This is a genomic window from Pseudomonas syringae, assembly GCF_023278085.1.
Taxonomy (GTDB): Bacteria; Pseudomonadota; Gammaproteobacteria; order Pseudomonadales; family Pseudomonadaceae; genus Aquipseudomonas; species Aquipseudomonas syringae_Q.
Genome location: NZ_CP066265.1, coordinates 770,172 through 1,231,544, shown reverse-complemented (window position 1 = coordinate 1,231,544; position 461,373 = coordinate 770,172). Strand labels below are relative to the sequence as shown.

The window sequence follows — 461,373 nt, the reverse complement described above, 5'->3', positions numbered from 1 at the left end:
CCGTCGACCTGACCGTGCTGCCTGAGATCACCTTCGGCTGATACCGAAAACGGGCGCCCAGACACCTGCGCCCGCCCCCCGCTTCTGGCCTGAACGCAAATTCATGATGCACCCCGGAACTCTTTTCCCGCGCCTTCCACTCAGGGAACAAGCAGGACTTTATATCCGGGATCACGAATTGTTCATTCCCACAGGCGGGGAAATCAGCCATGAATACGATCAACAGAAACTATTACCCCGTCTCCGGACTGTCGACCCAAGGTGTCAATCCAGAGTCCGATAGCCTCCAGCAACCCGGCGTGACGTCGGGCCATGACAGCAAACTGATCGATTTCAGCCCGCCACAACAGGCAACGGGCCTGCAATCATCGCTGAACGGTCTTGGCTCACGGGCGCAGACACCCACTACCAGCGCGTCTTCAGGCACTTCTGAAAATCCCGTTGCGCTGCTGCTGAACAAACTGGTGGAGGCGATCCGCAACATCCTCAAGGAGCTGTTTTCCGGCTCGTCGAGAAACCAGCAGAACGCTTCGACACCTCCCCCCGCGCAAACGCAACGCGAACAGGCACCGCCCGCCCCCCAATCGTCATCCACGACCCCGGCAGCGTCACCCTCATCGCCGTCAGTGGTCCAAGGCAAACCAGAAAAGCCGTTTGTGGTGCAGAACGATTACCCGATGGACAAGCCTGTCACGCTGCAGAAAAATACCGCAGCGACACCGCCTGAAACTTCGCTCTCTGTAGGTAAAACGCCAGATAAAACGCCTGACAAGCCCACCGCAACAGCGACGCCAGCCACCCATGATCCGCTGCCGCCAAAAGTTTCAACACCTGCCATAGACCCATCTGACGCTGCAGAAAAAGTAGCTAAACCCGCAACCCGCTCTGCCAACGGTGCTGGCGCGGACATGTCCGGCATGGTCGGTTTCGCCAAGCAGGCGAATACTACTGGCGGTAACAACGGCGAAGTTGTCACGGCCAACAGTGTTGCGGACCTCAAGAAGTACATGGAAGACGACACAGCCCGTACCGTCAAGCTGGGCGCTGATCTGTCTGCAGACAGTAAAGTGACCATTAACTTCGGCGCCAATAAAACCCTGTTGGGCACCGACAAGGGCAACAGCCTGCACAACATTTATCTGGCCAGTGGCAAAACCGCCAGCAACGACATTTTCCAGAACCTGAATTTCACCCACGACAGCCGTTACCGTGAAAACGGTGACATGCAGATGTTCATCAGCAGCGGCCAGAAATACTGGATCGACCACAATACCTATACCGGCACCAAGGATCAGAACCCCAAGGGGCTGGACAAACTGCTCTATGTGGGCGGGACGGCAGATAACGTCAGCCTGACCAATTCGAAATTCCAGAACAACGAATACGGCGTTATTCTCGGCCAGCCCGATGACTCCCCTGCCGCCAAGGCCGCCTATGCGGGCTACCCGCGGATGACCATCGCCAACAACGTTTTCAGCAACCTTGATGTACGGGCACCTGGCCTGATGCGTCATGGGGATTTCGACGTCTATAACAACACGATCGACAAGTTCCATCTCGGCTTCACCGCGACGGGGGATGCGAACATTCTGTCGCAGGCCAACTATTTCGGAAACGGTGTCGACACCTCTAACAAGGCCAGCAACACAGGCGTGCTGGACGACTACGGCGATGCCCATTTCAAGGACATCGGCAGCAATGTCACCTTCACGCAGAAATCACCTGTAACCGTCTGGACGCCGAGCTACCAGCGGGACATCAAGACGGCGGAACAAGCGAAGGCCTATGACCTGGCCAATGCTGGCGCCAAAACCGTGAAATGACGGCGCCTGGCAACCCACACAGCACCTGAGGCGCAGACGAAAAAAAGGGCGACCGAAGTCGCCCCAAGTGCCTTGCGTGCTCATTGTCAGCGCGTGCGGAGTTGCCCCTCGACGCTCTTTTTGATGAGCCGAGAATAAGCAAAGGCGTGCAGAGGCGAGTTGATCCAGATCAGCTATTGGTCCACCACAAAGCATGTGGAGCGCTGATCGGATCGAGGGTGCAGAGCTGGATCAGCCTTTCTTGGGCTTTTTTTTGGGCTTTTTCTTGCCCAGCGGCATCGCCTGCTCGAAGGCGTTGCGCACTTCATTGAGACGCTTGTCGTTCAGATCATGAACGCGCTTGGCGCGTTCGGCGCTCAGATCGATCAGTTTTTCGTCGTCGCTCATGGCTTGCGGTTCTCGGACACGGGAAATCAGCGCTAATAATGCTTAATCGCAGCGCCTGTGACCAGTGCAGAACCGGACGACCGGGCCATCAGATCTGAATGTCGACCCAAAGACCCTGACGCGGCTCGTCATCGATCAGAGGAACGACAGGTACGGTATTGTCGGCATTCAGCGAATCACCCGGAACCACCAGCCCCTGGTAATCCTCGGCCTCGTCATGGGCACGACCGTGATGCTGTTGCTGACGCTGCTGTTCTTCACGCAACAGCAACGCACTGCGTTCAGTATCCTCATTGTGCAAGTCGATGGAGGTCTCGCTGGAACTCTCTTGCACCGGCGCGACAGGCGGGATGTCCGGCACGCGTTTGGCCGGGTCCATCTGTGATGTCACGGGCACCACACTTAACGGAAGCATAGGTTGCAGCATGGTTGTTCTCCTCTTATCGGGGTTTCGGCTGTGCGCAGGGCAACTTGAACCGATATGGAAGGCGTTGCGGTAATTTATAAGAACTTTTTGACTGCTTTTAGTGAAATAAGTGTCATGGAACTGAATATTCACTGCGCAACACGTGCTTTGGCAGGGTTTTTTCACGCCGCCTTTGGTCTTCGGTGCGCGTTCCGTTAACATAGTCAGCTTTTTCAAGCGGGAGACAGGCAGCATGGCGCAGCAGTATCAACCGGGGCAACGCTGGATTAGCGACAGCGAAGCCGAGCTGGGTTTAGGCACCGTTCTGGCACAGGACGGCCGCTTGTTGACCGTGCTCTATCCGGCCACTGGCGAAACGCGTCAGTACGCGCTGCGGAATGCTCCGCTGACCCGCGTACGCTTCTCTCCTGGCGACGTGATCACGCACTTTGAAAACTGGAAAATGACCGTTCGCGAAGTCGATGACGTCGACGGCCTGCTGGTCTACCACGGCCTGAACGCGCAGAACGAAGTGGTCACGCTGCCGGAAACCCAGCTGTCGAACTTCATTCAGTTCCGCCTGGCGACCGACCGTCTGTTCGCCGGCCAGATCGACCAGTTGTCGTGGTTCTCGCTGCGCTACAACACGCTTGAGCACACCAGTCGCCAATTGCAGTCCTCGCTCTGGGGCCTGGGCGGCGTGCGCGCTCAACCTATCGCTCACCAGTTGCACATCGCGCGCGAGGTCGCCGACCGCATCGCACCACGCGTATTGCTGGCCGACGAAGTGGGCCTGGGCAAGACCATCGAAGCCGGTCTGGTGATTCATCGCCAGTTGCTCTCGGGTCGCGCCAACCGTGTGCTGATTCTGGTCCCGGAAAACCTCCAGCACCAATGGCTGGTAGAGATGCGTCGCCGCTTCAACCTGCAGGTTGCGCTGTTCGATGCCGAACGCTTCATGGAAAGCGACGCCGGCAACCCGTTCGAAGACACCCAGCTGGCGCTGATTGCGCTGGAGTGGCTGGTCGAAGACGAAAAAGCCCAGGACGCGCTGTTTGCAGCGGGCTGGGACCTGATGGTGGTCGACGAAGCGCACCACCTGGTCTGGCACGAAGACAAGGCCAGCCGCGAATATTCGCTGGTTGAGCAGCTCGCCGAAGTGATCCCGGGTGTATTGCTGCTGACCGCGACCCCGGAACAACTGGGTCAGGACAGCCACTTCGCGCGTCTGCGCCTGCTGGACCCGAACCGTTTCCACGACCTCAAGGCCTTCCGCGCCGAGAGCGAGAACTATCGCCCGGTGGCCCAAGCCGTTCAGGAACTGCTCGACAAGGGCAAGCTGTCCGCTGCAGCGCAAGAAACCATTCACGGCTTCCTGGGTGCCGAAGGCGATTCGCTGCTGGCCTCGGTGAATACCGGCGACGAAGAAGCCAAATCGCGTCTGATTCGCGAACTGCTGGACCGTCACGGCACCGGCCGCGTGCTGTTCCGCAACACCCGCGCCGCCGTGCAGGGTTTCCCGGAGCGCAAGCTGCATGAATACCCGCTGCCCTGCCCGGTTGAATACCTTGAATTGCCGGTCGGCGAGCATGCTGATCTTTACCCTGAGGTAAGCTTCCAGGCGAACTCGGACGTCAGCGAAGAAGAACGCTGGTGGCGCTTTGATCCACGCGTCGACTGGCTGATCGACACGCTCAAGATGCTCAAGCGCGTCAAGGTACTGGTCATCTGCGCCCACGCTGAAACCGCCATGGACCTGGAAGACGCTCTGCGCGTTCGCTCCGGCATTCCGGCCACGGTCTTCCACGAAGGCATGAACATTCTCGAACGCGACCGTGCTGCGGCTTATTTTGCCGACGAAGAGTTCGGCGCTCAGGTGCTGATCTGTTCGGAAATCGGCAGTGAAGGCCGTAACTTCCAGTTTTCTCACCATCTGGTGCTGTTCGACCTGCCGTCGCACCCGGACCTGCTGGAACAGCGTATCGGTCGTCTCGACCGGATCGGTCAGAAGCACACCATCGAACTGCACGTGCCGTTTCTCGAAACCAGCCCCCAGGCCCGCCTGTTCCAGTGGTATCACGAAGCGCTCAATGCCTTCCTCAATACCTGCCCGACCGGCAACGCCTTGCAGCATCAGTTCGGCCCGCGCCTGCTGCCGCTGCTGGAAAGCGGTGACGATGACGAATGGCAAAGCCTGATCAATGAGGCCCGTGCCGAGCGTGAGCGCCTGGAAAGCGAACTGCATACCGGCCGCGACCGCCTGCTGGAACTCAACTCCGGCGGTGCCGGTGAGGGTGAAGCGCTGGTCGAAGCGATCCTCGACCAGGACGATCAGTTCAGCCTGCCGATCTACATGGAAACCCTGTTCGATGCGTTTGGCATCGACAGCGAAGACCACTCGGAAAACGCGCTGATCCTCAAGCCAAGTGAAAAAATGCTCGACGCCAGCTTCCCGCTGGGCGACGACGAGGGCGTGACCATCACCTACGACCGCAATCAGGCGCTGTCTCGCGAAGACATGCAGTTCATCACCTGGGAGCACCCGATGGTTCAGGGCGGCATGGATCTGGTGCTGTCCGGTTCGATGGGTAACACGGCCGTGGCGCTGATCAAGAACAAGGCGCTGAAGCCGGGTACTGTGCTGCTGGAACTGATCTATGTCAGCGAAGTGGTCGCGCCGCGCTCGTTGCAGTTGGGGCGTTACCTGCCGCCTGCTGCCCTGCGCTGCCTGCTTGATCAAAACGGTAATGATCTGTCGAGCCGTGTGTCGTTCAACACCCTGAACGATCAGCTCGAAAGCGTACCGCGGGCGAGCGCCAACAAGTTTATCCAGGCGCAACGTGACTTGCTGACCCCGAGGATCAATGCCGGCGAAGAGAAGATCACGCCGAAGCACGCCGAGCGTGTGGCTGAAGCACAGCGCCGTCTGGCGGCCGATACCGAAGAGGAACTGGCCCGCCTGACCGCGCTGCAAGCCGTCAACCCGACCGTGCGCGACAGCGAACTGGTTGCGTTGCGCAGCCAGCGCGAACAAGGCCTGGCGATGCTTGAAAAAGCAGCGCTGCGCCTGGAAGCGATCCGGGTACTGGTCGCGGGATAAAGGTCCTGAGCGCCTGAACCCCTTCACCCCCTGCATGCCAATGCGCCGCGTTGGCATGCAGGGGGTGAAGCTCCGCGTCACAAAGCTGCAGCCTGAACGCAGTGTCTATCGTTCCCACGCTCCGCGTGGTAATGCATTTCGTGACGCTCCGCGTCACACGGTTCTGCGATATCAGAAAAATTCAGGCCCGACTCGAGCCCCATTTTCGCCCCTCGGCGACCTACTTTAATGGCGCCAAAAGCACCGGCCATCACTTTGATGCCAAATTAGCACCTTCCGCATTGGCAGGATGAAAACAGCTTCTATACTCACCTTAGATCGCCGGGTTTCAAGCCCCGGCGCCCTGTAGTGAACACATAGGGCACGCTATGGAGTGGCTGGGTTTAAACATGTTTGCTGGCTTTCCAGCGGACGGGCAACTGCTGATCGACTGTAGTCACAACATATTTCTCGTGGCGCTGGCATACGGAGTGGCCTGCGCTGCGTGCTTTGCCACACTGGACATTGCCGACCGGGTCATTCACGTCGAAGCCGTCAAAAGCCGTCGCCTGTGGAAAGCCCTGGGTGCGCTGTGTCTGGCCGGCGGCGTATGGGCCATGCACTTTATCAGTATGCTGGCATTTCAGGCCCCGCTGGCGCTGTCTTATGACCTGACCGTCACGCTGGTTTCATTGCTGATCGTGCTGCTGACTGCACTGATTGCAATGAGAGCATTGACCTTGCCGACCCTGAGCATCAAAAACTGCCTGCTCAGTTCGGTGGTGATGGGGATCGGTATCAGCGTCATGCACTACCTCGGCATGTCTGCGATGCGCTCGGCCGCCACGCAATACTACGAACCACGGATGTTCTCGCTGTCGATACTGGTTGCCCTCCTTTCCAGCATCGCACTGCTGACACTGGCGCGGCATCTGCGTCAACACAGCGGCATGTTCCACCAGATGTTTCGTTACGGCGTCAGCCTGTTGCTGGGTGCCGGCTTGCTGACCATGCACCTGATGGGTATGAAAGCGTTACGACTGGTCATGCCCGCAGGCTCGGAACTGTCGACTCCCAGCACCGGGAACAGCCAGCAACTGGGGCTGACCATCGCCGTCATCACGCTGCTGATCATCGCCGGGAGCATCAGCGCAGCCATGGCCGACAAGAAGCTGCAAAGCAAGGAGCATGACCTGCAACGGGTCAACGCCCTCCTCAGCCAGCTGGATCAGGCGCGCGTCTCGCTGCAGCAAGTGGCGCATTATGACCCGCTGACCAATCTGATCAACCGCCGCGGCTTCAATCAGATATTTGCCGAGAAACTGTTGGAGCACACCCTCGGCAACGGCATGCTTGCCGTGATGTTTCTCGACATCGACCACTTCAAGCGCATCAACGACAGCCTAGGTCACGATGCCGGTGACGAGCTGCTCAAGGTCATCGCCGAACGCATTCGCAGTGCGACGCGCGTGCAGGACGTGGTGGCGCGCTTTGGTGGCGATGAATTCTGCATCTTGCTGAGCATTCCCGACTACGAAGAGGCGCGGCATCTGGCGCATCGGGTCATGCAGAAAATGAAGGAAACCATCGCCCTTGCAGGAAGACGCATGGTCATGACCACCAGCATCGGCATCGCCGTGTTCCCTCGTGATGGCGTCACCTGCGACGAACTGCTCAAACATGCCGACCTGGCGCTGTATCAGTCCAAAGGTGCCGGGCGCAACAGGGTCAATTTCTTCAGCCCGGACCTGAAAACCAAGGCCAGCATGGAGCTGCACCTGGAAGAAGAACTGCGCAGCGCCTTGCGCGAAGAGACCGGCCTTCAAGTGTATTACCAGCCTATCGTCGACCTGCGCACCGGCCACATTGCCAAGCTGGAAGCACTGGTACGCTGGAATCATCCGCAGCACGGTCTGCTGGTGCCGGATCGGTTCATCGGCATCGCCGAGGCCAACGGCCTGATTGCCGAGCTGGATAACTGGGTGCTGCGCCGTGCCTGCCATGATCTGGGCACCTTACGCCAGGAAGGCCTCGACGAACTGATCATCGCCGTGAACTGTTCAGCGCTCAATCTGGGCCGCGACGAACTGGTAGAAGAAGTCGAACACGCGCTGGCCGACGCCAACGTCGCCCCCGGCCGACTGGAACTGGAAGTGACCGAAAACGCCCTGATGGGCAATATCAGCAACACCATCCTGATGCTCAAGCAGATTCGCAGCCTCGGGGTTTCGCTGTCGATCGACGATTTCGGCACCGGCTACTCATCGCTGGCCTACCTCAAACGTCTGCCTCTGGACACGCTGAAAATCGACCGTTCATTCATCGTCGATATCCCCAAGTCTCCGCAGGACATGGAGATCGTCCAGGCGATTATCGTCATGGCGCATACGCTGCGCCTGAAAGTGGTCACCGAAGGCGTGGAAACCCCTGCACAACTGGAATTTCTGAGCAAGTTTGGCAGTGATTACGTGCAGGGCTATCTGTTCAGCACTCCGCAGCCACTTGAACGTATGCTGTCGCTGGTCAGGCAAATGAACCAGCCTGTCCCGGAAAGACTCCAGCCTTCAGCGCCGGCGCGGGCTACACCAGAAGCAGAGATCGACAACCAGCAAGCGATGGATTTTTTCGCTGAATCGCCACAGAGTGATGCCCTGCCCGCCTTCAGGACACCACGTGCGCAGCGAACACGCGCCAAAGACTGAGTAATCATCCGACAAGGCGTGGTGCGCGCCTGTGCGTAATGTGTGGTCATGCGCTACCCGAACACCTCGACGGTTACCTTCCCACCCAATCCGGCAAACCTTCAGGCACCTTAAAAGTGCAGCCTTCAGTCGGACGCCCTGTTTTGAATCAAAACCCAAGGTGCCACCACCACCGCCCATAGCAGCGGATCAGTCTCCACCAGCTCAAGCGCCTTGGTTTCTGACACCTTGCCAACGCGCCCGTCGGCCAGCCACGCAGACACCCTGGCTGCATCATTTTCGGCCACTGCCTCGGCGACTTCGATCAGATCCAGCGGCGCCTCGACCCACAACAGGGCACCCTTGGCAAAGAATGGTTGCAATTCAGTCCAGGCAATAGAAGCGGTTTCGCCGAGCAGTTTGGCATAGAGGGTGCTAGGTTCTTGCGTCATGGGTTTCACCAGAAAGGAAATCGGCCCAATGATAGCGCCGACCCTTTCAGGGAAAAACCCGGAAGCAGCTGATTAGTCGCAGGGAAGTGCAGATAACCTTAATGGATCTGAAGTGATTTCGGACACTCAAGCGGTTGGATTCTGTAACTTTCTTTCGATTAAGCGACACGCATCGGTTTGTCCCTGAACGCCCGGCTTTCCAAGCCAACGAGCAGCGCTCTAAACTGTTCCGGTACAGTTGGCGGCGTGCAGGAAAACCGGTGACCGAATCCGGTCCTGAAGCCTTGGCCATCAGGATTATAAAAACTACAACGCAAGAGTGGAGCATCATGACTAAGGGTACTAATAAGCTGTCCAGGCTGTTTGCCGCACTGGTTATCGCAGGGGTTGCCAGCCATTCGTTCGCAGCTGACACCATCAAGATCGGCATCGCCGGCCCTAAAACCGGTCCGGTTGCCGAATACGGCACCATGCAGTTCAACGGCGCCAGAATGGCGATCGAGCAGATCAACGCCAAAGGCGGCGTGGATGGCAAGCAGCTCGAAGCCGTCGAATATGATGACGCCTGCGATCCGAAACAGGCCGTTGCAGTCGCCAACAAAGTGGTCAACGACGGCGTGAAATACGTAGTCGGTCACCTCTGCTCCAGCTCCGCTCAACCTGCGTCCGACGTCTATGAAGACGAAGGCATTATCATGGTGACCCCAGCCGCCACCAGCCCGGAAATCACCGCGCGCGGTTACAAACTGGTGTTCCGTACCATCGGTCTCGACAGCGCCCAGGGCCCGGCCGCAGGCAACTACATTGCCGACGTCGCCAAGCCGAAAATCGTTGCTGTCATCCATGACAAGCAGCAATACGGCGAAGGTATCGCGACGGCAGTCAAGCAAACCCTCGAAGCCAAAGGCGTCAAGGTCGCGCTGTTCGAAGGCATCAACGCTGGCGACAAGGACTTCTCGTCGCTGATCGCCAAGCTCAAACAGGCCAACGTCGACTTCGTCTACTACGGCGGCTACCACCCTGAGCTGGGCCAGATCCTGCGCCAGTCCAAGGAAAAAGGCCTGAACGCCAAGTTCATGGGTCCTGAAGGCGTCGGCAACGAGTCCATCTCGCAAATCGCCGGCGAAGCTTCCGAAGGCCTGCTGGTCACCCTGCCGAAATCCTTTGATCAGGACCCGGCCAACCAGGCACTGACCGAAGCCTTCAAAGCCAAGAAACAGGACCCGAGCGGCCCGTTCGTTTACCCGTCCTACTCTGCCGTGCAGGTTATTGCTGACGGCATCACTGCCGCCAAGTCAGAAGACACCACCAAGGTGGCAGCCGCCATCCATGCCGGTAGCTTCAAGACGCCAATGGGCGACCTGAGCTATGACGCCAAGGGCGACCTGAAGAACTTCCAGTTCGTGGTCTACGAGTGGCACTTCGGCAAGCCCAAGACCGAAGCTGCCAAATAAGCTGCTGCTTTAACCCTCGAAGCCCACTGCCTGTGCAGTGGGCTTTGTTTTACAAATCCCGGCCCGTTCGCACCCTCTGAAAACAGAACTGCGCAACGAAGCCCCCTGAAAATCTTAAAACCGTTACCAGCGGTTCTCTGACAGCGTCACGAGCAACGCATCGACAGAATGCGATCCGGCTCGATGCAGAGAAATGCAGATCAGGTTTTTAGGAGCGCGGTAAATGCCCGAGTTATTCCACTACATGCAGCAACTGGTCAATGGCCTGACCATTGGCAGTACATATGCATTGATCGCCATCGGATACACGATGGTCTACGGCATCATCGGAATGATCAACTTCGCCCACGGCGAGGTGTACATGATCGGTTCCTATGTTGCTTTCATGGCACTCGCCGGTCTGGCGATGCTGGGGATTCACAGCCTGCCGTTGCTGATGATTGCCGGTTTTGCCGCAGCCATCATCGTGACCAGCGCATACGGATACAGCATCGAGCGCGTAGCCTACCGCCCGTTGCGCAACAGCAACCGTCTGATTCCACTGATTTCTGCGATCGGCATGTCGATCTTCCTGCAGAACTCGGTTCAGCTTTCCCAGGGTTCCGGCAACTTTGCCATTCCCAACCTGCTGCCCGGCAGCCTGTCGTTCGGGCCCGGTGGTTCGCAGGAAGTGCTGATTTCCTACATGCAGATCGTGGTGTTTGTCGTCACCCTGCTGGCCATGACCGGCCTGACCCTGTTCATTTCCCGCTCGCGCATGGGCCGCGCCTGCCGCGCCTGCGCCGAAGACATGAAGATGGCCAACCTGCTGGGGATCAACACCAACAACATCATCGCCCTGACTTTCGTGGTCGGGGCGGCGCTGGCTGCCGTCGCCGCCATGCTGCTGAGCATGCAGTACGGCGTAATCAACCCCAACGCCGGTTTCCTCGTCGGCCTGAAAGCCTTCACGGCTGCGGTACTGGGCGGTATCGGTTCGATTCCGGGCGCCGTGCTCGGTGGCCTGGTGCTGGGCGTCGCCGAAGCCTTCGGCGCCGACATTTTTGGTGACCAGTACAAGGACGTCGTGGCTTTCGGCCTGCTGGTCCTGGTGCTGCTGTTCCGACCGACCGGTATTCTGGGTCGTCCGGAGGTTGAGAAAGTATGAGCAAGTCTTTCAAACAGGCGCTGTTCAGCGCCGCATTGGTCTGGGCTGTGGCCTACCCGGTGTTCGGCCTGAAGCTGGCGTTCTCCGGCGTTACGCTGCAAGTGCAGAATGCCAGCCCGCTGACCCTGACCATCATTGCCGTGTGTTCGGTTCTGCTGTTTCTGCGCGTGCTGTTTGCCGAGCAGATCAGCGGCATGCGTCGCGGCTCCGAAAAACCGCTGATCCCGCAAAAGACCAGCGATTTCCTGACCCAGCCGAAAACCCAACGCTGGGGCCTGGCAGCGCTGATCGTGCTGGCATTCATCTGGCCATTCTTCGGGTCCCGCGGCGCGGTGGACATTGCGACGCTGATCCTGATCTACGTGATGCTCGGCCTCGGCCTGAACATCGTGGTCGGGCTGGCGGGCCTGCTCGATCTTGGCTACGTGGGCTTTTATGCGGTCGGTGCCTACAGCTACGCGCTGCTGTCGCACTACTACGGGCTCGGTTTCTGGATCTGCCTGCCGATTGCGGGGTTGATGGCAGCACTGTTCGGGTTCCTGCTGGGCTTTCCGGTGTTGCGCCTGCGCGGTGACTACCTGGCCATCGTGACCCTCGGGTTCGGCGAGATCATCCGGATCTTCCTGCGTAACCTGACCGAGATCACCGGCGGCCCGAACGGCATCAGCAACATCGAAAAGCCGACCTTCTTCGGCCTGACCTTCGAGCGCAAGGCTGCCGAAGGCATGCAGACCTTCCATGAGTACTTCGGCCTGCCGTACAACTCGATCAATAAGGTCATCTTCCTCTACCTGATCGCCCTGCTCCTGGCGCTGGCCGCACTGTTCGTCATCAATCGCCTGCTGCGCATGCCGATCGGCCGGGCCTGGGAAGCATTGCGTGAAGACGAAATCGCCTGCCGCGCACTGGGCCTGAACCCTACCGTGATCAAACTCTCGGCGTTCACCCTCGGCGCAGCCTTCGCAGGTTTCGCAGGCAGCTTCTTTGCCGCGCGCCAGGGTCTGATCACCCCGGAATCGTTCACCTTCATCGAGTCGGCAATCATTCTGGCCATCGTCGTGCTGGGCGGTATGGGCTCGCAACTGGGCGTGATTCTGGCGGCCATCGTGATGATCCTGTTGCCTGAGCTGATGCGTGAATTCAGCGACTACCGCATGCTGATGTTCGGCGCGCTGATGGTGCTGATGATGATCTGGCGTCCACAGGGCTTCCTGCCGATGCAACGCCCTGAAATGAAATTGAAAGCGGAGCTGCCAAAATGAGCCGCCCATTACTGCAAGCCACGGGCTTGAGCATGCGTTTCGGCGGTCTGCTGGCGGTCAACGGCGTTGCCCTGACCGTCAACAAAGGGCAGGTCGTGTCGATGATCGGCCCTAACGGCGCGGGCAAGACCACGGTCTTCAACTGCCTGACCGGTTTCTACCGGCCCAGCGCCGGCACCATTCTGCTGGACGGCGAGCCGATTCAGGGCCTCGCCGGTCACCAGATCGCTCGCAAGGGCGTGGTACGCACCTTTCAGAACGTGCGCCTGTTCAAGGAAATGACTGCCGTGGAAAACCTGCTGGTTGCCCAGCATCGGCATTTGAACACCAACTTCCTGTCCGGCCTGTTCAAGACCCCGGCGTTCCGCCGCAGCGAACGCGAAGCCATGGAGTACGCCGAGTACTGGCTGGAAGCCGTCAACCTGCGGGAGTTCGCCAACCGTCCTGCCGGAACACTGGCCTACGGTCAGCAGCGCCGGCTGGAAATTGCCCGCTGCATGATGACCCGCCCGCGCATCCTGATGCTCGACGAACCGGCTGCCGGCCTGAACCCCAGAGAGACCGACGATCTGAAAGCGCTGATCGGCGTGCTGCGCAATGATCACGACGCCACCGTGCTGTTGATCGAGCACGACATGAAACTGGTGATGAGCATTTCCGACCACATCGTCGTGATCAATCAGGGCACACCACTGGCGGACGGCACACCGGAACAGATTCGCGACAATCCTGACGTGATCAAAGCCTACCTGGGGGAAGCGTAAATGCTGCAATTCGAAAACGTTTCCACCTTCTACGGCAAGATCCAGGCGCTGCACAGCGTCAACGTGGAAGTGCGTCAGGGCGAGATCGTGACCCTGATCGGTGCCAACGGTGCTGGCAAGTCCACCCTGCTGATGACCCTGTGCGGTTCACCTCGCGCCCACAGTGGCAGCATCCGTTACATGGGCGAAGAACTGGTCGGTCAGGAATCATCGATCATCATGCGCAAGAGCATTGCCGTGGTGCCGGAAGGCCGTCGGGTATTTGCGCGTCTGACGGTCGAAGAAAACCTGGCGATGGGCGGGTTTTTCACGGAAAAGGCTGACTATCAGGAGCAGATGGACAAGGTTCTGCACCTGTTCCCGCGCCTCAAGGAACGCTTCAATCAACGCGGCGGCACCATGTCCGGTGGCGAACAGCAGATGCTCGCCATCGGCCGTGCGTTGATGAGCAAGCCCAAACTGCTGTTGCTCGACGAGCCCTCACTGGGCCTGGCACCGATCATCATTCAGCAGATTTTCGAGATCGTCGAACAACTGCGCCGTGATGGGGTAACGGTGTTTCTGGTCGAGCAAAACGCCAACCAGGCCCTGAAGGTCGCCGACCGCGCCTACGTGCTGGAGAACGGCCGTGTGGTGATGCAAGGCACAGGTGAAGAGCTGTTGGTCGACCCGAAAGTGCGGGATGCGTATCTGGGCGGTTAAGCGCAGACCAGGTCCCGAGAGGCCGAAACGGTTTTGTAGATACTCGCGATTATCGTTACCACGCTCCGCGTGGTAACGCCTTTCGTGACGCTCCGCGTCACACTGCGGCCCGGCGATAGTCAACTCAAGGCTTGTATACAGCGACCCGTGCGGCAGCTCCGGCCCTTCCCCCTTGTGATGCATCTCCAGTCTGAGTAACGTGGCGGCACTTGTCTGGAGACCACCTCATGTTTGCTGCCCGTTCCGTCCTCGTATTTGCTCTTCTACCGCTGTTTGCCGGGTGTCAGTTACTAGGTAAACAGGCCGAGGAACCGAAGGTTTCCACGGCGGGCATGCTCCGTATGCAGGGCGACCTGACGGGCGAAAACGGTCAGTTGCTGTTCAAGCCGTGTAACGAGCAGCGTCGCTATGTAGTCAAGGATCGCGGCAATACCGGTGTTCTTCAGGAAGCGGCTTCTCTCGCTGACAGCAAGGGCAAGGTGTTTGCCGATCTGCGCGGTAACTTTACTGCGAGCAAGGCAGGCAACAGCGACGGGCTGCTGGACCTGCACCAGCTGTATCGCGTCGAGCGTCCCGGCCAGTCGTGTGAAGACCTCAACTTCAAGCGCCTGACCCTGCACGTCAATGGCAATAAACCGGCCTGGAACGTCAATGTCAGTGGCAAGGGCATGGTCCTGGAGCGCGAAGGTGCAGAGCCACTGGCGGTGCCGTATGTCGAAGAAAAGCTGCCCGACGGCAGTTTCAGCATCAGCAGCGAGGCCAATAATCAGCGTATCGAGCTCTGGGTAGCACCGCAGCGCTGTGTCGACAGCGTAAACGGCTCGATGCAACACCTGACTGCCGAGCTGCGTATCAACGGCCAGGCCCAGCGTGGCTGCGGTTATTACGGCGGCTCGCGCGACGATTGATCGGGCAGGCTCGCCGCCAAAGGGGTTCAGCGCTTATAATCGCCGGTTCTTGTAGTGCTGTCGGGCTGAACCTGCGGCCCGAAAACTGGACCCTTTAATGTTACGAATCACCGAACTCAAGCTGCCGATCGATCACCCGGAAGAAGACCTGCGCGTTGCACTGTTGCAGCGTCTGGGCATCGACAGCAGCGAACTGCTGGACTTCACCCTGTTCAAGCGCAGCTACGATGCACGTAAAAAATCCTCTGAACTGTGCTTCATCTACACCATCGACTTTCAGGTCAGGGATGAAGAAGCCTTGTTGCGCAAACTGGCCAACGATCGCCACGTCGGCCCTGCGCCCGACGTCAGCTACAAAGTGGTCGGCCATGCGCCCGAAGGCCTGACCGAACGCCCGATTGTGGTCGGATTCGGCCCGTGCGGGATCTTCGCCGGGCTGCTGCTGGCGCAGATGGGTTTCAAGCCGATCATCCTTGAGCGTGGCACCGAAGTGCGCCAGCGCACCAAGGACACGTGGGCGCTGTGGCGCAAGAACGTGCTCAACCCCGAGTCCAATGTGCAGTTTGGCGAAGGCGGTGCCGGGACGTTCTCCGACGGCAAGCTGTACAGCCAGATCAAGGACCCGAAATTCATCGGCCGCAAGGTGCTGCACGAGTTCGTGAAAGCCGGTGCGCCGGAAGAAATCCTCTACGTCAGCAAACCGCACATCGGCACGTTCCGCCTGACCGGTGTGGTGGAAAACATGCGTCACCAGATCGAAGCCATGGGCGGCGAAGTGCGCTTTCAGCAGCGCGTCACCGACCTGATGATCGAGGACGGCCAGGTGCTGGGCGTCCAGCTGGACAGCGGCGAGCAGATCGAGTCCCGGCACATCATTCTGGCGCTGGGCCACAGTGCCCGTGACACCTTCCGCATGCTGCACGGGCGTGGCGTGTATATGGAAGCCAAGCCGTTCTCGGTGGGCTTCCGCATCGAGCATCCGCAATCGCTGATCGACCGCGCTCGCCTGGGCAAGTACGCCGGTCACCCGAAACTGGGCGCAGCCGATTACAAGCTGGTGCATCACGCCAGCAACGGTCGCTCGGTCTACAGTTTCTGCATGTGCCCTGGCGGGACAGTCGTGGCTGCGACCTCCGAGCCTGGCCGGGTGGTCACCAACGGTATGAGTCAGTACTCGCGCAACGAGCGCAATGCCAACTCGGGCATCGTGGTCGGTATCTCTCCGGAGCAGGACTACCCTGGCAGCCCGCTGGCCGGTATCGAACTGCAGGAACGCCTGGAAGCTCACGCCTACCTGCTGGGCGGCAGCAGCTACGAGGCACCGGCGCAACTGGTGGGCGACTTCATTGCGGGCCGAGCGTCCACGGCGCTGGGCAGTGTCGAACCTTCCTACAAGCCGGGTGTGAAGCTGGTGGACCTGGCTGATGCCCTGCCCGCCTTTGCCATCGAAGCCATTCGTGAAGCGTTGCCTGCGTTCGACAAGCAGATCAAAGGCTTTTCGCTGCACGATGCAGTGCTGACCGGTATCGAAACCCGCACCTCCGCCCCGCTGCGCATCACGCGCGGCCCGACCCTGCAGAGCCTGAACACCAAAGGCCTGTACCCGGCCGGTGAAGGCGCTGGCTATGCGGGTGGCATTCTGTCTGCAGGCGTGGACGGCATCCGGATTGCGGAAGCATTGGTGCGGGATATGTTGGGGATCGAGGGCTGACCCCACGATGATTAAAAGCTGCGGCTAACAGTCAGGATCGGACGCGAAGCGTCCAGAACTGCATGCCACCGCAGAGAATTGGCGCAATATTCACGCCTGGCAATAAAAAACCCCGAGCATTCCGGCTCGGGGCTTTTGTATGCGGTGCTGCGAATCAGTGAGTAACGCGGCTGGTGCCGTTGACGCTCATGATGCGCACGCGTTCGCCGACCCGGAAAATCTCGTTTTCCTGAACCTGCTGCACGTAGGCACGCATGCTGCCGTCGTCTTCACGCACGGTGATTTCAACACCTTGCGTGCGCGTCAGGCCTTCTTCGGTCGCTGAACCCAGCAGACCACCTGCCACCGCACCAATCACTGCAGCCACGACGCTACCGCGACCGCCACCGATGGCGCTGCCGCCTACACCGCCAACCACTGCACCCGCAACGCCGCCGATTGGCGTTTTGGTGCCTTCGATCTTGACCGGACGCAGCGATTCGATGGTGCCCATGCGGACGGTCTGTACGGTCCTGGCTTCATCACGGGAATAGGAATCGCCGGTCAGATTCGAAGCACACCCGCCCAAGGTCAACGCCAGGGCAGTGAACGAAGCAACCAGAAGAGCAGACTTGCGCATAACGGTATCTCCAGAGGAACCAGTGGCCATTAGACTACCCGACAAGGGTGCTGTCACGGCCCCGGCACCGCAAATTAAGTTCATTCAGGCGTCATACAGCGACCGCCTGTATAACGCTCAGACGATCCGGCAGACAAAAAATTCAATCAGGGTGCGAGACGCTCGCGTGTCCACTCGGCGTCTACCCAACGATAGTTCAAACGATCGTGAAGACGGCTGGATCTACCCTGCCAGAACTCGATTCGCTCGGGCAAGAGACGGTAGCCTCCCCAGTGTTCAGGGCAGTGTGGCTGAGTGTCAGCGAAGCGTTGTTGCGTTTGCGTGATCAGACCTTCCAGTTCGTCGCGATCGGCAATCACCCGGCTTTGCGGCGATGCCCAGGCGCCCAGGCGGCTGCCCAGAGGACGAACCTGGTAATACGCATCGGATTCCTGGGCACTGACTTTTTCGACCCGACCTTCAATACGCACCTGGCGCTCCAGCGTCGGCCAGAAAAACGTCATGGCGGCGAATGGACGTGCAGCCAGTTGCTGGCCCTTGGCGCTATCGTAGTTGGTAAAGAACGTGAAACCTCGGGTATCAAGGCCTTTGAGCAGCAGAACGCGGCAATGCGGACGGCCCTGCTCATCGACCGTCGCCAGGGTCATGGCATTGGCCTCGACCGGCGGTTGCTCGGTCTTTACCGCTTCGCCGAACCACGTGTGGAAGAGCGCAAACGGCTCGTCCGGTGACTGCGCTTCCGTTAATCCGTCACGCGTGTAGTCACGGCGCATGTCGGCCAGAGTCTGGGTCATGGTTTCATTCCTGCGCAGATGTCATGAACAACTGCATGCCAACGCGGAGCGCTGGCACGTGAATCGGTCAGTTGTGTCTGGTCGCCCCGCGCCAGACCTCAGTTGCTGGCCTGGCTGTCATCCTTCTTGGCTGGCGTTGTGGTCTTGGCCGGGGCCTTGGCGGTGGTTTTGGTCGCTGCCGGTTTCTTCGCGGCGGCGGTGGTCTTGGCTGGCGCTGCTTTCTTGGCAGTGCTGGCTTTGGCCGGTGCAGCTTTTTTGGCCGTGTCTTTCTTCGCCGGGGCGGCTTTCTTGGCAGGCGCGGCTGGCGCAGGCACGACAGGCTTGACGTCTTGGGTAGCAACCATGACGGGTGCAACCGGCGGCAGCGCGTAACGGGCCATCAGGACGCGCATGGTGTCTTGCGGCGTCATGAGGATTTCGACGCGGCGGTTGAGCGCACGCCCCTGCAAGCTGTCGTTGGCGGCACGCGGCATGACCGCGCCCATGCCACGCTGGCTCAGGCGATTACGTTCCAGACCACTGAGACGGAAGATCGCGGCAACCGACTGCGCACGTTCCTGGCTGATCTTCTGGTTGGCTTCGGTAGGACCTGAAGTGTCGGCATGACCGAGAATCAGCACGGCAGTTTTCTGATCACCTTCAACCACTTTCGCCAGACGGGTGATCGGACCCAGTGTGTTCGGCAGCAGCATGGCCGGACGATCCGGGTTGAACGAGGTGTCTACCGGCGCGGTGATCGCCAGCAGGTCTTCGCGACGCTCCAGCTGGAACGGGCTGTCCTTGATGGCAGCGCGCAAACGTGGCTCGTACTCGTCAAGCCAGGCCTGGGTCACTTTCGGATCAGGCATCGGCAGCCCTTTAGGCTCGTCCTTGCTGCCTTCGTTTGCGCCAAACGGCCACCACCACTTGGTGTCGGTCTCGGACTTGGCGACCATCGCAGGCGCAGCAGGCTTGTCTGCCGCTTTGCTGGCTACCGCATCAGGTTTCACCTGAGCGTTGTCGTTCGAGCCGAACGGCCAGTACCACGGGGCGCTGCTTTCAGCGCCAGCCGCAGGGGCCGGTGTCGCAGCGGCCTTGGCCACCGGAGCCGGAGCCGGGCTCGGTGCCGGAGCCTTGGCAGCAGCGCCTGCATCGGCAGACTCGTTGCTGGAACCGAACTGCCACCAATGGCCTCCAGTTGCAGCAGAGTCGGATTGAGGAGTTTGAGCACAGCCGGTAACGGCAATGCACAGTGCAAGAACGAGGCTTTTATTAGACGACATGGATAACCCGCAACGGTTTTGATCAGACAGGGGAACGTGACTATGTCCGTATAACACGCATAAAGACGCAGTTGGAAAAAGAAACCGTCGTACGGTTCCGGTTACAGCCTATTAACTGACAGTCGGTATTAAACAAGCACTTATGGACGATACTTACTGCAAACACTCACGCAATTTGCCGACCAGTTTCTGAGCCCTCGGGTCCATCAGAATGTAAGGGCCCAGCGTGTTGGTCACGAAGCCGAAAGCCACTTCATGATCCGGATCGGCAAAGCCCACCGAGCCACCTGCGCCGGGATGCCCAAACGCCTTGGGACCCAGGCCATACGTGGCATTGGGCACGCTCGGCTGATCAAGCATGCAGCCCAACCCCAGGCGAGTCGACGTCAGCAGGGTTTTGTCCTGACCGATGCTGTGCTCGCGGGTCAGCTCATTGAGCATGTCGGCTTCCAGCAGGCTGCCATCCAGCAGGCCGTTATAGAAGCCTGCCAGACTGCGCGCATTGCCATGACCATTGGCCGCCGGCTGCTGCATGCGCCGCCATTCAGGCTTGTTGGTGCTGGTCATGATCGAAGGCGGATTGGTAAAGGCCCTGGCGGTGATGGAAGCGGGTTCGCGCATTGTCGCTTGCAGCACACGCTGAGCGGCGTCATCACCATTATTGCCTTTGCCACGCGCGATATGCGCCACGCGATAAAACTGGTCATCGGCCAGCCCGACATGGAAATCCAGCCCTAGCGGACGCGAGATGCGTGCGGCAATCGACTCGCCCGGTCCGCGACCGTCGGCCCGGCGCAACATCTCCCCCACCAGCCAGCCGTAGGTGATCGCTGCATAGCCGTGCCCCTGCCCCGGCGTCCACCAAGGCTCTTCGGCCGCCAGCGCCGCGGTCATGGTGTCCCACTGATAAAGCGCTTCTGCGGGCAATTGCTCGCGTAGCGCGGGTAGACCGGCCTGGTGGCAGAGCAGCTGACGCAAGGTGATCGACGCCTTGCCCGCCGCAGCGAATTCCGGCCAGAGCCTGGCAACGGGCTCGTCCAGCTTCAGCTTGCCTTCTTCGACCAGTTGCAGCACAGCAACGCTGGCGAACGTCTTGGTGCAGGAAAACAGATTGGCGATGGTGTCGGTGTGCCAGGCCTCGGCACCGTCCTTGTCGGCCGTACCGGCCCACAGATCGACAACCGTCTGGCCGCCGACCTGAATGCACAAGGCTGCGCCACGCTCCTGGGGATCGTCAAAAAGCGCGGCGAACGCTTCACGCACTGCTTCAAATTGAAGTTCGTAGTGACCCTGGATCTGCAACGGCTGACTCCTGACTGGCAGCATGAGCCTGACGACAGGCTGAAGAGGTGCACATTGTTCCAGCGATCGAAGGATTTGGGAACCTATGTGAAACGCTCTTCATCTCCGTCTCAGGATATCTCGCGACGAAACGGTGGCAGCGCGTTGAGAATCGCCTTGCCGTAACGCTGGGTGACGACCCGGCGGTCCAGCAGCGTGATGGTGCCGCGGTCCTCTTCAGTACGCAGCAAGCGGCCACAGGCCTGCACCAGACGCAGCGACGCGTCGGGCACGGCGATTTCCATGAACGGGTTGCCGCCGCGTGCCTCGATCCATTCGGCCAGCGCCGCCTCGACCGGATCGTCCGGCACCGCGAATGGAATCTTGGCGATCACCACATGCTCGCAATAGGCACCGGGCAAATCCACGCCTTCGGCAAAGCTGGCGAGCCCGAACAACACGCTGGACTCGCCGCTGTCGACCCGCGCCTTGTGCTTGTTGAGGGTCTCCTGCTTGGACAGATTGCCCTGAATGAACACCTGCTTGCGCCAGTCGCGGTCCAGGCCATCGAAAACGTCCTGCATCTGCTTGCGCGAGGAATACAACACCAGCGTGCCCCGCGAGCCTTCCACCAGGCCGGGCAGATCACGAATGATCGCCGCCGTGTGCGCCACCGAATCGCGCGGATCGGCTTTGAGGTCCGGGACCCGCAGCACGCCGGCATCGGCATGATGGAACGGGCTGGGCACGACGGCAGTCACGGCACATTTCGGCAGGCCGGCACGCATGCGATAGCGGTCGAACTTGCCCAGCGCAGTCAGGGTAGCCGAGGTCACCAGCGCACCATAAGCAATGTTCCACAGGTTACGGCGCAGCATTTCGGCAGCCAGAATCGGGCTGGCGTTGACCTCGATATCGAACAGCGCACCGCTGTCGGCCAGGGTCAGCCAACGCGCCATCGGCGGGTTGTCTTCGGGGTCTTCGGCGGTGAAGGCCGTCCACAACTCCCAGTTGCCATGGGCACGGGCCAGCAGACTGCCGAACAGCGGATACCATTCTTCGGCCTGATGGCTGGCAATGCCGATGTTGACCTCGCCGTCCATGCCTTCTTTAAGCAATTCAGTCAGGCGCGTAAACAGATCGTCGAGTCGCGCAAAACCCTTTTTCAGTTCGATACCCATCTCGCGGATATGCTCGGGAATAACGCCGCCGACAAAACGGTGACGCGGGCGCTCGCGCCCCTGCATGTCTTCACCGGCACGAAAATCGGCCAGTTGCTCACAGGCGCCGAACATGAACTGCTGATGGCCCTTGATCTCGCGGGCCAGCTCCGGCACCTGCTCGATCAGCTTGCCCAGATCGCCGGGCAATGGATGCTGAGCCAGCAGCTTGGCGAGGTTCTTGGCGGTCTGTTCCAGCCAGTCGGCGGTCGATTTCAAGCGGGTGTAATGGGCAAAGTGGCCGATGGCCTTGTCCGGCAGGTGATGGCCTTCGTCGAACACGTACAGCGTGTCACGCGGGTCTGGCAGCACAGCCCCGCCGCCGAGCGCCAGGTCAGCCAGCACCATGTCATGGTTGGTGACGATTACATCGACCTTGCCCATGCCTTCTCGCGCCTTGTAGAAGGCGCACTGCTGGAAATTCGGACAATGGCGATTGGTGCACTGGCTGTGATCGGTGGTGACGCGTGCCCAGTCCTGATCGGCCAATTCCTGAGGCCAGCTGTCGCGGTCACCGTCCCATTTGTTGCCGGCCAGCTTCTGCAACATCGTGGTGAACAGTTTCTGACTGGCTTCATCGACTTCGATCTTGAAGCCTTCTTCTTCGAACAGCTGCGCGGTCGCGTTGGTCGCGTCACTTTCCTGCAACAGCATGTCGAGTTTGGACAGGCACATGTAACGGCCGCGCCCCTTGGCCAGGGCGAAAGTGAAGTTCAGACCGCTGTTGCGCATCAGGTCCGGCAGGTCCTTGTAGACGATCTGCTCCTGTAGCGCGACGGTGGCCGTGGCAATGACCAGCCGCTTGCCCGCCGCCTTGGCCGTCGGAATCGAAGCGATGGCGTACGCCACGGTTTTGCCGGTGCCGGTGCCCGCCTCGACCGCTACAACGGCCGGGTCGCCCGAACGACGGCCCTCTTCATCGGTATCAATGTCCCCCAGCACCCTGGCGACTTCAGCGATCATCAATCGCTGGCCGTAGCGCGGCTTGAGGCTCTTGGCTTCGAGGAAACGCGAGTAAGCGCCCTGGATCTGGGTTTTGAGTTCGGTACTGATCATTGGCTTCGGTTCGGGGGCACGACTAAAAAGGCTGGATAAATTTTCAGTGGTTCTGAGTGGGCGCTATCATAGCGCGCTAAATCCATCCGCGCAGAACGGAGTGTCCGATGACCGCTTTTTCCACTGTCTATACGCTGCATGTGCTGGCTGCCCTGATCTGGGTTGGCGGCATGTTTTTCGCCTGGATGGTGTTGCGTCCAGCTGTCATTGCAGCACTTGAAGGCCCGGCCCGCTTGAAAGTGTGGGTCCAGGTGTTTCCGCGCTTCTTTAGATGGGTCTGGGCAGCCATCGTGATCTTGCCGATCACCGGCATTGGCATGATCCAGCTGAACTTCACCGGCTTTGAAACCGCGCCGCGCTACGTGCAAATCATGATGGGCCTGTATGTGGTGATGGTCGCGCTGTTTCTTCGTATCCATTCGTTGCAATTGCCGGAACTGCGCCGCGCCGTGGAAGCGGAACAATGGGCGCAAGGTGCAGCAGCACTCAGCCATATCCGCAGACTGGTCGCTATCAACCTGATCATCGGTCTGGCTGTGGTCGCTCTGGCAGCTGCCCGCCCGGGGTTTTGAGACGAAACGGAACATCACAGGGCACGAGAGGTGACATCGCGCACAGCTGGTGCGCAGTTTCCTGCCTGTTTGGTCATCTTCCTCACCTTATATTCATGGCTTTCAACAGGTTGAAACGCTTTGGCATGAGCTGTGCAAACGTTTGCGATCAGCAGTACGCGACCACAAAAAGGAATTTCAATGCCCAAGCAGCTATCCATCCAGCCCGCAGCATCCTGCAAAACCCTGATCCCCCTGCTGCTCGCCGCAGCTGCCGCTTTACCGTGTATGACGGCGCAGGCTCAGCCCGCTGCGGCCGAAGACTCGGCGCAAGGTGAAGCGCTCAGCCCGCCCGCCTCGCCCAAGGAAGTAAAAGGCGCGTATTTCTCAGACTGGTTCAATCAGGACCTGACCCTGATCGGCAGCAAGGACATCAGCTTCGGCCCCAAGCCGAACGACGACATCTACCTGGAGTACGAGTACTTCGGCCGTAAAGGGCCGTTTGAACTGTACGGCTACGTCGACGTGCCGAAGATCCTCGGCATCGGCAATGATAATGACAAGGGCGTCTGGGACCATGGCTCGCCAGTGTTCATGGAACACGAGCCGCGTATCTCCATCGATTATCTCGCCGGCCGCAGCCTGGCCGTGGGGCCTTTCAAGGAGTGGTACGTCGCCTTCGACTGGATCTACGACCACGGCAGCAACTCGGCCAACCGCGCCAACACCCTGTACAGCGGCCTGGGCACTGACATCGACACCCATTCGCGGGTCAACCTGTCGGCTAATTTCTACGGTCGCTATCAGTGGGAAAACTACGGTGCCAGCAACGAATACTCGTGGGATGGCTACCGGGCGCAGCTCAAGTACATCGTGCCGATCAGCACCTTCAACAATGGCGCTTCGCTGACCTACATCGGCTTCACCAACTTCGATTTCGGTTCGGACCTCAAGAACGATCCGGCACGCACCGGCAATTCCACGGTTGCCACCAACGTTTTGCTGTACGCCTTCACGCACCTGCGTTTCACGCTGGTAGGCCGTTATTTCCACAACGGCGGCAACTGGGAGGACGGCAGCGAGCTGAATTTCGGTGACGGCAATTTCCGCGCACGTTCGGACGGCTGGGGCTACTACGCAGGCGTGGGTTATCAGTTCTGATCATGATATTGACTACAGGAGTTTTCATGAAACACATCACTCGCAATGCACTCTGCGCCACACTGGCACTGGTCAGCCCCGGTATCTGGGCTGCCGCCGCACCGGTCACGCCGAAGGTCATGCTGGTCGCCATGTTTGCGCCCGAAGCGCAGAACTGGATTGATCGCCTGCACCTGACCAAGGAAATTCAGGTGCCAGGCCTGGCAGCCGAATACCCGGCCGTTCGCTGCAACGAGCAGGACGTGTGCCTGATGGTGACCGGCATGGGCCAGACCAATGCCGCCGCCTCGACTCTCGCACTGGCGTTGTCGCCGCAGTTCGATCTGCGCAAGACCTACTTCATAGTCGCCGGTATCGCCGGGATCAACCCGCATCACGGCAGCCTCGGCACCACCGCCTGGGCGCATTATCTGGTGGAGTTCGGCACCCAGTGGGAAATCGATTCCCGCGACGTACCCAAGGACTGGCCGACCGGTTATCTGGGCATCAACACCAAAGGTCCGAACGAGAAGCCACCGCTGGACTACAAGACCGAAGTCTTCGAGCTGAACCCAAAGCTTCAGGCCAAAGCGTTCGCCCTGTCACAAAAAGTGGCGCTCAGCGAGAGCAAGGAATCGGCTGCCTGGCGGGTCAAATACCCTTACGCCCCGGCCAATCAGCCGCCGCAGGTCACCCAATGTGACACCGTGGCTGGCAATACGTGGTTCTCCGGGACGCGCTTGAGCGAACGGGCGGAGGTCTGGACCAAACTACTGACCGACGGCAAAGGCGTCTATTGCACCACCCAGCAGGAAGACAACTCCACCTACGAAGCCCTGCTGCGGGCCAGCAAGGCGGGCAAGGTCGATGTCAGCCGTCTGGCCGTGGTGCGCGCCGGTTCCGACTTCGATCGTCCGTATCCTGGCTACAGCGAGGTCGATAACCTGCTCAAGTACGCCGATCAGGGTGCTTTCGTACCGGCACTGGAGAACCTGTACCGCACCGGCAACCCGTTGGTGCAGGCGATCGTCAGCGACTGGAAGAACTGGGAAAAAGGCGTACCGCAGTAAAAACGTGAGGTTGTGACCACTGTCCGGAACAGGGCCTTGCGCCTGCTCCGGACAGTGCCTTGAAGCTTACAGGCGTTGCAGAATCAACGCGCCCGCAGGACCGGCAACACCCGGCTGGCCAGGCTCGCCCTCTTTACCTGCTTTGCCGCCATCAGCGCGGTACACGAAACAGCCTTTGGACGCTCCGCCTTTACCGGCCTTGCCGCCCTCGCCGCCTTTGCCCGCCGCACCGCCCGCAACGTTCACCTTGATGCGATCAGTCGGGAAACTCTGCGGCAACTCCAGTCGCACCTGAGCGCCCGCCGCGCCGTCCCGGCCGGTGCTGCCATTTTGACCATCATAGCCATGTCCAGCCTGACCCCAGGTACAGCCCGGTTGTGCGCCGTTGCCGCCATCCAGGCCGACATAACCCGGGCTGCCTGCGCCGCCGCGTGCGTCGATCGATAACTCTTCCGCGTTGAGGTTTTGCAGGCGCACGGTCAGGTTGCGACCCGGCAGCGCGGGCCTCTCGAACGTGCCCGGTGCGCCGCGCGCCGTGATCTGGCTGCCGCTGCCGAATTCAGCACGCGTCACGACCAGATTGAAGGCCTGGACACCGGGAACGATGGCAATGCGCGCTTCGTGCCCCAACACCAGCTCGCCGATTTTCACGTCGTCGATATTGGCCGGGATCAACAAGGTGCCGTAATCGGACACTTCAAGGCGATCGAGTTGCAGAACGCTGCTGTTGCCGGGCAGGCGCATCAGCGAGTGCGGCGCGACAATAATTGCCTGTGCCATGGCCAAAGGGCTGAACAGTGCCGCCAGCAGAACGAGATTACGCATGAGAGTGCCCCGAAGCCGAGCGGCTGATGGATTGCAGATGGAAAATGCCGAAGAGGATGATTTTGCCCCGGTCGCGCCACGGATGGCGACGCCCGCGCAGGCTGCCGTTGAACAGGATCAGTTCCAGCAGATGAGTCAGCAGCAGGACCGCGCCCGCCATGTCGATCATCACGCCGAACGGGCTGGGCGCTTCAATCAGCGCATTGGCCAGTACTACCAGCCAGAAGCCCAGCATCAAGATCTTTCCCAGCCCCCAAAACACCTTCATCGCCTGCCCCCTTGTCATGATCCGTTCCGAAAGCGAAGTCTGCGCATGCTTTTCGTCGCCGCACAGTAGACGTGCTGTTCAGCGAATATGCCAGCAGTGAATTGAAAAAGATCAAGCATAGATCGTTATCGTCGATTAGAGGGTGTCAACGCGCAAGCTGACGGCTGTTCAGAGCCGGCCCGGCAGGCTAGTCTTGCCAGTCAACCAGAGGACTTTCGATGACCGTCGGCTATTCCACCCGCACACCTCAGCAAGCGCTGGCTGCCCTGCTGGATCTTTATGCGCCCGAACGCCTGCTGGTCATCGGGGCGCATGCCTTTCCTGCGCTGCAAGCCTTTCAGGACGCACATCCGCACACCACAGTCGCGCTGGCGGAACCCGGTACGCTGCCTGCGCATCTGGCCGCGCAACGCTTCGATCTGGCGCTGGTGGTCGACTGCCTGGAACACATTCCCAAGCGCACCGGGCTGGAGCTGCTGGGCGGTATCCGCAACCTGAACGCCAGCCGCATTGCGGTCCTGGCCGATTTGCAGGCTTGCGGCTGGCAGGAGACTGACTTTTTCTCGCTGGCCCTGCAATCCAGCGAACGCTTTGCCCGCGACGAACAGGTGTTGAATCTGTTCACCTACGATTTGCGCGAATACAAACAGGTGCCCGACTGGCTGAACGCGAAGTACTGGGCCAACCCGGAGAATTTTGGAAGATACTGGTGGTGAATCATGAGTAGTGCTATTTGCCCGTGCGGCAGCGGCGATCTGTTGCTGGCCTGCTGCGGCCACTATCACGCTGGCCTGCCTGCGCCGTGCGCGGAAAAGCTGATGCGCTCGCGTTACAGCGCTTATGTGCTGGGGCTGACCGATTACCTGGTGGAAACCACGCTGCCGGTGCAGCAAAGCGCACTGGACCGTGAAGCCATCGCTCAGTGGAGCGCGCAAAGCACCTGGCTGGGGCTGGAGGTGGAAAGCGCGGAGGTGTTCGGCGGCAAGCCTGAGCATGCGTTTGTGACCTTCACTGCTCGCTGGCACGATGGCAATGGCGAACACAGCCACAAGGAGCGCTCGTCGTTCGTGCAGAATCAGGGCCGCTGGTATTTCATCGACTCCACCGTCCCCCTTAAAGCCAGCCGCAACGACGCGTGCCCGTGTGGCAGTGAGCAGAAATTCAAGAAATGCTGCTCCGGGTATGTGGTTTGAACACACTCAAGATCGGACGCAGAGCGTCCAGAACTGCATACGACGCGGAGCGACGTACGATAGTCGGGACTCTCGTTCCTCACGCTCCAGCGTGGGAATGCATTGCGTGACGCTCCGCGTCACAAATCTGCGCCGCACCACACACTCAAGATCGGACGCAGAGCGTCCAGAACTGCATACGACGCGGAGCGACGTACGATAGTCGGGACTCTCGTTCCTCACGCTCCAGCGTGGGAATGCATTGCGTGACGCTCCGCGTCACAAATCTGCGCCGCACCACACACTCAAGATCGGACGCAGAGCGTCCAGAACTGCATACGACGCGGAGCGACGTACGATAGTCGAGACTCTCGTTCCTCACGCTCCAGCGTGGGAAAGCATTGCGTGACGCTCCGCGTCACAAATCTGCGCCGCACCACACACTCAAGATCGGACGCAGAACGTCCAGAACTGCATACGACGCGGAGCGTCGTACGATAGTTATCGTTCCTCGCGCGCCAGCGGTCAGGTCGGCGTGATGCCGCGATCAGAACTCCAGCTGTGCCGAGAAGGCGACGGTACGCGGGTCGCCGAGGTAGCTGCTGTTGAGCCAGTATTCCTTGTTGCCCAGGTTGCTGACATTGACTCGCAAGGTCAGATCGTTTTCTGAAACGCGCATGCGGTAGCGGGCACCGGCGTCGAAAGTGGTGAACGACGGCAGGTCGTTTTCGTTGCTTTGGTCGGTGTATTGCTTGCCGGTGTAGAACGCGCCGCCGGTCATGGCCAGGCCTGGCACCTGGTTGATGTCGTATTCGGCATAGACCTTGGCCAGTTGTTTGGCGACGTTGGTCGGCACATTGCCTTCATCTGCCGCCACGCCGGTTTTCTTGATTTTCGGGTCCAGCAAGGTGAAGCCGCCGACCAGAGTCAGTTCCGGGATGACCTTGCCGGTCACGCTGAACTCCAGCCCGTTGTTTTCCTGACGCCCGTCAACCACGTAGACGTTGCCGCCCGTGGTGTAGCCGTTCGGCTTCTCGATGTTGAACAGCGCGAGGGTAAACAGCGTTTCGCCCACGGTCGCCTTGGCACCGATTTCGTATTGCTCGCTGACTTCAGGCGCGAAGGCCTGACCGGCATTGGCCGTACCGCTTGGCGCGATGCCTCCCGATTGCAGTCCTTCTATATAGGTCGCATAAGTGGTCAGCCACGGCAGCGGCTTGTAGACCAGCGAGATGTTCGGCGAGGTTTTGCTCTCGTTGTACGTGGTCTCGGTTTCCGCCGAGCCGAACGCTCTGGCGTAGACGAACTCGTTGGCGTAGGTCTTGATCTGCGTATGGGTGACCCCAAGGATCGTCGACCACTGCTCATTGAAGGTAATCACGTCGCCGATCAGGAAGTTGTTGCTCTCGGTGCTGTTGGCCAGACGCTGGTCGCCGTGGCCAATCGAGTACGACGGTTTGCCGACCTGAGGCGTCTGATCCAGCGGGATCGTGCCCACGGGCGAGGTGTATTGCGGGCCTCGCTGTTCGGGCGTGTAAGGGATGTGGTCCTCGTACTGCTTCTGGCGCGAGGTGTTGCCCTGATAGCCCATCGTGACTTTATGGCCGAGGAAGCCGGTATCGAACGCGGCGTCCAGAAACAGCGAGCCGGTCTTTTCCTCGGTTTCGATCGGGGCGAACGCGTACAGCGGCTGCGAGTAGAGACCTGCACTGGAAACCGTGGGGCCGGTGTAGGTGTTTTCCGAGGTGTACTGCTGGGCGGCAAAGGCCGCGCGCAAGGTGAAGGTGTCGTTCAAGCGCCACTTGGCACGTACGCCCGCCTTGTCAGACTCGTAATCGGAGAATGACCATTTCTGGCTGTAGAGTTTGTCGTTGTCCAGCGATGCGGCACTGGGGCGCAACGACTGGTCATTGAAATACCAGTAGCTGGTCAGGCCGCGTATTTCGGTCTTCTTGTGCGACGCATCGAACTGCACCAGCAGGTCATCGGACACGTTCCAGTCCAGTGCGAGGGAAATCATCTCGCGACGACGCTTGTTCAGATCGACAGCGGTTTCGCCATCCTGAGTCAGCACATTGAGGCGATAGGCGAATGTGCCTTCACTGTCTATCGGCCCGCCGAAGTCGCCATGCAGGTAGTAATTCTCGCCACCGGCATTGCCCAGGGTCACGCTGTTGTAACGCTCGTAGGTAGGTCGCTTGATCACATAGTTGACCAGCCCGCCCGGCGACGCCGGGCCGTACAGAAAGCCGGTCAGGCCGGTAATGATTTCCAGCTGTTCCATTTCTTCCAGGTAATTGCTGCCGTCAGCGCCGTTGGTGAAACGCAGGCCATCGTTGGCAATGTTCAGGCTGCCCGCGCTGCTGAACCCGCGGATATTGACGGCACTCGCATAACCGGCACTGGTCGGCGAATACATCTGGGTAAACGGATTGTGCTTGATCACGTCGTCCAGCGAGGTGGCCTGAATGTTTTTCAGTAAGGCCTGAGGCGTCACGCTGATGGAATACGGCGCGTCCTGCAGCTTCATGCCACCCAGCGCACCGACGCTGCTGATGTTCTCGCTGCGATAACCTGCCGCTTCAGAACCTTCGGCGGGGGCGCTGCTGGCGTTGATGTTGACGTCGGACAAGTTCAAGGCGCCCTGTTCCATGACCATCAGGGTGTAGGTCCCGGCGCTGCTTTGCGTCAGTTGCAACCCACTGCCACGCAGCGCCTCGCGCAATGCAGTCGCTGCGTCGAAATTCCCTTTCACTGGCGCGCTTGTCTTGCCTGCGGCCAGCGCAGGATCGAGGCTCAGCGCAAGGCCACCCTGGCTGGCGATCTGATTCAGAGTGGTTGCCAGCGGTGCGGCAGGCAGATCATAGGCAGCAACGCCAGCCTGTTGCGCAGCCATCAGCAACGGGCTGACCAGAGGCGAACAAAAGGCAATGGTCATGGCCAACAGACTGGGGCGCAGCAAGGTGTCTAACGAGCGGGACATCGGGCAACTCCTGATGGAATATTTCTCAATGCCTGTTAGCCGAGTGAACCGTCAAAAGTAACAGGGCTGATTGAAAATAATTCCGTTTCAGGTTTTGGAGGTCGCGGGCGTTTATTCGGGGATAACGCGCAAACGGGAGGTATCAGGCGTTGCCTGCGCCGCAGGCTTTTCGGCCTGGCCCATATCGCTGCCCACCGGTGCCAGGCTTAGTCGGGAGAGGTCCAGTGCTGGCGCAACCGGCTGTGGCTTTGCCGGCAACAGGTCAGCACCCGCCTCGGCGACCGAATAATCCGGCGCATCGACGTCCACGAAGGCCGCCATGTAGACGTCGCGTGGTTTGATTTGCAGACGGGCCTTGCTCTGCGGGGACTTGCGCACCCAGGTCGGTGCGTCAGGCGGCGGCGCCAGCTCGACCTCTTCCATGTGGGGCGACACGTCCGGTTCGGTGAGCATTGCCACAACCTGAACACGCGCACCTGCCCGTTCCAGCGTGGCGCGGTACTTCTCGGCAGTCGCCGCGTCGAGATTGTTTTTGAGGACCAGCCGACGTCCGGAGAACAACAATTCAAGGCGCTCGGCATCCGCCTGGAACAGCTTGCCGAGGTTGGCCCTGACCTTCTCGGGCTGGGCTCCAGCGACCAGTTCGGCGCTGAAGACGATTTCGTAAAGATTCATGGAGACACCGTTGGTACGTCAATAAAAGTATGGCGTAGCGTCAGACCGCGCAACAAGCGCGTTACCCGTGGCCGTCGAGTTGTTAGACTCGGACTTCAAACGGAGCACATCCATGTCTTTTCAGGCGCACATTACAAGATTCATAAGCCTTGCGTTGGTCATGTTGGGGCTGAGCGGATGCTCGTTACTGAACTTTGACAGCGTTCAGGACCCGGAAGTGCATCTGCTGAAAGTCGAGGTGATCAAGGCCCGGCTGACGCATCAGGATTTCAAACTGTATTTCGAAGTCGATAATCCCAACGACTCACGACTGCTGGTGCGCGGCCTGAATTACAAAATCATGCTGAATGAGGAAATGCTGGCCGAGGGCAAGTCCAGCGACTGGTTTTTTGTCGACGGCGACAGCCGGAAAACCCTGCTGATATCCGTCCGGACCAACCTGTGGCAGCACGCCAGATACATTGCCAGACTGCTGAAGAAGCCTGACCAGACCATCCATTACCAGCTTGAAGGCAAACTCAAGACCGGCATTCTGTTTCACCATAATGTGCGCATCCTGCGCTCAGGCGACGTGATTCCAGGCGACCTGATCAAAGATCGCCGATAAGCGGATCACGCTCAGCCCAGCCTGCCTTTGATCAGCTCCATCAGAAACTTCCAGACGTCTGCCGCCCACAACGCCCGATTGACGGCACTGATCAGCGCGCCACCAAACGAGCCTAACAAAAAGCCGACGCCCGTGATGTTGCGAGGCTCGGCAACGCCCAGGTAATTGCTGGCAATGCCGGTGAGGAACACTGCGCAGGCCACGCCTGTGACGAGAAAAACCATCCAGGCGCGCCAGTCGGGCAACGCCGCCTTGTGCCACCAGCCAGAGATGATCGCGCCAACCAGGCCGGCCACCAACCATTCGCCTCTGTCTGCCAAACCGTTCAAGAGATCCATCAGCCTGACTCCGCTCAAGAGATAACAGCCGTTCGAACACAGAAAAACTCAGGTACTTAGCGTCTGCCGGAAACTCGTCAGGGAGAGAGGCGTGGAAGTCATCCGGTCTGACACATGGGCCGCCCTGCCCTTGTCGCATCCTTGCGCTGACGCCATTAAATGACGGGTGAAATATTAAACAGGGAAAGCCTTACTTAAGCATGCTTAAAAATATAATCAAGTGACTGTATTGTCCGGTCGTCGGTCATCCGCAAAGGTGCAATGGTCAGTTGTCGATGTAGCGTTGCCAGCCGATCCGGACGGCCCCGTCATGCTGGCGGTCGACCTGAATCCCTTCGGTTTCTCCGATGTCCCGGAGCACCCTGTCCCAGCTGTCCAGCGGTTCGTCATCCTTGCGCGTGACGATCACCCACTGAATCTTCTGCACGTCCGGGGCCGAGACCAGCCGTTGAATCCGTCTGCCGATCAACTCGTAGGAAGAGGTCGTAACCGACGCAGAATTAAAGTGGTTAGCCATGATGATCTCCCATGCTTTACTGTATATAAATACAGTATTCCAGCCACAGGATTTCGGCAAGCAGCTCGTAGGACGTTTCGCCTTGCCGACAATTGACAGAAGCTCTACCAACGCTTGTAGATCAAGGCTTACAGCTTGCCCGTCATCCTTACCGCGACACCGATAATGCGACAGTCGGCACCGCATTCGATCATTTTGTACGCCGGGTTGAGCGGCTTCAGATAACGAGTGCCGCCATCCTCCACCAGCTTCTTGAACGTCGCCTCGTTGCTGGCGGGCAGCTTGGCAATGACCAGTTTGCCAGGCTGAACATCCGCTTCGGTGTCCACCAGAATCAACATCCCCTCAGGCACGCTGACGCCGGTGGGCGCGGTCATCGAGTCGCCCTTGACCTCAAGCCAGAACGCCGGACCTTTGGAGTCGTAGTCGGAGATTTCATAGCGGTCCGAGAACCCGTCGGGATAAGGCTGCACAGCCTCCTCCCAGGACCCGGCGGATACCCAACTGATTACCGGATAGCGAAAGGACATTTCTGGCTGATCGATCAAGGCAACGTTGGCGTCGAACTCCGGCGCCTTCTCGGGGCCGTCACCGATGGCCAGCCACTCGGCGCGAAAGCCGGTGGCTCTGGCCAGCGCGTAGAGATTCTCAGGCCGCAGGCTCTTGCTTTCGCCGCTTATCCACTGGGTCACCGCCGAGTTGGCGACACCGCACCGGGCGGCGATTTCGCCCTTCTTCATGCCGCTGGCGGCGATGGCTTTGGCAATGCGTTCGTGTCTGGTCATAGGGCTGGCTCAGCGTTGCAGGAAATACAGGGACGCTGAAAACGCCCGACAAAAACTAAGCATACTTAAAAAAACCGCTGAGCGCGAAAAATAACTCACTGTTACTGCTTAATGGTGATTTGCGGGATAATGCGCGCCAGATCGATTACAGATTTCACTGTGGAGTACACCCGATGAACCAGCAAGCCCATGTTCATGGCCCAGATTGCAACCACGATCACGACCATGATCATCATGACCACCAGCACGGCCATGTCCACGGTCCTAACTGCGGTCACGCTCACCAGGAACCGGTGCGCAATACCCTGAAGGACGTGGGTCGCAACGATCCTTGCCCATGCGGCAGCGACAAGAAATTCAAGAAATGCCACGGCGCGTGATGCGCTGAGCGTTCTGCCAACGGCCTGCCTTGCAGGCCGTTTTCATTTGTACGGGCTGCTCAAGGAAGCGTAAAACAGTGGCTTGCGATCACCCACATGGAGCGCTCAATGATCGACCTTCACTACTGGACCACGCCCAACGGCCACAAAATCACTCTGTTTCTGGAAGAAAGCGGCCTGCCGTACACGATCTTTCCGGTCAACATTGGCAACAATGATCAGTTCAAACCCGAATTCCTGAAGATATCCCCCAACAACCGCATCCCGGCCATTGTCGATCACCAGCCGGCCGATGGCGGCGCGCCGCTGAGCCTGTTCGAGTCAGGCGCTATCCTGCTGTATCTGGCAGAAAAGACCGGCCAGTTCATCCCGCAGGATCTGCGCGGGCGTCAGGAAGTGTCGCAATGGCTGTTCTGGCAGATGGGCGGTCTGGGGCCGATGGCGGGTCAGAACCATCACTTCAACCGGTTCGCCAAAGAAAAGATTCCTTACGCAATCGAGCGCTACGTCAACGAAACCGCGCGTTTATATGGCGTACTGAACAAGCGCCTGGCGGATCGTGAATTCGTGGCGGGCAATGAATACAGCATCGCCGACATGGCGATCTACCCGTGGATCGTGCCACACACCTATCAGCAGCAGGACCTGAACGACTTCCCCCACCTCAAGCGTTGGTTCGACAGCATCGCCAGCCGCGACGCGACGAAGCGTGCGTATGCGCTGGCTGACAAGATCAATCCGCCGAAGGCTTGAGCCGCTGCGCGGTAATGCCGCCTCTCTTGCCAATGTTCCGCGTTGGCATGCAGAGGGGCCTGGCCTACTTGTGCAAAATCCTGAAATAAACTGCTCCTTGCCGCTTGCGTGCTGCCTGACGGCTCTCTAACGTAGCGGCTTTTGTACGTTACCCCTTCAGGAGCTTGCCCATGGCCTCGCCAGCCCTTCTTCATTTTCTACCCCGATTCGGCGCTGCCGCCGCTGCGGCGAGTTTCCTGAGCCTTGCCGGCTGCCAGTTGGGCAGCAGCGATCCCGATACCGTGCTGCCTGTTTCCGGGACTTTTCCGGTCAAAGGGCTGGCACAGAATGTCTCGGTACGGCGCAACACCATGGGCATGCCGCTGATTGAAAGCAGCAGCTACCATGACGCGCTGTTTACCCTGGGTTATGTGCACGCAGGTGATCGCCTCAGCCAGATGCTCGGCATGCGCCTGCTGGCGCAGGGCCGCTTGTCGGAAATGGCCGGAACGGACGCGCTGGAAGTCGACCGCCTGATGCGCTCGGTCAACCTCAAGCAGAACGCCAGCGATCTGTACAACGCCGCTTCGCCTCGCCTCAAACGCTTCTTCGATGTCTACGCACGTGGCGTCAATGCCTACCTGTTTCGCTACCGCGACAAGCTACCGGCCGACATCGCCAACTCCGGCTACAAGCCTGAATACTGGAAGCCGGAGGACTCGGCGCTGGTTTTCAGCCTGCTCAACTTCAGCCTGTCAGTGAATCTGCAAGAAGAACTGTCATCGCTGGTGCTGGCGCAGAAAGTCGGTGCTGACAAGCTCGCCTGGCTGCTGCCGACCTACCCTGACGAAGAGCTGCCGTTCGCCGAAGCCGACAAGCTCAAAGGCCTGAACCTGAACAATCAGGTGACCGGCCTGAACGACCTGAACAGGGTCGCCTTGCAGCTCTCGGACCTGAACATGCTCGGTGTTGCCGCCTCCAGCAACTGGGCCATCGCACCGCAACGCAGCCGCAACGGCAAGAGCCTGTTGGCCAGCGACATGCAGTTGCCGGCCGGTCTCAATTCGGCCTGGAGCTTTGTGCAGATCCGCGCACCGAAATATCAGGTGTCGGGTGTATCCATCGCCGGTCTGCCGATGGTCCTGAGTGGTTTCAACGGCAAGCTGGCGTGGAGCATGAGCAACGTCAAAGGCGACAACCAGGACCTGTTTCTGGAGAAGATCAAGCGCGAAGGCAACCGTGTGTCTTATATGGCCGATGGCAAATGGCTGCCTGCGACCGCGCATCAGGAAACCTTTCTGGTCAAAGGCGGCAGTCCGCTTCGCGAAACCGTGTACGAAACGCGTCATGGGGCGCTGCTCAATGCCAGCGCAACGCCGCCCGGCAACGGGTTGAGCCTGGCGCTGCAAGTGCCGAGTTTCAAAGAGGACAAGAGCCTGGATGCGTTTTTCGACCTGTCGCGCGCGCCCAACGTCGAAAAGGCGTTCGATACCAGCCGCGAGATTCGTGCGATCACCCTGAACATGGTGTTCGCCGATGCGTCGAACATTGGCTGGCAGGTGACGGGGCGCTTCCCCAACCGCCGTGAAGGCCAAGGCCTGCTGCCTTCGCCGGGCTGGGAAGGCAAATATGACTGGGACGGTTTTGCCGACTCGATGCTCCATCCCTACGATCAGGACCCGCGTCAGGGCTGGCTCGCAGCGGCTAACCAGCGCACCATTCCGAAAGGCTACGGCATGCAGCTTTCCAACTCATGGGGCTACCCGGAGCGCGCCGAGCGAATTGCCGAGCTGGCCAACGGCGGCAAGCAGGACCTGCGCAGCACCATCGCCATGCAGTACGACCAGACCACGACGTTTGCGGCCAAACTCAAGACCATGTTCCAGGCGCCGGGCATGAGCAAGCCGCTCAAGCAGGCCATCGATGCACTGCCGGAAGCCGATCGCAACAAGGCCCGCGAGGCATTCACGCGTCTGATGGCTTTTGATGGCAAGCTCAGTGCCGGTTCGGCTGACGCAGCGGTCTATGAGCTGTTCTTGCAGGAAAGCGCCAAACAGATTTTCCTTGATGAGCTGGGCCCGGAAACCAGCCTTGCCTGGCAGGCACTGGTGGCCAACGCCAGCTCGTCGTATTCGCCGCAGGCCGACCACTTGTTGGGCCGTGATGACAGCCCTTACTGGGATGACATCAAAACGCCGCAGAAGGAAGACAAACCGGCCATTCTGGCGCGCAGCCTGGCGGCCGCGATCACCCGCGGCGACAGCCTGCTGGGCAGCGATCACAAGGCCTGGCAGTGGGGCAAACTGCATCGCGACAACTGGGCTTCGACCAACCCGTTGGCCAGGCAACTGGGTGGCGGCGACTTCAACCGCAGCGCTACACCCGCCGGTGGCGATCACACCACGCTGAACGTATCGGGCTTCGAGTGGGGCAAAGGCTTCGACGCACGCATGGCGCCCGGCCTGCGCATGATCGTCGACTTCAGCCTGGTTGAACCCATGACCGGCATGATCAGCACCGGCCAGTCCGGCAACCCGGCCAGCCCGTATTACGCCAACAGCATCGAGGCATGGCAGAAAGCGCAATACATGTCGATCCCGGTGCAACAGCAGAACTACGAAAAAGGCTACGGCAAACAACGGCTGACGCTGACGCCCGGCAAGTAAAACTGTTCTGCGATGTCAGTGATGTTTGCCTCAGGCTCAGGTCACCTTTGCGCCCTTACGGCGCCCTACTTTGAGGGACCAAAGTAGGCAAAGTCCCGGCTCCGTTTCCGGCCCGACTTCGTCGGGTTCCTTCGCCCTGACACTGATCCGGGGGTCGCCGCAACGGGCCATCCATGGCCCGGTGCGGCTAGCCTGGCGTCCTGCCAGGCTACCCCCGGATCAGCGCCAGGGCTCAGCCGTCACTTACGTCGCACTCTGCGTCGTCAGTGCCATCGCGATAAAAAAGCGCTTTTATGCACGATCGCGTTCTCCAAGACACTTATCGCGACTCATCCTCAGTAACGCTCACGCAAACTCCCCGAACTTCCCGCCCCGCCCCGGCTCATAGCTAACAAGCCCATCCATACGGTTGCCCCATGGATCTTGTCGTTGCTCGTCCTGAAGGTTTGTATTGCCCGCCCGGGGATTTTTATATTGATCCGTGGCGCTCGGTGGAGCGGGCGGTCATCACTCATGCGCATGGCGATCACGCCCGCACCGGCAATCAGCATTACCTGTCAGCCGCCAGTGGCGAAGGGATTCTGCGCTCGCGTCTGGGCCAGGACATCAATCTGCAAACCCTGGAATATGGCGAAACCATCACCCATCACGGCGTGAAGCTGAGTCTGCACCCGGCCGGGCATGTGCTGGGCTCAGCGCAAGTGCGGCTGGAATACCAGGGCGAAGTCTGGGTGGCTTCCGGTGATTACAAAGTCGAGCCGGACGGCACCTGTGCGCCATTCGAACCGGTGCGCTGCCACACGTTTATCACCGAATCGACCTTCGGCCTGCCGATCTATCGCTGGGCACCGCAATCGCAGATTTTCGAAGGCATCAACCAGTGGTGGCGCGGCAATGCTGCGCAGGGCAAGGCCAGCGTGCTGTTCGCTTATTCTTTCGGCAAGGCGCAACGCATTCTGCACGGGATCGACGCGCAGATCGGCCCGATTCTGGTCCACGGCGCCGTCGAGCCCTTGAACCGTGTCTATCGTGAAGGCGGTATCCGCATCCCGGAAACCCAATACGCAGGCGACTTCAAGAAGACCGACCCCGCCCTGCGTCAGGCGCTGATCCTCGCCCCGCCCTCTGCCGGCGGCAGCAGCTGGATGAAGCGCTTTGGCGAATACAGCGATGCGTTTGCCAGCGGCTGGATGATGTTGCGCGGCACCCGGCGGCGGCGCGGCGTGGACCGCGGTTTCGTGCTCTCTGATCACGCCGACTGGCCAGGCCTGTTGTGGGCCATCGAGCAGACTGGCGCCGAGCGCGTCATGGTCACCCATGGCTCGGTTGGCATACTGGTGCGCTATTTGCGCGAACTGGGGCTGGACGCGCAGGGCTTCAGTACCGAATACGGCGATGAAGAAGACAGCAACCCGGCCACCGCTGAACCTGAAGCAGCGAGTGCTGGCGAGGCGCAGCCATGAAAGCCTTCGCCGAGCTGTACGCGCAACTGGACGCCACCACCTCCAGTAACGCCAAACTGGCCGCCATGCGCGACTATTTCGAAAAGGCCGCGCCGGAAGATGCAGCCTGGGCAGTGTACTTTCTGTCGGGTGGCCGTCCGCGCCAACTGGTCCCCACCCGCGTCCTGCGCGAGCAGGCCATGACCCTGGCCAGCCTGCCGGAGTGGCTGTTCGAAGAAAGCTATCAGGCGGTCGGCGACCTCGCGGAAACGCTCTCGCTGTTACTGCCTCAGGCAGATCACAGCAACGACGAAGGTCTGGCGACCTGGATGGAAGACAAGCTTTTGCCGTTGCGCGGCCTGCCACCTGAAGAGCTGGCCGAGCGGCTGCCCCTGTTCTGGTCGCAACTGGACCGCAGCAGTCTGATGGTCTGTATCAAGTTGATCACCGGCAGCTTCCGCGTTGGCGTGTCAAAGCTGCTGGTCACCCGTGCCCTGGCAGCGCTGGCCGACATCGACAGCAAGCGTGTCGCCCAGCGGCTGGTCGGCTATACCGACCTGTCGCATCGGCCCAGCGCCGAGCGTTATCTGAAGCTGATCGCGCCTGAATCGGAAGACGAACACGCGCAACGTGGCGGCCAGCCCTACCCGTTCTTTCTTGCGCATTCCTTGCAACAGCCGGTCGACCAGTTCGAAACGCTGCTGGGCGCTGCCGAAAACTGGCAGGTGGAATGGAAGTGGGATGGCATTCGTGCGCAGTTGGTCAAACGTGACGGCAGGTTGTGGATCTGGTCGCGGGGTGAGGAACTGGTGACTGATCGCTTTCCGGAACTGCACAGCCTGGTGCAATGCCTGCCGGACGGCACCGTCATCGATGGCGAAATCGTGGTCTGGAAAGCGCCCGAAGCAAACCCTGAAAGCAGCGCAGAATTCGCATTGAACAGCGATGTGCCACAAGCTGCGCCGTCGGTGCAACCCTTTGCCTTGCTGCAACAACGCATCGGCCGCAAAACACTGGGCAAGAAAATCCTGACTGACGTACCCGTGGTGGTGCTGGCGTATGACCTGCTGGAATGGCAGGGCGATGACTGGCGCAGCCGACCGCAACACGAGCGTCGCACCCAACTGGAAAGCCTGATCGAAAGCTGCCAGAGCGAGGTGCTGATGCCCTCCCCGGTGCTCGATGGCAAGGACTGGCTGGACCTGGCCACCCAGCGCGAAGCCTCCCGCAGCCTGGGCGTCGAGGGCATGATGCTCAAGGCCCGCGACTCTTTATATGGCGTCGGGCGCACCAAGGACATGGGCGTGTGGTGGAAATGGAAGATCGACCCGTTCAGTGTCGATGCCGTGCTGATCTACGCGCAGCGCGGCCATGGGCGACGTGCCAGCCTTTATAGTGATTACACGTTTGCCGTATGGGACGGCCCGCCGGAAGCAAGCGAGCGCACACTGGTGCCATTCGCCAAGGCCTACTCGGGGCTGACCGACGAAGAGATGCGCAAAGTCGACGCTATCGTTCGCAAGACCACCGTCGAAAAATTCGGACCGGTGAGCAGTGTGACGCCGACCCTGGTGTTTGAACTGGGCTTTGAAGGCATCGCGCTGTCCAAACGCCACAAAAGCGGTATTGCCGTGCGCTTCCCGCGCATGCTGCGCTGGCGTCAGGACAAGCCGGTTGCGGAAGCAGACAGTCTGGTAACGCTACAAGACCTGCTCAACTGAAGCACCAAAAAAGCGCACACCAAATCCTGCGCACCTTTTTAAAACACTGTGAGATGAATCGACCTGCCTGCTCGTAGGAAACTTCACACGTTCGTTACTATTCTGCCGTTCGGCCTCACCAGAGCGGGCGTCTGCTTTAAGGCCAGGCAATCAACACCGGCCCGTTAAACGCGCAGGGCAGGCAGATTGCCAGCGGTTTATACGAAATAGCGACAACCCCTTACATTTCAAACGCACGTTCATCTGTATGGTTCGGAAATTGCTAACCTTAGCCAGTCTGGCACTCGCCGGTAGCAAGCCTCGCGTGTTCCCAACGCCCCATTTAAGGTTTTAAGGACTGAACAATGAAAAAAGCATGGCTGACTCTTTCTGCACTGGCTCTGTGCATCGCCGCCGGTAACACCATGGCCAAGGAATACAAAGAACTGCGCTTTGGCGTCGATCCATCCTATGCGCCGTTCGAATCCAAAGCCGCTGATGGCAGCCTGGTCGGCTTCGATATCGATCTGGGCAATGCGATCTGCAAAGAGCTGAAAGTCACCTGCAAATGGGTCGAAAGCGACTTCGACGGCATGATTCCCGGCCTCAAGGCGCGTAAATTCGACGGCGTGATCTCCTCGATGACCGTGACCCCGGCCCGCGAGAAAGTCATCGATTTCTCCAGCGAACTGTTCTCCGGCCCGACCTCGCTGGTGTTCAAGAAAGGTGCCGCCTTCACTGCCGACCCGGCCAGCCTGAAGGGCAAGACCGTGGGCTATGAGCAGGGCACCATTCAGGAAGCCTACGCCAAAGCCGTGCTGGACAAGGCAGGCGTGACCACCAAGGCCTACGCCAACCAGGATCAGGTATACGCCGACCTGACTTCCGGCCGTCTGGACGCCTCGATCCAGGACATGCTGCAAGCCGAACTGGGCTTTCTGAAGTCGCCAGCCGGTGCTGATTATGAAGTCAGCAAGCCGATCGACAGCGAGTTGCTGCCTGCCAAGACAGCCATCGGTATCGCCAAGGGCAACAAAGAGCTGAAAGCGCTGCTGGATAAAGGCATCAAGGCGATGCACGATGACGGCACCTACGCCGCAATCCAGAAAAAGCACTTCGGTGACCTGAACCTGTACAGCGGCAAATAACACCCCGACGCCCATCGATTTCGGCGATGATTCGCCGCCCGGTTGATGGGCGTTTCTGTTTGTAGACGCAAGGCCTATCCATGTTCGATGCACTCCTGCAAAACCTGGGACTCTCGGCGTTCAGCCTGAAGGGCTTTGGCCCGCTGTTGCTGGAAGGCACCTGGATGACCGTCAAACTGGCTGTACTGTCGCTCGCGCTGAGCATTCTGCTCGGGCTGATCGGGGCCACTGCCAAACTGTCGAGTTCAGCGCTGCTGCGCGTACCGGCCCAAATTTATACAACACTGATCCGCGGCATACCGGATCTGGTGTTGATGCTGCTGATTTTCTACAGCCTGCAAACCTGGCTGACCATGCTCACCGACGCCATGGAATGGGAATACATCGAAATCAATCCGTTCGGCGCAGGCGTCATCACCCTGGGCTTCATTTATGGGGCCTATTTCACCGAGACGTTCCGTGGCGCGATTCTGTCCGTGCCTCGCGGTCAGGTCGAAGCAGCCACTGCCTACGGCCTGAAACGCGGCCAGCGTTTTCGTTATGTGGTGTTCCCGCAAATGATGCGTTACGCCCTGCCGGGCATCGGCAACAACTGGCAAGTCCTGCTCAAGGCCACTGCGCTGGTGTCGATCATCGGCCTGGCCGATCTGGTCAAGGCCTCGCAGGACGCCGGTAAAAGTACTTACCAGCTGTTTTACTTTCTGGTGCTGGCGGCGCTGATCTACCTGCTGATCACCAGCGCCTCGAACTTCGCCCTGCGTTGGGCTGAACGGCATTACGCCGCAGGCAGTCGGGAGGCCCAGCGATGATCGAGTTGTTACAGGAATACTGGAAACCCTTCCTTTATACAGACGGCGTGAATATCACCGGTCTGGCCATGACCCTGTGGCTGCTCAGCGCCTCGATTGCCATCGGTTTCTGCGTGTCCATTCCGCTGTCCATCGCCCGCGTGTCGAACAACCGCTGGGTGCGCTGGCCGGTACAGTTCTACACCTACCTGTTTCGCGGCACGCCGCTCTATATACAGTTGCTGATTTGCTACACCGGTATTTACAGCCTCGCTGCGGTGCGCGAGCAGCCGGTACTGGATGCGTTCTTTCGTGATGCGATGAACTGCACGATCCTGGCCTTCGCCCTGAACACCTGCGCGTACACCACGGAAATCTTCGCCGGTGCGATTCGCAGCATGGCCCATGGTGAAGTCGAAGCCGCCAAGGCTTACGGCCTGACCGGCTGGAAGCTTTACGCCTACGTGATCATGCCGTCGGCGCTGCGTCGCTCGCTGCCGTATTACAGCAACGAAGTGATCCTGATGCTGCATTCGACCACCGTCGCGTTCACCGCAACAGTGCCGGACATTCTCAAAGTGGCACGGGACGCCAACTCCGCGACCTTCATGACCTTCCAGTCGTTCGGCATCGCTGCCGTCATGTACTTGACCGTCACCTTTATCCTGGTCGGACTGTTTCGTCTGGCAGAACGGCGCTGGCTGGCCTTTCTCGGCCCGGCCCGCTGATCATGCGCCATCACACCCACGACTTGCTGTCTCCCGTGCCGGGCACTGCCCGGCACCTTCACAGCTTTCATTACGGGCCGCAGGACGGCGCGGGCAAAGTCTACATTCAGGCGTCCCTGCACGCTGACGAGCTGCCGGGGATGCTGGTCGCCTGGTACTTGAAGCAGCGCTTGGCCGAACTGGAAAGTGCCGGCCGGCTGCTGGGCGAAATCGTGGTGGTGCCGGTCGCCAACCCGATTGGCCTGGAACAGGTGCTGATGGACACGCCGCTGGGGCGCTACGAACTGGAAAGCGGGCAGAACTTCAATCGCCGGTTCAGCGACCTCGGCGCGCAGGTCGGCGATGCGATCGAAGCACGACTGACCGCCGACGCCGAGCAAAACCGCACGCTGGTGCGTGAAAGCCTGCGGGCGGCACTGAATGCTCAGACGGCAACCACTCAGCTGGAGTCGCTACGCCTGACGCTGCAACGCCTGGCTTGCGACGCCGACATGGTGCTGGACCTGCACTGTGATTTCGAGTCGGTCGAACACCTGTACACCACGCCGGAAGCCTGGCCAAAAGTCGAGACGCTGTCGCGTTATCTGGGCGCGCAGGCGAGCCTGCTGGCCACCGACTCGGGCGGTCAATCATTCGATGAATGCTTCACGCTGGTCTGGTGGCAATTGCAGCAACGCTTCGGCGAGCGCTTCCCGATGCCGATGGGCAGCTTTTCGGTAACCCTGGAGCTGCGTGGCCAGGGCGATGTCAATCATGCCCTCGCCAGCCGCGACTGCCAGGCGATCATTCACTACCTGATCGACGCCGGCCTGATAGAGGGCGAGCTGTCGCCGCCTCCTGAATTGCTCTACCCCGCTACGCCGCTGGCAGCGGTCGAACCGGTCGCGACGCCGGTCGGCGGCCTGCTGGTGTTTTGCGCGATGCCCGGCGAATACGTCGAGGCTGGCCAACTGATTGCCGAGGTCATCGACCCGATCAGCGACAGCGTGACCTGTATCCATGCCGTTAATGGCGGCCTGCTGTACGCACGCTCGCTGCGCCGCATGGCGACGGCGGGCATGGTCATCGCTCATATCGCGGGCACTCAGGCTTATCGCAGCGGCTATCTACTTTCTCCTTGAGGACCTGTCATGTACAAACTGACCATCGATGGCCTGCACAAGCGCTACGGCGACAACGAAGTGCTCAAAGGCGTATCGCTCAAGGCCAGCAGCGGTGATGTGATCTGCCTGATCGGCGCCAGCGGCTCGGGCAAGAGCACGTTCCTGCGCTGCATCAACTTTCTCGAACAGCCCAACGACGGGGCAATGAGCCTGGACGGCAAGCAAGTGCGCATGGTCAGCGACAAGGACGGCATGCGCGTGGCCGACCCGGACGAGCTGCAACGCATCCGCACCCGCCTGGCGATGGTGTTTCAGCATTTCAACCTGTGGGCGCACATGACCGTACTGGAAAACATCAGCATGGCGCCTCGCCGCGTGCTGGGCGTGCCCAAGGCTGAAGCCGAGGCCCGCGCGCGCAAATACCTGGAAAAAGTCGGCCTGCCGGAGCGAGTAGCCGGTCAGTACCCGGCGTTCCTGTCTGGCGGCCAGCAGCAGCGCGTGGCAATCGCCCGGGCGCTGGCGATGGAACCGGAAATCATGCTGTTCGACGAACCGACCTCGGCGCTCGACCCGGAGCTGGTGGGTGAGGTACTGAAAGTCATTCAGGGCCTGGCAGAAGAAGGCCGGACCATGATTCTGGTCACTCACGAAATGGGCTTCGCCCGCAAGGTTGCCAGCCAGGTGGTGTTTTTGCACCAAGGGCAGATCGAAGAATCCGGCCACCCGGACGACGTACTCAATAACCCGAAGAGCGAGCGTTTGCAGCAGTTTTTGAGTGGCAATCTGAAGTAGCACGTTTTTTTGTGCCAAGGCCGGAAATGCCTGGAAACCGGGACTGAAATATCCACGACTATCGTCCCCACGCTCCAGCGTGGGAATGCACTTCGTGACGCTCTGCGTCACAACCAGGACGCAGAGCGTCCAGAACTGCATGCCGACGCGGAGCATCGGCACGATAGTCCGTCAGATTTATGTCTTACGATGAGCGCTGCGCATCGGCCCAAGAGTCGAATCTCGTTTCCCCGGAATCTACGAGCGATCAACCCCATAACCATTTAAAACTATTACCCTTTCTCCGCTGTCTCTGACTTAACACCCCTCAGAGCATACTCAAACGGATGAGCAGACCCACCGATTTCGCTCAGCAATGGTTTCTTGCCAAGGGCTGGAAGCCATTCGCGTTTCAGAAGGAAGTCTGGGCAGCGGTGAAAAAGGGTGAGTCCGGGCTGCTGCATGCCAGTACCGGCTCGGGCAAGACCTACGCCGTGTGGTTCGCCGCCCTCAATCGATTCGCCAAAGCCAATACGCTGACCGCCGACGACAAACCCCGCAAACGCAAACCACCCGCCGCGCCGTTGAGTGTCGTATGGATCACACCCATGCGCGCCCTGGCCGCCGATACCGCCCGCGCGCTTGAAGCACCGCTAGGCGAGCTGGGTATTGCGTGGTCGGTGGGGTTGCGCACCGGCGATACCAGCAGCAGCGAGCGTGCACGTCAGGGTCGTCGTCTGCCGTCTGCGCTGATCACCACACCCGAGAGTCTGACCCTGCTGCTGACCCGCGCCGATGCGCAGGTCGCCTTGTCGACGCTGAAGATGGTCGTCGTAGACGAGTGGCACGAGCTGATCGGCAACAAACGCGGTGTGCAGTTGCAACTGGCGCTGGCCCGTCTGCGCCAGTGGAATCCGCAACTGATTGTGTGGGGCATTTCTGCAACACTCGGCAATCAGCAGCACGCCCAACAGGTGCTGATTGGCGATGGCGGCGTGACCGTGCAGGGCAAGATCGTCAAGGATTTGCAGGTCGATACGCTCCTGCCGCCGTCCATCGAGCGCTTCCCGTGGGCCGGGCATATGGGCCTGCGCATGTTGCCGCAGGTGGTGGCAGAGGTAGAAAGCAGCGCTAGTTGCCTGGTGTTCACCAACACCCGGGCACAATCGGAAATCTGGTATCAGGCGCTGCTCGAAGCTCGCCCGGACTGGGCTGGTCTGATTGCGCTGCACCACGGGTCGCTGGCCCGCGAGGTACGCGACTGGGTTGAGCGTGCCCTGAAAGAGGGTTCGCTCAAAGCCGTGGTGTGTACCTCCAGCCTCGACCTGGGCGTTGATTTTCTGCCGGTCGAGCGCGTGCTGCAAATTGGCTCGCCCAAAGGCGTCGCCCGCCTCATGCAGCGCGCCGGACGTTCGGGGCATGCGCCGGGCCGCCCTTCTCGCGTGACGCTGGTGCCGACCCATAGCCTTGAGCTGGTGGAAGCCGCCGCTGCGCACGACGCCGTGGCCGCCCGCATGATCGAACCACGCGAATCGCCGTACCAGCCGCTGGACGTGCTGGTCCAGCACCTGGTCAGCATGGCACTGGGCGGCGGTTTTCTGCCTGACGAACTGCTGACCGAAGTGCGCACCGCCTGGGCCTACCGGGACCTCAGCGACGAACAATGGCAATGGGCGCTGGCGTTTGTACGCAACGGTGGCCACTCGCTGACCGCTTATCCCGACTACCGCCGCGCAGAGCCCGACGAACACGGCGTCTGGCGAGTGCCGGATGCACGCCTGGCACGTCGCCATCGGATGGGCGTCGGCACAATCGTCAGTGAGGCCACCGTCAACCTGAAATACTGGAAAAAAGGCGGCGGAGGCGGCTCGCTGGGCAGCGTTGAAGAAGGCTTTATCGCCCGGCTCAAGCCCGGCGACGGCTTTCTGTTCGGCGGGCGCCTGCTGGAGCTGGTTCGCGTCGAAAACATGACCGCCTACGTCAAACGCGCGACCGGCAAGAAAGCCGCCGTACCACGCTGGAATGGCGGGCGAATGCCCCTGTCCAGCGAACTGGCGGGCGCGGTGGTAGAGAAATTCGATGCTGCCGCACGGGGAGAATTCAACAGCCCGGAAATGCAGGCCATCAGGCCCTTGCTGGAAGTGCAGCAACAGTGGTCTGCCCTGCCGCAGCGCGATACATTGCTGGTTGAAACGCTCAAGTCCCGTGAAGGCTGGCACCTGTTTCTCTACCCGTTTGCCGGGCGGCATGTGCATCTGGGGCTGGGCAGCCTGCTAGCGTGGCGGCTCAGCCGTGATCGGCCACTGACCTTCTCGATTGCGGTCAACGACTATGGCCTGGAGCTGCTCAGCGCCAGCGAAATCAACTGGGCCGAAGCCTTGAATGCCGAACTGTTCAGTGAAACCGATCTGCTCGCCGACATCATGGCCAGCCTCAACGCAGGTGAACTGGCGCTGCGACGCTTCCGGGAAATTGCCCGCATCTCCGGGCTGGTATTTTCCGGCTACCCCGGCGCGGCCAAAAGTAACCGCCAGCTTCAGGCCTCGAGCGGGCTGTTTTTCGAAGTGTTCAAACAGTACGACGCCAATAACATGCTGCTGACCCAGGCTCAGGAAGAGGTGCTGCGTCAGGAGCTGGACCTGCAGCGTCTTGAACTGACCCTGAGGCAGATCAACCGCCGCAGGCTGGACCTGCACGCGATAAAACGTGCGACGCCGCTGGCATTCCCACTGTTGGTAGAGCGCTTTCGCGAAAGCCTCAGTTCGGAAAAACTGGCCGACCGCATTGCCCGCATGGTCCGCGACCTCGAGAAGGCAGCAGGCCCGGAGCATGAACAATGAAGCCTTACCTGAGCATAACGCTGGCGGGCGAAGAGCTCTGGTTGCTGGCCGACAAGGCGATCTACTACCCCGCCAGACGCGCCCTGCTGATCGCCGACGCGCATTTCGGCAAGGCAGCGGCCTACCGCAAACTTGGGCAACCGGTGCCACATGGCACTACTCAGGAAAATCTGCGCCGACTCGACAGCCTGCTGAACGAGTACCCCTGTGAGCACCTGATCTTTCTGGGGGATTTTCTGCATGCGCCCGAATCACATGCCGCGGGCACGTTGGCAGCGCTGGAACACTGGCGAGCAGAACGCCCGACGCTGCCTATCACGCTGATCCGGGGCAATCATGACAAGCGCGCAGGCGATCCGCCCGCTTACCTGAATATCGACGTGGTGCCAGAGCCGCTGATTGTGGGCCCGTTCGCTCTGCAGCACGAACCTGACCCGCATCCCGAGCTTCATGTGCTGGCCGGTCACGTCCACCCGGTCTATCACCTGTATGGACGCGGTCGGCAGAGCCTGCGGCTGACGTGTTTCTACATCGGCACACGGGTCACCCTGCTACCAGCGTTTGGCGAGTTCACAGGAGGGTTCCGTATCCGGCCGGTGGAAGGCAGCTCAGTCTATGTAACGGGCGGGGATGCCGTCTGGCGAGTGATCTGACCGATGCTGCAGGCCGATGACAAGCGCCCGCTCGCCGGGCAAGCGGGCAGGCGTTGCCGAATCAGGCAACCGGTGCTGGCGGTGGTTCGTCCGGCACGGTAGGCCCGCCCGGCTCTGTAGGCTCCGGGTACGGTGTATCAGGGCCCGGATCACCCGGAATTCCCCCGCCGACCATGTTGAGCTCAGGAAGAAGGTCCGAATGAGCCATCAATGACCAGGCCAGCAAACCGATCTCGTTAAGTGGAGATTGAACCTGGTCAGAGATTTTAAAATGAGTCTTCATAGGGCACTCCAGATCAAAGGCCATCGCACGTCATGATTATGCGAAAGCGTGTGAACAGATAGAGTACAAAATAGAGTATTAATTCAATTCCACTAGTCGCCTGACTCGCAAATCAAGTGCGCGGCAGGGTCACGCCACGCTGGCCCTGGTACTTGCCGCCACGGTCCTTATAGGAAACTTCGCATTCCTCATCGGATTCGAGAAACAGCATCTGCGCCACACCCTCGTTGGCGTAGATCTTGGCCGGCAAGGTCGTGGTATTGGAGAACTCCAGCGTCACGTGACCTTCCCACTCCGGTTCAAGCGGCGTGACGTTAACGATGATGCCGCAACGCGCATAGGTGCTTTTGCCCAGACAGATCGTCAGGACATTACGTGGAATGCGGAAATATTCGACGGTGCGGGCCAGCGCGAACGAGTTCGGCGGGATGATGCACACGTCACTTTTGATATCGACAAAACTTTTTTCATCGAAATTTTTCGGGTCGACCGTCGCCGAATTGATGTTGGTGAACACCTTGAATTCGTCCGCGCAACGCACGTCGTAGCCGTAGCTGGACACACCGAAAGAGATCACCCGGTTGGCGCCTTCGCCACGTACCTGACGCTCGACGAAAGGCTCGATCATCCCGTGTTCCTGCGCCATGCGGCGAATCCACTTGTCTGATTTGATGCTCATGGCGGTGTCCTGAATAGCGAGGTAAAAAAGATATCCGGCATCTTACCGGGGTGGGGCCGACGGTTCAAAGACAACAGATAGAGAGTTTGGCTAGCGCGCCACGTCGATTCGCTGCGAATGGAAATAATCATCAACAGACCATTGGCACGTTCGAAAAAAAGGGTTAAGGTGGCGTCACTGTGTTGCTTGTGTCACTGAGAATCTCTACACGATGTTGAATTTCGATCCAACCATCTCCATGAATTTTCCAGCTCTTTGCACTCAGTCTCGGCCAGGGCTCTTCCTACGCCGCAGTTAACTTTGTCCAAGGAGATATACTATGTCTAATCGCCAAACTGGTACCGTTAAGTGGTTCAACGATGAAAAAGGCTTCGGCTTCATCACTCCACAATCCGGTGACGACCTGTTCGTGCACTTCAAAGCTATCCAATCCGACGGCTTCAAAAGCCTGAAAGAAGGCCAACAGGTTTCTTTCATCGCTACCCGCGGTCAGAAAGGCATGCAAGCTGAAGAAGTTCAAGTTATCTAACTTGTACTGATTCGCTTAAAAACCCCGCCCTTAAAAGCGGGGTTTTTTATTGCCTGCTGTTTAAGCATTCGCCCGCCCATCAGGCCTGATCAGGGAAGGCCGAACCGCCACCTCCCCCACCAGAGCATCGCTACAGAATCAGTCGTCGCTGACCGAAATGGTCGGCATGGCCGGGCTGGCAGCTTCCTGCAACACGATACGTGCGCCGACGTGCCGCGCCAGCTCCTGATAAACCATCGCAATCTGACTTTCCGGCTCGGCAATCGCCGTCGGCTTGCCGCCATCTGCCTGCTCGCGAATCAGCATCGACAACGGCAGTGATGCAAGCAACTCGACATCGTACTGCGACGCCAGCTTCTCGCCTCCGCCTTCGCCGAACAAGTGCTCGGCATGTCCGCAATTCGAGCAGATATGCACCGCCATGTTCTCCACGACACCCAACACCGGAATATTGACCTTGCGGAACATCTCGACACCTTTTTTTGCATCCAGCAACGCCAGGTCCTGAGGCGTGGTGACGATCACCGCACCGGCGACCGGAACCTTCTGCGCCAGCGTCAACTGAATGTCTCCGGTGCCGGGCGGCATGTCGATAACCAGATAATCGAGGTCATTCCAGGCAGTCTGGGTCACCAGTTGCAGCAATGCGCCTGACACCATCGGCCCGCGCCAGACCATCGGCGTGTTGTCATCGGTCAGAAAGGCCATCGACATCACGTCGATGCCGTGCGCCTCGATCGGCACGAACCATTTCTGATCCTTGATCTTCGGCCGCGTCCCCTCTGGGATGCCGAACATCACGCCCTGACTCGGCCCATAGATATCCGCATCAAGAATCCCGACCCGTGCGCCTTCGCGAGACAAAGCCAGTGCCAGATTGGCGGCCGTGGTGGATTTGCCCACGCCACCCTTGCCAGACGCCACGGCGACAATATTCTTCACATTGGCCAGGCCGGGGATCTGGCTCTGCGCCTTGTGCGCAACGATCACACTGTTTATGTCCACTCTAGCTGACGTCACGCCGTCCAGATTTTCGATGGCGGTTTTCAGGACCTGCGCCCAGCCGTTCCTGAACAGATCAGCGGCGTAACCCAGCTCAAGCTGCACACTGACGTGCGTACCCTGAATGTCGATGGACCTGACGCAACCGGCGCTGACCGGGTCCTGATTCAGATAAGGGTCGGTGTACTGGCGAAGAATCGTCTCCACCGCTGCGCGATTGACTGCGCTCATGGGCTTACTCCGAAAAGACTGACTAAAACAGGCAGCTATCGTACCTGTTCTGCCAGGTGCCCACATGATTTCGGCACATCTTCAGGCGCATTGCCACAGCCGCGCGGGGTGAAAAAAATTGCTCAGACCTTTATAGTGGCCGACCTCCGTTTCACTTCAAGTAGCCGAGCCCCATGTCCGAGCCACGCAAGATTCTCGTTACCAGCGCCCTGCCCTATGCCAATGGTTCCATTCACCTTGGCCACATGCTCGAGTACGTCCAGACCGACATGTGGGTGCGTTTCCAGAAGCACCGCGGCAACCAATGCATTTATGTCTGCGCGGACGACGCTCACGGTTCGGCAATCATGCTGCGCGCCGAGAAGGAAGGCATCACCCCGGAACAACTGATCGACAACGTCAAAGCTGAACACAGCGCCGACTTTGCCGACTTCCTGGTGGAATTCGACAACTTCCACTCGACGCACTCGGATGAAAACCGCGAGCTGTCGAGCATGATCTACAAGCGCCTGCGTGATGCGGGCCATATCGCCACACGTTCGGTAACCCAGTATTTCGACCCGGAAAAGAAAATGTTCCTGGCCGACCGCTTCATCAAGGGCACCTGCCCGAAATGCGCGGCTGAAGACCAGTATGGCGATAACTGCGAAAAATGCGGTGCCACCTACGCCCCGACCGATCTGAAAGACCCCAAGTCGGCTATTTCCGGTGCAACGCCCGTCCTCAAGGATTCGAAGCACTTCTTCTTCGACCTGCCAGCCTTCGACGCCATGCTGAAAAGCTGGACGCGCAGCGGTACATTGCAGGACGCGGTGGCCAACAAGATCGCCGAATGGCTCGACAGCGGCCTGCAACAGTGGGACATCTCCCGCGATGCGCCGTATTTCGGTTTCGAAATTCCAGACGAACCAGGCAAATATTTCTACGTCTGGCTCGATGCGCCGATCGGCTACATGGCCAGCTTCAAGAACCTGTGTGCACGTCGTCCGGATCTGGACTTCGACGCGTATTGGGGTAAGGACGCGACCACCGAGCTGTACCATTTCATTGGCAAGGACATCGTCAACTTCCACGCCCTGTTCTGGCCTGCGATGCTGGAAGGCGCAGACCTGCGCAAACCGACCGGCATCAATGTCCATGGCTACCTGACCGTCAACGGCCAGAAAATGTCGAAATCGCGCGGCACCTTCATCAAGGCACGCACTTATCTCGATCATTTGCCGCCGGAATACCTGCGCTACTACTACGCGTCGAAACTGGGCCGCGGCGTAGACGATCTGGACCTGAATCTCGAAGACTTTGTGCAGAAGGTCAATTCCGACCTGATCGGCAAGGTCGTGAACATTGCCAGCCGGTGCGCCGGGTTCATTCACAAGGGCAATGCCGGTGTGATGGTCGAGACCAATGCAGCGCCTGAACTGACCGACGCGTTCCTGGCTGCCGCGCCGAGCATTGCCGACGCCTACGAAGCCCGCGACTTCGCCCGCGCCATGCGCGAGACCATGGCGCTGGCCGACCGCGCCAACGCCTATATCGCAGAAAAGGCACCCTGGGCGCTGGCCAAACAGGAAGGTAAACAGGACGAAGTCCAGGCAGTCTGTGCTCTGGGCATCAACCTGTTCCGCCAACTGGTCATTTTCCTCAAGCCGGTGCTGCCGAATCTGGCCGCTGACGCCGAAAAATTCCTCAACGTCGCGCCGCTGACCTGGGATGATCACAAGACCTTGCTGGTCAATCATCAGCTCAACCCGTTTTCGGCACTGATGACGCGGATCGACCCGGTCAAGGTAGAGGCCATGGACACGGCGTCGAAGGAAGACCTGACTGCCACGGATACCCAGACTGACGCCGCGCCAGCCGGCAATGGCGAACTGACCAAGGACCCGTTGTCTGCGGAAATCGATTTCGATACGTTCGCCGCCGTCGATTTGCGCGTTGCCCTGATTCTCAAGGCCGAACACGTCGAAGGTGCCGACAAGCTGTTGCGCCTGACGCTGGATATCGGTGACGAGCAGCGCAACGTCTTCTCCGGAATCAAGAGTGCCTACCCGAACCCGGCCGAGCTGGAAGGTCGTTTGACGATGATGATCGCCAACCTCAAGCCACGCAAAATGCGTTTCGGTATCTCGGAAGGCATGGTGATGGCGGCAGGTCCTGGCGGCGAGGAAATCTACCTGCTCAGCCCCGACAGCGGCGCCAGGCCAGGTCAGCGAATCAAGTAACATCCACGAGGCCCGGTATCCGCTCAATGGCAGCGGATACCGGGCCTTCGTGTGTTCGCAAGACTCACCGGCGGCCGTTAACATGGGTCGCCAAAGATCCCGAACAGGCCGTTCGCCACCCAAAAGATCATGACTGACTTGATTCGTTTACTCCCGAGCGTGGAGCTGGTCCAGCGCATCGACGCACTTCTGCCGCAGACCCAGTGCGGCAAGTGCGGTCATTCCGGCTGCCAGCCCTACGCCGACGGTATTGCGGGCGGCGAAGCCATCAATAAATGTCCGCCAGGCGGTGAGGAAACCATTGCTCAACTGGCCGATCTGCTGTCTGTACCGACCCTGCCGCTGGATACCGAACGCGGTTCGGCACCCGCCCAGGTCGCCTTTATCCGTGAAGCGGAATGCATCGGCTGTACCAAATGCATCCAGGCCTGCCCGGTAGACGCGATTGTCGGCGCAGCCAGGCTGATGCATACCGTGATCATCGATGAATGCACGGGCTGCGATCTCTGCGTTGCGCCCTGCCCGGTCGATTGCATTGAAATGCGTCCTCTGCCGTTAGCGATGGTCACGCCGATAGTGGGTGGTCTGGCGCCAACCACGGAGCTGCAACAGGCACGCCTGAAAAAACGCACCCATGCCCGCCTGCGTTTCGAGTCGCGTAACGCACGCTTGCATCGCGAACAGCAGGCGCGCCTGGCAGAGCGCCTCGCCCGCAGCAAAAAAACCGAAGCCAGCCGTGACACTGCCCTTGGCTCTGCCGTAAAACATGTTCAGCCCGACAAGGCTGCGACACCCGATGACGCCCTGAAAAAAGCCAGGATCGCACTGGCCATGAGCCGTGCGCAGCTGAACAAGTCGCTCAAGGCGTTCGGCCATCCTCCTGTTGCGGAACAGGCTGCCAGGCTTGTGGAGTTACAACGCGAGTACGAAGCGGCCGAGCAGGCGCTCAATACACTGCTGACCGCTTCTTCCACGACCGATACTCAGGAAACGTTCTGTCCATGAATGCTGCAAAACGTCAGGAAATCTTTCGCAGGCTGCACGAGGACAATCCGGACCCCAAGACCGAACTGGCCTACACAACGCCCTTCGAGCTGCTGATTGCGGTGATCCTTTCTGCTCAGGCAACCGACGTCAGCGTCAACAAGGCAACGGCCAGACTCTACCCGGTCGCCAACACGCCGCAGGCGATCTATGACCTTGGCGTCGAAGGTTTGTCGGAATACATAAAGACGATTGGCCTGTACAACAGCAAGGCCAAAAACGTGATCGAAACCTGCCGCATGCTGGTGGAGCTGCACAACGGCGAAGTACCGCAAACCCGGGAAGCGCTCGAAGCGCTGCCGGGCGTTGGACGCAAGACTGCCAATGTGGTGCTCAATACGGCTTTCCGGCAGATTGCCATGGCCGTTGATACGCACATCTTTCGCGTCAGTAACCGCACCGGCATTGCGCCCGGGAAAAACGTGGTGGAGGTCGAGAAGCAGTTGATGAAGTTTGTGCCTAAAAACTACCTTCTCGATGCCCACCACTGGCTGATCCTGCATGGGCGCTACGTCTGCCAGGCCCGCAAGCCGCGTTGCGGCAGCTGCCGTATCGAGGACTTGTGCGATTACAAGGAGAAAACCTCCGACGATTGAGCAGATCGGGAATTGTCTGTAGATCGATTGAAAAAATCTTTTTTACCCGTCCGTGGATTGTCGATATAAGGTGCGCCAGAGAGAAACCAAGCCTTGGAGTCAACTGCATGAGTACTGGCAAAGAGCAACTGGATGTTGATGATGAACTGATCGCCGCCGATGCAGACGAAAGCGAACAGGTGAGCGTCGAGCCAGCGAAGACCAATCTGAGCAAACGGCGCACCATCGACAATCTTCTGGAAGAACGGCGACTGCAGAAACAGCTGGCTGACTACGACTTTGATCTCTAGACAGTTCGAAGCCTCCAGGAAGAGGCCTCGATACCGTGAAAATAGAGGCTACGACCGCAGGGCCCAGGCGGAGCTCACTGGGTAGCCGGCTTCAGACCAGCCCGTTGCGTTGGGCCAGTTCAATCAGATCGACCAGAGAATGAGCATTCAGCTTGAGCAGCAGGCGCGTCTTGTAAGTACTCACGGTTTTATTGCTCAGAAACATCCCGTCAGCAATTTCCTTGTTGGTCTTCCCTCTGGCCAGTTGTTGCAGAACCATCATCTCCCGACCGGACAGACGATCGACCATGTCTGATTCGCTCGCATTTCCCATGCTCGACCGTACGGTATGCAAAGCCTGATTGGGGAAATAGCTGTAACCCGACAGTACCGCTTTGATGGCGCTGAGCAATTCGGTCAGGTCCTGCTGCTTGCAGACATAACCGGCAGCCCCCGCCTGCATGCAGCGCATCGAGAAATGGCCTGGAGCCTGGGACGTCAGGATAAGAACCTTGAATGGCAATGTCATGGCCGACAACCGGGCAATGACCTCGAGTCCGTCGAGTTTGGGAATACCGATGTCGAGAATGACGATATCGGGCAGGTGCTCGCGTGCGAGCTGCAGCGCATCCACACCGTTGTCAGTCTCCGCAATGACCTCATAGCCATGACGCTCCATCAGCATGCGCACAGCAAGGCGAATGACGGGATGATCATCCACGATCAGCACTTTATTCATGGGCAGTCCATTTTTCGCTATTCGAATTTTCAGAGCCAGCACAATAACTTAGTCGTTTACTGCTTTGCATGGCGCTCACCCCTGAGGACTGACAGCCAAAGACCATTCCTACAATTACAGCAGAAACTTCCTACAAAACTCGGCACGAACGCATACTTTTTATTAATTTTCACAGAGCCTTCCTTTTCGGAATCCGATGAATTGTTGCTGCTGGGGTCGATGACATAAAGCATCGTGACACCAGTAGATAATTGGGCGTGACACGATCAGGCCATCACGTCATGTTCTGCCTGATCACGCTACCGCTGTTAAAGTCTCTTTAAACGCTTGCTGCTGGTGACCGACCGCACAATTTAAGTGGCCTATAGCCAGCGATCTTGAACTGCTTCGGCCTGTCGCCATGCCCCCAGTGCTGCTCGCCTGAAGGCCTCTACATGAATATAGAACGTTGACGAGCCGTTATCTGCAAATGAAGCTTTTATATATCAAAAATCAGAGTCCTACCTGAGCATTCAGCATCGACCCGCCTCTGCCTTATAATTCATCGCTGATCAGGTACCCCCCTTAATACGTAAAGGGTGATAAAAAATTACACATTTGCCGTTGAATTCCGTACAAATATTTATATAAGGACGCTTCTTACAGGTGGAACAGAAAATTCCTACAACGAAGTCGCATAACTGTAATCGCCTCATACCGCAACAGCCCAGCCAGCACGATACCCCTCCGCCCCGGCTACAGCCCTGAAGTGCGTACATTCATGAATCCTTACAGAGAGGATGGCATCACCCTACACTACTTAAGACCACTGATGGCTGATTTGACAAGCAGCTAATACCATATTTTATTTCAGTTCTATACCCATCGCATCAAACAGGAAAAGGACTACACAGGTACCAGACGCCAAACTAAAACTTGTAAGACTCTATAAAGAGGCTCTGTTCAATTTATCTACCCCTCCACTTTTCACTTGCAAATCTTATTACCAGTCGTTACTTTTTTAATATCAAGTCACTGATAACGGCCGTTAAATAGACTTTGCCATATGAATAACTCAAACAAACAGTGCTATTGCGGCGTTCATGCACACCACACGCGTCGGACGGATTTCGACGATACGCACATGGCCTATCACACACGCTTTTGAAGCGCACCTGGACGCGTGACAACTTCTTTGAATGGTCATGTGTATAACCATGTTCAAAAAGGGATATATCATGAACAACAAACACTCTCGTTCCCCCGCAAGTGAGCCCACCCCTCTTGACCTAACCAAGGCGGTGAGCACGTTTGTTGCCAAAGGCGGTGTTATCGCCGTCATCGCGGATGGCGAAACAGCAGGCTCAGCAGCCACCTCATCAACCGATCCGTCTGTGGCCGCCGATATCAGCCTCGAACAAGCGGCCAAAGTGGAACTGCTGAGGTGCCTGGCAGCCAAGGGTGCCGGCTTTACCGCCTTGCAGTATTCATTACGGATGAACAGGAAAGATATTCGGCAGCTGGCCTCCGAGAACGGCGTGAAAATCAGCTTTAGTCAGCCTGTTCGCGCATTGAGAAGGGAGGTCCGGCATGATTCTGGTGACGTCGACGATGTAGTTGCGGGCCACGCCTTGCACTACTCGAGCCTGGGCTACACCGCATCGGAGATTGCACAGGTGCTGGACCTTACCCTCAGGCAGGTGTGGGACATCGGCAAGGCATACCGTATCGAATTCCGGCAACGCCGCGACAGCGATACACCATGACGCTCCGTACAAACTGATTCATCAGACGTTTCGACAAGGAGGATGTAGACACTCATGAACCGATCGGGCGTTATGTGCAAACAGCCTTTGAAAGGCTCGACAGGGGACTACCTGTAAAATCGGGAATGCGACATTACCTGCAGGAAAGTACAAATCGCTTTATAGAACACGTGCAGCGTGCTTTGAGCAATCCTTAGAGGCTTTACAGTATTCAACGTGGCGTTGTTGCACTGCAACACTCATTATTACCCGCCCGGCTATCGATAAGACGATGTCTGGACGGCACGTTCAAACAGGAAGAATAGTATTCAGATGCAGCCCTGCAAGGGGCTGCACCTGACAGACAAGTACACGCAATCAGAACAGTTTGCGGCCCTTGTTCGCAGCGATCCGCATACGCAACGCGTTGAGCTTGATAAAGCCTGCTGCGTCGGCCTGATCGTAGGCACCTGCGTCATCTTCGAATGTTGCAATGTTGGCATCGAACAACGAATCGTCGGACTTGCGGCCTGTGACGATGACATTGCCCTTATAGAGTTTGAGACGCACCACACCATTCACATGAGCCTGGGACGCATCGATCATCTGTTGCAGCATCAGGCGCTCAGGGCTCCACCAGTAACCGGTGTAGATCAGGCTGGCGTATTTCACCATCAACTCATCCTTGAGGTGAGCGACTTCGCGGTCCAGCGTGATCGATTCGATAGCACGGTGAGCGCGCAGCATGATGGTGCCACCCGGCGTCTCATAGCAGCCACGGGATTTCATGCCCACGTAGCGGTTTTCCACGATATCCAGACGACCAATGCCGTTTTCGCCGCCAATGCGGTTCAGGGTTGCCAGCACGGTGGCCGGAGTCATCTCGACGCCGTCCAGCGCAACGATATCGCCATTGCGGTAGGTCAGTTCAAGGTAAGTCGCAACGTTCGGCGCGTCCTCAGGGGACTTGGTCCAGCGCCACATCTCTTCTTCGTGCTCGGTCCAGGTGTCTTCCAGCACGCCGCCTTCATAGGAGATATGCAACAGGTTGGCATCCATGGAGTACGGCGATTTTTTCTTGCCGTGACGCTCGATCGGAATGTTGTGCTTCTCGGCGTAGTCCATCAGCTTTTCACGCGACAGCAGATCCCATTCGCGCCACGGAGCGATCACTTTGACGCCCGGCTTCAGCGCGTAGGCGCCCAGTTCGAAACGGACCTGATCGTTGCCTTTACCGGTTGCGCCGTGGGAAATGGCGTCAGCGCCGGTTTCGTTGGCAATCTCGATCAGACGCTTGGCGATCAGCGGACGAGCGATGGATGTACCCAGCAGGTACTCGCCTTCATAGACGGTGTTGGCACGAAACATCGGGAATACGAAATCACGCACGAACTCTTCGCGCAGGTCGTCGATGTAGATTTCCTTGACGCCCATGGCCTGAGCCTTGGCGCGTGCCGGTTCGACTTCTTCACCCTGACCCAGGTCAGCGGTAAAGGTCACCACTTCGCAGTTGTACGTATCTTGCAGCCACTTGAGGATTACCGAAGTATCCAGGCCACCGGAATACGCGAGAACTACCTTGTTTACGTCCGCCATGCCATCACTCCACCAGGTTGTACGGAAAACCGCTGATTCTACCGTTCAAACCAGCAAATTTACAGGGGCGCGACAGCTTGTGACGACTAAGCGACGTTCAGCGGCAACTACAGACAGGATTTACGAGGTATGCGCAGCGCTTGCCGAGGAGGCGACCGGCACCGGGCGTTCTTCCGGAGCCACCCGTTCCAGGTGCACGTTCACGCGGCGGTTGCGCGCGCGATTGGCGTTGTTGGTGTTAGGCGCCAGCGGGTAACGTTCGCCGTGGAAACGCAGGGTGATCTGCTGTTCGGGAATGCCCTGCGCCTTGAAATAATCCATGACCGCCAGCGCACGACGACGTGACAGGTCACGATTGGTCAGGCGGTTGCCGCTGTTGTCCGAATGGCCATCCAGCTCGATACGGTTGACAGTCGGGTCAGCCTTCAAATAGGCCACCATGTTGTCCAGACGCGCCTTGGCTGCGGCATCCAGCTCGATACCGCCACCCGGGAAGCCGACTTCGGCCTGTTTGATCTGATCGAAATTCATCGGCAACAGCTTCGCGGTGCAAGCCTGATAATCGCTGAACGCCTTGCTGAACTTGACGGGCAGCAAGCGAATTTCCATCTGCCCGCCGTCGCGGTTGTAATGCCGAATGAGCGGACTGCGCCCGTCCATCAGGCCATTGATCAACCGCCCGGCCTGCGCCTGAGAGGTATTGAACGGAATGTCGCCATTGCTGACGCGCACCGATCCGAGGTTGATGTCACCGCGCCCCGGTTGCCACGGAGCAGCAGCGGCCAGCAACGTCGCAGAGCCATTGCCCAGCATGTTGTAAGCAGCCTTGAGGCGAAACGTCGCCTGCTCGCCCGCACGACGCACAAACTCGCCCGCACCGAAATCGGTGATCGGCTGAGTCAGGCGGCACTCGAATTGATCGCCTTCGACTTTCCACTCGATGCTCTCCAGACGCGTCTGGAAATTGATAGCCATCACCGGAAGGCTGGCAAACATGCTGAGCAGGGCTAAATATCGCTGGCGCACGGGAGGCTCCACTGGAAATGAACGCGAAACAGAAAATACTTCCTTACAGGGGAGCTATCGGTAACTTCATGCAAAACTTGATAGCGGATGCCTGACAGAGTCTTTTCCGGTAGCATTCCCAGCGAGTTTGACCCGCCTGGAATCCCCAATGTCTGACCGCCTGACCCTTCTGCGCCCCGACGACTGGCATATTCACCTCCGTGATGGAGCTGTTTTGCCGCATACCGTTGCCGACGTAGCGCGAACCTTTGGTCGCGCAATCATCATGCCCAACCTCGTGCCGCCTGTTCGCAATGCGCTGCAAGCCGATGCCTATCGCCAGCGCATTCTGGCCGCACGCCCGGCCGGCAGCCGCTTCGAGCCGCTGATGGTGCTTTATCTCACCGACCAGACCACGGCTGAAGATGTTCGCACCGCCAAGGCAACCGGCTTCGTCCACGCCGCCAAGCTGTATCCGGCTGGCGCAACGACCAACTCCGATTCCGGTGTCACCAGCATCGACAAAATCTTCCCTGCGCTCGAAGCCATGGCCGAAGTCGGCATGCTGTTGCTGGTACACGGCGAAGTGACGCGCGGTGAAGTCGACGTATTCGATCGCGAAAAGGTGTTTATCGAAGAACACCTGCGCCGCGTCGTCGAACGCTTTCCGGCGCTCAAGGTGGTGTTCGAACACATCACCACCGGCGAAGCGGTGCAATTCGTCAATGAGGCCTCGGCCAACGTTGCGGCGACCATCACTGCGCATCACCTGCTGTATAACCGCAACCACATGCTGGTCGGCGGGATTCGTCCGCACTTCTATTGCCTGCCGATTCTCAAGCGCAATACGCATCAGGCTTCTCTGCTCGACGCGGCCACCAGCGGCAGCGGCAAGTTCTTCCTCGGCACAGACTCGGCACCACATGCCCAGCACGCCAAGGAAAACGCCTGCGGTTGCGCCGGTTGCTACACCGCCTACGCCGCCATCGAGCTGTATGCAGAAGCTTTCGAGCAACGTAACGCTCTGGACAAGCTGGAAGGCTTCGCCAGCCTCCACGGTCCGGCGTTCTACGGCCTGCCCGCCAATCAGGACACCATCACGCTGGTACGTGACGAGTGGACCGCCCCTGCCAGCCTGCCGTTTGGCGAGTTGACCGTTATTCCGCTGCGCGCGGGTGAAAAACTGCGCTGGCGTCTGGAGGAACACGCGTGAGTGAAGATCATTTCGATGACGAACAGGAAGGCCACGGCGGTGGCGGTTCACGTCACCCGATGGCAGCGCGTTTTCGCGGCTACCTGCCGGTAGTCGTTGACGTAGAAACCGGTGGCTTCAACTCGGCCACCGACGCGCTGCTGGAAATCGCTGCGGTGACCATCGGCATGGACGAAAAAGGCTTCGTGTTCCCCGAGCACACCTATTTTTTCCGGGTCGAGCCATTCGAAGGCGCCAACATCGAAGCCGCGGCGCTGGAATTCACCGGCATCAAGCTCGATCACCCGCTACGCATGGCGGTGAGCGAAGAGACTGCGCTGAACGACATCTTCCGTGGCATACGCAAAGCCCTCAAGGCCAATGGCTGCAAACGCGCCGTGCTGGTCGGCCACAACGCCAGCTTCGACTTGGGCTTCGTCAACGCCGCCGTGGCCCGCATGGACATGAAACGCAACCCGTTTCATCCGTTCTCCAGCTTCGACACTGCCACCCTCGCCGGCCTGGCCTACGGTCAGACCGTACTGGCCAAAGCCTGCCAGGCGGCCGGAATCGACTTTGACGGCCGCGAAGCCCACTCGGCCCGCTACGACACCGAAAAAACCGCCGAGCTGTTCTGCGGCATCGTCAACCGCTGGAAAGAGATGGGCGGCTGGGAAGACTTCGACGATTGATGTCGTTGCGTCATGAGCAAACCGGCCCTGTGCCGGTTTTTTCATGTCTGCCGAAAAGCATTTGTCGTGGACGACCACTCATCGCCGCTTCCTGAATCGAACCCAAAACAGTTTTGACAAGCATTCTCATTAACATTAAGCTCCTCGGCACCAAGCAATAAACCAGCGACGGTCCATAGCTTATGTATGTTTGCCTCTGCCAAGGTGTCACAGACGGTCAAATCCGGGATGCAATTCTGGAAGGCTGCTGCAGTTACCGTGAAGTCCGCGAAACGCTTGGCGTCGCGAGTAAATGTGGAAAATGCGCCTGCCTGGCCAAGGAAGTGGTGCGCGACACGCTGACCGAACTGCAAAGCAGTCATGCGGCACTGGCCTATTCCACAGAATTTTCAGCGGCCTGAATACCCCTTTTTAAAGAACCGGACGCCATGTCCGGTTTTTTTATGCCTGTAATTCAAGCGCTTAGCATCAAGATGCGGAACTCAAACATTCTTATTTCTATTTAAATTCACTTATTATTCAACTAGTTAGGTTTGACAGACGTTTAGGCGCAGCTCACACTCGCAGCTTATCGACACCATCTATCGGCAGGACCTCGAACATGAAAGGCGACATTACAGTCATCCAGCATCTCAACAAGATCCTCGGAAACGAGCTGGTCGCTATCAATCAGTACTTTCTGCATGCACGCATGTACGAAGACTGGGGTCTGAAAAAGCTCGGTGGGCATGAGTATCACGAGTCCATCCATGCGATGAAGCACGCTGACAAGCTCATCAAGCGGACGTTGTTCCTCGAAGGCCTGCCGAATCTGCAAGAGCTGGGCAAGATCCTGATTGGCGAGCACACCAAGGAAATGCTTGAGTGTGACCTGAAGATCGAGCAGAAAGGCCTGGCTGATCTGAAAGCGGCCATTGCTCACTTCGAGACCGTGGGTGATTTTGGCAGCCGTGAGCTGCTGGAAGACATCCTTGAGCCCAAGGAAGAGCACATCGACTGGCTGGAAACCCAGCTGGGTCTGATCATCAAGGTGGGTATCGAGAACTACCTGCAATCGCAGATGGGCGACTGATCGCCGCCTGCGCCGCAACGAAAAAGCCCGCCTCAATCGAGAGCGGGCTTTTTCTTGTCTGTAAAACCATGGCGCAGGACACTCAGCACCCTCACCTATCGTGAAAGGCATCCCCACGCTGGAGCGTAGGGAACGATAATCTCGACTATCTGCCCGTGCTCCGCGTCGGAATGCCGTTCGAGCGCAGGGCTTTACTCGGCTTTGGCAGCCGATGCTTCTTTGACCAGGGTCTGCAGCGAACCGTCGGCCATCATCTCGGTGATGATGTCGCTACCACCCACCAGCTCACCGGCAACCCACAGTTGCGGGAACGTCGGCCAGTTGGCGTACTTGGGCAGGTTGGCGCGGATTTCAGGGTTTTGCAGGATGTCGACGTAGGCGAACTTTTCGCCGCAGGCCATCAACGCCTGAGAGGCCTTGGCCGAAAAACCGCATTGCGGAGCGTTTGGAGCGCCTTTCATGTAAAGCAGAATAGTGTTGCTGGAAATCTGCTCTTTGATTGTTTCGATGATATCCATGGAGCACCTCGGCTGAAATATCCGACTCAGTTGTCGGCACGGTGGCGCATTGTAACGAAATCCCGAGCCAGACGCTTGAACCTCAACATGAAGCCACCTGCACCGGCACCCCGTTCAGCGCCGCATTGCCCGACAACGCGTCGAGTTGCCGTTCGTCGGTCAGGTCGTTGGCGCTCACGCCAGGCTGGCTCCGGGCTATTTCCATCTTGACGCCCGCTCGCGAATGGCCCCAGCCATGCGGCAGGCTGACCACCCCTGGCATCATGTCCAGACTGCCCAGCACTTGCACCTCGATCATTCCGACCCGCGAGCTGACGCTGACCTGCTGCCCATCGCTCAGCCCGCGACAGGCCAGATCATCAGGGTGCATGAGCAACTGATGACGAGGCTTGCCTTTCACCAGCCGGTGATAGTTATGCATCCAGGAATTATTGCTGCGTACGTGCCTGCGACCAATCAGCAGCAACTCGCCCGCCTTGGGCGCGGGAGCCGCAGCGAAGCGCGCCAGATCCGCCATGATCACCTGTGGCGCGGCCTGAATGCGGCCATTGGCGGTTTTCAGTCGCGCTGTCAGATTGGCCTTCAGGGCACCCAGATCCAGCCCATGCGGGTGACTGGCCAGTGTTTCCAGCGACAGCTTGTGCGGCGACGCATCACCGTAGAGCCCCGCCCGCAGGCCGCGATCAATCATCTGCGCGGGAGGCAGGGTCGGCTTGAGTTCGCGCCCGGCTTTGGCGGCAAACGCCTTGGCCAGGCCGACAAAGATCTCCCAGTCGTGGAGAGCGCCCTCGGGCTTGTCAAAAATAGCGCGGTTGAAGCGCGTGACGTTACGCACCGCGAGCGTGTTGAATGTGGTGTCGTAATGATCGTTTTCCAGGGCCGAGGTCGACGGCAGAATCAAATCGGCATGGCGAGTCGTCTCGTTGATGTACAGGTCAATGCTGACCATGAATTCGAGCCCGTTCAACGCCTGATCCAGCTGACGCCCGTTGGGTGTCGACAGCACCGGGTTGCCGGCGACTGTCACCAGCGCACGAACCTGCCCTTCACCCTCCACCAGCATTTCCTCGGCCAGTGCCGATACCGGCAGCTCGCCGCCATACTCCGGCAGGCCGGAGACGCGGCTTTGCCACAGATTGAAATGCCCACCGGAGGTCGAACTGACCAGATCCACCGCAGGTTCAGTACACAGCGTGCCCCCGACACGGTCCAGATTACCGGTGACCAGATTGATCAGTTGCGCCAGCCAGTGGCAAAGCGTACCGAAGGCCTGCGTCGACACCCCCATGCGCCCGTAACACACGGCTTTGTCAGCCGCCGCAAAATCCCGCGCCAATTGTCGAATCTGCTCGGCGGGCACACCGCAGCGCGGGCCCATGGCCTCGGCGTGAAAGTCGGCAATGGCGTGCCTGACGTGATCCAGGCCATCGACTGGCAAGTGGCTTTCGCGGGTCAGCCCCTCTTCGAACAGGGTATTGAGCAACCCGAACAGCAAGGCGGCATCACCGCCAGGGCGGACGAATACATGTTGATCGGCGATGGCTGCGGTCTCGCTGCGCCGTGGATCGATCACCACCAGTTTGCCGCCGCGCTGCTGAATGGCTTTCAGACGCTTCTCGACGTCCGGAACGGTCATGATGCTGCCATTGGACGCCAGCGGGTTGCCACCCAGGATCAGCATGAAGTCGGTGTGATCGATGTCCGGGATCGGTAGCAACATGCCGTGGCCGTACATCAGGAAGCTGGTGAGGTGATGCGGCAACTGATCAACCGACGTCGCCGAAAAGCGGTTGCGGGTCTTGAGCAGGCCGAGGAAGTAATTGCTGTGCGTCATCAACCCATAGTTGTGAACACTGGGATTGCCCTGATAGATCGCCACCGCATTTTGCCCATGGCGTTGCTGAATGGCGTAAAGCCGCTCCGCCACCAGATCGAATGCTTGCTGCCAGTCAATCGGTTGCCATTGGTCACCGTTACGCAGCATGGGTTGGCGCAGGCGATCGGGGTCGTTCTGAATATCCTGCAGCGCGACCGCCTTGGGGCAGATATGGCCGCGACTGAAGGTATCCAGCGGATCACCCTTGATGGACGCAATACCCTGGCTGGAACCCGGCGTGGTGATGGTTTCAATGACAAGGCCGCAAATGGCCTCGCACAGGTGACAGGCGCGGTAGTGTTCGGTCCGGGTCATCGCAGCCTCATGGTCTTGTCATGGCAATTCGAGCGATTGCTGAACAAGCACTATGGTGCCTCGCCATGACCCGCGCCACTGACGTTCGTCGTGTGAATCGAGAAGCATCATACAGGCCGATGGTCAGGCCACATCAACCGCCGATAGGTGTGACGACCTTGCGCTGCAACTGGATTTCAGTGACGGTTTCGATCTGCTCCTGAGCGAGATGCACGCCCGTCAGGTCGCCGATCAGCCGCCAGTGCTCGTCGAGGCCTGCGCTGATGGTTGCCATGCGGTCGATCATGCGTCGCCCTGCGGTCCGAGTGACTTCATCCTCGCTGCGCAGCAGTTCGAAAGACATTGAAGTCATTGAAGCCGTCAGATGGGTAAGCGTGCGAGCAGTGAGACCCAATAACTCCGTCAATTGATGCTCTTTTGAGTCCATTCCCCCACCCCTCGATCAGTAATGTATCGGCACTGTTTTATAACCTACGCACGACATTAAAGGAACGGTCCCTGTTTCAAGTCCGTGACATCTTTCGCATAAGCGCGCCCGCGTAACGGCGGACTGTTGCAGGATTGGTACTAATTGCCAAGCGCTATTTGAGCAGTGTACAAATGCTGCCTTCGGAAAAACGGGAGGTGGCTGTTAGCCTCCTCAGCGTAGTCAACTTTTAGCGTGTCAATGAACCCTTACGGCGCGCCTCGACGAGTAATGCCACTGAGGCCTGCTTCTCCGAAACACGTATGCTATTGGTAAGACGCGACATTTTTTTATACTATCGCGCCTTTCCTATTCGTCGCCCCGTGCGGCTTCCGCCGCAGGTCTGGCCGTTTTCCCGATAAAAACCGGCTTTGATAACCTGCGGTCTGTTGCAAAAAAGGTAGTTAATCATGAACCCCAGGCACTTTCTCTCGATGATGGATTACACCCCGGACGAACTGCTGGGCTTGATCCGTCGTGGCGTAGAGCTCAAAGACCTGCGAAATCGCGGCGTACTCTTTGAGCCGCTGAAAAACCGGGTGCTGGGGATGATCTTTGAAAAATCCTCGACACGTACCCGTCTTTCGTTTGAAGCAGGGATGATTCATCTGGGTGGCCAGGCAATCTTTTTGTCGCATCGCGACACTCAATTGGGCCGTGGCGAGCCCGTTGCCGACAGTGCAAAAGTCATGTCGCGCATGCTGGATGCGGTGATGATCCGCACCTATGCACACAGCAATCTGACCGAATTCGCTGCCAATTCCCGTGTGCCGGTGATCAATGGCCTGTCCGATGATCTGCATCCTTGCCAGTTGCTGGCCGACATGCAGACCTTTCTCGAGCACCGTGGCGCGATCAAGGGCAAGACCGTGGCCTGGATCGGCGACGGCAACAACATGTGCAACAGCTATATAGAAGCGGCGATCCAGTTCGACTTCCAGTTGCGTGTGGCCTGCCCTGCCGGCTACGAACCCAATCCTGAGTTTCTGGCGCTGGCCAGTGACCGGGTCACCGTGGTTCGCGATCCGCAGACCGCGGTGACCGGGGCTCATCTGGTCAGCACCGACGTGTGGACCTCCATGGGCCAGGAAGAGGAAACCGCGCGGCGCAAGAAATTGTTCGCGCCGTTTCAGGTCACGCGCGCCCTGCTCGACCTGGCCGACAAGGACGTGCTGTTCATGCACTGCCTGCCCGCCCATCGCGGCGAAGAGATCAGTGTCGACGTGCTGGATGACCCGCGCTCGGTCGCCTGGGATCAGGCCGAAAACCGCCTGCACGCACAAAAAGCCTTGCTGGAGTTTCTCGTCGCACCGGCCTGCCAGCCCGCATGAACCAGCCGTTGCTGCTGAGCCTGCGCAACCTGGCCTGCGGCTATCAGAACCAGCGCGTGGTGCAGGACCTGAATCTGCACCTCAATGCCGGCGATATCGGCTGCCTGCTGGGCTCATCGGGCTGCGGCAAGACCACGACCCTGCGCGCAATCGCCGGTTTCGAACCGATCCACGCCGGGGAAATCAGCCTGGCGGGCGAAGTGATTTCCCGCCCTGGCTGGACGCTGGCTCCAGAGAAGCGCCGCATCGGCATGGTGTTTCAGGATTACGCCCTGTTCCCGCACCTGAGCGTTGCCGAAAACGTGGCATTCGGCATTCGCAAACACCCGCAGCTGGGCAAGGTGATCGGCGAGTTGCTGGAGCTGGTCAATCTCGGCGCGTTGGGTAAGCGCTATCCTCACGAACTATCTGGCGGCCAGCAACAGCGTGTCGCGCTGGCCAGAGCGCTGGCACCGGAACCCCAGCTATTGCTGCTCGACGAGCCGTTCTCCAACCTGGACGGCGAGCTGCGTCGGCGGCTGAGCCATGAAGTGCGAGACATCCTCAAGGCGCGCGGCACCAGCGCCATTCTGGTGACTCACGATCAGGAAGAAGCCTTCGCGGTCAGCGATCACGTGGGCGTCTTCAAGGAAGGTCGTCTGGAACAGTGGGATACGCCTTACAACCTGTACCACGAACCGCAGACACCCTTTGTTGCCAGCTTCATCGGCCAGGGGTATTTCATTCGCGGGCAGATGATCGATCCACAATCGGTGAATACCGAGCTCGGCGTTCTGCGCGGTAACCGGGCATATCCGGGTGTCAGCGGCAGTGCCGTAGATGTCTTGCTGCGCCCTGACGATATCGTTTACGCACCCGACAGCGACTTGAAAGCGCGGGTCACGGGTCGGACTTTTCAAGGCGCTTCGACCTTGTATCGTCTGCAACTGCCCACTGGCAGCCAGCTTGAGGCCATCTTTCCCAGCCATGCCGATCACCGCCAGGGTGACGACGTCGGCATTCGTGTGGCGGCTGATCATCTGGTGCTGTTTGCAGCGCCGGGGAGCGTCGCGGCGCACCTCCCGGGCAACTGACGCCGGCCTATCCACGACCGACCGGGGCAAACCTGGCTTGCGTGTGTTCGGCGAGCACCGCCGCCGTCAGTTCCACTTCCAGCCCCCGCCGCCCGGCACTGACATAAATGCTTTCAAAGTTCTGCGCAGTGTCGTCGATGAACGTGCGCAGCCGCTTTTTCTGACCGAGCGGGCTGATGCCGCCCAACAGGTATCCGGTGGAACGTTGCGCAGCCGCAGGGTCGGCCATTTCGGTTTTCTTGGCCCCGGCAGCCTGCGCCAGAGCCTTCAGATCGAGTGTTCCGACGACCGGCACGACAGCGACCAGCAATTCACCTTTTTCAGTGCTGGCCAACAAGGTCTTGAACACTCGCCCAGGCTCCAGCCCCAGTTTTTCCGCCGCCTCCAGCCCATACGACGCCGCTTTCGGATCATGTTCATAGCTATGAATACGGTGCTCGGCATGAAGTTTTTTCAGTAAGTCCAATGCGGGTGTCATGTAACGCTCCAACGGGTTCGAGACGACCACCACTTTAAGCCAGGTAAAGTGAACATGCCTTGATTCACGCCACCTGTAACACTGATGGCCTTTTGCAAATAGCCGTAACGTCCCGTGCTACAGCCCACACAAAGCGTCTTCATGGGATGAGGAAGATTTCCTGACCGTTCGGTTCCGACCTTTGACAGGGGGGTTTCTTGTCTATATTTTTTCGTTTACGAATATTATCGAAAGCGATTTTTCGGTATAACTCGCACCGGCGATCAGAAATGGGGTTTTTCTGATACGCACGAATAACGAGCACCCACGACTGTCTCAGGGTGCCGAGACAAAAACAAAAATGAGGTATCCATGACCATTGCACTAAAACAACCGACATTGACCGGGCAATGCCTGGCAGAATTTCTGGGCACTGCCCTGATGATTTTTTTCGGCACCGGGTGCGTTGCAGCGCTCAAGGTCGCGGGTGCAACTTTCGGCTTATGGGAAATCTCCATCATCTGGGGCATCGCCGTCAGCATGGGGATCTACCTCAGCGCGGGTGTTTCCGGTGCGCACCTCAACCCGGCCGTCAGCATCGCACTGAGTCTGTTCGCCGGTTTCGAAAAACGTAAATTGCCGTTTTACATCTCGTCACAGATCGCTGGCGCGTTTTTCGGCGCGGGTCTTGTGTACCTGTTGTACATCAGCCTCTTTTTCGACTTCGAACATGCTCACCACATTATCCGCGGCAGCGAGCAAAGCCTCGAATTGGCGTCGGTATTCTCGACCTATCCAAATCCGGCCATTTCCGTGGGTCAGGCATTTCTGGTCGAAGTGGTCATCACCACCATTCTGATGGGCGTGATCATGGCCTTGGGCGATGACGGCAATGGCTTGCCGCGCGGCCCGCTGGCGCCCCTGCTGATCGGCCTGCTGGTGGCGGTGATCGGCAGCTCGATGGGACCGCTGACCGGCTTCGCCATGAACCCGGCTCGCGACTTCGGTCCGAAGCTGATGACGTTCTTCGCTGGCTGGGGTGAAATGGCGTTCACCGGCGGTCGTGACATACCTTATTTCCTGGTTCCGATTTTTGCGCCCATTCTGGGTGCCTGCCTGGGTGCGGCCGGCTATCGCATGCTGATTGCGCGTCACCTGCCAAGCGCCGTTCCCGTTGAAAACGAAAAAAAAGCTCCAGTGGTTCGCGGCAAAGTTCAGGCTTCATCTTGAATCCCACTTAATAACGCAAGGCAATCGACATGACTGACACACAGAACAAGAATTACATCATTGCTCTTGACCAGGGCACCACCAGCTCGCGAGCCATCATTTTCGACCGCGATGCCAACGTGGTGAGCACTGCCCAAAGCGAATTCGTCCAGCATTATCCGCAGGCTGGCTGGGTTGAACATGACCCGATGGAAATCTTCGCCACCCAGACGGCGTGCATGACCAAGGCACTGGCGCAGGCCGACCTGCATCACAATCAGATTGCCGCCATCGGTATCACCAACCAGCGTGAAACCACGGTGATCTGGGAACGCGACACCGGCCGCCCGATCTACAACGCGATCGTCTGGCAGTGCCGCCGCAGCACCGAGATCTGCCAGCAGCTCAAGCGCGATGGCCTTGAGGAATACATCAAGGACACCACGGGCCTGGTGATTGACCCGTACTTCTCCGGCTCCAAGGTCAAATGGATTCTGGACAACGTAGAAGGCAGCCGCGAACGCGCCCGCAAAGGCGAATTGATGTTCGGCACTATCGATACCTGGCTGATCTGGAAATTTACCGGCGGCAAGGTGCATGTCACCGACTACACCAACGCCTCGCGCACCATGCTGTTCAACATCCACACGCTGGAGTGGGATCAGCGCATGCTTGACGTGCTGGATATCCCGCGCGAAATCCTGCCCGAGGTCAAAGGCTCGTCCGAAGTCTATGGTCACAGCAAGAGCGGCATTCCGATTGCCGGTATCGCGGGCGACCAGCAAGCGGCGCTGTTCGGCCAGATGTGCGTCGAGCCGGGCCAGGCCAAGAACACCTACGGCACCGGCTGCTTCCTGCTGATGAACACCGGCAAGAAAGCCGTGAAATCGGCACATGGCATGCTCACCACCATCGGCTGCGGTCCGCGTGGTGAAGTGGCCTATGCGCTGGAAGGTGCCGTGTTCAACGGCGGTTCTACCGTGCAGTGGCTGCGCGACGAACTGAAGCTGATCAATGACGCGCTGGACACCGAATACTTCGCCAGCAAGGTCAAGGACAGCAATGGCGTGTATCTGGTCCCGGCCTTCACCGGCCTGGGTGCTCCGTACTGGGACCCGTATGCCCGTGGCGCCTTGTTCGGCCTGACCCGTGGCGTGAAAGTCGATCACATCATTCGCGCCGCGCTGGAATCCATCGCTTATCAGACTCGCGACGTACTCGACGCCATGCAGCAGGACTCCGGCGAACGCCTCAAGTCGCTGCGTGTGGACGGCGGCGCGGTGGCCAACAACTTCCTGATGCAGTTTCAGGCTGACATTCTCGGCACTCACGTCGAACGTCCGCAAATGCGTGAAACGACAGCACTGGGCGCAGCGTTCCTGGCCGGCCTGGCGATTGGTTTCTGGAGCAGCCTGGACGAACTGCGCAACAAGGCGGTGATCGAGCGGGTATTCGAGCCATCGTGCGAAGAGGCGCATCGCGAGAAGCTGTACGCAGGCTGGCAGAAAGCCGTGGCGCGCACCCGTGACTGGGAACCGCACGAAAACGAAGAGTGATCGCTGCTGTTGAGTGGGGAGAACAGGATTCCGGCTGACAGGTCACACTTGCCTGCGGCATGATGGGCGCCATTTGTAGAGGGCGCTCAAGGAAAAACAATGAACCTGCCTCCCCGCCAACAACAGATCCTCGAACTGGTCCGTGACCGTGGTTACGTCAGCATCGAGGAAATGGCGACGCTGTTCGTCGTGACCCCACAAACCATCCGCCGCGATATCAATCAGCTGGCGGAAATGAACCTGCTGCGTCGCTACCACGGCGGCGCGGCTTATGACTCCAGCATCGAAAACACCGCTTACGCCATGCGTGCGGATCAGATGCGCGACGAGAAACAACGGATCGCCGAGGCCATCGCCGCGCAGATCCCGGACAACGCGTCGTTGTTCATCAATATCGGCACCACCACCGAATCCATCGCCCGCGCTCTGCTCAATCACAACAACCTGAAAATCATCACCAACAACCTGCATGTGGCGTCGATTCTCAGCACCAAGGACGATTTCGAGGTCTTGATCGCAGGCGGTAATGTCCGCCGTGACGGCGGTGTCGTGGGTCAGGGCAGTATCGATTTCATCAGCCAGTTCAAGGTGGACTTCGCGCTGGTCGGCATCAGCGGCATCGACGAAGACGGCAGTCTGCTGGATTTCGATTATCAGGAAGTTCGGGTTTCCCAGGCGATCATCGCCAATGCGCGTAAAGTGCTGCTGGCGGCTGACTCCAGCAAATTCGGGCGCAATGCCATGGTCCGGCTCGGGCCGATCACCCTCATCGACTGCCTGGTCACCGACCAGCCCCCGGTGCCTGCGCTGCAACAACTCCTGAACCAGCACAAGATTCGTCTGGAAGTGGTTTGACCGTGCGTATTGGGACCTGATTCCGACTATCACGCCAACGCTCTGCGTCCTTTCGTGATCCTGCGGTGCTGCATGGATCTGTGAGGCAGAGCGTCACGCCAGGCATTCCCACGCTGGAGCGTGCGGAACGAGAATCTCGACTATCGTACGACGCTCCGCGTCGTATGCCGTTCTGGACGCTCTGCGTCCGATCTTGATTGCGCGGTGCTGCATGGATGTGTGACGCGGAGCGTCACGCCAGGCATTCCCACGCTGGAGCGTGCGGAACGATAGGCGCCCACAAGACCATCGTACGACGCTCCGCGTCGTATGCCGTTCTGGACGCTCTGCGTCCGATCTTGATTGCGCGGTGCTGCATGGATGTGTGACGCGGAGCGTCACGCAAGGCATTCCTACGCTGGAGCGTGCGGAACGACAGGCGCCCGCAAGCCCATCGTGCGACGCTCCGCGTCGTATGCCGCTCTGGACGCTCTGCGTCCGATCTTGATTGCGCGGTGCTGCATGGATGTGTGACGCGGAGCGTCACGCAAGGCATTCCTACGCTGGAGCGTGCGGAACGACAGGCGCCCGCAAGCCCATCGTACGACGCTCCGCGTCGTATGCCGTTCTGGACGCTCTGCGTCCTCCATCAGGCAGGCAGCGCATCATCAAAGAAGCTGCATCCAGGCTGAGGAACAATCATCTGCGCATGAAATCCCGCCCTACAATGTTCATTTTTGTTCTTTTCACCCTCCCATCATCAGTATTTTCAATCGATACCGACTGGCAAGAGCACTTTTATTGAGCTATTATTTTCGGAAATGAACATTAATGTTCATATTCGCCATTCGAGCCATGCTCAAGAATTGTCCAGGAGGCTACCGATGCCCCACGCTACCGTGCCAACCCCACCTCTCTCCGAGGTTTACGACATCGCCGTTATCGGTGGTGGCATCAATGGCGTCGGGATTGCGGCAGATGCCTCCGGTCGCGGTTTGTCGGTATTTCTCTGCGAGAAGGACGATCTGGCCAGCCACACGTCCTCGGCCAGCAGCAAGCTGATCCACGGTGGCTTGCGCTACCTTGAGCATTACGAATTCCGTCTGGTGCGCGAAGCGCTTGCGGAACGCGAAGTGCTGCTCGCCAAAGCGCCGCATATCGTCAAACCGATGCGCTTTGTATTGCCACACCGCCCGCATCTGCGTCCGGCGTGGATGATTCGTGCCGGGATGTTCCTTTACGACAACCTCGGCAAGCGGGAAAAGCTGCCGGCTTCACGGACCATTCGTTTCGGCGCAGACAGCCCGCTCAATCCGAGCATCACCCGCGGTTTCGAATATTCCGATTGCTGGGTCGACGATGCTCGTCTGGTTGTGCTCAATGCCATGGCCGCGCGTGAAAACGGCGCACACATCCATACCCAGACCCGCTGTGTCAGTGCGCGCCGTATCAAAGGCATGTGGCACCTGCACCTGGAGCGCAGCGATGGCAGCCTGTTTTCGATCCACGCCAAGGCGCTGGTCAACGCTGCCGGCCCTTGGGTCGCCAAGTTCATCCGTGAAGACCTCAAGCTCGATTCGGCTTACGGTATCCGTCTGATTCAGGGCAGCCACCTGATCGTGCCGAAACTGTACGAGGGTGAACACGCGTTCATTCTGCAAAACGAAGACAAGCGCATCGTGTTCACGATTCCGTACCTGGAGCACTTCACCATCGTCGGCACCACCGACCGTGAATATCAGGGCGACCCGAACAAGGTGGACATCACTGAAGGCGAGATGGATTACGTGTTGAAAGTGGCCAACGATCACTTCAAGAAGCAGTTGAGTCGCGCAGATGTGCTCCATACGTTCTCTGGCGTGCGTCCGCTGTGCAACGACGAGTCCGATAATCCGTCTGCCATCACCCGTGATTACACGCTGTCGCTGTCAGGCGGTGCGGATGAAGCGCCCATCCTGTCGGTATTCGGCGGCAAGCTGACCACCTATCGCAAGCTGGCCGAGTCGGCAATGACCCAACTGGCGCCGTTCTTCAAACAGATGAAACCGAGCTGGACCGCCAAGGCTGCCCTGCCCGGCGGCGAAGACATGACTACGCCAGAAGTGCTGGCCGCAGAAATGACCCGTCGCTACAACTGGCTGCCTGCGCCTATCGCCAAACGCTGGTCGATCACTTATGGCAGCCGCAGCTGGCAGTTGCTGGAAGGCGCGCAAAGCCTCGACGATCTCGGCCAGCACCTCGGCGCAGGCCTGTACACACGCGAGGTCGATTACCTGTGTGATCAGGAATGGGCCACCAGCATCGAAGATGTCCTGTGGCGTCGTACCAAGCTGGGCCTGTTCACCACGCCTGAGGAACAGGCCAACGTGCGCAGTTACCTGGAAACAGTTGTCCGCAACAAGGCGACTATCGAAGCCGCCTGATGCCAGGCTCATCGAAATACACCTGTTCACCCTTCCTCGGGTGAACAGGCACGTCCTGACCCGCTTCTTCCCCTCCTGATCTGCCCATTCGGTTTCCCGAACGCTTTACGCCTGCCGATTCGGCTTCCCGGACGCCGAGTCGTCTTCGCACGCCTAGAATATTTTAAAACCCTATATGTTTCATAAGCTTACACATTATCGAGAGCCTGGCACGACTCCTGCTCTACACTCTGCATCGACAGTTTCAACAAAGGCGTGTGTCTCGTTCAGGACGCCGTTGAAGCATTCGTCAAACAGCGGGCCGCCCTGCCAGTGGCCCTATCAATAAGAAAATAAAATCGAGGATTCATCGATGCGCATTGTTCCCCATCTTCTGGGTGCCGCTATTGCAGCGGCTCTGATCAGCACTCCGGTTTTTGCTGCCGAACTCACTGGCACACTGAAAAAGATCAAAGAGTCCGGCACCATTACCCTCGGTCACCGTGACGCCTCCATTCCGTTTTCCTACATCGCTGATGCCTCTGGCGTGCCAATGGGCTACTCCCATGACATCCAGCTGAAAATCGTCGAAGCCATCAAGAAAGACCTCGACATGCCTGACCTCAAGGTCAAGTACAACCTGGTGACTTCGCAGACCCGTATTCCGCTGGTGCAGAACGGCACCGTTGACGTGGAATGCGGTTCCACCACCAATAACGTCGAGCGTCAGCAACAGGTGGACTTCTCCATCGGCATCTTTGAAGTGGGCACCCGCCTGCTGTCCAAAAAAGATTCCAGCTACAAGGATTTCGATGACCTGAAAGGCAAGAACGTCGTCACCACTGCTGGCACCACGTCCGAGCGCATCCTTAAATCGATGAACGCTGACAAGCAGATGGGCATGAACGTGATCTCTGCAAAAGATCATGGTGAATCCTTCCAGATGCTCGAATCAGGCCGTGCGGTCGCCTTCATGATGGACGACGCCCTGCTCGCCGGCGAAATGGCCAAAGCCAAGAAGCCAGACGACTGGGCTGTGACCGGCACTGCGCAATCCTATGAAATCTACGGCTGCATGGTTCGCAAGGGCGACGCCCCGTTCAAGAAAGCCGTGGATGACGCCATCATTGCGACCTACAAGTCGGGCGACATCAACGCCATCTACACCAAGTGGTTCATGTCCCCAGTCCCTCCGAAAGGTCTGAATCTGAACTTCCCGATGAGCGACAAGCTCAAGGAACTGATTCAGAACCCGACCGACAAAGCCGCAGAAGACAAGAAAGCCTGAGCAAACGGTTCAGCCCGCCTGAACTGATTGCATCCCGAACAGGCAAGACCTGTTCGGGACCGGCCCTCACTTTCGACGTCCGACAGTGCGTGCATCTCGATATAAATAGAAAAATAGGGGGAGACCCTGATGAATTACAACTGGGACTGGGGCGTGTTCTTCAAGTCCACCGGCGTCGGCAGCGAGACCTATCTGGACTGGTTCATATCCGGTCTGGGCTGGACCATCGCCATTGCTGTCATCGCCTGGATCATCGCTCTGATACTGGGCTCGGTACTGGGCGTCATGCGCACCGTACCGAACCGTCTGGTGTCGGGTATCGCCACGGTATACGTGGAAATCTTCCGTAATGTGCCCCTGCTGGTGCAGCTGTTCATCTGGTACTTTCTGGTGCCCGACCTGCTGCCGGAAAACATTCAGGAGTGGTACAAGCAGGACCTCAACCCGACCACCTCGGCCTTTTTGAGCGTCGTTGTGTGCCTGGGTCTGTTCACCGCTGCACGGGTTTGCGAACAGGTGCGTACCGGCATCGAGGCACTGCCCAAAGGTCAGGAATCAGCCGCACGCGCCATGGGCTTCAAACTGCCGCAGATTTACTGGAACGTGCTGTTGCCGCAGGCTTACCGGATCATCATTCCACCGCTTACCTCCGAATTCCTGAACGTGTTCAAGAACTCGTCGGTGGCGTCGCTGATCGGCCTGATGGAGCTGCTCGCGCAGACCAAACAGACGGCCGAGTTTTCCGCCAACCTGTTTGAAGCCTTCACCCTGGCAACCCTCATTTACTTCACGCTGAACATGAGCCTGATGCTGCTGATGCGCATGATCGAGAAGAAAGTCGCCGTGCCCGGCCTGATCTCTCTGGGGGGCAAATAATGGATTTTACCGGAATCATTCCAGCCCTTCCCGGACTGTGGAACGGCATGGTCATGACCCTCAAGCTGATGGCGATGGGTGTTGTCGGCGGTCTGGTGCTTGGCACCCTGCTGGCGCTGATGCGCCTGTCATCGAACAAGCTGCTGGCCAATGTGGCCGGTGCCTACGTGAACTACTTCCGCTCGATCCCGCTGCTGCTGGTGATCACCTGGTTCTATCTGGCCGTGCCGTTCGTGCTGCGCTGGATCACCGGTGAAGACACGCCGATCGGTGCGTTCGCCTCGTGCGTCGTGGCCTTCATGATGTTCGAAGCCGCGTACTTCTGCGAAATCGTCCGCGCCGGTGTGCAGTCGATTTCCAAGGGCCAGATGGGCGCAGCCCAGGCGCTGGGCATGAACTACTCGCAGATGATGCGTCTGATCATCCTGCCGCAGGCGTTTCGCAAGATGACCCCGCTGTTGCTGCAACAGAGCATCATTCTGTTTCAGGACACCTCCCTGGTGTACACCGTCGGCCTCGTGGACTTCCTCAACGCATCGCGTTCCAGCGGCGACATCATCGGTCGCGCCAACGAGTTCCTGATCATTGCCGGTCTGGTGTATTTCACGATCAGCTTCGCCGCCTCGCTGCTGGTGAAGCGTTTGCAAAAAAGGTTTGCCGTATGATTTCCATCAAGAACGTCAACAAGTGGTACGGGGATTTTCAGGTTCTGACCGATTGCAGCACTGAGGTCAGCAAGGGCGAGGTGGTCGTGGTATGCGGGCCGTCCGGCTCGGGCAAGTCGACCCTGATCAAGTGCGTCAATGCGCTGGAACCGTTCCAGAAAGGCGACATCATCGTCGACGGTACGTCGATCTCCGATCCCAAGACCAACCTGCCGAAACTGCGCTCGCGGGTCGGCATGGTGTTTCAGCATTTCGAGCTGTTTCCGCACCTGAGCATCGTCGAAAACCTGACCATCGCGCAGATCAAGGTGCTGGGCCGCAGCAAGGCCGAAGCCACCGAAAAGGGCTTGAAACTGCTGGACCGCGTGGGCCTGTCCGAGCATGCGCACAAGCATCCCGGCCAGCTTTCCGGTGGTCAGCAACAACGTGTCGCCATTGCCCGCGCGCTGGCCATGGACCCGGTGGTCATGCTGTTCGACGAACCGACCTCTGCACTCGACCCGGAGATGGTCAACGAAGTGCTCGACGTCATGGTGCAACTGGCCCATGAAGGCATGACCATGATGTGCGTGACCCACGAAATGGGTTTTGCTCGCAAGGTCGCCAACCGGGTGATTTTCATGGACAAGGGACAGATCGTCGAAGACTGCGAGAAAGAAGAGTTTTTCGGTGATGTCAGCGCACGTTCCGAACGCGCTCAGCAATTCCTCGCCAAGATCCTTCAGCACTAGGCATTAGCTGCAGCTGCCCGCCCCTCGCGGGCAGCTGTTCGGTCCAGGACGACTGTGATGAAATGCGACTCCACCCTTTATCGCGCCGCGCCGCCCGCACTTGCCGTGAAACCCCGCCTGATCCGCCAACTGTTTCTGCCCCCGCTGATCCTCATGCTGATGATCGGGCTGGGCTACGTCGCCTATCTGGTCAACGAACACAACGGCATCAAGAGTCTGCGCGAAAGCGGAGAACGGCAACTGGAACTGCACGCCAGCACCGTCGAAAGCGAAATCAGCAAATACACCTACCTGCCCAGCGTTCTGGAGCTGGAATCCAGCGTCTCGCAACTGCTCAACAAGCCCGGTCCCGAGCTTCAGCAGCAGGTCAACCGCTACCTTGAGGGTTTGAATCGACGCAGCCGCAGCCGTGCCATCTATGTGATGGACACCACCGGCCGCGTGCTCGCGACCAGCAACTGGCGTGACGCTGACAGTTATCAGGGCGAAGACCTCTCTTTCCGCGCCTACTTTCAGGACGCGGTGCGCGGCCTGCCCGGACGTTTTTACGGGATCGGCACGACCAGCGGCGAGTCCGGCTACTACCTGGCGCACGGTCTGGAAGACAAAGGCCGGATCATCGGCGTTGCGGTGATCAAGGTACGCCTCGAAGCCCTTGAAGAGCGCTGGCAACGGGCTCGGCTGGAAGCGTTTGTCACGGATGAAAACGGCATCATCATTCTGTCCAGCGACCCGACCAGACGTTTGAAATCGGTGCGCCCGCTGACCCCGGCCATCAAGGAACGCATGGCCCGCAGCCTGCAATATTACTGGTGGCCGCTTAATGAACTGGTGCCACTGGAACGGGAAACCCTGTCCGAAGGCGTCGAAAAACTCACGTTCCCGGCCAACGTCAGTGTCGACCGGGAACACACACAGGTGAGTTATCTGGCCCAGACTCGACCGCTGAGCGATACCGCGTGGCACTTCACCCTGCTGACGCCGCTGGAAGACTTGCGCAGTGAAGCGGCGAGTCGAGGCATGCTGGTCGCTGTGGCCTGTGCGCTGGTGACTTTTCTGTTGATCGCCTGGAACGAGCGACGCAAAGTGATCTCGACCCGGCTCGCCGCCCGAGAGGCGTTGCAGGCGGCCAACGATGAGCTGGAACGCAAGATTGCTGAACGTACCGAGCACCTGCGCGCCAGCAACGAGCGCCTCAAGGCGCAGATTCGCGAGCGAAGACAGGCCGAAGACACCTTGCGCCAGGCTCAGGATGAGTTGGTTCAGGCCGGCAAACTGGCGGCCATCGGGCAGATGTCGACCAGCATCGCGCATGAACTCAATCAGCCACTGGCCGCCTTGCGTACCTTGTCCGGCAACACGGTTCGCTTTCTGGAACGTGGCGCGCTGGACACCGCCAGCGCCAACCTGCGCACCATCAATGATCTGGTAGACCGCATGGGGCGCATTACCGCCAGCCTGCGCGCCTTTGCCCGACGTGGCGACGATCAGGGTCAGGCGCAGCTGAGCAAGGCGGTAAACGCTGCGCTGCAATTACTGGCCGTGCGCCTGGAGCAGTCGGGACTCAGGCTGCACCGGGCCTTCGTCGACGCGACCCTGACCATCGACCAGACCCGCCTGGAGCAGATTCTCGTCAACCTGATCGGCAATGCGCTGGACGCCATGTTCGCCCAGCCGCAGCCCGAATTGTGGCTCGAAGGTTCGATCGTCGATGGCCGCTATCGCCTGCTGGTGCGTGACAATGGCCACGGTATCGACGATGAGGCGCGCAAGCACCTGTTCGAACCCTTCTTCACAACCAAACCGGGCGAGCAAGGCCTCGGTCTTGGCCTGACGCTGTCAGCGAGCCTTGCCGCCGCAGCGGGAGGCAGCCTCGGTGCAGAACCTGTGGGCGACACGGGCACGACGTTTGTCCTGTGCCTGCCATTCATCCCGGACGCGCCGACCGATTCTCGCCAGGGCGAGCCCACATAAAGGAATATCCATGAGTATCAACAGCGACCTGACGGTACTGATCGTCGAAGACGACCCGCACGTATTGCTGGGCTGCCAGCAGGCGCTGGCGCTGGAAGACATTGCCAGCGAAGGCGTGTCGAGCGCTGAGGAGGCGCTGCAGCGCATTGGCGACAACTTTGCGGGCATCGTCATCAGCGACATCCGCTTGCCGGGCATTGACGGCCTGGAACTGTTGAGTCGCCTCAAGGGGCGCGACAGTAGCCTGCCGGTGGTGCTGATCACCGGTCACGGCGATATCACCATGGCCGTGAATGCGATGCGCGACGGCGCATATGACTTCATGGAGAAACCGTTTTCGCCCGAGCGCCTGGTCGATGTCACGCGCCGGGCTCTGGAGCAGCGCGGCCTGGCCCGCGAAGTCTGGTCCTTGCGCAAGCAACTCGCCGAACGCGACTCGCTGGAGGGCCGGATCATCGGCCGCTCGCCGGTCATGCAGAACCTGCGTGCGTTGATCGCCAACGTCGCCGACACCTCGGCCAACGTGCTGATCGAAGGCGAAACCGGCACCGGCAAGGAACTGGTCGCTCGCTGCCTGCACGACTTCAGTCGCCGTAAGAACAATCAGTTCGTGGCCCTCAACTGCGGCGGGCTGGCAGAAAGTCTGTTCGAATCGGAAATATTCGGCCACGAAGCCAACGCCTTCACCGGCGCCGGCAAGCGGCGCATCGGCAAGATCGAGCATGCTCACGAGGGCACGCTGTTTCTCGATGAAGTGGAGAGCATGCCGATCAATCTGCAGATCAAACTGTTGCGCGTCTTGCAGGAGCGGACGCTGGAGCGGCTGGGTTCGAATCAGAGCGTGGCGGTGGATTGCCGGGTGATTGCAGCGACCAAGTCCGACCTGAATGCGCTGGGCAAGACCAATCAGTTCCGTAGCGACCTGTATTACCGCCTCAACGTTGTCACCCTGGAACTGCCGCCGTTGCGCGAACGCCGCGAAGACATTCTTCCGCTGTTCGAACACTTTCTGCAGTTGTCGTCATTGCGCTTCGACCGCGAGCCGCCGCCGCTGGACCGGCAGACCGGCTCAAGCCTGATGAGCCATGACTGGCCGGGCAACGTGCGGGAACTGCGCAACGTCGCAGAACGATTTGCCCTGGGCCTGCCTGCGTTCAAACAGAGCGGCACGATCAGCGAAAACCAGAGCCTGGGGTTTGCCGAGGCGGTTGAAGCCTTCGAGCGCTCGTTGCTCAGCGAAGCCCTGCAACGCAGCGGCGGCAACCTCAGCCAGGCCAGTCAGGAACTGGGCATGGCCAAGACCACGCTGTTTGACAAGGTTAAAAAGTACGGGCTTTGAGACCCGCGCCCTGAATGCGCGGCGCGGCAGAGATTTGTGACGCAGAGCGTCACCCAATGCGTTCCCACGCTGGAGCGTGCGGAACGATAATCTCAACTATCGTGCGACGCTCCGCGTCCGCCCTCGAGCAAGCAGCGAGCTTTACTTCGATTCGCTGACAATCTGCCGGATTGCGCTGACGAACACATCGACCGGTTGCCCGCCCGATACGGCGTACTGGTCGTTGAAGACCATGGTCGGCACGGAAGTGATGCCACGCGAGGTCCAGAGTTGTTCGGCTTCGCGAACTTCAGCGGTGTACTCATCGCTGTCCAGAATCGCCTGGGCACGCAGCCGATCCAGGCCCACCTTCTGCGCCACGTCCGCAAGGGCCTGATGATTCGAAGGGTCTTTCAGCTCACTGAAATACGCCACGAACAGCGCCTGCTTCAACGCATGCTGCTTGCCTTCCTGCTCGGCCCAGTGCAGCAAACGATGCGCATCGAAAGTGTTGTAGATACGTCGCTCGCCCTTGGCAAACGCAAAACCGAGCTCGGCACCGCGCTCACGGATGGTCTCGTGAATGGCTTCGATCTGCTCGGGAGTCGAGCCGTATTTCTCGGCGATATGCTCTTTGATGTCCTGACCTTCGCCAGGCATGTTCGGGTTCAGCTCAAAAGGCTGAAAGTGAATCTGCGCCTGCACCTCGTCGCCAAGCGCTTCCAGCGCCTGATCCAGTGCGCGCAGGCCGATGACGCACCAGGGGCAGGAAACATCGGAGATGAAATCGATCTTCAGTGCAGTTGTCATGATGGCCCTCGTTCAATAAGCAAAGGCCACACGATACACCTCTGCCGCTGCCTTACAACTGAGCCAGGCTCCGGCCGTCTTCATGCTGAGCTTTCAGGTACGGCAACACCGCCCCCAGCAGCGGCGCCTTGAACGCCTCTTGAAAACGGTGCGCCAACCCCGGAATCAAGCGCAGCTGGCTGCCCTGAATGTGCGCGGCCACATGCACGCCGTGCATGACCGGCAGCAACGGGTCTGCCGTGCCGTGCACCACCAGCACCGGCAGGCGCAGGCGATTCAGCAATTCGACGCGACTGGGTTCGGCAAGAATCGCCATGATCTGACGCTTGACGCCTTCAGGGTTGAAAGCCCGGTCGTAGGAGATTGCAGCCTGATGCAGCAACTGCTCGCGATCATCCTTGACCTGCGGGCTGCCCAGCGCCGCAAGCAGATCAGCCTGCTGCTCTATCGCCACTTCCCGGTTAGGCGCGCCGCGACGTGCCAACAACTGCATCAGTGCCGCACTGGGCATCGGCAGCCCCTGAGCGCCGGAACTGGTCATGATCAACGTCATGCTTTCGACCCGCGACGGAGCCAGGTCGGCCAGATGCTGAGCAATCATGCCGCCCATGCTTGCGCCCAGCACGTGAAACTGACGGATCTGTAACGCATCCATCAGGCCCAGTGCATCGTCCGCCATGTCAGTCAGCGAATAAGGCGCCGACACCGGCAAGCCAAGCTTGTAGCGCAGTACTTCGAAGGTCAGATTGGCGTCGGCCGGCTGCTGCACCCACGTCGACAGACCGACATCGCGGTTGTCGTAGCGAATGACCCGATAACCCTGCTGACAAAGCGCAACCACCACTTCGTCCGGCCAGTGGATCAGTTGCCCACCCAGGCCCATGACCAGCAGCAAGGCAGGGTCGGATTCACTGCCAATACTCTGGTAGGCAATCCGCACTTCCTTGAGGTCTGCAAACTGTACAGGTGCATTGACATCACAACGATCGGCCGCAAAAGACGGCAAGCCGCACAGAAGCGCGGCCAGAAATATTAAAACCCGCATGAAAAACACCAAAAAACAGATCCCCAGTAAGCCGCGAGTCTGATGATGTTTTTCCAAGCGCGCTGCCACAGTTGCGTGACAGTTTGATGAATGGCGCTGAGCGGTCGTTAAACCGTTTTGCGCTATGCAGCAACCTGATCGGCCAAAATCAGGTTTTCACCGAAGCGGGCACGCGCTTCAAGCAGTGATTCATGACGCCAGTCTTCAGGCTGGGCACACTCGCCCAGCGACAGCACCTTGTAGGTGGGCAGGCGATCAAACACCGAGGCCAGCTGCTCCGGCACACTGACGCTGTCCAGATGCAGGCCTGCGACCGGCAACAACGCCGCAACGCCGAGATTGCAGCGCAGGTCGCCGTGATAAGTAGCCACCAGCTTCTTCAATGGCGAATACTGAAGGATGTGGTAAGCGCGCTCGAAAGCGTTTGTCCATGCCAGCGGCAAGTCCAGCGTCAGAATGGGTTCGTCGATCTGCACCCATTCGACGCCCCGCGCAGCCAGCCGCCCGAAGATTTCGCCATACACGGGCAACAACTGCTCAAGCCATTCGAGCCGGTCAACCTCATCATCCTGAACTTCGCTCAGCCAGAGAAGAGTTAGCGGGCCGATCAATGCGGGCTTGCGGCCCTGCTCACAGGCCTCCTTGGCACTGGCCAGCAAAGGCTGCCAGTCCGGTTGAAAGCGCTGCTTGCCCTCTAGCTGCGGCACCCACTGCGGATACTGCGCGCGCAGCCAGGTGCGCAATGCTGCGCCAGACACATCAGCCCCCGCCGAAATCCCCTGACCCTCTTTCCAGAAAGCCTGCAGCGCTTGCTGCAATTCACGATCTGCGCCGATGAGCAGACATTCAGAATGTTGGGCCAGGGCCATGGTGCGTCCTCCATAAAAGATGACGCTATTGTCGACAGCCGATACATCATGAGACAAACTCATTTTTTTCGTGTTGATCACAAATACTATTCATGGAGCCGGGACGGTGCTTGAAATACGCCACCTCAAAACCTTGCACGCCTTGCGCGAGGCCGACAGCCTTGTGGAAGCCGCCGAACGCCTGCATCTGACGCAATCGGCGCTGTCCCACCAGTTCAAAGAACTGGAAGAGCGCCTCGGCATGCCGCTGTTCGTGCGCAAGACCAAGCCGGTACGCTTCACCAGTGCCGGCCTGCGTCTGCTGCAACTGGCCGATTCAATACTGCCGCAACTGCGCGGCGCCGAGCGCGACATTGCCCGCCTGGCGGGCGGTACGGCAGGCCGCTTGCACATGGCCATCGAGTGCCACAGCTGTTTTCAATGGCTGATGCCGACCATTGACCAGTTCCGCGATGCCTGGCCAGAAGTCGAACTGGACCTGTCGTCCGGATTCTCGTTTGCGCCGTTGCCTGCATTGGCGAGGGGCGATCTGGATCTGGTGGTGACATCGGACCCGCTGGAGTTGCCCGGCATCACCTACGTGCCGCTGTTCACCTACGAAGCGATGCTGGCAGTGGCCAATCAGCATGCGCTGGCGAGCAAGCCGTATATCGTCCCGGAAGACCTGCTCACTGAAACGCTGATTACCTACCCGGTCGAACGCGACCGGCTGGACATTTTCACCCGTTTTCTGGAGCCCGCCGACATCGAGCCCGCGCAAGTCCGAACCTCGGAACTGACGGTGATGATGATGCAACTGGTCGCCAGTGGCCGTGGCGTGTGCGGCATGCCGCATTGGGCGCTGCATGAATACAGCTCACGCGGTTACGTGAAGGGCAAGCGACTTGGGGAAAAAGGGCTGTTCGCGACGCTCTATGCCGGTATTCGTGCCGACATGCTCGACGCGCCCTACATGCGTGACTTTCTGCTGACGGCCAAGGACACGTCCTTCTCGACGCTGGACGGGGTGAGCGTGGTTCGCTGAAAAGTCGCTCGCTGAAGGGATCGCTCGCTGAAAGCAGCGCCCCGCGCCATGGCGCAGGACGACACTTTTTTCAGTGCGCGTCGGCCTGCCGCTGGCGGTACAACGGCAGGATCAGATCGCGGGTCAACGGAGCCAGATTCAGATCGGGATGACTGTCAGCGCCTACCCAGATCACTTCTTCGATCTCGGCGGCGGGCAGCACCTGCGCATCAGTCCTGACCTCGTAAAGCTGGCAGCGCACCTCAAAACCCGGCTCGTTGGCCGCTGGTGCCGCGAACTCACCCAGGAACGTCGCCTGCTGCGGGTCGATGATCAGCCCGAGCTCTTCTTCAAGCTCCCTGGCCAGCGCCAACGGGGCCGGTTCGCCGGTCTCGATCTTGCCGCCCGGCTGCATGAACGCCTGAGTGCCGCGCTTGCGTACCAGCAAGGTCTGCCCATCGGGGCCGATCAACAGCGCAGCCGCTATGCTGATGACCTTCATACGAAGATGTCCCTCTTCAGCAGCCGCGCCTCATCCGCCCCCTCCAAAGCCAGCACGATCAGGCGATGGATCAGTTCGGCATAAGTCAGCCCGCTGGCCTGCCAGAGCTTGGGGTACATGCTGATCGAGGTGAAACCGGGCAACGTATTAACCTCGTTGATGATGATCTGCCGTGCTTCGGTGACGAAGAAATCCACCCGTGACAGGCCTGCGCAACCCAGCACTTTGTAGGCCTGCAACGCGACTTCACGCACCTGATCACTCAGATCGGCAGGCATCTCGGCAGGGATGGCGATGCGCGCCTGATCACCGTTCAGGTACTTGGTGTCGTAGGCATAGAATTCGTCGTTGGCAATGACCTCGCCGCAGACGCTGACCTGCGGCTCATGGTTGCCCAGCACAGCGCACTCCACCTCCCGGCCGACGATGCCCTGCTCGATCAGCAGCTTGTGATCAAACTCGAAACCCAGCGCCAGTGCAGCGGCGAAACCCGCCTCGTCAGACACTTTGCTGACGCCGACCGACGAACCTTGATTGGCCGGTTTGACGAACATCGGCAGGCCCAGTTGCCCGGCCGCATCAGCGAAAGAAATGCTTTCACCACGCGTCAATACAACGAATGGTGCAACAGCAATGCCGGCGTCACGTAACAGGCGCTTGGTCACGTCCTTGTCCATGCACGACGCAGACGCGAGAACATCAGCGCCCACGAACGGAATGGCCAGCATCCGCAACACGCCTTGCAACGCACCGTCTTCACCAAAGGCGCCATGGATCAGCGGGAACACCACGTCGATGCTCGCCAGCGGCGTACACGTCTCGACCTCGACAAACTGCCCGCCATCATTACCGGGCAGCAACGAAAGTTGCTTGCCGGAGGTGCTCAGCTGGATCCGCGCAGGATCGTTGGCATTGACCAGGTAATCGGCCTCATCAAAGCGCAGCCAACGGCCCAGCTTGTCGACGCCGATCAGGGTCAGCGCATAGCGTTCACGATCAATCGCATTGATCACGTTGCGTGCCGATTGCAACGAAACCTCATGCTCGCTGGATTGCCCACCAAAAACGATGGCGACTGACTTTTTCAAAGCGGTTACTCCTGTTTTTCAGGCCGCGAAGATAAAAGCAATTCCGGCCGTTAGTCCAGTAGATGATGGGCCGTCCACTCGAAATTCAGGCAAAAAAATCCCGGTCGCGGGCAATTCATGTGCAATGCACGCGACCGGGAAGTCAGACGGCTCATTGAGCCGCTTCGGTTTCTTTCTTGCCGCTTGAGCCGAAGGTGGCGAAACGCTTGTTGAAGCCCGCGATGCGGCCTTCGTTAGTGGTCTTGCGCTGCTGACCGGTGTACATCGGGTGCGAGGCGCTGGAAACGTCGAGCGCGACATACGGATAGGTCGTGCCGTCGGTGTGCTGTTGCGTCCGGTCGGTGTCTACCGTTGAGCCGATCAAAAAGTGGACGTCGGCGGCAGTGTCGTGGAACAACACGGTGCGGTAGGCAGGATGGATATCGGGTTTCATGGCGTTCTCTCCAGTGAGTTGACTGCAATCGTTATACAGTAACATTGCGATGGATGAGAATGATTGTTGTTGATTACTGCCATTATCTGGCTTGATGGGACAGTCGCACGACACTGCTGACAGCCGCAAACCTTCTGAAGCCGGTGCGCCGGAGACATTCTGTAATAGCCGGGCTTTGCAATTTGTAACGCAGAACGGCACCCTGCCGCGCCGCCGAACGTCACTGGTCGGCGGCCTGGAACCTGAGCCCTCTGCGGACGATCTTCAATCATTAGCACTTTCAAGAGTCCACCGTTATGACTAACGGACGCGATCATCGAATCGACTTCTTTCGCGGCCTGGCGCTGATCTTCATATTCTGGGATCACGTGCCGGATAACCCTCTGGCACAGCTGACCTTGCGCAACTTCGGCTTCAGCGATGCAGCAGAAGTCTTCGTTTTCCTCGCTGGCTACGCGGCGATCATGGCCTACGGGCGCATCGCCCGACGCGACGGCATGCTGGTGGCCGGCGTGCGCATCCTGCGGCGCACCTGGGTGCTGTATGTGGTGCACATCTTTCTGCTGACCTTGCTGATGGGCATCGTCTTCGTTGCCAACAACCATGTCGAAACCCGCGACATGGTCCAGCAGATGGGGCTCGAATACTTCGTCGGCAACCCGCAACAGGCACTGGCCGACGAACTGCTGCTGCGCTTCAAACCCAACCTGACCGACCCGCTGCCGCTTTACATCGTACTGCTGCTGACCTTGCCACTGACATTGCCGTTGATGCTGCGCAAACTCGAAGTCGCGGTCGGCCTGTCGATTGCCCTGTACCTGATGGTGCCGCTGTTCGGCTGGAACCTGCGCGCCTACGAAGGCGGCGGCGTGTGGTACTTCAACCCGGTGGCCTGGCAATTGCTGTTCATTCTCGGCGGCGCCTGTGCCTTGCACAGCGAGACATCGACAACAGCGCAGCGCCCTCCTCTTCAGCAACAGCCGCTGTTCATGATCGCTGCCGTCTACGTGCTGATCGCCGGAATCCTGACCTTCAGCGAAAAATTACCCGCGCTGCACAGCGCACTGGTCTCGACCCTGCACCTCGACAGCCTTTATCCCATCAGCAAGACCGACCTTGCGCCGGTCCGATTGCTGCACTTCCTCGCGCTGGTCTACGTCGTCGCACGACTGCTGCCAACCTCAGGCCATTGGCTGGAAAACTGGCCCGCCCGCCAGACCTGCCGCATGGGGCGTTATTCACTGGAAGTTTTCTGCCTGGGCGTGCTGCTCGCGCCACTGGCAGACATGGCGAATGCGCTGGCAGGTGATACATGGCCGATGCAGGTGACCACGGCGATCGTCGGGTTGGGGCTGATGATGCTGATGGCGAACGGGCTGGAGTTGAATAAGCGGTTGGGAAAATCGCCAACGCTTTTGGCCACTTGAGAACAGCGTCACAGTTGGGTGCCCTCTCGGAAATTTCCTACTGGTTTATCAGGCCAAGTTTTTGGTAAGCGGGCCGCTATCCGGTAGGAGACCAAATGGAGGGCAACGTCTTGAACATTAATGGAATACCGAACCAGGCAGGCACCCTGCAACAGATCAAACTGATGCATAGCGTCAGCAATGCCGAACCGACAGAAGATATCAGTCCGAAAGACATCGTTGCATCTGAGGCAAAACTGACGAAAGAAAAAAAGTTTTACGAATATCAGAAAGAGCCGTGGTTGATTGAGCCGATCAATGAACATATAAAAAATCGGATTGACTATGTCAATGATAAAAAATTGCACGAGATATTGGAGCTTGCCCTCATGAATATCACTTACAGCAGTTTTCAAGAACAGCTGCAAGATAGCTATCCTGAACTTGCACGTAAAAAGTTCGGCTTCACCTTGGATGAAAATGCATCGTTGAAGATCATTGACTACGATAACAGCCTGACTGAAAACGACAAGTCGGTTCTCACACAAGCCATCAATGATTTCAGAGATTTTAAAAGTCAGGCGCAGCGTCACGCCAAAACAATCATGACATTGGTCGACCATGATCATAAAACTTTTGGCGGGCGATACACACTCGATATCAGTAACTTTCAGGACGTGATCGACTACGGAAAAATCATGAACACCAGCGAAAAAAACATGCACAGTGAATGGGTACAACAAGTCCAAAGCAACGCTGAAAAACGAGACTTCTCATACCTTTCTGTATCTGTATGAAAGCAGTCTGGCGGGACAGATGGCCCGCCAGACCTTTTTTAGTCAACCGCGGGGAGCCACAGTTCGCAGAACAGTCTGCTTACAGATATGGCCCATAAATACAATGCGAGGCGTTGTCTTCAGTGGTCCCAAAGATGAATTTTGCACAAAATAGCCTGCTACGTTATAAAGACTTCTCCAGGTATTGAAGCCCATCTGTTTGTCGACAAAATCCAGAGCTTCAACCCCTCCATCACAGCGCCCAAATTCAATAAGTCGTGAGGCAACACCACTAGCATCGCTGATTGAATGATGTGTGATGGTGGGTTCGTTTTCACCAAAACTCATGACAAGACTGGCTATGCCGCCTTCAAGAGGCGTATTTTTGGTGTCAGCGAACTTCGCCTCAAAAACAGCCTCCTTGTAAATCTGAGTTGCTAGCCACTCGGGCTTAGTATGCCCACCTGGAATTCTAAGAACACCAGGTTCGTCGAGCAAATCATAGCTTTCCATAACGGGATAGGACCCCAACCTTACCGTATAAGGAAGTTCATTCGCGACTAAAGACTTTCTCGGCATGACTCTGACAATCACCTCAGCTCCGGCATCCAGTTTCGTAAACACCTTGGTCTCAAGGGTTTGAGCTACCCACTCGCCATTCTCATAATACTCAGTCTTCCAAGGGTTAGTAACCGGATCACCGACTGGCGAGTAAAGAAGTACATCTTGTCCACGGCGCGATACAAAACCGTAATAATGAACAGGATACTTACTTGTCAAGACGTCTACAATCGAGTGCAACTTATCTGTCAAGATAGTAAATCTTGGCTCAGAAACTTCCTGACCGGGCCCGGCTTGAACAGCTTCGTTTATGTCATCAGCTTCATTATTTTTTACGCCCACCGCGATTTCGCTATCGGTATTGGCATAAGAGCCAGAAGCCAACGCCATTGTCAGTAGAATCGACAAAAAATAAGTAATGACACACGTTTTTCCAAAAATATTCATAGGTATTCCCATAGATTAAGCAGAGGCAGGTTGCCACTGACAAAATCGACGTAATAGAGACTGAATCACTTAGTCAACCCTCCGCATTGAAAATACGGAAATTTCCTACAAAAAATTATTACTATCGCATTCTAGGAAAAGTCCTACACAGTAAACAGGAAAAGTTTTCCAGCGCAAGGCCGTTAGAGAGTTATCACTAACAGCGAAGGGCGTTTCAGAATGAACATCAGCTCCTCCACCAATGCTATTCATAAGCTGCCATTTCCTCGTCAAACCACCTCACCAGAGGCAGCTCCAGAAAATGCTGCTCAAACGGTCATAAAACAACGCAACCCTAATGAAGAGTTCTACCGCTATGAGGATTCTCCATGGCTGATAAAAAATTCAAAAGGTGAAATCGACTCATTCTATAATACACTTCCCAAAGCAGATCTTGACCTCCTCAGAAATGAATACCTAAAAGACCTCATCATAACAACGAATACAGAAATGTGTCGCATGTTCGATAATTACCATGAATTCAAACAGCAGCTTCCTTATTTAAATCTGGAGCTGTCAAAAAAGCACTTTGGCTTCACACTGGGCTTCAATCAGGAGATTCAGGTTACAGATCCTGATGGCGTACTCACCCCCGCAGAATTCAGCTATCTGACCGAGAAGTTGAACGAGCGTCAGTCACTGAAAGACGACCTGCGCAAGAACGCCAAAAGCGTCATGGAACTCGTCGATCAATACACAGAAAAACTCGACAACCGCCACACGCTCAACCTGGAGAATTACAGCAAGATCGTTGACTACGGACAGATATTCAGCCGCAACCACATAGGCAACTTTATCAACACGATTCTCTATCAAGTGGAGCGTAATGCGCCTAAGCGCGAAGAGGCGCGACAGGCTGTGGTCGATGTTCATGCTTGAGCGTTTAGACAGGTTTAAATCGCGAAGCAGTTCACACACGGTCACCCTCTCGGATTTTTCCCACAACATTATCAGCCCACGTTATTCCTTGAAGTGCCGTTAACAAGAAGACCCAACATTCAGCAAGGAGCTAGCTATGAATATCTCGCCTACAAGCGCTACATGGGTGAAGCCTCAGCCTAACGTTCAAACATCGGCACAGCGAAATCAGTCAATACCTTCGCCTGAAACCCAACTCATTTCTGGAAAAAAAGAAGCGTTTGCAAAAGCATTTTACACCCAACAAGAGGCACCGTGGCTGGAGCCACATACTTTCATTTACAACGAAGTCACCGAAATACGTCCGAGGACCAAGCAAGAATATATTGAAAGCACTTATGGGTGGTCACTCATAATGTCAAGGGTCCAGTCAAGCCATTTTAATGAATTCAGAAATGAACTAATGGATCTACGGCCTGATCTGAAAATCTCAAATTTCAGCTACACACTGGGAGACGATGCAGAATTAAAAATTATCGATCTCGACAAAAAACTAGGTAACGATGAGCTCAAATACCTGACAGATGCAATCAATCAAAAAAACGATTTCAAAGAATCTGCCCGCACGCATGCCAAAATAATCATGGCACTGGTGGACCACGACAGTGATACGTTCAAAGGGCAATACAAACTTGACCTGACGAATTTTCAAGATGTCATAGATTTGGGTATGATAGCGGCGAGCAAGAAAAACGACCCTCGCGAAATATGGATAAATCAAATCAAACAAAATGCAGAAAGAAAAGAGCCATCCTGTATAGATATTAGAGTCTGATAAACATAATACGCTCTGTACGGCCTATGCCGAACAGAGCGTTTTAACGATGAACATTAATTTCTTGACCAGTTACGCAGCCAGCGCTTACAAATATGTCCGAAATTATAAATATAGGGCTTGTCTGCCAAGTGTTCGGGCAGCGCATTCTCAGCCCAGTACATTCCGACCTCGTAGCGGGTGCTCCAGGTATTTCTGCCGTTGCTATAATGAACGAAATCACGGGCATAGTTCCCTCCTTCACAACCTTCAAACTCGATTAGCTCCATGATTTTCCCGTCCCCATTAGACGTAAAAGTCTTGGGTATTTTTGTTTTTGTCACAGGTAATTCAAGTTTGAAATTTAGTACCCCCCCTCCAATGGAATCCCTTTGCTGTCAGTAAAATTCGCCTCCAATATCGCCTTCGTAAATGCCTGAGTGCCAAGAAACTCAGGATTGGTCCGACCATGTGGAATCGGCAAGAACCCTTCTTCATTATGCAAGTCATAGTTCATGTGTGGGTAGGAGCCGAAGACCACTTTATAAGTGGCCCTGTCAAACCTGGCGCCGTCTGTCGCAAGAATACGTATACTGACCTGGGCCCCAGCATTCAAGCCAACGACCTTCTCTGCACCATTATGTCGCTTGGGTCGCCACTCTCCACCATCCACTTGAAATTCCAGCTTCCATTTCTGATTGTAGTTGCTATCCGGGGTAGCGATCAGGACATTCTGTCCACGCACAGCCGTAAAACCATACTGATGAACCGCGGTGGTACTTTCCAGAGTCTTGCTGATCTGATGAAGCTTATCCGACAGCACTACCGGAATATAACGTCCTGCCTCCGGGAACCATTTGTTCCTGCGATGCTGGTGGATCGCTGACGGCAGGTGCTGCATCTACCTGCGCCATCGCATGCCAGGACATTGCCAACAGCAGCCCGGACAACAGCGCGCGCCGCGCCTTGTCTTTCTTATTATTCATTTGCTTGATCTCGATAGTATTTTTAATTACGCAGGGTGTCATTGCCACTGACAAACCCGGACGTAATCAGCTGTTTAACTCAAGATCAAGCGACAGATACAATTATCGGAAACCTCCTACAAAATAACTAATTTACTGTTTGATAACTCACTACCGACGGATTAAAAAACCGTTATTCAAACGCCTGTCAATGGACGACACCCTTGCAGTAGAAACCCAGCCTTAGACGACACGCATGCGATCCACATCCCTCTAAGCAGCACCTCGATTCAGCGCAAAACCATCAGACAATTTCCCCCACAACCCCAACCAGCGTCTAAGCTGAAGTCAGGTGTGTCTACAGGATGACCGGACGATCGATTATGGGCGTATTTCGGCATTCCGATAGCAAGCAGGATGTGATGTCAGCGGACCGTCAGGATGATCCACGCACGCCAAAACGGCCGCGTCGCAGGCGATATGGGTGGTGGGTGTTCTGGGGGATTCTGGTGGTGGGCGGGGTGGCGCTGGGCGCCGCCGTGGCGATGGAGAGTCGCAGTTCCAGGCTGCAGGCGCGGGAGTTCAGCCGGTTCGCGGCCAGCCTGAGCTACTCGATGCAACCCGGGCCCAGCAACGAGGTGATCTATCCGGGTGACGGGCCGTTCGACAAGCGCCTGGGCTATTCATCGCTGGATGAGTTTTTGCCGCGGCTGCTCAAGCGCGACTACGTGATCACGCGCCAGACGCGCTTTTCACCCGAGCTCAGGCGCTACGTGCAGCGCGGTTTTTTTGTGCCTTACGAGGAAAAAAGCCAGGTCGGGCTGTCGATCACCGACTGCCGTGGCGCACCGCTGTATGAGTTTCGTTATCCGCAGCAGCTGTATCCGGCCTTCGCGGACATTCCGCCACTGGTGGTTCACAGCCTGCTGTTCATCGAAAACCGCGATCTGCTCGACCCGCAGCAGCCGTTGGCCAACCCGGCCGTGGACTGGCCGCGCTTTGCCAAGGCCGCCTGGTCGCAAGTAGCGAAGGTATTTGCCCTGCCCGGTCAGTCGGCCGGTGGCAGCACGCTGGCGACCCAGCTGGAAAAATACCGTCACTCGCCTGACGGGCTGACGCAGTCTGGTTCGGAGAAATTGCGGCAAATGGTTTCTGCCAGCGTGCGCGCCTATCAACCCGGCGAGCAGACGCTTGCGGTACGCCAGCGGGTGGTGCGCGATTACCTGAACAGCGTGCCACTGTCTGCGGTGCCGGGGCATGGTGAGGTGCACGGTCTGGCGGAAGGGTTGCGGGTCTGGTTTGGCGTGGATTTCGCCACGACCAATGAGCTGCTGGCCTCAAGTCCTACCGATCAAAAGGGCCTGGCCAACAAGGCGCTGGCGTTGCGCGAAGTGCTGTCGCTGGTGATTGCCCAGCGTCGTCCGTCGCACTATCTGTCCAAGGGCCGCGCAGAACTGGCGGAGCTGACCGACAGCCATATTCGCCTGCTGGCTCAGGCCAATGTCATTGACAAGCCACTGGCCGATGCCGCGCTGGCAGCCACGGTCACCTATCGAGACTGGGCGCAGCAGCCGACGATTCAGCCCATCGAAACCAACAAAGGCATCAGCGTCGCTCGCACTCGCTTGTCGAACCTGCTCAATCGTCCGCTTTATGATCTGGACCGCCTCGATCTGTCAGCCACCAGCACCTTGCACGGCGAGTTGCAGCGCAGCGTCAGCCAGTACCTGCGCGATCTGGCCAACCCTGAGTTCGCGGCGAAGGTCGGCCTGATGGGCGAGCGCCTGCTGACCCCGGCCAGCACGACACAGGTGCGCTACAGCTTCACCTTGTTCGAACGCGGCGCAGACGGTTCGCGGGTCCGGGTGCAGACTGACAGCACCGATCAGCCTTTCGACATTAACGAAGGCAGCAAGCTGGAGCTGGGCTCGACCGCCAAGATGCGCGTGTTGACCACCTACCTGGAAATCATCGCCGAGCTGCACGGGCGCTACGCGGGCATGAGCAATGCGCAGTTGAGAAAGATCCCCGTCGAAGAGCCTGACCGGTTGACCCGCTGGTCAGTGGACTACCTGATGCAGAACAGCGATCGCGACCTGGCGAAAATGCTCGCCGCGGCACTGGACCGTACTTATTCGGCGAGCCCCGCCGAGGCCTTCTTCACCGGTGGCGGCATGCACCGCTTCAACAACTTCCGGCGTGAAGACAACGAGCGCATCCCGACCTTGCGCGAGTCGTTGCGGGAGTCGATCAACCTGCCGTTCATTCGCCTGATGCGCGACGTGGTGCGCTACAGCACCTATCAGGCGCCCAATAACAGCGCTTCGCTGCTCAAGGACGATGACAACCCGCGCCGTCAGGAATACCTGAGCCAGTTTGCCGACCGGGAAGGCACCGTGTTCCTGCTGCGCTTCTGGAAGCGCTACAAGAACAAGACCACGCAGGAGCGGCTGGACACCTTTCTGGACGGCATTCATCCGACGGCGATTCGCCTCGCTGCCGTGCATCGCTACCTGCTGCCGAGCGCTGATCAAGCCACATTCAATGCGTTCGTTCGCGCCCATCTGGAAGAGACCAAAGCGACTTCGAAACTGACCGACAAACGTCTGGCCGAGCTGTACGCCAGCTATGGGCCGGGCGCTTATACCCTGCCCGATCAAGGCTACATCGCCCGTGTACACCCGCTCGATCTATGGCTGGTGGGCTATCTGCTCAAGCACCCGGAGGCGCAATTCAAGGATGCGGCGGCGGCCAGCCGGTTCGAGCGGCAGGAAGTGTACGGCTGGTTGTTCAAGAGTCGTCACAAGGGTGCTCGTGACAGCCGGGTACGGACCATGATGGAAGTCGAAGCGTTTCTGGATATCGAGCAACGCTGGCAACGCGTGGGTTACCCGTTCGACCACCTGGTGCCGTCGCTGGCAACGGCGATCGGCAGCTCGGGGGATCGTCCGGCGGCGCTGGCCGAATTGATCGGCATTATCCAGAACGACGGTATTCGTCTGCCGCCGGTGCGCATCGACAGCCTGCATTTTGCTGCTGACACACCTTACGACACCGAACTGACCATCAACCCTGAACTGGGCCAGCGGGTATTGCCGTCGGAAGTGGCCGCCGCCATGCGCGAGGCCTTGTCGCAAGTGGTGGACGGCGGCACCGCCAAGCGCGTGCAAGGCACGTTCAAGATGCAGGACGGCAGTGTGCTGGCGATGGGCGGCAAGACCGGTACGGGTGATAACCGGATCGAGAGCATCGGTGCGGGCGGACGCATTCTCAGTTCCAGAGCGATCAACCGCACCGCGACCTTTGTGTTCTATATCGGCGACAACCACTTTGGCGCGCTGACCGCGTTTGTGCCGGGACGCGCCGCCGAGGGTTTTCGCTTCACCTCGGCATTGCCTGTGCAGGTACTCAAGGGCATGGCGCCGATTCTGACGCCTTATCTGGAAAACCACGGGCAAGCCATGTGCAATACCCGGTTGCCCGACCCGCCCAAGGGCGCCTGACTGGCAAATGACCGTTGGTCTTCATCGCTTGCGGTTACTGTTAGATATATCTTAAGGTATATCTAACGTGTAACCAGAGATGAAAAACATGCGTGAAGACAAACACCCTCCCCACCACCGTCCGCCGCACCTTCGTGAAACGGGCGAAGACCGCGACGGTTTCGAAAAGCGCCCTGGGCGTGAACGCGGCGGCCGAGGCCCACGGGTCTTTGCCCCGGGTGATCTGAAATTGCTGCTGCTGGCACTGATTGCCGAGCAGCCCGCCCATGGCTATGACCTGATCCGCAAAATTGAAGGCCTGTTCGATGGCGCGTATTGCCCGAGCCCTGGCGTGATCTATCCGACCCTGACCTTTCTTGAAGAAAGCGAAATGATCGCGGGCGACGCGCAGGCTGGCAAAAAGCTCTACACCGTGACCGACGCTGGCCGCAGTTCACTGCAGGATCAGGCGGTTGCACTGGACGGCGTGCGTACGCGCATTGATGTCAGCAAGCGCTCGTTGCGCGGCCATGACCGGCCGCCAGAGATTCACGAAGCGGTGCATAACCTGCGGCATGCCCTGCAAATGCACCATGGCCGCTGGAGCCCGGAAGAAATCCTGCGGGTCAGCGAGCTGCTCAACAGCACCGCCAAGGCCATCGTTGACGGGCCTCAATCTGCGTCGGAGGCTTCTGTATGAATTCGCCACAATCGATCCATCGCGTCATGCATGAAATCAAGCGCCGCAAGCTGGAAGTGTTGCGGGTTACGGACCTGACCCCGTTGATGCGTCGCATCACGTTGCACGGCCCTGAACTGGCAGGTTTCATCAGCCTGGGGACCGATGACCACGTCAAACTGTTCTTTCCGCAAACCCCGGAACAACAGGCGGCACTGGAAGACCTGACCGTTAACAGCGACAAGGACGCACCACGCCCGCCCATGCGCGATTACACCCCACGCCGTTACGACGAAGCCCGCGGCGAACTGGACATCGACTTTGTCCTGCATGGCGAAGGGCCGGCTGCCACCTGGGCCGCTCAGGCGCAACCGGGGCAGTTCCTGCACATTGCCGGGCCACGTGGTTCGATGGTCGTGCCGGACATGTTCGACAGCTATCTGCTGATCGGCGACGAGACCGCTATTCCATCCATCGCCCGGCGTCTGGAAGCATTGCCCGCCAACCGCGCTGCGCTGGTGGTGGTCGAGGTGGCCACCGAGCAGGAACAGCAGACCTTCCAGAGCGCGGCACAGGTCGATGTGATCTGGATCGTGCGTGATGAACAGAACCTGGTGGACGTCGTTCGCCGTCTGGAAATGCCTGAGGGCAAGCTCTATGCGTGGGTTGCGACCGAGTCCGGTTTGTCACGCAAGCTGCGTCGGGTGCTGCTGGACGAGTTCGGGCTGGAAGAAGACTTCGTCAAGGCCGCTGGCTACTGGAAACTGGGCGACAGCGAAGAGTAAACACCGCCGGGCGACTCATGCAGTGCGACGAGCCGCCCATTTGTCGATCCCGACCAGCAGCAGTGCAATCAGTACAAACCCGAGCAGCACGCCCAGCGCGTTGCCGAAGGCCTTCAGAAAACCGAGGGTGCCTACATCGATAAACGGATACATGTAGTCCCCGATCATGTCGCCCCGAAACAAAATGTAGGCAAAGTACACCACCGGATACAGCGCCCACTGCGCAACATGTTTAAAACGCAATTGGCCTTTGGGCACAAACAGCCACCAATACACCACGAAAGCCAGCGGCATCACATCGTGCAGCAACTCATCGGTCACCCACTGCCAGCCCTGCGGATGCCACAAGTGGCGTAACAGCAGGTTGTAGGCGATGCCGACCAGCGCAATGCTGACCGCGATGCCGGCGCACACCACCGGGTGACGGAAAAAGCGATGGCCCGCCGATTGACGCTGCGTCAGCACGCAGCTCAGGGCAACCGCCACGAGGGTATTGGTGAGCACAGTAAAGAAACTGAAAAACCGCACCAGCCCGCCCAACAGGCTGGCATGGTCGGCGTAACGCCCCATGAAAATCAGATAAAGCTGAATCACCAGCCCCGTCCAGCCCAGACAGGCGGCCACCAAGGCGTAATAGCGCTGTCCCTGCGCAGGTTGCGGATGTTGGCTGTGCATCGATCTGTTTCCTTGAGTACCGGCGTCCGTGCCGGGCGTGTATGGCAAAGCTCAGGGCCCTGAAAAAAGCGCTACCAGCCTTTGCCGCGATGCAGCTTTACGTACAAGGCTTCGACTTTTTCGCGTGCCCAAGGGGTCTTGCGCAGGAACGTCAGGCTGGACTTGATGCTCGGATCGCTCTTGAAGCAGCGAATGTCGATGCGCTCGGCCAGCCCCGACCATTCGTAGTGCTCGACCAGCGCCCTGAGAATCTGCTCCAGCGTAACGCCGTGCAGCGGATCGGAAATGGGTGTTGTCATGATCAACCTTGAAGCTGATGAATAGAAAAATCGCACCTGAACAGATCACCGGGACCGCACGGGGGTTTCCAGAAGTCTGCCATTGTAAGCGCCGCGCTTTCATAAAACACATACCGCTTAACGCACTGTTGCGGGACTCGCAATGATCCATGTCACGTTTAAAGCTTTTCGAGAAATCGTTAGCGCCCTATCATTGTCGTTTAAGGATTAAAGATCTTCCCTCCTACAGAGGTTCCTTCGAGTAAACGTCGATGCACGAATTCAAGCCGCAGGGGTCTACGACTCAATGACCATGGCGGGTTGGTCGCACCATTGCGTTTTGCTTGCCGATTGAATTCGACGGTCGTTGATTCGTTTCTATAAGCAGCTTCAAGGAATGGCGCCAGGGTAGGCGATGCATAAGAAAACCAAATATCAATCACTTACTTCTCGCGGAGATTCGCTTTATGAGCACTGACGGTGCTTCAAATGGAAATCGCCTGTTACCGACCCTGCTCGGGCTGGTGATTCTGCTGATGGGGCTGGCGCTGCTGATCGGTGGCATTCGGCTTCTGCAACTGGACGGCTCTCTTTATTACCTGCTGGCGGGTATCGGCTTTGCCGTGACCGGCGTGCTGCTGATGACCGGACGCGCTGCGGCGCTCGGCCTGTATGCCCTGCTGCTGTTCGCGAGTACGGTCTGGTCGTTGTGGGAAGTCGGTCTGGATTGGTGGCAACTGGTGCCACGTCTGGCACTGTGGTTCGCACTCGGCATCGTTCTGCTGCTGCCTTGGTTCCGTCGTCCGTTGCTGCTCAAGGGCCCGGCGCGTATGGGCACGGGTGCATTGAGCATCGCTGTGGTGCTGGCCGGTCTGACCGCTCTGGCGAGCCAGTTCACCCACCCCGGCCGTATCGAAGGCCAACTGGACCGCGAAACAGCTGGCACCACCAACACCGCTCCGGCGATGCCTGACGGCGATTGGCAGTCTTATGGCCGCACCGCGTTCGGTGATCGCTACTCGCCATTGGCGCAGATCACACCGGAGAACGTCAACAAGCTGGAGCCGGCCTGGACCTATCGCACGGGTGACATTCCGGGGCCGAATGACCCAGGTGAAACCACCGCCGAGAACACCCCGCTCAAAGTCAACGGCATGCTCTACGTGTGTACGCCGCACAGTCAGGTGATTGCCCTTGATCCGGATTCGGGCAAGGAAATCTGGCGCTTTGATCCGAAGCTCAGCACCCAGAACGCTGCCAACTTCAAGGGTTGGGCGCACATGACCTGCCGTGGCGTGTCCTACCACGACGACGCCGCGTATGCTGCCAGCGCCCCGGCACAAAGCCCGGCTGCACCGGCTGCTGACAGCACCGCCACGGCAAGCGCCTGCCCGCGCAGAATCTTCCTGCCGACTGCCGACACCCGCCTGATCGCCCTGAACGCCGACACTGGCAAGATGTGCGAAGACTTCGGCAACAAGGGCTCGATTGATCTGACGGCCAACATGGGTACGTTCGCACCGGGCGGCTACTACTCCACCTCGCCACCGGCAGTGACCAAGGACCTGGTGATCATCGGCGGCCACGTCACCGATAACGTTTCCATGGACGAACCGTCCGGCGTGATCCGTGCGTATGACGTACACACCGGCCGTCTGGTCTGGAACTGGGACAGCGGCAACCCGGAAGAAACAGCACCGATTGCCGATGGCAAGATCTACACCCGCAACTCGCCGAACATGTGGTCCATGTTCAGCGTCGATGAAAAACTCGGCCTGATCTACCTGCCGATGGGCAACCAGACGCCAGACCAATGGGGCGGCGATCGTACCCCGGAGTCAGAGAAGTACAGCGCGGGCCTGGTTGCACTGGACATCGCGACCGGTCGGGTACGCTGGGACTTCCAGTTCACTCACCATGACCTGTGGGACATGGACGTGGGCGGTCAGCCGACGCTGCTGGACATGAAAACTGCCGACGGCGTCAAGCCAGCGGTACTGGCATCGACCAAGCAGGGCAGCATCTACGTGCTGGACCGCAGCACCGGTCAGCCTATCGTGCCGATCAACGAGGTACCGGTGCCACAAGGCGCTGTTGCAGGCGACCACACGTCGCCCACTCAACCCAAGTCTGACCTGAACTTCATGCCGCCTCCGCTCAAGGAACGCGACATGTGGGGCGTGACGCCGTTTGATCAGATGATGTGTCGGATCGACTTCAAGTCGCTGCGTTACGACGGCCCGTTCACCCCGCCATCGTTGCAGGGTTCGATCGTTTATCCGGGTAACTTCGGTGTGTTTGACTGGGGCGGCATTTCGGTCGATCCGGTGCGCCAGATCGCCTTCGTCAACCCGAACTACATGGCGTTCCGTTCGAAGCTGGTGCCCTCCGCCGAAGTCGAAGGCGGCCCGGGTCGCAAGAGCGAAACCGAAGGCGTGCAGCCAAACAAGGGCGCGCCGTATGGCGTGATTCTCGAAGCACTGCTGTCGCCAATGGGCCTGCCGTGCCAGGCGCCTGCGTGGGGTTACATCGCAGCGGTCGATCTGACCACCCAGAAAACCATCTGGAAGCACAAGAACGGCACTGTCCGCGACAGCTCGCCGATTCCCATCCCGCTGACCATGGGTGTTCCAAGCCTAGGCGGTCCGATCACGACCGCCAGCGGCCTGGCCTTCATGAGCGCGACACTTGACCAGTACCTGCGTGCTTATGACGTGCGTAACGGCAAGCAACTCTGGGAAGCCCGCCTGCCAGCAGGCGCGCAAACCACGCCGATGACCTACACCGGCAAGGACGGTCAGCAATACGTGCTGGTCGTGGCTGGCGGCCACGGCTCGCTGGGCACCAAACAGGGTGACTACGTGATGGCGTTCAAACTGCCGAAATAAGGTGGTGTTGAGGTGAATGAAAGGCGGCTATCGAGAGGTAGCCGCTTTTTTTTGCCATTGAAGCCTTGACCTAAGTTGCACCTGCTAGCGGGCACGGCCGCAGATCTGTGACGCAGAGCGTCACGAAATGCATGCCCACGCGGAGCGTTGGCACGATAGGGTTCAGACGATTATCGTTCCGCACGCTCCAGCGTGGGAATGCAGTTCCGGACGCTCTGCGTCCAACCTTGAATGTGCGACGCGGAGCATTGCCACGATAGGGTTCAGACGATTATCGTTCCGCACGCTCCAGCGTGGGAACGCCGTTCTGGACGCTCTGCGTCCGCTCTTGAGGGCTTTGATCAGTGCGGCTGACTAGCGCGCCTTGGCGCTGCTCTTGCCGCTGGCGCGCAGGATGTCGCTCCAGCGGCGAACGAGGTAGTTGTGTTCGTTCATGACCGAGTTCCACACGGCGATGTGGCCCATACGCTCTTCGTAGGAGCCGCCGTCGCGGATTTCTCCGGCGTCGATCAGTGGCAGGCCGTCGCTGCCGAGGAGTTGTTCGCGAGCCGGCAGGCCGGCGTACCAGTAGTCCCATTCGGCTGCGCTCAGATGGTCGCGACTGCGCGCCGGGTTGCCGATGTAATAACCCTGCCGCGCCATCACTGCACCCGGCCAGCCGGACAGCCACCAGTTCAGGTAGGCATAGGCGGCATCCAGCACCGGGCCCTTGGCGTGGCGTGACAGGGACAGCCCGCCGAACCAGCCGCGATAGCCTTCCTTCGGCACCGCCACGCGGTATTTCACGCCAGCGCGGTGCAGCCTGACCAGCGTCGGCGACCACAGGCTCTGAATGTCGATGGTCGGGCTGAGCATCAGTTCGGCGGCTTCTTCGTCGTCGGACCAGAACGCGCCGAAATGCCCTTGCTGCTGTTTACGCACCAGCACATCGGCCAGCCGGTCGATCTCTTCGATGCTCATGTTGCCAATGTCGTTGAACTGCGCCAATCCTGCGCCCTGCACGGCCAGTGCGGCATCCAGCGCACCGATGGCCGCGTCGCTCTGTAACGCAATACGCCCGCCCCATGCAGGGTCCAGCAACCAGCCCCAGCTTTCATCGGCAGAACTCAGACCGTCCGGCAGGCGCTCGGGGCGGTAGGCAAAACTGTCGGCGTTGTGGGTCAGTGGCAGCATGCTGATGCGCTCGGTCACCGCGCTGCCCAGACTGCCGTCGTGCTGCACGAACAAACGCTCGCTGGGCACACTGCCGCTGCCCGGTTGATCGCTCGGCCGCAAACGACCCCGTTTGGGCAGGTCGTTGATTTCGTGCCACAACGCAATTCGCCGCGTGTCGATAGGCTGAATCGCCCGCGCCGGCCAGACGAAGTCGACGTTGTGAAACCATTGATCGTAAAGATCGTAGCTGTCCGGCTGCATGACCGCGATGCGTTGCGCGGTCTGCACGTCATGAATCTGGTAGACCAGCTTGATGCCCAGTTCCTGCTCGGCACGCTCACGCAAGGATTCGAGCAAGGTCACCGAGGTGCCGAGGACACGCAAGGTGATGGTCATGCTGCTGACTCGCTTCGCGGCGGCGCGAAGCTGCTGGAAAACACCTCGAACGAGCGACGCAGCAACTCCGGGTCAAGCCCGCGCAGGATGAACACCAGCCGCGAAGTGCGATCCTCTCCCGGCCAGGCCGCAAGATGCACTGGCGCGTGCAGGCAGTGCTGCACACCATGAATCACGATGGGAGCCTGGTTGTCATTCACGTTAAGCAGTCCTTTGACACGGAGGATTCGTTCGCCATGGCATCTTAACAGCATCGACAGCCACACCCCGAAACCGACCCAGTCGAGCGGACGCTCGAAGGTCAGGCAGCACACCTGCGCGTCGCCATGCCGCGCTGCTGTCGACTCGACGCGGTGCAGTTGCCAGCGGGTCACTTCGACCGCCGGCTCGGCGCTACGCACGCCCTCTCCAAGCAGCAACTGATCACCGCTATGCACCTGCGCCGTATCCAGCAACGGCGCAGAGAAATTCAACGCTTGCAGATGCTGACGCAACGCGTCGAGCGCGGGCTCGTCGACCAGGTCAGTCTTGCTCAGCAACAGCCGATCTGCCGCCGCCACCTGGGCCAGCCACTCCGGGTGCAGGCGCTCTTGCAACTCGGCGTGACAGGCATCCACCAGGGTGACGATCAAGCCGATGTGAAAGCGCCCGCGCAATTGCGGGTCGTTACTCAGCGTGGTGAGGATAGGCGCCGGATCAGCGAGACCGGTGGTTTCCAGAATCACCCGCCTAAACGCCGGAATCTCCCCACGATTACGTCGATCCAGCAGGCTGAGCAAGGCGTCCTTCAATTCGCCGCGCACGGTGCAGCAGACACAGCCGCTGGGCAGCAGCACGGTGTCCGGCGCGACCTCTTCGACCAGCAGGTGATCAATGCCGACGTCGCCGAATTCGTTGATCAGCAGCGCTGTATCGCCCATGTTTTCGTCAGCCAGCAAACGCTTGAGCAAGGTGGTCTTGCCGCTGCCGAGGAAGCCGGTAATCACATTCAGGGCAATGCTCATGATGACCTCTGCAGATGGTCGAGCAGCCCCGAATCCAGTGGGTCCAACGGCCGTCCGATCAACAGTTCGGCCTTCTGCCAAAGCTGTTCCAGACCAGTCGCCAGTTCCTGCTTGCCGGTAGCACCGAGCAGCAGGTAGGACACGCCCTGGAAGTCCTCGACCTTGAGGCGAAACGGCGCAACCACCTTGTTGATCGCTGCGATACGCCGCAAACGTTCACGCCGCCGGGGCAGCTCGGCGGCCAGCGGATCGCTCCAGTGCACGTCTTCGCCCAACAGGCCGCACAGTCCACACATCAGCGGTTCTCCGGCAGGTTGCTCATGGCATGACATCGCCGGAATTGGGGCCCAGCGTCTGACCGACGAACAGGTTGCCTCCCGGCTCACTGGCCAGCAGCACGGCCACCGGCGCGACTTCTTCGGCCAGACCGAAACGGCCCAGCGGCAGCTCGGCAGCCTTGGCGGTTTTCCAGGCGCTGCTGATGCCGGCCACCAGCGGTGTTTCGATAGGACCGGGCGCGATGGCGTTGACCAGCACGTTGTCTTTGGCAACTTCCAGCGCCAGCGATTTGCTGAAACCGATAACGCCTGCTTTGGCGGCGGCGTAATGAGTCAGCTCGGCACCGCCCTTGATGCCCAGTTGCGACGCTACGTTGATGATGCGCCCCCAGCGCTGCGCAATCATGTGGGGCAAGGCGCGCTGACTGGCCACGAATACGCTGGTCAGGTCGACGCGCAACATGTCGTTCCACATCTCGATGCTCAGGTCGACGCAGCGTGCCTGAGTGAGCATGCCCGCGTTATTGACCAGAATATCGATGCCACCGTAATGCCCGACGCAAGCGTCAACACTGGCCTGCGCGCCTTCGACGCTGCCGTACGTCCGCCACACACTCCTGCACGTGCGCGCCCAGCTGGCGGCAGTGCTCGGCAACCTTTGCCAGGCTGGCCGCATCACGATCACCCAGCACCAGATGTGCACCTTCAACGGCGTAGGCACGGGCGATAGCAGCGCCAATGCCGCTGCCTGCACCGGTGATCACTGCCCGCTTTTGTTTGAGTTGTTGCATGGGTTTGGGGTCCTTGGTTGGGTCTTATGATCACTGCGTATTGCTCACCAAGGCTCAGTCATGGACACACTATTTTCGATGTCTGTGCTGACCTCTTCGCGAGCAATCTCCCACATTTTTGATCTCACATTTTGATATCTCGCACAGGTCTGCTCCGCCTCGATCTACCCCGGCCAGCGCACGGTCAGGCCGCCGTCGATCACGATGCTTTGCCCGGTCAGGTAACTGGCCTCGTCACTGCACAGAAAGCGCACCAGTGCAGCAACTTCGTCCGCCCGGCCGACGCGGCCCAACGGGATGGCTTTGGCTGCCTGTGCGAGACCTTCCGGCCCAAGCGAGTTCTGGCTGTCCAGCGACTGCGGCGTCTCGATCAGGCCGGGAATCACCGCGTTACAGCGGATGCCTTTCGACGCCAGTTCCACCGCCAGTGAACGACACAGACCCGGCACGCCAGCCTTGGCCGCAGCGTAATGGGAATGGTCCTGCCAGCCGTAAACTCCGCCGGCTATCGAAGAAATCGCCACCAGCGCGCCGCCCTCGCCCATGTGCCGGACCGCTGCGCGAAAAGTACGCATCACGCCGGTCAGGTCCACGTCGAGCATCTCGTTCCAGCGCTGGTCCGTCATTTCCAGCAACGGTGCCCGCCGCAGCAACCCGGCATTGGCCACCGCGTAATCGATGCGGCCAAACGTCTTGATTGCCTGCACGGCCAGGTCATCGACTGACTCGGTGAAGGTCACGTCCACTGGCAGCATCAAACATTCGCCGCCCGCCGCCTCCACCAACTGGCGGGTTTGCTCAGGGTCATGCGGGTCAGCCGGGTAATAACCGCCTGCCACTGCAACACCCTGGCGGGCGAAGGCCACCGCCAGCGCCTGACCGATGCCGCTGGCGGCACCGGTTACCATTGCAACTTTACGAATCATGGGCTGCTCCTTATTTCACGGTTTCAGGTCGCACGTGTTTAGCGGCGAACATCAGCGCACCCGACAGGAAGCAAGGCACGGCACCGAAGTACAGCGCCGACGTCTGCCAGTCGCCGCCAGCGCTCAGTACTGACGTGGCACCGAAACCTGCCACCACGGCGCCAAGAGGCCCCATGGCATGAATGATTGCGCCACCGGTGGCACGGATGCTGGTCGGGAAGCTTTCGCTGATGAAGAACAGCGCCGCCGAGTAAGGCCCGATCAGGAAGAACAGCCCCAGGCTGTAAAGCCCCACCACCATCACCATGCTGCTTGGCCCGTAGAGCATGCCGGCGAAGGCCAGACCGCCGAGCATCCAGCCAAGACCGATCACATTGCGACGACCGATCCGGTCGCCCATCCAGCCATGGCACAGGTAACCGCAATAACCCACCAGGTTGGACAGCACCAGAATGATCAGCGAGTTTTCAAACGAGATGTGGTGAACGCTGACGATCACCGTTGTGCCCAGCACGCTGAACACCTGGATCGCGGCCCAGTTGAGCAGGATCGCGGCACCGATCACCAGCGTGGCGCGGAGCGAAGAACCTCTGAAGGCAGCGCTGAAACCGGCCTTGCTGTGCTCGTCGTAATCGACCCCATACGTTTGCGCCACGGCTTGTGCCTGACTGACGTCACCTTTCTTGCGCAGTTGAGTGATGCGCTGGTGGATCTGGAACTGCGGGCTCTCCTTGAGCTTGCGTGCCATGATCGCAATGATGATGGCCGGGATGGCCGCGAACACGAAGCACCCCTGCCAGCCGATGATCGGCAGCAAGACCGCCGTCAGACCGGCGGCGATCAACGCACCGACCGGCCAGCCACCTTGCACCAGGCTGTAGATGAAGCCACGACGCTTGGCCAGTCGCGGGTCATCCGAAGCCGCGTAGATTTCGCTCAGATAGGTCGCGTTGACCGTTTCTTCTGCATAACCCAGACCGCCCAGTGAACGAATCAGGATCAATGGCGATTTACCCCACGATCCACCGATGGCCGTGAGCGCCGAGCAGATCGCCGAACCGCTCACGGTAAAAATGATACCCACGCGCCGTCCCAGGCGATCTACCAGCGGGCCGATGGCCAGAGCCACCACCGCCGTGCCAACCGCGACCCAGGTCGCGATTTCGGCCTGTTCGACCTCACTCCAGCTGAAATGCCGACCGATTTCCGGTAGCAGCGTGCCAAACAGAATGAAGTCATATACCGCAAACACCCACGCGAAAAACGCAATCCATGTGGCGAACCGTACTTGATCCGGAGTCAGTTGCTCAGGTTTCCAGCCGGTCAGGTCGAGCTTGTTGTAAATGGACATGAGTGACGCCTCGGACAGGGCAATGAATCAGCGGGTACGGGGATTGCGACGCACGAAGTCGTCGGCAATCTCGTCGAAAGTGACGAACTTGACGCCAGCATGGCTTTGAATGTGCTCGATCAAGCGCTCCAGCATCAGCAGCACTTGCGGGCGACCAGACACGTCCGGGTGAATGGTCATGGTGAAGACTGCGTGTTCGTGTTCGCGATAGACCCAGTCGAACTGGTCGCGCCACATTTCTTCCAGGTGCCGCGGGTTGACGAACCCGTGGCTGTTCGGCGCTTTCTTGATGAACATCATGGGCGGCAGATCGTCGAGGTACCAGTTGGCGGGGATCTCCACCAAATCGGTTTCTTCACCGCGCACCAGCGGTTTCATCCAGGTGTCCGGGTGCTGGCTGTAATCGATCTTGGTCCACTTGTCCCCTACGCGAACGTAGTAAGGATGAAAGTCGTTGTGCATCAGGCTGTGGTCGTACTTGATGCCTTTCTTGAGCAGCAGCTCGTTGGTGACGTTGCTGAACTCCCACCAAGGCGCGACGTAGCCGGTCGGGCGCTTGCCGGTCATTTGCGTGATCAGGTCGATGGACTTGTCGAGAACGATCTCTTCCTGCTCCGGGGTCATGGCAATCGGGTTTTCATGGCTGTAACCATGCACACCGATTTCATGCCCGGCGTCCGCCACGGCTTTCATCTGCTCGGGAAAGGTTTCCATCGAGTGCCCCGGAATGAACCAGGTGGTGCGCAGGCCGTAACGTTCGAACAGCTTGAGCAGACGTGGCGCACCGACCTCACCGGCGAACAGCCCGCGTGAGATGTCGTCCGGCGAATCCTCACCGCCATACGAGCCGAGCCAGCCCGCGACGGCATCGACATCCACCCCAAACGCACACAGAATTTCTTTGGCCATCTTGATTCTCCCGCTGGTTTATCCGAGCGGCAGCGCGGTGTTCAGCGCGCATGCCGGTTTGTTGTTGTTCAAGGTTTGAGCAGCGATTCCACCGCCAGCGCCGCGCGCAACAGACGGGCGTCCTCCCCCGCTGGAGCGCTGAGCAACAAGCCAGTGGGCAGGCCTGCCGCGTCGAATCCGCTGGGCAACGAAACGCCGGGCATGTTCAGCAGGCTGCCAGGCATGGTCAGGCGCAGCGTCGCAAGGTTGGTCTGAATGAACAGTTCGTCATCGGCCAGCAACGGCGCCAGCGGCGGAGCGACGTGGGCAACACTGGGAGTGATCAGCAGTGCGCCATCGAGTTCGAGGGTCAGTTGCTCTTGTAACGTTTCGCGAGCGCTGTACAGGTTGACCAGCAGACTGGCAGGCATATGCCGCGCAGCCTCCAGACGTTTGCGTACCCGAGGGTCGAGCTGACTGGCCGCGTCGCTGTCGAGCAATGGCTGGTGCAGGGCGAATGCCTCGGCTGCACCCAGCCAGCCGTGGTGCTGAATCAGTTGCAAAGCGGCCTGAAAGGCCTGGCAGGGGCGCAACTCGACGAGCGCGCCGCCAGCGCGTAACGCGTCAATGGCGCGCAGCAGGTTTTCGCGAACCGCAGGCGCAATGCGCTCGTCGTCCAGTACCGCCTGATCGACCAGAAAACGCTGACCCGCCAGGCTACGCGGTAGCAGCGAGGTCGGTTTGCTGCGCGCGCAGAGCAAGTCATCAATGACCAACGCATCCCGCACGCTGCGGGTCAACGGGCCGACACTGTCGAGCGTCAGTGCCAGTGGAAATACCCCGTCACGGCTGTAACGGCGACTGGTGCTGCGAAACCCGACCAGCCCGTTGAACGCTGCCGGAATACGAACGGACCCGGCGGTATCGGTACCCATCGCAATCGGCACGATGCCTGACGCGACCGCCACTGCAGAACCCGAAGAAGAACCACCCGGAATGCGCGGTACGGCATCGCTCAGCGGGTTGAGCGGCGTGCCGAAATGCGGATTCAGGCCGAGCCCGGAGTAGGCGAATTCACTGAGATTGGTCTTGCCCAGGCTGATCATGCCCGCGCGCGCCAGCAAGGCGACGCTGGGGGCGTCGAGCAAGGCAGGCGAAAGATTGCTACGCAGCGCAGCACCTGCGGTAGTGACAGACCCGGCGACGTCGAACAGATCCTTCCAGGCAATGGGCACGCCGTCAAAAGGACTCAGGGGCTGGCCGTGTTTCCAGCGGGCAGTAGAGGCTTCGGCTTCGCGGCGCGCGCGCTCGACGCTCATGGAGATGAACACGTGATCGACCTGCGTCGCCTGTTGCAAAGCCTGATCCAGCACGTGCAGAGGATCACTGCGACCCTGTGCAAAGTCATCGGCCATTGCGCAGGCATCACGGGTAACACTGTGACTCCCGGTATCGATCATCACCACCACACCTTTATAAATGTACTTATTAGTAAAATGTACATTTAATAAAGGCAGGTTCCATGCCAATCTTCGCGGGAAGAGACACTAGCCCGGTCGTTTACAAAGCCTCCATGAGCTGGAACCGGCGTACTAGAACACTCGCCGCGAAACACCTGCTCCAACCTGACGGCGGTTAGCGAGAGAAACGAATCGTCACAAAGAAATAATGTATCTTTTATAAAAGGTACATTTCAGTGCAAAAAAGTAACGGTGGCCCCATGAGCGAGCATCAGGACGTAGCCCAAGGTGACAACAGTGCATCTGTGCGAGAATCGTCCGTCAGCCGTCAGAAGTGTATGAAACCGATGTCAGAAGAGGCCCCGCGCACCGCGTCGCGCTATGCCATGATCCGTGAGGTGTTACGTAACGCCATTCTCTCCGGTGCGGCTGCCAATGGGCTGGTGTTGCTCGAAGCGCCGTTGGCAGAACTGTTCGGCACCAGTCGCGTTCCCGTGCGCACAGCGCTCAACCTGCTGCATGAAGAAGGCTTGATCAGCCGTTTCGATGGTCGCGGTTATCTGGTCAATCCGCAGTCTCAAGAAGTCGAGCCGCTGCGTCTGAGCCTGAGCCACAGGCAGTTCGGTCTGGACAGCAGCGAAGAACTGGTCGATACCCGCCCGCTTGGCGAACGCATTCATGACGAGATCGGCGCGGCACTGTCGGCCTGTATCGCGTTTGGTCATTACCGGCTGGACGAGCAGAGCGCGGCTCAGCATTACGGGGTCAGTCGCGCGGTGGTCCGGGAGGCGCTGATGCGGTTGCGCGATCGCGGCCTGGTGGAAAAGGAGCCTTATTCAAACTGGCTGGCCGGGCCGCTGACCGCTCGGGAAATCACCGAGGACTACGAACTGCGCGCCTGCCTTGAACCCGAAGCCTTGCGCCTGACGGCCCCGTCGTTGAGCCGTGAAACCCTTGAGGCGATGCTCGCCAGAGTGATCGATGCGCAAAGCGCCGAGCGGTGCAGCCTGGAAGACATCGAGCGCCTTGAAGACGATCTGCATCAGCAGTGCCTCTCGGGACTGCAAAATCGCAAGATTGCGACGCTGATCAGCCAGGCGCAGAGCCCGATGATCATCAACCGGATTTTCTACCGCCTGCTGGACATTGGCGCAGATGAGGCAATGCTCGCCGAGCACCGGCTGATCATTGAGTTGCTGCTGCACGGCGCCTTCGACGCCGCCGCCCTCAACCTCAAGGAACACCTCCAACGCGCCCGGCAACGCATGCTCCAGCGCCTGAAAGTGCTGTCAGTGTTGCCGGAGCAGGAAGTGCCGGAGTATTTGACGCGGTTGAGTTGAGGCGCGGCTGGATCACTCTCGTTGCCACACTATATAAACGAGTCAACTCGCACTCAGTGTGAAAGTCGGTTTCTGTAGGAGCGGACTTGTCCGCGAAAGGGCCTGTACATTCACAACATTTCCAATGCCCCAACGCCCCCTTCGCGAACAAGTTCGCTCCTACACAAGCGTCCGATTTCATAGGGTCCAGGCTACTAAGTTCTGGACGCTCTGCGTCCGGTCTTGAACGCGCGGCGCGGCGTCGATTTGTAACGTAGAGCGTCACGAACTGCATGCCAACGCGGAGCATCAGCACAGTCACCAATCGTCATGAGTCAGGTTACTTGCCGATCACCTCGCCCCGCATCGGGGCCAGCCGGGCGATGAGGCGGTTCTGTACCGGGACAGGGATGTTCTCGGCGTCCATGGAGGCGATCAGGTTTTCGACCAGCGCATTGAAGTCGCTGGGTGTCAGGTTCTGGCCTTTGTGGGACTCGGCCATGCTGTCGCCGGCATAGCGGCATGGCCCGCCGGCTTCGACACACAGCTTCTCGACCAGCCGGTCGCGCAACAGCACGATGTTGACCCTTTTGAAGCGCTCGGAGATGCGCGCATCCCTGGCCACATGGATCAGCATGCCTTCGACAATCCGCTGGATACCGGCACGCTGGCCAAGGTCCTGATAGAGGCTGTCGTCCTGCGCACGTTGCTGCGCACAACCGGCCAGCAGCGTCAGCATCAGGCAGATCAACAAGCGCCTCATCAGAAGCTCCCCTGTACGGACAGGTAGGTGCCGTTCTGGTTATCCAGCGTGGCAATTTCACCCAGCCTGGCGTAGGCCAGCACGACAGACAGGTGCTTGTTAGGGAAGTACCCGACGAACACGTCCGCCCAATCGCTTTCGCCCGCGAACGACAGGTTGTCCGGCTTCTCGCGATATTCGACACCCATTGCCCAACGAGGGTTGAACAAGACTGCCACCGAACCTTCCTTGAGCACGCTGCGGCTGTCACGCCGGTCACCGCCAAACCCGAGCAGACCGGTTTCGTTGGCACGGCTGTAACGCACTCCGCCGTTGACCACCACGTTGTAGCCAAAGGCCGCACCCATGAACAGCCGGCTGGCCGTGAGATAGCCTTCCACATCCGAATCACGCTGCGCGCCGACCAGGCTGGGGATGAGAAAATCATTCTGGTGTTTGTACTGCACGCCCAGCGATACCTGCGGCAGGCTGTCGTAGATCAGGTCGCCGAACAACCGCAATTTGACACCGAACACGTCCTGGCTGAGGTTATCGTCCGGCAGGCTGAGCCGATGCTGCAAGGTGCTGATATCGAAACGCTGGTGAGCGTAGGACAGTTCGACGCGGTTGCCGTAAGCGAAAGCCAGGCCCGCAACGTCCAGGTTGTAATCCGGCAGATTGACATGCGTGGCAAAGGCCGTTGCGCCCCACTCGCCCTGCTCGCTGTAACCGGTGATCACCGCCCAGGGCGTGATGCCGCCGCCAGCGCTGCCTTCAATGCTGGTTGCGCCACCCGTGGCGATCAAGCGACCGTTATCCGCCAGCGCAAGCGGTGCGACAGCGCCCAGAACACAACCCAACACCAATGGAATTCGGTAGGACATGACTTAGTTCACCATAAAGCCGGGTGACGCCTGAGAGCTGGCAATCCATGCTTCAAAGGCCGTGGCCGTCAACGGACGGCTGATCAGGTAACCCTGTGCCGTGTCGCAGTGCCAGCGGCGGAGCAGGTCCAGGCTATGTTGATATTCAACGCCTTCGGCCACGACTTTGAGCCCGAGGTTGTGGCTCATTTCGATGGTCGAACGCACGATCACGGCGTCTTCACTGGTTTCATCCAGATCGCGCACGAAAGACTGGTCGATTTTCAATTCCTGCACCGGCAGTCGCTTCAAGTGCGCCAGCGACGAATAGCCGGTGCCGAAGTCATCGATTGACAGACTGATGCCGCAGTCGCGCAGACGGTGCAGAACGATCAACGCTTTTTCCGGCTCGCTCATGACGGCGCTTTCGGTGATTTCAAACACCAACTGCTCGGCAGGCACGCCATACTGCTTGATCAGGCGCATGGCATACCCGGCCAGATCACCGCTCAACAAGTCATCGGCGGAAATATTGACCGACACCTGCAGCACCAGCCCACGCTGGCGCCAGTCAGCCAACTGCCGAAACGCTTCTTCGATGACCCAGTCGGTCAGCAGATGAATACTGCCGGTGCGCTCGGCCAGCACAATGAATTCCGCAGGCGAGACATTGCCGAACTGCGGATGCGTCCAGCGCAACAAGGCTTCGGCCTGCCGCACATAGCCTTGGCGGATATCCAGCTTGGGCTGGTAATGCAGCGTCAGTTCGCCGCGCTGCGGGGCTTTGCGCAAGTCACGGATCAGGCTGATCTGGCGCTGGTGGGCAAGGTCGCGACCGTCCTCATAGATCTGCAGGCGGCCGGGCAGGAATGTGGCGTCTTTGCGGGCAATCGCCGCACGGCTGACCAGCTTCTGGGCAGAGCCACCGTGTTCCGGGTACACCGTGATGCCAACGCAGCATTCAAGTGCCAGATCCAGATTATCGATGCGCGGCAGCCCGGCGAGTAAACGTTGCACCGCGTCACCCATGCCTACAGCGCCGTCGCTGGTAGTGTTATCCAGCAGCAGCAGAAATTCGGTAGCGGTCAGCCGAGCGACTGTATCGCCGGCGCGCAAGATGCCTTGCAGGCGCTGTCCCACCTGAAGCAACAGCTGCTCTACCCCTTCGGCACCCGCACTTTCACTGATTGTCGCGAGGTTGCTGATACCCAGGTACAACAGCGCAACCGGACGCTCGGCAGCAATCGAGCTGCCCAGACGCTCCATGACCAGCGCCCGGTTGGGCAGGCCGGTGAGGTTGTCATGCAGCGCGTTGTGCGCAAGCTGGCCTTCACGCACGGCGATGCCATGCTGCATGGTGTTGATCGCATCGGCGAGCATGCCCAACTCGTCGTTACGGGCCATGTTTACCGGGGTTTCATAATCACCGTCGCCAATACGCTTGGCGGCAATCGCCAAAGCCCGCACCGGCAACGAAACGCTGCGCGCCAGTGCCAGCGTGCCGATCAATGAGGCCAGCACGGCGGCCATGGAAATCCAGAAAATCTTTTCATCGAGCGGCGCAAAAGCCTGAAAAGCCTTGTCGAGCGGGCTTTGCAGCAACGCGATCACTTGCCCGTCGCCAGCGTTGCCGGTATTGGCAAGCATCAGGGTCTGACTGAGAAAGTTCAGGTTGGCCTGCTCGGTGACCCGCATCTGCCCACCCGAGGAGTTCCTCATCAGCTCGACCAGCCCTTCGTGCAGGGCGGGCGGCTGGGTACTGATCAAATTGCCCGACTGACCGTTTTCCACGGTGAGAAAAGACACTTCCAGGCCGCTGAGCGAGCGCAGTTCCTCGGCAATGTCGCCGTCAATGGCGAACCCCATGACCACGCGACCGATCGGCAAAGGCGCCAGCACGGTGCTTTCGACCAGCAAATGCGGCGTTCCACCACCGGGGATGATCAGCACCGACTGACCGGCACGCTTGGCATTGCGCAACGCCTGGTCATAAATGAATCGGGAGCCTTCAGGCACTTCGGGGACTGTGCTGGCAACCACCACACCGTCCATCCCCAGCAGGAACATCTCACTGGCGTTGATCCGTTTGCCGTGGTTCAGCAGTACGGATCGAATGGTCGATGCGTCTGCGCTGGCCACCGCATCGCGAAAGCCGAAATCGGCAGCCAGCAACTGCACTCCGTCACGCAAGCGCTTGCCGCGCAGATCGATCAAGCGCTCAAACACCCGGCTACCGACTTCCAGTTGCGCCTGCGCCTGTGTACGCACCGCATCCCCGGTCGCGACCTTGACCGCCAGGAAGACTGCACACACGACGATCAGCAACAGGGCAATCAAAACCCCGGCGATACGCGCCTGAAAGCTGATTTTAAGCTTCATTCATGGGCGGCCTTGTGAAAGGCTTCGCCAAACCCGTCCGACGCAGGTTTTGCAGGTTTGTCCTCGGCTTTCGGTTCGACATTCAGTTTGAAGCGCTGAACAAGTCCTGCAACGGGCACATCGAACTCGCCACCAGACACCGGCTGCATGTCTTCCAGCTGCGGGTGCCAGAGTGTGGCGGCGTAGTGCCCGGCAGGCAGCTGATCGAGTTTCAGCAGGCCATTGCTGTCCGTCACGCCGAACCACGGCTCGTCGGTCACGTAGATGTAGCCAACCATCCAGTCATGAATATTGCAGCCAAGTACCACGACGCCAGGCTTGTCGAACAGCAGCGGGGCCGACGGTGTGCCTTCATAGAGGCGCAATTCAAAGCGCTTGGCTGGAGAAAACGAATACACCTGATGGCGAATGTTGTCGCTGTTGGGGAACCTGACCTGCGTGCCGGTGTGGACCGCCAGCACGTAGGGCGAAAACTCCTGATCGCGCTGATCCATCGCCGCCTGGAGTACGACCGGCGCAGTTCCGGGAGGCCCTTTGAGGGTGACCACGGCATCGGCAAGAGGCTTGCCCTGATTGTCGAACATTTGCGCGGTAAAGGTCGCAGCCGATGCTGTCGCAGCCGATGCCATCCATAATCCAGCCAGCAATGCCGAAATAACTACGTTGGTCATACCTGATTCAACCCATAGCGGCAGCGCCGCAATCAAATAAGCCAGCACGGTTCAGTGCTGACTGCCTCCATGTCACGAATAGCGGTTTTACTACCGCTTAACAGACTATCGACCAAGACTATTGAAACCTGAGGGTGACTGCCCCATCTAAGAGCCATGTTCAACTTCTCAGGTGCCCCATGAGCGACCAGCAGACAGACTCGCCAGATTTGCCCGATGACGCAGACGAGCACGACGTGTCTCTGAGCTCCGACAGCACCTCGCTTGCCTTGCCCGGCCAGAACCTGCCGGACAAGGTTTACATCATTCCGATTCACAACCGCCCCTTTTTCCCCGCCCAAGTGTTACCGGTGATCGTCAATGAAGAGCCGTGGGCCGAGACTCTGGAGCTGGTCAGCAAGTCCGATCATCACTCGCTTGCGCTGTTTTTCATGGACACGCCGCAGGAAGATCCTCGCCACTTCGATACAGCCGCGCTCCCCGAGTATGGCACTTTGGTCAAGGTTCACCATGCCAGTCGTGAAAATGGCCGCTTGCAGTTCGTGGCCCAAGGCCTGAGCCGTGTGCGTATTCGCACCTGGCTCAAGCACCATCGCCCGCCTTATCTGGTTGAAGTCGAGTACCCGCAGCAGCCCAACGAGCCCACCGACGAGGTGAAGGCCTACGGCATGGCGCTGATCAATGCGATCAAGGAACTGCTGCCACTCAACCCGCTGTACAGCGAGGAATTGAAGAATTACCTCAATCGCTTCAGCCCCAACGACCCGTCGCCGCTCACCGATTTTGCGGCTGCCCTGACGTCTGCTACCGGCGTTGAGCTGCAACAGGTGCTCGACTGCGTGCCGATGCTCAAGCGCATGGAAAAAGTCCTGCCCATGCTGCGCAAGGAAGTCGAGGTTGCGCGCCTGCAGAAAGAGATCTCTGCCGAGGTGAATCGCAAGATCGGCGAGCACCAGCGCCAGTTCTTCCTCAAGGAGCAGCTCAAAGTCATTCAGCAGGAGCTGGGGCTGAGCAAGGACGATCGCAGTGCGGACATCGAACAATTCGAGCAGCGCCTCGAAGGCAAGACCTTGCCGCCACAGGCGCGCAAAAAGTTCGACGAGGAAATCGGCAAGCTCAAGGTGCTGGAAACCGGCTCGCCCGAATACGCGGTGACGCGTAATTATCTGGACTGGACCAGCTCCTTGCCGTGGGGCGTCTATGGTGCCGACAAACTGGACCTCAAGCACGCGCGCAAAGTGCTCGATCAGCACCACGCCGGGCTGGATGACATCAAGGCGCGGATTCTCGAATTCCTCGCCGTGGGTGCCTATAAAGGCGAAATCAGCGGTTCGATCGTGCTGCTGGTGGGCCCGCCCGGCGTGGGCAAGACCAGCGTCGGCCGCTCGATTGCCGAATCTCTGGGTCGGCCGTTCTATCGTCTGAGCGTGGGTGGTATGCGTGACGAGGCGGAGATCAAGGGCCATCGCCGGACCTACATCGGTGCCCAGCCGGGCAAGCTGGTGCAGGCGCTGAAAGACGTCGAAGTCATGAACCCGGTGATCATGCTTGATGAAATCGACAAGATGGGCCAGAGCTACCAGGGCGACCCTGCGTCTGCGCTGCTGGAAACCCTGGACCCGGAACAGAACGTCGAATTCCTTGATCATTATCTGGACCTGCGTCTGGACCTGTCGAAAGTGCTGTTCGTGTGCACCGCCAACACCCTGGACTCGATCCCCGGTCCGTTGCTCGACCGGATGGAAGTGATTCGCCTGTCCGGCTATATCACCGAAGAGAAACTGGCGATTGCCAAGCGGCACTTGTGGCCCAAGCAATTGGCGAAAGCCGGCGTGGCGAAGAACAAGCTGAGCATCAGTGACACCGCCCTGCGCGCCGTCATAGAGGGCTATGCGCGGGAAGCCGGTGTACGGCATCTGGAAAAACAGCTCGGCAAACTGGTGCGCAAAGCTGTCGTGAAACTGCTGGATGCGCCTGATTCAGTGATCAAGATCGGGCCGAAAGACCTCGAAGCGTCGCTGGGTATGCCGGTGTTCCGCAGCGAACAGGTGCTGTCCGGGGTTGGCGTGATTACCGGTCTGGCCTGGACCAGCATGGGCGGCGCCACCCTGCCGATCGAAGCCACGCGTATTCACACCTTGAACCGCGGCTTCAAGCTGACCGGGCAACTGGGTGATGTGATGAAGGAGTCGGCAGAAATTGCTTATAGCTACGTCAGTGCCAATCTGGCGAAGTTTGGCGGCGATGCGAAGTTCTTCGACGAAGCGTTCGTGCACGTTCACGTTCCCGAGGGCGCAACCCCTAAGGACGGTCCGAGCGCAGGCGTGACCATGGCCAGTGCCTTGCTGTCGCTGGCGCGTAATCAGGCGCCCAAGAAAGGCGTCGCCATGACCGGCGAACTGACCCTGACGGGCCATGTGCTGCCTATCGGTGGCGTGCGCGAAAAGGTCATTGCGGCCCGTCGCCAGAAAATCCACGAACTGATCCTGCCAGAGCCGAACCGTGGCAATTTCGAGGAACTGCCGGATTATCTCAAGGAAGGCATCACCGTCCACTTCGCCAAGCGCTTTGCGGATGTGGTGAAGGTGTTGTTTTAAAGGTGGGTATGGCGCAGATCCCAAGCGGATTCTGCGCCACGCTCCAGCGCTCATCGTTATACAAAGTCTGCTTTTGATTCTGGCCGAAGGCCTTAGGAGCGAACTTGTTCGCGAAGGCAGTAGTTCAGGCGATGCATTTTTCTCGTTCCCACGCTCCGCGTGGTAATGCATTTCGTGACGCTCCGCGTCACACGGTTCTGCGATATCAGACAGACTCAGGCTCGACTCGAGCCCCCTTTTCGCCCCTCGGCGACCTACTTTGATGGGGCCAAAGTAGGCAAACCCCCTCGCTCCTGTTTCCGGCCCGACTTCGTCGGGTTCCTTCAGACACCCCTCGCTCCTCACACTCCCGCGTAAAACCTTGATCGGTTATCCTTCGACCTCGTCTCGCAATACCGGAACTTGCCATGACCCCTGCCCGTTTTATTGCACCGTTGAGCCTTGCGCTGCTGACGGCGTGCGCTCAGACGCCGAAGCATATTGTTTCCATCGACACGCAAAGCGATTGTCCGCTGACACTCAAGTCCGGGCAGACGCTGATTCTGACGCTGCCCAGCAACCCGACAACCGGCTTTCGCTGGCTGACCCAAAACCCCGCGCAGAGTGTCCTGCGCAGTCTGGGGCCTGAGGTGTATGCCAACGCCGAAAGCAAGGAGATGGTCGGCAGCGGCGGGCAATCTGTGTGGCGCTACAAGGCCACCGACGCTGGCACCGGCAAGCTGATGATGACCTATCAGCAACCCTGGGCTCCGGAAGTCCCGCCGGACCAGACGTTCGAGTGCGCGATCACCGTGAACTGAGGCGTTGGGTGCGGCTGGTCCGACCGCACACGCTGCACCATGCATCGCGGCGACAAGTTGGCTAGAATGCCCGCCTTTCAAAGCCTTCGCCGGAACCGCCGTGAGCAAAGAACCCGACCGCATTTTCGCCCAGCCCCTGGCTCAGGTGCCTGACTTCGCCTTCAATGAAGACGTGGTTCGGGTATTCCCGGACATGATCAAACGCTCGGTGCCGGGCTACCCGACGATTGTCGAAAACCTCGGTGTGCTCGCCGCGCAGTTCGCGCAGCCCCACACCGTGCTGTATGACCTCGGCAGTTCATTGGGTGCCGTCACTCAGGCCTTGCGCCGCCATGTACGCGGCGAAGGCTGTGAAGTCATTGCGATAGACAATTCCAGCGCAATGGTCGAGCGCTGCCGTGAATACCTCAATGCGCAGAACTCCATGTTTCAGGAGCTGCTGCCGGTGCAGGTCATCGAGGGCGATATCCTGGCCCTGGAATTCAAGCCTGCCTCGGTCGTGGCGTTGAACTTCACCCTGCAATTCATCGCTCCCGACCAGCGCCTGTCATTGCTTGGGCGCATTCGTGACGCATTGGTGCCGGGCGGCGCGCTGATCCTTTCCGAAAAACTGCGTTTCAACGATGAGCAGGAGCAGGCGCTGCTGACTGATCTGCACATTGCCTTCAAACGCGCCAACGGCTACAGCGATCTGGAAATTTCCCAGAAACGCAGCGCCATCGAAAACGTCATGAAACCCGACAGCCTTGAAGAACACCGTCAGCGTCTGCTGGCGGCAGGCTTCTCCAACGTCGTGCCCTGGTTCCAATGCCTTAACTTTGCCTCGTTGATTGCCCTGCCATGATTGATCTCGCGCCTCTTGTCCGTCGTCTGGCGGGAACCCCACTGGCTGAGTGGGCCAACGGCCTGCAAGCACAACTCGACACCAAGATGACCAAGGGTCACGGTGACCTGCAACGCTGGCAAAGTGCGCTGGATGCCTTGCCGGACCTGCAACCCGAAACAGTCGATCTGGCTGACAGCTTTACGCTGGAAACCGAGTGCGACGGCGAAACCCGTACCGTGCTGCGCAAAGCGCTGCTCGGTTTGTCGCCATGGCGCAAAGGTCCGTTCAACGTGTTCGGCGTGCATATCGATACTGAATGGCGCTCGGACTGGAAGTGGTCGCGGGTGTCGCCACACCTCGATCTGAAGGGCAAACGCGTCCTGGACGTAGGGTGCGGCAACGGCTATTACCAATGGCGCATGCTCGGTGCCGGTGCCGACAGCGTGATCGGCGTCGACCCTAACTGGCTGTTCTTCTGCCAGTTCCAGGCTATGCAGCGCTACCTGCCCGACCTTCCCGCCTGGCACCTGCCTTTCGCGCTTGAAGACCTGCCGGCCAACCTGGAAGGCTTCGACACGGTGTTTTCCATGGGCGTGCTGTATCACCGTAAATCGCCGATCGACCATTTACTGGCATTGAAAGACTGCCTGGTCAAAGGTGGCGAAGTGGTGATGGAAACCCTGGTGGTGCCGGGCGATGTGCATCAGGTGCTGGTGCCGGAAGACCGTTACGCGCAAATGCGCAACGTATGGTTCCTGCCCTCAGTGCCCGCGCTGGAGCTGTGGATGCGCCGCGCAGGCTTTACTGACGTGCGTTGCGTGGACGTCAGCCACACAACGGTCGAAGAACAACGCAGCACTGAATGGATGCGCTTTCAGTCACTGGGCGATTATCTGGACCCCAACGATCACAGCAAGACGGTCGAAGGCCTGCCAGCGCCCATGCGTGCGGTGATCGTGGGGCGTAAGCCCTGACCGAGACTTACCTGGCAGCGGCGACGATCAGCGCTTTCATTTCGGACACCGCCGCCTTGAAGCCAACGAACAATGCATGGGCCACCAGCGCGTGGCCGATGTTCAGTTCGTTGATGCCCTTGATCGCCGCGACCGCTTCGACGTTGTGATAGTGCAGACCGTGGCCGGCGTTGACGATCAGGCCCTGAGCGAGACCAAAGGCTACGCCATCGGCAACCCGCTGCAGCTCTTCGGCCACTTCGGTCGGCGTCTGGGCATCGGCATAACGGCCGGTGTGCAGTTCGATCGCTGGCGCACCCACACGCTTTGACGCCGCAATCTGACGCTCGTCGGCATCGATGAACAGCGAGACTTCACAGCCGATCTTCGCCAGTCGCTCAACCGCCGCTTTGATACGTGCTTCCTGTCCGGCAACGTCCAGACCACCTTCAGTGGTCAGTTCCTGACGCGTTTCCGGCACCAGGCAGATATGCGCCGGGCGGATGCGCTCGGCAAAGGCGAGCATTTCTTCGGTGACGCCCATCTCGAAATTCATGCGCGTCTGCAGCACATCCTTGAGCAGCAGGACGTCACGTTCCTGAATGTGTCGTCGGTCTTCACGCAGGTGAACGGTGATGCCATCGGCGCCCGCCTCTTCGGCGTCCAGCGCGGCTTTCACCGGGTCCGGATAACGCGTGCCGCGAGCCTGACGCAAGGTGGCTACGTGGTCGATGTTCACGCCGAGCAGGATGCGAGTACTTTGAGTCACGGTTGTCTCCAGAAAAATGGACGGGCTGATTTGATCGACTTGAGACCGTTCGAGCAGGCTCTAGAGGATAAAGCCTGATCAAGGCTTGCGAAACAGTTCTCGGCTGACGAGCGGACGTCCGCCCAGATGCACAGCCAGCGCCTGACGCATCAGACGCTTGGCAGCAGACAGTGCGCCAGGGATGCTCCAGTCAGCCTCGGCCATGGCCAGCAGCTCGACGCCCTGGAACAACCCGGGTTGTAACAGGTAGACACGCTCAAGCCCGGCATCCACTTGCAGACGGTACATGCCATCTGCTGCCAGCGGCTCGCCGTTGATATCAGCGTCCATGGCAAAACCGTAGCCCAGATCGTCCAGCAGTCGCCATTCGAAGGAGCGCAGCAGCGGCTCCAGCGGACGGCCAGCGGCCAGCGCCAGCAAGGTAGCAGCGTAGTGATCGAATACAGCGGGGTGCGGGTCTTCGGCAGGCAGCAGGCGAATCAGCAGTTCGTTGAGGTACATGCCGCTGAACAGCGCTTCACCGGTCATCCAGGTGGCCACACCTGCGCTTTCCATGCGACCGACGTTCTTCAGTTCGCCACGCCCGCGAAACTCGACTTCCAGCGGCACGAAGGGTCGCGCCAGCGAACCGGCCTTGCCCTTGGCACTGCGCAACACGGCCCGCAGAAGCCCTTGCGGCGTGAGGAAGTCGACCAGTGCGCTGTTCTCGCGATAGGCACGGCTGTGAAGCACATAAGCAGGTTGGCCGGTGGGCGTGCTCATCAGGCGGGCTCGAAAGAAAAGGATTCGCCCGACCGCACAGGGGCCAGGCGAAAGGACAGCTTAAAGGTCGCCGTAACCAAGCGAACGCAGCGCGCGCTCATCATCGGACCAGCCACCCTTGACCTTGACCCACAGGTTGAGCATGACCTTGGAGTCGAACAGCAGCTCCATGTCGCGGCGGGCATCACTGCCGATACGCTTGATGCGATCGCCCTTGTCGCCAATGATGATCTTCTTCTGACCATCACGTTCGACGAGGATCAACGCGTGGATGTGCAGCGTGCGCCCTTGTTGCTTAAACTCTTCGATCTCGACGGTGATCTGGTACGGAAGCTCGGCACCCAGCTGGCGCATGATCTTCTCGCGGACCAGTTCGGCAGCCAGGAAACGGCTGCTGCGGTCGGTGATCTGATCTTCCGGGAAGAAGTGCTCGTTCTCGGGCAGATGGGAAGCGATCAGGCTTTCCAGTGCTTCAAGGTTGTGCCCGTGCTGCGCGGAGATCGGCATGATGGAGGCATTCGGCAGCTGGCCTTGCAGCCACTCCAGATGCGGCATCAGGGCGCTCTTGTCTTCGATGCGATCGGTCTTGTTGATCGCGAGAATCACCGGACCCTCCACGTATTGAACACGCTCCAGAACCATCTGGTCTTCGTCGGTCCAGCGGGTACGATCCACCACGAAGATCACTACGTCGACATCTTTCAACGCGGCCGACGCCGTTTTGTTCATGTAGCGGTTAAGCGCTTTTTCGCCATTCTTGTGCATGCCGGGGGTGTCGACATAGACGGCCTGAACGGCGCCCTCGGTCTTGATGCCCAGCATGTTATGACGAGTGGTCTGCGGCTTGCGCGAGGTAATCGCCAGCTTCTGACCCAGAATATGGTTGAGCAGCGTGGACTTGCCTACGTTAGGGCGGCCGACGATGGCAACATAGCCACAGCGAGTTGCGGTTGTATCAGTCATGACCGTTCTCCACGCCCAGGGCAATGAGTGCTGCTGCTGCGGCTACCTGTTCGGCAATCCGGCGGCTGACACCCTGTCCTCGACTCTTTTCATTCAAAAGGTTGATCTCGCACTCGACAAAAAACGTCCGGCAATGCGGTTCGCCCTGAATATCCACCACTTCGTAACGCGGCAGATCGCAGGCGCGCGACTGAAGGAATTCCTGCAGCCGGGTTTTCGGGTCCTTGTTGGTGTCCACCAGCGTCAGGCTGTCAAACTCGGTGGTCAGCCAGGCCAGCACACGTTCACGTGCTGCCTCCATGCCTGCATCGAGATAGATCGCCCCGATCAACGCTTCAAGCGCGTCAGCCAGAATGGACTCACGACGGAAGCCGCCGCTTTTCAACTCGCCGGACCCGAGACGCAGGTACTCGCCCAGATCGAAACCGCGCGCCAGCAGTGCCAGGGTTTCACCCTTCACCAGCCGCGCCCGCAAGCGTGACAACTGACCTTCGCGGGCCTGCGGAAAACGCTCGAACAGCGCCTCGCCGGCCACGAAGTTGAGAATGGCATCACCGAGGAATTCCAGACGCTCGTTGTTGCGACCCGCAAAACTGCGATGAGTCAGGGCCAGAACCATCAGCTCCTGATCCTTGAAAGTGTAGCCGAGCTGACGCTCCAGGCGGCTCAGGGATACGCTCACGGTTTACCCACGCTGAATTGCTTGTCGAACTTCAATACCAGATCGATGTTCTGGAACCACGGTTCACGCTGTTCATAATTCAAATGAGCTTTGAACGCGTTGTTCTCCACCGTCACTTTCAACGCCTTGTTCAAATCTATATCCCGAATGCTGTTGACCTGCATGTTCTTACCGACGTAACTGTAAAATTCGTCGACCGTGGTGATGTCCAGGGTCTTGTTGGTATCGACCGTTTCGATGATTGTCGTCATCGTCCTGTAGTCGAGGTAATGAGGGACCAGCTTGAAGGCCGTGCTGGTCGCAAAGGCGACCAACGCCAGGACCAGCAGCCATCCCACGAGCGAAAAACCTTTTTGAGAAGTGGAGAACTTCATGTTCGACCTCAACAGTGCGCAGCCTGCCCGAGCGGGCCGACGCGTCGTTCCGAGGCGCTTCCCGTCAGCCCAAATGACAAACGGCGCTGCCCAAGGCCGCGCCGCATCAATTACTTGATCAACCCAACGCGTGCAAAGTTAGGGAAGTGGCTGAGCTTCGGCTCTGGCCAGCTCATCCATACCGCGAAGGCTTTGCCCACGATGTTCTTGTCTGGAACCATGCCCAGCTCGTCTTTGGGGATGTTGGGATCGTCCCAGTAGCGGCTGTCATTGGAGTTGTCGCGATTGTCGCCCATCATGAAGTAGTGAGCGGCAGGTACTGTCCATTCACTGTCGGGCGGCGCACGGTAGCGGGTCATTTCCTGACGGATCTGGTGCTCGACTGCACCCAGTTGCTCTTCATACAGTTCCGCGCTGCCCAGTGTGCCCGGCTCGGAGCCGATCAGCTTCTTGGCAACCAGCTCACCGTTGATGAACAGTCGCTTGTCGCTGGTATAGCGGATGCGATCACCCGGCAGACCGACGACACGCTTGATGTAGTTGACGCTCGGGTCGCTGGGGTAGCGGAACACCATCACATCGCCACGTTGCGGGTCACCGATCTGGATCACCTTCTGGTCCAGGACCGGCAGGCGGATGCCATAGGCGAACTTGTTGACCAGAATGAAATCGCCTACATCCAGCGTCGGCTTCATGGAGCCCGATGGAATCTGGAACGGCTCGACCAGAAACGAACGAAGCACCAGCACGATAAACAACACCGGGAAGAACGATTTGCCGTATTCAACCAGCAAAGGTTCCTTGTTCAATCGCTCGACGACAGCAATGTCAGGTTCACCGACGCTGCCCTGATAGTTCGAAATGGCAGCCCGGCGACGAGGCGCCAGGACAATCAGGTCGATCAGTGCGAGCACGCCACAGACAAACACAGCGATGACCAACAACAGCGGGAAATTTAGTGACATAGGACCTGACTATTCCAACCTGAGCACGGCAAGGAAGGCTTCCTGTGGAATTTCCACGTTGCCGACCTGCTTCATGCGTTTCTTACCGGCCTTTTGCTTCTCCAGCAATTTACGCTTGCGGCTGACGTCACCGCCGTAGCATTTGGCCAATACGTTCTTTCTAAGCGCCTTGACGGTTGTACGCGCCACAATCTGACCGCCGATAGCCGCCTGAATTGCCACGTCGAACATCTGCCGGGGAATCAGCTCTTTCATCTTCTCGGTCAACGCACGCCCTTTGTAGTGGGCGTTGTCACGGTGAACGATCAGCGCCAGGGCGTCGACCTTCTCGGCGTTGATCAACACGTCGAGTTTGACGAGGTTGGCTGACTGGTAACGATCAAAATGATAATCCAGCGAAGCATAACCACGGCTGACAGACTTGAGACGATCGAAGAAGTCCAGAACCACTTCGTTCATTGGCAAATCGTAGCTCACCTGAACCTGAGTGCCGAGGAACAGCATGTCGTGCTGTACGCCACGCTTTTCGATGCACAGGGTGATGACGTTGCCAAGGTGCTCCTGCGGCACAAGAATGTTTGCCCGAACGATAGGTTCGCGCATGTCTTCGATGGCCGACAGATCAGGTAGTTTGGACGGGTTGTCGACGTAGATCGTCTCACCGGTCTTCAGCAGCAATTCAAAGATTACGGTGGGCGCGGTGGTGATCAGGTCGAGGTTGTACTCGCGCTCCAGTCGCTCCTGGATGATCTCCATGTGGAGCATGCCGAGGAAGCCGCAACGGAAGCCGAAGCCCAGTGCGTCGGAGCTTTCCGGCAAATACTGCAGCGACGAATCGTTCAGCGTGAGTTTCTGCAGCGCTTCACGGAAGTCTTCGAAGTCGTCCGAGCTGACCGGAAACAGACCTGCGTAAACCTGAGGCTGGATACGCTTGAAGCCCGGCAGCACGTCCACATCGGGGGTCGTGCTCAGGGTCAGGGTGTCACCGACCGGGGCACCGTGAATGTCCTTGATACCCGCGATAATGAAGCCCACTTCGCCGGCTTTCAGATCAACGGTCGCCGTGTGCTTGGGGTTGAACACACCCACACTGTCGACCAGATGCAGCTTGCCGGTGGACTTGACGAGGATCTTGTCGCCCTTGCGCACGCGGCCATGGCGTACACGCACCAGCGACACGACGCCCAGATAATTGTCGAACCATGAGTCGATGATCAATGCTTGCAAGGGCGCTTCGATGTCGCCCGTCGGTGGCGGGATGGTCGCGACCAGACGCTCAAGGACCTCGTCGACACCCATGCCGCTCTTGGCACTGCACGCGACGGCATCGGTGGCATCAATGCCGATGATCTTCTCGATCTCTTCCTTGACGCGGTCCGGATCGGCCTGCGGCAAGTCCATCTTGTTCAGTACCGGCATGACCTCAAGGCCCTGCTCGATGGCGGTGTAGCAGTTGGCAACCGACTGGGCCTCTACGCCCTGACCGGCATCGACCACCAGCAATGCACCTTCACACGCGGCCAGGGAACGGCTGACTTCATAGGTGAAGTCGACGTGTCCGGGGGTGTCAATGAAGTTCAGCTGGTAGGTGATACCGTCCTTGGCCTTGTAATACAGGGTAACGCTATGGGCCTTGATGGTGATCCCGCGCTCGCGCTCGAGGTCCATGGAGTCAAGCACCTGCGCTTCCATTTCGCGCTCGGACAAGCCGCCGCACATTTGAATGAAGCGATCGGCCAGCGTCGACTTGCCATGGTCAATGTGGGCGATGATGGAGAAATTGCGGATATGACTCAAATCACTCACGGATCAACACTCAAAAAGGTTGCAGGCAGATTGCCCGCCGAAAAATAGCCGGGAATTGTACCTGAACTAAGCAAGAGGCGTCACGCTTACAGGCATCCGGATCGGTGCTGGGTAAACAGACGCCTACAAAAAAGGGTGGCCGCAGCCACCCTTCCCGGTCAAATCAGCCCGTTACTCGGACAGCTTGAAGGTAATGAAAGTCGCCCGGCCCTGACGCAGAACGCGCATCGAGACAGAACGATCCTTCGGCAGGCCTTTCGCCACTTCGGTGAACTGCTTGCCGGTGGTGATCGCCTGATTGTTCAAATGAGTGATCACGTCACCCGGTTGCAGGCCGATCAGCGCCGCCGGACCACCGGTGACTTCCTTGATTGCCACGCCACCTTTGATGTCCAGGGTCTTTTTCTGCTCGGCGGTCAGCTCAATCACCGATACCCCCAGACGATTGCTGCTGCGTTCAGCGCCTGCGCCTGAAACATCGCCCATTTCCTGGCCTTCATCCGGCAGCGCGCCGACGGTGACGGTCAGTTTCTGGCGCTTGCCATCGCGAATCACTTCAAGCTCGGCCTTGCTGCCGTCTTTTAGGTTACCGATCAAGTGCGGCAGGTCGGCCGACATGACGATTGGCTGGCCGTTGGCGCTGAGAATCACGTCACCGACCTGCAAGCCACCCTTGGCCGCCGGACCGTCTTCCATTACCTGAGCAACCAGTGCACCGGCTGGCTTGTCCAGACCAAACGACTCGGCCAGGTCCTTGTTCACTTCCTGGATGACCACACCCAGCCAGCCGCGGCTGACCTTGCCGCTGGCCTTGAGCTGATTGGCAACATCCATGGCGACGTCAATCGGAATCGCGAACGAAAGCCCCATGAAACCGCCGGAACGAGTGAAGATCTGCGAGTTGATCCCGACCACTTCGCCCGCCATGTTGAACAGCGGACCGCCCGAGTTACCCGGGTTGATCGCCACGTCGGTCTGAATGAACGGCACATAGGTGTCATTCGGCAGGCTGCGGCCCTTGGCGCTGACAATACCTTTGGTCACCGAGTGATCGAAGCCGAAAGGCGAACCTATCGCCAGCACCCACTCACCTACTTTGAGCGTGTTGGAGTTGCCCAGTTTGGCAGTCGGAAGATCCTTGCCTTCGATCTTCAGAACGGCGACGTCAGTGCGTGGATCAGTGCCGACCAGCTTGGCTTTCAACTCGCTGCGATCGGACAGGCGCACCAGAATCTCGTCGGCACCGTCGATTACATGGTTGTTGGTCAGAACATAGCCGTCAGGCGAGATGATGAACCCCGAACCCAGCGACTGAGCCTCGCGCTGACGATCGCCCTTGCCTGGAGCCCGCGAACCCGGCGGCATGCTGCGCTCGAGAAATTCGCGGAGCATCGGCGGCAGGCCTTCCATATCCGGCATCTGCTGATTGGCGACAGCCCGATCCGGCAATTTCTGGCGGGTACTGATGTTCACCACAGCGGGCGACGCCTGTTCGACCAGCCCGGTAAAGTCGGGCAGGTTTTCGGCCTGGGCCGTAGCGACCTGTCCGAGCATCAGCACGGCGGCAATCAACGAAAAATAAGACTTCATACGTGGTATCGACATACGGCTCCCGTTTGTAACGAGCAAATTAAGCAGTACAGAGCAGCGGTCTCAGGAATCCCGAGCAGCGATGCTCATTCCAGAGTCAGATATAGGGCCCACAGACGACAAAGGCCAGAGCTGCGAGGCTGTGACCTATAGAAAAAATAGAGGAGTTTTGCAACGTGAAAACCTCACCAAACATTTCAGCATCTCGCCCAAGGCCAGTTTGACTGCGGTCTGGCGGCTCATTGAGCCCAAGATGAAAATTTCTACACCTCGGGTATTCGTCGCTTCAGATATTCATTGCTTTGCTGGAGTGTCATCACTGCGCATGGATAACGCAATACGCTCGGCGGTGCCCATAGGCACTTCTCCGACGACCGTCACCATCATGTCACCCTGAGGCGTGGTGAGACGGCGCGAAACAGCCGCTGTAGGCCCTAGCTGGGTTCGGATATCTGACGAAGACGAGCCTTTAACGGCTTCAATGAACACCGAGAAACGCGCCAGACCATCGCCGTACATCAAGCGGGTAACGGATGACTGTGTAGCGGGATCCTTGCGGACACCACTGCTACTGAGTTCAAAACCAGGGGGCAGCCAGTCCGAGCGCCATGCAACGGGGCTTATGGACACTTCAGGCTTGGCTTTTACGACAGCAACCGGCTTGCACTCGGCGCTGGCCTTGAGCACTTGATCGGACAAGGCACTGGCAGTATCAAGATCGGTAAACTGGAAACGCTCAAGCAATTGCCCCTTTTCACTTAACAACAGCGATTTGAGCAAGAGTCCGGTTTCGTTATCCAGATGAAGTTCGAGGCCGTATCGATGCTGATCCTTGGGCGACAGTGCAACTATCGTCGTCTGGCGGCCGGCCACTCTGGATTTGCCGACAATTTTCAGGTCGTACCAGGCGGACAGTCTTTTGACATCGAACGCACGGGCAGTAGAAACAGCCGGATTGGCTACACCCGCTTCAAGTGTCCCGCTGACGCACTCGGTGAGCCCGCCGACACGTAACACTTCCTGAGCAGAACCATCAAGTTGCAACAAACGCTCCTGAACCTTGCCATCCGCTATGCGGTGCCAGATTTTATGGGTAGAAAAACTACCATTGCGTTCGTATACAAATGTGCCTTGATAACTCTGTGACAGATCGACTTTGGCAAGACGATTGATAGCGTCTTGCGCATCGTCAGCCTGTACCGGGAGGGCAAGCCATCCACCAAGCAGTAATGGCAGTAGAGGGACGGCTCGCATGATCCTCCTTAACGGTTTTCCAGGCTGGCAGCACGCGCATACGGCAGCGCACTTTCAGTACCTTTCAACGCAGCTTCCTGAGCATGCTGGCGCAGGTAACCGGGCAGACGCTGATCGCCTTCACCAGCACCCTGCAACACACCGTTAGCCATAGGACCGGGTGCCTGCTCGGCACTTTCAGTGTAGCCGGCCAATACTGCCGGACCTTTGACTTGCGGAACAGTCAGGTTGGCAGGCTGTTGAGTCTGCTGTGCCAGTTGCGTACTGGTGATGTCATCCTGGTTGTACAGGCGGACACCGGCCAGAACGGCTACGGTAACCGACGCTGCAACGGCCAGGCGACCCAGCGTGCGCCAAGGACCACGTGCTACCTTGAGCGGGCTGACTTCATCGGCGATCGCGGCAGATACAGCAGCCGAGATGTCCAGATGCGGGAGCAGCAACTCTTTGTGCATGGCTGCACGAGCAACTTGATAACGCGACCAGGTGGCACGTGTATCGGCATCGTCAATGGCATTCAATACCCGACGTAGTTCCAGTTCGTCCGCTTCGTTATCCAACACCGCGGACAGCGATTCCTGCAGGGCTTCACGACTCATGGCGGGTTCCTCTCTTGGGCTATCGCCGCTGTCTCAGGATTCCTGCAACAACGGCTGCAGGGCTTTATCGATGGCTTCCCGAGCGCGAAAGATGCGAGAGCGCACGGTACCAACAGGACACTGCATGACGCTCGCAATGTCTTCATAACTCAGACCATCGAATTCACGTAAAGTTAGTGCCGTACGTAAATCTTCCGGGAGAAGCTGGATGGTCCGATGGACGGTGCCTTCGATCTCATCCCTCAACAATGCACGCTCCGGCGACTCGATGTCCTTGAGGCCGTGATCGCCGTCGTAGAACTCCGCGTCTTCAGACCTTACATCGCTATCCGGTGGTCGACGACCTCTCGATACCAGATAGTTCTTCGCCGTGTTAATGGCGATGCGATACAGCCATGTATAAAAAGCGCTGTCACCGCGAAAATTTCCGAGTGCACGGTAAGCCTTGATAAAAGCTTCCTGTGCAACATCCTGAGCCTCATGGGTGTCGTGCACGAATCGCACGATCAACCCTAGAATTTTGTGCTGATATTTCAGCACCAACAGATCAAATGCTCGCGTATCACCGCGCTGAACGCGCTCGACAAGCTGCTGATCCTCTTCCTGGGTTAGCATGAACACTCCTCGTTAAGCTTGAAGGAGCGTTGCAACTGACATTGTTCAGGCTCGCAAACATAGACTCGGGCTTTTCGCAAAAGTTCTCCCCCTTCAAGCAAGTTTCCTGCAGACCATCTTGACGCCTGCACGAAAAACGCAGCTCGACAGGGTCGGCTGCGCGAATAGTCTTGTCGCCGGATTCGCAGTTGATGATCACTTATCTAACACTGCAAAAAAGGCGCTGTTCCTCTGTAGGCAACCTGCTATTGAGCCCGGACCTCACTGAAAAGTTCCATTGACACAATGACAGGCGTGGACCCCGAACTGCATATATCGCCGAAAAATCACTGAACTGAAGCGTTTCCAGTGAATATCCCGGGAAAACAATATGCATGACGTCAGAGACTGGAGCACAATCTCTGCCCGCCGTGGTTTCACATTGCCATGTAGGCGCGGCTATTGTGCCGTTACCCCCATACTTATACTAGTGGTCGCCAAGAGCAGAATGCGCAGATGAGCCAACATTTTCAGCATGACGTACTGGTAATCGGCAGCGGCGCTGCCGGGCTGAGTCTTGCCCTGACGCTTCCCGATCATCTGCGGATTGCCGTGTTGAGCAAAGGCGACCTGGCCAATGGCTCGACATTCTGGGCGCAGGGTGGTGTCGCGGCAGTGCTCGATGACACCGACACCGTGCAGTCCCATGTGGAAGACACGCTGAACGCCGGCGGGGGCCTTTGCCACGAAGACGCCGTGCGTTTTACCGTGGAGCACAGCCGCGAGGCCATTCAGTGGCTGATTGATCAAGGCGTGCCGTTTACTCGCGGCGATGGCGGGGACGCGGATGAAAGCGGCTACGAGTTTCATCTGACCCGTGAAGGCGGTCACAGCCACCGTCGCATCATTCACGCAGCCGATGCCACCGGCGCGGCGATTTTCCGCACCCTGCTCGAGCAAGCCAGCAAACGACCGAACATCGAATTGCTGGAACAGCGCGCCGCCATCGACCTGATCACCGAGCGCCGCCTGGGCCTTGAAGGCCAGCGCTGCCTGGGCGCCTATGTCCTCAACCGACACAGTGGCGAGGTCGACACGTACGGCGCGCGCTTCACGATCCTGGCGTCGGGCGGCGCTGCAAAAGTCTATCTGTACACCAGCAACCCGGATGGCGCGTGCGGTGACGGCATCGCGATGGCCTGGCGCTCGGGATGCAGGGTGGCGAATCTGGAATTCAACCAGTTCCACCCCACCTGCCTGTATCACCCCCAGGCTAAAAGCTTTCTGATCACCGAAGCGTTACGCGGCGAAGGCGCCTACCTCAAGCTGCCCAACGGTGAGCGTTTCATGCCTCGATTCGACGAACGGGCAGAGCTGGCCCCTCGCGATATCGTGGCGCGCGCCATCGACCATGAGATGAAACGCCTGGGCATCGACTGCGTTTACCTGGACATCAGCCACAAACCCGAAGCGTTTATCAAGACGCACTTCCCGACCGTCTACGAGCGCTGCCTCGAGTTTTCCATCGACATCACCCGTCAGCCGATTCCGGTAGTGCCCGCCGCGCATTACACCTGTGGCGGTGTGATGGTGGACAGCCACGGCCATACCGACGTGCCCGGCCTGTATGCCATTGGAGAAACCAGCTTCACCGGCCTGCATGGCGCAAACCGCATGGCCAGCAACTCGCTGCTGGAGTGTTTTGTCTATGCTCGCTCAGCCGCTGCAGACATCGAGAAGCAGCTGAATGACATCCCCATGCCTACGGACTTGCCTGCGTGGGATGCCAGCCAGGTGACCGATTCGGATGAAGACGTGATCATCGCGCACAACTGGGACGAGCTGCGGCGTTTCATGTGGGACTACGTGGGCATCGTGCGTACCAACAAGCGCTTGCAGCGCGCCCAGCACCGGGTGCGTCTGTTGCTTGACGAAATCGACGAGTTTTACAGCAACTACAAAGTCAGCCGCGACTTGATCGAGCTGCGCAACCTGGCGCAGGTCGCCGAACTGATGATCCAGTCCGCGATGCAACGCAAGGAAAGCCGCGGCCTGCACTACACGCTGGATTATCCCGACATGTTGCCCGAGGCGCTCGACACTATTCTGCTGCCACCCAATTACGTCGGCTGAATTTCAGGCGCACACGCAGGCGGCGGTGAACATCCGGCGTCAGCGCATCCCGGGGGATGCAACAGCTGGAGGCGAATCCTGAAGGTTTGCCGTCGCCGCCAATCAGGCGAAAACGCAGAATCACGACCAACGGCAAGGCCAGGCTGTCCGGCCTCAGGCAAACAGGCTGCCACCCGCCTCGCGCACTCCAGAGCTGCCAGCCCTGTCGATCACGCTTCAAGGCGCGGTAGGCCGCAGGATGACCGAGCAGTATCGACCTGGGCAGCACCCAGACGGCGTGCGCCAGGCATGACAATAATCCGGCCAGCGCTGCCCACGGATGAATATCCAGCCACAGCAGCGCAATCAGCGCCAGTACCTGAGCAACCAGATAAGCGGCCAGCAGCAGACGCGAAGCCTGCCAATGGCACTCGAAACGGTCACTTGGGCTGGACACGATCCAGAATCATGCGAACCATGCGTTGCAGCTCGGGGTCTTCGGATTCGGCACGCTGCATGAACCAGCCGAACATGTCCTGATCCTCACAGGTCAGCAGACGGCGATAAAGATCGCGGTCCACGTCGTTCAAATGCGGGTAGACCTCACGGACAAACGGCACCAACAGCACGTCCAGTTCAAGCATGCCGCGGCGGCTGTGCCAGTAAAGGCGGTTGAGTTCAACGTCTTCGACCATGGAGCGCTCCTCAAAGTAGGCGGCGAGTATACAGCCGTGAGCCGGTAGCGCGAACCGCACAATGGTCGCAGCAGTTTTCATGTACCCGTATTCATATCGTCGACTGGGCACTATGATGTGCCCCCGGACTTTTTTCCCAATCTGCGATGACCATGGCCCACACAGCTTTTTTCTGCACGCTATCCCATGAGGGCGTTCTCGCCGTTCGCGGCGTGGATGCCAGCAAATTCCTTCAAGGTCAATTGACATGCAACCTCGGTTATCTGAGTGAGAGCTCCTCAAGCCTGGGGGCCCGCTGCACACAGAAAGGCCGTATGCAGTCGAGTTTCCGTATTGTGTTCGAAGGCGATGGCTGCCTGCTGGCGATGGCCAGCGAGCTGATCGAGCCGCAATTGCTGGACCTGCGCAAATACGCAGTGTTCTCCAAATCGAAACTCACCGACGAAAGCGCTGCCTGGGTGCGCTTTGGTCTGCAGGACGCTGACGAGGCGCTGGTCAGCCTTGGGCTGGATCTGCCGCAGGAAACCGGCGCAGTGGCCAGGGCCAGCGAGTTGATCGCCATCCGTGTGTCACCGGCCCGTGCCGAACTGTGGGTGCGCGCCGGGCAGGCTGACGACATCACGTCGCGTCTGGCAGCACAACTGACAGAAGGCCCTTTGAATGACTGGCTGCTCGGCCAGATCCGCGCCGGCATCGGCCAGGTATTCGGCAGTACGCGTGAAGAGTTCATCCCGCAGATGATCAACCTGCAGGCGGTCGGCGGTGTCAGCTTCAAGAAGGGTTGCTACACCGGCCAGGAAATCGTCGCGCGCATGCAGTACCTGGGCAAACTCAAGCGCAGGCTTTATCGCCTGACCCTGCAAGCCGAGCAGATTCCGGAGCCCGGCACAGCGCTGTTTTCCCCTGTCCACGCCAGTGCGGTGGGCAACGTAGTGCTGGCCGCACAGTCCGGGCAGGGCATCGAATTGCTCGCGGTACTGCAGGGCGATGCGGCGGAAAGTGGTCACATACATCTTGGTTCGCCGCAAGGCGCAGCGCTGCAAATGAGTGAACTGCCCTACACACTGGACAGTAAACTCGAAACTCTGCGCTAGGCCTGGCGAACGCATTCAAGTTCCTAATGTCTCTAGAGCGATCCAGCAGCACGCTGGCGCTTCTTTGGGCGCGCGGAAAACTCTGGACACTCCTAACGGCTGCGAGATGCACATGAGCAAGATGGCTGACGAGGTGCAGAGAAACCTGATCAAGGCTATCGACAGAGATGCCTTGTTTCTGCCTACCCTGCCGGAAGTGGCATTGAAGATACGTCTTGCCGCCGAAGATACTGAAATCAGTATCTCGGACCTGAGCAAAGTCATTGGTAGCGACACTGCCCTTTCCGCACGCCTGATCAAAGTGGCGAACAGCCCCTTGTTGCGCCCGAATTTTGAAGTCAGTGACGTCAACACCGCCATTCGTCGTCTTGGCGTCAATTACACCTGCAACCTGGCCATCGGCCTGGTGGTCGAGCAGATGTTCCATGCCAAGTCGGAAGTCATCGAACAGAAGATGCGCGAAATCTGGAAACAAAGCCTCCAGGTCGCAGGTATCAGCTACACCCTGTGCCAGCGCTACACCCACCTCAAGCCTGATCAGGCCACGCTCGCCGGGCTGATCCACCTGATCGGAATACTGCCGATCCTGACCTACGCCGAAGACCATTTCGAGCTGCTGTCGGACCCCGTCAGCCTCAACCACGTGATCGACAGCATTCACCCGGTCATTGGTGAGCGCCTGCTGCGTTCATGGGACTTCCCCGAACTGCTGGCCTGCGTACCGGGTCAGTTCCAGAATTTTGCACGCGTTTCAAAAAGCCCTGATTACACTGACCTGGTGCAGATAGCCACGGTGCATATCCACAAGCACACGGATCACCCGTTCAGCCAGATCGAGATGGCCGAGCTGCCCGCGTTCAGTCAGTTGCGGCTTAGCGAAGCCGACGGCACGCTGGCAGCGCAGATGGAAGAAGCCAAGAGCATGCTCTACTAGGCTCAGGACATCGTAAAACTGACTCGCACTTTAAGCCCCCGCTCGGCACCGTCATGCAGCGTGATTCTGGCCAGATGTGCGCGGCAGATCTCTCCCACGATCGCCAGGCCGAGCCCTGCTCCACTGCCCTGCTGACTGCGACGGTAGAAGCGTTCGAAAACCCTTTCCCGCTCTTCTAGCGGAATACCCTGGCCATCGTCTTCCACCTCAAGCACTCCGGGCGCGTACACGCGCAGCACCACATTGCCTCCCGGCGGCGTGTGCGCCAGCGCGTTATCGACAAGATTGCTCAGCAACTCGTTCAACAAGGTCGGCTCGCCACGCAGCCAGACCGGTTCATCCGCTTCCAGCGCCAGCGCAACGCCGCGCGAATGAGCCAGCGGCGCCATGGCCATGCCCAGCTCTCTGGCCAATTGACTGAGGTCCAGCTGCTGCGCGCCGCCCTCGGCAATGGCCCGCGCGCCGTTTTCGATGCGCGCCAGCGACAGCAACTGATTGGCCAGTTGCGTCAGTCGATCAGTGCCCAGCGCTGCCGACTCCAGTGTTTCTCGCCAGCGTTGCGGGTCGCGCTCACGCAATCCCAGCTCGACTCGCGCCTTGAGCGCCGCCAACGGCGTGCGCAACTCGTGGGCCGCATCAGCGATGAACTGCGCCTGACGCTCGAACTGCAGGCGCAGCCGTTCGGTGAAGTGGTTCAGCGCACCCACTAATGGACGCAGTTCATGCTGCACCTCGACCATCGGCAACGCGCGAAGGTCATCCGGCTGGCGTTCTTCAACCGACGTGCGCAATCGCTCCAGCGGGCGCAACGCCGCGCTGACCGTGAACCAGACCAGCAGCAACGCGCCACCGCCCAACATGCCCAGACGCAACAAGGTGTCGGCCATCAGGCTGCGCGCCATGCCTTTGCGCGCCTCCTGGGTTTCTGCCACGCGAATTTCGGCAGTACCGTTCATGCCAGGGTCGGTCACCGGCTTGAGCAGGCTGACCACCCGCACGTCCTGGCCCTGATAGGTCCCGTTGTAGAATTTGGCCAGCGCCGGATAGTCATCGGTGCGCAAGGTGCCGGGGGGCGGTGACGGCAGGTTTTCGTAGCCGGAAATCAGCTTCTGATGAATGTCATTGACCTGGTAATAGATGCGCCCCTCGCTGTCATAGGCGAAGGTGTCGAGCGCCACGTAGGGAATGTCGGCGCTCAGCGTCCCGTCACGCTGGGTCAACCCGGCCGCAATGGTCCGGGCCGACGCCAGCAAGGTGCGGTCATAGGCCGTGTCGGCCACTTCACGACCATTCCAGTACGCACTCATGCCGCTGGCCAGCATCAGCACCACCAATAGCAATGCCAGATTCCACAGCAGTCGCCAGCGCAGGCTGTCGTTAATCATCGCGGCTTTCAAGCAGATACCCCAGACCACGAAAGGTGACAATGGCCACGGCATGCCCGTCGAGCTTCTTGCGCAGGCGATGGACGTAGATCTCGATGGCGTCGGGGCTGGCTTCTTCATCAAGTCCGAACACCTGCGCCGCCAGCTGCTCCTTGCTCATCACCCTGCCAGGCCGGGCGATCAGCGCTTCCAGCACAGCCTGCTCGCGTGACGTCAGCGCCAGCAACTCTTCGCCCAGTGTGAAACGCCGTGTGTCCAGGTCATAGGTCAGCACTCCGCAGCACTGCTGCCGTTCGCCGCCCAGCACGCTGCGACGCAGCAATGCCTTGACCCTGGCTTCCAGCTCCGACAGTTCGAACGGCTTGGCCAGATAATCGTCTGCCCCCAGATTCAGGCCATGAACGCGATCCTTGACGTCGCTGCGCGCGGTCAGCATCAGCACTGGCAGGTTCTTGCTGCGCGCTCGCAAACGCGCCAGTACCTCGAAGCCGTCCATGCGCGGCAGGCCGACATCGAGAATCGCGACGGCATATTCCTCGCTGCTCAACGCCAGGTCGGCGGCCACGCCATCATGCAGTACATCAACGGTCAAACCCGCGCTTTTGAGAGCCTGCGCGACACTTTCAGCCAATTGCAGATGATCTTCCACAAGAAGAACACGCATCGCCGTCTCCTGATTGACACTGTTGTTATAGGGGCTTGTGGCAGAGGAGTTTACAGGCCGGCCGTCGCCTGTGAAGTGCAGAAACCACTAGATACCTCTTATCGGTCAACTGACAGGCAACTGAAAGGTTTGCGAAAGGTTGGTCATCTAGCATCGCGAAACGACCGCTTTCAAGCGGTACGTAGAACAGGCGCCCGGATGCGTCTGAAAATAAAAACAATAAATCGGTAAACGGAGTCACCCATGTCCACGCCATACCAGGCTTGCTCGTTTCTTGACCGTCTGTCCCAGGCGGATCGCTGCACCCTCCTCAATGCGCCCGTACACACCTCTGTACTGATGACAGCCCGTTGTCAGCGAACAGCGTTTTGTCGTGCGTCTGACAAAAGCGCTTATCGAGCAGCGCGCTGATCCAAAACCTCTCTCAGCCAAAAACAACAAAACTGGAGACCGAACATGACATTTTCCCTGCGTCAGATCGCGACAACCGCTGGATGCATGCTGCTCGCCAGCCAGTTGCTCGCGGAGCCCAGACGCCCAGAGTGCATTGCGCCGGCGTCGCCAGGCGGCGGATTCGACCTGACCTGCAAGCTGATTCAGAGCGCGCTGATCAACGAGAAGATTCTGACCACGCCGATGCGCGTGACCTACATGCCTGGAGGCGTCGGCGCTGTGGCGTATAACGCAGTGGTCGCCCAGCGTCCGGCTGATGCAGGCACGCTGGTCGCGTGGTCGAGCGGCTCGCTGCTCAATCTGGCGCAAGGCAAGTTCGGCCGCTTCGACGAAAACGCAGTGCGCTGGCTCGCTGCAGTTGGCACCAGCTACGGGGCCATTGCCGTGAAAAGCGACTCGCCGTACAAGAACCTCGACGATCTGGTCCAGGCGTTGAAGGCCGATCCGAGCAAAGTCGTGATCGGCTCAGGCGGTACGGTGGGCAGCCAGGACTGGATGCAGACCGCGCTGATCGCCAAGGCCGCAGGCATCAATCCACGCGCCCTGCGCTATGTCGCACTGGAAGGTGGCGGCGAGATCGCCACCGCACTGCTCGGCGGCCACATTCAGGTGGGCAGCACCGATATTTCCGACTCGATGCCGCACATCCTGAGCGGTGACATGCGCCTGCTCGCGGTGTTTGCCGACAAGCGCATCGACGAGCCGGAAATGAAAAACATCCCGACCGCCAAGGAACAGGGCTACGACATCGTCTGGCCGGTGGTGCGCGGTTTCTATCTGGGGCCAAAGGTCAGCGACGAAGACTTCAACTGGTGGAAAGCCTCGTTCGACAAGATTCTGGCCTCGGAAGACTTCGCCAGACTGCGTGATCAGCGCGAGCTGTTCCCGTTTGCCATGACCGGCGCGGAACTGGACACCTACGTCAAGAAACAGGTCGCCGACTACAAAATGATGGCCAGGGAATTTGGCCTGATTCAGTAATTGAACGCAATTGACTGACTTTCGGTTGCGCCTGTCAGACGGGCGCGACGCAGGAGCTTCTCATGGTCATACAACGCATTTTCGCTGCCATTCTGTTGCTGGCATGCGCAGGCCTGGCCCTCATGGCCTGGCCTTATCAGGCCCCTTTCTCCTATGAACCGGTCGGCCCTCGCGCCTTTCCGTTGCTGATGCTCGGGCTGATGAGTGCAGGTCTGCTGTACCTGCTGATTCGACCTGCAGCCATCGTCCACACCGAAGAAGAGCCCGCGCTGGATCGCCCGACCCTGATCAAGATCGGCGCGTGCATCGTATTGCTGCTGATCTTTGCCGGACTCTTCGAACCGCTGGGCTTCATTCTCAGCAGCATCCTGATCGGCATCCCCATGGCGCGCCTGTACGGCGGGCGCTGGCTGCCCAGCATTGTGGTGGTCATTCTGATGAGCGTCGGCCTGTACCTGCTGTTCGACAAGGCCATGGATGTCCCTTTGCCTTTGGGCCTGCTCAGCGTTCTGGAGAACTGACATGGATACTTTCGGCTATCTGGGCCAGGGCTTCGGCGTCGCCCTCACCCCGTACAACCTGATTACCGCGCTGTCCGGCACGCTGATCGGCACCGTCGTCGGCCTGCTGCCGGGGTTGGGGCCGATCAACGGCGTGGCGCTGTTGATCCCGATTGCGTTTGCCTTGGGCCTGCCACCTGAATCGGCACTGATTCTGTTGGCGGCTGTGTACCTGGGCTGTGAATACGGCGGTCGTATCAGCTCGATCCTGCTCAACATCCCCGGCGAAGCCTCGACAGTCATGACCACACTGGACGGCTATCCGATGGCGCGCCAGGGCCTGGCCGGGGTTGCTTTATCGTTGTCGGCATGGAGTTCGTTCATCGGTGCGTTCATTGCCACCTGCGGCATGGTGCTGTTCGCGCCCTTGCTCGCCAAATGGGCAATTGCCTTCGGACCGGCGGAATACTTCGTGCTGATGGTGTTTGCGATTGTCTGTCTGGGCGGCATGGCGGGCGACAGACCACTGAAAACGTTTATTGCAGCGTTGATCGGCCTGTTTCTGTCCGCAGTGGGTATCGATGCCAACAGCGGCGTTTACCGCTTTACCGGCGATAACATCCACCTGACCGATGGCATTCAGTTCGTGGTACTGGTCCTGGGGCTGTTTTCGATCAGCGAGATTCTGTTGTTGCTGGAGAAAACCCATCGCGGTCAGGAAGCGGTCAAAGCGACCGGAAGGATGATGTTCAACTTCAAGGAAGCCGCTTCGGTGTTCGTGGTCAACATTCGCTGCGGGCTGCTGGGTTTCATACTCGGCGTGCTGCCGGGTGCCGGTGCGACGCTGGCCAGCGCGGTTGCCTACATGACCGAAAAACGCATCGCCGGGGCCAGCGGCAAGTTCGGTCAGGGTGACATGCGCGGCCTGGCAGCACCGGAAACCGCCATCGGCGCAACGGCCTGCGGCGCGCTGGTGCCGATGCTGACGCTGGGCGTTCCCGGCTCTGGCACTACGGCAGTGATGATCGGCGCGTTGTCGTTGTACAACATCACGCCCGGCCCGATGCTGTTTCAGCAACAACCGGACATTGTCTGGGGCCTGATCGCGTCGTTGTTCATCGCCAACATCATGCTGGTGATCCTCAATATCCCGATGATCCGCATCTTCACCCGCATCCTTGCGGTGCCGAACTGGGCACTGGTGCCAGTGATCGCGATCATCACCGGGATTGGCGTGTATGCGGTGCATGCCACCACCTTCGACCTATTCCTGATGGTCGGCATCGGTATCTTCGGTTACATCCTGCGCAAGCTGGACTTCCCGTTGTCGCCGATCCTGCTCGGGTTCATCCTCGGCGGCCTGATGGAACAGAATCTGCGCCGCGCCCTGTCGATCTCCAACGGTGAACTGGGCATTCTCTGGTCCAGCCCCATCACGCTCGGGGTCTGGGTGGTGACCGTGTTCATGCTGCTGTTTCCGCTGCTCCGGATCTGGCGTAAACGCGCGAAGCAGCGAGCTGCCGCGATTCATGGCTGAGCCCACGCTGCGCCACTGGTGGGCGACGCCGCTGGTCGGCCTGCTCGGCGGTTACCTCGCCAGTCAGGTCGGCTGGCCGTTGCCGTGGATGGTCGGTTCTTTGCTGGCGATCATCCTGGTGCGCTGCCTGACGCCTTGGCAACTGGCGCAGATTCCCGGTGGTCGCAAATGCGGTCAGTTGATCATCGGCATCGGTATCGGCCTGCACTTCACCCCGGTGGTCATCGAGCAAGTGCTGGCGCATTTCGGCCTGATTTTCATCGGCGCGCTGGTCACCAGCCTGTCGTGCCTGGTGGGCGTCTGGCTGATGCTGCGCACAGGGGAAGATCGCCCTACGGCGTTTTTCTCCAGCATGCCGGGCGGTTCCGGGGAAATGGTCAACCTAGGCGCACGCAACGGTGCCAGGCTCAGCAGTGTGGCGGCGGCGCAGAGTCTTCGGGTACTGACAGTGGTGCTCTGCGTGCCGGCGATCTTCAAGTACCTGTTGGGGGATGGTGCACCTGCGCTGCACGCCACGGTGGTGGACTGGCGCTGGCTGGCTTTTCTGCTGCCGGTCGGTGCCGCACTGGCCTGGCTGTGGCAACGCCTCAAACAGCCTAACCCGTGGCTATTCGGCCCGTTGCTGCTCAGTGCCGTGGTGAGTGTGGCCTGGGATCTGCGGATCGGTTTGCCCAATGGCGCCAGTCAGCTCGGTCAATTGCTGATCGGCAGCGGACTGGGCTGTCATTTCAATCGGGAGTTCTTCAGGCGAGCGCCCTCGTTTCTGGCGCGCACGCTGCTGGGCACCGCGCTGACCATGTTGATCGCCGCACTGGCGGCGCTGGGCCTCAGTGCCCTCACCCAACTGGACTTGCGCTCGCTGACGCTGGGCATGATGCCCGGTGGCATTGCCGAGATGAGCCTGACCGCCGAGGTGCTGCAACTCTCGGTGCCACTGGTGACGGCCATGCAGGTCATGCGCTTGTTGTTTGTGCTGTTTCTCGCCGAGCCGCTGTACCGACGCTGGAACAGACGGTTCGCTGACTGAGCAGGTCAATCAGAAGCCCTTCAGTCAGAGAGCGGGCAGTCGCCAGTCGATCGGTGCGATGCCGTTCTGCTCAAGGTACTTGTTGGTCCGCCCGAAATGGCCATTGCCCAAAAAGCCCTTATAGGCCGACAACGGCGATGGGTGGACAGAAGTCAGCACCAGGTGCTTGGTCGCGTCGACCAGTTTCTGCTTGCTCTGCGCATGAGCGCCCCACAACAGAAACACCAGATGCGGCTGATGCTCGCTGACCACCTGAATGATGCGGTCGGTGAAGTGCTGCCAGCCTTTGCCCGCATGCGACGCAGCGTTGGCGCGCTCGACGGTCAGGGTGGTGTTGAGCAGAAGAACGCCCTGATCCGCCCAGGATTGCAGGCAACCATGATTGGGAATGTCGATGTTCAGATCGCGCTTCAACTCTTTATAGATGTTGACCAGCGACGGTGGCGTCGGCACGCCCGGCTGCACGGAAAAGCACAGGCCGTGCGCCTGATTCGGGCCGTGATACGGGTCCTGACCGAGGATGACCACCTTGACGTTATTCAGCGGCGTGGAATTGAGCGCGTTGAAGATAAGCGGTCCCGGCGGATAGATTTCCTTGCCAGCCGCGTGCTCCTGACGCAAAAACTCGCGCAATTGAGCCATGTAGGGCTGTTCGAATTCGTCACGCAGGGCTTCTTTCCAGCTGGGCTCAAGCTTGATGCGGTCATCGCTAGTCATGGTTACATCCGGTAAAAACAATGCGCGGACACTAGGAAAGCCGGGCAGCAAAGTCAATGCCGGTAGCGCTATGCGCATTCAAGATCGGACGCAGAGCCTCCAGAAAGGCGTGCCGACGCGGAGCGTCGGCACGATAGTGGGTGTTACCGGTGCCCGCCACGGCCGTCGCCGCGCCCGCCTCTTCCGTGATCGCGGCCATCTCGCCCGCTGCGTCCGCCATGGTCGTCCCAACCGCGGTTGCCACGGTCTCCGCGGAAGCCGTCGTTACGCCCGAAACCGCCATTGCCACGAAAGCCATCATTCCTCCAGCCATAGCCTGGTGGGCGTCCTGGCTGGTAGTAACGGGGTACTGGCGGCGGCGCGTAGTAACGCGGGGCCGGGGCGTAATAGCGGGGTTGGCTGTAATAGCGCGGTTGAGGCGCTACATAGATGCGCCGCTCCTGATAGTAGGTAGAGCGGTAGCCATTGTCATACGCATAAGCGCCACCAACGACTGTCGTCGGCTGCGTGTACACATCGGATTCGTAATAACCAGGGCCTCCGTAGCAACCAGCAAGAAAAAGGGTCAGCAACGTGACAAGCAAGGGTCTTCGATACATAGCGGCCTCCTGGACCGCGATTGGGCACAAACCAGCGACGCTGGTCGGCGTCCGCCAAAGCGGTTGGCGGACGAAGGATCAGACAGCGAAATGCCCTTCTAGTGCCCTGTCCACCCCTACTGACAAGGGCAACCGATAATGGCGATATGGCAAGAAAAGGCTGCGAAACCATGCCGCACGGGACTGTTTCAGTTTTATACAAACATGCTACAAAACATTTCTCATCAGTAAACGCGCTCACGCTTCATCGCGGTGCGACGCCGCACCAGCACAAGGCAATTCCGGGTTCATAGAGCGTTCGCTTTTGGCAGCGGCCCCTTAAGACCGATACTTCCAGCGAGTTGGCACAACTCTCGCTTGATAGCGGATGTGCAGGAGTCAACACAGGTTCGCGGCACCACAATTTGCAATAGCCGACTAGGGTTCCGGCTTGCCGACAGGCAAGTGGCTGGTCCGAGAGTTGGCGACCTCCAGTAGAGGTTACACGGCGGGACAAAAGCCCGGGAGACAGGGACACCAGTGGTGTCACGTTGCTCCTGGCCGCCTTTTTTCACTACTGGAGATTTCTCAACATGCAAAAGTCTCGTCTCTTCGGTCTGCTCACCGCAGGCCTGCTGGCTGCGTTGAGCCTCTCGGCGAATGCCGCCCAGAAAGATCATTTCAACGTCTGCTGGACCATTTACGCAGGCTGGATGCCGTGGGAATACGCAGGCAGCCAGGGCATCGTCGACAAATGGGCGAAAAAGTACGGCATCAAAATCGATGTCACTCAGCTCAATGATTACGTCGAATCCATCAACCAGTACACCGCCGGCCAGTTCGATGGCTGCACCATGACCAACATGGACGCCTTGACCATTCCAGCCGCAGGCGGTGTGGAAAGCACCGCGCTGATCGTCAGCGACTTTTCCAACGGCAACGACGGCGTGGTTATCAAGGGCGAAGGCAAGAAAGTCGCCGACCTCAAGGGCATGGACGTCAATCTGGTCGAGCTGTCGGTGTCTCATTACCTGCTGGCCCGAGCGCTGGACAGCGTCAAACTCAGCGAAAAAGACCTCAAGGTCGTCAACACCTCGGACGCCGATATCTCGGCCGCCTTCAATACCGATGACGTGCAGGCGGTGACCACCTGGAACCCGATGCTGTCGGACATCAAAGCCAAACCCGGCGTCACCGAAGTCTTCAATTCCAGTCAGATCCCTGGCGAAATCATGGACATGATGGTCGTCAACACCCAGACCCTGAAAGACAACCCGGCACTGGGCAAAGCCCTGACCGGCGCATGGTTTGAAACAGTTGCGCTGATGAACGCCAAAAACGCCCAGAGCAAGGCTGCACTTGAGCACATGGCCAAGGCATCGGGCACCGATCTTGCCGGTTTCCAGGCGCAACTCGACACCACCAGACTGTTCGCCACCCCCAAGGAAGCGCTTGAGTTCGCCACCAGCAAACAGTTGCCCGAAACCCAGCGCAAAGTGGCTGACTTCTCGTTCGCTCACGGCTTGCTCGGCGAAGGCGCACGCGACGCAAACGCAGTCGGCATGTCGTTCGCCAAGGGTGTGATCCTCGGCGACAAGGCCAACCTCAAGCTGCACTTTGACCCCAGCTACGTGCAGATGGCCGTCGACGGCACGCTGTAAATCACGCTCAGTAGAAAGGTCATTGCCATGCGCTTGATAAACCGCCATCCGGATCGCGCCGGTCGCCTGATTCTGGTGATCCTGCCGTTCGCCCTGTTGCTGTTCGCCTACTTCATGGGCTCGGCCACCCGGCTTGCGGAAAACCCCACCGACAAACTGCTGCCCAGCGCCATGCAGATGGCCGATGCGGTCAAACGCGTGGCGTTCACCGCTGACGCCCGAACCGGTGACTACCTGCTGTGGCAAGACTCTGCGTCGAGCCTCAAGCGTCTGGCGATCGGTCTCGGGATCAGCGCCTTGCTGGGCCTGTGTCTGGGCATTGCGGCGGGCATTCTGCCGCTGTTCAGCGCCCCGCTGTCGCCTTTGCTGACGGTGTTGTCGATGGTGCCGCCACTGGCGATCCTGCCGATTCTGTTCATCGTCTTCGGTCTGGGCGAGCTGTCGAAAGTGATGCTGATCGTGATCGGTATCACGCCGATTCTGGCCCGTGATCTGGAACAGCGCGCCCGGGAGATCCCGATCGAACTGCTGATCAAGGCACAGACGCTGGGAGCCACCACCTGGACGCTGATCCTGCGGGTGATTCTGCCGCAACTGCTGCCGCGCCTGTTGATCGCCTTGCGACTGGTGCTCGGCTCAGCGTGGCTGTTCCTGATTGCCGCCGAAGCCATTGCCTCCACCGACGGCCTGGGCTACCGGATCTTTCTGGTCCGGCGCTACCTGGCGATGGACGTGATTCTGCCCTATGTGGTGTGGATCACCCTGCTCGCCTGGCTGATGGACTGGGGCTTGAAAGCCCTGACCCGACGCGCCTTTCCCTGGTACGAAGGAGCCCGCGCATGAGCTTTATCCGTGTGCGTAACGTCTGGCAGCAATACGACGATCAGGTGGTGCTTGAAGGCCTGAATCTGGACGTCGCCGAAGGTGAGTTCTGCACCCTGGTCGGCGCTTCGGGGTGTGGCAAGTCGACCTTTCTGCGCCTGCTGCTGGGCCAGGAAACCCCGAGTCGCGGCTCGATCACGCTGGACGGCGAAGCGCTGGCCAGCGAGCCGGATGCCAGCCGTGGCGTGGTCTTCCAGCGTTATTCGGTGTTTCCGCACCTGTCGGTGCTGGACAACGTCGCGCTGGGCCTGGAGCTGCCCCGCTCGCCGTTGCTCGGCCGCTTGTTCGGTCAGGCCAAAAGCCAGGCCCGCGAGCACGCCGCGCAGTTGCTGGAGAAAGTCGGCCTGAGCCATGCGCTGGACAAATATCCGACGCAGTTATCGGGCGGCATGCAGCAGCGGCTGGCGATTGCTCAGGCGCTGATCATGAAGCCCCGCGTTCTGCTGCTGGACGAGCCGTTCGGCGCGCTCGACCCTGGCATTCGCAAGGACATGCATCACTTGCTTCTGGACCTGTGGCGCGAGACAAAACTGACTGTATTCATGGTCACCCATGACCTGTCCGAAGGCTTCAACCTCGGCACCCGCCTGCTGGTCTTCGACAAGGTGCGCCACGACCCGCATGAACCCGGTGCGTATGGCGCGCGCATCACGTACGACATTCCCCTCAACAGCGAACGCCGCGCCGAACGCGCCGCTACCGATTCGCTGCTTACCGCTTCAGAGGAGCCCGTTCAATGACTGATTCGACCACGCTGTACCCGGTTTTCGCCGAAGAGCTGCTGCCCGGTGGCGGCCATCGCTCGTTCATCCTCAAGCGCGGCGAACTGCTGCGCCTGACCGACTTGCATGGCAATGCCAACGTCAGCCTGACCCTGCTCAACGCCGCTGAAAAAACCGAGCGCCTGAACCTGCCGGACAGCCTCAAATGCCAGCACACCGCCAAATTGAGCAACGGCCATTGCCTGTATTCGGACATGGGCCGCGTGCTGGCCGCCATCGTCACTGACACGTGCGGCTGGAGCGACAGTATTGGCGGTGTGCTCAACGCACAGGAAGTCGCCGAAAAGTACGGCCAGGGGCGCTATCAGGAGCTGCGTAACGGCTTCTTCCGCAATGGCGTCGACAACCTGCTGGTCGAGCTGGGCAAATGGGGGCTCGGGCTGTCAGACCTGCTCATGACCCTCAACCTGTTCAGCCGCGTGGATGTCGACGATACGGGCACGCTGCACTTCGCCCCGAACAACTCGAAGGCCGGTGATTACATCGAGCTGTATGCGCCGATGGACACACTGGTGGTGCTGACCGCGCTGCAACACCCGATGGACCCTAACCCGGAGTACGCGCCGCAGCCGCTCAAACTCAGCTGGATGAAAGCCGATGCCAGTGTTGCCGAGCACTGCCGTACCTCGCGCCCGGAAAACGAGCGCGGCTTCATCAACACCGACCGCCTGTTCGCCTGAGGAGCCTTGCCATGAATTCATCCAATCACCTGTGCTGCGACGCGACCATACCGGCCGGCGAACCCTTTCTGGCCGAGGTCAAGGCCGGGCAAACCGTGCGCATTCTCGATCTGCAGGGCAATCAGGCGGTCGACACGCTGTTTTTCAGCCTCGCCAACCCGCGTGAGCGCTACGACGTGCAACGCACCCTGCGCCGCCAGAACAACGTTTACCTGACCACCGGCAGCGTGCTGTTTTCCAACCTCGGCCAGCCGATGCTGACCATCATCGATGACACCTGCGGTCGCCATGACACGCTGGGTGGCGCGTGCGCGCAGGAGAGCAACACCGTGCGTTACGCCCTGGAGAAACGCTACATGCACAGCTGCCGCGACAACTACCTGCGCGCCTGCCTGCATGACGGCCGCCTGAGCAAAGCCGACATCGGGCCGAACATCAATTTCTTCATGAATGTGCCGGTGACAGCCGACGGCGGCCTGACCTTTGAAGACGGCATTTCCGCACCCGGCAAATACGTCGAGCTGCGCGCCGAAATGGATGTGATCGTGCTGATTTCCAACTGCCCGCAGTTGAACAATCCGTGCAACGGCTACAACCCGACGCCCGCACAGTTGCTGATTCGCGACTGACCCGGCGACCGCCCTCAGCAACGGACGACCGTTGCGTAGATAGATCAATAGCGGGACGGCCCGCTTCCCATCACGAAACCGAGCACGACTGGGTTTCCGGGGTTATGCCATGTTCGACAAACTGCTGATCGCCAACCGTGGCGCCATTGCCTGCCGCATCCTGCGGACCCTGCGCACATTGCAGGTGAAAGGGGTGGCGGTGTATTCCGAAGCCGACGCTGCCAGCCTGCACCTGATGCAGGCCGACGAAGCCCACAGCCTGGGCGAAGGCGCTGCGGCCGGGACGTACCTGGCGGTGGACAAGATCCTCGCCATCGCCAAAGCCAGCGGCGCCAAAGCCATTCATCCCGGCTACGGTTTTCTCTCCGAAAACGCTGCATTCGCCCAGGCCTGTGAAGACGTGGGTATCGCGTTCGTCGGCCCGACGCCCGAGCAACTGCGCGTGTTCGGCCTCAAGCACACCGCCCGTGCGCTGGCCCGACAGCACGGCGTGCCGCTGCTGGAAGGCACCGAGCTGCTCGACAGTCTGGAATCGGCCGTCGCGGCAGCGCGCAGCATCGGCTATCCGGTGATGCTCAAAAGCACTGCGGGTGGCGGCGGTATCGGCATGCGGGTGTGCCGCAGTGCCGAGGAGCTGGCGGACTCGTTCGAAGCGGTAAAACGCCTGGGGCAGAACAATTTCAGCGACGCCGGTGTGTTCATCGAGAAGTACATCCAGCGCGCCCGCCATCTTGAGGTGCAGGTGTTCGGCGACGGACAGGGCGAGGTGCTGGCCCTCGGCGTGCGCGACTGCTCGGTGCAGCGCCGCAACCAGAAGGTGCTGGAAGAAACCCCGGCCCCCAACCTGCCGGACGGCATGTCCGATGAGCTGTGCGCAGCGGCGATCAAGCTGGCCAAAGCGGTCAATTACCGCAGCGCCGGGACTGTCGAGTTTGTCTTCGACAGCGAGGATCAGCGCTTCTATTTTCTGGAAGTGAACACGCGCTTGCAGGTCGAGCACGGTGTCACCGAGCAGGTCTGGGGCGTGGATCTGGTCAGCTGGATGGTGCAACTGGCCGCCGGTGATCTGCCGCCACTCGATCAGTTGCAAGCCGGCCTGAACCCGGTCGGTCATGCGATTCAGGCGCGGTTGTACGCAGAAGATCCGGGCCGTGATTTCCAGCCCTGCCCCGGCCTGCTGACCGCGGTGAACTTTCCGCCTGCCGATGGCCGTGCGCTGCGTATTGATACCTGGGTTGAGGCCGGGTGTGAGATCCCGCCGTATTTTGACCCGATGATCGCCAAGCTGATCAGTTGGGCACCGAGCCGTGATCAGGCCAGCGCCGGGCTGGCGGCCGCTCTCCACGAAACGCGTCTGTATGGAGTGGAAACCAACCGCGATTACCTGCGCCAGATCATCGACGACGCGCCCTTCGCCAGCGGCCAGCCGTGGACCCGCTGTCTGGAAGGCCTGGTGTATCACGCTGACACCTTTGAGGTGCTGAGCGGCGGTACACAGACCAGCGTTCAGGATTATCCGGGACGACTGGGCTACTGGGCGGTCGGCGTGCCGCCATCCGGTCCGATGGACAGTCGCGCGCTGCGTCAGGGCAACCGATTGCTGGGCAATGCCGAAGGTTGTGCCGCGCTGGAAATCACCATGAGCGGTCCGTTGCTGCGCTTCAATACCGATGCAGTGATCGCAGTGACCGGCGCGCAGATCCCGATCACGCTGGACGGCGAACTCTGCGCCATGAACACCGCGCTGCGGGTGCACGCGGGTTCCAGCCTGTCGCTGGGCACTATCGCGGGGGCTGGCGTGCGCAGTTACCTGTGCGTGCGCGGCGGGCTGGACGTACCGGATTATCTGGGCAGCAAAAGCACCTTTACCCTCGGCCAGTTCGGCGGGCATGGCGGCCGGGCGTTACGCGCTGGAGATGTGCTGCATATCGCGCCATTGATTGACCACAGTGCGGGGCAGCGGATTGCCGATGATGAGCTGGACGTGCTGAAAGAAGTTCGCCAGCTGAGGGTGATCTACGGCCCTCATGCAGCGCCGGAGTATTTTACCGAAGCCTACATCGAGACTTTTTTTGCGACTGAGTGGGAAGTGCATTTCAACTCCAGCCGTACCGGCGTGCGGCTGATAGGGCCCAAGCCTGAATGGGTACGCGCCGATGGTGGCGAGGCCGGTCTGCATCCCTCCAACATCCACGACAACCCGTACGCGATCGGCGCGGTGGATTTCACCGGAGACATGCCGGTGATCCTCGGCCCGGACGGGCCAAGCCTGGGGGGATTTGTCTGCCCGGTGACCATCATCGAAGCGGATCTGTGGCAATTGGGGCAATTGAAAGCCGGGGACAGGGTGCGGTTTTATCCGGTGAGCATTGAGGCGTGTCATGCGGCGATGGCCGCAGTGTTGCCACAAAATATGCGAAACACTGATGCCCGCAGGAGCGAACTTGTTCGCGAAGACCATATTCCAGACGCAGAAAATCCATCGACTGTACCGGCCTCTTCGCGGACAAGTCCGCTCCTACAGGGCACCGTGAACTCCAGTAGGAGCGAACTTGTTCGCGAAGACCATGTTCCAGACGCAGAAAATCCATCGACTGTACCGGCCTCTTCGCGGACAAGTCCGCTCCTACAGGGCACCGCAAACTCCAGTAGGAGCGAACTTGTTCGCGAAGACGGTATTCCTGACGCAGAAAATGCATTGAATGTACCGCCCTCTTCGCGGACAAGTCCGCTCCTACAGGGCACCGCAAACTCCAGTAGGAGCGAACTTGTTCGCGAAGACCATATTCCAGACGCAGAAAATGCATTGAATGTACCGGCCTCTTCGCGGACAAGTCCGCTCCTACAAGGTCCTGCCTCGCTCCCGTATGAGGCGGCTCGCCTGCCCTCCCCGATCATTCTCGACATTGGTCAGGACGACAAACGTCTGGTGGCGCGTCTGTCCGGCGACACGCATCTATTGCTGGAAATCGGCGCGCCGGAGCTGGATCTGGTGCTGCGTCTGCGCGGCCATGCCTTGATGCTGGCGCTGGAAACCAAGGCCTTGCCGGGCGTGATCGACCTGACACCGGGCATTCGTTCGCTGCAAGTCCACTACCGCCCCGAACAACTGCCGCTTCAGCAATTGCTCGACATCATTGCCGGAGAATGGGACGCGGTGTGCGCAGCGAAAGACCTGCAGGTCGCTTCGCGCATCGTCCATCTGCCCTTGTCCTGGGACGATCCGGCCTGTCAGCTGGCCATCGAGAAATACATGACCACCGTGCGCAAGGACGCGCCGTGGTGCCCGAACAATCTGGAGTTCATCCGCCGCATCAACGACCTGCCCAACCTCGATGAAGTGCAGCGCACCGTATTCGATGCCAGCTATCTAGTCATGGGGCTGGGCGATGTCTACCTCGGCGCACCGGTCGCTACCCCGCTGGACCCGCGCCATCGGCTGGTGACGACCAAGTACAACCCGGCCCGCACCTGGACGGCCGAAAACTCGGTCGGCATCGGGGGCGCTTACATGTGCGTGTACGGCATGGAAGGCCCCGGCGGTTATCAATTCGTCGGCCGCACGTTGCAGATGTGGAATCGCTATCGCGACGTCGCCGCGTTCGAGGGCAAACCGTGGCTGCTGCGCTTCTTCGATCAGATCCGTTTCTACCCGGTCAGCGCCGACGAACTGCTACGCATCCGCCGCGATTTCCCCCTGGGTCGCTTCGATCTGAACATCGAACACAGCACCCTGAATCTGGCCGATTACCAAGCCTTCCTGGCCCGCGAAGCCGATGGCATTGCGGCATTCCGAGCCCAGCAACACTCCGCCTTCAACGCCGAGCGAGAACGCTGGATCGCCAATGGCCAGGCGGATTTCCAGAGCGACGAAGGCGCTACCCCCAGTACCGAAGAATTGCCCCTGCAAGCGGGCCAGCAAGGCATCGACAGCCACATCGCCGGCAATCTCTGGCAGGTCCAGGTGCAACCCGGCGAGCGGGTCGAGGCAGGCGATGTGCTGGTGATTCTGGAGTCGATGAAGATGGAAATCCCGCTCCTCGCCCCGGTCGGCGGTGTGGTGCGGGAAGTCCGGGTGCAGCCCGGCTCGGCAGTACGCGCGGGGCAACGGGTTGTGGTGCTGACAGCAGACTGAACTGATCTATTTTCTATTTCGAGGGAATCCTGTCATGAACGACACAGCACTGCCGAATAACCTGCGTCTGGACAGCGTGCGCGCTGCCTACCAGGCTGGCCGTCTGTCACCCCGCCAGTTGATCCTGGCCCTGCGGGAAAAAGCCGCTGCGCTCAATCCTGGCTATCACCTGTTTATTCATCTGCTCAGCCCGGCCGAGCTGGAGCCCTACCTCGCCGCGCTGGAAGGCCGCGATCTCAAGGATCTGCCTCTTTACGGCGTGCCCTTCGCGATCAAGGACAACATCGATCTGGCCGGCATTCCAACCACCGCCGCCTGCCCGGATTACGCCTACACGCCCGAGCGCTCGGCGACAGTCGTCGAACAGTTGATTGCGCTGGGTGCCGTGCCGATAGGCAAGACCAACCTGGACCAGTTCGCCACCGGCCTGAACGGCAGTCGCTCGCCCTACGGCGCGTGTCCTAACAGCGTTCTGGAGGAGTATCCGTCGGGCGGCTCCAGCTCCGGTTCCTCGTTGGCGGTCGCGCTGGGGGTCAGCAGTTTTGCCCTGGGCACCGATACCGCAGGCTCGGGGCGAGTGCCTGCGGCGCTGAACAATCTGGTCGGCATGAAGGCCAGCAAGGGGCTGATTTCTACCGCGGGCGTAGTACCCGCCTGTCGCACACAAGACTGCGTGTCGACCTTCACCGCCACGGCGAGGGAAGCCAGCCAGTTGCTGGGACTGGTTGCGAGGTTTGACCCACGCGACGAGTACAGCCGCCGCAATCCGCAGTGGAACGACGCCTCCGCATTCGGCACTCCGCGCCCGTTTCGCTTCGGCGTTCCACGCGCCGAAGACCTGGAGTTCTTTGGCTGTATTCAAGGGCCGTTGCTGTTCGGTGACGCCATCGACCGCCTCACGGCACTGGGCGGCGAAGCGGTTACCGTCGACCTTTCACCTTTTCTGGAAGCTGCGCAATTATTGTACGAAGGCCCATGGGTGGCCGAACGCTACAGCGTCGCCGGGTCATTGATGGAGGACCATCCCGACGCCGTGCTGCCAGTGATTCGCGCGGTGCTGGCCAAGGCGCCCTTGATCAGTGGCGTCGATACCTTTCGCGCACAGTACCGCCTGCAAGCGCTGAAAGTGATCTGCGACCATGCGCTGGAAGGACTGGACTGCGTGGTGACGCCGAGCATCGGACGCCCGGTGACCTCGGCAGAACTGAGCGCCGAACCTGTGCTGCGCAACTCGGAACTGGGCTACTACACCAACTTCGTCAACCTGCTCGACTACGCCGCCATCGCCGTGCCCAGCAGCTTCATGGACAACGGCCTGCCGTGGGGCGTAACGCTGTTCGGCAGAGCGTTCACCGATCAATACCTGCTCAGCCTGGCGGACGCCTTTCAGCGGCAAACCGCCCTGCCGCTGATTGGCGGTGACGCCCCTGCGCTGCCTGCTCCGACCAATACCGCTAGCAATGACATGGCCCGAGTGGTGGTGTGCGGCGCGCATCTGGACGGTCTGGCATTGAACTGGCAGCTCAGGAAACGGGGCGGCCGGTTGCTGGAGGCCACGCAAAGCTCAGCCGATTATCGCCTGTATGCACTGGCTGGCGGCCCGCCGTTCAGGCCCGGCATGGTGCGCGTGACCGAGGATGGCGTGGCGATTGCCGTCGAAGTCTGGGAGCTGCCGAGCGCCGAACTGGGCTCGTTTCTGACCGGTATCCCGGCACCGCTCGGGTTGGGCAAAGTGCAACTGGCCGACGGCCGCTGGGAGACCGGTTTCATCTGCGAAGCCTATGGCCTGGAGGGCGCACGCGACATCAGTCATCTCGGCGGCTGGCGTGCGCACGTGCAAAACATGTAAGCAAAAAAAGCGGCATGCTCACTCAGGCATGCCGCCTTTCAGCTCGATAAATGGCCACGATACATAGCCGCGATACATAGTTATGACCATCACCAGCGATCTTCCCGACATAGTGGGCATCCTTTCATTTTGACGGCCCGTCATGAATCCCATCTGGAGTCCGCTTGTTCAGGACACGCTGTTTGATCCGTACTCTTTGCTGCTGGAACAACCCAGCGTTCTGCGCCCCGAGCACAGCGATATCCGGCACGACACGCTTAACGCTTCAGCCCTGTCAGTACGCCCGACACTCCATTTTCCAACGACTGAAACCGCGCTGCCGCCCTCGCCCGAAGAGCAAGAGCAGGAAGACCTCGCGCCGCACATCGAACGCCAACTCAAAACTCTGCGCAGCAGTCCTGGCTTCCGCTTGATTGCCGACTCGGTACTGCTGCTGAAAGCCTGCCAGCTGGACATGGACGTTCCACCCACCCGCCAACACTACGTTCGCCAACAACTGATCACGCTGCTCACGCAAAAGAGCGGCAAGGTGCTGGACCCGGACACCTTGCAGATGACCTTCAGCAGCGATGACCGGCCCGCAGTGGATGATCAAGGGCGCGAACATTACAGCGTCAGCCTGTCACTGACCGACGTGGCATTGACCAGCTTTGAACCTGAGCATTTTGTTGCACTGCATCGCAGCGCCATAACCGACACTGCATTGTCCGAAGACACGCCTTTGCTCACCACAGCGCAGGTGTTCCGCTGGATTGGCGAGATGCCGCTGGATCGCGATTACAGCGCCGCACTGCAGGCTTTCCGGACCCGGCACGAGGCCACCTGGCGCACCTTGTCGCGACTGGCGTTCCTTGACACTCTGGCCCGCCAGCACACCCACCGGCATATCAGCCGCGACGGTTACTGGCTGGCGCTGGACGCCTTGGGATTGAGCAGCCTCCCCCTCGATACAGAAACGCTGGACACGAGTGGACGAGGCGATAAATCCGAGGTTCGCGCACTCTCGTTGAACGGCGAGCAGGTGCCGGGGATATTTCAGGTCAGGTCGAAAACCACTTCGCACTGTTTTATTCACATACTGGGGGCCAAGGGCAACGTCATCGAATACATCAGCGATGATCCCCACTACATGGCCAGTCGATTATTGGCGGCCATGAACGCATCCGGGTTCTACGGTCATGCGCTGCTGGCACTTGAACACGTCAGCATTGTTGCCGACGCTCCGCTGATAGAAGGCGATGTGTTCGCCGCACTGACGCAGGCTTCATTCGCCGGGGTCCTGTACGGCAACCACACCCATGACACTGCAGATATGCTCAGGCCCGTGGCGCGCAGTCTTGCTCTGGCAGGCGCCGCAGACCTCTGGCAGACACGACCGGCCATACTGGAGCAGTTGCCGGTTGCTTCGAAAATGGCGACGCAGGTCATGGCGAGTTATCTACAGGAAAATCACGGGCTGACCCTCAATCCGGAGCATGTCTTCATCGCCTATCAGTCCGGCTATTCGACCCGACCATTGGGCGATCCCCGTTTGCCGTCTACCTATGTCCACACGCCCGACAAAAAGCCGATCAGCCTGAGCGAAGCGCTGGTGAGCAATTACCGGGTCGATCATCCGGTCGGCTACATCGATCATGGTGGCGGCACCGTAGTCTTCTTTGACGCAACCGGGCTGGGCAACAGTGAACTGGGCCAGGTGCTGGAGATCAGTCCGCAGGCGCTTGAGGATTACATCAAAACGTTCGACTTTCTGACCTGGATGACCCAGCGAATCCATCACTTCTGGGACCAGCAGAAAGCGACCATCGAACAGGCCTTCAGATCCACGTTCATGACCCAGGCGCTGATCAGCCTGAAACGCGGCAGTCTCAAGCGCAGCGGGTTCGATCGGGTTGTAGAAAGCCTCACGCCCTCTGCGCAGCACCCATGGCGGGCACTCGGTTTTTTTGTTCAGGGCTCATTGATCGACGGCATGGAGCATCAGTACACCGGCCTGCTGGTACTCGAACAGCCGGGCACACTGAAAGTGCTCTATCAGGCGGGGCACGCCAATGCATTCATCGAACTTGCAGATGACACAGCATTGACGCGGTATCTGAACCGGGAGACAGCCAATCCGGAGTGGCGTGAAACGGTCATGCGCTATGTTCCACGCCGCCATCACCAGCGCCTGGACTACCTGTTCAAATTGTGGGGCGGCGTCCAGGCGCCCAGCCCACCCGCCTCTATCCTGCGTCCGTGGACCGACGCGCTGCACAACCCTGACACGCGACAGGCCATGCACCACTCGTTGTGTGAAAAAAGGCTGGAAGACACGCCATTCGCTTTTCTGCATCAGCTTCTCAAACAAAATGCGCTGGAGGATGCAGAGGATCAGATCGTCACTTCGGCGCAGGTTTCACTGGCTGACTGGGCCGAGCGGCTGCAGCATTTACAACGGCTGCTGATACCCATGTCGTTATTACTGACACCCGCGTTTATAGCGTCCCTGGCGACGGAGGTCGGCATCGCGTCACTGGCCATTGCCGCAACACAGTTACCGGGCAGCCGCTACGCGGAAAAAAATCAGGCGCTGCTCGCCACGTTATCGCTGGGCTTGTTGCAACTGACCCCGCACACACCACGACTGCTGCGCTCACTGGGCAGAATCATCAAACCTGCTGCGCGCAACACCCAGAACACAGCAGTTGCGATCAACAGGGCGCTGAGCAGCCAACCGCTGCGCAGGCACTTTGTGACGCCGCGCCAGACCCGGCTGGAGAAATTCTTTCACACCGACGCCCTGCTCAAGCGCTGGACCCTCAACGCCGCTGCATCTTCAAACCTGCTGCCGATACATGCCTGGAAGCTGGGTCAGAAGTTTCTGTTATGGACGTCTGATCGAGGTCAGGCGCGAACGCTGGTGGTCAGCACCCACGGCTACTACACACCGTGGACCGGTACCGTCAAAATCCCCAACGGCACAGAGATTCGCACCTACGCGCCGCATGGCTATGAACTGGTGGACCCGAAACTGCATCGCGTCGTCAACAAGAATGCCCGACCTTTCGCACGCTCAGACACGGCAGTGCACGCAGCGATGCACCCCACGCCACTTGAGCCGCTACAGATTACCGACAAACTCATTGCAGGCACGTCGCTGCCCGGCAGACTGAAGAATTACAGCCTGTCCAAGTTCCAGACGACAACTGACGAGACCTATAACGAGATCGCACGCGTAGTGAGCCACTCCAGAGCGTCACCTCTGCGGGGCTGGTTGCCGCCGACGCCGATGGATGTGCTGACGGTGCGCAACCGCTTCGGCATGCTCCCGCCGTCGCTGGCCGATCTGTTTGACAGCCTGTCGGTTCAAGGCATCCATTACGACAGGATATTGCTGGTGCACTGCCGGTGTGCCGCAATATCGGCCCTGCTGAGTCGCGCGCCCGTCTATCATGCCCCCACAGCGGGTTCGGTGATTACCGGTATAGCCTGAGCCGACTGCTCCCCCACTCATCAAGCAAGGCGCCTTCATCCGACATGACAACCGCCCTTCCCGACGCAGCGCTGTGCCCTGTGTGCGGCTTCAGCAACCGGTGCAGCCTGGCCGACCCGCGCACCGTGGATCAGCCTTGCTGGTGCTTTTCCGAACGCATCGATCCGGCGCGGCTTGCTGCACTGCCTGACGATGTACGCAACAAGGCCTGCCTCTGCCCGCGCTGTGCCGGAGTCGAGGGCACAGCGCCTGTGCAACCCGCCCATCAGGGCACGTAGTAAGATGCACATCCGTTCTCACTGGCCTCTCCTCAGCCATGCGTCTTGATCGTTTCCTCAGCAACCTGCCGCGCTTCAACCGCAAGACCGTGCGCCTGGCACTGGTCAGCGGCCGGGTCAAAGTAGACGGGCTGACGACGCGTGATCCGCATCATGAAGTGCGTGAATTCAGCTGCGTGACATTCGACGAGGATATTCTCCAGCCCGGCAAGCCCGCGCGCTACTTCATGCTGCACAAGCCACAAGGCTGTGTCAGCGCGACGCTCGATGCGCAGCACCCCACGGTACTCGACCTGCTGGACGAGCCTGACAAGCACGAACTGCACATCGCCGGACGACTGGACTTCAACACCACCGGGCTGATGCTGATCACCAACGACGGTCAATGGTCGCGGCGTCTCACCCAGCCGCAGACCCGACTGCCGAAAGTGTATTACGTCGAAACCGAGCAGATGATTGACGAGCGCTACGCAGCCCTGTTCGCCGAAGGCCTGTATTTCGCGTTCGAGAACATAACCACCCAACCGGCGCAATTGACCTTGCTGGGGCAGCGCAGCGCACGATTGAGCATCACCGAGGGCCGCTACCATCAGGTAAAGCGGATGTTCGGCCACTTCGACAACAAGGTAGTGAAACTGCATCGAGAACGCGTCGGTGATCTGCTGCTGGACCCGGCGCTGACGCCGGGTCATTACCGTGCGCTGCATGCCTCGGAAATCAACCTGTTTTAAGCGTCATGACCGTTTGGCGGATTGCGCGAGATGTCACGAGCGGTCACTTGCGAGATGGCGGATCGCCTGCTTGAATCGAACTATCAGTCCACATGCGACTGATACGTTACGTCCCTATTCCAAGAAACTCTTTGTCATGCGCGCCCCTGGCCCACGACAAACTGCCCGCCAATAACAAGACCTGTCGACCCGCTCGTCAGGATCAACCTGGGCCCTTAATCGGCTATCGCTTGCCTGTCACGAAACTCGTGCAACGTCGTTGCAACGCATACCTGTTTACCCCAGGAGTTATACCTATGTCGCCAGAAAAAGCAGTGCTGGACATACAAGGACAGTTTCGGGTTTACACCGAGTTCTATCGCACCGACGCCGCCGCAAAGACCATCATTCTGGTCAACGGCTCACTGGCCACCACCGCATCATTTGCCCAGACCGTGCGCAGCCTTCATCCGGCCTTCAACGTGGTGCTTTACGATCAGCCCTACTCGGGCAAATCCAAACCGCACAACCTGCATGGCGCACCGCTGACCCGGGAAGAGGAAGGCCAGCTGCTGCTGGAACTGATCGATCACTTCAACGCCGAGCACGTACTGTCTTTTTCATGGGGCGGCGCGGCAACGCTGGTGGCACTGGCGCACCGGCCAAAACGCATCGAAAGCGCAGTCATCAGTTCGTTCTCCCCGGTGATCAACGAGAAGATGCATGACTACCTGTGTCACGGCATCACGCACCTGGGTGCGCACAACCGTTACGACATGGGCCACTTGATCAACAACACCGTCGGCAAACACCTGCCTGCCTTGTTCAAGCGCTTCAATTTCCGTCATATCAGCAACCTGGATGCTCACGAGTATGACCAGATGCACTACCACTTCAGTCAGGTTCTGGAACTCGATCCGGACAATTACCTGACCACCGGCAAAAACATCAATGCACCCGTGCTGTTCATCAATGGTGCTCTGGACGAATACACGTCTGCCAACGACGCCGCCCACTTCTCCAGATACCTGCGCGATTGCAGCTTCAGCACCATCGACGCCACCGGCCACTTTCTGGACATGGAACACAAGGCAGCCTGCCGTGATTCGAAACAGGTGCTCATGACATTCCTGCAACCGGAACAGGTGTCGCATAACGGTCACAACCGGGTCGAGCGCCATCAGGCGCTGGCCTTCTGAACCACGCAGGAAGCCACCGTCAGTTGCGGAGTGTTTTCATCTGGCGGTTGGTTTTCATGAAGGGAATCAGGAGGGAAAGCGCTGCGCAGTGAAATTAGCGCTTCAAATCAGGGCAGGGTTCTGGTACAAAGTCAGCCGCTCAGAGCAGCTATCAGAGCGGGTATAGTTTAGTGGTAAAACGAAAGCTTCCCAAGCTTTAGTTGAGGGTTCGATTCCCTCTACCCGCTCCAGCTTCCAGCCAACAATTCCGGGCATGCCAAGCAATTTCGCCCTAGCGCCTAAGCCCATCAATACCTTCTCGCCGCCCCACCATCAGTTCTACCGGAAGCCCCGAAAATCTGGTGCACCGTCGATTCCCTCGACACGACATCTGTCTGACCCGCGTTTCCCCTTCGATCACTCAATAAACCCCTACCAGGATGTCTGAGTTTTGAAGCTCAACGATCGCCCGGACAGCGTCAGGGTACAACTCAATCGACGAAATATTCTTACCCAATGCCTCGCTCAACTCGATGCGTTTAGAGGCGGAGAGAGAACCCCCCAAGTGGTCTGCAATTCTGGCGAACGGAAGGTTTTCAGTCATCGCGAAGTGTGTACTTTCAGGCGTGACAGGTAACTCCTGCCGACGCCCTTCCCTCATCAAAAAGTAGGTGTTGGTGCGTCACCGGATACGGACAATCGTACCGAAAGCGTCGAACACGCGCCCCGAAATCACCCCACCCGCCCCCTTTTGAATGACTGAAAAGCTTCAGTAGCCATGGTGCTCACTGGAAAACAGTCGCAGAACTGTGGAGCGCGGGATCGTGTTTCTTCGACCAGGCCCCATCAGCACATAGAGGGTGTGTTGCAAAAAGTCCCGGCCAAGAAGATTGCGGATGCCACCAGCAAGCGCCGAGACCTCTAGCCAGGGTTTTGACCTCGCTCTTGAGTTTGAAAACGTATTGGTAGCCAGTCCTCTACAATGCCTGACCTTGCTCGCGAAGAGCCTGGATGCTTGATACAGCTTGCGCGTGCAACTGCGTTTCCAACAAGCCAGGCCGGATGAAACCCTGCGGGGGATTTTCCACGGCAGGGTTGTCCAGTCTTTGGCGCAGGTGCCTCAAACCCAATCAGCATGCCCTACCAGGTGAATGAAGCCGGCATCGCCTTGAGTCAGTGCAGCAGACTCCGCGGAGTTGGCGATATTGAATGCGACCTGTCCACGGCTTGTGCCGCCTTCCAGCGATTGGACCCAATAGGCAAGGCCGTTAGCGTCGCTGCCTCTGTCCAGGACATTGTGATACAGATGTTCGACAAAGGCTGTATTGCTGCTGCCATCGGGCAGGCTTTGGGAAAATTCGGCAGATTGCACAAAACCACCCGCAACCTGAGCACCGGTTACGCCTGCGGCGCCGTGAGACAGCCAGGACTTCAGGCCTTCGATATCGGGAGCACGATCCAGAATGGTATACAGACGACCAATGCTTGCCTGCGCCGAGTCGAGAACGAACAGTTCGCGATCTGCGAAATCGAGCACATTGAACCCACTCAGTTCGAATTTCGCCGCCGCTCCAGTAGAACGACTGACTGATAGCGTGTCGGTATCAAGCGCGCTGATCGTATAGGCGGATGCAGCATCGTTGAAAATAAAGGTGTCGATACCGGCGTTGCCGGCCAGATGCGAAACCGCATTGCTGTCCAGCCTGACTTCCTGCTCACTGATCTGATCATCCCCAGCCGTGCCGGTAGCCACGCCCTTGCCTACGACCATATCCAGATTGTTCCAGGCGTTATGAGCCACGATCCTTATGAAGCCTGTCTCGCCCTCTGAGATGTCACGGCTCTCGCGCGAATTGAGGAAGCCATCAGCGACCGCTGCTCGACTCCCACCCGCCTGCAGCAGCGTGTTCCAGGACGACACACCGGATTCTTCGCCTGTGCGGTGCAGTACGGTCTGATAGAGATCAAGGACAAATTCCCGATCACCAAGCCCGCTGTAGCGCTGTATCCCTTCAGTGGAATTCAGAAAGCCATCGCGAATCTCTGCATCCGAACTGCCCATCGCCTGCTGCGTCAGCCAGTGATTCAATCCCTGATAATCGGGCGTCCGACCGAACAGTGAGTAAAGCCTGGCAATGTCCGCCTGATCCTCGGTGAGCGCGATGTGATGAAGATCCATGCTAAAACTCAACGAAACAGTGGCGTCACTCTCGGCGTTGAAGGCGCCATAACGGCTGTGAAAAGCCATGAGCAGTTCGTCAAGAGTGGCATTGCGGTCGCTGAAAGACAGCCTTTCGACGCTTGAAAGTGTGTCCACATCGGACGTTTGCGCATCATGAACGCTGAGGGTGGCATTCCTCACCAGCGCGGTATCGTAGGTTGCAAAGTAGCGAGCACCTGCCTCGGTATACAAGGCGGTGTCGATGCCGTTGCCACCATTGAGCACGTCCGAGCCCGCCCCACCCATCAGCCGATCATCGCCATCGCCGCCTTGCAACTGGTCATTGCCCGCGTTGGCATTGAGAAAGTTATCACTGGCGTTGCCGATCAGCGTATCAGCGCCCGCACCGGTGATGGCGTTCTCGATAACTGTGCCGCGCGCGATTGCAATATTCGATAGACCGCCGTATAGGCTGGAAAAAGCTTCACTTCTCAGATCGACTGTCTGAGCGCCGACATAGGTGCTGACGTTGATAGTGTCGTTGCCGCCCGAATCATAGATCGTGGCCACCAGGCCGGGCACGAAGTCAGTTCCGGTGTTGCTGGACGTCTTGTTGAAACTGTAAGTATTGTCACCTGTGCGGGTAACGGCGGTGCCGTACAGTGACTGGATGGCTACGATGTCCGCCAGCATGGGGGTAGCGACATAGCCGAAAGAGGCGTTGGAATACGTATTCTCGCTCTGACTGAAGTAGGACATCACCGAGTATTTCCAGCTGTCCTCTTGATAGAAGGCATTGTTGGGGAAGGTCGCGCTACCGTTGTAATTGCCCGCATGGCCCAACCCCAGCGCGTGGCCGATTTCATGAATGTAGGTTTGCTGATAATACAAACCGTATTTCACCCAATCGGAAGCGATGTTGACGCTGCTGTCCGAGATGATGCTGCCTGCATAATTGGAGTTGCTGTACGCACCGCTTTTTTGTTCGCTGAAATTGATCGCAGCAGCAGCGGTGGTTTCCACAAAGTTTAGGCCGCTGACATTTGTCCAGGTTTGCAGCGCATATCGAGCAACAACCTGAGCGCTGGCGCTCAAGCTTGCCAGGTTGACAGTGAGCGACCCTCCGGCGTGCACGTCAAAATGGTGCTGGGAACCGCCATAGGCGTCGTGCCAATAGCCATCAGTCAGGTAGTTGGCTTGCTGGTCAAGCGTCAGGTGCTCAAGCATCGCTTGGCTGGTGACTGTCTGTTTGGCCGCACCCTGGCCGGTCGCTCCTTCGGCCCAAAGTTGGGTGAGCGCATCACACATTGAACACATGTAGAAACTCCGGGGCAAGGCATGCCTGGCCAGGTCAATGACGCAAGAATCGGGTACGGATCGGTGATGAGTTCAAGCCGCTGAGCGGTTTTGAAAACTGGCGTCATGACCTTCACGCGCGTTTGCTCCGCCTTGATCTTGACGATGGTGTTGCTCTTCGAGAAGGTACGCCAGGACACGGTCGAAGACCTTCAATCTCATTGCTGATGAGGTTGTCGGCATGCTTTCTTGCGACTTAAGGCGGTTTTTTCCTGGAGCCGATGAAATACAGCCGGAAGAGGCTGGAGGAAGCGTTCTGGCTGGGCAGGCGTCGTCAGCAGGCTGCCCGCCGGGCTGTCACTACGCCTCTCCCTTAATGCGTACTGCTCGGCAGCATCGCTTTCCAAGCGCTGAGGACACTTGCAGCGGAAAATAATGGGCAAGTAATATTTTCGACATCAAGTTATCGATACGTGGTCGACGGACAAACCGATGAGGAATGGTTACCGAGCTTCATTGCTTGAAATGATCCGATGTAGTTAGGGTCACAAGAACCACAAGTGGAATCGCCTCAGGAGTAAGTCGGATCATCTCTCACGAATCGAATCCCGCGCCAATGTGCGCGGGATACGGATCGGGAAACGGATCATGCGATCCGGTGAGGTTAGGAAGAAATCGATGTTCCAGATATCCGAATCTCAGGCTTTCGCTCACATGTGAGTAAGTCGAGATTGGAGGGTATTTCCACTGACGAAGGGACGAGCCCCAGCAAATCAGCCACCTCAGAACACACAACTACACGCTTTTCTCACTACACGCTTTTCTCAGCGCTGCCTCGGGGCAATACATACACAGATACACAGATTCGAATAATGCTGGCCAATAAGGGGTCGATTTCGTCTACCCGCTCCAATTTTTCAGAAAACTTTTTAAACCCGACACTCTCCTATATTCCCGCAATATTCATTATCTCTCTCCCGTCGCAGCCCCCATAGGCTAAGCGCGCAGTCTTTATTGAATCGCCCAAATTTTGTGAGCAAGATTGAATCCCTTTCCGAATGCTCGCACCCCACTCTTGCAACGTCGTCCAAGCTATACGTGCTGAGCAGCCTCTCCCCCCGCGGCAACAACCAAACTCACTTGGAGCCAGGTTGAAGACGCTGTCACCCGACGCAAGCAGTACCGGGCGACAGCGACACCTTCAAGATTGATTATGCAAGCGTGACTGCCACCGAATGGCTCTCCTGGGTTAACCAATATGAGGCAGCGAAAGACGCTGCCTCATCTGTTCAGGAAAACAAATCCTGACTGCCCGACAGACCGATGAGCTGCATATCAGCCGTCTGGATCTGCTCGATGGTGTTATAACCTGCAAACCAACTCTCGAGGCGCACACCTTCTTGAGGTGCCTCTCCTGCAGCGAAGCCTGAACGGTGCAGATAGAGGTCATCACCGATCCGGTCAGCCAGCAATTCATTGCTGTTTATATATGACAAAATCAATTTGTCACCGCTGCTCACGCCGTTGTCTTGGATCGTCACTAAGGTTGGAGTATTGATGGTGTAAGTATCGTCCCCCTCACCACCATTGGCAAAACCGCTGGCACGCAATACCAGTCGGTCATCCCCCAAACCTCCTGACAGCGAAAAGCCCACGCCTGTACCGGTCAACAGGTCGTTGCCTTCACCACCATCAGCCATGCCATGTGCCACTGTGATAGTGTCAACTCCGGCCTCACCGTAGGCTTGACTACCCTCATCGCTGGCTGCAGTAACGAGGGTGTCGTTACCGTTACCACCGTACAAAATGTCTGCCTGCGACCCATTGTTAGAGCTATCCAGCGTGAAAGGTCCGATCGACGAAATTAGCCCGCCATAGAGGAAATCGTTGCCGTCTCCCCCGTCGATGACGTCGTTGCCCAATCCGCCTTCCAGGTAATTGGCACCCGTGTCGCCTACCAGAACATCGTTGTAGTGACTGCCCAGCACGCGCTCTATGTTGAGCAATACGTCACCCTCGGCATCTCCACCTTGATTCACTTGAGTCTGCAAGTTGATCGAGACGCCTGTTGCGTTTGTGATGTACCAGACGCTGTCTTGTCCTTCGCGGCCATCAATCACATCTGCCCCGGCGCCTCCAATGAAAGTGTCCGTCAGACGAGAGCCTGACAGCGTGTCGTTAAAATTGCTGCCTTGAAAGATTTCAATGTTGGCGTAGGTATGACCAGCAGCTTCCCCTACGTTGGTGCCATTGATCAGGTCGATCGTTACCGCGCTGCTGGACTGTTCATAAGTGACCAGATCTTGGCCACCCGCGCCATCCTGCATCATGAATGAACTGCCGCCATAGAAAATGTCATTGAAATTCGACCCTCTGATCACCTCGATATCGGTGTAGGTATCACCTGCCGCGATCCCGGAATACACGCCAGTCTTGAGGTTGAGGGTCACCGCTTCTTTGCTGTCGAGATAACCCGCCGTGTCGTAGCCGGCACCGCCGATGAACTTGTCCGCGCCCGCCCCACCGTACAGGGTGTCGTTACCCGAACCACCGGTGATGACGTTGTCGCTGTCGTTGCCGTATCCGGTGAAGGCGCCAGCGCCGACATAAGTCAGGCGTTCAACGTTGGCCGCCAGAGTAGTGCCGCCGGTATACACGACCGACACGCGCACTTCATCGTCGCCGCCACCGGCCTGTTCGATGATGGTGGGGGTATAACCCATGTTGATGTTGTAGATATCGTCGCCGGTACCACCCTCCAGCCGTACCCCAGTCATTATGGTGTACGGGCCCGCGGTGAGGACGTCGTTGAAAGCGGAGCCGATGACGGTTTCGATACCCGTCAAGATGCTGCCTTCGGCCTCTCCGCCCGTTCCGGCAGTGCCTGACCCGAGACGGACATTAATGTTGACCCCGGCAGTCGAACCCGAATAGTCGACCGTGTCGACCCCGGCCCCCCGTCGAAATCCAGTGCCGCTACCATCCCCAACAAAAATGTCATTGAAATTCGACCCTCTGATCACCTCGATATCGGTGTAGGTATCGCCTGCCGCGATCCCGGAGTGCACGCCGGTCTTGAGGTTGATGGTCACCGCATCTTTGCTGTCGAGGTAACCCGCACCGTCGTAGCCTGCACCGCCGATGAACTTGTCCGCGCCCGCCCCACCGTACAGGGTGTCGTTACCCGAACCACCGGTGATGACGTTGTCGCTGTCGTTGCCGTATCCGGTGAAGGCGCCAGCGCCGACATAAGTCAGGCGTTCAACGTTGGCCGCCAGAGTAGTGCCGCCGGTATACACGACCGACACGCGCACTTCATCGTCGCCGCCACCGGCCTGTTCGATGATGGTGGGGGTATAACCCATGTTGATGTTGTAGATATCGTCGCCGGTACCACCCTCCAGCCGTACCCCAGTCATTATGGTGTACGGGCCCGCGGTGAGGACGTCGTTGAAAGCGGAGCCGATGACGGTTTCGATACCCGTCAAGATGCTGCCTTCGGCCTCTCCGCCCGTTCCGGCAGTGCCTGACCCGAGACGGACATTAATGTTGACCCCGGCAGTCGAACCCGAATAGTCGACCGTGTCGACCCCGGCACCCCCGTCGAAATCCATGCCGCTACCATCGCCAACAAAAGTGTCGTTGAAGTTCGACCCTCTGATCACCTCGATATCGGTATAGGTATCGCCTGCCGCGATCCCGGAGTGCACGCCGGTCTTGAGGTTGATGGTCACCGCTTCTTTGCTGTCGAGGTAACCCGCACCGTCGTAGCCGGCACCGCCGATGAACTTGTCCGCGCCCGCCCCACCGTACAGGGTGTCGTTACCCGAACCACCGGTGATGACGTTGTCGCTGTCGTTGCCGTATCCGGTGAAGGCGCCAGCGCCGACATAAGTCAGGCGTTCAACGTTGGCCGCCAGAGTAGTGCCGCCGGTATACACGACCGACACGCGCACTTCATCGTCGCCGCCACCGGCCTGTTCGATGATGGTGGGGGTATAACCCATGTTGATGTTGTAGATATCGTCGCCGGTACCACCCTCCAGCCGTACCCCAGTCATTATGGTGTACGGGCCCGCGGTGAGGACGTCGTTGAAAGCGGAGCCGATGACGGTTTCGATACCCGTCAAGATGCTGCCTTCGGCCTCTCCGCCCGTTCCGGCAGTGCCTGACCCGAGACGGACATTAATGTTGACCCCGGCAGTCGAACCCGAATAGTCGACCGTGTCGACCCCGGCACCCCCGTCGAAATCCATGCCGCTACCATCGCCAACAAAAGTGTCGTTGAAGTTCGACCCTCTGATCACCTCGATATCGGTATAGGTATCGCCTGCCGCGATCCCGGAGTGCACGCCGGTCTTGAGGTTGATGGTCACCGCTTCTTTGCTGTCGAGGTAACCCGCACCGTCGTAGCCGGCACCGCCGATGAACTTGTCCGCGCCCGCCCCACCGTACAGGGTGTCGTTACCCGAACCACCGGTGATGACGTTGTCGCTGTCGTTGCCGTATCCGGTGAAGGCGCCAGCGCCGACATAAGTCAGGCGTTCAACGTTGGCCGCCAGAGTAGTGCCGCCGGTATACACGACCGACACGCGCACTTCATCGTCGCCGCCACCGGCCTGTTCGATGATGGTGGGGGTATAACCCATGTTGATGTTGTAGATATCGTCGCCGGTACCACCCTCCAGCCGTACCGCAGTCATTATGGTGTAAGGGCCCGCGGTGAGGACGTCGTTGAAAGCGGAGCCGATGACGGTTTCGATACCCGTCAAGATGCTGCCTTCGGCCTCCCCACCCGTTCCGGCAGTGCCCGACCCGAGACGGACATTAATGTTGACCCCGGCAGTCGAACCCGAATAGTCGACCGTGTCGACCCCGGCACCCCCGTCGAAATCCATGCCGCTACCATCGCCAACAAAAGTGTCGTTGAAGTTCGACCCTCTGATCACCTCGATATCGGTGTAGGTATCGCCTGCCGCGATCCCGGAGTGCACGCCGGTCTTGAGGTTGATGGTCACCGCTTCTTTGCTGTCGAGGTAACCCGCACCGTCGTAGCCGGCACCGCCGATGAACTGATCCGCGCCCGCCCCACCGTACAGGGTGTCGTTACCCGAACCGCCAGTGATGATGTTGTTGATGTCGTTGCCGTAACCGGTGAAGGCACCGGTGCCGACGTAGGTCAGGCGTTCAACGTTGGCCGCCAGAGTAGTGCCGCCGGTATACACGACCGACACGCGCACTTCATCGTCGCCGCCACCGGCCTGTTCGATGATGGTGGGGGTATAACCCATGTTGATGTTGTAAATATCGTCGCCGGTACCACCCTCCAGCCGTACCGCAGTCATTATGGTGTAAGGGCCCGCGGTGAGGACGTCGTTGAAAGCGGAGCCGATGACGGTTTCGATACCCGTCAAGATGCTGCCTTCGGCCTCTCCGCCCGTTCCGGCAGTGCCTGACCCGAGACGGACATTAATATTGACCCCGGCAGTCGAACCCGAATAGTCGACCGTGTCGACCCCGGCACCCCCGTCGAAATCCATGCCGCTACCATCGCCAACAAAAGTGTCGTTGAAGTTCGACCCTCTGATCACCTCGATATCGGTATAGGTATCGCCTGCCGCGATCCCGGAGTGCACGCCGGTCTTGAGGTTGATGGTCACCGCTTCTTTGCTGTCGAGGTAACCCGCACCGTCGTAGCCGGCACCGCCGATGAACTGATCCGAGCCCGCCCCACCGTACAGGGTGTCGTTACCCGAGCCGCCGGTGATGATGTTGTCGCTGTCGTTGCCATATCCGGTAAAGGCGCCAGCGCCGACATAAGTCAGGCGCTCGACGTTGGCCGCCAGCACGGTATTGTTAGGGTTGATGACCGATACACGGACTTCATCGTTGCCGCCACCGGCCTGCTCAATGATGGTGGGGGCGTAACCCATGTTGATGTTGTAAATATCGTCGCCGGTACCACCCTCCAGCCGTACCGCAGTCATTATGGTGTACGGACCGGCGGAGAGAACGTCATTGAAGGCGGAGCCGATGACGGTTTCGATGCCATTGAGCGTGTCCCCTTCTGCGTCGCCACCCCGTCCAGCAAGTCCAACCCCCAGGCGCAAATCTATGCTTACACCTTCGGTAGATGCCGAATAGTCAACAGTATCTGTACCTGCACCGCCATCAATTTTGTCCGCGCCTGCAGAGCTCTTGATCACATCATTGCCGCCCAGGGCGTTGATCTCATCATCCCCAGCTGTGCCGATTAGTGTATCTGCGCCAGCTGTGCCATTGATAACTGCCATTTTCTTCTTCCTTGCTTTGAGAATGTGTTGGACGAGGGTTCATAAAATCAGTGTTGGCTACAACAATGAAGCAAGAATCTCTGCAGTCTTTTTCGACTGATGCCAGTGAAGCTTGAACAGAAATTTTTGTCCAGAAACATGAAGGGCATAAGCCGGCGTTAACTTAATTCATGAGGGTGTAGTATCAGCATCTCGGGAACTGCCCAGACAGAGACGCTTCCAGACTGCACTTGAGTTCGCACCTAGACACTGTCCGAAAGCCAGCAAAAATCTTTCTATCTTATTGGCTGTAAGAGACTGTTTTCACTTTTCATTTATACATCTACATAACACTTCGATAAATCAACTCTTCTGACAAACTACTTAAACTTATCCACACCCCATTTGACCATATCCCCCCCAGGGGGATAGAGTGCAGACCTGAATCATTCAGATCACAGGCTCAAACAATGAGTGACCACGAACACCCACCTAACCATACGCACCAGTCCCACGAGGCAATTATCAAGCGCCTCAAGCGTGCGGATGGTCACTTGCGAAGCATCATCGCCATGATCGAAGACGGTCGCGAATGCGTGGACATTGCTCAACAGCTTCATGCTGTCGAAAAAGCGGTTTGTCAGGCGAAACGCACGCTGATCCAGGATCACATCGATCATTGCCTTGAAGACACCATGGGCGCACTTGCCAAAGGCGAGCGGGCACCACTGGAAGCCTTCAAGCAAATCACCAAATACCTCTAGGTTTCACATGCCCGACTTTGCCAATCTGTTGCAGCAAGGCGGTTCCCACGCCTGGCTGTATTTCCCCAGCGCCATCCTGTTGGGGGCATTGCACGGCCTGGAGCCGGGTCATTCCAAAACCATGATGGCGGCGTTCATCGTGGCCATTCGGGGATCGGTAAAACAGGCTGTGATGCTTGGGTTAGCGGCGACGCTTTCGCATACCGCGGTTGTCTGGCTGGTCGCTATCGGCGGCATGTATCTGGGCCAAGGGCTGGATGCAGAAACCACGGAGCCCTACTTTCAGCTCGCGTCTTCAGCGCTGATCATCGCCATTGCACTCTGGATGCTGTGGCGCACATGGCGTGGCGAGCAGCTGTTTAAATCTGAAGAAGAAAACGCCGCTCACAGTGACCACGACCACGACCACGACGAGACACACCGCATAAACACCGGGCACGGCCACGATCATGACCTGGACTTCAAGGAACATCACCACGGCCATCGCCACGATCACAACGATCTGAACGGATTGGAGCTGACTGCTGAGGGCTATCAGGATGCGCACGAAAAGGCTCATGCCGACGACATCCGCAAGCGCTTCACCCACCGTGAGGTCAGCAACGGTCAGATCCTGATGTTTGGTTTGACCGGAGGACTCATCCCTTGCCCGGCAGCAATCACCGTTTTGCTGCTGTGCCTGCAAGTGAAGCAAGTCACGCTGGGTGCCGCGATGGTGCTGTGTTTCAGCATTGGTCTGGCAATCACCCTGGTGGCGGTTGGGGCCGCTGCCGCTATCGGCGCTCGCAAGGCATCAAACCGTTTCCCCTGGCTCAATGCCGCCGCCCGGCGTGCACCTTACCTCTCCAGCGTGCTGATTATCTGCGTAGGGGTATACGTAGGTATCCACGGCTGGAACGGTCTGTATTCGTGAGATGACACCGTGTTCGAGCTGACCAGCTATTTGGGTCTCTTTGGTGTGGCATTCGGTGCCGCCACGCTCCTGCCACTGCAATCTGAAGCCGTATTGGTCGGCATGCTCCTTTCAGAGCACTACGTGACGATCCTTCTCTTGCTGGCTGCAACGACGGGGAATGTGCTGGGCTCGGTGGTGAACTGGTACCTGGGGCGCTCGATTGAACGCTTTCGGCACAAACGCTGGTTCCCCGTCAGCGAGCGCCACCTCGACAAAGCGCAAGGCATTTATGGACGCTTTGGCCGTTGGGCACTGCTGTTCAGCTGGGTGCCGGTCATTGGCGACCCGATTACCCTGATTGCCGGTGTCATGCGTGAGCCGCTGTGGCGTTTCCTGCTCGTGGTCACCCTCGCAAAAGCCCTGCGCTACCTGACGCTGATAGTGATTACGCTTGGCTGGGCGATATAAATTGCAAGCGAGGCGGTGACTTCCACAGAGACTGTGGCGTAATCCTGGCCTGAATCAGCTGTCAAGCTGATACCAATCCAATTTCAAAAGCCCACTTATAACGCATAATAAAACACATTAATTTACATACTATATTGCGTATACTCGTTTTGCGCTGCCAATAAATGACGATAAATCATTAATTACTAAAGACACCTAACTCACTGACATTGACTACTAAATCGAGGCATCAAGCGCATGAGTGCACTCCTAGACCGAGCTGAACAGGCAGTGTCCGCCACAGCCATGGTTCGCGGCTTCAGTGCAAAACTGAAGGAAGTCACCAGCGGAGAAGTTTCGCATCTGGTGATTTTCAAGGACAACGAGCCAGCCGCAGTTCTTGTGGGTGTTAATGCCTATCAAGCCTTGCAGGATGAGCTCGAAGACCTTCGCGCCGAACGTTTGGCCATTGAGCGCCTGTCCACGCTGGATGAAAAGCATACTGTGAGTCTTGAAGACATGGAGGCTCGCTACAAATAGGCATTACGATGAAATGGAGCGTCCGCTTTCACCCTGATGTTGATCAAGACCTCAAACAGCTAGGAACGGCTGAGGCACGAAGGATCCTGAAAGTCATACGCGAACGGATCGCACAAGGAGAACCTGACAAGATAGGAAAGCCGCTTCGCGGAGCGTTAGCCGGTTTTCGCCGGATCCGGACGGGGGATGTTCGTATCATTTATCGCGTCAACGGCACTGAGATCATACTGGTTCTGTGTGTCGGTACTTGACGCGATGACGAGGTTTACGAAGCCGCATACCGGCGAGTCTGACTTCAAAAACCGCTTCGGCGGTTTTTTGATTTCAATTTTGTGGAAAGTTGAAATCAAATCTCTGACGCGTATACCCCATCTCAAATTTCAAAGAATTTGAAATCATGATCACCTCACTTTTTACCAACCTTCCCCACCCCCGCCTCCCCCGGCACCCGCGCCCAGGCTTCTTCTGCCGCAACCGGCACCACCAGATACTGCCGATACGCCCTGAATGCCTGCAACGCCGATTCATCCTGGGGACGATAGTCATCACCACTGCTGCGCTGCCGGTTCGCAACACACACTCTGCCGATCACGCTCATACAAGCATCGTTCGCGGCTGCTGAAACCGGTTCGAACAAGGCGAACGCCGTACCCGGTTGGTCCGTATCGTTGTACAGCGGATGAGCCACGTTCTCGAAGTCGTTCCCTTCAACCAGCAACTGTGAGGATGACGTTCGCGACATGATTGCGCCCTGGTAGGTCATGCGTTGAAAAACATTGTTGACCAGTTGGGCTGTCACCTGTGAATGGTTCATGCCTCCGGAATGGGGCGCTCTGCCGGAGGTGTCGTGTATATAGTTTCTCGACAGCGTCAACGTGTCCTGGCTGCCAAGGAACAGCCAGACCCAGTAATGATGACCATCACAGGTAGACGAGTAAGGCGTACGGCCGTCGAATTCATTGCTGGAAATGGTGACGTGTGAAGCCGTGCCCCAGCCCGTCACGATCATTTGCCTGCCGATCCGCGCAAAGGTGTTGTGATCGATCCAGACACCATCAGCCTTGTTCAGAGTGAGCGCGTCGCCGCCCCATACGACACGTGGATTGATATCCGAAAGCGTCAGGTTGCGAACGATCACGTTGTGCGCGCCGTCACCAATGAACAGCCCTGCGCCCTGAATGCCTGCTTTGTTGCCAACTCCGATCAGGGTTTTGTTCGAGCCGACTTTCAGTGGTTTCAGCCCGGCGTTGTCGTAAGTCACGCTGACGGGCGGTCTCGACTGGCAGAAATTGTTGGCACCGTTGAGCGCGAGTTGCTCACCGCCCTGCGGGCAGGGTTTCACTACGCAACCCGGCTCGGTGGTTTCAGCGCTGCCACTGGATAACACGCTTGCGCGAAAGTCGAACAGGTGGTCCAGCACAATTACCCGCGGCGTGTCATCGGTGCAGGCGCCGCGCGAGTTGTAAGACGCACACAGTGCTGATCGAAGATCATCACGTGTGGCGGGATGCACGGTGGCGGCAGACCCACCCCCTGTTACCCCTTTGGCAAAGCCTTCCGGGATGTCTGCCGCATGCACGTACTGCGATGACACGGCCAGCACAAAAGTAACGACGCATCTCAGATAGCAGCCTTGCGACAGAGAGCGCAGAGGCCTCATCGGTTGACCTCTCAGGCCTGTTCGCGGGAATCGCGAGGACAACCTGAATGCTATACGGACAGCGCCCCGGCCGGCTCAGGTTCCATGGCTTTTGTCAGCTTCGGTTCAGGCATCTTGCTTACGAAAACGCCAGCTCCATCTTGACGCTGTCAATACCGCAACCATGCCCGTCGACTTCGACCGAGACGGCCACAAACCCCAGATTCGAGTAGAACCCCTGAACATGCTGGCTGGTGTTGATGTAGGCACGGGTGACACCCGGTAAAGCCTTCATGAGATCCAGCCGGGCCTCGGTGAGAAACCTGCCCAGACCGCTGCCGTGGCAATTGCTGTCGACCATACCCCAGGTCAGCTCGGCCACTGAGGGGTCCGACAGCACCAGGTATCCACCGCAGGCCACAACCTCGCAATCACGCGCCACCACGAAGTAGTGACCCAGCGGAGCCATCAGGAAACTGGCGAATTGCTCGCGTTCTACAGGATCAAAGTAACGTGGGACGTTGGTGTCGAAAATATCCAGACAACGTTCACGATCTGCGAGGGTGTAGGGCCGAAGCATGTCCATTTACAAACCTGTAGTGTCTGGATAATCAAAGCGCCTGGCGGAATATATCCTGAATCTGGTCAAGGTCCGCTGGGCGCGGGTTGGTCAGCCCGCAGGCATCTTTCAGCGCGTTGGCAGCCAGCATCGGAAAGTCCTCTTCCCTGACGCCCAGCGCCGTCAAGCCTGCCGGAATCTCCACGGCGGCAGACAACGCGCGGATGGCTTCAATGGCCGCCTGAGCGCCCTCTTCCGGGGACAGGCCGCGAATATTGGCGCCCATGGCATGCGCGACATCGGTCAGGCGTGCAGCACTGACGCTGGCATTGAAGCGCTGTACATGAGGCAACAAAACAGCGTTGCACACGCCATGAGGCAAATCATAGAAGCCACCCAGTTGATGCGCCATGGCATGCACGTAGCCCAGCGACGCATTGTTGAATGCCATGCCCGCGAGGAACTGGGCATAGGCCATATTCTCGCGAGCCGTGATGTTTGTCCCGTTATTGACTGCTTCACGCAGGTTGTTGGCGATCAACGCCATGGCCTGCAACGCGCAGGCGTCAGTGATCGGGTTGGCGGCGGTTGAAACGTAGGCTTCGATGGCGTGGGTCAGCGCGTCCATGCCGGTGGCCGCTGTCAGCGATTTGGGCATAGCAACCATCATGTTCGGGTCGTTTACCGACAACAGCGGCGTCACGTTGCGGTCGATGATGGCCATTTTCACGTGACGGGTTTCATCGGTGATGATGCAGAAGCGGGTCATCTCGCTGGCGGTTCCGGCCGTGGTGTTGATGGCGATCAGCGGCAATTGCGGTTTTGCCGAACGGTCGACGCCTTCGTAGTCGCTGATATGCCCGCCATTGCTGGCGCACAGGGCGATACCCTTGGCGCAGTCGTGGGGTGAGCCACCGCCCAGAGAGATCACGAAATCGCACTGCCGTTCCTGCAACACGGCCAGGCCTTTCTCGACGTTGGCAATGGTCGGGTTAGGCCTGGCGCCGTCATACACCACCGAGTCGATGCCCTGCTCGACCAGCAACCCGGCAACCTGGCTCGCCACTCCGGCCTTGGCCAGACCTGCATCAGTGACGATCAGCGCCTTGCGAAATCCGTATTTGCGGATGGCTTGCATCGCTTCATCAATGCAGCCGGTGCCGATGATGTTCACAGCGGGGATGAAAAAGGTGCTGATCATGACGGACCTCGTGGTTGGCTCGGATGCTTGTGCAATAGCTCAAGCATCCGCCTTACGCGAGGTGTAACCATTGACCCAGAACAATGAAGTGCTCATGTAGCTGACCATTGGTCGCAGACTGCCGGCCACAATGGCGTTCTTCAGCCGAGATACCCATCGGCCTGCAGCAGGGTTTCCAGGCAGTGTTCAGTGATGCCGTAGAACGTTTTCAGCTCCTGAATGCGCGCCAGCAACAGGGCTGGACTGACTGGCTCGGCGCGTTTGACGGCGAGAATCATCTTGTTCTTGTTGGTATGTTCGAGGGAGATGAATTCGAACACCTTGGCGTCGTAGCCACAGGCTTCCAGCAACAGGGCACGCAGGCTGTCAGTGACCATTTCCGCTTGCTGGCCCATATGCAGACCGTATTGCAGCATCGGTTTCAACAGCGTCGGGCTCTGGATCTGCAAGCGAATCTGCTTGTGACAGCACGGTGAGCACATGATGATCGAGGCGCCGGAGCGAATACCCATGTGAATGGCATAGTCGGTCGCAATATCACAGGCGTGCAGCGCGATCATCACATCCAGCGCGCTGGGTGCCACGCTGCGCACGTCACCGTGCTGAAAGGTCAGGCCAGGGTGCTCAAGCCCGGCAGCAGCCTTGTTGCACAGCGTGACCATGTCTTCACGCAGCTCGACGCCGGTCACCTGCCCTTGGGCTTGCAAGGTATTGCACAGGTAATCGTGGATGGCGAAGGTCAGATAGCCCTTGCCGGAGCCGAAGTCCGCCACCTTGACCGGCTGATCCAGCGTGAGCGGCGATGAGCTCAAGGCATGGGAAAACACTTCGATGAACTTGTTGATCTGTTTCCACTTGCGCGACATGGCCGGGATCAGCTCATGCTGCCGATTGGTCACACCGAGGTCGGTCAGGAATGGCCGGGTGAGTTCCAGGTAGCGTTTCTTCTCGCGATCGTGACCCGTCGACGGGACTTCGCGCTCTTGCCTGGCCTTGCTCTTGAACAGCGTGGTCTTGCCCTTCTTGCTGTATTCCAGCTGCACTTCGTCGGTCAGCGACAACAGGTGCGCGTTCTTGAACGACTCGGGTATCAGGCTGGCAATGACGCTCACGGCCTCGGCAAGCGGGAAATTTCGGGTGGTGTCACGGGTCTTGTAGCGATACACGAATGACAGACAAGGCTGTTCCTTGATCGTCAGCGGCTTGATGATGACCCGCTGCAACTCGGCTTCGCTGCCCACGTATTTGGCCAGGACCAGCTTGATGAGCGAGTTCTGCGACAGGCTGGTGTCCAGCAGGTCGAGGAACTGTGCTCGATGATCGGTCGCAGGGGTGAGTGACGTGGGGGTAATGACTGACATTGAACATGTGCCTCAAGCGTCCCGGCCGGGACTCGAAAAATCAGACCGGTATTTTAGGCGGGTCGGCGCGTCAAAGGCACCCCTATTTTTGAAAGACTACGCACACTGCTTGTACGGCCCTACACGCCAATGCGAAACGTACATAACCAGTAAAATAATCCCGGCCGAAAACCAAGAGCCATTACTTGCACCGTGCAAAAACACCTTTATAGTCGTCCTGACTGTTTACCGATAAACAGCTCACACTTCTGGAGCCTTTCGCTCTGGCAGTATAACCAGCACATGGAAGGTGCATTATGTCGACTCAAGCAACACTCTTGGAAAACGAAGACATCGCGCGGGTTACATTAAAACCCGTAGAGTATTTGAGCCTCATGCTGGATGATGAAAAAAAGGGTGGCCGGGGCGCCGCACTTATTCTCACCCAGGAAGACATCCTTAGTCTGAAGCGCTATGAACGGCACGCCCTTAATATCCCCACCTCACTCGCGCGTGTCGAACAGCAATTGGGTTTCACAAAAAGTGGCATTCCCGGGCTTGAGCCCAAAGACATGTTGGTGACTTACCTGGCAATATACAGTCACGGCAAAAGCTGGCTGGGTATCGAAGAGGGTATCAAGCGCAGCGGCTTCACCATTGACCTATTTGCCGCGCAATTCTCGGATCAGGGTCGGCAGATCATCAACTACATCGAAAAGATGGATTTTGCCAAACAACTGGATCTGACTGTTGCCGACCTGACCATTGAAGAGGCCCGCAACACACCGCCGGTGCCATTGAGTGCCACCGACCAGAGGGTCTGCATCACCCTTGCCCAGTTCCTGAAGAAGACGGCCTCACAGATAAAGAATCATCAGCACGCTGCAGGCATTTTGGCGCAACACATCGACACGTTCAGCACTGTCCTGAGCGTTCAACTCATTCCCGGTATCAACGACAAGGTAAAACTGGCAAGTCGCTCTGACCTGGACCAGCAGATCAAGGAGCTGGAAAAAGATATCGAGCAACTGACAGTCGATATAGAACACAAAAACAAAGAATACAAAGCAGCAAAAAACAATATTGCCTGGGGTGTTTTCGGAGGGCCTATAGGGGTCGCTATAACGGGCGGTATTTTTGGCAGCCAGGCAGAAAAGATCCGCAAAGAAAAAAACCGAATGATTGCCTCCAAGAACCAGAAGGTTCAAACACTCAAAGAAAAAGTTCCGTTGGCCGCCGCCGTGCGCAGCCTGCAAATACTTTTCGAAGATATGAACATTCGCATGCTGGATGCTCACCAGAGTGCAACCAATCTGAAAGACCTCTGGGCCCTGCTCGCCGCGTATATCGAGAGTTCCGCACATGAACTTTCTGAGATAAAAGACGATCAGGCTCTGCTGATTTTCTCCCTTCAGTTCCAGGGCGTAGTTACACCTTGGCTGGAAATAAAAGGCATGACAACTCAACTACTGAAGCTATTTGAAAGCGCGCTGGATCAGTTTCAACGCGAACAACAATCCAGCAAGACAGGACAATGATGATGAGCACTGAGGCCCTCGGTGAGACTTTGCTCCTCACCCCTCCAGACACTGAAGTCATGAACGCCGCCCGCCAGCACATTCTTACGCAGGTTACCGCTTTGAAGCTGGACTTTCTGCCGGTTATGAAAGAAAAAATGCTGCCGCTTCAGGCAGCGTTGAATCGTGCGGACAAGGTCTACCGCGACGTACTGGCCGCTGTCACCGTCGAGTTGAATAAAGTGAACCTGCAGCAGATTGATCTGAAGCAACAGCAGATCGAAGCGGACCAAAGACTGAGCGATGCACAGAAACAGCAGGCGATCAGCCTGCTTGACAAGCATCGCATTCGTGAGCTCTCAAGTCTGACAACTGCCATAAACAGTGGCGCCCAAGCCATTGCCGCAAGCAGCGATAATATGCTGCAGATCGACTTGAAACTGAAAGACCGTCGTTTGCTGGAAACACTCCAGCAGCAGATCGACACCATGACACAGCGCAAGGCAACGCTGGACAGCACGATGAGTACGATCGCCGAAGATCGCCGTCTGCTCGACGCCACCATCAAAACATTTGAACAGCACAATCTGGCAGATATATTCAAGGACCTGCTGCCCACTCCGGATGAGCTTGCCCTGATCTCTCTATCGTCGCCTGAGATTGAATTGATAAAAGCCGGGATTGCAAGACTCGGCAAGCTACTCGACAAGCTGAGCAGCGCCTTGACTTACCTTGATCTCACTAAAGAACGCGACAGGCTGAGAATGCGCTATAACGCCCTTCTCGAAGAATCCCGCACTGCTATGCAGGAAGCAAAGGCCATAGCAGGAAAGCTGGATGAGCTGAACGAGCTCGATGGCGTCAATCAGAGCAAAACACTCTGGGTCCAGGAAGCCAAAAAGGTTTATGAATCGCTGTACAGTTTTCTGGACAACGTCACTTTACAAGAGGAATCATCAGCATCAATCAGCAAGCATGTAGAGCAATTGAAGGCATACATAAAGTCGTTCTACACCACCAGTCGTATCGTCTGATACTTTCGCCACGCAGGGTCTCAGGTGTCGCAGCCATCAGCACCTGAGACCCGCTCTCAACGCAGCACCACCAGCCGGTTGGGCAGCTCGTTTTTGCCATGGGTCACTGGCACGTGGTCGGCGAGCAATTCGCCACAGGCATGGATGCAGCCGAGAAACCCTTGCAGGGTCTGCCCGTCTTTCACCTGCTGGGTAAACACATCGACCATCGCCTTCCATGTATCGTTGTGGAGGCGGCTGGCGATGCCATGATCAACCAGAATTTCGACATACCGCTCGGCTTCGCTGACAAACACCAGAATGCCGGTGCCGTCATGCGTCTTGTGCAGGTTCTGCTCAAGAAACTGGCGACGGGCGAGATTGCCTGCCCGCCAGCGCCTCACCGAGACCGGCACCAGAAAAGCCGTCACTTTCGGCACCCGACACACCAGCGCCACGACAATGAACGTACTCATCTGCGCGAGCATCAGCTCATCCGCGCTCAGCCACTGGAGGCAGTAATTAATCGTGCCCGGCAGCAGCAGGCCAATCAGCCCCGCCCAGATCAGCGGCATGTAAGCGTAATCATCTGCGCGCGCTGCCAGCACCGTAACCAGCTCGGCATCGGTGCGCTGTTCGACGCGATCAATGGCCTCGGCGACCTGTCGCTGTTCTTCTCTGTTCAATAACGCCATGTTCTTCTCGTTCCTGAATTGCCCGACTACCAGTTCCCTGAGGCGCCACCGCCACCAAAACGGCCACCACCGTCGCGATCAGCAGCACCTTTTCGCACAGGCCGGCCAGTGGAACCGCGCCTGATACTGATGACCACGATGCCCAATACGATGAGCGTCAGCACGATAGCGATCAGCCAGACCTGGTCATCGTTGACCTGTTCATCATTAGTAGCCACTTGCTCCGACGGTTCGGGATGGTCAGGTATCTGCCCGCCCAATGCCGTGATGATCGCCTGAGCACCCCGTTCTATGCCGGCCGCAAAATGACCTTCGTCGAACTCGGGCTTCATCAGCATATCGATAATCAGCGCAGCCTGAGCGTCATTGAGACGATCTGTCAGCGCATCGCCAACCGCCATGAATACCTTGCGCTTGTCGCGGTAGACCATCAGCAGGACGCTTTTGGCAGCGCCTTCACGCCCCAGACTCCAGGCAGTGCCGAGCCTGGAACCGAACTCTTCGACACTCGCACCTTGCAGATCGAGCAGTGTAACCACCACGACCCGTTCGCCGGTCGCCTGCTCATGCGCTCGCAACAGCCTGGCCAAACGCACCGAGGTCTGGCTGTCGAGCATTTGCGCAGCATCCACCACGCTGCCTGTCATCGGCGGAAACACCAGCGCGGGCGGGTCTGCCTCGGCACGCAATATCCCTCCAAACAGCATCACCACGTACACCATCAACCGTGAAACACACTTCAAAACCAGACCTCCAGTGCTTTTTTGAAACTATTGAAACGAGACGCCTTAGCCAAAACACACGTTCCCCGGCATAATCCATCGCCGACACCGATTATCGGGGAGTCATTGACTGAACAGGGTTTGTACAAAAATCAATCAACCCGCTATTTTCGTACATACCTTGGGGAAGCTTCGTACAGTGATGCGGATAGTAACTATTCTTGCGCCCTGCCCGAACCTTAACGCCAAAGGTCCATAACCCAAAAACTGGCTGTCGGACATTAAACGCGAGTTACCGACAAAAGCCTTGAGAAATCATTCATGAATAAGCTGTGTTTATTAAGTTTGCTGGTCGGTATGGCCAGTCAGTCAGTGACGGTCCAGAGCGCCTTCGCTGCCGACAATACAACGCTTCAGGCCAAGAATGCCTTCATTGGCAAACTGATGAAACAAATGACTCTTGACGAAAAGATCGGTCAGTTGCGACTCATCAGCATCAGTTCGGAAATGCCGCAGCCACAGATTCTCAAGGAAATTGCCGCCGGAAGAATCGGCGGCACGTTCAACTCGATTACCCGCTCTGAAAACCGTCCGTTGCAGGAAGCAGCCGTCGCCAACAGCCGCTTGAAAATTCCGATGTTCTTCGCCTACGACGTGGTTCACGGTCACCGCACGATTTTCCCGATCAGCCTGGGCATGGCCGCCAGCTGGGACATGGACGCCATCGCAACAATGGGCCGGGTCTCGGCCAAAGAAGCCAGTGCCGACAGTATCGACATGACCTTCGCGCCAATGGTGGACATTTCCCGCGATCCGCGCTGGGGCCGCAGCTCCGAAGGCTTTGGTGAAGACACGTATCTGGTGTCGCGAATTTCCGATGTGATGGTCAGGTCCTTTCAGGGCAAGAACGTCGCCGCCAACGACAGCATCATGGCGGCAGTCAAACATTTCGCCTTGTATGGCGCCGTCGAAGGCGGCCGGGATTACAACACCGTGGACATGAGCATGACGCGCATGTACCAGGACTACCTGCCGCCCTACAAGGCCGGCATCGATGCCGGTGCCGGCGGCATTATGGTCGCGCTCAACTCGATCAACGGGATTCCGGCGACCTCCAACAAATGGTTGATGCAAGACCTGTTGCGCAAGGACTGGGGCTTCAAGGGCGTGACCATCAGTGACCACGGCGCGCTCAAGGAACTGATCGACCATGGCGTGGCCAAGGATTTCCGCGAAGCTGCCAAACTGGCAATCAAGGCGGGCGTCGACCTGAGCATGAACGACGCGGCCTATGGCGAGCAGTTACCCGGGCTGGTGAAGGACGGCGAGGTTTCCATGAAGGAAATCGACAACGCCGTTCGTGAAGTGCTGGGTGCCAAATATGACATGGGCCTGTTCGCCTCGCCTTACGGTCGCATCGGCGTTGCCGCCGATGACCCTGCCGATACCTATTCCGACGACCGCCTGCACCGTGCCGAAGCTCGCGATGTCGCGCGCAAGACGCTGGTACTGCTGAAAAACCAGAACGACACCCTGCCGCTGAAGAAGCAAGGCACCATCGCAGTCATCGGCGGACTGGCACAGAGTCACCTCGACATGCTCGGCAGTTGGTCGGCAGCGGGTCGTCCCAATCAGTCAGTCACCGTATATGAAGGTCTGGCCAATGCCGTCGGCGACAAGGCCAAACTGCTCTATGCCCGCGGCGCCAACGTCAGCGACAACGAGCATGTTCTCACCTACCTGAACTTCATCGAGAAGGAAGTGGAGATTGATCCGCGTCCGGCTCAGGAAATGATCGACGAAGCGGTCAAGGTCGCCGAACAGGCCGATGTCGTGGTTGCCGTAGTGGGCGAGTCGCGTGGCATGTCCCACGAGTCGGCCAGCCGCAGCAGCCTGAACATTCCGGGCAAGCAGCGTGACCTGATCAAAGCGCTCAAAGCCACCGGAAAGCCGCTGGTTCTGGTGCTGATGAATGGTCGTCCGCTGGTGCTGGTCGACGAACAGGAACAGGCCGATGCCATGCTCGAAACCTGGTTCCCGGGCACCGAAGGCGGCAACGCGGTGGCTGACGTGCTGTTCGGCGATTACAACCCGTCGGGCAAGCTGGCCATGTCGTTCCCACGCTCGATTGGCCAACTGCCGGTCTACTACGCGCACCTGAACACCGGTCGCCCGTATCACGAAGGCAAGCCGGGCAACTACACCTCGCACTATTTCGAAGAGCCGAATGGCCCGCTGTTCCCGTTCGGTTATGGTTTGAGCTACACGCAATTCGACGTTTCGGATGTCAAGCTGTCGGACGCCACCATGCAGCGCAAGGGCAAGCTGACCGCCAGCGTTACCGTGAAGAACACTGGCAAGGTCGCGGGCGCAACCATTGTGCAGCTGTACCTGCGTGACATCGCCGCGTCGATCAGCCGTCCGGTGAAAGAACTGAAAAACTTCGAGAAAGTCATGCTTGAGCCAGGCGAGGAAAAGGTGGTTACCTTCACTCTCAGCGAGGACGACCTGAAGTTCTTCAACCCTGAACTCAAGTACGCCGCAGAGCCAGGCGAATTCAGGGTCATGATCGGCCTGGACTCGCAGACGGTGAAAGAAGCGACGTTCAATCTGCTGTAACGCCCCTCCCCGGCGTATTGGCGGGCAACCGCTTGCCAATACGCCTGCGGATTCCGTTCAGGCGGCACCATGACGATCAGGCATCGCTACTGGCGACTTTCTTTGTACGTGCTGCTGATTCTGGCGGGGGCCGCCCTGTCGGCCAGTCTCGCCATGCGCCAGGCCCAGCGCCACGCACTTGCAGAAAATGCCGCGCGAGGCAGTGAACAACTGGCGCTGTACGCCAATACCCTGCATACCCTGATCGAACGCTACCGCGCCCTGCCCTCGGTGCTGGCACTGGACCCCGAAATTCGTGCAGCGCTGAGCGGTCCGGTGACCGATGACGTGCAACGCGCACTCAATCTCAAGCTGGAAAAAATCAACAGCGCGGCCCACTCATCGACCCTTGAGTTGCTTGATGCAAACGGGCTGGCCATCGGTGCGAGCAATTGGCGCACGCCCAATAGCTACGTTGGCCATAACTACGGCTTTCGCCCTTATTTTCTGCAAACCCGCGCCAAAGGCACCGGGCGTTTCTACGCGGTCGGCGTCACCACGGGGATTCCTGGCTACTTTCTGTCCAGTGCCGTGGTGAACGATGCAGGCGTCTTCAGTGGCGCCATGGTCGTGAAACTGGAGTTTCCCAACCTTGAGCAGGAATGGGGTCAGGGCGACGACCTGCTGCTGGTCAGTGATGAAAAAGGCATCGTATTCATCGCCAATCGACCCGACTGGCGTTATCACGAACTGCTGCCCATCCCCGTCGAGGGCCGGGCCGACCTGCTGCGCACTCGCCAATACGACAAAAAGCCTCTGTCGCCACTGCGCAGTCGCGTCATTGATCGCTTCGGCATCAACAGCCATTTGAGCCGTGTCGATGGACCGGATGGCACGGCCGACTATCTCTGGCAATCACTGCCACTGCCCGACGAACACTGGACCTTGCACTTGCTGCGCAAGCCACCGGCGTCCAGCGAGGACGTGCGCAATGCCGGTCTCGCCGCAGCAGGCATCTGGCTGGCGCTGGTGTTTCTCGGTCTGTTTCTTTATCAACGCTGGCGGCTGGCGCGTTTGCGCGAACGCAGCCGGGACGAGCTTGAGCAGCTGGTTCAGGAGCGCACCCGCGACCTGCAAACCGCGCAGGACGGTCTGGTGCAATCGGCCAAGCTGGCTGCGCTGGGGCAGATGTCGGCAGCGCTGGCCCACGAAATCAATCAACCGCTGACAGCCCAGCGCATGCAACTGGCCACCTTGCGCCTGCTGCTCGATCAAGGCCGCGTTGACGAAGCCTGCAAGGCGCTGGCTGCACTGGATCAGCAACTGACGCGCATGGCCGCACTGACCGGACACCTGAAAACCTTTGCCCGCAAAAGCCCCAGTGGCTTGCGCGAGCGGCTGGACCTGGCGACGGTGGTCGATCAGGCGTTGCAGCTGCTTGAACCGCGCCTGCGGGAAGACCACATCGACTGCGTGCTGCACCTGCCGCGCCCGGCCTGGGTGCGCGGTGATGCCATACGTCTGGAACAGGTGCTGATCAATCTGCTGCGCAACGCGCTGGATGCCATGCGTGACTGCGCCACCCGGCGTCTTGAAGTGCGCATCGAGGCGCTCGACGCGCATTGGCGACTCAGCGTGAGGGACAGCGGGGCCGGTATCGCCCCGGACAATCTGGTTAACATTTTCGATCCGTTCTTTACCACCAAACCGGTGGGCGACGGCCTGGGCCTCGGTCTGGCTGTTTCGTACGCCATCATTCATCAACTGGGCGGGCAACTGACTGCTGAAAGCCATGCCGATGGCGCGGTGTTCTGGTTCTGCCTGCCCAATGACGCTCTGGAGACCTGAACCGGCATGTTGAACTCGGTCATCGTGGTAGACGACGAAGCGCCCATCCGGCAAGCCGTCGAACAGTGGCTGACCCTGTCGGGTTTCGAGGTGCAGGTGTTCGCCCGCGCCGAAGAATGCCTGAACAGCATGCCGGAACACTTTCCCGGCGTGGTGCTGACCGACGTGCGCATGCCGGGCATGAGCGGCCTGGAACTGCTGAGCCAGTTGCAAGGCCTGGACCGCGACTTGCCAGTCATCCTGCTGACCGGCCATGGCGACGTGCCGATGGCGGTCGAGGCCATGCGCGAAGGTGCGTATGACTTTCTGGAGAAGCCGTTCAGCCCTGAAACCCTGATCAGCAACCTGCGTCGCGCCCTGGAGAAACGTCAACTGGTACTGGAAAACCGGCACCTGCATGAGCAGGCCGACGCACGTACGCGGCTGGACGCCACCCTGCTCGGCACCTCGCCCAGCCTGCAAACCTTGCGTCGCCAGGTGCTGGAGCTGTCGCAACTGCCGGTCAATGTGATTATCCGGGGCGAGACAGGCAGTGGAAAAGAGCTGGTTGCCCGGTGTCTGCATGACTTCGGTCCGCGCGCAGGCAAGCCTTTCGTTGCCCTCAACTGCGCCGCCATCCCGGAACAGCTGTTCGAAGCGGAGCTGTTCGGTCACGAAAGCGGCGCATTCACCGGCGCACAAGGCAAGCGCATCGGCCGTCTGGAATACGCCGACGGCGGCACGGTGTTTCTCGATGAGATAGAAAGCATGCCGATGGCGCAACAAGTCAAGCTGTTGCGCGTGCTGCAAGATAAACGCCTGGAGCGGCTGGGCTCGAATCAAAGTATCGAAGTCGACCTGCGGATCATTGCCGCCACCAAGCCAGACCTTCTTGAAGAGGCGCGTGCCGGGCGCTTTCGGGAAGACCTCGCGTATCGCCTGAATGTGGCCGAACTGCGCTTGCCGCCCTTGCGTGAACGCCGGGAAGATATTCCTCAACTGTTCAGCCACTTCGCCAGATCCGCCGCCGCACGCCTGAACCGGGATGCGCCGTCCCTCAGCGCTGCGCGCCTGAGCCAGTTGCTCAGCCATGACTGGCCCGGCAATGTTCGCGAGCTGGCCAATGCGGCCGAGCGTCAGACACTCGGGCTGGAGCTGACCCCTCCAGAGCCCGACAGCACCGTGCAGGGGCAATCATTGGCGGCCCGTCAGGAAGCCTTCGAAGCGCAATGCCTGCGCGCCTCGCTGACCCGCCATAAAGGCGATATCAAAGCCGTACTGGGCGAATTGCAACTGCCGCGCCGGACGCTGAACGAGAAAATGCAGCGTCATGCCCTGACACGGGAAATGTTCCTCAATTGAGGGCTTCAGGCTTTACCTGCGTCTTCTTCAGGGCCTGACCGAACATTTCCGGCTGCACCGGGTCTGCTTACTGATCGCGGTCGCATTAGATGGCGGTCGCTGAGTCAGACAAGGCATAATGACATTATTCCTGCTTTAACCATTCAGCTCACTTTAGCAGTCCGAAAGATGGGGCCTTTTCTACCGTGAATACTCCCCTCGACCTCCCACTGGGAGGCGGCGAAATGGGCCGGCTTATCCGAGAGACAGACTGGTCGACATCTGCACTGGGGCCGAAGCACACGTGGCCTGCGGCCTTGTTGTCTTCGATGAACCTGATGCTCAGTTGCCCGGACAGCATGTACTTGCTTTGGGGACGGGATTTCACACTGTTTTTCAACGATGCCTACTGCCCGGTCCTGCCCGTCGAGGCACAACAGGCACAGGGGCACTCCATCGCGTCCGTGTGGGGCGATGCATGGGAAGCGGTTCGCCCTTTGGCCGAGCAGGCGCTCGCCGGGCACAGTTGCAAGTCTGACGACATTCAGCGCACCGTCATCCGCAATGGCAAATCCGTACAGACCTGGTGGTCGCTTTCCTACTCCCCCCTCTACGGCGACACAGGGCAGATCGAGGGCGTATTCAGCCGGGTCAACGAAACCACTGCTCAGGTCCTCGCCGCAGCCCGGCAAAATGAAAACGAAGCGTTTACCGACCGCGTTTTGTCGAGCATCAACGACTGCATCAAAGTACTGGATCTCGACTCGCGCCTCACCTTCATGAGCGAGGGCGGTCAGCAGATCATGGAAGTCAGCGATTTCAACGCAATTCGCGGCTGTCCGTGGCCGGACTTCTGGCAGAACCAGGGCAATCTGGATGCCATCGCCGCCGTCGAAGCCGCCCGTGCCGGGCAGAGCGCCAGTTTCATGGGCTCGGCGCAAACAATGGGTGGCAATGTCAAATGGTGGCATGTGCAGGTCAGCCCGATTTTCGGCAAAGACGGCAAGCCGGAAAAAATCCTCTGCGTGTCCAGGGACATGACCCAGCTCAGGGATGCGGAAGAAGCACTGCTTTCGCTGAACGAAACCCTGGAGCAGCGTGTGATCGAACGCACCCAGGATCGCGACCGCATCTGGCGGTTGTCTACTGATCTGATGCTGGTCGCGCAATTTGACGGCATCATTTCAGCGGTCAATCCGGCATGGACTCAGGCGCTGGGCTGGTCGGAAGAACAATTGCTCGACAGTCAATTCCTCGCGCTGGTGCATCCGGACGATATCGACAGCACCCTCGCCGCCATGAGCGGGCTGGAAAACGGTCAGACCATCCCCCATTTCAAGAACCGTTACCGTCACCAGGACGGTTCATACCGGACCATCGCCTGGACCGCTGTGCCGGACAAGGAATTCATTCACGCCGTTGGCCGTGATATCCAGGCCGAAGAAGCCGCCAACGAGGCATTGAGGGTTTCCCAGGAAGCACTTCATCAGGCCCAGAAACTGGAAGCCATCGGCCAGTTGACCGGCGGCGTAGCGCACGATTTCAACAATCTGCTGACCGTTATCCGCTCCTGCAGCGACCTGCTGAAATCCACCAGCCTCGACGAACTGCGCCGCATTAAATATGTGGAAGCCATTTCCAGTACAGTCGACCGCGCGGCTCGTCTGACCGGACAACTGCTGGCCTTTGCCCGCCGTCAGGCATTGCAGCCAGAAGTCTTCGATGTCTGCAAAAGCGTGGCACGGATCGGCGAGATGATGGACACCCTTACCGGCTCGCGCATTCAGGTTCACATCGACGTGCCTGTAGAGCCCTGCTTTATCTTCGCCGATGGCAGCCAGTTCGATACCGCGCTGGTCAACATGGTGGTCAATGCACGCGATGCCATGGCGGGTTCGGGTCGTCTGACCATCAAGGTCGACCGCTCGGCCTGCCCTTCCAGCGAGCTGGCCCCTTCGCTCAGCGAAGGCGACTACGTGACGGTGTCTTTGACCGATACCGGGTCGGGCATCCCCAAAGACAAACTGGGGCTGATCTTCGAGCCGTTCTACACCACCAAGAGTATTGGCCAGGGCACCGGGCTGGGCCTGTCGCAGGTCTTCGGCTTTGCCAAGCAATCGGGCGGCGAAGTGCTGGTCGAGAGTGAACTGGGCAGCGGTAGCCGCTTCACGTTATGCCTGCCCAGCGCACAAAGTCATGAAATCATCCCGGAAAATGAAAACAGCGTGCTCTCCGCGCCGCCTGGCCTGTGCGTATTGATGGTCGAAGACAATCAGGACATCGGCACCTACACTCGTCCGATGCTGGAACAGTTGGGCTTTCAGGTGCTCTGGGTATCCAGCGCCCGCGAGGCACTGCAAGAGCTGTCCGGTAACCCTGAAAACTTCCATGTGGTGTTTTCGGATATCGCCATGCCGGGGATGAGCGGACTGGAGCTGTACGCCGAAATCGAAGCGCGCTATCCATGGATGCCAGTGGTTCTGACCACTGGCTACAGCACCGAATTTGCCACTATTGCTCAGGACGAAACGCATCGTTTCGATCTGTTGCAAAAGCCCTATTCCAGAGATGATCTGGCAGCCCTTCTGCACAAGGCTGTGCGCCGCAGCGGGGAACAGAAGTAATCAGCACGCGTTTGCAGGCATCGAAAAACGCCTTGATTTAGAATCACGCCACATTTTAAGCACGGAGCATTTTTGAAATGATCGTCGGTATTGATCTGGGCACCACTAACAGCCTGGTAGCCGTATGGCGCGACGGCAGCAGCCAGCTGGTGACCAATGCCCTGGGTGAAACGCTCACCCCAAGCGTTGTCGGGCTGGACGATGAGGGACAGATTCTGGTCGGCAAGGCGGCTCGCGAACGCCTGCAGACCCATCCGCAGAAAACCACAGCGTTGTTCAAGCGCTACATGGGCAGTGCTCAGGAGATCCGCCTGGGCACCGAAACCTATCGCCCGGAAGAACTCTCCTCGCTGGTCCTCAAGAGCCTGAAAGCCGATGTCGAGCGTGCGTTCGGCGAGCCGGTCACCGAAGCGGTGATCAGCGTCCCCGCGTACTTCAGCGATGCTCAGCGCAAGGCCACGCGTATCGCCGGTGAACTGGCAGGGCTCAAAGTCGAAAAACTCATCAACGAGCCAACGGCCGCAGCGCTGGCTTACGGACTGCACCAGAAGGAAGGCGAAACCTCGTTTCTGGTCTTTGACCTGGGCGGCGGGACGTTCGATATTTCGATTCTTGAGCTGTTCGACGGCGTGATGGAAGTGCGTGCCAGCGCAGGTGACAACTTTCTGGGCGGTGAGGACTTCGATCGCTTGCTGGTCGAACACTTCCTGGACCTGCACCGCGACGAGAGTGACTTCCCGGCCAAGGAACTGGTGAGCCCCTCGCTACGGCGTGAGGCCGAACGTGTGCGCAAGGCGCTGGGGCAGGATGACGGCGCCGACTTCGTGCTGCGCCATGCCGATCGGGAATGGCGCAAGACCATCACCCAGGAGCAGATGACCGAGCAGTTTGCGCCGTTGCTGGCCCGGCTGCGTACGCCGATTGAACGCGCCTTGCGTGACGCGAAAATTCGCGTCGCCGATCTCGACGAGATCCTGCTGGTGGGCGGCACCACGCGTATGCCACTGATCCGCAAGCTGGCCGCGGGGATGTTCGGGCGTTTTCCGGCCATCACCCTCAACCCGGATGAAGTGGTCGCGCAAGGTGCTGCGATTCAGGCAGCCCTCAAGCAGCGCGATGCGGCGCTGGAAGAAGTCGTGCTGACCGACGTGTGCCCTTACACACTGGGTATCGAAACCACGCAATACGTGTTCAATGGCTATCAGGCTGGTCATTACCTGCCGATCATCGAGCGCAACAGCGTGGTGCCGGTCAGCCGGGTTCGCACCGTGAACACCGTTGCCGACAATCAGGAACACGTGCTGCTGAGGATCTTTCAAGGCGAAAGTCGTCTGGTCAAAGACAACATCGCACTGGGCGAACTGAACATTCCCGTCCCCAAGGCCAAGGCTGGCGAGGTCGAACTGGACGTGCGCTTCACCTACGATAACAACGGTCTGCTGGAAGCCGACGTGCTTATCCAGATGACGGGCGAGAGCCACAAGCTGGTGATCGAGAACAACCCCGGCGTCATGACCCCGGCCGAGATCAAGGAACGCCTCAAAGTGCTGGAAGCGCTCAAGGTCCATCCCCGCGAACGGCAGGTCAATACTCACCTGACCGCCCGGCTGGAACGGCTCTATCAGGAGTATCTGGGCGAAGCCCGTGAAACCATCGGCGTCTGGGCGGCGCAATTCCAGCGCGTCCTGGAAACGCAGGATGACCGGCAGATCAATGAAGTGCGCAAGCAGCTCGAACAGGAAGCAGACCGTTTTGAACGGGGTGAATGGTGATTGCAATGGATTGCTGGAGCGTACTGGAACTGCAGGACGACGCCGACGAGCGCAGCATCAAACGGCAATACGCCAAGCGGCTGAAAACCACTCGGCCTGACGACGATCCTGTCGCCTTCCAGAGGCTGCGCGACGCTTACGAGCAGGCCCTGGAGCGGGCTCGAAACCGTATCGAATACGACAACGAGGGTTCTGGTGCCTGGTCGTTCGCAGACCAGGCACCAGAGTCGCTGACGCTGCACAAGCCTGCACCCATCGTCCAGCCAGACGATGAGCAAGCACTGCCAGACGTTGACAGTGCTTATCCTCTGGTGCGCCCGGCGATCGAGTTGAGCTGGTACGAGCAAGCGTCTCGGACCACGCCGGAGAACCTGCATTCACAACACCAGCTCGCCCGGGACCAAGGCTGCGACGAGGTTTTTCAACAGCACCTGGCTCGCCGCTGCCTGCTGGACCCGGAAGGCACCCTGCCGCTGATCAAGGCTGCGGTTGAACAACTGCGCTGGCTGACACCCTGGCAGAAGGTGCAACTCAGGGCGCACCAGTCGCACCGGCTGACCCAGGCGTTGCTGGAAAGCTCGCTCCAGCCGTTGCACGCGTTGCTTGGAAAAAATGAAGAGCGCGCCTTTCTCGATGCACTGAAAGCACTTCAACAGCAGCCATGGCTGGCGTCCTTTGATCGTCAGGAGCAACTGGAGCAATGGACCATGTCGCTGCTGCTCAACAACCCTCACTGGTCACCTGCGTTGTTCGAACGCCTGAGCGCCCTGTTTGACTGGGATCAGAAACATGATGTGCATTCCGGACCGATGTCGTTGTGGATGAACCTGGTCCAGCGCTGTGAAAGCAAGGCCTTCATCACACGTCTGCATCAATGGCTCGAAGGGCCGGCAGACAGCCCTGAAGCGACCGCAGCGCACTTGATACTGCAGCCTCCGCCACTGAATGAACGACTGCGCCTGGCAAGACACGGTGATCAAGCGCTTTGGCAAGCCTGCGAGACGCTCACGTCTGATCTGATCCATCGTTTTCCGGAGGCCATGGAGTTATTTCCGGACGCTGATGTGCAGTCCTGGCGAAAACTGCCTGAGCAGGCGTCGTTCAATCCGAACCTCAGGGCCTATCTGTTCGGTGCACTGGCGATATTTATAACGGCCTCGCTGGACCGTTCGAGAGCTGACGTCGCCTGGTATGAAGTAATCGGCATTGCGTTGAGCGCCCCCGTACTTTTCTTGCTTATCAGCTACATGGTCATGACCCTCTGGGGGCCTGTCAGCGAAAGCTTCAAGACCGTGGACAAGCGCTGGAGTGAACGCCTGCTGCCCGGCTGGCTGAGCTGGCCTGGCTACCAGGCTCTGCTGCTGCGCCATGGTATTCCGGTGGTCACCATCGGGGCCGCCTGTATACAGGAAGGACTTTTGCTCTTAGCGCTGTTCAGCGCTGGCCTGGCGTCATGGATCGCCCTGTCACCCTACCGGATTTCCCTCTTTCAAGACGCTGTTGCGGCTCGTACCGGAGGTTGGCACGGAGTAAAAGCCTTCTGCGCCAGGAACACGTTCAGAGGGATCATGATCCTCATGGGCCTGATGCTCGCCTTTGTCGGAGCAGTGATTGCGTTCGGACCGGCACGCGGTCATTAGTTGTTCCGCCTTCCTGTCAGCAAGAATCCGCCTACGCGCGCTGCGTCGATAAGCGGATTCTTGCTTACCGCGCTCTCGCGACCGCTCTAGTCCAAGCCCTCATGGTGTGGCACAGCTCCTGCTATGGAACGGGTCAGGGCATTGAATGCCTCCTTCTAAAAATAATGAAATCAAGGAACACCATGGAAACCTCCAATCCCGCCTCCAACGGGTCGGCGGCTACTGCCGCAGGTCCAAAAACCACTTCCAGCCGTCTTAAATCGATCTTCAGTGGCTCGGTCGGCAACATGGTCGAGTGGTACGACTGGTACGTCTACGCCGCTTTCTCGCTGTACTTCGCCAAAGCGTTCTTCCCCAAAGGCGACACCACCGCGCAACTGCTCAACACCGCCGCAATCTTCGCCGTCGGCTTTCTGATGCGGCCGATTGGTGGCTGGCTGATGGGGCTGTATGCCGACTACAAGGGCCGCAAGGCTGCGCTGATGGCCTCGGTGCTGCTGATGTGTTTCGGCTCGCTGATCATTGCCCTGACACCGGGCTATGAAAGCATCGGCGTCGGCGCACCGATCCTGCTGGTATTCGCCCGATTGCTGCAGGGCCTTTCGGTCGGCGGCGAATACGGCACCTCGGCGACCTACCTCAGTGAAATGGCGACCAAGGAGCGTCGCGGCTTCTTCTCCAGCTTCCAGTACGTCACGCTGATTTCCGGCCAGCTCATCGCGCTGGGTGTGCTGATCGTGCTGCAACAAACCCTCACCACTGAACAGCTGTATGCCTGGGGCTGGCGCATTCCGTTTGTCATCGGCGCCTTGTGCGCAGTCGTGGCGTTGTTCCTGCGTCGTGGCATGGAAGAGACCGAGTCATTCACCCGCAAAAAGAAGGAGAAGCGCAAGGAAAGCCTGATGCGCACGTTGATGCGTCATCCCAAGGAATTGATGACAGTGGTCGGCCTGACCATGGGCGGCACCCTGGCCTTCTATACCTACACCACGTATATGCAGAAGTATCTGGTCAACACCGTCGGCATGAGCATCACCGACTCGACCTCGATATCGGCAGCGACGCTGTTTCTGTTCATGCTGCTGCAACCGGTGGTCGGGGCGCTGTCCGACAAGGTCGGTCGACGTCCGATCCTGATTGCCTTTGGCGTATTGGGTACGTTGTGCACAGTGCCGATCCTGACCACGTTGCACACCATTCAGACCTGGTGGGGCGCGTTCTTCCTGATCATGGCGGCGCTGATCATCGTCAGCGGCTACACGTCGATCAACGCAGTGGTGAAAGCCGAACTGTTCCCTACCGAAATTCGCGCACTGGGTGTCGGTCTGCCTTACGCACTGACCGTATCGATCTTCGGTGGCACTGCGGAATACATTGCACTGTGGTTCAAGAGTGTAGGTATGGAGACGGGCTATTACTGGTACGTCACCGCGTGCATCGCCTGCTCGCTGCTGGTGTATGTGTTCATGAAAGACACACGTAAGCATTCGCGGATCGAAACTGACTGATCTGATAACGATTGCGACGATTCTCGTGCCTGCGTTCTGCGCAGGCACGAGCGTCATCAGGCCCCCTTATAACGATCAGTATCATTGCCCACATCGATATAACTCCCATATAAAAACGCCTTCTCTCATAGGGCACCTGAAACAAAGCGTTTCAGTACGGTGCGTTATTTGCCTGATTTTCAGCAACAACCTCTTGAATAGACAGCACTTCTATTTTGTCAACAGGCTTTATTACAAGACTTTTCAGGAATTGCACCACAACAATGCAATTCGGCAGGCAAGGCCCGAAATCAGCGCGTTACGGCCTACTATCATTTTTAGCGATGATCGCTAGCAATCCTATTAACTTCTTAATAATCCGCTGGCGCGTAGCATTGCCTCCATACCGGGATGACAACTCACCCGACATTACTTGGAGACACCCTCATGAAAACCAACAAACTGATCTTCGGCCTGGCCTTCTCTGTTCTGGCGTCGAGCGCGTTCGCTCTTCCAGCAGTCGATACAGTCCACAACGACATGTCCAAAGCAACCATCGTTGCTGAAGGCGGGACCAAACATACTAACGTCGGCTCGATCCGTGTAGCAGCTGATGGCGCAGATCGTGTAGGTCCAAACCGTCAGGCTGCCGACGGCGCTGATCACGTCGGTGCAAATCGTCTGGCCGCTGATGGTGCTGATCGTGTAGGCGCCAATCGTCAAGCTGCTGATGGCGCTGATCATGTCGGTGCAAACCGTCTGGCCGCTGATGGCGCTGATCACGTTGGTGCAAACCGCCTGAGCTGATCACTCAAGCAACACCCCAGGCCCGGCTATGCCGGGCTTCTTCGTTTCTGGCCAGGACAGAAACACACGTGACTCTGGCATCCGTCGCCAATGCGCAGCACTATGTTCACCTCTACCATGAGCCATCAGGAACCGAGCATGTCAGACGCTATTCACTCCTACGAGCCATCCAGGGGGCACGGCCTGCCGCACGACCCGTTCAACGCGATTGTAGGTCCACGCCCGATTGGCTGGATCTCCTCACAGGATCCCAACGGCAAGCTGAATCTCGCGCCTTACAGCTTCTTCAACGCGTTCAACTACGTGCCCCCGATCATCGGATTCTGCAGCGTCGGACGCAAGGACAGCCTCAATAACATCGAGCAGACGGGCGAGTTTGTCTGGAACCTGGCGACCCGCTCGCTGGCCGAGGCCATGAATCAGAGCTGTGCTCCGGTAGCGCCGGACGTGAGCGAGTTCGAACTGGCGAACCTGACGCCGCTGGCATCGCACATTGTCTCGGTGCCGCGCGTGCTGGAAACGCCGGTGTCTTTCGAATGCAAGGTCACGCAGATCATTCAATTGCAACGGGCGGACAAGGAGCTGGTGCCGAGCTGGCTGATTCTGGGCGAAGTGGTTGCGGTGCACATCGACAAGTCGCTGCTCAAAGACGGCATCTATGACACGGCTGCCGCAGAACCGATTCTGCGCGGTGGTGGCCCGGCCGATTACTTCCAGCTTGGGCCGGAAGCGCTGTTCAAAATGTTTCGTCCAGGTGCCTGATCAGCAAGCCCACACCGGTTCACCCTCTTGATCCACGCCGATCAGCCGCTCCAGTTCCTGGACGGCGGCCAGATCGGCGTCGTGAGCAGTCTTGAATTTCTGCCCTGGCAATATCGCGTGGAAGCGCGGCGCCCCACCTGCTGCCAAGGACTTGACAGCAACTGCGGCACTGTAACCCTCCTGTTCCGACGGTATTACCGCAGAAACCACTTCAAACCCGTTGTATTCCTTGCGCGCCATGTGCCCTTAACCTGCCGATCAATCAAAACGCGAATTCTAACCGGTCATTCCCTTGGTGTGCGGTACGAATATCGTCCCGCCTGAAGCGCTTTCTTGTCCTACACTTCAATCAGATCTTTCAAGCTGCTCTGTAGGTAAAGCAAGGAGTGCGTCATGAAAGTAATAACAAGAAGATGTATGGCGGCCATCGGTATTCTCGCGGTCCTGGCCGTATACGCTGCCGGTGCGTATCAAAACGAACTGTCCCGGCAGGCCACGGGATCTGCCAACTGCACGTTCGGCCATTGCGCGCCGCTCGATGCAAGCTTCAGCGCTTTGCGATGATGCTTATCGCCATTCAGCAAAGGCAGCTATCGATTAGCAAGCTATCGGATTAGACTGGCCAGACTTCTCCCGCCACGCTTGCGGCGGGTCAACACTGCCATCAGGTTGAGCCTTGACCAGTCTTACTCAAACGCCGCCCGCCATTCGCAGCATTTTGTTCGCGCTGATGATGGCTGTCCTGCTCAGCGCGCTGGATCAGACCATCGTCGCTGTGTCGATGCCTGCCATTTCCGCCCAGTTCAGGGACATCGACCTGCTGGCGTGGGTTATCTCCGCCTACATGGTCGCGCTGACCGTGGCGGTTCCTATCTACGGCAAGCTGGGCGACCTTTACGGGCGACGCAAGCTGATGCTGTTCGGACTCGGCCTGTTCACGCTGGCTTCGCTGTTCTGCGGTGTTGCGCAAAGCATGGAGCAACTGGTGCTGGCGCGCGTGCTGCAAGGGATTGGCGCAGGCGGCATGGTGTCAGTGAGCCAGGCAATCATCGCCGATATCGTTCCGCCTCGTGAGCGCGGTCGCTATCAGGGTTATTTCAGCAGCATGTACGCTGTTGCCAGCGTCGCAGGCCCGGTACTGGGCGGTTTGATGACTGAATACCTGTCCTGGCGCTGGGTGTTTCTGATCAACCTGCCGTTGGGAGCCGCTGCGTTGATCGTCGCCTACCGGACCCTCAACGGTCTGCCCATTCCCCAGCGCAAGCCGGTCATCGACTATCTGGGCACTGTGCTGATGATCATCGGCCTGACGGCGCTGCTGCTGGGTATCACCGAAATCGGTCAGGGCCTGAACCTGGGCCATACTCAGGTTCAATTGCTGCTGGGCACCGCCCTGTTGGCGCTGGCGGTTTTCGTCTGGTACGAGCGTCGCGCCCCCGAGCCTTTGCTGCCCATGCATCTGTTTACCAACCGCAGCGCAGTGCTCTGCTGGTGTACGGTGTTTTTCACCAGCTTCCAGGCCATTTCCCTGATTGTCCTGATGCCGCTGCGCTACCAGACCGTTACCGGCGGTGGCGCCGACAGCGCAGCCCTGCACATGCTGCCACTGGCAATCGGCATGCCGATGGGGGCTTATTTTGCGGGACGACGCACCGCACAGACCGGCCGATACAAGCCGCTGATCCTGACTGGCGCGCTGCTCATGCCGGTCGCCATTCTGGCGATGGCCTTCACGCCGCCACAGTCGATTGTGCTGATGAGCCTGTTCATGATCCTGACCGGCGTCGCAACCGGCATGCAATTTCCCACTTCCCTGGTCGGCACCCAGAACGCGGTGCAGATCAAGGACATGGGCGTAGCGACCAGCACAACCAATCTGTTCCGCTCACTGGGTGGCGCCGTCGGAGTGGCCCTGATGTCGGCGCTGTTGCTGGCAATGCTGCAACACACGGGCGTAGCGCTGTCGGGAACTGCAGTGGCTGGCGCAGCGGCGGCTGGCGGCGAAAGCGGTTCCGGCAACGTGCTGCTCGACAGCCTCAATGCGGCAACCGGGCCAGCACTGGATACCTTGCGGGCCGAACTGGGGCTGACCTTCAGAAACCTGCTGATCACCAGCGCAGCCATTTCACTGTTAGGTCTGGCGGCGGCCTGGGCCATGCCCAACACACTGTTGCGCGGCCGGGACTGAGCGGCCTTCCAGACTCAGGACGATAATCCGGCCCAGAACCACTGGGTTTTCCTGTTTTTTACATGGGCGAAGGCCGGCATGATTTCGCCCTCGTCGAAATGCCGTCGAGAGCCAAACTGTGCGCTGCTGAACCAGCAACCTGATCGCGGGCAGGCCTGCCCTGCGTCGACCGGCGGCAAGGGCTTTTCATCGAACCGCGCATACCACTGCGCCGTGGTCTCTTCGGTGAAACCGAGCGCCGGGGCCAGATAAGGATGAAGGTTGCCGGTGTCCTGCAAGCGGATCGGCTTGATCATTCTGTTGACCGTTACGTAAGACTGCGGCGGCGGCAGGCCTCTACCACCCAGCTCGGGCGACGCGCCAGCACGAATCAGCAGGCCATTGCGGTAACTGTGAAAAACGATATCGCTGTGCGCGCTCATCTGCCCGCGCATTTGATCGCTTCCGCCCAACTGCCTGACGAAAGAATCACCCAGTACGGTGTACCAACTGACGCCCTTGATGCGATCCAGCAGGCGCAGGCTTTCTATATGCGGCCCCGGATCGACCATCAGCCCGATGTATTCCTGAGCCAGACGATATTCCCACGGTAAATACTGGTGACCATCACAAGGCAGAACACAGGCCAGCCCCCCGTAACCGTGTTCGGCCCGCACTTCGCTGCTCAGGTACCTGATCCAGGTTTCGTAGTTTTTCAGGCCGTCAGGCTCATTCAGGTAGGACCAGGGCAACACCATCTTCAGGCACGACCGGTCATTCTCGGCCTGCCCTTCCGGGGTGTTCATCACAAACAGGCTATACATCGCGACCTCGGCCTGAGTAGCGCTGGCAATCGACCAGGTGAACTGCTCGTCTGGCGAGCTTTCCACAACCTGCCGGCAAGTCGCGGCAAACGCCGACGAAGTCAGGCGACGCATGCGCTTGAACAGCTGCCATTTGAGCTTCGGTCTGAAGGTTTCGTAAAAGCGTGCGAAGCAGCCTTCGATCCGTCGTCTGGCCTCCAGGCTGTGACCGTCACGGAAGTACAAGGTGGTTATCAAACCCAGTCGTATGACCGGCGTCCCCGATATCGAATCTACCGAAACAGGTCCGGATTGTTGTCCGATACTGTTCAAAAACCTCACAGCATCAGATCCGCTGTCCGACATTACCTGCCCTCCTTTCAGTCCATTGGTGGATCGGGTAGCGCCATTGCCTGAAGCCGTCTTGCGCGTTTCGGTTACCTGCTGTGTGCGTCTGGACGCACGACAGGCACGACCTGCCCCGCCCGGATGGACATCGGCGGAGCTGTGGTCAATTTCGGGACACATCGGCGCAAGATTCGGCAAAAGCATGCAACCTTCCTCTCTTCTGTTTTTTCAGGAGGCGAAGAGTGAAGGGAGTTTTCCCACGGAGCAATAGTCGGAAATTACTTTGGGAAATCAGCTACATGTATCGGGAAATGTCCTACTCGTTTCCTACAAAACTTTTGTAAGCCGCAGGTCAATTGGTCGTAATAAACGGACAGGGTCGGGCCGAACAGATAAACAGCCGGCAAATAGGCTGTATGCGAAGCAAGGAATGGAGTTAGCCTTTGTGAGAAAGGTCGGTGCACCAGGAAACCGGCAGGCTTCATGCACCGTCACTTTTTCAGGCAGCAACAGCCCTTACGCGTAAGGCCGGGCTATAGCGAAGCATGTCCAGACACACATCGACCATTTGCTCGGCCTCTTCAGGTAACGAGAAACTGTCGGGCACCAGCAACCATTGATAGATGATGCCGTTGATGTGGGCAAACATGGCGACGGCTGCACGTGCGGTATCCAGGCCCTGTGGCAGCTGCCCCTGGCGTACGGCGTTGCGCAGCCCCAGGTTGATCCGCTCATGGCATTGAATGGCGTTTTCCTGCCGTTGACGACGAAAATCACACATCTCGTCAGTAAACTCGCATTTATGGAAAAGGATTTCATTGATGCGACGGGTTTTCGGGTCCAGTGCGAGCTCATGAAATAAATGAATCAACAGATTCCTCATGCACCCCAGCGGGTCTTCCTCCTCCTCGCTCTGACTGGCCTGGGCCATTTCGTCGAGCGGTTCCTGCAGGCTGTCGAGCATCGCCTGGACCAGATCGGCCTTATTGTTGAAGTGCCAATAGATGGCACCCCGCGTCACACCGGCAAGGGTCGCGATGTCAGCCAGCGTGGTACGGGCAACGCCTCGCTCATAAAAAGCCTGTTCGGCGGCCTCCAGTATCTGGCTGCGGGTAATCTGGGCTTCCTCTTTGGTGCGACGAACCATGGCAATAAAACCTCAAGAAATTCACCTCAGGCACCTGACTGGCTGCATGCCTGGATACAAAACCGGGCGGCATTTGTCTCGCCTTGTCCCGAATCGGCTGTCGGCACACTGGATAGTGGCCGAATGCGCATCGCGGGTGTTTACAAACAACCGCGAATGTAAGTATATTCCTTAGCATGCTACTTATCTAGCCGAAATATTTTTTTACACTTCAACATACTGTTGAGATAACAGGCTCCTGCCCCGAGGATCTTCATGCAATTCAAGCCAGCTGTTACCGTTCTGGTCACTGCCATCGCCCTGGCAACCCTGCTCAGTGGCTGTAGCAAGAAGGAACAGGCGGCCCCGCCTGCGCAAACCCCTCAGGTCGGCGTCGTTACCCTCAAAGCACAGCCCTATACCCTGACCACCGAGTTACCGGGCCGGACCACTGCATTCCGCGTGGCCGAGGTCCGCCCTCAGGTCAACGGCATCATTCTCAAGCGTCTGTTTACCGAAGGCGGCGACGTCAAGGCCGGACAGCAGCTGTATCAAATTGACCCGGCGGTCTATGAAGCCAACGCCAACAGCGCGAAAGCGACCTTGCAGTCGGCCAAGTCGATGTCTGATCGCTACAAGCAACTGGTCAGCGAGCAGGCGGTCAGCCGTCAGGAATACGACACCGCTCAGGCCTCGACCATGGAAGCTCAGGCAGCCCTGCAGACCGCTCAGATCAACCTGCGCTACACCAAGGTGCTGGCGCCGATTTCCGGCCGTATCGGTCGTTCTGCGGTAACTGAAGGCGCACTGGTAAGCAGCGCTCAGACCGACGCAATGGCAACCATTCAGCAACTCGACCCGATCTACGTGGACGTGGTGCAGTCATCGGCCGACATGCTCAAGCTGCGCAATGACCTGGACAGCGGCAAGCTGCAGAAGTCAGGCGACAACGCGGCCAAGGTCAAGCTGACCCTGGAAGACAGCAGCGTTTACGCCCAGGAAGGCAAACTGGAGTTTTCCGAAGTGTCGGTAGACCAGACCACGGGCTCCGTGACGCTGCGCGCAGTCTTCCCGAACCCTGAACACCGCCTGCTGCCTGGCATGTTCGTTCATGCGCAATTGCAGGCTGGCGTCAATTCGAAAGCCATTCTGGCACCGCAACAAGGTGTGACCCGTGATCTGAAAGGCACGCCGACTGCCATGGTGGTCAATCAGGACAACAAGGTTGAGATGCGCACTCTGGTGGCCAACCGCACCGTGGGCAGCGACTGGCTGATCGAAGACGGCCTGAAAGAAGGTGATCGGGTCATCACCGAAGGCCTGCAATACGTCAAACCCGGTGCAGAAGTGAAAGTCGCCGAAGCGACCAACGTTAAAGGAGCAAACCCGGCGCCTGCCCCGGCCACTGATAAAGCCGCAGGCAGCAAAGGGGAGTAACCCATGTCGAAATTTTTTATTGATCGACCCATTTTTGCCTGGGTTATTGCCCTTGTGATCATGCTGGTCGGCGCGCTGTCCATTTCCAGCCTGCCGATCAACCAGTACCCGAGCATCGCGCCACCAGCCATCGGCATTCAGGTGACCTACCCGGGCGCCTCTGCACAGACCGTGCAAGACACCGTGGTGCAGGTCATCGAGCAGCAGCTCAACGGTATCGATAACCTGCGTTATGTCAGTTCGGAAAGTAACTCCGACGGCAGCATGACCATCACTGCTACCTTCAATCAGGGCACCAACCCTGATACCGCGCAGGTGCAGGTCCAGAACAAGCTCAACCTGGCCACCCCGCTGCTGCCGCAAGAAGTACAGCAGCAGGGTATCCGCGTGACCAAGGCAGTGAAAAACTTCCTGATGGTGATCGGCCTGGTGTCGGAAGACGGCAGCATGGGCAAGGAAGACCTGGCCAACTACATTGTGTCGAACATGCAGGACCCGATCTCCCGGACCTCCGGTGTAGGTGACTTCCAGGTGTTCGGTTCGCAGTACGCCATGCGCATCTGGCTCGACCCGGCCAAGCTGAACAACTTTCAGCTGACCCCGGTGGACGTGAAAGACGCCATCACTGCACAGAACGTCCAGGTATCGTCCGGCCAGTTGGGCGGTCTGCCATCGATCAGCGGTCAGCAGTTGAACGCGACGATCATCGGCAAGACCCGTCTGCAGACAGCCGAGCAGTTCGGCAACATCTTCCTCAAGGTCAACACCGACGGCTCGCAGGTTCGCCTGAAAGACGTCGCCACGGTTGGCCTCGGCGCAGAGAACTACAGCACCGACTCGCAGTTCGACGGCAAACCGGCCTCCGGTCTGGCAATCAAACTCGCCACCGGCGCCAACGCACTGGACACCGCCAAGGCCATCCGTGCAACCGTTTCATCGCTGGAGCCGTTCTTCCCGCCTGGCATGAAAGTGGTTTACCCGTATGACACCACGCCAGTGGTGAGCGAATCGATCAACGGCGTGGTTGACACCCTGATCGAAGCAATCGTGCTGGTGTTCCTGGTGATGTACCTGTTCCTGCAGAACTTCCGCGCAACCATCATTACAACCATGACTGTTCCGGTGGTATTGCTGGGTACGTTCGGCATCCTCGCGGCCTTCGGTTTCACCATCAACACCCTGACCATGTTCGGCATGGTACTGGCCATCGGCTTGCTGGTGGACGATGCGATTGTGGTGGTGGAAAACGTCGAGCGGGTCATGGAGGAAGAAAAGCTCTCCCCGCGTGACGCCACGATCAAATCCATGACCCAGATCCAGGGCGCACTGGTCGGCATTGCGCTGGTGCTGTCGGCGGTTCTGTTGCCCATGGCGTTCTTCGGTGGCTCCACCGGGGTGATCTATAAACAGTTCTCGATCACCATTGTCTCGGCCATGGCCCTGTCGGTAGTGGTCGCACTGATCTTCACCCCGGCGCTGTGCGCTACCATGCTCAAGCCTATCGACGAGAAGACTCACGGTCAGCCCAAGCGTGGTTTCTTCGGCTGGTTCAACCGCACCTTCGACCGCAGCATTCTGAGTTACGAGCGCGGCGTCGGTAACATGCTCAAGCACAAATGGCTGTCGTATCTGGGGTACATCGTGATCTGCGCGGGCATGGTCTTCATGTTCATGCGGATTCCTGCAGCGTTCCTCCCGGAAGAAGACCAGGGCGTCATCTTCGCCCAGATCCAGACACCGGCCGGCTCTTCGACCGAGCGGACGCAGGAAGTCATCGATCAAATGCGTGAGTACCTGCTGACCAAGGAAAGCGGCGCAGTGAAGTCGGTGTTCTCGGTAAACGGCTTCAACTTCGCGGGCCGTGGCCAAAGCTCGGCCATCGCGTTCGTAATGCTCAAGCCGTGGGAAGAGCGTGATTCGAACAACAGCGTTTTCGAACTGGCCAAACGGGCTCAGGGCTACTTCTTCAGCCTGCGCGATGCAATGGTGTTCGCCATTGTGCCGCCTTCGGTACTGGAACTGGGTAACGCAACAGGCTTCGACGTCTACCTGCAAGACCAGGGCGGCGTCGGTCACGAAAAACTGATGGCAGCCCGTAACCAGTTCCTCGGCATGGCCGCACAGAGCAAGATCCTGGCAGGCGTGCGTCCGAACGGGCTGAATGACGAACCGCAATACCAGTTGATCATCGACGACGAACGCGCCAGCGCGCTGGGTATCACCCTGTCGGACATCAACAACACGTTGTCCATCGCATTGGGTGGCAGCTACGTCAACGACTTCATTGACCGTGGCCGGGTGAAGAAGGTGTACATCCAGGGCGATGCAGGTGCGCGTATGACGCCTGAAGACCTGAAGAAGTGGTACGTGCGCAACAGCTCGGGCGAAATGGTGCCGTTCTCGGCTTTCGCCAGCGGCAAGTGGTCCTACGGCTCACCGAAACTGTCGCGCTACAACGGCGTGGCGGCAGAGGAAATTCTCGGTACTCCGGCACCGGGCTACAGCAGCGGCGATGCAATGGCCGAAGTTGAAGCACTGGCCAAGAAACTGCCACAAGGTATCGGCATCTCCTGGACCGGTCTGTCCTACGAGGAGCGCTTGTCCGGCTCGCAGGCCCCTGCCCTGTATGCCCTGTCATTGCTGGTCGTGTTCCTGTGCCTGGCAGCGCTGTATGAAAGCTGGTCGATTCCGATCGCGGTCATCCTCGTGGTGCCGCTGGGTGTCATCGGTGCACTGATGGCGACCAGTCTGCGTGGCCTGTCCAACGATGTGTTCTTCCAGGTCGGGTTGCTGGTGACGGTGGGTCTGGCGGCGAAGAACGCCATCCTGATTGTCGAGTTCGCCAAAGAGCTGCACGAACAGGGCAAGAGCCTTGCCGAGGCCGCGATCGAAGCGTGCCGCATGCGTCTGCGCCCGATCATCATGACCTCCATGGCGTTCATCCTCGGCGTTGTGCCGCTGGCGATTTCGTCGGGTGCGGGTTCAGGCAGTCAGCATTCGATTGGTACTGGCGTAATTGGCGGTATGATCACAGCCGTTATTCTGGCGATCTTCTGGGTGCCCCTGTTCTTCGTCTCGATCTCAGGGCTGTTCAAGAGCAAGCAGAAACATATTTCACACGATGAGGCTGGCCAATGAGCAAGTCATTGATCTCTCTTGCAGTTACCGCGTTCATACTCGGCGGCTGCTCTTTGATCCCCGAGTACAAGCAGCCGGAAGCCCCGGTCGCCGCACAATATCCGCAAGGTCCGGCTTACTCGCCGGTCGAGGCGGCCAAAATGGCCGCTGCGGAGCAAGGCTGGCGCCACTTCTTCAATGATCCGGCGCTGCAACAGCTGATTCAGACCGCGTTGCTCAACAACCGTGACCTTCGGGTCGCGGCGCTGAACATCGACGCCTACCGCGCCCAGTACCGCATTCAGCGCGCGGACCTGTTCCCGGCTGTTTCGGCAACCGGCAGCGGCAGCCGTCAACGCGTGCCTGCCGGCCAGTCGCAGACTGGTCAGGCCGGCATTACCAGCAGCTATTCGGCAACGCTGGGCGTCAGCGCCTACGAGCTGGATCTGTTTGGTCGAGTGCGCAGCCTCAGTGAAGAGGCACTGGAAAACTACTTCTCCACTGAAGAAGCACGTCGCAGCACCCAGATCAGTCTGGTGGCCAGCGTTGCCAATGCCTACATGACCTGGCAGGCCGACAAGGAACTGCTCAAGCTGACGCAGGACACCCTCAAGACCTACGAAGAAAGCTTCCGCCTCACTTCGCGCAGCAATGAAGTCGGTGTTTCTTCGGCGCTGGACCTCAGCCAGTCGCGCACCGCCGTCGAAAGTGCCCGCGCCAGACTGGCCCAGTACCAGCGCCTGGTCGCTCAGGATCAGAACAGCCTGGTGCTGCTGCTTGGCACCGGCTTGCCCGACAACCTGCCAGCCAGTCAATTGCTCGATTCCGACATGCTGACGGAAATGCCGGCTGGCTTGCCGTCCGACCTGTTGCAGCGTCGTCCGGACATTCTGCAAGCCGAGCACACGCTCAAGGCTGCCAACGCCAACATCGGCGCAGCGCGTGCTGCGTTCTTCCCGAGCATCAGCCTGACGGCCAGTGCCGGTACCGGCAGCAGCGAGTTGTCTGGCCTGTTCAAGGGGGGCTCGGGAACCTGGCTGTTCCAGCCGAGCATCAACATCCCGATCTTCAACGCCGGCAGCCTGCGTGCCAGCCTGGATTACTCGAAAATCCAGAAGGAAATCAGCGTCGCCAACTACGAGAAGGCGATTCAGACCGCCTTCCAGGAAGTGTCCGACGGCCTGGCTTCACGCAAGACCTACGACGAGCAGCTGCAGGCGCAACGTGACTTCGTCGCGGCCAACCAGGACTACTACCGTCTGGCCGAACGTCGCTACCGGATCGGCATCGACAGTAACCTGACCTTCCTCGACGCCCAGCGCTCGTTGTTCAGCGCGCAACAAACGCTGATCACCGATCGCCTGTCGCAGCTGACCAGCGAGGTCAATCTGTACAAGGCCCTCGGCGGCGGCTGGTATGAAAGGACCGGGCAGACCGAAACCATCTCCAAAGAGAAACCTTCGGTGCAACTGTTCTAAGGGCACTGTTCTGATTGCAGCGCCAAAAAAACCCACCTGATCAGGTGGGTTTTTTATGGTCTGAACAAACCTGCGATCAATGATCCTGATGCAAGTACTTCGGCTCTTTCGGCAGCCGCAGGCTGAACAGGAACGCTATCGCCATCATGGCCGTCACGTACCAGTAAAAGCTGTTTTCCATCCCGGCGCTCTTGAGTTTCAAGGCCACCCACTCGGCCGAACCGCCGAACATTGCGTTGGCGACCGCGTACGCCAGGCCCACGCCCAGCGCACGCACCTGAGGCGGAAACATCTCGGCTTTGACCAGGCCGCTGATCGAGGTGTAAAGGCTGACCACCGCCAATGCCAGGGTGATCAGCAAGAACGCCACGAGCGGGTTGGTGGTGGTTTTCAGGGTCATCAGGATCGGCACCGTACACAGCGTGCCCAGCGCGCCGAACAACAACATCGAATTACGACGGCCAATACGGTCCGCCAGCATGCCGAAGAACGGCTGCATGCACATGTACAGAAACAGCGCGCCGGTCATGATGTAGCTGGTGGTCTTGGCCTCCATGCCGCTGGTGTTCACCAGGTATTTCTGCATGTACGTTGTGAAGGTATAGAAAATCAGCGAGCCACCGGCGGTGTAACCCAGCACCGTGATAAACGCAGCCGTATGATTTCTGAACAGCGCCGTGATGCTGCCTGCGTCCTTGTCCTGACGGCTTTCAGCGGTCGTGGTTTCATTGAGGGTGCGACGCAGCAGCAAGGCGATGACTGCGGCCGCCGCGCCGATCACAAACGGGATTCGCCAGCCGTAAGCGCGCAGCTCCTCGGTGGTGAGAAATTGCTGCAGAATCACCACGGTCAGTACCGCCAGCAACTGGCCGCCGATCAACGTCACGTACTGGAACGAAGCGTAGAAACCGCGCTGGCCGCGCAGCGCCACTTCACTCATGTAAGTGGCCGTGGTGCCGTACTCGCCACCCACCGACAGCCCCTGAAGCAGACGTGCCATCAGCAGCAAGGCCGGAGCCCAGGCCCCAATCGATGCGTAGGTCGGCAGACAGGCGATGATCAGTGATCCTGCACACATCATGGTGACCGAAATCAGCATTGAGTTCTTGCGGCCATGTTTGTCAGCCACCCGGCCAAACAGCCAGCCGCCAATCGGACGCATCAGAAAGCCCGCTGCAAACACACCTGCAGTGTTGAGCAACTGGACGGTCGGGTCATCGGAAGGAAAGAAAGCGGGGGCGAAATAAATCGCGCAGAAGGCATAGATGTAAAAGTCGAACCATTCGACGAGGTTCCCGGAAGACGCACCGACGATCGCGAAAATTCTTTTGCTTCGCTCCTCGCCCGTGTAATGCGGTGCTTTTGCTGTTGTAGTCATTATTTTCCCCAAGCAGAACTGTCCATTTAGCAACAATCTGTAACACCGTCTTTAATTCAGCACAATAACCCAGGCCAATTCAGCTGACAGGGGTATGTGCAGAGCGATGGAAAACCCGGCCCTGTTCGCACAACAACCCGGCTCATCCGCCTGTCTTTTCGTGGAGACAGACCGATGAGCCGGGTTGCTGAACAACGTTTTGAAGCGGAGCGTTTTTAACGCTCGATGGCCAGCGCCAGGCCCTGCCCTACGCCAACGCACATGGTCGCCAGACCTCTACGCCCACCGGTCTTTTCCAGATGGTGCAGCGCCGTGAGCACCAGCCGGGCGCCACTCATGCCCAGCGGGTGCCCCAGCGCAATGGCGCCGCCGTTGGGGTTGACCTGCGGCGCATCGTCCGCCAGCCCCAACTCGCGCAACACGGCCAGGCCCTGGCTGGCAAAGGCTTCATTGAGTTCGATAACGTCGAAGTCGGCAACCGCAATGCCCAGCCGCTCGACCAGCTTGCGCACCGCTGGCACCGGGCCGATCCCCATCACTCGAGGCTCGACCGCTGCGCTGGCCATACCCAGTACGCGGGCGCGCGGGGTGAGGCCATGCTTCTTGACCGCCTCGGCCGACGCCAGGATCAGCGCCGCCGCACCGTCGTTAACGCCTGACGCATTGCCAGCAGTCACCGTCTGGTCCGGACCGTTGACCGGTTTGAGTCTGCTCAGGGTCTCCAGACTGGTATCGCCGCGCGGATGCTCGTCCTTGTCGACAACTGTTTCGCCCTTCTTGTGCGCAACCCGCACCGGTACGATCTCTTCCTCGAAAAAGCCCGCAGCCTGGGCAACGGCAGTGCGTTGCTGGCTGCGTAGGGCGAAAGCGTCCTGATCGGCTCGAGAAATCCTGAAGTCAGTCGCGACGTTGTCGCCGGTCTCAGGCATGGAGTCCACGCCGTACAGCGCTTTCATGGCCGGGTTGATAAAGCGCCAGCCGATGGTGGTGTCTTCCAGTTTCATGTTGCGCGAAAACGCAGCATCAGCCTTGCCCATCACAAACGGCGCGCGCGACATGGACTCGACGCCACCGGCAATCGCCAGCTCCATCTCACCACAAGCGATGGCCCGGAACGCAGTGCCGATGGCATCCATTCCGGAAGCACACAGACGATTGAGGGTGACGCCCGGAACATTCTTCGGCAGCCCGGCGAGCAAAGCCGCCATGCGCGCCACGTTACGGTTGTCCTCACCGGCCTGATTGGCGCAGCCGAGGAACACTTCGTCGACCTCCTCCCAATTGACGCCGGGGTTGCGCTCCATCAATGCCTTGATCGGTATGGCGGCCAGATCGTCAGCACGCACCGTGGACAAACCGCCACCGAAACGGCCGATCGGTGTACGAATCGCATCGCAAATAAAGACGTCACGCATCACGCTTCTCCTGCCACCTGGCCATGGGCTGCGGCGGTACGGGCTTCGAGATCCCGCAGTGCCGTCAGCTCGACGTCAGTGGGCTCTTCCGACACCACGACAGTGTCGGCAAAACGGATGTCCCAGCCAGTCGCCGCGATCACCTGCTCGCGGGTCACCCCGGGGTGCAGTGCGGTCACGACGAACTCGTGGGTGCCCGCTTCCGGCTCCATGACACACAGGTCAGTGATAATCCCCACCGGACCTGCGCCCGGCAGGCCCAGACGCTTGCGCGAATCGCCCCCCTCGCCGTGACCGACCGAGGTGATGAAGTCCAGCTTGTTGACGAACGAACGCGCCGACTGCTTGAGAATGATCAATACCGACTTCGCGGAACCGGCGATCTCCGGCGCGCCACCGGCACCCGGCAGACGCACTTTCGGGTGGTGATAATCACCCACCACGGTGGTGTTGATATTGCCGAAGCGGTCCACTTGCGCAGCGCCCAGAAAGCCGACATCGACGCGGCCGCCTTGCAGCCAGTAGCGGAAGATCTCGCTGGTGGAAACAACCGTGTCAGCCGTTTCCGCCAATTCACCGTCGCCAATCGACAGCGGTAAAACGTTGGGCTTGGCGCCAATCGGACCCGATTCGTAAATCAACACAACATCGGGCGAGGATGTCAGGCGTGCCAGATTCGCCGCCTTGGAAGGCAGACCGATGCCGACAAAGCACACCGAGCCATTGCGCAGACGGCGTGCGGCGGCGACAGTCATCATTTCGCTGGTGGAGTACGTCATTATTTGGCCTCCGAAGCGTGAGCCAGCTTGCTCTTGAATTCACTGAAATCTGCTGTGCCATGGATGTACTCATCGATCCACGCCGTGAACGTCTCGCGGTCGCGGGCAATCGGGTCCCAGGCTTGGTAAAACGGGTTGTCCCGCTCGTAATAGCCATGCGCGTAGGAAGGATGCGCGCCGCCAGGCACCAGACACACTGCGCTCAGCGCCCAGGTGGGCAGCACGCAGGCGTTCATCGGCGCCTTGAGGTCATCGACTATTTCTTCCACGGTCACGATGCAGCGTTTGGCGGCCAGCGCAGCTTCTTTCTGCACGCCGAGAATGCCCCACAGCAAAACGTTGCCCTTGCGGTCGGCCTTCTGTGCGTGAATCACCGTCACATCGGGACGAACCGACGGCACGGCGGCCAGCACTTCGCCAGTGAACGGGCAGGTGACGGTCTTGATCAGCGGGTTGACCTTGGGCAAGTCAGAACCGGCATACGCACGCAGCACCGCAAACGGCAGGCCCGAGGCACCGGCCACGTAGGCATTGGCCAGGTCGGCATGGCTGTGCTCTTCGATTTCCATCGCTCGCGGCCATTGCTTTTCGACCGCATCGCGCAGACGGTGCAGGGAGCCGACGCCAGGATTACCGCCCCACGAGAAAATCAGCCGTTTCGCACACCCTGCGCCAATCAGCTGGTCGTAGATGAGATCGGGCGTCATGCGTACCAGCGTCAGGTCCTTTTTACCCTGACGAATGATTTCATGGCCAGCAGCCGTGGGGATCAAATGAGTGAAGCCTTCAAGCGCAACGGTGTCGCCATCGTTGACCAGTTGCTTCACCGCATCGCGTAGAGAAAGAATATCTGCCATGAGGTGCTCCGAACCCAACATCACGTTCAATGATCAGCGCGAAGACCTGCGCCGGAATGAAAATGAGGTTATGCCTGAGCAAGAAGGCAAACAATCCGATAATCGACTAACCGTTCGGTAACCGAACAAATTCACCTGCAACAACACTACACAGAACGTCAGGTAAACAGCTGGGTGCTCAGGTCGCGGCTGGCATCCAGCATGATCGGCAGGAAACGCTGTTCCAGCTCGCTACGCGCCACACGCCCGGCGCTGGTGCTGACATTCAGCGCCGCCAGCACCTGGCCCGACGCATCATAGACCGGTACGGCAATCGAGCGCAGCCCCTGCTCCAGTTCCTGATCGACAATACACCAGCCTTGCTGACGAACCAGTTGCAGACATTCGAGCAAGGCTTCTGGCGTGCGAATGGTCCGGCTGGTCTTGGGCTGCAGATCGACGTGGTCCAGATACTCCTGCAGCGACACATCATCCAGAGCAGCCAGCAGAATGCGCCCCATGGACGTGCAATAGGCAGGCAGTCGACCGCCGACGGAAAGGTCGACCGAGATCAGGCGCTGGGTAGTCGCCGAGCGGGCGATATAAAGAATGTCGTTGCCTTCCAGCGTGGCCATGTTGCACGCCTCGTGCAGTTGATCGCTCATGCGATCCAGATAAGGCTGCGACGAGGTTGCCAGAGGCGTTGACGACAGATAGGCGTGACCAAGGGTCAGGACCTTGGGTAACAAGGAATAAGTGCGTCCGTCAGTGGTCGCATAACCCAGCTTGATCAATGTGTGCAGACAGCGCCGCACTGCCGCACGGGGGATTTCAGTACGGTGGCTGATCTGCGCAATGGTCAGATGCCGTTTGCGCTCCTGAAAGGCATGAATAACGGCCAGCCCGCGCGCCAGCGAGGTCATGAAATCGGGGTCACCGGTCAGCGCCTGGATGCGCTTGGCAGGCGACGCCACGATGGGCGGCGCCAGTGAGGCAAAAGAATTACGCAGTTCATCGTTCATTACCGCACCCTCTGTAACGCGTGTTCAGGCCTTGTAGACCGTGGGTTTCAGATCGATTTCAAGAACTTCTGCGCACCCCGGTCTGTGCGATTATCGAACAGGTGGCCGATAATCGCAATTGACCCCTCGCAAATATACTTATACCTTTACCTCTGCCATGAAGTGACTTCTTGGAAATTACTGGTCAGGTACCCACTGAGAAGTCATAGGCAGCGGCCTTGCTTACCAAGCAAGGCCGTTTTCATTACGACGCGCTGTCCGCTCCCTCACGCCTCTGTCGCGATCACCTTGGCGTTGACAACCAGCCTTGAATATATGGCAACACCTCAACTCGGTACGGATATAGAACACTCTGAATGTCAGAGTGAACGTTTTGTCACGCGTCAGGAAAAGTGTTTTATAAAAGTTCTTTCATATAAACGGCCCACTCAAACTTCGGAACAATCGTACAAAAAAGTCAGATATGTGAACTCATGCAACGCCAGTTGTTGACGTATCACAACATCTTGGAGATAGTACCTCCCAGTTGACAGGCATTACCCCTATGACGATTGTCCGGTGCAAGCCCGCTCTGCTTCGATGATCCCTTCGACGCAAAGCCACTGCGTTGTGTCGTGATGCACTACGTTGCCGATCGCCGGCAAGCCTGCCAGCCCGAGCCCAGTGCTTGAAATCAGAATGCATGTCGCTACGACAGCGATTCCTCTGGTGTACGTAGCCGCAAGCAACAGCAAGATGTTCAGCGCCCCTCTACGCGACCTTCCGGCCAGGTTTCTGCCTGCTTCCGGAATACGAAGAGCAGAATGAACATACTTGCGATGTTTTGCGTTATCACCGGATCCCTTTGACTTGATCAGGTAATACAGTGACTAAAGATGAACTGCGCGCGGAACTTGAGCGCCAGGAGCAACGTTTCAAGGATGTCTACGGCGGAGAGATCACCACCTACGCCGCGCAACCGGAACCGGAACGCAAGCCTTGGCGTAAAAGGGCCAGCCTGCTGGACCAGGCGTTCAAGCAGGAACTGCAGAAAATGGAAGAAGAATTAAAAGAAGAGCCGTGACAGCACAGGTTTGAATACCCACGCAACGTCTGCCTTGATGCATCCGGAATACCTGCATGACTGCCCCATTGAGTGTTCAACGGGGCGGTGCTCATGCGTCTTTTTTTTGGTTTGAGGCGACACCGGCCAGCGACGACAAGTCCTCCTGTATTTTTTCTGTCATAATCGCGCCCCCTTCAGACCCGGTCAGAAAACCTACATGATCGATTTATTCAGCGGGCTTGATGCCTGGGTGCTTGTGAGCCTGTTGCTCGCCCTGGCGTTCGTTCTCACCTTCGAGTTCATCAACGGCTTTCATGACACCGCAAACGCGGTGGCGACAGTCATCTACACCAAAGCCATGCCGCCTCATCTGGCCGTGTTCTTTTCCGGTGTGTTCAACTTTCTCGGTGTGTTGCTGGGCGGTGTGGGCGTTGCCTATGCCATCGTCCATCTGTTACCGGTCGAGCTGTTGATCAACGTCAATACCGGACACGGCCTGGCCATGGTGTTCTCGCTGTTGGCGGCGGCCATCACCTGGAACCTCGGCACCTGGTATTTCGGGATTCCGGCGTCCAGCTCGCACACCCTGATCGGTTCGATTCTGGGCGTCGGTCTGGCCAACGCCCTGATCAACGGCATCCCTCTGGCCGATGGCGTCAACTGGCAGAAGGCGATCGATATCGGCGCCTCGCTGGTGTTCTCGCCGCTTGCAGGTTTCATCGTTGCAGGGCTGGTGCTGATCGGTCTGAAATGGTGGCGGCCGCAGTCGAAGATGCACAAGACGCCGGATCAACGTCGCAAGCTTGACGACAAGAAGCATCCGCCGTTCTGGAACCGTCTGGTGCTGGTCATCTCCGCCATGGCAGTCAGTTTCGTACACGGCTCCAACGACGGTCAGAAAGGTATCGGCCTGATCATGCTGGTGCTCATCGGTATCGTACCGAGCCAGTTCGTGCTGGACCTGACCAGCACCACGTACCAGATCGAGCGAACCCGCGACGCCACGCTGCATCTGAGCCAGTTCTATCAGCGCAACAGCAGCACGCTGGGCGAATACCTGGCGATGGGCAAGGCTGAAAAAGGCGATTTGCCGTCCAGCTCTGCCTGCAACCCGAAACAGACCGAGCCGACCATCGACGCACTGCTCGACCGCCTGAAAGGTGTGTCCGACTACCATGCGTTGCCGTCCGAAAGCCGCATCGAAGTGCGCCGCTATCTGCTGTGCCTGGATGACACTGCACGCAAGGTCGGCAAATTGCCGGACCTGGGCGCGCGTGAAAAATCCGATCTGGAGAAGCTGCGCAAGGACCTGACCGCCACCACTGAATACGCGCCTTTCTGGGTGATTCTGGCGGTCGCACTGGCGCTGGGCATTGGCACCATGGTGGGCTGGAAACGCGTCGTGCTGACCATCGGCGAGAAGATCGGCAAGCAGGGCATGACTTACGCCCAAGGCATGTCGGCACAGATCACGACGGCTTGCGCCATCGGCCTGGCCAACGTGTTCAGCCTGCCGGTTTCCACCACCCATATTCTGTCATCGGGTGTTGCCGGAACCATGGTCGCCAACAAGAGCGGCCTGCAAGGCGGAACGGTTCGAACCATTCTGCTGGCCTGGGTACTGACCCTGCCCGCCACTGTCGCGTTGTCCGCCGCCCTGTTCTGGCTGGCTTCGAAGGCACTGTCCTGATTTGAGCGTCCTCAGGCGGTGCGCACTGCGCATCGCCTGAGCGCTTCTATAGCGTCACGTGTGCCGCTGCTGCGCGACGGCGAACCTATCAAGCCCCTCCCCTATTCACGCCCCGGCCAACTAACGGCCTTAGGCATGACGCTCCTGCCCACTCGTCCGTTCTACTCAAAGGTCGACTTGTTTGCGCTCAGGCATCTTCCCGTCGCGTGGACGGCTGTTCGGTCGATTGCTGCAACTGGCGCCACAGCTCTGCAGCGCCGTCGAAATCGGCACCGTTTTCCGGGGTCAGCGCAGCGGGGTCGTAGCGGCTCAGGCAGCCTTCGCCGAGGGTGGCAGGCGGTGTCGAAACAGCTTTGTCGAGAGGGTCGGTCATCAGGCTGGCACCTTGCACGTTACGCCATAACCAACGGGGAAATGGCAGGCGCACGACAGGCGCGCCTGCATCAGAGATTAGTCGAACACCACCGTCTTGTTGTCATGCACCAGAACACGGTCTTCCAGATGTGCGCGCAGACCACGGGCAAGTACCATTTTTTCTACATCACGACCAAAACGCACCATGTTTTCGATACTGTCGCGATGGCTGACGCGCACCACATCCTGCTCGATGATCGGACCGGCATCCAGCTCTTCGGTCACATAGTGGCAGGTCGCACCAATCAGTTTGACGCCGCGCAGCGATGCCTGATGGTAGGGCTTGGCGCCCACAAATGACGGCAGGAAGCTGTGGTGAATATTGATGACCTGATGGGCATATTCACGGCACAACTGTGGCGGCAGAATTTGCATGTAACGCGCCAGCACCACGACGTCCGCCTGATGATGCCCAACCAGACGCGATACCTCGGCAAACGCGGGCTCCTTGTCTTTGGGGTCCACCGGAACATGGTAGTAAGGGATGTCATGCCACTCGACCATGCTGCGCAGGTCCTGGTGGTTTGAAATCACACAGGCGATGTCGCAATCGAGTTCATCCGTGTGCCAGCGATGCAGCAAGTCCGCCAGGCAGTGCGATTCACGGCTGGCCATGAGCACGACGCGCTTCTTCTGCGCCGAATCAGTGATGCGCCAGTCCATCGAAAACTCTTCGGCAATCGGCGTGAAGGCCTCACGGAACCCGTCCAGATCAAAAGGCAGGGTGTCGGCACGAATCTCGTGACGCATGAAAAACCAGCCGCTGAGGTTGTCCGAGTGATGACTCGCTTCGGTGATCCAGCCGTTATGGGCGGCCAGAAAGTTACTGACTTTGGCAACGATGCCGACACGGTCCGGGCAAGCAATCACCAGACGAAAAGTGCGCATTGGGGGAAACTCCAGAACTTCGCAAAGCCGCCATTCTAGCGGCTGCGCAGGAAAACTGCAGTATCTCTGTTGCCTGAATGCGGACCTCGAAAAGCAGGGCCCCGGCGCAAAAGATTGCACCGTGCCAGTATCTGCTTTTAGCAAGCCCGATGCTAAACAAGGCCTATATTAAGAAGGGTTTTATGCGAGGTTCTTTTCAAGAGCCTGCCCCCCCGCTTCTAGTTCAGGCGTCTGTAGGACGTGTGTATATTTCTAAATAATTCAAATAAAACTTTTATTTAATGTTTACTTGCTCATTTACAGTGACTATTATTACCGCACTGTATCCCTGCACCCCTCACAACATAAGGTCCCCTCATGTCCCTGATCAACGAATACCGTGCCACAGAAGAAGCCATCAAAGAACTGCAAGCCCGTTTGAAAAACCTGTCGCAAGACGACAAACTGCAAACCGAGCTGGAATTCGAAGGCAAACTGCGTACGCTGATGGGCGAGTATCAGAAATCGCTGCGTGACATCATTGCTTTGCTGGACCCGGACGCCAAGGTTAACAAGGCCCCACGTGGCGGCGCAGTTAAACCTGCCGGCACCAAGCGCGCTCGCAAGGTCAAGCAATACAAGAACCCGCACAACGGTGAAGTCATCGAAACCAAAGGTGGCAACCACAAGACGCTGAAAGAGTGGAAAGCCAAGTGGGGCAGCGATGACGTAGAAAGCTGGGCCACTCTGCTGGGCTAAGCTGCACACGGTCGCTATTTATCGCGATTGAAAAACGCCAGCTTGCTGGCGTTTTTTATTACCCGCTATTTAGAGCTGCAAACGCGCACTCAACAGCTGGGCGTAATCCTGCCATTGACGTAACACATCCAATTGCTCTGGTGTGGCACTAGGCGACCGCTCAATCAGCGCTGTCGTAAAATCCTGCAGGGTGTTGGGCGCGCCCCACTCCGGGCTGCGTAGCCGGTCCTGACAGAAGCGCTGCCAACGCTGCTGCTCTTCACGGCTCAGGGTGTCCTGAAAGTTACGCGCGCGATAGCGAAATAACAATTCAGGCAAACGCGCATCGTCGAATGGCCAGGCGTCACGCGCCAACTGCCCGGGGTCAGCAAGTCGTACTTGCTCGCAAAGCCGACGATCACGATCATTAATAAACCCATCATATAACTGCTGTTCGGGATCTTCACTTGCCGTGAAGTCGTCCTTGCCGTACAGGGCTAACACGTTGTCCTGCCAAACTTCGCGGTTTTCACTCAGGTGCGCAGCACGCGATTGATAAGCTGTCATATCCAGCTGCAGACGTTCTTGATCTTCGCTGCGCAGCACGCCCATGGGTGCAATCACCGGGCATCGGTTTATATGAAGTAATTTGAGCGGTACGGGCAATTCGCCTTCGTTCAACGCCTCATGCCGGGTATATAAGCGCTGCTTAAGTGTCGCCGCGTCCTCGTCCAACAAAGGCGAGTGATCCAGATGCAGGTCGCAGACGATCAGCGCATTGCGATTATGCGGATGCCAGGCCAGCGGTAACACCACGCCCAGGTAATGGCGCGCTGCAGAAAAACGTCCGGAGATATGCACCATGGGCTGCATCAGACGAATCTGATCCTGAACTTTCTGTTTACTGCGCAGCGCAAATAGATAGTCATAAAGCTTTGGCTGTTTCTCACGAATCAACCGGGCCAGCGCTATCGTTGCACGCACATCGGACAACGCGTCGTGCGCCTGCCCGTGATCGATGCCGTTGGCAGCCGTGAGGCGCTCCAGTTTAAGTGTTACCCGTCCATCCTGTTCGGGCCAGACAATTCCATCGGGGCGCAAGGCATAAGCCGCCCGCACCACATCGATCAGATCCCAGCGACTGTTGCCGCCCTGCCACTCGCGCGCATAAGGGTCGAAAAAGTTGCGATAAAGGCTGTAACGGGTAACTTCGTCATCAAAACGCAGCGTGTTGTAACCCGCACCACAGGTGCCCGGCGCAGACAGTTCGGCGTGTACCCGGGTCATGAAGTCCGCTTCACACAAGCCCTTTTCCGCCAGCGTGGCCGGAGTGATTCCGGTAATCACGCACGCAGCGGGGTGCGGCAGGATGTCATCACTGGGCTGACAATACAGATTGACCGGAGGCGCGATTTCATTGAGTTCGGCGTCGGTACGGATGCCGGCCATCTGCAACGCACGATCATTGCGCGGATTGATGCCGGTGGTTTCGTAGTCATACCAAAAAATGCTGGAAGTCACGGGCTGATCCTGAACAAAAGACCCGCCAAGTGTAGGGGGTCAAAGACGTCGTTGGCTAATCGGGTAAAGTCCCGCGTCCCGCGAAATCTTTTCTTACAGCTCGCGTACTGAATTGGCTGGTTGCTTAGCACTGCGCTGGTGGCTAGCATCAGTACTCGGTCTCAAGGTGCGCCCTTCGATAATGTCACCCTCTCCAGCTTTGCCAAGGAATGCAGTGAACAGACCGCTGGACACTCGCATCGAGATCGAAACCCCGGAAGGTATCGACATGCTTCTTCGGCCTGCCGGCCTGGTTTCCCGCGCGCTGGCTTTCACTATCGACCTCGCCATTCGGGCGGGCGTCATCGGCCTGCTTTTCATGCTGCTGCAGCTATTCGACAAGCTCGGAATGGGCCTCGCGGCCATCGCCATCTTTCTGGTCAACTGGTGGTACATGGTGCTGTTCGAAGTACTCAATCAAGGCCGCACGCCGGGCAAGCGAATGCTCGGGCTGCGGGTCGTGCATGACGACGGCACACCCATCGACTGGTCTTCTTCGGTGATACGCAACCTGCTGCGTTTCGTCGATATGCTGCCGCTGGGGTACAGCCTTGGAGCGATCACCTGCCTTAATCATCCGCTGTTCAAACGCCTGGGCGACCTGGCCGCCGGCACGCTGGTAATTTACAGCGACCGGCCTGCCCTGCGCCCTGTCGTGCCACACGCCGAGCCGGTGATTGTGCCGTTCGCCCTGCGGCTGGATGAACAGCGCGCACTGTTGAGTCTGGCTGAACGACAGGGCGAACTGTCCGGCGCCCGCACGCAGGAGCTGGCTGCAATTCTGGCCGAGCCGTTGCACATCCCGGCCGACAAGGCGGTGAGGCATGTGAACGGCATCGCCCGCAGCCTGCTGGGGCCGACATGAAGCAAAGCCAGTTCGAAACCCGCCATGAACAGGAATGGCAACGCTTCGGTCAACGTCTGGATGCGCTGGAGCGCGGCAAAGCCGATGCCGCTGCCAGCGAGACTTTCCCCGGCGACTACCGCCGCATTTGCCAGCATCTGGCCTTGGCTCAGGAACGTGGCTACAGCAGCCACCTCATCGACCCGCTCCACCAGTTGGCCATGCGCGGCCATCAACAGCTCTATCGCCATCGCAGCGCATCGGGCGCCCGCTTATTAGGCTTTATTCTGGCGGGTTTCCCCAGGCTGGTCCGCGCCGAATGGCGTTTCGTGCTGGTCGCCAGTCTGCTGTTTTTCGTCAGCCTGATTGGCATGGGCCTGCTGGTCTATGGCTTTCCAGAGCTGATCTACAGCGTCGTCAGCCCGGAACAGCTCAGCGAGATGCAAAGCATGTATGACCCGTCCGCCAGCCGGATCGGGCAAGCCGCCGAACGCGCATCCGACGCCGACTGGATGATGTTCGGCTACTACATCATGAACAACATCGGCATCGCCTTTCAAACCTACGCCAGCGGTTTGCTGTTCGGCCTGGGCAGCCTGTTCTTCCTGCTGTTCAATGGCCTGATGATCGGCGCGGTCGCGGGGCATCTGACCGACATCGGCTACGGTCAGACCTTCTGGTCGTTCGTGATCGGCCACGGCGCTTTCGAACTGACCGCCATCGCGCTGGCCGGGGCTGCCGGGCTCAAACTGGGTTGGGCGCTGCTGGCCCCAGGCAGACTGACGCGCGGCGCAGCCTTGCGCGTTGCGGCCAAAACCAGCGTGCAGCTGATCGGCGGTGTGATTCTGTTTCTGCTGATTGCGGCGTTCATCGAAGCCTATTGGTCATCGATGACCTGGCCTGGCCCTGTAATCAAGTACCTGGTGGGTGCCCTTTTATGGGGGCTGGTGGCCGCCTATCTGACCTTAGCCGGACGGATAACCCATGCGCCTGACTGAATCGAGCGTCGCCATCCGTCCTCGTTCTCCCTGGGAAGCCATTGATCTTGGCGTGCTGCTGGCCGGACAGCATCGCGGCTTGCTGATGGGCAGTTGGGCTATCGTGACGCTGCCGTTTTTTTGCCTGCTCAGCCTGCTGCTCTGGGACTATCCCTCGGCGGTCATTTTTCTGTTCTGGTGGCTGAAGCCCGCCTTCGAACGCCTGCCATTGCTCATCCTGTCCCAGTCACTGTTTGGCGCACCACCGACCCTCAGGCAAGCCCTGAAAGCCTGGCCGGCCACCCTGAAAAATCAGCTGTTGCCCAGTCTGCTATGGCGACGCTTGAGCCTGAGCCGCAGCTTTCAGTTACCGGTGCAGCAACTCGAACATCTGTCAGGCACCGAACGCGCCATACGTGTTGGTCTGCTCAGTCAAAAAGACCTGCGCGCCGCCCGGATGCTCACGGTCGTAGGCGCACACCTGGAATACTCGCTCTGGATCGGCCTGCTGATTCTGCTGTATGCCCTGATCCCTCAGCAGGTACAGGTCGACTGGCACTGGCTGAGCGTGCTCGATCTTGAAAGCCAGCGAGTGTGGATCGATCACCTGACCAATCTGTTTTATGTGCTGGCGCTGGTCCTCTGGGAGCCAGTCTATGTCGCCTGCGGCTTCACCCTTTATCTCAACCGCCGCACCGTTCTTGAAGCGTGGGATATCGAACTGGTGTTCAGACGCTTGCGCCAGCGGCTGATCGGCAGCGCTTATGTGCTATTGATCGGCGTCGGGCTGGCCCTGTCGACCGCGCCGGCACCGGCATGGGCAGAGCAGCAAGAATACAGCTGTCCATTGCCCGACAGCAGCGAGGTGCCAGCGAATCAGTCTCTGGCTGCGCCCGACACGCCACGCCTGACTCGCCAGACGCTGACCAGCGAGGCTTCCCGAAACAAGATAAACGCGGTGCTAGAACAGCCACCGTTCAAGAACCTCAAGACCGAAACCGGCTGGCGCTTCCCGGAAAAACAGGCAGGCAAACCGAGCGGTCGGGAACATCATGATCAGGGCTGGCTGATCAAATGGCTCGACAGGCTGCTGCTGGCGACCCACGGCATCGCCCGTTTTGTCGAAGTGCTGCTATGGGCTGCTGCGCTGGGCCTGACCGCATTGCTGATCTGGCGTTACCGGCAATGGGTAGCGGTTTTTGTCAGCCGTGGTACGGGCAGGAAAAAAGCTGCAAAAGCGAGCCCCGAGCAGCTTTTCGGTCTACAGGTGAGCGCCGAAAGCCTCCCGGACGATGTCGCCAGCCATGCCGAACAGCTCTGGGCCAGCCAGCCGCGTGAAGCCTTGGGCTTGCTGTACCGCGCACTCCTCAGCCGCTTGCTGACCGACTACCGGCTGCCCTTGAAAAACGCCGACACTGAAGGGCAGGTTCTGGAGCGCATAGCGTCGCTGGATCAGCCGTTATTGAGCGAATTCAGCCACACCCTGACCCGTCACTGGCAAGCACTCGCCTATGGCCACCGCCTGCCACCTGCCCACATGCAGCAGGAACTCTGTGATGGCTGGCGGCGACTGTTCAATTCGGCGGCGAAATCATGAGCCGCCGCAACGGAGCAGTGATTGGCATATTGATCGGCTTGTTGATCGTCGCGTTGCTGACAGCCGCAGGGATTTACCTGAGCAGCCATCTGGAGCGCTACGAGAAAACGGTCGATCAGGGACCGTCACCCGAGGCAAAGGCCAACCCCTGGCTGGCAGCCGAGCAGTTCCTGCAAGGTCTCTCAGTGCCGGTCAACAGCACCGACACGCTGGTGCAACTTCCCGATCCACGTCAGGGCACACAGACGCTTTTGCTGTTCAATGACCGAACGAACATGACGCCCGCTCAAACCGAGCGCCTGCTGAGCTGGGCCGAATCGGGTGGGCACTTGCTGTTCGTCGCGGAAAAACTCTGGGATGAAAAAAAGGGCCGCAGCGGCGACCTGCTGCTGGACAGGTTACAGATTCATCAATACCTGACCCGCGACATCAACGCACAGGAACGGCAACTGGACGATGCGCAGCCCATGCCGCCCATCCCCCTGATGAAACCCGCCCCGCCGCACAAAAAAGTGCCTTGGCCCAAGCTGACCCGCTTGTATCTGGAGAACGAAAGCGCACCGGCCTACATGAGTTTCGAGCCGGCTTTTCATCTGGAGGACCCGGAAGACAATGCCCAGTCGTGGGCCAACAGCGGCGACGCCACGCACCTCATGCAGATCAGCCGTGGCGACGGCATGATCACGGTGATCACCGACGCCGACCTGTGGAAAGCCCATTCGATCGGCAATTACGACAATGCCTGGCTGCTCTGGTACCTGACGCAAGGCAGCGAAGTGACCATGGTGCTGCAAACCGAACACGACAATCTGCCGAGCCTGCTGCTGCGTAACTTCCCCCAGGCCCTGTTGGCATTGGCGTTACTGATTGCCTTCGGTCTGTGGCATGTCGGACTGCGCGAAGGCCCGCTGCAGAAACCTGCCTCCCTGGCGCGCCGCCAGTTGACCGAGCACCTGCGCGCCAGCGCCGAGTTTCTGCGCAGACGCACCGGCCAGCAGACCCTGATCAAAAGCCTGCAACAGGATGTACTGCGCCGCGCCCGCCAGGTTCATCCCGGTTTCGAGCAACTGGTGGTCGCCGAACAATGGCAGGTGCTGTCGCGCCTGACCCGCCAACCCACCAGCGCCATCAGCGACGCCCTGCGCCCACGACCGGCGCAACGCCTCTCACACAGCGAATTCACCCGTCAGGTGGCCCACCTGCAAACCCTCAGGAATGCCTTATGAGCGATCAAACGCCCGAACACACCGGCAGCGCCGAGCCTGTTGTCGAGCCCGTCACCGAACCGGTCAGCCCGACGAGCAATGCAAGCACCCAGGCGCAGCAACGCCAGCGCGCCAGCCAGCTGGCTCAGGCGTTGCGCACTGAACTGCAAAAAGCCGTGATCGGGCAGAACGCCGTCATCGAAGACGTGCTGACCGCGCTGATCGGCGGCGGGCATGTTCTGCTCGAAGGCGTACCGGGGCTGGGCAAGACGCTGCTGGTCCGGGCGCTGGCCAGTTGCATCGGTTGCGAGTTCGCGCGCATCCAGTTCACGCCGGACCTGATGCCCAGCGATGTCACCGGGCACGCCGTGTACGACATGCAGACCGAGCAGTTCAAACTGCGTAAAGGGCCGCTGTTTACCAACCTGCTGCTGGCCGACGAAATCAACCGGGCCCCGGCCAAGACGCAGGCCGCCCTGCTTGAAGCCATGCAAGAGCGGCAGGTCACCCTTGAAGGACGGGCCCTGCCGATTCCGCAACCGTTCATGGTGCTGGCGACCCAGAACCCCATCGAGCAGGAAGGCACCTATCCCCTGCCTGAAGCCGAACTGGATCGCTTCATGCTCAAGCTGCGCATGGACTATCCCGAAGCCAGGGAAGAGCTGGACATGGTGCGTCAGGTGACTCGCTCGTCGCGCGCCGACATGCTCGATGTAAAACCGCTCAGGGTCATCATGCAGGCCCGTGAAGTTCAGGCCCTGCAGCGCATCGCCAGCGAACTGCCCCTTGACGAACAGGTTCTGGACTACGCAGTAAGGCTGGCCCGCAGCACGCGTACCTGGCCCGGCCTGAGCCAGGGCGCAGGACCGCGAGCGTCGATTGCACTGGTTCGGGGTGGACGGGCGCGTGCCGTGCTGCGCGGCGGCGAGTTTGTGACGCCGGATGATATCAAAGGCTGCGCGCTGGCCGTGCTGCGGCACCGGGTACGCCTGTCGCCAGAACTGGACATCGAAGGGCTGTCGGTGGATCAGGTGCTCAGGCAGATCCTCGATCAGGTTCCGGCGCCGCGACTGTGAAGCAGATGCTCAGGCCGACTGTCGCGCTGCTCCGCTGGCTAGGGGCGCTGACGTGCGGCGCATTGCTGCTCGGGACGCTGCATGCGCTGGGTATCGACTATCCGGCGCAGCTCGACCGCCTGTATTGGGGGGCATTGCTGGTGTTGGCGATTGCCAGCCTGCTCGACGCATTCTGGCTGGTTCGCCAGGCCTCGCCGCAGGTACAGCGTCATCTTCCGGGAAGCCTGGCGCTGGATCGCTGGAACGAGGCCCGGCTCGATCTTGAACATCACGGTTCCCGACCGTTGACGCTGCGCGTTTTCGACCATCTACCCCATGGCCTTGAAGGCGAAAACCTGCCGCAATCCATCACGCTGCCAGCAGGCGAAAAAGGCCAGCTCGGCTACCGGCTGCGACCGTCAAGCCGGGGCCACTTCATCTTCGAGCAGTGTGAAATCAGCCTGCCGGGCCGTTTGCGATTGTGGACAACCCGGCGCTATCTGGCCTTGCACAGCAGCACCCGCGTCTACCCGGACTTTGCACGCCTTTACGGCGGGCAGCTGCTGGCGGTGGATAACTGGATAAGCCAGCTGGGTGTGCGTCAGTTGCAACGGCGCGGGCTGGGTATGGAATTCAACCAGTTGCGCGAATTTCGTGAAGGCGACAGCCTGCGCCAGATCGACTGGAAAGCCACAGCGCGTCAGCGCACCCCGATAGCCCGCGAATATCAGGACGAGCGCGACCAGCAAATTGTCTTCATGCTCGATTGCGGACGCCGCATGCGCAGTCAGGACGGTGACCTTTCGCATTTCGATCACGCCCTCAATGCCTGTCTGCTGCTGAGTTATGTCGCATTGCGTCAGGGCGACTCGGTAGGGCTGGCGACATTTGCCGGCGACGAGGACCGCTACCTGTCGCCTGTCAAAGGGCCGGGGCACCTCAACCTGCTGCTGAACACGGTCTATGACCTGCAGACCACACGGCGTCCGGCCGACTATAGTGCAGCCGTTCGCCAGTTGATGATCCGGCATAAAAGACGATCACTGATCGTGCTGGTGACCAACCTGCGCGACGAAGACGACGAAGAGCTTTTGGCGGCAGTCAGGCAACTGAGTCGACAGCATCGCGTGCTGGTCGCCAGTCTGAGGGAGGAAGTGCTGGACAGCCTGCGCCATTCACCGGTGCAAACCTATGATCAGGCGCTGGAGTACTGTGGGACGATGAGTTTTCTCAATGCCCGGGCAGCACTTCATGACCGGATGAGCGCCCAAGGCGTAACGATCATGGATGCGCGCCCGAAAGAACTTGGGCCGCAGCTGATTACTCGTTACCTGAGCTGGAAAAAGGCAGGCACGCTATGAGGCAGAACCTTTGCCTTTTTGTGTGCGCATACGTGATTGGCAAGATCCGCACACGTCAGGCAGAAGCCTCATAGGACGGGTAGAACGAGAAGTAACGTCGCAACATCTGTACATAGCCAAGGTACCTGGTCGAAACCTGCGACAACTCGAAGCCGGAGTCGTAGCCACCGGGCGTTTCGTCCTCGTGACACCAGAGGCACAAGGCGTTCACATCGATGACCTCGGCGCCGTTTGCAAAAGGCATTCTCAAGACCAGATCGAACCGTGCGCCCACGAGTACGGGCATGTGGCTGATGAGCATGAGCCCGTCTTCGGAAACATTACCCAGGTAACCTACAGGCTTGCCTGTATGGAAGTTGAAAACCTGAAGATAGTCATGCAGTTGGTGCCGTTCTATTCTGCGCTCTTTATACATGGCAGGCCGCCTTCGGAAACCACTGGGCGTGGTTACGTAAAACTGCATGCTCGCCACAGCTACCCAGTACGTCGAGCTGCAGAGAGTCCTTGAAGCAGAGCTTTACTGCTCATCTGTCCTTTAAACCGACAGACTAGCCCAGTTTTATCCGAAATCCACCCGGTTGCGATATTTTTACACCCAAATGGATGCAATTATTTTGCAACGGGAGTGCGTGGGGCAGGCATCACTCTGACCGGCTGGGCCGGAGGGTAATGACCCAGTTGCGCCAGCGTGTCGAGCCTCGCCCGTGCGCGGTAAGCATATTCACTTTGCGGGTACTGCGTCAGAAGAAATTGATAGGTCTGCGCCGCATCTACGTACAATTTCTGACGTTCCAGGCATTGCCCGCGCAGCATCGAGACCTCTGGCTGCACATAGCGACGCTCACGGCTCTGGCGTTCGACCTTGGACAGATCGAGCATCACGCGATCGCAATCGCCTTCCTGATAAGCGCGGTAGGCATGATCCAGGTTGGAGTTCATTGCCCAGCGATTGCACCCGCTGAGCGCAATCAGTAATACAACAATCGTTACAATACGCATGGGAGTCTCCTGTTCTCTGCGCTTTATCGGCTCGACAGCCAGTTTCTTCAGGCAAATCGAGCACCAATCGTCAGCCAGGTGCCCTGCTCGCCCCCGGCGCGGCGGTGCAAAGGAACAATGACTAAACACCCAGAGAGGAGTAGCCTCTCGCTGCGCTTCAATCAAGGAGTTTGTGCATGACCGTTCGCCGCACCAAAATCGTCGCCACACTTGGCCCTGCCAGCAATTCGCCGGAAATCATCGAGCAGCTGATCCTTTCGGGTCTCGACGTTGCCCGCCTGAATTTCTCCCACGGTACCCCGGATGAGCATAAGGCTCGCGCTAAACTGATCCGTGAAATTGCCGCCAGACACGGGCGCTTCGTCGCTCTGCTGGGCGACTTGCAAGGTCCTAAAATCCGTATTGCGAAGTTCACCGATAAACGAATCGAGCTGAAGGTCGGTGACAAGTTCACCTTCTCCACCGCTCATCCGCTGACCAGTGGCAACCAGCAAATCGTGGGTATCGACTACCCGGATCTGGTCAAGGATTGCGGCGTAGGCGACGAGCTGTTGCTCGACGACGGTCGCGTGGTCATGCGCGTCGACACTCAGACCGCGCACGAACTGCACTGCACCGTGCTAATCGGCGGTCCGCTCTCCGACCACAAAGGCATCAACCGTCGCGGCGGCGGCCTTACGGCTCCGGCGCTGACCGAGAAAGACAAGCAGGACATCAAGCTCGCTGCCGAAATGGACCTGGACTACCTGGCTGTTTCCTTCCCGCGCGATGCCGCTGATATGGAATACGCCCGCCAGTTGCGTGACGAATCCGGTGGCACAGCCTGGCTGGTTGCCAAGATCGAACGTGCTGAAGCGGTCGCCAATGACGAAGTGCTCGATGCCCTGATCCGCGCCAGTGACGCCGTCATGGTTGCGCGTGGTGACCTGGGTGTTGAAATCGGCGACGCCGAACTGGTGGGTGTTCAGAAACGCATCATTCTGCACGCACGTCGCCACAACAAGGCGGTGATCGTGGCAACGCAGATGATGGAGTCGATGATCTCCAGCCCGATGCCGACCCGTGCCGAAGTGTCCGACGTGGCCAACGCCGTGCTCGACTACACCGACGCCGTCATGCTCTCGGCAGAAAGCGCCGCAGGTTCTTACCCGGTCGAAGCCGTGCAGGCAATGGCACGTATCTGCGTCGGCGCTGAAAAGCACCCGACCGGCAAAACCTCCAGCCACCGTATCGGCCACTCGTTCACCCGTTGTGACGAAAGCATCGCACTGGCCGCCATGTACACCGCCAACCACTTCCCTGGCGTGAAGGCGATCATTGCGCTGACCGAAAGCGGCTACACCCCGCTGATCATGTCGCGCATTCGCTCCTCGGTACCGATCTACGCGTTCTCCCCGCACCGTGGCACTCAGGCGCGCGCGGCGATGTTCCGTGGCGTCTACACCGTGCCGTTCGACCCGGGAGCCCTGCCGCCAGGTCAGGTCAGCCAGGCTGCGGTCGACGAGCTGCTCAAGCGCGGGCTGGTCGAGCAAGGCGACTGGGTCATCCTGACCAAGGGTGACAGCTACCACACCATCGGCGGCACCAACGGCATGAAGATCCTGCACGTTGGCGACCCATTGGTCTGATAGCAGCACGCTGCAAACAAAGGCCCCGGCTCTCACGAGTCGGGGCCTTTTGCATGGTGTCATGCCTGGCGGAATGTGACGCAGAGCGTCGCGCAAGGCGTTCCCGCGCTGGAGCGTGCGGAACGAGAGCGGTAACTGACGAGCCTCTTACTCCCGCGCCACAAACACATCGGCCAATAACTGATTACGCGGCAGCCCTGCCAGGTACAACCGCTTGGCAAACATCTCTACGCTATCAGCGCTGCCGCATACCAGTGCCATGGCCCGCCGGGACAGCAGGCGCAGGTCGGCCAGTGTTGTCTGTAGCGTCTGCGCGGTGATGAGCTGTACTGACAGGTGCGGGTAAAGCGCCGTCAGTGCCTGCAGCTCCGCCGCCAGATAGTGCTCCTGACTGTCGCGGGCCAGATGGATCAGTCGGATCGAGCCCTGATGCTCCTGACGCAACGCTTCACGCAATACGCCCCACAACGGCCCGAGCCCTGAGCCGGACGCCAGCAACAGCAAGGGGTTTTCCTGCCAGTCCGAGTCGTAACGCAGCGCTCCGCCACGCAGCTCGCCCAGCCTCAGTTCATCACCCACACGCAGGTGTCGGGCAACGTCACAGAATGCGCCGGGATACCGGCAATCGATATGGAATTCCAGAAACGGCTCTTCCCCCGGCAGACTCGCGAGTGAATAAGGCCGTGCCACACCGCTATCAGTCCACAGCACCTGGTGCTGTCCAGCGCTATAGCGCAATGGGCGCAAAGGCTCCAGACGCAAACGCAGCAGCGTCGGACTGAGCCAGTCGCAGCCGGTCACCCTGGCCGGAAGGCCATCGCGTTGCGGGTCGAACACCTCGACAGCCAAATCTTCAGTCACGCGGCACTGGCAGGCAAGACGCCAGCCCTGCCGGCGCTTTTCCGCAGGCAGCACGCCGGGCAACGCATCGGCAGGTTCACCCTGAACACAGCGCACCAGGCACGCATGGCAACTGCCCGCACGACAACTGAACGGCACCGCCACACCCGCATCGTTCAGGGCGTCGAGCAGATTATCGGCCGCTGCCACCGTCCAGCTACGTTCACCAACACGCAATTGAGGCATCAAACCGCCTTATGCAGAAAATAACCGCGATTGTACAGACTGGTCTGTCGGGCGGGTTATACTGCCGCGCCTTTTTGCGCCCGCTACGGCTAACCTGACAGCTCTGGTTCACGCCGCAGTTCCAGACTGCCGCCGATAGCGTAATTGAATGTTCCCGTCCTTACAGAGGAGCGCGCCGCATGACCGTGATCAAGCAAGACGACCTGATTCAGAGCGTTGCAGACGCCCTGCAGTTCATTTCCTATTACCACCCCGTGGATTTCATCCAGGCCATGCACGAGGCGTATCTGCGTGAAGAGTCGCCTGCCGCGCGTGACTCCATCGCCCAGATCCTGATCAACTCGCGCATGTGCGCGACCGGTCATCGCCCGATCTGTCAGGACACCGGCATCGTCACCGTTTTCGTGCGCGTCGGTATGGACGTACGCTGGGACGGCGCCACCATGGGCCTGGACGACATGATCAACGAAGGCGTGCGTCGCGCCTACAACCTGCCTGAAAACGTGCTGCGCGCGTCGATCCTCGCCGATCCGGCGGGCGCTCGCAAAAACACCAAGGACAACACCCCGGCCGTCATTCATTACTCCATCGTCCCGGGTAACACCGTGGAAGTGGACGTCGCGGCGAAAGGCGGCGGCTCGGAAAACAAATCGAAGATGGCGATGCTCAACCCGTCCGACTCGATCGTCGACTGGGTACTGAAAACCGTACCGACCATGGGCGCCGGCTGGTGCCCTCCCGGCATGCTCGGTATCGGCATCGGCGGCACGGCTGAAAAAGCCGCGGTCATGGCCAAGGAAGTGTTGATGGAGTCCATCGACATTCATGAGCTGAAAGCCCGCGGCCCGCAGAGCCGTATCGAAGAGATGCGTCTGGAGCTGTTCGAGAAGGTCAACCAGTTGGGCATCGGTGCTCAGGGCCTGGGCGGTCTGACCACCGTGCTCGACGTCAAGATCATGGATTACCCGACCCACGCCGCTTCGCTGCCGGTGTGCATGATCCCCAACTGCGCCGCCACCCGTCACGCGCACTTCGTGCTCGACGGCAGCGGCCCTGCGTCGCTGGAGGCCCCATCGCTGGACGCCTACCCGGAAATCGTCTGGGAAGCCGGCCCATCGGCCCGCCGCGTCAACCTCGATACGCTGACCCCGGAAGAAGTACAAAGCTGGAAGCCGGGCGAAACCGTTTTGCTCAACGGCAAGATGCTCACCGGCCGCGACGCAGCGCACAAGCGCATGGTCGAAATGCTCAACAGGGGCGAAAGCCTGCCGGTGGACCTCAAGGGTCGCTTCATCTACTACGTCGGCCCGGTTGATCCGGTACGCGAAGAAGTCGTCGGCCCGGCAGGCCCGACCACGGCGACGCGGATGGACAAGTTCACCCGTCAGATCCTCGACCAGACCGGCCTGCTGGGCATGATCGGCAAATCCGAACGCGGCCCGACCGCCATCGAAGCGATCCGTGATCACAAGGCTGTGTACCTGATGGCCGTCGGTGGCGCTGCCTATCTGGTGGCTCAGGCGATCAAGAAATCCCGCGTCGTGGCGTTCGCCGAGCTGGGCATGGAAGCGATCTACGAGTTCGAGGTCAAGGACATGCCCGTGACCGTCGCAGTGGACAGCAACGGCGAATCCGTCCATATCACCGGCCCGCAGATCTGGCAGAAAAAGATCAGCGACAGTCTGGCGGTGGAAGTGCAGTAAGCAGCAATGTCAGCAAGCCCGGCCAACAAGCCGGGCTTGCTGCATTAGCTTCTCAGTGCCGCGCACCGCGCCAAGCCAAGCAGCCCGTAATCAGGCAGAAAGCGCGAGCCCGCCGTGTCGTCATGACGGACGAGCTGATTGCAGCCATTATGCTCGGCAGCGTCCGCTGCACCATAAGCCAGACGCTCGACGACCCGTCACCGCTACAGGACGTCCCGACCAGGTTGGCAGGAGCATCGACTTCGTTTTCAGAGCGGCTGAACAGACGTGGATCACGAAAGACAACCGGTCGCCCGGCCCAGTCATGGCGCTGATGGGTCACCAAGGCTGTAGCAGACTGCCCTGCCACATTTCGATAGAACTGCACGCTACGCACGGCCAGCGCGCGCGGGTCGATAATATCGAGTAATGGTGTGTGGTTGTGCAAGACCGAGTTCATCGCTTTCGTCCCTGAAAGTTTTATAACAGTCACATTAGCTATAGCACGCCAACCACACTCGTCACATAAGCGTTACGCGAAAACACCAAAACTCATTATGAAGACTTGGGTTATCGCAAACCGTTATAAACAGCCACCACAAAGTAACTAACTGTTTTCACTGAATATATTTCTGACGCATCTGTGTGACTGTCATTTATAACAGCTAGACATCGACGACCTTTCGGACAAGTCTCGAACCGTAAACAATGGAGTGCGGAACATGACGGAACGACCCTTTTCCCTGCTGAACAATCTGGCTAAAAAAGAAGCGGCCACACCAGAACGAAAAGGTGGCAAGTTATCTTTTTCCAGCGCACTGAAAACGCTGAACATACGTTCCGTGTTCGATATCGTACGGCGCTCCAAAACCGCGTTTGTTCGTGAACTCTCGCCCATCAGTGACGCCGATGCCGCGCTAGCCTATGAAAACGCTCGACCCCAGCAGCTTGAAGGCAGCGCAGAGGAAGCGGCCCGAATCAACCTCGACGACCGACGGCCCGATCTGAAAGACCTGTTGATCGATCAACAAAGCACCTTCACGCCAATCCCTACGCTGCACTTCATCAATCAGGTGTTGAGTACAGCCATCAATGCGTATGTGGACACCGTGCCGACAAATAAAGGCAAGAGCCTTTATCAATTGGAGTCCGAGAAACAGTTTCCGCCTCAGTTCCCTTACAACGTTCACTTTCAACAAATCAGCCTTGGGCTTGCAGGTAAAAAACCGAAGTTAGGCGAACTGAGTTATCGCGTCAGCCTTGAAGTTCCGGCCACTTCAAGCTCAACCGCTGCTTACGGGAAAGTGCAGCACTCCAGCGCTAATGCGCAGTTGCTGATGGCCATAGGCAGTCGTTAACGATAAGGAAGGATCAGTCATGGACGCACAGGCTCCGCAACAAACATCAGCGCAATCCGGTCAACCGGCTGTCGCCACGCCGTCCCTGCCCAAGGGTGGCGGCGCGATTCAAAGCATTGGCAAGGGCTGGGGCGCGGTGGGCACCAGTGGCGCGGCCTCAGTGGAAATCGCCTTGCCGATCAGTCCCGGGCGAGGCTATGCGCCAATGTTGTCGCTGGGCTACCAGAGTACCTCCGGCAATGGCCTGTTCGGGCTGGGCTGGAACCTTAGTCGCGCATGTGTGGCACGCCGCGCCAACAAAGGCGTGCCGAGCTATACCCGCGATGACCTGATGCTCGGCCCCGGCGGTGATGTCTGGTTACCCGAGCTGAATGACGACGGCGCTGCCGTTACCACGCAGGTCGGCAGCTACAACGGCCACGACCTGGACACGACCTATGAAGTGTTGCGCTACTTCGCCAGGGTCGAAGGGGCGTTTGATCGCATTGAACACTGGCGTATCAGCCCGGCCGATTCCGGCTTCTGGCTGATTCATGGCGCTGATGGCAGCCTGCACCTCTACGGCAAAACCCTCTCGTCGCGCATTGCCGACCCTGACGAGCCGAGCCATGTGGCCGAATGGTTGCTGGAAGAGAGCATGAATGCGATCGGCGAACACATCCTTTATCAATACAGCCCTGAAGACGGACAGGGCCTGCCGGCGGATTACTCAAGAGACTTCAGCGCCCAGCGCTACCTGAGCCGGGTTCGCTACGGCAATGCGCTGGCGCATCCGGTGCTGTATCTGTGGAATGAAAGCTCACTGGCCGATCTGCACTGGCACTTCGAACTGTTATTCGATTACGGCGAACGCAACACTGATCAGGCGAGCATGCCGACGTATGAAAAACAGATACCATGGCCAGTGCGCAGCGATCCGCATTCAAGTTTTGCCTACGGCTTCGAGCTGGGTAACCTGCGGCTGTGTCGGCAGGTACTCATGTTTCATCATTTTCCCGATGAACTCGGAGAAGCGCCGCTGCTGATCCAGCGACTGTGGCTGGACTATGTTCAGACGCACCTCAAATACAATCTATTGGTTAAAGCACAAGCCCAGGCATGGGACGGCACACTCTATGAACGGCTTGACCAGCACCCCGTCACGCAGTTTCAGTACACCGAGTTCGATGGTCAAAACGACATCTACACGCCGTTTGACGCTCTGCAGAACCTGAGCGACGGCCAGCAGTACCAAATGGTGGATCTGTATGGCGATGGCTTGCCCGGCGTGTTGTATCGCGACGACAAGGCATGGCTTTATCGCGAACCGATTCGTGATACCGCTGGCGGCGCGGATGCCGTTGCCTACCAGCCCTACGAACCACTGCTGCGCATCCCGACGGCCGACTCGACCAAGCCGGTACGTCAGACCCTCACGGATCTGACCGGCGACGGGCGGCTGGACTGGATAGTCGCACAGCCAGGGATGGCCGGGTTCTTTACGCTCAACCCGGATCGAAGCTGGTCGAACTACGCCACGTTCTCGGCTTTTCCGGCAGAGTTTTTCCACCCGCAAAGCCAAATGGCAGATCTGGTCGGCGACGGGCTTTCTGATCTGGCATTGATCGGCCCGCGCAGCGTTCGCCTGTATGCCAACCGTCGAGCCGAGGGATTCGCCGCAGCAGTGGACGTCCCTCATGACGAGGATCGTCTGCCATTGCTCAGCGACAGTTCCACTGAACTCGTGGCGTTCAGCGACCTGCTGGGCACAGGTCAACAGCACCTGATCCGTATCCGGCACAACGAAATCCGCGTCTGGCCGAACCTGGGTGGCGGCCGATTCGGCAAGGGGCAGTTGTTTGCCAGCCTGCCCTATACGTATGAAGCCTTCGATTCGAGCTGCGTGCGGCTGGCCGACCTGGATGGCTCGGGTGCCAGTGACCTGTTGTACCTGCAAACCGATTGCTTTCAGGTTTTCATGAACGAGGGCGGGAATGCTCTGGCAGCGGCATTCGATCAGCCCTGGCCAGAGGGCGTGCGTTATGACCGTTTATGCCAGGTCAGCGCAGCCGACCTGCTGGGCCTCGGGTTTTCCAGCCTGGTGCTGACCGTACCTCACATGAAACCCCGGCACTGGAGCCTTTACTACGCAGCCGACGGGGCAGGCACTGTGGTTAAGCCGTATCTGTTGAAAAGCACCAACAATAACCTCGGGGCGTCCGGACAAGTGAGCTATCGCAGCTCGGCGCAGGAGTGGCTGGACGAGAAAAACGAGCTGCGCGCCGCAGGCAACATCGCAGTGCCGGAATTACCATTCCCGGTGCATGTGGTGGTCCGACAAACCATGAAAGACGAGGTGACAGGTAATACGCTGACTCAGCTGTTTCGCTACCGGCAAGGCTTCTATGACCCGCGCGAACGCGAGTTTCGTGGTTTCGGCCTGCTCCTGCAGACTGACACCGAAACTCCGCTGCAGTCTCAGGAAGACTTGACCGCCCCGGTGTTGAACAAGACCTGGTTTCACACCGGACGCTACCCCGCCCGACCTGGCACCGATTACGACCGCAGCGACCTCGCTGCGCGCATGCCGGGCGAGTATGTCTTGTGCGAATTCGACGCGACGGCCAATACCGACCGGCCCATTACCGAGCCGGATGAAGCGACCTTACAGGAAATGGCGCGGACGCTGAGCGGCTCTGTACTGCGCAGCGAAGTCTTCGGACTAGACGCCAGTCAAAAACCCACCGTGCTGTATTCGACCCAATCGTGTCGCTATCTGGTGCGCCAACTGCAAGCCCTGAGCGCGCATCGGCCCTACGCGTCAATGCTGCCACTGAGTCTGGAAGTCATCACCTACCGTTACGAGGCCGACGAGCTGGAAGACCCAATGTGCGAGCACAGCCTGAGCCTGGCGTGGGACCGTTACGGCTCGCCGCTCCACTCAGTCAGCGTCAACTGTGCGCGGCGCAAGCAGCCGGGAGACGCCCCGCCCTTTGAGGATCCTCACCAGCAACAGTGGTGGGAAGCATCGCACGACGAAGCCCAACAACATTCTTACCTGACTGAAATGCGCGCCGAAGCTATCCACCTGGACACTCCGCAGAGCTGGCGTCTGGGCTTGCCTTACCGCGCACGCAGCAATGCCATGGTCACGCCGGCAAGTGCATTGACGCCTGCGCAGATCAGCTACGAGCAGTTCACCGATCCGTCCGGGCCATTCGCAACAATGCCTCGTACGCTCACCAGTCTGTCGGTGCAACGCTACATCGGTTGCGGCGATGGCGAAGCGACCTTTGAAGCGCTGGCTGATGCTGTTGAAACGGCTGAACTGGATAATCATGCACTGACCGCCTACGAGCGAGTCATGGACAGCGCCACCCTGGCCGACAAGCTCGTTGAGATCGGCTATGAGCAGATGCCGAGCTTTCTGCCGACAGACAACCTGAATTTATGGTCGATAAAGCGCGGCTTCGTTACCTATGCAGGGCCGGAACATTTCTTTCGTCCCACCACGTTCAGGCCCACCCGCAGTCATGGCTGGAGCCTCGTCGAGTACGACGCCTACAGCCTGTTCACAACGCGTATCACTGACCCGGCGGGCTGCGTCACCACTGCCGAATACGATTATCGGGTGTTGCAACCAAGACGAATCGTCGACCCTAATCAGAACACTCAGGAAGCTGATTACGACGCTTTCGGCAGATTATGCGCGACCAGCTTTTACGGTACGGAGCTGGGAGAGCAGGTCGGCTTTCCTCCACTCAATCGCACAGGGCATTACTGGGCTTCTGCCAGCGAGGCAGTGCAGGGACCTGAAAACGCCCTGGGTAGCCAAGCCAGTGCACTTTATTACGACGGCAATGTGGCGACGGGGCTGGTTCAGATCCCCCTGGCAACCGCAGCCCTGGTGGCAGACCGCTATCCGGAAGATCCGGACAGACAAATACGCATCAGCATGACATCCGTGGACGGCTTCGGGCGCGCGCTGCAAACCCGCCAACTGGTCGAGGACGGCAACGCCTATTCAGTCGATCAAGGGGGCAATCTCGAGCTCGAAGGCGGTAAGCCGAAAATTGTTCATGCATCGCCACGCTGGCGTGTCAGCGAACGGGTGGAATACAACAATAAAGGCTTGGCGGTCCGCGTTTACCGGCCGTATTTCGCCAACAGTCACGTTTACATAAATGACGCGTCGATAAGAACGCAAAACATCGTCGACAAGCAGTTCTACGACCCGCTGGGCCGCCCGACCATTACCATTACCGCCAAAGGATGGATGCGTCGGCAGACCTATCGAGTCTGGTACACCATCAGTGAGGACGAAAACGATACGGCCGAAGAAGTGCTGGCAGCAAATAAGGTGACTGAAAATGGTCACTAGCGCGATGCATGCCCACACGCCAAAGCTGATGGTGTGCGAGGCTCGTGGGCTGATCGTACGCCTGGTCCTGCTGCATCGAACCGAGACCGCCGAGGTTGCCGTATCGCGAGTCACCCGCCAGCGTTTCGATCCGGCAGGCAGGATGATCACCGCCACCGATCCACGTCTGACCAGCCCCAACCAGCGCACTGTCTACAGCCTTGGCGGCAGCACGCTGGCCACAGAGAGTGTCGATGCCGGCTGGCGAGTTGCGCTGTTCGGCGAGGCTGGCCAGGTCTTGAATGACTGGGACGCTCGCGGCAGCGAGCGGCAGTTCGAGTACGACCTGCTGCTGCGCACGGCAAACATCGTCGAGCAAAATCGATGTGCGGAACGGTTCACCTATGGCCAAGCAGATGCAGCGGGGCACAACCAATGCAATCAACTGATTCGCCATGACGATACGGCCGGCTCACGCTTGCTGCCGGATTACGGCCTGCTCGGCGCGGTACTCAGCGAAACACGACATTTCATGCTCGTCAGCGCAGGACCGGACTGGCCACCAGCCGAGCCTGATCGCGATGCGCTGTTGGAGCCCGTCGGCCTACAGTCCCGTTGGGCGTTCAACGCACAGGGCGAAGCGCTTGCGCAGACCGATGCCATGGCCAATACCCAGGCATTTGGCATGACTGTCGCCGGGCAGTTGAAAGCTGCGTCACTGACATTGGCCGGTGCCTCACCGCCGCAGACACTGGTCGGTGACATTCATTACAACGCCTTCAATCAGGTCGAGCAGGAGACGGCCGGAAACGGCGTGGTCAGCCGTTACACTTATGATCAGCAGGACGGTCGGCTGACTGAGCTCAGTGCGGTCTCTGCGGATGGCACGGTGCTGCAAAAACTCGATTACGACCATGACCCGGTAGGCAACGTCCTGCTGGTTAGCGATACGTCCCAGGCAGACCGCTATTGCGACAACCAGCTTATCGAACCGATCAGTCGCTTCGCTTACGACACGCTGTATCAACTGATTGAAGCCAGTGGCCGTGAAGTCAGAAACAGTGCCAGCCATGGCCCTGCGTTGCCGGGTCTGCAACCTATTCCGACGCTCGATCCTTGTCAGGTCAGCAATTACACCCAGAGTTACAGCTACGACACTGCGGGCAATCTGCTGCAAATGCGCCATGAAGGCGCGCACAACTTCACCCGCAACATGCACGTCGCCCCGGACAATAATCGCAGCCTGCCCGACGATGACGGTGAAGTGGATTTCGCCACGAGTTTCGATGCCAACGGCAACCTGCTGCAGCTGTTGCGCGGCCAGGTTATGGGCTGGGATGTGCGCAATCAGTTGCAGCGCATCACCACTGTGCAACGTGAAGACGGGCCTAATGATGAAGAGCGCTATGTCTACGACGGCCAGGGCCAGCGCTGCCGCAAGATCAGTACTGCACAGGCATCAGGTCGCACGCTGATTAACGAAGTGCGCTACCTGCCGGGGTTGGAAATTCGTACGACGGCCGATGGCGAAATCCTTCATGTCATCACCGCTCAGGCGGGGCGCAGCAGTGTCCGCGTGCTGCATTGGGACGCCGGAAAGCCAGGCGCTATTGCGAACGATCAGGTGCGTTACAGCCTGAGTGATCACCTCGGGTCGAGCACGCTGGAACTGGATCAGCAAGGCGGCCTGATCAGTCAGGAAAGTTATTACCCGTTCGGCGGTACAGCCTGGTGGGCGGCGCGCAGTGCAGTAGAAGCGAAGTACAAAACCGTGCGCTATTCAGGCAAGGAGCGTGATGCCAGCGGGCTTTCCTATTACGGCTTCAGGTATTACGCGTCGTGGTTTTACAGGTGGATCAGTCCGGACCCGGCAGGACCGATCAATGGGCTAAATCTTTTTATATTCGTCGGCAATATGCCAATCACCCATAATGACTTAGACGGTAGAGTATATGAGGGCACGGGTGACTTTATTGAAAATGCCATTCACTCTAAAGGCGACACTATTTTGTTTCGCGGGCTGTCTGAATTTCCTGAAGAGCTCAGAGGAAAGCTAACAGATGCTTTGGAAGAAACCCACAACATTTATCAAAACGCTTTATCCATGATTAATCAGTACCCGAGCAAAACCACCCGCATCATGCGCAGCTTTTATGGTTATGAACACAAGAATATGAAAACGCACATTGTAAAGTCTTGGGCACAGAGTCATTCACTAGTCTCTGACTACAAGACCGGACTCGGCAGTGATAAATTCATAGGCATCACAGCTTCTAACAACCAGGAAGCCGCTTATATTTTTCGTGAAGACCCCTTGGGCCGAATAGCAGTCAATACTAACCAGATGGAGAAAAAACAACTGGCCATCACGCTTGGGCATGAAATATCCCATTTAAAAAGTGTAAACGGATTTTCAGGTACAGGCCCAGAATCAGAAGATTACTTTTATATTTTTGAAAGCGCTGTTTCAAAATTGGTGGGTGGTGGAAATACTTTGGAACTGGACAATTATCAGGCTGTTGCAGAAGTCATCACAGGCGGCGGCTTAAGCCGTAGTTATTTTTCAACTTTTGAGGGCCTGGCTGAAGACTTCAAAGAGCAGGTAGAGCACATCCACCCCGATAACAAAATAATTCCAGACTTGGATACTGCAATTCTAGAGTTTAACAGGAATCCTTCTATCGTCGCCGAAATGTCTTCAGACAATGCTGATAGTCAAATTTTATCTGCGTACGGACTACACAAAAATTATAAAAAACATCTTACCCAACCCTGATGTCAAGGATGGGCTTACTCAACAATTTCAACAGTGACCAGACGGTCGATCCAGACCCTGCTCGTTGTCGGGTGCGCCGCCATAACAGTCGGCGTTTCAGTCTTACTGGAGAGCATCATGAACAGTCTCTTGCACCAGCACACACCTGATGTAAGAACCGTTGACCCAAGAGGACTGGCAATCGGCAATATCGCTTATTGGCGAAGCGAGGCGCAGCAAGCGGTGGAGCGCCGTATTACCCGGAAGACTTACAACGCTGCGGGCCATGTGAGCACGCAAAGAGATCCACGACTGGATGCGCCAAACCTGACAACAACTTACAGCCTTTCGGGGCAGCCGATACTGACCGACAGTGTGGACGCCAACTGGCGCTTGATGCTTTTTGGCGAAGGGAGTCAGCCAGTCAGTGGCTGGGACAGTAACGCCAATCAGCGTCATTTTGAGTACGATCAGTTGCTGCGCCCTGTTTCGGTTACCGAGCAGCATCAGGTCGTTGAGCGTTTTGCCTATGGCGGACCTGATTCAGCCAGCCATAACTTATGCGGTCGGCTATCGCGCCATGACGACACCGCCGGTACAAGCCTGTACCCGGACCATGGCCTGAGCGGCAAAGTACTCAATCACCATAGATATTTCTTACGAGTATCAGTAACACCGGACTGGCCGCTGGTCGAAGCCGAACGCGATGCCTTGCTTGAGCCTGCGGGCCTGCAAACTCGCTGGGGTTTCAATGCGCTGGGCGAAGCGCTTGCGCAGACCGATGCCATGGCCAATACCCAGGCATTTGGCATGACTGTCGCCGGGCAGTTGAAAGCTGCGTCACTGACATTGGCCGGTGCCTCAACGCCGCAGACGCTGGTCGGTGACATTCATTACAACGCCTTCAATCAGGTGGAGCAGGAGACGGCCGGAAACGGCGTGGTCAGCCGTTACACCTATGATCAGCAGCACGGTCGACTGGCTGAACTTGGCGCGGTATCTGCGGAAGGCACGTTGTTGCAAAAGCTTGATTACGACTATGACCCGGTGGGCAATGTCCTGCTGGTTAGCGATGCGTCTCAGCCAGACCAGTATTGCGACAACCAGCTTATCGAACCGATCAGTCGCTTCGAGTACGACACGCTGTATCAATTGATCGAAGCCAGCGGCCGTGAAGTCAGAAACGGCGCCAGCCATGGCCCTGCGCTCCCCGGTTTGCAACCTCTGCCGACGGTTGACCCGTGCCAGGTCAGCAATTACACCCAGAGTTACAGCTACGACACTGCGGGCAATCTGCTGCAAATGCGCCATGAAGGCGCGCACAACTTCACCCGCAACATGCACGTCGCCCCGGACAATAATCGCAGCCTGCCCGACGATGACGGTGAAGTGGATTTCGCCACGAGTTTCGATGCCAACGGCAACCTGCTGCAGCTGTTGCGCGGCCAGGTTATGGGCTGGGATGTGCGCAATCAGTTGCAGCGCATCACCACTGTGCAACGTGAAGACGGGCCTAATGATGAAGAGCGCTATGTCTACGACGGCCAGGGCCAGCGCTGCCGCAAGATCAGTACTGCACAGGCATCAGGTCGCACGCTGATTAACGAAGTGCGCTACCTGCCGGGGTTGGAAATTCGTACGACGGCCGATGGCGAAATCCTTCATGTCATCACCGCTCAGGCGGGGCGCAGCAGTGTCCGCGTGCTGCATTGGCAAGCTGGCAAACCCGACGCCATCGCCAACGATCAGGTGCGTTACAGCCTGAGTGATCACCTCGGGTCGAGCACGCTGGAACTGGATCAGCAAGGCGGCCTGATCAGTCAGGAAAGTTATTACCCGTTCGGCGGCACTTCCTGGTGGGCGGCGCGCAGTGCCGTGGAAGCGAAGTACAAGACGGTGCGCTATTCGGGCAAGGAACGTGATGCCAGCGGGCTTTATTATTACGGATTCAGGTATTACGCGCCGTGGTTGCAGCGGTGGATCAATCCGGACCCGGCGGGAGATGTAGATGGACTCAACCCTTTTACGTTCGTGAGAAATAACCCTCTGTCAAAAAATGACCATTCCGGGCTCGTGTCTTACAACGTAACCGGACTGGAAGAACGCCTTGAGCAGGCGAGAGAAAAGTCGTCCGACCACTACCGATTTATTGAAAGCAACCTACGTCACAAGATGGGAATACCTGGATTTGGAGACTACTCCATAGGTTCCAGACAAGCGCGACCGGGCTCAAAAGCCAGCGAGTTTGTGAACACCTACACGCCCGACGAATGGACCTTTCACATGAATTACAACCGTTCAGACGGCCAGCGCGTGTACTACGCCAATGAGGTTGCTGTTATGCAATACACGAAGGTTGCCGAGCACCACGGGTTTTTCGGCCAACTTCCAAGCCGGATAATCAGGGAAAATATTTCGAACGAGGAAACACTGCGGACATTGAGTCGCCATGACAGCGCCGCGCCAGACTTCAAGGAGGTTTTTTTCTCGGAAACGCTTAACGGCAAAACCACTAAACGAATCCTGGAAGATTTTGGATTAGCAGCCATACGAGTGGACAAAGTTTTCAAAGGCAATCAACTGGACATTCATATTCACGTTGAACCCGAAAAGACGTCTGCAATGCAGTCAAACGAGCATGAGCCAGTTGCGAGTCAAGGCACAGCGCCCCCCTTGCCCACCTCAAAGCCACCCGTTTTGAGTCAAGGATTGCAGCACACCTTCGCTGATACCGAAGATACGCCACCGCCTCTGCCATTGACTGCACCTCCGCAACGGCTTCGCAAAAGCAGCGCGTCGAGTTTTGCCATGCTCCGTAACTCTGTTCCGTAGCGCTTAGTTACGCTGATCCAGCATGTTCACCACCAGCCGGTCAATCCAGCCCCACAAGCGCTGTTTGACCCGCCTCCACAATGGTCTGGCTTTCCAGTCTTCCAGTGTGGTTTCGGCGCTCAGGGCGAAGTCTTTTTCGAAGCTGGCAACCACGTCCCGGGTCAGGCCCGGGTCGAGGGCTTCGAGGTTGGCTTCCAGGTTGAAGTGCAGGTTCCAGTGGTCGAAGTTGCACGAGCCGATACTCACCCAGTCATCGATCAGGACCATTTTCAGGTGCAGGAAACACGGCTGATATTCGAAGACTTTGACACCTGCACGCAGCAGACGCGGGTAATAGCGGTGACCGGCGTAGCGCACGGACGGGTGATCGGTGCGTGGGCCGGTCAGCAGCAAACGCACGTCGACGCCACGCGCCGCGGCACTGCGCAGCGCGCGGCGGACTTTCCAGGTGGGCAGGAAATACGGCGTGGCGAGCCAGATACGCTTCTGGCCACCGTGCAAGGCACGCACCAGCGATTGCAGAATGTCGCGGTGCTGGCGGGAGTCGGCATACGCTACACGGCCCAGTCCCTCGCCGGATTCCGGCATTTTCGGCAACTGCGTCAGACCAAAGTTCTGCTTCGGGCGCCAGGCAAAACGTCGGGCATTGGCGTGAAACTGCCGGTCGAACAGTGCCTGCCAGTCCAGAACCAGCGGCCCGCTGATTTCCACCATGACCTCGTGCCACTGGCTGACGTCTTTGTCCGGTTCCCAGAATTCATCGGTCACACCGGTGCCGCCGACCACGGCCAGGGATTTGTCCACTACCAGGATCTTGCGGTGATCACGGTACAGGTTGCGCACGCCGCGCCGCCAGTGAATCGGGTTATAGAAGCGCAGGATGACCCCGGCATCCGTCAGTTGTTGGCGCAGCCCGGCATTGAATGCTTGCGAGCCGAAGTCATCGAACAGGCAACGCACCATCACGCCGCGCCGTCCCGCCTCCACAAGCGCCCGCACGATGGCATCGGCGCAGGCCCCGGCTTCCACAAGATACAACTCCAGATCAACCTGCTGTTCGGCCCGATCTATCGCCGCGATCATGCGCGGGAAGAACGCCGGGCCGTCGATCAATAGTTGGAAACGATTGCTTTCACGCCATGGAAAAATCGCACCGTTCATGTCAGCGCGCCGTGAAAATCAGGACAGCACCCACGGGCACCGACAGGCTGACCGCGGACAATCCTGCGGTCTTGCGCAAGGCGGTGAAGTCTGGCACCAGGTCGAAATCCTGTGCATGAACCACCAGCGGCTCCAGCGTCACCACTTGAAAGCGACGATCGTCGAGGCGCGTGACCAGCAACTCGGCGTTGTAGCTATGGGTCTTGCCCCGCAGGCTCACGGACAGCGGAAGGCGCAGCTCCAGTTGCGCGCCGGGGGCCAGATCATTGATCGGACGCATGTTCAGTTGCGCGTTGATCTGCGCAGAGGGAAATGCTCGAACCTGAAACACCTGTTCACGAAGGCGTTCGTCGCGCAACGGAATGCCAGTGCTGACCGAATCCATCTCGATCTCGACCTCAGCCAGCCCTTTGTTGCCCACCTTGCCGTGCAACACCAGAAAGCGCTGCACTTCGGCGATGTCGGAATCCTTGGTTGACGTGAAGGAGAGCCGTGACGACTCGTTGTCCAGATACCAGTTGGCATGGGCAGGTAACGCCACTGCGGCCAGCATGACCAGCAGCAGACGAATTGTGTTGAGCATGCAGACTCCAGACGAGCATTTGAGGGCCACCTTACCGCCTGTCAGACCTCCGGCATACCGCTATGTTCGCCCAAACGTTTCATGAGCCGGGCGGCAACAGACGACAGCCTTGCCGCTCGCCTTGCCACGCTGCACTGCTGGTTCGCCCCAAGCCGCTGGCGATCACCCGTTTCTGCCCTTCGTCGTCTGTCAGGGTGCTGGGCACGTACTGTTTGACGTAGCCTCGGCAGTACGCCTCGGGATTGTTCATCACATACCGGCACGAGCAGTATTCCTTGGCGGTATAGGCGCTGATGATGGTCGGGAATGCCTGCAAATTAACGCGATACTGCCAGGCGAGTACCGCGAGCGCAGCAATGATCAGCAACAGCAGGCTGCTGAACGGGCGACGCAGGATGAACATTCGACGGCTGCTCATTGGCCACCCTCCTTACCGAATGCCGCTTGTGTCAGCTTGAGCATCTGATTGTGGTTGTACGTGCCATCGCGATCATCGGCGTAGCGCACGATCACCAGTTTTTCGTCGGGGATCACGTACAGCGCCTGCCCCCAATGGCCCAGCGCGGCGAAGGTATTGGCCGGCGCGTCAGGCCACGGCCCTTTGCCTCCATCAGCTGTGCGATTAAGCCACCACTGGCCGCCCGGCACTTCGACAGTGGCGTCTACTTGCTCGCCGGCAAAAGGCGTCAGCACAAAGTTCATCCACTCCTGATTGAGCAACTGCCGACCTTGCCATTGCCCACCACGCTGCATCAACAGGCCGATGCGTGCCAGGTCGCGCGCCGTCAGGTAGGCATAGGACGAGCCCACGAAGGTGCCACTGCCGTCGGTTTCCCAGACGGCACCACGAATACCGAGCGGGTCGAACAACGCAGTCCATGGGTAATCCGCATAAGCCTGTTGCCCGACCATGGTTTTCAACGCGGCGGCCAGCACGGTGCTGTCGCCACTGGAATACAGGTACGCCTTGCCTGCCGGCCTGGCTGCGGCGTGGTCGGCGGTGAAGCGCGCCATGTCGTCACGCCCGCGGGTGTAGAGCATGGCGACCACGGAAGAGTTGAGCGGTGCGTATTCGTAGTCCTCCTGCCAGTCCAGGCCGGACGCCCAGTGCATGAGGTCCTTGAGAGTGATATCGGGATGCGCCTGGAACGGCGCGTAGAACCTGGCGACCGGATCATTCAATTGAAAGCGCCCTTCTGCAAACGCAACGCCGAGCACCGTCGCCATGATGCTTTTGCTGATCGACCAGGTCAGGTGCGGGGTCTGGGCATTGGTCACGCCGGCATAACGCTCGTAAACCACTTCGCCGTCACGGATGACCAGCAGCGCATCGGTGCGAATGCCTTTGCGGGTTTCTTCGTCCCTGGGTGGGAAGGCGTAGGTTTCGAGCTCTTCAATGGCCGGGGATCGCGGCACTGAGCGGGAGGGCCACTGCTCGGCTGGCCAGGTCTGGGCAACCGCGTTTTGCGTGCTGATGCCCAAAATCAAAAGCAGACACAGATGGATGAATCGACGAGGCATGGCTAAGTCTCGAAAGGGTTATCCGCGCACATTAGCAGGGCTTCATGACAGCCAGCCAACACGCCGGATTGCCCCTCCCCTTCAAGAGCGGACGCAGTGCGTCCAGAACAGCGTATCGACGCAGAGCGTCGGCACGATAGTTACTCCCCGAATCCGTGACCGGGGCGAATGAGCATGGTCACGAAGAGGCTTCAAAGTCTCCGTCACACAACCATCACCAAAGCTTCACAGGCATGACACGCCATCTCCCTAGCCTGCAACTACGGCAAAGCGCCTGGACAAATCAGTCAACCAGCCAATCTGCAAGGCTGGCTCATGGAGATTCGTATGACCCAGATCGCCCGCATTCGTGACAACACTTCTGAACGTCGTCTTCAGGCCGAACGCCTGATTGGAGCGCGCGCCTTGCAGGAAGCACAGGCGTTGCGTTTCAGTGTGTTCAGCGAAGAATTCAACGCCCGCCTCAACGGCGCTGAACACGGTCTGGATATCGATGACTATGATATCCACTGCTCGCACATCGGGGTTCGCGACTTGAACACCGGGCGTCTGGTGGCCACCACCCGGCTGCTCGACCATAAAGCCGCCAGCACACTGGGCAGCTTTTACAGTGAAGAAGAATTCAGCCTGCACGGCCTGGCTCATCTGCAAGGTCCGATTCTGGAACTGGGTCGCACCTGTGTCGACCCGGCCTACCGCAACGGCGGCACCATTGCCGTGTTGTGGAGCGAGCTGGCCGAAGTGCTCAATGAAGGCGGCTACAGCTACCTGATGGGTTGCGCGAGTATTCCGATGCAGGACGGCGGCATTCAGGCCCACGCGATCATGCAGCGTCTGCGCGAACGCTACCTGTGCAACGAGCACCTGCGCGCCGAGCCGAAGAATCCGCTGCCGACCCTCGACATCCCGAGCAACGTGATCTGCGAAATGCCACCGCTGCTCAAGGCCTACATGCGTCTGGGGGCCAAGATCTGTGGCGAACCGTGCTGGGACGAAGATTTCCAGGTTGCCGACGTGTTCATTCTGCTCAAGCGCGACGACCTGTGCCCACGCTACGCGCGCCACTTCAAGGCGGCCGTGTGATGAGCCGGATGCGCGGCTATGCCCGCGTGGTCAGGGTGCTGATGGTCGTGGCGCTCGGCCTCATGATTGCCGGAGCCTTCGCGATTCTGGAGCGTATCAAGTTCGGCAGTTCGATGGAGCGCAGGCAGCGCTGGAGCCGCTGGTTCATGGCACGCCTGAGCAACGCCCTGCCATTTCGCGTCACCGTGACAGGTCAACTGCCGACCCAGCCGATGCTGTGGGTCAGCAACCATGTGTCCTGGACCGACATCGCACTGCTGGGCATGCTCGCGCCGCTGTCGTTTCTGTCCAAGGCCGAAGTGCGCACCTGGCCGGTGGCCGGCTGGCTGGCACTGAAGGCCGGTACGCTGTTCATTCGACGTGGCTCGGGCGACAGTCGTCTGATCCAGAAGCAGATGTGCAATCACCTGCAACAAGGCAACGCGCTGCTGATCTTTCCGGAAGGCACCACCACCGACGGCAAGAGCCTGCGCACGTTTCACGGTCGTTTGCTGTCCAGCGCCATTGAAGCAGGTGTGCCGATCCAGCCGGTCGCCATTGGCTATTCACGTGACGGCAAGCCGGACCCGATAGCCCCGTTCATTGGCGACGACGACTTGCTGTCGCATTTGCGTCGACTGTTCGCCAACGAGCAGAGCGACGTGCATATTCACCTGCTGACGCCGATCCCGACTGCGGATCAGGAACGTGCGGCCCTGGCCTTCAAGGCTCAGCAGGCTGTGCAAACGGCATTGTTTGGTGAACCGGTGATCGGCGAGCCTGCTCAGCCGAATGAAGTGGTCTCGCGCCCGGCCAGAGCGGCCTGAGCGAAATCCTGCAACTGCGGATAAAACTCGGCGAAGTCCTCGCTCAAGGGCTGGTAAAGCGCCTGCAATTCCTGCATGCCGCCTGCCAGCCCTTCAGGTCGTGACAGGCGGCTGGAGATACCCCGCAGCACCTGCTCCAGCACCTCGAAATCCCGATAGGAACCCAGCCAGTCCTGCGCCGCCATACGCGGTGCGATCAGCGCCAGACGCTCGGGCAGCTGCGGCTCGGCGGCCAGCGTGCCATAGACCTTGCGGGTGAACACGTCTAGCGGCAGATCGGCATATACAGGCCAGTCACGCGCCAGGCAGTGATCAAAAAACACGTCGAGCATGATGCCCGCATAACGGCGGCGTTGCGCCGGAAAACGGGCAATGGACGACCTGATCAGCGGATGAGCATCCGTAAACGCATCGATGCTGCGATGCAGGCGAATCGCCGCTTCCAGCTCGACAGGAAAACGCCCCGGCAGTGGCCCTTTGACGAAATCGCCGTACAGGCTGCCGAGTAATTGGGCAGGTCGATGCCCGCCAAGATGAAGATGTGCCAGATAGTTCATGACCACAAGCCTACGCCGCTTATGGGGTTCCGGTCCATATATCGATATAACCCGATATTCCGATTTGGTCGTTACTCAGCACGAAATCATATTTGTATATCGCGAAATACAGATATAAAGTTCGCCCCATCGCGATATATCGCTATACGCCTGTGAGAACGACATGCCGATTGACCTCGACGACATAATAAAAGCTCTGGCCCACCCGGTCCGCCGAGAAATCCTGACCTGGCTAAAGGACCCGCGTGCGAGTTTTCCGGCCCAGGAACACTCTATCGAACATGGCGTCTGCGCCGGACAGATCGATCAGCGCGCAGGGTTGTCCCAATCCACTGTGTCAGCTCACCTCGCAACGCTGCAACGCGCCGGGCTGATCAGCAGCAAGAAGGTCGGCCAATGGCATTTCTTCAGACGCAACGAAGCAGTCATCCAGGCATTCGTGCAGGCACTGCTTGAAGAGCTGAACAACCCGACCTGATTTTTTCACCTTTATTTCTGGAGGTGCCCCGTGCCCCTTTCGTTACTCATTCTGGCCCTGAGCGCCTTCGCCATCGGCACCACTGAATTCGTCATTATGGGCCTGCTGCCCGACGTCGCCGCCGACCTCGGTGTATCGATCCCTGGCGCTGGCTGGCTGGTAACCGGCTACGCCCTCGGCGTCGCCGTCGGCGCACCGTTCATGGCCATGGCCACCGCAAAGCTGCCACGCAAGGCTGCGCTGGTTACGTTGATGGGGATTTTCATCATCGGCAACCTGCTGTGTGCGCTGGCCAGTGACTACAACGTGCTGATGTTCGCCCGAGTGGTGACGGCGCTGTGCCACGGCGCGTTCTTCGGTATCGGCTCGGTGGTTGCCGCAGGCTTGGTGCCGGCCAACCGTCGTGCATCCGCTGTGGCCTTGATGTTCACCGGTCTGACCCTGGCCAACGTGCTGGGTGTGCCGCTGGGCACCGCATTGGGTCAATACGCAGGCTGGCGTTCGACGTTCTGGGCAGTGACCGTCATCGGCGTGATTGCGCTGATCGGCCTGATCCGCTTCCTGCCGACCAATCGCAATGAAGAAAAGCTCGACATGCGCGCCGAACTGGGCGCCTTGCGAGGTGCCGGTATCTGGCTGTCGCTGAGCATGACTGCGCTGTTTTCAGCCTCCATGTTCACCCTGTTCACCTACATCGCCCCGCTGCTCGGCGAAGTGACTGGCGTGTCGCCCAACGGCGTGACCTGGACCTTGCTGCTGATCGGCCTTGGCCTGACCGCCGGTAACGTGCTCGGCGGCAAGATGGCCGACCGCCGCCTGTCGTCCACGCTGATTGCCGTGTTCGTTTCGATGGCCGTGATTTCCACCGTCTTCAGCTGGACCAGCGCGTCGCTGATCCCGACTGAAATCACCCTGTTCCTCTGGGCGGTCGCGGCCTTCGCTGCGGTCCCGGCGTTGCAGATCAACGTGGTGACCTTCGGCAAAGCGGCACCCAATCTGGTTTCGACCTTGAACATCGGCGCCTTCAACGTCGGCAACGCGCTGGGCGCCTGGGTCGGCGGCAGCGTTATCGCTCACGGCCTGGGCCTGACCAGCGTGCCGCTGGCGGCAGCCGTACTGGCAGTGCTCGCGCTGCTGATCACCCTGATTACTTTCCGTCAGACCGGCAACCCGGATCTGGCACACGCTACGCATTGATCAATTACGAGGATTCGATACATGACGACTATCTTTGACCCGATCACCCTTGGCGATCTGCAACTGCCAAACCGTATCATCATGGCGCCGCTGACACGCTGCCGCGCCGATGAAGGTCGCGTGCCCAACGCACTGATGTCCGAGTATTACGTACAGCGCGCTTCGGCAGGCCTGATCCTGACTGAAGCTACCTCGGTCACGCCGATGGGCGTGGGCTACCCGGACACCCCTGGCATCTGGTCCAATGATCAGGTGCGTGGCTGGAGCAACATCACCAAGGCGGTGCATAACGCCGGTGGCCGCATCGCGCTGCAGTTGTGGCACGTAGGGCGCATTTCCCACCCTTCGTACCTGAACGGCGAAACCCCGGTCGCGCCAAGCGCCATTGCGGCTGAAGGGCATGTGAGCCTGATGCGCCCGATCACACCACTGCCAGTGCCACGCGCGCTGGAGCTGGCGGAAATCGGCGACATCATCGAGGCCTACCGGGTCGGCGCGGAAAACGCCAAGGCAGCCGGCTTCGACGGCGTGGAAGTCCATGGTGCCAATGGCTACCTGCTGGAGCAGTTCCTGCTGAGCGGCAGCAACCAGCGCACTGACGAGTACGGTGGTTCGGTAGAAAACCGTGCCCGCCTGTTGCTGGAAGTGACCGATGCAGTCATTGACGTGTGGGGCGCTGGCCGCGTAGGTGTGCACCTGTCGCCGCGCGCCGACATGCATGACATGAGTGATGAAAACCGGGCTGAAACCTTCAGCTACGTGGCCAGGGAACTCGGCAAGCGCGGTATCGCGTTCATTTGTGCGCGTGAGCGTGACGCCGAAGACAGCCTTGGCCCGCAGTTGAAGAAAGACTTCGGCGGCGTTTATATCGCCAACGAGAAGTTCACCAAAGACAGCGCCAATGCCTGGCTGGCAGAAGGCAAGGCCGACGCAATCGCGTTCGGTGTGCCGTACATCGCCAACCCGGACCTGCCTGAGCGGCTGGCCAGTGATGCGCCTCTAAATGAAGCTCATCCCGAAACGTTCTACGCCAAAGGGCCGGTCGGTTACATCGACTACCCGCGCCTGTAAGACATCACAGCAAAGTAAAAAACCCTGACTCGCAAGAGCCAGGGTTTTTTTATCACCCATGAAACGGTAACCGTTACGGTGCAGCGTCAGGCTTGACCGTACCTAACACGTTGCCTTCGGCATCAGTGATCGTACCATCCACCATTTTCCAGCGGCCGTCCGGGTAATTGACCGACCCATCTGCAAAAACCCAGGTTCCGTCCTTGTGCTGGACATCACCATTGGGGTGCTCTATCGAGCCGTCAGCATGTACAGTCGTGCCGTCCAGGTTCTGCACGGCTCCGTCAGGATGGGTGACGGATTGACCATCTGCAGACTCGACGCTGCCGTTTGGATAGCTGACCGTGCCGTCCGGGTTGGTCACGCTGTTGGGCGGCTGGACCAGTTGCAGGACGCCCGTTGTGGTGTTGACGACCGCCAGTAGTTTGTCCAGACGCGAGGGTGCCGCAGGCATCGGGGGCACCGTCTGCGGTACCGGCTCACTGGTAGAGGGCTTGACCTGCGGTTTGACCGGCGGCTTGACCGGGTCCGTTGTCTTGACCGGCGGTTTGACGGGCGGCTTGACCGGATCCGTTGTCTTGACCGGGGGCTTGACGGGCGGCTTGACCGGGTCCGTTGTCTTGACCGGGGGTTTCACCGGCGGTTTGACTGGATTTGTCACCTTGACCGGAGGCTTGACGGCTACTTTTGGTTTGTTTGATACCAGATACTCTGGATGCATGGCCTGAAGTTCTTCAGCAACGATGTCATCTCTTTCGATGGTTTCTTCCGACGTATTGGGGCGCATATCCTTGATTCCATTCATTATTGAAACTCAATTTATTTAACTGCCAGGCAAGCGTATGCCTTCCCTCAATTGGCAGGCATATAACTATTTAACGAGTGCAAAAAAAAACCGGGCCACCTGCCTGCCGCTATGAATAGCAGCAGGCAAGGCCCGGTTTTAACGACGTGCGTTGAGCTGTTGCGACAGATTCTGGATCTGGCTGGTCAGGGTATTGATGTTACGAGTGACTTGAGCACGAAACGCGTCGAACTCGGCGGTATTGGTTTCTGCTGACGGCGCCGGGCGGTTTTCCTGCTGGCTTTTCAGAACCATCAGGTCCTGCTCCAGGCGTTCGACAGCGGCAGACGGATTGCCCTGCTTTTTCAACGTGGCGACATCGGCTGCCACGCTTTTGATCTGCGCATCCAGCTTGCCCTGCTCAGCCTGAGCGGTTTTCAGGTCAGGCAGCGCGGTTTTCAGCGCAGCCAGTTCAGCGACAACGCTTTTCAATTGTTCCTGCGTCTGCGCGTTTTCGGTTTGCTGTTGCGCCGTTTGCGCGGCCATCTGCTCCAGGCGCTTGTCGAGGCTGCCCTGCTGACCTTCAACGCCTTCACGCTGCTTGTCCTGATCTTCCAGTTGCGCTTCGAGCAACTTGATGCGCTGCTTGAGGGCTTCGCCGTCGCTGGACAGCGATTCGGTGGCCACGACCTTGCCGGAGATATCCTGCAAACGCCCCGCCGCTTCTTCGCTGATGCGCGCAAAGCTTTCCTGCGTCGCCACCAGTTGTTGCTCCATCAGGGACACCTGCTGAAAGCTCCACCAGCCCAGGCCGCAAAACGCAATGAACAGCGCGCCAACCAATGCCCAGAGTGGCCCGGTGCTCGGTCCCTTGACCTTGACCACTGGCGTGGTGCGCGAATAGACCGTGGTGCGATCACGCGCTTCACTGCCCACGACGAAATCGTCATCGTCGTCTTTGGCGCTGAGGTGGGGAACGTCATCGACGTCATCGTATGGATCGTTGCGCATGGATAACCCTTCAGGAAGCTGTTGAAACCAAAGTCGGGCAGTATAACAACAGCACCGTGACCAATCTCACTGTGCCACTACTGCATTCACATCCCGTTCTGTACCCGCCACCAGCCGCAGAATTCATCCAGTGCCGTCCACAGGCTGACCTGCGGCTGATAGTCCAGATAATGCCTTGCACGGCTGATATCAAGCGTGAAGTCCTTGTTCATGACCTGCATGCCCAGTCTGGACAGCGTAGGTTCAGGTCGGCCTGGCCATAGCATGCAGGCCGCTTCGTTGATCGCCGCCGCACCGTAGGCCAGCCCGTATGCACGATAGCGGGTAACCTGCGGCAACTGCATCTGCCGCATCACATAATTGATCGCATCCCACAACGGGACCGGCGTGCCATTGCTGATGTTGTACGCCTTGCCCAGCGCAGACCCGGTTGCCAGCAAGCTGCTCAACAACGCTTCATTGAGATTCTGCATGCTGGTGAAATCGACCATATTCAGGCCATTGCCGACAATCGACAGACGCTTCTTGCGCTGCATGTGCAGGAGGCGCGGAAAAATACTGTTGTCACCTGCACCGGTGACAAAGCGCGGCCGCAGGGCAATCACTTCCAGGCCGAACTCTTCGGCGCCAAAGACCTTTTGCTCGGCCAGGTATTTGCTGGCCGCGTAGTGGTTGTGGAAGCGCTTGGGCACCTGGTCTTCGGTGATATCGCGGCGCGAGTGACCATTGAAATAGATCGACGGCGATGACAGGTGGACCAGCCTGCGTACTCTTTGTTTCAGGCAGCCCTCGACAATGTTCTCGGTGAGCTGCACGTTGCCCTGCACAAAATCCTGACGACGCCCCCACACGCCGACGGAGCCGGCACAATGCACCACGGCTTCGACGTCATCGCACAGCGCTCGCACCAGATACGGGTCGGCGAGGTCGCCCTGAATGAACTCGGCGCCGCGCCTGACCAGATGCTCGACAGCATCGGCACGACGGCCATTGATCCGCACGCTCATGCCCTGTTCAAGGGCGAAACGCGCAAAGCGTCCGCCGATGAAGCCGCTTGCGCCGGTGACCAGAATTTTCATTTACCGCTCCATTAACGCGTCTGCGTGACGGGAGTAACCCGACCCGCATTGATTACACATGATCGTAATGACGATCATTCATTGCTCAACGGCACCAGCCAGTGGGCAGCATGTTGTGCCAGATGCTCGGTGAGACGTGTCAGCAACTGACCGCCGTTGCGCCAATGGTGCCAGTACAGCGGCACATCAATACAGCGATCCGGCAGCAGTTCAAGCAGCGTGCCACTGCGTAATTGCTCGCGCACTTGCAGCTCGGGCGCCAGCCCCCAGCCCATTCCGGCTTCGATCATACGGATGAAACCCTCGGAGGACGGGCACAAATGATGCTCGAAACCGTCCTGCACACCAAGCAATGCCAGATAACGATGCTGCAAAAGATCATCCGGGCCGTAGACCAGCGCCGCGGATCTGGCCAGCTTTTCCGGGCTGACACCGTCCGGAAAATGGCGAGCGATGAAGGCCGGGCTGGCCAGCGCCCGATAGCGCATCGCCCCCAGCAACTGACTGCGCGCACCGGCCACCGGGCGCTCGCTGCCACACAGGCAGGCCGCGACTTCACCGGCACGCATGCGTTTGAGCCCGACGTCCTGATCTTCGACCACCAGGTCCAGCAACAGACGATGCTGCGTGCAGAAGTCACCAATCGCCGGTGCCCACCAGGTTGCCAGGCTGTCGGCGTTCAAGGCGATCCGCAAACGCTCGGGCATACCTTCTTCATCCAGGGCAGGCACCTGGCTTTGCAGATCGCGTTCCAGCAGTCGTACCTGCTGCACATGATTGAGCAGGCGTCGGCCTATGTCGGTCGGGCTCGGCGGCGTGGCGCGCACCAGCACCGGCAGGCCTATGCGCGCCTCCAGCAATTTGATGCGTTGCGAGACAGCTGACTGAGAAAGCCCGAGCACCTGAGCGGCACGCTCGAACCCGGCTTGCTCGATCACGGCAGCCAGCGCCGATAGCAATTTATAGTCGAACATCAGTTTTCCTAATGAGCGATGAGGATTATTGGTTTTCCTTATAACGCTCGCCCCATAAGAATGGCTATCTGAATCTGCTCAATGGAACATCCTTATGTGGCAAAGCTACCTCAATGGGCTGCTGATCGCGGCAGGCCTGATCATGGCTATCGGCACTCAAAATGCTTTTGTGCTGGCTCAGGGCCTGCGTCGTGAACATCATGTGGCCGTGGCGATGCTGTGCATTGTCTGCGACGCCCTGCTGGTGGCGGCAGGCGTGTTCGGTCTGGCCAACGTATTGGCACAGAATCCGACCTTGCTGGCAGTGGCGCGCTGGGGCGGCGTGATATTCCTCAGCTGGTACGGTCTGCAGGCATTGCGCCGCGCCTGCTCTCGGCAAAGCCTGGAGCACAGCGCAGCGGTTGGCAGAAAATCGCTGCGCACCGTGTTGCTCAGCGCATTGGCCGTCACCTTGCTCAACCCGCATGTCTATCTGGACACCGTGTTGCTGATCGGCTCGCTGGGCGCACAACAGGGCGTACCTGGCGCGTATGTCGCCGGCGCAGCCAGCGCTTCGCTGCTGTGGTTCTCGAGCCTGGCCTTGGGCGCGGCGTGGCTGGCTCCCTGGCTGGCCCGCCCTGCCACCTGGCGCGCGCTGGACCTGATGATCGCGGTGATGATGTTCAGCGTGGCCTTCCAGTTGATACGGTCAGCCTGACGGGTTTCATGACCGCAGAGTCAATCGCCTGGGAACCTCTATCCCACACAGTTGTTGCGTGGTTAAGCCGCAGGCCCGGTGCTATAGTCCGGGGTCTGCGCCGCAAAAGAGTAAAACTCCCGGTGCATGCTGTATCTGGCCGCCCGTGATCGGCCACGCGATTACCGCTATTGACCTGAAAGGAGATAAACCATGGCTTTTGAATTGCCGCCACTGCCCTACGCCAAAGACGCTCTGGTGCCGCACATTTCTGCGGAGACTCTGGAATATCACCACGACAAGCACCACAACACCTACGTCGTGAACCTGAACAACCTGGTGCCAGGCACCGAGTTCGAAGGCAAGACCCTGGAAGAGATCATCAAGACCTCCTCGGGCGGTATCTTCAACAACGCCGCTCAGGTCTGGAACCACACGTTCTACTGGAACTGCCTGGCGCCAAACGCCGGCGGCGAGCCTACCGGCGCGCTGGCCGATGCGATCAACGCCGCCTTCGGCTCGTTCGAGAAGTTCAAGGAAGAGTTCAGCAAGACTTCCATCGGCACGTTCGGCTCCGGCTGGGGCTGGCTGGTGAAAAAGGCTGATGGCTCCCTGGCACTGGCCAGCACCATCGGCGCTGGTAACCCGCTGACCAGCGGTGACAAACCGTTGCTGACCTGCGATGTCTGGGAACACGCCTACTACATCGACTACCGCAACCTGCGTCCAAAGTATGTAGAAGCGTTCTGGAACCTGGTGAACTGGAAATTCGTGGCTGAGCAATTCGCCTCCTGAGTCCGGCAACCCTGAAGAACCCGGCCATGCGCCGGGTTTTTTATGGCCTGTCTTCAGCGAAATGACCCCGGACGACCGGGTTCCCCTCCATGCGAAACAGAAATGTTTTTTCACCTGCCGCCTATACTTTGTGTATTGTCAGAAAACGCTAGTTAGCTAATTATCACGACTGAATTCTTTACAGTGTCCTGCTCAAGTTACGCACACGGCCGCCCGCTGCATCGAGGTGGCGTGGGCCAGTGGGTGCAAGGAACGCGAAGATCAGCCGGGCGGCCCCCCTTGGGTCAGTCCGGTTTTTCGAGGGTGACGGGGCCATACGCGCCCTTCGACACGAACTAAGGAACGGCCATTGAAGCTGGAACTCAAGAACAGCCTGTCGGTAAAGTTGCTGCGTGTCGTGCTGCTGTCGGCGCTTCTGGTAGGCGTCGTATTGAGCTGTGCGCAAATCGTTTTCGATGCGTACAAGACCCGGCAAACCGTGGCGAGCGATGCCGAACGGATTCTCGGCATGTTTCGCGATCCTTCGACCCAGGCGGTCTACAGCCTGGACAGGGAAATGGGCATGCAGGTCATCGAAGGCCTGTTTCAGGACGAGTCGGTGCGCATGGCCTCGATCGGACATCCCAACGAAACCCTGCTTGCCGAAAAAGACCGCCCGCTGAAAGCATCACCGACGCGCTGGCTGACCGATCTCATTCTGGGCCAGGAGCGCAGCTTCTCCACGCAGTTGGTAGGGCGCAGCCCGTACAGCGAATACTACGGCGACCTGCGCATCACACTGGACACTGCCAACTATGGCGAAAGCTTTCTGGTCAACGCCGGGATCATCTTTATCGCAGGCGTACTGCGGGCACTGGCGATGGGGCTGGTGCTGTATCTGGTTTACCACTGGCTGCTGACCAAGCCATTATCGAAAATCATCGAACACCTGACCACCATCAACCCGGATCGCCCCAGCGAGCATCAATTGCCGCTGCTCAAGGGGCATGAAAAAAACGAACTGGGGATCTGGGTCAACACCGCCAATCAACTGCTGGCCTCCATCGAGCGCAACACCTATCTGCGCCACGAGGCGGAAAGCAACCTGCAGCGCCTGGCGCAGTACGATTTTCTGACCGGTCTGCCCAACCGACTCCAGTTGCAGACCCGGCTGGACCGGATTCTGGAGGATGCCGGACGTCAACAGCACCGGGTTGCCGTGCTCTGCGTAGGTCTTGATGACTTCAAGGGCATCAACGAGCAGTTCAGCTACCAGGCGGGCGACCAATTGCTGCTGGCACTCGCCGACCGGTTGCGTGCGCACAGCGGGCGACTCGGCGCTCTGGCGCGTCTGGGTGGCGATCAGTTTGCGCTGGTTCAGGCCACCATCGAGCAGCCCTACGAAGCGGCAGAACTGGCGCAAAATATTCTTGATGAGCTCGAAGCCCCGTTCAACGTCGCCGACCAACGAATCCAGCTAAGGGCAACCATCGGCATCACCCTGTTCCCCGAGGATGGCGACAGCACCGAGAAACTGTTGCAAAAAGCCGAGCAGACCATGACCCTGGCCAAGGCCCGTTCACGCAATCGTTATCAGTTCTACATTGCCAGCGTCGACAGCGAAATGCGTCGCCGTCGCGAACTCGAAAAAGACCTGCGCGACGCCTTGCCGCGCAATCAGTTGTACCTGGTCTATCAACCGCAGGTCAGCTACCTCGACAACAGTGTGGTCGGCGTGGAAGCGCTGATCCGCTGGCAGCATCCGGAGCATGGCCTGGTGCCACCGGACGTGTTTATCCCGCTGGCCGAGCAGAACGGCACCATCATCGCCATTGGCGAATGGGTGCTCGACCAGGCCTGCCGTCAACTGCGCGAGTGGCTTGATCAGGGCTTCACCGATTTACGCATGGCGGTGAACCTGTCGACCGTGCAACTGCATCACGCCGAGCTTCCGAGGGTCGTGAACAACCTGTTGCAGATCTACCGCCTGCCGCCTCGCAGCCTGGAACTGGAAGTCACCGAAACCGGCCTGATGGAAGACATCAATACCGCTGCCCAGCACTTGCTCAGCTTGCGACGCTCCGGTGCGCTGATCGCCATCGATGACTTCGGCACGGGTTACTCATCGCTCAGTTACCTGAAAAGTCTGCCGCTGGACAAAATCAAGATCGACAAGAGCTTCGTCCAGGACCTGATTGATGACGACGATGACGCCACGATCGTGCGGGCAATTATCCAGCTGGGTAAAAGCCTGGGCATGCAGGTGATTGCCGAGGGCGTGGAAACCGTTGAACAAGAAGCCTACGTTGTAGCCGAAGGCTGCCATGAAGGTCAGGGCTACCTGTACAGCAAACCGCTGCCGAGCCGGGAGCTGCTGACGTACTTGAAGCAGGCGCGTCAGCGCAATCCGGTCACACTCTGAAAGTTGCCGCGCAGAACAGACGGGCAAACCGTCCTGAAACCGTCTGTTACAACCTCTCGGACACCTGATCGCGACGGCAAAGGCGTTTTGCCTTTACATCGAATGCAAATCTTTCGCATCATGTCGCAGATTTTCTGGGCGCACCTCCGCCTTAACCCTATCGACGCAGGATTCCGTCATGATTCGTATGCCTCTGGCAACCGCTAGTCTGTTGGCCATCGCTATCTCTCTCGCCGGCTGCGGTGAAGGCAAGGACAAGGCCGCCGCGCCGGCTCCGGCCGCTACCCCTGCCGCCCCGGCAACCGCGCCAGCGCCTGCTGCTCCCGCTACTGCTCCGGCCGCCGCAGCCCAGACAGACGATGCCGCTGCCAAAGCCGTTGTCGCCAACTACGCCAACATGGTGTCAGCGGTGTTCGACGATGCCGAAGCCGGCGCGAAAAAACTGAGCAGCGCCGTCGATGCGTTTCTGGCCAAGCCCAATGACGAAACCCTGAAAGCCGCTCGGGATGCCTGGGTTGCTGCCCGCGTGCCTTACATGCAGAGCGAAGTATTCCGCTTCGGCAATACCATCATCGACGACTGGGAAGGACAGGTTAACGCCTGGCCCCTTGACGAAGGCCTGATCGATTACGTGGCCAAGGACTACCAGCACGCACTGGGCAACCCTGGCGCAACCGCCAACATCATCGCCAACACCGAAATCCAGGTCGGCGAGGACAAGGTCGACGTCAAAGAGATCACCTCCGACAAACTCGCCAGCCTGAACGAGCTGGGCGGTTCCGAGGCGAACGTTGCCACGGGCTACCACGCCATTGAATTCCTGCTCTGGGGTCAGGACCTGAACGGCACAGGTCCAGGCGCCGGCAATCGTCCAGCCAGCGACTACCTTGAAGGCGCAGGCGCTACTGGCGGTCACAACGACCGTCGCCGGGCCTACCTCAAAGCCGTCACCGATCTGTTGGTCAGCGACCTGGAAGAAATGTCCGGCAACTGGAGAGCCGGTGTTGCCGACAACTACCGCGCCACGCTGGAAGCCGAGCCCGGCGAAAGCGGCCTGCGCAAGATGCTGTTCGGCATGGGCAGTCTGTCCTTGGGCGAACTGGCAGGCGAACGCATGAAAGTCGCGCTGGAAGCCAACTCCAGCGAAGACGAACACGACTGCTTCAGCGACAACACGCACAACTCGCACTTCTATAACGGCAAAGGCATTCGCAACGTTTATCTGGGCGAATACACCCGCACCGACGGCAGCAAAGTCAGCGGCCCGAGCCTCTCGTCGCTGGTGGCCAAAGCAGACCCGGCCACCGATGCCACACTGCGCGCGGACCTGGACGACACCCAGGCCAAGCTGCAGGCCATCGTCGATCACGCCAACAAAGGCGAACACTTCGACCAACTGATCGCCACCGGCAACACCGCAGGCAATCAAGTGGTCCGTGACGCCATCGCCGCACTGGTCAAACAGACCGGTGCCATCGAGCAAGCAGCTGGCAAGCTGGGCATCACCGACCTGAACCCGGATAACGCTGATCACGAGTTCTGATCAACTGCGTTTCGCGCTGTAAAAACAACGCCGGTCAGTTCGCTGACCGGCGTTTTTTATTGTCTGTGGGCATAAGCTGTATTCAATTCTTTCGCCCGGCCACAAGCGACCTTCCAGCAGGCAAATCCGATGGGCGTCCACTCACGTCGTCGGAGCACGGTCCAGGTTATCAATACAACGTATCCGCAATGCGTCCCGGCAAGGCCTTGTCATAGGCTTCACCGTCGATTTGCGCCGCCGAAACTGCTTTCAGTATCTGCCCCGCAGTGGGCAGCGCACTGCGTTCGATGTGCCGTGCGGCGTCCCACAGACCAGAGCGGATGGTGGCTCTGCTGCACTGGAAATACACACTGGTCACGCTGATGCGCAGGACTGATCTGGGCCGTTGCCCCTGCACTTCGAAACGCGACAGCAGCTCGGGCTGAATCGAAATTTGCGCTGTGCCGTTGATGCGCAAGGTTTCACCGACGCCGGGGATGAGGAACAGGAGCGCGACGCGCGGATCGTTGACGATGTTGCGCAGGGTATCGATCCGGTTGTTGCCGCGTCGGTCAGGCAGATACAGCGTCTTGCTGTCCTCGATATGCACGAAGCCCGCCTGGTCTCCACGCGGCGATGCATCGAGCCCGTCGGGTCCGGCAGAGGCAAGCACAACAAAAGGCGCCGACTCGATGAAAGGCCGGTAGGCCGGGTGAATATGGTCGACTTCCTTGATGAGGGAAGGAGGAGCAATCGGGCCATAGAGCGCTTCCAGCGCCTGGGTGGTGGTCACGAACGCGCTGTTGTCCGGGTTATCCATCGAATGGTCTCTGCTGGGCATTGGTCTGTGAGGGCTGTTGGCTGCGACACGCGTGATCAGTCTAGACAGATCACGATGACAGTGATGCGATGGGTGGCAGGGTGAGGCAGCACACGCAGCATAGGCAAGCAGGTAAGAATCCGTCCGGTTTGAAAGATTCGTAACAACGCATTACGTCAGGCGCAGCAAACGATAATCCCTCTTATTCAAACTGCGGCGGACTGATAAGCTTGCTCGCCCTGAATGTCGCCTCGTTGCAGGATGTGTATGAGTACGCGGTTCCGTCTTCTCTTTGCCTTGCTCGCGACTCTGGTCCTGAGCGGGTGCGACGACGCCCCGCGCTTCACGCATGCCGAGCCGGGCGAAGCGCTGTCCGCAGGCAGCGCCACGGTGCGCAAGACTGACCAGAACGCGTTCTCCATGCCCTCGGCCAATTTGTCACCGGTACGGCGGCTGGATTTCAGCGTCGGCAACAGCTTCTTCCGCAGCCCGTGGGTGATCGCCCCGTCTACCACGACGGCTCGCGACGGCCTCGGGCCGCTGTTCAACACCAACGCCTGTCAGAATTGCCATATCAAGGACGGTCGCGGGCATCCACCCGAAGCGGGCGACAGCAATGCGGTGTCGATGCTGGTCAGGCTGTCGATTCCGGACGACCCGGCCTACGCCGACCTGATCCGGCGCAACGGTGTTCTGCCCGAGCCGACCTACGGTGGACAATTGCAGGACATGTCCAACCCCGGCGTGGCGCCAGAGGGCAAGGTGCGGGTCGAATATGACGCGCTGGCGGTCACGTTTCGCGACGGCACTTCTGTAGCGTTACGCCAGCCCACCCTCAGCATCACCCAGCTGGGCTATGGCCCGATGCACACCGACACCCATATTTCAGCGCGCATCGCACCGCCGATGATTGGCCTCGGGTTGCTGGAAGCCATTCCTGACGAGGCCATCCTCGCCAACGCCGATCCCGATGACAAGAACGCCGACGGCATCTCCGGGCGCGCCAACTGGGTGTGGGACGACGCGCAACAGAAAGTCGTGATGGGACGCTTCGGCTGGAAGGCCGGGCAGCCCAGCCTCAACCAGCAGAACGTGCATGCGTTTGCCGGTGACATGGGGCTGACCACCAGCCTGCGGCGCTTCGATGACTGCACCCCGGCCCAGACCGACTGCCTGGCCGCGCCAAACGGCAACGGCCCGGACGGCGAGCCGGAAGTCAGCGACAACATACTGCGTCTGGTGGAGTTCTATACCCGCAATCTGGGCGTTCCGGCGCGTCGCAAGGTGGACGATCCTCAAGTACTGGCCGGCAAGAATCTGTTTTTCGAGACAGGCTGTCAGCAGTGCCACACCCCAGCATTCAAAACCCGAAGCGACGCCTCCGAGCCAGAGTTGGCAAATCAGGAGATTCGCCCTTACAGCGACCTGCTGCTGCATGACATGGGCGACGGGCTGGCCGACAATCGTACCGAGTTTCAAGCCACCGGAAGCGAATGGCGCACGCCACCGCTGTGGGGGCTGGGCCTGACCGGCACGGTGAGCGGACACACCCAACTGTTGCATGATGGTCGCGCCCGCACGGTGCTTGAGGCGATACTCTGGCACGGCGGCGAGGCGCAGACGGCGCAACGAAAAGTACTGACATTCGACGCCGAACAGCGTGAAGCGCTGCTCGCCTTTCTGAATTCGTTATGATTGCTCCCCTCCCAGACTACTTCTTCAAAAAATAAGGAGCCGGACATGTTCCGACCCAAGTTGTTGCTGACCAGCCTTGCGGCTCTCGCATTGGGTGCCTGTTCGCCATCCGATCCTCAAGCGGTCACGTCTGCGGCCATCGCCAAGCAGGTGATCCTGCCGACCTACAGTCGCTGGGTAGACGCCGATCGTCAGTTGGCGGCCAGCGCTCTGGCGTTCTGCCAGGGCAAGACCGATCTGGCAGCAGCCCGCGCCGATTTCCTCAAGGCACAAAAGACCTGGGCGGAGCTGCAACCGCTGTTGATCGGCCCGCTGGCCGAAGGCAATCGTGCCTGGCAAATACAGTTCTGGCCGGACAAGAAGAATCTGGTTGGGCGTCAGGTCGAGCAACTGGTCGCCGCTCAACCGCAGATCACTGCCGATGAGCTGTCCAAAGCCAGCGTTGTGGTGCAAGGCCTGTCCGCCTACGAATATATTCTGTTCGATGCCGAGATCGACATGGCCAATGCAGAGCAGAAAGCGCGTTACTGCCCACTGCTGATGGCCATTGGCGAGCGTCAGAAACGGCTGGCCGAAGAGATCCTCACCAGCTGGAACAGCACCGACGGCATGCTCGCGCAACTGAGCAAGTTTCCCAACCAGCGTTACGCCGATTCCCACGAGGCCATCGCCGAGTTGCTGCGTGTTCAGGTCACTGCACTGGACAGCCTGAAGAAAAAACTGGGTACGCCACTGGGTCGCCAGAGCAAAGGCCAGCCGCAGCCATTCCAGGCCGATGCATGGCGTAGCAAAGCGTCGCTCAGCAGCCTGGAAGCCAGCCTGATCAGCGCCGAAACCGTCTGGACGGGGGTTGATAACAAAGGCTTGCGAGGCTTGCTCCCTGCCGAGCAGAAACCCCTGGCCGACAAAATCGATGCAGCCTACGCCAGCAGCCGCACATTGCTCACGCAACTCAAGCCGCCGCTGGCCGACCTGCTGGCCACCGAGGCAGGACGCCAGCAACTCAATGCGTTCTATGACAGCCTGAACGCAGTGCATCGCCTGCACGAAGGCGAACTGGCCAAGGCGCTGGGCATTCAATTGGGCTTCAACGCCAACGACGGCGACTGATCAAGAGGAGACGAGTGATGTTGCGACGTCAGGCCACGGCCCTCGCCAAATGGTTGCCCAGTGCTCGCATGTTGGGTGGCTGGATGTTGTTCAGGCAAAAGGACCAGGGGCCCCTGCTGCTTTCCGCGCGTGACGATAGCGACGGCAGGCATTACGCGGTGGGTTACCGGCTTGACGGCAAGCAGGTGTTCGCCACACAGGTCGGCCAGCGCTGCCACGACATCATCAACCATCCAGGCCTGCCCCTGGCGGTTTTCGTCGCGCGCCGTCCGGGCACCGAAAGCTATCTGATCGACCTGCGCAACGGTAGCTTGCTGCAAACCATCACGTCACAGGCTGATCGACACTTTTATGGCCATGCCGTGATCCATCGCGACGGCGAGTGGCTTTACGCTACGGAAAACGACACGAGCGATCCCGGCCGCGGTCTGCTGGGCATCTACCGGTTTGTCGGTGAGCGGCTGGAGTATTCAGGCGAAATCTCTACGCACGGCATTGGTCCGCATCAGGTGTCCTGGATGCCGGATGGCGAGACACTGGCCGTCGCCAACGGCGGCATTCGCACCGAAGCGGAAAGCCGCGTGGAGATGAACCTCGATGCCATGCAGCCCAGTCTGGTGTTGATGCAGCGCGACGGGACGTTGCTGAGCAAGGAAACCCTTTCGCAACAGATGAACAGCGTGCGGCATATGGGCATTGCCGCTGACGGCACCATCGTTGCCGGTCAACAGTTCATGGGCGCCAGTCATGAGCTGGCCGAGTTGCTGGCGATCAAGCGTCCGGGCCAGCCGTTCCAGGCGTTTCCGGTGGCAGAAGAGCAACTTCGCGCAATGGCTCACTACACGGCCAGCGTCGCCGTACACAGCGAGCTGCGACTGGTTGCGCTCACCGCACCGCGTGGCAATCGGTTCTTCATCTGGGATCTGGACAGCGGCGCATTGAAGCTGGATGCACCGTTACCCGACTGCGCGGGCGTAGGTGCGGTAGCAGATGGCTTCGTAGTGACGTCAGGTCAGGGCCGGTGCCGGTTTTACGATTGCCGTAAAACGGGGTTGCTGGCCAAGCCTCTGGATTTGCCCGCAGGGCTCTGGGACAACCACCTGCACGTGGTATAACGATTCATACAGACAAGACTGCATGCAGTAAAGGCCCCTTCAGGGGCCTTATTCTGACTGAAGTGAAACTGGCTCAGTTACGTACGCCGGTTCCTTGAACCAGGCCGTACATGAGCAGCAACAGGTCGTGATCCGGGCTCACCGCAACCAGGTTCTTCGCCACACGCGGCATAGGGCAATACCCTTCACCGTGCGCCGCGCTGAGTATCCGGGTAGCCGGCTGCTCAAGCGCTGCGATTGCGACGGTCGCTGTAGCCAGCGCGCCGAAGACAAACAGACCTCTTGCCATTTCTAGTTTCATGACTCTAAACCTTTGATGGAACTGCCAAATACAGCCTCGTAAAAATAGACCAGCTTCTGCCAGTCTGCATCACTGAATGACGAATGGCGCCTCAGCTGTTTCATGTCGTGCTGGGCCGCACCATAGGCGGTAACGCGGCGGCGGCCTTTCTCCAGGTCAAGCAGGGCAACCTGCACCTCGGCGTCGGGGCCCTCGCCTGTCACACGAACAAAAATGTGCTTGATGTAAAGACAGCTGTGTTGCCAGCGACCGAGGTGCATACGCGCAAGGGTGGTGGCAACTTCCTTGAGCATGCGCTCATAAAAAAGCTCGCCATGGCGCTCTCGTCCTCCGGCATCGAGCCACTTCTGGATTTCCCCGAAACCCACCAGTTCGACGGTGACCAAAAGGGCCTGCCAGGCGTTTTCGTCGCCACGTCTGGCGCCGCAGAAAACCACTTCCGGCACAAGCACACCCTGCTTGCGCACGCCTTCAAGGGCCTCGCGTTCACGCAATACCGTCGGCCGGCCGAGGGGGTGCAGCAGGCTGCGGTGGATATGACCCGTCTGGCGCTTGGCGTAAAGGGTCTTCCCGTCCTCCATGATGAGCCGCTGTACACCACTCTCTCCGCCACGACGCACATTGGGTTCTTCAACCCATTCGCCGCGCTGACTCCAGAAATGGCTGAACTCATCCTGCGTCGAGTTCACAACTGGCTTCTTCAAGGACTGCAAACCCATCTTTTTACCTTTTACGTAAGACATAGACACGCCACATGGCGTACATCGGCAGGAAGTCCATTCGGTTCTGAATGCGAAATCCGGCCTGCTCAAATTCGGTTTCTACAGTTGTTACAGGTAACACAAAACGATTCTGGTAACCTTCCTGCACACCTTTCTGGGAACGCTGGTTCTCCAGACGTCCGCGCTTCCATGCCTTGAAATTGCCGTCGACCCATAGCGAGACGATCACGCTGTCACGGGTCACACGCTGAAACTCCCTCAATAGAGCCATTCGGTCGGTGGACCGACCAATATGGTGCATCAGACGCATGCAGAAAATACTGTCTACCGCATTGTCAGGCAGATCAATATCGAAGGCAGACGTCTGCAAGGGTTGTACCCTTTTTACAATTTCTGCCGGTTGCGACTCCAGAGCTGTAGCAAGCATGTCGGCGGAGTTGTCAGCGCCGATGATCGACCTGTTGGGCTTTTCTGCCAGTAGCGGCCAGAAACGCCCGGCGCCACACGGCAAGTCCAGAACAAGCCCGGGATCACCGGCCATGTGCAGAGCTTTCCTGGCCAGTTGCTCATCGCGATGGTGCGACAACTTGCGCCACAGACCGTCCTGATGTTTTTCAAAATATCGACGGGCATGGGTCCGGTCGTACTTGCGGGAAAACTCGAGTTCTATGCGCTCGCTCATGAGGGCAGGCTCCTGACAATGATGGGGGCCAAAATAGAGGCCACGCCGTCACCGTCAGGTCATCTCAACGTGAAAAAAATGTCATGTTGATGAGACAGGTGTTTCGAGATTTTACAGAGAGATAAACGCTGTGTGTGACCAATCGACGAAATGCAGTCGATTTCTGATCACACAACAGAGTCTTTTATCAGATAAGGAATTCAGGGCTTGACCACGTTCAGGGTCACGCTGAATCGGCAACCATGAGGCTCCATCGGGGTCAGTTCCACGCTCCAGCCCTGGTTGACACAGATACGCTGCACCAATGACAAACCAAGACCCAGCCCTTCGCCGCGCTGCTCGTTGCCACGCACAAACGGCTCGAACATGGCCTCGCGTTTTTCTTCGGGAATGCCGACGCCACTGTCCTCGACCGTGAAGCTTTCCGCCTGCAGGGTCAGAACAATGAATCCTTCGTCCGTGTAGTGCAGGGCGTTGCGCAACAGGTTGCCCATCACCGCATGCAGGAAAGTCGCGTTGTAGCGAATGTCGGACAACTGCTCTTCGGGCGGAGGGTTGTAGGTCAACGTGAGGCCTTTGCTCTCGATGGGGTCGCGCCACTGGGAGATCAGTTGCTCGGCAACGCCTACCAGGGTGGCTTTCGGCGTCATGGCCGGGTCTTCGCGCTGGGTGCGGGCGAGCATAAGGAAGGTCTGCACCAGATCGCGCATTTCCTCACAGGCACGGCCGATACGTTCGACCTGCCGGCGCGCGCGCTGGTCGAGCGCAGGGTTTTCCAGCAACAGCTCGCAGGAACTGGCCAGCACCATCAACGGCGTCCGTAGTTCATGACTCACGTCGCTAGTAAACATGCGCTCACGGATCAGCGCTTGCCTGAGGCGCCCCAGCGTTGCGTCGAACGCCACGGCGAGCTCACCCACCTCGTCGGCGGCATAGTCGGGTGCCAGCGGCGGTGCAAGCCCCAGAAGCTGGTCACGGTGGCGAACCTGTCTCGCGAGACGCACGACCGGCGCCATGACACGACGCGCCAGCACCCAGCCCAGAAACACCGCCAACGCCAGCGCCAGTACAAAGCCCACCAGCACAACGGCGAACAGGACACGCTCGCGCTCTTCGAAATCGCTTTGATCCTGAAGCAGGGCGTAATGCCGGCCATCCACCACTTCGATCATGGCGTGGTAGGACAATGGCCCGCGAAAAACCTCGTGAAAGCCCGGCTCAAGATGCCGAAGGTCCTTGGGCAGATCGAAATCGCCAGGACCGTTGCTGAAATAGAACAGCTGGTCAGGCTTGGGCCGGTGGCTCCAGTCACTGACGCTGTCCATCAGCATCAGGCGATTGAGGTCGCCGCCAAGGCCCGCAGAGATCAGTTTTTCTTCAACCAGGTGGACGGTGGAGATGATGCCAATGGCAAACGACCCGGCGACCAGTGCGCTCATCAAGGCGAAAGCAATGATGATCCGTTGGGCAAGACTCTGTTTAAACTCCATCCCGGCCCTCGGCCAAGCGGTAGCCCACACCATGCACGGTTTGCAGCAGCGGTTTGGCGAACGGTTTGTCGATCACCTGACGCAATTGGTGCACATGGCTGCGCAAGCTGTCGCTGTCCGGGCAATCGTCGCCCCACAACGCCTCTTCAAGAATCTCGCGGCGCAGCACATGCGGGCTTTTCTGCATCAGCACGGCCAGCAGCTTGAGCCCGACCGGGTTGAGCTTGAGCATGCGACCTTCGCGGGTCACCTCAAGCGTATCGAGGTCGTAGACCAGATCCCCCACCTGCAACGTGCGCCGCCCGCCGCCCTGCGCCCTGCGCAATACCGCTTCGATACGAGCGGCAAGCTCTGACAAGGCAAACGGCTTGAGCAGGTAGTCGTCGGCACCCGAGCGAAACCCTTGCAGACGATCGTCCAGCTGGTCACGGGCGGTGAGCATGATGACCGGCGTATCGCGACGGGCGTCTTCGCGCAGGCGCTTGCACAGCGTGTAGCCATCAATGCCCGGCAGCATGATGTCGAGCACGATGAGGTCGTAATGCTCGGTGGCTGCCAGATGCAGTCCTGAGAGGCCATCCTGGGCGCAGTCGACCGTGTAGCCTTTCATGCCCAGGTAATCGGCCATGTTCGCCAGGATGTCGCGGTTGTCTTCAACCAGAAGAATTCGCATGGAGCACTCTCATATGCAGTTTGGGCTGGCGCAGCTTAAGACGAAGTGGGCCTCAGAGCCAGCGCCGATATGGCATGACGTTTTTTTCACCTATGATCAACAAAGCCCATGACACACTTTGAGACCTGCTGTCGCACGCGAAACAGCCGCCTTTTACCCATCGTTCTGGATTCGATATGTCGAAAACCGCCCTCCCCTACTCCCGTTCGCTCAATCCGTGGATTTACCTGGGTATCCCTATCGCTGTCGCGATAGTACTGGTACTGCTCGAACTGACCTCTCTGGACATGGACATTGCCAAAAGGGTCTACGACCCGGTCAGTGGCGAGTTCATCGGCAGGCACAGCCACTTTCTCGAAGATGTTCTGCACGACCGCGCCAAACAGATGGTCATGGCCTTCGGCGCGCTGGCCATTATCGGCTTTGCTGCGTCATTCAAGGTAGAACGCCTGATCCCATGGCGCAGAGAGCTGGGGTGCCTGGTGCTGTCCATGGCGCTTTCAACCGCCTTCGTCACGCCGCTAAAAGTGGTGACCTCGGTGCAATGCCCCTGGAGCCTGAAAGAATTCGGCGGCCAGGAAACCTACAGCGAGCTGTTGAGCCCGCGCCCCGACACTGACAAACCAGGGCGCTGCTGGCCTGGCGGCCATGCGGCTACCGGTTTCACCCTGTTTGCGCTGTTCTTCATGCTTCGTGATCGTCGCCCACGGCTGGCAAAAGCAGGACTGGCGCTGGCCTTTGGTCTGGGATCGATATTTTCCATTGGCCGCATGCTGCAAGGCGCGCACTTCTTTTCCCATAACATCTGGACGGCGGTGTTCTGCTGGTTGATCTGTCTGGGGGTTTATTATTTCGTGTTGTATCGGCCAGCACCGAAGCAACTCGCGAATGCGAAAACTCAAGCTGTTCGCTGATTATTTGGACATCCGCTGTATAAATAAAAAAACCCCGCACAAGGCGGGGTTTTTTATGGGGTACAGCTTTGTGAGGTAAAGCCGGCTTACATCATGCCGCCCATACCACCCATGCCGCCCATGTCCGGCATGCCGCCGCCTGCTGCCTTGTCGTCGGCCACGTCAGCGATCATCGCTTCGGTGGTGATCATCAGGCTGGCGATGGAGGACGCCGCCTGCAGAGCAGAGCGAGTCACTTTAGCCGGGTCGAGGATACCCATTTCGATCATGTCGCCGTATTCGCCCGAAGCAGCGTTGTAACCGTAGTTACCCGAACCCTGCTTGACCTTGTCGACAACAACGCTTGGCTCGTCACCGGAGTTGGCAACGATCTGGCGCAGAGGTGCTTCGACTGCACGACGCAGCAGAGCGATACCGACGTCCTGATCAGCGTTGTCGCCTTTCAGACCTTCGATAGCCTGCAGCGAGCGAACCAGCGCTACGCCACCGCCAGGTACCACGCCTTCTTCAACGGCTGCGCGGGTTGCGTGCAGGGCGTCTTCAACGCGGGCTTTCTTCTCTTTCATTTCCACTTCGGAACCGGCACCGACCTTGATCACTGCAACGCCGCCCGACAGCTTGGCCAGACGCTCTTGCAGTTTTTCCTTGTCGTAGTCCGAGCTGGTGTCGCCGATTTGCTGGCGGATCTGGGAGATGCGCGAGTCGATGTCGGTCTTGACGCCAGCACCATCGATGATGGTGGTGTTTTCTTTGTTCAGAATGACGCGCTTGGCATTACCCAGGTGTTCCAGGGTAGTAGTTTCCAGGCTCAGACCGATCTCTTCGGAGATGACGGTACCGCCAGTCAGAACAGCGATGTCCTGCAGCATGGCCTTGCGACGATCGCCGAAACCTGGAGCCTTGACGGCTGCAACCTTGACGATACCGCGCATGTTGTTGACAACCAGAGTGGCCAGCGCTTCGCCTTCAACGTCTTCAGCCACGATCAGCAGCGGACGACCAGCCTTGGCGACTGCTTCCAGAACCGGCAGCATTTCGCGAATGTTGGAGATCTTCTTGTCAACCAGCAACAGCAGCGGGCTGTCCAGTTCGGCAACCATGGTGTCCGGCTTGTTGATGAAGTACGGGGACAGGTAACCACGGTCAAACTGCATGCCTTCTACAACAGACAGCTCGTTTTCCAGGCCCGAGCCTTCTTCAACGGTGATAACGCCGTCTTTGGTCACTTTTTCCATGGCTTCGGCAATGATGTCGCCGATGGAGTGATCAGAGTTGGCCGAGATGGTGCCGACCTGGGCAATTGCCTTGGTGTCGGTGCAAGGCTTGGACAGCTTTTTCAGCTCTGCAACGATGGCGATGGTCGCCTTGTCGATGCCGCGCTTGAGGTCCATCGGGTTCATGCCGGCAGCGACAGCCTTCAGGCCTTCGTTGACGATGGCTTGAGCCAGAACGGTAGCGGTAGTGGTACCGTCACCAGCGTCATCGTTGGCACGGGAGGCAACGTCTTTGACCAGCTGCGCGCCCATGTTTTCGAAACGGTCTTTGAGTTCGATTTCCTTGGCAACCGACACACCGTCTTTGGTGATCAGCGGAGCGCCAAAGCTTTTTTCGATAATGACGTTACGGCCTTTAGGGCCCAGGGTCGCTTTTACTGCGTCAGCCAGGACGTTTACACCGGCGAGCATTTTTTTACGGCCAGCATCGCCGAACTTAACTTCTTTAGCAGCCATGATCATTATTCCTTGAATACTTGGTGGTAACGGAAATCAGCGGAAGCACTCAGCCTTCGACAACAGCAAGAATCTCGTTCTCGCTCATCACCAGCAGGTCTTCGCCATCAACTTTCACTGTGTTGCTGCCGGAATAAGGGCCGAACACAACCTTGTCACCCACTTTCACAGCCAGCGCACGCACTTCACCGTTGTCCAGCACGCGGCCGGTACCCACAGCAACGATCTCGCCACGGTTAGGCTTTTCAGCGGCCGAACCTGGCAGAACGATACCGCCGGCAGTTTTCGTTTCTTCTTCACTGCGACGGATTACGACGCGGTCATGCAGAGGACGAAGCTTCATTGCGATCTCCTGATTATGTTTTTTTATCGCCCGGTGAGTGCACCGGCCGGTTCAAATCCGGACTTGCCGGTTACGGTTCGACGCGCGAACCGCAGAATACGGTCTGGCTTTCAAGCCAGAAACCTTTCGGTGACCCATACATAAGGGCGAGCGAGTTGATTACAAGTCTTGGGACAGAAAATTTTTCCGATCGAATACCGGCCCGTAAACGAACACGGCACCCGAAGGTGCCGCGCTGCCGGGCGATACAGGTCACTTGTCGCGGTGTTCGAACTCGCCCTCGATGACATCAGGATCGCGGGTCGCCTGGTGAATCGCACCGGGTCGGCTTGCAGGCCCCTGATTGGCCGGGGTCTGCAAATCATCCGCGAACGCGCGCTGACGCATGGCCTGATCCTGAGCGCGCTGACGCACCTTGCTGATCAGCAGGCGGCGGGTTATCGGCAATAGACAGATCACGCCCAGAATGTCGCTGATGAAACCAGGCAGCAGCAACAGACCACCGCCCACGGCAACCATCAGACCTTCTAGCATCTCCTGAGCAGGCAATTCGCCACGCGCCAGGCTTTCGCGCGCACGCAGCGCCGTCGCAAACCCGGCGACACGCATCACGAACAAGCCGAGCATGGACGTCGCGACGACCAGCAGGAACGTCCAGAGAAAGCCGATGGACATCCCGACCCGAACCAGCAGAAACAGCTCAAGGACCGGGAATAATAAAAACAGCAGTAAAAAAACACGCATCAAATGAGTTCCTCAAGGGAAGAATGCCTTCCGAGTAGACCGTATGTGATGTCAGAAGATCGTTAATTCAAGCGCCATACGTCTCGGTCACAGGCGGATTATGCGCATAAACCAGCTGAACACAGGCTTCACGAACGTGTGTCGGTGTATTTCAGAGCAGCAAAATCGCCCACTGACGGCAGCGACGGGCCTGGGCTGAAGCCCGATCCGATCAGCCTTGTGAAGGGAAGACGAACGCGTCGAAACAGAATATAACGTCGTCTGGCTATGGCATAAGCACTCGCATCCAGCCAGTGATGCCATGGAAACGATCAACTGATTGGGCACGCACATGGAATTGAAAGACAAGCTGATAATCATCACCGGCGGATGCCAGGGCCTGGGCAGAGCCATGGCCGAGTATCTGGCCAGCAAGGGCGCGAATCTGGCGCTGCTGGATCTGAATCAGGAGAAGCTGGATCAGGCCGTCGCTGCCTGCGAGGCGCTGGGTGTCAAGGCTCGCGCGTATCTGTGCAACGTCGCCAACGAAGATCAGGTCGTCGACACCGTCAACAAGGTCGCTGAAGACTTCGGTGCCATTCACGGCCTGGTCAACAACGCCGGCATCCTGCGTGACGGCCTGCTGGTGAAGGTCAAGGATGGCGTGATGACCAAGCTGAGCCTTGCCCAATGGCAGTCGGTCATCGACGTCAACCTGACCGGCGTGTTTCTGTGCACGCGCGAAGTCGCCGCGAAAATGATCGAGCAGAAGAGTCAGGGCGTGATCATCAACATCTCTTCGATTTCCCGGGCCGGAAATATCGGGCAGACCAACTATTCGGCCGCCAAGGCCGGTGTCGCTGCGGCAACTGTCACATGGGCGAGAGAGCTGGCGCGCTACGGCATTCGCGTGGCGGGCGTAGCGCCGGGGTTCATTGAAACCGAGATGACGGGCGGCATGAAGCCTGAGGCACTGGAAAAAATGACTTCGGCCATACCGCTAAGGCGCATGGGCAAGCCGGACGAGATTGCCCACTCGGTGGCTTATATTCTGGAGAATGATTATTTCAGCGGGCGCATCCTGGAGCTGGATGGCGCAATGCGGATCTAGTCACATCAATAAGTGAGCGACGCACAGAAAGCGTCGCCCACTATTGATTTACCAGCTCACACCGAAGCCAGCGGTGTAGCGGGTCTTGTCGACATCGCCATTATCCGAACCACTGATGACGTTTTTCTCGGCCTTCAGATTGAGCGAGGCCCAATCGGTCACCTTGTAACGCAGGCCTGCTTCGACATCCAGCGAGTAATCGGCCACAGCGCTCAACGGTTTGCCCAGCTCGCCGTTGGTGAAGAACTCGACTTTCTTGCCGATCAGGTAGCGGTTGTAATCCCAAGTGCCGGCGACCGAGTAGAAGTTTTCCTTCTGGCCATTGGAGAATTCGAAGTCTGTGCGGTTAAGCAACGCACCGACCTTGAAGGCGCCCAGTTCGTCATCCCATAGCTGATAACCGGGACCGGTACCCACTACGCGCTGACGGGACAGGTCTTCAACCTTGTCGCGCTTGTAGCTGATGCGGCCGTCCCAGAAGAATTTCTCGGTCAGGAAGCGGTCCAGCGAGTACTCGGCGCTCCAGTTGTCGGTGCCGACCACTTCGTCTGTGGTCTCGCGGTTGTAATCGCCCTTGGCGTTGTGACGCCAGTCACCATGACGCGCTGACGTCTTGAAAGCGACGTTGTAGTCATCGGTATCGTTTTCGGCCTGCTGGAAGTCCAGCGCGGCATCGATATTGCCCTTCCAGACCAGATCGGTGATGACCGGCTTCGGCTTGATGATCTGCTGAATACTGGCCAGCTCGACCGTCTTCGGTGCTTCGCCATTGGCCAGCACGACCTTGCCGTCGTCGGCAGCTTGCAACGATTTGGCGACCTCGCCGGTGTGCTCATCCTGCTTGACCAGCAAAGGCTGGTCGCTTTTCAGGGTCTTGACCTGTTTCCAGTCCAGCGCGATAGCGCCGCCGTATTCGGTCTGCAGCAGCAACTTGCCGCCATCGAACACTTTGATCGTGCCGGTCAGCCGGTCGCCATTCTTCAACCAGACGGTATCGGCAAGCAACGGAGTGGAAACGGCGGTGATTGCAAGGCACAGCAAGGTTCTGGACAACATAAGCGATAACTAGGCTCTGTAAGGCGGGAAATCGGGCATTATCCTGCAGGAGGGCGTTCGGGGGCTATCCATGTACCACCAAGCACGGTGGTAACTGACAGCCTTATTTAGCTAAAGTTCAGCGAACGACAATCAATATCGTTTTATACAGGATTATTGTGTGGCCGACCCGGACTTAACATTACTTTACCCGGCTGAACCCTCGCCAAACGAGGTGCGGCGTGCCGCTCTCTACCTGACGATGGCGCAAATACCGGAAGGTAAAGTGGTCGCCTACGGGCAACTGGCCGAGCTGGCAGGCCTTGGCCGCGCCGCGCGCTGGGTCGGGCGCACGCTGAGCCAGTTGCCGGAGGGTTCCACGCTGCCATGGCACCGGGTTTTAGGGGCTGGCGGCCGCATCAGCCTGCCAGTGGGCAGCGCCTCAGGTGACGAACAGCGCGCACGTTTACGGGCCGAGGGCGTTACCATTACGAATAATCGGGTGGATATGCAGCGCCATGGCTGGCGTCCGCTATAGCACAGCGGTTAGAGTGCGCCCTTTGTTTTCGTAACCTGAGGCAGATTCCAGCCCATGCCCCGTAAAACCTGGCGCGCCGCGCTCGCCGCATATGCCAGCCCGTCGACATTAGTGTTACTGCTGCTCGGATTCGCTGCGGGCATGCCTTACATGCTGGTCTTTTCAACTTTATCCGTGTGGTTGCGCGAAGCCGGTGTCGCTCGTGAAACCATCGGCTATGCGAGCCTGATCGGTCTGGCCTACGCCTTTAAATGGGTGTGGTCGCCTTTGCTCGACCAGTGGCGTCTGCCGCTGCTCGGTAAACTCGGGCGACGTCGTTCCTGGCTGGTCCTTGCGCAGAGCCTGGTGATCCTGGGCCTGATCGGCATGGGCTTCTGCGATCCGCAAAAGCACCTGTCGTGGTTGATCGCCATTGCCGTGGTGGTGGCCTTTGCGTCTGCGACCCAGGACATCGCCATCGATGCCTATCGCCTGGAAATCGCTCAGGACACCCAACAGGCTGCCCTCGCCGCCAGCTACATGTCCGGCTATCGCGTAGCGGCACTGCTGGCAACCGCGGGCGCCCTGTACTTCGCCGAAGGTTTCGGCTCGACCGGCTTTGCCTACAAACACTCGGCATGGACCGGCACCTATGTGCTGTTCGGCCTGCTGATGCTGCCGGCACTGGCCACCACGCTGATCATGCGCGAGCCGCCGGTGCCGTTGCGCACCCAGCTGTCGGCCGCGCGCTACGGCTTCACTCACCAGTTGGCGTCGGTGTTCGTGCTGATTGTCTTGCTGGTGTCCGTGCCGGCGATGTTTACCCAGCTTTACAACACCGACTTCGCCAGTGTGCTGTTCAACGGCACCAGCTGGATGGACCTGCTGCTGGAAGACCGGGCCTTCCTGCGCGCCATCCTCTACACCCTCCTGACCTTCGCCTGCCTGTCGTCAATGGGCCGTCGCGGCCTCGCGCCGGTGCTGACGCCGATCAACGATTTCATCATGCGCTATCGCTGGCAGGCGCTGCTGCTGCTGGGCCTGATCGCAACCTATCGGATGTCGGATACGGTCATGGGCGTGATGGCCAACGTGTTCTACATCGACCAGGGCTTCACCAAGGATCAGATCGCCAGCGTCAGCAAGATCTTCGGCCTGATCATGACGCTTCTGGGTGCGGGTGTCGGGGGGCTGCTGATCGTGCGTTTCGGTATCATGCCGATCCTGTTCATCGGCGGCCTGACTTCGGCATCGACCAACATCCTGTTCCTGCTGCTGGCGGACATGGGGCCGAATGTGAAGATGCTGATCCTGACCATCTCACTGGACAACCTCAGTTCGGGGCTGGCGACGTCGGCGTTCGTCGCCTACCTGTCGAGCCTCACCAACCTGAAGTTCTCCGCCACCCAGTACGCCCTGCTCAGTTCCATCATGCTGCTGTTGCCACGTCTGCTCGGCGGTTATTCCGGCGTGGTGGTGGAAAAGTTCGGCTACCACAACTTCTTCCTGATCACCGCCCTGCTGGGTATACCGACACTGGTGATGATCATCCTGCAATGGAACAGGGAGATACGCACGGCGAAGACCGAGGAGCCGAAACAAGCGACCTCCATCGACCAGCCCTGATCCCTGGCCAACCCATCAAGGAACACCATTGGACACTGAAAACAAAGCACGCCCTTTCAACCCGGTTCCTCTGGGCCTGATAAGCCTGGGAATATGGTTGCCTATCATCGGCGCAGCCTACCTCTCGCAAGGCCCGGCAGACCCGTCCGGCTCGACGGCCTTTGGCGGTGGCACGGTCATCCTCGCGCAGATTGAAATATTCGCCGTCATCTTCCTGTTGCTTTACGCCATCGCGATAAAGCCATGGAGGCTTACCAAAGGCGTACGCACGGTGTTCTACATCAACGCCGTGGCCGCAGTTATCGCGGCGATTACGATCATTACTACGCTGGCCAGGATGTAGTGAGACGAGACGAAAAAAAGCCCTGACGTTTATGACATCAGGGCTTTTTTCGTATCGAAGGGCGGTCGGCAGTTACTCCTGAACCACCCGCACAATCCGCTGCGGCAGTGGGATCTCGATGCCCGCGTCCTTCAAGCGGTCGCGCGCCTCGATGTTGAACATCGACGTTACATCGCCCATATCGCCAGTACTGGTCCAGACCCGCAATGACAAGGTAATCGCGTTCTCGCCGAGCGCGGCCACCACGGCCTGCGGGGCCGGGTCTTTCAGCACGCGCGGGTCGTCGGCCATGTCCAGCAGGACCTGCAAGGCTTTCCTCAAGTCCGCATCGTGGCTGACGCCGATGTCGAAGGTGATCTTGCGAGTCGGCTGACGGTTGGTGTTGGTGATGATGCCGTTGGACAGATTGCCATTGGGTATGATCACGGTGCGGTTGTCGCCGGTGCGCAGCACGGTGTGGAAGATCTGGATGTTGTCGACGGTTCCCGATACACCCTGGGCCTCGATCCAGTCACCGATGCGGAACGGACGAAACAGCAGAATCAGTACGCCGCCTGCAAAGTTCGCCAGGCTGCCCTGCAGAGCCAGACCGATGGCCAGACCGGCAGCACCGATGGCCGCCACGAACGAGGTCGTTTCAACGCCGATCATCGACGCGACGCTGACCACCAGCAGGATTTTCAAAATGACGTTCGCCAGGTTGCTGACGAAGCCCTGCAAGGCCAGATCAGCGTGTCGCAATGCCAGTAACGCACCCAGTTTGCCGGTCAAGCGGTTGATCAGCCACCAGCCCAGGCACAGCGTTACCACAGCCAGCAGCAAACGGCTGCCGTATTCCATGATCATCGGAATCCACGCCTGCGACGCTTGCCACAGATGACCGACTTCAGCGTTTAAATCCATTGTTGTCCCCATTACCCGTTACGAGCGATGCCAAATCGCGCTCAAGGCGATTCGGACTGACCGGGAAACCCAAGGGTTCCCCGCAGCTCAGTGCACCTGTTCAGTCACGGAAGTTGTTGAATTGCAGCGGCATGTCCGCATCGTAGGCACGCAGTGCAGCGATGGCTTCCTGCAAGTCGTCACGCTTCTTGCCGGTCACCCGAACCTGCTCGCCCTGAATGGCGGCCTGGACCTTGAGTTTGGCTTCCTTGATGTGGGCGACGATTTTCTTCGCCAGCTCCTTGTCGATGCCTTCGCGCAGCGTGGCTTCCTGCTTCATCAGCTTGCCGGACGCATACGCATCTTTGACTTCCAGGCACTTGGCGTCGATCTTGCGCTTGACCAGCGCCAGCTTGAGGATCTCGATCATGGCTTCCAGCTGAAAGTCTGCTTCAGCGGTCAGCGTGATGGTCAGTTCCTTGAACTCGAACGTGCCTTTGCCTTTGAGGTCGTAGCGACGGTCCAGCTCTTTGATGGCGTTGTCGACGGCATTCGTGACTTCGTGTTTATCCAATTCGGACACTACGTCGAACGAGGGCATGTATGTTCTCCAGATAAACGGCGTGCGCACAATGATCGGGCACGCATGACTTGACGGTGTGAAAGAACGCTCATTATAACGAGACTTTCCCTGCGTTCACTGTGAGCCTTTCATGCACATCCCTGTTTTCACGTTCAACAGACCGTTACAGCCCATGATCGTGCCACGCTGATGGCGGTGATCTGGCATGTGCTGGGGGCCGGCAGCCTGGGCAGCCTGTGGGCGGCACGTCTGAGCCGGGCGGGTCTGCCAGTGCGTCTGATACTGCGCGACGCCGACCGGCTGGCGGCGTATCACGCCAAGGGTGGCTGTGTGACGCTGGTCGAAAACGCTGTGCCCCACGCCTATGCCGTCGAAGCGCAGACGGCTGCACAGCAAGCGCCCATCGAACGGCTGCTGGTTGCCTGCAAGGCCTACGACGCGGAGCAGGCTGTTGCGCAACTGGCGCCGCGCCTGACGACCAACGCCGACGTCATCCTGCTGCAGAACGGTATGGGCAGTCAGGACGCGGTGGCCGCGCGAATCCCCCACGCTCGCTGCATTTTCGCGTCCAGTACCGAAGGCGCGTTTCGAGAGTCGGACTGGCGCGTCAGGTTCGCCGGCCACGGCTTCACTTGGCTGGGCGATGCCGCAAACCCGGTTGCACCGCTGTTTTTGCAGGACCTGCACGACAGCGGTATCCCGCACGAATGGACGCCGGACATTCTCTCTCGCCTGTGGCGCAAGCTGGCGATCAATTGCGCGATCAACCCGCTGACGGTGCTCCACGATTGCCGAAATGGCGGTCTGCTGGAACACGGCTGCGAGGTTGCGACGTTATGCGCAGAATTGACTCAGTTGCTGGAGTGCTGCGGCCAGCCCGCCGCCGCGCAGGAGTTGCACAGCGAAGTGCTGCGCGTGATCACTGCCACGGCGGCCAACTACACGTCGATGCATCAGGATGTCGCCCACCGGCGCCGTACCGAGATCAGTTACCTGTTGGGTTACGCGTGTGCTGCCGCCGTTCGCCATCGCTGCCCGACACCCCACCTGCAGCATTTGCAGGCGCGTCTGACCGCTCATCTGGCAAGCAAGGGTTTGCGTACTGACTAGCCCGCGCTACCCTGCTCGCACCACCCGTCAATGCGACTCGCCCATGCCCTTGCGCCAACGCCTGGAAAACCTGCCGGTAGGCCAGAAACTGCTGGCCGCCCTGCTGGTCCTGATGACCACCGTGCTGCTGGTCGCCAACCTGACCTTCATCAGCGCGGCCTATTACATCTCCCAAGAAGCCATGGCCCCGCAGGCCTTGCAAACCATCGGCCGCCTGATCAGCAGCGCCAACCTCAACGAGCGAGCCCTGTACTCGCCAAACGAGGCGCGTGCCCTGCTCAAGGAGCTGAAAAGCTACGGGCCGTTACGTGCAGCCGCTGTGTATGACAACAACGGCGAGCGGCTCGAACAGATGCATCAGGGTGAAAGCCTTGAACTGCCCAGGCATTTCAAGGACCTGGACAGCTGGCGCCTGACTGAATTTCGCAGCACGCAGGTCATTACCGTGCCGAAAGGCAACGAACCGCCTGGGCATCTGTTGCTGGTCGCCAGCAGCGAGCTGCCGCCCGCGTTCTACACCGGCACGCTGACTGCCAGCCTGGGCATTCTGGTGTTCAGTGTGCTGCTCTGGCTGGTGGTCGCCCGGCAGATCCGGCGTTTGATCACCGAGCCTATCTATCAACTGGAAGAACTGTCCCGGCAGGTGACTCGCGAGGAGAACTACGCCCTGCGCGCCGAACCGGGCAATGAAGATGAAATCGGCAGCCTGGCCGAAGCATTCAACACCATGCTGTCGCGTATCGAGGCCCGTGAGCAGCAACTCAAGCGCGCCCGGGACGACTCTCAGGAAGCCTACGATCAGGCCCAGGGTCTGGCCGAGGAAACCCGCCACACCAACCGCAAGCTGGAACTCGAAGTTCAGGTGCGCAGCAAGATCGAGAAGAAGCTCACCGGCTTTCAGAATTACCTCAACAGCATCATCGATTCGATGCCCTCGGCGATGATCGCGCTGGACGAGCAGCTCTACGTGACGCAGTGGAATCAGGAGGCTACGGCGCTTTCCGGGACGACGCTGGACGAGGCGCTGAATCAGCCGATCTTCCTCGCGTTTGAGCCGATGCGTTCGTTCCTGCCGCAGATCAAACACACGGTCGAGCGACACAGTGTGACCAAGATCGAGCGCGTCACCTGGATCAAGAACGACGAGGCGCGCCATTACGCATTGACGTTCTACCCTCTGACCGGCGATGCCGGGCGTGGTGTGGTGATCCGCATCGATGACATCACCCAGCGTATTTCGCTGGAAGAAATGATGGTGCAGTCGGAGAAGATGTTGTCTGTCGGCGGCCTGGCAGCGGGCATGGCACATGAGATCAATAATCCACTGGGGGCGATTCTGCATAATGTGCAGAACATCCGCCGACGTCTGTCCCCGGAACTGCCGAAGAACATCGAACAAGCCGAAGCCGACGGTGTTGATCTGGCGGTGGTCAATCAGTATCTGGAGAACCGCGAGGTTCCAAAGCTGCTGGATGGCATTCAGCAGGCAGGCGCCAGAGCGGCGAAGATCGTCAGCCACATGCTCAATTTCAGCCGTCTGAGCAGCCGCCAGCTGTCACCCTGCGATCTGCCCGCGTTGATCGATCAGGCGGTGGAAATCGCCAGCAACGATTTCGACCTGACCATCGGTTTCGACTTCAAGGGCCAGCACATCATTCGCCAGTTCGACCCGGAACTGGGCCCGGTGCCTTGCATCTCCAACGAGCTGGAACAAGTCCTCCTGAATCTGCTGAAAAACGCGGCGCAGGCCATTCACCAGCGCCCTGACAGCGAGGAGCCAGGACGCATCATTCTGCGCACCCGCCTCAATCCGCCGTGGGCCGAGATTCAGGTGGAAGACAACGGCATCGGCATGTCGGAAAGCGTGCGCAAACGTACCTTCGAGCCGTTTTTTACCACCAAGGAAATCGGTCAGGGCACCGGACTGGGGCTTTCGGTGTCGTATTTCATCATCACCAATAACCATAAAGGCCAGATGGAGGTGCAATCCTCCCTCGGCATGGGAACCTGCTTCACGCTGCGTTTGCCGCTGGTTGCCAATCAGGTGAATGTGCAGCAGCAGGTTATTTCCAAATCCTGATCAGGAGCCATCGCAATGGGCTTTCGTTTGTCGAAGATTTACACACGCACCGGCGACACCGGTGAAACCGGGCTGGGTGACGGCCGCCGGGTCTCCAAGGATCACCCGCGCGTCGAGGCCATCGGTGAAGTCGATACGCTGAACAGCCAGCTCGGGCTGCTGCTGGCGGGACTGATTGACGAGGCTCAGCGCGTTCCGGCGCTCAATGAAGTAATTGAGGTGCTTGCGCCCTGCCAGCATCGGTTGTTCGATCTGGGTGGCGAATTGGCGATGCCGAGCTACAAGGCACTCAACAGCACCGAGGTCGAGCGGCTGGAGGCAGCGATTGATGTCTGGAATGAGGAGTTGGGGCCGCTGGAAAACTTCATCCTGCCAGGAGGCTCCTCGCTGATCGCCCAAGCGCACATCTGCCGCAGCCTGGCGCGCAGCGCCGAACGCCGCTGCCAGCACCTGAATGCGGTTGAGCCGCTGGAAGGCGCAGGGCTGGCGTACATCAACAGGCTGTCGGACCTGCTGTTCGTCGCCGCACGCCTGATCGCCAGAAGGCAGGGTATTGCCGAGATACTCTGGCAGCCTGCGCCCAAGCCGGTTTAATTGGCAGGCGGGGCGTCATGAAAGGCATGCCCATGCGGGAGCGTGAGGAACGATAATCTCAATTATCGTGCGACGCTCTGCGTCGGCATGCCGTTCAGGACACTCTGCGTCCTCTTCGAGTCAGACGATCTCGTCAGGCCAGAACGCGCGGATTCCGGCCACGCCTTGCGCGCCGCTTTCCCAGGCTTTTTGACATTCCGCAGGGCCTACGCCCCCCAACAGGAAAACCGGTCTGTTGAAACCTGCGATCAACTGCGTCGCCTGTTCCCAGCCCAAGGGCTGTGCATCAGGATGGGTCAAAGTCGGCTGAACGGGAGACAGGGTGACGAAATCCACGCCCATCTGTTCGGCCAGGGCCAGCTCTTCGGCGTTATGGCATGACGCAGCCAGCCAGCGATGCTCAGGGAACGGACGGCCGCGACTGGCGTACTTACGCAGTTGTTCCGCCGTCAGGTGCCAGCCAGCGGACGGAAAGTCCCCCAGCCACTCCAGAGGGCCTTTGAGCATGAGCTGCGCCTTGCCTGCGCACAAGCCAGCCGCATCGACTGCCAGATCGCGATACTTCGGGTCATAGCCGCCCGGTGCCCGCAACTGAACCAGCTTGATTCCACCGGCGATTGCTTTCTGCACGCCGCGCAGCAATTCGATATTGTCCAGCCCGTCAGGCGTGATCAGGTACTCGGCAGGCAAGCGTGCCGCCGCGACGATCGGCTGGTTGGCCGCCGGAAACTCATAGCTGGCCAGCTCCCGAGGCGTCGCCCAGGCCAACGGCTGACCTTCTGCGCCATGCGGCTCGCCGGTGAATGCAGAAACCTCCCACACATCCAGCAGCACTTGTTTGTCGGGATAATCGTGACGAACCTTGATCAATGGACGAGCAGCGGTCACCACGATGCCCAGCTCTTCCTGCAGTTCACGTGCAAGTGCCGCCTCGACGGTCTCGCCCGCCTCGACCTTGCCACCCGGAAACTCCCAGAGCCCGCCCTGGTGCTGGCTGTCTGCACGTCGGGCGATCAGGACTTTGTCGTCAGCGCCACGGATGACAGCGGCGGCCACATGCACTCGTTTCACGATCAGGACTCCTCCAGGCCAGCCTGCTGCCAGCGCTTGAAGGCAGGCCATTGGTAGATGGTTTCGATATAGGCCAGCGCGTCTGCCGGCAACTCGACACGATAGCTGCGCAAACGAATCGCCACCGGCGCGAAGAACGCATCGGCAATGCTCGGTTTACCGAACAGGAACGGACCGCTTTCGGCAGCCGCAGCGCGGCACTCGGCCCACAGCTCGACGATACGGTCGATGTCGTTCTGGGTATCGACCGAAATGACTTCCAGCGCCTGATCATGGCGCAGGTCCATCGGCATGTTCGAGCGCAGGCTGACAAAACCACTGTGCATCTGCGCGCATGCCGACCGGGCCTGTGCCCGGGCAGCCGTGTCACGGGGCCACAGCCCGGCGTCCGGGAAGCGTTCGACCAGGTATTCACAGATCGCCAGCGAATCGATGATCGTGCCGTGTTCGCACTGAAGTGCAGGCACCTTGCCGGTCGGCGAGTACTTGAGGATGTTCTGGCGGGTATCAGGCTGATTCAGGCGGATCACCTGATCGGTGAACGGCGTACCGGTCATTTCCAGTACCAGCCATGGACGCAGCGACCAGGAGGAGTAGCGTTTGTCGCCGATAATCAGGTGCAGGCTCATGGTTCAGCTCCATTGAGTCCGGCGCGAAAACAGGATGCCCCCGCGCCGGACGTTGAATCAGGTGCGGTATTCCGCGTTGATCTTCACGTACTCGTGAGAAAGGTCGGTGGTCCAGATGGTTTCGCTGCAATCACCGCGACCCAACTCGATACGGATGGTGATTTCTTCTTCAGCCATGACCGCCGAACCCTGTTCTTCGGTGTAAGTGGTCGCTCGGCAGCCCTGGCTGGCGATGCAGACGCCACCGAGGAATACGTCGATCTTGCTCACGTCCAGATCCGGCACGCCCGCACGCCCGACAGCGGCCAGAATACGACCCCAGTTCGGGTCGGAGGCGAACAACGCGGTCTTGATCAGCGGGGAGTGAGCGACGGCATAACCGACGTCCAGGCATTCCTGATGATTGCCGCCGCCATTGACTTCGACGGTCACGAACTTGGTTGCGCCTTCGCCATCGCGCACGATGGCCTGAGCGACTTCCATGCAGACGTCGAACACAGCCTTCTTCAAGGCTTCGAACAGCGGGCCTTTGGCTTCGGTGATTTGCGGCAGATCAGCCTGACCGGTCGCGATCAACATGCAGCAGTCGTTGGTCGAGGTGTCGCCATCGATGGTGATGCGGTTGAACGACTTGTTGGCACCGTCGCGGATCAGGTCCTGCAAGACGCTCTGCGAGACGTTGGCGTCGGTCGCGATGTAACCGAGCATGGTCGCCATGTTCGGACGAATCATGCCTGCGCCCTTGCTGATGCCGGTCACGGTGATGGTGACGCCATCGTGAGTGAACTGGCGGCTTGCGCCTTTGGGTAGGGTGTCGGTGGTCATGATCCCGGTCGCCGCAGCCGCCCAGTTATCCACAGACAGATCGTCGAGCGCAGCTTGCAGGGCACCTTCGATCTTTTCCACAGGTAATGGCTCGCCGATTACGCCCGTCGAATAGGGCAGCACTGCCGACGCATCCACGCCGGTCAGTTGCGCCAGCGCTTCGCAGGTACGACGTGCCGCAGCCAGACCCGGTTCGCCGGTGCCCGCATTGGCATTGCCGGTGTTGGTCAGCAGATAACGGACGGTGCCCTGGACACGCTGTTTGGCCAGAATCACCGGCGCGGCGCAAAACGCGTTCAACGTGAAAACACCGGCAACGCTGGAGCCTTCGGCACAGCGCATGACCACGACGTCCTTGCGCCCCGGACGCTTGATGCCGGCAGAAGAAATGCCGAGTTCAAAACCGGGAACCGGGTGCAACGCAGGCAAAGGACCAAGACCAACAGCCATCGGGGTGCTCCTCAAGGAGTGTGGCGCCGTCCACATCGGTACGGCTATCAATGAAAAAACGCCGCGACGGGCAAGCCGGTCGCGGCGCAGGTATTACACGGTCAAAGGCTTAGTTGATCTGGCCGTGACAGTGCTTGAATTTCTTGCCCGAGCCGCACCAGCACAGCTCGTTGCGACCCAGTTTCTGGTCATTGCGCACGGGTTCGGAAGCGACTGCAGCAGGCACTTCACCGCCCTCTACATCCACCAGTGGCTGATCGATACCCGGCGCTGGCGCGTGTTCGAACTGCATACGGCTGGCCAGCTCTTCGGCTTCGCGACGCAGGCGTGCCTCTTCTTCTTCCGGGTCTTCGCGACGAACCTGAACATGCGACAGGACACGGATAGTGTCGCGCTTGATCGAGTCGAGCAGTTCCTGGAACAGGGTGAACGACTCGCGCTTGTATTCCTGTTTCGGGTTCTTCTGGGCGTAACCGCGCAGGTGAATACCGTGACGCAGGTGGTCCATGGTCGACAGGTGATCTTTCCACAGGTCATCCAGCACACGCAGGAGGATCTGCTTCTCGAAGGAGCGCAACGCTTCGGCGCTGGCCTGGTCTTCTTTCTCGTTGTACGACACCAGCAGCTGCGCCATGATTTTTTCGCGCAAGCTGTCTTCGTGAAGATGATCGTCCTCGTCGAGCCACTGCTGAATCGGCAGCTGCACAGCGAAGTCGGTATTCAGCGCAGCTTCCAGACCGGCAACGTTCCACTGCTCCGGCAGGGACTGCGGCGGAATGTGCTGGCTGATAAGCGTATTGAGCACTTCTTCGCGGAAGTCGGCGATAGTCTCGCCAATGTTGTCAGCGGCCAGCAGCGTGTTACGCATGTGATAAATCACTTTGCGCTGCTCGTTGGCGACGTCATCGTACTCAAGCAGTTGCTTGCGGATGTCGAAGTTACGACCTTCCACCTTGCGCTGCGCTTTCTCGATGGCGTTGGTCACCATACGGTGTTCGATGGCTTCACCGGACTGCATGCCCAGCGCCTTCATGAAGTTTTTCACCCGGTCAGAGGCGAAGATGCGCATCAGGCTGTCTTCAAGTGACAGGTAGAAACGGCTGGAACCGGCATCCCCCTGACGACCGGCGCGGCCGCGCAGCTGGTTGTCGATACGACGCGATTCGTGACGCTCGGAAGCAATCACATGCAGGCCACCGGCTTCGATCACTTGCTGATGGCGTTTCTGCCAGTCAGCCTTGATCTGTGCGATCTGCTCGGGGGTCGGATCTTCCAGGTTGGCAACTTCGACTTCCCAGTTACCGCCCAGCAGGATGTCAGTACCACGACCGGCCATGTTGGTAGCAATGGTCAGCGCACCCGGACGACCGGCCTGCGCGATGATTTCGGCTTCTTTTTCGTGGAACTTGGCGTTAAGCACCTTGTGCTCGATACCTTCCTTGGTGAGCAGATTGGACATGTGCTCGGACGTTTCGATGGTCGCCGTACCGACCAGCACCGGGCGGTTTTCCGCCATGCACGCCTTGATGTCGGTCACGATGGCCGCGTACTTCTCTTCCGCCGTCAGGTAGACGAGGTCGTTGAAGTCCTTGCGCGCCAGTGCCTTGTTCGGCGGGATGACCATCACCGCGAGATTGTAGATCTGGTGGAATTCGAACGCTTCGGTATCGGCCGTACCGGTCATGCCGGACAGCTTGTTATACAGACGGAAGTAGTTCTGGAACGTGGTCGAAGCAAGCGTCTGGCTTTCAGCCTGGATGTTAAGACCTTCCTTCGCTTCGATGGCCTGGTGCAGGCCTTCCGAAAGGCGACGACCCGGCATGGTACGACCGGTGTGTTCGTCAACCAGCAGAACCTGGCCGTCAGAAACGATGTATTCGATGTTGCGATTGAACAGTTTATGCGCACGCAGACCGGCATAGACGTGGGTCAGCAGGCCAAGGTTGTGCGCCGAGTAAAGGCTCTCGCCCTCGGCCAGCAGGCCGACTTCGGTGAGCATTTCTTCGATGAACTGGTGACCGGCTTCGTTCAGCTCGACCTGACGCGTCTTCTCGTCAACGGTGAAATGGCCCGGCTTGGTGACTTCGCCTTCCACTTCCTCGATGTGCTGCTCGAGCTTGGGGATCAGGCGGTTGATTTCGGTGTACAGCTTGGAGCTGTCTTCAGCCTGACCGGAGATGATCAGCGGCGTACGCGCTTCATCGATCAGAATCGAGTCGACTTCGTCGATCACGGCAAAGTTGAGTTCACGCTGGAACTTGTCGTCCATGCTGAACGCCATGTTGTCGCGCAGGTAGTCGAAACCGTACTCGTTATTGGTGCCGTAAGTGATGTCGGCAGCGTAGGCGGCGCGCTTCTCTTCCGGTGGCTGGAATGGCGTGACGATGCCTACGGTCAGACCGAGGAATTCGTACAGCGGGCGCATCCAGTTGGCATCGCGGCGAGCGAGATAATCGTTCACGGTAACCACGTGAACGCCCTTGCCGGACAATGCATTGAGGTACACAGCCAGGGTACCGACGAGGGTTTTACCTTCACCGGTACGCATTTCCGCGATCTGGCCTTCGTGCAGGGTCATGCCGCCGATCAACTGAACGTCGAAGTGGCGCATGCCCATGACACGCTTGCCCGCTTCACGAGCGACGGCAAAGGCTTCAGGCAGCAATTGATCGAGGGTCTCGCCTTTGGCTATGCGGGCCTTGAACTCTTCGGTCTTGGCGCGCAATTGCTCGTCCGAAAGGGCCACCATTTGCTCTTCGAAGGCATTGACGATCTGTACCGTCTTGAGCATGCGTTTGACTTCACGCTCGTTCTTGCTTCCAAAAAGTTTTTTCAACAAAGGCGCAAACATATCGACAGGATCTTCCACACATAGGAATGGAGGGCGGCCCCGTGAGTCGCCCGTGCAGCCCAGATGGCCACATGCGAACGAGCATTCTACCCGGAAACGATGGTGAGGAAAGTGGCGTTATTCCACGATGCTGGCACAGCGCTGTGACGGGGCAGATTTACAATGGGGCCATTTTCAAGCACTTCAACCCATAAACCGGGGAAGTTACTCATTGATTTGCATATGAAAGCACGGAAACGCCTCAGAAAGCAGCCGTCAGAATGCTTTCTGTTAAGATGTTCATCTTGTTACCAGGCACTGACCCATGGCCTTTCGTCCCCTGAATGCCCGCCCCCCAGCGGTTCTGCTGCGCGAAGCCAAGCCCCTGAAGGCTATCTTTCGCCATGCCGAACGCCTGAGCCACCTGCAACGCTTGCTCGAAAGCCAGCTGCAACCGGCAGCGCGCGAGCACTGCCACGTCGCCTCATGGCGCGAGGGCACGCTGTTGCTGATAGTGACCGACGGCCACTGGGCCACGCGCCTGCGCTATCAGCAAAAGCGTCTGCACCGACAACTGATCGCCTTTGACGACTTCGTCAACCTGACCCGAATCGTATTCAAGGTCCAGCCGCCCGACGCCCCGCGCGGGGCCGCCACCCATACCATCGACCTGTCGACCGTGGCCGCCGAAAACATTCAGGCAACCGCCGAGGGCATCACCGACCCCAAGCTGCGCGCCGCACTGGAGCGGCTCGCCAGTCATGCCCGGGACAGGAAATAAGGAGCCAGGAAATAAGAGGCAAGGAAACAAGGGGCAAGGAAACAAGCAGCCAGACGGGATCTACGTCATTTCGTCTTCGCCGGGTTATCCTGGCGGTAAGTGTGGTCAGGTTTGATAACCAGCTCTTTGACCTGCCTGTCCAGCTCTTTGCTGTGATAAAGATCCAGGCACTTGAGCAGCTCAAAGCGAATGCCCTTCACTTCTGACTCGACAATCGGGTTGTGGTAGTCACGCGCCAGAAACTGATCAATCAGCGGCTTGCCTGCTTGAGGAGCCTGCTCAAGATCAAAGTACGTCCAGTCCATCAGGGCGCTGGCACTGCTTCCGGCATCCTGAGCAGCCTTGGGATCGTTTTTGTAGGCCGTAGCGATGCAGTCCGCCAGCACCATATCCTTGTAGTTTTGCGCGTAGGTACGCCCACCCGCCTGAGGCGAATTGGCAGCGTCATCCTTGGCCCAGCCAGCAGAAGCGAAGGCCGCACATGCCAGCACTGCAACCGCATACATATATCTGATCAAGACCCACTCCATAAGCCTGAATACATGGCTAATCCATGCCGTTAATCATTAATCATAAGAGACAGCGACGTGCCGTCAACCCAGCCTTCGAGTTGCGGAAAAAAACCATAAAAAAAGGCCACCCGAGGGCAGCCTTTAAAGAACAAAAGGAAAGAGAGTAAAGCTTGCTTACACCGCCGCGACAGGGCGCATGTAAGAAATAGGTGCCGTACTGGCATCCTCGAAGGTCACCACTTCCCAGGCGTCTTTCTGCTCGATCAACGTGCGCAAAAGACGATTGTTCAGTGCATGTCCCGACTTGAAGCCCCGGAACTCCCCGATCAGGCTATTGCCGAGCAGGTAAAGGTCACCGATGGCGTCCAGGATTTTATGTTTGACGAATTCGTCCTCGTAACGCAGGCCGTCTTCGTTCAAGACACCGTCCTTGTCGACCACGATGGCGTTTTCCACACTGCCGCCGAGTGCGAGGTTGTGCTTGCGCAGGTACTCGATATCACTCATGAACCCGAAGGTCCGGGCACGGCTGACTTCCTTCACGAAGGAAGTGCTGGAAAAGTCCACGCTTGCACTCTGGGTGCGGTCACGGAAGACGGGGTGATCGAAATCGATCTCGAAACTGACCTTGAAGCCTTCGAAAGGCACGAAAGTAGCGCGTTTACCGCCCTCTTCCACTGTGACTTCACGCAGGATCCGGATGAATTTCTTCGGCGCGTCCTGTTCTTCCAGGCCTGCCGATTGAATCAGGAATACGAAAGGGCCTGCGCTGCCGTCCATGATCGGAACTTCGGAGGCAGAGAGCTCGACGTAGGCGTTATCGATGCCAAGGCCAGCCATGGCCGAGAGCAAGTGTTCTACCGTGTCAACTTTGACATCACCATTCACCAGTGTGGTCGAAAGGGTGGTGTCGCCGACGTTTTCCGCACGCGCAGGGATCTGCACGACGGGGTCAAGGTCAGCTCGGCAAAACACAATGCCGGTATTCACAGGTGCGGGCTTGAGGGTCAGGTAAACCTTCTCCCCGGAGTGCAGGCCTACACCTGTGGCACGGATAATATTTTTCAGGGTGCGTTGTTTAATCATGGCATGGGCCGCTTCAGCGCAAGTTGCGAACTGGTATCAACAAAGGCTGGCGATGATAGCAGACCATGCCTTTGCTGAACACCAATCACCCTAATACCCCTGATACATTTCATCAATCGGCCTGACGACGCAGGAAAGCCGGGATGTCCAGATAATCGAGATCATCGTTAGGATTCATCTTTGCCGCCGCGGTAGCGCTGGCGTGTGCCTGATTGCGCATCACGGTAGGGCGATCCAGATCGCGGTAGTTGACCGATGGAGCTTCCTGACGGGCTGCCTGATGTGCAGGCGCCTGCTGGGTGGTCTGCAGCGTGTTGTCGATGACCTTGACAGGTTTCTCGATTTTCGCGCCCAGGCCGGTGGCAACCACTGTCACGTGCAACTCGTCACGCATGTCCGGATCGATAACAGTACCGACCTTGACCATGGCGTGCTCGGAAGCGAACGCTTCAATGATGCTACCCACGTCCGAGTACTCACCCAGAGACAGGTCAGGACCGGCAGTGATGTTGACCAGGATACCGCGAGCGCCCTGCAGGTTGACGTCTTCGAGCAGCGGGTTACGGATGGCTGCCTCAGTCGCTTCACGTGCACGGTTCGGACCGCTGGCGCAGCCAGTGCCCATCATCGCCATGCCCATTTCGCTCATGACCGTACGAACGTCGGCGAAGTCGACGTTGATCATGCCCGGACGCTTGATGATGTCGGAGATACCGCGAACGGCACCGGCCAGTACATCGTCAGCCTTGGCGAAAGCCGACAGCAGGCTGGCGTCCTTACCGAGGATGGTCAGCAGCTTCTCGTTGGGAATGGTGATCAACGAGTCGACGCTTTCGGACAGCATGCGGATGCCTTCATCGGCGATCTGCATACGCTTGCGACCTTCGAACGGGAACGGACGGGTCACGACTGCTACCGTGAGGATGCCCATTTCCTTGGCCACTTCAGCAATGATCGGCGCTGCACCGGTACCGGTACCGCCGCCCATGCCGGTGGTGATGAATACCATGTTGGTGCCTTGCAGGACTTCTGCAATGCGCTCACGGTCTTCCATGGCGGCCTGACGACCGACTTCAGGGTTGGCGCCAGCGCCAAGACCTTTGGTCACGCCTGTGCCCAGTTGCAGAATGGTCCGCGCGCCGATATTTTTCAGCGCCTGAGCATCGGTGTTGGCGCAGATGAATTCCACGCCTTCGATGTTGCTCTTGACCATGTGATTGACGGCGTTGCCGCCACCACCGCCTACGCCGATAACTTTAATGACCGGGCTTTGCGGGACGTTGTCTACGAGTTCGAACATTTTCTCTCTCCTTCCGCTTTCTAGTTAGTTTTGCCTACTGCCTGCCGATACTGCTTTTTGTCGCCCTGAAACGTTACAACCTGAAACTTAGAAATTGCCCTGCACCCAACGCTTGATCCGCTCAAGCACCGGGGCCTTGGTTTCGTCGCTGTAACTGCTGTTGCCGACAATCCCGGACAGCGAAATACCGTCCGACTGTTTTTGCAGCCCGTACAGCAACAGGCCTACGCCCGTTGAATAGATCGGGTTACGCACAACATCTGCGAGCCCCTTGACGCTGTGCGGCACGCCCAGGCGCACCGGCATGTGGAAGATTTCTTCGGCCAGTTCGACCGCACCTTCCATTTTCGCCGTACCACCGGTCAGCACGATGCCGGCCGGGATGAGGTCTTCGTAGCCGCTGCGACGCAGTTCGGCCTGGATCAGGGTGAACAGCTCGTCGTAACGAGGCTCGACCACTTCAGCCAGCGCCTGACGCGACAGCTCGCGAGGTGGACGGTCGCCCACGCTCGGTACCTTGATGGTTTCGCCGGCACCGGCCAGTTTGGCCAGGGCGCAGGCATAACGAATCTTGATTTCTTCGGCGTATTGGGTCGGTGTACGCAGCGCCATGGCGATGTCGTTGGTCACCTGATCACCGGCAATCGGGATCACCGCGGTGTGACGAATGGCGCCTTCGGTGAAGATCGCGATGTCGGTGGTGCCACCGCCGATATCCACCAGGCACACGCCCAGCTCTTTCTCGTCATCGGTCAGGACCGAATAGGCCGAAGCCAGTTGTTCGAGAATGATGTCGTCGACTTCCAGGCCGCAGCGACGCACGCACTTTTCGATGTTCTGCGCGGCATTCACTGCACAGGTCACCACGTGCACCTTGGCTTCCAGACGTACGCCGGACATGCCCAGTGGCTCACGTACGCCTTCCTGATTGTCGATCACGTAATCCTGAGGCAGGGTGTGCAGCACGCGCTGGTCAGCAGGAATGGCCACCGCCTGAGCAGCATCGAGCACGCGCTCCAGATCCGCAGAGCTGACTTCACGATCACGAATCGCCACGATGCCGTGCGAGTTCAGACTGCGAATATGGCTGCCTGCAACACCGACGAAGGCCGAGTGGATGCGGCAACCGGCCATCAACTGCGCTTCTTCGATTGCGCGCTGGATCGACTGCACGGTCGACTCGATATTCACCACCACGCCCTTTTTCAGGCCGCGGGAAGGATGGGTGCCGATACCCACGATTTCCAGCGAGCCATCGGCCGCGACTTCGCCTACCAGTGCCACCACCTTGGAGGTACCGATATCCAGCCCGACGATCATTTTGCCGCTTTGCACGTTTGCCATGGTCCTGCCTCTTATCAATTCTTCGCGACGGCGGGTTTTTCCGTCGTCGGCGCTGCCTGTTCGCGCCAACCGACCGCAAGGCCGTTGGAGTAACGCAGGTCGACGCGCGCGATGTTCGTGATCTGTTCTTTAAGCGTCTTGTCGTAAATCGCGATGAAGCGGCGCATTTTTTCGACAAGGTGGTCGCGTCCAAGCAACAATTCGATACCCGGGCCTGCACTACCGGCGCCTGTTGTCAGGAACCAGCTGCCACGCTCGCGCAGCTCCAGGCGTACGATGGAGAAGCCCAACGGGCGCAACATCTGACTCAACACCTGATACTGCTGCATCACCTGCTGCTGGGCCCGCTGCGGGCCGAACAACTGGGGAAGATGTTCATAATTGGACAGTTCACGCGGCGTGAAAGCCTGCCCTTGGTTATTCAACAATGCCTCGTCGCCCCACCGCGCAACCGGCAGTTGCTCTTCAAGGCGAATCACCACCTGATCCGGCCAGACCCGACGCACCTCGGCGTGCGCGATCCACGGCATCTGCTCAAGCTCGGTACGCATGGCGGCCAGGTCGATCTTGAAGAAACTCGACGCCACATACGGAGCAATGCGCTGCTGCACAGCCTGCTGGCTGATGTAACTCAAATCGCCCTGCACGTTGATGCGGGTAATCGGGCGATCGGCATACGGCAGCAGGCGCTGAGCGCCCTCGTACGTGGCGAAGCCCAGAATCACCAGCAGCACCGGCCAGAACAGCCGCTTCAGAAAACTGAAATTGGCCTTCGGCAGGCGCGCTGACAGTGGCTCCTTGGCCACCATCCGGCTGGCGCCACGCGGCACCGGCTTGTTACGGCCGGGAGCGGGTGGCTGAGGACGTGCCGAAGGGCCGTACATGCCTTACCCTCTCACCGGAACGCTGTCGGCCAGAATCGCCAACACCAGTTGCTGAAAATCCAGGCCCGCAGCGCGCGCCGCCATCGGCACCAGACTGTGATCGGTCATGCCCGGTACGGTGTTCACTTCCAGCAGCCAGAATTTGCCTTGCGCATCCTGCATCACATCCGTGCGCGCCCAGCCTGCAATGCCGATGGCTTCGCAAGCACGTGCAGCGAGTTGTTTGAGTTCCTGTTCCTGCGCATCGCCAAGCCCGCACGGGATCCGGTACTGGGTATCGGAGGCCAGGTACTTGGCGTCGTAATCATAAAAACTGTGAGGTGTGCCCAGGCCTATGGGAGGCAATACCTGGCCACGCAGAGACGCAACAGTGAACTCCGGCCCCTGAATCCACTGTTCGACCAACACGTGCGAATCGTAGGTACTGGCGGCTTTCCAGGCGGCGATCAATTCATCGACGCTGTTCACCTTCGCCATACCGATACTTGAACCTTCATGGGCCGGTTTGACGATCAAAGGGAAGCCCAGTTCCGTCGCGGCAAAAATACAATCACGCTCGTTTTCGAGCATGGCGTGCAACGGGGTTGGCAGGCCCAGACTCAGCCAGACCTGCTTGGTCCGCAGCTTGTCCATGGCCAGCGCCGATGCCAGTACACCACTGCCGGTATAGGGAATTTCCAGGCACTCCAGCAGGCCTTGCATGGTGCCGTCTTCGCCGCCCCGTCCGTGCAGAACGATGAAGGCGCGGTCGATCTTCTCGCTGACCAGTCGCTGCAGGAAATCACCGCCCACATCGATGCCGAACGCATCCACGCCCGCGTCGAGCAGCGCCTTGAGCACCGCCTGTCCCGAGTTCAGGGACACTTCCCGCTCGGCACTCTTGCCACCGAAGAGCACGGCAACGCGGCCGAAGCTTTTCGGCTCGAGTGTCGAGCACAGGGAAGACCAGGCAAGGGCTGTCATTTCAGCTTCCCTTCGGTTGACGCCACTTTCGCGCCGACAAACAGCGGGCTTTTGAGCAACTGCGGTGCAAGACCGCCGATGTCGCCAGCGCCCTGGCAGAGCAGAATGTCACCGGCACGCAGCAGCGGCTTGACCAGCGGCGCCAGCTCGACGCCACGCTCGATGTAGATCGGGTCCAGCTGGCCGCGCTGACGAATGCTGTGGCACAGGTTGCGGCTGTCCGCACCCGGGATCGGCTCTTCACCGGCCGGGTAGACTTCCATCAGCAACAGCACGTTGGCGTCGGCCAGCACCTGCACGAAGTCGTCGTACAGATCGCGTGTGCGGCTGAAACGGTGCGGCTGGTAAACCATGACCAGACGACGATCCGGCCAGCCGCCGCGTACCGCATTGATCACAGCAGCGACTTCACGCGGGTGGTGACCGTAGTCATCGACCAGCATGACGTTGCCGCCTTCGACCGGCAGTTCGCCGTAGATCTGGAAGCGTCGACCCACGCCCTGGAAGCCAGACAGGCCCTGGACGATGGCTTCATCGCTGACGCCTTCGTCGGTCGCGATGGCGATGGTGGCCAACGAGTTGAGTACGTTGTGGTTGCCGGGCATGTTCACCGACACATCCAGCGGCTCGCGGTCGCGACGCAGCACAGTGAAGAAGGTCAGCATGCCGTCCTGACGCACATTGATCGCACGCACATCGGCTTCTTCGCTGAAGCCGTAGGTCAGGGTCGGACGTTTGACCAGCGGCAGAATTTCACGTACCACCGGATCATCGATGCACATCACCGCCAGACCGTAGAACGGCAGGTTGTGCAGGAATTCGACAAAGGTCTTCTTCAGTTTGTTGAAGTCACCCTCGTAGGTCGCCATGTGATCGGCGTCGATGTTGGTGACCACAGCCACCAGCGGTTGCAGGTGCAGGAAGCTGGCATCGCTCTCATCGGCTTCGGCGATCAGATAACGGCTGGTACCCAGCTGCGCGTTGGTGCCCGCGGCGTTCAGCCGGCCGCCAATCACGAACGTCGGGTCCAGGCCACCGGCCGCGAACACCGAAGCGATCAGGCTGGTGGTGGTGGTCTTGCCGTGCGTACCGGCAACAGCGATGCCATGGCGATAACGCATCAGCTCAGCGAGCATTTCAGCGCGCGGTACGACCGGAATACGACGTTCCAGTGCAGTGGCCACTTCCGGGTTGGAGGTGTTCACGGCACTGGACACCACCAGCACATCGGAACCGATGGTGTTCTCGGCGCGATGGCCGAGGAAGATCTGCGCACCGAACGACTCAAGGCGCTCGGTCACGGCGGAGCTCTTGAGGTCGGAGCCTGAGACTTCGTAACCCAGGTTCAGCAGTACCTCGGCGATGCCGCACATGCCCACACCGCCGATACCGACGAAGTGGATGCGGCGGATGCGGCGCATTTCCGGCTGAGGCATGGCGCGTTGATTCTCAACCATGGGCCACCTCCACACAGACATCAACGACGGTGTTGGTTGCATCAGGCTTGGCCAGGCGACGTGCAGTGCGGGCCATGCTGTTCAATTGTTCGGGTTGCATCAGAACCTCTTTCAGGCGTGCGGCCATCTCGGCGGCGCCAGTTGTTGCTTGTGGCATGACGAAGGCTGCGCCTTCTCGGGCCAGATAGTCGGCATTACGGGACTGATGGTCATCAATCGCGTGGGGCAGCGGTATCAGCAACGACGGCAGACCGGCGGCGGCCAGTTCGCTGATGGTCAATGCGCCTGCGCGGCAGACCACCAGATCGGCCCAGCTATAGGCTTGGGCCATGTTCTGGATGAACGGCGCAACTTGCGCCTCGACACCGACGTTGCGATAACGCTCGGCGGTGACGGCATCATGATTTTTGCCCGACTGGTGGAACACTTCGGGCTGGATGTCCTGCGGCAACTGCGCCAACGCCTCAGGCAACAACTTGTTCAGCGGCTCCGCCCCCAGGCTGCCGCCCAGCACCAGCAGACGCGCCTTGCGCCCGGCGAGTGCCTGACGCGGGGTTTCCAGAAACAGTTCGACACGCACCGGGTTGCCGGTGGTACGGCGCTTGGCCGATGCCGCGAACGTGTCCGGGAACGCTTCACACACGCGGCTGGCGAACGAAGCCAGGCTGCGGTTGGCAGTACCGGCGACGGCATTCTGCTCATGGATGATCAACGGCACGCCGGCCAGCTTCGCCGCCAGACCGCCAGGGCCGGTGACATAACCGCCGAAACCGACCACACAGACCGGTTTCACCTGGCGAACCACCTTGCGCGCCTGCATCAGGCTTTTCAGCAGCATCAGCGGCGCCTTGAGCAGCGACAGTCGGCTTTTGCCACGCAGACCGGTCGCATTGATCAGGTGCAGCGTCAGACCGGCTTGCGGCACCAGCTCGTTTTCGATGCCGCGTGGCGTGCCCAGCCAGTGGACCTTGTAGCCACGCGCCTGGAACTCGCGTGCGCAGGCCAGCGCCGGGAAGACGTGCCCGCCCGTACCGCCAGCCATGATCAGCACGTTAGCGTCCATTGTGCGTCTCCTCGGCGAAGTCGCTTTCCTGGAACTCGGCTTCTTCGCTGCCCATGTTGTTGCGCGACTCCCACTCGATGCGCAGCAACAGGCCAAGGCTGGCACAGCAGATCACCAACGAACTGCCGCCGTAGCTGAGGAACGGCAGCGTCAGGCCTTTGGTTGGCAACAGGCCGACGTTCACACCGATGTTGATCAGGAACTGACCAATCCACAGGAATGACAGGCCATAGGCAACGTAAGCGCCGAAGAACTGCTTGGCCCTTTCTGCCCACATGCCGATGTACATGCCACGAATACTGACGAACAGAAACAGCGCAACGGTCAGCAGCGAGCCGATGACACCCAGCTCTTCTGCGAGTACCGAGAACACGAAGTCGGTGTGCGCTTCCGGCAGGTAGAACTGCTTCTGCACGCTGTTGCCCAGACCGACGCCAAACCACTCGCCGCGACCGAAGGCGATCAGCGCCTGGGTCAACTGGTAGCCGGAACCGAACTGATCAGCCCACGGATCGGTAAAGTTGGTCAGGCGCGCCATACGGTAAGGCTGGGCCTGAACCAGCACGACCACCGAAGCAACCGCCAGCACCACCATCAGCGAGAAGCGGAACAGCCCCACTCCGCCGAGAAACAGCATCGCGGCAGCCGAACCCATCATGACCACGGTGGCACCGAAGTCAGGCTCCATCAGCAACAGCCCCGCCATCGGCAGCAGTACGATGAACGGCTTGAAGAAGCCCATCCAGCTTTCGCGGACTTCCTGCTGACGACGAATCAGGTAACCGGCGAGAAAGATCACCACAAAGACCTTGGCGATTTCCGAGGGCTGCACGTTGAACGCGCCGAAGCCGATCCAGCGCATCGAACCGTTGACCTCGCGCCCGATGCCGGGCACCAGCACCATCAGCAGCAGACCGAACGCACCCAGCAGCATCAGCCAGCCCAGGCGCTGCCAGGTGGCGACCGGAATCATCATGGTCACACCGCAGGCACCCAGACCGATCAGCAGATAGACCAGATGGCGAGTCATCATGTACAGCGTATTACCCGACTGCACGGCCGCCACTTCCGACGAGGCGGACGTGATCATCACCAGACCGAGGCCCAGCAATGCCAGACAACCGACCAGCATCGGGAAATCGAGGTCGATGCCGCGCCCGCTGATCAGTGGCGATGGATAAGGCTTGATCACACCGAAGATCATGACAAGCACTCCACTGCCTGCGCGAACACACGTCCGCGCTCTTCATAATTCTTGAACATGTCCAGGCTGGCGCATGCGGGAGACAGCAACACGGCATCGCCGCTGCAGGCCAGTTCAGCACTGCGCTCGACCGCCGCTTGCAGTGTGTCGACACGAATCACTGGAACGGCATCGCCCAACACCTGAGCGATCAGCCCGGCGTCGCGACCGAGCAATACGGCAGCGCGGCAATGTTCAGCCACTGGCGCACGCAGACCGCTGAAGTCAGCACCTTTGCCGTCGCCACCGGCGATCAGTACCAGCTTGCCGTCGATATCGGCCCCGAGGCCTTCGATGGCGGCCAGTGCAGCACCTACGTTGGTGGCCTTGGAATCGTTGTAGTAATGGACGCCCTCGCGCTCGCGCAGCCATTGGCAGCGGTGCTCAAGGCCGGTGAACTCGCGCAGGCTGGCGAGCATCGCGTCGAACGGCAGGCCGACCGCATGGCCCAGCGCCAGTGCCGCCAGCGCGTTGGCCTGATTGTGCGCGCCACGAACCTTCAGTTCGCGCACCGGCATCAGGTTCTCGAACTGGAAGGCCAGGTACTTTTCGCCGTTCTCTTCACGCAGGCCGAAGCCATGGAAGTCAGGCTTGTTCAGGCCGAACGTCCAGCACGGCAGACCTTCGCCGATCAACGGACGGGACAGCGCGTCCTGACGATTGACCACCACCTGCCGCGCACCGCGGAAAATGCGGTGCTTGGCCAGATGGTAGGCAGGCAGGCCGCTGTAGCGGTCCATGTGGTCTTCGCTGATGTTCAGCACGGTGGCGACTTCAGCGTTGAGCTGATCGGTGGTTTCGAGCTGAAAGCTGGACAGCTCCATGACATAAAGCTCGACCTCGTCGCTGAGCAGGTCCAGCGCCGGAGTACCCAGGTTGCCGCCTACTGCAACCCGCTTTCCAGCAGCAACGGCCATTTCGCCGACCAGCGTGGTCACGGTGCTTTTCGCGTTGGAACCGGTAATCGCAATCACCGGCGCCTTCGCATGCCGTGCGAACAGTTCGATATCGCCCGACAGCTTGACGCCTCGTGCGTGGGCCTGTTGCAGGGCCGGTGTCGCCAGGGCCAGGCCGGGGCTGACATACAGCTCGTCGGCACGGCAGAGGAAGTCCACGTCCAGCTCGCCACAACGCACTTCCACCTGCGGATAATCGCGACGCAAGGTCGCCAGCTCAGGAGGATTCTCCCGCGTGTCGGCCACAGCAAAGGACACGCCCTGGTTCGCCAGAAAGCGAACCAGAGACATGCCGCTTTTGCCTAGACCCACGACAATGCGGAAGCGGTCGGAAACGATCAGGGACACTCGTTCTACCTCAGTTTCAACGTGGCAAGACCGATCAGCACGAGAATCACGGTGATGATCCAGAAACGGACGATCACGCGTGGCTCGGGCCAGCCTTTGAGTTCAAAGTGGTGGTGAATCGGCGCCATGCGAAACACCCGGCGGCCGGTGAGTTTGAAAGACGCAACCTGAATGACCACTGAAAGGGTTTCCATCACGAACACACCGCCCATGATGAACAGGACCATTTCCTGACGCACGATCACGGCCATGGTGCCCAGCGCAGCGCCCAGTGCCAGCGCACCGACGTCGCCCATGAAGACTTGCGCCGGATAGGTGTTGAACCACAGGAATCCGAGCCCCGCACCGATCAGCGCACCGGAGAACACGATCAGCTCACCCGCCCCCGGCACGTAAGGGATCAGCAGGTATTCAGCGAACTTCACGTTACCCGACAGGTAGCAGAAGATGCCCAGCGCGCCGCCGACCATGACCGTCGGCATGATCGCCAGACCGTCCAGACCGTCAGTCAGGTTGACGGCGTTGCTGGAGCCGACGATCACGAAATAGGTCAGCACGATGAAGCCGATGCCGAGCGGGATGCGTACGTCTTTCAGCATCGGCACGATCAGCGTGGTCTCGGTCGCGGACGGTGCGGTCGCATAAAGGAAGATTGCTGCGCACAGGCCAAATACCGATTGCCAGAAATACTTCCAGCGACTCGGCAGACCGCGAGAATTCTTTTCGATCACCTTGCGGTAGTCATCGACCCAGCCGATGGCACCGAACAGGAAGGTCACCAGCAACACCACCCAGACGTAACGGTTGCTCAAGTCCGCCCACAACAGGGTACTGATACCAATCGACGACAGGATCAGCGCGCCACCCATGGTCGGCGTGCCGGACTTGGACAGGTGCGACTGTGGACCGTCGTTGCGCACTGACTGGCCGATCTGGCGCATCTGCAGGGTGCGGATCATCCATGGGCCCAGGCATAACGACAGCGTCAGTGCAGTGAGCACGCCAAGGATCCCGCGCAAAGACAGGTACTGAAAGACCGCGAAGCCTTTGTAGAACTGTTGTAAGAACTCGGCCAACAGCAGCAGCATCAATGTTTCTCCAGGCTAGAACCGCACAAGGCAGCCACGACGTTTTCCATCGCAGCGCTACGCGAGCCCTTGATCAATAAAGTGGTATTAGGGTCCTGCTCCGCGCCCAGCGCGGCTATCAGCTCTGCCTGACTGGCAAAGTGGTGCGCATGCTCGCCAAAGGCGCTCACGGCATGAGTCATTAACGGGCCGACGGCATACAGCGCTGAAACCTTGCCGGCAGCGTAAGCGCCCACATCACGGTGGCCCTGCTCGGCCCAGTCGCCCAGCTCGCCGATATCACCCAGCACCAGCACGGTACGACCGGTAAAGCCGGTCAGGATATCGACGGCAGCGTTTATGGAGGCCGGGTTGGCGTTGTAGGTGTCGTCGATGACGCGCACGCCATTGCTGGCGATCTGCGCTACAGCACGGCCCTTGACCGGCTGCACGTTGTTCAGCCCGGCGACGATGCCTTCCAGGCTGACACCCAGCGCACAGGCTGCAGCCGCTGCAGCCAGGGCATTGGACACGTTGTGCGCGCCGAGCAGATTCAGCTGTACCGGTGCGGCACCGAGCGGGCTGTTCAGTGTGAACGCCGGGCAGCCGCGCGCATCACGACGCAAGTCGGTTGCATGCAGGTGGGCTGACGGGTCGTTCAGTGCGAACGTCATGACCTTGCGGCCGCCGGCGCGCAGGTGCCAGATCGGAAATGCCTTGTCATCCAGGTTCAATACCGCAGTGCCGGTGGCGTCGAGACCTTCAAGAATCTCGCCCTTGGCCTCAACGATCCTGTCCGGACCGCCGAACTCGCCAACATGGGCGGTTCCGGCATTGGTGATGATCGCGACGTGCGGCTTGGTCAGGCTCACGGTAAAGGCAATCTCACCCACCCGTGATGCGCCCAGTTCGATGACGGCGGCAGTGTGCTCGGGCGCCAGTTCCAGCAGCGTCAATGGCACGCCAAGTTCATTGTTCAGATTGCCACGGGTGGCCAGCACCGGGCCGCGCGTGCGCAGGATGCTGGCCAGCATTTCCTTGACCGTGGTCTTGCCGCTGGAACCGGTCATCGCGGCGACAGGCTTGTCGACGAACGCATTGCGGTTCATCGCGCCGAGTTGCGCGAGCGCCTTGCGGGTGTCGAGCACGACCAGTTGCGGCAGGCTCGCGCCCTCCACTTCACGCTCGACCAAAGCACCGACGGCACCTTTGGCAGCGACCTGTTCCAGGTATTCATGCCCGTCGAAGCGCGGCCCGGTCAGGGCGACGAACAACTGGCCCGGCGCAATGCCGCGGCTGTCGGTGCTGACGCCGTCAAAACGGCAGTCGCCCCCCACCAGACGGGCGTCGAGGTGCATAACCAGTTCGCTGAACGTCATTGGCTTAATCATTCGCAGGCCCCCATGCAGCAAGCGCTTTGTCAGCTTCTTGCAGATCGGAAAACGGATGACGCTGCCCGGCGATTTCCTGATAGTCCTCGTGGCCCTTGCCAGCCAGTACCACTACATCATCGGCACTGGCTGTGGCGATCAGCTCAGCGATGGCCTGACCACGGCCCTCGATGAAACGTGCCTTTTCGGCATTCACAAAACCTGGACGGATATCATCGAAGATCTGCGCAGGCGGTTCATTACGCGGGTTGTCATCGGTGACCCAGACGCCGTCAGCCAGACGCTCGACCACTTCGGCCATCAGCGGACGCTTGCCGCGATCGCGATCACCGCCGCAGCCGAACAGGCACAACAAGCGGCCCTTGGCATGCGGACGCAGTGCTTCGAGTACTTTTTCCAATGCATCCGGGGTGTGCGCGTAATCAACCACGACCAGCGGCTTGCTGGCACCGCCGAGACGCTGCATGCGTCCAACCGGGCCTTCGAGTTTCGGCAGCACCTTGAGAATTTCGTCCAGAGCGTAATCCAGCCCCAACAAAGCACCCACCGCAGCCAGTAGGTTGCTCAGGTTGAAGCGGCCCAGCAACGCGCTGCGCAGGAAGTGTTCGCCCTGAGGCGTGACCAGCGTGGCGCGCACGCCATCGTCGTCGAACTTGGCGTCGCGGCAGTACAGGTAGGCCGAGCTGTCCAACTGGCTGTAGGTAATCAGCCGCGATTCATGTTTGAGGGTGGCCAGAGTGCGACCGAACTCATCGTCGAGGTTGATCACCCGGCAGTTCAGGTTGGGCCAGGCAAACAGCTTGGCCTTGGCCGCGCCATAGGCTTCCATGGTGCCGTGATAATCCAGATGATCACGGGACAGGTTGGTCAACACCGCCACATCGAATGCAATTGCAGTCGCACGCCCCTGGTCGAGACCGTGGGACGACACTTCCATCGCCACGGCACGAGCGCCGGCTTTTTTCAGGTCGGTCAGCGTTGCCTGAACGGCAATCGGGTCAGGCGTGGTGTGCCGGCCGCTTTGCAGCGAACCGTGAAAACCGGTGCCCAGCGTGCCGACGATGCCGCAGTGCTGACCGAGCAGGTCCAGCGCCTGGGCGACCAGTTGCGTCACGCTGGTCTTGCCGTTGGTGCCGGTGACGCCAACCATGTTCAGGCTGCGGCTCGGATCGCCATAGAAACGCCCGGCAACATCGGACAGCTGCGCTGCCAGGCCTTTGACCGGGATAAGCGGCACGTCGGTAATCGGCAAAACGCTCGACCCTTCGACTTCATAGGCCACTGCTGCTGCGCCGCGCTTCAAGGCGTCGGCAATGTGCGCGCGCCCGTCGGAGTTGATCCCCGGCACAGCCAGAAACAGATCCCCCGGACGCACGTTGCGGCTGTCGAGTGTCAACTCGCGAATCAATGGATCGCGGTCGGTGTGAGCGAAGATCTTGCTCAGATTAAAAGCCATCAACCGCGCCCTCCTTTGGCTGCCGGTGTTGCATTGACCTGTTCCGGTGGCGCCAGGTTGTCTGGCGTCACGTTCATCAGACGTAATGTGCCGGACATGACCTTGCTGAAGACCGGCGCCGACACCAGGCCACCGTAGTAGCCGCCCTTGCTCGGCTCGTCGATCACCACGACGATGGCGTAGCGCGGATTGCTCATCGGTCCGAAACCGGCGAACAGCGAGCGATAGGAGTTCTCGGCGTAACCCTTGGTGCCGATGGAGGTCTTGCGCGCCGTACCGCTCTTGCCGCCGACGTGATAAGACGGCACACGGGCGCGATACACGCCGCGAGGGTCTTCGATCACCTGCTGCAACATGCCTTGCAGGGTCTTGGCGGTTTTTTCGGGGATGGCCTGAGTCGACTCCGGCTCTTTATCCGTTTTCAGGATGGTCAGCGGCACGAGCTTGCCGTTGTTGGCCAGCGCGCCATAGGCATGCACCAGCTGCAACGCGGTAACCGACAAGCCGTAGCCGTAGGACAGCGTCGCGGTTTCTGCCTTGCGCCATTCGCGGTAGTTGGGCAGGTTGCCGACGCGTTCGCCAGGGAAGCCCAGACCGGTGTACTGGCCGAAGCCGACACGCTGCATGGCGCGGAAAATCGCTTCCCCGCCGACATCGAATGCCACCTTGCTCATACCGACGTTACTGGAGTTGATCAGGATGCCGGTCAGATCGAGGATCGGGCCTTCGGTCTTGGTCACGTCACGAATCGTGTACTTGCCGATCTGCAATGTTCCCGGATAAACCTCGACCTTGTCGGTCGGTTTCCAGCGACCGCTGTCCAGCGCAGCGGTCATGGAGATCGGTTTCATGGTCGAACCCGGCTCGAACACGTCGATGATCGCCCGGTTACGCATGGCGGCAGGCACCATGGTCCGACGATTGTTGGGGTTGTAGGTAGGCTGATTGACCATCGCCAGGACTTCACCAGTCTTCACGTCCATAATCACCATGCTGCCCGCTTTGGCCTCGTTCTCGACGATGGCGTTGCGCAGTTCACGGGTGGCCAGGTATTGCAGACGCAGGTCAATAGACAAAGCCAAGGTCTTCCCGGCCTTGGCATTCTTGGTCACCTGAACATCCTTGATCAGTCGCCCTCGCCGGTCCTTGATGACCTGACGCTTGCCGGGCACGCCGGCAAGCCAGTCGTCATAAGCCAGCTCGACACCCTCGCGGCCGTGGTCATCAAGGTCGGTAAAGCCGACCATGTGTGCCGTCACGTCGCCCGCCGGGTAGAAGCGGCGGAATTCTTCGATGCCGTAGACACCGGGTACTTTCAGGTCGATGACCGACTGACCCTGTTCAGGCGTGAGGCCACGAACGAGGTAGATGAATTCCTTGGTCGCCTGCGAGTCGAGACGTTCGGTCAGGGCCTTGAGGTCCTGGCCCAGCGCGGCAGCGAGCATCGGCCACTTGGATTTGTCCTGCTGCATTTCGCGCGGGTTGGCCCACAGTGTCGTGACCGGCGTACTGACGGCCAGAGGCTCGCCGTTACGGTCGGTGATCAGACCACGGTGAGCCGGAATAGGGATATGACGAAGGCTGCGGGCGTCGCCCTGCTCTTTGAGGAACGTGTGGTCGACGACCTGCAGATCGACGATGCGCCAGCAAATCGCAAGCACCAGCGAAACCAGCAGGCCCACAACCACGCGGAAGCGCCAAGGGTAAAGTGCGCCTTCGAGTTTCATCATGGCGCCACCATCCGCACTTCGGCAGCACTTGGAATGTGCATCTTCAGTTGTTCGGTGGCCAGGGTTTCGATGCGGCTGTGGGCCGTCCAGGTGCTTTGCTCAAGGATCAGGCGACCCCATTCGGCCTGCGCCTTGTCGCGCACGCTCATTTCCGAATACAGCGAATTGAGCAACTGACGATTCCAATGGGCGCTATAGGAAACGCCAATCGCCGAAATCAGGACGGCGATGAACAGCAGCAGCATAATGAAGCTGCCACCTGGCAAAGGCTTGAGGAAAAGCCGGCTCACCTGAGCTTCTCCGCTACGCGCATGACCGCGCTACGCGAGCGTGGATTGGCCTTGGTTTCTGCCTCCGAAGCAAACTGAGCCTTGCCGTGAATCTTGATCTTTGGTTCGAACGGCTTGAACTGGATGGGCAGATCGCGCGGCATGTTGTCGGCTTCGCCCTTGGCGAGCTTGCGCATGAACAGTTTGACGATGCGGTCTTCAAGCGAGTGAAAGCTGATCACCACCAGACGGCCACCGATTTCCAGCGTGTCCAGGGCGGCTTCAAGCCCGGCTTCCAGATCACCCAGCTCGTTGTTGACGTGGATACGCAGGCCTTGAAAGGCGCGCGTTGCAGGATTCTTGCCTTTTTCCCAGGCGGGGTTGGCGACCTTGAGCACTTCGGCCAAGTCGGCAGTACGCTCGAACGGCTGGACTTCACGGCGCTGCACAACCGCGCTGGCCATGCGTTTGGCAAAGCGCTCTTCGCCGTATTCCTTGAACACGCGGGCGATTTCCTCGGCCGGCGCGGATGCGATGAACTCGGCGGCACTCATACCACGCGTCGGGTCCATGCGCATGTCGAGCGGGCCGTCGTTCATGAAACTGAAGCCACGCTCAGGATCGTCCAGCTGCGGGGACGACACACCCAGATCCAGCAGGATGCCGCTGACCTTGCCCGCCAGACCGCGCTCCTGAACTTCCGAACCCAGTTCTGCAAAGCTGCGCTGCACAATGACAAAGCGGCCGTCTTCGGCCGCTAGCGCTTGCCCGGTGGCAATCGCCTGGGGATCCTTGTCGAATCCCAGCAGCCGGCCGTCCGGCCCGAGGTGACTGAGGATCAGACGACTGTGCCCGCCACGTCCGAACGTACCGTCCAGATAGCAGCCATCCGCGCGTACCGCGAGAGCCTCCACGGCTTCTTCAAGCAGTACGGTGATGTGGGTAAAGGCGCTATTCATAGTCACAGGATCAGGTCACGTAATTCGTCAGGCATGGCGCCAGGTTGTTGAATGGCCGCAAGGTCAGCATCAGCAAGAGCATTCCAGGCGTCCTCGTCCCACAGTTGAAATTTGTTGAGCTGGCCCACCAACATCACGCGCTTGTCGAGCTTCGCGTACTCGCGAAGACGTGGCGGCACCAGAAAACGACCGCTGCCATCCAGTTCCAGATCGACCGCGTTACCAATCAAAAGCCGTTGCAAGCGACGGTTCTCTTCACGAAAGGTCGCCAGATCCCGCAGCTTGGCTTCTATCAGTTCCCACTCGGACAACGGGTAGAGACACAGGCAGGGGTCAACAGCGTCAATCGTCACGATCATTTGCCCGGCACTGCGCGAATCCAACTCGTCACGATACCGGCTCGGCATGGCGAGACGGCCTTTGGCATCGAGATTGATCGCGTTGGCACCACGGAACACAGGCGCATTCTCCGAATATCAGCTTTTTGCGCTAAAAAAACCCACTTCGTGCCACTTTCTGCCACTTGCGCACACTATAGGAACGCGCCCACCACACCGTCAAGGCACGGTCTTAAGGAAAACCCTTACATTTCGGAGATTTAGGAGTGGTTTCGAAGTCAGAACGGATAATTCAGGCACTGTCTGACGGATAAATCCCACACAGCTCAAATCGTTGCGATTCGAAGTTAATGTGATTTATGAGCTGTAAGATTTTTTTGGTATTACGAAGGGGATTTGCTGCTTAAAACGAGGGGTAGAAAAAAAGGTGGAGAGTCGATCTGTAAGCCGGGTTCTGTCGAGGACAGTCATTCCTCTACGACGGCCATCACTGGACGTCTTTAGCAACCTACCCGGTTCCAGCGCGGGCCACGCCTTGGAACCCTATTTGGTCTTGCTCCGAGTGGGGTTTACCTTGCCACGAACTGTTGCCAGACGTGCGGTGCGCTCTTACCGCACCTTTTCACCCTTACCGGCACCGAAGTGCTTAGGCGGTTATTTTCTGTGGCACTTTCCGTAGGCTCGCGCCTCCCAGGTGTTACCTGGCACTCCGCCCTATGGAGCCCGGACTTTCCTCCCCCCCTTGTTGCGGAACAACAAGAGGCAGCGACTGTCCAATCGACTCTCCGCCGACAAGGTTAGCGGCACACGCCATCAAGAACAAGCTTTAAAGTGCCTGCAACCCGCATGGCCTCTCGCAAGCACCGCTCATTCGCCCTTCTGTTTGTCCAGCGCCACCTGATAAAGCAGGTTCTTGCGCAACCCGGTTATCTCGGCTGCCAAGGCGGCTGCGCGCTTTAACGGCATCTCTTCAAGCAACAGATCGAGCACCCTGCGCGCCTCGGCACCGATGACATCCTCGTCTTCGGGCGGGGTCCATCCGGACACCAGCACAACACACTCGCCACGCTGCTGATTACTGTCGGCCTCGACAAAAGCCCGCAGCTCACCCAAAGGCAGACCCTTGAGCGTTTCAAAAGTTTTGGTTATTTCACGCGCCAGCAGTGCATGACGGTCGGCGCCGAACACCAGCTCCATATCCTGCAGACATTCCAGAATCCGGTGTGGCGCCTCGTAATAGATGAGCGTGCGCGGTTCTTCCCTGACCAGCTCGAGCTTCGCCCGACGCCCGACCGTCTTCGCCGGAAGAAAGCCTTCGAAGATGAAACGATCCGACGGCAGACCCGCAGCAGACAACGCGGCGATCAACGCGCAGGCACCCGGTACCGGCACGACTGGCACACCGGCGGCACGCGCCTGGCGGACCAGGTGATAGCCCGGATCGGAGATCAACGGTGTACCCGCATCGGAAATCAGTGCGACATCTTCGCCTGCCAGCAGCCGCGCGATAAACCGGCTACCCTCATCTCGTTCGTTATGCTCATGGCAAGCGGCCAGTGGCGTCGATATTCCGAAGTGCTGCATCAGGCGTGCTGAATGACGCGTGTCTTCTGCCGCGATCAACGCGACTTCACGCAACACCTTCAGCGCCCGCACGCTCATATCGTCCAGATTGCCGATGGGGGTCGCCACGACATATAGCGAGCCCGGAGTGGAATTCGAAACAACCGGAACAGTCAAAACGCAGACCTCTTGTGTTAAAGCTTGGTGCTTGGAAGCGCGTATTGTACAGGCTGCGACGTGAACCTACGGCTCGCGCATCAGGGAAGCCGGTAAAAAAGGAATAAATAACGTGATGACGCCTGACCGAAGCACGCGGCGACACCCCCGAATTGAACGATTTGCCCGGCAGGTGACCCTAACGCGATCAATATCACGGCTTTACACACCTTCGACGTCGCACCCCGGCCAGCGCTTGGGTACAATTCCACGTTAATTCGCTCGAGTATCAGGAACATACCAATGATCGCTTGTCTGCGGCTGCTCTCTGCCCTCTGCTTCGCTGCGCTTCTTGCAGCCTGCGCCAGCTCGCCCTCGTCCAGCCTTGGCGAGTTGCCGCGCACCCCCGACGCCAGTATCGAGCAATTGCTCGACCAGGCCGCCAACGCCAAAACACCCGAGCAGGCCGCAACGCTGCGTTTGAGTGCTGCCGATCTGGCCAGCCGCCAGAACGACGCAGGACGCGCAGCGCAGATTCTTGGCCAGGTCCAGCTCGACCAACTCAAGCCTGGCCTGCAGGTCTACGCCAGCACGCTGTCCGCAGAGCTGGCGATGGGTCGCAATCAACCCAAGGCCGCGCTGACCGCCCTGAATCATCCGAGCATGCAGCGCCTGGGTGAACTGTCGGTCGAACAGCAGGTTCGCACCCATAGGGTCAAGGCTCGCGCCCTGGAAGCCGATGGTCAGATGCTGGCTGCCGTTCACGAGCGGGTTTTGGCCGGGCCACTGTTGCAGGGCGCAGATGTCAGCGCCAACAACGATGCGATCTGGACGCTGGTCTCCGCGCTCCCGGCCGAGCAACTGCAAAGCTCCGCCACCGACGACATGGGCGGCTGGCTGAATCTGGCGCGCTCGATCAAAGGTGCCGGTACGCTCGAGCAGCAACAGGCCGCCATCGACAACTGGAAGGCGCAGAACCCGAAACACCCTGCCGCCCTGCAACTGCCTGACGCCCTTGCCAAACTGCGCGCCCTGACCAGTGAGCCGCTTACCAAAATCGCCCTGCTGTTGCCGCAGGACGGTCAACTGGCATCGGTCGCCAAGGCGCTGCGCGAAGGCTTCATGGCTGCCCACTTCCAGGCTCAGCAAGCAGGGGAAAACCCGCCTGCCATCCAGGTCTTCGACAGCTCGCGCGTCACCTCGATGGACGAGTTCTACCGTCAGGCACAGGCTGCAGGTGTTCAACTGGTCGTCGGCCCGCTGGAAAAGAACCTCGTCAAACAGCTGAACAGCCGCCAGCAATTGCCGATCACCACCTTGGCGCTCAACTACAGTGACATGGGCGCCGAAGGCCCGGCGCAGCTGTACCAGTTCGGTCTGGCCGCAGAAGACGAAGCCCGTGAAGTAGCCCGTCGCGCATGGGCCGACGGCAGGCGCAGCGCCGTTGCCATGGTGCCGAAAGGCGAATGGGGCGACCGCGTTCTCGATGCTTTCCGCAAAGCCTGGCAAGCCAAGGGCGGTACGCTGATTGCCGCCGAACACGTTGACCAGCCGGTAGAGCTGGCCCAACAGGTTGCTGACCTGTTCCAGCTGCGTAACAGCGAAGGTCGTGCCCAGCGCCTGCAAAGCACTGCCGGCACTCAGGTAGCGGCACAACCTAGCCGTCGCCAGGACATCGACTTCATGTTCCTCGCCGCAACGCCTCAGCAAGCGCAGCAAATCAAACCGACCATGGTCTTCCAATACGCGGGCGACGTTCCGGTGTATGCGACGTCGCACCTGTTTACCAACAGCAACGACCACGCGCAGTACATGGACCTGAATGGTGTGCGCTTCTGCGAAACACCTTGGCTGCTCAACGCCGACGACCCGCTGCGCCAGCAAGTGACAGCGCAATGGCCGCAGGCTGCGGGCAGCCTGGGGCGCTTGTACGCGATGGGCATCGATGCTTACCGCCTGGCCCCGCGTCTTGCTCAGCTCAAGGCGATGCCTGACACCCGCATCGACGGCCTGTCCGGCAGCCTGAGCATGAACCCCGACCGCCGCATCGAGCGTCAGTTGCCATGGGCAGAGTTCGTCGACGGCAAGATTCAGCGCCTGCCGGACACCGCCCCTTGATGCAACGCAGCACCCGGCAGCAGGCAGGGCGTGAGGCAGAAGCCTTCGCCCTGCAGTATCTGCAACAGCAGGGGCTGCGCCTTATCGAACAAAACTGGTTATGCAAACGCGGCGAGCTTGATCTAGTCATGCTCGACGGCGATACAGTAGTATTCGTCGAAGTTCGCTATCGCCGCCACATCGGCTGGGGTGGCGCCATCGAAAGCGTCGATTTTCGCAAGCAGGAGAAACTCGTCACTGCCGCACAGCTTTTTCTGCAACAGGTCCCGGAATGGGCCGATCACCCCTGTCGTTTCGACGTGATCGCCATTGAAGGCGACCCTGGCAGTGCCGCACCGCTGAACTGGATCAGGAGCGCTTTTGACAGCTGAAGTGCATCAGGGCGATCCGCCCGATTACCTTCATGACCTGCACCCCGCTTCTGCCACCATCGATTTCGCTATTTGTTTTGCCGGCTGCACACCCTGTGTGCCGGATAGCATCCGGGAGACCCCGGCGCATCCGTCCCGCCGCCGTACGCTCTAATTAAGGTCACATTGATGGACATGCAATCCCGAATTCGCCGGCTGTTTCAGGCCAGCATCGAAACCAAACAACAGGCGATGGAAGTCCTTGCACCCTATATCGAGCAAGCCAGCCAGGTCATGGTCAATGCCCTGCTCAACGAAGGCAAAATGCTTTCGTGTGGCAATGGCGGGTCGGCGGGTGATGCGCAGCACTTTTCCTCGGAATTGCTCAACCGCTTCGAGCGCGAGCGCCCCAGTCTGCCAGCCATTGCGCTGACGACTGACAGCTCGACGATCACCTCGATCGCCAATGATTACAGCTATAACGAAATCTTTTCCAAACAGATCCGCGCACTGGGCCAGCCGGGCGATGTGTTGCTGGCGATCTCCACCAGCGGCAACTCGGCGAATATTATTCAGGCCATCCAGGCCGCACATGATCGTGAAATGATTGTCGTAGCATTGACGGGACGCGACGGCGGCGGCATGGCTTCCCTGCTATTGCCCGAGGACGTGGAAATCCGCGTACCGGCCAACGTCACGGCACGCATACAAGAAGTCCACCTGCTGGCGATCCATTGCCTTTGCGATCTGATCGACAGCCAACTGTTCGGGAGTGAAGAATGACCCCTAATCGTCTCAGCCTACTGGTTTTGACACTGTGCCTCAGCATCACCGGATGCAGTTCGGTGATCACGGCCGCTCGCGAAAAACCGATCGAAGATGATCGCGGCACGCGCACCTTTGGCAGCAAGATCGATGACTCACTGATCGAAACCAAGGCGGCCGTGAATATCTCCAAGGCAAGCCCCGATCTGGCCGAAGGCTCGCACATCGTTGTGACCAGCTACAACGGCATCGTGCTGCTGGCGGGCCAGACACCGCGCGCTGACCTCAAGGCAATGGCCGAACAGGCCGCCAGCGCAGTCCAGCGCGTCAAGAAGGTCAACAACGAGATCCAGGTCATGGCGCCGTCTTCGCTGCTGGCCCGCAATAACGACACCTGGCTGACCACCAAGATCAAAAGCCAGATGATCGCTGACGCGTCGATCCCCGGCTCGCGCATCAAGGTCGTGACTGAAAACGGTATTGTGTTCCTGCTGGGCTTGGTGACTCAGGACGAAGCCAACCGGGCGACCAACCTCGTGCAAAGCGTCTCTGGCGTGCAGAAGATCGTCAAACTGTTCGAGTACATCGACTGACGGCCAACTGGCAGACATGAAAAAGGCGATCCTGGGATCGCCTTTTTTTATTGCAGAGCTTTTGTTTCAGCACCGTATCACTTGACCACTTTCAGGCTCGGCCGGCCGCTCGGGCGCGGTGGCTCGTTGTCTGGCGGCGTATCCTCTTCGATTTCAATCTCGATCTCTTCGCCATCCTCAAGGGAGGGCTCCAGATCGAAGACCATGCCCTGCCCGTTCTCCCGGGCATAAATACCCAGGATTGAAGCAACAGGCACGTAAAGCGTGTGTGGCACACCACCAAAACGACCTTCAAAGCTGACCGCTTCGTTGTCCATGTGCAGATGACGCACAGCACTGGGCGAAACATTCAGGACAATCTGTCCATCGTTGGCGAACCCCTGAGGGACCTGAACGGACGGGTACTCCGCATTGACGAGCACATGCGGGGTGCAATCGTTATCGACGATCCACTCATAAAGAGCACGAACAAGATAAGGGCGACTGGAGTTCATAACGGCTCCTTAAGCCTTAGCGCATTTCACGTTCGGCAGCAGACAGACTCGCCTGAAAAGCCTCACGCGCAAATTGGCGCTCCATATAATCAAGCAGCGGCTTGGCGGGCCGCGGCAGTTCAATACCCAAAATCGGCAAACGCCAGAGTATGGGCAATAGACAGCAATCGACGAGACTTAGCTCGTCGCTCATGAAAAAAGCTTTTTCCGCGAACAGCGGGGAAACACCGGCCAGACTTTCACGCAGCTCCTTGCGCGCCTGAACACGAGCAGGTTCTTTACTGCGAGTATCCAGGATCAGGTCCACAAGGCCACACCAGTCACGTTGAATCCTGTGGATCAACAGACGGCTGTTGGCACGGGCCACCGGATAGACAGGCAACAAGGGCGGATGAGGATAACGCTCATCCAGATATTCCATCACCACCGTCGACTCGTACAACGCCAGGTCACGATCGACCAGGGTGGGTACGCTGCCATACGGGTTCACTTCAATGAGCTGAGGCGGATGACGACCTGCCACAACTTCAATGATTTCGGCGCTGACACCTTTCTCCGCGAGCACGATGCGCACGCGATGGGAATAGTGGTCGGCGGGGTCGGAGTAACAGGCCAACCGGTTGGTCACGCCCATGGTGATCCTCCTCGCTTGTTAAAATTTATCGGAAACACGAACGAACGCGCCTCAAGGCGCCTCCGATAATGATCGCAACAGGACAGGTGTCAGTCGCGGGCGACAAGATAGCTTATTTACGCGATGCAAATTCTGCAATCTTGCATCGGTAAGCTGTTAGTGCCGCGATATGTGCCTGATATGAGCACATCGACACCCCCCTGCCCCGTAAAGAACGCGCCCATAAAAAAACGCCCAACCCAATGATGGGGTGGACGTCTTTTTTTGAACAAAAAGCTTCGAACGAATAGATTCGAACGAAAAGCGAATTAACGCTTCGAGTACTGCGGACGCTTACGCGCTTTACGCAGACCGACTTTCTTACGTTCAACTTCACGAGCATCGCGAGTCACGAAGCCTGCTTTACGCAGAGCGCCACGCAGAGTCTCGTCGTACTGCATCAGAGCGCGAGTGATACCGTGGCGGATTGCGCCAGCCTGACCACTTACACCGCCACCGATAACAGTGACGTAGATGTCGAACTTTTCAACAGTCTCGGTCAGTTCCAGCGGCTGACGAACTACCATGCGGGCAGTTTCGCGGCCGAAGAAGTTTTCCAGAGTGCGGTTGTTGATCGAGATATTACCAGTACCCGGACGCAGGAAAACGCGTGCGGTTGCGGTCTTGCGACGGCCAGTGCCGTAATTTTGAGTCGCCGACATAATGAACTATTCCGTTAAAACTTCAGTTCTTGGGGCTGCTGAGCAGTATGAGGGTGTACAGCGCCCGCATAGACTTTCAGCTTACGATACATGTCGCGACCCAGCGGGTTCTTAGGCAGCATGCCTTTGACCGCGGTCTCGATCACGCGCTCAGGAGCTTTGGCGATCAGCTTTTCGAAGTTGATCGACTTGATCCCGCCCGGAAAACCGGAGTGTGAGTAGTAGATCTTGTCGGTCGTCTTGGCACCAGTAACACGGATCTGCTCGGCATTGATCACGACGATGTAGTCGCCGGTGTCAACGTGCGGAGTGTATTCCGGTTTGTGCTTGCCACGCAGACGGCTCGCGATTTCGGTGGCCAGACGACCCAGGGTCTGACCAGCAGCGTCGACGACGAACCAGTCGCGCTTAACTGTTTCCGGTTTAGCAGTAAAAGTTTTCATTCTTTATAGCCTCAGGGGCCGCCCTGAAAATTAGACGGCGGATCTTACTGAATAGTGCGTACTTTGACAAGTCAAAGGCAGCCGGAAACAGACGCTATCGGGGGCTCGGGTCAGCGCGTCCGTTATACGGCAAGATTCTTCGGCAGACGGCGCATCACTTCCACTGCAAAGAGCTGGCGGATTATACAGACTGCGAAAATAACCTCAACCGGATTTTTTGTTCACGTTCTGTTTATTGCCTGCGAGGGCCCGATTGACGGATATTTGCCGGCGAAGCACAAAGCCATCACTCACAGGCTATCGGGATGCCTGCCAAGGCAGACTGGACATAATCGTCAAAAAATAAGACGATCCAGCCGTTGCTTGACCATTTACCCATATAAGAATAAAGATTATGCCGATTCAGCAAACCGCCCTTCTACGGCGCGTCAGCATTCTGACCACCGATAAAATGTTCGCCTCAACCGTGATGCAGGCCAAGGACTTTTTCCACCTGGCCAGCCTGCGCTACAGCAAGCAATTGGGCCAAGGCTTGATACCCGCCTTCGAAACCCGCCTGATCAGCCCGGACGGGCTCCCGGTCAGCAGCTTCAGTGACGTCACGCTGCCCGTGGATGGCGCACTGTGCCAAAGCGACATCATCGTCATCCCGGCCTTCTGGGATGACTTCGACATCCTCTGCCAGCGTTACCCGCAGATCCTGCCCTGGCTGCGCGAGCAACATGCCAACGGCGCGGTGATCTGCGGCGAAGCCACCGGCGTCTACTGGCTCGCCGAAGCCGGACTGCTCGACGGCAAGGAAGCCACCACCTATTGGCGATTCTTCAGTGCCTTCGCAGAGCGCTACCCCAACGTGCTGCTCAATCAGGAAAAGCACCTGACCGACGCCGACAACGTGTATTGCGCTGGCGGCACCACCTCGGCCTGCGACCTGTACATTTATCTGATCGAGCGATTCTGCGGTGCCAACGTCGCCCAGGCCGTGGCCCGTGACATTCTCTACGAAGTGCGCCGCACCTATGCGCCGGGACGTATCGGTTTCGGTGGGCAGAAGCTGCATCAGGATGTGGTGATTCTGCAGATCCAGCATTGGCTGGAAGAGCACTTTGCCGACAAATTCCGCTTCGAAGACGTGGCTCGCGAGCACGGCATGAGCATTCGCAATTTCATGCGCCGCTTCCAGACGGCAACCGGCGACAAACCGCTGCATTACCTGCAACGGCTGCGTATCGAAACCGCGAAGGGATTGCTGTCAGGTACTCGCAAGAGCATCAAGACCATCAGCTATGAAGTCGGCTACGACGACGCCAGCTTCTTCGCCCGCCTGTTCCGCCAGCACACCGAGCTTTCACCCAATCAGTACCGGCATCAGTTCGAGAGTCAGAGGGAGAAGCTATAAGCTGCAAGCTGCAAGCGCCTGGGCTTTTAGCTTGCGGCTTGCAACTTGCCGCTGCGACTAGGCCCTGTGCGCCCGCGACAGGAACTCGTGGGATTGCATTTCCAGCAAGCGGCTCAGGGTGCGCTGGAACTCGAACATCAACCGGCCGCCGGTGTACAGGTCTTTCAGTTCGACTTCAGCCGAGATGATCAGCTTGACGTTACGGTCGTAGAATTCGTCGACCATGTTGATGAAGCGTCGGGCGATGTCATCGGTGGAGACGTCCATTTGCTCGACGCCACTGATCAGCACGGCATGAAAGATCTTGCCCAGCTCGATGTAGTCGTTCTGGCTACGCGGGCCGTCGCACAGCTCGCGAAAATCAAACCAGGCCACGTCATCACACGTGCGCAGCGCGCGGATTTCGCGATTTTCGATCATCAGCACATCGTTTTCGATGGTTTCCGCGCAGTCCGGGGTCAGCGCCTTGAAGCTTTTGCGCATGCTTTCCTGCGCAGCTTCATTGAGCGGGAAGTGGAACAACTCGGCCTGCTCAAGGTGACGCAGGCGATAATCAACGCCACTGTCGACGTTGACGATATCGGTATTCTGCTTGATCAGCGCAATCGCAGGCAGGAACCGCGCACGTTGCAGGCCGTCCTTGTACAGGCCGTCGGGAACGATGTTCGACGTCGCCACCAGCGTCACGCCGTTTTTGAACAGCTCTTCCATCAACGTGCCCAGAATCATGGCGTCGGTGATGTCGGAGACAAAAAACTCATCGAAACAGATGACCCGCGCCTCGTCGGAAAAACGCTTGGCGATAAGCGTCAGCGGGTTTTTCTCGCCCTTGAGGGTTTTCATCTCTTCGTGCACGCGCTTCATGAAGCGGTGAAAGTGCGTACGGACCTTGTCCTGGAAAGGCAGCGCTTCAAAGAACGTATCGACCAGATACGTCTTGCCGCGCCCCACTCCGCCCCAGAAATACAGGCCTTTGACCAGAGTCGGCTCTTTCTTGCCGAACAGCTTGCCGAACAGGCCGGGCTTGCTGCCGTGAGCGGCAACCAGATCGTCGTACAGGCGCTGCAAATGACGCACAGCATTTTCCTGCGCAGCATCATGGAAGAAGTCCGGGCGTTTCAGATCAGCTTGATATCGTTCTAGGGGCGTCATAATTCGTTAGCAAGGCAGCAAAAACGGGTCGTCACTGTAGCGACGACCCTGGGGATTGGCAATCAGTCCTGTTGAGGAGCGAGCGCCAGCTTGAGGGTCTGGATGGCGGCTTCACGCGCAGCAGCGTCGGCAAACACCGGGCTGTCGGCCACACACTCACCGTCCAGCCACAGGGTGAAACGGTCATCTTCGCTGCGCAGATCCAGCTCGCCGCCCTGCTGCAGCTGCTTGCTGACAATCCCGGCAGCCTTGCCGTCGGCAAACGTGCGCGACAGCAGCAGTTGCTCGCCATCGGCAGCCAGAAGACGGAAACGGAAACTGCCGTCGTCTTCACGGAAACTAACGAAACGCGCGCCTTTGCTGGCTTTCTTCCTGCCGGTATCGGCGTTCTGCACGACGGTACGGAACGAGCGCAGGCCAACAGCCTCACGCAGTTGCTCAAGGAACGGCGTGGCCACACGACGGGCCTTCTGGGCCCCGGAAAGCAGAATGTCTTCCAGGTCGGCCGGACGCTCGATCAGCCCGAGGTAGTTCTCTCGCGCTTCACCCAGCTGCTCGTCCAGCAACGTAAACAAGCGATTCTTCGCCTCGCCCCAACCCAGCCCTTGCAGCAACTCAGAGCGGAATTCAGCGCACTGCTCAGGCGTCGAGAACGCTTGATACAGCGTGAACAGATGGGACGTATCCGGATCTTTCGCTTCGCCAGGCGCACGCGAGTCAGTGACGATGCGCGAGATGGCGCTCTTCATTTCCTTGGCACTGCTGAACAGCGGAATGGTGTTGTCGTAGCTCTTGGACATCTTGCGACCATCCAGCCCCGGCAACGTGGCGACGCTCTCCTCGATCAGCGCTTCGGGCATGACAAAGAATTCCTTGCCGTTGCCGAACAGGTGATTGAAGCGCTGACCGATATCACGCGCCATCTCGACGTGCTGGATCTGGTCGCGACCGACAGGAACCTGGTGCGCATTGAACATCAGGATGTCGGCAGCCATCAGTACCGGATAGCTGTACAGGCCCATGGTGATGCCAGCGTCCGGGTCTTCGCCACCTTCCACGTTCTTGTCGACCGATGCCTTGTAGGCATGCGCACGATTGAGCAGGCCCTTGGCGGCGACGCAGGTAAGCAACCAGGTCAGTTCCGGAATTTCCGGGATGTCCGACTGGCGATAGAAGGTCACGCGATCAACGTCCAGCCCGGCAGCCAGCCAGGTCGCGGCGATTTCCAGACGCGAGCGCTGAATGCGCAGCGGGTCATCGCATTTGATCAGGGCGTGGTAGTCCGCCAGGAAATAGAACGAATCGAAGTCACTCTGGCGACTGGCAACAATGGCCGGGCGAATCGCGCCCGCGTAGTTGCCCAGATGGGGAGTGCCGGTGGTCGTGATACCGGTCAGGATACGAGTGGTCATGGCAAGTCGCTTATCTAAAGGCTGCAATAGGCTGCAATCAGTTGGGAAGTCGCGGCAGAAGCAGATCTTTCAGATCGGTCAGCTTGCCGTGAAAAAAGTGTCCGCATTCTGCCACTTTCAGCAGCTCATGTGGACGTTGCAGCGCAGCAGACCATGCATAGACCGTTTCCGGATCGATCACTTCATCGTTCTCGGGCTGAATAATCGTCAGCGGGCAGTTTTGTGGCAGCACACGCTGATCCTCAAGCCGTGAGGCCGCTGCCGCAACCAGAAACAGGTGGGTGAGTTTTTCACCTTGCGCTTCGAGCCTTCCGCCAAGGTTCGCGGCGACATAGCCACCGAACGAAAAACCGAACAGCGTCACCGGCAGATCCGGGTGTTGTGCCCGCAGCCATTGCGCGGCAGCCTGGGCATCCTCAATCTCGCCTGGCCCGGCGACCGATGTACCGGCACTGGCACCGACGCCGCGATAATTGAAGCGCAGGGTGATCAAACCCTGGTCGCGTGCGGTACGCTGCAGCGTCGAAACGACTTTATTGAGCATCGTTCCGCCCTGGATCGGGTTAGGATGGCAGATCAGCGCAACGCCTCTGGCGTCGGGTACATCCTGATACAGCGCTTCGAGCTGGCCTTCTGGGCCATCGATAAATAATGGGGTTTCACGCATGAGCAAAACAGAACTCCGTGACCTCGAAATGGGTCGACTCGTCTAGCTGATTGTCTGCGGCTTGCATATCAACGACACGTCGCGGGTATACAGCGCAGGTTCGAGCCGTTAACGTAAAGCAAAGCCGTTTATAGAGGAAGGACTCGTGGAACACTCGCTCTTAGTCTGGTTGCTGCCGACGCTCGCCCTGGTTGCCGGTGTCGTCATTGGTTTCCTGGTCGCACGTCTGCTGCCCAACACCGTTCCGAACAGCACCCAGCGCCAGCTGGATGACATTCAGGAGCGTTTCGATACCTATCAGAACGAGGTGGTCACTCACTTCAACAGCACGGCGAATCTGGTACAAAAGCTTTCGCAGAGCTATCAGGACGTTCAGGAACACCTCGCCGAGGGCGCCAACCGTCTGGCCCTTGATGAGCTGACCCGCCAACGCCTGCTGGCCGCCCTGCACCCGGAGGCCAACCATGCGCACCGCGATCATCGCGACCGCCTGACCCCGCCGCGTGATACCGAGACACCGAAGGACTACGCGCCCAAGTCGCCTAACTCCCCGGGCATGCTGGATGAGCATTACGGCTTGAAAAAGTAAGCGTTGCTTGTCTAGTCCTGAAATAGGTTTACACCTGTTTCACGCTCAAAACGCCCGATGCACCGCATCGGGCGTTTTGTATTTCAGGGATAAGTGTGGCCGCTCTCCGTTGTAGATCTGCACCGATTCATCCACCATTTTCACTGCATCTGCCAAGTCTTTAGGTCGATGGAGTAGAAACTCGGTCTTCAAAATCCCGTTTACTCGCTCGGCCATAGCGTTCTGATAGCAGTCATAGCCATCAGTCATCGAGCACCGGATTCCATGCCTGGTATGCAGCTGCTGATAGAGATCGGAACAGTACTGGGCGCCGCGATCTGAATGATGAATCAGCATCTGATCGGTTTTTCGCTCACCTACCGCTTTTTCCAGTGCCTTTATCACCGACTGGGTATGCAGGCTTTCATGCACATGATGACCAACGATCTTGCGTGAGTACGCATCGGTTACAAGGCTCACGTATGCCACGCTTTCCTGCGTAGGCAGATAGGTGATGTCTGCAACCCAGACCTGTTCGGGTCCATTGGCCACGACTTGTTCCGGACCTGCTTTGAGCAGGTTGGGGTGGCGGCGAAAGCGATGATGACTATGAGTGGTCTTGTGATAAGCCCGTTTGCGCGCAACCAGTTCGCGCGCATCACGAAGGATGGTAAACAGACGGTCTCTACCCACGCACAACGACGCAGGAGCTTCGACGCTCATCAAGTAGTGCAACTTGCGCGCTCCCAACCTTGGCTGGCGACGACGCTTTTCCAGAACGAAATCCATTACCTCTTGGTCCTGGCGGACCCTGGCATCAAAAACGCGATTACGCTTGTAATACGCTTGGCGCGAAATGCCCATGAACAGGCAAGCCCTGCTAATACTCAGGTCTTGGATTTGCCCTTGCGAGAGGACTTGCCGGGTCGCTTTTTTACGACAGAAACGCCGTAGTCATTTTTCAGAACGTTGACGACGGCTTCAAAGAACTGGGCCTTCTGATTGCTCAGCATCAGCTGTTCTTCAAGCTCTTTAATCCGCTGCTCGGGTGTCGGCGGGAGGGTTGGCTCGGTCATGGACCTGCTCCTCGGCTCTCGAATTGATGCGCCTTGGCTCCAATCCTGTCGACCGTGCTTTCGTAACCAGACCAGCACCGTCGACCGGCCTTGGATGCCATAGCGTCGTTGGGCTTCTTTATAACTCAACTCGCCTTTTTCAACCTGATCTACGACCGATAATTTAAAGGCTAGCGTGTAATCGCGCTGGCTGCGCCTTTTACCCGAATCCATTGAGTCCTCCTGAGGAAAGGTCAGAAGGTGTAAACCTTATTCAGGACGGGACAGCTGCCACAAAAAAAGCCCGCCGCGGAGACATCTGCGGCGGGCTTTTTTGTGGGCGCTGTGTAACGCAAAACGGTGACGCGGAGCGTCATGAAAGGCATTCGCACGCTGGAGCGTGAGGAACGAGAGGTGCCTTAGAACCCCTCTCGTGCCCATGCTCCGCGTGGGCATGCAGCTCTGGACGCTCCGCGTCCGCTCAGAGAACTGACAAGGTGTCAGTACTTGTAATCAGATCGCGCCGCGACTGCGCAGCAGGTCCAGCACCTGTTTGACGCTTTCTTCCACGCTGAGTGTCTGCGTATCGATCACCAGATCGGCATTCAATGGCACGTCATACGGGAAGGACTCGCCCGGAATGTTGTCGCCATCGGCGGCATACAGGCCTTGCGGATCGCGTTCGCGGCAGACGGCTGGCGAAGCCTGGACGTAGACAGTGATCAGACGCTCCTTGCCGATCAACACCTTGGCGCGCTCACGCCCCTCGGCATCCGGTGCAACAAAGGCCGCCAGGGTCAGCAGGCCCGCCTCATTGAACTGACGCGCGACATGCGCGGCGCGGCTCCAGTTTTCAGTACGACCGGCACGATCCTGCGGCAAGCCCTTGTTCAGGTCATGACGCAGGATCTGGCCGTCCAGTACATACACCGCACGGCCCATGTCGAACAACCTGCGCTCGACCGCATACGCCAGTGTGCTCTTGCCCGCACCGGACAGGCCGCTGAACAGCACCGTGGCTGGCTGCTGACCGAAGCGCTGAGCACGCTCGTCGGTGGAAACGTGAGCCAGCTCACCATGATGCTGCGAACCACCGCCCGACACCGGCTTGGCGATTATCATGCCCGCTGCCACAGTGCCGTTGGTCAACCGATCGATAACGATGAAGGCGCCGGTGGTGCGGTTGCTGCTGTAGCCATCCAGCGCGATGGGTGCATCGAGGCTGACTTTGACGCGACCGATCTCGTTCAGTTGCAAAGAGCTCGCAGGCCCTTCTTCGAGCGTGTTCACGTCGACCCGATGAGTGATGCTGGCGATCGAGCCCGGCACGTAGCTGGTCGCGCGTTTGATGTCGTACTTTTTGCCGGGCAGCATCGGCTCTTCAGCCATCCACACCAGCATGGCGTCGAACGCATCACTGACCAGCGGGACGTTGTCGGCATGCACCAGCAGATCACCACGGGAGATGTCGATCTCGTCTTCCATGGTCAGCGTCACCGCCTGACCCGGTCCGGCCTGCTCCAATTCGCCCTCGAACGTGACGATGGACTTCACGCGGCTGCTCTTGCCCGAAGGCAGCACGACAATTTCATCACCCTTATGCACGATGCCGCTGGCCAGCGTGCCGGCAAAACCACGGAAGTTGAGGTTCGGACGATTGACGTACTGCACCGGGAATCGCAGGTCGGTGTAGTTGCGGTCGTTGGCGATTTCGACGGTTTCAAGAATCTCCATCAAGGACTGACCGGTGTACCAGGGCGAACGCTCGCTCTTGTTCACCACGTTGTCGCCCTTGAGCGCCGACATCGGCACGAACGCCATGGTGGTCGGCTTGAAGGCAATACCGTCGGCAAACTTGAGGTAGTCCGCCTTGATCGACTCGAACACGTTTTCATCAAAACCGTTGAGGTCCATCTTGTTGATGGCGACGACGATGTGCTTGATGCCCAGCAGCGAAGCGATGTAGCTGTGACGACGAGTCTGGGTCTGCACGCCGTAGCGCGCGTCCACCAGAATGATCGCCAGATCACAGGTTGACGCACCGGTGGCCATGTTGCGGGTGTACTGCTCGTGGCCCGGGGTATCGGCAATGATGAATTTGCGCTTGGCGGTCGAGAAATAACGATAAGCGACATCGATGGTGATGCCCTGCTCGCGCTCGGCCTGCAGACCGTCTACCAGCAAGGCGAGGTCAACGTCATCGCCGGTGGTGCCGGACTTCTTCGAATCGCGGGTAATGGCTTCCAGATGATCTTCGTAGATCATCTTGGAGTCGTGCAGCAAACGCCCGATCAGCGTGCTCTTGCCGTCATCGACGTTGCCACAGGTGAGAAAGCGCAACATTTCCTTGCGTTCGTGCTGGCCCAGATAGGCGAGGATGTCCTCGCTGATCAAATCGGATTGGTGACTCATAGCGGTTGAGCTCCAAGCTGTAAGCTTCAAGCGGCAAGCTTGTCGGCGTACAGCTATTCAGAAATTTTGTTGATCAGCCCGCACAGCATTTTCGAGAGCTCGCGGGTTTCAGTAATCAATGCTGCTGCAACTGCCTCAGGGATATAACCGATTTCACTGCCGATCATCAGCTGAGTTCTCAGCTCGCCGCACGACGCTTTCGCAATATACAAAAAGCGACATTTGTCCTTGGCAGTGAATCGCTCCATGCCCTCAGCAATATTGCTTGGTACCGACAAACCAGAGCGTGTGATCTGGCTTCTGAAAGCCAGATCAGGGCAAGAGGCCGTCTGCCTGTAGAGAATGACCGCCAGCGCCTTTGCTCTCTGCCATACCAAGAGTTTCTCGAAGTCCATTTCGATCCCTGCTTTTAATTTTCTTGCAGCTTGCCGCTTGAAGCTAAAAGCTGCTCCTTAGAAATAACCCTGACGTTTCTTTTCTTCCATCGAACCAGCGCCGTCGTGGTCGATGACCCGGCCTTGGCGTTCGGAAGTTCGCGTCAGCAGCATTTCCTGAATGATGTCGGTCAGGCTGGTCGCTTCGGACTCCACCGCGCCGGTCAGCGGGTAGCAGCCAAGGGTGCGGAAGCGGACCTTCTTCTTGACGATGCGCGACTTCTCTTCATCGGTCAGGTGTTCGAGGATGCGATCGTCGTCGATCATGATCAGCGTACCGTTCTTCTCGATCACGTCGCGCTCGGCGGCGAAATACAGCGGTACGATCGGGATGCCTTCGAGGTAGATGTACTGCCAGATGTCCAGCTCGGTCCAGTTGGACAGCGGGAAAACACGGATCGACTCGCCTTTGTTGACGTTGCCGTTATAGACATTCCACAGCTCGGGACGCTGGTTTTTCGGGTCCCAGCGGTGTTTGCTGTCGCGGAACGAGTACACGCGCTCCTTGGCCCGGGACTTCTCCTCATCGCGTCGGGCGCCGCCGAAAGCGGCATCGAAACCATGCTTGTCCAACGCCTGCTTCAGGCCTTCGGTCTTCATGATGTCGGTGTGTTTGGCGCTGCCGTGGGTGAACGGATTGATATTCTGCGCCACGCCATCAGGGTTGATGTGGGTAATCAGGTCCAGGCCCAGGTCCTTGACCATCTGGTCGCGAAAGCGATACATCTCCTGGAATTTCCAGCGAGTATCGACGTGCATGACCGGGAACGGCAGCTTTCCGGGAAAGAATGCCTTGCGCGCCAAATGCAGCATCACGGCCGAATCCTTGCCGATCGAGTACAGCATCACCGGGTTATCGAACTCGGCGGCGACCTCACGGATGATGTGGATGCTCTCCGCCTCCAGCTGTTTCAGATGCGTCAGTTTGTCAACCATGGCTACTCACGTTTCGTTATGGACCGGGCGAAACCCGGGGCGGCCTGCGGGCCGTTTTCGAGCCGGTGACTTTAACATGCGTGATATCGCTAATCAGCGATGCATCTAGATCGAAACGATCTATGCATATGCCACCCTGTTTGATCCGTCAGATCGGGTTAGGGCAGTCGATAAAGATATGCTCCAGCGCAAAACGCCTTGCCAGGTAATCACCCAGCGCCTGAACACCGTAGCGCTCGGTGGCGTGATGACCGGCCGCGATAAAGCTGATGTCGTTTTCCCGTGCGCTGTGAAAGGTCTGCTCTGACGCTTCGCCACTCAGGAACAGGTCGACGCCTTCCAGCACCGCCTGATCGATATAACCCTGCCCGCCTCCGGTACACCAGCCGACACGGCGAATCATCTGACTGCCTTCTATCAGCAGCGGCTCGCGCCCCAGTGCGTCCTGCACACGACGGGCGAAGTCGCGCGGGGTCATGGCTTCAGGCAACGAACCGATCAACCCGACGACTCGCGAATTTTCAGGGTCCAGCGGCCCTTCGACGGTGATGTCCAGTTGACGGGCCAACTGCACGTTATTGCCGACCTCCGGATGCACATCCAGCGGCAGATGATAGGCCAGCAAGCTGATGTCATGTTTGAGCAAGGTTTTCAGGCGGCGCTGCTTCATGCCGACCACGCAAGGGTTTTCGCCCTTCCAGAAGTAACCGTGGTGGACCAGGATCAAATCAGCCTGGGCGTCGACCGCAGCCTCCAGCAACGCCTGACTGGCCGTGACGCCGCTGACGATGCGCATGACCTGCGGACGCCCCTCGACCTGCAAACCGTTGGGGCAGTAATCCTGAATTCGCGCACTGTTCAGGTAGCGGTCGGCTTCTTCAACCAGGGTGCTCAGGGCAACAGCCATAAAAGACTCCTAAATATGCAGTTCAGAGCTGCGTTGTACTCGTATAATGCCCGCCATTATGGCGCACCCGTGGCAAAATTTTCTGCGCCCGCAACCATCAGGACTTGTTCAATGTTCAAGGCACTGCGCTTTTTCGGCTGGCCACTGCTGGCTGGTGTGCTTATCGCCATGCTGATCATTCAGCGCTACCCGCAGTGGGTCGGTCTGCCGAGCCTGGATGTCAATCTGCAGCAGGCACCGCAAACCACCACAGTCATCCAGGGCCCGACGTCCTATGCCGACGCAGTGATCGCGGCTGCGCCTGCGGTGGTCAACCTCTATACCACCAAGATGGTCAACAAGGGCAACAACCCGCTCTTCGAAGACCCACAGTTTCGACGCTTCTTTGGCGACAACACGCCCAAGCAGAAACGCATGGAATCCAGCCTGGGCTCCGGCGTGATGATGAGCCCTGAAGGCTACATCCTGACCAACAACCATGTGACCACGGGTGCTGACCAGATCGTGGTGGCACTCAAGGACGGCCGTGAAACCATCGCGAGGGTCATCGGCAACGACCCGGAAACCGACCTGGCGGTTTTGAAGATCGATCTGAAAAACGTGCCAGCCATCACCATTGCGCGCTCGGACAGCATTCGTATCGGTGACGTCGCACTGGCCATCGGCAACCCGTTCGGCGTCGGACAGACCGTGACGATGGGCATCATCAGTGCTACCGGGCGTAATCAACTGGGTCTCAACACTTATGAAGACTTCATCCAGACTGACGCCGCCATCAACCCCGGCAACTCCGGTGGCGCACTGGTGGATGCCAGCGGCAATCTGATCGGCATCAATACCGCGATCTTCTCCAAGTCAGGCGGCTCTCAGGGGATTGGCTTTGCCATTCCGACCAAGCTGGCAATGGACGTCATGAAGTCGATCATCGAGCACGGTCAGGTGATTCGTGGCTGGCTGGGCATCGAAGTGCAACCGCTGACTCCGGAACTGGCTCAGTCTTTCGGCTTGAAGGATCGTCCAGGCATCGTGGTGGCAGGCATTTTCCGCGACGGACCGGCGCAGAAAGCCGGGCTGCAATTGGGTGATGTGATCCTGAGCATCAACGGCGAACCGGCCGGTGACGGCCGCCGCTCGATGAACCAGGTAGCACGCACCAAACCCAAGGACAAGATCGCCATCGATGTGATGCGCAACGGCAAGGAAATGCGCTTGAGCGCCGAAGTCGGCCTGCGCCCACCGCCTGCCCCGACACCTGTTGCGGCGCCGGAGTGACCTTGAGGTTGCTGTGTGGCGCATATCTGTGACGCAGAGCGTCACGCAAGGCGTTCCCACGCTGGAGCGTGCGGAACGATAGTTTTGTAACTATCGTGCCGACGCTCTGGACGCTCTGCGTCCAGTTTCAGCGGTGCTGCCTCTTAAATCCCGCTCAAGCCTTCAAGTAACGCTTCGTGCTGCTCTGGCGTGCCGATGCTGATGCGCAGGAACTGGGCAATTCGCTGCTGTTTGAAGTGGCGCACGATGACGCCCTGCTCGCGCAGCTTGGCGGCCAGTGCTGCTGCATCGTGTTGCGGGTGGCGAGCGAAGATGAAGTTGGCGGCCGAGGGCAGCACGTCAAACCCCTTGGCCTGCAACTGCTCGACCAGCGCTTCACGACTTTCAATGACTTTGTTGCGCGTCGACTCGAAGTGTTCGCGATCCTCGAAAGCCGCCGCCCCACCGACGTTGGCCATGCGGTCCAGCGGGTAGGAGTTGAAGCTGTTCTTGACCCTTTCCAGCGCTTCGATCAGGTCCGGATGCCCCACTGCCAGGCCGACGCGCAGACCCGCCAGCGAGCGTGACTTGGACAGGGTCTGGGTGACCAGCAGGTTCGGATAACGATCCACCAGTGTGATCGCGGTTTCGCCACCAAAGTCTATGTACGCCTCGTCGACCACCACCACCGAATCCGGGCTGGCCTTGATGATCTGCTCGACCGCGTCCAGGCCCAGCAAACAGCCGGTCGGTGCGTTCGGGTTGGGGAAGATGATTCCGGCATTCGGCCTGGCGTAGTCTTCGGCGCGAATCTGGAACTGCTCGTCCAGTGGGATCACTTCGTAATCGATGCCATACAGGCCGCAGTACACCGGGTAAAAGCTGTAGCTGATGTCCGGGAACAGCAGCGGCGCATCGTGCTGAAACAATGCGTGGAAGATGTGTGCCAGTACTTCGTCGGAACCGTTGCCGAGAAACACTTGATTGGGCTGCACGCTGTAATAGCTGGCGACCGCATGCTTGAGCAAGTCGCTGTTGGGGTCGGGATACAGACGCAGATCGTCGGTCAGCGCAGCACGCATGGCCTCAAGCGCCTTGGGCGACGGACCATACGGGTTCTCGTTGGTATTGAGTTTGACCAGCCTGGTCAGTTTCGGCTGCTCGCCCGGCACGTAAGGCACCAGCCCGCTGACGAAAGGGCTCCAGAATTTGCTCATTATTTGCCGTCCTCTGTGTTGCCAGCTTTCCAGTCGGGATCTGTAATCCGGTATTCCGCGCTGCGCGCGTGACCACTAAGCGATTCACCGCGAGCCAGTACGGAAGCGGTTTTACCCAGTTCGGACGCACCCTGCGGTGAGCAATAGATGATCGACGAACGCTTTTGAAAATCGTACACGCCCAGCGGCGAGGAAAAACGCGCCGTACCGGAAGTCGGCAAGACATGGTTGGGACCGGCGCAGTAGTCGCCAAGCGCTTCCGAGGTATGACGTCCCATGAAAATGGCGCCGGCGTGGCGAATATGCGGCAGCCAGGCTTCAGGATCGGCCACCGACAACTCAAGGTGTTCAGGTGCAATGCGGTTGGCTACTTCGATCGCCTGAGCCATGTCCGCCACTTTGATCAGCGCACCGCGGCCGTTGATGGAGGTTTCGACAATCGCCGCCCGCTCCATGGTCGGCAGCAAGCGAGTGATACTGGCCGCGACCTTGTCGAGAAATTCGGCGTCCGGGCTGACCAGAATAGCCTGGGCATCTTCGTCGTGCTCAGCCTGGGAAAACAGGTCCATGGCGATCCAGTCAGGATCGGTCTGGCCGTCGCACACCACCAGAATCTCGGACGGACCGGCGATCATGTCGATGCCCACCTGACCGAACACGTGGCGCTTGGCAGTGGCGACATAGATGTTGCCGGGGCCGACGACCTTGTCGACCTTCGGTACGCTTTCCGTGCCGTAAGCCAGCGCCGCAACCGCCTGCGCGCCACCAATGGTAAACACACGGTCAACGCCGGCGATGCACGCAGCAGCCAACACCAGCTCGTTGATTTCGCCACGCGGTGTCGGCACGACCATGACCACTTCGGTCACACCGGCAACTTTCGCCGGGATCGCATTCATCAACACTGACGAAGGATAGGAAGCCTTGCCGCCGGGCACATACAGGCCGGCGCGGTCCAGTGGCGTGACTTTCTGGCCCAGCACCGTGCCATCAGCCTCGGTGTAGCTCCAGGAATCCTGTTTCTGCTTCTCGTGGTAGCTGCGCACCCGCTCGGCGGCCTTTTCCAGTGCTTCGCGCTGAACCGGCGTAATGCGGGTCAGCGCCAGCTCCAGACGTTCGCGAGGCAGAATCAGATCGGCCATCGAGGCGACTTGCAGGCCATCGAACTTCTGGGTGAACTCGACGAGTGCCGCATCGCCACGCTCACGCACAGCCTTGATGATGTCGAGCACACGCAGGTTGACCGAATCGTCAGACACACTTTCCCAGCTCAGCAGATGATCCAGATGTCGTGCGAAATCCGGGTCAGCAGCGTCGAGTCGGCGAATTGCAGTGGGCGTGGTCATAGCGGGGCCTCAATAATTGGCGGATGCTCAGGAGCCTAAAGCTACCAAGCTATCCGCGCAGGCACCTGAGAAATTTGGCTATGACACGGATAGCTGGACGCAACTCAACGTTGCGTGAAGGGGTCAACCGCGGTGTCGCGACTCCACTGCTTTGCGCAGGGTGTCGATAAGTGCCTGAATGCGCGCATGTTGCATTTTCATGGAAGCCTTGTTCACCACCAGGCGCGAACTGATGTGGGCAATCAGCTCCTGAGGCTCCAGACCGTTGGCACGCAGGGTGTTGCCGGTGTCGACCACGTCAATGATCTTGTCCGCCAGACCAATCAGCGGCGCCAGCTCCATGGAGCCGTAGAGCTTGATGATGTCGACCTGACGGCCCTGCTCGGCGTAGTAACGCTTGGCGACATTGACGAACTTGGTGGCAACGCGCAAACGGCCCTTGGGCTCGACGGCGCCGATGGCACCGGCAGTCATGAGCCTGCACCTGGCTATCTGCAAGTCGAGGGGCTCGTACAGACCCTGGCCGGTGTATTCCATCAACACATCCTTGCCCGCGACACCCAGGTCGGCTGCGCCATGCTCGACGTAAGTCGGCACGTCGGTCGCGCGCACGATCAGCAGACGTACGTCAGCCTGGGTCGTGGGGATGATGAGCTTGCGGCTCTTGTCCGGATTCTCGGTCGGCACGATGCCTGCTTCAGCAAGCAGCGGCAGAGTGTCATCCAGAATACGGCCCTTGGACAGTGCGATGGTCAACATGGGAAACGTCAGTCCTTATCAGGAAACTTTTGTCGCGACGCAAACGGCGCCTGACAATCCTCCGGCCTGGCAGGCCCGAGGTAAAACGAATCAGAAATCACACCCGCGCCAGAACAGGCGACCCTGATACCCGTAGGATCAGGGCCGCGCGCTACTAGCCCGGAACGCGGCGGATCTTGGCGCCCAGCATCTGCAGCTTCTCTTCGATGCACTCGTAACCACGGTCTATGTGGTAGATGCGGTCGATCAGTGTGTCGCCCTGGGCGACCAGCGCCGAGATCACCAGACTGGCAGATGCGCGCAGGTCGGTCGCCATTACAGGCGCGCCCTTGAGCACTTCAGTGCCGGTCACGATGGCCGTGTTGCCTTCGACCTGAATCTGCGCGCCCATGCGGTGCATTTCATACACGTGCATGAAGCGGTTTTCGAAGATGGTTTCGATCACTGCACCGGTGCCTTCGGCAATGGCGTTGAGCGAGATGAACTGCGCCTGCATGTCGGTCGGGAACGCCGGGTATGGCGCTGTCCGGACGTTGACCGCCTTGGGACGCTTGCCGTGCATGTTCAGCTCGATCCAGTCTTCACCGGTGGTGATTTCCGCACCGGCTTCCTGAAGCTTGAGCAACACTGCTTCCAGAATGGTCGGATCAGTGTCCTTGACCTTGACGCGGCCGCCGGTAACGGCAGCAGCCACCAGGTAGGTACCGGTCTCGATGCGGTCAGGCATGACCTTGTAGGTTGCCGGGCCGAGACGCTTGACGCCATCGATGGTGATGGTGTCGGTGCCTGCACCGTGGATTTTCGCACCCATGGCGATCAGGAAGTTGGCCAGATCGACAACCTCAGGCTCGCGCGCAGCGTTTTGCAGCACACTGCGCCCGTTGGCCAGACTGGCCGCCATCATGATGTTTTCAGTACCGGTCACGCTGACGGTATCGAAGAAGAAGTGCGCACCGCGCAAACCGCCCTCAGGCGCCTTGGCTTTAATGTAACCGCCTTCGACGTCGATGATCGCGCCCATGGCTTCGAGGCCACGGATGTGCAGGTCAACCGGACGCGAACCAATGGCGCAACCGCCCGGCAGAGCCACCTCGGCCTCACCGAAGCGAGCGACCATGGGGCCCAGAACCAGAATCGACGCACGCATGGTTTTCACCAGTTCGTACGGCGCAACCAGTGTCTTGATGGTGCGCGCGTCGATCTCGACGCTGAGCTTCTCGTCGATCACCGGCTCGATGCCCATGCGACCGAACAGCTCGATCATGGTGGTGATGTCGTGCAGGTGCGGCAGGTTCTGAACAGTCACCGGACCGTCAGCCAGCAAGGTCGCGGCAAGGATCGGCAAGGCAGAGTTCTTTGCCCCGGAAATACGAATTTCGCCATCAAGACGAACGCCGCCGGTAATAATCAGTTTATCCATTAGAGTCTCGACACCTATTGGCTCAGGTACGCTCGGTCCACGCAGCGCGGCTGAAAAATTTCATGGTCACCGCGTGGATGCTGCCATCGGCAATCCAGGGGTTCAGATGGGTGTAAATCTGTTGCTGACGCTTGACGGGGCTCAGGCTGGCCAACTCGTCACTGATAATGTTCAGCTGGAAGTTGCAGCCTTCGCCCTCAACTTCCACTTTGATTTCCGGCAGCTTTCCTTCAAGGAAGCTCTTCACTTCTACAGCCTGCATGCTCAACCTCGATCGGCGCTGTACGCGCGCGGGTCGGCCATCATACAAAAAAGCCCATGTTATGCGAAGCCCAACGAGCGGGTCCGTACAAAAGGGCTTTCAGGATAACGCCTGTCAGTGAATGTTCAATAGCTCGGTCAGACCAGAGACACGGGCTATTTCACGCATGTCCCGGGGTAGCGAACGCACGGTAAGCGACTTGCCGGCATCCCTGGCGTCACGCATGAACGCCAGCACGAGCGCCAGACCTACACTGCTGGACTTCTCGACATCCGAACAGTCCAGCGTCAACTCGGTCAGATCCCCGGACTTGATCAGTGCCGCACCCTGCTTGCGCAGTTGCGGCCCGGTGCGGAAGTCCAGCACTCCGATCATTTTCAGCTCGCCTGGCCCGACGAGACGGACGGCGGACTCGGTCATTGTGCAGGCTTCTGCGCAGCGTCTACGGTGGACTTGGTCTTGGCGACCTCGCCAGCCCAGTTGTTGATCGTGGTGTCCAGGTTGTTGCCGTTACGCTGCATGGCGTCGGCGAACTGATCACGGAACAGCTTGCCGATATTGATACCGTTGATGACAACGTTCCGTACCTTCCACTCGCCGTTCAGTTTGACCAGCGTGTAGGAGACTGGATATACCGCGCCATTGCTGCCCTTGACCTGCATGTCCACGCTGGTGCGGTCATCGCCTTCGTCCTTGGCAGGTGCAACGGTAATGCCCTGGTTGTTGAATTCAAGCAAGGCATTGCCATAGAACTGCATGAGGCTGCGCTTGAAGTTTTCCTCGAAACGCTTCACCTGTTCAGGCGTTGCCTTGCGGGAATACTTCACAGTCATGATGCTTTTGGAAATGCCATCCGCATCAACGACAGGGCCGACAATGCGGTTCAGCGCATCGTAGAACGCGCTCGGATTAGCTTTGTATTGCTCACGATTGGTTGCCAGATCACTCAGCAATTCCTTGGTGGTACGTTCCACCAGATCATGAGCCGAGGGGGTCGCCGCGGCATTCGCCAGCATTGGCAGGGTGGCCAGCAATACCAGCAGGCCACGGCGCAGAATAGAGATCATTTGAAGCTCCTCACTTGGCGTCTTTACTTACAGTATTGAGCAGGAATTTTCCGATCAGGTCTTCAAGTACGAGCGACGACTGCGTGTCATGAATGGTTCCGCCATCCTTGAGCAGTTTGTCATCGCCACCGACGCTGAGACCGATGTATTTTTCACCCAGCAAGCCAGCGGTCAGGATCGACGCTGTCGAGTCGGAAGGCAGATTATCGACCTTTTTCTGAATCTCCAGCGTGACACGACCGGTGAAGGTGTCGCGATCCAGATCAATCGCGGTCACCTTGCCAATCGTCACGCCGGCCATGCTGACCTTGGCTCTGACAGTCAAACCGGCAAGATTGTCGAAGTAGGCATAAAGTTTATAGGTATCGGTGCTCGCGCTTGTGCTCAGACCACTGACTCGCAGGGCCAGCAGGAGCAGAGCCAGTATCCCGGCAAGCAGAAACAAGCCGACTCCGGTTTCGATGGCACGGTTTTGCATCAGAAATCTCCAAACATCAAGGCGGTCAAAATAAAGTCCAGTCCCAACACGGCCAGTGAGGCGTATACGACCGTCTTGGTCGTCGCACGGCTGATCCCCTCGGAAGTAGGATCGCAGTCATACCCCTGGAAAACGGCAATCCACGTCACCACGAAGGCAAATACGACGCTTTTGATCACCCCATTGAGCACATCGTTCGTGAAAGAAACGCTGTTCTGCATGTTCGACCAGAAAGAGCCGTCATAGACGCCCAGCCAATCGATTGCTACCCATGACGCCCCCCAGATACCGACCACGCTGAAAATCATCGCCAGAATCGGCAGCGAGATAAAACCTGCCCACAGGCGCGGCGCGACAATGTACTTGAGCGGATCGACACCGATCATCTCAAGGCTCGACAACTGCTCGGTGGACTTCATGTTGCCGATTTCGGCGGTCAATGCAGAACCGGCACGACCGGCGAACAGCAAGGCTGTGACAACAGGGCCAAGCTCACGCAGCAAGGTCAGCGCAACCATCTGACCGACGGCCTGTTCCGAGCCGTATTTGGCCAGAATGCTGAAACCCTGCAGGGCCAGCACCATCCCGATGAAGATGCCGGACACCACAATAATGACCAGCGACATGACGCCAACGGAATACAGTTGCCTGACCAGTAACTGAAAACTGCTGCCGGCGCCGCCGCGCCCAAGCAGGGCGTGCACCAGGAACAGGCCGGAGCGACCCAGAACAGCAACGATATCAATGGCCGAGCGACCCATCAGGGCGACGCGGTCCATCAGTGACTTCTTGCGCATCAGCGCTTCCCCAATAGATCTTCGCGGAAATCCGGCGCCGGATAGTGAAACGGCACAGGGCCATCGGGCTCGCCGGTCATGAATTGACGAATGCGTGGATTGTCCGAAGACATCAGTTCCTGAGGCGTACCCTGCCCCAGCACCTGCCCGTCGCCCACTACGTATAAATAGTCGGCAATGCTCGCGGTCTCGCTGAGATCGTGAGACACCACAATACTGGTGATGCCCAGTGCATCATTGAGCAACCGGATCAGGCGCACCAGCACCCCCATTGCAATCGGGTCCTGCCCGACGAAGGGCTCGTCATACATGAGAATCTGCGGGTCGAGCGCGATCGCACGCGCCAGCGCAACACGGCGCTTCATGCCACCGGACAGTTCATCCGGCATCAGTTCGACCGCACCGCGCAGGCCAACAGCCTGGAGCTTGAGCAGAACGATGTCGCGAATCATCTCTTCCGGTAGCTCTGTATGCACCCGCAGCGGAAAGGCGACGTTTTCGAAAACGTCCAGATCGGTGAACAGCGCACCGCTCTGAAACAGAACGCCCATCTGCTTGCGTGCGTCGAACAGATCGCTGCGCGACAGTTCCGGAAGGTTCTGGCCATTGACCCACACCTGACCTTCGCTCGGGCGCAACTGAGCCCCCATCAAACGCAGCAACGTAGTCTTGCCACAGCCCGAGGGACCCATGATCCCGGTGACCTTGCCCCGCGGAATACGAATATCGACATTATTGAAAATACTGCGCGCACCGCGTTTGAAAGACACACCTTTCAACTCGACCGCATAGGCGTCATCAGGACTCATCTAAACTCCTTGCGATACAGCCTCCGCCCTCAGCCGCCCGTTCTTGGAGGCAGATAAGCTGTGCAGGCGGGCCGAACAAGCCGCGAACTATATCACCGCAGGCACCCGCCCCCAAGAAGAGAACCAACCGGTTCAGGTATCCGCCGAATTATTCTGTACCACAATGTTGTGACTACAGGCTTGGATACAGACCCGCAAGCGCGTAGGAAATTCGTTTAAAAACAACACAACGACGATCAGACGTGAGGGAATCGTTCATTACCGCTATAATCGCCGCCTTTCAACCGGCTGACCCTTCCCAGACATGACTCAATCCAGTGACCTGATCCAAGCGGCGCAACGCACCATTCGTCTCGAGATAGAAGCCATACAAGGCTTGCTTGAACGCCTCGACGGGGATTTTGTGCGCGCCTGCGAGATGATTCTGGCCAGCAAGGGACGTGTTGTCGTGGTCGGCATGGGCAAGTCCGGGCACGTTGGCAACAAGATTGCCGCGACCCTGGCAAGCACCGGGACGACCTCGTTTTTCGTGCACCCGGCCGAGGCCAGCCATGGCGACATGGGCATGATCACTCGCGATGACATCATCCTCGCGCTGTCCAACTCCGGCACCACCAACGAAATCGTCACGCTGTTACCGCTGATCAAACGCCTGGGTATCCGGATGATCAGCCTGACCGGCAATCCCGAGTCAGTTCTGGCCAAGGCTGCGGACATCAACCTCAATGTCCATGTCGTACACGAAGCCTGCCCGCTCAATCTGGCACCGACCTCTTCGACTACTGCCGCGCTGGTCATGGGCGATGCACTGGCCGTGGCGCTGCTAGAAGCACGTGGCTTCACTGCCGAAGACTTCGCGTTTTCGCACCCGGGCGGAGCACTCGGCCGACGCCTGCTGCTGAAAGTCGAGAATGTCATGCACTCCGGCGACGCCCTGCCCAGTGTCCAGCGTGGCACCCTGCTGCGCGATGCGCTGCTGGAGATGACCCGCAAGGGCCTGGGCATGACCGCCATCCTCGAAACCGACGGCAGACTCGCAGGCATATTCACAGACGGCGACCTGCGTCGAACCCTGGACCGCCCTTTCGACATCCGCCAGACCACCATTGATGAGGTCATGACCCATCATGGCAAGACCGCTCATGCAGAGATGCTGGCGGCCGAAGCGCTGAAAATCATGGAAGACAACAAAATCGGTGCGCTGGTTGTCGTGGATCAGGATGATCGGCCGGTGGGTGCGTTCAATCTGCAGGATCTCCTGCGTGCAGGCGTCATGTAATGGAAACCAAAGCGATGAACCCGGAACTCATGCAGCGCGGCAAGGCCATCAAACTGGCAGTCTTCGATGTCGACGGCGTACTGACTGACGGCCGTCTGTATTTCATGGAAGACGGCAGCGAGATCAAGACGTTCAACACCCTCGACGGGCAAGGCATAAAGATGCTGATAGCCTCGGGTGTGACCACCGCCATCATCAGTGGTCGCAAGACCGCGATCGTCGAGCGCCGGGCGAAGAGCCTGGGCATCGCACATCTTTTTCAAGGCCGCGAAGATAAACTGGTCGTACTGGACCAATTACTGGCAGAGTTGAAACTTGATTACGAACACGTCGCCTATCTGGGTGACGATCTGCCAGACTTGCCGGTCATTCGGCGTGTCGGCCTGGGCATGGCCGTTGCCAATGCGGCAAGTTTTGTACGCGAGCATGCACACGGAATAACAACGGCGCGAGGCGGCGAAGGTGCGGCACGCGAATTCTGCGAACTGATTCTGAGTGCGCAAGGCAACCTTGAAGCGGCCCACTCCGCTTATTTATAGAAGCCATTATGTTCACTAAAAAAATTCGGAAGTTTCTGCTTCTCGGGGTACTGGCGGTGCTGCTGGCGGCCGTCGGCTACTGGAATGTCAGCCCGGAAAGTTTCATGGACAGGCCTGACGGGGCGGTTAACGACACCGCCATCGACTACTATGCGATCAATACGCGCAGTGTTCAGTACCTGCCAGACGGCACACTTCAATACGACATGACCGCCGACAAGGTGGAACACGTGAAGACCTCTGATGTAAGCCTGCTGACCACGCCCGATCTGAACATGTATCGCGGCGGCGAGTTTCCCTGGCATGTTCAGAGTAAACGAGGCGAAGTGTCCTCCGCAGGCGACCAGGTCGAGTTGATGGACTCCGTTCGCGTTGAACGCACCGATGAAAAGCAACGCACGACGATTATCACCAGCAGTCGCATGACCGTATTCCCGCAGAAGCAATATGCGGAGACCGACCAAGACGTTAGAATCGACGGCGCGGGCGGTGTCACTACGGCCAAGGGAATGAAAGCGTATTTGAAAGACAGCAGGATGGACCTGCTATCCAACGTAAGAGGACAGTATGAGGCTCGTTAAAACTCTTCCTTTATTGCTCGGCCTGGGCGCAGCACTGGGAAGCGCGAGCGCCTGGTCCCTGCCAACCGACCGTGATCAGCCTATCCACATCCAGTCTGACGATGCTCAGCTCGATGACAAGAAAGGCGTTGCAACCTACAGGGGCAACGTGGTTATCACGCAAGGCTCAATGAAGGTCACCGGCAACACCGTGACGATTACCCGTAACGCCCAGGGTGAAGTCGATGTCTTCACGTCTGTCGGCAATCTGGCTTACTACGAGCAAAAACCTGCCCCGGACAAGCCGATCGTGCAGGCCTATGCCGTCACGATCCAGTACTACGCCGGCCAGGACCGCATTGTCCTGATCGACAAAGCCAAGGTCATCAACGACGGCAACACGTCGGAAGGCGAGAAAATCGTCTACGACACGGTCAGACAGGTCGTCAGCGCCGGCCGGGCCAATGGTGGTACCAAGTTGACTACGCCACGTCCGCGTATCGACATGGTCATCCAGCCGAAGAAGAAAACCGATCAACCGCAGAAGGCCCCGTAAATGGCAACGCTCAGAGCCCAGCATCTGGCTAAAAGCTACAAGAGCCGACAGGTCGTGCGCGATGTGAGCATCTCCATCGAAAGCGGGCAGATCGTCGGCTTGCTGGGCCCCAACGGCGCCGGCAAGACCACCTGCTTCTACATGATCGTGGGCCTGGTCCAGGCGGATCAGGGCCGCGTGCTGATTGACGACCTGGATGTCAGCCACCAGCCCATGCACGGCCGTGCACGTGCCGGTATCGGTTACCTGCCGCAGGAAGCCTCCATCTTCCGCAAGCTGTCGGTGTCCGACAACATCATGGCGATTCTCGAGACCCGCAAGGAACTCGATGCTGGAGCACGCCGCAAGGAGCTTGAAAGCCTCTTGCAGGAGTTCCACATCACGCACATTCGCGACAACCTGGGCATGAGCCTGTCAGGTGGCGAACGTCGCCGCGTGGAAATTGCCCGTGCCCTGGCCACTTCGCCGAAATTCATCCTGCTGGATGAACCGTTCGCAGGCGTCGACCCGATCTCGGTGGGCGACATCAAACAGATTATCCACCACCTGAAAGCCAAGGGCATCGGCGTGCTGATCACCGATCACAACGTCCGTGAAACCCTGGACATCTGTGAAACCGCTTACATCGTCAACGATGGACAGCTGATCGCAGAAGGCGACTCTGAAACCATTCTGGCAAATCAGCTGGTGAAAGAAGTGTACCTCGGCCACGAGTTCCGTCTCTGATCGACCGCCTTTGGCACGTCCCCGGCTGATTGATGCCCGTGCAGCGTATTGACAGGATTTTATTTGTCATAACGCTCTAGGCAAAGCCACAGGTTTCAGGCATATAATTTGCTTAATGATGGCGCCCCGGCGCCTGTAGTAGATGGCGCACGTGCGTCAGCGAATAAGGTGTTTAGCCCCTGCCATGAAACCATCGCTAGTCTTGAGAATGGGCCAGCAGCTGACGATGACACCGCAGCTGCAACAGGCAATCCGCTTACTTCAGTTGTCCACTCTGGATCTCCAGCAGGAGATTCAGGAGGCGCTGGAGTCCAACCCTATGCTTGAACGGCAGGAAGAAGGCGACGATTTCGATAACTCCGACCCGCTTGCCGACAACATCGAACAAAAGCCCAACCCCGACGTTCAGGAACCAACCTATCAGGAAGCCGCACCCACGGTGGACAACCTGGAAGACGGCGAATGGGGCGAGCGCATTCCAAACGAGCTGCCCGTCGACACGGCCTGGGAAGACGTTTACCAGACCAGCGCCAGCAGCCTGCCGAGCAGCGATGACGATGAGTGGGATTTCACTACCCGTACCTCGGTGGGCGAAAGCCTGCAGAGCCATCTGCTGTGGCAACTGAACGTAGCGCCGATGTCCGACAAGGATCGCCTGGTTGCAGTGACGCTGATCGACTGCATCAACAACCAGGGCTATCTGGACGAAACACTCGAAGAGATTCTTGAATCCTTCGACCCTGAGCTGGACATCGAACTCGACGAAATCGAAGCCGTACTGCACCGCATCCAGCAGTTCGAACCTGCCGGCATCGGTGCGCGCACGCTGAGCGAGTGCCTGCTTCTGCAATTACGCCAGCTGCCCGCGAAAACGCCCTGGCTGGCGGAAGCACAACGGCTGGTCACCGATTACATCGATCTGCTGGGCAGCCGCGATTACGGCCAGTTGATGCGGCGCATGAAAATCAAGGAAGACGAACTGCGCCAGGTCATAGAACTGGTTCAGAGCCTCAACCCGCGTCCCGGCTCGCAAATCGAATCCACAGAAGCCGAATACGTTATTCCTGACGTGATCGTGCGCAAGGACAACGAACGCTGGCTGGTCGAGCTGAATCAGGAATCGGTGCCCCGCCTGCGCGTAAACCCCCAATATGCCGGGTTTGTCCGTCGCGCCGACACCAGCGCAGACAACACCTTCATGCGCAACCAGTTGCAGGAGGCTCGCTGGTTCATCAAGAGCCTGCAAAGCCGCAACGAAACCCTGATGAAGGTCGCCACCCAGATCGTCGAACACCAACGCGGTTTTCTCGAATACGGCGACGAGGCCATGAAACCGCTGGTGCTGCACGATATCGCCGAGGCGGTAGGCATGCACGAGTCGACCATTTCCCGCGTCACGACCCAGAAATTCATGCACACCCCACGGGGTATTTACGAGCTGAAATACTTCTTTTCAAGCCACGTAAGCACCTCCGAGGGCGGCGAATGCTCGTCCACGGCAATTCGCGCAATCATCAAAAAACTGGTTGCGGCGGAAAATCAGAAAAAGCCGTTGAGTGATAGCAAGATCGCTGGTTTACTGGAGGCACAAGGCATTCAAGTAGCCCGTCGCACAGTCGCCAAGTACCGCGAATCACTCGGGATAGCGCCTTCCAGTGAGCGCAAGCGATTGATGTGATGCAGGCCGAGCCACAGCGTTCCAGTGGCAGGCGTCACGCCTGTCTCTTTATGCATTGGCAAAGGAGAAAGCTGTATGCAAGTCAACATCAGTGGACACCAACTGGAAGTGACCAAGCCCCTTCGTGAATATGTTGAGCTCAAGCTCAAGAAGCTGGAGGGGCACTTTGACAAGATTACAAACGTGCAGGTCACGATGGCGGTCGAGAAGCTCAAGCAGAAGATCGAAGCCACGCTGCACATCCACGGAGGGGAGGTGGTTGCCAATGCTGAACATGACGACATGTACGCTGCAATCGACCTGCTCACTGACAAGCTCGACAGACAATTGCTCAAGCATAAGGAAAAGCAGCAAAGCATCCTCAAAGGTGCGGCCGCTCGCTAACGCCCATTTAAATGATCCGATTTGAAAATATCCTGACCCCCGGCCGTTCACTCGTGAACATGCCGGGCGGCAGCAAGAAACGTGTACTTGAACAGATTGCCAACCTGATCGGCCGCGAAGTGCCGGGAATGGATTCGGGCACTGTGTTCGAAAGCCTGGTTGCCCGTGAAAAACTGGGATCGACCGGTTTCGGCAACGGCATCGCCATTCCTCACTGCCGCCTGGCCTCCTGTGGCGAGCCCGTCAGTGCAGTGATTCACCTTGATGCTCCGGTAGATTTCGACGCCATCGACGGTGCGCCCGTGGACTTGCTGTTTGTCTTGCTGGTCCCGCAGAAGGCGACCGACGATCACCTGGAGCTGCTTAGCCAGATTGCCGGCATGCTCGACAAGGCCGACGTGCGCAAGAGCCTGCGCAACGCGGCAAGCGACGAAGCGCTGTATAACGTGGTGCTGGACGCACAAAAAGGTCTTTGACAATGCGCATGATCATCGTCAGCGGCCGCTCCGGTTCGGGCAAAAGTACCGCGCTGGATGTACTGGAAGACAACGGCTTCTATTGTGTCGACAACCTTCCTGCCGGTCTGCTGCCGGAACTGGCCGAACGCGCACTGATCAACACCGAGCTGGCAGAGCCACTGTTGGCGGTTTCGATCGACGCACGCAATCTGCCAAGCCATCTGACCCGTTTTCCGCAGATGCTCGATGAAGTGCGCTCACGCAATATCCAGTGCGACGTGCTGTATCTGGATGCCGACGAAGCCACCCTGCTCAAACGCTTCTCGGAAACCCGACGTCGCCACCCCTTGAGCACGGCAGATCGCTCGCTGGCCGAGGCGATACGCGACGAGACTACATTACTGGGCCCGATCATCGATCTGGCCGACCTGAAGATCAACACCACCCACCTGAACCTCTACCAGTTGCGCGATGCACTGAAACTGCGCCTGCTCAACAAGCCCGAGCCTGGTACTGCCTTTCTGCTCGAGTCGTTCGGCTTCAAGCGTGGCATGCCCGTTGATGCCGATCTGGTCTTTGATGTGCGCTGCCTGCCCAACCCGTACTGGAAGCCTGAATTGCGCGATCATTCAGGTCTCGAACAGCCTGTTATCGATTATCTGTCCGTGCAGCCCGACGTTGAAGAAATGTTTCAGGACATCTTCGCCTATCTGAACAAATGGCTGCCTCGATTCGCAGCCAGCAACCGTTCTTACGTTACCATTGCCATCGGTTGCACTGGGGGGCACCATCGCTCCGTCTACCTGACAGAACGCCTGGGTCAGGTATTGCAACAATCACTCAAGAACGTTCAGGTCCGCCACCGCGACCTTAGCTGAAAGGATTTACACTGCGATGCCCGCTCGTCAAATCACCATCATCAACAAACTGGGTTTGCACGCCCGCGCCGCCGCCAAGTTCGTAGGCGTTGCCGGCAAGTTTCCCTGCCAGATCCGCGTCGGCCGCACGCCGGAAAGCATGGTCGATGGCAAGAGCATCATGGCTGTGATGATGCTGGCTGCGGGCAAAGGCACCGAGATTCATCTGCACACCGAAGGTGAATTCGAGCATGAAGCCCTTGATGGCTTGGTAGAACTGATCAATAACAGGTTTGACGAGGGCGAATAAGCCCTCGACCTCACACGTCTCGGCGTGTCACACCCATCACAAGCAATGCACCTGAAGCCAACTCATCCCCCGCCCTGCCAGCAACACCATACCTGCCAACAGCAGCACGGTTCCTGCTCCCCTGCGCAGCAACCGCACTTTATTGATCGAGAGTCGTTCAGAACGCATAGGCGCCCTTGGCGGGTGTCGAGGGATCAGGCCAGAGCAGCCTGATAGCGTCGGGCTACTTCCTGCCAGTTGATCACGTTGTAGAACGCGTTGATGTATTCGGGACGGCGGTTCTGGTAGCGCAGGTAGTAGGCATGTTCCCACACGTCCAGCCCCAGAATGGGTGTGTTGCCATTCATCAGCGGGCTGTCCTGATTGCCGCTGCTTTCGACTACCAGTTTTTTGTCAGGGGTCACGCTCAGCCAGGCCCATCCACTGCCAAAACGCGTCAGTGCGGCTTTGGTAAAGGCCTCCTTGAAGCTGTCAAAGCCACCCAATTGCTCGTCTATTGCAGCGGCGATCGCGCCTTGTGGCAAGCCGCCACCGCCGGGCACCATGACTTCCCAGAACAGCGAATGGTTGGCATGACCTCCACCTTGATTGATCACCGCCGGGCGCAGGTTTTCAGGCAGTTGCTTGACGCTGGCGACGAGTTTTTCAACCGACCAGTCGGCGAATTCAGTGCCGTCGACCGCCGCATTGAGGTTGGTGATATAGGTCTGGTGATGCTTGGTGTAGTGGATTTCCATGGTCTGCGCATCAATGTGCGGCTCTAGTGCATCGTAGGCGTACGGCAGTGCTGGCAAGGTATGAGACATTTCAGTGTGCTCCGTAAAAAAGTCCGGAATGAGTCGCTGAATGGCGCTGCAGCGATGAGCGCGTGTGCTCACTGCTGCTGTTCAGCAGTCGATGGGTGCGCGGGTATTCGCCATGCTCGCTGATAAAGCTCAGTAGCTCGGCGTAGGTCTTGCTGCTGTGGCGCAGGGCCGCTTCGCGCAGAGCGGGCGTCAGCCGCTGGCTCTGCATGGTCTGCAACAGGTGCTGATGGATTGCGCACAGGTATTCGGCGCTTTCTTCTGGCTGCCCCAGGCTGAGGTGCAGGTCCGCCAGGTTGTGATGGGAAATCACACACGCCGCAACGGCTTCATCGACGTCTGGCCAACGCTCGAAAAGCACTTGTGCCAGGGCCAGCGCCTGGAGGTACAGCTCACGGGCTTCAACCCACTCACCCAGACTGAAACAGCGGTTGGCCTGTTCAATGGTGCGTTTCCAATGCTGCATGACATACCCCCAGAGGCGCAGGCTGGCCGGACCAGGTGATCCCGGCGGTCACATTTCACCCTCAAATGATATTCATTATTAAATGAGATTTTGACTCAACACAAGCATGTTGATGAGATGGACTTTTGCGAGGGGGTTCTGAGAAGACAATGAAGCGAGGCTTCATGAGCTATCGATCGTGCAGAAACTGGGGAGTGTGGCACGGTAAGGACAGGTGATGCGGCGTGACAGGAAGCGCATGCCAACGCCGGAGCATTGGCATGCGAGTCAGTCAGGTATGCAGCGGTAGCGATGCAGGCTAATCAGCTCCCCGCCACCATCATGCGCTCGATCAGTACCGAGCCGGTGCGGATGTTGCTGCGCAGTTCGAGATCGCTGCCCACGGCGACGATCTGTTTGAACATGTCGCGCATGTTCCCGGCAATAGTCACTTCCTGAACCGGAAACTGAATCTCGCCGTTCTCGACCCAGAAGCCCGCTGCGCCACGCGAGTAATCACCGGTGACCATGTTCAGGCCGCTGCCCATCAACTCAGTGACCAGCAAACCACGGCCCATGCGCCGGATCAGCGCATCCTGATCTTCGGAACCATGAGTAACGAACAGGTTATGAACGCCGCCCGCATTGGCGGTGCTTGGCATGCCCAGCTTGCGGCCGGAATAGGTGCTCAGCACGTAGGACACCAGATCGCCTTTGTCCACGAAGGGTTTGGCATACGTCGCCAGGCCATCGCTGTCGAACGCGGAACTGCCCATGGCGTGCCTCAGGTGTGGACGCTCATCGATGGTCATCCACTCCGGGAACAGTCGCTGGCCAAGAGAGCCCTCGAGAAATGACGACTTGCGATACAGGTTGCCGCCAGAGATAGCGCCGAGAAAACTGCCGAACAAGCCACCCGCCAGTTCAGCGGCAAACAGCACCGGCACTTCACAGGTAGGCACAGGCCGCGCGCCCAGGCGGCTCGCCGCCCGTTGCGCGGCCTTGCGGCCAATGCTCTCGGCATCGGCCAGCAACTGGCCCTTGCGGTTGACGTCATACCAGTAGTCGCGCTGCATCTGGCCTTCGCCTTCGGCAATCATCACGCAACTCAGGCTATGCCGGGTCGACGCATAGCCGCCGATGAACCCATTGCTGTTGCCGTATACGCGGCAGCCCTGATGGGTATTGAGGGTGGTGCCGTCGGCGTTCTTGATCCGGCTGTCGGCCTCGAACGCTGCCGCTTCGCAGATCAACGCTTTCTCGATGGCCTGCTCGGGCGTGATGTCCCAAGTGTGATAAAGGTCAAAATCCATGACCTCCTTGGCCATCAGCGCAGCGTCGGCCAGCCCGGAGCTTTCATCTTCGGAGGTGTGTTCGGCAATCGCCAGGGCGGCGGCTACGGTTTCGCGAATGGCATCGGCGCCGGTCGCAGACGTGCTGGCCGAGCCTTTGCGCTGCCCAACGTACAACGTAATACCAAAACCCTGGTCACGATTGAACTCGACGGTTTCGACTTCACGCTGGCGGACCGATGTCGACAGCCCTTGGTCCACCGACACCGCCACTTCACAGGCGCTGGCACCCTGACGCCTCGCTTCGGCGATGATCTGCTCGACTTGTTCCTGCAATTCGGGCAAGGCCTGTGGGCCGACGCTTTGGGTTGCACTCATGACTTTCTCCATCAAATTCTTCTTTCAGCACAGGCCGAATACCGACCGGGCCGGACAAGCGGCCCACGACTGGTTATCATGGCGGCGTTTCTTTGCGGACTGCCCCCATGGTTGATTCTTACGACGACTCCCTTGACGGGGAGAAAAGCAAAACTCAGGTCAAACGCGAGCTGCATGCGCTGGTTGACCTCGGTGAACGACTGACAACACTCAAAGCCGATGTGCTGGCCAAGCTGCCGTTGACCGACGCTTTGCGCAAGGCCCTGGCCGAAGCGCCCAAGCACACGGCCAACATTGCGCGAAAGCGGCATATTCTGTTCATTGGCAAGCTGATGCGCGATCAGGACCAGGAAGCCATTCTGGTGTTGCTCGACCAACTCGATGCCTCCACTCGCCAGTACAATGAACGTTTCCACAATCTGGAACGCTGGCGTGATCGCCTGATCGCCGGTGATGACGCCGACCTCGAGAAATTCGTTATCGAATACCCCGATGCCGACCGTCAGCAACTGCGTTCGTTGATTCGTCAGGCGCAACACGAAGTTGCACGCAACAAACCGCCGGCCACCAGCCGCAAAATCTTCAAATACATCCGTGAGCTGGACGAACTTCAACGCGGTCTGCGTTGATGTCGACCTCGGGGTGGGCCGCAGCAAGCGGCCAGCCCCGACTCACATTCAGCTACCTGTACCGCCAACCGTAATCGCGTCGATTTTCAGCGTAGGCTGACCCACACCGACCGGCAGCGACTGGCCGTCTTTTCCGCACGTACCGACGCCGCTGTCCAGCGACAGATCGTTACCCACCATCGAAACCCTGCTCATTGCTTCCGGCCCGTTGCCGATCAAGGTCGCACCTTTGACGGGCGCCGTGATTTTGCCGTCTTCGATCAGGTAGGCCTCACTGGTCGAAAACACGAACTTGCCACTGGTGATGTCGACCTGACCGCCGCCCAGATTGGCGCAATAGATACCCCGCTTGACCGACGCGATGATTTCCTGCGGATCGCTCTGCCCGCCCAGCATGTAGGTGTTGGTCATGCGCGGCATCGGCAGATGGGCGTAGGACTCGCGACGACCGTTGCCGGTCCGCGCAACGCCCATCAACCGGGCATTGAGCTTGTCCTGCATGTAGCCCTTGAGCACACCGTTTTCGATCAGCGTGGTGCATTCGGTCGGCGTGCCTTCGTCATCGACGCTCAGCGAGCCGCGACGCCCTGCCAGCGTGCCGTCGTCCACGATGGTGCAGAGCCTGGACGCAACCATCTCGCCCATGCGCCCGCTGTAGGCAGAACTGCCCTTGCGGTTGAAATCGCCTTCCAGACCGTGCCCCACTGCTTCGTGCAGCAGCACCCCGGACCAGCCGGAACCGAGCACGACCGGCAATGTACCGGCCGGCGCGGGAATCGCTTCCAGATTGACCAGCGCCTGACGCAACGCCTCGCGGGCGTAGCCCATGGCACGGTCGTCAGTCAGGAAATAACGGTAGTCGGTACGTCCGCCGCCGCCATGCCCGCCGCGTTCGCGACGGCCATTCTGCTCGACGATGACGCTGACATTGAAGCGCACCAGAGGGCGCACGTCGGCGGCCAGGCTGCCATCGGCTGCCGCCACCAGAATGCGCTCCCAGACTCCGGCCATGCTCACCGACACCTGCTGAATACGCGAGTCCAGTGCGCGAGTTGCGACGTCGATGCGCTTCAGCAACTCGACCTTCTCGGCACGGCTCAGCACTTCCAGCGGATTATCCGGCGCATACAGCTGAGCCACGTCCTGCGACGTAAACGTCTGCACGCGGCCATTCTGGCCAGCGCGAGAAATCGACCGGGCGGCGCGGGCAGCGGTGCGCAGCGCATCTTCAGTGATGGCGTTGCTGTACGCGAAACCGGTCTTCTCTCCTGACTGAGCGCGCACGCCCACGCCTTGATCGAGATTGAAACTGCCTTCCTTGACGATGCCGTCTTCCAGCGACCACGACTCGGAGATCATCCCCTGAAAATACAGGTCCGCGGCATCGATGCCGGGGCCGGCAAGTTCGCCGAGTACCGATTGCAGGCTGTCGAGGCTCAGGCCGCCGGGTGCCAGAAGGTGTTCGCTGACTGAGGACAGATCACTCATATTCACTCCGAAGCAGGCCGCATGGCGTCCTGCGAAAAAAAGCGCCGGTGACTGGACACCGGCATCCGCGCCCGTATGGACGCCTGTTCTTCACTGTCTCGTGTGCCCAACAGCACGGCTTCACCCTGTGCTTGCTGAGCCAGCACGCGGCCCCATGGATCAACGATGGCTGCGTGCCCGTAAGTCTCGCGTGGCCCCGGATGGACCCCGCCTTGTGCCGCCGCCAGTATGTAGCACTGGGTTTCGATAGCCCGCGCCCGGATCAGAATGTCCCAGTGCGCAGCCCCCGTCACCGCTGTAAAGGCTGACGGGGCGGTAATCAACTCAGCGCCCGCTTCGCGCAGCGCGGTATACAGCTCGGGAAAGCGCAGGTCATAACAGACCGTCAGCCCCAGGCGCCCGACAGGAGTGTCGGCCACCACCACGTTATGGCCGTGAGCATAGTCGTCCGATTCGCGATAGCGGCCCCGGTTGTCTGCTACGTCCACATCGAACAGGTGCAGCTTGTCGTAACGCGCCACCTGCTCGCCGTGTTCATCGATCAGCAACGAACACGCCGTCACCTTGCCATCGGGCCGATCATTCGGCGGCAGTGGCAGGGTTCCGGCAACTATCCATAACTTGAGGTCGCGAGCGGCCAGTTTCAACCATGGCAGGATCGGTCCATGCCCCTGAGCTTCGGCGCGGCCGATCTCAGCGACGTCGCGACGCCCGATGGCAACGAAGTTTTCCGGCAGCACCGCCAGCCGCGCACCGCCCTCGGCGGCCTGCTCCAACAGTGAGCGCGCCCGAGCCAGGTTGGCGTCGATATCGCTCTGGCTGACCATTTGAATCACGGCAAAAGGCATGGCGACCCGCTGTTTGATGTCATGGCCACCACTGTACTCCATGAGACGCTACTGGGGCTTTTCAAATGGCTTGTCGAAGGTGATCTTCGGCTCTTTCCACGGTCCTTCGACCTTGTATTGCACGCTGGCGAAGCGGGCAACCCTGTCGCCCAGCAGCTTGTCGACCAGAAACAGGGCGCCGCCAATGGCCGGCGCGCCGACAATCAGCGCCGCGATCGGCAAGTTGTTGGTCACCGGCAAGGTCACCAGCAGCTTGGCATCCACGCGGTCGCTGACCATGTCCAGCGTGCCATTGAGCTCCAGATTGCTGGACGGCCCGGTCAACGTGATCGGCTTGCGAGTGACATAGACACCATCACTGGCCACCAGCAGCCCCTTGACCCGGTCGTAGCTCAGCCCTTTGCCCAGCAAGTCCGAGAAGTCCAGACGCAGACGACGGCCGATGGAGTTGAAATTCAGCAACCCGAACACCCGTAGCGCCTGAGCACCGCCCTCCACTTCCACGAACTGGCCACGGTTCAGTGTGGCATCGAGACTGCCGGAATAGCGCTTGAGCCCGACCCACGCAGGCGAACCAGGCCAGCGGCCGTCGACATTCAGCTCGAAATCTTCACTGGTGACGGTTGGCGCAAACCCCCAGGCCTTGAGCACATCCGCCAGGTTCTTGCCCTCCAGATGCCCTTTGAACCAGCTGTTGCTCACCCCCGGCGCACCGTCCCAGGATCCATCGCCTTCAAGCTGGATGCCTTTGAGGCCCAGGCTCATGTCAGACATACGCATCCCGGTAGCCGTAGGACGAATCTTCAGCGCCCACGGGCCCAATAGTTGGTCACCCTGAAACAGTTGAGAGATCTTGATATCCAGTGCCGGAATCTTGCGTGGGTCGACGTCTGCCAGCGGATCAGGCGCGTTCTCGACCACCGCAGCATTCGGGTCAGGCGCAGGCAGGCGCACGTACAACATGTTGATGCCGATAGGCGCAGACTTGGCATCCGGAAGCAGCGCGGTGCCCTTGGCCAGCGCACTGTCCAGCGACAGGGCCCAGGCCGCAGCGTTGCGCTGCAATTGAACACGCACGTTATCCAGCGTGGTGCCCATGGCCGTCAGCTTGCCGATCTGCAGGTCCACGCTATTGAGCAGTTGCTTGGCGCTGCCGCCCGGATCACCTCCGGCATAGCGTCCTGCAAGCTCCTGCCAGGGCGCGACGTCCAGCTCGGACAGCTCACCGCGGATTCGCAAGCCCTTGGCGTCCGGCACGATGGCACCGCCACGGCCCAGGTACAGCTCGCCGCGCCCGTCCGCAAACTTGCCACCCGGTGCGGCGAACGCAAAGTTGGCCAGATTATCGTAGGCAGCACCCAGTCGGCGCTCCGGGCCTTGCAGGGTCATGCGGAATTCGCTGGGGCGCTCTGTCTCCGCAGTCTTGCCGAAAGGCGCAGGCAGATCGATCGCCACGCCCTTGAGCGTGGAGTTGATCAACAACGGGCTGTCTTTGCTGTCCAGCGTCAGTTGCAATTGAAACGGCAGGTCACCGGACACCGGCAACGGCTGCGTGACGCTCAGCCAGTCAGTCAGCTTTTTCACCGTGACCAGACCATTCGCCACAATACGCGTCACGTTGGCACCGGGCGTACCCTCGGCCGAGATTTCCGCAGTTACCGGGTTATCGAATGCCTGCGCCTTGATGCCCTTGCCACTCAACCCGCTGGCGCTGTCAAAGCGAAAGTCACCCTTGAGCCGGGTCAGTTCCAGCACCGGGTCCGCCAGTTTCAGACGCGCATTGTCAGTACTGAAATCTACGACGACTTTTGGCTCGACCCCCTTGGCCAGCGGAATATCCAGCTTGAGCTTGCCGTTCAGGGGGCCCTCGCCCTGCCAACCGGCAAACGTGCTGCCCGTGCCGATTGGCGCTTGCTGAAGAATCTTCAGGCCATCGCCCAGGCTTCCGGCAAAACTGCCATCGACCAGCAAGTGGCTGTCCTGCCCTGACGGTACGTGAGGAATATTGACCAGCACGTTACTCACCCTGGTGTCGAGCAGTTGCCCCTTGCTGGCCTTGACCCGTACGCCGCTGTTTTCGACGTAGACCTTGCCGTCGACCCCGGTGAGCGAAGGCCAGCCCGGCTGAAATGCCAGGGTCGCGTTGCTGACATCGAAAAACAGGCTGATGACCCGGGCGGTGTCAGGCGAGTTCTTGTTGAGTGAGCCCTGATACTGGAAAAAGCCCTGTTTGACCGCGCCACTGACCACCGCTGTACGCAGCCAGTGATCAAGCTCCGGGCTAAGCGCGGTGGGCAGGTATTTGCTGGTGTAGCGACCATCACCATCGACCATGCCGACCCGCAGGTCCATGTAGTCTTCCTGGTCGTGACCGAGGTGAATCCTGATCAGGAAGTCCGCAGCAATCTTGCCTTCATCGCCGAGTACTTTGATGTACGGCGCGATGAGGGTGAACGCCTGATCGTCCAGCTTCCAGGTCAGGCGCGCATTGGCCTTTTGATAGCGCCACGGCTTGGCGAAAATCGGGTCCAGGTGCAGCATGAAATCGTCGGTATCGAGTCGCAACTCGCCCTGCCCCAGGTCGCCGCTGATCGCACCACTGACATTGCCTGCCGCCGGTGCGCCGCGATAAGCGTTGAAGCCAACCTTGTCCAGGTTGGCGGCAAAGCCGAGACGTTTATCGCCAGTCGTTTGCGGACGATAGTCGAGCAATACGTTGCGCAGCCCGCCCGTCACCTTGAGGCCATCGACCACCGCCATCGCCTTGTCCGGCAATGGCGCAAGGGAATCGATCAGCGGCGTGAGCGGCGTCAGGTCAAGGCGGTCGGCCTGCACGTGCCAGAGTTCTTCGCTGTCCGGCGTTGCGGCGGTTTGCGTCAGTTGCAAACGGCTTTCCCAGCGCTTGCTGGCCAGGTCCATCGCCAATGAATCAAGTTTCAGCTCGAAGCCGGTTGCAGTCCGGGCGAACCAGGCATTGAGCGCCAGGTTTTCCACCGTGGTCGGCTTGCGCGCGGCATAGACAGCTTTGATTTTCGGAGCATTGAGGCGTGCGGTAGCGCTTTGCACGGTGCCCTTGCCCCAACTCATCCATACTTCGCCACCGGCTTGCAGCTTCGACAGCGTCCACTCGCGGGTCAGGCTTTTGGGCAACCATTTACCCCAGTCACTTTGCGGCAGGCTGGCATAGACATCCGCTTCGCCATCCTTCCACTGGCTGGCTTGAACCCGGGAGCGCACGTTCAACGCCAGCGGCTGGCCGTCCGGCAGGGTCAGGCGTGCATCCAGACGCTGGTGATAGCTGCCCGTGGTCAGGCTGAGGTTGACGTAGGTCAGGGTCAGCGGCGCGGCATCAAACGGTTGCACCGTCACCTGGCTATCGAGCAGCGACAGGTGCAACACGCTCTGCATCTGCTTGAATACTTGTTCGGGGTCGAACGGGCTGTCATTGCGCATCGGCAAGCCTTGAACCGCCCAGCCACCGTCCTGATCCTGTTTGAGAACGAACTGCAAGCCATCGACTTCCAGATGCTCGATGCGCACTTCACGCGCCAGCAGACTCGCCCAGAGATCGGGAACCACACGCACGCGGTCCAGACGCAAAGCGCTGGAACCTTCACCGACCATGACGTCGTGGGCCAGCAATACCGGAGAGAATCGGTTCCAGCTGCCTTCCAGACTGCCGATGCTCAGTGGCATGCCCAACGCGGTGCTGGCACGGCTTTCGACATCGACACGGTATTCAGCCACCAGAGGCGTCAGTTGACGGCCGAGGCTGACATACAGCGCCCCCACCACCAGAATCAGCGCGCACAGGCTCAGGCCCCAGCGCGTCAGGGTTGCAACAATGCGAGGAAGACGCCCCATCTCAGGATGTCCTCTGCTGCAGGATGCAAAGACCGGATTCAGCGAACAGTTTTCGGCTCGGGTCGGCAGGTGCGGTCACATTCAGGTTTTGCTCGTTCGCCACGCATCATTCTCAATAAACGGCATACCTGCCAGAAACCCGTGGGGCACTTGTCGTCAATATTTCCCTGCGCCCAGCAACCTCAGAGCAGGACCACGTCGTATTGTTCCTGCGAGTACATGGTTTCTACCTGAAAACGGATGGTTCGTCCGATAAAGCTTTCGAGTTCCGCCACGTTGCCTGACTCCTCGTCGAGGAGCCGATCGACCACGCGCTGATTAGCCAGCACCCGGTAGCCAACCGCCTGATAAGCCCTGGCCTCGCGCAGAATCTCGCGGAAAATTTCGTAACAGATCGTCTCAGGGGTTTTCAGCTTGCCGCGCCCTACACAGCAATGACACGGTTCGCACAGCACCTGCTCAAGGCTTTCGCGGGTGCGTTTACGCGTCATCTGCACCAGCCCCAGTTCGGTGATGCCGATGATGTTGGTCTTGGCGTGATCGCGCTCCAGCTGTTTTTCCAGGGTGCGCAGCACTTGACGCTGATGTTCACCGTCTTCCATGTCGATGAAATCAATAATGATGATGCCGCCGAGATTGCGCAGGCGCAGCTGGCGGGCAATCGCTGTCGCCGCCTCAAGGTTGGTCTTGAAGATGGTCTCTTCCAGATTCCGGTGCCCCACAAACGCCCCGGTGTTCACATCGATGGTGCTCATGGCCTCGGCCGGGTCGATGACCAGATAACCGCCAGACTTGAGCGGCACCTTGCGCTCAAGGGCTTTCTGGATTTCATCTTCGACGCCGTACAGGTCGAAAATCGGTCGCTCACCCGGATAATGCTCGAGCCGGTCGGCAATTTCAGGCATCAGTTCAGCGACGAACTGGGTGGTCTTCTGGAAGGTTTCCCGCGAATCGATACGGATCTTTTCGATTCGCGGGCTGACCAGATCGCGCAAGGTGCGCAGGGCCAGACCAAGGTCTTCGTAGATGACGGTGGGCGGGCTGACGGTTTTGATCTGGTCGCCGATCTGGTCCCAGAGCCTGCGCAGGTAACGAATGTCCATGAGGATTTCCTCGGCACCCGCGCCTTCGGCAGCCGTGCGCAGGATAAAGCCTCCGGCCTCCTTGATGCCTTCCAGCGCGACGCAATCACTGACCACTTTCTTGAGCCGCTCGCGCTCGGCTTCATCCTCGATCTTCAAGGAAATGCCCACGTGCGCAGTGCGCGGCATGTACACCAGATAGCGCGAAGGGATCGACAGTTGCGTGGTCAGGCGTGCGCCTTTGCTGCCAATCGGGTCCTTGGTGACCTGGACCACGAGACTTTGCCCGTCATGCACCAGCGACGCGATGCTCTCGACAGCAGGCCCTTCACGCATGGAGATTTCCGATGCATGAATGAACGCGGCGCGGTCCAGACCGATGTCGATGAACGCCGCCTGCATGCCGGGCAGCACGCGCACGACCTTGCCCTTGTAGATATTGCCGACGATGCCGCGACGCTGAGTGCGCTCGACATGCACTTCTTGCAGCACGCCGTTTTCTACCACGGCCACCCGCGATTCCATCGGGGTGATGTTGATCAGGATCTCTTCACTCATGACTTGTCACCTTCCAGGCCTTGCCAGCAGGGTATGCCGAAACGGCCGAGCAATTCTGCGGTTTCACACAGAGGCAAACCCACTACCCCAGAATAGCTGCCCTGCAAGCCTTCGACGAATATCGCCGCCAGGCCTTGAATGGCATAGCCGCCCGCTTTGTCGGCAGGTTCGCCGCTGGCCCAATAGGCTTGTGCCTCATGAAGCTGAATCGGGCGAAAACGAACCCGGCTGGTCACCACGCAGGTTTCGCTGCGCTGCCCGTCAATCAACGCAATGGCCGTCATGACCTCGTGTTCGCGCCCGGATAACGCGGTGAGCATGGCCAGCGCGTCCGCCTCATCGACCGGCTTGCCGAGAATCCGCCCCTCAAGCACCACGGCGGTGTCCGCGCCCATCACGCAGGCCTGCTGATCAGCCGCCAGCGACGACAGGCCCGCCTGAGCCTTGCCCAGCGCAAGACGCTCGACGTAGACAGCCGGGGTTTCATGAGCAAAGGGAGTTTCGTCGATCTGCGCGCTGAGTACGCTGAAGGGCACGCCGATCTGAGTCAGAAGTTCGCGACGGCGCGGTGAGCCGGAAGCCAGATAAAGCGAGGGCATAAGGACATCTCCGTGTCGGTGACGGTGAACGCGCACACCCTTGAAGGCGCTGCGCTCACCTTGCGCTTAATTGATTTTCAAACGTTTGCGCAATCCACGCAGACCATAACTGACCCAAGGCCACAGCAACGCACTGACCAGAGCAGGCAACACCAGCGCCAGGGTCGGCTGACGGTTGCCGGTCAGGGCGCTGAGCCACAGTTGTGCAAGCTGCGCCAGACCGAACACCACCAGCAGCACCAGACATTGCTGCCACATGGGGAACATGCGCAGACGCTGTTGCAGGGACATGACCAGAAAGGTAATCAGGCTGAGGATCAGCGCGTTCTGACCGAGCAGCGTGCCATACAGCACATCCTCCATCAGACCGAGTATCCAGGCGGTGGTCATTCCGTACTTGTGTGGCAACGCCAGCACCCAGAAGGTCAGCAGCAGTGCCAACCAGAGGGGGCGAAAGATTTCCATGAATTGCGGCAGCGGCGAAACGCTCAGCAACAGGCCGATCGCAAAGGTCAGCCAGACTACCCAGCCGTTGCGCCCGGAGACGTGACTAACCATCAATAGGCTCCCGAGCATTGGAAGGTGTGGACGCAGGCGGCTGCGAGGCGGCAGGTCGGGAGGCTGGCCGAGCCGGTTTGACCGGCGTCGCAGCCGGGGTGGCGGACGCTGGCGCGGTCGCCTGGGACGCAGGTTTGTGGGTAACCGTGGCACCCGGGAACATAGGAATGGTCGCTTGCGGCCACATCGGGAATGCCGGTGTCGGCGGTGGCAGCGTCGCCATCACGGTAGGTTCGATGCCCTTTTCAATCGATTCCTGCGCCTGCGCAGCATCGGCAGCCCGCTCTTCCGGGGAGCGACCATCGGAAAACACCAGCAGCAGATAACGGCTGCGATTCAGCGCGGCGGTCGGTACTGCACGAACGATTGCGAACGGCTGGCCGGAGTCGTGAATCACTTCCTTGACCGTTGCCACCGGATAACCGGCCGGAAAACGCTGACCAAGCCCGGAGCTGACCAGCAGATCGCCTTCCTTGATGTCCGCAGTATCCGCCACATGGCGAAGTTCCAGACGCTCCGGATTGCCAGTGCCGCTGGCGATGGCGCGCAGGCCGTTACGATTGACCTGAACCGGAATGCTATGGGTCGTGTCAGTCAGCAACAGGACCCGTGAGGTGTAGGGCATCAGCTCGACAACCTGGCCCATCAGGCCACGCGCATCGAGCACCGGCTGGCCGAGCACCACGCCGTCGCGTTCGCCCTTGTTGATGATGATGCGGTGAGTAAAGGGGTTCGGGTCCATGCCGATGAGCTCGGCGACCTCGACTTTCTCGTTGACCAGCGCCGAAGAGTTCAGCAACTCGCGCAGACGCACGTTCTGCTCGGTCAATGCCGCCAGCTTTTGCAGGCGACCTTGCAGGAGCAGGGCTTCGGTCTTGAGTTTTTCGTTCTCGGCGATCAGCTCTGTGCGACTGCCGAACTGACTGGCAACGCCTTGATACAAACGTTGTGGCAAGTCGACAATCCAGTAGGACTGCATGAGCACCATGGACATCTGACTGCGCACAGGCTTGAGGATCGTAAAACGGGCGTCGACAACCATCAACGCGACCGACAGAACGGCCAGCACCAGCAGACGTACGCCCAGCGACGGGCCTTTTGCGAAAAGCGGTTTAATAGGCCGCTCCTACGGGGCATGCGATCGTGGGATCGAGCTTCAATGGGCTTTTATTCATGCGCTATGGAACCGGCCTGGACAAATGAAAGAGATAGGCAGCCTGTTTCGGCGTCAGCCTGACGCATACAGGTAGCACATACGCTACCTGCATACAAAAGACTCCGTGAATGGCACCCCGGCGATTTACTCGCTGGAGAGCAGATCCATGGTGTGCTTATCCATCATTTCCAGCGCACGGCCACCGCCACGCGCTACACAGGTCAGCGGGTCTTCGGCGACGATCACCGGCAGACCGGTTTCCTGAGCCAGCAGTTTGTCCAGATCCCGCAGCAACGCGCCACCACCGGTCAGTACCAGACCACGCTCGGCAATGTCGGAAGCGAGTTCCGGCGGCGACTGCTCAAGCGCGCTCTTGACCGCCTGAACGATGGTCGCCAGCGACTCCTGAAGCGCTTCGAGCACTTCATTGGAATTCAGGGTGAACGCACGTGGAACGCCTTCAGCCAGGTTACGGCCGCGAACGTCGACTTCGCGGACTTCACCACCCGGGTAGGCGGTGCCGATTTCCTGCTTGATGCGCTCGGCTGTGGATTCGCCGATCAGGCTGCCGTAGTTACGACGCACGTAGGTGATGATCGCTTCATCGAAACGGTCGCCACCCACACGCACGGATTCGGCGTAAACAATACCGTTCAGGGAGATCAGGGCGATCTCGGTGGTGCCCCCACCGATGTCGACAACCATCGAACCGCGGGCTTCTTCCACCGGCAGACCGGCACCGATCGCTGCAGCCATTGGCTCTTCGATCAGAAATACTTCGCGCGCACCTGCACCCAGAGCCGATTCGCGAATGGCGCGACGTTCAACCTGAGTGGATTTGCACGGAACGCAGATCAGCACACGAGGGCTGGGCTGCAGAAAGCTGTTTTCATGGACCTTGTTGATGAAGTACTGCAACATTTTTTCGCAGACGCTGAAATCGGCGATAACGCCGTCTTTCATGGGGCGAATGGCTGCAATGTTGCCTGGCGTACGGCCCAGCATGCGCTTGGCTTCGGTACCGACAGCGACGACGCTCTTCTGGTTGCCGTGAGTACGAATGGCAACGACAGAGGGTTCATTCAGAACGATACCGCGCTCACGCACGTAAATAAGGGTGTTGGCAGTGCCCAGGTCGATGGATAGATCACTGGAAAACATGCCACGCAGTTTCTTGAACATGGGAAAGGGACCCTAGGGAACGCGTGGTAAAAAAAGTGCGGCAAACTCTAACAACGACAGGGATTTTGGGCAAGGAGCCAATATGCTAAATTGGCGGTTTTCCGAACACCACCCTCGACGTTAGCGGCTTGAGACAGTAATAACGCGATAGTGTTCCGCAATTGGCAACAAAGCAAATCCGTCAGCATTCCACTGGAGATACCCCATGGCGCTTGAACGCTCCGACGTGGAAAAGATCGCTCATCTGGCCAGACTTGGCCTTAATGACGCCGATATCCCGCGTACTACCGAAGCACTGAACAGCATTCTCGGTCTGATCGATCAGATGCAGGCGGTCGACACCACCGGCATCGAACCCTTGGCTCACCCGCTGGAAGCGACCCAGCGCCTGCGCGAAGACGCGGTAACCGAGCGAAATCGCCGCGACACTTACCAAGCCATCGCACCAGCGGTCCAGGATGGTCTGTATCTGGTTCCGAAAGTCATCGAGTAAGGGAAAGCGCCTGCATGCATCAAATGACTCTGGCCGAGATCGCTCGCGGACTCGCCGAAAAAAAATTCTCTTCTGAAGAGCTGACCCGTGTCCTGCTGTCGCGTATCGCACAGCTCGACCCGCAGCTCAACAGCTTCATCAGCCTCACCGAAGACCTGGCCATCACTCAGGCCCAGGCGGCAGATGCACGCCGCGCTGCCGGTGAGAACGGCCCGCTGCTCGGCGCTCCGCTGGCGCACAAGGACCTGTTCTGCACACAGGGCATCCGCACCAGTTGCGGCTCGAAGATGCTCGACAATTTCAAGGCCCCGTACGACGCTACGGTGGTGTCGAAGCTCGCTTCGGCGGGTACCGTCACGCTGGGCAAGACCAACATGGACGAATTCGCCATGGGTTCGGCCAACGAATCCAGCCACTACGGCGCGGTGAAAAACCCGTGGAACCTCGACTGCGTTCCCGGTGGTTCGTCCGGCGGTTCGGCAGCGGCAGTGGCTGCCCGCCTGCTGCCCGCAGCGACCGGCACTGACACCGGCGGCTCGATTCGCCAGCCCGCGGCCCTGACCAACCTGACCGGCCTCAAGCCGACCTATGGTCGCGTATCGCGCTGGGGCATGATTGCCTACGCATCCAGCCTCGACCAGGCTGGCCCGATGGCGCGCACTGCCGAAGACTGCGCCCTGCTGCTGCAAGGCATGGCCGGTTTCGATGCGCAGGACTCCACCAGCATCGACGAGCCGGTTCCGGACTATTCCGCCACCCTCAATACCTCGCTCAAGGGCCTGCGTATCGGTGTACCCAAGGAGTATTTCAGCGCTGGCCTCGACCCGCGTATCGCGCAATTGGTCCACGAAAGCGTCAAGGAGCTGGAAAAACTCGGCGCCATCGTCAAGGAAGTCAGCCTGCCGAACCTGCAACATGCCATTCCGGCCTACTACGTCATCGCGCCGGCAGAGGCATCGTCCAACCTGTCGCGCTTCGACGGTGTGCGCTTCGGCTACCGCTGTGAAGACCCGAAAGACCTGACCGACCTGTACAAGCGCTCGCGCGCCGAAGGCTTTGGCCCGGAAGTCCAGCGACGCATCATGGTCGGCGCCTACGCGCTGTCGGCAGGCTACTACGACGCCTATTACCTGCAGGCGCAGAAGATCCGTCGCCTGATCAAGAACGATTTCATGAGCGCATTCGCCGAAGTCGACGTGATTCTCGGCCCGACCACGCCCAACCCGGCCTGGAAAATCGGCGCCAAGAACAACGACCCGATTGCCGAATACCTGGAAGATTTCTACACCATCACCGCCAACCTGGCGGGCCTGCCCGGTCTGTCCATGCCTGCGGGCTTTGTCGAGGGTCTGCCGGTCGGCGTGCAATTGCTCGCCCCGTATTTCCAGGAAGGCCGTCTCTTGAATGTGGCGCATCAGTATCAGCAAGTCACTGACTGGCACACTCGCGCACCTGAAGGCTTCTGAGGAGAAACACATGCAATGGGAAGTCGTCATCGGGCTGGAGATACATACCCAGCTTTCGACCCAATCAAAGATTTTTTCCGGTAGCGCCACCACGTTCGGCTCCGAGCCCAATACCCAGGCCAGCCTCGTTGATCTGGGCATGCCGGGTGTGTTGCCGGTGCTGAACAAGGAAGCCGTGCGCATGGCCGTCAAGTTCGGCCTGGCGGTGGATGCCGAAATCGGCCAGCACAACGTGTTTGCCCGCAAGAACTACTTCTACCCTGACCTGCCCAAGGGCTATCAGATCAGCCAGATGGAATTGCCGATCGTCGGCAAGGGCCACCTGGACATCACGCTGGAAGACGGCACGGTCAAGCGCATCGGCATCACCCGTGCGCACCTGGAAGAAGACGCAGGCAAGAGCCTGCACGAAGACTTCCAGGGCATGACCGGCATCGACCTGAACCGCGCTGGCACGCCGCTGCTGGAGATCGTTTCCGAGCCGGACATGCGCAGTGCCAAGGAAGCCGTGGCCTACGTCAAGGCCATCCACGCGATTGTCCGCTACCTGGGCATCTGCGACGGCAACATGGCCGAAGGCTCGCTGCGTTGCGACTGCAACGTGTCGATTCGCCCCAAGGGCCAAGTCGAGTTCGGCACCCGCTGCGAGATCAAGAACGTCAACTCGTTCCGCTTCATCGAGAAGGCGATCAACAGCGAGATCCAGCGCCAGATCGACCTGATCGAAGACGGCGGCAAGGTCATCCAGCAGACGCGTCTGTACGATCCGAACACCAACGAAACCCGCGCCATGCGCAGCAAGGAGGAAGCCAACGACTACCGTTACTTCCCCGACCCGGATCTGTTGCCGGTCATCATCGAGGATTCGTTCCTTGAGGAAACCCGCGCCACACTGCCGGAACTGCCACCGCAGAAACGCGAGCGCTTCCAGAGCCAGTTCGGCCTGTCGACCTACGACGCCAGCGTGCTGGCGTCGAGCCGCGAGCAGGCTGACTATTTCGAAAAAGTGGTCAGCATCAGCGGCGACGCCAAGCTGGCGGCCAACTGGGTCATGGTCGAGCTGGGCAGCCTGCTGAACAAGCAGGGGGTCGAGATCGAACAATCGCCCGTCAGCGCCGAACAACTGGGGGGCATGCTCAAGCGCATCACCGACAACACCATCTCGGGCAAGATCGCGAAAATGGTCTTCGAAGCGATGGCCAATGGTGAAGGCAGCGCCGATGAAGTCATAGAGAAGCGCGGCCTGAAGCAGGTAACCGACAGTGGCGCCATCGAATCGATGCTCGACGATGTACTGGCTGCCAATGCGGAACAGGTCGAACAGTATCGGGCGGCGGATGAAGCCAAGCGCGGCAAGATGTTCGGGTTCTTCGTCGGTCAGGCCATGAAAGCCTCCAAAGGCAAGGCTAACCCGCAGCAGGTCAACGAACTGCTGAAGGCCAAGCTGGAGGGCTGACCCCCTACTCACGCTCGTTCCCACGCTCCGCGCTCATCGTTATACATGAGTCTCGTGGGAGCGAGCTTGCTCGCGAAGAGGCCGGTACAGCCCCCAGAAACAGGGCGCCTGGACCAACGTATTCGCGAACAAGTTCGCTCCTACGCCCTTCGGGCCGAAGCCTGAAAGCCCTCTATTCCGGGCTCTCTAGAACGTGTGTATAACGCTGAGCGCTCCGCGTGGGAACGCATTTTTGGGCGCTCTGCGTCCGAAGTTTAATGCGCGGTGCGGCACAGAATTGTGACGCGGAGCGTCACGAAATGCATGCCAACGCGGAGCATTGGCACGAGCGTCAGGGCTGATCTTTTCAACGCTGATGATCGTACCCGCGCTCCGAGTGGGGACGCGTTTCTGGACGCTCCGCGTCCGAAGTTTAATGCGCGCCGAGGCACAGCGTTGCGCCAACGCGAGCATTGGCAAGAGCGTCATAGGGACGTGTAGAACCCCCAAGCCAACGGCACTCAGGACCTTTGACCATGCGCCGACTTATTTTTGCCTGCAGCCTGCTGACCTTACTGGCCGGCTGCGCCAATCACATCATCGACCCTCACGGTTACGACGAGACCGGCACCGCCGCCTATTACGGCGCTCGCCATCATGGCAACCGCACGGCCAGCGGCGAGCCTTTCAATCAGAATGCCCTGACCGCCGCTCACCGGCAGTTGCCGTTTGGCACGCGGGTCAGGGTCACCAACCTGAACAACGACAAGTCAGTGGTCGTCCGCGTCAATGATCGCGGCCCTCACACGCGTGGCAGATTGATCGATGTCTCTCGCGAAGCAGCCGAACAACTGGGTATGCTGCGCAGCGGCACGGCGCCTGTCCGCGTTCAGGCCCTCGACTAAGCTCTCGACCAAGGACACACCTATTCTCCAGCTATCGGCCCTGCCCGCTCCCGCCCTCATTCAGATGTTCGGCGGCTTTCTTCTCCTGCTGATCGGGGCGGATCTGTCAGTGCGCGCGGCCGTGCATCTGGCCGCCATTTTCAAGGTCAGGCCATTGATCATCGGCCTGACCGTCGTGGCGATGGGCACCAGCGCCCCGCAAATGGCCGTCAGCCTGCAAGCTGCCTTCTCGGACAATACCGACATTGCGGTGGGCAGTGTCATCGGCGGCAACATCTTCAATGTGCTGGTGATCCTTGGCCTGTGCGCCTTGATCATTCCGTTGCGGGTGGCGCGGCAGGTGTTGCATATCGACATACCGCTGATGATCGGCGCGTGCCTGCTGGCTATCGGCCTGTCATGGAACGGCGAGTTCAGCACGCTCGACGGTATCGTGCTGCTGGCCGGATTGCTGGTCTGCCTGTTCGTCATCGTGCGCCAGGGAGGCCATAGTCCGCGCCACGGTCATGCCGACATCACGGAAAAGCCTCGCACTCTTTCGCGCATGTTCATGCTCGCCGCTGGCTTGCTGATGCTGACCGCGGGCGGGCACTTGCTGGTCAATGCGTCGGTGGTGATTGCCATCCATCTGGGGCTGTCCGAGCGCATTATCGGACTGACCGTGATCGCCATCGGAACCTCGCTGCCCGCACTGATGGCCTCGCTAATTGCAGCACTGCGTGGTGAACGCGACATTGCCGTCGGCAACGTGATCGGCAGTAACCTGTTCAATCTGCTCGGGGTGCTGGGCGTGACCGCACTGGTTGCGCCACTGCCCCTGACAATCTCGCCTAACGCGCTGGTGTTCGATTTGCCAATCATGCTGGGCGTGTCACTGCTGTGTGTGCCGCTGTTTTATTCCGGCTACCGGATAGACCGCATCGAAGGCCTGCTGCTGTTGGCGTTGTACCTGACCTACGGGCTGCACATCGTGTCGATCAGTACCGGCATGACACTCGCCGAAAGGCTCGAAGGCTGGATGCTCACGCTGGTTCTACCGCTATTGGGCATCATTGTTGCCTGGCGCACCGTGCGTGCCTGGCGACGCCAGCACTGATTTCAATCTGTATTGATCAGAGGAGAAACGCCATGACAGACAACACGATCAGCGAAGGCGAACAGATCCGCCGCCAGGTAATGGGCGATGTCTACGTCGACCGCGCACTGGGCAATGCCACCGATTTCAGCCAGCCCTTGCAGGACTTCGTCAACGAACACGCATGGGGTAGCGTCTGGAGCCGTGACGGCCTGCCGCTGAAAACCCGCAGCCTGATCACCCTGGCGACCCTCACCGCCCTCAAATGCCCGCAAGAGCTGAAAGGCCATGTGCGGGGTGCGCTGAACAACGGTTGCACCGTCATAGAAATTCGCGAAGCGCTGCTGCACTGCGCGGTGTACGCCGGGGTGCCCGCAGCCATCGATGCGTTTCGTGCGGCTCAGGAAGTAATCGACAGTTACGTCAAAGCGGACTAGATCCAGCCACCCCATTGCAGGATGAAAATCCCCACGTTGGTGGTGACTGCGGCGGCCAGCGTGGTGATCACGATGATTGCCGCCGCCAGTTCATAATTGCCGTTTGCCGTGCGCGCCATGATGTAACTGGCGGCGGCGGTCGGGCTGCCGAAATACAGAAACAGAATCCCCAGCTCTGCACCGCGAAAGCCAACCAGCCATGCGGCCAGCGTGCAGAGCACCGGCAACGCGACCATTTTCATGACGCTGGCACTGACGGCCAGTTTGCCGCTCTTGCGAAGTGACGCCAGCGACAGCGTGCCGCCGATACAGATCAGCGCCAAAGGCAGCGTCATCTGCGCCAGATAACTACCGGAAGTTTCCAGCCATTTGGGCAGGCCGATGCTGAAATAAGCAAAGGGCGAGGCAATGATCACGCTGATGATCAGCGGGTTGGCCAACACGCTCTTGAAAATGCTCCATGGATCGGACTTGATCACCGGGCTGTAGACCGCCAGCACCACAGTCGACAGCGTGTTGTAGAACACGATGACCAGTGCCGCGAGGATGGCACCCAGCGAGATGCCGTACGAGCCATACATGCTGGCCGCCAGGGCCAGGCCGATCACGCCGTTATTGCCACGGAACGCGCCCTGAACGTAGATGCCACGCTCTTCGTACGGGCAACGCCAGACGGCCCAGACCCAGGCGAATGCGAAACTCAGCAGCGTGGCAAGGCTGAAAAAAATCAGCAGTTTAGGCTGCAGTGCCGTGCGCAGGTCCGCGTGAATGATGCCCAGAAACAGCAATGCCGGCATGGTGACATTGAACACCAGCCCTGAAGCCGCAACGATGAACCCGTCGTTGATCGCGCCGATACGCCTGAGGAACACGCCCAGAAACAGCATGGCGAATACCGGAGCGGTGATGTTCAGGGTTTCGAGAAAGATAGCCAGCATGCAACATACCCGATCCATCATTAGGTGGCTCATGATAAGCCACCCATGCCGAGCATGTTGCAGGGATTTTCAACCCTACGAGCCTTTAGCCCGCTGCCTGTCAGACGATTCGGCTGACCTCTTTCACAGGCTGTAGCTTGCGCTCGAACACCGACACCCCATCCAGATCCCGCAGAGCGACCGTCATCTCACCGGTTTGCCCATCGATGTTCACTTCGCCAAAGAACTGATAACCCGCAAACGGCGAAGTATTCTGCGCAGGAGGCGCTTTCTGGAACACCAGCTCAGGCCCGAACGTCTTGTCCAGCACGTTGGGACCGTAACTGCCCGCATTCAATGGCCCGGCCACGAACTCCCAGAACGGATCGAAATCCTGAAACACCGCCCGATCCGGTTGGTAATGATGCGCAGCGCAGTAATGCACATCGGCTGTCAGCCACACGCAATCGCGAATTTTCTGCGTACGCAGATACGCCAGCAATTCGGCGACCTCCAGCTCACGCCCCAGCGCCGGTCCATCATTGCCGTTGGCGATGGCCTCCCAACGCGCGACCCCGGGGCTCACCTCGCCATCCGGCACGCCAAGGCCGATGGGCATGTCTGCGGCGATCACTTTCCACTGCGCGCGCGAGCTGTTGAGCTCGCGCTTGAGCCAGTCCAGTTGTTCACGGCCCATGAACGCGGTGGTCGGACCAGGTTTGTCGGCCAGATTGGCATCGTTGCCGTCGCGGTAGCTGCGCATGTCGAGAACGAACACGTCGAGCATCGGGCCATAGGGAATTTTGCGATAAATACGCCCGCCGTTATCCGCCGCTTGCAGGCGCAACGGTGCGTACTCCAGATATGCCTGACGTGCGCGGGAGGACAGCAACTGGATGTCCTTGACCTTGTAGCGGTCATCGAGCTGCTTGCTGGGCGACCAGTTATTGGTCACCTCGTGATCGTCCCACTGCCAGACCTGCGGCACTTCAGCATTGAAACGACGCAGGTTTTCATCCAGCAGGTTGTAACGGTAATTGCCCCGGTATTCGTCCAGCGTCTCCGCCACCTTGCTTTTCGCCTCGGTGGTGATGTTGCGCCAGATCCGCCCGCCTTCGGTGGTGAGCTGCTCCGGCACCGGGCCGTCGGCGTAGATGGTGTCGCCGCTGTGGATAAAGAAGTCCGGCAAGCGCAGGCGCATGGCTTCGTAAATGCGCATGCCACCGATGTCAGGGTTGATACCGAAACCCTGCCCCACCGTATCGCCACTCCAGACGAAGCGGATGTCACGACGCTGTTGTGGCGTGCTGCGCAAATGGCCGAACCAGGGTTCGCTGGCAACACCGCTCTGGGCATCCTCGAACGAAACGCGGTAGAAAATCGCCTGATCGACCGGCAATCCGCTCAGCTCGACGCGCGCCGTGAAGTCGGTGCGCTGATCAGCCAGCGCCGACACCACACGCCGTGGCTGGGTGAACATGCTGCGCGTGTCCCACTCGACGACCATGCGCGCAGGCCGGTCGCTGCGGCTCCAGACGATCGCCTTGTCGCCAAACACATCGCCGGACTGCACGCCGTCAGTCATTTTCGGGCGGTCCTGCACCGAGGCAATGACCGCCGGTGCAACACCGGGTAACAGCAGACCGGCACCCACGGTCCCGACGGCCTGAATGACACGACGACGCTTGAGATCGAACTGGCTCACGGTTATCCCCTCGCTGACAGGCAAAACAGCAACCTAGCAGCACAATGTTGGCGCTGTATGACAGGCCCGACAGTTATTCAGCGAATCAAGAAGACTCAAAAACCGTGCGCAGTCGGTAACTGGTAAACTCCCGCGCCTTTATTACCGCCCGGGACGCTTTGCATGTCTTCCTTGAATCAGGCGCTCAGCGTCGCCCTCGACAACCGTGAGTCGCTGCTTGCCGAACTGCACCTGCAAGGCACCGACTGCTATCGCCTGTTTCACGGCAGTCAGGAAGGCGCCAGCGGCTTGACCATCGATCGCTACGGCCCGCAATTGCTGGTGCAGAGTTTTCACACGGGGCTGGAACGCGACGCGTTGCTTGAGCTGCATGCACAGGTCAATGCGCGTCTGGGCCTGGAGACGCTGCTGGTCTATAACGACCGCTCACAAGGCAACTCGCGGGTAGATCGTCAGGATGCCATCTACAAGGCGGACGAAGCGGCGCTGGCAGACCATGTCGGTCACGAGTGGGGGCTCAATTACCGAGTCCGCGGGCGGCATGCCGGGCAAGACCCGTTGCTGTTTCTCGATCTGCGCAACACCCGGGGCTGGGTCAGGCAGCACAGTGCGGGCAAGAGTGTGCTGAACCTGTTCGCCTACACCTGTGGCGTGGGTCTGAGTGCCGCAGCCGGTGGCGCGAGCGAAGTGTGCAACCTGGATTTTGCCGAGGGCAACCTCGCGGTGGGCCGTGAAAACGGTGCACTCAACCCGCAATTACCGACCATGCAATTCATCCAGTCGGATTACTTCCCGGCCATCCGCCAACTCGCCGGCCTGCCAGTCGCCGCCCGGCGCAGCCAGAAGCTGCCGAGCCACGTAAAGCTGGATCAGCGCCAATACGACCTGGTTCTGCTGGACCCGCCCGCCTGGGCTAAAAGCGCGTTCGGCACGGTCGATCTGTTGCGCGATTATCAAAGCCTGCTCAAACCTGCGCTGCTCACTACGGCAGACGATGGCGTGCTGATCTGCTGCAACAATCTGGCGAAGGTCAGCATGCAGGACTGGCGCGAGCAGGTCTTGCGCTGCGCCAGCAAGGCCGGCCGTCCGGTGCGCGACTGGCAGATGATGCAACCTGCTGAAGACTTTCCGTCGAAGGACGGTCAACCGCCACTGAAAACCCTGATTCTGCAACTCTGATCAGCCGCCTGCTTCAGGCCGCCTGAATCATGAAAAATCCTGCAAGCCAGAGCGGCACTGCCTTGGGAACCGAACAGGCATGCCATACTCCAAGCACCTCCAAAAGAGAGAGACGCCGCTGCCCATGTCCAGAGGATTGAAATACACACTTGGCTCCGTGCTGGCTGTGCTCGTGCTCTATAGCCTGTTGGGTTTCTTCATCCTTCCCGGCGTCGCTCTGCGCATTGCCAATCAACAACTGGCCAATTATTCGACCGTGCCGGCCAAGCTGGAACGCCTGGAGTTCAATCCCTACACCCTGGAACTGACCCTCTGGGGCCTGAACATCGGCACACCGGGCAAAGAACAGGTCGCGTTCGAAAAGCTCTACGCCAATCTGCAGATCGACAGCCTCTGGACCCGAGCCCTGCATTTGCAGCGCGTCGAGCTGATCAAGCCCAAGACCGAACTCTTGTTCGACAAGCAAGGCACGCTCAACCTCGCGCAACTGTTCAAGCTGCCTGCCAGCGAGCCGACTCCGGACGAACCGCCGAGCAAGCCGTTCCCGCTGCGTATCGGCGAGATCAAGCTGGCTGACGGCTATGTGCATTTCCAGGACATGCGCCCCGGCGCCCCCATCGAATTCCTCTACGACGCGTTGAATTTCGAACTCAAGAACCTTAGCACTTTGCCGGAAGACAATGCCGACATGACCCTGGTCGCGGCTGGGCCCGACGGCGGGCAGATCGACTGGGTGGGGCGCATCAGCCTGGTGCCGATTGCCTCCGAAGGCACGCTGAAAGTCACCGACGGCAAGATGAAGCTATGGTGGCCCTACGTGCGTGATGCGCTGCCACTGGCACTTGAGGATGGCGTGCTTAATTTCAGTACCGCCTACAAACTTAATCTGGCCAAGGAAACCGAGCTTCAGCTGACCAACCTGTCGGCCAGCGTTGCGCCCTTTGCATTGAACACGCCTGATGGACGCCCGCTGGTGCGCCTGCAACGCCTGGACGTGAGCGAGACATCGGTTGATCTGGCAAAGCAACGGGTGACTGTCGGCAAGATTCGCAGCCAGAAGCTGGAAACCTGGGCCGCACGTGAAAGCGACGGGCAACTGGACTGGCAGAAACTGTTCGCCAGTCAACCGGGCAAGCCTGCCGCGCAACAAAAACCGGCGGTGGACGAAAAAGCGGCGGAACCTGCACCTGGCAGTGGCAGCGCTCAACCGGCAACGCCGGGCAAACCGTGGCAAGTACTGCTGCACGATGTGCAACTGCGCAACTACACGGTCCACCTCGCGGATCGCGTACCCAAGGAACCTGTTGCACTGGATGTCGGCCCGCTGAATGTGGATATCCAGAATTTCGACAGCCTGAACACCTCACCCTTTACCCTCAAGCTCGACACCGGGCTGGGTAAACAGGGCAACCTCACTGCCACCGGCGACGTGAATCTGAACCCGGTCAGTGCGCGCTTGAACGTGACGACCCGTGATATCGATCTGCGCTTGGCTCAGGCCTATATCAGCCCGTTCATTCTTCTTGAACTGCGCAGTGGCATGCTGGGCAGCGACCTGGCCGTCAATCTGAAGAGTACCGAGCCACTGGCGTTCGGCGTGACCGGCAAAGCGCAGGTCAGTCAATTGCACACACTTGATACCGTCAAACAGCGCGACCTCCTCAAGTGGCAGCAACTGGACCTTGAAGGGCTGGATTACCAGCACGGCACCGGCCTCTCGATTGCCAAGGTAAACATGAGTCAGCCGTATGCGCGCTTCATGATCAACGAGGACCGCACCACCAACATTGATGACCTGCTGATTCCACAGCCGGATGACAAGACTGCATCGAAGCCGAAGGCAGCCAAAACGCAGCCCAAGGCCAAAAAAGACGCGCCACTGGCGATCTATGTCGGCGAAGTCAACATCAAGGATGGCTCGGCAAACTTTGCCGACATGACCCTGACGCCCAACTTCGCGACGGCCGTGCAACAACTCAACGGTCGCATCGGCACCATCGACAACCGCAAGGCCACACCTGCCCCGGTCGATATCGAAGGCAAGGTTGACCGTTACGCCCCGGTGACCATCAAAGGCAGCCTCAACCCTTTCGATCCGATGGCCAGCCTCGACATCACCACCAGCTTCAAGCGGGTCGAGCTGACCAACCTGACGCCCTACTCCGGAAAGTTCGCCGGCTTCCGGATTCGCAAGGGCCGGCTCAATCTGGATTTGCATTACCTGATCACCAAAGGCCAGCTCAAGGCGCAGAACAAGGTGCTGATCGAACAGTTGCAACTGGGCGAGCGGGTTGACAGCCCGGATGCGCTGGACCTGCCGATCCGGTTGGCAGTGGCGCTGCTCAAGGATACGCAGGGACGGATTTCGCTTGAACTGCCTATCGAAGGCGACCTCAATAACCCGCAGTTCAGCGTGATGCCGATTGTCTGGCAGACGTTGCGCAATCTGGTGCTGCGTGCGGCACAGGCTCCATTCAAGATGCTTGGCAGCCTGGTAGCAGGCGGCAGCTCCGAGGACCTCGGCAGCGTGAGTTTCGCGCCGGGCACCAGTGAGTTGTCGGTCGAGACACAAGGTGCGCTGGACAAGCTCTCGGCAGCCCTCAAGGCGCGTCCGGACCTCAAGCTGGAGATCGAAGGCACCAGCGCGGCCAGCAGCGACGGCCCATTGATTGCGCAACAGCGACTGGAGCGGGAATACCAGTACACGTATTACAAGATCCTCCAGCGGCGTGGCGACAAGGTCCCGGCCAAGGCTGGCTTGATAGACGTCCCTGAGGCTGAGAAAGCGCCGATGCTGGAAGGCATCTACCGCACGCGCCTGAAACAGCAACCGCCCGCAGAATGGGCCAATCTGAGCAAGGAACAACGTGCCAGCCAGATGCGCGCTGCGGTGCTCACGTTCTGGAGCGGCAACGAAGTATTGCTGCGTGAACTGGGGCAGAGCAGAGCCAGCAGTATCAAGGATTACCTGGTGGACAAGGGCAAGCTTGAAGACGCTCGCGTGTACTTCGTCGACGCACGCCTCGGACAGGCTCAGCCGGATGGTAAAGTCATCAGCCCACTCCACCTGGACAGTGAATGAACCCGTTGCCACAGATGCGAATCAAGACACTGATAAGCCTGACCCTGGCCGCGATGGCCGGGGCAGTCGCCCTGCCTGCCTTTGCGGCATCGACCTTGCGATGCGGCAGTCAGTTGATCAGCACGGGTGACAGGACATTCGAGGTTCAGCAAAAATGCGGAGCGCCGGTCAGTCAGGAAGTGATCGGCACAAAAGAAAGCTTCAGCATTGATTATCGCCAGTCCGAGACTGTCAGAATCGAGGAGTGGATCTACGGTCCTGACAATGGCATGTACCAGTATCTGCACTTCGAGGGCGGACGGCTGGTGAGGATCGATAGCAAACGTCGTCGTTAATTATCTGACGAACCCTCTCGCTCCCCCTCTCGCACCCTTCACCGCCCTCCATAGAAAAGGCCCCGACTCTTCAGTCGGGGCCTTTAATGGCTACATCCTTGTAGCCTCGCATGAACCTTCCATCAATCAATGACTGCGGTTGTTCATGGGCAGTATTCGATTACTCGGCTTTCAGGCCAGCAGCCGATACGTCTTTAACACCTTTGATTTTCTTGGTGATAGCGACGGCAGTGTTTTTCTGAGCTTCGGTGACTTTTACCATGGAGGACAGGGAAACCACGCCTTTGTTGGTCTCAACCTTGATGTCCGAACCAGGAATGCCTTTTTCAGTCAGCAGGTCAGCTTTGACTTTAGTGGTGATCCAGGTGTCAGAGGTATCTTCTTTGACTTCTTGAGTAGTGGTGTTGGCTGCCAGAACCATTGGCGCTTGAGCCGAGGTCTGAGCGAATGCAGCGTTAGCCATGGTCAGAGTCAGGGCAGTTGCGGTAGCGGCAGCGATAGCGAACTTCTTCATACGATAACTCCTGTTTTTCTCAAAAACTGCGCCAGGTGAGTGGCTGCAGGGTTAACAGTTATGTCGCAATCGGTGTGCCAAACATGAGAAGGCTTAAAAAGCCTTTAAAATCAAACAGTTATATTTTCAGCTGATTTACGGAATCGTGCAGATTGCCCGCTACCCGTGTTTCGGGCTTGCAAGATGCATGTTCAGCCCGAGCATTTTGCTCGACCGAAACGTAAGCCTCTAATTGCGCTCATAAAAAAAGGACTCCGAAGAGTCCTTTTTTCAAACGCTGATCAGATCAATCAGACGCCGGATACTTTCGCAGCCGCTACGTCTTTGATCGACAGCTTGATACGACCGCGGTTGTCCACGTCCAGTACCAGTACTTCGACTTCCTGACCTTCTTTCAGGATATCGGTCACTTTCTCTACGCGAGCGTCGCTCAGCATCGAGATGTGAACCAGACCGTCCTTGCCCGGCAGGATGTTGACGAATGCGCCGAAATCGACGATGCGCTCAACCTTGCCGACGTAGATCTTGCCGATCTCTGCTTCTGCGGTGATACCCAGAACGCGCTGACGTGCTGCTTCAGCCGCTTCCTTGGATTCGCCGAAGATCTTGATCGAGCCGTCGTCTTCGATATCGATCGAAGCCTTGGTCTCTTCGCAGATTGCACGGATGGTTGCGCCACCCTTGCCGATCACGTCACGGATCTTGTCGGTGTCGATCTTCATCGCGATCATGGTCGGCGCGTTGGCCGACAGTTCGTTACGCGACTGACCGATGATCTGGTTCATCTGACCGAGGATGTTCAGGCGAGCTTCCAGGGCCTGGCCCAGGGCGATCTCCATGATCTCTTCGGTGATGCCTTTGATCTTGATGTCCATCTGCAGCGCGGTAACACCTTTGGAGGTACCGGCTACTTTGAAGTCCATGTCGCCCAGGTGATCTTCGTCACCCAGGATGTCAGTCAGAATGGCAAACTTCTCGCCTTCCTTGACCAGGCCCATGGCGATACCGGCAACCGGCGCCTTCATCGGAACACCCGCATCCATCAGTGCCAGGGAAGCACCGCAGACCGAAGCCATGGAGCTGGAACCGTTGGACTCGGTGATTTCCGACACAACACGAATGGTGTACGGGAACACGTCAGCGCCCGGCAACATGGCCTGCACGCTGCGGCGAGCCAGACGACCGTGACCGATTTCACGACGACCGGCACCGCCCATGCGACCACACTCGCCCACCGAGAACGGAGGGAAGTTGTAGTGCAGCATGAAGGGGTCTTTCTTCTCGCCTTCAAGGGTGTCGAGCAGCTGTGCGTCACGAGCAGTACCCAGGGTGGCCACAACCAGCGCCTGAGTTTCGCCACGGGTGAACAGTGCCGAACCGTGGGTCTTTGGCAGCACGCCGACTTCGATGTTCAGCGGACGGACAGTGCGTGTGTCACGGCCATCGATACGCGGCTTGCCGTTGACGATGTTTTCGCGAACGGTGCGGTATTCGATTTCACCGAAAGCGGCTTTGACTTCGCTGGCAGACGGGCTGCCGTCTTCGACAGCGAGCTTGGCAACGACCTGATCTTTCAGCTCGCCCAGACGCGCATAACGGTCGGCTTTGACAGTGATGGTGTAAGCCTGCGAAATCGCGTCGCCGAACTCGGCACGGATAGCGCCCAGCAGTGCGGTCGCTTCAGGCTTCGGCTGCCAGTCCCAGACCGGCTTGGCGGCTTCGGCGGCCAGTTCCTTGATGGCGTTGATGACCACCTGGAATTCGTCGTGGGCGAACAGTACAGCGCCCAGCATCTGGTCTTCGGTCAGTTCCTTGGCTTCCGATTCAACCATCAGAACGGCTTCGGAAGTACCGGCCACAACCATGTCCAGGCTCGAAGCCTGCAGCTGCTCGTAGGTCGGGTTCAGCAGGTAGCCGGTGCTTTCGTGGAAAGCAACGCGCGCAGCGCCGACCGGACCGTCAAACGGGATGCCGGAGATGGCCAGCGCAGCCGATGTACCGATCATCGCAGCGATGTCCGGATCGATTTTCTTGCTGGTGGAAACGACGGTGCAGACAACCTGCACTTCGTTCATGAAGCCTTCTGGAAACAGCGGACGGATCGGACGGTCGATCAGTCGCGAGGTCAGGGTTTCTTTCTCGGAAGGACGGCCTTCACGCTTGAAGAAACCACCGGGAATCTTGCCGGCAGCGTAGGTTTTTTCCTGGTAGTGCACGGACAGAGGGAAGAAGCCTTTGCCAGCGTCAGCCTGTTTGGCGCCGACCACAGTCACAAGCACGCTGACGTCGTCGTCAACGGTGACCAATACTGCACCAGAGGCTTGACGGGCGATACGGCCTGTCTCGAGGGTTACGGTCGATTGACCGAACTGAAACTTTTTGATTACCGGGTTCACGGTTTCCTACCTTTCTTTGTGGCTCTTGGGGAACTGGTTTCTTGCGAATTCTTGGGCAGCGTGGGGAATCGGCCCCTTCCACAGCCCAGATAAAACTTGAGGCTGGGAGCCTGCCAGAACCACCGGGCAAACCCGATGGATCGTGACAGACAACCAACCTCTAGCAACGTCGTTATTAGCGACGCAGACCCAGACGACCGATCAGGGCGCTGTAACGGCTAACGTCCTTACCTTTCAGGTAATCCAGCAGCTTGCGGCGCTGGTTTACCATACGGATCAGACCACGACGGGAGTGGTGGTCCTTACCGTTGGCCTTGAAGTGGCCTTGCAGCTTGTTGATGTTGGCGGTCAGCAGTGCAACCTGCACTTCTGGCGAACCTGTATCACCAACAGCTTGCTGGTAGTCGGTTACGATCTGAGCTTTTTCTTCAACGCTGAGTGCCATGTGGGCAATCCTTATTTCAGGGAAGCGCCTCCGGAGAAACGTTTCCAACAGGCCGAGGACGAAACCTCGTATTAAAAAATGAGATATGACCGTGCCTGTTGACAGCCATCCTCGCTCCACCCCGTTTGCAGGCTAGCCTGCCAACGGACTGGTTCCGGTCACTCTGACCGAATCAATCGACGCGGCGCAATGCGCCCGTCTTCACTCACTTCACCGATACCGATGAAGCGACCTTCGTGATCCTGCACCCGTACCATGCCGAATTTCGGCGCGTCCGGAGCGCGTACCGGCTGACCATGCAACCAGTAGAACGAACTGTGCTCGGAAAACTTCAGCAGCGGCCAGTCCAGCAAGCCGCTGTCCGAGGGCATCAGGAAGCGGTCAACCGCTTCATTGCCGCCGTCGGCATGCACTTGCTCCAGCTCTTCCAGCGTAACCGTCTGAGCCAGCGTGAAAGGCCCGGCCTGGGTACGGCGCAGTTCTGCGACGTAAGCACCACAACCGAGTTTTTCACCAATATCCTCGACCAGCGTCCGGATGTAGGTGCCTTTGCTGCAATCCACCGACAGACGTGCTGTCTCGCCTTCGCAAGCAAGTAATTCCAGGCGCGCAATAGTAACAGAACGGGGCTCGCGCTCCACTACTTCCCCTGCACGAGCCAGCTTGTAAAGTGGCTGGCCATCACGCTTGAGGGCCGAGTACATGGGAGGTATCTGACTGATTTTCCCGAGAAAGTCCGGCAGAACCGCTTCGATATCGTCGCGACCAACGGTCACCGGACGCGTCAGCAGAACATCACCCTCGGAGTCGGCGGTGGTGGTGGTCTTGCCCAGTTGCGCGAGTGTCTCGTAGGACTTGTCCGAATCGAGCAGGTACTGCGAGAACTTGGTCGCCTCGCCGAAGCACAACGGCAGAACGCCCGTTGCCAGAGGGTCGAGGCTGCCGGTGTGCCCGGCCTTCTCGGCATTGAGCAACCAGCGAACCTTTTGCAGCGCGGCGTTGGAAGTGAAGCCCAGTGGCTTGTCGAGCAGGATGATCCCGCTGACATTGCGACGTATACGCTTGACCTGAGCCACCCTTTACTCCTCGGTACTTTCAGGCTTTGCATCAGGCGATGCAGCGCCTTCCTGGTGCTGACTGTCCTGCGCCACGGCGCGCTCGATCAGTGCCGAGAGATGCGCACCCCGCACAACGCTTTCGTCGTAGTGGAAGTGCAGTTGAGGCACGCTGCGCAGTTTCATTTCACGGGCCAGTTGCATGCGCAGGAAACCTGCGGCAGCGTTGAGCACCTTGATGGTTTGCGCGATATCTTCCGCGTTGTCCTGGCCCATGACGGTCATGAAAATCTTTGCATGACCTACGTCACGGCTGACGTCTACGGCGGTGATAGTGACCAGACCCACACGCGGGTCCTTGATTTCGCGACGGATCAGTTGTGCCAGCTCGCGCTGCATCTGATCGCCGATACGCTGGGTACGGCTGTATTCTTTTGCCATGTTTGTTACCTGTTACTGATCCGGGACCAAACCCTGACAGTCTGAAAGCGGCAAACGCCCGGCCTGACAATTGCCAGACCGGGCGTTGCGTTTAGAGCCCATGGGGAAAGCAGAGCATTTGCATGCGAGGCTCCCACCATGGCTCCTGAAGCTCGCGATTTAGAGGCTGCGAGCCACTTGGACCTTCTCGAAGACTTCGATCTTGTCACCAACCTTGACGTCGTTATAGCTCTTGACGCCGATACCGCATTCCATGCCGGCACGTACGTCGGCAGCGTCGTCCTTGAAGCGGCGCAGGGATTCCAGCTCGCCTTCAAAGATAACGATGTCTTCACGCAGAACACGGATTGGACGGTTACGGTAGACGGTGCCTTCCAGAACCATACAGCCTGCGATCGCGCCGAATTTCGGCGAACGGAATACATCGCGGACTTCGGCGATGCCCAGGATATTCTCCCGAACGTCGCTGCCAAGCATACCGGTAAGGGCTTTCTTGACGTCTTCGATGATGTCGTAGATCACGTTGTAGTAACGCATATCCAGACCTTCCTGCTCGACGATCTTGCGAGCGCCAGCATCGGCACGCACGTTGAAGCCAAACAGTACAGCGTTGGAGGCCAGTGCCAGGTTGGCGTCGCTCTCGGTGATACCACCGACACCGCCACCGACAACGCGCACTTGCACTTCATCGTTACCCAGGCCGTTCAAGGCGCCGTTCAACGCTTCAAGGGAACCGCGTACGTCAGATTTGAGGACGATGTTGAGCGTCTTCTTCTCTGCCTGACCCATGTTCTCGAAGATGTTTTCCAGCTTGCCAGCGTGAGCACGGGCCAGTTTGACTTCGCGGAACTTGCCTTGACGGAACAGAGCCACTTCACGGGCTTTCTTCTCGTCCGACAGCACGCTCATCTCGTCGCCAGCGTCCGGGGTACCGTCCAGGCCGAGGATCTCGACAGGGATGGAAGGACCTGCTTCTTTGACTGGCTTGCCGTTCTCGTCGAGCATGGCGCGGATGCGGCCGAAGTTCGAACCGACCAGAACCATGTCGCCCTGACGCAGCGTACCGTCCTGAACCAGAACAGTCGCAACCGGACCACGGCCCTTGTCCAGACGGGACTCGACAACAACACCACGGCCAGGCGCCGATGGAGTGGCCTTGAGTTCCAGGACTTCGGCTTGCAGCAGAACAGCTTCCAGCAGCTCGTCGACGCCAGTACCCATTTTTGCGGAGACCGAAACGAAAGGCGTATCACCGCCCCACTCTTCGGACGTCACGCCATGGACCGACAACTCGCTGCGAATGCGATCGAGGTCAGCGCCAGGCTTGTCGATCTTGTTCACGGCGACGACCAGCGGTACGCCAGCAGCAACAGCATGCTGAACGGCTTCGATGGTCTGCGGCATCACGCCGTCATCGGCAGCAACCACCAGAATCACGATGTCGGTCGCCTTGGCACCACGAGCACGCATTGCGGTAAACGCAGCGTGACCCGGGGTGTCGAGGAAAGTGACCATGCCGCGTTCGGTTTCAACGTGGTAAGCACCGATGTGCTGAGTGATACCACCGGCCTCGCCAGCCGCTACCTTGGCACGACGAATGTAGTCGAGCAGCGAAGTCTTACCATGGTCGACGTGGCCCATTACGGTCACAACCGGCGCACGGGAGAACGACTCACCTTCGAACTTCAGCGATTCGGCCAGGGAATCTTCCAGGGCGTTGTCGCTGACCAGCGTGACCTTGTGGCCCAGCTCTTCGGCGATCAACTGGGCAGTTTCCTGATCCAGTACCTGGTTGATGGTCACCGGGGTGCCCATCTTGAACATGAACTTGATGACTTCGGCAGCCTTGACCGACATCTGTGCCGACAACTCGCCGACAGTGATGGTCTCGCCGATGGCAACGTCACGAATCACAGGACCGGTAGGGCTCTGGAAACCGTGTGCGTTACGCTTCTTCAGCTTGCCCTTGCCACGACCACCACGACGGAAGCTGTCGCTTTCTTCGTCGGTAGTGCGAGGAGCAACGCGAGGGGCCGGAGCCTTCTCTTTGACCGAGGCGCGATGCGGAGCGTTCTTGCGATCACCGTCGCCGCCACGGGCGTTGCGATCATCGGCGCGAGGCTTGTCAGGGCGACGTTGTTCGTCACGCTTGCGAGCGTCGGCCGAAGGCGCGGCGCTGGCAGGTGCCGGAGCAGCGGCCGCTTGTGCTTCACGCGCAGGCTCGGCAGCAGCAACAGGCTGCGCAGGTGCCGGAGCATCCTGAGCGGCAGCTGGCTGGCTGGTCGCATCTGTTTCGGAGCGACGCTTGGCTTCTTCTTCAGCCTTTTGACGAGCGGCATTTTCTACCGCACGGCGTTCGTCCATCTCGCGCTTGCGCTCGGCTTCGATTTCTTCCGGGCTGCGCTGTACAAATACTTTCTTCTTGCGCACTTCAACGCTGATGCTTTTGCTGCCAGCAACGCGCAGGGTGCTGGTGGTCTTGCGCTGCAAGGTAATCTTGCGTGGCTCTTCCACCTTGGCCTTGTGACCACTTTTCAGGTGCGTCAACAGGGCTTGCTTTTCGTTATCGGTCACAACTTGCTCGGCGGCGGTGTGCGGCAGACCTGCCTCACGCATCTGCTGTAACAGGCGCTCTACCGGTGTGTCGACCACTTTGGCCAGTTCTTTCACCGTGACTTGCGTCATGCACTTCTCTCCTCAGGCCGCGCTTACTTACTCGAACCAATGGGCTCGGGCGGCCATGATCAACTTGCCGGCACGATCATCGTCAATGCCGTCGATGTCGAGCAGATCGTCTATAGACTGCTCGGCCAGGTCTTCGCGGGTAATTACGCCGCGCACCGCCAGTTCCATCGCCAGATCCTTGTCCATACCCTCAAGCGAGAGCAGGTCTTCGGCCGGATGGGCGTCTGCCAGCTTTTCCTCTGTAGCGATGGCTTTGGTCAACAAACGATCCTTGGCACGAGCGCGAAGCTCGCTGACGATATCTTCGTCAAAGCCGTCGATGTTGAGCATTTCTTCCAACGGTACGTAGGCAATCTCTTCCAGGCTGGTGAAGCCTTCATCAACCAGCACCTGTGCCAGTTCTTCATCGACTTCGAGCTCTTCGATGAAGTTGCGCAGGATGTCACCGGTTTCAGCTTGCTGCTTGGCCTGGATGTCCGATTCGGTCATTACGTTCAGGGTCCAGCCAGTCAACTGGCTTGCCAGACGAACGTTCTGACCACCACGACCAATAGCCTGGGCCAGGTTGTCCGCGCCAACCGCGATATCCATTGCATGCGCATCTTCATCTACGATGATTGCCGCTACTTCTGCAGGAGACATTGCATTGATCACGAACTGCGCCGGGTTATCGTCCCAGAGCACGATATCCACACGCTCGCCACCCAGCTCGCCGGAAACAGCCTGAACGCGCGAACCGCGCATGCCGATACAGGCACCTTGCGGATCGATTCGTTTGTCCTTGGAGCGAACAGCGATTTTGGCACGTGAACCCGGGTCACGAGAGGCCGCCATCACCTCAATGAGACCTTCGGCAATTTCCGGCACTTCAATGCGGAAAAGCTCGATCAGCATCTCTGGCGCAGTACGCGACAGAATCAGCTGAGGGCCACGGTTTTCAGTGCGAATTTCCTTGAGCAATGCACGGACGCGAACACCGACCCGGAAAGTTTCCCGGGAGATGATGTCTTCACGAGCCAGCAATGCCTCGGCATTGTTACCCAAGTCAACGATGACATTGTCACGCGTAACCTTTTTAACAGTACCAGAAATGATTTCACCCAGGCGCTCGCGGTAAGCGTCGACGACCTGAGCACGCTCGGCTTCACGAACTTTCTGCACAATGACCTGCTTGGCAGTCTGTGCAGCGATACGACCGAACTCGATGGAGTCGATTTTTTCTTCGATCAGCTCGCCAGCTACGGCACCCGGCCTTTTAGCCTGAGCCTGATCAACGGCCAGCTCGTAAGCCGGATCGTCCAGATCTTCGTCCTCGACAACTGTCCAGCGACGGAAAGTCTCGTAGTTACCTGTTTGGCGGTTGATCTCTACACGCAGTTCAACTTCATCTTCAAAACGTTTTTTGGTAGCAGTGGCCAGGGCCAGCTCCAGCGCTTCAAAAATCACACTTGCCGGAACGCCCTTTTCATTGGACACCGACTCAACAACCAGCAGTACTTCTTTGCTCATCGTACGCCTCGCCTTTCGCAAGCCATTGGATCCGCGGGATCCGCAGTAACCGGCACGTCTCAGTCAAACGTGGGAATAATGTTGGCCTTGTCGATCAAGTCGATCGGTAACAGGAATTCATGGTCTTCAACCTGCACCACGACATCCTGCTCCTCCACCCCGCGGAGAAGGCCTTGAAAGTTGCGTCGGCCTTCAAAGGGCGAACGCAGCTTTATTCTTACTTGTTCCCCGGCGTACGAAGCAAACTGCTCAATAGTGAACAGCGGGCGCTCCATGCCAGGAGAAGATACTTCAAGGGTGTACTCAGTGCTGATTGGATCTTCTACATCCAGCACACCGCTGATCTGGCGACTGACGATTGCGCAGTCATCCACCAGAACACCACCTTCCTTGTCGATATAAATGCGCAGCACCGAATGCTTGCCCTGGGAACTGAAATCGATCCCCCAGCATTGATAGCCTAGGGCCACGACCACCGGGGCCAACAAGTCCTGCAACTGTTCTAGCTTGCTCGACACCTGAACCCCCTCGTGCATGCTTTAAAAATAAAAAAATGGGCAAAAGCCCATCCCTGAAAACGCCGCTGAACATCGACGTCATGTACTGTCCAGCTAACAAAAAGCCCCTTAAAAGGGGCTCCGCTAAAACTGGTTGCGGGGGCTGGATTTGAACCAACGACCTTCGGGTTATGAGCCCGACGAGCTACCAAACTGCTCCACCCCGCGACAAAGCTGGGGCGGAAGTATACGACCGATCCATTGCTGGGTCAATCCAACATCCACCTACAAGAAAGCCCGCTAATGCGGGCCTTCTTGTTAATTGGTACCGAGAAGGGGACTCGAACCCCTACACCCATTGGGCACAACCACCTCAAGGTTGCGTGTCTACCAATTCCACCACCTCGGCATTACAACTCTTTGGCGATCTCGCAAAACATCGCCGAATTCTTTTTTACTTCTGCCCGGAAGCTGGAGGTACGTCAGCAGGAACAACTGCTGGCTTTTGCGCTTCGAGCACCGGCACATCATCTGCTGCCGGTTTTTGCTTCACTTCCAATACCGCTGGATCTGGCAAACCTACTTGAGTCAGCTGTTGAGCTTTCTCTTTAGCAAAGTAACCTAACCCCAAGCTGGTTATGAAAAAACATGCGGCGAGTATAGCAGTAAACTTACTGAGAAAGGTAGAGGTTCCTTGACCTCCGAAGACAGTATTTGATGCACCCGCTCCGAAAGACGCACCTGCGTCGGCACCTTTACCCTGCTGCAGCAATACCAGGGCAACAACGCCCAGCGCACCCAACAGATGAAAAACAATTACGACTGTTTCCAGCATTTTTTCAGTTTCCCGCGGCGCGACAGATCGCACCGAACTCATCTGCATTCAAGGAAGCCCCACCAATGAGCCCCCCATCGATATCCGGCATGCTGAATAGCTCGACCGCATTGGCCGCCTTCACGCTGCCGCCATAGAGAAGTCGCACGCCTTGTGCGACTTCGGCATTCTCTTTCGCCAGTTGTGCACGAATGGCTGCGTGCACTTCCTGCGCCTCTTGAGGCGAAGCGGTCAATCCGGTGCCGATGGCCCAGACTGGCTCGTAGGCAATTACTGCATTGACCAGTGCATTGATGCCGAACTCGGCAATCACGCTGTCAAGCTGACGCCCGACAACTTCAAGCGTCTTGCCAGCCTGGCGCTGCTCCAGGGTTTCACCTACACACAGAACAGGTGTCAAACCACTCGCCTGGATTGCTGCAAACTTCTTGTTGAGCACATCATCCTGCTCGCCAATCAACTGACGACGTTCGGAGTGCCCGACGAGTACCAGCCTGCAACCTGCATCAGCCAGCTGACTGGATGCGATCTCGCCGGTCAGTGCGCCCTGCGCTGCCTGTATGGCTGCGTCCTGCGCACCTGTGATGATCGCAGTACCTTCAAGGCTTTCGATCACCTGGGTGATGAACAGACTCGCAGGCATCACGACAACATCGACGTTGCCCGGCAACACTTGTTTGCCCAGCCCCTCGATCAGCTCAGCGACGCTGGCGCGGGTACCGTGCATTTTCCAGTTACCAGCTACCATTGGGCGGCGCATGCTACACCTCGTGGGTCAAAGTGGGCGCAGATGTTACCCAACACTTTCGACACTGGCAAGCCGAAATCAGGCGCAAACTTCAGCAACCAGTTTTGCGAGCCCTTCGGCATAGCCGCGGACCTGCGCTTCGTCCTCACCTTCCACCATCACACGCACCAGCGGCTCGGTGCCGGACTTGCGCAGCAGAACCCTGCCGCGCCCCGCCATCTGCTCGGTAACGCGTGCGCAGGCTTCCTGCACCGAAGGATGCGAAACAGGGTCGACACTTGACCCCTCGAAACGCACATTGATCAGGATCTGCGGGCATTTGCGCAATTTCAGACGTGCCTCGGCAAGGCTGATACCGCTGCGACGAAGCGCCAGTATGACCTGCAGCGAAGCGATGATCGCATCACCTGTGGTAGCGTGCTGGAAGCACACGATGTGCCCGGAGTTCTCGCCACCGATCTGCCAGTTGCGCTCAAGCAGCTCGGCAATCACGTACCGGTCACCGACATTTGCGCGCACGAACGGAATATTCTGCTCGGCGAGGGCCAGCTCAAGACCGAGGTTGCTCATCAGCGTACCCACGACACCGCCCTGCAAGCGACCGCGCTCATGCAGATCGCGGGCAATGATGTACAGCAACTCGTCACCATCAACGATGGTGCCGGTATGGTCGACCATCAATACACGGTCACCATCGCCATCGAAGCCGATACCCATGTCGGCGTTTTCCGCGACCACGGCAGCCTGCAGCGCTTCCATGTGCGTCGAACCACAATCCTTGTTGATGTTCAGCCCGTCGGGCTGGGCAGAAAGCACCACGACCTGAGCACCCAGTTCGCGAAAGACGTTGGGCGCAACCTTGTAGGTAGCGCCATGCGCGCAGTCGATAACCACCTTGAGACCGGCAAAGTCGGTACTGGTTGGCACACTGCTTTTGCAGAACTCGATGTACCGGCCGGCCGCATCGTTGATGCGCGAGACCTTGCCGAGATTTTCGGATTCGGCAACGGTCATCGGGGCATCGAGCAATTCTTCGATCATCATCTCGATCTCGTCAGGCAATTTGGTGCCCTGCCCCGAGAAGAACTTGATGCCATTATCGTAATGCGGGTTGTGCGAAGCGCTGATGACGATGCCCGCTTCAGCATGAAAAGTGCGCGTGAGGTAGGCAATCGCAGGGGTCGGCATCGGCCCGAGCAGCAGCACATCGGCACCCGCTGCAGAGAGACCGGCCTCAAGTGCGGACTCGAACATGTAACCGGAAATACGGGTGTCCTTGCCGACGAGAATCCGGCAGGTGCCCATCTTGCGGAAGGCCATACCTGCAGCCCAGCCCAGTTTCAACATGAACTCCGGCGTGATCGGAAATTGCCCTACACGACCACGAATGCCGTCGGTTCCGAAATATTTCCTGGTACTCATGGATGCCTCACTGTTGTTATTCAGCTGCTTCGACAGCTGCGATCATGCGCACCACGTCAGCCGTTTCGGCGACATCGTGCACACGTAGAATTTTTGCCCCTTTGGTGATTGCCAAAGCAGCGAGCGCCAGACCACCGGAAAGGCGCTGGTCGACCGAACGGTTCAGCACCGCGCCAATCATGCTTTTGCGTGACACACCCACCAGCAGTGGCTGACCGAGCGCGTGCAGCGCTTCCATGTGCCGGAACAAACTCAGATTGTGCTCCAGTGTCTTGGCGAAACCAAAGCCAGGATCGAGGATAATCTGATGCCTGCCAATCCCGGCAGCGACACATTGATGCATGCGCTCAAGCAAGAAAGCGCTGACCTCACCCAGCAGATCCTGGTAATGAGGATTTTCCTGCATGGTGCCCGGCTCACCCAGCATGTGCATGAGGCAGACCGGCAACCCGGTCCTTTCAGCCGCCTGCAGCGCGCCAGGGCGCTGTAGCGAGCGGACGTCATTGATCAGGCCCGCACCCAGCGCAGCCGTCTCCAGCATGACCTCAGGCGTAGACGTATCAACTGAAATAATCACATCGAGTTCGCGCGCGATGAGCTCGACGATCGGCGCGACACGCTCGACCTCCTCCAGCGCGGACACCGGACGTGCGCCCGGACGTGTGGACTCGCCACCCACATCAATCAGTGTCGCACCCGCCAGCACCATCGACTCGGCATGACGCAACGCTTCATCGAGCTGGCTGTAACGGCCGCCATCTGAAAAGGAATCGGGGGTTGCATTAAGGATACCCATAACGTGCGTATGGGCCAAATCAAGAACCCGGTTGCCGCAAGGCAACCGGGTTGGGTACAGCGCAGATGTCATGTCAGACCTTAATGCTCGGCAGCCGGGCCGCCGATTGGCGCCTCAGGACGTGGGTCCGGTGTTATCGGAGTACCGTTGGTACCCGAACCACCACCCCAGTCACGCGGTTCGCGCGGCGGACGACCGGTCATGATGTCGTCGATCTGATCGGCATCAATGGTTTCGTACTTCATCAATGCATCGGCCATCGCTTCAAGCTTGTCACGATTTTCCGTGAGCAGTTGCTTGGCGGTGCCGTAGCAGTGATCGATGATACTGCGCACTTCGGAGTCGATCAGCTTGGCGGTATCACCCGAAACACTGGAGTTCTGACTGCCACCGCGCCCCAGATAACCCGCATCTTCGTCTTCGGAGTACATCAACGGACCGAGCTTTTCAGACAAGCCCCACTTAGTGACCATGTTCCGGGCAATCTGGCTGGCACGCATGATGTCGTTGGAGGCACCAGTCGTGACGCCATCAAAGCCCAGCGTCATCTCTTCAGCAATACGACCACCGTACAGCGAGCAGATCTGGCTGATCAGCGCACGCTTGGACAGGCTGTAACGATCTTCTTCCGGGAGGAACATGGTCACACCCAGGGCACGACCACGAGGAATGATCGAAACCTTGTAGACAGGGTCATGCTCAGGCACCAGACGTCCGACGATAGCGTGACCCGCCTCGTGGTAAGCGGTGTTGCGCTTTTCCTTATCGGACATGACCATCGATTTGCGCTCGGCGCCCATCATGATCTTGTCTTTGGCCAGCTCGAATTCCTTCATTTCTACAACGCGCTTGCCGGACCGGGCAGCGAACAACGAAGCCTCGTTGACCAGGTTGGCCAGGTCGGCACCGGAGAAACCCGGGGTACCACGAGCAATAACGCCTGGGTTTACATCGTCACCCATTGGCACTTTGCGCATGTGAACCTTGAGGATCTGTTCACGACCACGGATATCCGGCAGACCTACAACAACCTGACGGTCGAAACGGCCTGGACGCAATAACGCAGGGTCAAGGACGTCCGGGCGGTTGGTCGCAGCAATGACGATGATGCCGTCATTCATTTCGAAACCATCCATCTCGACCAGCAACTGGTTGAGGGTCTGCTCGCGCTCGTCGTGCCCACCACCCATACCAGCGCCACGATGGCGACCGACCGCATCGATTTCGTCGATGAAGATGATGCAGGGAGCGTGCTTTTTGGCTTGTTCGAACATGTCACGGACGCGGCTTGCACCAACACCCACGAACATTTCGACAAAATCGGAGCCGGAAATCGTGAAGAACGGTACTTTTGCTTCGCCGGCAATGGCCTTGGCGATCAACGTCTTACCGGTACCCGGAGGACCGACCATCAACACGCCGCGAGGAATCCGGCCACCCAGGCGCTGGAACTTGCCCGGATCACGAAGAAACTCGACCAGCTCGCCGACTTCTTCCTTGGCTTCGTCACAACCAGCAACATCAGCCAGGGTCGTCTTGACCTGATCTTCAGACAGCAGGCGCGCCTTGCTCTTGCCAAAGCTCATCGGGCCGCCCTTGCCGCCCGCACCGCCCTGCATCTGGCGCATGAAGAACATGAAGACAGCGATGATCACCAGAATCGGGAAGCTGGCCACCAGTAGCTGGGTCCAGATGCTCTGCTGTTCAGGCTGCTTGCCTTCAACCACGACATTGTTGCTGACCAGATCGCCGATCAGACCATTGTCCGGGATGTTCGGGCGGATGGTCTTGAAGGTATCACCGTCGCTGCGTTTGCCCGTGATGACGTAGCCGTCAACAGAAACCTTCTCGACCTTGCCATCCTTCACTTGCTGGATGAACTCGGAATAGTTGAGGTTCTGCGGCTCGTTCGGGCTGGAGAAGTTGTTCATCACCGTCACCAGGACAGCCGCGATGATCAACCACAGGATCAAATTCTTTGCCATATCGTTCAATTAGCTACCCTCTGAAGCAAGCTCCACGCAGCAAGCGTGCCTCGCATGATATTCACCGGCCTAACTTACTACAGAACCTACAGATGCGGCAGACACCGTCTGTAACCCTTTGTGAAACTATGACAACGCGATACTCGTTCATGCTGCATCGCAAAGGCCATTTGAAAAAAGCTATCGCCTGACATCAAAACCGTTCGATGCTGGCTGCGCCATCGATTCCACGAAAGCCACGTGCCAGCAGGTATTGCTCACGGGACCTGTCACGCGACGACGAAGGCTTGCGCATCTGCACCTTGTCGAACAGCTTGCGAATATCCTTGTGGTAGACATCGAAGCCTTCACCCTGGAAGACCTTGATCAGAAAATCGCCACCGGGACGCAGTACCCGACCGGCAAGATCGAGCGCCAATTCACAGAGAAACATTGCACGCGGCATATCGACAGCGCTCAATCCACTCATATTGGGGGCCATATCGGAAATCACAAGGTCTACCTGCGTATTACCGACCGCCTCCAGGATCTGCTCCAGAATTGCATCTTCAGTGAAGTCGCCCTGAATGAAGGTCACATCAGGAATGCTATCCATCTCAAGGATGTCGGAAGCGATCAGACGGCCTTGACCACCAATCAGACGACTGGTCACCTGCGACCAGCCACCTGGCGCTGCACCGAGGTCGATCACGGTCATGCCCGGGCGGATAATCTTGTCCTTCTCCTGGATCTCGAGAAGCTTGTAACTGGCACGCGAACGGTAGCCGTCCTTCTGTGCCATTTTGACGTACTTGTCGTCGAAGTGTTCTTTGAGCCAGTTATGGCTTGTCTTGGAACGGGCCACAGGGCACCTCAAAAATAAACGAGTCGTGATTAACCGGGCGGTCCCGGACTCGCTCGGGTAAACTGGCCGCCGCTTTTAAAAGATCAGACGCAGAGGTCAGATTATGCCGCTCACTCCAGAGCAGAAGAAACAATACAAATCCATTGGCCACCACCTGAAACCGGTATTGATCGTGGCGGACAATGGTTTGACTGAAGGTGTGCTTGCAGAACTTGAACGCGCATTGAGCGATCATGAGCTGATCAAGATCAAGCTCAACATCCTTGACCGCGAAAGCCGTCTGGGAGCCGTTGCAGAATTGTGCAAGGCTGGCTCAGCCGACCTTGTACAGGTCATCGGCAAAATGGCGTTGATCTATCGCAAGAACCCAAAGGTAAACAAGCAACTGTCCAACGTCCACCGCGCACACGGATAAAAACACAAGCCAGGGCCGCCTCAAGCGCGCCCTGACTCGTTTTTACCGCTGAAAGCGCCCGCCTCGGCGGGCGCTGACATCAGATGTGACGCACCTCGATGATTTCGTACTCGATAACGCCACTCGGCGTTTTCACGACCACGACGTCACCCTCTTCCTTGGCAATCAAGGCTCGGGCAATGGGCGAACCCACTGAAATCTTGCCCTTCTTGATATCCGCCTCGTCTTCACCAACGATCTGATAGGTCACGCGTTCGTCAGTCTCGACGTTGGCGATCTCGACCGTGGTGCCAAAAATCACCTTGCCGGTAGGCTCGATGGTGGTGACATCAATCACCACGGCGTTCTGCATGCGCCCTTCGATATCACGGATACGCGCCTCGACCATGCCCTGCTGTTCGCGGGCAGCATGGTATTCGGCGTTTTCCTTGAGGTCGCCCAGCTCACGCGCAGTACCGATGTCCTGGCTCAACTTGGGACGCACAACCTTGGTCAGGTGGGTCAGTTCTTCTTCCAGGGCACGAGCGCCCTGGACTGTCATAGGGTATTTGATCATGCCTTCAATCCTGCATGGAGATCCTGCAAGCGACGTACGGTCTTCTCTGGACCGAACTTGAGCGCTTCACAAATCGCTTCGCCTGCGGCAATGGTGGTGGTGCAGTAAATCTTGTGCTGCAAGGCATTGCGGCGGATAGAGTACGAATCCGCGATCGACTGGCGACCTTCGGTGGTGTTGATGATCAGGGTGACTTCGTCATTCTTGATCATGTCGACCACATGCGGACGACCTTCGGTAACCTTGTTGACGCGGCGCACTTTCAGACCTGCCGCCTCGATCAGCTTGGCAGTGCCTGCGGTGGCGACGATCTGGAAGCCCAGGTCAATCAGGTCACGCGCAACGCCAGCTACCAGAGGCTTGTCGTCGTCACGTACGCTGATAAACGCAGTACCACCGGTCGGCAGCACTTCGCTGGCACCCATCTGCGCCTTGGCAAACGCCTCACCGAAGGTATCACCCACGCCCATCACTTCGCCGGTCGACTTCATTTCCGGGCCAAGGATCGGGTCAACGCCAGGGAATTTGGCGAACGGGAACACCGCCTCTTTCACGCTGTAGAAATTCGGGATGATTTCCTTGGTGAAGTTCAGCTCTTTCAGGGTCTTGCCGGCCATCACGCGCGCAGCGATCATGGCCAGGGAAACACCGATGCACTTGGACACGAACGGCACGGTACGCGAAGCACGCGGGTTCACTTCGATGACGTAGATGTCTTCGCCCTGAAGTGCCAGCTGTACGTTCATCAGGCCGACAACGCCCAGTTCCAGAGCCATTTTCTTGACCTGTTCGCGCATCTCGTCCTGGATATGGGCAGGCAGCGAGTAAGGCGGCAGCGAGCAGGCGGAGTCACCGGAGTGAACGCCTGCCTGTTCGATGTGCTGCATGATCGCGCCGATCACCACGTCAGTGCCGTCGCAGACCGCATCGACGTCCATTTCGATTGCACAGTTCAGGAAGTGATCCAGCAGCACCGGGCTGTCATTGGAGACCTGAACCGCTTCGCGCAGGTAGCGCTTGAGTTCGTCTTCCTGGTAAACGATTTCCATCGCACGACCGCCCAATACGTAGGACGGACGCACCACCAGCGGATAACCGATCTTGGCGGCGGCACGAATCGCTTCGTCTTCGCTGCGCACGGTAGCGTTTGGCGGCTGACGCAGGTTCAGGCGCTCGACCATGTGCTGGAAACGCTCGCGGTCTTCTGCACGGTCAATGGCGTCAGGGCTGGTGCCGATAATCGGCACACCGGCCGCTTCAAGCGCTCGCGCCAGTTTCAAAGGCGTCTGGCCACCGTACTGCACGATCACGCCTTTCGGCTTCTCGACGCGGACGATTTCCAGTACGTCTTCGAGGGTGACAGGCTCGAAGTACAGACGGTCCGAGGTGTCGTAGTCAGTGGAAACGGTTTCCGGGTTGCAGTTGACCATGATGGTCTCGTAACCGTCTTCACGCAGCGCCAGTGCAGCGTGTACGCAGCAGTAATCGAACTCGATACCCTGGCCGATGCGGTTCGGGCCACCGCCGAGGATCATGATCTTGTCACGTGTCGTCGGGTTGGCTTCGCACTCTTCCTCGTAAGTCGAGTACAGGTAAGCGGTGTCGGTTGCGAACTCGGCTGCGCAGGTGTCGACACGCTTGTAGACCGGGAACACTTCCAGCTTGTGACGGTGCGTGCGCAGGTTCTTCTCGGTCACACCCAGCAGCTTGGCCAGACGCGCATCGGAGAAGCCCTTGCGCTTGAGGCGATACATCAGGTCGCGATCGATAGCCGACAGACCGAGGGTCTTGACCTTCTCTTCGTCCTTGACCAGATCTTCGATCTGCACCAGGAACCATGGGTCAATCATGTTCATGGCGAAGATGTCTTCGACCGACATGCCCGCACGGAATGCGTCAGCTACATACCAGATACGCTCGGCGCCCGGTACAGTCAGCTCACGCTTGAGCGTGCTCATGCTTTCCGGATGGCTCAAGTCCAGTTTCGGATCAAGACCGCAAACGCCGACTTCCAGACCGCGCAGGGCTTTCTGCAGCGACTCCTGGAACGTGCGGCCGATGGCCATGACTTCACCGACCGACTTCATCTGCGTGGTCAGGCGCGCATCGGCCTTGGAGAACTTCTCGAAAGCGAAGCGCGGCAGCTTGGTCACGACGTAGTCGATGGACGGCTCGAAGGACGCTGGAGTCTTGCCGCCAGTGATCTCGTTGGACAGCTCGTCAAGGGTGTAACCGACTGCCAGCTTGGCAGCGACCCGGGCAATCGGAAAGCCGGTGGCCTTGGATGCCAGTGCCGAGGAGCGCGACACACGCGGGTTCATCTCGATCACGACCATACGGCCGGTGTCCGGGCAGATGCCGAACTGAACGTTGGAACCGCCGGTTTCTACACCGATCTCGCGCAGTACCGCCAGCGAGGCGTTACGCAGGATCTGGTATTCCTTGTCAGTCAGGGTCTGTGCGGGAGCAACGGTGATCGAGTCGCCGGTGTGCACGCCCATCGGGTCAAAGTTTTCGATGGAGCAGACGATGATGCAGTTGTCCTTTTTGTCGCGGACAACTTCCATTTCGTATTCTTTCCAGCCGATCAGCGATTCGTCGATCAGCAGTTCCTTGGTCGGCGACAGGTCCAGACCACGGGCGCAGATTTCTTCGAACTCTTCACGGTTGTAAGCGATACCGCCACCGGTGCCACCCATGGTGAACGACGGACGGATGATGCACGGGAAGCCGAGCTTCTCAAGAACCGCGTTGGCCTCTTCCATGCTGTGCGCGATACCGGAGCGCGGGCATGCCAGGCCGATGGACTTCATGGCCTTGTCGAAACGCGAGCGGTCTTCGGCCTTGTCGATGGTGTCGGCGTTGGCACCGATCATCTCGACGCCGAATTTCTCCAGAACGCCTTCGCGCTCCAGATCCAGCGCGCAGTTCAGTGCAGTCTGGCCGCCCATGGTGGGCAGCAAGGCATCCGGACGCTCTTTTTCGATGATCTTGGCAACGGTCTGCCACTTGATCGGCTCGATGTAGGTAGCGTCGGCCATCGACGGGTCGGTCATGATGGTGGCCGGGTTGGAGTTCACCAGGATGACGCGGTAGCCCTCTTCGCGCAGAGCCTTGCAGGCCTGGGCGCCGGAGTAGTCGAATTCACAGGCCTGGCCGATCACGATGGGGCCGGCGCCGAGAATCAGGATGCTTTTTATGTCTGTACGTTTTGGCATGGGTGGTCACTCAAATCCGCAGGTTCAGTCGGCAAGCCGTCTTGAACATTTATCTGAGGTGGCCTGGGCGGCAGCGACCGGACACTGGGTCCGGGGCCGCCCTGGGCACCTGCGTATTACAGTCTCAAGGCAACCGGTCAGCGGCGCTTGGCCATGGCTTCGATAAAGCGATCAAACAGAGGCGCTACGTCGTTCGGGCCAGGACTTGCTTCAGGGTGACCCTGGAAGCTGAAGGCGCTCTTGTCGGTCAGCTCGATACCCTGCAGGGTGCCGTCGAACAGCGACTTGTGAATGGCCCGAACGTTGCCCGGCAAAGTCGCTTCGTCCACCGCAAAACCGTGGTTCTGACTGGTGATCATGACAACGCCGGTGTCCAGATCCTGAACCGGATGGTTTGCACCGTGGTGCCCATGACCCATTTTCACGGTCTTGGCACCCGCGGCCAATGCCAGAAGCTGGTGACCCAGGCAGATGCCGAATACCGGGATGTCGGTTTCCAGCACTTCCCTGATCGCCTTGATAGCGTAGTCGCACGGCTCGGGATCGCCCGGACCGTTGGACAGGAACACGCCATCCGGCTTGTAGGCAAGCACTTCACTGGCAGGCGTTTGCGCCGGAACCACGGTGACCCGGCAACCGCGCTCGACCAGCATGCGCAGGATGTTGACCTTGACGCCGTAATCGTAAGCAACCACGTGATAGGGCAGCTCGGACGCTGCAATTTCAGCATGGCTGTCGGTTTTCAGGTCCCAGACACTGGAACGCCACTCGTACGTGTCCTTGGTGCTGACTTCTTTGGCGAGGTCCATGCCCTTGAGGCCCGGGAACCCGCGAGCAGCAGCGATGGCCGCCTCTTCGGAGATGTTGTCGCCGGCCATGATGCAGCCGTTCTGGGCGCCTTTCTCACGCAGGATGCGGGTCAGGCGACGCGTATCGATGCCGGCGATGGCAACGACTTTGTTGGCTTTCAGGTAATCACCAAGGGACAGCTTGTTGCGCCAGTTGCTGGCTACCAGCGGCAGGTCGCGAATGACCAGGCCAGCGGACCAGACGCGATCCGACTCGGCGTCTTCAGGCGTAGTACCGGTGTTGCCGATGTGCGGGTAAGTCAGGGTAACGATCTGCTGGGCGTAGGAAGGATCGGTAAGAATTTCCTGATAGCCTGTCATTGCGGTGTTGAACACCACCTCACCAACGGTCTGACCGTCGGCTCCAATGGCTTCGCCGCGAAAAATGCTGCCATCAGCAAGGGCGAGTATGGCTGGCTTAGTCAAGAAGACCTCCCGTAAATAAAACCTGAAAGGGCGATCGCAGGCTGCAAAAAAGCGGAATGACGTAGTAACGTCACCCCGCTTTCTTATGGAATCATCTGCGCGCTTTTAGTGGACACACTAAAGCTGTAGCTTACAGAAAAGGCCCATTTTGGTCTACCACCAATGAGCCTGAAAAGCGGGAAAATGCGACAGGGCCGCGAACGACCCTGCGTGAAATCAATGCAGCCCTAGCACATCCTGCATGTCGTAAAGCCCTGGAGCCTTGCCGTCGAGCCACATTGCAGCCCGGACCGCGCCCTTGGCGAAGGTCATGCGGCTTGACGCTTTGTGAGTGATCTCGACCCGCTCACCGTCTGCAGCAAACAGCACGGTATGATCACCGACCACGTCACCCGCACGTATGGTCGCGAAACCGATGGTCTGACGATCACGCGCGCCGGTCTGGCCTTCACGACCGTACACCGCGACCTTTTCCAGATCACGACCCAGCGCATTAGCGACAACTTCGCCCATGCGCAAGGCTGTTCCGGACGGCGCATCAACCTTATGCCGGTGGTGCGCCTCGATGATTTCGATATCGACCTCATCACCCAGAACGCGTGCCGCCGTGTCGAGCAGCTTCAGGCACAGGTTCACACCGACACTGAAGTTGGCGGCAAACACGATTGGAATGTCTTTGCCCGCCTCTGCCAGGCGCTGCTTCTCTTCAGCACTGAAACCCGTGGTGCCGATAATCATGGCCTTGCCTGCCTTGCGACAGAACGCCAGATTTTTCAGGGTCACTGACGGGTGAGTGAAGTCGATCAATACATCGAACTCATCCGCCACCCTGGCCAGATCACCCGACAACGGCACACCAATACGACCCAAGGCCGCCAGCTCACCCGCGTCAGCGCCGACCAGCGTGCTGTCGGGGCGGTCGACAGCAGCAGTCAGCCCGGCGCCAGGCGCCTGCTGAACCGCTTCGATCAAGGTTTTACCCATACGCCCGGCGGCGCCTACTACAGCAATACGTCGCATGCCTTGCTCCCGTTGATAGCCTTACAGATCGCCGAAGAAACGCTTCACACCCTCGAACCAGCCACTGGCTTTGGGAGAGTGAGACTCGTCGTTCTCAAGCGATGTGCGGAACTCTTCAAGCAATTCACGCTGACGCTTGCTCAGGTTCACCGGCGTCTCGACCGCCACACGGCACATCAAATCGCCTGCACCACCGCCACGCACCGGAGCCACACCCTTGCCACGCAAGCGGAACTGCTTGCCGGTCTGGGTGCCCTCAGGAATCTTGAGTTTGACGCGACCGTCGAGCGTCGGCACTTCAAGCTCGCCGCCCAGCGCTGCGTCGGTAAAGCTGATTGGCACTTCGCAGTAAAGATGCTTGCCGTCACGCTGGAAGATTGCGTGTTCACGCACATTGATCACGACATACAGATCGCCGGTCGGCCCACCCTGAACACCCGCCTCGCCTTCGCCAGACAGGCGGATACGATCACCGGTATCAACACCTGGCGGCACTTTGACGGAGAGCGTCTTGTACTCTTCGACACGGCCTTCGCCATGGCACGAATCGCACGGGTCGGAGATGATCTTGCCCTGACCGTGGCACCGCGGGCAGGTTTGCTGCACAGAGAAGAAACCCTGCTGCATACGCACCTGACCGATACCGCCACACGTCGGGCAGGTCACCGGAGACGAGCCTTTCTTCGCGCCGCTGCCGTCGCACGGCTTGCAGTTGACCAGCGTCGGAACACGGATATTCACGGAGGTGCCGCGAACCGCTTCTTCCAGGTTCAGCTCCAGCGTGTAACGCAGATCGCTGCCGCGCTGGGCACCGCCACGACCACCGCCGCCACCGCCGCGACCACCACCAAAGAAGTCACTGAACACATCGCCGAAGATATCGGAGAAGTTGGCGCCACCGGCACCGCCGCCAAAACCACCGCCGCCGCCCATACTCGGATCGACACCGGCGTGGCCGTACTGATCGTAGGCAGCGCGCTTGCTGGCATCGGACAGCACTTCGTAGGCCTCATTGGCCTCTTTGAACAACTCTTCAGACGCTTTGTCATCAGGGTTACGGTCAGGGTGGTGCTTCATCGCCAGGCGACGGTAAGCCTTTTTCAGGTCCGCCTCGCTGGAGCCTCGCTCCACGCCCAACACTTCGTAGTAATCACGCTTAGCCATAATTCTTCCGCACTCTTGAGGACGTTCGGCAGCACTCTCCTGAGCCATGCCAAACTCGTTGAGCCCCATACAGGCCCGGACCCAACTCACGTCGATTCAACGATCCTGGTCTTCGTTCAACAGCCAGATCTGACTGACCGAGAAAGCGGCAGAATGATCGCCACGCAGGAGCGTCGCGATCTTGCCACGTGGCGTGCGGAGCGAATCCGCACGCCGGAATTTTTGCTTGTTCCAGACACGCCAACGCGGGAGCAAGCTCCCGCGCGGCGACATCCTACCAGCCACCGCTCGAAAGAGGTCAACCGGCTTTCAAGTGAGCCTGCGCTTACTTGTGGTCTTTCACTTCTTCAAACTCGGCATCGACAACATCGTCGGCCTTGTTATCTTCTTCAGCAGGCTTGGCGGCTGCTTCAGGGTTTTCGGCCTGCTCGGCGTACATCTTCTGAGCGATTGGCGCGGAAACTTTCGACAGCTCCTCGACCTTGGCTTCGATGGCAGCCTTGTCGTCGCCCTTGATGGCAGCTTCCAGAGCAACCAGCGCAGCTTCAACAGCGGTCTTCTCTTCAGCAGTGACCTTGTCACCGGCATCAGCGATCATCTTGCGAGTCGAGTGGACCAGCGCATCACCCTGGTTACGGGCAGAGGCCAGCTCTTCGAACTTGCGATCTTCTTCGGAGTTGACTTCAGCATCGCGAACCATTTGCTGAATTTCTTCCTCGGACAGACCGGAGTTGGCCTTGATCACGATGGACTGCTGCTTGCCGGTAGCCTTGTCTTTCGCGCCAACGTGCAAGATGCCGTTTGCGTCAATGTCGAAGGTCACTTCAATCTGAGGCACGCCACGTGGAGCCGGTGGAATCTCGGCCAGATCGAACTTGCCCAGCGACTTGTTCTGAGTCGCTTGCTTACGCTCACCTTGCAGCACGTGAATGGTCACGGCGCTCTGGTTGTCGTCGGCAGTCGAGAACACCTGGGATTTCTTGGTAGGAATCGTGGTGTTTTTCTCGATCAGCGCAGTCATCACGCCACCCATGGTTTCGATACCCAGGGTCAGCGGGCTGACGTCGAGCAGCAGAACGTCTTTCACGTCACCGGCCAGTACCGCGCCCTGAATAGCAGCACCCATGGCAACCGCTTCGTCCGGGTTGACGTCTTTACGCGCTTCTTTACCGAAGAACTCGGTTACCAGCTTCTGTACCAGCGGCATACGCGTCTGACCACCGACCAGAATCACGTCGTTGATCTTGCTGATGTCGATACCGGCGTCTTTCAGCGCCATGCGGCAAGGCTCGATGGTGCGCTGAACCAGGTCTTCAACCAGCGATTCCAGCTTGGAACGCGAAATTTTCACGACCAGGTGCTTTGGACCGGAAGCGTCTGCAGTGATGTACGGCAGGTTGACTTCGGTCTGAGTGCTGGACGACAGCTCGATCTTGGCTTTCTCGGCAGCTTCTTTCAGACGCTGCATTGCCAGCGGATCACCCTTGAGGTTCATGCCGCTTTCTTTCTTGAATTCGTCGACGAAGTAATCGATCAGACGAATGTCGAAGTCCTCACCACCGAGGAAGGTGTCACCGTTGGTTGCCAGCACTTCAAACTGATGCTCGCCATCCACTTCAGCGATCTCGATCACCGAGACGTCGAACGTACCACCACCCAGGTCATAAACGATGACAGTGTGGTCGCCCTTGGCCTTGTCCATACCGTAAGCCAGAGCGGCTGCGGTCGGTTCGTTGATGATGCGCTTGACGTCCAGACCGGCAATACGGCCAGCATCCTTGGTCGCCTGACGCTGACTGTCGTTGAAGTAGGCCGGAACGGTGATGACCGCTTCGGTAACCGCTTCGCCGAGGTAGTCTTCGGCAGTCTTCTTCATCTTTTTCAGGATTTCAGCGGAAATCTGAGGAGGTGCCATTTTCTGGCCATTCACTTCAACCCAGGCATCACCGTTGTCGGCCTTGACGATCTTGTAAGGGACCATCTGGATGTCTTTCTGAACAACCTGCTCATCAAACTTGCGGCCGATCAGACGCTTTACCGCGTACAGCGTGTTATGCGGGTTGGTCACAGCCTGACGCTTGGCGGATTGACCTACCAGAATTTCACCGTCATTGGCATAAGCAACGATCGAAGGCGTGGTGCGAGTGCCTTCGGCGTTTTCAATAACCTTGACGTTACCGTTTTCCAGAATGGAGACGCAGGAGTTGGTAGTCCCCAGGTCGATACCGATAATTCTGCCCATCTTGACTCTCCCGAAACTTGCAAAATTTGAATGTGGTTGCCGCAATTGCGTTTACAGATTGCGGTAGCTCTTAAACGCTTGACCTTTAAATGGGGGCCTTACAGCTGATTTCAAGCCTGCTCGTCAATTGACGGCGTTGCAGGCGACGGTGCCTTGCTGACCACAACCATGGCCGGGCGCAACAGGCGACCATTAAGCTGATAACCCTTCTGAAACACCTTGAGCACCGTGTTGGGCTCTACATCTGCACTTTCCTGCATGGCCATTGCCTGGTGCCGGTCGGCACTGAACGGCTGGCCATGTGGATCAATGGCTTCGAGCTGATAACGCTTGAGGGTGTCCTGAAACATCTTCAAGGTCAGCTCGATGCCTTCGCGCATAGGGCGAATGCTCTCGTCGTCCGGACTGGACAGATCGAGCCCTCGCTCCAGGCTGTCGATGATCGGCAGCAGATCACCGGCAAATTTTTCCAGCGCAAATTTGTGAGCCTTTTCAACATCCTGTTCGGCGCGGCGGCGGACATTCTGCAGATCCGCAGCCACTCGAAGGGATTGGTCCTGCGCGGCAGCCAGCTGCTCTTCGAGCACCTGCACGCGGGTTGTCAATTCTTCACCCGTACCTGCCTCGGCAGCCTGATCCTGAGCCTGCGCATCCAGATTCTGTTCGTCAGCCATAAATGTTCTCCTCTAAAAACGTCCGCGATCCCGACTCGCGCTTCTGCCCACCTATATGGGATCGGATTTTCCCGGTTCAAGGGGCCTGCGTGATCGAGATACGTATTCCCTGACAAAAAATCCGGATTCAGCCCCGAAGAAACTCGCGCTTCGTCACAACAGCGACTAAAAAACAGTAACGACCAATCAAATCGAGCTAAGGCAAAGCATTGTCAGCAGCAAATAAAACACTGTATAAATAACCAGACAAACAGCCCGGGAGCCGCTCAATGCTGGTGCACCTTTCCGTACACAACTACGCCATCGTCGAACACCTTGATCTGGAACTGGATCGGGGCATGAGCGTCATCACCGGCGAAACCGGCGCTGGCAAGTCGATCATGCTCGACGCTCTGGGGCTGACACTGGGCGACCGCGCTGACAGCGGCGTGGTCAGGCCGGGCGCCGACAAGGCGGACATCCTCGCTACCTTTGACCTGGGCGACATTCCCGAGGCAGAGGCCTGGCTGAAAGAGCGCGATCTGGACAACGACGGTCCGTGCATCCTGCGGAGAGTCATTACCGCAGAAGGCCGGTCGCGCTCCTATATCAATGGCTCGCCCTGCCCCCAAGGCGACCTGAAAGCGCTGGGCGAACTGCTCATCGACATTCACAGCCAGCATGAGCATCAGTCACTGCTCAAGACCGACACCCACCGACGCCTGCTGGACGAATACGCTGGCGCGACCGACCTGGCTCGTCAGGTACACCTTGCCGCCCAGCGCTGGAGACAGACGCGGCAGGAGCTGGAACGCCTTTCCAATTCCGGCGACGAACAGCGTGCACGCCATCAGTTGCTCAGTTATCAGCTTGAAGAGCTGGAAAGCCTGAGCCTGGGCGAAAACGAGCTGGAGCAACTCGAACAGGAACACAAGGACCTGACCAACGCAGAAAGCCTGCTGAGCATCTGCCGTCAGGTCGTAGAACAATGCAGCGAAAGTGATTCCGGCAATGTGCTCAACGCCCTGACCGCCAGCCTGCATCGTCTCGGCAGCGTGGATCACTCGCCGTCAGCCTTGAGCGAAGCCACGGGCCTGTTGTCCAGCGCGCAGATTCAGGTAGAAGAAGCCGTTGGCGAGCTGAATCGCTTTCTGGATCATTTCGACGCCGACCCGGCCAGACTGCAGCAACTTGAAGAACGGCTGGATGCCATCTACACACTGGCGCGCAAGCACCGCATCCAGCCAGGCGAAGTCGCAACGCTGCAACAGAAGCTGCTGGATGAAATCGAGACATTGAACGCCAATGACGAATCAATCGAGCGCTTGCAGCATGAAGTTCAGGCGTTCGCTCGGCATTACCAGGAAAAGGCCCGTGAGCTGAGCGACTTGCGCAGCACCTCCGCCACCAGACTGGCCAGCGCGGTCGAACAGGAGATTCATCGCCTCGGCATGCCGGGCGGGCGCTTTCATATCGAGCTGAAACCCAACGCCAGTGCCGACCCGCTTCCTCACGGTCTGGAACAGGTAGAACTGCTGGTCAGCGCCAACCCCGGCCAGCCCCTGAAAGCGCTGGCGAAAGTCGCATCGGGCGGTGAGCTGTCACGCATCAGCCTTGCGATTCAGGTCATCACCGCGCAGACGTCACGCGTGCCAACCCTGGTGTTCGATGAAGTGGACGTTGGGATCGGCGGGCCGACTGCTGAAATCGTGGGCCAGTTGCTGCGTCGACTGGGCGAGCGCGGCCAGGTCATGACCGTGACCCACCTGCCGCAGGTTGCAGCGCAAGGTCATCAGCATTTGTTTGTGCACAAGGTCAGGGACAACGAGGCAACACGCACCGCCGTCTCGAAACTCACCAAGACCGAGCGCATAGAAGAAGTCGCAAGAATGCTGGGCGGTATCGATCTGACCAAGGAATCGCTGGCTCACGCCAAAAAGATGGTCGTGACGGCTAAAAACTGAGCGATAGAAAGCACAAAGGCGACCCGAGGTCGCCTTTGTCGCAAGGTGTTACGCCTTTTTGTTACGGACGTAGAGCACCAGATTGTGGTCCACCAGATCAAAGCCGTGCCTTTCGACAATCGCCTTTTGAAGCTTCTCGATTTCTTCGTCGAAGAACTCGATCACCTCACCTGATTCCACGTTGACCATGTGGTCATGATGGCCGCCATCAGCCAGCTCGAACACAGCATGACCACCATCGAAATTGTGGCGAACCACCAATCCGGCGGCTTCAAACTGGGTCAGGACACGGTAGACCGTGGCCAGGCCAACATCCTCGCTAGCCTCCATCAGCGCCTTGTAAACATCCTCGGCACTCATGTGGCGTTGCTCGGCAGAATCGAGCATTTGGAGTATTTTGACCCTAGGCAGAGTTACCTTGAGTCCTGCTTTACGTAGTTCGCTATTTTCAACCATGGTCAGCTTTCTCGCAGACGCTGCTTCGCAGCTTCTCTTAATGCAGGTATGATCGGGGTTTACGTTGTCCCAGCCAAGATAGTGGAAGTCGCCCACCGATGCAAAACACCAAGCTCTTGCTAACCAGTTTCACCTTCGTGGGACTGCTCGCACTCGCCGGTTGTTCATTCCCCGGGGTTTACAAAATCGACATCCAGCAGGGTAATGTCGTCACGCAGGACATGATAGACCAGTTGCGCCCCGGAATGACCCGGCGGCAAGTACGGTTTATCATGGGCAACCCCCTGCTGACCGACACTTTCCACGCCGATCGTTGGGATTACCTGTATAGCCTGCAGCCCGGTGGCGGTGAACGCCAGCAGGAACGTGTCAGCCTGATATTCAACGGCAATGACCAGCTCGTCAGCCTGTCCGGTGACTTCATGCCAGGCGTCAGCCGCGATGAAGCCATCCTCGGCAAAGGCACTGACGGCACTGCTCCGGTAGAGAATCAGCCGCAGCAGAAGCCGGAAGAACCAGCCAAACCTGGCTCGCTGCTGGATACCATCCAGAAAGACGTGGACAGCGTCGAGACTGTACCGGTCCCGACCCAAGAGCCTCTGGACACCAACAACCGCTAGTCCCCAGACGCTCAGCAAAAAGCCCGGCATGCCGGGCTTTTTTGTGCGTTTCTTTCAGCCGATGTTCAGCCTGGCAGCGCTCTTTTCTCACGCGCTTTGGCCGCACGCAGGCGTCTGATCTCCATGGGGTCGGCCAACAGCGGGCGATAGATTTCAATCCGCTCGCCAGCCTCCAGCAGCCGCGCGGCAGGATTCGCCACCACTTTACCGAAGATGCCAACAGCACATTGAGCCAGGTCCAGCTCGGGAAACGCCCGGCTCATACCGCTGAGCGCCAACGCTTCACGCACTGACGAGCCGATCGGAACATCGACTGTCATCAGCACCTGACGCTGCGCGGTGGCATACACCACTTCGACCTGAATCGACGCCTCAGCCATGCAACTCTTTCGCTCGCTGACAGAACGCATCCACCAGCGTATTGGCCGCCTGATTGAACAGCGGCCCCAAGGTCGCGCGAACAATCGTGCCAGCGTAATCGAAAGACAGGTCCAGGCTGATCTTGCAGGCCTTTTCGCCCAGCGGCTTGAAGGTCCAGACACCGTGAAACTGTTCAAACGGCCCCTCGATTAAATCCATCACAATCGATTCACCGGGAATCAGCGTGTTGCGCGTCATGAATTTCTGACTCAGACCGCCCTTGGCGATCTCCAGGCTGGCGCGCATCTGTTCATCGCTGGCCTCAAGCACGGTAGCTGAAGAACACCACGGCAGAAACTGGGGGTAATGAGCCACGTCATTGACCAAGTCATAAAGAAACCGGGCCGGATAGGGCAAAAGCGCAGAACGTTGTATATGCGTAGTCATATGAGCGTTATTTCCAGAGCTGAGCGGCAAACACCACAAGAATGCCGAGCGGCGCCACGTAGCGCATCAAAAAGAAGGTCAGGTTGAAAAGCAGCGGGCTGCGAATCGACAACTCATCGCGCACCGCCTCACGGCCCATCACCCAACCTGCGAATACCACAAAACACAATCCACCCAGCGGCAACATGATCCGCGAAGTGAAGAAATCGATGACGCCAAAGAAGTCCAGGCCATTCGATGCGCCCCACTGATAGAGGTGGAATACGCCCCCATCGTTCACGAAGAACTTGGCTTTCTGCCAGATATTGAACGAGAACACCGTTCCAAGGCCCACGAACCAGCAGGTAAATGCCAGCCAGAACGTTACCCAGGCGCGACGAATGCGGGTGCGTTCGACCAGATACGCGACCATCGGCTCAAGCAACGAAATCGCTGAACTCCATGCCGCCACAGCCACCAGCACAAAGAATACGACGCCCATCAACTGACCGAACGCCACATTACCGAATGCGTAAGGCAATGTGACGAACATCAGGCCAGGCCCCTCACTCGGGTTCAGACCTGCGGCAAACACGATAGGGAATAACGCCAGCCCCGCCAACAGCGAAACGAAGGTGTCGAGCAATGCGATGCCGACCACCGTCGTGCTGATCGACGCGCCTTTGGTCATGTACGCACCGTACACCATGATCGAGCCGACACCGACGCTCAAGGAGAAGAACGCATGCCCCATCGCCGGCAGCAGTCCATCCAGCACCTTGTCGGGATTGAAGTCGAACATGAAATGCACGCCTTCCATGAAGTGCCCGGTGGTCAGGCTATAGCCCAACAGCGCCAGCATCAGCAGGAACAGCATCGGCATCATGATGCGCAGACTTTTCTCCAGACCGGCCTCGACCCCCTTGCCGATCACCACCGCCGATAGCAGCATGAAGATCGTATGCCAGAGGATCAGGCGCCATGGATCAGCGATGACCGCGCCAAAATAGGCACCTACCTGATCCGGCGACACACCCTGAAAATCGCCACGCCCCATGTCGATGAGGTAATCCAGCGACCAGCCGCCCACCACACTATAAAAGGAGAGAATCAGCAGCGCCGTGATCATCCCGGCGAACGCCCCCCAGGACCAGCGCGCCGAATGCCCCGCCTCGACCGCCAGGGTCTTGAGCGCATTCGCCGGGCTAAGCCGCGAACGACGGCCAATCAGCGTCTCGGCGATCATGACCGGGATACCGATCAGCGCGATACACGCCAGAAAAACCAGCACGAACGCGCCGCCGCCATAGGCGCCAACCATGTACGGGAATTTCCAGATACTGCCCAGCCCCACGGCGGAACCGGTGGCAGCCAGGATGAACACCCAGCGACTCGCCCAGCTACCGTGGACCGAAACCTTGTCCGTCGACATTATTGAAAGCCCAGCCAAAAAAGATCGCGCATTGTCCGGGATTCAACCTTTGTGCTCAAGCACGCGCTTTCCCGTAGCCGACATTGATGCAACTCCCTATAATGCGCCCCCTATGGCTAAGCTCAAGCAACACCCTACAGGGACCATCGCGCAAAACAAGAAAGCGCGTCACGATTACTTCATCGAACACAAGTTCGAGGCCGGTCTGGTCCTGTCTGGCTGGGAAGTAAAAAGCCTGCGTGCCACCAAGGTACAGCTGGTCGACAGTTATGTGCTGCTCAAGGACGGCGAGGCATGGTTGATGGGTTGCCACATCACGCCTCTCAAGACTGCCAGCACGCACGTCATCGCTGACCCGACACGCACCCGTAAACTGCTACTGAACCAGCGCGAGCTCGAAAAGCTCACCTCTTCGGTTCAGCAGAAAGGCTATGCCTGCGTGGCCCTTTCCATTTACTGGAAGCAGCACTTGATCAAGTGCGAAATTGCTTTGGGTAAGGGTAAAAAGGAATACGACAAGCGCCACACCGAACGCGAACGCGATTCGGACCGTGAGCTGCAGCGCGCCGTTCGCTCGAAAGGCAAGGACGACTAGACCTCGCCAGGCGCCCAATGCATTGATTCAGGCACTGGGCGCCTTAATGTTTCACGTCACTGACTTCCCTTCCCGTTGCAACATGATCATAACCTTTACGCGAACATCGCCCCATTTTGGTGCCTTAACGGCACGATGTGGCTTTTTCACATGTGTCCGAAAATAAATAGAACGCCTGCGTTACAACACAGTCAATCCTTTAGGCCCTGACAATTAACGGGCTTTAAAACCCTCGGGCGACGGCGTCAAAGACCGGCCATACCGAGTCCACAGGTTATAAGGAGAGACACATGAAGCGTACCGCCCTCACTGGATTGTTCCTCAGCGCTGCCCTGTTGGCTTCGCCAGTCTTCGCCGCCGATGATTTGTGCGCAGCGAACATCAAGACCATTGAAAATGCTCAGGCCTCTTCCGGTACCAACCTGAGCCCTGAAAACAAGACCATGCTCGAAACCACCGAGAAGAACGCCAAAGCGGCCCAGGCTCAGAACGATGAGAAAAAATGCGTCGAGATCACCACCAAAGTGATCACCTCGCTGAAAAACACTGGTTCGGGCAGCGAAGGCACCAAGTAACACCTTCGATCAGGTCAGCCTGCAGGGCTGACCTGATCGATTGCAGCAAACGGGTCGACGTGCCACGCCAAACGGCGTACACTCCGCCCCAGCGATTGCGAAAGCAATCTCGGGGCCGATTTGGATTCGACGCCGGTGATGAAACTTTAGGTGCATGCCGAGTTGGTAACAGAACTCGTAAATCCACTGTTGCAACTTTCTATAGTTGCCAATGACGAAACCTACGGGGAATACGCTCTCGCCGCGTAAGCGGTGCTAGCCTTCCTTCTGGTAGCTTCGGCTCCAGCAATCATCAGGGGATGCCTGTAAACCCGAAATGATTGTCATATAGAACAGGATCGTCGCCTAGTACGTTGCGGACGAAGCGACTAAAACTTACGCAACTCGCCCAAAGCACCCTGCCCGTCGGGTCGCTGAGGGTTAACTTAATAGACACGGCTAAGCATGTAGTACCGACAGCGGAGTACTGGCGGACGGGGGTTCAAATCCCCCCGGCTCCACCAAATTACAAATGAAGACGCCCTAGGGCGTCTTTTTTTGTGCCTGAAATTCAGAAAATACAGGCTTTGTGAGTCCTATTGATTTTGGCGTTCCAAATAGTACCCCAGTGCATCTGGTACTGGATTTTGGAAGCGGACACGCAAAGCCGCTAGCATCGCGAAGGATGACCCATGGAGCACTGGCATGCGGCGATACCATGAAAACCGGGCACTCATATGCTCTCCAGAAGGACCCGCCCCTTCAGGCGGATCCAGCCAGGGAGACTATGAAGAGCGGATAGTGTAGTTAATGTGCAAAATGATATCGTTCAGGCTTTCCAGCAGCGCCCTCTGTTTCGTTTTGGCCTGCGGGAAGCGGAGTATCATGCTGCCCTCGTCGATATTTACGCCTTCAAACGGTAACCAGTGCGGATCATTAAAATCGGTTTGAAACTGCCCGCTGTCATTCACGCCTCGCGAGATTGCCACATGGTCGCAACCCGGCGGCAAAATGCTCTCGCTGCTGGTGTAATTGAGTACTGCCTGAACATCCTGATAAGGTCCCAACAGGGCCGGCAGCGATACGCTGACCTGCTTGATTCGGCGTTGATCTCCCAGCTCACTGGGGTAGTCATCAAATATATGCAGATCCTCAAGGTTAATTGAAACCGTTAGCGCGCCACTTCCGTCCAGCATGACACGCTCGGCACTGGCACCTGGAGGCGTACCCTCGTTCAGTAACGCCAACACTGCGGCAGACAGCTCAAATTCATCACCGTCTACCAATGTGTTGCGGTAGAAATCAGCCAGCGAAACAGTGCGTGTGACTTCAAGAGCACGTTGAGACCACTTCATCCGGACGCTTTCCAGCTGCGCCAGATTGAGCATAAGCCCTTCGCCACAGGTAAGTCCGGCCCAGGTGCCCTGCCATCCACCACCGCGAATGTAGGTATCGCTCTTACCACTCTCCCAGTGCCACGCCTTTTCGGCCATCAGGCAGCGGGACACCGCCAGGTCGTAAAACTGGAAGTAAATGGTTGCCAAACGACCACGCAGCCAGCTGTAAAGAGCGCTATTACTGAACTTGGTTTGAAGGAAGTCCAACTGCGCCTGTGCTTGCCCTTGTTGCATCTCAAGATGAGTTTTCTGCAGTTCAGCAGACTCTCTCCGTACATCCAGAGCCGCCAGCTGAGCCTCAATCTGATGGATCTCACCTTCTGCGTTGCTGCGTTGGATCTCCCACTCCTCACGCCGGCGACGGTACATCTCTTCCTGTGTAATGCGGGAACTGTCCATCATCAAGCCGTCGGAGTCTATGGTAATGCCAAGACCCGCTATGTTGCCGATAGCACCAAAGTTCATACCGCCATTGGCCAGCCCAAAGATATTAGGCGCAAGATCCAAAGCAGCAGCCGTCATGTGTACCATCTTTGCTCCGGTAGCAAGCGATTTTGCGCTTTTTTGTACATCTAGAGACAGGCGCTCGCGAGCATTTAGGTCTTCATCATATAAGCGGGAGTAACTGTCAAATCGTCGCTGGGCACTGTCTTTGGTACGAGAAAGGACCGCTTTTTCAGCCTCCAGCTCTCTGAGCGTGCTTTCTTGCACCTGGATAGTGCTAGCCATCAGCTCAGTACCTTGATTTTGCAGCAATGCACTCAACGACTCTGCATCCTGGCGCTCAAGCACACTCTGGACAGCATTACCGAACTGTATGAGCTGGAATACCAAACCCCGAGCACTGTCGAGCATCGGTTCAAAGCGCCACAAAGGCAGAAATGTTGTTTCAGGTAACGCAGACCCTCCACCGCTTTCAGCAGCCACAGCAGCGTTGAGCAGCGCCTTCGGATCTGCAGGCTTGGCAAACAGCGGTAACAGTAGTGGTTGGCCGTCCAGCGTTAAGTTATGCCGCAAGTTGTACATGCGTTGGCGCAACGTTAACCAGTACCCCTGCATTACATCGTTGATTTCAGGCAGAAACAATGAGCTCGCAGCGTCCTTGTTTGTAGATGCCTGAGCCTTAAGGGTTTGGACTCTCCCCGCGCGCAGTAAGCTCAACACGGTCAAGTGTTGCCCAGCCAACACCTCAGAAGATGCCTCGCCTAGCGATGGCTCAGTCCATAGCGCATTAGCGCGGATGTAGGGCTGTTCACCCAGCAGGTTCAGAGCCTGGCTGTACCAGACTTTCGCCTCAGTGAGGGTATCTCGCTCAAGCTTACGGTAGGCAGAGTCGCCTCGAGCACTAAGCAAATCCAACGCCCGCATGAAGGTAGCGACCTTGTAATGCATAGGGTCGTTTTGCGCCACGGCATCAGGATCTACGGCTTTGAGTGGGGAGTCGTTCCAACTGGTGTCCTCTTGGAGTGGGCGCACGTTCCAGTGACGGTCGACATGCTGACCGCGAACAACATAACCCGACGGGCTCCACACATAGCGCAACCATTGATCAGCCAATGTGAACTGTTGTTCTTGCAGGAAGCGTTGCGCCGACATCATTGGGGTGTAGTAGAACAGCTCCCAGAAGTAGAGGGCGTTGGAGCCTGAGAAGTCCATCGGCACGGTGCTACTATCACTCCCCGTAACGCTGTGGACAATATGCGGAGCAAGAGGCGACGTGAGCCCGGGTCTCGCGATATCGACAGCCCTAACGTTAGGTACGTAACCGATCCAAATACTTTGGTCATTAACTTTGTTGAAGTCTGCACCTTGATACTGTATCCGCAAATGAATATCCGACGGTACAAACCATCCGCGATCAGGGCATGGAACAAATAGTTCCACTGGCGTTATATCCTGATCACTAAGATTTCCCGACCACGCGAGATAATTATCATCAACCTCAGCAAATGATTGATAATAAATATTTACCCATTTCTCATCGCCGTGTTGCGCCTGGTCATAGACGGGCAAATTAAGAGTCACGAAAAAACCTTCGCCCAGCTGAGGTTCCTGAATCTCTTGTGTCTCGTAGCTAAGAATAGTATCAATACCCGCAGCAGCTCTCTCTACCAACTGGCGAGCAAACAGTGTGTTGAGGCGCGTGCGATAAGCATCAACCTCCATGTACTGGGCTTTTCCAGCGGTGTTTTTTATTCTGATGATGTTTTTTGCATTAGAGACATTTCGAGTTAGAGGAATTCCCCACTCCATACGATCGCTATTTCCCTCGCTAATCCTGACAGTTAACACCAAATCATGGGAGGGAAGGGCCCCCCAGTCTTTACCAATCCGAATGTCACTAACATTAAAATCAAAAATCATCCCATTTACATCAAATGGAGGAAGAGGATCCACATGATCTTTGGCCAGAAAAACCTGACACTCTTTGCCATCAAAAACACTTAATTGAACATTTTCGGGCAGAATAGGATAACTGGGATTAACCATCAACTGAGGCGGCGTATAGAACGCATAACTACCGACAGCCCATCTCAACCTTACAGTGGCACCATCGGTGCTCGGACTGAGCACCGAGTCAGGATATGGATCATTGTAAACCGCAAATACAAAAGCAAGATTAGTAATAGCACCCTCACGAACTAACAGCGTTACATGCACATCATTATAATGGACCCGCAAAGCAAGGGGGAATCCTATAGTTAAAGCAATACTGGTCGCCAAGTATATCTTTCCTCCCTGCCTTACGAACCATACTCTGTCGTCGTCAGATTGCAAGACGTGAAAAAAAGGTGTTTCAGCCAACAAACTATAATGCTTACACAGCTCGCTTAACACATAGGGCATTATTGGTAAAATCTTTAACCTCTTATGTATGGAAAGTAGCACATCAGAACCAGACCCATTTGTATCGACTGTATAACTTCCAGGCCAATATTCAAACTTATAACCGCCTGGATATCCAAAGCCTGCTGATTCACCGCCCACACTAAACCCTTGAGTATACTTATTATTTATGATGCTTTCCGTAGCGGTATCAAGCTCATACTGCATAGACGAAAGAAAAGTTTCAGCGGAGCTTTGCGCTTGACCCGACGTCATATCTTCATAGATGTAGACTAAACGCATATCCGCTTGAACCGGCAGTTGATCTATATAATTATCTTCTTTTTTATAGAGCAGCACTGCCATCGTTGTTTCTGCGTCAAAACTAGTGCAATAAATCCCTGGCGGCTTACCCCCATCCGCGAAGCCATTTTCATCCTCGGTAACATCAATTATTTTCGGTGACGTCCAATTACCGTCATAACGTAGGTAGGAAATATTGATGGCGTACTCAAACACCCCTGTATTATCAAGCGCACGGTACGTTTTAGATGGAGTAACGTCTTTTCGCTCCAGCCAGCAGAGATACAGACGCGATTTGTAAATCACTGGCCGAATACAATCTCCCCACGGCTGTGCGGCACACTCTATCTTGCGCCAGTCGGTCCAGCCGTTTGCCGCTAATTGCCCATCTTCACTGCGCCGGCCTTCGTCCGCGCTGCGCCAGTAGAATTCACGCACCTCGCTCTGGTTAGTACCAATGAAGTAGGTTTTTCCCTCGTGAACATCCAGGTTGTCGTGATAGCCACTGATCACCCTGAGATTGGCCACCTCCTCAAAACTGTTGAGGTAGGTGTTGAATGCGTCCCCGACCGTATCGGTATTGAGTTGCGCCTGCCCCAACGTTTGCAGCATCGTATTCATCATGCCGCTTTGGCCCAGACGCACCGTGGGATCGACATAGTTCTCCGGGTAATAGACTAACTTCGCCGCGCCAGCCCAGGTGCTGTAGCGCTGGTTATACCGCTCCCAGTCGGTAAAGAATTGCCCCGTCACTGCCGCCTTGTCTACGGTACCTTGTGACTCGGCGGCACTTAAGGTCCGCTGTATAAAGGTCTGCAGGCTCACGATGGCTTCAGCCACCCGAGAGGTCATCACCTGTGGCCCGTTAAGGTTGTCCAAAAGCAGATATTGATAGAGCCCTTCACGAGAGCTATTTGCCAACTGGGCAGTCATCCCGGACTTGAGCAGATAACCACATAGGGCGGCGCTGAGTCCGGAGGCCAAAGCGTCCTCCATGCCTTTCGTCTCGTTTTGCGATAGTCCGGCTGAGAACGCATCTGCAACGCGCACCCAGTCGTCCCATGCCGGCTGATTATCTGCTGCATAGTTCAGCGCAAGAAGCTCCCCGATATTCACGGGTGTCACACCAAAGGCGGCGCTCAACGCCGCCCACTGCAACACCGCCTCGATCTCCGACCAAGCACTCAGCTGTATGTCTGAAGCTGCTTGAGCGTTGACACATGCTTGCTCAGCAGCCTGCTCGAACCTTGTCGCCTCTTCATTCAGCGCAATGGCAAGATCGGCCGGGGTAAAGGTGTCCGCCACAAAGGCTGCCAGCAAGGTAGACGCACCATCACCCAGGCTTTTTAGACAGGCACTAAAGTTGCAGAGCGCTTGTACCGTTGCCAAAGCACGCGGCAACACCACAGCCTCTGGTACAGGCCCCAAGAGCCGAGCAGGGCTGGCTACAAACAATGAAAAGGCCTGAGGATTGATACCTGTGGCGTGATAAATCAACGCCAATTGCGCCAGTCCGTAGCAAAAGGCAACGACCTTCGCGTCTTCGGTTGCAGCGCCGTCCCAGAATTGATCCACGGTCCACTCAGCGGGCTGGAGGCCATTGGCCCAATCAAGAACCGATTCAGCCACTGCGGCGGACGGTAGCGCGAGAGACGAAACCAAAACGGGGGCAAGAAGGGGGATACGCGTTTCCAGGGCACTGGCGTCAGGATTGGCACTTACCACGTCGTTAAGTGCGTCCACTAAGGCCGAGATTTCGGTCGTAGCTGACTGCGTAAACGTCGGGCGCGTCAGCAACTCAAGGGCGGCGACGGACAGTTTTCGGGCGTTAAGCCACTGTGTCAGGCTGTCGACCTTTTGCAACCAGCTTGACCACAGCTGAGTATTCTCTAGTTCGGAGGTGAGTCTGGGCAAGCCAGCTGCCTTCAATAATTGTTCTAGCTCCGTCACACTTAACGCGTGCAGCTGGGCCCAGCGACTTAGGGAGTACATCGCTGACAAACTTTTGAGATTAAGAGTGAAGGCGCCTGAAGATTCGGTGTTGTCAAAAATTCTACGCAACGCAAACAGCCCAACGTCATCAACGTTGAACGCGCGCTTCAAAACAGTTTTTTCAACACTGTGGTCGGTAGCGTTAACCGGCAGCAAGTTTATTCGGGTCGTGGACGTTGCGAAGGTTTCGCCATTTAGCGGCGGACTATTAAATACCTGATCAAACAGGCTTTGGTTATCGTCACGACCATATCGGGACAGCAACCCTCCGCACAGGACCAGGGCTTCTTCAGGCTCAACGCCATAACGCTGTACGCAGCGCTGGACCTGGAAAATAAGCTGCAATGTCAAATCAGTGATCTGATTGGGATTAACGCTATTGACGATGGTTTCCAAGGCGTGAGGATGGAGGCCAGTGGCACGCCATAGACGGATGGCCTTGTTCAATTTCAGAATATAACTCTCAGACTTCGGCATAACAGAAACACTATAACCAACCGAAGAAGGTATATAGCCGTTACTGACAGGATTATACCTAATCAACATAATAGAAAGTTCACCCTCCGGTATATCTGAGGGTATAGTAACTACGTAAGTTACGCCGACCTCATGATCCGGCCCATTATTATTATCGTAAAGCACATCACCATCATAACCATCTTTAGTTATCCGTAATCCGACCATTTCCCCATCTTGATATTTAGTAAAGAAATTGAACTCAACTTGAAATCCTCCATTCGCCTTAGGAAACAGCCAGCAAAAGTTTAAATCCGTACTGAAGGTCTTCTGCAAACGGTAAACCTTTTCACCCAACACTACTGTCAGCCTATCATCAATATATTCTCCGACCCCAACTCCTCCTTGCGTCTCACCGACAAATAGCGCCACCTCCTCATCACTAAGGCCGTAATAACTACGCACCCCCTGCGGGCTCAGCAAGTAGTCCGCTGGCAAGTCTCCAAAGTTACTAGAGTATAATGCCTCAGCATTTTCTTCAGTGATCTCCTCTGTCAGAATCCTGTACAACTCAGGGGGAATATCAAAGGCCATTCCCGCCATAGTAGCCCCTGAGAACAAACCCGTTACCCGAGGGTTGGCCGCTAACTGTTTGAACTTGGGGTCCTTCTGTATCCGACTCTGGCGCAGGCGTGCATGGGGGTGGTGATACGGGGTAGAGGCACTAAGTCGATACGTAGAAAGCCATTCCAATACCGAATCCTGATCCTCTTCGCCTCCCTCCAGCTTCCGCGATTCGCCAGCCAAGGTCATCAGCACCTCGTTCGAGAGCGAGAGGGCAGAAACCTCCTTGCTCATATTGCTCTGGCTGAGTAATAACCCCTTCAGGTCGGACCGGCGCTTATCAATGTGATAAGGCGACTCTTCCGGGTACAAGCCGCAAGCATTCCGGTAGAGAGCCGAAAGGTAGGCCGCCGGTGAGAACATTGATGACACAGAACCTGGTGAGGTATAGGTACTGGCGCGATTACCAAACTGCTCTTCATAATCACGTAACGATGCGCCCTGATGGTTGACACCCAAACGCACTGCGTTTTTCAGCAATGGAGAGGATCGAGCCAGCAAGCACTTCTCGTAAATGAGCGCCGCATCCCGCTCCTCACGGGCTGATTCATACAGCTCATCGATCTCACGGAATGATAAACCACTCGTCGATAGTTTTTTGCGGAAGGCTGCGGGGGATGTCAACGCCTGCGCAGCCAATGAATCCAGCCCCACTTGCGCTGACAACAGTTTGATCCTGGAAGATCTCTTAAGACTCATGAAAATATCCTTATAATTAAATGCGCACAAGCGGCTGCGTAAGACGTTATAAAAGCACTGTCACAATTACAGTCAGAAATACGACGCCGCCCCTCAGAGTGAGGGGTGTAGCGCTCAAGTGTCGATCATGATAGTTGAGCTTAGCCATTAACTAATCTTTAGCAACGCAAACCGATTAAATTCATGATGACAGGTAGAAACCGGACACTCGCTTTTAGACGATAATGTTTCAGGCAAGCAGGTTCTATAGATCGATATAACGGGTATCGCCTTATTTATTCTAATGTGCCATTTTTAAACAGCTCACTTTACGCTTACGATTTCAAGCGCTCACGCCTCCATGGAATTTTCAAAGTCTCATCTCCCTTTGCTTTACAAACGTATGGGGCTGGTTAAGCATTTTGTAACGCCATGAACCTTGTGATGGCACTTTCTAACTCACGCATGGCGGCAACTCCAACGCTTGAGCCTGCGTTCCGCTCACGGATAAATACAGCGGGGCTACATTTGGCATGCGTACCCATGCGCAAGCAATTGTAGATCGAAATGACCTCTGCCCTACCCTCATCCAGCCACGCCCGCGCCTCCCCGCCCATGGCAGGACCAGCGGCCATCACGGGCACCTGACAATCACGTATAGTGGCCATATATCATCACCCTTCTCGACCAAGGCGTGTGCCGTCGATAACGGTTTGGCTGGCATAAGTATGGAAAACTGCACATGCCGCAAAGAAGAAACCTGAAAAACTCTATTTTCATGCCCTTGAAGCTGTCTCAATTGATCGGTCTTTTCAGTTGGGTTATCAGCTGGTGCCTGAATCCGTCCATTGATCGATCACTGGATGTATTAATCTGGTGTGCGTTGGCAGGGGCGACGCTGTCGATAATTATCACTTCAAACAGCAGCAGCCTACTGGCGTGGCGTCTGTTCGGCATCATGTACATGACATCACTGACTTTTCTGTTCAAGGTACAGATCGAACGCACGGGCGTGGATGCGTCGATGTGGGGGCTGGTTGTGACCTCCCTGCTCATCACGGGAATGAGCGTATTCTTCGTCAAGTGTATGGATTACATCGCCACGGCGACCCTGATCTGGTTAATCATGTGGCAAATGGACCTGGCAGCCGTTGGCGTCAACCATGAGCCTCTGTTTTATGTGTTCGTGATCAGCTCAACCTTGCTGGGAGGCTGCCTCAACGCCACCTTCCTGAACCTGATCATGCAGACCATGACAGCCCGGGACCGCTACCAGGAACTGGCCGAAACCGACACACTGACGCTTGCACCCAACCGCCGCGCGCTGGTCGCCAGTATGAATACTGCATTGGCGTCCGCCGAAAGATCGTCGCTATGGTTCGCCATGCTTGACCTGGACAACTTCAAAAGTATCAACGACACCCATGGTCACGACGTGGGCGACAATGTCCTTATCAGTTTTGCGAGACTCCTCAAAAACACAGAGGGGCTGGTCAACTTTGGTCGTTTGGGTGGCGAAGAGTTTGGCGTGATCTTATCGGCGGCGAACGCCACAGACGCTGTACAGGCTCTGGATCAGTTATTGATGCTCGCGCAAAAAGATGAAACGGCTCAAGTGCCCTATTCATTCAGTGGCGGCGTTGCGAGTTTGTCGCGAGGTGAAACGTTCAACAACCTGTTGAAAGAGGCCGATGAGAACCTGTATCACGCCAAGCGCAATGGCAGAAAATGTATCGCCTTTGAAGGCAGGGTCGTTTCACCGAGCGCTGCCAGCACGACGACGCAGGATCAAGCGACGCAATCAGTTGATGCGCCTACGCATGTGTAGTGCCCATAGGCTCCCTCAAACATTGCCGCCCCGCCGCACGTTCGAATATCGATCGATATCCTCCCGCAATGTCCACCCCTGCCCCTGCCAATAACGCCCTGCCGCCTCATTGTTCTTCATTACGTCCAGGTGGCACTTGTAAATACCCAGCGCGTCCAGACACTCGAGGCAGCGTTCGACCAACTCATGAGCAATACCGCGCCGGCGGTACTCAGGCAGCACAATCAAATGCTGCAGGTAACCGCGGCGTCCGTCATGCCCGCACATCACGCAGCCGCACAAAACACCCTCAGCCTCAGCCACAAAGCTCATGCCGGGGTTCCGCTCCAGATAACGCGCGGTCGACTCGCGTGAGTCAGCATCACGAATCGAGATGCCCGGCGTGCTGCTCATGAGTTGTATGACGGCGTCGTAGTCGTCCATCGTCATGGTTCTAATCGTGATCATGGGTGCCTCTGATCTACAGGCGGTATGGCCGGACAGGCTAGCAGAATGACCGGGCATTTCGATGACAGCACAACGCAGATACACCAATCCAGGCCCCTACCAAAATCTCCCTATCACCCCCCAACGTTCTTTCTATTAGAAATATCCACCAAGAAGGCTAATCTAGAAAAGCACCGGCGGAGGCCGTGCGGTTTTGCCCTGATAAGGAGATAAGAATGAGCTCAAGCTTACTGCGCACGTTGTGGGCTAGCAGCGTAGCAATCTGATTGGCGCTACGCGGCGTATTTGTAGAGTCGGCCCGATCGAGCGGCCGGTATGAACCCTGTGCTACTGAGTTCCTTCATCGCGGTCCGGTTTCAAGAGTGAACCGAATAGCCGGATGGAAATGACAAAAAGGTGTATCAAGCATGTCAACTGAATCGAAGTGCCCTTTCAACCACGCTGCTGGCGGCGGCACGACCAACCGTGACTGGTGGCCCAAGCAGCTGAACCTGAAGATTCTGCATCAGCATTCCTCGCTCTCCGACCCGATGGGCGAGAGTTTTGACTACGCCAAAGAATTCAAGAGCCTGGATTTCGAAGCGGTCAAACAAGACCTGCGCGATGTCATGACTCAATCGCAAGACTGGTGGCCGGCTGACTTCGGTCATTACGGTCCTTTTTTCGTTCGCATGGCCTGGCACAGCGCTGGCACCTACCGGACCGGTGACGGTCGTGGCGGCGCAGGCGCCGGTCAGCAGCGCTTCGCGCCGCTCAACAGCTGGCCTGACAACGTCAGCCTGGACAAGGCCCGTCGTCTGATCTGGCCGGTCAAGCAGAAGTATGGCCGCAAGATTTCCTGGGCTGACCTGATCGTGCTCACCGGTAACGTTGCGCTGGAGTCCATGGGCTTCAAGACCTTCGGTTTTTCCGGCGGTCGCCCTGACGTCTGGGAACCGGAAGAAGATGTGTACTGGGGCTCCGAGACCACTTGGCTGGGTGGCGAAGAGCGCTACGGCGCGCAGAAGAAAATGCAGCAACCGGGCGACGGCACGCTGGTGGCCGAGCCGGAAAACCACGCTAACGAAGAAAGCCGTACCGCTAGCGGCGAACGTAATCTGGAAAACCCGCTCGCCGCCGTGCAGATGGGCCTGATCTACGTGAACCCGGAAGGCCCGGAAGGTGTTCCTGATCCGGTTGCTTCGGCCAGGGACATTCGCGAAACCTTCGGTCGCATGGCGATGAATGACGAAGAGACCGTCGCGCTGGTCGCCGGTGGCCACGCGTTCGGCAAGACTCACGGTGCAGGCCCGGCTGACAACGTCGGTCCAGAGCCGGAAGCGGCCGGTCTTGAGCTGCAGGGCCTGGGCTGGGCCAACAAGTTTGGCACCGGCAAAGGTGGTGACACCATCACCAGCGGCCTGGAAGTGACCTGGACTTCAACGCCGACTCAGTGGAGCAACGAGTACCTCGAAAACCTCTTTGCGTTCGACTGGGAACTGACCAAGAGCCCGGCCGGTGCGCATCAGTGGACGCCGAAGAACGGCGCTGGCGCTGGCAAGATTCCGGACGCTCATGACCCAAGCAAACGTCATGCGCCAAGCATGCTGACGTCTGACCTGGCGCTGCGTTTTGACCCGGCTTACGAGCAGATCTCGCGCCGCTTCCTGGCCAACCCTGAGCAACTGGCCGACGCATTTGCCCGTGCCTGGTTCAAGCTGACTCACCGCGACATGGGCCCGCTGGCCCGCTACCTTGGGCCGGAAACGCCAGCCGAAGAGCTGTTGTGGCAGGACCCGATTCCGGACGTTGATCACGCGCTGGTCGATGATCAGGATGTTGCCGCGCTCAAGGCGAAGATTCTCGCGTCGGGCCTGTCGGTCTCGCAGTTGGTATCGACCGCATGGGCAGCCGCTTCCACCTTCCGTGGCTCCGACAAGCGCGGCGGTGCCAACGGTGGCCGTCTGCGTCTCGCTCCGCAGAAGGACTGGGCGGTCAACCAGCCCGCGCAGTTGGCGAGCGTACTGAAGACCCTTGAAGGCATTCAGAACGAGTTCAACACGGCTCAGTCGGGTGGCAAGAAGGTCTCCATCGCCGATCTGATCGTTCTGGCCGGTAATGCAGGCGTGGAGCAGGCAGCGAAAAACGCAGGCCAGCAGGTCACGGTTCCGTTCACGCCGGGTCGTGCAGACGCTTCGCAGGAGCAGACCGATGTCGAGTCGTTCAGCTTCCTTGAGCCGATTGCCGATGGCTTCCGCAACTATCAGAAAGGCCATTACAAGGTGTCGGCTGAGTCGCTGCTGGTCGACAAGGCGCAACTGCTGACGCTGACTGCACCAGAAATGTCGGTGCTGCTGGGCGGCATGCGAGTCTTGAATACCAACGTCGGGCAGAGCAAACACGGCGTGTTCACGCACCAGCCGGAAGCCCTGACCAACGACTTCTTCAAGAACCTGCTGGACATGGGTGTCGAGTGGAAAGCGACTTCGGGTGCCAACGACACCTTCGAAGCACGTGACCGCAAGACCGGCGAAGTGAAGTGGACCGGCTCTCGTGTAGATCTGGTTTTCGGCTCACACGCTCAACTGCGTGCGATCTCCGAGGTGTATGGCAGTTCGGACGCAAACGAGAAGTTCGTCAAAGACTTCGTGGCCGCCTGGACCAAGGTGATGAACCTGGACCGTTTCGATCTGGCCTGATGGTTTAGTGATGTACTGAGTAAAGATTAACGCCTCCCGAGTGGAGGCGTTTTTTTGGGCAGCATTTTGCGGACTAACTCATAGCACCTTCTGAATAAAGGAAAGTTGCTGCTCGGACAGGTTGCTATCGATTTGCTACACGATAAAAAATGGAGCTAGGTATTGGTCAGTCGATGCTGAAACAGTTTTTCGCACGCTCTTCCAATAGATACGAGCGTGCCGAACCAATGTACATGAAGGCAAACGCCCCAACCATGACCCTCTTGGCATTATGTTAATGTATTTAGGATGTAGGCCGACCGATACTATAGAGGAGCCTACGGTAGACATGACCCTAGTCATAATTCTTCGCAGCACTCAGAAAGTGTTCGCCCGAGTAAAACTTCCATCGGCCAAGTGCATCAATCTGGATAACATTAAGAATCAAGAATATTCGCAGCAACACTTCCCGACAACAAAGGCAGGCTGCCTTTTTTCTCTTATGTTCAGATCACTCAAACCTACAAATCAAAAGCCCCGGTCACGTTTGAATCTGCTGTATCTTTAGATCCAGTACCTGAAGGTGTTCCTGCCATAGCGGCGCGCCCCGTAGCAAGCGATTGGTAGACATCCCCAGTATATAGGGAACCTTTCACATCGGTGTAGCTACTCGGATGACGGTATTGGCTTTACTCTATTCATCAGGCAGTCGCAATCACATTCCCTGCGCAGGTACCCCGAGTGCTGCGGATCTCACCGGCCAATTCAGCTGCTTGCTCAGCGCATTCCTATATAGCGTCAAAACACAAGTACACCCTTCTTTTCCGAGCCAGGCGTCACCCGCTAATGCTGATCTCATCGCGACATACCGCTAGCCGGGCAGTAAAAAACCGCAACGATTTTTAAATTCTTTATCCTGACGAAGGTCCTTAAGCAGCTCAGGTGCCAAGGCGAGACTTTTGTTTATGTATGACAATGCATCCTCTACGCGCCCTAGGGAACACAATATCTTTGTTGCATTTATCATAATGATTTTTTGAGCAATGGTATCAATAGGCTTTAAATTGATAGCGGTACTGATGCTCTTTAGCGCTTCGTCGTTACGGTCAGTCCGCATCTGCGCATACGCTTGATAATTCCAAGACATCGGGTTGGAAGTGTTAAGCAGGTTGGCCATTTGAAAGTTGACCAACGCTTGTTCGAAATTTCCGACCTTAGTGAATTTTTTTCCTGTTGAGATGTATTCGACGGCCGCGTCAAGAGGCGACGCCTTATCAGCGGTAATCTCGCGAATGGTGCTACCGACTCTGATGGCCCTCGCCTTTTCAAGAACATCATCGACGTCTCTAGCCGGCATTACAGCTTTCGTAAGCAACACAAATTTCTGCTCAGACTCTGGCGTATGATCGGTAATAAGCTCTAGATTATTCTGAATAAATCGGGCTTTGTTTTCTTCTTGATTCCGCTCCGAATCGCTCCTCTTCATGAAGAGGTCTTCCTGCTTTTGCATGAATTCCTTTTTCTTGCTGCTCGTGTCGAAAGCCATCCGAGCATCATTGTTGTTGGCGTTAGTGTAGTAGGTAGCAGCAGCCAGTACCAAAACGGCAACAGGAATGGCTAGCTTAGCGACCAAATCAATGCGATAGCCTTTGAATGCTAGAGAAGTTCTCTGTTCATCAAGATCCAGCTTTCTTCGTTCAAGCTGCAGTTTTTTCAGCTCAATATCGAGCTTTTTTTCATCCAGTGATACCACGAGACTCAAATCCCTTAACTTTTCGGCTGACCTTTCTACACTATACGACCCGAATTGAACAACTCCTCACTCTTAGTCTAGCGAAATCCAACTCACCCCTGCTTCCCAAACCTGCGCAACACCACAACCCCCAACGCAGCCGACAATACCGAGCCAATCAACACACCCACTTTGACCTCGTCCACCAGTTCAGGTGAGCCGGGGAAGGCCAGTGCGCCGATGAACAGGCTCATGGTGAAACCGATACCGCACAGCGCCGCAACACCGTAAAGCTGACCCCAGTTGCTGCCGTCGGGCAAGCGAGCCAGGCCGGCGCGGATGGCCAGTGCAGCCAGGGCGAAGATGCCAACCTGTTTGCCGATCAACAACCCCAAGGCGACGCCGAGCGGCACCGGGTCAACCAGCTTCTCTACGGTGATGCCTGACAGCGATACGCCAGCGTTGGCAAAGCCGAAGATCGGCACCACGGCGAAAGCGACCCACGGGTGCAGTTTCTCTTCCAGATGCAGCAGCGGTGAGCTGGCCTCTTCATCGGGTTTGCCGAGCGGGATGCACAGCGCCAGCGCAACGCCTGCAAGGGTGGCGTGAATGCCGGACTGGAGCATGAAGAACCACAGCAGTGCGCCGATGATCAGGTAGGGCAGCAGTTTTTTCACGCCCAGTCGATTCAGTGCAACCAGTACGGCAATGGTGGCAAACGCCGCCAGCAGCATGGGGATCGACAGATCGCTGGTGTAGAACAGCGCGATGATCAGCACCGCGCCGAGGTCATCAAGGATCGCCAGTGCCGACAGAAAGATCTTGAGGGACAGCGGCACGCGCTTGCCCAGCAAGGACAACACCCCCAGCGCGAAGGCGATGTCAGTCGCCGCCGGAATGGCCCAGCCGCCGATGGTGCCTGGCTGACCCCAGTTGAATGCCACATAGATAAGCGCCGGAACCACCATGCCGCCCAACGCGGCGAAACCCGGCAATGCTCGCTGACTCCAGGATGCAAGCTGGCCGGCCAGCATTTCACGCTTGATTTCCAGGCCGACCAGCATGAAGAAGATCGCCATCAGGCCATCGTTGATCCAGTGCGAAACCGACAGCCCCGCGACCACGGCATGCAACGCTGCAAAATAACCGTCCGCCAACGGCGAGTTGGCGACAATCAGGGCTGCCAGCGCAGCGGCCATCAGGATCAGGCCACCAGCGGATTCAGCAGCGAAAAACCGCGTGATGAACGCCAGCGCGTTGGGGGATTCAGTACGAGGGGTGGGTTTATGCATGAAGGCTCCACAGGGTACAAGCGCAAAAAAGGCGCAACCTTACCACTCGCGAAGCCCGTCAAAGCCCAGGTAAACCTGCAGATACAAATTAACGCCCGTGCCCGTCATCGCTTGAAGAATCAGCGCCCCTGCCGGTCGATAGAGAAGCCCTACCCGCCTCATTTCTTGACGGTTTCTTAAAGCGTGCACTGTTGATCACCGGGCTGTGTGGCGAACTTTCAGAACAATGTGGTCAAGACCGACAGGCCGCCAACCAGTGAACGTGTATAGAAACAGCGTAGTAGATAAACAAACCCCAGTCATCAGAACCGAATTAGTGAAATTAGAGTTAATACTTAAGTTCAGGGGCGCAATCATTTACACCCTCAACGATCAACACGCTTATTTAACGTCAACTCAGCACATCCAGTGACGTGACACAGGCATGAAATAACTTTCATGCCTTTTAATTAAAGCTCTCCCGTCTTCGGCAGAAAACCCGTTACTGGAAAGGGCTTTTCACCCATCCGCCTGTTTTTGCCGCTGGAGGCAGATATGAACCTCAGATCGTTGAATATCTCGCGCAGAGCATCCCTGTGCTTTGGCATCATCACCCTGATTTTAATAGGCCTGGGCGGGTTTTCGTATGTTCAGATCGGTCACCTGCGCGGGGCAGAGCAGAACATAGAGGAGAACTCGCTGCCGAGCATTCAGGTCGTCGACGATATTCAGATCGCCCTGCTCCATGCCCGGCTGGAAAGCATCCGCATGCTGGCCAGTACTGACCCGACCGTGCGAAGCACCGCGGCGAGCAACGCTCTGGAGGCCATCAATACCCTGCAATCGCGCAGTGAATTCTACCGGCAGCATCTGATTTCCGGCGAGCAGGACCGAATCCAGTTCGAGGCAGCCCATAACAAGATGGACAATTACGTAGCGGGCGTTAAGCAAATAGTGACCACCGACGCTACGGATCACGAAAAAGCCCTGTCTTTCGCCAACAACGAGCAAGTCCAGCGAGCCAATGCCTATCAGTCCGACCTCAGCACTCTGCGTGGGCAGAACGCGAAAGAGGCCGAACGCTCAGGCAGTGACGCCACAGCGGTTTATGACCACAGCGTCAATGTACTGCTGATCGTGGTAATTATTGCCTCGATATTGACGGTATTCCTTGCGATTGCACTGACCCGCAGTATTGTCGATCCGATCAGCGCGTCCCTGAAACTCGCAGAAGACATTGCTGCAGGCGATCTGACCCGACAACTGGAAGTCACCGGCAATGACGAGGCGTCGCGCCTGATGAACTCGCTGAACATGATGTCGAACAATCTGCGCGACACCATTCAGCAAATCTCCGGTGCGTCGGCTCAACTGAGCACCGCCGCCGTCGAAATGACCTCGATCACCGAAAGTGCCGACCGCACCCTGCAGCAACAGAACAGCGAAATCGAACAGGCCGCAACTGCCGTAAACGAAATGAGTGCTGCCGTAGAAGAGGTCGCTCGTAATGCTACGTCCACCTCCGAAGCGGCTCAGCAGTCCAGCGTCTCTGCCGACCTGGGCAACCAGCGCGTTTCGGAAACCCTGACTGCTATGCAGAACCTGACCGGACTGGTCGAAGGTTCATCCGCACAGGTCACCGCCCTCGCCGGTCAGGCACAGGACATTAGCAAGGTGCTGGGCGTGATTCGCGGGATTGCAGAGCAGACCAACCTGCTGGCACTCAACGCCGCCATCGAAGCCGCTCGCGCAGGTGAGCAGGGTCGCGGGTTTGCGGTGGTGGCTGATGAAGTTCGGGCGCTGGCACATCGCACCCAGACATCTACCCAAGAAGTCGAACAGATGATCTCGGCGATTCAGGCGGGCTCGTCCGCCACCGTTGAATCAATGCAGAAGAGCACTCTGGAAGTTCATAACACTCGTAAAACGGCAGAGGGCGCTGGGCAATCGCTGCGCCAGATCACCGATTCGGTGCTGGAGATCAACAACCGCAACCTGCAAATCGCCGCCGCCTCCGAACAACAGGCGCATGTGGCGCGGGATGTGGACAGAAGCCTGATCAGCATCCGTAATCTTGCGGTACAAAGCAGCGAGGGCACCCGTCAGACGCTGGAGGCCAGTAACGAGCTTTCGGAGCTGGCGGTAAATCTGAACGATTTGGTATTACGATTCAAGACTTGATCATTTGGCACGGCAGTATGGCAGCAGGCAAGCTGAAAAGTGCAGTCTTGTCTGCATGACCGTTCGCGCAATTTTCTAAAAGTTGATACTAAATAGTTTCGGGTAACCACCAAGATAGTTATGTAAGCCTCGATCAGATATGGCACGATCACCTTCTGCACAAGACCGGCACCGCCAGGCGTACTGCCAAGGCTGCATGAGTGCTTTTATGACCAGGGTGATACATTTTGAACAGCAACCTGACTTCAGCAGAGCTGGCAGTCATCAGTGAAATCGAGGCCACTTCCAGCCTCCTGCGGCTGGTTACCCGGCTGACGGGGTTGAGATTTGCGGCGATTGCGAAAGTGACCGATAGCAGCTGGACCGCCTGCGCCGTCTACGACGAAATCAATTTCGGACTGGAAGCGGGTCACGAGCTCAAGCTTGAAACCACGCTGTGCAATGAACTGCGCCAGCACAGGCAGCCCATTGTCATCAACGAGCTGGCTACCGATGCGGTTTATGCAGAACACCCCGTTCCGAAACTCTACGGCTTCCAGAGCTATTTCTCGCTACCGATCGTTTTTCCTAACGGTGATTTCTTCGGCACGCTGTGCGGCCTGGACACCCTGCCGGCGCAACTCGACGATCACGACACGCTCGACACCCTGAAAGTCTTCTGCACATTGATCGCCAGCACGCTGTATGCGCACTACCAGCTGCAGGAAATTCAAGAGGTCACCGCCTGACACGCGGTAAACTTCAGACGCTTAACTTCCGCTCCATGATCAAGGTGCGCTCCTCGCCATCCTGCTGCTCGCGCACGACTTCAAAGCCGAGTGCGACGTAGAACCCCTGTGCAGTCAACGACGATGGCACCACCAGAGACACCACGCCATTCTCACGGGCAACCCGCTCGACCTCTGTCATCAATAGCCGCCCTACTCCCTGCCGGTGCCATTCGGGATCAACAAACACCGAACGCACAGCCCGCCCGTCGAGGCTGGCGGTTCCGATGACAGTGTCTTCCGCCACGGCGACAAACACTCGGCGCCGCAACATCAATGCTGCTAACGCTTCTGGGGTGAAGCTCTGCTCAACGCGCTCGATAACGCTGGCGGGGTAATCAATGGCATTGCTGGTGCGCAGCGTGGTCAGGATCAGACGACTGATGGCGGGTGTGTCTGATGGGATGGCCGGGCGGATGTGGAGGGTCATTTTTTGTGGTGTTTGGGTTGTGTAGGAGGAGTGGGATTATGCGTGGAAGGAAGAGGATATGCGACGTTTGGCAGGAATGGGACTGACTGGTGGGTGTGACGTTTTTGAAGGTGCGTCCTGCTGTGATGTTCAGGTCGTTGCCGGGCTTGGGCTGGCTGGCAAGGAAGTTGACGTCGTGCGCAGCGTCGATGCTTACGTTGCCACCGGCAACGACCGTGGACGCAAGGTTTTTGACGTCGGTGGTCATGGTCGATTTACTACCGCCGGTGATGATCTGGTAGTCCTTGCTGCTGTCGGTTTTGGCCAGCAGGTTGATGTCGTTGCCGACCTAAAAACGGGTCAGCGTAAACTAGAAAACAACCTTACGGATTAAAAAATTCTATTTTTTAAAGAGCGACCTTAAACGCGTTGCACTGTCAGACGACCATTTTGGGCTTCACTGTTGGTCGCTTTTGCAATATCAGCTTTTATACACCCTAAGAAATCGACCATTGCTAGTGAACCAAGCTCTACGAGTTCTTCAATAAAATCTTCCAAGGCGCCTATTTTTTGTAACACGAGCAAATTCCATCAAAACCCCCACCCCCTCAATTCCAACGCACACCAACACAACAAGAGCCTCCTCTCGGATCTAGATAAAAAGTTACAACCCCCAAAAAAAATCATAAGAAATCATATTCTCATTTTCTTTATCAGGCCTACCTAGCAAGCCTCTAAGTATTTGGTCATGCAACTCCCTAAGGGCAGTGAGATCGGAACTCACGGAACTTACAACTGTAAATCTAAAGCCAATCAGCCCATCACGATAGAAATCAAACTGCATATTTGCTCTTTGTCCAAAGACAATGTGTGGGCCGCTTACGCAAGATGACCAATCTCCATTAATACTTATTTCAACATGAACTCCCAATCCTTTTTCAAGCTCAAGCTTGGTAACAGTCCTATCTAGAACTGTTGTTTTATTCCAAAAAACACCAGCTTTAGGCGTTGTACTTGCAACATTACTACCCGCCGTCGTGCCCGTACCAGCAGAGCCTGGCCCTTTTGCACCACCTAAGCAATGTAATAAGCAATCGCCTGCCCATTCGGCCAATCACCTTTCCAGCCACATGGCCAACCACCGCTCTGATAGATCATAAAAACATTCTCGAAAAAATTATTATTCCTCCCTAAAACCGCTCGACTATATAAACATCCTTTTAAGTCAGACACGATGTCATCTAACAACTCTTTATGCTGCTGATCGAGTTGAATTCGAACCTCTCGATCCAGCTCATCCAAGATACCTGAAAGTTTACTATCCACCTCCGAGTACTTGCTCCCGTCATTGTAAACAATACTCCAAATTTCACTCATTTTTTCTGAGCGCAAATCTGCCCAAGTAAACTCTTCTTCACCATAAACCTTATCCCAGGCATACTTCTTCGCCGCGTTAAGATCATTAATAACTGCGCCACCTGAAGAAGCCCGGCCGGATATCTTCAAGAGGCTACCGCTCTTCACAAACCCTAGAACTTCAGCTACTAGGTCTGTATTCTCACCAATTTCTATTTTTTTATCCATTTCAACCACACTTCTGTTTTAGCACCATCAATATTTCTTACAGGCATGCCGGATTTAGTTACATCTCTCAGCTTGACCTGCAAGTCGTAAACCTGCTTTTGTAATTGATCAATTGGTAAACTCCCATCCATACTATTCAAACTCTGCCTTACAGCTTCAGTGTAATTCGGATGACTGCCAGTATGCCTAGGCATACTGCTAACCAGTCCTTCTGGCTTTGCGTTGCTGGCGGGCAGGAATATTCCATTCGAAGCATCATCTAAATCTATACCAACCTTTTCCAATATAGGATGACGCTTTAATTCGGAGGGGATTAGATGCTGAGCTTGATAGCCAGACCATGAATCAGAGCGGCTTCGACCCATATCTTCATTTAAATTCTTCCCGAGCTTAGACGAACTACCACCAGTAACTTGGCCTGGTGTGCCAGAGAGTATTCGTTCACTGCTTTGAACAGCTTTCGTCTCAACCGTCCCAGCACCTTTTGGACCACTCGCCTTCTCGGCGCTTGAAAGCGTAGCTAGAACGCCGCCGTCCTTGGGAACTAAACCAGTAGGCCCATCGAAATACACCTTACCATCTGCACCCAACACTTCAAAGTTGCCCGTACGGGTGTTGATAATGCGGCGACCTCCCTCAGGCAGCCCGGCATCATAGACAACAAGATCGGCACCTGCCGCTCCATCTAAGCGATACCACTCGGGGAGTCGAGAATCGCTGACAATACTTCCTTTTGCACCTACAAGATCGTAATCTCCGGGAACCGGAATCGGCTTGATAGGCGGCGTATCAAAAAGCTCTTCGGTAGACTTTCCTGCAAAGCCGAATTCGTCTCCCCCCTTGGCAACCGTTCCCCACTTAGCCAGCGAAACAACCCGCTCTACCGGTACCAGGTTCAGCCCAAACTCCACATTGCCCTGATTGCGGATCGCAGCAGCCGCTTCGTTGTTGCCCTGCATCTGGTAAGCAGTTGCCAGCCCTTCCTTGCTCTGGCTTGACTCAAGGCTGTTCCATGCGGAGGCGAGAGGGTTTTTGGTCAGTGACATCACGCCATTGGCCAGTTGCTCACTGCTCTGCACCGGGCTGCTCAGCAGCGACCAGGCAGAACTCACCGTATTGGAAATGGCTGCCTTGGCGCCCTGCCATGTACCGGAGAGCCCGCCGCTGACCGTGTTACCGAGGTCGTAGGAAACAGCGATGTTTCTGTCGTAGAAGCGGGCATAGTCGTACGTCAGGTCACCCTTATAGGCGCCCTGAAAGTTGATCGAGTTGATTGAGGTGTCGGCGTACCTTGCTGGATTGGTGTCCGCAAACTGGTTGAGCAACGTGGACGTTTCAGCCGGTGTGTACACCCTTTCGGTTTGTGTGGTCGGTACATCGGATGAAATTGGCGCGGCGTACTGGCCAGCCATCGGTGCCAGTGCAGTGCCCAGGTATTTAAGGGTGGTCTCGTCCGGCACATTGCCGTTCTCGGTCATCACCCCGTTCCAGTTCTTGTCGGTTTTGTAGACCGCTGCTTGCGCCAGACGCTGCTCGGCTTCTGCCGTAGGGATATTCGTGTCAGCCGCGAATTGCGGCGCTTCTTTCTTGATAAGCTCAACTGCCCTCGGGTGCAGTTGCTCGTTATACCGCTCAACATTCCCCGCCACCCACGCCGCATCGTTCGGATCGCCGTTGACCAGCGACCCCGCCGCAATACCGACGATCTGCGCCGTAGCGACCCGGAACTGCTCGTCTGTTACGAAGCGGGCGTTAAGGTATTTACCCATGCCGTCGGCTGCAACGGCGGTCAACCCCTCAGCCGCTCCGGCAGCAATGGCGCCTGTTTTAAAGTCTCCCCCGCGGGCGGCTGAAAATGCGCCACCCAGCATGGCGTGCAGGAAGACTTTCTCCGCCGAGCCTGGGTCCAGCTCCATGAAGTCCGCAAAGTCGCCCAGATTCTTGTTACCCGCCGCAGCGGCCAGGTCAAAGCCTTGCGACACCAGCGCCGAACCCAGATTGTCTTTCAGGCTGCCGCCGTTGATGGCGGTGGAGATGCCGCTTTCGATAACGGCGTGCGTGCCGCTGCGCACGACTGCGTCCTGCGCCTTCTGCCAGCTGAGCCATTCTTTGGCGTAGCCCGGATTTTGTACCGACCCGCCCGTGATGACCTTCGCACCGTCACCGTTGGCCGGGCTCGCGCCCTGGAACCAGGTGCTGTCTGCGTAGTTCAAGGCGCCAGCGGTCAGCGCGCCGATGGTGGCGTTTTTCAGGCTGTCGCTGCCAAAGGTGTCCTTCAGCGCGACGCCCAGATTGCCCTTGTTGTTGATGACGCTGACCGCGCCGGTACTGGCCATGGAGGTGAGGGCTGCCGTGGCCATTACGTTGCCCCAGCCGGCAGCGGTATACGTAGCGCCTGCTGCGAGAGCCTCAGTGGTGGTCGCCGCCGCCATGGCGGTTCCCGAACCTGCGGTCGCGCTTGCTGCGCCTCCTGCCAGCGCACTCGCCCCACCCGCCGTCACCACGGTGACGATGATGATCACCGCCAGCATCGCCGCCTGGCCCATGCCCGAGTTGTTGTACTTGAACGAGTCGTGAAGCTCTTTCACCTGCCGCCAGTCCACATCCCCGCGCTGCTCGGCGTCCTTGATCCACGCCAGTTGCGGATCGGCCTTGACCATGGTGTCGATGGTCTGGCTAACGGTTTGCTGATTGACTTGCTTGACGTCGATCTTCAGCCCGTTCACCGCCTGAATCACAGTCTGGCCCTGGGCGACCAGTTCGCTCTGGCGCAGGGTTTCGTCGGTGTTGCCTTTGCCTTTCATCGAGAACCAGGCCATGTCGCTTTTGCTCTTGGTATGGCTCTCGTCGTGCAGGTCTTTCACGCCTTCGAAGGTCACTGCCCCGCCGCTTTGCAGGGTCAGGTCCTTGCCGCTGCTGAGCTTGGCGACCTGGTACAGCTGGTCGCCGTTGCTGGCCAGGGTGAGGTTGCCTGCGGTGCGAATTTCAGTGCCGACGTTGGTGGTCTGGGTAACTTCGTCGCGCTGGGCCTGTTTGGCGCCGAAGCTGCCCTTTTTCTTCATGTCGTACAGGGTGTGCGTGCTGTCCTGAGCCGCAAGCAGGCTCAGGGTGTTGCCGCTGTACAGGTAGGCTTCGTTACCCGCGGTGATCTTGCTGGCGACGAGTTTGGTGTCGCGCCCGGCCTGGGCAATGAAGGTGTTGCCTGCGGTCAGTTCGCTGGCGAGCTGGGTGGTCTGGCCGTTTTCTTCGAGGGTGCGTTTGTTGTTGTGTTTGGTGCGGGTTTCGACGTTGTGCGAGTCGCTGGCCGAGCTGACGTTGAAGTCGCGGCCTGCGTTGATGATCAGGTCGTTGCCGGCCTTGGCCTGGCTGGCGAGGACGTTGACGTCGCGCGCAGCGTCGATGCTAACGTTGCCACCGGCGCTGACCGTGGACGCAAGGTTCTTGACGTCGGTGGTCATGGTCGACTTACGACCGCCGGTGATGATCTGGTAGTCCTTGCTGCTGTCGGTTTTGGCCAGCAGATTGATGTCATTGCCAGCCTTAAGCGACAGGTCGCCACCGGCGCTCATGGCCCCGTAGTTGGTGATGTCGCGACCGGCGTTGAGGGCGAGGTTTTCGCGGGCGGTGATGGTGCTGCCGGTGTCGGTCACGGTGCGCATGCCGACGCCGTCACCGACCTGAATCGCCGTGCGGTCGTTGAGGATGTCGCCTTTGACGGCGGTGAGGCTCACTCGCCCGCCACGGATCTCCCCGGCCATCGCGTTGCGAATGCTGTCTTGGGCGGTCATCTGCAGGTTGTTGCCTGCGTCGACCAGGCCGCCCTGATAGATACTGCCGCCGCTGCTGACGTTGAGGTTGTTGCTGGCGCGCAGGGTGCCGACGTTGATCAGGTCGCCGCCGGAAATAAGGTTCAGGTCACGGCCTTGAATCAGGCTGTTGCCCCGTACGTTGCGTGAGTCGGCCTGGGCCAGGTACAGCACCGGCACGAGGACTTTCTGGCCATCGACGACACGGTTTTCCATCCACACGATGTCGTGGGTCAGGGCGCTGACCTGTTCGCCGGTCAGCGAGACGCCGAGGCTCAGGTTCAGGGCGTCCTTGCTGGCCAGAGCGTTGTCCATCAGGTAGCGGTACTGGTCGTAGTCGCTGGTCAGGCCGTCTGCGAGGAAGCGCTGGCCGGTTTGCGCCAGCACGGCGTCGCGTATCAGACGCTGTTCGTAGAGACCATCGCCCAGACGACGCCAGTTGCTGTCAGGGTTAATGTTGAGCTGGCTGAGGATGTAATCGGAACCGAGGAACTGCGACAGGTTGGTCAGGTTCGGGTTGGTCTCGATCAGGTAGTTGCTGGTCGGATCGGGGTTGCGGATGAACAGCCCGTAGTCGCCCTTCGGCAACTGGAAGGTCGCGCCTGCGGTCGGGTCCACAGCAGCAAACGGAATGCCGCTGTAGTCCACCGGGGTGAAGACGGTCTGCACGCTGCCGTCGGCGGCGACGCGCTGCACCGGCTGAACGGATGCCACGCTGGCGGCGCTGGCCTCGGAGGCCTGCTTGTTGATGGTGATGTCGATCCCGCCGACCTTGAGGGCGGTCTGATCCTCGCCGAGGGTGCCGGTGAGGATTTCCGGGGTGTTGTTGGCGCGCAGCGAGCCGTTTTGCACGGTGCGCGCGACGTTCAGGTTGACCGTGCCACCGGCTTGCAGCGTGGCGGCGTATTTGGGTTGCGGATCGTCGCTCCAGACGGTGACGTTGCTCTGTTCGATAAACCGGCTGTCAGTGGAACGGCTTTTCAACTCCTCGAAGCGTACCGGGTCGAAATTGCCGGCCGCCACGGCAGCGTTGAAGGCCGGGACGTCGATGAAATCCATCTGATCCCAATAGCCGGTGTTGACGCGGCCCTGCGCCCTGATCTTGATGGTGTTCTGCCCGGTGCGCTCGGAAGCGCCCTGGTTGAGCAGGTCGTTGGCGGTGATCGTCAGGTTACCGTTGGCGGCCAGCAGGCTGTAGCGGTTCTGGACGTTGTCGGCCTGCACATCGAGATCCTTGCCGGCGACCAGACGCGCCGATGGCGAGTCCTTGATGGCGCTTTCGACAAAAGTCTGGTTGATGGTGATGTGACCACGCTTGAACGAATCATGACCGCCGCAGTGCTGGCTGCACTGCCAGTCCAGGCTGCCGGTGACGATGCTCTGCCCCAGTTCGAACTCGGCCTTGGCGTTTTCCACGGAGGCGGCGTTGATTGCGATAGCGCCTTCACTTTCCACCGTGCCGGACAGGTTACTGAAGCGTTGTGCGGCGCTGCCGTCCAGGTTGGCTATGCTCAGGTCGCCACGGCTGTAGACATCGCCATACAGGTTGCTGAACGTGCCGGTGCGTAAGGCCATGGCGCCGCCGCTGAACAGCAGCGAGTCGGCGCTGTTGGTGATGGCGTTGTTGGCATTGAGGTTGACGGTGCCCTGTGCGCCCAACGTGCCGCGGTTTTCGATCTGTGCCGCGTCGATGCGCAGGTTCTGGCGCGCGGTCAGGTAGCCGAGGTTGTCGAGGGTGCCACTGAGGTTCAGGCGCGTATCGCTGCCCGCGCCAATGCGGCCACCGTTCTGGCTGACGTTGTTGGCGGTGATGGTCAGCAGGTTCTGCGCAGACAGGCGGCCGCTGTTGGTCAGATCGCCGTTAAGGTTGAGGACCAGGTCGCCATCACTGAGCAGTTCGCCGCCATTATTCAGGCTGTTCAGGTTGAGGGTCAGTCCGCTGCCGCTGGCCAGCCGGTCACCGGCCAGCAGCGCCAGCGAATCACTGGTGTAGGTCAACGCGTTGTTGAGCTGCACATTGCCCAGCCCGTCGACAGCGCCGAAATTCCAGTCACCGCTGCCCAGCGCGGTAATGCTGCCCCCCGCGCCGGTGACCCGATTGAAGTCCAGGGTCAACAGGCCGGTGTTGGCGTGCTCGATGCTGCCTGCGCGGTTGTCCAGCGCATCGGCCTTCAGGGCGAAGTCGGTATTGCCGACTCCGATACGGCCGCTCTGGTTGGTGATGCTGCCGGCGAAATCGAACGTGCTGGTGTCGGTGGCCAGAGCGCGCAGTGCGCTGGCACCGTTGCTGTTATTGACCCGGTTGCCCAAGGCGCGCAATTGCCCCGAGGTGTTGTCCAGCGAGCCGCCTTGCAGATTCAGCGTGGTATTGGATTCGATCAGGCCGCCGCGGTTGATCAGGTTGGCCGCGGTGAGGTTGACGCTGTCGCCGCTTAGCTGGCTGCCGTTGGTGTTCGACAGGGTGGTGCCGGTTGATACCAGCAAGGTCCTGGCGAAGAGTTTGCCCGCATCGCTGGTCAGCGCGTCCACGTTCAGGGTCAGGCTGTCGACCAGGCTTGAGAGCATGCCCGCCTTGCTGCCGTCGCTGCTGGTGTCCAGCGAGCCGGCGGTGACGCTTACGGTGTCGCCCTGAATCGTACCGCCGACGTTGCTGACGGTGCCGCTGCCCAACTCCAGCCGTGTGGTGCCCCCACTGCTGAGCAGCGTACCGCCATTGTTGTCCAGCGTGCTGCCGGTGTAGACCAGCCCGCCACTGCCTGCGACCAATTGGCCCTGCTGGCCGTTGCGCAGGGTGGTTGCTTGCAGACTCAGCTGATTGCCGCGAATGCTGCCGCCCTGGTTGTTGAGGTCAGACGAACCGCTGATCGTGACCAGGCTGCTGCCCGCATCAATGATGCCGGTCATGTTGCTCAGCAGGTTGCTGATCTTCAGGGTGACGTCGCCGCCATTGCTGACCAGTGCGCCGTTGTTGTCGTTGATCAGGCGCGAAGCGTCGATCAGCACATTCTGGCCCAGCAGCGTCCCAGCGCTGTTGTCCAGCCATGCGCCGCTAACCAGCAGGCTGCCGTCGCTCTGGATCTGGCCGCCGCTGTTGAGCAACTGAGCCTGGCTCGCGGTCGGGTCGAAGCTCAGGGCCATGCCCTGCGTGCTGGCGGCCAGCAGGCCTTGCTCGCGGTTGTCGAGACCGGCGGCGTTCAGGTCGATGCGGTCACCGACGATTTTGCCGCCACGGTTGTCGATCTGCGCACCCGGTGCGCTCACCTTGACGCCCGCCCCCAGCACGCTGCCGCTGCGGTTATCCAGGCCTGTCGCGTTAAGGTCGAGATTGCCGGCAACCGCCAGCAGGCGGCCGCTCTGGTTGAGGACATTGCCACCCGTGACGCTCAGCAGGTTCTGCGCCTGAACAGTGCCGCCGGTGTTGTCCAGTGCGCGAGTCGCCGTCACACGTGCATCACCCGCACGGGCTGACAACAGGCCGGAGCGGTTGTTGAGCGAAGTGGACGCCACAGTAAGGCTGGTGCCGTCGACCTGACCGGCACTGTTATCCAGCGTATCCGCGTTGATTACCAGGCTGCCGCCCGATGCCTGGATCAGGCCGCTACGGTTGTCGATCTGTGCGCCCGGCGCCGTCACGTCGATGCCCGCTCCCAGCAGGCGGCCGCTCTGGTTGAGCACATTGCCACCGTTGACGCTCAGCAGGTTCTGCGCCTGAACGGTACCGCCGGTATTGTCCAGTGCGCCAGTCGCCGTCACACGTGCATCGCCCGCACGGGCTGACAGCAGGCCGGAGCGGTTGTTGAGCGTGGTGGACGCCACCGTAAGGCTGTCGGCATCGATCTGACCGGCACTGTTATCCAGTGCGCCCGCGCTGATCGCCAGGCTGCCGCCCGTTGCCTGAATCAGGCCTTCGCGGTTATCGAGGCTGTCGAGTTGCAGGCTGGCCGCCTGCCCGGTAGCGAAACGGATCACGCCGGACAGGTTGACGATGGCAGGGGCAGAGATGAACAGCGACTGTTCGCCGACGAGACGTGCCGCCACTCCCTGATTGGTGATCTGGCCGCTGGCGAGGTTGACAGCGCCGCCCTGCACTACGCCTTGATTGTTCAGGGCCTGAGCCGCGTTAATGGTCAGTGCGCGACTGGCTTCGATGTTGCCGCTGTTGGCGACCATCGGCGCGTTGATTGTGACGTCACCTGTGGCGTTGCGGCTGTTGTCGGCCTCGATGCCCGAAGCGATGGTGCCCGCGTTGGTGACCTTGCCTGCATTGATCTCGACCCGCTCGCGTGCCGCCAGGCTTTGCTGGTTGACCAGCTCGCCGGGGGTGCGCACGTTGACGCTGCTCGCGTAGGTTTTGCCGGTCATTTCGACGCTGGGTGCGTTGACGTTCAGCGCACCCTGCGCCGAGGCCTGTGCCATGTTCAGGTGGCCGTTGGCATCGATCTGGATATCGCCGCCACTGGCAGCCATGTTCCCCGCCGTCTTCACGCCGACACCCTGCTCGGTGCCGACCAGCTTGATCGCATTGGCGTACATGCCGCCCAGTGCCGAGGAGTCGATGGCCAGTTGCGGCGTGTCGGCAGCATTGGCGGCACGCGCGGTGGTCGCCAGCGTGTCGGCGTTAACGTCGTTGGCGCCGGTGATGATATTCAGTTGTCTGGCATAGATATCGGCGTTGATTTTCGCCGATCGGGTGATCAGGTCGAACTGATCGACAGCACTCGCATCCAGCCCCTGGCCGTCGATGCTGATGCTGCCGCCGTCTACCGCGAAGTGATCGAGCTTGCCATTCGCATCCAGCACGGGCTTGCCGGTGCTGAGGGTCACACGCGGGGTATTGATGAAGCCGCAGCCGTTGCAACTCACGCCATACGGGTTGGCAATGATCACCCGCGCCGCCTGCCCGGCCACTTCGGTATAACCATTGAGCTGGCTGGCATTGGCGCCAGTGACTTCATTAAGGATGGTACTGGCGGCACGCCCGCCCAGTTGGCTGTTGCCGAGAATATTGCCGCCCAGCTTGGTGGCTTGTACGGCATTGGTGGCGTTGTTCAGAATCACGCCTTTGCTGTCGACGTTGTACTGCTGGTACTGGTTATGCGACAGCCCGGCCCCGTTGGGCGCGGCGATGTTGATCACCGGCACGCCATTGCCAGCCTGGCCTATGGAGGTGTTTGTAGTGCCACTGACCGCAATGCCTTCGGCCTGCGCCCAGACCGGTTGCCAGAACATGACGTTCGCCAGCAGCAATGCCAGCAAGCGCTTGGGCATCCCCATGAAGCTGGCGCGCGGGGCCGTCTGAGCCGAAGGCTGGCGCGACAGAAATTCAAATTGGCGAACGTCCATATTCAAGGTCTCGGAGCAAGTCTGACTAATCGAAAACAGCCCACACGGGCACGATTCAGGCTCACCCTTGTGGATGAGCATGAGGCAATAGAAGCGGGGCACACATTCGCGCCTGCGAGCCATGTAAAAGGCCACACAGGTCACGTGCTGGATAAGGCGCGATAAACAATTGCTGGCCGAAAAACTCGACGTACGACCACTGAGACAGAGCAACTAAAGGTGTAAAAATTGTCGCAATTTGTATCAGTTCCGACAAAGACACTTTGCAAAGCGGAAAATTCCCTGCCGGGCAAAATATTCGTGAAGTCGCTCACACTAATGCGGTCGTCGATTACACCCACTCATCACCGGCGTCGAGCGCAGTCGCTAATATTGATTGATTCATACCAAGCGACGAACGGTAATCACCGTAAAGCCCCGAAAACAATAAGGGACCCCTTACCCTGCAAGGCTTGTAGGACAAACTGCCCTCAAAAAACTTACGCTTCTGCCGACTAACTGTTTGTCGCGCGCCCGTAGTCGAAATTTTTTCGTCTGTTAAAGTGAATAACGTGATGTCAAATAGTCATCACTGAGCACCCAGCGAGAATTTTATGAACGCCAGCGCCCCCATCCCGATGAATGAAACGCAACGCTTATTGCGTATCAGGGAGCTGTGCGTACTTGAAGACACCTCGGATGAGGTGCTGGACGAGATCGTAGCGATGACCGCCGCGTTCTTTCAGGCGCCCATCGCGCTGGTCTCGATCGTTGACGAAAATCGTCAGTGGTTTCGCTCAAGGGTCGGTCTGAAGGCTAGAGAGACGCCGCGCAACGTTTCGTTTTGTGCCTACACGATTCTTTCCGACACGTTGTTCGAGGTGCCCAATGCCACGATCGACGAGCGCTTCATGAACAACGGTCTGGTCACCGGGCACCCTGATATCCGCTATTACGCCGGAGCCCCGCTGATTACTGATGACGGCCTGGCACTGGGCAGTCTGTGCGTGATCGACACCCAGCCTCGCGAGCCTATGACCGAGCAGCAGATGCAGATGCTCAAGGGTTTTGCGTCGCTGGTCATGAAGCGCATCGTCAGCCTGCGGCTCAGTTGCTTCATCGATCAGCCCACCGGCCTTTACAACCGGTCGCGACTGCAGGAAGACATTCAGCAGGCGCTGGCATCCGGTATCGATTACCAACTGGTGGCGGTGGACATGATCACCTCCACGTTCCTGAACGATATCGTCAAGGCGCTCGGTTACAGCTTCTCTCAGGACATGGTGACGGAGATCAAGGCCCGCCTGGAGAGCCTGTTACCGCAGGGTTGCTCACTGTACAAGGTCAGCCCTACCCGCTTCGGCTTTCTGCTGCCGGGGGACCGTGTGCCTGATCACCTGTTTCGCACCCTCCTGCGAGACTTCGAGACGCCTGTCGAATGCAGGGGTATTCCGGTTCAGATGCAGGTGGGTCTCGGCGTCGTGAGCCTGAACCGCGATCCGAATGGAAACCAGGACTGGATGCGCATGGTCATCAGCGCGGCCGACGACGCACGTGATCGCGACCTCGGCTGGGCGATGTACGAACCGCACTTTGATGCTGCCCAGCAACGCGCTTTCATGTTGCTCAGTTCGTTGACCACCGCCGTGCATGCCCACGATCAGTTGCGCCTGGTTTACCAGCCCCGCATCGACCTGGAGTCCGGCCTGTGCACCTCGGTAGAAGCCTTGCTGCGCTGGAACCACCCGACGCTCGGCCCCATCGGCCCTGCCGAGTTCATACCGCTGGCCGAAAAGACGGCCCTGATGCGCCCGCTGAGCCTGTGGGTATTGAAGAGCGCGATCGAACAGGCAGCACGCTGGCAGCAGCAGGGGTTCGATTTCCGTATTGCCATCAACGTCAGCCCGGAAGACCTCACCGGCCCGGCCTTTACGGACCGCATGATCCGCCTTTTGGGCCAGCACAAGATCGATCCGACCCGGTTTGAGCTGGAATTCACCGAAGGTGCGTTGATGCACAATCCGGCCGAAGTGCGCCATCAACTGGAACGCATGCGCCAGATGGGCATGGATGTGGCCATTGATGACTTCGGCACGGGCTACAGCAACTGGAATTACCTGCGCCAGCTACCGGCCACCACGGTCAAGCTTGATCAGTCGCTGATCCGTAATCTGGCCTCTGACAAGACTGATCAGCGGCTGGTCAAAGCCTTGATCGGTCTGGCCAAAAAGCTGGGCTACTGCGTCGTGGCGGAAGGTATAGAGACAGACGACATCCGCCGCCTGGTCAAGCAATGGGGCTGTGACGAAGGTCAAGGCTATCTGATTGCCAAACCCATGGAAGCCGACGCGCTGCTGGACTGGCTGGGCCCGACCCGCCGCCTGCAAAGCGTTGTCGAGGCCGCCGAAGCTGCGGTAATCCGTGACAAGCGGTTATAACCTTAGATCACTTCTTCATAACCATTTCAGACTCAAGTCGTTATGCTTCCCGGCTCTTTTTGCCTGATGCATATGTACGACAGGGTTGGTTATGGAAGCGGGTAATCTGGGTTTTGTAGTGGCAGGGCTGGTGGTCGGTTTTATCGTGGGCATGACGGGGGTCGGTGGCGGTTCGTTGATGACGCCGATTCTGCTGTGGTTTGGTATCAATCCGGCGACCGCGGTGGGGACGGACCTGCTGTATGCCGCGATTACCAAATCCGGCGGGGTTCTGGTACACCGCAAAAACGACAATATCGACTGGAAAGTGACTGGCCTGCTGACACTCGGCAGCGTCCCGGCAGTAATGATGACGCTGTGGTTCCTCAGCTCGCTGCACACAGCTCCTGAAGCGTTGAACGCGATCATCAAACAGGCACTGGGTTTGTCCTGTTGCTCACCGCGACCGCCATTCTGTTCAAGAAGAAGTTGCTCGCCTTCGCCCACGGCCGTGGCGACGGAAAATCTTTTTTCAGCGGCAACAGCCTGACCGTGCTGACAGTCATCACTGGCCTGATCCTTGGCACCATGGTTGCGCTGACGTCTATCGGGGCGGGCGCGCTGGGCACTGTGGCGCTGTTCATTCTTTATCCCTTGCTACCCACCCGCCGCCTGGTCGGCACGGAAATCGCGCACGCGGTGCCACTGACACTGGTCGCAGGTTTAGGCCACGCGAGCATGGGCAATATGAACTGGGAATTGCTGGGCTGGCTATTGATGGGGTCGTTGCCGGGCATTTACCTGGGCAGTCATATGGCGGGTCGTGTGTCCGATGATCTGCTGCGCCCTTGTCTGGCCATCATGCTGGGCATCATCGGCTTCAAACTGGCGTTCTGACGCCTGCCTCGTCAGCCTGTCACATTTCTGCGTCAGTCTGCCTGCGTGCACACTTTTTCAGAGTTGCTGATGCCGGTAGTCCTCAGCAAGTTGCACTCATCGGGATTTGTAATTTTTTGTAGCACCACGCAGATTTTCGGCGCAGGCTTTCGGTCGTCTGCTTGATCGCCGATGACCCGGCACAGATTCAACCTTACTGACTGGAGGATGCCAACAATGCTTATCCGAATTGAAGAAGGTATGTACGGAGCTAATTGGGTTGTAAAACTGGGTGACTACCCGGTGAGCTGCCGGAGCTGGCAGGAAGCCAGAGAATTTGCAGATCGCATGAAATCCAGGATCGATGCGCCTCACACCCTCCCCCACATGACGCAACGTGCCGCTCCCGAACGAAGCGCCAGAGCAATGGCCCGCTAAGGCACCGATCTCAAACCTGAATTCCTGATCAGCGCTTTATACGGCTGACATCCATTTTTTTGCATATTGTGCCGATGCACTGCGTCGGTACGATAAGCAATATCCTGCGAATCCCCGTCACCACGCCACTTTTATCCGATTATCGACCGGGCACGGTTTTGAAACAGTTCTCGTTTCCATGACATCCGTTTCACATCCTCTTCACGTCAGGCTGGGTAAATTGAACCCACTCCTTTGATGAATCCCATTTGGCCCACCCCGTTGTGGGCCATTTTTTTGCCTGCGAAAAAGTAACGCTTTGCCGCCTGGCTCGTCAGCCTGATCATTCACTCTGCGGCGCTGTAGAACTCAGAACGGTCGCCGCTGACGTCGTCAGCACACCGCTACTCAACTCTGCCAATCGGTCACTGCCCGTGCCAGTGGCAACAGTGTTGCTCCAGCTCGCAGTCACCGTCGCCATCCAGCCCAGTACAAACAATGCAACCGCCTGCAACGCCCACTTGGTAATGATCGACATGTGCTCTCTCCTTTTCCGGTCTGGATGGCGAGCATGTAAACACCTCACCATTGCAGAAGAATTGCAGAGATTTTTATTTTTGCCAGTCGGCCGCGCATCTTTCCGGAAAGATGTTCAGCGAGCGGGACGAGAGCGTCTTTAAAAAAGAAATACCCCGCCGACTGACGGGGTATTTCTGGAAGGTGGGGTCAGTACTTGGTGCTTTGCTGTTCAGGCGTGGCCGGGGTGTCCACATGGCGCGGACCTGCAACCACCAGAGCCAATACGCCAGCAATCGGCACGGCGACAACGACGATGATCCACATCAGCTTGTTGCTGGACTGTGTCTTGCTTTTGCGAATACGCATGACCGCCCAGATGTCCGAAATCACGATCAGAGCAGTCAGCGCTGCAAACAACCACAAATGATTTTCCGATATCCAACCCATTTGAAATCTCCTGCACCTTCAGCAAAGGCGGCCAGACCGGCCGTCCCTACTGTAGAAGAGGTCTGAAAGTGCCTGAAAGTTCAGAGAATCTTTCGGATTGTGATCGGGTACCAAGCATTGGGCAGCCTTTCACCGCAGAGGCAAGAGCGGACGCGGAGCGTCCAGACCGGCATGCCCACGCGGAGCATGGGCACGATAGGCGTATTCATGTTTACGCACAGATCGTTCCTCACGCTCCAGCGTGGGAATGCCGTTCGTGACGCTCCGCGTCACACTCCAGTCAGGTAATCGGCGCAGGGTTGAACAGGGTGATGTCGTTGTGCAGCCGGTAGTGTTCGGTCCAGGTCTTTTTCTTGCCGCTGGCTACGTCCAGGTAGAAGTGGAACAGCTCCCAGCCCAGATCCTCGATGCTCGCACGACCCGTAGCGATGCGGCCGGCGTCGATGTCGATCAGGTCGGGCCAGCGCTGAGCCAGTTCAGTGCGGGTCGAGACCTTCACAACTGGCGCCATCGCCAGGCCATACGGCGTACCGCGCCCGGTGGTGAACACATGCAGGTTCATCCCGGCGGCCAGTTGCAGGGTGCCACAGACAAAATCACTGGCTGGCGTGGCGCAGAAGATCAACCCTTTGCCGCTGACCCGCTCGCCAGGGCCAAGCACGCCGTTGATGGCGCTGCTGCCGGACTTGACGATAGACCCCAGGGATTTCTCGACAATGTTCGATAACCCACCCTTCTTGTTGCCCGGCGTGGTGTTGGCGCTGCGATCTGCTTCACCTTTGGCCAGGTAGCGGTCGTACCAGTCCATTTCGCGAACCAGGGCCTGAGCGACGTCCTGATCCTGCGCGCGGGACGTCAGCAGATAAATGGCATCACGCACTTCAGTCACTTCGGAAAACATCACCGTCGCACCAGCACGTAACAGCAGGTCCGAGGCATAGCCCAGGGCCGGGTTGGCGGTGATGCCGGAAAACGCATCGCTGCCGCCGCACTGCATACCCAGGATCAGCTCCGAAGCCGGAACCGTTTCGCGCCGGCGCACATCCAGTTTCTTCAGACGCGTTTCGGCCAGCTCCATGATCTGCTCGATCATTTCGTTGAAGCCGTGGCTGGAGTCCTGAAGCCGGTACAGCCACGGATCGCTGAGGTCCACCGAACTGTCGCCTTCATGCATGACCTGCCCGGCCTGCAATTTCTCGCAGCCCAGGCTGATCACCAGCGCCTCGCCACCCAGATTCGGGTTGCGTGCCAGATTGCGCACGGTGCGAATCGGGATATAGGCGTCGGTGGCCGTAATGGCCACGCCGCAGCCGTAACTGTGGGTCAGCGCCACCACGTCATCGACGTTCGGGTACTTGGGCAACAACTCGTCACGAATGCGCTTGACCGCATGATCCAGTACGCCGGTCACACACTGCACGGTGGTGGTGATGCCGAGAATATTGCGGGTGCCCACCGTACCGTCGGCATTGCGATAGCCTTCAAAGGTAAAACCCTCCAGCGGCGCCTGCTTCTCCGGCACCGCATCGGACATCGGCAAGCTGTCGAGCGCAGGTGCGGATGGCATGCGCAACTGGTCTTCCCTGACCCAACTGCCGCGCGGGATGGGTTGCAGCGCGTAGCCGATGGTATGGCCATAGCGAATGATCGCCTCGCCTACCGCCAGGTCAACGGTGCTGACCTTGTGGCTTTGCGGCACGTTATCGACGGTCACCAGGCCGTTGTCGAATTCGGTTCCGGCCGGCACACCCTGGTCGTTGACCACGACCACTACGTTATCCAGCGGATGCAGCCGGATGTAGCGTGGAGAATCGGCATGTTGAATCAGGTTCATCACGGTTTCCTCAGGATTTTGCTTCGGAAAGGTCGCTGACCGAGTCGTTCAGCAATGGCCCCTTGGCAGGCGGCTCTTTCAATTCCACACGCTTGATTTCGCCCACGATGAAAATGTAACTGATCACCGCCACCAGCGCGTTGGCGCCGACAAACACCAGCGCCCATTTGAACGAGCCGGTGCTGCTGATGATGTAGCCAATCACAATCGGGGTGGTGATCGATGCAACGTTACCGAAGGTATTGAACAGGCCGCCACTCAAACCGGCAATCTGCTTGGGCGAGACGTCGGACATGACCGCCCAGCCCAATGCGCCCACGCCTTTACCGAAGAACGCCAGGGCCATGAAGCCGACGACCACCCATTCCACGTCCACATAGTTGCAGGTCACGATAGACGTCGACAGCAGCAAACCGCCGATGATCGGCGCCTTGCGGGCGAAGGTCAGCGAATGGCCCTTGCGCAACAGATAGTCGGAAATGATCCCGCCCAGTACTCCACCGATAAAACCGCAGATGGCTGGCAAGGACGCGATCATGCCTGCCTTGAGGATGGTCATGCCGCGTTCCTGAACCAGGTACACCGGGAACCAGGTCAGGAAGAAATAGGTGATGCCGTTGATGCAGTATTGGCTCAGGTAGATGCCAAGCATCATGCGGTTGGTCAGCAACTGGCGAATGTAGTCCCACTTGGGTCCGCTGCTGGCAGCCTTTTCCGCGCCTTTGCCCTTGTCCTGATCCAGATCGACCAGCGCACCATTGCTGGAAATGTGTTCGAACTCGGCCTCGTTGATCATCGGGTGGTTGCGCGGGCCATAAATGACCTTCATCCAGATCATCGAGAACACGATGCCGACTGCGCCCATGACCACAAACACGTGCTGCCAGCCGTAGGTGTAGACGATCCACCCCATCAGCGGAGCGAACAGGACGGTGGCGAAGTATTGCGCCGAGTTGAAGATCGCCGACGCAGTGCCGCGTTCGGCAGTCGGGAACCAGGCGGCCACGATGCGTGCGTTGCCCGGGAAGGAAGGCGCTTCCGCCAGCCCGACCAGAAAACGCAGCATGAACAGCGCGACGATGGCCGTGGAAATGCCAAATTCACCCACATAGCCTTGCAGCAGGGTGAACAGCGACCAGGTGAAAATGCTCATGGCATAGACTTTCTTCGACCCGAATCGGTCGAGCAGCCAGCCACCGGGGATCTGGCCAGCCACGTAGGCCCAGCCGAATGCGGAGAAGATATAGCCCAGAGTGACCGGCGTGATGCCGAGGTCTTTCTGGATACTGGAACCAGCGATAGCGATGGTGGCACGGTCGGCGTAATTGATCGTGGTGACGAGAAACAGCATCAACAGAATCAAATAGCGGACGTGCGTCGGCTTGGACTTTTGCATGGTAGAGCTCCCACTGATTATTTTTTTTGGCGGGTAAAGCTGTTTTTGGGTATAGCGTTACAGGCCCCTTGGCAGTGTCACGGCGACGACATCTACCACCTGTAAGGGTCATGCGCGGTAACGAAAAAACCGCTGATCACTCAGCGGCGTTATCGTCACAGGTGTTATTGCTTGCCTTGCTTGTCCATCAGGGCAGCGAGCATGTCGCACTCGTCTGGCGTCAGGTCGGTCAATGGCGCACGAACCGGTCCTGCGTCGTAACCAGCGATCTTCGCGCCAGCCTTGACGATGCTGACTGCATAACCGGCTTTGCGGTTACGGATTTCCAGATACGGCAGGAAGAAATCGTCGATGTACTTGCCGACAGCCTCGTGATCATCACGGGCAATGGCGTGGTAGAAATCCATCGCCAGTTTCGGTACGAAGTTGAACACGGCAGACGAGTAGACCGGCACGCCCAGCGCCTTGTAGGCAGCGGCGTAGACTTCAGCGGTAGGCAAACCGCCCAGGTACGAGAAGCGATCACCCAGACGGCGACGGATCGACACCATCAGCTCGATATCACCCAGGCCATCCTTGTAACCGATCAGGTTCGGGCAACGCTCGGCCAGTTGCTCCAGCAGGGTCGGCGTCAGGCGGCAGACGTTGCGGTTGTAGACCACCACACCAATCTTGACTGATTTGCACACCGCTTCAACGTGGGCGGCAACGCCGTCCTGGCTGGCTTCGGTCAGGTAGTGCGGCAGCAGCAACAGGCCTTTGGCACCCAGGCGCTCGGCTTCCTGAGCGTATTCGATAGCCTGACGAGTCGCACCGCCCACACCGGCCAGAATCGGCACGCTGGTAGCGCAGGTGTCGACGGCAGTCTTGATGATTTCAGAGTATTCGCTGGCTGCCAGGGAGAAGAACTCACCTGTACCGCCAGCGGCGAACAAAGCACTGGCGCCATACGGGGCCAGCCACTCAAGGCGTTTGATGTAGCCAGCGCGATGGAAATCGCCCTGCGCATTGAAATCGGTAACCGGGAAGGACAGCAGGCCGGAAGAGAGGATGGACTTCAGTTCTTGTGGATTCATTATTCGAACACCCTGGGGACATAATTGTTAGAAGATCACCGGGCCAGTGCCGATGTCGTAAGTCATCGTACAACTGATAATAAAATCACTCAACAGGGATTTTCGGGTTTTTTCAGCGCAAGGAGACGGCGTCCGGTTTGAGCAGGCGGTATGGCGCAGATCTGTGACGCGGAGCGTCACCCAAGGCATTCCCACGCTGGAGCGTGAGGAACGATAATCTCGACTATCGTGCGATGCTCCGCGTCGGCATGCCGTTCTGGACGCTCTGCGTCCGATCCTAAGTGCGCGGCGCGACGCAGATCTGTGACGCGAAGCGTCACCCAAGGCATTCCCACGCTGGAGCGTGAGGAACGAGAGGTGTCAGGCAGAACACCTATCGTGCCCATGCTCCGCGTGGGCATGCTGTTCTGGACGCTCTGCGTCCGATCTTAAGTGTGTGGCGTGACGCAGATCTGTGACGCGGAGCGTCACCCAAGGCGTTCCCACGCTGGAGCGTGAGGAACGAGAGGTGTCAGGCAGAACACCTATCGTGCCCATGCTCCGCGTGGGCATGCTGTTCTGGACGCTCTGCGTCCGATCTTAAGCGTGTGGCGTGACGCAGAGCTGTGACGCGGAGCGTCACCCAGGGCATTCCTACGCTGGAGCGTGAGGAACGAGAGGTGTCAGGAAGAACACCTATCGTGCCCATGCTCCGCGTGGGCATGCTGTTCTGGACGCTCTGCGTCCGGTCTTGATTGGGCAGGTGCGGGCATCAGGCCCGCTGCGATTCAGCTTCTTCATGCGCGTGGCGCAGGCGTTCGCGGCTATTGGTCAGGTGCAAGCGCATCGCGGCACGCGCGGCGTCGGAGTCCTGGCGGGCGATGGCGTCGAAGATCTCTTCGTGCTCACGGCTCAAGCGGTCCATGTAGTGCTGCTGATCATCATGGGCCAAGCGCGCAGAGTTGAGACGCGTGCGCGGAATGATGCTGGTCCCCAGGTGGGTCATGATGTCAGTGAAATAGCGGTTGCCGGTCGACAGCGCGATCTGCAGGTGAAACTGGAAATCCGACGCCACTGCATCAGTCGCGTGTGCGGCACTTTCATTGAGTGCATCCAGCGCGGCTCGCATGGCCGCCAGTTGCTCGTCGCTCCGGCGCTGGGCGGCAAGCCCTGCCGACTCCACTTCCAGACTGATGCGCAACTCCAGAATGGCCAGCACATCACGCAGGGTGACGATGGTCGCCGGATCGATGCGGAAGCCGCTGGGGCTCGGCGTGTCCAGAACGAAGGTGCCGATCCCGTGACGGGTCTCGACCAGACCGGACGCTTGCAGACGCGAAATCGCTTCACGCACCACAGTACGACTGACGCCCTGCTCTTCCATGATTGCCGATTCGGTGGGCAGTTTGTCGCCGCGCTTGAGCTGGCCGCTGCGAATACGCTCGGACAGCTCGGTCACCAGCTCCTGCGCGAGGCTGCGGTGTTTTCTACGGGCGCGAGGCAGAGCGCTTTGATTTTCCATCCAACGTCGATCTCTGGACTGCTAAACAAGGGCTAATCATAGCTCAGCGGTTGTATGATCACACCCTCAAAAAGCGCCATCCTCCGCGCAGGATCGACCTCAAACAGCTTCGGAAGTCGATTGTTCGATCAACTTGCCCTCTTCCACCCGCACATGCCGACCATGAAAACGCTTCAGGCTGGTGCGATGCCCGACGCTGAGCAAGCCAAGGCCAGGCAGCCCGTCGATGATCGCGCGATGCATGGCTGCCTCGTCCTCCTCATCCATGGCCGAAGTCGCCTCATCCATATACAGCCAGCGCGGTGCGATCAGCAGGGCACGCGCAAACGCCACGCGCTGCTGCTCGCCGGGCGACAGAAAGCGTTGCCAGTGATTGCTTTCATCCAGATGCGGCACCAGATGTTCAAGACGGCATTGAATCAGCACCTCGGCAAAGCGATCCGCCGAATAGTGCTCGGCAGGCTGTGGATAACTCATCGCCTCGCGCAGGGTTCCGATCGGCAGATACGGCCGTTGCGGCAGGAACAACGCCGCGCCGGCCGGCAGCTGAATCCTGCCTGCGCCGTCTGTCCACAAGCCGCCCAGCGCCCTGAGCAAGGAGCTCTTGCCGCTGCCTGAACGACCGCTGAGCATCACCCGCTCGCCCGCGCCCATTTGCAGATTGGCATCGCTCAGCAGTTGTCGGCCTCCGACAATACTCAGCCCCAGGTCGCGAAGAACCAGCGCGTCATCGCCGGGGATTGTTTCGATGGCAGGCTGTTGCGCCTCATGATCGGTCATGGCCTGGCGAAAACTCAGCAGACGATCAGACGTGGCGCGCCATGAGGCGAGTGTGCTGTAGGCGCTGATGAACCAGCTGAAGTTCTCCTGCACATTGCCGAACGCCGAATTGATCTGCATCAGATCTCCCAGTTCGATCTTGCCTGCGAAATACCGGGGCGCAGCAACGATGAAGGGGAAAATCAGTGCGATCTGCGCATAGCCCGAAGTAAAGAAGGTCAGGCGCTTCTGAACTTTCATGGAGGTCCGGAAGTTATTCCAGATCATCGTGAAGCGCCCGCTCAAGCGCTGGTTTTCATTCTTTTCACCTGCGGACAAGGCAATGCTTTCGGCATTTTCCCGGACCCGCACCAGAGCAAAACGCAGGTCCGCTTCATAGCGTTCCTGCTGGTTGTTCAGCGGGATCAGGCGCTTGCCAATCCAGTGGGTCAGCAAGCTGCCGACCAAGGCATACAGCATGGCCGCCCAGAACATGTAACCGGGAATGGTCACGCCGAACAGTTCGATGCTGCCCGAAACACCCCAGAGAATGACCGAAAACGAAACCAGGCTGACGACCGCGCTCATCAGACCCAGCCCCAGGCTGAGGGTGCTGGTGGTGAACTCATTGAGGTCTTCGGACAGGCGCTGGTCAGGGTTGTCGGTGTAACCGCCCTGCTCCAGATGGTAATAGTTTTTCTGCGCCAGCCAGCGAGCGAAGTGCTGCTCGGTCAGCCAGCGACGCCAGCGAATGGTCAGCATCTGGGTCAGGTACAAGCGGTAGACAGCGGCCAGAATGGCGATGGCAGCAATCCCGCTGAAGTACAGGATCAGGTGAGTGAATGCAGCCAGATCTTTGTTCTGCAGGGCGTTATAGAAGTCTCGATACCAGCTGTTGAACAGGACCGATATCTGCACATTGAACAGTGACAGGGCGATTACCGCGATCAGCAGAGCCCAGGCAGACTTCTTTTCCTCACTGCGCCAATACGGCGCTATCAGCTTCCAGACACGGGGGAAGAACGCCCCTTTTACCGTATCGTTAACGACAGAATATTCAGCATTGCGATTCATGTAGTTCAGGCTCGCTCTCTGTGGAAGTACGATGCCTGAGCACAATGAAGCAAAAAAAAGCCTACACGATCACTATGAAAAAACCTTCATCAACGCCGCACGGGGCGCTTCTGCAACTTGCGCTGCAAGGTCCGGCGGTGCATGCCGAGCGCACGCGCCGTCGCGGAGATATTGCCTTCATGCTCGGCCAGCACACGCTGAATGTGCTCCCACTGCAAGCGGTCGACCGACATCGGATTCTCAGGCACCAGCGTGTCGAGGTTGGCGTGCTCGGACAGCAACGCAGCAAGCACATCATCGGCGTCGGCAGGCTTGCACAGGTAATTGCAGGCGCCACGCTTGATGGCTTCGACCGCCGTGGCAATGCTCGAATAACCGGTGAGGATTACAACGCGCATGTCCGGGTCCATTTCCAGCAGTTTGGGCAGCAGCACCAAGCCGGAATCGCCATCCATTTTCAGGTCCAGCGCGGCGTATTCAGGAATGTCCTGCTGCGCCAGTGCCAGACCTTCTTCAGCCGACCCGGCCGTGCTGACGCGAAATCCGCGTCGGCTCATTGCGCGCGCCATCACGCGGGTGAACGTGGCATCGTCATCGACCAGCAACAGATGCGGCAGCTCTTCGCCTTCAACCTGAATATCGTCACTCATGTTTCTTCTCCTCGCGTGTCACGGGGCAGGCGCAGCTCGGTGAGCGTGCCGCCTTCCTCATGACTGTAGAGTTTTACCGAGCCACCTGCACGGGTGACACTGGCTTTGCTCAGGAACAGACCCAGGCCGAAACCTTTGCCCTTGGTAGTAAAGAACGGTTTGCCGATCTGTTCGGCAATCGCCAGCGGCACACCAGCGCCGTGGTCGCGAATGCTGATGCACACTTCTGCGCTGTCCCAGTCCAGATTGACTTCCAGCCCGTCGGGGCAGGCATCGGCGGCGTTGTTGAGCAGATTGAGCAACGCCTGGGTCAGGTCCGGCGGTGGAGCCAGCATCGGCACATCGCCCTTGCCCAGTTGATAGAAGCGGTAACTCACTTCCGGGCGCATCAAATGCCAGCGATTGAGCGACTCGTCCAGCCAGCGGGTGGCGGTCTGCTGCTCCACGGCCATGCGCCGGTTGGCTTCGGCAGCACGCACCAGTTGCTGGAGGGTCTGTTTGCACTGTTTGACCTGCTCCTGCAATACCGACAGGTCTTCCTGCAAGGCAGGGTCGCTGTGGTCCTGACGCATTTCCTTGAGCAGCACGCTCATGGTCGCCAGAGGTGTGCCCAGTTCGTGGGCAGCGCCTGCGGCCTGCGTCGCGACGGCGAGCAACTGCTGATCGCGCAAGCCCTCCTCACGGCGCTCGGCACGCAGTTGTTCCTGACGGCGCAGTTCCTCGGCCATCTTCGCCGCAAAGAAGGTGATGACCCCGGCCGCCAGCGCAAAGCTCAGCCACATGCCATAGACCTGCATGTTTTCCCGGGCGATGGCGTCGGTTTCCAGCGGATAGGAACGAACCATCAGCATGGTGTACATCGTCAGCGCGAAGCCGGACAGGATCAGCGAGTAGCGCCAGGGTAGCGTGGCGGCGGCAATGGTCAATGGCACCAGATAATAGGAAACGAACGGGTTGGCCGAGCCGCCCGAGTAATACAGCAAGGCGCTGTGAATCAACAGGTCGAGGGCCAGTTGCAGGGCGTATTCAAACTCGGTGAGCGGCAGGGACGTGCGCAGCCGGATGACGGTCAGCCCGCACAGAACCAGCGAGCAACCCAGCGTGATGGACAGTTGCAGCCACGGCAACGGCAGAAAATCGAACAGCCACGCAATTCCGACCGAACCGGCTTGCGCGGCCAGCACCAGAATGCGGATGAATGTCAGGCGCCACAGGTTTTGACGTGTGGCTGAAAGCATTTGAACGGGGGCGAGCATGAGCTCTCCTGATGAGTGCTCCAGGTGGATCGCGACGAGTATAACCAAGCGAGAGGCAAAACTCGAAAAGTGCGTCAACGCACCACACACCCGAACGTCCGCACCGGACGCCAGGTCATCGCAGGAACCCGTGTATAACGCTACAGTCTCAGCTTTGCACCATCGGGCAATTGTCGGATGGCCGTTTGATAACAAGGAGCTTCCATGTTCAATCTCCGCCCTGCTGCCGCGCTTGTCGCGCTGGCCGCCGCCCTGTCCAGCCTGCCGGCTATGGCTGAAGAAGCCCGTTACAACCAGATTTCCCTGCGCGCCGAAGTCAATCAGGAAGTCCAGCGTGACCTGATGCTCGTGACGCTGTACACCGAAGCGCAGGACAGCGACCCGGCCAAGCTGGCGGCGCAGATCACTGAAACCCTCAATAAGGCGTTGGGTCAGGCGCGCCAGGTCAAGGACGTGAAAATTCGTCAGGGCAGCCGCAACAGTTATCCGGTCTACGACGATAAAGGCCAGAAGATCACCGGCTGGCGTGAACGCGCCGAGCTACGTCTGGAAAGCGCCGACTTTGCGGTGCTGTCGAAGCTGACCGGGGAAATGCTGACGGACCTGAAAATGGGCGGCATGGATTTCTCGATCTCGCCGTCGACCCGCAAGACCAGCGAAGACGCATTGCTCAAGGACGCCGTAACGGCCTTCAAGGCCCGCGCGCAACTGGTCACCGAAGCGTTGGGTGGCACTGGCTACAAGCTGGTCAACCTGAACCTCAATACCTCGGGCTACCCGCAGCCGTATTTGCGTGCGCCGGTCATGATGATGGCAAAATCTTCGCGTGCAGACTCGGCACCGACGCCCGATGTCGAAGCGGGCACCAGCCAGGTCAGCGTTGCGGCTGATGGCGTGATTGAAGTCGCGATACCTTGATTCACAAGGCGGCAGTTTCGACTGCCGCCACTTTCCGCCCATCCTTCCTCTTGATGCCCTTCTGCGCCTCGGCACCCTCCTACGTTTACTGACGTGTTGCCTGATGGCCGGCAACCTCGTCGCCCGCGAAACTATCACCTCACTTTCAAACACAACCGCCCTGACCGAGTGATGCGGCCGGTGCGCCTTTACGCTCAAGGAATCAAGGATGAAACCCCCGGATACCACTGCCGAAAGCTTTACTGCTGCCATTGATCAGGATGTGAATACAGACGGCGAGCCGCTTCCCACACCCTTACGATTTGAAGCCGGAAAAGGCGACGAACACAAACAGACTCATGGCGCTATCGAAGCCGTTCTCGAATCTGCAGGTTTCAGACCTGAAGAGATCCGTGCGATCTATCTCGGCAACTGGCTGCGCGACTATTCGCAACTGCTTGACCCGAAAATCGTCAGGGCGACGAGCATGCCGAAAAGCTTTCCGGACCTGCTGTCCCGCGAGGCGCTGACCCGCATCGTGGACGTGCTGGCGGTGAAGGAATTCACCGATCTGATGAAGATAGATCGCCCTCGCTTTGTGGTGACGCCGGAGCGACTCGGCGTCTATCGTCCTGGCGAGCACATCGATAACCCCAAGGCCATCAACCCGAATCCGGCCAACCCCAAAGAGCGCGACGCCGACTTTGATGACTGGGTACTGCCCGACGATCCGGCGTTGAAAGTCGATTACGACACGTCAATGAAGCGTTATATCCAGCGCTCGGCGGACATCATGGCTGCCGGTCTGGAGTCAGCCGCAAAGGCAGGTCCGGACTCCACTGAAGGACTCCGGGAGATGGGCGCGGCACTGCACATTCTTGAAGACTTCTTCGCCCACTCCAACTTCGCCGAGCTGAGCCTGATCAAGCTTGGCCATACCCATGTGCTGCCCTGGACGTCCAAAGCAGACTGCAAGCACTCACTGCCGTTGGTAACCGGTACGTTCGGCGGCAGCGATATCATCGCCAGCCTCGCAGAACCGCTTGGCAATATTCTGTTCTCGCCAGACGACAAGCCGTTCGAAGCCTTCCAGGCCGGAGAACGTTATGAACGCGACCAGATTATCCAGATCATCCTCAGCGAGCACCCGGACGAGGGATTGCTTGCAGGCTACGAGGCCTTTCTGCAGACACGCGATCAATGGGCCAGCCTGCCGTTCTCAGAACAGGTCGAACAGTTCTACGCATTCATCGCTACGCCGGGGCGCTTGCTGGGCAATGCGTTCGGTATCGCCATGCAGAGTCTGGCCGTGTGGCTGGGTAACAGCGTCGACGACCTGCAAACCCTGCTCGACGAAGATCCGAACACCAGCGGTTCGACCGACCCGTCACATTCGCAACTGGCCAAGGATCACGCGCAACACCCGCTGCACAAGCTCGCCGCGCTACTCGCCAGAAACGCAGTGCTTCAAGTGGGTCAGGCCGTTCTGAGCCACTGGCACGGCAAGGAGGGTGCCGAGGATCCAGCCCACGTTGCCGCAAGGTTTTTCACTCACCCAATGGACAGCGACTGGCAGGACTTCATCGTCCGAGAGTGGGCCAAGGCAAATCCAGAGCAGGTCGAACGTGCCGCGCTCAAGAGCGAGCTGGATCAGTACCAGGCTGACTTGCAGAACAACGCAAAACAGGGCATCCAGCGTTTCAGTCAGGACAGCAGCACCTTTTTAAGCGTTTTTTTCGAAAGTACCTCGCTGTCAGACTTGTGGGCGAGGATTACCGGCAAGTAAGCGTATTGTCCGATCCCGACCAAGTACGGCACTATCCGTTGTCTACCTGACTGTCGACTTTCAAGCACGGTTATTGCCGTACCACGCGAGGGATCCATGGGACACACACTCTTCAAACCGCTGCTGCTGACCACCGCGCTGCTGGCCTGCGCGCCTTTGGCCCAGGCGGCGAGCACGCTGGTGTATTGCTCTGAAGCCAGCCCGGCCGGTTTCGACCCCAGCCAGTACACCAGCGGAACCGACTTCGATGCCTCGGCCGAAACCGTCTTCAACCGCCTGACCCAGTTCAAACGTGGCGGCACAGAAGTGGAACCGGGCCTGGCCACGCGCTGGGACGTTTCGCCAGATGGTCTGACTTACACCTTCCATCTGCGCGATGGCGTGAAATTCCATACCACGGATTACTTCACCCCGACCCGTACGTTCAACGCCGACGATGTGCTGTTCACGTTCAACCGCCTGCTCGATGCCAACCACCCGTTCCGCAAGGCCTATCCGTCCGAGTCGCCGTACTTCACCGACATGGGGCTCAACACCACGATCAAGAGCGTCGAGAAAGTCGATCCGCAGACCGTCCGCTTCACGCTGAACAACATCGATGCCGCGTTCGTGCAAAACCTGGCGATGAGCTTCGCGTCTATTCAGTCCGCCGAATACGCAGACAAGCTACTCAAGGACGGCAAGGCCGAGGACTTGAACCAGAAGCCCATTGGCACTGGCCCGTTCGTCTTCAAGCGCTACCAGAAGGATTCGCAGATCCGTTACGTCGGCAATACCGAGTACTGGAAACCTGAAGATGTGAAGATCGACAACCTGATCTTCTCGATCAGCAGCGATGCCGCCGTGCGTATGCAGAAGCTCAAGGCCGGCGAATGCCAGGTCAGCGGCTATCCACGCCCGCAGGACATCGAAGAAATGAAGAAGGACCCGAAGCTCAAGGTCCTGAGTCAGCCGGGTTTCAACCTGGGCTTTCTGGCCTATAACGTGACGCATGCGCCACTGGACCAGCTAAAGGTTCGTCAGGCGCTGGACATGGCCATCGACAAGCCGGCCATTATCAAGGCGGTTTACCAGAGCGCAGGCCAACTGGCGGAAAACGCCCTGCCGCCCGGACAGTGGAGCTACGACCCGACGATCAAGGATGCGCCACACGACCTGACCAAGGCTAAACAGCTGCTCAAGGAAGCCGGTGTGGCCCCGGGTACCAAAATCGACCTGTGGGCCATGACTGTCCAGCGCGCATCAAACCCAAACGCGCGCATGTCGGCACAGATGATCCAGTCCGACTGGGAGAAGATCGGCATCAAGGCCAACATCGTCAGCTATGAATGGGGCGAGTACATCAAGCGCGCCAAGGCCGGCGAGCATGACGCGATGATCTACGGCTGGACCGGTGACAACGGTGATCCTGATAACTGGCTGGGCGTGCTGTACAGCTGTGCTGCGGTCAAAGGCAGCAACTACGCCAAATGGTGCGACCCGGCTTATGACAAGCTGGTGCAGCAGGCCAAGATCACCACCAACCGCGATGAGCGCATCAAGCTCTATCAACAGGCCCAGCACATTCTCAAGCAACAGGTGCCGATCACTCCGATTGCCAACTCGAAGGTGTTTCAGCCAATGCGCCAGGAAGTGCAGGACTTCAAGATCAGTCCATTCGGTCTGACACCCTTCTATGGTGTCAGCCTGGGTACAGTGAAGTAACAACATGGCTCCAACCGGGTGCATTTTTCTCACCCGGTTGCGCCTAAATGGTGCGTGAAACGAATCAAAATGCATCGCGCAAACGATCAACTACCAGGAAAGTTACACTTTCGCGACATTCCTGTACGATCGTGCCACTCTTTGTCGCTTCTTTGGCGTCAGCGTCTTGCTTTGGGTATGGCCCCTGCATAAGTATCGGACGGATCGGCTCATGAGGTCGTTCCCTCTAATCAAAAATGACAACAACTGAGGCAACCATGCTCAAACACGCGGTCATTCCGTTTCTGCTCGGCGCCAGCTTGCTCGCCAGCGCACCTTTCGCCCACGCAGCATCAAATCTGGTGTTCTGCTCCGAGGGCAGCCCTGCCGGTTTCGATCCAGGCCAGTACACCACCGGCACTGATTTCGACGCTGCGGCAGAGACCATTTTCAACCGCTTGAGCCAGTTCGAACGTGGCGGTACCGCCGTTGTGCCAGGCCTGGCAACCAGCTGGGATATCTCGCCAGACGGCCTGAACTACACGTTCCATCTGCGTGAGGGTGTGAAATTCCACACCACGCCTTACTTCAAGCCGACCCGCGAATTCAACGCTGATGACGTGCTGTTCACGTTCAATCGCATGATCGACAAGGACATGCCTTACCGCAAAGCGTATCCGACCGAATTCCCGTACTTCACCGACATGGCGATGGACACCAACATCACCAAGATCGAAAAAATCGACGACCACACGGTCAAGTTCGTACTTGGCACCGTCGATGCCGCGTTCATCCAGAACATGGCCATGAGTTTCGCGTCGATCCAGTCCGCAGAATATGCCGCCAAGCTGCTCAAGGAAGGCAAGCCGGAGCTGATCAATCAGCAGCCGATCGGCACCGGTCCGTTCGTGTTCAAGAGCTACCAGAAAGACTCCAACATCCGCTACACCGGTAACAAGGACTACTGGAAGCCTGAAGACGTCAAGATCGACAACCTGATCTTCGCCATTACCACCGATGCCTCGGTGCGCATGCAGAAGCTCAAGAAGAACGAGTGCCAGATTACTGCGTACCCGCGTCCTGCCGATCTCAAGCCGCTCAAGGAAGACAAGAACCTGAAGATGCCTGACCAGGCTGGCTTCAACCTGGGTTACATCGCCTACAACACGATGGACAAGATCAAGGGCAGCGACGAGCCCAATCCTCTGGCCATCAAGGAAGTTCGTCAGGCGCTGGACATGGCGGTAAACAAGCAGGGCATCATTGATGCCGTGTACCAGGGCGCAGGCCAGCTGGCCGTCAACGCCATGCCGCCGACCCAATGGTCTTACGACACCACCATCAAGGATGCACCGTTCGACGTCGAAAAAGCCAAGGCGCTGCTGAAAAAGGCAGGCGTCAAGGAAGGTACTGAAATTACCCTCTGGGCAATGCCGGTACAGCGTCCTTACAACCCTAACGCCAAGTTGATGGCCGAAATGCTCCAGTCCGACTGGAAGAAGATCGGTATCAACGTGAAGATCGTCAGCTATGAGTGGGGCGAATACATCAAACGCGCCAAGAACGGTGAAAACGGCGCGATGCTGATTGGCTGGAGCGGCGACAACGGTGACCCGGACAACTGGCTCGGCACCCTGTTCGGCTGCGACGCGCTGAACGGCAACAACTTCGCCAAGTGGTGCGACAAGCCTTTCGACACGCTGATCCATCAGGCCAAGGAAACATCGGATCAGGCCAAGCGCACCGAACTGTACAAACAGGCGCAACACCTCCTGAAAGACGCAGTGCCGATGACCCCTATCGCGCACTCGACGGTCTATCAGCCCATGCGTACCAGCGTTCAGGACTTCAAGATCAGCCCGTTTGGCTTGAACTCCTTCTACGGTGTGAGCGTGACCGGGAAGTAATCGCGGTGGTTTGCTGCGCCGCTCACCCGGCGCAGCCCTCTGCCCTACCTGACTCTGAGACCCGTGCGATCAGTTGAAAAAGTGTCGTCAACGACACTTTTAAACTGTCACCGAGATTTTTCCTACGAGCTTTGCAGCCTCCGAGCCTATATACCGCAGGCCTCCATCGACTTACCGTCGAAAGGTTGCGGCAAAAAGGCAGGACGCCGTCGCTTCATGGCTCTGGCAAATCCTCGCGCACCGGTGCGCTGTTCCGTTACCGCCTATGGGCCTGTTAGACATTCGAGCCTCGGCTCGTCCTTTGAAGGATAGGGATCATCATGCGTAAAACTCTTGCGATGACGTCGTGTCTGGGGCTGTTTGCCTTGGCTCCGCTGGCCCATGCGAGCAATCTGGTGTTCTGTTCGGAAGCAAGCCCGGCGGGCTTTGACAGCGCGCAATACACCTCGGCCACCGACAACGATGCGTCCGAACCGATCTATAACCGCCTGACCGAGTTCAAACAGGGCGACACATCAGTGGTTCCAGGCCTGGCAACTTCATGGGATGTATCGCCAGATGGCCTGGTCTACACCTTTCATCTGCGGGAAGGGGTGAAATTCCATAGCAACAAGGACTTCAAGCCCAGTCGCGACTTCAATGCCGACGACGTGCTGTTCACCTTCAACCGTATGCTCAAACCTGATCACCCCTTTCGCGTCGCCTATCCGACCGAATTTCCGTATTTCACCGGAATGGGCCTGAACAAGAAAATCAAGTCCGTTGAAAAGACCGATCCGTTGACCGTAGTGTTCACGCTAAATACCGTCGACGCAGCGTTCATACAAAACATCGCGATGAACTTCGCAGGGATTCTGTCCGCCGAGTACGCGGAACAACTGATGGCCAAGGGTGATGCAAGAAACATCAACCAGCAGCCGATTGGCACCGGCCCTTTCGTGTTTCAGCGCTATCAGAAAGACTCGCAGATTCGCTACAAAGGCAACACGCAATACTGGGACCCGAGCCGGGTGAAGATCGACCAGTTGATCTTCGCCATCAATACCGACGCCTCGGTGCGCATGCAAAAGCTCAAGGCCAACGAGTGCCAGGTCTCGCTTAATCCGCGCCCTGCTGACCTCGCCAAGCTCAGAGAAGACAAGAGCCTGCAGGTTATCGAGAAACCGGGCTTCAACCTCGGCTACATTTCCTACAACGTGCGCCATGAGCCACTGGGCAACCTCCAGGTTCGTCAGGCGCTGGACATGGCCGTCAACAAGAAAGCCATTATCAGCGCGGTCTATCAGGGCGCGGGGCAACTGGCAGTGAATGCCATGCCACCGACCCAGTGGTCTTACGACGACACCATCAAGGACGCACCGTACAACCCGGAAAAAGCCAGAGAGCTGTTGCGCGCCGCCGGGGTCAAGGAAGGCACGGAGCTGAACCTGTGGGCCATGCCGGTTCAGCGACCGTACAACCCTAATGCCAGGTTGATGGCAGAGATGCTCCAGTCCGACTGGGCCAAGGTCGGCATCAAGGTCAACATCGTCAGTTATGAATGGGGCGAATACCTCAAGCGCACCAAGAACGGCGAGCACGATATCTCGCTGATCGGCTGGACCGGCGACAATGGCGACCCGGACAACTGGCTCGGCACGTTGTACAGCTGCGCCGCCATTGGCGGTAACAACTACTCGATGTGGTGTGACGAGAAATACGACCAATTGATCAAGGCCGCCGTGGCCACCACCGATCGCGAGCAGCGCACCGATCTGTACAAACAGGCGCAACGCTATCTGAAGGAACAGGTGCCGATCACCCCGATCGCCCACTCGACCGTGAATCAGCCGCTGCGTACCGAGGTCAAGGACTTCCACGTCAGCCCGTTCGGGCGCAACAACTTTTCGGGTGTGAGCGTCGTCGACTGAGCAACCGCCAGGCGGGCTCTTGCCGTCTTGTGTGCGGCGCAAGCCAGCACTTACGCATTGATACCTATAACAACGCAGGGCCATAAACCCTGCACCACCAAAAGCCAGACCTTAAAGAACTGGCATTTATAAAAGTGATAAAGGGAGCTGCACATCGTGAAAACAACAAGTACCGCATTATTGGCCTTATCTCTCTCGTCATTTGGCGCGTTGGTTCAGGCAGAGCCAGCCAGCCAGACATTCGTGCCGACCGAGCTGAGTTCCAAGAATGCACAGGCAGACGCCAACGGCTTCTTTGAAGATCAACACCTGACCGGCACAACCCGCAACTGGTACGCCAACGAACTGCGACGTCGCGACAGCACGTTCAGCTATACGGACGACGGCGTCAGAAAGCAGACCCCGCGCCGTATCAACTGGCAGCAGGGCACTATCGTCAATTACTCCTCGGGTTTCACCCAGGGCGTGGTCGGCTTCTCCACCGAACTGGCGCTGTACAACGCCATTGCGCTGGACCGCGACACCGGTGACTTCGCCGGCAACTCCAACCGGACCCTGGCAGACAGTGACGGTGATGCAGTCGGTCAGTGGAGCAAAATGGGTCTGGGCAACGTCAAGGCGCGGGTCTCCAACACGGTTCTGACCCTGGGTCGCCAATCGGTGAACACCCCGGTCATCGCCTTCATCGGCAACCGCGCACTGCCTTCCAGCTTCGAGGGTGTTGCCGTACAGAGCGACGAGTTCAACAACCTGTCGCTGCAGGCCGGCAGCTTCGACCGCGTATCACCACGTATGGAACAGAGCCAGGACAAGTTCCGCTCCGAATACGGTGATCGCAGCCAGACCGCCGACCGTCTGGACATGTTCGGTGGTGACTACAAACCCACCGACAGCCTGACCGCCAGCTTCTACGCCTCGAACCTGGAAGACTTCTGGCACCAGTACTACTTCGCGTTCACCCACGAACTGGGTGACAGCAAGACCCTGGCGCTGAGTACCAACCTGAACTACTACAAAACCAAGGATGCCGGCCAAAGTAAACTGGGCGCGATCGACAACGATACCTACAGCCTGTCGTTCACCGGTACGCACAACGCACACAGCGTCAGCCTTGCCTACCAGCAAGTTAACGGTAACGAGTATTTCGACTACGCCCACGACACTAACGCCATCTTCCTGGCCAACTCCCTGCTCTCGGACTTCAACGGCCCGAACGAGAAATCCCTGCAGATCGCTTATGTGCTGAACATGGCCGAGTACGGCGTACCCGGCCTGAAGTTCAATATCTACCAGGCACGTGGCTGGGACATCGACGGTACTCATTACAGAGGCACTGGCTACACTGACGTGCTGGCAATGGACGGCGAAACTCACTACGAGTACGGCATCGGTTCGTCCTACTCTGTACAGTCCGGCCCGCTCAAGGCCACTGCCATCCGCGCCACTTACACCACGCACCGCGCCAGCGAGAATCAGGCTGATGGCAACATCAACGAATTCCGTCTGGTGACCACCGTTCCGTTCAACATTCTTTGATTCGCTGAAAACCGTTCTGGCGCCAGGCAACAGCCTTGCGTCAGAACACCACCATCGGCGTCAACTCTATGGAGGGTTCACAATGAAACTGTTATCGCTACGCAACTCGATCGCCCTGGCCCTGCTCAGCGTCGCCGTCAGTGTTTCGGCAAAACCTCTGGTGGTCTGCACCGAAGCCAGCCCCGAAGGCTTCGACATGGTGCAGTACACGACAGCAGTGACGGCCGATGCCGTGGCTGAAACCGTGTTCAACCGCCTCGCGGATTTCAAACCCGGTACTACCGACGTGATTCCGGCACTGGCTGAATCCTGGGAAATCAGCGAAGACGGCCTGACCTATACCTTCCACCTGCGTAAAGGCGTCAAGTTCCACACCACCGACTACTTCAAGCCGACCCGCGACATGAACGCCGACGATGTGCTCTGGAGTTTTCAGCGCCAGCTGGACCCGAAACACCCGTGGCATGACAAGTCGAGCGTCGGCTTCCCCTACTTTGAAAGCATGGGCTTCAAAGAGCTGTTGAAAAGCGTCGAGAAAACCGACGACTACACCGTCAAGTTCAACCTGACCCGTCGTGAAGCACCCTTCCTGGCAGACATGGCCATGGCCTTCGCCTCGATCTACCCGGCCGAATACGCCGACCAGTTGCTGAAAGCCAACAAGACCGGCGACCTCAACAGCAAGCCAATCGGCACCGGCCCGTTCATCTTCCAGCGCTATGCCAAGGATGCACAGGTCCGCTTCAAGGCCAACCCGGAGTACTTCCGCGGCAAGCCGCCATCCGAAGCGCTGATCCTGGCCATCGCCACTGACAACAACGTGCGCCTGCAGAAGCTCAAGGCCAACGAATGTCAGATCGCGCTGTACCCCAAGCCGGACGATGTCCCGAGCATCAAGAAAGACCCGAATCTGAAAATCGATGAGCTGGAGGCGATGACCACCGGCTATATCGCAATCAACACGACGCACAAGTACTTGAGCGACGTGCGGGTACGTAAAGCCATTGACATGACGTTCGACAAGAACGCTTATGTCAACGCGGTATTTGGCAAGGGCAATGCGCTGGTAGCGGTCAACCCGTATCCGCCGACTCTGCTGGGTTACAACAACAGCCTGAAGAACCCGCCGATTGACCTGGACAAGGCACGCGCCTTGCTGAAGGAAGCAGGCGTACCGGAAGGCACTACGTTTACGCTGTACACCCGCAACGGCGGTGGCCCGACCAACCCCAACCCGATGCTCGGCGCGCAAATGATGCAGTCCGACCTGGCCAAAATCGGCATCAAGATCGACATTCGTGTCATGGAATGGGGCGAAATGCTCAAACGTGCCAAGAATGGCGAACATGACATGGTGTCTGCGGGCTGGGCAGGCGACAATGGCGACCCTGATAACTTCCTGACTCCGATGCTGAGCTGTGAAGCGGCAAAAAACGGCGAGAACTATGCGCGCTGGTGCAATGCCGATTTCCAGAAGCTGATCGATCAGGCGCGTGAAACAGTGAACCCGCAGGAGCGCGCCGCGCTCTATGAGCAGGCCCAGGCAATATTCAACAAGGATCAGCCGTGGATCAGCATGGCTCACACCAGAATGTTCACGGCCATGCGTAAAAATGTGGAGGGCTATCAAATCAGCCCGCTCACAACCAACAACTTCGCTACTACCCAGGTGAAGTAGAAAAATAATCCGGCGAGCTCATAACCCGAGACTCGCCGGAGCACGCCTAACCGGCTGATGAGGTACACACCAAGATGTTTAGTTTTATCGCCCGCCGAGTGGGGTTGTTGATACCCACTTTCTTCGGCATCACCTTATTGACGTTCGCCCTGATTCGTCTGATTCCGGGCGACCCGGTCGAAGTCATGATGGGTGAACGCCGGGTCGATCCGGAAATGCACGCCCAGGCCATGGAACGTCTTGGCCTGAACAAACCACTCTATGCCCAGTACATCGACTACATCGGCAAGCTCGCCCAGGGCGACCTCGGTGAATCGTTGCGTACGCGCACCAGTGTCTGGAGCGAATTCAGCTCGCTGTTTCCGGCAACGCTCGAACTGTCGATTGCCGCACTGATCTTCGCGGGTATCCTCGGACTGCTTGCAGGCGTAATCGCCGCACTCAAGCGAGGGTCCCTGTTCGACCATGGGGTC

General features: G+C 58.6%; 391 protein-coding genes, 3 tRNA genes, 2 other RNA genes, 5 pseudogenes and 1 riboswitch (2 of these 402 running past the window's edge). Of the genes and pseudogenes, 189 read left to right on the top strand and 212 right to left on the bottom strand.

All coding sequences use genetic code 11. The features are described 5' to 3' along the window. Together I9H07_RS05575 and I9H07_RS05570 are read left to right on the top strand one after the other, a co-directional pair. Nucleotides 1-41, top strand: the final stretch of a protein-coding gene (locus I9H07_RS05575; RefSeq protein WP_007248673.1) for a MaoC family dehydratase. The gene continues 430 nt to the left of window position 1, outside the view; the window shows 41 of its 471 coding nt (coding positions 431-471); its start codon lies beyond the left edge, outside the window; the stop codon is at nt 39-41. Nucleotides 42-209: 168 nt separating this feature from the next. Next, entirely contained in the window at nt 210-1,823 is a 1,614-nt protein-coding gene (locus I9H07_RS05570) for a type III helper protein HopAK1 (protein WP_236427120.1), read from the top strand. A 231-nt stretch (nt 1,824-2,054) separates the two neighbouring features. On the opposite strand, the gene I9H07_RS05565 is transcribed toward I9H07_RS05570, so the two are convergent. Further along, nucleotides 2,055-2,210 (bottom strand): hypothetical protein, encoded by a 156-nt coding sequence (locus I9H07_RS05565; protein ID WP_032606656.1) that lies wholly within the window; start codon nt 2,208-2,210, stop codon nt 2,055-2,057. Nucleotides 2,211-2,298: 88 nt separating this feature from the next. Beyond that, complete coding sequence (locus I9H07_RS05560; RefSeq protein ID WP_236425702.1) at nt 2,299-2,637, bottom strand: aspartate-semialdehyde dehydrogenase; 339 nt, start codon at nt 2,635-2,637, stop codon at nt 2,299-2,301. Nucleotides 2,638-2,869: 232 nt separating this feature from the next. On the opposite strand from I9H07_RS05560, the gene rapA reads away from it, so the two are divergent. Together rapA and I9H07_RS05550 are read left to right on the top strand one after the other, a co-directional pair. Continuing rightward, nucleotides 2,870-5,716 carry an RNA polymerase-associated protein RapA gene (rapA, locus tag I9H07_RS05555; protein WP_058392485.1) on the top strand — a complete coding sequence of 949 codons (2,847 nt, stop codon included), beginning with the start codon at nt 2,870-2,872 and terminating at the stop codon, nt 5,714-5,716. Nucleotides 5,717-6,084: 368 nt separating this feature from the next. After that, the gene (locus I9H07_RS05550; protein ID WP_024675780.1) at nt 6,085-8,397 is read left to right on the top strand and encodes a putative bifunctional diguanylate cyclase/phosphodiesterase; all 2,313 of its coding nucleotides are present in this window, start codon (nt 6,085-6,087) and stop codon (nt 8,395-8,397) included. A gap of 125 nt (nt 8,398-8,522) precedes the next feature. Here the strand turns inward: I9H07_RS05550 and I9H07_RS05545 are convergent, their stop codons facing one another. Further along, nucleotides 8,523-8,828: a DUF2288 domain-containing protein gene (locus tag I9H07_RS05545; protein ID WP_024675781.1), complete on the bottom strand. Its 306-nt coding sequence runs from the start codon at nt 8,826-8,828 to the stop codon at nt 8,523-8,525. A gap of 329 nt (nt 8,829-9,157) precedes the next feature. On the opposite strand from I9H07_RS05545, the gene I9H07_RS05540 reads away from it, so the two are divergent. The 7 genes from I9H07_RS05540 (at nt 9,158) to I9H07_RS05510 (ending at nt 16,776) form a co-directional block, all read left to right on the top strand. After that, entirely contained in the window at nt 9,158-10,282 is a 1,125-nt protein-coding gene (locus tag I9H07_RS05540; protein WP_024675782.1) for a branched-chain amino acid ABC transporter substrate-binding protein, read from the top strand. A 223-nt stretch (nt 10,283-10,505) separates the two neighbouring features. Further along, complete coding sequence (livH, locus tag I9H07_RS05535) at nt 10,506-11,429, top strand: high-affinity branched-chain amino acid ABC transporter permease LivH (RefSeq protein ID WP_024675783.1); 924 nt, start codon at nt 10,506-10,508, stop codon at nt 11,427-11,429. Then, entirely contained in the window at nt 11,426-12,691 is a 1,266-nt protein-coding gene (locus I9H07_RS05530; protein ID WP_024675784.1) for a high-affinity branched-chain amino acid ABC transporter permease LivM, read from the top strand. Before livH ends, I9H07_RS05530 begins: the two co-directional genes overlap by 4 nt. Beyond that, nucleotides 12,688-13,455 (top strand): high-affinity branched-chain amino acid ABC transporter ATP-binding protein LivG, encoded by a 768-nt coding sequence (gene livG, locus I9H07_RS05525; protein ID WP_024646713.1) that lies wholly within the window; start codon nt 12,688-12,690, stop codon nt 13,453-13,455. The genes I9H07_RS05530 and livG overlap by 4 nt, the downstream gene beginning before the upstream one ends. Beyond that, on the top strand, nt 13,456-14,157 hold the full coding sequence (locus I9H07_RS05520; protein WP_007248684.1) for an ABC transporter ATP-binding protein: 702 nt from the start codon (nt 13,456-13,458) through the stop codon (nt 14,155-14,157). Between the two features lie 227 nt (nt 14,158-14,384). Beyond that, nucleotides 14,385-15,065, top strand: a complete 681-nt coding sequence (locus tag I9H07_RS05515) for a COG3650 family protein (protein WP_236425483.1) — start codon at nt 14,385-14,387, stop codon at nt 15,063-15,065. A gap of 97 nt (nt 15,066-15,162) precedes the next feature. Beyond that, nucleotides 15,163-16,776, top strand: coding sequence for an NAD(P)/FAD-dependent oxidoreductase (locus I9H07_RS05510; RefSeq protein WP_024673818.1), 1,614 nt, complete (start codon nt 15,163-15,165; stop codon nt 16,774-16,776). 154 nt (nt 16,777-16,930) lie between these two features. Here the strand turns inward: I9H07_RS05510 and I9H07_RS05505 are convergent, their stop codons facing one another. The 5 genes from I9H07_RS05505 to dinG form a co-directional block, all read right to left on the bottom strand. Next, nucleotides 16,931-17,395 carry a glycine zipper 2TM domain-containing protein gene (locus I9H07_RS05505; protein ID WP_024672245.1) on the bottom strand — a complete coding sequence of 155 codons (465 nt, stop codon included), beginning with the start codon at nt 17,393-17,395 and terminating at the stop codon, nt 16,931-16,933. A 146-nt stretch (nt 17,396-17,541) separates the two neighbouring features. Beyond that, nucleotides 17,542-18,189, bottom strand: coding sequence for a pyridoxamine 5'-phosphate oxidase (gene pdxH / locus I9H07_RS05500; RefSeq protein ID WP_024672246.1), 648 nt, complete (start codon nt 18,187-18,189; stop codon nt 17,542-17,544). Between the two features lie 98 nt (nt 18,190-18,287). Further along, a complete protein-coding gene (locus I9H07_RS05495) occupies nt 18,288-19,451 on the bottom strand; it encodes an OmpA family protein (RefSeq protein ID WP_024672247.1) in 1,164 nt (387 codons plus the stop codon). 153 nt (nt 19,452-19,604) lie between these two features. After that, nucleotides 19,605-20,753, bottom strand: a complete 1,149-nt coding sequence (locus I9H07_RS05490; RefSeq protein WP_024672248.1) for an EstA family serine hydrolase — start codon at nt 20,751-20,753, stop codon at nt 19,605-19,607. Between the two features lie 110 nt (nt 20,754-20,863). Then, on the bottom strand, nt 20,864-23,008 hold the full coding sequence (gene dinG, locus I9H07_RS05485) for an ATP-dependent DNA helicase DinG (RefSeq protein ID WP_024672249.1): 2,145 nt from the start codon (nt 23,006-23,008) through the stop codon (nt 20,864-20,866). 107 nt (nt 23,009-23,115) lie between these two features. Here dinG and I9H07_RS05480 point away from each other — a divergent pair, with 107 nt between their 5' ends. After that, nucleotides 23,116-23,580 (top strand): CopD family protein, encoded by a 465-nt coding sequence (locus I9H07_RS05480; RefSeq protein ID WP_024672250.1) that lies wholly within the window; start codon nt 23,116-23,118, stop codon nt 23,578-23,580. 14 nt (nt 23,581-23,594) lie between these two features. On the opposite strand, the gene I9H07_RS05475 is transcribed toward I9H07_RS05480, so the two are convergent. Further along, nucleotides 23,595-23,768 carry a hypothetical protein gene (locus I9H07_RS05475; protein WP_161632841.1) on the bottom strand — a complete coding sequence of 58 codons (174 nt, stop codon included), beginning with the start codon at nt 23,766-23,768 and terminating at the stop codon, nt 23,595-23,597. On the opposite strand from I9H07_RS05475, the gene I9H07_RS05470 reads away from it, so the two are divergent. Both I9H07_RS05470 and I9H07_RS05465 read left to right on the top strand, forming a co-directional pair. Continuing rightward, on the top strand, nt 23,761-24,720 hold the full coding sequence (locus I9H07_RS05470) for a nucleoside-specific channel-forming protein Tsx (protein ID WP_024672251.1): 960 nt from the start codon (nt 23,761-23,763) through the stop codon (nt 24,718-24,720). The genes I9H07_RS05475 and I9H07_RS05470 overlap by 8 nt on opposite strands. A 26-nt stretch (nt 24,721-24,746) precedes the next feature. Further along, the gene (locus I9H07_RS05465) at nt 24,747-25,769 is read left to right on the top strand and encodes a purine-nucleoside phosphorylase (protein ID WP_236425482.1); all 1,023 of its coding nucleotides are present in this window, start codon (nt 24,747-24,749) and stop codon (nt 25,767-25,769) included. 66 nt (nt 25,770-25,835) lie between these two features. Here I9H07_RS05465 and I9H07_RS05460 read toward each other — a convergent pair whose 3' ends face one another. Continuing rightward, nucleotides 25,836-26,594 (bottom strand): collagen-like protein, encoded by a 759-nt coding sequence (locus tag I9H07_RS05460; protein WP_236425481.1) that lies wholly within the window; start codon nt 26,592-26,594, stop codon nt 25,836-25,838. After that, complete coding sequence (locus I9H07_RS05455; RefSeq protein ID WP_024672254.1) at nt 26,587-26,862, bottom strand: DUF1145 domain-containing protein; 276 nt, start codon at nt 26,860-26,862, stop codon at nt 26,587-26,589. The genes I9H07_RS05460 and I9H07_RS05455 overlap by 8 nt, the downstream gene beginning before the upstream one ends. 218 nt (nt 26,863-27,080) lie before the next feature. Between I9H07_RS05455 and I9H07_RS05450 the strand changes: the two genes are divergently transcribed. Together I9H07_RS05450 and I9H07_RS05445 are read left to right on the top strand one after the other, a co-directional pair. Continuing rightward, nucleotides 27,081-27,578, top strand: a complete 498-nt coding sequence (locus tag I9H07_RS05450; RefSeq protein ID WP_236425480.1) for a DUF6231 family protein — start codon at nt 27,081-27,083, stop codon at nt 27,576-27,578. Between the two features lie 3 nt (nt 27,579-27,581). Continuing rightward, nucleotides 27,582-28,055: a YchJ family protein gene (locus I9H07_RS05445; protein WP_024672256.1), complete on the top strand. Its 474-nt coding sequence runs from the start codon at nt 27,582-27,584 to the stop codon at nt 28,053-28,055. A 526-nt stretch (nt 28,056-28,581) separates the two neighbouring features. On the opposite strand, the gene I9H07_RS05440 is transcribed toward I9H07_RS05445, so the two are convergent. Continuing rightward, nucleotides 28,582-31,017, bottom strand: a complete 2,436-nt coding sequence (locus tag I9H07_RS05440; protein ID WP_236424285.1) for a TonB-dependent receptor — start codon at nt 31,015-31,017, stop codon at nt 28,582-28,584. Between the two features lie 111 nt (nt 31,018-31,128). After that, entirely contained in the window at nt 31,129-31,692 is a 564-nt protein-coding gene (locus I9H07_RS05435) for a hypothetical protein (RefSeq protein ID WP_236424283.1), read from the bottom strand. A 112-nt stretch (nt 31,693-31,804) separates the two neighbouring features. On the opposite strand from I9H07_RS05435, the gene I9H07_RS05430 reads away from it, so the two are divergent. Continuing rightward, nucleotides 31,805-32,299: an LEA type 2 family protein gene (locus tag I9H07_RS05430; protein ID WP_024672580.1), complete on the top strand. Its 495-nt coding sequence runs from the start codon at nt 31,805-31,807 to the stop codon at nt 32,297-32,299. A gap of 11 nt (nt 32,300-32,310) precedes the next feature. Here the strand turns inward: I9H07_RS05430 and I9H07_RS05425 are convergent, their stop codons facing one another. The 3 genes from I9H07_RS05425 to I9H07_RS05415 all read right to left on the bottom strand — a co-directional run bounded on the left by I9H07_RS05425 (nt 32,311) and on the right by I9H07_RS05415 (nt 33,939). Then, nucleotides 32,311-32,637 carry a hypothetical protein gene (locus tag I9H07_RS05425; protein ID WP_058824249.1) on the bottom strand — a complete coding sequence of 109 codons (327 nt, stop codon included), beginning with the start codon at nt 32,635-32,637 and terminating at the stop codon, nt 32,311-32,313. Between the two features lie 265 nt (nt 32,638-32,902). Next, complete coding sequence (locus tag I9H07_RS05420) at nt 32,903-33,154, bottom strand: DUF1654 domain-containing protein (RefSeq protein ID WP_236424282.1); 252 nt, start codon at nt 33,152-33,154, stop codon at nt 32,903-32,905. 128 nt (nt 33,155-33,282) lie between these two features. Continuing rightward, nucleotides 33,283-33,939 (bottom strand): LexA family protein, encoded by a 657-nt coding sequence (locus I9H07_RS05415; RefSeq protein ID WP_236424280.1) that lies wholly within the window; start codon nt 33,937-33,939, stop codon nt 33,283-33,285. Between the two features lie 173 nt (nt 33,940-34,112). On the opposite strand from I9H07_RS05415, the gene I9H07_RS05410 reads away from it, so the two are divergent. The 12 genes from I9H07_RS05410 to pdeM all read left to right on the top strand — a co-directional run bounded on the left by I9H07_RS05410 (nt 34,113) and on the right by pdeM (nt 48,890). After that, complete coding sequence (locus I9H07_RS05410) at nt 34,113-34,319, top strand: SEC-C metal-binding domain-containing protein (RefSeq protein WP_002554826.1); 207 nt, start codon at nt 34,113-34,115, stop codon at nt 34,317-34,319. 108 nt (nt 34,320-34,427) lie between these two features. Further along, on the top strand, nt 34,428-35,072 hold the full coding sequence (locus tag I9H07_RS05405; protein ID WP_024672584.1) for a glutathione binding-like protein: 645 nt from the start codon (nt 34,428-34,430) through the stop codon (nt 35,070-35,072). Between the two features lie 170 nt (nt 35,073-35,242). After that, nucleotides 35,243-37,717, top strand: coding sequence for a penicillin acylase family protein (locus I9H07_RS05400; protein WP_236424278.1), 2,475 nt, complete (start codon nt 35,243-35,245; stop codon nt 37,715-37,717). A gap of 416 nt (nt 37,718-38,133) precedes the next feature. Then, nucleotides 38,134-39,180, top strand: a complete 1,047-nt coding sequence (locus tag I9H07_RS05395) for a ligase-associated DNA damage response exonuclease (RefSeq protein WP_024672855.1) — start codon at nt 38,134-38,136, stop codon at nt 39,178-39,180. Continuing rightward, on the top strand, nt 39,177-40,880 hold the full coding sequence (locus I9H07_RS05390; protein ID WP_236424277.1) for an ATP-dependent DNA ligase: 1,704 nt from the start codon (nt 39,177-39,179) through the stop codon (nt 40,878-40,880). The genes I9H07_RS05395 and I9H07_RS05390 overlap by 4 nt, the downstream gene beginning before the upstream one ends. 344 nt (nt 40,881-41,224) lie before the next feature. Next, nucleotides 41,225-42,007: a transporter substrate-binding domain-containing protein gene (locus I9H07_RS05385; protein ID WP_024672853.1), complete on the top strand. Its 783-nt coding sequence runs from the start codon at nt 41,225-41,227 to the stop codon at nt 42,005-42,007. 80 nt (nt 42,008-42,087) lie between these two features. Then, nucleotides 42,088-42,816: an ABC transporter permease gene (locus I9H07_RS05380; RefSeq protein ID WP_024672852.1), complete on the top strand. Its 729-nt coding sequence runs from the start codon at nt 42,088-42,090 to the stop codon at nt 42,814-42,816. After that, the gene (locus I9H07_RS05375) at nt 42,813-43,523 is read left to right on the top strand and encodes an ABC transporter permease (protein WP_024672851.1); all 711 of its coding nucleotides are present in this window, start codon (nt 42,813-42,815) and stop codon (nt 43,521-43,523) included. The genes I9H07_RS05380 and I9H07_RS05375 overlap by 4 nt, the downstream gene beginning before the upstream one ends. Before the next feature lie 2 nt (nt 43,524-43,525). Next, nucleotides 43,526-44,644 (top strand): succinylglutamate desuccinylase/aspartoacylase family protein, encoded by a 1,119-nt coding sequence (locus I9H07_RS05370; protein ID WP_236424275.1) that lies wholly within the window; start codon nt 43,526-43,528, stop codon nt 44,642-44,644. A gap of 9 nt (nt 44,645-44,653) precedes the next feature. Beyond that, nucleotides 44,654-45,418, top strand: coding sequence for an ABC transporter ATP-binding protein (locus tag I9H07_RS05365; RefSeq protein WP_024672849.1), 765 nt, complete (start codon nt 44,654-44,656; stop codon nt 45,416-45,418). 326 nt (nt 45,419-45,744) lie between these two features. Next, nucleotides 45,745-48,237 (top strand): ligase-associated DNA damage response DEXH box helicase, encoded by a 2,493-nt coding sequence (locus I9H07_RS05360; protein ID WP_236424273.1) that lies wholly within the window; start codon nt 45,745-45,747, stop codon nt 48,235-48,237. Next, a complete protein-coding gene (pdeM, locus tag I9H07_RS05355) occupies nt 48,234-48,890 on the top strand; it encodes a ligase-associated DNA damage response endonuclease PdeM (RefSeq protein WP_058392570.1) in 657 nt (218 codons plus the stop codon). Before I9H07_RS05360 ends, pdeM begins: the two co-directional genes overlap by 4 nt. A 61-nt stretch (nt 48,891-48,951) precedes the next feature. On the opposite strand, the gene I9H07_RS05350 is transcribed toward pdeM, so the two are convergent. Further along, the gene (locus I9H07_RS05350) at nt 48,952-49,173 is read right to left on the bottom strand and encodes a hypothetical protein (protein ID WP_024647092.1); all 222 of its coding nucleotides are present in this window, start codon (nt 49,171-49,173) and stop codon (nt 48,952-48,954) included. A 112-nt stretch (nt 49,174-49,285) separates the two neighbouring features. Further along, the gene (gene dcd / locus I9H07_RS05345) at nt 49,286-49,852 is read right to left on the bottom strand and encodes a dCTP deaminase (protein ID WP_003381535.1); all 567 of its coding nucleotides are present in this window, start codon (nt 49,850-49,852) and stop codon (nt 49,286-49,288) included. Between the two features lie 319 nt (nt 49,853-50,171). Here dcd and I9H07_RS05340 point away from each other — a divergent pair, with 319 nt between their 5' ends. Then, nucleotides 50,172-50,381 carry a cold-shock protein gene (locus I9H07_RS05340; RefSeq protein ID WP_002554837.1) on the top strand — a complete coding sequence of 70 codons (210 nt, stop codon included), beginning with the start codon at nt 50,172-50,174 and terminating at the stop codon, nt 50,379-50,381. Nucleotides 50,382-50,519: 138 nt separating this feature from the next. Here I9H07_RS05340 and apbC read toward each other — a convergent pair whose 3' ends face one another. Further along, nucleotides 50,520-51,614 (bottom strand): iron-sulfur cluster carrier protein ApbC, encoded by a 1,095-nt coding sequence (gene apbC / locus I9H07_RS05335; RefSeq protein WP_024647091.1) that lies wholly within the window; start codon nt 51,612-51,614, stop codon nt 50,520-50,522. Nucleotides 51,615-51,787: 173 nt separating this feature from the next. Between apbC and metG the strand changes: the two genes are divergently transcribed. The 4 genes from metG to I9H07_RS05315 all read left to right on the top strand — a co-directional run bounded on the left by metG (nt 51,788) and on the right by I9H07_RS05315 (nt 55,766). Next, a complete protein-coding gene (gene metG / locus I9H07_RS05330; protein ID WP_248957196.1) occupies nt 51,788-53,836 on the top strand; it encodes a methionine--tRNA ligase in 2,049 nt (682 codons plus the stop codon). Nucleotides 53,837-53,965: 129 nt separating this feature from the next. Then, nucleotides 53,966-54,841 (top strand): electron transport complex subunit RsxB, encoded by an 876-nt coding sequence (rsxB, locus tag I9H07_RS05325; RefSeq protein ID WP_024675186.1) that lies wholly within the window; start codon nt 53,966-53,968, stop codon nt 54,839-54,841. After that, nucleotides 54,838-55,476, top strand: a complete 639-nt coding sequence (nth, locus tag I9H07_RS05320) for an endonuclease III (protein ID WP_024675185.1) — start codon at nt 54,838-54,840, stop codon at nt 55,474-55,476. The genes rsxB and nth overlap by 4 nt, the downstream gene beginning before the upstream one ends. A 107-nt stretch (nt 55,477-55,583) precedes the next feature. After that, nucleotides 55,584-55,766, top strand: coding sequence for a PA3496 family putative envelope integrity protein (locus tag I9H07_RS05315; RefSeq protein WP_024675184.1), 183 nt, complete (start codon nt 55,584-55,586; stop codon nt 55,764-55,766). 91 nt (nt 55,767-55,857) lie between these two features. On the opposite strand, the gene I9H07_RS05310 is transcribed toward I9H07_RS05315, so the two are convergent. Continuing rightward, complete coding sequence (locus I9H07_RS05310) at nt 55,858-56,484, bottom strand: response regulator transcription factor (RefSeq protein WP_002554843.1); 627 nt, start codon at nt 56,482-56,484, stop codon at nt 55,858-55,860. Nucleotides 56,485-57,701: 1,217 nt separating this feature from the next. On the opposite strand from I9H07_RS05310, the gene I9H07_RS05305 reads away from it, so the two are divergent. After that, a complete protein-coding gene (locus tag I9H07_RS05305; RefSeq protein ID WP_080394624.1) occupies nt 57,702-58,229 on the top strand; it encodes a hypothetical protein in 528 nt (175 codons plus the stop codon). A 357-nt stretch (nt 58,230-58,586) separates the two neighbouring features. Here the strand turns inward: I9H07_RS05305 and I9H07_RS05300 are convergent, their stop codons facing one another. Further along, nucleotides 58,587-59,804 carry an argininosuccinate synthase gene (locus tag I9H07_RS05300; protein ID WP_024647085.1) on the bottom strand — a complete coding sequence of 406 codons (1,218 nt, stop codon included), beginning with the start codon at nt 59,802-59,804 and terminating at the stop codon, nt 58,587-58,589. A 120-nt stretch (nt 59,805-59,924) separates the two neighbouring features. Beyond that, entirely contained in the window at nt 59,925-60,830 is a 906-nt protein-coding gene (locus I9H07_RS05295) for a flagellar protein MotY (protein WP_024675182.1), read from the bottom strand. A 148-nt stretch (nt 60,831-60,978) separates the two neighbouring features. Here I9H07_RS05295 and pyrC point away from each other — a divergent pair, with 148 nt between their 5' ends. The 4 genes from pyrC (at nt 60,979) to bfr (ending at nt 63,765) form a co-directional block, all read left to right on the top strand. Beyond that, on the top strand, nt 60,979-62,022 hold the full coding sequence (pyrC, locus tag I9H07_RS05290; RefSeq protein ID WP_024675181.1) for a dihydroorotase: 1,044 nt from the start codon (nt 60,979-60,981) through the stop codon (nt 62,020-62,022). After that, a complete protein-coding gene (rnt, locus tag I9H07_RS05285) occupies nt 62,019-62,693 on the top strand; it encodes a ribonuclease T (protein WP_024675180.1) in 675 nt (224 codons plus the stop codon). The genes pyrC and rnt overlap by 4 nt, the downstream gene beginning before the upstream one ends. A 182-nt stretch (nt 62,694-62,875) precedes the next feature. After that, the gene (locus I9H07_RS05280) at nt 62,876-63,094 is read left to right on the top strand and encodes a bacterioferritin-associated ferredoxin (protein WP_024675179.1); all 219 of its coding nucleotides are present in this window, start codon (nt 62,876-62,878) and stop codon (nt 63,092-63,094) included. Between the two features lie 200 nt (nt 63,095-63,294). Then, entirely contained in the window at nt 63,295-63,765 is a 471-nt protein-coding gene (bfr, locus tag I9H07_RS05275) for a bacterioferritin (protein WP_024675178.1), read from the top strand. Between the two features lie 191 nt (nt 63,766-63,956). Here the strand turns inward: bfr and grxD are convergent, their stop codons facing one another. The 3 genes from grxD to I9H07_RS05260 all read right to left on the bottom strand — a co-directional run bounded on the left by grxD (nt 63,957) and on the right by I9H07_RS05260 (nt 66,901). Beyond that, nucleotides 63,957-64,283, bottom strand: coding sequence for a Grx4 family monothiol glutaredoxin (gene grxD / locus I9H07_RS05270; protein ID WP_024647079.1), 327 nt, complete (start codon nt 64,281-64,283; stop codon nt 63,957-63,959). Nucleotides 64,284-64,365: 82 nt separating this feature from the next. Further along, on the bottom strand, nt 64,366-66,474 hold the full coding sequence (locus I9H07_RS05265) for a molybdopterin oxidoreductase family protein (protein ID WP_236424272.1): 2,109 nt from the start codon (nt 66,472-66,474) through the stop codon (nt 64,366-64,368). A 133-nt stretch (nt 66,475-66,607) separates the two neighbouring features. Then, entirely contained in the window at nt 66,608-66,901 is a 294-nt protein-coding gene (locus I9H07_RS05260) for a hypothetical protein (RefSeq protein ID WP_024647077.1), read from the bottom strand. A gap of 449 nt (nt 66,902-67,350) precedes the next feature. On the opposite strand from I9H07_RS05260, the gene argF reads away from it, so the two are divergent. Then, nucleotides 67,351-68,271 carry an ornithine carbamoyltransferase gene (gene argF, locus I9H07_RS05255; protein ID WP_236424270.1) on the top strand — a complete coding sequence of 307 codons (921 nt, stop codon included), beginning with the start codon at nt 67,351-67,353 and terminating at the stop codon, nt 68,269-68,271. Beyond that, entirely contained in the window at nt 68,268-69,344 is a 1,077-nt protein-coding gene (locus I9H07_RS05250; RefSeq protein WP_236424269.1) for an ABC transporter ATP-binding protein, read from the top strand. Before argF ends, I9H07_RS05250 begins: the two co-directional genes overlap by 4 nt. Before the next feature lie 7 nt (nt 69,345-69,351). Here the strand turns inward: I9H07_RS05250 and ybaK are convergent, their stop codons facing one another. Continuing rightward, nucleotides 69,352-69,822: a Cys-tRNA(Pro) deacylase gene (gene ybaK / locus I9H07_RS05245; protein WP_024675174.1), complete on the bottom strand. Its 471-nt coding sequence runs from the start codon at nt 69,820-69,822 to the stop codon at nt 69,352-69,354. A 351-nt stretch (nt 69,823-70,173) separates the two neighbouring features. On the opposite strand from ybaK, the gene I9H07_RS05240 reads away from it, so the two are divergent. From I9H07_RS05240 to I9H07_RS05195, 10 genes are all read left to right on the top strand, one after another. Next, nucleotides 70,174-71,031: an MIP/aquaporin family protein gene (locus I9H07_RS05240; RefSeq protein ID WP_024675173.1), complete on the top strand. Its 858-nt coding sequence runs from the start codon at nt 70,174-70,176 to the stop codon at nt 71,029-71,031. 29 nt (nt 71,032-71,060) lie between these two features. Further along, complete coding sequence (glpK, locus tag I9H07_RS05235; RefSeq protein ID WP_002554859.1) at nt 71,061-72,566, top strand: glycerol kinase GlpK; 1,506 nt, start codon at nt 71,061-71,063, stop codon at nt 72,564-72,566. Between the two features lie 99 nt (nt 72,567-72,665). Next, entirely contained in the window at nt 72,666-73,421 is a 756-nt protein-coding gene (locus I9H07_RS05230) for a DeoR/GlpR family transcriptional regulator (RefSeq protein WP_024647071.1), read from the top strand. A gap of 863 nt (nt 73,422-74,284) precedes the next feature. Then, nucleotides 74,285-75,823, top strand: a complete 1,539-nt coding sequence (glpD, locus tag I9H07_RS05225) for a glycerol-3-phosphate dehydrogenase (protein ID WP_236424267.1) — start codon at nt 74,285-74,287, stop codon at nt 75,821-75,823. 352 nt (nt 75,824-76,175) lie between these two features. Further along, the gene (locus tag I9H07_RS05220; RefSeq protein WP_024672628.1) at nt 76,176-77,090 is read left to right on the top strand and encodes a glutamate/aspartate ABC transporter substrate-binding protein; all 915 of its coding nucleotides are present in this window, start codon (nt 76,176-76,178) and stop codon (nt 77,088-77,090) included. Nucleotides 77,091-77,219: 129 nt separating this feature from the next. Then, nucleotides 77,220-77,966, top strand: a complete 747-nt coding sequence (locus tag I9H07_RS05215) for an amino acid ABC transporter permease (protein WP_024672627.1) — start codon at nt 77,220-77,222, stop codon at nt 77,964-77,966. After that, a complete protein-coding gene (locus I9H07_RS05210) occupies nt 77,963-78,631 on the top strand; it encodes an amino acid ABC transporter permease (RefSeq protein ID WP_200866791.1) in 669 nt (222 codons plus the stop codon). The genes I9H07_RS05215 and I9H07_RS05210 overlap by 4 nt, the downstream gene beginning before the upstream one ends. Next, a complete protein-coding gene (locus I9H07_RS05205; RefSeq protein WP_024672625.1) occupies nt 78,628-79,362 on the top strand; it encodes an amino acid ABC transporter ATP-binding protein in 735 nt (244 codons plus the stop codon). Before I9H07_RS05210 ends, I9H07_RS05205 begins: the two co-directional genes overlap by 4 nt. A gap of 57 nt (nt 79,363-79,419) precedes the next feature. After that, entirely contained in the window at nt 79,420-81,336 is a 1,917-nt protein-coding gene (locus tag I9H07_RS05200) for a sensor histidine kinase (RefSeq protein WP_024672624.1), read from the top strand. A gap of 10 nt (nt 81,337-81,346) precedes the next feature. Continuing rightward, nucleotides 81,347-82,675, top strand: a complete 1,329-nt coding sequence (locus I9H07_RS05195; protein WP_024672623.1) for a sigma-54-dependent transcriptional regulator — start codon at nt 81,347-81,349, stop codon at nt 82,673-82,675. A 141-nt stretch (nt 82,676-82,816) separates the two neighbouring features. Here the strand turns inward: I9H07_RS05195 and I9H07_RS05190 are convergent, their stop codons facing one another. The 3 genes from I9H07_RS05190 to I9H07_RS05180 all read right to left on the bottom strand — a co-directional run bounded on the left by I9H07_RS05190 (nt 82,817) and on the right by I9H07_RS05180 (nt 85,378). Next, a complete protein-coding gene (locus tag I9H07_RS05190) occupies nt 82,817-83,464 on the bottom strand; it encodes a DsbA family oxidoreductase (RefSeq protein ID WP_024675677.1) in 648 nt (215 codons plus the stop codon). A gap of 52 nt (nt 83,465-83,516) precedes the next feature. After that, the gene (locus I9H07_RS05185) at nt 83,517-84,509 is read right to left on the bottom strand and encodes an alpha/beta fold hydrolase (RefSeq protein WP_080266714.1); all 993 of its coding nucleotides are present in this window, start codon (nt 84,507-84,509) and stop codon (nt 83,517-83,519) included. Nucleotides 84,510-84,631: 122 nt separating this feature from the next. Beyond that, a complete protein-coding gene (locus tag I9H07_RS05180; RefSeq protein ID WP_236424265.1) occupies nt 84,632-85,378 on the bottom strand; it encodes a 5-methyltetrahydropteroyltriglutamate--homocysteine methyltransferase in 747 nt (248 codons plus the stop codon). Between the two features lie 106 nt (nt 85,379-85,484). On the opposite strand from I9H07_RS05180, the gene metR reads away from it, so the two are divergent. Continuing rightward, the gene (gene metR, locus I9H07_RS05175) at nt 85,485-86,402 is read left to right on the top strand and encodes a transcriptional regulator MetR (RefSeq protein WP_058391601.1); all 918 of its coding nucleotides are present in this window, start codon (nt 85,485-85,487) and stop codon (nt 86,400-86,402) included. Between the two features lie 70 nt (nt 86,403-86,472). Here metR and I9H07_RS05170 read toward each other — a convergent pair whose 3' ends face one another. The 3 genes from I9H07_RS05170 to I9H07_RS05160 form a co-directional block, all read right to left on the bottom strand. Beyond that, nucleotides 86,473-86,883 (bottom strand): NUDIX hydrolase, encoded by a 411-nt coding sequence (locus tag I9H07_RS05170; protein WP_236424264.1) that lies wholly within the window; start codon nt 86,881-86,883, stop codon nt 86,473-86,475. Continuing rightward, nucleotides 86,880-87,971, bottom strand: a complete 1,092-nt coding sequence (gene ddlA, locus I9H07_RS05165) for a D-alanine--D-alanine ligase (protein WP_236424262.1) — start codon at nt 87,969-87,971, stop codon at nt 86,880-86,882. The genes I9H07_RS05170 and ddlA overlap by 4 nt, the downstream gene beginning before the upstream one ends. 151 nt (nt 87,972-88,122) lie before the next feature. Continuing rightward, nucleotides 88,123-88,404, bottom strand: coding sequence for a type B 50S ribosomal protein L31 (locus tag I9H07_RS05160; RefSeq protein ID WP_024675683.1), 282 nt, complete (start codon nt 88,402-88,404; stop codon nt 88,123-88,125). Between the two features lie 296 nt (nt 88,405-88,700). Here I9H07_RS05160 and I9H07_RS05155 point away from each other — a divergent pair, with 296 nt between their 5' ends. Continuing rightward, the gene (locus tag I9H07_RS05155) at nt 88,701-89,831 is read left to right on the top strand and encodes an OpgC domain-containing protein (protein ID WP_058391599.1); all 1,131 of its coding nucleotides are present in this window, start codon (nt 88,701-88,703) and stop codon (nt 89,829-89,831) included. A 95-nt stretch (nt 89,832-89,926) separates the two neighbouring features. Continuing rightward, a complete protein-coding gene (locus tag I9H07_RS05150) occupies nt 89,927-90,607 on the top strand; it encodes a hypothetical protein (protein WP_058391598.1) in 681 nt (226 codons plus the stop codon). Nucleotides 90,608-90,649: 42 nt separating this feature from the next. Here I9H07_RS05150 and I9H07_RS05145 read toward each other — a convergent pair whose 3' ends face one another. Further along, nucleotides 90,650-91,399, bottom strand: coding sequence for a hypothetical protein (locus I9H07_RS05145; protein WP_329606148.1), 750 nt, complete (start codon nt 91,397-91,399; stop codon nt 90,650-90,652). Nucleotides 91,400-91,813: 414 nt separating this feature from the next. On the opposite strand from I9H07_RS05145, the gene I9H07_RS05140 reads away from it, so the two are divergent. Further along, nucleotides 91,814-92,512 carry a hypothetical protein gene (locus I9H07_RS05140; protein ID WP_236425798.1) on the top strand — a complete coding sequence of 233 codons (699 nt, stop codon included), beginning with the start codon at nt 91,814-91,816 and terminating at the stop codon, nt 92,510-92,512. A 136-nt stretch (nt 92,513-92,648) separates the two neighbouring features. After that, entirely contained in the window at nt 92,649-93,326 is a 678-nt protein-coding gene (locus I9H07_RS05135; RefSeq protein ID WP_236427047.1) for a hypothetical protein, read from the top strand. Between the two features lie 56 nt (nt 93,327-93,382). Here the strand turns inward: I9H07_RS05135 and I9H07_RS05130 are convergent. Continuing rightward, nucleotides 93,383-94,291: pseudogene (locus tag I9H07_RS05130) on the bottom strand (hypothetical protein). A 362-nt stretch (nt 94,292-94,653) separates the two neighbouring features. Here I9H07_RS05130 and I9H07_RS05125 point away from each other — a divergent pair. The 3 genes from I9H07_RS05125 to I9H07_RS05115 all read left to right on the top strand — a co-directional run bounded on the left by I9H07_RS05125 (nt 94,654) and on the right by I9H07_RS05115 (nt 99,216). Beyond that, nucleotides 94,654-97,773 (top strand): transglycosylase domain-containing protein, encoded by a 3,120-nt coding sequence (locus I9H07_RS05125; RefSeq protein ID WP_236427049.1) that lies wholly within the window; start codon nt 94,654-94,656, stop codon nt 97,771-97,773. Nucleotides 97,774-97,852: 79 nt separating this feature from the next. Further along, nucleotides 97,853-98,452, top strand: a complete 600-nt coding sequence (locus I9H07_RS05120) for a PadR family transcriptional regulator (RefSeq protein WP_080394612.1) — start codon at nt 97,853-97,855, stop codon at nt 98,450-98,452. After that, nucleotides 98,449-99,216: a siderophore-interacting protein gene (locus tag I9H07_RS05115; protein ID WP_058824903.1), complete on the top strand. Its 768-nt coding sequence runs from the start codon at nt 98,449-98,451 to the stop codon at nt 99,214-99,216. The genes I9H07_RS05120 and I9H07_RS05115 overlap by 4 nt, the downstream gene beginning before the upstream one ends. 15 nt (nt 99,217-99,231) lie before the next feature. On the opposite strand, the gene I9H07_RS05110 is transcribed toward I9H07_RS05115, so the two are convergent. Continuing rightward, nucleotides 99,232-99,891, bottom strand: coding sequence for a Pr6Pr family membrane protein (locus I9H07_RS05110; RefSeq protein ID WP_024675693.1), 660 nt, complete (start codon nt 99,889-99,891; stop codon nt 99,232-99,234). Nucleotides 99,892-99,962: 71 nt separating this feature from the next. Then, complete coding sequence (locus I9H07_RS05105) at nt 99,963-100,190, bottom strand: VF530 family DNA-binding protein (protein WP_024645275.1); 228 nt, start codon at nt 100,188-100,190, stop codon at nt 99,963-99,965. Nucleotides 100,191-100,636: 446 nt separating this feature from the next. Between I9H07_RS05105 and I9H07_RS05100 the strand changes: the two genes are divergently transcribed. Next, a complete protein-coding gene (locus I9H07_RS05100) occupies nt 100,637-103,057 on the top strand; it encodes a glucose/quinate/shikimate family membrane-bound PQQ-dependent dehydrogenase (RefSeq protein WP_024675694.1) in 2,421 nt (806 codons plus the stop codon). Nucleotides 103,058-103,411: 354 nt separating this feature from the next. Here I9H07_RS05100 and I9H07_RS05095 read toward each other — a convergent pair whose 3' ends face one another. The 8 genes and pseudogenes from I9H07_RS05095 to I9H07_RS05060 all read right to left on the bottom strand — a co-directional run bounded on the left by I9H07_RS05095 (nt 103,412) and on the right by I9H07_RS05060 (nt 111,306). Next, on the bottom strand, nt 103,412-104,608 hold the full coding sequence (locus I9H07_RS05095; protein WP_236424463.1) for an ABC transporter substrate-binding protein: 1,197 nt from the start codon (nt 104,606-104,608) through the stop codon (nt 103,412-103,414). Next, the gene (locus tag I9H07_RS05090; protein WP_024675968.1) at nt 104,605-105,612 is read right to left on the bottom strand and encodes a CobW family GTP-binding protein; all 1,008 of its coding nucleotides are present in this window, start codon (nt 105,610-105,612) and stop codon (nt 104,605-104,607) included. Before I9H07_RS05090 ends, I9H07_RS05095 begins: the two co-directional genes overlap by 4 nt. Continuing rightward, the gene (locus tag I9H07_RS05085; RefSeq protein WP_003405362.1) at nt 105,609-105,908 is read right to left on the bottom strand and encodes a hypothetical protein; all 300 of its coding nucleotides are present in this window, start codon (nt 105,906-105,908) and stop codon (nt 105,609-105,611) included. The genes I9H07_RS05090 and I9H07_RS05085 overlap by 4 nt, the downstream gene beginning before the upstream one ends. 22 nt (nt 105,909-105,930) lie before the next feature. Next, nucleotides 105,931-106,681 (bottom strand): annotated as a pseudogene (locus tag I9H07_RS05080) (SDR family NAD(P)-dependent oxidoreductase). A gap of 164 nt (nt 106,682-106,845) precedes the next feature. Then, nucleotides 106,846-107,607 carry an SDR family NAD(P)-dependent oxidoreductase gene (locus tag I9H07_RS05075; protein ID WP_024675966.1) on the bottom strand — a complete coding sequence of 254 codons (762 nt, stop codon included), beginning with the start codon at nt 107,605-107,607 and terminating at the stop codon, nt 106,846-106,848. A 10-nt stretch (nt 107,608-107,617) separates the two neighbouring features. After that, nucleotides 107,618-108,958, bottom strand: coding sequence for an MFS transporter (locus I9H07_RS05070; RefSeq protein ID WP_024675965.1), 1,341 nt, complete (start codon nt 108,956-108,958; stop codon nt 107,618-107,620). Between the two features lie 27 nt (nt 108,959-108,985). Then, on the bottom strand, nt 108,986-109,867 hold the full coding sequence (locus I9H07_RS05065; RefSeq protein ID WP_002554892.1) for a polysaccharide deacetylase family protein: 882 nt from the start codon (nt 109,865-109,867) through the stop codon (nt 108,986-108,988). Between the two features lie 68 nt (nt 109,868-109,935). Beyond that, nucleotides 109,936-111,306, bottom strand: a complete 1,371-nt coding sequence (locus I9H07_RS05060; RefSeq protein ID WP_058824906.1) for an amidase — start codon at nt 111,304-111,306, stop codon at nt 109,936-109,938. Nucleotides 111,307-111,653: 347 nt separating this feature from the next. Between I9H07_RS05060 and I9H07_RS05055 the strand changes: the two genes are divergently transcribed. After that, nucleotides 111,654-112,646 (top strand): GntR family transcriptional regulator, encoded by a 993-nt coding sequence (locus I9H07_RS05055; RefSeq protein WP_419204566.1) that lies wholly within the window; start codon nt 111,654-111,656, stop codon nt 112,644-112,646. A 319-nt stretch (nt 112,647-112,965) separates the two neighbouring features. Here I9H07_RS05055 and I9H07_RS05050 read toward each other — a convergent pair whose 3' ends face one another. From I9H07_RS05050 to I9H07_RS05035, 4 genes are read right to left on the bottom strand one after another with little or no spacing between them, the layout of a single operon-like run. Next, nucleotides 112,966-113,388 carry a group I truncated hemoglobin gene (locus tag I9H07_RS05050; protein ID WP_236424459.1) on the bottom strand — a complete coding sequence of 141 codons (423 nt, stop codon included), beginning with the start codon at nt 113,386-113,388 and terminating at the stop codon, nt 112,966-112,968. Then, complete coding sequence (locus I9H07_RS05045) at nt 113,388-114,251, bottom strand: DUF3034 family protein (protein ID WP_024675961.1); 864 nt, start codon at nt 114,249-114,251, stop codon at nt 113,388-113,390. The genes I9H07_RS05050 and I9H07_RS05045 overlap by 1 nt, the downstream gene beginning before the upstream one ends. A gap of 3 nt (nt 114,252-114,254) precedes the next feature. Further along, on the bottom strand, nt 114,255-116,609 hold the full coding sequence (locus I9H07_RS05040; RefSeq protein WP_236424457.1) for a bifunctional diguanylate cyclase/phosphodiesterase: 2,355 nt from the start codon (nt 116,607-116,609) through the stop codon (nt 114,255-114,257). Continuing rightward, nucleotides 116,606-117,280, bottom strand: a complete 675-nt coding sequence (locus I9H07_RS05035; RefSeq protein WP_024675959.1) for a methylamine utilization protein — start codon at nt 117,278-117,280, stop codon at nt 116,606-116,608. The genes I9H07_RS05040 and I9H07_RS05035 overlap by 4 nt, the downstream gene beginning before the upstream one ends. A 179-nt stretch (nt 117,281-117,459) precedes the next feature. Between I9H07_RS05035 and lon the strand changes: the two genes are divergently transcribed. From lon to cmoB, 4 genes are all read left to right on the top strand, one after another. Next, nucleotides 117,460-119,877, top strand: coding sequence for an endopeptidase La (gene lon / locus I9H07_RS05030; RefSeq protein ID WP_024675958.1), 2,418 nt, complete (start codon nt 117,460-117,462; stop codon nt 119,875-119,877). Between the two features lie 407 nt (nt 119,878-120,284). Next, entirely contained in the window at nt 120,285-120,677 is a 393-nt protein-coding gene (locus I9H07_RS05025) for a protease inhibitor I42 family protein (protein ID WP_024674884.1), read from the top strand. Between the two features lie 100 nt (nt 120,678-120,777). Further along, a complete protein-coding gene (cmoA, locus tag I9H07_RS05020) occupies nt 120,778-121,521 on the top strand; it encodes a carboxy-S-adenosyl-L-methionine synthase CmoA (RefSeq protein WP_058391042.1) in 744 nt (247 codons plus the stop codon). Continuing rightward, nucleotides 121,518-122,477 (top strand): tRNA 5-methoxyuridine(34)/uridine 5-oxyacetic acid(34) synthase CmoB, encoded by a 960-nt coding sequence (cmoB, locus tag I9H07_RS05015; protein WP_236424455.1) that lies wholly within the window; start codon nt 121,518-121,520, stop codon nt 122,475-122,477. Before cmoA ends, cmoB begins: the two co-directional genes overlap by 4 nt. A gap of 7 nt (nt 122,478-122,484) precedes the next feature. Here cmoB and pdxJ read toward each other — a convergent pair whose 3' ends face one another. The 11 genes from pdxJ to rpoE all read right to left on the bottom strand — a co-directional run bounded on the left by pdxJ (nt 122,485) and on the right by rpoE (nt 132,835). Continuing rightward, the gene (gene pdxJ / locus I9H07_RS05010; protein WP_017701263.1) at nt 122,485-123,225 is read right to left on the bottom strand and encodes a pyridoxine 5'-phosphate synthase; all 741 of its coding nucleotides are present in this window, start codon (nt 123,223-123,225) and stop codon (nt 122,485-122,487) included. A 78-nt stretch (nt 123,226-123,303) separates the two neighbouring features. Then, nucleotides 123,304-123,987 (bottom strand): DNA repair protein RecO, encoded by a 684-nt coding sequence (gene recO / locus I9H07_RS05005; protein WP_024645294.1) that lies wholly within the window; start codon nt 123,985-123,987, stop codon nt 123,304-123,306. A gap of 60 nt (nt 123,988-124,047) precedes the next feature. Then, complete coding sequence (gene era, locus I9H07_RS05000; protein ID WP_024674887.1) at nt 124,048-124,950, bottom strand: GTPase Era; 903 nt, start codon at nt 124,948-124,950, stop codon at nt 124,048-124,050. Then, on the bottom strand, nt 124,943-125,632 hold the full coding sequence (gene rnc, locus I9H07_RS04995) for a ribonuclease III (RefSeq protein WP_007248792.1): 690 nt from the start codon (nt 125,630-125,632) through the stop codon (nt 124,943-124,945). Before rnc ends, era begins: the two co-directional genes overlap by 8 nt. Further along, entirely contained in the window at nt 125,629-126,006 is a 378-nt protein-coding gene (locus I9H07_RS04990; RefSeq protein ID WP_024674888.1) for a DUF4845 domain-containing protein, read from the bottom strand. The genes rnc and I9H07_RS04990 overlap by 4 nt, the downstream gene beginning before the upstream one ends. 110 nt (nt 126,007-126,116) lie before the next feature. Then, on the bottom strand, nt 126,117-126,971 hold the full coding sequence (gene lepB / locus I9H07_RS04985) for a signal peptidase I (RefSeq protein WP_024674889.1): 855 nt from the start codon (nt 126,969-126,971) through the stop codon (nt 126,117-126,119). A 9-nt stretch (nt 126,972-126,980) separates the two neighbouring features. Further along, nucleotides 126,981-128,777 (bottom strand): translation elongation factor 4, encoded by a 1,797-nt coding sequence (gene lepA, locus I9H07_RS04980; protein ID WP_236424453.1) that lies wholly within the window; start codon nt 128,775-128,777, stop codon nt 126,981-126,983. Between the two features lie 171 nt (nt 128,778-128,948). Next, complete coding sequence (locus I9H07_RS04975) at nt 128,949-130,367, bottom strand: DegQ family serine endoprotease (RefSeq protein WP_235591755.1); 1,419 nt, start codon at nt 130,365-130,367, stop codon at nt 128,949-128,951. Nucleotides 130,368-130,661: 294 nt separating this feature from the next. Further along, nucleotides 130,662-131,621, bottom strand: a complete 960-nt coding sequence (locus I9H07_RS04970; protein WP_236424451.1) for a MucB/RseB C-terminal domain-containing protein — start codon at nt 131,619-131,621, stop codon at nt 130,662-130,664. Between the two features lie 8 nt (nt 131,622-131,629). Further along, nucleotides 131,630-132,220 (bottom strand): anti sigma-E factor RseA C-terminal domain-containing protein, encoded by a 591-nt coding sequence (locus tag I9H07_RS04965; protein WP_024674893.1) that lies wholly within the window; start codon nt 132,218-132,220, stop codon nt 131,630-131,632. A gap of 33 nt (nt 132,221-132,253) precedes the next feature. Further along, nucleotides 132,254-132,835: an RNA polymerase sigma factor RpoE gene (gene rpoE / locus I9H07_RS04960; protein WP_002554912.1), complete on the bottom strand. Its 582-nt coding sequence runs from the start codon at nt 132,833-132,835 to the stop codon at nt 132,254-132,256. Between the two features lie 495 nt (nt 132,836-133,330). Between rpoE and nadB the strand changes: the two genes are divergently transcribed. After that, complete coding sequence (nadB, locus tag I9H07_RS04955) at nt 133,331-134,947, top strand: L-aspartate oxidase (protein WP_058390839.1); 1,617 nt, start codon at nt 133,331-133,333, stop codon at nt 134,945-134,947. On the opposite strand, the gene I9H07_RS04950 is transcribed toward nadB, so the two are convergent. Continuing rightward, the gene (locus tag I9H07_RS04950; protein WP_024674894.1) at nt 134,916-135,383 is read right to left on the bottom strand and encodes a protein YgfX; all 468 of its coding nucleotides are present in this window, start codon (nt 135,381-135,383) and stop codon (nt 134,916-134,918) included. The genes nadB and I9H07_RS04950 overlap by 32 nt on opposite strands. Further along, nucleotides 135,367-135,621 carry a succinate dehydrogenase assembly factor 2 gene (locus I9H07_RS04945; RefSeq protein ID WP_004881759.1) on the bottom strand — a complete coding sequence of 85 codons (255 nt, stop codon included), beginning with the start codon at nt 135,619-135,621 and terminating at the stop codon, nt 135,367-135,369. Before I9H07_RS04945 ends, I9H07_RS04950 begins: the two co-directional genes overlap by 17 nt. A 152-nt stretch (nt 135,622-135,773) precedes the next feature. On the opposite strand from I9H07_RS04945, the gene I9H07_RS04940 reads away from it, so the two are divergent. Both I9H07_RS04940 and I9H07_RS04935 read left to right on the top strand, forming a co-directional pair. Continuing rightward, a complete protein-coding gene (locus I9H07_RS04940) occupies nt 135,774-136,715 on the top strand; it encodes a YgfZ/GcvT domain-containing protein (protein ID WP_236424449.1) in 942 nt (313 codons plus the stop codon). Nucleotides 136,716-136,827: 112 nt separating this feature from the next. After that, nucleotides 136,828-137,649 (top strand): HDOD domain-containing protein, encoded by an 822-nt coding sequence (locus I9H07_RS04935; RefSeq protein ID WP_024674896.1) that lies wholly within the window; start codon nt 136,828-136,830, stop codon nt 137,647-137,649. A 2-nt stretch (nt 137,650-137,651) separates the two neighbouring features. On the opposite strand, the gene I9H07_RS04930 is transcribed toward I9H07_RS04935, so the two are convergent. Both I9H07_RS04930 and I9H07_RS04925 read right to left on the bottom strand, forming a co-directional pair. Then, nucleotides 137,652-139,034 (bottom strand): sensor histidine kinase, encoded by a 1,383-nt coding sequence (locus I9H07_RS04930; protein ID WP_024674897.1) that lies wholly within the window; start codon nt 139,032-139,034, stop codon nt 137,652-137,654. After that, a complete protein-coding gene (locus I9H07_RS04925) occupies nt 139,027-139,698 on the bottom strand; it encodes a response regulator (protein ID WP_024645308.1) in 672 nt (223 codons plus the stop codon). Before I9H07_RS04925 ends, I9H07_RS04930 begins: the two co-directional genes overlap by 8 nt. 456 nt (nt 139,699-140,154) lie before the next feature. Here I9H07_RS04925 and I9H07_RS04920 point away from each other — a divergent pair, with 456 nt between their 5' ends. The 4 genes from I9H07_RS04920 (at nt 140,155) to I9H07_RS04905 (ending at nt 144,196) form a co-directional block, all read left to right on the top strand. Next, on the top strand, nt 140,155-141,132 hold the full coding sequence (locus I9H07_RS04920) for a Bug family tripartite tricarboxylate transporter substrate binding protein (RefSeq protein WP_024674898.1): 978 nt from the start codon (nt 140,155-140,157) through the stop codon (nt 141,130-141,132). A gap of 62 nt (nt 141,133-141,194) precedes the next feature. Next, nucleotides 141,195-141,653 carry a tripartite tricarboxylate transporter TctB family protein gene (locus I9H07_RS04915; protein WP_024674899.1) on the top strand — a complete coding sequence of 153 codons (459 nt, stop codon included), beginning with the start codon at nt 141,195-141,197 and terminating at the stop codon, nt 141,651-141,653. Nucleotide 141,654: 1 nt separating this feature from the next. Further along, complete coding sequence (locus I9H07_RS04910; RefSeq protein ID WP_024674900.1) at nt 141,655-143,169, top strand: tripartite tricarboxylate transporter permease; 1,515 nt, start codon at nt 141,655-141,657, stop codon at nt 143,167-143,169. Next, the gene (locus I9H07_RS04905) at nt 143,162-144,196 is read left to right on the top strand and encodes an AbrB family transcriptional regulator (protein ID WP_024674901.1); all 1,035 of its coding nucleotides are present in this window, start codon (nt 143,162-143,164) and stop codon (nt 144,194-144,196) included. Before I9H07_RS04910 ends, I9H07_RS04905 begins: the two co-directional genes overlap by 8 nt. 24 nt (nt 144,197-144,220) lie before the next feature. On the opposite strand, the gene ung is transcribed toward I9H07_RS04905, so the two are convergent. Both ung and I9H07_RS04895 read right to left on the bottom strand, forming a co-directional pair. Continuing rightward, nucleotides 144,221-144,913 (bottom strand): uracil-DNA glycosylase, encoded by a 693-nt coding sequence (ung, locus tag I9H07_RS04900; protein WP_236424447.1) that lies wholly within the window; start codon nt 144,911-144,913, stop codon nt 144,221-144,223. 143 nt (nt 144,914-145,056) lie between these two features. After that, nucleotides 145,057-145,428: a hypothetical protein gene (locus tag I9H07_RS04895; protein ID WP_161632887.1), complete on the bottom strand. Its 372-nt coding sequence runs from the start codon at nt 145,426-145,428 to the stop codon at nt 145,057-145,059. Nucleotides 145,429-145,918: 490 nt separating this feature from the next. Further along, nucleotides 145,919-146,021, top strand: a riboswitch (guanidine-I (ykkC/yxkD leader). Nucleotides 146,022-146,084: 63 nt separating this feature from the next. Between I9H07_RS04895 and I9H07_RS04890 the strand changes: the two genes are divergently transcribed. The 12 genes from I9H07_RS04890 to I9H07_RS04835 all read left to right on the top strand — a co-directional run bounded on the left by I9H07_RS04890 (nt 146,085) and on the right by I9H07_RS04835 (nt 162,001). Continuing rightward, the gene (locus I9H07_RS04890; protein ID WP_024674904.1) at nt 146,085-147,152 is read left to right on the top strand and encodes a putative urea ABC transporter substrate-binding protein; all 1,068 of its coding nucleotides are present in this window, start codon (nt 146,085-146,087) and stop codon (nt 147,150-147,152) included. A 27-nt stretch (nt 147,153-147,179) separates the two neighbouring features. After that, complete coding sequence (locus I9H07_RS04885) at nt 147,180-147,995, top strand: ABC transporter permease (protein WP_024674905.1); 816 nt, start codon at nt 147,180-147,182, stop codon at nt 147,993-147,995. Further along, nucleotides 147,992-148,774 (top strand): ABC transporter ATP-binding protein, encoded by a 783-nt coding sequence (locus I9H07_RS04880; protein WP_236424445.1) that lies wholly within the window; start codon nt 147,992-147,994, stop codon nt 148,772-148,774. Before I9H07_RS04885 ends, I9H07_RS04880 begins: the two co-directional genes overlap by 4 nt. Further along, complete coding sequence (locus I9H07_RS04875) at nt 148,771-149,496, top strand: urea amidolyase associated protein UAAP1 (protein WP_236424443.1); 726 nt, start codon at nt 148,771-148,773, stop codon at nt 149,494-149,496. The genes I9H07_RS04880 and I9H07_RS04875 overlap by 4 nt, the downstream gene beginning before the upstream one ends. 11 nt (nt 149,497-149,507) lie before the next feature. Next, complete coding sequence (locus I9H07_RS04870) at nt 149,508-150,125, top strand: urea amidolyase associated protein UAAP2 (protein ID WP_236424441.1); 618 nt, start codon at nt 149,508-149,510, stop codon at nt 150,123-150,125. A gap of 109 nt (nt 150,126-150,234) precedes the next feature. Further along, nucleotides 150,235-154,260 (top strand): 5-oxoprolinase/urea amidolyase family protein, encoded by a 4,026-nt coding sequence (locus tag I9H07_RS04865; protein WP_236426380.1) that lies wholly within the window; start codon nt 150,235-150,237, stop codon nt 154,258-154,260. Nucleotides 154,261-154,294: 34 nt separating this feature from the next. Continuing rightward, entirely contained in the window at nt 154,295-156,109 is a 1,815-nt protein-coding gene (gene atzF, locus I9H07_RS04860; RefSeq protein ID WP_024671899.1) for an allophanate hydrolase, read from the top strand. A 142-nt stretch (nt 156,110-156,251) separates the two neighbouring features. Continuing rightward, nucleotides 156,252-159,584: a dermonecrotic toxin domain-containing protein gene (locus tag I9H07_RS04855; RefSeq protein ID WP_236425651.1), complete on the top strand. Its 3,333-nt coding sequence runs from the start codon at nt 156,252-156,254 to the stop codon at nt 159,582-159,584. Nucleotides 159,585-159,628: 44 nt separating this feature from the next. Then, nucleotides 159,629-159,862 (top strand): cysteine-rich CWC family protein, encoded by a 234-nt coding sequence (locus I9H07_RS04850; RefSeq protein ID WP_236425650.1) that lies wholly within the window; start codon nt 159,629-159,631, stop codon nt 159,860-159,862. 38 nt (nt 159,863-159,900) lie between these two features. Beyond that, nucleotides 159,901-160,593 carry a pseudouridine synthase gene (locus tag I9H07_RS04845; RefSeq protein WP_024671901.1) on the top strand — a complete coding sequence of 231 codons (693 nt, stop codon included), beginning with the start codon at nt 159,901-159,903 and terminating at the stop codon, nt 160,591-160,593. A gap of 296 nt (nt 160,594-160,889) precedes the next feature. Beyond that, nucleotides 160,890-161,771 carry an alpha/beta fold hydrolase gene (locus tag I9H07_RS04840; protein ID WP_024671902.1) on the top strand — a complete coding sequence of 294 codons (882 nt, stop codon included), beginning with the start codon at nt 160,890-160,892 and terminating at the stop codon, nt 161,769-161,771. 156 nt (nt 161,772-161,927) lie between these two features. Beyond that, a tRNA-Gly gene (locus I9H07_RS04835) sits at nt 161,928-162,001 on the top strand. 869 nt (nt 162,002-162,870) lie between these two features. Here the strand turns inward: I9H07_RS04835 and I9H07_RS04830 are convergent. The 3 genes and pseudogenes from I9H07_RS04830 to I9H07_RS24995 all read right to left on the bottom strand — a co-directional run. Then, a complete protein-coding gene (locus I9H07_RS04830; RefSeq protein WP_200866786.1) occupies nt 162,871-165,219 on the bottom strand; it encodes a DUF4214 domain-containing protein in 2,349 nt (782 codons plus the stop codon). A gap of 1,277 nt (nt 165,220-166,496) precedes the next feature. After that, a complete protein-coding gene (locus I9H07_RS04825) occupies nt 166,497-171,317 on the bottom strand; it encodes a beta strand repeat-containing protein (RefSeq protein WP_248957195.1) in 4,821 nt (1,606 codons plus the stop codon). A 42-nt stretch (nt 171,318-171,359) separates the two neighbouring features. Continuing rightward, nucleotides 171,360-171,500 (bottom strand): annotated as a pseudogene (locus I9H07_RS24995) (hypothetical protein); the annotation flags it as partial. 449 nt (nt 171,501-171,949) lie between these two features. On the opposite strand from I9H07_RS24995, the gene I9H07_RS04820 reads away from it, so the two are divergent. The 5 genes from I9H07_RS04820 to I9H07_RS04800 all read left to right on the top strand — a co-directional run bounded on the left by I9H07_RS04820 (nt 171,950) and on the right by I9H07_RS04800 (nt 174,376). Beyond that, nucleotides 171,950-172,243: a metal-sensing transcriptional repressor gene (locus tag I9H07_RS04820; RefSeq protein WP_024672337.1), complete on the top strand. Its 294-nt coding sequence runs from the start codon at nt 171,950-171,952 to the stop codon at nt 172,241-172,243. Between the two features lie 7 nt (nt 172,244-172,250). Further along, the gene (locus I9H07_RS04815; protein ID WP_236425761.1) at nt 172,251-173,156 is read left to right on the top strand and encodes a nickel/cobalt efflux protein RcnA; all 906 of its coding nucleotides are present in this window, start codon (nt 172,251-172,253) and stop codon (nt 173,154-173,156) included. 9 nt (nt 173,157-173,165) lie between these two features. Continuing rightward, entirely contained in the window at nt 173,166-173,606 is a 441-nt protein-coding gene (locus tag I9H07_RS04810; RefSeq protein ID WP_236425762.1) for a YqaA family protein, read from the top strand. A 285-nt stretch (nt 173,607-173,891) separates the two neighbouring features. Continuing rightward, nucleotides 173,892-174,125 (top strand): Phd-YefM, encoded by a 234-nt coding sequence (locus I9H07_RS04805; protein WP_024672334.1) that lies wholly within the window; start codon nt 173,892-173,894, stop codon nt 174,123-174,125. 8 nt (nt 174,126-174,133) lie between these two features. Continuing rightward, nucleotides 174,134-174,376, top strand: a complete 243-nt coding sequence (locus I9H07_RS04800) for a type II toxin-antitoxin system RelE family toxin (RefSeq protein WP_236425763.1) — start codon at nt 174,134-174,136, stop codon at nt 174,374-174,376. A 155-nt stretch (nt 174,377-174,531) separates the two neighbouring features. Here I9H07_RS04800 and I9H07_RS04795 read toward each other — a convergent pair whose 3' ends face one another. The 4 genes from I9H07_RS04795 to I9H07_RS04780 form a co-directional block, all read right to left on the bottom strand. Continuing rightward, nucleotides 174,532-175,785 (bottom strand): polysaccharide lyase family 1 protein, encoded by a 1,254-nt coding sequence (locus I9H07_RS04795; RefSeq protein WP_248957194.1) that lies wholly within the window; start codon nt 175,783-175,785, stop codon nt 174,532-174,534. A 118-nt stretch (nt 175,786-175,903) separates the two neighbouring features. Then, nucleotides 175,904-176,350: a GNAT family N-acetyltransferase gene (locus tag I9H07_RS04790; RefSeq protein ID WP_236425360.1), complete on the bottom strand. Its 447-nt coding sequence runs from the start codon at nt 176,348-176,350 to the stop codon at nt 175,904-175,906. A gap of 25 nt (nt 176,351-176,375) precedes the next feature. After that, a complete protein-coding gene (gene yiaY, locus I9H07_RS04785; protein WP_024672331.1) occupies nt 176,376-177,524 on the bottom strand; it encodes an L-threonine dehydrogenase in 1,149 nt (382 codons plus the stop codon). A gap of 140 nt (nt 177,525-177,664) precedes the next feature. Then, entirely contained in the window at nt 177,665-178,885 is a 1,221-nt protein-coding gene (locus I9H07_RS04780) for a class I SAM-dependent methyltransferase (protein ID WP_236425361.1), read from the bottom strand. A gap of 296 nt (nt 178,886-179,181) precedes the next feature. On the opposite strand from I9H07_RS04780, the gene I9H07_RS04775 reads away from it, so the two are divergent. Next, entirely contained in the window at nt 179,182-180,402 is a 1,221-nt protein-coding gene (locus I9H07_RS04775; protein ID WP_024672329.1) for an alpha-xenorhabdolysin family binary toxin subunit A, read from the top strand. After that, nucleotides 180,399-181,415 (top strand): alpha-xenorhabdolysin family binary toxin subunit B, encoded by a 1,017-nt coding sequence (locus I9H07_RS04770; RefSeq protein WP_058391856.1) that lies wholly within the window; start codon nt 180,399-180,401, stop codon nt 181,413-181,415. The genes I9H07_RS04775 and I9H07_RS04770 overlap by 4 nt, the downstream gene beginning before the upstream one ends. Nucleotides 181,416-181,471: 56 nt before the next feature. On the opposite strand, the gene I9H07_RS04765 is transcribed toward I9H07_RS04770, so the two are convergent. Further along, complete coding sequence (locus I9H07_RS04765; protein WP_024673831.1) at nt 181,472-182,089, bottom strand: TPM domain-containing protein; 618 nt, start codon at nt 182,087-182,089, stop codon at nt 181,472-181,474. A 26-nt stretch (nt 182,090-182,115) separates the two neighbouring features. Continuing rightward, complete coding sequence (locus I9H07_RS04760) at nt 182,116-182,811, bottom strand: TPM domain-containing protein (RefSeq protein WP_236425366.1); 696 nt, start codon at nt 182,809-182,811, stop codon at nt 182,116-182,118. 321 nt (nt 182,812-183,132) lie between these two features. Here I9H07_RS04760 and bglX point away from each other — a divergent pair, with 321 nt between their 5' ends. The 9 genes from bglX (at nt 183,133) to I9H07_RS04715 (ending at nt 197,669) form a co-directional block, all read left to right on the top strand. Next, a complete protein-coding gene (bglX, locus tag I9H07_RS04755) occupies nt 183,133-185,430 on the top strand; it encodes a beta-glucosidase BglX (RefSeq protein ID WP_024673833.1) in 2,298 nt (765 codons plus the stop codon). Nucleotides 185,431-185,499: 69 nt separating this feature from the next. Next, nucleotides 185,500-187,257: an ATP-binding protein gene (locus I9H07_RS04750; RefSeq protein WP_024673834.1), complete on the top strand. Its 1,758-nt coding sequence runs from the start codon at nt 185,500-185,502 to the stop codon at nt 187,255-187,257. Between the two features lie 6 nt (nt 187,258-187,263). Beyond that, nucleotides 187,264-188,598 carry a sigma-54-dependent transcriptional regulator gene (locus tag I9H07_RS04745; protein WP_024673835.1) on the top strand — a complete coding sequence of 445 codons (1,335 nt, stop codon included), beginning with the start codon at nt 187,264-187,266 and terminating at the stop codon, nt 188,596-188,598. A 224-nt stretch (nt 188,599-188,822) separates the two neighbouring features. Next, entirely contained in the window at nt 188,823-191,201 is a 2,379-nt protein-coding gene (locus tag I9H07_RS04740) for a PAS domain-containing protein (protein ID WP_236425362.1), read from the top strand. Between the two features lie 77 nt (nt 191,202-191,278). After that, nucleotides 191,279-192,973 carry a molecular chaperone HscC gene (locus I9H07_RS04735; protein WP_236425363.1) on the top strand — a complete coding sequence of 565 codons (1,695 nt, stop codon included), beginning with the start codon at nt 191,279-191,281 and terminating at the stop codon, nt 192,971-192,973. A gap of 5 nt (nt 192,974-192,978) precedes the next feature. Then, nucleotides 192,979-194,613, top strand: coding sequence for a J domain-containing protein (locus I9H07_RS04730; protein ID WP_236425364.1), 1,635 nt, complete (start codon nt 192,979-192,981; stop codon nt 194,611-194,613). 182 nt (nt 194,614-194,795) lie between these two features. Next, nucleotides 194,796-196,121, top strand: coding sequence for an MFS transporter (locus I9H07_RS04725; RefSeq protein WP_024673839.1), 1,326 nt, complete (start codon nt 194,796-194,798; stop codon nt 196,119-196,121). A 426-nt stretch (nt 196,122-196,547) separates the two neighbouring features. Continuing rightward, nucleotides 196,548-196,907 carry a hypothetical protein gene (locus tag I9H07_RS04720; protein WP_080394560.1) on the top strand — a complete coding sequence of 120 codons (360 nt, stop codon included), beginning with the start codon at nt 196,548-196,550 and terminating at the stop codon, nt 196,905-196,907. Nucleotides 196,908-197,045: 138 nt separating this feature from the next. Continuing rightward, a complete protein-coding gene (locus tag I9H07_RS04715; protein ID WP_236425365.1) occupies nt 197,046-197,669 on the top strand; it encodes a flavin reductase family protein in 624 nt (207 codons plus the stop codon). On the opposite strand, the gene I9H07_RS04710 is transcribed toward I9H07_RS04715, so the two are convergent. Next, nucleotides 197,670-197,909, bottom strand: coding sequence for a hypothetical protein (locus I9H07_RS04710; RefSeq protein ID WP_024673842.1), 240 nt, complete (start codon nt 197,907-197,909; stop codon nt 197,670-197,672). Between the two features lie 436 nt (nt 197,910-198,345). Here I9H07_RS04710 and I9H07_RS04705 point away from each other — a divergent pair, with 436 nt between their 5' ends. Then, nucleotides 198,346-199,857: an MDR family MFS transporter gene (locus I9H07_RS04705; protein ID WP_058824421.1), complete on the top strand. Its 1,512-nt coding sequence runs from the start codon at nt 198,346-198,348 to the stop codon at nt 199,855-199,857. Between the two features lie 14 nt (nt 199,858-199,871). On the opposite strand, the gene I9H07_RS04700 is transcribed toward I9H07_RS04705, so the two are convergent. Beyond that, a complete protein-coding gene (locus I9H07_RS04700; RefSeq protein ID WP_058391850.1) occupies nt 199,872-201,005 on the bottom strand; it encodes a DUF3396 domain-containing protein in 1,134 nt (377 codons plus the stop codon). Nucleotides 201,006-201,486: 481 nt separating this feature from the next. Then, nucleotides 201,487-202,134, bottom strand: coding sequence for a TetR family transcriptional regulator (locus tag I9H07_RS04695; protein WP_024673845.1), 648 nt, complete (start codon nt 202,132-202,134; stop codon nt 201,487-201,489). A 255-nt stretch (nt 202,135-202,389) separates the two neighbouring features. Here I9H07_RS04695 and I9H07_RS04690 point away from each other — a divergent pair, with 255 nt between their 5' ends. From I9H07_RS04690 to I9H07_RS04680, 3 genes are read left to right on the top strand one after another with little or no spacing between them, the layout of a single operon-like run. Beyond that, on the top strand, nt 202,390-203,550 hold the full coding sequence (locus I9H07_RS04690; RefSeq protein ID WP_058391849.1) for an efflux RND transporter periplasmic adaptor subunit: 1,161 nt from the start codon (nt 202,390-202,392) through the stop codon (nt 203,548-203,550). A gap of 3 nt (nt 203,551-203,553) precedes the next feature. Then, nucleotides 203,554-206,688, top strand: a complete 3,135-nt coding sequence (locus tag I9H07_RS04685) for an efflux RND transporter permease subunit (protein WP_024673847.1) — start codon at nt 203,554-203,556, stop codon at nt 206,686-206,688. Continuing rightward, complete coding sequence (locus I9H07_RS04680) at nt 206,685-208,145, top strand: AdeC/AdeK/OprM family multidrug efflux complex outer membrane factor (protein WP_058824422.1); 1,461 nt, start codon at nt 206,685-206,687, stop codon at nt 208,143-208,145. Before I9H07_RS04685 ends, I9H07_RS04680 begins: the two co-directional genes overlap by 4 nt. 76 nt (nt 208,146-208,221) lie before the next feature. On the opposite strand, the gene I9H07_RS04675 is transcribed toward I9H07_RS04680, so the two are convergent. The 5 genes from I9H07_RS04675 to pcaR all read right to left on the bottom strand — a co-directional run bounded on the left by I9H07_RS04675 (nt 208,222) and on the right by pcaR (nt 213,575). Further along, nucleotides 208,222-209,523, bottom strand: coding sequence for an MFS family transporter (locus I9H07_RS04675; RefSeq protein ID WP_236425385.1), 1,302 nt, complete (start codon nt 209,521-209,523; stop codon nt 208,222-208,224). Between the two features lie 215 nt (nt 209,524-209,738). Continuing rightward, the gene (gene pcaF, locus I9H07_RS04670; RefSeq protein WP_236425384.1) at nt 209,739-210,938 is read right to left on the bottom strand and encodes a 3-oxoadipyl-CoA thiolase; all 1,200 of its coding nucleotides are present in this window, start codon (nt 210,936-210,938) and stop codon (nt 209,739-209,741) included. Beyond that, the gene (locus I9H07_RS04665; protein WP_236425386.1) at nt 210,938-211,720 is read right to left on the bottom strand and encodes a CoA-transferase subunit beta; all 783 of its coding nucleotides are present in this window, start codon (nt 211,718-211,720) and stop codon (nt 210,938-210,940) included. Before I9H07_RS04665 ends, pcaF begins: the two co-directional genes overlap by 1 nt. Continuing rightward, nucleotides 211,717-212,574: a CoA transferase subunit A gene (locus I9H07_RS04660; RefSeq protein WP_024673852.1), complete on the bottom strand. Its 858-nt coding sequence runs from the start codon at nt 212,572-212,574 to the stop codon at nt 211,717-211,719. Before I9H07_RS04660 ends, I9H07_RS04665 begins: the two co-directional genes overlap by 4 nt. A 158-nt stretch (nt 212,575-212,732) precedes the next feature. Further along, entirely contained in the window at nt 212,733-213,575 is an 843-nt protein-coding gene (gene pcaR / locus I9H07_RS04655) for a pca regulon transcriptional regulator PcaR (protein WP_007248858.1), read from the bottom strand. Nucleotides 213,576-214,440: 865 nt separating this feature from the next. On the opposite strand from pcaR, the gene I9H07_RS04650 reads away from it, so the two are divergent. Both I9H07_RS04650 and I9H07_RS04645 read left to right on the top strand, forming a co-directional pair. After that, nucleotides 214,441-214,638: a hypothetical protein gene (locus I9H07_RS04650; protein WP_007248860.1), complete on the top strand. Its 198-nt coding sequence runs from the start codon at nt 214,441-214,443 to the stop codon at nt 214,636-214,638. 199 nt (nt 214,639-214,837) lie between these two features. Beyond that, nucleotides 214,838-216,310: an inorganic phosphate transporter gene (locus I9H07_RS04645; protein WP_024673853.1), complete on the top strand. Its 1,473-nt coding sequence runs from the start codon at nt 214,838-214,840 to the stop codon at nt 216,308-216,310. A 187-nt stretch (nt 216,311-216,497) separates the two neighbouring features. On the opposite strand, the gene I9H07_RS04640 is transcribed toward I9H07_RS04645, so the two are convergent. Both I9H07_RS04640 and purU read right to left on the bottom strand, forming a co-directional pair. Continuing rightward, nucleotides 216,498-216,683, bottom strand: a complete 186-nt coding sequence (locus I9H07_RS04640) for a hypothetical protein (protein ID WP_236425383.1) — start codon at nt 216,681-216,683, stop codon at nt 216,498-216,500. Nucleotides 216,684-216,760: 77 nt separating this feature from the next. After that, nucleotides 216,761-217,612 carry a formyltetrahydrofolate deformylase gene (gene purU / locus I9H07_RS04635; RefSeq protein WP_024673855.1) on the bottom strand — a complete coding sequence of 284 codons (852 nt, stop codon included), beginning with the start codon at nt 217,610-217,612 and terminating at the stop codon, nt 216,761-216,763. 357 nt (nt 217,613-217,969) lie between these two features. Here purU and mvaT point away from each other — a divergent pair, with 357 nt between their 5' ends. Beyond that, nucleotides 217,970-218,350, top strand: coding sequence for a histone-like nucleoid-structuring protein MvaT (gene mvaT / locus I9H07_RS04630; protein ID WP_002554971.1), 381 nt, complete (start codon nt 217,970-217,972; stop codon nt 218,348-218,350). Between the two features lie 69 nt (nt 218,351-218,419). Here the strand turns inward: mvaT and sbcB are convergent, their stop codons facing one another. Further along, on the bottom strand, nt 218,420-219,850 hold the full coding sequence (sbcB, locus tag I9H07_RS04625; RefSeq protein WP_236425382.1) for an exodeoxyribonuclease I: 1,431 nt from the start codon (nt 219,848-219,850) through the stop codon (nt 218,420-218,422). Nucleotides 219,851-220,031: 181 nt separating this feature from the next. On the opposite strand from sbcB, the gene I9H07_RS04620 reads away from it, so the two are divergent. From I9H07_RS04620 to I9H07_RS04595, 6 genes are read left to right on the top strand one after another with little or no spacing between them, the layout of a single operon-like run. Continuing rightward, nucleotides 220,032-220,754 carry an RDD family protein gene (locus tag I9H07_RS04620; RefSeq protein ID WP_058824424.1) on the top strand — a complete coding sequence of 241 codons (723 nt, stop codon included), beginning with the start codon at nt 220,032-220,034 and terminating at the stop codon, nt 220,752-220,754. Continuing rightward, complete coding sequence (locus tag I9H07_RS04615; RefSeq protein ID WP_024673865.1) at nt 220,751-221,731, top strand: stage II sporulation protein M; 981 nt, start codon at nt 220,751-220,753, stop codon at nt 221,729-221,731. Before I9H07_RS04620 ends, I9H07_RS04615 begins: the two co-directional genes overlap by 4 nt. Beyond that, nucleotides 221,718-223,307, top strand: coding sequence for a DUF4129 domain-containing protein (locus tag I9H07_RS04610; protein ID WP_058824425.1), 1,590 nt, complete (start codon nt 221,718-221,720; stop codon nt 223,305-223,307). The genes I9H07_RS04615 and I9H07_RS04610 overlap by 14 nt, the downstream gene beginning before the upstream one ends. Further along, nucleotides 223,304-224,533, top strand: coding sequence for a DUF4350 domain-containing protein (locus I9H07_RS04605; protein WP_024673859.1), 1,230 nt, complete (start codon nt 223,304-223,306; stop codon nt 224,531-224,533). The genes I9H07_RS04610 and I9H07_RS04605 overlap by 4 nt, the downstream gene beginning before the upstream one ends. Then, a complete protein-coding gene (locus tag I9H07_RS04600) occupies nt 224,530-225,588 on the top strand; it encodes an AAA family ATPase (RefSeq protein WP_236425719.1) in 1,059 nt (352 codons plus the stop codon). The genes I9H07_RS04605 and I9H07_RS04600 overlap by 4 nt, the downstream gene beginning before the upstream one ends. Beyond that, a complete protein-coding gene (locus I9H07_RS04595) occupies nt 225,585-226,928 on the top strand; it encodes a DUF58 domain-containing protein (protein ID WP_236425718.1) in 1,344 nt (447 codons plus the stop codon). The genes I9H07_RS04600 and I9H07_RS04595 overlap by 4 nt, the downstream gene beginning before the upstream one ends. A gap of 55 nt (nt 226,929-226,983) precedes the next feature. Here I9H07_RS04595 and I9H07_RS04590 read toward each other — a convergent pair whose 3' ends face one another. After that, nucleotides 226,984-227,343, bottom strand: coding sequence for a PilZ domain-containing protein (locus I9H07_RS04590; RefSeq protein WP_236425717.1), 360 nt, complete (start codon nt 227,341-227,343; stop codon nt 226,984-226,986). Between the two features lie 194 nt (nt 227,344-227,537). Further along, on the bottom strand, nt 227,538-227,927 hold the full coding sequence (locus I9H07_RS04585) for a tetratricopeptide repeat protein (RefSeq protein ID WP_236425716.1): 390 nt from the start codon (nt 227,925-227,927) through the stop codon (nt 227,538-227,540). Nucleotides 227,928-228,103: 176 nt separating this feature from the next. On the opposite strand from I9H07_RS04585, the gene pyk reads away from it, so the two are divergent. Next, nucleotides 228,104-229,555, top strand: coding sequence for a pyruvate kinase (gene pyk, locus I9H07_RS04580; protein ID WP_236425715.1), 1,452 nt, complete (start codon nt 228,104-228,106; stop codon nt 229,553-229,555). A gap of 147 nt (nt 229,556-229,702) precedes the next feature. Here the strand turns inward: pyk and I9H07_RS04575 are convergent, their stop codons facing one another. Then, entirely contained in the window at nt 229,703-230,641 is a 939-nt protein-coding gene (locus I9H07_RS04575) for an iron-sulfur-binding ferredoxin reductase (RefSeq protein WP_058824427.1), read from the bottom strand. A 179-nt stretch (nt 230,642-230,820) separates the two neighbouring features. Between I9H07_RS04575 and I9H07_RS04570 the strand changes: the two genes are divergently transcribed. The 5 genes from I9H07_RS04570 to I9H07_RS04550 all read left to right on the top strand — a co-directional run bounded on the left by I9H07_RS04570 (nt 230,821) and on the right by I9H07_RS04550 (nt 243,607). Beyond that, nucleotides 230,821-232,344, top strand: coding sequence for a fumarate hydratase (locus I9H07_RS04570; RefSeq protein ID WP_024672485.1), 1,524 nt, complete (start codon nt 230,821-230,823; stop codon nt 232,342-232,344). 701 nt (nt 232,345-233,045) lie between these two features. Continuing rightward, the gene (locus tag I9H07_RS04565; RefSeq protein ID WP_236424704.1) at nt 233,046-233,681 is read left to right on the top strand and encodes a Tc toxin subunit A; all 636 of its coding nucleotides are present in this window, start codon (nt 233,046-233,048) and stop codon (nt 233,679-233,681) included. A gap of 19 nt (nt 233,682-233,700) precedes the next feature. Next, a complete protein-coding gene (locus I9H07_RS04560; protein ID WP_236424705.1) occupies nt 233,701-238,041 on the top strand; it encodes a SpvB/TcaC N-terminal domain-containing protein in 4,341 nt (1,446 codons plus the stop codon). Further along, nucleotides 238,031-240,796, top strand: a complete 2,766-nt coding sequence (locus tag I9H07_RS04555) for an RHS repeat-associated core domain-containing protein (protein WP_236427031.1) — start codon at nt 238,031-238,033, stop codon at nt 240,794-240,796. Before I9H07_RS04560 ends, I9H07_RS04555 begins: the two co-directional genes overlap by 11 nt. 117 nt (nt 240,797-240,913) lie before the next feature. Continuing rightward, on the top strand, nt 240,914-243,607 hold the full coding sequence (locus I9H07_RS04550; protein WP_236427032.1) for an RHS repeat domain-containing protein: 2,694 nt from the start codon (nt 240,914-240,916) through the stop codon (nt 243,605-243,607). 3 nt (nt 243,608-243,610) lie between these two features. Here I9H07_RS04550 and I9H07_RS04545 read toward each other — a convergent pair whose 3' ends face one another. The 4 genes from I9H07_RS04545 to I9H07_RS04530 all read right to left on the bottom strand — a co-directional run bounded on the left by I9H07_RS04545 (nt 243,611) and on the right by I9H07_RS04530 (nt 246,872). After that, a complete protein-coding gene (locus I9H07_RS04545) occupies nt 243,611-244,768 on the bottom strand; it encodes a phospholipase D-like domain-containing protein (RefSeq protein WP_024673499.1) in 1,158 nt (385 codons plus the stop codon). A gap of 1 nt (nt 244,769) precedes the next feature. Then, complete coding sequence (locus tag I9H07_RS04540) at nt 244,770-245,351, bottom strand: YceI family protein (protein ID WP_024673498.1); 582 nt, start codon at nt 245,349-245,351, stop codon at nt 244,770-244,772. A 79-nt stretch (nt 245,352-245,430) separates the two neighbouring features. After that, nucleotides 245,431-245,769, bottom strand: a complete 339-nt coding sequence (locus tag I9H07_RS04535) for a hypothetical protein (RefSeq protein WP_024673497.1) — start codon at nt 245,767-245,769, stop codon at nt 245,431-245,433. After that, a complete protein-coding gene (locus I9H07_RS04530; protein ID WP_024673496.1) occupies nt 245,766-246,872 on the bottom strand; it encodes a serine hydrolase domain-containing protein in 1,107 nt (368 codons plus the stop codon). Before I9H07_RS04530 ends, I9H07_RS04535 begins: the two co-directional genes overlap by 4 nt. Nucleotides 246,873-247,199: 327 nt before the next feature. On the opposite strand from I9H07_RS04530, the gene olsB reads away from it, so the two are divergent. Further along, complete coding sequence (olsB, locus tag I9H07_RS04525) at nt 247,200-247,955, top strand: L-ornithine N(alpha)-acyltransferase (protein WP_024673388.1); 756 nt, start codon at nt 247,200-247,202, stop codon at nt 247,953-247,955. Next, nucleotides 247,955-248,761 (top strand): lysophospholipid acyltransferase family protein, encoded by an 807-nt coding sequence (locus I9H07_RS04520; protein WP_236424708.1) that lies wholly within the window; start codon nt 247,955-247,957, stop codon nt 248,759-248,761. Before olsB ends, I9H07_RS04520 begins: the two co-directional genes overlap by 1 nt. Here the strand turns inward: I9H07_RS04520 and I9H07_RS04515 are convergent. After that, nucleotides 248,719-249,318: an ACP phosphodiesterase gene (locus I9H07_RS04515; RefSeq protein WP_236424709.1), complete on the bottom strand. Its 600-nt coding sequence runs from the start codon at nt 249,316-249,318 to the stop codon at nt 248,719-248,721. The genes I9H07_RS04520 and I9H07_RS04515 overlap by 43 nt on opposite strands. A gap of 163 nt (nt 249,319-249,481) precedes the next feature. On the opposite strand from I9H07_RS04515, the gene I9H07_RS04510 reads away from it, so the two are divergent. Genes I9H07_RS04510 through I9H07_RS04500 form a run of 3 tightly spaced genes read left to right on the top strand, consistent with a single transcriptional unit; the run spans nt 249,482 to nt 252,064 of the window. Then, entirely contained in the window at nt 249,482-249,796 is a 315-nt protein-coding gene (locus I9H07_RS04510) for an ArsR/SmtB family transcription factor (protein ID WP_058824372.1), read from the top strand. Between the two features lie 30 nt (nt 249,797-249,826). Continuing rightward, nucleotides 249,827-250,993 carry an MFS transporter gene (locus I9H07_RS04505; RefSeq protein ID WP_024673392.1) on the top strand — a complete coding sequence of 389 codons (1,167 nt, stop codon included), beginning with the start codon at nt 249,827-249,829 and terminating at the stop codon, nt 250,991-250,993. A gap of 21 nt (nt 250,994-251,014) precedes the next feature. Beyond that, nucleotides 251,015-252,064, top strand: coding sequence for an alkene reductase (locus I9H07_RS04500; RefSeq protein WP_024673393.1), 1,050 nt, complete (start codon nt 251,015-251,017; stop codon nt 252,062-252,064). 73 nt (nt 252,065-252,137) lie between these two features. Here I9H07_RS04500 and I9H07_RS04495 read toward each other — a convergent pair whose 3' ends face one another. The 4 genes from I9H07_RS04495 to I9H07_RS04480 all read right to left on the bottom strand — a co-directional run bounded on the left by I9H07_RS04495 (nt 252,138) and on the right by I9H07_RS04480 (nt 255,912). Then, nucleotides 252,138-252,869, bottom strand: a complete 732-nt coding sequence (locus tag I9H07_RS04495) for a hypothetical protein (protein ID WP_236424710.1) — start codon at nt 252,867-252,869, stop codon at nt 252,138-252,140. Nucleotides 252,870-253,007: 138 nt separating this feature from the next. After that, nucleotides 253,008-253,859, bottom strand: a complete 852-nt coding sequence (locus I9H07_RS04490; protein ID WP_024672002.1) for a hypothetical protein — start codon at nt 253,857-253,859, stop codon at nt 253,008-253,010. 86 nt (nt 253,860-253,945) lie between these two features. Then, nucleotides 253,946-254,938: an NAD-dependent epimerase/dehydratase family protein gene (locus tag I9H07_RS04485; RefSeq protein WP_058392557.1), complete on the bottom strand. Its 993-nt coding sequence runs from the start codon at nt 254,936-254,938 to the stop codon at nt 253,946-253,948. Between the two features lie 74 nt (nt 254,939-255,012). Further along, nucleotides 255,013-255,912, bottom strand: coding sequence for a LysR family transcriptional regulator ArgP (locus I9H07_RS04480; RefSeq protein WP_024672000.1), 900 nt, complete (start codon nt 255,910-255,912; stop codon nt 255,013-255,015). Nucleotides 255,913-256,006: 94 nt separating this feature from the next. On the opposite strand from I9H07_RS04480, the gene I9H07_RS04475 reads away from it, so the two are divergent. The 4 genes from I9H07_RS04475 to I9H07_RS04460 all read left to right on the top strand — a co-directional run bounded on the left by I9H07_RS04475 (nt 256,007) and on the right by I9H07_RS04460 (nt 261,327). After that, complete coding sequence (locus tag I9H07_RS04475) at nt 256,007-256,609, top strand: LysE/ArgO family amino acid transporter (protein ID WP_058392555.1); 603 nt, start codon at nt 256,007-256,009, stop codon at nt 256,607-256,609. Between the two features lie 192 nt (nt 256,610-256,801). Beyond that, on the top strand, nt 256,802-257,383 hold the full coding sequence (gene sodB, locus I9H07_RS04470; protein WP_024671998.1) for a superoxide dismutase [Fe]: 582 nt from the start codon (nt 256,802-256,804) through the stop codon (nt 257,381-257,383). A 349-nt stretch (nt 257,384-257,732) separates the two neighbouring features. Beyond that, on the top strand, nt 257,733-259,784 hold the full coding sequence (locus I9H07_RS04465) for a putative bifunctional diguanylate cyclase/phosphodiesterase (RefSeq protein WP_236424712.1): 2,052 nt from the start codon (nt 257,733-257,735) through the stop codon (nt 259,782-259,784). Between the two features lie 178 nt (nt 259,785-259,962). Next, nucleotides 259,963-261,327, top strand: coding sequence for an imelysin family protein (locus I9H07_RS04460; protein WP_058824376.1), 1,365 nt, complete (start codon nt 259,963-259,965; stop codon nt 261,325-261,327). A 169-nt stretch (nt 261,328-261,496) separates the two neighbouring features. Here the strand turns inward: I9H07_RS04460 and I9H07_RS04455 are convergent, their stop codons facing one another. Next, entirely contained in the window at nt 261,497-262,126 is a 630-nt protein-coding gene (locus I9H07_RS04455) for a pyridoxamine 5'-phosphate oxidase family protein (RefSeq protein ID WP_058392554.1), read from the bottom strand. 267 nt (nt 262,127-262,393) lie between these two features. Between I9H07_RS04455 and I9H07_RS04450 the strand changes: the two genes are divergently transcribed. Genes I9H07_RS04450 through I9H07_RS04440 form a run of 3 tightly spaced genes read left to right on the top strand, consistent with a single transcriptional unit; the run spans nt 262,394 to nt 266,046 of the window. Further along, the gene (locus I9H07_RS04450) at nt 262,394-263,821 is read left to right on the top strand and encodes a di-heme oxidoredictase family protein (protein WP_236424713.1); all 1,428 of its coding nucleotides are present in this window, start codon (nt 262,394-262,396) and stop codon (nt 263,819-263,821) included. Nucleotides 263,822-263,866: 45 nt separating this feature from the next. Further along, nucleotides 263,867-264,931, top strand: a complete 1,065-nt coding sequence (locus tag I9H07_RS04445) for an imelysin family protein (RefSeq protein WP_024671993.1) — start codon at nt 263,867-263,869, stop codon at nt 264,929-264,931. 17 nt (nt 264,932-264,948) lie between these two features. Beyond that, nucleotides 264,949-266,046: a DUF1513 domain-containing protein gene (locus I9H07_RS04440; RefSeq protein ID WP_419204392.1), complete on the top strand. Its 1,098-nt coding sequence runs from the start codon at nt 264,949-264,951 to the stop codon at nt 266,044-266,046. A gap of 73 nt (nt 266,047-266,119) precedes the next feature. Here the strand turns inward: I9H07_RS04440 and I9H07_RS04435 are convergent, their stop codons facing one another. The 5 genes from I9H07_RS04435 to colR form a co-directional block, all read right to left on the bottom strand. After that, nucleotides 266,120-266,347 carry a hypothetical protein gene (locus I9H07_RS04435; protein WP_058392551.1) on the bottom strand — a complete coding sequence of 76 codons (228 nt, stop codon included), beginning with the start codon at nt 266,345-266,347 and terminating at the stop codon, nt 266,120-266,122. Beyond that, nucleotides 266,344-267,066: a lipopolysaccharide kinase InaA family protein gene (locus I9H07_RS04430; protein ID WP_024671990.1), complete on the bottom strand. Its 723-nt coding sequence runs from the start codon at nt 267,064-267,066 to the stop codon at nt 266,344-266,346. Before I9H07_RS04430 ends, I9H07_RS04435 begins: the two co-directional genes overlap by 4 nt. Before the next feature lie 4 nt (nt 267,067-267,070). Further along, nucleotides 267,071-267,751, bottom strand: a complete 681-nt coding sequence (locus I9H07_RS04425; RefSeq protein ID WP_024671989.1) for a class I SAM-dependent methyltransferase — start codon at nt 267,749-267,751, stop codon at nt 267,071-267,073. 200 nt (nt 267,752-267,951) lie between these two features. Further along, a complete protein-coding gene (locus I9H07_RS04420; protein ID WP_024671988.1) occupies nt 267,952-269,241 on the bottom strand; it encodes a sensor histidine kinase in 1,290 nt (429 codons plus the stop codon). Continuing rightward, nucleotides 269,231-269,914, bottom strand: a complete 684-nt coding sequence (colR, locus tag I9H07_RS04415) for a two-component system response regulator ColR (protein ID WP_024671987.1) — start codon at nt 269,912-269,914, stop codon at nt 269,231-269,233. Before colR ends, I9H07_RS04420 begins: the two co-directional genes overlap by 11 nt. Before the next feature lie 176 nt (nt 269,915-270,090). Here colR and I9H07_RS04410 point away from each other — a divergent pair, with 176 nt between their 5' ends. Beyond that, entirely contained in the window at nt 270,091-270,828 is a 738-nt protein-coding gene (locus tag I9H07_RS04410; RefSeq protein WP_058824378.1) for a phosphatase PAP2 family protein, read from the top strand. An 86-nt stretch (nt 270,829-270,914) separates the two neighbouring features. On the opposite strand, the gene groL is transcribed toward I9H07_RS04410, so the two are convergent. From groL to I9H07_RS04395, 3 genes are all read right to left on the bottom strand, one after another. Beyond that, nucleotides 270,915-272,558 carry a chaperonin GroEL gene (gene groL / locus I9H07_RS04405; protein ID WP_024671985.1) on the bottom strand — a complete coding sequence of 548 codons (1,644 nt, stop codon included), beginning with the start codon at nt 272,556-272,558 and terminating at the stop codon, nt 270,915-270,917. Between the two features lie 49 nt (nt 272,559-272,607). Next, the gene (locus I9H07_RS04400; RefSeq protein WP_003304675.1) at nt 272,608-272,901 is read right to left on the bottom strand and encodes a co-chaperone GroES; all 294 of its coding nucleotides are present in this window, start codon (nt 272,899-272,901) and stop codon (nt 272,608-272,610) included. A 252-nt stretch (nt 272,902-273,153) separates the two neighbouring features. Further along, entirely contained in the window at nt 273,154-273,645 is a 492-nt protein-coding gene (locus tag I9H07_RS04395) for an FxsA family protein (RefSeq protein ID WP_024671984.1), read from the bottom strand. 331 nt (nt 273,646-273,976) lie between these two features. On the opposite strand from I9H07_RS04395, the gene I9H07_RS04390 reads away from it, so the two are divergent. Beyond that, entirely contained in the window at nt 273,977-274,735 is a 759-nt protein-coding gene (locus I9H07_RS04390; protein WP_058392416.1) for an SDR family oxidoreductase, read from the top strand. Between the two features lie 48 nt (nt 274,736-274,783). Here I9H07_RS04390 and I9H07_RS04385 read toward each other — a convergent pair whose 3' ends face one another. Beyond that, a complete protein-coding gene (locus tag I9H07_RS04385; protein ID WP_024671982.1) occupies nt 274,784-275,791 on the bottom strand; it encodes a DUF481 domain-containing protein in 1,008 nt (335 codons plus the stop codon). A gap of 160 nt (nt 275,792-275,951) precedes the next feature. Between I9H07_RS04385 and I9H07_RS04380 the strand changes: the two genes are divergently transcribed. The 3 genes from I9H07_RS04380 to I9H07_RS04370 are packed head-to-tail and all read left to right on the top strand — an operon-like array spanning nt 275,952 to nt 278,256. Continuing rightward, nucleotides 275,952-276,308: an MGMT family protein gene (locus tag I9H07_RS04380; protein ID WP_236424714.1), complete on the top strand. Its 357-nt coding sequence runs from the start codon at nt 275,952-275,954 to the stop codon at nt 276,306-276,308. Nucleotides 276,309-276,362: 54 nt separating this feature from the next. Continuing rightward, nucleotides 276,363-277,913, top strand: a complete 1,551-nt coding sequence (locus tag I9H07_RS04375) for an AmpG family muropeptide MFS transporter (RefSeq protein ID WP_236424715.1) — start codon at nt 276,363-276,365, stop codon at nt 277,911-277,913. A 28-nt stretch (nt 277,914-277,941) separates the two neighbouring features. Beyond that, nucleotides 277,942-278,256: a hypothetical protein gene (locus I9H07_RS04370; RefSeq protein ID WP_024671979.1), complete on the top strand. Its 315-nt coding sequence runs from the start codon at nt 277,942-277,944 to the stop codon at nt 278,254-278,256. Between the two features lie 72 nt (nt 278,257-278,328). Here I9H07_RS04370 and I9H07_RS04365 read toward each other — a convergent pair whose 3' ends face one another. Continuing rightward, a complete protein-coding gene (locus I9H07_RS04365) occupies nt 278,329-279,159 on the bottom strand; it encodes a mechanosensitive ion channel family protein (protein ID WP_236424717.1) in 831 nt (276 codons plus the stop codon). 100 nt (nt 279,160-279,259) lie between these two features. Next, nucleotides 279,260-279,739: a YajQ family cyclic di-GMP-binding protein gene (locus I9H07_RS04360; protein WP_007248931.1), complete on the bottom strand. Its 480-nt coding sequence runs from the start codon at nt 279,737-279,739 to the stop codon at nt 279,260-279,262. Between the two features lie 171 nt (nt 279,740-279,910). Here I9H07_RS04360 and I9H07_RS04355 point away from each other — a divergent pair, with 171 nt between their 5' ends. From I9H07_RS04355 to I9H07_RS04345, 3 genes are read left to right on the top strand one after another with little or no spacing between them, the layout of a single operon-like run. Next, on the top strand, nt 279,911-280,831 hold the full coding sequence (locus tag I9H07_RS04355) for a putative 2-dehydropantoate 2-reductase (RefSeq protein WP_236426478.1): 921 nt from the start codon (nt 279,911-279,913) through the stop codon (nt 280,829-280,831). 43 nt (nt 280,832-280,874) lie between these two features. Then, a complete protein-coding gene (locus tag I9H07_RS04350) occupies nt 280,875-282,911 on the top strand; it encodes a sensor histidine kinase (RefSeq protein ID WP_024671976.1) in 2,037 nt (678 codons plus the stop codon). Nucleotides 282,912-282,926: 15 nt separating this feature from the next. Then, nucleotides 282,927-283,505, top strand: a complete 579-nt coding sequence (locus tag I9H07_RS04345; RefSeq protein ID WP_024671975.1) for a cob(I)yrinic acid a,c-diamide adenosyltransferase — start codon at nt 282,927-282,929, stop codon at nt 283,503-283,505. 120 nt (nt 283,506-283,625) lie between these two features. Here I9H07_RS04345 and I9H07_RS04340 read toward each other — a convergent pair whose 3' ends face one another. The 4 genes from I9H07_RS04340 to secA form a co-directional block, all read right to left on the bottom strand. After that, entirely contained in the window at nt 283,626-284,576 is a 951-nt protein-coding gene (locus I9H07_RS04340; protein WP_236424879.1) for a Nudix family hydrolase, read from the bottom strand. A gap of 2 nt (nt 284,577-284,578) precedes the next feature. Next, nucleotides 284,579-285,205: a glutathione S-transferase family protein gene (locus tag I9H07_RS04335; protein ID WP_058824382.1), complete on the bottom strand. Its 627-nt coding sequence runs from the start codon at nt 285,203-285,205 to the stop codon at nt 284,579-284,581. Between the two features lie 57 nt (nt 285,206-285,262). Then, nucleotides 285,263-286,480 (bottom strand): bifunctional glutamate N-acetyltransferase/amino-acid acetyltransferase ArgJ, encoded by a 1,218-nt coding sequence (argJ, locus tag I9H07_RS04330; RefSeq protein WP_024671972.1) that lies wholly within the window; start codon nt 286,478-286,480, stop codon nt 285,263-285,265. A 109-nt stretch (nt 286,481-286,589) separates the two neighbouring features. Then, nucleotides 286,590-289,331 (bottom strand): preprotein translocase subunit SecA, encoded by a 2,742-nt coding sequence (gene secA, locus I9H07_RS04325; protein ID WP_236424877.1) that lies wholly within the window; start codon nt 289,329-289,331, stop codon nt 286,590-286,592. Between the two features lie 304 nt (nt 289,332-289,635). On the opposite strand from secA, the gene I9H07_RS04320 reads away from it, so the two are divergent. Further along, nucleotides 289,636-290,091 carry a DUF721 domain-containing protein gene (locus I9H07_RS04320; RefSeq protein WP_024671970.1) on the top strand — a complete coding sequence of 152 codons (456 nt, stop codon included), beginning with the start codon at nt 289,636-289,638 and terminating at the stop codon, nt 290,089-290,091. Between the two features lie 65 nt (nt 290,092-290,156). On the opposite strand, the gene I9H07_RS04315 is transcribed toward I9H07_RS04320, so the two are convergent. From I9H07_RS04315 to rsmI, 19 genes are all read right to left on the bottom strand, one after another. Then, on the bottom strand, nt 290,157-290,606 hold the full coding sequence (locus I9H07_RS04315; RefSeq protein ID WP_419204402.1) for a type VI secretion system amidase immunity protein Tai4: 450 nt from the start codon (nt 290,604-290,606) through the stop codon (nt 290,157-290,159). Nucleotides 290,607-290,777: 171 nt separating this feature from the next. Further along, nucleotides 290,778-291,689 carry a UDP-3-O-acyl-N-acetylglucosamine deacetylase gene (lpxC, locus tag I9H07_RS04310; RefSeq protein WP_002555040.1) on the bottom strand — a complete coding sequence of 304 codons (912 nt, stop codon included), beginning with the start codon at nt 291,687-291,689 and terminating at the stop codon, nt 290,778-290,780. Nucleotides 291,690-291,801: 112 nt separating this feature from the next. Beyond that, a complete protein-coding gene (ftsZ, locus tag I9H07_RS04305) occupies nt 291,802-292,989 on the bottom strand; it encodes a cell division protein FtsZ (RefSeq protein WP_024645926.1) in 1,188 nt (395 codons plus the stop codon). Nucleotides 292,990-293,076: 87 nt separating this feature from the next. Beyond that, the gene (ftsA, locus tag I9H07_RS04300; protein ID WP_024645925.1) at nt 293,077-294,333 is read right to left on the bottom strand and encodes a cell division protein FtsA; all 1,257 of its coding nucleotides are present in this window, start codon (nt 294,331-294,333) and stop codon (nt 293,077-293,079) included. Between the two features lie 14 nt (nt 294,334-294,347). Then, nucleotides 294,348-295,217: a cell division protein FtsQ/DivIB gene (locus I9H07_RS04295; protein ID WP_007248946.1), complete on the bottom strand. Its 870-nt coding sequence runs from the start codon at nt 295,215-295,217 to the stop codon at nt 294,348-294,350. Between the two features lie 3 nt (nt 295,218-295,220). After that, nucleotides 295,221-296,180, bottom strand: coding sequence for a D-alanine--D-alanine ligase (locus I9H07_RS04290; RefSeq protein ID WP_024671968.1), 960 nt, complete (start codon nt 296,178-296,180; stop codon nt 295,221-295,223). Continuing rightward, a complete protein-coding gene (murC, locus tag I9H07_RS04285) occupies nt 296,177-297,637 on the bottom strand; it encodes a UDP-N-acetylmuramate--L-alanine ligase (RefSeq protein WP_024671967.1) in 1,461 nt (486 codons plus the stop codon). The genes I9H07_RS04290 and murC overlap by 4 nt, the downstream gene beginning before the upstream one ends. Next, entirely contained in the window at nt 297,630-298,700 is a 1,071-nt protein-coding gene (murG, locus tag I9H07_RS04280) for an undecaprenyldiphospho-muramoylpentapeptide beta-N-acetylglucosaminyltransferase (RefSeq protein ID WP_024671966.1), read from the bottom strand. The genes murC and murG overlap by 8 nt, the downstream gene beginning before the upstream one ends. Next, nucleotides 298,690-299,904, bottom strand: a complete 1,215-nt coding sequence (gene ftsW, locus I9H07_RS04275) for a putative lipid II flippase FtsW (protein WP_007248950.1) — start codon at nt 299,902-299,904, stop codon at nt 298,690-298,692. Before ftsW ends, murG begins: the two co-directional genes overlap by 11 nt. After that, complete coding sequence (gene murD / locus I9H07_RS04270; protein ID WP_024671965.1) at nt 299,901-301,247, bottom strand: UDP-N-acetylmuramoyl-L-alanine--D-glutamate ligase; 1,347 nt, start codon at nt 301,245-301,247, stop codon at nt 299,901-299,903. The genes ftsW and murD overlap by 4 nt, the downstream gene beginning before the upstream one ends. A 5-nt stretch (nt 301,248-301,252) precedes the next feature. Next, a complete protein-coding gene (mraY, locus tag I9H07_RS04265; protein ID WP_058824383.1) occupies nt 301,253-302,335 on the bottom strand; it encodes a phospho-N-acetylmuramoyl-pentapeptide-transferase in 1,083 nt (360 codons plus the stop codon). Beyond that, on the bottom strand, nt 302,335-303,705 hold the full coding sequence (locus I9H07_RS04260) for a UDP-N-acetylmuramoyl-tripeptide--D-alanyl-D-alanine ligase (protein ID WP_058824384.1): 1,371 nt from the start codon (nt 303,703-303,705) through the stop codon (nt 302,335-302,337). Before I9H07_RS04260 ends, mraY begins: the two co-directional genes overlap by 1 nt. After that, nucleotides 303,698-305,161 carry a UDP-N-acetylmuramoyl-L-alanyl-D-glutamate--2,6-diaminopimelate ligase gene (locus tag I9H07_RS04255; protein WP_058824385.1) on the bottom strand — a complete coding sequence of 488 codons (1,464 nt, stop codon included), beginning with the start codon at nt 305,159-305,161 and terminating at the stop codon, nt 303,698-303,700. Before I9H07_RS04255 ends, I9H07_RS04260 begins: the two co-directional genes overlap by 8 nt. Beyond that, nucleotides 305,161-306,888, bottom strand: coding sequence for a peptidoglycan D,D-transpeptidase FtsI family protein (locus tag I9H07_RS04250; protein ID WP_161632840.1), 1,728 nt, complete (start codon nt 306,886-306,888; stop codon nt 305,161-305,163). The genes I9H07_RS04255 and I9H07_RS04250 overlap by 1 nt, the downstream gene beginning before the upstream one ends. Continuing rightward, nucleotides 306,888-307,181: a cell division protein FtsL gene (ftsL, locus tag I9H07_RS04245; RefSeq protein WP_024671962.1), complete on the bottom strand. Its 294-nt coding sequence runs from the start codon at nt 307,179-307,181 to the stop codon at nt 306,888-306,890. The genes I9H07_RS04250 and ftsL overlap by 1 nt, the downstream gene beginning before the upstream one ends. Beyond that, nucleotides 307,178-308,119, bottom strand: coding sequence for a 16S rRNA (cytosine(1402)-N(4))-methyltransferase RsmH (gene rsmH / locus I9H07_RS04240; protein WP_080266491.1), 942 nt, complete (start codon nt 308,117-308,119; stop codon nt 307,178-307,180). Before rsmH ends, ftsL begins: the two co-directional genes overlap by 4 nt. A 2-nt stretch (nt 308,120-308,121) precedes the next feature. Further along, nucleotides 308,122-308,577 (bottom strand): division/cell wall cluster transcriptional repressor MraZ, encoded by a 456-nt coding sequence (gene mraZ / locus I9H07_RS04235; protein WP_007248958.1) that lies wholly within the window; start codon nt 308,575-308,577, stop codon nt 308,122-308,124. Between the two features lie 307 nt (nt 308,578-308,884). Next, nucleotides 308,885-309,242, bottom strand: an RNA gene (rnpB, locus tag I9H07_RS04230) — RNase P RNA component class A. 82 nt (nt 309,243-309,324) lie between these two features. Further along, nucleotides 309,325-310,197, bottom strand: a complete 873-nt coding sequence (rsmI, locus tag I9H07_RS04225) for a 16S rRNA (cytidine(1402)-2'-O)-methyltransferase (protein WP_058392404.1) — start codon at nt 310,195-310,197, stop codon at nt 309,325-309,327. Between the two features lie 282 nt (nt 310,198-310,479). On the opposite strand from rsmI, the gene I9H07_RS04220 reads away from it, so the two are divergent. From I9H07_RS04220 to I9H07_RS04205, 4 genes are all read left to right on the top strand, one after another. Beyond that, a complete protein-coding gene (locus I9H07_RS04220; protein ID WP_236424872.1) occupies nt 310,480-312,294 on the top strand; it encodes a penicillin-binding protein activator in 1,815 nt (604 codons plus the stop codon). Beyond that, nucleotides 312,291-312,665, top strand: coding sequence for a YraN family protein (locus I9H07_RS04215; protein ID WP_024671958.1), 375 nt, complete (start codon nt 312,291-312,293; stop codon nt 312,663-312,665). The genes I9H07_RS04220 and I9H07_RS04215 overlap by 4 nt, the downstream gene beginning before the upstream one ends. 168 nt (nt 312,666-312,833) lie before the next feature. Continuing rightward, a complete protein-coding gene (locus tag I9H07_RS04210; protein WP_024645911.1) occupies nt 312,834-313,427 on the top strand; it encodes a phosphoheptose isomerase in 594 nt (197 codons plus the stop codon). Beyond that, nucleotides 313,424-314,002, top strand: a complete 579-nt coding sequence (locus I9H07_RS04205; protein ID WP_024645910.1) for a BON domain-containing protein — start codon at nt 313,424-313,426, stop codon at nt 314,000-314,002. Before I9H07_RS04210 ends, I9H07_RS04205 begins: the two co-directional genes overlap by 4 nt. A gap of 77 nt (nt 314,003-314,079) precedes the next feature. Here I9H07_RS04205 and I9H07_RS04200 read toward each other — a convergent pair whose 3' ends face one another. The 4 genes from I9H07_RS04200 to rplM all read right to left on the bottom strand — a co-directional run bounded on the left by I9H07_RS04200 (nt 314,080) and on the right by rplM (nt 316,274). Continuing rightward, complete coding sequence (locus I9H07_RS04200) at nt 314,080-314,496, bottom strand: ClpXP protease specificity-enhancing factor (protein WP_024671957.1); 417 nt, start codon at nt 314,494-314,496, stop codon at nt 314,080-314,082. Nucleotides 314,497-314,512: 16 nt separating this feature from the next. Then, nucleotides 314,513-315,130 carry a glutathione S-transferase N-terminal domain-containing protein gene (locus tag I9H07_RS04195; protein WP_007248965.1) on the bottom strand — a complete coding sequence of 206 codons (618 nt, stop codon included), beginning with the start codon at nt 315,128-315,130 and terminating at the stop codon, nt 314,513-314,515. A gap of 308 nt (nt 315,131-315,438) precedes the next feature. Next, nucleotides 315,439-315,831, bottom strand: a complete 393-nt coding sequence (gene rpsI / locus I9H07_RS04190) for a 30S ribosomal protein S9 (protein ID WP_003216038.1) — start codon at nt 315,829-315,831, stop codon at nt 315,439-315,441. A 14-nt stretch (nt 315,832-315,845) separates the two neighbouring features. Beyond that, nucleotides 315,846-316,274, bottom strand: coding sequence for a 50S ribosomal protein L13 (gene rplM, locus I9H07_RS04185; RefSeq protein WP_002555065.1), 429 nt, complete (start codon nt 316,272-316,274; stop codon nt 315,846-315,848). Nucleotides 316,275-316,767: 493 nt separating this feature from the next. Here rplM and I9H07_RS04180 point away from each other — a divergent pair, with 493 nt between their 5' ends. Then, entirely contained in the window at nt 316,768-317,673 is a 906-nt protein-coding gene (locus I9H07_RS04180) for a GlxA family transcriptional regulator (RefSeq protein ID WP_161632839.1), read from the top strand. A 57-nt stretch (nt 317,674-317,730) separates the two neighbouring features. Here the strand turns inward: I9H07_RS04180 and zapE are convergent, their stop codons facing one another. The 3 genes from zapE to I9H07_RS04165 all read right to left on the bottom strand — a co-directional run bounded on the left by zapE (nt 317,731) and on the right by I9H07_RS04165 (nt 320,904). Next, on the bottom strand, nt 317,731-318,825 hold the full coding sequence (gene zapE / locus I9H07_RS04175) for a cell division protein ZapE (RefSeq protein ID WP_058391580.1): 1,095 nt from the start codon (nt 318,823-318,825) through the stop codon (nt 317,731-317,733). 62 nt (nt 318,826-318,887) lie between these two features. Then, entirely contained in the window at nt 318,888-320,237 is a 1,350-nt protein-coding gene (locus I9H07_RS04170) for a tryptophan--tRNA ligase (protein WP_236424870.1), read from the bottom strand. Between the two features lie 37 nt (nt 320,238-320,274). Next, a complete protein-coding gene (locus I9H07_RS04165) occupies nt 320,275-320,904 on the bottom strand; it encodes an alpha/beta hydrolase (protein WP_236424869.1) in 630 nt (209 codons plus the stop codon). Nucleotides 320,905-321,049: 145 nt separating this feature from the next. Between I9H07_RS04165 and I9H07_RS04160 the strand changes: the two genes are divergently transcribed. Further along, nucleotides 321,050-321,493: a YhcB family protein gene (locus I9H07_RS04160; protein ID WP_010427491.1), complete on the top strand. Its 444-nt coding sequence runs from the start codon at nt 321,050-321,052 to the stop codon at nt 321,491-321,493. 45 nt (nt 321,494-321,538) lie between these two features. Here the strand turns inward: I9H07_RS04160 and I9H07_RS04155 are convergent. The 5 genes from I9H07_RS04155 to I9H07_RS04135 all read right to left on the bottom strand — a co-directional run bounded on the left by I9H07_RS04155 (nt 321,539) and on the right by I9H07_RS04135 (nt 327,216). Next, a protein-coding gene (locus I9H07_RS04155; protein WP_248957193.1) for an IS3 family transposase occupies nt 321,539-322,761 on the bottom strand; the annotation gives its coding sequence in 2 pieces (ribosomal slippage) (nt 321,539-322,410 and nt 322,410-322,761; 1,224 coding nt in all). Nucleotides 322,762-323,040: 279 nt separating this feature from the next. Then, nucleotides 323,041-324,939 carry a sulfate adenylyltransferase subunit CysN gene (gene cysN / locus I9H07_RS04150; RefSeq protein ID WP_236423584.1) on the bottom strand — a complete coding sequence of 633 codons (1,899 nt, stop codon included), beginning with the start codon at nt 324,937-324,939 and terminating at the stop codon, nt 323,041-323,043. Between the two features lie 53 nt (nt 324,940-324,992). After that, nucleotides 324,993-325,334 carry a four helix bundle protein gene (locus I9H07_RS04145; RefSeq protein ID WP_024671950.1) on the bottom strand — a complete coding sequence of 114 codons (342 nt, stop codon included), beginning with the start codon at nt 325,332-325,334 and terminating at the stop codon, nt 324,993-324,995. Between the two features lie 57 nt (nt 325,335-325,391). Continuing rightward, entirely contained in the window at nt 325,392-326,309 is a 918-nt protein-coding gene (gene cysD / locus I9H07_RS04140; protein ID WP_024671949.1) for a sulfate adenylyltransferase subunit CysD, read from the bottom strand. A 148-nt stretch (nt 326,310-326,457) separates the two neighbouring features. Continuing rightward, nucleotides 326,458-327,216 (bottom strand): Nif3-like dinuclear metal center hexameric protein, encoded by a 759-nt coding sequence (locus I9H07_RS04135; RefSeq protein ID WP_236423586.1) that lies wholly within the window; start codon nt 327,214-327,216, stop codon nt 326,458-326,460. 111 nt (nt 327,217-327,327) lie between these two features. Here I9H07_RS04135 and algW point away from each other — a divergent pair, with 111 nt between their 5' ends. Then, nucleotides 327,328-328,488: a Do family serine endopeptidase AlgW gene (algW, locus tag I9H07_RS04130; protein WP_024671947.1), complete on the top strand. Its 1,161-nt coding sequence runs from the start codon at nt 327,328-327,330 to the stop codon at nt 328,486-328,488. Nucleotides 328,489-328,631: 143 nt separating this feature from the next. On the opposite strand, the gene hisC is transcribed toward algW, so the two are convergent. From hisC to I9H07_RS04080, 10 genes are all read right to left on the bottom strand, one after another. Beyond that, complete coding sequence (gene hisC / locus I9H07_RS04125) at nt 328,632-329,684, bottom strand: histidinol-phosphate transaminase (RefSeq protein WP_024674747.1); 1,053 nt, start codon at nt 329,682-329,684, stop codon at nt 328,632-328,634. After that, entirely contained in the window at nt 329,684-331,030 is a 1,347-nt protein-coding gene (hisD, locus tag I9H07_RS04120; protein ID WP_025388926.1) for a histidinol dehydrogenase, read from the bottom strand. Before hisD ends, hisC begins: the two co-directional genes overlap by 1 nt. Before the next feature lie 123 nt (nt 331,031-331,153). After that, on the bottom strand, nt 331,154-331,789 hold the full coding sequence (gene hisG / locus I9H07_RS04115; RefSeq protein WP_024644309.1) for an ATP phosphoribosyltransferase: 636 nt from the start codon (nt 331,787-331,789) through the stop codon (nt 331,154-331,156). Nucleotides 331,790-331,943: 154 nt separating this feature from the next. Then, complete coding sequence (gene murA, locus I9H07_RS04110; RefSeq protein ID WP_024644308.1) at nt 331,944-333,209, bottom strand: UDP-N-acetylglucosamine 1-carboxyvinyltransferase; 1,266 nt, start codon at nt 333,207-333,209, stop codon at nt 331,944-331,946. Nucleotides 333,210-333,231: 22 nt separating this feature from the next. Beyond that, on the bottom strand, nt 333,232-333,471 hold the full coding sequence (locus I9H07_RS04105) for a BolA family protein (protein ID WP_024644307.1): 240 nt from the start codon (nt 333,469-333,471) through the stop codon (nt 333,232-333,234). 114 nt (nt 333,472-333,585) lie between these two features. Beyond that, nucleotides 333,586-333,891, bottom strand: coding sequence for an STAS domain-containing protein (locus tag I9H07_RS04100; protein WP_024674745.1), 306 nt, complete (start codon nt 333,889-333,891; stop codon nt 333,586-333,588). Then, nucleotides 333,888-334,538 (bottom strand): MlaC/ttg2D family ABC transporter substrate-binding protein, encoded by a 651-nt coding sequence (locus I9H07_RS04095; protein WP_024674744.1) that lies wholly within the window; start codon nt 334,536-334,538, stop codon nt 333,888-333,890. The genes I9H07_RS04100 and I9H07_RS04095 overlap by 4 nt, the downstream gene beginning before the upstream one ends. A 10-nt stretch (nt 334,539-334,548) precedes the next feature. Beyond that, nucleotides 334,549-335,016 (bottom strand): outer membrane lipid asymmetry maintenance protein MlaD, encoded by a 468-nt coding sequence (gene mlaD / locus I9H07_RS04090; RefSeq protein ID WP_024644304.1) that lies wholly within the window; start codon nt 335,014-335,016, stop codon nt 334,549-334,551. Then, entirely contained in the window at nt 335,016-335,813 is a 798-nt protein-coding gene (mlaE, locus tag I9H07_RS04085) for a lipid asymmetry maintenance ABC transporter permease subunit MlaE (RefSeq protein ID WP_024674743.1), read from the bottom strand. The genes mlaD and mlaE overlap by 1 nt, the downstream gene beginning before the upstream one ends. After that, on the bottom strand, nt 335,813-336,622 hold the full coding sequence (locus I9H07_RS04080) for an ATP-binding cassette domain-containing protein (RefSeq protein WP_003313589.1): 810 nt from the start codon (nt 336,620-336,622) through the stop codon (nt 335,813-335,815). Before I9H07_RS04080 ends, mlaE begins: the two co-directional genes overlap by 1 nt. 304 nt (nt 336,623-336,926) lie before the next feature. On the opposite strand from I9H07_RS04080, the gene I9H07_RS04075 reads away from it, so the two are divergent. The 10 genes from I9H07_RS04075 (at nt 336,927) to I9H07_RS04030 (ending at nt 343,969) form a co-directional block, all read left to right on the top strand. Continuing rightward, on the top strand, nt 336,927-337,901 hold the full coding sequence (locus tag I9H07_RS04075; RefSeq protein WP_058824258.1) for a KpsF/GutQ family sugar-phosphate isomerase: 975 nt from the start codon (nt 336,927-336,929) through the stop codon (nt 337,899-337,901). A 14-nt stretch (nt 337,902-337,915) separates the two neighbouring features. Then, nucleotides 337,916-338,440, top strand: a complete 525-nt coding sequence (locus I9H07_RS04070) for a KdsC family phosphatase (protein WP_058824273.1) — start codon at nt 337,916-337,918, stop codon at nt 338,438-338,440. 8 nt (nt 338,441-338,448) lie between these two features. Further along, complete coding sequence (lptC, locus tag I9H07_RS04065) at nt 338,449-339,021, top strand: LPS export ABC transporter periplasmic protein LptC (RefSeq protein ID WP_236423588.1); 573 nt, start codon at nt 338,449-338,451, stop codon at nt 339,019-339,021. Next, nucleotides 339,008-339,556: a lipopolysaccharide transport periplasmic protein LptA gene (gene lptA / locus I9H07_RS04060; protein WP_024644298.1), complete on the top strand. Its 549-nt coding sequence runs from the start codon at nt 339,008-339,010 to the stop codon at nt 339,554-339,556. The genes lptC and lptA overlap by 14 nt, the downstream gene beginning before the upstream one ends. Further along, nucleotides 339,557-340,282: an LPS export ABC transporter ATP-binding protein gene (gene lptB, locus I9H07_RS04055; protein ID WP_024674739.1), complete on the top strand. Its 726-nt coding sequence runs from the start codon at nt 339,557-339,559 to the stop codon at nt 340,280-340,282. It begins immediately after the preceding gene. Between the two features lie 184 nt (nt 340,283-340,466). Beyond that, complete coding sequence (locus I9H07_RS04050; protein ID WP_024674738.1) at nt 340,467-341,960, top strand: RNA polymerase factor sigma-54; 1,494 nt, start codon at nt 340,467-340,469, stop codon at nt 341,958-341,960. 75 nt (nt 341,961-342,035) lie between these two features. Then, the gene (gene hpf / locus I9H07_RS04045) at nt 342,036-342,344 is read left to right on the top strand and encodes a ribosome hibernation-promoting factor, HPF/YfiA family (RefSeq protein ID WP_003377554.1); all 309 of its coding nucleotides are present in this window, start codon (nt 342,036-342,038) and stop codon (nt 342,342-342,344) included. Nucleotides 342,345-342,355: 11 nt separating this feature from the next. Next, nucleotides 342,356-342,820: a PTS IIA-like nitrogen regulatory protein PtsN gene (ptsN, locus tag I9H07_RS04040; RefSeq protein WP_058824259.1), complete on the top strand. Its 465-nt coding sequence runs from the start codon at nt 342,356-342,358 to the stop codon at nt 342,818-342,820. Between the two features lie 2 nt (nt 342,821-342,822). Further along, a complete protein-coding gene (gene rapZ, locus I9H07_RS04035) occupies nt 342,823-343,680 on the top strand; it encodes an RNase adapter RapZ (protein WP_236423589.1) in 858 nt (285 codons plus the stop codon). Nucleotides 343,681-343,696: 16 nt separating this feature from the next. Then, a complete protein-coding gene (locus I9H07_RS04030) occupies nt 343,697-343,969 on the top strand; it encodes an HPr family phosphocarrier protein (protein WP_024644293.1) in 273 nt (90 codons plus the stop codon). A gap of 194 nt (nt 343,970-344,163) precedes the next feature. Here I9H07_RS04030 and I9H07_RS04025 read toward each other — a convergent pair whose 3' ends face one another. From I9H07_RS04025 to pmbA, 3 genes are all read right to left on the bottom strand, one after another. Then, a complete protein-coding gene (locus I9H07_RS04025; RefSeq protein ID WP_058391575.1) occupies nt 344,164-344,775 on the bottom strand; it encodes a superoxide dismutase in 612 nt (203 codons plus the stop codon). Nucleotide 344,776: 1 nt separating this feature from the next. Next, a complete protein-coding gene (locus I9H07_RS04020; RefSeq protein ID WP_058824261.1) occupies nt 344,777-345,238 on the bottom strand; it encodes a tetratricopeptide repeat protein in 462 nt (153 codons plus the stop codon). Between the two features lie 302 nt (nt 345,239-345,540). Further along, nucleotides 345,541-346,887 (bottom strand): metalloprotease PmbA, encoded by a 1,347-nt coding sequence (gene pmbA, locus I9H07_RS04015; RefSeq protein WP_236423591.1) that lies wholly within the window; start codon nt 346,885-346,887, stop codon nt 345,541-345,543. 107 nt (nt 346,888-346,994) lie between these two features. On the opposite strand from pmbA, the gene yjgA reads away from it, so the two are divergent. Continuing rightward, entirely contained in the window at nt 346,995-347,516 is a 522-nt protein-coding gene (gene yjgA / locus I9H07_RS04010) for a ribosome biogenesis factor YjgA (protein WP_003377535.1), read from the top strand. A gap of 48 nt (nt 347,517-347,564) precedes the next feature. Here yjgA and tldD read toward each other — a convergent pair whose 3' ends face one another. The 8 genes from tldD to mreB form a co-directional block, all read right to left on the bottom strand. After that, the gene (gene tldD, locus I9H07_RS04005) at nt 347,565-349,004 is read right to left on the bottom strand and encodes a metalloprotease TldD (RefSeq protein ID WP_058391574.1); all 1,440 of its coding nucleotides are present in this window, start codon (nt 349,002-349,004) and stop codon (nt 347,565-347,567) included. Nucleotides 349,005-349,006: 2 nt separating this feature from the next. After that, nucleotides 349,007-349,852: a carbon-nitrogen hydrolase family protein gene (locus tag I9H07_RS04000; protein ID WP_024674730.1), complete on the bottom strand. Its 846-nt coding sequence runs from the start codon at nt 349,850-349,852 to the stop codon at nt 349,007-349,009. Between the two features lie 48 nt (nt 349,853-349,900). Next, nucleotides 349,901-353,716 carry a YhdP family protein gene (locus I9H07_RS03995; protein ID WP_236423593.1) on the bottom strand — a complete coding sequence of 1,272 codons (3,816 nt, stop codon included), beginning with the start codon at nt 353,714-353,716 and terminating at the stop codon, nt 349,901-349,903. Nucleotides 353,717-353,898: 182 nt separating this feature from the next. Next, nucleotides 353,899-355,356, bottom strand: coding sequence for a ribonuclease G (rng, locus tag I9H07_RS03990; protein ID WP_236423594.1), 1,458 nt, complete (start codon nt 355,354-355,356; stop codon nt 353,899-353,901). Beyond that, nucleotides 355,353-355,955, bottom strand: a complete 603-nt coding sequence (locus I9H07_RS03985; RefSeq protein ID WP_058824263.1) for a Maf family protein — start codon at nt 355,953-355,955, stop codon at nt 355,353-355,355. Before I9H07_RS03985 ends, rng begins: the two co-directional genes overlap by 4 nt. A 66-nt stretch (nt 355,956-356,021) precedes the next feature. Further along, complete coding sequence (gene mreD / locus I9H07_RS03980) at nt 356,022-356,513, bottom strand: rod shape-determining protein MreD (protein ID WP_003377527.1); 492 nt, start codon at nt 356,511-356,513, stop codon at nt 356,022-356,024. Next, nucleotides 356,506-357,630, bottom strand: a complete 1,125-nt coding sequence (gene mreC, locus I9H07_RS03975; protein ID WP_080394543.1) for a rod shape-determining protein MreC — start codon at nt 357,628-357,630, stop codon at nt 356,506-356,508. The genes mreD and mreC overlap by 8 nt, the downstream gene beginning before the upstream one ends. 183 nt (nt 357,631-357,813) lie before the next feature. Further along, the gene (gene mreB / locus I9H07_RS03970; protein ID WP_007249007.1) at nt 357,814-358,851 is read right to left on the bottom strand and encodes a rod shape-determining protein MreB; all 1,038 of its coding nucleotides are present in this window, start codon (nt 358,849-358,851) and stop codon (nt 357,814-357,816) included. Nucleotides 358,852-359,056: 205 nt separating this feature from the next. Between mreB and gatC the strand changes: the two genes are divergently transcribed. The 6 genes from gatC (at nt 359,057) to I9H07_RS03940 (ending at nt 364,662) form a co-directional block, all read left to right on the top strand. Next, nucleotides 359,057-359,344 (top strand): Asp-tRNA(Asn)/Glu-tRNA(Gln) amidotransferase subunit GatC, encoded by a 288-nt coding sequence (gene gatC, locus I9H07_RS03965; protein WP_003418825.1) that lies wholly within the window; start codon nt 359,057-359,059, stop codon nt 359,342-359,344. A gap of 14 nt (nt 359,345-359,358) precedes the next feature. Continuing rightward, on the top strand, nt 359,359-360,810 hold the full coding sequence (gene gatA, locus I9H07_RS03960; RefSeq protein ID WP_058824265.1) for an Asp-tRNA(Asn)/Glu-tRNA(Gln) amidotransferase subunit GatA: 1,452 nt from the start codon (nt 359,359-359,361) through the stop codon (nt 360,808-360,810). Nucleotides 360,811-360,820: 10 nt separating this feature from the next. Next, nucleotides 360,821-362,266 (top strand): Asp-tRNA(Asn)/Glu-tRNA(Gln) amidotransferase subunit GatB, encoded by a 1,446-nt coding sequence (gene gatB, locus I9H07_RS03955; RefSeq protein ID WP_058391584.1) that lies wholly within the window; start codon nt 360,821-360,823, stop codon nt 362,264-362,266. A 515-nt stretch (nt 362,267-362,781) separates the two neighbouring features. Continuing rightward, nucleotides 362,782-363,150 carry a septal ring lytic transglycosylase RlpA family protein gene (locus tag I9H07_RS03950; RefSeq protein ID WP_024672564.1) on the top strand — a complete coding sequence of 123 codons (369 nt, stop codon included), beginning with the start codon at nt 362,782-362,784 and terminating at the stop codon, nt 363,148-363,150. A gap of 64 nt (nt 363,151-363,214) precedes the next feature. Further along, on the top strand, nt 363,215-364,246 hold the full coding sequence (locus tag I9H07_RS03945) for a calcium/sodium antiporter (RefSeq protein WP_058824266.1): 1,032 nt from the start codon (nt 363,215-363,217) through the stop codon (nt 364,244-364,246). A 32-nt stretch (nt 364,247-364,278) separates the two neighbouring features. Continuing rightward, a complete protein-coding gene (locus I9H07_RS03940) occupies nt 364,279-364,662 on the top strand; it encodes a carboxymuconolactone decarboxylase family protein (RefSeq protein WP_024672566.1) in 384 nt (127 codons plus the stop codon). On the opposite strand, the gene I9H07_RS03935 is transcribed toward I9H07_RS03940, so the two are convergent. Both I9H07_RS03935 and I9H07_RS03930 read right to left on the bottom strand, forming a co-directional pair. Beyond that, complete coding sequence (locus I9H07_RS03935) at nt 364,659-365,600, bottom strand: AEC family transporter (protein ID WP_024672567.1); 942 nt, start codon at nt 365,598-365,600, stop codon at nt 364,659-364,661. The two genes, I9H07_RS03940 and I9H07_RS03935, sit on opposite strands and share 4 nt — an antisense overlap. Before the next feature lie 100 nt (nt 365,601-365,700). Beyond that, complete coding sequence (locus I9H07_RS03930) at nt 365,701-367,284, bottom strand: alkaline phosphatase D family protein (protein ID WP_236423596.1); 1,584 nt, start codon at nt 367,282-367,284, stop codon at nt 365,701-365,703. A gap of 162 nt (nt 367,285-367,446) precedes the next feature. Here I9H07_RS03930 and I9H07_RS03925 point away from each other — a divergent pair, with 162 nt between their 5' ends. The 3 genes from I9H07_RS03925 to I9H07_RS03915 all read left to right on the top strand — a co-directional run bounded on the left by I9H07_RS03925 (nt 367,447) and on the right by I9H07_RS03915 (nt 371,880). Then, nucleotides 367,447-368,463 carry a class I SAM-dependent rRNA methyltransferase gene (locus I9H07_RS03925; RefSeq protein WP_058391567.1) on the top strand — a complete coding sequence of 339 codons (1,017 nt, stop codon included), beginning with the start codon at nt 367,447-367,449 and terminating at the stop codon, nt 368,461-368,463. Nucleotides 368,464-368,587: 124 nt separating this feature from the next. Beyond that, nucleotides 368,588-371,545: a DUF748 domain-containing protein gene (locus I9H07_RS03920; RefSeq protein ID WP_236423597.1), complete on the top strand. Its 2,958-nt coding sequence runs from the start codon at nt 368,588-368,590 to the stop codon at nt 371,543-371,545. Beyond that, complete coding sequence (locus I9H07_RS03915) at nt 371,542-371,880, top strand: DUF2845 domain-containing protein (RefSeq protein ID WP_058391565.1); 339 nt, start codon at nt 371,542-371,544, stop codon at nt 371,878-371,880. Before I9H07_RS03920 ends, I9H07_RS03915 begins: the two co-directional genes overlap by 4 nt. Before the next feature lie 160 nt (nt 371,881-372,040). Here the strand turns inward: I9H07_RS03915 and I9H07_RS03910 are convergent, their stop codons facing one another. The 16 genes from I9H07_RS03910 to rlmE form a co-directional block, all read right to left on the bottom strand. After that, nucleotides 372,041-372,394 (bottom strand): BON domain-containing protein, encoded by a 354-nt coding sequence (locus I9H07_RS03910; RefSeq protein ID WP_002555119.1) that lies wholly within the window; start codon nt 372,392-372,394, stop codon nt 372,041-372,043. 290 nt (nt 372,395-372,684) lie between these two features. Beyond that, nucleotides 372,685-374,790 carry a polyribonucleotide nucleotidyltransferase gene (gene pnp, locus I9H07_RS03905; RefSeq protein WP_024673504.1) on the bottom strand — a complete coding sequence of 702 codons (2,106 nt, stop codon included), beginning with the start codon at nt 374,788-374,790 and terminating at the stop codon, nt 372,685-372,687. Between the two features lie 175 nt (nt 374,791-374,965). After that, a complete protein-coding gene (gene rpsO / locus I9H07_RS03900; protein WP_002555121.1) occupies nt 374,966-375,235 on the bottom strand; it encodes a 30S ribosomal protein S15 in 270 nt (89 codons plus the stop codon). Nucleotides 375,236-375,393: 158 nt separating this feature from the next. Continuing rightward, nucleotides 375,394-376,311, bottom strand: coding sequence for a tRNA pseudouridine(55) synthase TruB (gene truB / locus I9H07_RS03895; protein ID WP_236423599.1), 918 nt, complete (start codon nt 376,309-376,311; stop codon nt 375,394-375,396). Between the two features lie 3 nt (nt 376,312-376,314). Next, nucleotides 376,315-376,731, bottom strand: coding sequence for a 30S ribosome-binding factor RbfA (gene rbfA / locus I9H07_RS03890; RefSeq protein WP_024644272.1), 417 nt, complete (start codon nt 376,729-376,731; stop codon nt 376,315-376,317). Between the two features lie 159 nt (nt 376,732-376,890). Then, nucleotides 376,891-379,416 carry a translation initiation factor IF-2 gene (infB, locus tag I9H07_RS03885; RefSeq protein ID WP_024673505.1) on the bottom strand — a complete coding sequence of 842 codons (2,526 nt, stop codon included), beginning with the start codon at nt 379,414-379,416 and terminating at the stop codon, nt 376,891-376,893. Nucleotides 379,417-379,443: 27 nt separating this feature from the next. Then, on the bottom strand, nt 379,444-380,925 hold the full coding sequence (nusA, locus tag I9H07_RS03880) for a transcription termination factor NusA (protein ID WP_024673506.1): 1,482 nt from the start codon (nt 380,923-380,925) through the stop codon (nt 379,444-379,446). A 59-nt stretch (nt 380,926-380,984) separates the two neighbouring features. Beyond that, nucleotides 380,985-381,443 carry a ribosome maturation factor RimP gene (rimP, locus tag I9H07_RS03875; protein ID WP_024644269.1) on the bottom strand — a complete coding sequence of 153 codons (459 nt, stop codon included), beginning with the start codon at nt 381,441-381,443 and terminating at the stop codon, nt 380,985-380,987. A 130-nt stretch (nt 381,444-381,573) separates the two neighbouring features. Further along, nucleotides 381,574-381,650 (bottom strand) — tRNA-Met (locus tag I9H07_RS03870). Nucleotides 381,651-381,745: 95 nt separating this feature from the next. Then, a tRNA-Leu gene (locus I9H07_RS03865) sits at nt 381,746-381,831 on the bottom strand. 45 nt (nt 381,832-381,876) lie between these two features. Beyond that, nucleotides 381,877-382,257, bottom strand: coding sequence for a preprotein translocase subunit SecG (gene secG / locus I9H07_RS03860; protein ID WP_024644268.1), 381 nt, complete (start codon nt 382,255-382,257; stop codon nt 381,877-381,879). Between the two features lie 4 nt (nt 382,258-382,261). After that, on the bottom strand, nt 382,262-383,017 hold the full coding sequence (gene tpiA, locus I9H07_RS03855; RefSeq protein WP_024673507.1) for a triose-phosphate isomerase: 756 nt from the start codon (nt 383,015-383,017) through the stop codon (nt 382,262-382,264). 66 nt (nt 383,018-383,083) lie between these two features. Beyond that, complete coding sequence (gene glmM, locus I9H07_RS03850; RefSeq protein WP_024644266.1) at nt 383,084-384,427, bottom strand: phosphoglucosamine mutase; 1,344 nt, start codon at nt 384,425-384,427, stop codon at nt 383,084-383,086. Between the two features lie 16 nt (nt 384,428-384,443). Then, complete coding sequence (gene folP, locus I9H07_RS03845; RefSeq protein WP_236423601.1) at nt 384,444-385,295, bottom strand: dihydropteroate synthase; 852 nt, start codon at nt 385,293-385,295, stop codon at nt 384,444-384,446. 8 nt (nt 385,296-385,303) lie between these two features. Continuing rightward, nucleotides 385,304-387,208: an ATP-dependent zinc metalloprotease FtsH gene (gene ftsH, locus I9H07_RS03840; protein ID WP_024673509.1), complete on the bottom strand. Its 1,905-nt coding sequence runs from the start codon at nt 387,206-387,208 to the stop codon at nt 385,304-385,306. A 193-nt stretch (nt 387,209-387,401) separates the two neighbouring features. Beyond that, nucleotides 387,402-388,052 (bottom strand): 23S rRNA (uridine(2552)-2'-O)-methyltransferase RlmE, encoded by a 651-nt coding sequence (gene rlmE / locus I9H07_RS03835; RefSeq protein ID WP_005888982.1) that lies wholly within the window; start codon nt 388,050-388,052, stop codon nt 387,402-387,404. Nucleotides 388,053-388,155: 103 nt separating this feature from the next. Between rlmE and I9H07_RS03830 the strand changes: the two genes are divergently transcribed. Then, nucleotides 388,156-388,467, top strand: coding sequence for a YhbY family RNA-binding protein (locus tag I9H07_RS03830; protein WP_002555133.1), 312 nt, complete (start codon nt 388,156-388,158; stop codon nt 388,465-388,467). Between the two features lie 79 nt (nt 388,468-388,546). Here I9H07_RS03830 and greA read toward each other — a convergent pair whose 3' ends face one another. The 7 genes from greA to grpE form a co-directional block, all read right to left on the bottom strand. Beyond that, on the bottom strand, nt 388,547-389,023 hold the full coding sequence (gene greA, locus I9H07_RS03825) for a transcription elongation factor GreA (protein ID WP_024673510.1): 477 nt from the start codon (nt 389,021-389,023) through the stop codon (nt 388,547-388,549). After that, nucleotides 389,020-392,241 carry a carbamoyl-phosphate synthase large subunit gene (gene carB, locus I9H07_RS03820; RefSeq protein WP_024673511.1) on the bottom strand — a complete coding sequence of 1,074 codons (3,222 nt, stop codon included), beginning with the start codon at nt 392,239-392,241 and terminating at the stop codon, nt 389,020-389,022. Before carB ends, greA begins: the two co-directional genes overlap by 4 nt. 137 nt (nt 392,242-392,378) lie before the next feature. Further along, nucleotides 392,379-393,515, bottom strand: coding sequence for a glutamine-hydrolyzing carbamoyl-phosphate synthase small subunit (gene carA, locus I9H07_RS03815; RefSeq protein ID WP_058824272.1), 1,137 nt, complete (start codon nt 393,513-393,515; stop codon nt 392,379-392,381). A gap of 216 nt (nt 393,516-393,731) precedes the next feature. After that, on the bottom strand, nt 393,732-394,535 hold the full coding sequence (gene dapB / locus I9H07_RS03810) for a 4-hydroxy-tetrahydrodipicolinate reductase (RefSeq protein ID WP_058392975.1): 804 nt from the start codon (nt 394,533-394,535) through the stop codon (nt 393,732-393,734). A gap of 21 nt (nt 394,536-394,556) precedes the next feature. After that, a complete protein-coding gene (gene dnaJ / locus I9H07_RS03805) occupies nt 394,557-395,699 on the bottom strand; it encodes a molecular chaperone DnaJ (RefSeq protein ID WP_024644260.1) in 1,143 nt (380 codons plus the stop codon). Nucleotides 395,700-396,024: 325 nt separating this feature from the next. After that, the gene (gene dnaK / locus I9H07_RS03800) at nt 396,025-397,941 is read right to left on the bottom strand and encodes a molecular chaperone DnaK (RefSeq protein ID WP_024673514.1); all 1,917 of its coding nucleotides are present in this window, start codon (nt 397,939-397,941) and stop codon (nt 396,025-396,027) included. 110 nt (nt 397,942-398,051) lie between these two features. Beyond that, nucleotides 398,052-398,615, bottom strand: a complete 564-nt coding sequence (gene grpE, locus I9H07_RS03795) for a nucleotide exchange factor GrpE (protein WP_024673515.1) — start codon at nt 398,613-398,615, stop codon at nt 398,052-398,054. A 269-nt stretch (nt 398,616-398,884) separates the two neighbouring features. Between grpE and recN the strand changes: the two genes are divergently transcribed. Then, a complete protein-coding gene (gene recN, locus I9H07_RS03790; protein ID WP_024673516.1) occupies nt 398,885-400,558 on the top strand; it encodes a DNA repair protein RecN in 1,674 nt (557 codons plus the stop codon). Between the two features lie 48 nt (nt 400,559-400,606). On the opposite strand, the gene fur is transcribed toward recN, so the two are convergent. Beyond that, on the bottom strand, nt 400,607-401,014 hold the full coding sequence (fur, locus tag I9H07_RS03785) for a ferric iron uptake transcriptional regulator (RefSeq protein WP_002555142.1): 408 nt from the start codon (nt 401,012-401,014) through the stop codon (nt 400,607-400,609). Nucleotides 401,015-401,112: 98 nt separating this feature from the next. Between fur and I9H07_RS03780 the strand changes: the two genes are divergently transcribed. Further along, complete coding sequence (locus tag I9H07_RS03780; protein ID WP_024644256.1) at nt 401,113-401,634, top strand: outer membrane protein assembly factor BamE; 522 nt, start codon at nt 401,113-401,115, stop codon at nt 401,632-401,634. A gap of 65 nt (nt 401,635-401,699) precedes the next feature. Here the strand turns inward: I9H07_RS03780 and I9H07_RS03775 are convergent, their stop codons facing one another. From I9H07_RS03775 to I9H07_RS03765, 3 genes are read right to left on the bottom strand one after another with little or no spacing between them, the layout of a single operon-like run. Next, nucleotides 401,700-402,014, bottom strand: a complete 315-nt coding sequence (locus I9H07_RS03775) for an RnfH family protein (RefSeq protein WP_236423603.1) — start codon at nt 402,012-402,014, stop codon at nt 401,700-401,702. Next, nucleotides 402,007-402,441, bottom strand: a complete 435-nt coding sequence (locus I9H07_RS03770; RefSeq protein ID WP_236423604.1) for a type II toxin-antitoxin system RatA family toxin — start codon at nt 402,439-402,441, stop codon at nt 402,007-402,009. Before I9H07_RS03770 ends, I9H07_RS03775 begins: the two co-directional genes overlap by 8 nt. Nucleotides 402,442-402,448: 7 nt before the next feature. Then, nucleotides 402,449-403,852 (bottom strand): sodium-dependent transporter, encoded by a 1,404-nt coding sequence (locus I9H07_RS03765; protein WP_024673519.1) that lies wholly within the window; start codon nt 403,850-403,852, stop codon nt 402,449-402,451. A gap of 112 nt (nt 403,853-403,964) precedes the next feature. Here I9H07_RS03765 and smpB point away from each other — a divergent pair, with 112 nt between their 5' ends. From smpB to ssrA, 3 genes are all read left to right on the top strand, one after another. Then, the gene (smpB, locus tag I9H07_RS03760) at nt 403,965-404,447 is read left to right on the top strand and encodes an SsrA-binding protein SmpB (RefSeq protein ID WP_024644252.1); all 483 of its coding nucleotides are present in this window, start codon (nt 403,965-403,967) and stop codon (nt 404,445-404,447) included. A 290-nt stretch (nt 404,448-404,737) separates the two neighbouring features. After that, the gene (locus I9H07_RS03755) at nt 404,738-405,022 is read left to right on the top strand and encodes a potassium-transporting ATPase subunit C (protein WP_024673520.1); all 285 of its coding nucleotides are present in this window, start codon (nt 404,738-404,740) and stop codon (nt 405,020-405,022) included. Between the two features lie 111 nt (nt 405,023-405,133). Then, nucleotides 405,134-405,525, top strand: a transfer-messenger RNA (tmRNA) gene (gene ssrA, locus I9H07_RS03750). A gap of 261 nt (nt 405,526-405,786) precedes the next feature. Here ssrA and I9H07_RS03745 read toward each other — a convergent pair. Continuing rightward, the gene (locus I9H07_RS03745; RefSeq protein ID WP_236426080.1) at nt 405,787-413,298 is read right to left on the bottom strand and encodes a neuraminidase-like domain-containing protein; all 7,512 of its coding nucleotides are present in this window, start codon (nt 413,296-413,298) and stop codon (nt 405,787-405,789) included. A gap of 721 nt (nt 413,299-414,019) precedes the next feature. Between I9H07_RS03745 and I9H07_RS03740 the strand changes: the two genes are divergently transcribed. Then, nucleotides 414,020-415,105 (top strand): GGDEF domain-containing protein, encoded by a 1,086-nt coding sequence (locus I9H07_RS03740; RefSeq protein ID WP_236425539.1) that lies wholly within the window; start codon nt 414,020-414,022, stop codon nt 415,103-415,105. Nucleotides 415,106-415,120: 15 nt separating this feature from the next. Here I9H07_RS03740 and I9H07_RS03735 read toward each other — a convergent pair whose 3' ends face one another. Further along, nucleotides 415,121-415,552, bottom strand: coding sequence for a GNAT family N-acetyltransferase (locus I9H07_RS03735; RefSeq protein ID WP_024673524.1), 432 nt, complete (start codon nt 415,550-415,552; stop codon nt 415,121-415,123). A gap of 407 nt (nt 415,553-415,959) precedes the next feature. On the opposite strand from I9H07_RS03735, the gene katG reads away from it, so the two are divergent. After that, the gene (katG, locus tag I9H07_RS03730) at nt 415,960-418,230 is read left to right on the top strand and encodes a catalase/peroxidase HPI (protein WP_236425538.1); all 2,271 of its coding nucleotides are present in this window, start codon (nt 415,960-415,962) and stop codon (nt 418,228-418,230) included. Nucleotides 418,231-419,080: 850 nt separating this feature from the next. Here the strand turns inward: katG and I9H07_RS03725 are convergent. Then, the gene (locus I9H07_RS03725) at nt 419,081-419,962 is read right to left on the bottom strand and encodes a hypothetical protein (RefSeq protein WP_024673526.1); all 882 of its coding nucleotides are present in this window, start codon (nt 419,960-419,962) and stop codon (nt 419,081-419,083) included. A 92-nt stretch (nt 419,963-420,054) separates the two neighbouring features. Further along, nucleotides 420,055-421,233: a Na+/H+ antiporter NhaA gene (gene nhaA, locus I9H07_RS03720; RefSeq protein WP_058392796.1), complete on the bottom strand. Its 1,179-nt coding sequence runs from the start codon at nt 421,231-421,233 to the stop codon at nt 420,055-420,057. Between the two features lie 534 nt (nt 421,234-421,767). On the opposite strand from nhaA, the gene I9H07_RS03715 reads away from it, so the two are divergent. Beyond that, nucleotides 421,768-423,393, top strand: a complete 1,626-nt coding sequence (locus tag I9H07_RS03715; protein ID WP_024673528.1) for a methyl-accepting chemotaxis protein — start codon at nt 421,768-421,770, stop codon at nt 423,391-423,393. Between the two features lie 227 nt (nt 423,394-423,620). Continuing rightward, nucleotides 423,621-424,121: a GAF domain-containing protein gene (locus tag I9H07_RS03710; protein WP_024673529.1), complete on the top strand. Its 501-nt coding sequence runs from the start codon at nt 423,621-423,623 to the stop codon at nt 424,119-424,121. A 13-nt stretch (nt 424,122-424,134) separates the two neighbouring features. Here the strand turns inward: I9H07_RS03710 and I9H07_RS03705 are convergent, their stop codons facing one another. Next, nucleotides 424,135-424,590, bottom strand: coding sequence for a GNAT family N-acetyltransferase (locus I9H07_RS03705; protein WP_236425537.1), 456 nt, complete (start codon nt 424,588-424,590; stop codon nt 424,135-424,137). Nucleotides 424,591-424,648: 58 nt separating this feature from the next. Here I9H07_RS03705 and I9H07_RS03700 point away from each other — a divergent pair, with 58 nt between their 5' ends. Continuing rightward, on the top strand, nt 424,649-424,963 hold the full coding sequence (locus I9H07_RS03700; RefSeq protein WP_236425536.1) for a hypothetical protein: 315 nt from the start codon (nt 424,649-424,651) through the stop codon (nt 424,961-424,963). A 26-nt stretch (nt 424,964-424,989) separates the two neighbouring features. On the opposite strand, the gene I9H07_RS03695 is transcribed toward I9H07_RS03700, so the two are convergent. The 4 genes and pseudogenes from I9H07_RS03695 to I9H07_RS03680 form a co-directional block, all read right to left on the bottom strand. Further along, nucleotides 424,990-425,148, bottom strand: coding sequence for a hypothetical protein (locus I9H07_RS03695; RefSeq protein ID WP_161936339.1), 159 nt, complete (start codon nt 425,146-425,148; stop codon nt 424,990-424,992). A gap of 85 nt (nt 425,149-425,233) precedes the next feature. Further along, entirely contained in the window at nt 425,234-425,683 is a 450-nt protein-coding gene (locus tag I9H07_RS03690; RefSeq protein WP_236425810.1) for a hypothetical protein, read from the bottom strand. Continuing rightward, the gene (locus I9H07_RS03685; protein ID WP_063885122.1) at nt 425,644-426,153 is read right to left on the bottom strand and encodes a hypothetical protein; all 510 of its coding nucleotides are present in this window, start codon (nt 426,151-426,153) and stop codon (nt 425,644-425,646) included. The genes I9H07_RS03690 and I9H07_RS03685 overlap by 40 nt, the downstream gene beginning before the upstream one ends. Before the next feature lie 92 nt (nt 426,154-426,245). Beyond that, nucleotides 426,246-435,302: pseudogene (locus I9H07_RS03680) on the bottom strand (DUF637 domain-containing protein); the annotation flags it as partial. Between the two features lie 593 nt (nt 435,303-435,895). On the opposite strand from I9H07_RS03680, the gene I9H07_RS03675 reads away from it, so the two are divergent. From I9H07_RS03675 to I9H07_RS03665, 3 genes and pseudogenes are all read left to right on the top strand, one after another. Further along, complete coding sequence (locus I9H07_RS03675) at nt 435,896-437,719, top strand: sensor domain-containing phosphodiesterase (RefSeq protein WP_236425725.1); 1,824 nt, start codon at nt 435,896-435,898, stop codon at nt 437,717-437,719. A 91-nt stretch (nt 437,720-437,810) separates the two neighbouring features. Further along, nucleotides 437,811-438,595, top strand: a pseudogene (locus tag I9H07_RS03670) (sulfite exporter TauE/SafE family protein). A gap of 216 nt (nt 438,596-438,811) precedes the next feature. Next, nucleotides 438,812-439,012, top strand: coding sequence for a hypothetical protein (locus I9H07_RS03665; protein WP_080266559.1), 201 nt, complete (start codon nt 438,812-438,814; stop codon nt 439,010-439,012). A gap of 322 nt (nt 439,013-439,334) precedes the next feature. Here I9H07_RS03665 and I9H07_RS03660 read toward each other — a convergent pair whose 3' ends face one another. The 9 genes from I9H07_RS03660 to I9H07_RS03620 all read right to left on the bottom strand — a co-directional run bounded on the left by I9H07_RS03660 (nt 439,335) and on the right by I9H07_RS03620 (nt 449,503). Continuing rightward, the gene (locus I9H07_RS03660; protein WP_058393128.1) at nt 439,335-439,529 is read right to left on the bottom strand and encodes a hypothetical protein; all 195 of its coding nucleotides are present in this window, start codon (nt 439,527-439,529) and stop codon (nt 439,335-439,337) included. 188 nt (nt 439,530-439,717) lie between these two features. Continuing rightward, a complete protein-coding gene (locus I9H07_RS03655; protein WP_024673275.1) occupies nt 439,718-439,957 on the bottom strand; it encodes a PLD nuclease N-terminal domain-containing protein in 240 nt (79 codons plus the stop codon). A 280-nt stretch (nt 439,958-440,237) separates the two neighbouring features. Next, entirely contained in the window at nt 440,238-441,791 is a 1,554-nt protein-coding gene (garD, locus tag I9H07_RS03650; RefSeq protein WP_024673558.1) for a galactarate dehydratase, read from the bottom strand. Between the two features lie 10 nt (nt 441,792-441,801). Beyond that, nucleotides 441,802-443,187 carry an MFS transporter gene (locus I9H07_RS03645; RefSeq protein WP_024673557.1) on the bottom strand — a complete coding sequence of 462 codons (1,386 nt, stop codon included), beginning with the start codon at nt 443,185-443,187 and terminating at the stop codon, nt 441,802-441,804. A 164-nt stretch (nt 443,188-443,351) separates the two neighbouring features. Then, complete coding sequence (gene kdgD, locus I9H07_RS03640) at nt 443,352-444,263, bottom strand: 5-dehydro-4-deoxyglucarate dehydratase (RefSeq protein ID WP_005620479.1); 912 nt, start codon at nt 444,261-444,263, stop codon at nt 443,352-443,354. Between the two features lie 751 nt (nt 444,264-445,014). Beyond that, nucleotides 445,015-445,764, bottom strand: coding sequence for a FadR/GntR family transcriptional regulator (locus I9H07_RS03635; RefSeq protein WP_007249099.1), 750 nt, complete (start codon nt 445,762-445,764; stop codon nt 445,015-445,017). 99 nt (nt 445,765-445,863) lie between these two features. After that, nucleotides 445,864-447,597, bottom strand: coding sequence for an ABC transporter ATP-binding protein/permease (locus I9H07_RS03630; RefSeq protein ID WP_236424390.1), 1,734 nt, complete (start codon nt 447,595-447,597; stop codon nt 445,864-445,866). 89 nt (nt 447,598-447,686) lie between these two features. Next, on the bottom strand, nt 447,687-448,247 hold the full coding sequence (locus I9H07_RS03625; protein WP_024645564.1) for a response regulator transcription factor: 561 nt from the start codon (nt 448,245-448,247) through the stop codon (nt 447,687-447,689). Continuing rightward, nucleotides 448,244-449,503, bottom strand: a complete 1,260-nt coding sequence (locus I9H07_RS03620; protein WP_024675755.1) for an ATP-binding protein — start codon at nt 449,501-449,503, stop codon at nt 448,244-448,246. The genes I9H07_RS03625 and I9H07_RS03620 overlap by 4 nt, the downstream gene beginning before the upstream one ends. A 204-nt stretch (nt 449,504-449,707) precedes the next feature. Between I9H07_RS03620 and I9H07_RS03615 the strand changes: the two genes are divergently transcribed. From I9H07_RS03615 to I9H07_RS03580, 8 genes are all read left to right on the top strand, one after another. Next, nucleotides 449,708-450,421 carry an SIMPL domain-containing protein gene (locus I9H07_RS03615; protein WP_024675756.1) on the top strand — a complete coding sequence of 238 codons (714 nt, stop codon included), beginning with the start codon at nt 449,708-449,710 and terminating at the stop codon, nt 450,419-450,421. Nucleotides 450,422-450,629: 208 nt separating this feature from the next. Further along, complete coding sequence (locus tag I9H07_RS03610) at nt 450,630-452,186, top strand: Het-C domain-containing protein (RefSeq protein WP_236424388.1); 1,557 nt, start codon at nt 450,630-450,632, stop codon at nt 452,184-452,186. A 96-nt stretch (nt 452,187-452,282) separates the two neighbouring features. Beyond that, nucleotides 452,283-453,890, top strand: coding sequence for an ABC transporter substrate-binding protein (locus I9H07_RS03605; RefSeq protein WP_236424386.1), 1,608 nt, complete (start codon nt 452,283-452,285; stop codon nt 453,888-453,890). A 257-nt stretch (nt 453,891-454,147) separates the two neighbouring features. Next, nucleotides 454,148-455,776 (top strand): ABC transporter substrate-binding protein, encoded by a 1,629-nt coding sequence (locus I9H07_RS03600; protein ID WP_024675759.1) that lies wholly within the window; start codon nt 454,148-454,150, stop codon nt 455,774-455,776. Between the two features lie 320 nt (nt 455,777-456,096). Continuing rightward, on the top strand, nt 456,097-457,686 hold the full coding sequence (locus I9H07_RS03595; protein WP_058391894.1) for an ABC transporter substrate-binding protein: 1,590 nt from the start codon (nt 456,097-456,099) through the stop codon (nt 457,684-457,686). Nucleotides 457,687-457,842: 156 nt separating this feature from the next. Continuing rightward, a complete protein-coding gene (locus I9H07_RS03590; RefSeq protein ID WP_024675761.1) occupies nt 457,843-459,222 on the top strand; it encodes an OprD family porin in 1,380 nt (459 codons plus the stop codon). A gap of 82 nt (nt 459,223-459,304) precedes the next feature. Next, the gene (locus I9H07_RS03585) at nt 459,305-460,900 is read left to right on the top strand and encodes an ABC transporter substrate-binding protein (RefSeq protein ID WP_024675762.1); all 1,596 of its coding nucleotides are present in this window, start codon (nt 459,305-459,307) and stop codon (nt 460,898-460,900) included. Nucleotides 460,901-460,974: 74 nt separating this feature from the next. Continuing rightward, nucleotides 460,975-461,373 carry the 5' portion of an ABC transporter permease subunit gene (locus tag I9H07_RS03580; RefSeq protein ID WP_024675763.1) on the top strand. Its footprint extends 612 nt past the window's final position, so 399 of the gene's 1,011 nt are visible here — the first part of the coding sequence; it begins with the start codon at nt 460,975-460,977; the stop codon falls past the right edge of the window.

Bases quoted from the DNA above. Each gene is read 5' to 3' on its own strand.
- I9H07_RS05570 (WP_236427120.1), top strand. From the start codon at position 210: ATGAATACGATCAACAGAAACTATTACCCCGTCTCCGGACTGTCGACC.
- I9H07_RS05565 (WP_032606656.1), bottom strand. From the start codon at position 2,210: ATGAGCGACGACGAAAAACTGATCGATCTGAGCGCCGAACGCGCCAAG.
- I9H07_RS05560 (WP_236425702.1), bottom strand. From the start codon at position 2,637: ATGCTGCAACCTATGCTTCCGTTAAGTGTGGTGCCCGTGACATCACAG.
- rapA (WP_058392485.1), top strand. From the start codon at position 2,870: ATGGCGCAGCAGTATCAACCGGGGCAACGCTGGATTAGCGACAGCGAA.
- I9H07_RS05550 (WP_024675780.1), top strand. From the start codon at position 6,085: ATGGAGTGGCTGGGTTTAAACATGTTTGCTGGCTTTCCAGCGGACGGG.
- I9H07_RS05545 (WP_024675781.1), bottom strand. From the start codon at position 8,828: ATGACGCAAGAACCTAGCACCCTCTATGCCAAACTGCTCGGCGAAACC.
- I9H07_RS05540 (WP_024675782.1), top strand. From the start codon at position 9,158: ATGACTAAGGGTACTAATAAGCTGTCCAGGCTGTTTGCCGCACTGGTT.
- livH (WP_024675783.1), top strand. From the start codon at position 10,506: ATGCCCGAGTTATTCCACTACATGCAGCAACTGGTCAATGGCCTGACC.
- I9H07_RS05530 (WP_024675784.1), top strand. From the start codon at position 11,426: ATGAGCAAGTCTTTCAAACAGGCGCTGTTCAGCGCCGCATTGGTCTGG.
- livG (WP_024646713.1), top strand. From the start codon at position 12,688: ATGAGCCGCCCATTACTGCAAGCCACGGGCTTGAGCATGCGTTTCGGC.
- I9H07_RS05520 (WP_007248684.1), top strand. From the start codon at position 13,456: ATGCTGCAATTCGAAAACGTTTCCACCTTCTACGGCAAGATCCAGGCG.
- I9H07_RS05515 (WP_236425483.1), top strand. From the start codon at position 14,385: ATGTTTGCTGCCCGTTCCGTCCTCGTATTTGCTCTTCTACCGCTGTTT.
- I9H07_RS05510 (WP_024673818.1), top strand. From the start codon at position 15,163: ATGTTACGAATCACCGAACTCAAGCTGCCGATCGATCACCCGGAAGAA.
- I9H07_RS05505 (WP_024672245.1), bottom strand. From the start codon at position 17,395: ATGCGCAAGTCTGCTCTTCTGGTTGCTTCGTTCACTGCCCTGGCGTTG.
- pdxH (WP_024672246.1), bottom strand. From the start codon at position 18,189: ATGACCCAGACTCTGGCCGACATGCGCCGTGACTACACGCGTGACGGA.
- I9H07_RS05495 (WP_024672247.1), bottom strand. From the start codon at position 19,451: ATGTCGTCTAATAAAAGCCTCGTTCTTGCACTGTGCATTGCCGTTACC.
- dinG (WP_024672249.1), bottom strand. From the start codon at position 23,008: ATGATCAGTACCGAACTCAAAACCCAGATCCAGGGCGCTTACTCGCGT.
- I9H07_RS05480 (WP_024672250.1), top strand. From the start codon at position 23,116: ATGACCGCTTTTTCCACTGTCTATACGCTGCATGTGCTGGCTGCCCTG.
- I9H07_RS05470 (WP_024672251.1), top strand. From the start codon at position 23,761: ATGCCCAAGCAGCTATCCATCCAGCCCGCAGCATCCTGCAAAACCCTG.
- I9H07_RS05465 (WP_236425482.1), top strand. From the start codon at position 24,747: ATGAAACACATCACTCGCAATGCACTCTGCGCCACACTGGCACTGGTC.
- I9H07_RS05460 (WP_236425481.1), bottom strand. From the start codon at position 26,594: ATGCGTAATCTCGTTCTGCTGGCGGCACTGTTCAGCCCTTTGGCCATG.
- I9H07_RS05455 (WP_024672254.1), bottom strand. From the start codon at position 26,862: ATGAAGGTGTTTTGGGGGCTGGGAAAGATCTTGATGCTGGGCTTCTGG.
- I9H07_RS05450 (WP_236425480.1), top strand. From the start codon at position 27,081: ATGACCGTCGGCTATTCCACCCGCACACCTCAGCAAGCGCTGGCTGCC.
- I9H07_RS05445 (WP_024672256.1), top strand. From the start codon at position 27,582: ATGAGTAGTGCTATTTGCCCGTGCGGCAGCGGCGATCTGTTGCTGGCC.
- I9H07_RS05440 (WP_236424285.1), bottom strand. From the start codon at position 31,017: ATGTCCCGCTCGTTAGACACCTTGCTGCGCCCCAGTCTGTTGGCCATG.
- I9H07_RS05435 (WP_236424283.1), bottom strand. From the start codon at position 31,692: ATGAATCTTTACGAAATCGTCTTCAGCGCCGAACTGGTCGCTGGAGCC.
- I9H07_RS05430 (WP_024672580.1), top strand. From the start codon at position 31,805: ATGTCTTTTCAGGCGCACATTACAAGATTCATAAGCCTTGCGTTGGTC.
- I9H07_RS05425 (WP_058824249.1), bottom strand. From the start codon at position 32,637: ATGGATCTCTTGAACGGTTTGGCAGACAGAGGCGAATGGTTGGTGGCC.
- I9H07_RS05420 (WP_236424282.1), bottom strand. From the start codon at position 33,154: ATGGCTAACCACTTTAATTCTGCGTCGGTTACGACCTCTTCCTACGAG.
- I9H07_RS05415 (WP_236424280.1), bottom strand. From the start codon at position 33,939: ATGACCAGACACGAACGCATTGCCAAAGCCATCGCCGCCAGCGGCATG.
- I9H07_RS05410 (WP_002554826.1), top strand. From the start codon at position 34,113: ATGAACCAGCAAGCCCATGTTCATGGCCCAGATTGCAACCACGATCAC.
- I9H07_RS05405 (WP_024672584.1), top strand. From the start codon at position 34,428: ATGATCGACCTTCACTACTGGACCACGCCCAACGGCCACAAAATCACT.
- I9H07_RS05400 (WP_236424278.1), top strand. From the start codon at position 35,243: ATGGCCTCGCCAGCCCTTCTTCATTTTCTACCCCGATTCGGCGCTGCC.
- I9H07_RS05395 (WP_024672855.1), top strand. From the start codon at position 38,134: ATGGATCTTGTCGTTGCTCGTCCTGAAGGTTTGTATTGCCCGCCCGGG.
- I9H07_RS05390 (WP_236424277.1), top strand. From the start codon at position 39,177: ATGAAAGCCTTCGCCGAGCTGTACGCGCAACTGGACGCCACCACCTCC.
- I9H07_RS05385 (WP_024672853.1), top strand. From the start codon at position 41,225: ATGAAAAAAGCATGGCTGACTCTTTCTGCACTGGCTCTGTGCATCGCC.
- I9H07_RS05380 (WP_024672852.1), top strand. From the start codon at position 42,088: ATGTTCGATGCACTCCTGCAAAACCTGGGACTCTCGGCGTTCAGCCTG.
- I9H07_RS05375 (WP_024672851.1), top strand. From the start codon at position 42,813: ATGATCGAGTTGTTACAGGAATACTGGAAACCCTTCCTTTATACAGAC.
- I9H07_RS05370 (WP_236424275.1), top strand. From the start codon at position 43,526: ATGCGCCATCACACCCACGACTTGCTGTCTCCCGTGCCGGGCACTGCC.
- I9H07_RS05365 (WP_024672849.1), top strand. From the start codon at position 44,654: ATGTACAAACTGACCATCGATGGCCTGCACAAGCGCTACGGCGACAAC.
- I9H07_RS05360 (WP_236424273.1), top strand. From the start codon at position 45,745: ATGAGCAGACCCACCGATTTCGCTCAGCAATGGTTTCTTGCCAAGGGC.
- pdeM (WP_058392570.1), top strand. From the start codon at position 48,234: ATGAAGCCTTACCTGAGCATAACGCTGGCGGGCGAAGAGCTCTGGTTG.
- I9H07_RS05350 (WP_024647092.1), bottom strand. From the start codon at position 49,173: ATGAAGACTCATTTTAAAATCTCTGACCAGGTTCAATCTCCACTTAAC.
- dcd (WP_003381535.1), bottom strand. From the start codon at position 49,852: ATGAGCATCAAATCAGACAAGTGGATTCGCCGCATGGCGCAGGAACAC.
- I9H07_RS05340 (WP_002554837.1), top strand. From the start codon at position 50,172: ATGTCTAATCGCCAAACTGGTACCGTTAAGTGGTTCAACGATGAAAAA.
- apbC (WP_024647091.1), bottom strand. From the start codon at position 51,614: ATGAGCGCAGTCAATCGCGCAGCGGTGGAGACGATTCTTCGCCAGTAC.
- metG (WP_248957196.1), top strand. From the start codon at position 51,788: ATGTCCGAGCCACGCAAGATTCTCGTTACCAGCGCCCTGCCCTATGCC.
- rsxB (WP_024675186.1), top strand. From the start codon at position 53,966: ATGACTGACTTGATTCGTTTACTCCCGAGCGTGGAGCTGGTCCAGCGC.
- nth (WP_024675185.1), top strand. From the start codon at position 54,838: ATGAATGCTGCAAAACGTCAGGAAATCTTTCGCAGGCTGCACGAGGAC.
- I9H07_RS05315 (WP_024675184.1), top strand. From the start codon at position 55,584: ATGAGTACTGGCAAAGAGCAACTGGATGTTGATGATGAACTGATCGCC.
- I9H07_RS05310 (WP_002554843.1), bottom strand. From the start codon at position 56,484: ATGAATAAAGTGCTGATCGTGGATGATCATCCCGTCATTCGCCTTGCT.
- I9H07_RS05305 (WP_080394624.1), top strand. From the start codon at position 57,702: ATGAACAACAAACACTCTCGTTCCCCCGCAAGTGAGCCCACCCCTCTT.
- I9H07_RS05300 (WP_024647085.1), bottom strand. From the start codon at position 59,804: ATGGCGGACGTAAACAAGGTAGTTCTCGCGTATTCCGGTGGCCTGGAT.
- pyrC (WP_024675181.1), top strand. From the start codon at position 60,979: ATGTCTGACCGCCTGACCCTTCTGCGCCCCGACGACTGGCATATTCAC.
- I9H07_RS05280 (WP_024675179.1), top strand. From the start codon at position 62,876: ATGTATGTTTGCCTCTGCCAAGGTGTCACAGACGGTCAAATCCGGGAT.
- bfr (WP_024675178.1), top strand. From the start codon at position 63,295: ATGAAAGGCGACATTACAGTCATCCAGCATCTCAACAAGATCCTCGGA.
- grxD (WP_024647079.1), bottom strand. From the start codon at position 64,283: ATGGATATCATCGAAACAATCAAAGAGCAGATTTCCAGCAACACTATT.
- I9H07_RS05265 (WP_236424272.1), bottom strand. From the start codon at position 66,474: ATGACCCGGACCGAACACTACCGCGCCTGTCACCTGTGCGAGGCCATT.
- I9H07_RS05260 (WP_024647077.1), bottom strand. From the start codon at position 66,901: ATGGACTCAAAAGAGCATCAATTGACGGAGTTATTGGGTCTCACTGCT.
- argF (WP_236424270.1), top strand. From the start codon at position 67,351: ATGAACCCCAGGCACTTTCTCTCGATGATGGATTACACCCCGGACGAA.
- I9H07_RS05250 (WP_236424269.1), top strand. From the start codon at position 68,268: ATGAACCAGCCGTTGCTGCTGAGCCTGCGCAACCTGGCCTGCGGCTAT.
- ybaK (WP_024675174.1), bottom strand. From the start codon at position 69,822: ATGACACCCGCATTGGACTTACTGAAAAAACTTCATGCCGAGCACCGT.
- I9H07_RS05240 (WP_024675173.1), top strand. From the start codon at position 70,174: ATGACCATTGCACTAAAACAACCGACATTGACCGGGCAATGCCTGGCA.
- glpK (WP_002554859.1), top strand. From the start codon at position 71,061: ATGACTGACACACAGAACAAGAATTACATCATTGCTCTTGACCAGGGC.
- I9H07_RS05230 (WP_024647071.1), top strand. From the start codon at position 72,666: ATGAACCTGCCTCCCCGCCAACAACAGATCCTCGAACTGGTCCGTGAC.
- glpD (WP_236424267.1), top strand. From the start codon at position 74,285: ATGCCCCACGCTACCGTGCCAACCCCACCTCTCTCCGAGGTTTACGAC.
- I9H07_RS05220 (WP_024672628.1), top strand. From the start codon at position 76,176: ATGCGCATTGTTCCCCATCTTCTGGGTGCCGCTATTGCAGCGGCTCTG.
- I9H07_RS05215 (WP_024672627.1), top strand. From the start codon at position 77,220: ATGAATTACAACTGGGACTGGGGCGTGTTCTTCAAGTCCACCGGCGTC.
- I9H07_RS05205 (WP_024672625.1), top strand. From the start codon at position 78,628: ATGATTTCCATCAAGAACGTCAACAAGTGGTACGGGGATTTTCAGGTT.
- I9H07_RS05200 (WP_024672624.1), top strand. From the start codon at position 79,420: ATGAAATGCGACTCCACCCTTTATCGCGCCGCGCCGCCCGCACTTGCC.
- I9H07_RS05195 (WP_024672623.1), top strand. From the start codon at position 81,347: ATGAGTATCAACAGCGACCTGACGGTACTGATCGTCGAAGACGACCCG.
- I9H07_RS05190 (WP_024675677.1), bottom strand. From the start codon at position 83,464: ATGACAACTGCACTGAAGATCGATTTCATCTCCGATGTTTCCTGCCCC.
- I9H07_RS05185 (WP_080266714.1), bottom strand. From the start codon at position 84,509: ATGCGGGTTTTAATATTTCTGGCCGCGCTTCTGTGCGGCTTGCCGTCT.
- I9H07_RS05180 (WP_236424265.1), bottom strand. From the start codon at position 85,378: ATGGCCCTGGCCCAACATTCTGAATGTCTGCTCATCGGCGCAGATCGT.
- I9H07_RS05170 (WP_236424264.1), bottom strand. From the start codon at position 86,883: ATGAAGGTCATCAGCATAGCGGCTGCGCTGTTGATCGGCCCCGATGGG.
- I9H07_RS05160 (WP_024675683.1), bottom strand. From the start codon at position 88,404: ATGAAACCCGATATCCATCCTGCCTACCGCACCGTGTTGTTCCACGAC.
- I9H07_RS05155 (WP_058391599.1), top strand. From the start codon at position 88,701: ATGACTAACGGACGCGATCATCGAATCGACTTCTTTCGCGGCCTGGCG.
- I9H07_RS05150 (WP_058391598.1), top strand. From the start codon at position 89,927: ATGGAGGGCAACGTCTTGAACATTAATGGAATACCGAACCAGGCAGGC.
- I9H07_RS05140 (WP_236425798.1), top strand. From the start codon at position 91,814: ATGAACATCAGCTCCTCCACCAATGCTATTCATAAGCTGCCATTTCCT.
- I9H07_RS05135 (WP_236427047.1), top strand. From the start codon at position 92,649: ATGAATATCTCGCCTACAAGCGCTACATGGGTGAAGCCTCAGCCTAAC.
- I9H07_RS05125 (WP_236427049.1), top strand. From the start codon at position 94,654: ATGGGCGTATTTCGGCATTCCGATAGCAAGCAGGATGTGATGTCAGCG.
- I9H07_RS05120 (WP_080394612.1), top strand. From the start codon at position 97,853: ATGAAAAACATGCGTGAAGACAAACACCCTCCCCACCACCGTCCGCCG.
- I9H07_RS05115 (WP_058824903.1), top strand. From the start codon at position 98,449: ATGAATTCGCCACAATCGATCCATCGCGTCATGCATGAAATCAAGCGC.
- I9H07_RS05110 (WP_024675693.1), bottom strand. From the start codon at position 99,891: ATGCACAGCCAACATCCGCAACCTGCGCAGGGACAGCGCTATTACGCC.
- I9H07_RS05105 (WP_024645275.1), bottom strand. From the start codon at position 100,190: ATGACAACACCCATTTCCGATCCGCTGCACGGCGTTACGCTGGAGCAG.
- I9H07_RS05100 (WP_024675694.1), top strand. From the start codon at position 100,637: ATGAGCACTGACGGTGCTTCAAATGGAAATCGCCTGTTACCGACCCTG.
- I9H07_RS05095 (WP_236424463.1), bottom strand. From the start codon at position 104,608: ATGACCATCACCTTGCGTGTCCTCGGCACCTCGGTGACCTTGCTCGAA.
- I9H07_RS05090 (WP_024675968.1), bottom strand. From the start codon at position 105,612: ATGAGCATTGCCCTGAATGTGATTACCGGCTTCCTCGGCAGCGGCAAG.
- I9H07_RS05085 (WP_003405362.1), bottom strand. From the start codon at position 105,908: ATGTGTGGACTGTGCGGCCTGTTGGGCGAAGACGTGCACTGGAGCGAT.
- I9H07_RS05075 (WP_024675966.1), bottom strand. From the start codon at position 107,607: ATGATTCGTAAAGTTGCAATGGTAACCGGTGCCGCCAGCGGCATCGGT.
- I9H07_RS05070 (WP_024675965.1), bottom strand. From the start codon at position 108,958: ATGTCCATTTACAACAAGCTCGACCTGACCGGCTGGAAACCTGAGCAA.
- I9H07_RS05065 (WP_002554892.1), bottom strand. From the start codon at position 109,867: ATGGCCAAAGAAATTCTGTGTGCGTTTGGGGTGGATGTCGATGCCGTC.
- I9H07_RS05060 (WP_058824906.1), bottom strand. From the start codon at position 111,306: ATGATCGATACCGGGAGTCACAGTGTTACCCGTGATGCCTGCGCAATG.
- I9H07_RS05055 (WP_419204566.1), top strand. From the start codon at position 111,654: ATGTCAGAAGAGGCCCCGCGCACCGCGTCGCGCTATGCCATGATCCGT.
- I9H07_RS05050 (WP_236424459.1), bottom strand. From the start codon at position 113,388: ATGAGGCGCTTGTTGATCTGCCTGATGCTGACGCTGCTGGCCGGTTGT.
- I9H07_RS05045 (WP_024675961.1), bottom strand. From the start codon at position 114,251: ATGTCCTACCGAATTCCATTGGTGTTGGGTTGTGTTCTGGGCGCTGTC.
- I9H07_RS05040 (WP_236424457.1), bottom strand. From the start codon at position 116,609: ATGAAGCTTAAAATCAGCTTTCAGGCGCGTATCGCCGGGGTTTTGATT.
- I9H07_RS05035 (WP_024675959.1), bottom strand. From the start codon at position 117,280: ATGACCAACGTAGTTATTTCGGCATTGCTGGCTGGATTATGGATGGCA.
- lon (WP_024675958.1), top strand. From the start codon at position 117,460: ATGAGCGACCAGCAGACAGACTCGCCAGATTTGCCCGATGACGCAGAC.
- I9H07_RS05025 (WP_024674884.1), top strand. From the start codon at position 120,285: ATGACCCCTGCCCGTTTTATTGCACCGTTGAGCCTTGCGCTGCTGACG.
- cmoB (WP_236424455.1), top strand. From the start codon at position 121,518: ATGATTGATCTCGCGCCTCTTGTCCGTCGTCTGGCGGGAACCCCACTG.
- recO (WP_024645294.1), bottom strand. From the start codon at position 123,987: ATGAGCACGCCCACCGGCCAACCTGCTTATGTGCTTCACAGCCGTGCC.
- era (WP_024674887.1), bottom strand. From the start codon at position 124,950: ATGACTGATACAACCGCAACTCGCTGTGGCTATGTTGCCATCGTCGGC.
- I9H07_RS04990 (WP_024674888.1), bottom strand. From the start codon at position 126,006: ATGAAGTTCTCCACTTCTCAAAAAGGTTTTTCGCTCGTGGGATGGCTG.
- lepB (WP_024674889.1), bottom strand. From the start codon at position 126,971: ATGTCACTAAATTTCCCGCTGTTGTTGGTCATCGCTGTGTTTGTCTGT.
- I9H07_RS04975 (WP_235591755.1), bottom strand. From the start codon at position 130,367: ATGAAGTCTTATTTTTCGTTGATTGCCGCCGTGCTGATGCTCGGACAG.
- I9H07_RS04970 (WP_236424451.1), bottom strand. From the start codon at position 131,621: ATGCGAGCCGTCCCTCTACTGCCATTACTGCTTGGTGGATGGCTTGCC.
- I9H07_RS04965 (WP_024674893.1), bottom strand. From the start codon at position 132,220: ATGAGTCGTGAAGCCCTGCAGGAATCGCTGTCCGCGGTGTTGGATAAC.
- rpoE (WP_002554912.1), bottom strand. From the start codon at position 132,835: ATGCTAACCCAGGAAGAGGATCAGCAGCTTGTCGAGCGCGTTCAGCGC.
- nadB (WP_058390839.1), top strand. From the start codon at position 133,331: ATGAGCCAACATTTTCAGCATGACGTACTGGTAATCGGCAGCGGCGCT.
- I9H07_RS04945 (WP_004881759.1), bottom strand. From the start codon at position 135,621: ATGGTCGAAGACGTTGAACTCAACCGCCTTTACTGGCACAGCCGCCGC.
- I9H07_RS04940 (WP_236424449.1), top strand. From the start codon at position 135,774: ATGGCCCACACAGCTTTTTTCTGCACGCTATCCCATGAGGGCGTTCTC.
- I9H07_RS04935 (WP_024674896.1), top strand. From the start codon at position 136,828: ATGAGCAAGATGGCTGACGAGGTGCAGAGAAACCTGATCAAGGCTATC.
- I9H07_RS04930 (WP_024674897.1), bottom strand. From the start codon at position 139,034: ATGATTAACGACAGCCTGCGCTGGCGACTGCTGTGGAATCTGGCATTG.
- I9H07_RS04925 (WP_024645308.1), bottom strand. From the start codon at position 139,698: ATGCGTGTTCTTCTTGTGGAAGATCATCTGCAATTGGCTGAAAGTGTC.
- I9H07_RS04920 (WP_024674898.1), top strand. From the start codon at position 140,155: ATGACATTTTCCCTGCGTCAGATCGCGACAACCGCTGGATGCATGCTG.
- I9H07_RS04915 (WP_024674899.1), top strand. From the start codon at position 141,195: ATGGTCATACAACGCATTTTCGCTGCCATTCTGTTGCTGGCATGCGCA.
- I9H07_RS04910 (WP_024674900.1), top strand. From the start codon at position 141,655: ATGGATACTTTCGGCTATCTGGGCCAGGGCTTCGGCGTCGCCCTCACC.
- I9H07_RS04905 (WP_024674901.1), top strand. From the start codon at position 143,162: ATGGCTGAGCCCACGCTGCGCCACTGGTGGGCGACGCCGCTGGTCGGC.
- ung (WP_236424447.1), bottom strand. From the start codon at position 144,913: ATGACTAGCGATGACCGCATCAAGCTTGAGCCCAGCTGGAAAGAAGCC.
- I9H07_RS04890 (WP_024674904.1), top strand. From the start codon at position 146,085: ATGCAAAAGTCTCGTCTCTTCGGTCTGCTCACCGCAGGCCTGCTGGCT.
- I9H07_RS04885 (WP_024674905.1), top strand. From the start codon at position 147,180: ATGCGCTTGATAAACCGCCATCCGGATCGCGCCGGTCGCCTGATTCTG.
- I9H07_RS04880 (WP_236424445.1), top strand. From the start codon at position 147,992: ATGAGCTTTATCCGTGTGCGTAACGTCTGGCAGCAATACGACGATCAG.
- I9H07_RS04875 (WP_236424443.1), top strand. From the start codon at position 148,771: ATGACTGATTCGACCACGCTGTACCCGGTTTTCGCCGAAGAGCTGCTG.
- I9H07_RS04870 (WP_236424441.1), top strand. From the start codon at position 149,508: ATGAATTCATCCAATCACCTGTGCTGCGACGCGACCATACCGGCCGGC.
- I9H07_RS04865 (WP_236426380.1), top strand. From the start codon at position 150,235: ATGTTCGACAAACTGCTGATCGCCAACCGTGGCGCCATTGCCTGCCGC.
- atzF (WP_024671899.1), top strand. From the start codon at position 154,295: ATGAACGACACAGCACTGCCGAATAACCTGCGTCTGGACAGCGTGCGC.
- I9H07_RS04855 (WP_236425651.1), top strand. From the start codon at position 156,252: ATGAATCCCATCTGGAGTCCGCTTGTTCAGGACACGCTGTTTGATCCG.
- I9H07_RS04850 (WP_236425650.1), top strand. From the start codon at position 159,629: ATGACAACCGCCCTTCCCGACGCAGCGCTGTGCCCTGTGTGCGGCTTC.
- I9H07_RS04845 (WP_024671901.1), top strand. From the start codon at position 159,901: ATGCGTCTTGATCGTTTCCTCAGCAACCTGCCGCGCTTCAACCGCAAG.
- I9H07_RS04840 (WP_024671902.1), top strand. From the start codon at position 160,890: ATGTCGCCAGAAAAAGCAGTGCTGGACATACAAGGACAGTTTCGGGTT.
- I9H07_RS04830 (WP_200866786.1), bottom strand. From the start codon at position 165,219: ATGTGTGATGCGCTCACCCAACTTTGGGCCGAAGGAGCGACCGGCCAG.
- I9H07_RS04820 (WP_024672337.1), top strand. From the start codon at position 171,950: ATGAGTGACCACGAACACCCACCTAACCATACGCACCAGTCCCACGAG.
- I9H07_RS04815 (WP_236425761.1), top strand. From the start codon at position 172,251: ATGCCCGACTTTGCCAATCTGTTGCAGCAAGGCGGTTCCCACGCCTGG.
- I9H07_RS04805 (WP_024672334.1), top strand. From the start codon at position 173,892: ATGGTTCGCGGCTTCAGTGCAAAACTGAAGGAAGTCACCAGCGGAGAA.
- I9H07_RS04800 (WP_236425763.1), top strand. From the start codon at position 174,134: ATGAAATGGAGCGTCCGCTTTCACCCTGATGTTGATCAAGACCTCAAA.
- I9H07_RS04795 (WP_248957194.1), bottom strand. From the start codon at position 175,785: ATGAGGCCTCTGCGCTCTCTGTCGCAAGGCTGCTATCTGAGATGCGTC.
- I9H07_RS04790 (WP_236425360.1), bottom strand. From the start codon at position 176,350: ATGGACATGCTTCGGCCCTACACCCTCGCAGATCGTGAACGTTGTCTG.
- yiaY (WP_024672331.1), bottom strand. From the start codon at position 177,524: ATGATCAGCACCTTTTTCATCCCCGCTGTGAACATCATCGGCACCGGC.
- I9H07_RS04780 (WP_236425361.1), bottom strand. From the start codon at position 178,885: ATGTCAGTCATTACCCCCACGTCACTCACCCCTGCGACCGATCATCGA.
- I9H07_RS04775 (WP_024672329.1), top strand. From the start codon at position 179,182: ATGTCGACTCAAGCAACACTCTTGGAAAACGAAGACATCGCGCGGGTT.
- I9H07_RS04770 (WP_058391856.1), top strand. From the start codon at position 180,399: ATGATGATGAGCACTGAGGCCCTCGGTGAGACTTTGCTCCTCACCCCT.
- I9H07_RS04765 (WP_024673831.1), bottom strand. From the start codon at position 182,089: ATGGCGTTATTGAACAGAGAAGAACAGCGACAGGTCGCCGAGGCCATT.
- I9H07_RS04760 (WP_236425366.1), bottom strand. From the start codon at position 182,811: ATGGTGTACGTGGTGATGCTGTTTGGAGGGATATTGCGTGCCGAGGCA.
- bglX (WP_024673833.1), top strand. From the start codon at position 183,133: ATGAATAAGCTGTGTTTATTAAGTTTGCTGGTCGGTATGGCCAGTCAG.
- I9H07_RS04750 (WP_024673834.1), top strand. From the start codon at position 185,500: ATGACGATCAGGCATCGCTACTGGCGACTTTCTTTGTACGTGCTGCTG.
- I9H07_RS04745 (WP_024673835.1), top strand. From the start codon at position 187,264: ATGTTGAACTCGGTCATCGTGGTAGACGACGAAGCGCCCATCCGGCAA.
- I9H07_RS04740 (WP_236425362.1), top strand. From the start codon at position 188,823: ATGGGCCGGCTTATCCGAGAGACAGACTGGTCGACATCTGCACTGGGG.
- I9H07_RS04735 (WP_236425363.1), top strand. From the start codon at position 191,279: ATGATCGTCGGTATTGATCTGGGCACCACTAACAGCCTGGTAGCCGTA.
- I9H07_RS04730 (WP_236425364.1), top strand. From the start codon at position 192,979: ATGGATTGCTGGAGCGTACTGGAACTGCAGGACGACGCCGACGAGCGC.
- I9H07_RS04725 (WP_024673839.1), top strand. From the start codon at position 194,796: ATGGAAACCTCCAATCCCGCCTCCAACGGGTCGGCGGCTACTGCCGCA.
- I9H07_RS04720 (WP_080394560.1), top strand. From the start codon at position 196,548: ATGAAAACCAACAAACTGATCTTCGGCCTGGCCTTCTCTGTTCTGGCG.
- I9H07_RS04715 (WP_236425365.1), top strand. From the start codon at position 197,046: ATGTCAGACGCTATTCACTCCTACGAGCCATCCAGGGGGCACGGCCTG.
- I9H07_RS04710 (WP_024673842.1), bottom strand. From the start codon at position 197,909: ATGGCGCGCAAGGAATACAACGGGTTTGAAGTGGTTTCTGCGGTAATA.
- I9H07_RS04700 (WP_058391850.1), bottom strand. From the start codon at position 201,005: ATGTCGGACAGCGGATCTGATGCTGTGAGGTTTTTGAACAGTATCGGA.
- I9H07_RS04695 (WP_024673845.1), bottom strand. From the start codon at position 202,134: ATGGTTCGTCGCACCAAAGAGGAAGCCCAGATTACCCGCAGCCAGATA.
- I9H07_RS04690 (WP_058391849.1), top strand. From the start codon at position 202,390: ATGCAATTCAAGCCAGCTGTTACCGTTCTGGTCACTGCCATCGCCCTG.
- I9H07_RS04685 (WP_024673847.1), top strand. From the start codon at position 203,554: ATGTCGAAATTTTTTATTGATCGACCCATTTTTGCCTGGGTTATTGCC.
- I9H07_RS04680 (WP_058824422.1), top strand. From the start codon at position 206,685: ATGAGCAAGTCATTGATCTCTCTTGCAGTTACCGCGTTCATACTCGGC.
- I9H07_RS04675 (WP_236425385.1), bottom strand. From the start codon at position 209,523: ATGACTACAACAGCAAAAGCACCGCATTACACGGGCGAGGAGCGAAGC.
- pcaF (WP_236425384.1), bottom strand. From the start codon at position 210,938: ATGCGTGACGTCTTTATTTGCGATGCGATTCGTACACCGATCGGCCGT.
- I9H07_RS04660 (WP_024673852.1), bottom strand. From the start codon at position 212,574: ATGGCAGATATTCTTTCTCTACGCGATGCGGTGAAGCAACTGGTCAAC.
- pcaR (WP_007248858.1), bottom strand. From the start codon at position 213,575: ATGAACGATGAACTGCGTAATTCTTTTGCCTCACTGGCGCCGCCCATC.
- I9H07_RS04645 (WP_024673853.1), top strand. From the start codon at position 214,838: ATGATCGATTTATTCAGCGGGCTTGATGCCTGGGTGCTTGTGAGCCTG.
- I9H07_RS04640 (WP_236425383.1), bottom strand. From the start codon at position 216,683: ATGACCGACCCTCTCGACAAAGCTGTTTCGACACCGCCTGCCACCCTC.
- purU (WP_024673855.1), bottom strand. From the start codon at position 217,612: ATGCGCACTTTTCGTCTGGTGATTGCTTGCCCGGACCGTGTCGGCATC.
- mvaT (WP_002554971.1), top strand. From the start codon at position 217,970: ATGTCCCTGATCAACGAATACCGTGCCACAGAAGAAGCCATCAAAGAA.
- I9H07_RS04620 (WP_058824424.1), top strand. From the start codon at position 220,032: ATGTCACCCTCTCCAGCTTTGCCAAGGAATGCAGTGAACAGACCGCTG.
- I9H07_RS04615 (WP_024673865.1), top strand. From the start codon at position 220,751: ATGAAGCAAAGCCAGTTCGAAACCCGCCATGAACAGGAATGGCAACGC.
- I9H07_RS04610 (WP_058824425.1), top strand. From the start codon at position 221,718: ATGCGCCTGACTGAATCGAGCGTCGCCATCCGTCCTCGTTCTCCCTGG.
- I9H07_RS04605 (WP_024673859.1), top strand. From the start codon at position 223,304: ATGAGCCGCCGCAACGGAGCAGTGATTGGCATATTGATCGGCTTGTTG.
- I9H07_RS04600 (WP_236425719.1), top strand. From the start codon at position 224,530: ATGAGCGATCAAACGCCCGAACACACCGGCAGCGCCGAGCCTGTTGTC.
- I9H07_RS04590 (WP_236425717.1), bottom strand. From the start codon at position 227,343: ATGTATAAAGAGCGCAGAATAGAACGGCACCAACTGCATGACTATCTT.
- I9H07_RS04585 (WP_236425716.1), bottom strand. From the start codon at position 227,927: ATGCGTATTGTAACGATTGTTGTATTACTGATTGCGCTCAGCGGGTGC.
- pyk (WP_236425715.1), top strand. From the start codon at position 228,104: ATGACCGTTCGCCGCACCAAAATCGTCGCCACACTTGGCCCTGCCAGC.
- I9H07_RS04575 (WP_058824427.1), bottom strand. From the start codon at position 230,641: ATGCCTCAATTGCGTGTTGGTGAACGTAGCTGGACGGTGGCAGCGGCC.
- I9H07_RS04570 (WP_024672485.1), top strand. From the start codon at position 230,821: ATGACCGTGATCAAGCAAGACGACCTGATTCAGAGCGTTGCAGACGCC.
- I9H07_RS04565 (WP_236424704.1), top strand. From the start codon at position 233,046: ATGACGGAACGACCCTTTTCCCTGCTGAACAATCTGGCTAAAAAAGAA.
- I9H07_RS04560 (WP_236424705.1), top strand. From the start codon at position 233,701: ATGGACGCACAGGCTCCGCAACAAACATCAGCGCAATCCGGTCAACCG.
- I9H07_RS04555 (WP_236427031.1), top strand. From the start codon at position 238,031: ATGGTCACTAGCGCGATGCATGCCCACACGCCAAAGCTGATGGTGTGC.
- I9H07_RS04550 (WP_236427032.1), top strand. From the start codon at position 240,914: ATGAACAGTCTCTTGCACCAGCACACACCTGATGTAAGAACCGTTGAC.
- I9H07_RS04545 (WP_024673499.1), bottom strand. From the start codon at position 244,768: ATGAACGGTGCGATTTTTCCATGGCGTGAAAGCAATCGTTTCCAACTA.
- I9H07_RS04540 (WP_024673498.1), bottom strand. From the start codon at position 245,351: ATGCTCAACACAATTCGTCTGCTGCTGGTCATGCTGGCCGCAGTGGCG.
- I9H07_RS04535 (WP_024673497.1), bottom strand. From the start codon at position 245,769: ATGAGCAGCCGTCGAATGTTCATCCTGCGTCGCCCGTTCAGCAGCCTG.
- I9H07_RS04530 (WP_024673496.1), bottom strand. From the start codon at position 246,872: ATGCCTCGTCGATTCATCCATCTGTGTCTGCTTTTGATTTTGGGCATC.
- olsB (WP_024673388.1), top strand. From the start codon at position 247,200: ATGACCCAGATCGCCCGCATTCGTGACAACACTTCTGAACGTCGTCTT.
- I9H07_RS04520 (WP_236424708.1), top strand. From the start codon at position 247,955: ATGAGCCGGATGCGCGGCTATGCCCGCGTGGTCAGGGTGCTGATGGTC.
- I9H07_RS04515 (WP_236424709.1), bottom strand. From the start codon at position 249,318: ATGAACTATCTGGCACATCTTCATCTTGGCGGGCATCGACCTGCCCAA.
- I9H07_RS04510 (WP_058824372.1), top strand. From the start codon at position 249,482: ATGCCGATTGACCTCGACGACATAATAAAAGCTCTGGCCCACCCGGTC.
- I9H07_RS04500 (WP_024673393.1), top strand. From the start codon at position 251,015: ATGACGACTATCTTTGACCCGATCACCCTTGGCGATCTGCAACTGCCA.
- I9H07_RS04495 (WP_236424710.1), bottom strand. From the start codon at position 252,869: ATGAATGGAATCAAGGATATGCGCCCCAATACGTCGGAAGAAACCATC.
- I9H07_RS04490 (WP_024672002.1), bottom strand. From the start codon at position 253,859: ATGCGCAACGATCCATACGATGACGTCGATGACGTTCCCCACCTCAGC.
- I9H07_RS04485 (WP_058392557.1), bottom strand. From the start codon at position 254,938: ATGAAAATTCTGGTCACCGGCGCAAGCGGCTTCATCGGCGGACGCTTT.
- I9H07_RS04480 (WP_024672000.1), bottom strand. From the start codon at position 255,912: ATGTTCGACTATAAATTGCTATCGGCGCTGGCTGCCGTGATCGAGCAA.
- I9H07_RS04475 (WP_058392555.1), top strand. From the start codon at position 256,007: ATGTGGCAAAGCTACCTCAATGGGCTGCTGATCGCGGCAGGCCTGATC.
- sodB (WP_024671998.1), top strand. From the start codon at position 256,802: ATGGCTTTTGAATTGCCGCCACTGCCCTACGCCAAAGACGCTCTGGTG.
- I9H07_RS04460 (WP_058824376.1), top strand. From the start codon at position 259,963: ATGATTCGTATGCCTCTGGCAACCGCTAGTCTGTTGGCCATCGCTATC.
- I9H07_RS04455 (WP_058392554.1), bottom strand. From the start codon at position 262,126: ATGGATAACCCGGACAACAGCGCGTTCGTGACCACCACCCAGGCGCTG.
- I9H07_RS04450 (WP_236424713.1), top strand. From the start codon at position 262,394: ATGAGTACGCGGTTCCGTCTTCTCTTTGCCTTGCTCGCGACTCTGGTC.
- I9H07_RS04445 (WP_024671993.1), top strand. From the start codon at position 263,867: ATGTTCCGACCCAAGTTGTTGCTGACCAGCCTTGCGGCTCTCGCATTG.
- I9H07_RS04440 (WP_419204392.1), top strand. From the start codon at position 264,949: ATGTTGCGACGTCAGGCCACGGCCCTCGCCAAATGGTTGCCCAGTGCT.
- I9H07_RS04435 (WP_058392551.1), bottom strand. From the start codon at position 266,347: ATGAAACTAGAAATGGCAAGAGGTCTGTTTGTCTTCGGCGCGCTGGCT.
- I9H07_RS04430 (WP_024671990.1), bottom strand. From the start codon at position 267,066: ATGGGTTTGCAGTCCTTGAAGAAGCCAGTTGTGAACTCGACGCAGGAT.
- I9H07_RS04425 (WP_024671989.1), bottom strand. From the start codon at position 267,751: ATGAGCGAGCGCATAGAACTCGAGTTTTCCCGCAAGTACGACCGGACC.
- I9H07_RS04420 (WP_024671988.1), bottom strand. From the start codon at position 269,241: ATGGAGTTTAAACAGAGTCTTGCCCAACGGATCATCATTGCTTTCGCC.
- colR (WP_024671987.1), bottom strand. From the start codon at position 269,914: ATGCGAATTCTTCTGGTTGAAGACAACCGCGACATCCTGGCGAACATG.
- I9H07_RS04410 (WP_058824378.1), top strand. From the start codon at position 270,091: ATGTCGAAAACCGCCCTCCCCTACTCCCGTTCGCTCAATCCGTGGATT.
- groL (WP_024671985.1), bottom strand. From the start codon at position 272,558: ATGGCTGCTAAAGAAGTTAAGTTCGGCGATGCTGGCCGTAAAAAAATG.
- I9H07_RS04400 (WP_003304675.1), bottom strand. From the start codon at position 272,901: ATGAAGCTTCGTCCTCTGCATGACCGCGTCGTAATCCGTCGCAGTGAA.
- I9H07_RS04395 (WP_024671984.1), bottom strand. From the start codon at position 273,645: ATGCGTGTTTTTTTACTGCTGTTTTTATTATTCCCGGTCCTTGAGCTG.
- I9H07_RS04390 (WP_058392416.1), top strand. From the start codon at position 273,977: ATGGAATTGAAAGACAAGCTGATAATCATCACCGGCGGATGCCAGGGC.
- I9H07_RS04385 (WP_024671982.1), bottom strand. From the start codon at position 275,791: ATGTTGTCCAGAACCTTGCTGTGCCTTGCAATCACCGCCGTTTCCACT.
- I9H07_RS04375 (WP_236424715.1), top strand. From the start codon at position 276,363: ATGCCCCGTAAAACCTGGCGCGCCGCGCTCGCCGCATATGCCAGCCCG.
- I9H07_RS04365 (WP_236424717.1), bottom strand. From the start codon at position 279,159: ATGGATTTAAACGCTGAAGTCGGTCATCTGTGGCAAGCGTCGCAGGCG.
- I9H07_RS04360 (WP_007248931.1), bottom strand. From the start codon at position 279,739: ATGCCCTCGTTCGACGTAGTGTCCGAATTGGATAAACACGAAGTCACG.
- I9H07_RS04355 (WP_236426478.1), top strand. From the start codon at position 279,911: ATGGCGGTGATCTGGCATGTGCTGGGGGCCGGCAGCCTGGGCAGCCTG.
- I9H07_RS04350 (WP_024671976.1), top strand. From the start codon at position 280,875: ATGCCCTTGCGCCAACGCCTGGAAAACCTGCCGGTAGGCCAGAAACTG.
- I9H07_RS04345 (WP_024671975.1), top strand. From the start codon at position 282,927: ATGGGCTTTCGTTTGTCGAAGATTTACACACGCACCGGCGACACCGGT.
- I9H07_RS04335 (WP_058824382.1), bottom strand. From the start codon at position 285,205: ATGAGCCTGCACCTGATTATCGGCGACAAACGCTACTCCTCCTGGTCG.
- argJ (WP_024671972.1), bottom strand. From the start codon at position 286,480: ATGGCTGTTGGTCTTGGTCCTTTGCCTGCGTTGCACCCGGTTCCCGGT.
- secA (WP_236424877.1), bottom strand. From the start codon at position 289,331: ATGTTTGCGCCTTTGTTGAAAAAACTTTTTGGAAGCAAGAACGAGCGT.
- I9H07_RS04320 (WP_024671970.1), top strand. From the start codon at position 289,636: ATGGCCTTTCGTCCCCTGAATGCCCGCCCCCCAGCGGTTCTGCTGCGC.
- lpxC (WP_002555040.1), bottom strand. From the start codon at position 291,689: ATGATTAAACAACGCACCCTGAAAAATATTATCCGTGCCACAGGTGTA.
- ftsZ (WP_024645926.1), bottom strand. From the start codon at position 292,989: ATGTTCGAACTCGTAGACAACGTCCCGCAAAGCCCGGTCATTAAAGTT.
- ftsA (WP_024645925.1), bottom strand. From the start codon at position 294,333: ATGGCAAACGTGCAAAGCGGCAAAATGATCGTCGGGCTGGATATCGGT.
- I9H07_RS04295 (WP_007248946.1), bottom strand. From the start codon at position 295,217: ATGTACGGCCCTTCGGCACGTCCTCAGCCACCCGCTCCCGGCCGTAAC.
- I9H07_RS04290 (WP_024671968.1), bottom strand. From the start codon at position 296,180: ATGACAGCCCTTGCCTGGTCTTCCCTGTGCTCGACACTCGAGCCGAAA.
- murC (WP_024671967.1), bottom strand. From the start codon at position 297,637: ATGGTTGAGAATCAACGCGCCATGCCTCAGCCGGAAATGCGCCGCATC.
- murG (WP_024671966.1), bottom strand. From the start codon at position 298,700: ATGGACGCTAACGTGCTGATCATGGCTGGCGGTACGGGCGGGCACGTC.
- ftsW (WP_007248950.1), bottom strand. From the start codon at position 299,904: ATGATCTTCGGTGTGATCAAGCCTTATCCATCGCCACTGATCAGCGGG.
- mraY (WP_058824383.1), bottom strand. From the start codon at position 302,335: ATGCTGCTGCTGTTGGCCGAGTTCTTACAACAGTTCTACAAAGGCTTC.
- I9H07_RS04260 (WP_058824384.1), bottom strand. From the start codon at position 303,705: ATGATTAAGCCAATGACGTTCAGCGAACTGGTTATGCACCTCGACGCC.
- I9H07_RS04255 (WP_058824385.1), bottom strand. From the start codon at position 305,161: ATGGCTTTTAATCTGAGCAAGATCTTCGCTCACACCGACCGCGATCCA.
- I9H07_RS04250 (WP_161632840.1), bottom strand. From the start codon at position 306,888: ATGAAACTCGAAGGCGCACTTTACCCTTGGCGCTTCCGCGTGGTTGTG.
- rsmH (WP_080266491.1), bottom strand. From the start codon at position 308,119: ATGAATAGCGCCTTTACCCACATCACCGTACTGCTTGAAGAAGCCGTG.
- I9H07_RS04220 (WP_236424872.1), top strand. From the start codon at position 310,480: ATGATCGCTTGTCTGCGGCTGCTCTCTGCCCTCTGCTTCGCTGCGCTT.
- I9H07_RS04210 (WP_024645911.1), top strand. From the start codon at position 312,834: ATGGACATGCAATCCCGAATTCGCCGGCTGTTTCAGGCCAGCATCGAA.
- I9H07_RS04205 (WP_024645910.1), top strand. From the start codon at position 313,424: ATGACCCCTAATCGTCTCAGCCTACTGGTTTTGACACTGTGCCTCAGC.
- I9H07_RS04200 (WP_024671957.1), bottom strand. From the start codon at position 314,496: ATGAACTCCAGTCGCCCTTATCTTGTTCGTGCTCTTTATGAGTGGATC.
- I9H07_RS04195 (WP_007248965.1), bottom strand. From the start codon at position 315,130: ATGGGCGTGACCAACCGGTTGGCCTGTTACTCCGACCCCGCCGACCAC.
- rpsI (WP_003216038.1), bottom strand. From the start codon at position 315,831: ATGTCGGCGACTCAAAATTACGGCACTGGCCGTCGCAAGACCGCAACC.
- rplM (WP_002555065.1), bottom strand. From the start codon at position 316,274: ATGAAAACTTTTACTGCTAAACCGGAAACAGTTAAGCGCGACTGGTTC.
- zapE (WP_058391580.1), bottom strand. From the start codon at position 318,825: ATGACGCCCCTAGAACGATATCAAGCTGATCTGAAACGCCCGGACTTC.
- I9H07_RS04170 (WP_236424870.1), bottom strand. From the start codon at position 320,237: ATGACCACTCGTATCCTGACCGGTATCACGACCACCGGCACTCCCCAT.
- I9H07_RS04165 (WP_236424869.1), bottom strand. From the start codon at position 320,904: ATGCGTGAAACCCCATTATTTATCGATGGCCCAGAAGGCCAGCTCGAA.
- cysN (WP_236423584.1), bottom strand. From the start codon at position 324,939: ATGAGTCACCAATCCGATTTGATCAGCGAGGACATCCTCGCCTATCTG.
- I9H07_RS04145 (WP_024671950.1), bottom strand. From the start codon at position 325,334: ATGGACTTCGAGAAACTCTTGGTATGGCAGAGAGCAAAGGCGCTGGCG.
- cysD (WP_024671949.1), bottom strand. From the start codon at position 326,309: ATGGTTGACAAACTGACGCATCTGAAACAGCTGGAGGCGGAGAGCATC.
- I9H07_RS04135 (WP_236423586.1), bottom strand. From the start codon at position 327,216: ATGGCTGTTGCCCTGAGCACCCTGGTTGAAGAAGCCGACCGCTACCTG.
- algW (WP_024671947.1), top strand. From the start codon at position 327,328: ATGTTCAAGGCACTGCGCTTTTTCGGCTGGCCACTGCTGGCTGGTGTG.
- hisC (WP_024674747.1), bottom strand. From the start codon at position 329,684: ATGAGCAAATTCTGGAGCCCTTTCGTCAGCGGGCTGGTGCCTTACGTG.
- hisD (WP_025388926.1), bottom strand. From the start codon at position 331,030: ATGACCACGCCCACTGCAATTCGCCGACTCGACGCTGCTGACCCGGAT.
- hisG (WP_024644309.1), bottom strand. From the start codon at position 331,789: ATGTTGACCATCGCACTGTCCAAGGGCCGTATTCTGGATGACACTCTG.
- murA (WP_024644308.1), bottom strand. From the start codon at position 333,209: ATGGATAAACTGATTATTACCGGCGGCGTTCGTCTTGATGGCGAAATT.
- I9H07_RS04105 (WP_024644307.1), bottom strand. From the start codon at position 333,471: ATGCAGGCTGTAGAAGTGAAGAGCTTCCTTGAAGGAAAGCTGCCGGAA.
- I9H07_RS04100 (WP_024674745.1), bottom strand. From the start codon at position 333,891: ATGACCGAGTCCGCCGTCCGTCTCGTCGGGCCAGGCGAGCTGAAAATG.
- I9H07_RS04095 (WP_024674744.1), bottom strand. From the start codon at position 334,538: ATGATCTCTATTCTGCGCCGTGGCCTGCTGGTATTGCTGGCCACCCTG.
- mlaD (WP_024644304.1), bottom strand. From the start codon at position 335,016: ATGCAAAACCGTGCCATCGAAACCGGAGTCGGCTTGTTTCTGCTTGCC.
- mlaE (WP_024674743.1), bottom strand. From the start codon at position 335,813: ATGCGCAAGAAGTCACTGATGGACCGCGTCGCCCTGATGGGTCGCTCG.
- I9H07_RS04080 (WP_003313589.1), bottom strand. From the start codon at position 336,622: ATGAGTCCTGATGACGCCTATGCGGTCGAGTTGAAAGGTGTGTCTTTC.
- I9H07_RS04075 (WP_058824258.1), top strand. From the start codon at position 336,927: ATGACTCAATCCAGTGACCTGATCCAAGCGGCGCAACGCACCATTCGT.
- I9H07_RS04070 (WP_058824273.1), top strand. From the start codon at position 337,916: ATGAACCCGGAACTCATGCAGCGCGGCAAGGCCATCAAACTGGCAGTC.
- lptC (WP_236423588.1), top strand. From the start codon at position 338,449: ATGTTCACTAAAAAAATTCGGAAGTTTCTGCTTCTCGGGGTACTGGCG.
- lptA (WP_024644298.1), top strand. From the start codon at position 339,008: ATGAGGCTCGTTAAAACTCTTCCTTTATTGCTCGGCCTGGGCGCAGCA.
- lptB (WP_024674739.1), top strand. From the start codon at position 339,557: ATGGCAACGCTCAGAGCCCAGCATCTGGCTAAAAGCTACAAGAGCCGA.
- I9H07_RS04050 (WP_024674738.1), top strand. From the start codon at position 340,467: ATGAAACCATCGCTAGTCTTGAGAATGGGCCAGCAGCTGACGATGACA.
- hpf (WP_003377554.1), top strand. From the start codon at position 342,036: ATGCAAGTCAACATCAGTGGACACCAACTGGAAGTGACCAAGCCCCTT.
- ptsN (WP_058824259.1), top strand. From the start codon at position 342,356: ATGATCCGATTTGAAAATATCCTGACCCCCGGCCGTTCACTCGTGAAC.
- rapZ (WP_236423589.1), top strand. From the start codon at position 342,823: ATGCGCATGATCATCGTCAGCGGCCGCTCCGGTTCGGGCAAAAGTACC.
- I9H07_RS04030 (WP_024644293.1), top strand. From the start codon at position 343,697: ATGCCCGCTCGTCAAATCACCATCATCAACAAACTGGGTTTGCACGCC.
- I9H07_RS04025 (WP_058391575.1), bottom strand. From the start codon at position 344,775: ATGTCTCATACCTTGCCAGCACTGCCGTACGCCTACGATGCACTAGAG.
- I9H07_RS04020 (WP_058824261.1), bottom strand. From the start codon at position 345,238: ATGCAGCATTGGAAACGCACCATTGAACAGGCCAACCGCTGTTTCAGT.
- pmbA (WP_236423591.1), bottom strand. From the start codon at position 346,887: ATGAGTGCAACCCAAAGCGTCGGCCCACAGGCCTTGCCCGAATTGCAG.
- yjgA (WP_003377535.1), top strand. From the start codon at position 346,995: ATGGTTGATTCTTACGACGACTCCCTTGACGGGGAGAAAAGCAAAACT.
- tldD (WP_058391574.1), bottom strand. From the start codon at position 349,004: ATGAGTGATCTGTCCTCAGTCAGCGAACACCTTCTGGCACCCGGCGGC.
- I9H07_RS04000 (WP_024674730.1), bottom strand. From the start codon at position 349,852: ATGCCTTTTGCCGTGATTCAAATGGTCAGCCAGAGCGATATCGACGCC.
- I9H07_RS03995 (WP_236423593.1), bottom strand. From the start codon at position 353,716: ATGGGGCGTCTTCCTCGCATTGTTGCAACCCTGACGCGCTGGGGCCTG.
- rng (WP_236423594.1), bottom strand. From the start codon at position 355,356: ATGAGTGAAGAGATCCTGATCAACATCACCCCGATGGAATCGCGGGTG.
- I9H07_RS03985 (WP_058824263.1), bottom strand. From the start codon at position 355,955: ATGCCCTCGCTTTATCTGGCTTCCGGCTCACCGCGCCGTCGCGAACTT.
- mreD (WP_003377527.1), bottom strand. From the start codon at position 356,513: ATGGTTAGTCACGTCTCCGGGCGCAACGGCTGGGTAGTCTGGCTGACC.
- mreB (WP_007249007.1), bottom strand. From the start codon at position 358,851: ATGTTCAAGAAACTGCGTGGCATGTTTTCCAGTGATCTATCCATCGAC.
- gatC (WP_003418825.1), top strand. From the start codon at position 359,057: ATGGCGCTTGAACGCTCCGACGTGGAAAAGATCGCTCATCTGGCCAGA.
- gatA (WP_058824265.1), top strand. From the start codon at position 359,359: ATGCATCAAATGACTCTGGCCGAGATCGCTCGCGGACTCGCCGAAAAA.
- gatB (WP_058391584.1), top strand. From the start codon at position 360,821: ATGCAATGGGAAGTCGTCATCGGGCTGGAGATACATACCCAGCTTTCG.
- I9H07_RS03950 (WP_024672564.1), top strand. From the start codon at position 362,782: ATGCGCCGACTTATTTTTGCCTGCAGCCTGCTGACCTTACTGGCCGGC.
- I9H07_RS03945 (WP_058824266.1), top strand. From the start codon at position 363,215: ATGTTCGGCGGCTTTCTTCTCCTGCTGATCGGGGCGGATCTGTCAGTG.
- I9H07_RS03940 (WP_024672566.1), top strand. From the start codon at position 364,279: ATGACAGACAACACGATCAGCGAAGGCGAACAGATCCGCCGCCAGGTA.
- I9H07_RS03935 (WP_024672567.1), bottom strand. From the start codon at position 365,600: ATGCTGGCTATCTTTCTCGAAACCCTGAACATCACCGCTCCGGTATTC.
- I9H07_RS03925 (WP_058391567.1), top strand. From the start codon at position 367,447: ATGTCTTCCTTGAATCAGGCGCTCAGCGTCGCCCTCGACAACCGTGAG.
- I9H07_RS03920 (WP_236423597.1), top strand. From the start codon at position 368,588: ATGTCCAGAGGATTGAAATACACACTTGGCTCCGTGCTGGCTGTGCTC.
- I9H07_RS03915 (WP_058391565.1), top strand. From the start codon at position 371,542: ATGAACCCGTTGCCACAGATGCGAATCAAGACACTGATAAGCCTGACC.
- I9H07_RS03910 (WP_002555119.1), bottom strand. From the start codon at position 372,394: ATGAAGAAGTTCGCTATCGCTGCCGCTACCGCAACTGCCCTGACTCTG.
- rpsO (WP_002555121.1), bottom strand. From the start codon at position 375,235: ATGGCACTCAGCGTTGAAGAAAAAGCTCAGATCGTAACCGACTACCAG.
- rbfA (WP_024644272.1), bottom strand. From the start codon at position 376,731: ATGGCAAAAGAATACAGCCGTACCCAGCGTATCGGCGATCAGATGCAG.
- infB (WP_024673505.1), bottom strand. From the start codon at position 379,416: ATGACGCAAGTCACGGTGAAAGAACTGGCCAAAGTGGTCGACACACCG.
- nusA (WP_024673506.1), bottom strand. From the start codon at position 380,925: ATGAGCAAAGAAGTACTGCTGGTTGTTGAGTCGGTGTCCAATGAAAAG.
- secG (WP_024644268.1), bottom strand. From the start codon at position 382,257: ATGCTGGAAACAGTCGTAATTGTTTTTCATCTGTTGGGTGCGCTGGGC.
- tpiA (WP_024673507.1), bottom strand. From the start codon at position 383,017: ATGCGCCGCCCAATGGTAGCTGGTAACTGGAAAATGCACGGTACCCGC.
- glmM (WP_024644266.1), bottom strand. From the start codon at position 384,427: ATGAGTACCAGGAAATATTTCGGAACCGACGGCATTCGTGGTCGTGTA.
- folP (WP_236423601.1), bottom strand. From the start codon at position 385,295: ATGACATCTGCGCTGTACCCAACCCGGTTGCCTTGCGGCAACCGGGTT.
- ftsH (WP_024673509.1), bottom strand. From the start codon at position 387,208: ATGGCAAAGAATTTGATCCTGTGGTTGATCATCGCGGCTGTCCTGGTG.
- I9H07_RS03830 (WP_002555133.1), top strand. From the start codon at position 388,156: ATGCCGCTCACTCCAGAGCAGAAGAAACAATACAAATCCATTGGCCAC.
- greA (WP_024673510.1), bottom strand. From the start codon at position 389,023: ATGATCAAATACCCTATGACAGTCCAGGGCGCTCGTGCCCTGGAAGAA.
- carB (WP_024673511.1), bottom strand. From the start codon at position 392,241: ATGCCAAAACGTACAGACATAAAAAGCATCCTGATTCTCGGCGCCGGC.
- dapB (WP_058392975.1), bottom strand. From the start codon at position 394,535: ATGCGACGTATTGCTGTAGTAGGCGCCGCCGGGCGTATGGGTAAAACC.
- dnaJ (WP_024644260.1), bottom strand. From the start codon at position 395,699: ATGGCTAAGCGTGATTACTACGAAGTGTTGGGCGTGGAGCGAGGCTCC.
- dnaK (WP_024673514.1), bottom strand. From the start codon at position 397,941: ATGGGCAGAATTATCGGTATCGACCTGGGGACTACCAACTCCTGCGTC.
- grpE (WP_024673515.1), bottom strand. From the start codon at position 398,615: ATGGCTGACGAACAGAATCTGGATGCGCAGGCTCAGGATCAGGCTGCC.
- recN (WP_024673516.1), top strand. From the start codon at position 398,885: ATGCTGGTGCACCTTTCCGTACACAACTACGCCATCGTCGAACACCTT.
- fur (WP_002555142.1), bottom strand. From the start codon at position 401,014: ATGGTTGAAAATAGCGAACTACGTAAAGCAGGACTCAAGGTAACTCTG.
- I9H07_RS03780 (WP_024644256.1), top strand. From the start codon at position 401,113: ATGCAAAACACCAAGCTCTTGCTAACCAGTTTCACCTTCGTGGGACTG.
- I9H07_RS03775 (WP_236423603.1), bottom strand. From the start codon at position 402,014: ATGGCTGAGGCGTCGATTCAGGTCGAAGTGGTGTATGCCACCGCGCAG.
- I9H07_RS03770 (WP_236423604.1), bottom strand. From the start codon at position 402,441: ATGACTACGCATATACAACGTTCTGCGCTTTTGCCCTATCCGGCCCGG.
- I9H07_RS03765 (WP_024673519.1), bottom strand. From the start codon at position 403,852: ATGTCGACGGACAAGGTTTCGGTCCACGGTAGCTGGGCGAGTCGCTGG.
- smpB (WP_024644252.1), top strand. From the start codon at position 403,965: ATGGCTAAGCTCAAGCAACACCCTACAGGGACCATCGCGCAAAACAAG.
- I9H07_RS03755 (WP_024673520.1), top strand. From the start codon at position 404,738: ATGAAGCGTACCGCCCTCACTGGATTGTTCCTCAGCGCTGCCCTGTTG.
- I9H07_RS03745 (WP_236426080.1), bottom strand. From the start codon at position 413,298: ATGAGTCTTAAGAGATCTTCCAGGATCAAACTGTTGTCAGCGCAAGTG.
- I9H07_RS03740 (WP_236425539.1), top strand. From the start codon at position 414,020: ATGCCGCAAAGAAGAAACCTGAAAAACTCTATTTTCATGCCCTTGAAG.
- I9H07_RS03735 (WP_024673524.1), bottom strand. From the start codon at position 415,552: ATGATCACGATTAGAACCATGACGATGGACGACTACGACGCCGTCATA.
- katG (WP_236425538.1), top strand. From the start codon at position 415,960: ATGTCAACTGAATCGAAGTGCCCTTTCAACCACGCTGCTGGCGGCGGC.
- nhaA (WP_058392796.1), bottom strand. From the start codon at position 421,233: ATGCATAAACCCACCCCTCGTACTGAATCCCCCAACGCGCTGGCGTTC.
- I9H07_RS03715 (WP_024673528.1), top strand. From the start codon at position 421,768: ATGAACCTCAGATCGTTGAATATCTCGCGCAGAGCATCCCTGTGCTTT.
- I9H07_RS03705 (WP_236425537.1), bottom strand. From the start codon at position 424,590: ATGACCCTCCACATCCGCCCGGCCATCCCATCAGACACACCCGCCATC.
- I9H07_RS03700 (WP_236425536.1), top strand. From the start codon at position 424,649: ATGCGACGTTTGGCAGGAATGGGACTGACTGGTGGGTGTGACGTTTTT.
- I9H07_RS03685 (WP_063885122.1), bottom strand. From the start codon at position 426,153: ATGGATAAAAAAATAGAAATTGGTGAGAATACAGACCTAGTAGCTGAA.
- I9H07_RS03675 (WP_236425725.1), top strand. From the start codon at position 435,896: ATGAACGCCAGCGCCCCCATCCCGATGAATGAAACGCAACGCTTATTG.
- I9H07_RS03665 (WP_080266559.1), top strand. From the start codon at position 438,812: ATGCTTATCCGAATTGAAGAAGGTATGTACGGAGCTAATTGGGTTGTA.
- I9H07_RS03660 (WP_058393128.1), bottom strand. From the start codon at position 439,529: ATGTCGATCATTACCAAGTGGGCGTTGCAGGCGGTTGCATTGTTTGTA.
- I9H07_RS03655 (WP_024673275.1), bottom strand. From the start codon at position 439,957: ATGGGTTGGATATCGGAAAATCATTTGTGGTTGTTTGCAGCGCTGACT.
- garD (WP_024673558.1), bottom strand. From the start codon at position 441,791: ATGAACCTGATTCAACATGCCGATTCTCCACGCTACATCCGGCTGCAT.
- I9H07_RS03645 (WP_024673557.1), bottom strand. From the start codon at position 443,187: ATGCAAAAGTCCAAGCCGACGCACGTCCGCTATTTGATTCTGTTGATG.
- kdgD (WP_005620479.1), bottom strand. From the start codon at position 444,263: ATGAATCCACAAGAACTGAAGTCCATCCTCTCTTCCGGCCTGCTGTCC.
- I9H07_RS03635 (WP_007249099.1), bottom strand. From the start codon at position 445,764: ATGGAAAATCAAAGCGCTCTGCCTCGCGCCCGTAGAAAACACCGCAGC.
- I9H07_RS03630 (WP_236424390.1), bottom strand. From the start codon at position 447,597: ATGAATCGCAATGCTGAATATTCTGTCGTTAACGATACGGTAAAAGGG.
- I9H07_RS03625 (WP_024645564.1), bottom strand. From the start codon at position 448,247: ATGAGTGACGATATTCAGGTTGAAGGCGAAGAGCTGCCGCATCTGTTG.
- I9H07_RS03620 (WP_024675755.1), bottom strand. From the start codon at position 449,503: ATGCTCGCCCCCGTTCAAATGCTTTCAGCCACACGTCAAAACCTGTGG.
- I9H07_RS03615 (WP_024675756.1), top strand. From the start codon at position 449,708: ATGTTCAATCTCCGCCCTGCTGCCGCGCTTGTCGCGCTGGCCGCCGCC.
- I9H07_RS03610 (WP_236424388.1), top strand. From the start codon at position 450,630: ATGAAACCCCCGGATACCACTGCCGAAAGCTTTACTGCTGCCATTGAT.
- I9H07_RS03605 (WP_236424386.1), top strand. From the start codon at position 452,283: ATGGGACACACACTCTTCAAACCGCTGCTGCTGACCACCGCGCTGCTG.
- I9H07_RS03600 (WP_024675759.1), top strand. From the start codon at position 454,148: ATGCTCAAACACGCGGTCATTCCGTTTCTGCTCGGCGCCAGCTTGCTC.
- I9H07_RS03595 (WP_058391894.1), top strand. From the start codon at position 456,097: ATGCGTAAAACTCTTGCGATGACGTCGTGTCTGGGGCTGTTTGCCTTG.
- I9H07_RS03585 (WP_024675762.1), top strand. From the start codon at position 459,305: ATGAAACTGTTATCGCTACGCAACTCGATCGCCCTGGCCCTGCTCAGC.